This is a genomic window from Paraburkholderia sp. D15, from assembly GCF_029910215.1.
GTDB lineage: Bacteria > Pseudomonadota > Gammaproteobacteria > Burkholderiales > Burkholderiaceae > Paraburkholderia.
In genome coordinates, this window is record NZ_CP110395.1 from 1,949,731 (window position 1) to 2,411,103 (window position 461,373).

A 461,373-nucleotide genomic window follows, 5' to 3' on the forward strand; every position below is an offset into this window, starting at 1 on the left:
GGCTCGGCAAGATGCCCGAGGTGCAGCTGCTGTGCGCGGTGAGCGGCGAGTTCGATTACGTCGCGTGGCTGCGCGCCGATTCGCCCGACCGCCTGAACGATCTGCTCGATCAGATTGGCGGTCTGGAAGGGGTGGAGCGCACCACCACGTCCATCATCCTGGCGCGCAAGATCGACCGCGGGACGGTGTGAGGCGGTGGCACCCGAACCGGTCGCGCGGCCGCCTGGCGCGTACGGTTTTTACGCCGTTTTAACAACTTTTCGACAGATCGTCTGACGGACTCGTCATAACGTCGAAGGTCATGGTCATATCGCAGCATTTTGCGCGTATGAACTGTTTTTGCTTCTCCCTAAACTGTTGCTCAAGGGTTCAGCCCGCCGGGCGCGGCGCGTAAAGCGCGGCGCACTTTCGAAGCTGGAGACAGCGAACAGCAAAACGGAGAAGAGCATGAAAGTAGCTATTGTTGGCGCAGGTTTGATCGGGCACACCATCGCGCATATGTTGCGCGAAACCGGCGACTACGACGTCGTCGCGTTCGACCGCGACCAGCACGCGCTCGACAAGCTTGCCGCCCAGGGCATCCCGACGCGCCGCGTCGATTCCGCCGATGCCGCCGCGCTGCGCGCCGCCGTGCAAGGCTTCGACGCACTGGTCAATGCGCTGCCGTACTACCTCGCGGTGAACGTGGCGTCGGCGGCGAAGGGCGCGGGCGTTCACTACTTCGATCTGACCGAGGACGTGCGCGCCACCGCCGCGATCCGCGAAATCGCCGAGTCGGCCGATCACGCGTTCATGCCGCAGTGCGGTCTCGCGCCGGGCTTCATCGGGATTGCCGCGCACGAACTGGCGAACCGCTTTTCGGAAATCCGCGACGTCAAGATGCGCGTCGGCGCGCTGCCGGAATTCCCGACGAATGCGCTGAAGTACAACCTCACGTGGAGCGTCGACGGTCTGATCAACGAGTATTGCCAGCCGTGCGAGGCGATCCGCGACAGCCGCACGCAGTGGGTGCAGCCGCTCGAAGGCCTCGAACATTTCTCGCTCGACGGCACCGAATACGAAGCGTTCAATACCTCCGGCGGTCTGGGCACGCTGTGCGAAACCCTGGCAGGCCGTGTCGAATCGCTCGACTACAAGTCGGTGCGCTATCCGGGGCACCGCAACCTGATGCAGTTCCTGCTCGAAGACCTGCGTCTGGCGAGCGACCGCGACACGCTGAAGAGCATCATGCGCCGTTCGGTGCCGTCGACCGCGCAGGACGTCGTGCTGGTGTTCATCACCGTGAGCGGTATGCGCGATGGGCAACTGGTGCAGGAAGTCTTCACCCGCAAGATCTTCGCGAAGACCGTGTGCGGCGTGCCGATGAGCGCGATCCAGATCACCACGGCCGGCGCGATGTGCGCGGTGCTCGACCTGTTCCGCGAACAGAAGCTGCCGCAAAAGGGTTTCGTGCGTCAGGAGCAGGTGTCGCTGCGCGATTTCCTCGCGAACCGCTTTGGGCAGCTGTATGAAGGGCAGTCGCTGGAAGCGGCGGCGACGGTTTGATGGGTTGATGATTTAATGGTCTGAAGGCTCTGATCCAGAGCCATGAAAACGCCCCGTGGCGACGTTGGTCGGCCACGGGGCGTTTGCTTTTGCGCGGGGGACGACACCGCGCGTTAAAGCGGTGAATTCGCCGGGTGACTAGACCGGCAACGGCCGCAGCGTCACGGGCGGCGCGCCGGCGTCGCCGATGAGGCGCTCGAGCAGGGCATCATGATCGGCCCCGGAGGGCGCGGTGTTGTTGAACATCAGCAGCTCGCCGCGAATGTCGTCGTTGGGCACGAAGCGGCGCTGACGGTAGTCGTCCCAGTTCGCGAGTTTGTACGCATCGTTCGGATCGCCCCGCGCGACGATGCGCTGCCGTGCGACCTCGTCCGAGGTATGCACCCACACGACCCGTAGTGTTATGTCTTCGCCGATGCCGAGCCATGCGCGATCGAACAGCCGCCGCTCGCGTACCTCGCGCGATAACGGCGCGACCGCGATCGCACTGACGCCGAGTTGCAGATTGTCGCGCGCGGTGTCGATCAGGCCGCGATATTCCGGGTCGCGCAGATGCTCCAGGAACAACGGACTGTCGCGATCGTTCGGATCGCCGGTCAGCATGGCCATGGCGGCCGCGCTGTAGCCGCCGTAGAGCGTGTCCTTGTCGAGCAGGCAGAACGGTTGCGCGCTCGCCCGCATCAGCGGGCCGAGCAGCTTTTTCGCGAGCGTGGTCTTGCCGGTGCCCGCGTGACCGCAAAAGAACAGCAGAGACGTCACGCAGGCGTGTCCTTCGGTGCGGCCGGCGGCGCGCCGGTCTGCGGATCGCGCGCGAACTTGCCGCCCGCTTCGAGCCACATCACGTTGATGATGCCGAAGCCCAGCGCGACGCCGATACCGAGAATCCAGGTGAAATACCACATAGCCGTCTCCTTGATCGTGGGGCCGGCCGAGCCGCCGACGAAGCGGTGCGCAAGGCCGATGCAGCCAGGTTTGCGCGCCGTCGCGCGATGGTGATGGCTCGAACGGCACGCAGGGAACCGAGGGTAAATCCGTAACGCGCCGCGGGCACGCGAGCGGCGCTTTGCAGCGATCATGAAGAAGAACGCGGCGCGGTGCAAGAGGGTGCGGCATCGTCGCTTGCGGACGGCAGGCCTGGCCCGGATTAGCCGTTCGGCCAGGGTGGCAGAAGCGCCGCGCGTTGCTATGATGCGTGGCAATGTGTGAGCGGGAGCATTCAGGATGGCAAATTTATGGGTTCATAGTGTCGACGACACCTTGTTCGACACGCTTGTTCGGGAAGCCGAAGCGAATGGACGGTCGGTGGAGGAAGAGCACCGGTTCATTCTCGAGGAAGCATTGCAGACGGTCTACAACCGCCAGTTCATCCGGGCATTGATGAGCATGCCCAACGTCGGCGAAGACGCCGACTTCGAGCGGGTCAACGACAGACGCGAGGCTCCCGTTGTATTTGATTGATACCAACGTCATCAGCGAGATCAGGCGTTGGGAGCGGGCGAATGCCGGCGTGCGGCGATTTTTCCGGCAAGCCGAGCAGGAGGGGCGAAAGCTCTATCTTTCGGTCGTTACAGTCGGCGAACTGAGGCGCGGCGTCGAGCAGGTGCGCTATCGCGGGGATCTGATGCAGGCGGCCGTACTTGAGCGTTGGATGAACACGGTGCTAAAGCGATTTGCCAAAAGCATTCTGTCGATCGACGAGATTGCGGCTCACGTCTGGGGCAAGTTGCGGGTGCCGCATTCTGAGCCGGCCGTCGACAAGTTGATTGCCGCGACCGCATTGTCGTGCGATCTGGTAGTGGTAACGCGTAACGTGGCGGACTTCGCGGGACCGGGGATACGCGTGGTCAATCCGTTCGATTGACCCGGACGAATCCGGAACGCGGCAGTCGCCTCACGCCGCACATGGCGGTTAGCAAGCCGAACGCGAAAAGACATTGGGGGAAATGCCATGCATGAGCGCCAGTTATATCGCCGTCGATCTGTTTTCGTCGCGCTTGCCGGATCCGCGGCCCTCTTTTCCCTCACCCTCGTCATCGCGCTGCTCGCCGGCTGCGCGGCCGCGCCGGCCGAGCCGGTGCCGTTCAAGCCCGTGCCGGCCGCGCGCATCCTTCAGCCCGGCTACACCGAGCGCGTCGATGGGCTCGTCGCGGTCGACGTGCGGCGCGAACGCTCGCGCGACGTGATCGTGCGATTCCGCGATGCGCTGGTCTATATCGACGGCGAGCAGGTCACGGACCTGATGAACGGCGAACACGTCGTCTTCTATCTGAGCCCGGGCGTGCATCGCATCGGCGTGTCCACGCAGTTCGATCCGGTGGTCGAAATCCGTTTCACAGTGACCGCGGATGCGCGCTATACGAACCGCGCGTCGATCGTCTTCAACGACGACCATCGCATCGGGCTGCGGCGGGTCGCGCAATAGCCGCGAAGCGCCACGCCTCGCCTTGAGCCGCCATGCGCCGCGCTTAACAATTCGATACATGCGCGTCACGCGGGGCCGATAACATGTCGGCTGGTTCGCTTCCGTATTCAAGGTAATCCGCCATGTTGATCAATTGCGCCGCCTATCAGGACGGCAGAAAGCTCGCCGATATCGACATCGAGAGCATCAGCGACTATGTCGCGCGCCCCGAGTGCTTCGTCTGGGTCGCGCTGAAAGACCCGGAGCCGGAAGAGCTGGCCGTGATGAAGGAGGAGTTCGGGCTGCACGAGCTGGCGATCGAGGACGCGCAGAACGGTCACCAGCGTCCCAAGATCGAGGAGTACGGCGAGTCGATGTTCGCCGTCATCCATACGGTCGAAATGGACGAGGCGGCCGAGCTGCTGATCGGCGAGGTGGACGTGTTCGTCGGCCGCAACTATGTGCTCTCGGTGCGGCGCGGCACGCGCGCCGGCTTCCAGAACGTGCGCGAGCGCTGCGAACGGGAACCGAAGCTGCTGAAGGAAGGTTCCGCGTTCGTGCTGTACGCGCTGCTGGACGACATCGTCGATCGCTACTTTCCGATCATCGAGGCGATGAACAGCGAGATCGAGGCGCTGGAGGACCGGATCTTCGAGCGCAACGATTCGGCCGCGTCGCGCGCGATCATCCAGGAACTGTATTCGCTCAAGCGGCGTCTCGTGATCCTTCAGCACCATATTGCGCCGCTGCAGGAGGCGGTCGGCAAGCTGACCGGCGGCCGCATTCCGAGCATCTGCGAAGGCATGCAGGCGTATTTCCGCGACGTGTACGACCATCTCGAACGGATCGTGCGCATCATCGACGGCCGGCGCGAAATGGTGGTGACCGCCGTGCAGGTGAACCTCGGCATGATCTCGCTCGCCGAGAGCGAGGTGACCAAGCGGCTCGGCTCGTTCGCCGCGCTGTTCGCGGTGCCGACCATGATCGCCGGTATCTACGGGATGAATTTCCAGAGCATCCCCGAGCTGCATTACAAGTACGGCTATCCGGTGTGTATCGGCGTGATGTTTCTCGTCGACTGCGTATTGTTCTGGCGTTTCCGCAAGGCCAACTGGCTGTAGCCGCAGGTTTTAGCCACCCCGTCGCCGCCATTTGACCGCTTCTTCAACGCAACGTCGCCGCGCGCCTCGCGTTGTCCCCGCTTGCACCGTGCGCAATAAAAGTCCAGCATAAGCGGCCCGCGCGCGGCCGAATGCGCGGCGCGTGGCAAAAAAACCAATACGCATGGACCGAGCGAGGGCCCCTTGTCAAACGCTGCCTGCCGACACGCCAGTCTGGCGCGCCGGCACGAATCGATCGAACGCATTGCAGCAGTGCGAATCGTTGACATTCCTGAAAAGCAGCGCCGAGAATGGCCAGGGCAAACGTTTGCCATTCGCCGGAAACAGGGGTCCCGCTGCAATCCGCTGCAATCCGCTGCAATCCGCTGCAATCCGCTGCAATCGGCTGCAATCGGCTGCAATCGATAACCTGGAGATACCGCATGAGCTTACGCATTCGCCGTCGTCTGCTGACGGCTGCCGTCCTCGCCACCGTCACCGCCGCTTTGCCGCTGTCGCCGGCCTTCGCGCAGGGTGCGCCCGCGCACAAGCCGAGGGTCGCGCTGGTGATGAAGTCGCTCGCCAACGAGTTTTTCCTGACCATGGAAAACGGCGCGAAGGACTACCAGAAACACAACGCATCGCAGTTCGATCTGATCACCAACGGCATCAAGGACGAGACCGATACCGCCAACCAGATCCGCATCGTCGAGCAGATGATCGTCTCGAAGGTCGACGCGATCGTGCTCGCGCCGGCCGATTCGAAAGCGCTGGTGCCGGTCGTGAAGAAGGCGGTGGATGCGGGCATCATCGTCGTGAATATCGATAACCGGCTCGACCCGGACGTGCTCAAGTCGAAGGATCTGAACGTACCGTTCGTCGGCCCCGACAACCGCAAGGGCGCACTGAAGGTCGGCGACTATCTCGCTAAAAAGCTGAAGGCGGGCGACGAGGTCGGCATCATCGAAGGCGTGTCGACCACCACCAACGCGCAGCAACGCACCGCGGGCTTCAAGGACGCGATGGCGAAAGTCGGCGCGAAGGTCGTGTCGGTGCAATCGGGCGAGTGGGAAATCGACAAGGGCAATGCCGTCGCCGCGGCGATGCTTAACGAATATCCGAACCTGAAGGCGCTGCTCGCCGGCAACGACAACATGGCGATCGGCGCGGTGTCGGCGGTGCGTGCCGCCGGCCGGCAGGGCAAGGTGCTGGTGGTCGGCTACGACAACATCAACGCGATCAAGCCGATGCTGAAGGACGGCCGCGTGCTGGCCACCGCGGATCAATACGCCGCCAAGCAGGCGGTGTTCGGCATCGACACCGCGTTGAAGGCGCTCAGCGAGCACAAGAAGCAGTCGGAGTTGTCGGGCGTGGTGGAAACGCCGTGCGATCTGGTGACGAAGTAAGGCTCGCCGGGTAGTGACCCGGTAGTTGTCCGGCCGTTGTCCGGTAGTGGCCCGGTAGTTGTCCGGTAGTCGCCGGACGAGTCGTTGCAACCGGTCTGCCGTGCGGAAAACGGCAGACCGGCGCGTGTGTTTCATTTTCCGGGCGAACCTGTAGACGCCACCGCGCAACGCCGCCGCGCGCGAATCGCGCGACCGGAGACGGCGGTTATTCAGCGTCTATTCAATAAACGCTCAAGAAAGCTTTCGTGCCGCCGTTAATTCAGAGGTAAGCGTCACGACGGTGGCTGAACGGCGAGCGGGGTCTCAGCCTTCAGCGCCCGCGCATTGCGCGCAACGGACCGTCATGACGCGTGGCCGCCGGAGCAGGCATAAAAAGCAGGCCTTCGAAGCAGGCGTGAGGTCAGGCGTTTTTCATGGGTTGAGTCTGTTTTCGACGAAGACGTCCGACGGGCAGCTGGCGAGAACTACAGGCAGGAGAACAACAGGTTATGGCGACGATCAAGGATGTAGCGGCTGTGGCGGGTGTTTCGTTCACCACGGTATCGCACGTGGTGAACAACTCGCGCCCGGTGTCGGCCGACGTGCGCGCGAAGGTCGAACACGCGATCCGTCAGCTTCACTATGTCCCGTCGGCGGTGGCCCGGTCGCTGAAGGCGCGCGCCACGGCGACCATCGGTCTGGTGGTGCCGAACAGCACGAACCCGTATTTCGCGGAGATGGCGCGCGGCATCGAGGACGGTTGCGCGCGCAATGGCTACTGCGTGTTCTTCTGCAATTCCGACGACGATCCGGCCAAGCAGCGTAACTATCTGCGCGTGCTGCAGGAAAAGCGCATCGACGGACTGATCATCGCGTCCGCCGGCGACGACGCGGTGCTCGCGCAAACCCTCGCCGATTCGCGCGAGCCGCTGGTGATCGTGGACCGCAACATCGAGGGGCTGAACGCGGATCTGGTGCAGATCGACCACGAGAAGGGCGGCTACCTCGCCACCCGGCATCTGCTGGAACTGGGGCACGTGCGCATCGGCTGCATTACGGGGCCGGTGCAGACCGCGGTCAGCGCGATGCGCGTGCATGGCTTCATCCGCGCGATGACCGAGCGCGGCATCGAGATTCCGCCGGACGCGATCGTCGAAAGCGACTTCTCGGGCACGGGCGGGCATCGCGCAGCCGCGCAACTGTTCGACACGATCCGACCGACGGCGATCTTCGCGGGCAACGACATGATGGGCATCGGCGCGCTGCGCGCCGCTGCGGAGCGCAATATCAGCGTGCCGCGCGATTGCTCGATCATCGGTTTCGACGATATCGAGCTGGGGCGTTTCACCTATCCGGCCCTGTCGACGGTCGGGCAGTCGGTGCGCGCGCTCGGCGACATGGCCGCGCAGACGCTGATCGAGCGGATCGCGGGAACGCCCGCGGACAAGTCGCGCTTGCCGGGGCGCCGCCGCGTGGTGTCGCCGCGACTGATCGTGCGCGAGTCCACGGCGACCTGGGCGGGTGCCGCGCGGCGCGATCTCGCGGCTTGATGTGGTTGCCCGATTGCCCATTGCCCGATTGTCTGATGGCAGAGGTGGCGCAGCTACCTGCGCTGCCTGCTTGCGTCGAGCCTGAATCGACTAACCGGGTCCAGTACCTGAACTAACCCCCCCGGGACGCCGGCTTAAGCCTGCGGCCTTCCGCGCGCGACACGGCGCCCTCTCCCAGCTCCTGTTTTTCCCTAACGCGTTCAGTCCCATTCCACGTCGACGCGCCGCACCCCCTCGCGGCGCGCCCGGCTTCGTTCGTCGAGACGTCCCGCATGGCCGGGCGCTCGCGGTTCCGGAACGAGCCGGCGTGCCGCCCTGTCAGCTTCTTGTAATTTCTTCCAGGTCCTTACATCTTCATTCCTCATACCATATAAAACCTTCAAGTATGCAGTTGGAATGCCGTAAACGCTGCTATTAGAGCGCCGTATCAAAAGAGCGACACGCAGACGTCACACGCTACCCCGCGCTGCGTACGCAGCCTCTCTTTTCGTTTAAGTACAGGAACAAGCATGTTGAATAAAGGCATCACGATCAAGGCGCGGATTGGCCTGACGATGGCTTTTCTCGCCGCGCTGCTGGTCGCCATCGGCGTCTTCGGTCTGATCGGCATGAGCGGTTCGAACGACGCCTACAAGGACACCTTCACCAACGCGATGCCTAGCGCCGTCGACATCGGCAATGCCGAGCTGTTCGCCGCGCGCGAGCGGCTCGCGCTCGACCGCGCCGCGTTCATGATCGGCACGCCCGAAGCCGCGCCGACGCTGGAGCGCGCGCGCGGCATGCGCGCCACCTCCGACATGTGGTGGAAGAAGTACATGGACCTGCCGCGCACGCCGGACGAAGACCGCCTCGCGCAGGAAGTCGTCGCCAGGCGCGACGCGCTGCATCAGCAACTGGACTCGTTCGCCTCGACGATCGCGGCGAACGACCAGACCAAGGTGGTCGATAACGCCCGCCGCCTGCAGGTGTCGTACAACGATCTCGGCAATGCCGACGATGCGTTGCGCAAGTTCCAGTTCACCTCGGCGCGCGACGGCTACGAGTCGGTGCAGGGCAGTTTCGCAACCTTCCGCATGGTCAGCATCGGCGCGCTGTTCCTCGACGTGCTGGCCGCGGCGTTTTCGTACCTGACCTTGAGCCGCGCGATCGGCCGCCCGCTCGGCGAAGCGCTCGGCCACTTCGACGCGATCGCCGCCGGCGATCTGCGCCGTCCGGTGGTGGTCACCTCGCGCGACGAAATGGGCCAGCTGCTCGACGGCATCGCGAAGATGCAGCGCAGCCTCACCGAAACGGTGCGTACGGTGCGTAGCGGCAGCGAATCGATCGCGACCGCCACCCGTCAGATCGCGGCCGGCAACATCGACCTGTCGTCGCGCACCGAAGAGCAGGCGTCGGCGTTGCAGGAAACCGCGTCGAGCATGGAAGAGCTGACCGGCACGGTCAAGCAGAACGCCGACAACGCCCGCCAGGCGAGTTCGCTCGCGGCCAACGCGTCGGAGATCGCCAACGAGGGCAGCGCGGTGGTCGGCCAGGTGGTCGGCACGATGGGCGATATCAACCAGAGCTCGGCGAAGATCGCCGACATCATTTCGATCATTGAGGGAATTGCGTTCCAGACCAACATCCTCGCGCTCAACGCGGCCGTGGAAGCGGCGCGGGCCGGCGAGGAAGGCCGCGGTTTCGCGGTGGTGGCGGGCGAGGTGCGCAGCCTCGCGCAGCGCTCGTCGGCGGCGGCCAAGGAAATCAAGGAGCTGATCGATACGTCAGTGGAGCGCGTGCAGTCGGGTTCGGCGCTGGTGGACGAAGCGGGCCGCACGATGACCGAGATCATCGGCGCGGTGCAGCGCGTGACCGACATCATGGGCGAGATCGCGGCAGCCTCGGAAGAGCAGAGCAGCGGCATCGACCAGGTGGCGCGCGCCGTCACGCAGATGGACGAAGTGACCCAGCAGAACGCCGCGCTGGTCGAGGAAGCGGCGGCGGCGGCGTCGTCGCTCGAAGATCAGGCCGGCAAGCTGCGTACGGCGGTCGCCGTGTTCCAGGTCGACGACGGCGGTCACAAGGCGCCGGTCGCCGCGCCGAAACGCGTGAGCGCGCCGATGAAGTCGAGCAGCGTGCGCAAGGTGTCGCGCGCGGCGGTTGCGCAGCCGGCGTCGCATGCCGGGTCGCACGCCGGTTCGCAGATGAATGCGCAGCCGGCTGGTCAAGCGGCACCGGCGGCCGCCGCGCCGCAGCCTGCCGCGCCGGTCAAGGCCGCTGCCGCGCCGCAGGCCGCCGCGCCGGCGCGCGCACCGGCCCGCGCCATGGCAACCGCCAGCGCGGGCAGCGATCAGGATTGGGAGACCTTCTGATCCGCTCGTCTGGGCCAGCATCGGGCCAGCATCGCGCCAGCGCAACATTCGTTCCCGACGGCGTGCGGTCGCAAGCCGCACCGTCGGGGATGAACCCCTCGCGCTGGCCACGGCGCTGGCCAGGTCGCTGGCCAATACGCCTCGACAGGATGCCGGACAAGCAAGCCGCCGCGTGCCTCGCACCGGCGGTTTTTTTATGACGTGCGCATGAAGTCGCCCGCGCGCGCAAGCGATTCCCTGGCGCGCGTCATGATCCGGTACATTGACGGGCGCGATCACGACGCGAGCGACGGCGAGACCGCCGCCTCGACGAAGCGCCGCATGCCGCAACGCCGCTCCCCGACTCATCCGACTCATCCGACTCATCCGACTCATTCAAACTCACGCTCAACGCGCCAGCCACAAAGGACCGACATGACGCCACACGACCTCGCGCAACGACTCGTCGAAGCCCGCCGGCAGCATCGTCTGATCGACGCGCCCGACAGCCTGCCGCCCGATGCCGCCACCGCCTATGCGATCCAGCAGGCCGTCATCGACGGTCTCGGCGACACCACCGGCGCCTGGAAGATCGGCGCCCGGGCGCCCGGCGCCGCCGCGGCGGGCGCGCCGATTCCGGCTTCGCTGGTCGCGCCGTCGCCCGTCAGGCTCGCGCACCAGGGTTTCTTCCGCGTGCTGGTGGAGCTGGAGATCGCGTTCCGTTTTTCCGAGGCGATCGAGCCGCGCGGCCGCGCGTACGCGCGCGACGAGGTGCTCGCCAAGGTCGGCGAGGTGCTGCCCGCCATCGAGATCGTCGATAGCCGCTTCAGCGAATGGCCGAACGTCGCGCCACTCGCGCAACTGGCCGATGCGCAGAACAACGGCGCGCTGATCGTGGGCCATGCGCTCGCGTATGCGGGGCTCGCGCGCGGTTTCGATTTCGTGTCGCCCGAACTGGAACTGAGCCTGAACGGCGAATCGCTGGTGCCGGAAGCGACCGGCAACCCGGCCGGCGACCCGCGCGAACTGCTCGTGTGGTTCGTCAACCATTGCGCGGCGATGGGCATCACCATCGAACCCGAGTGGACCATCACCACGGGGTCGTACGTCGGTGCTCATAAAGTGAGCAGCGCGGGCGTCGTGCGTGGTCATATCGACGGACTCGGCGAAGTGGAGGTCGAGCTGACCTGAGCTGAGCTGAGCTGAGCGACGCGCGGCGCCACATCGACCAACGCTTCGCATGCCAACGCAAACGGCCGCCCATGGGCGGCCGTTTGCGTTGCAACGTGTCGCGCGTGATGTGTCGCATGTCACGCAAGATGGCGCGATTGCCATCTTGCGCGGAACAAAATGCGTTGCACGATGACGAACGCGTTGAACACACATCGTTCGAGCCTCGACGCGGCGTCGCGAACGAAACATGTAACAGTGGGCTCGCGTTGTAGTCGAACCGCGCAGGTCGCGCGTTGAGGAAAAAAGAGGGGAGGCGTAGCGAACGCAGCGTGTGAAAAACGTGCATGATGTCCACGCTTTCAGCGACAAAGTGTGCGCGTGCAGACAAGACGTCCGGTACAGCAGTGAGATCGTTCGATCAAACTTCGTCACGCGATCGCTACGATGTGAGCGCAAGATTGTAGGTGGTCGTATGTTGGTTTCCTAGTGAGGAATGTCGGGAGGCGAATGCGGCGCGATTTTCGCAACGTAGTTCGTGAAAAAAAATTTAAAAGGGTTTAGGATGAATTCGAGCGATGTCGTTTCCGAATAGCGCGCCGCGCACGACATCGGTCTAGACTTCGGCGAGGAGGTAGCATGGATATCTACAGCAGTTTCGCGACCCGCTTCGAGAAAACGCGAGAAGATGAACTCTCGCTCGAGGAGTATCTCGCGCTCTGCAAAGACAATCCCGCCGCGTACGCCACGGCTGGCGAACGCATGTTGACGGCAATCGGAGAGCCGGAACAGATCGACACTCGCAACGATCCGCGCCTGTCGCGTATCTTCGCGAACAAGGTCATCAAGGTATACCCCGCATTCCGTGAGTTCTACGGAATGGAAGAGGTGATCGAGCAGGTGGTCGCCTACTTCCGGCACTCGGCCCAGGGGCTCGAAGAAAAGAAGCAGATTCTGTATCTGTTGGGCCCGGTCGGCGGCGGTAAATCGTCGATCGCGGAGCGCTTGAAACAGCTCATGGAACGCGTGCCGTTCTACGCGATCAAGGGCTCGCCGGTCAACGAGTCGCCACTCGGTCTGTTCGATTACGAGGAAGACGGCCCGATTCTCGAAGAACAATATGGCATTCCACGCCGCTACCTGAAAAGCATTCTTAGCCCGTGGGCGGTGAAACGCCTGCACGAATACAACGGCGACATCCGCAAGTTCCGCGTGGTGCGCCGCTACCCGTCGATCCTTCGCCAGATCGGTATCGCCAAGACCGAGCCGGGCGACGAAAACAATCAGGACATCTCGTCGCTGGTCGGCAAGGTCGATATCCGCAAGCTCGAACAGTACGCGCAGGACGACGCGGACGCATACAGCTACTCCGGTGGCCTGTGTCTCGCGAATCAGGGGCTGCTCGAGTTCGTCGAAATGTTCAAGGCGCCGATCAAGGTGCTGCATCCGCTGCTTACCGCGACCCAGGAAGGCAACTTCAAGGGCACGGAAGGCTTCGGTGCGATTCCGTTCGACGGCGTGATTCTCGCGCACTCGAACGAGTCGGAATGGAAGGCGTTCCGCAACAACCGCAACAACGAAGCACTGCTCGACCGGATCTTCGTGGTGAAGGTGCCGTACTGCCTGCGCTACGGCGAAGAAGTGAAAATCTACGAGAAGCTGCTGCGTAATTCGTCGCTGGCGAATGCGGTGTGCGCGCCGGGCACGCTGAAGATGATGGCGCAGATGTCGGTGCTCACGCGTCTCCAGGAACCGGAGAATTCGAGCCTGTTCTCGAAGATGCAGGTGTACGACGGCGAGAATCTGAAGGACACCGATCCGAAAGCGAAGTCGTATCAGGAGTACCGCGATTTCGCGGGCGTCGATGAAGGGATGACCGGCGTGTCGACCCGCTTCGCGTTCAAGATCATGTCGCGCGTGTTCAACTTCGATTCGACCGAGGTCGCGGCCAATCCGGTGCATCTGATGTACGTGCTCGAACAGCAGATCGAACGCGAGCAGTTCCCGCCGGAAACCGAACAGAAGTATCTGTCGTTCATCAAGGACGTGCTGGCCTCGCGGTACGCCGAGTTCATCGGCAAGGAGATTCAGACCGCGTATCTGGAGTCGTACTCCGAATACGGTCAGAACATCTTCGATCGCTATGTGACGTATGCGGACTTCTGGATTCAGGACCAGGAATTCCGCGACCACGACACCGGCGAGAGCTTCGACCGCGCGGCGCTGAACGCCGAACTGGAGAAGATCGAGAAACCCGCGGGCATCAGCAACCCGAAGGACTTCCGCAACGAGATCGTGAACTTCGTGCTGCGTGCGCGTGCTGCGAATGCGGGGAAGAATCCCGCGTGGATCAGCTACGAGAAGCTGCGCGTCGTGATCGAAAAGAAGATGTTCTCGAACACGGAAGAACTGTTGCCGGTGATCTCGTTCAACGCCAAAGGCTCGGCGGAAGAGCAGCGCAAGCACGAGGACTTCGTCAATCGCATGGTGACGAAAGGCTATACGCCGAAGCAGGTCCGCTTGCTGTGTGACTGGTATCTGCGCGTGCGCAAGTCGTCATGATTCGCACTGCGTGCCGCCCGCGCGGCCCGGCCGCGCGGGCGCCCTGAGCGCCGACTCCCATCGACATGCGGAGTGGCGTGGGAGCGGGCGCTGACGCGCTCACTCCCATCGACAATGGAGACCGGGCGTGCTTCATCAAATCATCGACCGCAGGTTGGCAGGCAAGAACAAGAGCATTGCGAATCGCGAGCGTTTTTTGCGCCGCGTCAAAAATTACATCCGTCGCGCCGTCTCGGAAGCGGTGCGCGACCGCAGCATCAAGGATATCCAGAACACCCAGAGCATCACCATCCCGCGCAAGGACATCGCGGAACCGTCGTTCCGTCACGGCCCCGGCGGCAAGCGGGAGATGGTGCACCCGGGTAACGCCGACTACATCCGCGGCGACAAGATCCAGCGTCCGCAAGGCGGCGGCGGTGGAGGCGGGGGCAATCAGGCCAGCAACGAAGGCGAGGGGCAGGACGACTTCGTGTTCGAGCTGAGCCGCGAAGAGTTCATGCAGTATTTCTTCGACGACCTCGAACTGCCGCGTCTCGTCAAAACCCATCTGATGGCCGTGCCGACGTGGAAAAGCATCCGCGCGGGCTGGGCGGCGGAAGGCACGCCGAACAACATCGACGTGGTCCGTTCGCTGCGCAGCGCGCTGGGACGCCGCATCGCGCTGGGTGCGCCGCTCGTCAACCAGTTACGCGAGATGGAGCGGCAACTGGAGGTGATGAAGGCCGATCCCGACGACCGCCGCGAAGAGATCAAACTGCTCGAGGAAGAGATACACCACCTGCGCGGCCGCATCTGGCGGATTCCGTTCATCGATCCGTTCGATCTTCGTTATGTGAATCGCGTGAAGCAGCCCACGCCGTCGAGCCAGGCGGTGATGTTCTGTCTGATGGATGTGTCCGGTTCCATGGACGAGCAGCGCAAGGATCTCGCCAAGCGCTTCTTCATCCTGTTGTATCTGTTCCTCAAGCGCAATTACGAGCGCATCGAGGTGGTGTTCATCCGCCACCACACGCGCGCCGAGGAAGTCGACGAGGACACGTTCTTTCATTCGACCGAAAGCGGCGGCACGGTGGTCTCGAGCGCGCTGGAGCTGATGCAGAAGGTGATGGAAGACCGCTACTCGCCGACCGAATGGAACATTTACGGCGCGCAGGCGTCGGACGGCGACAACTGGACTGACGATTCGCCGAAGTGCCGCAAGATACTCTCGGATGACATCCTGGAGAAGGTGCGCTATTTTGCGTATATTCAGGTGGCGCCCGAAGAGCAGAACCTGTGGCTCGAATATGCGCAACTGGCGTTGAGTCAGCCGCATATGGCGATGAAGAAGGTCGAGACGGCGGCGGACATCTACCCGGTGTTCCGCGAGCTGTTCGAAAAGCAGGTGGCGACTTCATGACAGCGAAGCGCCTGAGCCGAAAAGCGCGCGGTGCGGGATAGCTGACCCGATCGCCGCGCATGAAAGGCGTGCCGCAGCAGCAGGCGTCGGGGCATGCCGGGGCAGTAGCGTAATCGTCAGGATTCGCCGCTGCCGCAGCAGTCGACATCGCTGTAGCACGGGGACACACCGGAACGCCCATTGAAAGGCAAAGGGAAGTCCGTATGAACGTAGCCGATAGAAGGCCTCTGCCGTGCCCGTCCGACTGGACCTTCGAGTTGATCGAAGAGTACGACTCGCATATTGCCCGTGTTGCAGAGCAATATGAACTCGACGTCTATCCGATCCAGCTCGAACTCATCAGCGCCGAACAGATGATGGATGCGTACGCGTCCGTCGGCATGCCGGTGAACTACCGTCACTGGTCGTTCGGCAAACACTTCCTCTCGACCGAGAAAAGCTATCGCCGCGGGCAGATGGGGCTCGCGTACGAGATCGTCATCAATTCGAATCCCTGCATCGCGTATCTGATGGAAGAGAACACGATGACGATGCAGGCGCTCGTCATCGCGCATGCGGCCTACGGGCACAACTCGTTCTTCAAGGGCAACTATCTGTTCCGCTTGTGGACGGATGCGCACGCGATCATCGACTACCTCGTCTATGCGAAGAATTACATCGCCGAGTGCGAGGAGCGCTTCGGGCTCGATCGCGTCGAGGAACTGCTCGACTCGTGCCATGCGCTGATGAATTACGGCGTGGACCGCTACAAGCGTCCGCAGAAGCTCTCGCTGGAGAAGGAGTTCGCCGCGCGGCGCGAACGCGAGGCGTATCTGCAATCGCAGGTCAATGAATTGTGGCGCACGCTGCCGACGCGGCATACGCCTTTGCCTGAGGAAATCGAGGAGCGCTATCCGCCCGAGCCGCAGGAAAACCTGCTGTATTTCGCGGAGAAGAATGCGCCGCTGCTGGAGCCGTGGGAGCGCGAGGTGATCCGCATCGTGCGCAAGGTCGGACAGTATTTTTATCCGCAGCGGCAGACTCAGGTCATGAACGAAGGCTGGGCGACCTTCTGGCACTACACGCTGCTCAACACGATGTACAACCAGGGCAAGCTGGAAGACGGCTTCATGATGGAGTTCCTCCATTCGCACAGCAATGTGGTCTACCAGCCGCCCGTCACGAAGCCGTATTACAGCGGCATCAACCCGTACGCGCTCGGGTTTTCGATGATGAGCGACATTCGCCGCATCTGCGAAGCGCCGACGGAAGAAGACCGCCGCTGGTTCCCGGAGCTCGCGGGCAGTCCGTGGCTGCCGGCCATGCACTACGCCATGCGTAACTTCAAGGACGAGAGCTTCGTCGCGCAGTATCTGTCGCCGCATCTGATTCGTGAAATGCGGCTGTTCTCGGTGCTCGACGACGACATGCGCGACGCGCTCGAAGTCTCGGCGATTCACGACGACAGCGGCTATCAGTACGTGCGCCAGGCGTTGTCGCGGCAGTACGACATGCATCATCGCGAGCCGAACATTCAGGTGTGGGCGGTGAATACGCGCGGCGACCGGAGTCTGACGCTGCGGCATTTCATGAGCGACAACCGGCATCTGTCGCCGGATAGCGATGAAGTGCTCAAGCACATGGCGCGTTTGTGGCAGTTCGACGTGTATCTGGAAAGCGTCGATGAAAACGGCACGGTGCGCAAACGCTACGAATGCCGGTACGTGCCGCCGATCGTGCGGGTTTGAGGCCGCCTGGGCGCTTGATCGAGTCCAAGGAAAAAACCAGCTCACGGGCTGGTTTTTTCTTGCCAGTCGCGCGGACGTGGCTCAAATCCGGCAAGTCGCTCACGCCACCGCCCCAGGCATCGAAAACGCGCCTGACAAAAACCCATCTTCTCCTTGCAATTCTGTAAAATTCGCCCACGCTTGCGCCGGGCCCCTCGGCGTGCGCGTGTGAAGGCGGCGCCACGACCGCTATTTCCGCTTACAGACAAGGAACGACAACAGCATGACCGACCTATCCAGCCAAAACGTGGCTTCGGCTCACGACACCCGGCGCCGCATTCTCGCAATCGTGGGCGCCTCGTCGGGCAATCTCGTCGAGTGGTTCGACTTTTACGTGTATTCGTTCTGCGCGCTGTATTTCGCGCCGGCGTTCTTCCCGAGCGGCAATACCACCACGCAGTTGCTCAATACCGCCGGCGTGTTCGCCGCCGGCTTCCTGATGCGGCCGATCGGCGGCTGGTTCTTCGGCCGTCTCGCCGACAAGCACGGCCGCCGCACCGCGATGATGGTCTCGGTCTTCATGATGTGCGGCGGTTCGCTCGTGATCGCCGTGCTGCCCACGTACGCGCAGATCGGTGCGCTCGCGCCGGCCTTGCTGCTGATCGCGCGCCTGTTTCAGGGGCTGTCGGTGGGCGGCGAGTACGGCACCAGCGCGACCTATATGAGTGAAGTGGCGCTGAAGGGCCGGCGCGGTTTCTTCGCGTCGTTCCAGTACGTGACCTTGATTGGCGGCCAGTTGTGCGCGCTGCTGGTGCTGGTGATCCTGCAACAGACCTTGTCCGCCGACGAACTGAAGGCGTGGGGCTGGCGCGTGCCGTTCGTGATCGGCGCGCTGGCCGCACTGGTCGCGCTGTATCTGCGTAAATCGCTCGACGAAACCACCACCGCCGAAACGCGTCAGCGCAAGGAGGCGGGCACGCTGCGCGGCTTGTGGCTGCACAAGGGCGCGTTCCTGACGGTGGTCGGCTTCACGGCCGGCGGCTCGCTGATCTTCTACACCTTCACCACCTACATGCAGAAGTACCTGGTCAACACGGCCGGCATGCACGCGAAAACCGCCAGCAACGTGATGACCGCCGCGCTGTTCGTCTACATGCTGATGCAGCCTGCGTTCGGCGCGCTGTCGGACCGCATCGGCCGCCGTCGTTCGATGCTGTTCTTCGGCCTGTTCGCGACCATCGGCACGGTGCCGCTGCTGCACGCGCTGAAGGACGTGGCGAGCCCGTACGCGGCGTTCGCGCTGGTCGTGGTGGCGTTGGCGATCGTCAGTTTCTACACGTCGATCAGCGGTCTGATCAAGGCCGAAATGTTCCCGCCGGAAGTGCGTGCGCTCGGCGTCGGGCTCTCGTATGCGGTGGCCAACGCGATCTTCGGTGGATCGGCGGAATACGTGGCGCTGTGGCTGAAGTCGATCGGCAGCGAGACGGCCTTCTTCTGGTACGTCACCGCGTTGTGCGCGATCTCGGGCCTCGTGTCGCTGCGCATGCGCGATCCGTCGAAGGAAGGGTATCTGCGGCACGAGCCTTGATCCACGCATCGCGAAAGTTTGAATGCGATGAGCCGGACGCTTGCCTGACCGCAACGCGACGCTGGCAATAAGAAGCGAACGGCGACCTTCGAGCAGAAGGTCGCCGTTTTTCATGGCTACGCCACCACGATCTCCGTGCCCAATGCATGCAACAGATCACGCAACGTTTCGGCCTGCGCCATCTTCGCGTCGCTACGCAGATGGATCTGCACCGCGCGTCCGGCGATGCCGTCGACGGGATGCGCGAGCCATAACTCGACCGCGAGTCCCAGTCCTTCCGGTTGATTGACGACCACCGGTTCGATCACACGCGGCTTGAAACAGGCACTCTCGGACATGGCGAATTCCCTCGGGCTGATGATGGCGCTTCGAATTCATCGTCGAGGTCATCGTAGCCAACGGCGCGCGCCGCACCAAGCAACAAATACGCGTTTGCTAATGACGCAAACGAAGACGCAAACGCGGACCCAGGCGAGAACGCAACCGGAACGGCCACGCGCAGCAAGCCCGCAAACTCACACCGGCTCCGAGCGTTCCGCGACCAGTTCGGAGACCAGTTCCTTCACGACGGCAGCCGGTTCCGCGGCGACGGCAGGCGCGGCCGCCACCGCCGCGACCGCTGCCGCGGCGACCGCTTGCGGACGAAAATGGAGCGCACCGCGCAGCAGCATCAGCAGGTGGTAGTAGAACCGCGTGCTCAATCCGTAGCGATACGCGAACAGATGCGCGGCCATGACCTTGAAGCCGGCACGCGCCTCGCGATTGCGCGCATGCACCGACACGACGATCGGCGCGAGCCGCCGCAACGCCAGCACACGCGACGCTTCCAGCGCTGCCGGCAGCGTCAGCGATTTCACATAGGCGTACGCGCTGACGGTCGCCGCGAGCGCGGTGCCGCGCGTGCTATGCGACACCGACGTGGCCGTCTTGCGATACACCGACACGTAATCGTGCAGATAGAACACCTCGCGCGCGGCAAGACACAGCTCGGCGCCGAACACGAAATCGCAGCACATGCCATGCTGATCCGGATAGCCGATGCGCTTCACGAGCCGCGCGTCGGCCATCCAGCCGTTGTTCGGAAACATCTGCACGAGACCGGTCCGGCCGGGCAGCGTCTGCAGACCTTCGGCTTCGCGGGTACGCCGGAACGCGGTATTCAAACGCCGGCTGCCCTCGAAATCGATCGCGCCGTCGTGATCGGCCTCGTACTGATCGCCGAATGCCGCATCCAGTTGCGGATGCTGCTGCCACAGCGACGCGAGTTTTTCGATGCCGTCCGTGGTGAGCAGATCGTCGTCGTGAATCAGCAGAATCCGGTCGCCGCTCGCGCGCTCGAACAGACTCGCGACGTTGCGCGCCTGGCCGAGCGGCGGCCGGTTCAGCGTGTAGCGGATGCGCGGCTCGTCGGCGTAACGCGTTGCGATGAGTTCCTGGGTGCGCGTGTCCCGCGAGTCGTCGCCGATCACGATTTCCAGGTTGCCGTAGCTTTGCGCGAGGCACGAATCGATGCATTGCACGATCAGTTCGGGGCGATGGCAGGTCGGCAGGCACACCGAGACTTTGGCGCGCGGAGAGTCGGACGAGATGGACATGATGGACGTCGCCTTTGTTGTTCGTTAAGGGCGGTACTGTCGGGCGGCCGCTGGGTCGCAGGGTGCGACCCGCACTGCAAGCAGCAAATTAGTCCATCGTGCCGAAAAAATAATCGGTAAAAATCAGGAAAAAATGTTTGGCTTATGAAAGCCCGTTGCCGAGGAATGAATCATGCGGCTTTGCCGCGAAAACGCCGCAAAGCCGCTCCAGCTCGTCGATCAGGACCGGACGCGAAATATTTCAACTGACCGACGGTTCGCCCTCGCCGGGTTTTTTTCCTGGACGGTCGGCGGGCGACTGATCGCGGCGCGCATCGTCGCGTTCGGGCAGCTTGCTCTTTTCGTTGTCGCTGTGCACGGCGGGTTGCGGATGTTCAAGGTCGGCCGGCTCGGCCTGGGTCTGCTTCTGGTTTTCGCTCATGATGCGCTCCTTCAGTGGAAGACCTCATGAGTGGAGCAAGCCGCAGACCCGGCGACGGCGTGAACCCCAACACCCTCGCACTCGTTCAGGCCACCGCTTCGGCGCTCTTCACGCCGCCCGTCAGCGACACGACGAATTCGTAGAACGCCCGCACCTTCGCCGGCGGATGATGCCGCGACGGATACAGCGCATACAGTGGATACACCTCGTCGCCCCAATCGGGAAACAGCTCGACAAGCTTGCCGCTCGTCAGCAGCGACTCCGCGCCGAGCGCGAGAATCTGCGCGACGCCCTGGCCTGCGACGCACGCGCTATGCAAGGTGCCCACATCGTTCACGGTCAACGGGCCTTGCGGTGTCAGCACGATCTTCTTGCGGCCACGATGAAACTCCCAGCTGAACGGATAGCCGGTGAGCGGATCGCGAAACTTGATGCAGACGTGACGCGACGTTTCGAGATCCGTCGGCGTGGCGGGATGTCCGTGCTTCTTCAGATACGAAGGCGCGGCGACTGTCAGGATGCGGGTGTCGAGCAGCTTGCGCGCGATCAGCGTCGACAGCGGCGGTTCGCCGAAGCGGATCGCGAGATCGAAGCCGTCCGCGACCATGTCGCCGAGTTGGTCGCGGGTGATCAGTTCGAGTTGCAGATCCGGATGTTTGTCGATGAATCCGCCGAGCCGCGGCCCGAGCACGAGGCGCGAAAAGAACGGGTCCATGTTCACGCGCAGGCGTCCGCGTACCGCGCTCGCGCCTTGGGTGGCCGAGGCCGCCGCTTCTTCCAGGCCGCCGAGCAGCGGCACGATCTGTTCGTAAAAGCGCCGGCCTTCGTCGGTCAGCGTGACCGAGCGGGTCGTGCGGTCGAACAGGCGGATACCGAGCCGCGCTTCGAGCCGCGCGACCGAGCGGCTTACCCCGGATTGCGACATGTCGAGTGCTTCGCCGGCTGCCGCAAAACTGCCGCAATCGACGATCGCCGTCAGAACGCCCATGCCGTTCAGCATGCGCTCGTCAAATGGCATCGCTTATCCCTTTGTTATGTATGCATTCATGCACGACATGCTAACGCGAAACCCCGTTGGATTTCACGCCCTGGCGGCGGGAAAGCCCGCCAGGTAAGGCGGATCGATGATGTCGTGTCATGACTGGAAGGACAGCGAAGCTACCGCGTCAACCGCGCGAGGGCTCGATAAAAGGCAGGCACGCGCGTGAAATACGAAGACATGCGACTCTCATCATGCTTAAGGCATATTCGAGATTCGCAGGAAGAGAAGACCGGGATAACGCAAATTTTTATCGTGAAATCGCGCTTTACCGTCCCGCGCTATGCGTCGGCTGCGCGCGCATGGCTGGCTTGAGCGGCGCTTCGTCGAGTTGCCGGAAGATCCACGCGGACACCAGCGTGATCACGCCGACGCAGGCGAAGCTCAGGCGGAAGCCGAGCGCGGCCGACCCCCACTGCGCGGAAAACAGATTGACGAGGCCGCCGCCGATCGACACGCCGAGGCCGATCGCGAGCATCTGCACCATCGAAAACAGGCTGTTGCCGCTGCCCGCGTCTTCGTGCGAGAGGTCCTTGAGCGTGACGCTGTTCATGGCGGCGAACTGCATGGAGTTGGCCGCGCCGAACACCGCGAGGATGGCGATTTCGACCACGAGCGGCGTGCCGCGCGAGATGAGTGCGAACGCAACGATCGACGAACCGACGATCAACGTATTGACGAGCAGGAAGGTGTCGTAACCGTAGCGGCGGATCAGCGGCGCGATCCAGCGCTTGGCGACGGTGCCGGCGAGCGCGGCGGGCAGCATCATCAGGCCGGAGTGCAGCGGCGAATAGCCGAGTTGCAGTTGCAGCAGCAGCGGCACGAGAAACGGCACGGCGCTGGAGCCGATCCGGCACACCAGGTTGCCGATCAGGCCGACGCTGAAATTCGGCTCGCCGAACAGCGCCAGCTTGAAAAGCGGATTGCTACGGCGCCGCGCATGCGGAATATAGGCGAGGGCGCTGGCTGCCGCGAGCACGAACAGCGCCGCGGCCCAGGCGGCCCGATGGCTCGCGAACGGCGCTTCGATCGCCAGCGAGAACGCGATCATGCACAGCGACAGCAGCCCGCAGCCGACGAAGTCGAACGGCGGCGCCTGGGTCTCGCCATGCGCGGGCAGATAACGCTGCACCGCGTACAGCCCGATCATGCCGATCGGCACGTTGATCAGGAAGATCCAGTGCCATGTCATGTCCTGCACGAACCAGCCGCCGAGCGTCGGTCCGGCGATCGGCCCGAGCTGCCCCGCGATCGAGATGAACGCGAGCGCCGACACGTACTGTTCGCTCGACACGCTGCGCAACACCGCGAGCCGGCCGATCGGCAGCAGCATCGAGCCGCCGATGCCCTGCAGCACCCGCGCGAGCACCAGTTCGCCGAGCGTATGCGCGCTCGCGCAGCATACCGAGCCGAGCACGAACACGAGGATCGCCGCGAAATACACGCGGCGCGTGCCGAAGCGGTCGGCGAGCCAGCCGGACGCGGGCGTCAGCATGGCCATGGTGAGCGTGTACGCGATGATGATCGGCTGCATCGCGAGCGGCGCGACGTGCAGGCTGGTCGCGATCGAAGGCAGCGCGGTGTTGACGATCGTCGTATCGAGCGACTGCATGAAGAAGCCGGCGGCGACGATCCACAGCAGGGCGGTCTGAGCGGAATCCTTGGTCATGGCGATGGGGCGGCAAGGCGGAGCGCGGGGCTGGGACGCGCGGCCTCGGGGCGATTCAGTGGGGGCGTAACGTCATGATATTGACATCCCCGTCAATCGGGAACCCCACTAGGAACTGTGACTGTTATCGACAATGCCGATAAGCAGCGCGACAATGCCCGCATGCTCAATCCCATCTGGCTCAAGACCTTCGCGACCGTCGCGGCTTGCCACAGCTTCACCGAGGCGGGGCGGCGGCTCGATCTGACGCAGTCGAGCGTCAGCGAACACATCCGGCGGCTCGAGGAGAACGTCGGCCGGCGCCTGTTCGTGCGCGACACCCATTCCCTCGCGATGACACCCGACGGCGAAGCGATGCTCGCGCACGCCACCGTGATCCTGCAGGCGCTTGCACGCGCCGAATCGCAGTTCCGCGCGCCGCGCCTGAAGGGACGCGTGCGGCTCGGATCGTCGGACGACGTCGCGCTCGGGCCGCTGCCCGCCGTGCTGGCGGCGTTCCGCGACGCGCATCCGGACGTCGAACTGGAAATCACCATCGGTATGACCGGCAAGCTGTACGAGTTGCTGGACGCGGGCGAGATCGACCTGCTGGTGGGCAAGCGCCGCATCGGCGACCGGCGTGGCGTGCCGCTGTTCACCGGGCGGCTGGAATGGCTGGCACGGCCGGGCACGCTGGTCGATTTGAGTCAGCCGTTGCCGCTGATCCTGGTCGCCGAGCCGAGCGTGACGCGCGCGGTCGTGCTCGATGCGCTCGCCGAGGCGGGCATCGGCTGGCAACTGGTGTGCACGAGCAGCAGCCATTCGGGTTGTATCGCGGCGGCGCGCGGCGGTCTGGGCATCACCGTGCGGCCGCAGTATCTGGCCGCGCGCGGGCTCGCGCCGCCGGTGAATGCGGCGGCGTTGCCCGCGTTGCCGTCGGTGGAATTCATCGCGCTCGCGGCGCGGCGCTTGAGCCGGCCGGCGGGCACGTTGATGCAGCTTCTCCACGACAGCGATCTGCGCGGGTCGTGGATCGGCGAGTGAGCTGAGCGACGGTGAGCGTCTTCGCGTCGCGGGTTAGCGCGACGCGAAGGCTTGACGGGCGGGCGTGACGGTCTGTGACGTCACGGGGCGACGTCACTCGCTTCGTCGTGACTCCGGCAATGCCGCCGCCAGCTGATCGAACTCCGTCGCCCATGTCTTGCGCCACGCGTCACGCGTCGTCTCGTCGACCCACGCACCGTCGATCCCGTTCAGCATGAACTGCCGCAACGCCGCGATGCCGAAGCCGAAGTGGCTGAACATCAGTTGCCATGCTTCGCTCGGATTCACCTTGTGCAGCGTCGGATCGTCGGTATTCGGATGGATCTTCAGGCCGAGCTCCGGCATGCGCCGCAACGGATGCCGTTCGGCCCACACGTCCGGCGCGAGCGTGCGCAGATAGTAGGAATTGGTCGGCACCACCGTGAACACGATGCCGCGCTCCGCGCATCGCGCGGCGAGCGCCGGGTTGTCGACGATCGTATAGCCGTGGTCGATGCGGTCGCAGTGCAGCAGATCGACGGCGGTCTCCACGTTGCGCCACGGCATGCCGAACTCGCCCGCGTGCGCGGTGGTCTTGAAGCCCGCGTTGCGCGCGTCACGATACGCTTTCCAGAACAGCTCCGGCGGCCGGTCGTTCTCGCGGTAGTCGATGCCCAGACCCGCCACTTCGTCGGCGCGATGCGCGCGCATCCACTCGACCAGCGCGACGGCTTCGTCCGGATCGGCTTCGCGGTCGATGCTCGGGATCAGCCGCGCGCTGATGCCGAAATCGCGCGCCGCGTCGCGAATCGCGGCGACGATCGCCGCCTGCGCGTCCGCATACGGGATCTTCGACACGCGCACCGTGCCGGTCGGGTTCCAGAAGAATTCGCTATGACGCACCTGATGCGCGGCGGCATCGGCGAGATATTCGTAGGCGATGCGATGCAGGTCGTCGGCCTGCGTCAGCAGATGTTCGTCCAGCGCGCGCAGCACACGCAGCACGCCGACCGGTTTTTCGCCACGCGTGTAGAACGAATCGATTTCCTCGCGGCTGATCGGCGCGCGGCTTTTTTCGGCGAGCGCGATGAACGTCTCGTGACGGACCGCGCCCAGCAGATGGCAATGCAACTCGACCTTCGGCAGCGCGGCGAAGAACGCGTGATGCGCGTCGGTCAACGTGATGCCGAGGCGCGATGCGGGCACGTTGCCCAGTGTCTCTTTCATGTCGGTATGGTTTCGGTAGTGCGCAAAACTGAGTGTAGTGCGAAGGCAAGGTCAACGACGTCCGGCGCGTGATCGTACGGAGCGCGCCGGTCATTCAGTGGTGTCGAGGTCGATGCTGCGCTCACGCGATCGACGCGGGATCGACGCAACATCGACGCAGCGTCAATGCGGTTTCACCACGGTGTAGAAGTAATAGCCGAGCGGTACGGCGAGCACATACAGGCCCCACGGCACGTCGCGGAAACGTCCCGCGAGCAGCTTCACCAGCACGTAGCACAGCAGGCCGCCGGCGATGCCGGTGCCGAAGCTGTTCGACATCAGCGTGAGCAGCACCATCGAGAGCACCGGCAGCGAGTCGGTGAAGTCGTCGAAATGCGCGTGACGGATCGTGCTGAACATCGACAGGCCGATCAGGATCAGCGCGGGCGCGGTCGCTTCTTTCGGAATCGCCAGCGCGAGCGGCACGAACAGCAGCATCAGTGCGAACATGGCCGCCGCCGCGAGCGACGAGAGACCGCTGCGGCCGCCGGCTTCGACGCCCGCCGCCGATTCGACCAGCGCGGTCAGCGCCGGAATGCCGAACACCGGCCCGAGCGTCGCCGCGATCGAGTCGACCAGGAACGGCCGGTTGATGTTGGGCAGGTTGCCGTGCTCGTCGAGCAGGTCGGCCTTCGCGCCGACCGCGAGCGTGGTGCCGAGCGTCGAGAAAAATTCCGCCGCGAAAAATACGAACAGATACGGAATCGATGCGACGCTCAGCGCGCTCGCGAGGTCGAGCTTGAATGCGATCGGCGCGATGCTGTGCGGCCACGACAGTAACGAAGCGGGCAGATGCGTGACGCCGAGCGGCACGCCGGCGCCCGCCGCGATCAGGATCGCCCACAGGATCGCGCCGGGCACGCGGCGGCCTTGCAGCAACACCGCCGCGCCGAGCCCGATCAGCGCGACCAGCGTGCCGGGACGCGAGAAATCGCCGAGCGCGAGCGCGTTGGTCTTCGCATTCGCGACCACCATGCCCGCATTGCGCAGCCCGAGCACCGCGATGAACAGACCGATCGACGCGCCGAGGCCGAGCTTGATCTGCGCCGGAATCAACCGCATCACCAGACTGCGCGCGCCGATCAGGGTCAGGATCAGGAACAGCACGCCGGACACGGTGGCGATACCGAGCCCGGTCTGCCAGCCGACATGCTCGCTCGCGAGCGTGATGCCGACGATCACCGACCCGCCGATGCCAGGGCCGACGAGGAACGGCAGATTCGCGTAGAACGCCATCAACAGCGTGCTCAGCACGAACACCAGAATCGTCGCGGTGGTGGCCGCGCCGCGGTCCATGCCGCCGGCCGCGAGCAGCGACGGGATCACCACCAGCAGATAAGCCGCCGCCAGAAACGACGTGATGCCGGCGATGGTTTCGATCCGCACGCTGGACTTGCGCTCGGCGAGCGCGAAGCGCCGTTCGAGCCAGCCGCGCGGCGCGGGTGCCGCGAGCGGAGGCGTCGCGGGCTTTGAGGTGGGGTTGTCGATCACTTGATTCATCCTGTTACCTGCCATTTATACTGCTGCGCATTGCGTCGACGCATTGCTTCCGCCTTGCTTCTCATGACTGACCGTTCGTCCCTGCTGCCCGCGCTCACGTTGCGGCAAATCCAGTACTTCGTCACGCTCGCGCACGCGCGCAGCTTCACGCAGGCCGCGCAGTCGCTCGCGCTGACGCAGCCCGCGCTGACCGCGGCGATCCGGCAGATCGAATTCCTGCTCGGCGGCCCGCTGTTCGCGCGTTCCGCGCACCGCCTGACGCTCACGCATGCGGGCGCCAGCGTGCTGCCGCTCGCCGAACGCCTGCTCAACCAGGCGCGCGGCACCTTCGACGACATGGCCAGCACCTTCGCCGAACGCGTGCAGACGGTGCGCATTGGCCTGATTCCGTCGGCGGCGGCGCGGCTGTTGCCCGCGCTCGCTTCGTTGCGCGTGCAACAGCCGTCGTTGCGCTTCACGCTGAACGACATGCCGAACACCGCGTTGCTCGCCGCCGTGCGCGAGGGCGCGGTCGACTTCGGCATCGGCGTGCACGAACCGGATGCGCCCGCCACCGAGCGCGACGGCGACGCCGCGTTGCGCTACCAGGATCTGTTCGAGGATCAGATCGTCGTGGTGGTGCGGCGCGACGATCCGCTCGCTCAGAAAAAGAGCCTCGCGTGGGCGAAACTGGTGGGGCGCGATCTCGCCGCGTTCGTGCGCGGCAGCGTCAGCGAGGCGCTGCAACGCACGGGCGGCGCCGAGGGCCTGCAACTGAACGTCGCGTATCGCGTCGAGTACACCGAACCGCTGTACGAACTGGTGCGCAACCGTCTCGCGATCGCCGTGCTGCCGAGCCTCTACACCATGCATCTGCACGACGCCGAACTGATCGCGCTGCGCCTCGACAAACCGCGCGTGGCCCGCTCGATCGCCCTGGTCTCGCTCGACGGCGAAGATCGCGGTCCGCATGTGCGGGCGTGCCGCGAGTGGCTCGTCGCGCGGATCTGAGCGGGAGCGCGCGATGACGCGGCGCCTGACTGTAATCGCGAGGGCGTGGGCGCGTTGCATGCGGGCGAGCGCGGGTGTAGCTGCGCGTCTCACTCAGGGCAGCGTCGCGACGCGCGCCTGCAACGCGGCGTAGAAGCCGTCCGCGTCGACCTCGGTGATCCACGTCGCGTTCGGCTTGCGGCCGCTGTGCCCGCTCCAGTCCACCACCGTTTCGCCGAGCGTCCATTCGCCGGTCGTTTCGATCACCACGTTCACCTCGCGTCCCTTGAACAGCGAGGGCGCGATCAGGTAGCCGGTCGCGCAGGGGTCGTACATCGGCGCGGCTTCGATGCCGCGGCGTCCCTTCTGGTACGCGACCTCGGCGGCCATGATGTCGGCGACCATCGTGCTGCAACGCTTGCCCGGCACGCGGAACGGCGCGATGCGGGCGGGCGTGATCGGCGCCTTCACGGCGACGTCGCGCGGCAGCACGACGATCGGCACGCCGCTCTCGAACACCACCTGCGCGGCCTGCGGATCGACATAGATGTTGAACTCGGCGGCCGGCGTGATGTTGCCGCGTTCGAAGAACGCGCCGCCCATCAGCACGATGTCGCGGATGCCGTTGCGGATCTCCGGCGCTTCGATCAGCGCGCTGGCCAGATTGGTCAGCGGCCCGAGCGCGCACAGCGTCACGCTGTGCGGCGGCGCGGCGCGCAGGGTATCGATCAGGAACGCCACCGCGTGCTGCGGCGCGAGCGGCGCCAGCGGCTCATGCAGCGGCACGCCTTCGAGACCGGTCTTGCCGTGCACGTTGGCGGCGGTGATCAGCTCGCGCGTGAGCGGACGCGGACAGCCGGCATAGACCGGCAGCGAGTGCGTGCGTCCGGCCCAGTCGCGCACGATGCGCGCGTTGCGCTCCGTCAGGTCGAGCGGCACGTTGCCGGCCACCGTGGTGATCGCGCGCACGTCGAGGCGGTCGGCGGCGCCGAGCGCGAACAGGATCGCGATCGCGTCGTCCTGGCCCGGATCGCAATCGATGATCACGGTGCGGCGAGTGGTGTCGGCCGTGGCGGTCGTCGAGCTGGAGGCTTCGGCTGGGTTCTGGGGCGTGGCGGCGCTCGTGACGACCGCAGGCGATGCGGAGGTCGCCGCGTTAGACAGCATCGGCCACGCCGATGCGCCCGCGGCCAACCCGACTGCCGTGCGCAGGAACGCGCGGCGTTCGCTTCGCGGCCGGCGGTGTCGTGTCGCCGTTCCGGCGGCCGTGGCGGCCGTGGCTTCGTAATTGACTGCTGCGGCTGCGGCTGCTGCGGCTGCGGCTGCTGCTGCTGCTGCGGTCGCTGCGGCTCCATCTTCGGCTTCCGCGCATCGAGCGGTCGTCGTGCTCATCGTCATGGTCAACCCTGTAGTGGTCGTCAGAACACGTGACGCATGCCGACCGTCGCGATCATCTGCCGGATGCCGGTGGACTGCGCATACGCGAAGATCTGCGCGTGCTGCGCGTCGCCGGCGGCCTGCTGCGCGATCACCGTCAGCGCGATATCGGTGCGCTTCGACAGGAAGTAGTCGGCCTGCAGATTAACCTGATGCCATTTCGGGCTCGTGTTGATCACGTCGTATTTGCCGTCGGTGAACGCGTAGGCGGCGCCGAGAATGAACGCGGGCGTCACGTGGTAGTTCACGTTCAGGTTGTAGTTCTGCAAGCGCAGATGCGAACCGTCGAGATAATCGTAGCGGACATCGGTGAAGAGCGCGGCGAATTGCGCGGCGCCCACCGTGTAGAAACCGCCCGTGCCGAAGATGCGCTGCCTGCTCGCGTATGCGGCCGGATGCAGCGCGCTCTTCGCGAAGATCAGCAGCGACGACGCGTAGTCGTTCGAGATCGCGCCGTCCTGGTTGGTCGCGCTGTACGGGTTGTTGTACTGCGCGTACACCACGCTCCATTTCAGCGGACCGTTCTCATAGCCGGCGCCGAAGCTGTACGCGTTGTTGTTGGCGAAACCGGTGGCGTTGCTGAAGCCGTATTCGGCGGTGGCATGCAGGCCGCGATAGTCCGGGCTCACGTATTTCACCGCGTTCTGCACGCGAATGTCGTTATAGCCGTTGTCGTTGTCGCCGATATTCACGCCGTTGCTCGCGATGATCACCGGGCCCACGTAGTCGTGCACCGTGTCGTACTGGCGGCCGAAGGTCAGCGTGCCGTAGCGTTTGTTCGCGAGCCCGACGAAAGCCTGGCGGCCGAATTCGCGGCCGTTCTGCGCGGCGTTGCCGGTCATCACGTTGAAGCCGTTTTCCAGCTGGAAGATCGCGGTGGTGCCGCCGCCCAGATCCTCGATGCCCTTCAATCCCCAACGCGGATTCTGGTCGGTGCCCGACAGCGCCTGCCACGCATTCTTGCCGCCCTGATTGGTCGCGTAGCCGACGCCCGCCGAAATCAGGCCGTACAGCGTGACGCTGCTTTGCGCGTGCGCGGCGCTGGAAAGCGCGCCGGCGATCGCGAGAGGGGCGAACTTGAGTAGTTTCATCGTGGTCCAGTAGCGGGAAGTGAAGGCGCCGGACGCGGCGCGGATTCGAACTGGGCTCGACTATACGAAGCTCGCTGCTATAAAAATAATGTTGTTTTCTTATGGTTCCATCAATTTAATTTATTTTAAAACCGGCCGGCCGACGCCTCCCGGTGCCGGAAACTCCGCATTCGACGCGGCGAAACGCGTCGAGTGCGCGTCCAGAACGGCCGGCGCACGGCCACACCGTCAGGTTCGTGACACGTTCTGCAGCTTATCCGCGATCTTCTGTCCGAACAGCGGAAACCGCTGGAGCAGACCCGGCCCGTTTCCACCGAGCAGGCCACAGACGATATTCAGGCCGGCACGCAACGAAGGCGACATGTTGCTTTTAGGGCCGAACAGATTCGCCAGCACGCCACCGAACGGGATCGGAGAAAGCAGCACCCGGCCAAGCGCTTCCTCGAGTTCCTGCTGCCATTCGGGTTTAGGCGGCATGACCGAGGCGATGTAGGCCTGTTTGATGGGACCGCGTTCGATGGCGGCGTGATAGAGCGTGTGCGCGTTTTTCACGTCTGCGCAACGGGCCCGGTATCGATCGAGCAGGGTCTCGCCGTAGTGGGCTGCCGGCAGCGTGTTTTCATCGACGCCGAGGTAGCCGGCCGGTACGTCGGGGACGGGAAACGAGCGCCGGAAAGGATCGCTGGCAATACTGCCCTGCGCCCATTTCGTTTTGTCCTGCACGTCCGCTTCCCATTGCTTCAGTACCGCGAATTTTTCCGGGTCCTGTTGCTGCATGGCCTTGAATGCCTGGGCGGTCTCGGGCGACGCGAAGGCCCGCTGCGCGAAAAACTCCAGCCGTGTGAAAGCGATTTCCCGATCGTACGGGTCGCCGGATTCGATGGTCTTCGCCGCGTTGAAAGCGGCATCGACGGCTGCGCGCGCTTCGTCCTCGCTGCGCTGGACATCGTCGAGTTTCTGGCGCGCGCGCTGGCCGATTTCCGTTTCCATTTCCTGCCTGACGTGCGCCGCCGCCCTGAGTTCAGCCGCGCGCACGTGGGGATTGGCCGTGTGATTGAACTTCGCGCGATAGCGTTCGAGCCGCGCGCCGAGGCGCTTGCCTTCGTCGCCTAGACACTGTGCGCCATAGGGCAGATTGAAGCGGCTCTGGGTCCGCCTGGCGGGGTCGTGTTGTTCCGCCCGGCAGGCGGCGTCGAGGGTCTTCGCGAAGGCGCGATAGACGTGCTCGACGTCGTCGCGTTCCGCGGTGGTGGTCGCGCATTCGTATTTCGCGATCAGCGCCGCCTGCGCGCCGTGGTAGTAGTCCTGCTCTTTGGCGGACAGCGTGGCGATCTTCGCCCCGGCGTCCTGCTGCTGCGCCTCGAAATCGGCGGCGCCCGGCGGCGCACCGCGCATCGATTCCTTCGCCAACGCACGCAGCAGGCGCAGGTTGCCGGTCGAACCGGATGTATCTCGCGACGTGGCGACGGTGCCGTAACGATGGCCGGATGCCTGAACTGACATGTTGAAACCTCTCGGATGGTTGTCGGGACGTGGCGGTGCACATCGATAGGAACCGGTGCCTCGCGGATCAGTTCGAGCCCGCTTTGAAAAGCAGACATTTCCCGGTCGTCGTTGCGCCCGAGCTGCACGCTGCGCTTCAAAAGTTTTTTTTGCTGCCGTTATCCCTCGTTATACTTTCCATATACGGTTGTTAAGTCCATAGGTGAAACAAAATGGGCGAACACGACCGTATCGACAAGACCAAAACGGGCGAACGACCGGCGAGACCATGACCAGAAACCTGACCATCAATCTGCGTATCGCGATCACCATCGCGTTTCTCGGTGTCCTGCTGATCGCGACCGGCGCGCTCGGCATGCTCGGCATGGACGAAAGCAACGCCGCGCAGCGCGACGCGTACACGGTGCATTTCGCGTCGGTGGTGGCGCTCGGCAAGTCGGGCACGGCGATGTCGCGGGCGCGATTCGGGCTCGACTGGGCGATGAGCAATCCGCACTCGCCGCAGTTGAACGCGCAACTCGAACGTGCGCGTCTGCTGCTGTCCGACTCGGACAAGTGGTGGAACGCGTTCCGCGATCTGCCCAAAACGCCCGACCTGCAACGCCTGACCGACGACCTCGACGCGCGCCGCACCGCCGTGCGGCGCGACGGCATCGACCAGTTGATTGCCGCGATTCGCAGCGGCGACGCGAGCTGGATGGACGAGCGCCGTGCCGCCCATCTGATCGGTCTATACACCGCGATGAACACGAGCCAGGGCGCGCTGGAAGACTATCTGAACCGCCAGGCGAGCGACGCGAGCGAGCGCTCGGCGGCGCTGTTTCACACGCTGCTGTACGCGTGCATCGGCAGCGTGGCGGTGGGGCTGACGGTCGCATTCTTCAGCTGGCGCACGTTGCGCCGCGCGATCATGGCGCCGCTGCGCGATGCGCTGCATCAGTTCGACGCCATCGCCGCCGGCGAGTTGACCACGCGCGTGACGATCCGCTCGAACGACGAAATGGCGACGCTGCTGCGCGGCATCGCCGCGATGCAGGACAGGCTCGGCGCGACCGTCACCACGGTGCGGGCCGGTTCGCATTCGATCGCCTCGTCGACCCAGCAGATCGCCGCGGGCAATCTCGATCTGTCGCAACGCACCGAGGAACAGGCGGCGTCGCTCGAACAGACCGCGGCGGCGATGGAGCAGCTCACGTCAACGGTGCAGCTCAATGCGCAGAATGCGCGACACGCGAGCGATCTCGCGCGCCGGGCGTTCGAGATGACCGCGCGCGGCCGTGCGTCGGTGGGCAGCATGGTCGAGACGATGCGGGTGATTCACGCGGGGTCGTCGAAGATGACCGGCATCATCACCGCGATCGAGGGGATCGCGTTCCAGACCAATATCCTCGCGCTGAACGCGGCGGTCGAAGCGGCGCGCGCGGGCGAGGAAGGGCGCGGCTTCGCGGTGGTAGCCGGCGAAGTGCGCAGTCTCGCGCAACGTTCGGCGGCCGCCGCGAAGGAGATCGGCGCGTTGATCGCGGAATCGACCTCGCGGGTCGAGAGCGGCGCGGGACTGGTCGGCGAGGCGGGCTCGACGATGCAGGAGATCGAGGCGGCGATCGGCCGCGTCGAGAAGATCGTCGGCGAGATCGCGGCGGCATCGCAGGAACAGAGCGACGGCATCCAGCAGGTGAGCCTCGCCGTCACGCAGATGGACGAGGTGACCCAGCACAACGCCGCGCTCGTCGAGGAAAGCGCGGCCACCGCGAATTCGCTCGCGGATCAGGCGCGGCAGCTCAGCGAGTTGACCGCCGCGTTCAAGGTGGCGGGCGACCGGACGCTCAGTAGGGCGTAGCGTTCACGCCGGCAGTTTGCGGAAGCCGATCGCGAAGCGGTTCCACGTGTTGATCGCCGATACCAGCAGCGTCAGGTCGACCAGTTCTTCGTCGCTGAAATGCGGCCGCACCGTTTCCCACACTGCGTCGGGCACGTGTTCGTGCGACACCAGCGTCAGCGCTTCGGTCCATTCGAGCGCGGCGCGTTCTCGGTCGGTGAAGAACGGCGTTTCGCGCCAGACCACCACGGTCGCGAGACGGCGTTCGGTTTCGCCACCCTTGCGGGCGTCGGTGACGTGCATGTCGACGCAATACGCGCAGCCGTTGATCTGCGACGCGCGCAAGCGCACCAGTTCGGTCAGCGATTTGTCGAGCGCCGATTTGCCGATGCGCTCCTCGACGCCGAGCAGGGCCTTGATCGCGGCGGGGTTGGCTTTATAGAAGTCCAGACGTTGTTGCATGATTCACTCCTGAGTGGGTTGGGGCGCATGCGTCGATGCGATGAGTGAAGAATAGTCGCCCGACTGGCTTTGAAAAATGACCGGTTTTGTCTATTTTCAGGTAACCACTTTGGCGCGATCGCCGTGGCGATCGCGTAGGTGGCGGCGCTCGCCCGACGAGCGTCAGCGCCCTTACGCTTCGTAATGGCATCGTTGCCGGTGTGGTGGCGATTCGGTATGGTGGGCCATCGTTTTCAAGCCGGGTACACCGTATGACCTCCAGCGCAGCACCTTCAAACGCATCCATCCCCGCCGGCGAACCGGTCCGCACCGACGTGCTGATCGTCGGCGCCGGTCCCGTGGGTCTTTTCGCGGCATTCGAGGCGGGTGTGATCGGCCTCACGTGCCACATCGTCGATGGACTCGACAAGGTCGGCGGTCAATGCATCGAGCTGTATCCGGACAAGCCGATCTACGACATCCCCGCGATTCCTTCGTGCACCGCGCGCGAGCTGGTCGAGCGTCTGCTCGCGCAATGCAAACCGTTCGACGTGCCGATTCATCTCGAACAGCGCGTCGAGTCGGTCGAGCAGCGCGAGGATGGACGCTGGACTGTGCGCACCGATCGCGGCCTGAGCTTCGATGTCGCGGCGATCCTGCTCGCGGCCGGCAACGGTGCATTCGTGCCGCAGAAACTGGCGTTGCCTGAAGCGGTGCCGCTGGAATCGCGCCATGTGCACTACAGCGTGCAGCGTCTCGCCGATTTCGCGGATCGCGACGTGGTGGTGGCCGGCGGCGGCGACTCGGCGCTCGACTGGGTGCTGGCGCTGCGCAAGGTCGCGCGGCGCGTGACGCTCGTGCATCGGCGCAACGGGTTTAGCGCGGCCGATTCGAGCGTCGAACTGATGCGGCGTGCGGTCGAGGCGGGCGAGATGGATTTCGTGGTCGGCACGATCGCGGGCCTGACGGTCGAAGACGACGCGTTGAAGTCGCTCACGTTGCGCGGTCTGCAAGGCGAGATCCAGCTCGACACCGAGCATCTGATCGCGCTGTACGGTCTGGTCGCCGATCTCGGGCCGATCGCGAAGTGGGACCTGTCGATTCACGGTGGTCGTGTCGATGTGGACACGTCGAACTACGAGAGCTCGCGGCCCGGCATTTTCGCGGTGGGCGACATCGCCAACTATCCGAACAAGCAGAAGCTGATTCTGTCGGGTTTTCACGAGGCGTCGCTGGCGTTGCGCAAGGCGTATGCGTACGCGTATCCGGAGAAGAAGCGCATGCACGTGCATTCGAGCTACGACGCGAAGCTCGCGGAGAAGGTCGGCGCGGCGGGGTGAGAATAAGGTAGTGCAGGTAGTGCAACGAAGGGCGATCGTGCACGGCGTCCCGGCGCTGTCACCGAATGCAGGGAGCCGGCGGCGGGTGAAAATATCGCCCGCTACCGGCTCTTTTTTACGCGTGTTTCAACACGATTCTGGGCGGTGTCGCTAGCGGACGCTGCCGCTGCCGCTGGAAAAAACCACCGTCACATCATTTCCCGGCCGGCTGACTCGCCCCGGCCGCCGCGCTCGCGGCCTTGTCCTTCTTCTTCGCTTCGTGATGGCCGATCGCGCAACCCGCGGCCGCGCCGGCTACGCCGTGATCGCCCGCGACATGGCCGGCCACGCCGCCGACCACCGCGCCCTTGGTACAGCCCTCGGCGTGCGCGGCGGTGTGAGCGAGCGTCAGCGCGGCGGCGAAGGCGAGGGTGGTGAATGCTCGTTTCAATTCAGACTCCTGGTTTTATGAAAGTGTGGAGATCTGCTAGCAATCCGGAGGCCCGCCCGCGCCGACCCGTCGCTTTCGCGTCGACAAAGCCGCGGTGTATGCTTTTGAGTGGACCTCATCTTCTCTACGCCAATCATCATGACCCAACTCGACGTCTCTTCCGCCGGCGACAACGCCGACCCCTTGCGCGAATCCGCGGCCCCCGCGGCGTCCGCGCGCGTGCAGGTCGACTACGGCATGCTGGTCCAGGCGATCGAGGACTACGCGATCTTCCTGCTCGACGCGACCGGCCACATCGTCAGCTGGAGCGCCGGGGCGCACAAGGTGAACGGCTACACCGAGCAGGAAATCATCGGCGAGCATTTCTCGCGCTTCTATACCGCCGAGGCGGTGGCGCGTGGCTGGCCCGAATACGAATTGCAGCAGGCGTCGCTGACGGGCCGTTTCGAAGACGAAGGCTGGCGCGTGCGCAAGGACGGCACAACCTTCTGGTCGAACGTGGTGATCACCGCGATCCGCGACCAGGCCGGCATCCTCACCGGCTTCGCGAAGATCACGCGCGACCTGACCGCGAAGCGCGAATACCTCGAAGCGCTGCGGCAAAGCGAGGAGCGCTTCCGGCTGCTGGTGGACAGCGTGAAGGACTACGCGATCTTCATGCTCGATCCGGACGGCAACGTGATCAGCTGGAACGCGGGCGCCGCGCGCATCAAGGGCTTCACGCGCGAGGACATCGTGGGCCGGCACTTCTCGACCTTCTATCCGCCCGAGGATGTCGCGGCGGGCAAGCCGGCGCGCGAACTGGCGATCGCCCGTCAGATCGGCCACGTCGAGGACGAGGGCTGGCGCGTGCGCAAGGACGGCACGACCTTCTGGGCCAACGTCAACATCACCGCCGTGTATGACGAATCGAAACGGTTGCGCGGGTTCGCGAAGGTCACGCGCGATCTGACCGAGCGGCGTCAGCGGGAGGAACTCGAACGCTCCGGCGACCGCATGCGCAAATTTCTCGCCACGCTCGCGCACGAACTGCGCAATCCGCTCGCGCCGGTGCGCAACGCGCTCGGCGTGATGCAACTCGAGACGGGCGTGAGTCCGACGCTCGCGCGTTCGCGCGATCTGATCGATCGCCAGGTCACGCATCTGACGCGGCTCGTGGACGATCTGCTCGACGTCGGCCGGATCATGTCGGACAAGGTCGAGCTGCGCATCGCCGAGGTCGATCTCGCCGAAGTGGTGGCGCGTGGCGTCGAGGCGGCACGGCCCTTCACCGATGCGCACGAACAGCGTGTCGTCACCCATCTGCCGCGCGATCCGGTGTTCGTGCGCGGCGACATGACGCGACTCGTGCAGGTGCTGCAGAACCTGCTGCACAACGCGTCGAAGTTTTCGCCGACCGGCAGCCGCATCGACGTGCGGGGGCGCATCGAACATCGGATGGCGGTGCTCGAAGTGCGCGACGGCGGCTGCGGGATCGCGCCGCAGGCGCTCGACCGGATCTTCGAACTGTTCACGCAGGAGAAGGAGGGGCAGCCGGTCGGCCAGGCCGGACTCGGTATCGGCCTGACCTTGTGCAAATCGCTGGTGGAGATGCATGGCGGCAGCATCATCGCGAGCAGCGACGGGCTGGGCTGCGGCAGTGCGTTCACCGTGAGTCTGCCGCTCGCCGCGACCACCTCGGAGACGCCGGCCGACACGCCGGGCGCGGCCGGGGACGACGTCGCGCCGCTGCGCATTCTGCTGGTCGACGACAACCGCGATTCCGCCGACAGCCTCGCGATGCTGCTCGAACTGAAGGGCCACACGGTGCGCATCGCGTACGAAGGGCAGCAGGCGCTCGACATCGCGCCGCGCTTCGCGCCGCATCTCGCGGTGATCGATCTGGCCATGCCGAAGATGGACGGTTTCGCGACGCTCGCCGGCTTGCACGCCTATCCCGAACTGGCCGGCACGATGTACGCGGCGATGACCGGCTTCGGTCACGCGAGCGATGTGCAGCGCACGCGCGAGGCGGGCTTTCACGCGCATCTGGTGAAGCCGGTGGAGCTGGCGCTGTTCGACGATCTGCTCGCGCAAGCCGAAGCGCGCCGGGCTGGGGACGCGCGCGGCTAGGGGCGGCACGACCCTTGCTGGATGCTGCCGTGTAGCTGCATGCACGGCAGCCGGTCAAAGCCAGCCGGCTTTTGATCGACACATCCAGGGAGGCAGAATGCTCGATACGCGTGACCTGATGGCCAGCGTCAAGGCGCGGCTACGGCAACAGCCCGGGGTGGGCGTGGCTTATCGCGGCACGAACCGCGATGCGAACGGCGACACGAACGCGGACATCGACGCTGCCGCTGCCGCGCAGACCGGCTCGACGTTGAGCGGCCTCGCCGCATCGCGCCGCGCGTGGCCCGCGATGACCCCCGCCGACGCGCTCGATGACTTCCTGCGCAACACCCGTTTCGATCCCGCCGACCCCGCCGCGCTCGGCAAGGTGCTGGGCGCGCTGGTCGATTACGGCTGCGACCGCGCGCCGTTCGTGCCGCTGCCCGGTCATGGCCAGACGCTCGCGCGCTGGCGCGCCCTGGCGGCGGTGGCCGCGTGCGATCTCGGCCTGGTCAAACTCTTCGAAGGTCATACGGATGCGTTGGCGATCCTCGCCGAACTGGATGGCCCTGCGCCGCCGGCGGGAAGTCGTTGGGCCGTGTGGGCGGCCGAGCCGCCCGATGCGCGCGTTCAAGCCGCGCAGAGCAAACGCGAGCGAAGCGAGCAGGGGGATTCGCGAGATGCGAGCGAAGCGCGCGACACGAGTGACACGAGTGACATGGGCGGCATGGGCGACCCGAGTGTCGATCTCGCCGACTCGATCTCATGGACCGCGCGCTCGCCACGCGTCCCACCCAGTCCGCCGATTCGCTTGACCGGCACGAAAGCGTGGTGCTCGGGCGCGGCCGTCGTCAGCCATGCGCTTGTGACCGTGTGGCTGAACGGCGAGCCGGTGCTTGCCGCGGTCGAGATGGATCATCCGTCGATCGCGATCGATGCGTCGAAGTGGCAGGCGGTCGGCATGCAGGCCACCGCGAGCGCCGACGTCACCTTCAACGACACGCCCGCGATCCTGCTCGGCGGCCCACACGCCTATGTGCGTCGTCCGGGATTCTGGCAAGGCGGCGCGGGCATCGCCGCGTGCTGGTATGGCGCAGCCGCGCGGATCGGTCAGCGCGTGCGCGAGGGTTCGACGCAACGGGCGGACGCGCATCGGCTCGCGCATCTCGGTGCGATCGAGGTGGCGTTGGCATCGGCGGCATCGGTGCTGCGCGAGAGCGCGGCCTGGATCGACGCGAACCCGCTCGCCGACGCGCACCGTATTGCGCTGCGTGCACGCCTCGTCGTCGAGGAAGCGGCGACCACGGTGATGCAGCACGCGACGCGCGCGCTCGGCGCGGGACCGTTGTGCCGCGACGCGCGTTTCGCGCGCGCGTTGGCGGATCTGCCGGTGTTCGTGCGGCAAAGCCATGCGGAGCGCGATCTGGCCGCGCTTGGCGAACTGGCGGCGAGTTCGCGCGGCAATGGTGCGGCGGGCGATGGCGCGTCCCGTGTCAACACCCAGGTGGATGGCAAGATCGGCGCACGCGACGGTGGAGAAATGCCGTGGACGCTTTGACGTTACCTGACCCGCCCGAAGGCGAGCACGGCGCGATTACCGGCCTGGTGGCCGACGAGGCCGCCGACAATAAAGCAGGCACAAGCGCCACCACCACCTATTTCGACGACCTCTATCGCCGCAGCGACGACCCATGGCATCTGCGCGAAGGCTGGTACGAACGCCGCAAGCGCTCGCTGACGCTCGCGCTGCTGCCGCGTCCGCGCTATCGCAACGCGTTCGAACCCGGTTGCGCGAACGGCGAGTTGACGTTCGAACTGGCGAAACGCTGCGATGCGCTACTGGCCGTCGACCTCCACGAACGCGCGGTGCAGCTCGCGCGCGAACGCGTGGCCGGTGCGCCGCACGTGCGCGTCGAACGGCGCACGGTGCCGCGCGACTGGCCGCTCGACGCCGGTCCATTTGATCTGATCGTGATCAGCGAACTCGCGTATTACCTCGACGCGTCGGAGATCGAAGCGCTGGCCGGCTGCATCGCCGCCTCGCTGACGCCGGACGGCACGCTGCTCGCGTGCCACTGGCGGCGGCCGTTCGCCGAAGCGCTCGTGTCCGCCGACGCCGCGCATGCGTCGCTCGACGCGGGCTGCGGGCTCACGCGTCTCGCCCATCACGACGAAGCCGATCTGCTGATCGACGTGTGGTCGCGCGACGCACGCTCGGTCGCGCAGTGCGAGGGCTTGTCATGATCGGCGTGATCGTCCCCGCGCATAACGAGGAGGCGCTGCTCGCGCCTTGCCTTGCCGCGTTGATCTATGCCGCGCGACACGAGGCGCTGGCGGGCGAGCGTGTGCGCATCGTAGTCGTGCTCGACACCTGCGACGATTTCAGCGGCGCGATCGCGCGCGCGTACGGCGTCGAGACCTTGACGCTGAAAGTGCGCAACGTCGGCATCGCGCGCGCGGCGGGCGCGGACTTGCTGCTCGCCGCCGACGCGCGCTGGCTCGCCTTCACCGACGGCGATAGCCGCGTATCGGCGGGATGGCTGGCCGCGCAGCTAGCGCTGCAGGCGGATGCGGTGTGCGGCTCGATCGCGGTCGACGACTGGACCGCGCATCCGCTCAGCGTGCGCGAGTATTTCTACAAGACGTACGTGGACGCCGACGGTCATCGGCATATTCACGGCGCGAACCTGGGCGTGTCCGCCGAGGCTTACCGGCGCGCGGGCGGCTTTCCGCCGCTGCCGTGCAGTGAGGATGTCGCGCTGGTCGAACGGCTGGTCGCGAGCGGCGCACGCGTCGCCTGGAGCGCGGCGCCGCGCGTGATCACGAGTGCGCGCGCGGCGGCACGGGCGCGCGGTGGTTTCGGCGATACGCTCGCGGCGTGGGCCGTGCAATAACCCGCCGCTCAGCCTCGTCCGCCGCGCGAAATCTCTTCCCCCGCGCCATGCGGCAGCCGCCGCGTCACCGGAATCGACGCGAGCGAACACAGCCCGACCACCAGAAACGCCGGCCAGAAATCCGACCACGTCACGCTCGCGTGCCCATGCAGCGAGCGCGAAATCTGCAGCACGATCCCGCCGACGGTCACGCCGAGCCCCAGCGACATCTGCTGCACGACGCTGCCCAGGCTGGTCGCACGGCCGACGTCGCGGCTCGCGATCTCCGCGTAGGTCAGCGAATTCAGACTCGTGAACTGCAACGCCGGGAAGAAACCGCCGAGCAGTACGACCACCCAGATGATCCACGTCGGCGTGCCGGGAAAGAACAGCCCGCACGCCGCGATCGACACGCCCGAGAGCGCCGCGTTGACCACCAGCACCGAGCGAAAGCCGAACCGGTGCAATACGTTCGACGCGATCACGCGCATGAACATCCCGCCGAACGCGGACGCGCAGGTAATCAGCCCGGATTCGAACGCGCTCATGCCGTGCCCTTCCTGCAGCATCAGCGGCAACAGGAACGGCAGCGCGCCAAGGCCGATTCGAAACAGCGAGCCGCCCAGCACGCTCGCCTGAAACGTCGGCACCTTGAAGAAGCGCAGATCCAGCAGCGGTTTCTCGACGCGCTGCGAGTACACGATATAGCCAAGCAACAGCACCGCGCCGCTCGCGCACATGCCGAACGCGTCCTGATTCGACATCAGTTCGCCGCCCACCAGCGACAGCCCGAGCAGCAGCAGCACCGCGCCCGCGGCCGACAGCACGAAGCCGATCCAGTCGAGCGGACCCGGATCGGGCTCGCGCGTATTGGCGATGTACCGGTTGGTCAGATAGATGCCGAGGATGCCGATCGGCACGTTGATGAAGAAAATCAGCCGCCAGTGCAGATAGGTGGTGATGAAGCCGCCGAGTAGCGGCCCGGCGGCCGGACCGAGCAGGGCGGGCACGCTCAGATAGTTCATCGCGCGGATGAACTCGGATTTGGGCACCACGCGGAAAATGATGATGCGCCCGACCGGCACCATCATCGCGCCGCCGACGCCTTGCACGAAGCGCGCGAGCGTAAAGGTGGCCAGCGAATTCGACGCGGCGCACAGCAGCGAACCCGCGACGAAAATGCCGATCGCCGTGCGGAAGATGGTGCGCGCGCCGAAGCGGTCGGCCAGCCAGCCGCACACCGGAATGAACACGCCGAGGCCCAGCACGTAGCTCGTCACGGCGATTTTCAGGGTGACCGGATCGCGCCCGAAGTCGCGCGCCATGGCCGGCAGCGCGGTGACGATCACGTTCGCGTCGACGCTCTCCATGAACATCGCGCAGGCGACGATGAGGGGCGCGATCATGGCTTTCTGAACGGCGGTCATGGCGGCAATGGCTGCGGCGGGCGGTCGCAGGCAAAGGGGTGATTATTGCACCTGTACGGTGCGGTTTGTTAATCCCGCGCGAACTTCTTTCGCCCCCATTTTGAGATTTGCCTTCACCTTCCGATTCAGGCCCATCAACGATCCGGGACTTTTTCGATATATGTTGCGGTGCGGGATGAGGCGGTTATAATCGGGTTATTGCCTAGGTATAAACCCTGAAGGATTCCGCCATGAACACCGCATCCAACACCGCTGCCCGCGCCACCGTCCCGACCGCCGGCACCTGGCTCGGCAAGCTGCGCGCTCTGGCGCGGCATGCGCTGAGCCTGCACCTGCAGTACTGTGCGGAGCTGGCCGAAGCGCATCGCCGTCCGCAGTAAGCGCGACGCACGTCCGAGCTCGAGGCGCCGCAACCGGCGCCGGCCGAACGCCGGGCGTTCCGTCGTGACAGCGTGCGTACGTTCGCACGCTCACTCGTGCTGGTTCGACACCCTCACCGCCGATAACGCCGCGCGCTGCCGCGTAGCACGCGCGGACAGCGCGCTCATCAGGAGCGCCATCGACACCAGTCCAACCAGATACATCCCCGCCATCACCCAATCCTGTTCCGCCATCATCGTTCTCCATCCCGTACCGAAGTCCACCTGGCGTATGCGGCGCATCGCACCCGGCTATTGATCGCGATTACGGCAGGCGGCGCGAAAAACTTGACTAAAACCCCTGCAAAACGCCGACACTGTCAACCTTTTGGCGCGGTTGCCGTTATCCATTTGTAATCGCCTGAGACAGGCGACGCCGTGGCGGACGATCCGACGCCGCGACCGCTCCATGCAAGGCCGCCTTGACCATGTTCCACCGATATAACAACACGTTCGCCCGGCTCGGCGCGACGCTCTCGCGTGCGCCGCGTTTCCTGAAAACGCTCGGCGGCCGCGGCGTCCTCTCGCCCATCCTCGCGCTCGTCATCTGCGGGCTCCTGCTGGTCGTCCTGCAACATCTTTCGCAAGCCGTCGACTATCGCTCCGTGATGCGCCAGCTGCGTCATCTGACGGCCGGCGAGTGGTGCGCGGCGCTCGGCGCGACCGCGCTCAGCTTTGTCGCGCTGGTCGGCCGCGATGCCGTCGGCCTGCGCTATCTCGGCACGGCGGTGCCGCGTATCGCGCTGTGGGTCGGCGCGATCGCCGGGTCCGCGCTCGGCAACGCGACCGGCTTCGGCGCGCTGACGGGCGGCGCGGTGCGCGCGCGCGTCTACGGCGTGAGCGGCGTGACGCCCGTGCAGATCGGCCGCATGACGGTGTTCACGAGCGTATCGCTCGCGCTCGCGCTGGTGCTGATGACCGCGCTCGGCATGGTCGGCGCGGCCGGCACGCTCGCGCCGATGCTGCATCTGTCGCCGCTCGCGCTGCGCTGGACCGGCGCGGCGTTGCTCGTCGCGCTCGCGCTCGCGGCGGCCGCCTGCCGGCGCGACACGCGGCCGGTGCGCACGCGCTGGCAATGGCTTTCGTTCGATATTCCCGCGCGCCGCGACCTGCTCGCGCAGATCGCGCTCGCCGTGCTCGACGTGGTGGCCGCGGGCCTCGCGTTGTGGGCGCTGCTGCCGCACGCGGGCGTGAGCTTCACGAGCTTCGTGACGATCTACGCGGCGGCCATGCTGCTCGGCATGATCGGGCACACGCCGGGCGGCGTCGGCGTGTTCGAGGCGGCGATGGTGTTCGCGCTGAACGGCAGCGTGCAGACGCACGAGATGCTCGCCGCGCTGCTCGCGTATCGCGCGATTTATTTCGGCGTGCCGCTGATCGTCTCGGCGGGATTGCTCGCGGGCTTCGAGGGGCGCGCGCTGAAAGGCCGTCTGCCGCTGCGCCACGCGGCCGGCGTGTCGAAACTGGCACCGCTGTTTCTGAGCCTCGTGACGTTTCTCGTCGGCGGCATGCTGGTGATTTCCAGCGCGACGCCCGCGTTCTGGCAACGCATCCGGATTCTGCGCGACGTGCTGCCGCTGTGGGTGCTCGAAAGCTCGCAGATGCTGTGCAGCGTGCTCGGCGTGCTGCTGTTGTTCGTCGCGCGTGGTTTGCTGCGGCGGCTCGACGCCGCGTGGTGGATGACGTTGCTGCTCGCGGTGCTGAGTCTCGGGTTGTCGTTGACCAAGGGTCTTGCCTTCGTCGAGGCGGGCGTGCTCGGCACGCTGATCGTGCTGCTGCTGTCCACGCGCAAGCGCTTCAGCCGTCACTCGTCGCTGTTCTCCGAACGCTTCACCGCGGGCTGGCTGGTGTCGATCGCGATGGTGCTCGCGCTGGCCGTGTGGGTGATGCTGTTTGCCTTCCGCGACGTGCCGTACACCCGCGACCTGTGGTGGCAATTTGCATTCGACGAGCGCGCGCCGCGCGCGCTGCGCGCGACGCTGGCCGCGAGTCTGTTCGCGGCGACCTTCGCGTTCTGGCAGCTGTTGCGTCCGGCCGCGGGCCGCTTTGTCAAACCCGCGCCGGAAGATCTGCTCGACGCCGCGCGCATCGTGCGCGCGCAGGAGCGCAGCGACGCCGGTCTCGCGCTGATGGGCGACAAGAGCTTCCTGTTCTCCGAGTCGCGCGAGGCCTTCCTGATGTACGCGAAATACGGCCGCACGTGGGCCGCGCTGCACGATCCGGTGGGACCGCGCGAGGAGTGGGCCGGCCTGATCGGCAAGTTCGTCGCGCTCGCGCATGCGCACGGCGGCCGCGCGGCGTTCTACCAGGTGCGCGCGAACGCGCTGCCGCTGTATCTCGACGCGGGCCTCACGCTGATGAAACTCGGCGAGGAAGCCCACGTGGTGCTCGACGATTTCGATCTGAAGGGCTCGCACCGCGCGCATCTGCGCTATGCGTTAAAGCGTGGCGAACGCGACGGCTTCACCGTCGAGGTGATCGATCAGGCCGACGTGCCCGCATCGCTCGAAACCTTGCGGGAGATTTCCGACGGCTGGCTCGATAGCCGCGACGCGCGCGAGAAGAGCTTCTCGGTGGCCGCCTTCAACGACGAATACCTCGCCGCGCAATCGGTGATGCTGGTGCGCCAGAACGGCGAACCCGCCGCCTTCGTCACCTTCATGACGACCGATCTCAATACCGAGGCCACCGTCGGCGTGATGCGCCACGTGGAAAGCGCGTCGCCGTATGCGATGGAATATCTGTTCACCCAACTGGCGCTGCATCTGAAGCAGGCGGGCTTCCGCTCGCTGAGCCTCGGCATCGCGCCGCTCTCCGGCATGCGGCCGACGCCGCTCGCGTCGCGCTGGCACCGCATCGCCGGCATCGTATGGCGCTTCGGCGGCCGTTTCTATAACTTCCGCGGCTTGCGTGCTTTCAAGAGCAAGTTCCAGCCGCACTGGGAGCCGCGCTATCTCGCGGCGTCAGGTTCGGTCGGCGTGTTCTTCACGCTCGCGGACCTGTCATTGCTGGCAGGAGGCCGGCGTTCATGACCTTGGATTCGTTTTTGCATTCGTCTGTGCGTTCGTCCTTGCATGCGTGTTTCCGGCTCGCCGTGGTGGCGGGCCTCGTGGGCGGCAGTTCCCTCGTTCAGGCCGCCAGTTCCACCGTGCCGGGCGGCCGTTTCGGCGACGTGACGGTGACGCAGCCGAGCGGTCCGTTGCGCGGCTTCGTGGTGCTGTACTCGCAGTCCAGCGGCTGGAGCGCGGCGGATCAGCAGAGCGCCGACGCGCTCGCGAAAGCCGGCGCGTTGACTGTCGGCGTGGATACGGCGCGCTATGCGGCGAACCTCGCCGCGACGAAGGAGACCTGCCACAAGCTGGTCGGCGACGCGGAATCGCTGAGCCATCAACTCGAACGGCAATCGCAGTCGACGCATTACTACGCGCCGATCGTCGCGGGTACCGGGCAGGGCGCGACGCTCGCGATGCAGGTGCTGGAACAGGCGCCGTCGAACACGATCGCCGGCGCGGTCTCGGTAGACCCCGAGCGCACGCTCGACGCACGCTTCCAGCCGTGCCCGCCGGACCCGACGGTGATCCGCGACAAGGTGCCGGGCTTCGTCGAAAAAGCGGTGACGGGCAAGGCCGACCGCGCGCGCCTCGTCGCGCTGCTGACGCCGCATCTGCAGACACTGCCGACGGGCGACGACGATGTCTCCGACCTGCCGCTGATCGAACTGCCGGCCGCGCATCCGAACGGCCTGATGGCGATCGTGATCTCCGGCGACGGCGGCTGGCGCGATCTCGACAAGACCATCGCGCTCGGCTTGCAGAAGGACGGCGTGTCGGTGGTCGGCTGGGACAGCCTGCGTTATTTCTGGAGCGAGCAGTCGCCCGCGCAGACCAGCCGCGACCTCGCGCGCGTGATGCAGACCTACGGCGCGCGCTGGCACGCGCAACATATCGCGCTGATCGGCTATTCGTTCGGCGCCGACGTGATGCCGTTCGCCTACAACCGTCTGCCCGACACGCTGAAGAGCAAGGTCTCGCTGATGTCGCTGCTCGGCTTCGCGGCGGACGCCGACTTCCAGATTCGCGTCGGCGGCTGGCTCGGCATGCCGGCCAGCGACAAGGCGCTGAAGGTGCAGCCCGAACTCGCGCACGTACCGCTCTCGCTGATGCAGTGTTTCTACGGCGAGACCGAGAAGGACACCTTGTGTCCGGAGCTGGGCAAGCAGGGCGTCGAAGTGATCCGCACGTCGGGCGATCACCACTTCGGCCGCGACTACAACGCGCTCGAGCAACGCATTCTCGCGACTTTCAAAAAGAAGAGCGGCGTGAGCAAGGATTGACAAAACGCGTCACGTCAACGAAGATCGCCCACATGAACTGCCTCGACATCCGTATTGCGCTGATTATTAGCATCATTCATCGAATGGTGGGTTAGCGCGCGTCGACTTGCAGTGACTACGCAGTGACAAAATAACCCGCCCCACGAGGCGGGTTTTTTTATGTCCGCTGTCAGGTTCAAAACCCTGCCTCCTGGTCGATTCCCGCTGTATCGATTCACTCGATTCTTGCCGTTCATTCAGGAGACTGCCTTGCCGTTCCATGAAGTCACCCCGGTGGCCGAAGCCGCCGACAGCGTCGCGCTACGCCACGACTACCTGAAAAAAACCCTCACCGCGCGCGTCTACGACGTGGCCCGCGAGACCGAACTCGAACGCGCGCCGAACCTGTCGGCACGGCTGCGCAATCCGGTCTATCTGAAACGCGAGGACAACCAGCCGGTGTTCTCGTTCAAGGTCCGCGGCGCGTACAACAAGATGGCGCACATTCCGGCCGAGGCGCTGGAGCGTGGCGTGATTACCGCATCGGCGGGCAATCATGCGCAGGGCGTGGCGCTGTCGGCGGCACGCATGGGCGTGAAGGCGATCATCGTCGTGCCGGTGACGACGCCGCAGGTGAAGGTCGACGCCGTGCGCGCGCACGGCGGCCCGACCGTCGAGGTGGTGCAGTTCGGCGAGTCGTACAGCGATGCCTACGCTCACGCGGTGACGTTGCAGGAAGAACGCGGCCTGACCTTCGTGCATCCGTTCGACGACCCGTACGTGATCGCGGGACAAGGCACCGTCGCGATGGAAATTCTCAGCCAGCACCAGGGGCCGATCCACGCGATCTTCGTGCCGATCGGCGGCGGCGGGCTCGCGGCGGGCGTGGCCGCGTACGTGAAATCGGTGCGTCCGGAGATCAAGGTGATCGGCGTGCAGACCGACGATTCGTGCGCGATGGCGATCTCGCTGAAAGCGGGCGAACGGGTCACGCTGAATGAAGTGGGCCTGTTCTCGGACGGTACGGCGGTCAAGCTCGTGGGCGAGGAAACCTTCCGGCTGTGCAGCGAATATCTCGACGACGTGCTCACCGTGAACACCGACGCGTTGTGCGCCGCGATCAAGGACGTCTTCCAGGACACGCGCAGCGTGCTTGAACCGGCGGGCTCGCTCGCCGTGGCCGGCGCGAAGCAGTATGCCGAGCGTGAAGGCATCGAGAACCAGACGCTGATCGCGATCACGTCGGGCGCGAACATGAATTTCGACCGCATGCGTTTCGTCGCCGAACGCGCCGAGGTCGGTGAAGCGCGCGAAGCGGTGTTCGCGGTGACGATCCCCGAAGAGCGCGGCAGCTTCAGGCGCTTCTGCGAACTGGTCGGCACCCGCAGCGTCACCGAATTCAACTACCGGATCGCGGATGCGAACTCCGCGCATATCTTCGTCGGCGTGCAGATCCGCAATCGCAGCGAGTCCGCGCAGATCGCGGGCGCGTTCGAGGCGCACGGTTTCGCCACCGTCGACCTGACCTTCGATGAACTGTCGAAGCAGCACATCCGCTACATGGTCGGCGGCCGCTCGCCGCTTGCGCATGACGAACGGCTGTTCCGTTTCGAGTTTCCGGAACGGCCGGGCGCGTTGATGAAGTTCCTGTCGTCGATGGCGCCGAACTGGAATATCAGCCTGTTCCATTACCGGAACCAGGGCGCGGACTACAGCTCGATTCTCGTCGGCATTCAGGTGCCGGAGAGCGAGAACGCCGCGTTCGACCAGTTTCTCGCGACGCTGGGTTATCCGAACTGGGAAGAGACGCAGAACCCGGTGTATCGCCTGTTTCTCGCGTAGTTTGTCGCGTCGGGGTTTACCTTGAGCCCTGCGCATGCCATCGCTTTCGACGGTCTTCCGGCGAACGAGCCACAAGCTCCGCCAGGACAGCGTTAGCGCGCATCGACATCTTCGTGCGCACAAGCCGACGCCTCACCGTTATCTCAAATCCGCATACAAGCTATCCGCCTTATCGCGTTGCGCGATACGGGACGCGATCGTCACACTGGACGCACTTCGAACGTTGCGTTCGCAATCAAATGCATGAGGCCACGCAAGACGCTCATACGTCGACGCGGGCCGGCATAGGAGACGACACATGCGCACCCAGGTTGGCATCATCGGTGCGGGTCCGGCGGGCCTGCTGCTTTCCCATCTGCTTCATTTGCGCGGTATCGAGTCGGTCGTACTCGAAACGCGTTCACGCGAGCAGATCGAATCCACCATTCGCGCCGGCGTGCTCGAGCAGGGCACCATGGATCTGCTGATCGAGGCCGGCGTCGGCGCGCGCATGCAGGCCGAGGGCGCGTTGCATCACGGCTTCGAACTGGCGTTCGAAGGTCAGCGGCATCGTATCGATCTGACCGGACTCACCGGGCATTCGATCACCGTGTACGCGCAGCACGAAGTGATCAAGGATCTGGTCGCGGCACGCGTGGCCGCGCATGGCGCGCTGCGCTTCAACGTGTCGGACACGTCGATTCACGGCATCGAAACCGACACACCGTCGATCCGTTTTCAACACGAAGGCGCGACGCACGAGTTGCGGTGCGACTTCGTAATCGGTTGCGACGGCTCGCAGGGCGTGTCGCGCAAGGCGATTCCGCAGGCATTGCGGCGTGACTTCGAACGCGTGTATCCGTTCGGATGGTTCGGCATCCTGTGCGAAGGGCCGCCTTCATCGGAGGAGTTGATTTACGCGCGGCACGAACGCGGCTTCGCGCTGATCAGCACGCGCTCGAAGAACGTGCAGCGCATGTACTTCCAGTGCGATCCGCAGGACTCGGTCGAGCATTGGTCGGATGATCGAATCTGGGCCGAGCTGCATGCGCGCGTCGATTCGCACGACGGCCGGCACGTCGTGGACGGCAAGATCTTTCAGAAGAACATTGTCGGCATGCGCAGTTTCGTATCGGCGACGATGCAGCATGGCCGCCTGTTTCTCGCGGGCGACGCCGCGCATATCGTGCCGCCGACCGGTGCGAAAGGGATGAACCTGGCGGTCGCCGACGTGCGCGTGCTGACCGACGCATTGAACGCGTTTTACCGCGACGACTGCACGGATCTGCTCGACAGGTATAGCGAAACGGCGCTCAAGCGCATCTGGCGCGCCGAGCATTTCTCTTACTGGATGACCAGCATGATGCATCGCATGGACGGTGCGTCGCCGTTCGAACAGCGCCTGCAGGTGGCCGAGCTGGAGTATGTGACGAGTTCGCGCGCGGCAGCCACGGCGATGGCGGAGAACTATGTGGGCGTGGCCGGCGCGCACGCGTAGAGGTCGAGGGAAGGGCGAACGGAATGCAAAGCAATAGCCCTTCATTGTCGTGCCGGAAGCAACACTGAATTCAGGTTTGGCGGATTTATCCCGTATCGGCGCCCACCTACACTGTGCTCATCGCTGCCGAAAACGTCCCACGAGGCTCCCAAGGCCCCATTCGCAGCGCGTATAGAGGCAGAGTCGAGACACATTCTGGAGGTGGTTTCATGAAGTCGCTCATTCAAGCCGCGGCCCTCGCGGTGGTGCTGGCGGCACCGGTCGCTTCGTTCGCGCAGGCGTCGATGCAGCCGGCCACGCAGGATACGCAGGCGGTTCAAACGCAATCCGCCGGTCAAGCGGTTGGCGCGCAGGCGGCCACTAGCGGTTATGGTTCTGGAAGTCGCGGTACGTGGCAAGCCGGTGCCGCCAACGAGACGACGGTCAGCTCGTATTCGCCGCCGATCTACAACGCTCGTTAGGACCCGATAGTCGACGCATTCACTGCGCGCCGAGCAAGGTCATCTCGTTGCGCAGCAGGGCCATCAGATCGTCGTCGGTTGGCCGCGTGCCCCAATGCCGCGCGCCGGCCACCGACGCGATGGCCATCCACGAATGCGGCGGAAACCATTCGCGCAGCAACGCGCCGTCCCGCCGCAGACACAATTGCCCAGTCTGTTCGCTGTATTCGGCGCAGACGACCTGGTCGTCGATGTGCGCCGTGACTCGTCGTGTTTCGGTGCGTAGCAAAACGTCGCTCCTATGATGCGTGTGGCGCGAGGTGGTCCGAGTATGCCGCGAGTATGCCGCGAGAATGCCACGCGGCTTCGTCGGCGACGTTGCCTACGCGCAGGCGTCAATGGTCGCCGTTGCCGTGCCAGCCGCCGTCGCGGCCATCGGGGCCGTGCCAGTCGCCGCGCGGGCCATGCCAGTCGCCATGCGGACCGCGCGCGTCGTGCCACTCGCGTTCATCGCGATGGCGTGCTTCCCACTCGCGACGCTCCCAGTATCGATGTCCGTCGTAATAGCGTTCGCCGTACCAGCCCGGCGCGACCACGACGACCGGCGGCGCCGGCGCATACACGGGCGGCGGAGGCGGCGCATAGACCGGTTCCGGCGCGGGTTGCGGTGCATAGACGACACCGGGCACGCCGATGTTCACCCCCACGTCGACGTGCGCGAACGCGATCGACGATGCGCCGATTCCCAGACTCGCGACGATGCTCATCGCCAGCCAGCGGCTACGTGAATTGCTCATGTGTTGTTCTCTGTTTTTTCGATTGAGTGTGGAGACCGCGATGTGTGACGCCGCGTCGTGACGGCTTAGTAATGATCGTGGTAGTAGTGGTCGTGATAGCCGCCGCCTGCCGGCACCACGATGCAGCCGCCGAGCGCGCTGCCGAGCGTGAGGGCGAGAATGACCAGCGCGAGAATTCGTTTCATGATGTTGCTCCGTAGCGTCGTGTGACTGAGTGATCGAACTCTACTGAGCGGCGTCATTACCGATGTGTTCGTGTGTAACAGGACGTGTCGATGCCGCACGATGCCGGCGCGGCATCGTGGGTGGTGGATCGGAGCGGGTGTACGTATCGCGCTGACGGCCGGTCATGGCGGCGAGCGCCGCCAAGCCCTTGAGCACGCTATGAAAAGCGCAGCGTGGCCGCGCGTTGTGGCGATTGATGAGAATAAAGCGGGCCGCGCGCGAACGTCCGCTAACTACACCGCATCATGCGGCACGCGGGTACGCCGCGGCGGATACATTCGGTTGCAGACTGAGGACAGCGCGCAACGCGCCGCTGTCTATCGCTGCTCGACGACAACCGCCGGCGCCGTTGCCGGCGCAGTCTCCGACGCAATGCCGCGATACCCGAGCCGCGCGGAAATCGCCTCGCCCGACTGCTTCAGCAGCGTGACGTAGTGCGCCTTCGTATCGGCGCCGCAGCGCATGGTCGGAAACGAAATAGACAGGCCGGCGATCACGCGGCCGAAGCGGTCGAACACCGGCACCGCGAGACAACGCAAACCTTCTTCCTGTTCCTCGTTATCTTCGCCATAACCCTGTTCGCGCACGCGCGGCAGAATGCTCAGCACGGCGTCGGCGGAGGCGAGCGTCTTCGGCGTCGACTTGCGGAACTCGACGTGCGAGAGCACCTCGCGGGCGTCCGCCGGTTCCATCCACGCGAGCAGCACCTTGCCGATCGCCGTGCTGTGCAGCGGATTGCGCCGGCCGATCCGCGATTGCATGCGCAGGCCGTAGTCGGCATCGATCTTGTGGATGTAGATGATCGCGTCTTCGTCGAACGCGCCGAGGTGGACGGCCTCGCGCGTGAGCGCGCCGATGCGGCGCATTTCGATGTCGGCTTCGCGCACGAGGTCGACGCTTTCCAGCGCCCGCGCGCCGAGTTCGAACAGACGGATGGTCAGACGGTAGCGTTCGGTTTCGACTTCCTGGGTCACGTAGCCGAGCGCCTTCAGCGTCTGGATCACGCGATGCACGGTGGTCTTCGACATGCCGAGCCGTTGCGACAGTTCGCTGATGCCGATCTGTCCGCGCTCGCCGATCGCACCGAGAATCGCGAATACCCGGCCGATCGACGAAGCCGATTCGCCGCGTTCTCCACCGGCGCAGTCCGCGTCGTCCATGCTGTCCGCGCTGTTTGCGGGGTGACGCGACGTGGCGTCGTGATCCTTGCGCTGTCTGCTCGTTGTTGCCATTTCCGTGATTCCCTCGCTGATTCATGCTGCCAGGCGTAGCCGCCGCCTGTGTTGCGCGTTCGTTTCCGCGCACATGGAGTGCCGCCGCCATAACGCGGCGTGCGCGACGGTCCTGTCGCGTGGCTTCCCTGCGCTCGCGGCGCGCCGAGAGCATACCGCGTTCGGCACGTGCGCCGGAACCCGACGCGGCGCCACCACCGGGCGGCTACCGCATGAGCGCGCGGCTGACGCGCCACCTAGCGCGCCAGCCATCCGCCATCCACCGCCAGCGTATGTCCGTGCACATAGTCCGACGCGGACGACGCCAGAAACACCACCGGTCCCGCGAGATCCTCGGGCGCGCCCCAACGGGCCGCCGGAATGCGCGCGAGGATTTCGTCGTTGCGCTGCGCGTTATCGCGTAGCGCGGCCGTGTTCGCGGTCGCCATGTAGCCCGGCGCGATCGCGTTCACGTTGATGCCCTGCGCGGCCCATTCGTTGGCGAGCAGACGCGTGAGGCCGAGCACGCCGCTTTTCGACGCGGTGTACGACGCGACCCGTATGCCGCCCTGAAACGACAGCATCGACGCCACGTTGATGATCTTGCCGCCGCCGCCTTGCTCGACGAAGCGGCGCGCGGCGGCTTGCGACAGAAAGAACAGGCTCTTCAGGTTGACGTCCATCACCGCGTCCCAATCGTCGACGCTGAACGCGAGCGCGTCCTCGCGGCGGATGAGGCCCGCGTTGTTGACCAGCACGTCGATGCGCCCGAACGCCTCGACGGCGGCGCGCACGATGTCCTCGACCGGCGCCACCGACGCGAGATCGGCGCGCACGTCGGCAAAACGCCGTCCGGCGGCCGCGACGCGCGCGGCGGTGTCGCCCGGATCGGCACGGCTCACGCCGACGATGTCGCAACCGGCGGCGGCGAGCGCGACCGCCATGCCGGCGCCGAGTCCGGTATTGCTGCCGGTGACGATGGCGACCTTGCCGCTCAGATCGAAAGGGTTCACGGTAGTCGGGCTCATGTCGTGGATGCGCAGAACGGGAGGGCGGCAGAAAGCGGATTCATGGTCAGGCGCGCCATTAACGCAACGCGCTGACCGCGAGGTGATCCATGTCGCCGAACACCTGGTTCTCGCCGACCATCCCCCAGATGAACGTGTACGCGCGCGTGCCGACGCCCGAGTGGATCGACCAGCTCGGCGAGATCACCGCCTGCTCGTTATGCACGAGGATGTGCCGCGTTTCGTGCGGCTCGCCCATCATGTGGAAAACGGCGGCGTCGTCGGCGACGTTGAAATAGAAATACACCTCCATGCGCCGTTCGTGGGTGTGGCACGGCATCGTGTTCCAGAGGTTGCCGGGTTCGAGCTTCGTCATGCCCATCGACAACTGACAGGTGGGCAGCACCTCGGGCACGATGAACTTGTAGATGGTGCGGCGGTTGCTCGTGGCCGGGTCGCCGAGCGTTTGCGGCGAGGCCTGCGCGAGCGAGATCGTGCGGGTGGGATGCGACTCGTGCGCCGGCGCGCAGTTCACGTAGAACTTCGCCGGATGCGCGAGATCGTCGCTGCCGAACGCGACCGCCTGCGCGCCCTTGCCGATGTAGATCGCCTCTTCGTTGCGCACCGGGTAGCGCTTGCCGTCCACCTCCACCCAGCCGTCGCCGCCGATGTTGATCGCGCCCAACTCGCGCCGTTCCAACAGATAGCTCACGCCGATCGCCTTGCCGAGCGCACCCGGTACTTCGACCGCGCGCGTGACCGGCCACACGCCGCCGACGATGATCCGGTCGATGTGGCTATACGTGAGTTTCAGCGTATCGCGCTCGAACACCTGGTCGACGAGGAACTGCTTGCGCAGCCCTTCGGTGTCGAGCGTCTTCGCGTACTCGCTGTTGATGGCCTGGCGCACTTCCATGGTCTGTCGTCTCCGGTTGAGGGGGCAGCTTCGTGGCCTCGACTGTAGCGCAAATTCAGATTTCGGAACATCGGTCCGAAAATATTGCGACGCGTCATCAATGCCGGAAAGGCTTTCGTGGCGTGCTCGGGTAAACGATAAACACGAATGCACACAAAATCGGAACGACGTTCCTATCTCGATGCTATATTGCGCCGAAAGGGAGCAGCCCGGCGTCAGAACGGGACACCAACAGGGTGATACGTCACCCGACAACTGGACGCGAAGTCCATGGAGGAGGCATGAAGCTCAAGAAGGCCATCGACCGCGTTCCTGGCGGCCTGATGCTGGTGCCGTTGCTGCTCGGCGCCTGTGTTCACACGTTCGCGCCGGGCGCGGGGAAATATTTCGGCTCGTTCACCAACGGCTTGATCACCGGCACCGTGCCGATTCTCGCGGTGTGGTTCTTCTGCATGGGCGCGACCATCGATCTGCGCGCCACCGGCGTGGTGCTGCGCAAATCGGGCACGCTGCTCGTCACCAAGATGCTGGTCGCGTGGATCGTGACGCTGATCGCGGCGCACTTCATTCCCGTCGACGGAGTGAAGGCCGGACTGTTCGCGGGGCTCTCGGTGCTGGCGATCACGACGTCGATGGACATGACCAACGGCGGCCTCTACGCGGCGGTGATGCAGCAGTACGGGACCAAGGAGGAGGCGGGCGCGTTCGTGCTGATGTCGGTCGAGTCGGGGCCGCTCGTCAGCATGATCATTCTGGGCGCGACCGGGGTCGCGTTCTTCGAGCCGCGGCTGTTCGTGGGCGCCGTGCTGCCGTTTTTGATCGGCTTCGCGCTCGGCAATCTGGATGGCGAATTGCGCGAGTTCTTCGGACGCTGCGTGCATCCGCTGATTCCGTTTTTCGGTTTCGCGCTGGGCAACGGGATCGATCTGAACGTGATCGTCACGAGTGGCTTGCCGGGGATCGCGCTGGGGCTCGGCGTGATCGTCGTGACGGGGATTCCGCTGATTTTCGCGGATCGCTGGATCGCGGGCGGCAATGGGGCGGCGGGGCTGGCGGCGTCGTCGACGGCGGGCGCCGCGGTCGCGAATCCGGCGATCATCGGCGAGATGATTCCGCGCTTCAAACCGCTGGTGCCGGCGGCGACCGCGATGGTCGCGACGGCGTGTCTCGTCACCGCGATTCTGGTGCCGATTCTGACCGCGCTATGGGTGCGGCGGCATCATGCGCGCGATGCGCTGCGTGAGGAGTTCGAGGCGGCGAAGGCGCCGCCGTTGAATGAGCAGCGGGATGTGCACGTGTGATGGGGTGAGGTGAGGTTAGGTTAGGTTTAGGTTAGGGCGGGCGCGAAGGTGGCGCCCGCTTTGTTGTCTGCTTTGTTTTTAGATTGACTGATAGGCGGTAGTTCGACTCACCGCCGCATCTTTCCCCCAGAGTAGATCGTTGCCTCGTGCTCATGCCCGAGCGCTTTGCCAATTGACTCAGTCACCTCTCTTTCGATTGAAACGGTCGTGAGGTTAGGTTGTCTTCGGTCGATTTATTCATTGTTCAATTGTTTGTATGTTTATTTAAATATGAGATTTTTTAAGATTATTCTTGTGTTTGTTTTTTCAAAAAATCACAGTTTTATTCTGTGTTGTATGTCATATTAAACATTGACGGTTTAGTGTTGGTCGAGTCCGTGCGAATTGGGTAATTTGTCGGGCTGGGTAATTAATGATTGTTGCGTTGATAATGGTATGTCGGATTTTCATCAAACAAGGGTGTGAAATGAGATCAAGCGAATAACGGCGCCGTTGGAGAAAGCGTTGCATTTGTCCCGGGTACATATGAATAAAAGTCGCCATTACCGCTCATGAGCAATTCGCACCAAGGTACGCCTCCCTCTCATCCCACGCACTCGCCGCAAGCTTCGGCGACATCCGCCGCGCCAGCTGCAGCGCCTTATAAGCCGCTGAGCTTTAGCTATCCGTTCGCGCCAGCAGGCAAGGACGACGCGACAGATCCGATGATCTATATGAAGGCACTCGGCAATGCGCGGAACGGTTTCTATCCTTTGGGCGTAAATGGGATGTGGCACGGCGGCATTCATTTCGACGGTAATACCGGTAACGTGCTCAGGCAGGACGTGGGTATCCGCGCGATAGCGGATGGCGAGGTGGTGGCTTACCGGCTCGATTCGAAATACCCTGTGCTCGAATATAAGGACACGCGTTTGGCGTCGTATTCCACGGGCTTCGTGCTGATTCGCCACAAGCTGCAGCTTCCGCCGCCACTGAAACCGGACAGCGCATTGCCGAATGCATCCGGTGCATCCAGCGTGCCGGTTGCACCGGCCACTGCAGTCAGCGCAACGAGCGTCCCGGTTGCCTCGACTAGTCCCCTTGCTCCTGCGCTTCCCGCGCAAGCGCCCGCTGCCGACACGCTCGTATTTTTCAGCCTGTACATGCATCTGTTGGACTGGGGCGGATATGAACTCGCGATGGACGCCGGAAAGAAAGCGCCTGTTGACCCGCATGCTCCGCAGGTGCAGCCGTTGCCGTTCTGGGAGGGCGACCGATACTACCGCGTCGGTGCAAAGGCAAAGGACAAACAGGACGTGCCGAAGCGAAAGGCCATTTCCTTCATGACGCAACAGGCGGGTGGCTGGAACGGGGCGGACAGCGACTCCATCGGAGTTCCGATGCAGAGTGATTTCAAACTGCCGTCCCTAGCCGCAGGTAGCGCTCCGCATCCGACGCCTGTTTCAGGCATCCGCGTGCGTGATGCCGCCAACGGACGGATCATCGGACTGCTGCCGACAGGTTCAGAACTGATTGTCTCCACAACGGAAACGTCGAACAAACCTGGCTGGGGGAAGATCGCGAAGATAAGAAGCGGTACGCCCGTTGGGGCGATGGCGGGGCAGTCGCCGTCTCCACATGTGCCGTATGGCTGGGTGTATGTCAAGGAACTGGACTTTGTGGTTGATCCGAAACCACTCGATCAGGTGGTGGTGCTCAAGACGCCGTTTCCCGTGGCGGCGGGGACCGTGATTGGCTATCTCGGCCAGTATCAGGATTACGCGGATTCGAGTCCGTTGCCGCCGCAGCGAACGCATCCGATGTTGCATCTGGAGACGTTCGCTGGGCCGGACTTGCCGGAGTTCATCAACAGGAGCAGGGACCGTGTGAAACAATCGCCTCGGGCACAGACGAAAACGTTTCTGGAAATTTTGCCTGGCGCACTGCTTGTAACGGACATTCCCGAACCCGATCAGACGCTGACACCAACGTCAATGCAGCCTAACCTGCATCTGGTGCCTGTTGGTGATGTCGAGGGATCACGCTGGGTCAGAGTACAACCGAAAGTGCGTCATCAGCCGACGGCGCCGGCGGCACCCCATCAACCTCATCAGGGGATTCATAGCGGACATCACGCTGGACATCATCCGGCGCCCGTCCTCGATAACCTCGGGACGCCATTGTGGGTCGAGGCCAATCTTGCAAATACGGTGACGGCGATGGCTGTTAAAGGCTGGAAGGAATTCCCGTTAAAAATCGCGAACGCAAAAGGACCCGCCGCGGATTTCCGGGATGTGTTTCGTCGAGTCGATCTTGACAAGCTCGGCCTTGAGAATGTTGCGAAGGATGACAGCAGCCCGACGCAGCACTGGTGGAACATCACCATCGGCACAAAGGACGGCGCGACGCGACAAGGCTGGGTGTGCGATACACGGCATCCGCTCACGCGCCTGTGCGGGCCGTGGGACTGGCCTGGTTTCGATCTGGTCGACAGCAGCAGCACCAAGCCGCTCGACATGCTCAAGCGCTACCTGTACGTGACGGAACGGTTGATCAAAGGCGAGGACAAATCGGAGTTCGAGCCGAGCATGTCGCTGGTGAATGCGGGCGAGCTCATCACCAAGTTGGAAAAGGCCATCGATACGAATCGCGACGGCAAGATAACGGCGCTGGAATTGAAGGCCGCGCAGCAGACGCGGTGGCTAGCCGAGGCGATTTCGCACCTGGTGGTGCGATACGAAAGCGAGTGGGGTGGCGACCCAGGCAAATGGGACGCGCTGTCGCCGCTGATGAAGAAGCTGCTATGGCTTTGGAAGGGCGAGCTTGAGCGCATCGGTAAGTTGCAATGGTGGGAGCAGATTAGCGGCGTCGACAGCTTCCCGACCACGCCAACACCGTGGCATTTCCATCCGATTGGGTTGGTTGGCAATTTCATTGACGGTGGTTGCGATTGCGCAGCTCAATTCAAGAAAATATCGGCGATCATCCTGAAACATGAGGGAGGTTTTGTTAACTCCCAAACAGACAACGGCGGGGCGACAAATCACGGAATCGCCTGGGCGGCGTGGCAAGCCTATGCCAAAGAAGATCTCGGTCTAGAGCCAACCCTTGATAACTTGAGGGCTTTGAGCGAGACGCAGGCGGAAGTTATTTATCTCAAGCGCTACTGGGAGCCCAAGGGATTTTGCAAATTTCGGGATGCGCGCGTAGCCTTGATGGTTTACGACTGGACTGTAACTTCGGGTGGCGCCGCTAAACAGATACAAATGATGCTTAATCAAAAATACAATTCCGCGGTTTCAGAGGATGGCGGCATGGGTCCTCAAACTGTGAATGCGCTCGTCTCGGTTCCTGATCAGGACAAACTGCTTTCCGACATAACGACCTTGAGAAAAGCGTATTACAACCAGTTGGTAGTGAATGACCCAAGTCAGATCGTTTATCTTCAGGGTTGGCTCAATCGTGTAGACGACTGCCTTACGGTGAGCATATGAACAAGATATCTTCGGCTCTAATCCCGATAAAGATGATTGTCGGCATCGCACTCGCTTACTCCGTAAACGTTGTCTATGCTCAGGGTCCGTTCTCGGGCGACTGGAAATATGTAGAACGTGCTGATGCCTCCGGAAAACCCTACTCCACATTTGAGGTGAGATTGACGGAGAGCGCCGACGGTCGGCTCCAAGGCGCCTACTGTTTCGTAACCCAGAGCGGCAACCGGATCGACTGTGATCCGGATCGTAAAGCGATCAACATAACTGGTCGTGTCGCGACAGACGGCCGGTCAGCCGAAGTTCACTTCTACTCGTTTTTCGGCGGAAAGGACGGGGTCGCCGAGCTTGCGACGACGGATGACGAGCTGAATTGGCGAGTCATCCAAAACCCTCGTGGCGATTTCTTTTACGGTCCCTACAAAGTCAAACTACAAAAAGAGCCAACTGACGAACATCGTGGCGAGCGCCAGGTCAAGGCTGCTAAAGCGTATTTATACGATCAGCCGTCCACATTGCCAGTTGCCAGGACTTACGTGGTGAAGGGGGACTACGTAAAGCTACTACGCGTGTCGGACGATCTTAAGTTTTGGAGGGTGGAATATGTCAGTAACAGTGGTGCCGTGATCGAGCGTTGGATCGACTGCCGTGCGATAGCATTCTGTCCTTGAACAAAAACCGCGCTTGCGTTTCCGGCTGCAAGCATTTTTTCACGGGTGCCGGAATCGCGGGCAATTGGAAACGGACATGCGATGCATGTGCGTGGAACGACGCAAGGACTGATATCTTCCAGACCAGATTTTTATACGATTGAACTTCCAAAGTTATAAGATTGGCGATCTATCGAGGATGCGATGAGAAAAATAATTTATTTGATAATTTTTTTGTTCCCGTTGAGTTCGTTTGCCAAAGCGTGCGCCGGCGATGGGAATGTGTATGATGATTTGTCTTGCGCTGATCGCACTCTGGATAGCTCAAAGAAAGAGCTTAATGCAATCTATAAAAAAATCTATTCATTCACGCAATACAAGAATGAGCTCGAACAGTCACAGAAGGTCTGGCTTGATTATAGGGAAAAGCAGTGTAATGGCTATATAGCAGCCGAGGCTTCACAGTCGCAAGGCGTTGGTGCTGGGTCGATTGTGAAAGACTGTCTTGTCGAGATCACCAGGCAGCGCGTAGATTATCTGAAAACGCTTCTCGAGAAATAGTGTGTTGGCGCGATGAATTTTATGCGTGTTGCCGATAGTGTCGACTATGGAATGTGGTGCAAACAGGCGCGCCAGGATATCAAAAAAACAAACGAAACGCTAAGTAAGCGTATTCCAATCTCGAGGATTTACGGTGAAAAAATTGATTTTTGTTGGGGCTTGCTTATTTTCTTTGCTGCAGGCAGCGATTGGCCACGCGGCAAACCTGAGCGGCTACGGGCTTCCGTCGATACAGGAACGCGAAAAATATGATGAAGTTAGATCAAAAATGCTAAAAAACGGATGGAGCCCCTATCACGCGCCTGATGCGCTTGAATGCCAGAATGGCGATAAGCGATGCGTGGGCAAACCGGAAATGGAGGCTTGCTCAGATGTCGAGCAGGCGCCATGTGCCTGGTTATGGAAAAAAGGTAATAAATACGTTGTTGTGCATACGGTTTATGGCGACAGCGCAGATATTTACGTCAATGTAATGAAATATACAAAACGCTAAAGAGTATTTTTCTCGAGAACGTTATTGGTGTAGACGACAGCCCCGAGCATGGCGACAAGACAGCGAGTGGTTTGACGACGAGTTAAGGCTGTCGAGTCGGCTTGGCTTGGCATGCAACTGGTAAAGCGCCTATCAAGGGATGTCCCTCACCGCCGCATCTTCCCCTCCAGCATCGCCTTCACCTCCGCCCACTCATCGTCGATGATGCTAAAGCGCGCCGAATTGCGCTTACGTCCATCCGGCATGATGCGTTCATGCCGCACCACCCCTTCGAATTTCGCGCCGATGCGCAGAATCGCCGCGCGCGATTTCTCGTTGTTTTCGTCGGTGGTCAGTTGCACGCGCACGCAATGCATCGCTTCGAACGCATGGCGCAGCAGCAGATACTTCGCTTCGGTATTCACGCCCGAGCGCTGCACCGATTGACTCAACCACGTATGCCCGATTTCGAGTTTGCGATTCACGCGGTCGATCTTCCAGAACCGCGTGCTGCCGACAATCCGGTCCGTCGCGCGATCGACGATCACGAACGGCATCACCGTGCCGCCCGCGCGGCTGGCGAGCGCGGCATCGATGAACGCGCCCATCTTGCCCGGTCCCGGCACGACGGTGACGGTCATGTTCCACAGTTGTCCGTCGGCGGCGGCATCGAGCAGGCCTGGCTCGTGTTCCGGCTGGAGCGGACGCAGTTCGACGAGGCGCCCCGTCAAGGTCGGCTGATTCAGTCGAGTGTGTTGATCCGGTTGAAGCGCGCTGTCGTTCATCGTGTCGATAACAATAAAAAGGCCCGCGAGCAACGGCGCGCGGACCCGGCACAGAGAATAGGAGGGAAACTGAACCGGCGCGAACCCTGGCGCACGCCGGTTACGACTCCATGATTTCCATCACCCGCAACCACCCTTAAGCCTTGAACAGGCCTCGGGCAGCATCAAACCGCCGTCACCGAAACCGACTTGGTGACCAGATACGCTTCCATCGCTTCCGGGCCGCCTTCCGAGCCATAGCCCGAATCCTTCACGCCGCCGAACGGCATTTCCGGCCACGGCGTCGCCGGCTGGTTGACCCACAGCATGCCGACTTCCATCTGCTGCGACAGCACATGAATATTGCGGAACGACTTCGTGTACGCATAACCGGCGAGGCCGAACGGCAAGCGGTTCGCTTCGGCGATCGCGTCTTCCAGTTTGTCGAAGCCGCGAACCGCGGCGACTGGGCCGAACGGCTCGTTGTTGAACACGTCCGCTTCGAGCGACACGTTGGTCAGCACGGTCGGCGCGAAGAAGTTGCCCGCCGAGCCCACGCGTTCGCCGCCGGTCGCCACGGTCGCGCCGGTCTTGCGGGCGTCGTCGAGCACCTTGCTCATCGCGCTGAGGCGGCGCGCGTTGGCGAGCGGGCCGAGCGTGGTGCCTTCGGTCAGGCCGTCGCCGAGCTTCAGGCTTTCGGCATGCTTGACCAGCGCCGCGACGAACTCCTCGCGGATGCTGTTATGCACGAGGAAACGCGTCGGCGAAATGCACACCTGGCCAGCATTGCGGAATTTCGCCGCACCGGCCGCCTTGACGGCGAGCGCCACGTCCGCGTCTTCCGCGACGATCACCGGCGCGTGGCCGCCCAGTTCCATCGTGGCGCGCTTCATGTGCGCGCCGGCCATGGCGGCGAGCTGCTTGCCGACCGGCGTCGAGCCGGTGAAGGTGACCTTGCGGATCACCGGATGCGGGATCAGGTAGCTGGAGATTTCCGCCGGATCGCCGAACACGAGACCGACGGTGCCGGCCGGCACGCCGGCTTCCACGAACGCCTGCAGCAGCGCGGCCGGCGACGCCGGGGTTTCTTCCGGCGCCTTGACGAGGAACGAGCAGCCGCTCGCGAGCGCGGCGCTCAGCTTGCGCACCACCTGGTTGACCGGGAAATTCCACGGCGTGAACGCGGCGACCGGACCGATCGGCTCCTTGAGCACCAGTTGCTGCACGTTGAGATTACGCGGCGGCACGACCCGGCCATACACCCGGCGGCCTTCGTCCGCGAACCACTCGATGATGTCCGCCGCCGACAGCACTTCGATGCGTGCCTCGCCCAGCGGCTTGCCCTGTTCCTGCGTCATCAGACGGGCGATGTCCAGCGCGCGTTCGCGCACCAGCGCGGCGGCCTTGCGCATGGTCGCGGCGCGTTCGTTGGCGGGCACCTTGCGCCATGCGTCGAAACCGCGTTGCGCGGCTTCCAGCGCGCGGTCGAGGTCGGCGATGCCGGCATGCGCGACCTTGCCGATCGGCTGGCCGGTCGCGGGGTTGATGACGTCGAGCGTCTTGCCGCTTGCGGCGTCGCACCACTCGCCGTTGATCAGGAGCTGCGTATCGGTGTAGTTCGAGGTGGCCATGCTGGGGTTCCTGTAAGTGGGAGGGCGGCAGGCCGTGCGGTCGTCGAACGTTGGGCTGGTCCGGCGCGGCCTGCAATGGACTGCCGATGACAAACGATGATCTTATCCGATTGCACGCCATCGCATCGCCGCGCCGGGCGGGCAGCCGCGCACGGCGCGCCGCTCGATGGCGCTCGACCGCGACCGGCAGCACCGTCAGCACCGTCAGCACGGTCAGCACCGTCAGCAGCGGCAACCCACCCACCTCGACGCGGCGGCACGCGCCTTGCTGCACGCCTCGCGCAGCGGCTGGAAGGCAACTGGAAGGCAAACGCAGCGGCGGCACGCAAACAAGCGTAGAGTCAAACGGCAGTGGCAGGAACCGGCACGCGCTCGCGGTCCATCACCGCGGGCACTGGGCGCGAACCGGCGACTGCAGCCCAATCAACCTGGATGCATAGAGGAATCGACATGCCAACCGGTACAGTGAAGTGGTTCAACGACGCAAAAGGCTTCGGCTTCATCACCCCTGACGACGGCGGCGAAGACCTGTTCGCGCATTTCTCGGAGATTCGTTCCGAGGGCTTCAAGTCGTTGCAGGAAAACCAGAAGGTCAGCTTCGAAATCAAGCAGGGACCAAAGGGCAAGCAGGCGGCGGATATCAAGCCGGTCTGAAGCGAAGGCGGTGGTCGGCCGGTTCGGGCGCGCAAGCGTCCAGCCGGCCGATTTTTTTTGCGCGGCGCATTGCCGTGCGTTTCCTCCACGCTGTAATAAATCTTGCCTGGAAGCAGTGGTACAAACTCGCCGGAGCCGACGGCGGCGGGCCTTTTTTTGCTTAAGGTTTCCTTCAGCTTTGCTCCGTAGTATCTGCGCGAATTGCGTGGGCGAGTTCCCGTGCCGATGGTTTTTCGATAGACAACTGAAAGCGCCGATCGAGGCTTGCTGGAGCGTCAATGAAAACCCTGTTCTTGCAGGCGCCGTCGTACGACGGCTTCGACGGTGGCGCGGGTTCGCGCTATCAGGCCAAGCGTGAAGTGCGGTCGTTCTGGTATCCGACCTGGCTCGCGCAACCCGCCGCGCTGGTGCCCGACAGCCGCGTGCTGGACGCGCCGGCCGACGGCCTTTCCGTCGAGGCGACGCTCGACATCGCGCAGCAATACGAGCTGGTCGTGATCCACACCAGCACGCCGTCTTTCCCCACCGACGCCTTGTTCGCCGAAGACCTGAAAAAGCGCAAGCCGGCGCTGCTGGTCGGCATGGTCGGCGCCAAGGTCGCCGTCGATCCGCATAACTCGCTGACCGCCAGCGACGCGATCGATTTCGTCTGCCGCGAGGAATTCGACTTCACCTGCCAGGAAGTGGCCGAGGGCAAGCCCCTCGCACAGATCAAGGGGCTGAGCTATCGCGCGCCCGACGGGTCGATCGAGCACAACGAAGCGCGGCCGATCCTCGAGAACATGGACGAACTGCCGTTCGTCGCGCCGGTTTATCAGCGCGATCTGAAGATCGACAACTACTTCATCGGCTATCTGAAGCATCCGTACGTGTCCATCTACACGGGCCGCGGCTGCCGCTCCAAATGCACGTTCTGCCTGTGGCCGCAGACGGTGGGCGGCCATCGCTACCGCACGCGTTCGGTGGACAACGTGCTGGAAGAAGTGAAGTGGATTCGCGACAACATGCCCGAGGTGAAGGAGATCATGTTCGACGACGACACCTTCACCGACTTCAAGCCGCGCGTCGAGGAAATCGCTCGCGGGCTGGGCAAGCTCGGCGTGACGTGGTCGTGCAACGCGAAGGCCAACGTGCCGTACGCGACGCTGAAGATCATGAAGGAAAACGGTCTGCGTCTGCTGCTGGTCGGCTACGAATCCGGCGACGACCAGATCCTGCTGAACATCAAGAAGGGTCTGCGCACCGACATCGCGCGCCGCTTCAGCGACGATTGCCGCAAGCTCGGCATCAAGATTCACGGCACCTTCATTCTGGGCTTGCCCGGCGAGACCCAGGAGACGATCCAGAAGACCATCACGTACGCGAAAGAGATCAATCCTCATACGATCCAGGTGTCGCTCGCCGCACCTTATCCGGGCACGACGCTCTATAACCAGGCCGTCGAAAACGGCTGGCTCGAAGAGAACAAGGTGATCAACCTGGTCAGCAAGTCGGGCGTGCAGCTCGCGGCGATCGGCTATCCGCACCTGTCGCGCGACGAGATCTATCACCAGCTCGAAAACTTCTACAAGCGCTTCTATTTCCGCCCGTCGAAGATCTGGGAAATCCTTCGCGAGATGCTGACCAGTTGGGACATGATGAAGCGGCGTCTGCGCGAAGGCGTGGAGTTCTTCCGCTTTTTGCGCGCTCACGAGGCGTGAGCGCCGCAACGCCACTGGTCGTGTCGCTGCTGTCCTCGTTTGCCGCGTGCCTCGCTTGCGTGTGCGCGGCGGGGGCGGCGTTCGGCATCGCCTACACCGTGCTGGCGGGCGCCTTGATCGGGCGCTTCTTCTCCCGTGCGGTGGCCGAGCCGACCAGCTTTCCGCCCGTCACCATCGTCAAGCCGCTGCACGGCGACGAGTGGGCGCTGCTCGCCAATCTTGCCAGCTTTTGCGCCCAGGACTATCCGGGCCCAGTGCAATTCCTGTTCGGCGTGCACGACGGCGCGGACCCGGCCTTGCGTGCCGTCGACGAACTGCGCCGCCTGCATCCGGACGCCGATATCAGCGTGATCGCCGATGCCCGTCTGTACGGCCCGAACCGCAAGATCAGCAACATCCTCAACATGCTGCCGCAGGCGCGCCACGACGTGCTGGTGTTCGCCGACAGCGACGTGAGCGTCGGCGCGGACTATCTGCGCAACGTGATCGGCGAATTGCAGAAGCCGGGCGTCGGGCTCGTGACCTGCGTGTATCGCGGACAACCCGATCCGGGATTCTGGCCGCGCCTGTCGGCCAAGGCGACCAACTATCAGTTCCTGCCCGGCGTCGTCACCGGTCTCGCGCTCGGGCTCGCGCGCCCATGCTTCGGCCAGACCATCGCGATGCGCCGCGACACGCTGGAGAAGATCGGCGGGTTCACGCCGTTCGTGCGGCATCTGGCGGAAGACCACGCGATCGGCGAGGCGGTTCGCATGATCGGCGAGAAGGTGGTGATTCCGCCGTTCACGATCGCGCATGCGTGCGTCGAATCGAGCGCGACCCAACTGATCGCGCACGAGTTGCGCTGGAGCCGCACGATTCGCAGTGTCGATCCGCTCGGCCATTTCGGTTCGGTGCTGATTCATCCGCTCGCGTTCGCGTTGCTGGCGGTGGCGTTTTCCGGCGGCGCGCCGTGGGCGTGGGCGCTGGTGCCGCTCGCCATGGCCGCGCGGCTCGCGTTGAAACTGCTGTCCGATCGTGCGCTGCGGCAGGTGCGTCGCGACCTGTGGCTTTTGCCGATCTGGGATATCGTGTCATTTGCGATTTTCGTCGCGAGCTTCTGGTCGTCGCGGGTCATCTGGCGAGGCTTCAGCTTCGAGGTGGACGGCGACGGCCTGCTGTCCGCGCAGCCGGAAGAATGATCGACGCAGCACGGAACAACGCCAGCCTGGATCGGCCATGACGCACGGGGTTATCGAACGACGACGCAGCGATACGCGCGGCGCGCTTGACCGGTCGCATGGGTCGGCGCGCGCACCGCTGCGCGTGCCGCCGTATCGCGCTGCGCATCGGGGCCTGTCTTGCGGGGCGACGCCATGAAGCACCTCGGCCGCGCCGCCGCGCTCGCCGGCTTGCTGGCGTCGCTCTGGCTCGTCTGGCACGAGAACCCCGCCGCCGTGCTCGGCGCGCTGCGGGTCGCCGGCGCGGGGCTGCTGCTCGCCGCGCTCGTGCATGTGCTGCCGATGCTCGCCAACGCCTGCGACTGGCGCTCGCTGATTCGCGGCGCGAACCGGCCGGGCGTCGCGCGCATGCTGCATACCGTCTGGGTGCGCGAATCGGTCAACTGCATGCTGCCGGTCGCGCGGATCGGCGGCGAGGTGGTGGGCTTCCGCCTGCTCAGGCGGCGCGGCGTGCGGCCTGCGATGGCGATCGGCAGCATCATCGTCGACATGCAGCTCACGGTGATCAGCCAGTTGCTGTTCACGATGGTGGGTATCGGCTTTCTGTTCGCGCATGCGCACTCCGGCGCGCTGCGGCTCGCATCGCAGCTGGCGTGGGGCGTGGTGGTGCTGACGCCGCTCTTCGTGCTGTTCGCGGTGATGCAGCATGCGAGTCCGTTCGAACGTATCGGCCGCGTTCTAGAGCGCATGACGAGCGGCAAGCTCGCGGCGCTGGTGGGGCCATCGGCGCGCATCGATCAGACAATCAAGCTGATCTGGCGGCGCCGCGCGGTGGTGCTGCGCTATCTGTTCTTCTGGCAGCCGTTGCAGTGCTTTCTGACTTCGCTGGAAATCTGGCTTGCGCTGTATTTTCTCGGCGAGCGCATCACGCTGGTGGAAGCGGTCGTGATCGAATCGCTGATCCAGGCGATCAGCAGCGCCGCGTTCTTCGTGCCGGGCGCGCTCGGCGTGCAGGAGGGCGGTTTCATTCTGATCGGCGGCGCGCTTGGCCTCGATCCTTCGCTATGCCTCGCGCTGGCCGGCGCACGGCGCATCCGCGATCTGGTGATGTACGTGCCGGGGTTGATCGCATGGCAGTTCGCGGAAGCGGGCAGGCCGGCGACCGATTTCGCGCAGCAGGCCGGACTGGCGCCGCCGGGCGAGCCGCGCATCACCGGCGAGGCGGCGCAGCGTTGAGTCGTGGCGGGCAAGCTCTCACCGCACCGCCGCATACGCCGGAAACGACACCTCCACCGACAAGCCACGCGCCCCGATCCCCGCCCCGAGCCGCAGATCCGCGCCGAAATGCTCGGCGATCCGCGCGACGATCGAGAGTCCCAGGCCGCTGCCGGTCGCCTGATTGCCGGTCGCGCGAAAGAAACGATTCGTCAGACGGTCGAGGTCGCCGGCCGCGACGCCGGGTCCGTCGTCGCGCACGGTCAGGCACACGCGATCGTCCGCATGCCGCACGGCCACTTCGATCGTGCCGCCCGGCTGCCCGTACTTGATCGCGTTGTCCAGCAGGTTGTCGAGCAGGATGCCGATCAGCACCGGCTCCGCGTCGATCTCCGCGCGCGTGTCGCCGCTCAGCGTCACGTGGATGGCCTTCTGCTGGGCATTGCGTTCGTTGGCGAGCAGCGCGTCGCGCGCGACGGCGGCGGGACGCAGCGGCGCGGTGGAGAGCGTTTCGTGCGCGTCGAGCCGCGCGAGCAGCAGCAACTGTTCGGCGAGCCGCGCGCTGCGATCGACACCTTGCACCACGCGCTGCATCGCAAGCTGCTGCAACGCGGTGTCGGTTTCGGCCAGCGCCACCTGCGCCTGCACCTTGATCGCGGCGAGCGGCGTCTTCAGTTCGTGGGCGGCGTCGGCGGTGAACGCGCGTTCGCGTTCCAGCGAGTGCAGCAGACGCGACAGCAGCAGATTGATCGCATCGACGAGCGGCCGCACCTCGGTCGGCGCGCGGCCGATATCGACGGGTTCGAGCCGGTTCACGTCGCGCGAACGGATCGCCCCCGACAGCAGCTTGAGCGGCGCGAGACTCAGGCCGATGCTGAACCACACCAGCAACGCGAGCACCGGCAGCGCGATCAGCGTGGGCCGCGCGATGCGGCTCGCGACGCCGCTCACCAGGTCGCTGCGCGTGTTGGCCGGTTCGAAAACACGCACCGTATGGCCCAGCGCGGTGTCGCGCAGGGTGAACGAGTGATAGCGCTGGCCGCCGAGCGTCACGTCCTGCGCGCCGCTCGTGGATGGCACCGGCAGATCCCATGCGGCGAGCGCATGCAGCGGCGGGCTGCCGGCGAGAACGTCGCCCTTCGCGTTGCGCACCTGGAAGAGGGCGTCGCGCGGCAGCGCGTCGTCGTCGTCGCTATCGTTCGCGCCGGGTTCGCCGCCTTTTTCTTCCTCGCGCACGTCGATGCGCGCGTTGGCCAGGGTGGTCAGGTTGCGCTGATCGAGCAGCGCGAGAATCTGCGCGAGTTCCGCGAGACGCGCCTCTTCCCATTCGCTCACTTCGGCTCGCGCCTGCGCGTAGCTGGTGAGCAGCGCGACGCCCCAGACCAGCGCGATGCTGGCGAGCACCAGCAGTACGAGGCGCCGGCGGATCGATGCGGACATCACGCCTTCTCCACCACGTAGCCGATATTGCGCACGGTACGGATCAGCCGTGCGCCGAGTTTCTTGCGCAGATTGGACACGTGCACCTCGATCGCGTTGCTCTCGATTTCTTCCTGCCAGCCGTACAGACTTTCCTCCAGCCGTGCGCGCGATTGCGGAATGCCCTGATGGGTCAGCAACTGCATCAGGATCGCCCATTCGCGCGAGGTGAGCGGCACCCGCGAGCCGCCGAGCTCGACCGTTTGCGCGCTCGGATTGACGGTCAGTTCCTGATAGCGGATCAGCTCGACGCTGCGGCCTTGCGCGCGGCGCAGCAGCGCGCGGCAGCGGGCGATCAGTTCGGTCAGATCGAAGGGCTTGCCGAGGTAGTCGTCGGCGCCGGCTTCGAGGCCGTTCACGCGGTCGACCACCGTGCCCTTGGCGGTCAGCACCAGCACCGGCACGTCCTTGCCGGCGTCGCGCAGACGCTTGAGCAGATCCATGCCGGAGACACGCGGCAGACCGAGGTCGAGTATGACGAGCGCATAGGCGGTGGTGTCGAGCGCGAGGCCCGCTTGATGACCGTCGCGCGCCCAGTCGACGGTGAAGCCTGACTGGCGCAAACCGGCCTCGATGCCGCAGCCGATCAGGTCGTCGTCTTCCACGAGAAGTAAGCGCATGGTGCGGGATTCCATTCGGCCTGGATGAGGTCGCAGCTCGGCGCTGCGCGGGTTGGGGCGTCATCTGTTTCACGCGTGTGACGTGCCGCCTATCTTAAGCGTAACCGTGAAATTCGACCGCCGCGCCGCGGCGTTTTTTTCCTTAAGGTTTCCTTCAGCTTCGATCGCTAGTATCGCCGACTGACGGTGGCTGTCGTGTTGCCGTCATGAACGCAGGGCACCATGCATTGCGTTGCTGTGTCGTCGCGCCGTCGCCATCCGATCGTCAGTATGCCGATGGAATGTGCGGTCGACCCGTTCACGCCGGCCGCTGCGCCGATGCCGGGCGCCGTGCCTCTCGCCAGGTCACGAGATCACGCCATGAAGCCAGTTATTGTCGACATGCTGCGGGCCCATCTGCTGGTGGCTTCGTTCACCGCGCTGTGCGCCGAGGCGCTCGCGTTTCTCGCGCTGCTGCTGTTGCCGGTGTCGCAACAGCTTTTCAGTTCCACGCCGTTCCGTCTGCTGGCGCTCGCCGCGATCGTCAGCGGCGTGATCGTGACGCGCGAATTCGCGCAGGCGGCGTTCGAGCAGGCCGTGCAGGCGCGTCACGCGATCGAGCAGGAAGCCGATGCGCGTGCGGATGCGTCTCCTTTCGCTGCGTGCCACGCTTGCGTCGCGATCGCCGAAGACTGTCCGCAGCGCTGGCTGGTCGAATTGCATCTGCGCTTGACGGGGCGGCCGTTCGTGCTTGCCGGTCTTTAACGCTTCCACCGCTTCTAACCTTTTTATAACCTTTTTCTAACGTCTCCAACGGATGCTCACGATGGCGGCTCACGCAATCGCGGCATGGCAATGGCTACTGCTGGCGGGTTGCGTCAGCGCATCGGCGTATGCGATGGTGGCCGCGGTGGCAATGCCGTTTTTCGGCGCACGGCGAGGGGGCGGGCAAGGGCGAGGGCAGGGTCGGGGTCGCCGGCCAGGCGCCGTGAGGCCGTCGAGCGTCGCGGTCCCGTCCTTCACCTCGCTCACCTCGCTCACGTCGCTTCCGTGCTATTCCTTCGCCGATGTCGGCGTCAGCGTGCTCAAGCCCCTGTGCGGCGCCGAGCCGCGTCTCTATGAAAATCTGCGCACGTTCTGCGAGCAGCGCCACGGACGTTTCCAGCTGGTGCTCGGCGTGTCGTCGCCGGACGATCCCGCGATCGCCGTGGTTCGTCGTCTGCAGGCCGCGTATCCGCGCTGCGACATCGAACTCGCGATCGACACGCGCGTGCACGGCAGCAATCTCAAGGTCAGCAACCTGATCAACATGGCGGAGCACGCGCGCCACGACGTGATCGTGATCGCCGACAGCGACATCGCCGTGCAAGCCGATTATCTCGACAGCGTGGCCGCGCCGCTCGCGGACCCGCGCGTCGGCGTGGTCACGTGCCTGTACGTCGCGCGCGGCGTCGGCGGATTCTGGCCGCGGGTGGGCGCGCTGTTCATCAACGAGTGGTTCGCGCCGTCGGTGCGCGTCGCGCATGCGGCCGGCTCGCGGCGTTTCGGTTTCGGCGCGACGCTGGCCTTGCGGCGCGCGACGCTCGAACGGATCGGCGGTTTCGGCGCACTGAAAGACTGTCTCGCGGACGACTACTGGCTCGCCGAACACGTCCGCGCGCTCGGACTGCCGACGGTGCTCTCGCGCGTGATGGTCGCCACCGACGTGATCGAGCCGACCTTCGCCGCGCTGTGGCAGCGCGAGACGCGCTGGTTGCGCACGATCCGCTCGGTGAATCCGCTGGGCTTCCTGTCGCTGCCGGTCACGTTCACGTCGCCGTGGCTGATGGCGGGCGCGTGGCTCGCGGGCACGCTGGCGGCGGCGCCGCGCGGCGCGCACGCCTGGACGATGGAGTGGGCCGCGGCCGCGAGCGTTGCGGCGACGCTGGCGGGCGGCATCGCGCGTCTGTTGCTGCACTGGCGCGCCGCGCGGCATGAACGGACGTTCTGGCGCGATCTGCCGCTCGTGCCGTTGCGCGACACGCTGCTGATGTTCCAGTGGCTCGCGGGGGCGTTCGGCTCGCACGTGACATGGCGGGGCATGCGCGTGCCGGTGGAGGCGTCCGCTGCCGGCTCCGCGTTTTCCGCGACCTCGGCGACCGCTTCGACGCCGCATGTCTCGAATCCGCACGCCGCGACGCCCGGCGCAATCAACATACTGGACGTGATGGAGACTTCCGATGGCGGTTAAGCCGCGCGCGCTGATCGTCACCGCCGACGATTTCGGTCTGCACCCGCGCGTGAACGAGGCGGTCGAGCGCGCGCATCGCGACGGCGTGCTGCGCGCCGCGAGCCTGATGACCGGCGCCCCGGCCGCCGCCGATGCGGTGGCGCGCGCCCGCGCGTTGCCGGGCCTGCGGGTCGGCCTGCATCTGGTGCTCGCCGACGGCGCCGCGCTTGCGCCGCGCGCCGCGATCGCCGCCCTGCTCGACGAGCACGGCCGTTTCGGCGACGACATGGTGCGCGCCGGCGTGCGGTTTTTCTTCCTGCCCTGGGTGCGCCGGCAGCTCGCGCGCGAAATTCGCGCGCAGTTCGACGCGTTCGCCCGAACCGGCCTGACGCTCGACCACGTCAACACGCACAAGCATTTCCATCTGCATCCGACGGTGCTCGGGTTGATCCTCGACATCGGCCGCGAATACGGGATGCGCGCGATGCGCCTGCCGTTCGAGGCGGGCGCGCCGTGGTGGCTGAAACCGTGGATCGCCAGGGTGCGCGCGCGGCTCGATCGCGCGGGCATCGCGCATAACGACTACGTCGTGGGCATTGCCGCGAGCGGCCGGATGGACGAGGCGGCCTGGCTGGCGGCGCTGGCCGACCTGCCGGACGGCGTCGGCGAGATTTACTGCCATCCCGCGCTGGCGGGCGAGCGCGCGCTGAGCGACGGCATGCGCGCGTACCGGCACGCGGACGAATTGCAGGCGCTGCTGTCGCCGCGGGTGGCCGCCGCGATCCGTGCGAGCGGGGCGCGTCTGGGCGGTTTTGGGGACGTGCTGGCGGGCTAGTTTTTGCCCAGCGGCGAGCTTGCGCGCAGACCGTTCCGCGCGTTGTCGCGAACCCCGCGAACGCCCGTTGCAGCGTTGTCACGAGCGGGTTCGCGCACGCTGCTACAATCCCGTCTTTCTCGATCGATTGTGTGCTATGGGTTTCGAACAACTTGCCGAACTGAAGAAGCAACTGGCCGCGGCGCGAGCCGAAGCGGCGCCTGCCGCGAAGCCGGATGCAAAGCCTGGTTCCAAGCCCGGCGCCAAGCCTGCCGGCAAGGCCGGTAATAGGGCCGACGGCAGGGCCGACAGCAAGGCTGACGCGCGGCCGTCGCGCAAGCCGGCGCCGCCGCGCCGTCATGCGCATCAAGCGCCGCACGCGGAGGCGAACGCTCAAGGCGGCGCATCGGCACAGGCGCGGCCCGCCGCTCACGCGAAGCCGGCCGCGGACGCGAAGCCGGTGGACCCGGTGGTCAAATCGATCGGCCGTTTGCAGAAGCGTTTCCCGGTCGCGTTCCCGAAGAACCCGGCGCCGAAATTGCCGCTGAAGGTCGGCATTTTCGAAGACCTCGTCGTGCATGCGAAGGAGCTGTCGCTGACCGAGGCCGAGTTGCGCGACGCGATCAAGACGTGGTGCCGCGGTAGCCGTTACTGGAAGTGTCTGGTCGAAGGCGCGGCGCGCGTCGATCTGACGGGCGCCGAGGCGGGCACGGTGAGCGCGCAGGAAGCGGCGGGCGCCCAGCGTCTGCAGGCGCATCGCGCGGGGCGTAGCGCGCAGAAGGCGGCTGCGGCGGCTGATGCCACGGCAACGGCGGCGGCTGGTGCTTCCGGCGAAGCGGCGGCAGCGGGTGCGGCGGGTGCAGCGCCCGGCAACGCGCAACAGAACGTGCAAAACAACGCGGCTGGCGAAGCTCCGGCAACGGCGGCAGCAGACGCTGCCACGCAAGCTGTTGCGGCAGCGCAAACGCCTGCTGCTACAGACGCTGTGACGGATGCCGCGGCAACCGCGCCGGCTGCCGGAACCGTCATCGAACCGGCAGCCGAATCGACTGCCTCGGCCACGCCGGCCGGTACGCCGCCGGCTACGCCCGAAGCGTAATCCCCCGCCTGAAAAGCCAGCGCCGCCCGCTCTACGGGCGGCCGCCTGGCGACGCGGCCGTCAACCGGTCGCGCACGAAACCGACGTGCTCGCGCAGCACATAAAACGCATCCGCATACGCAAGCGGCATGCGCAGCCGGTTCAACGACACCTCGATCTGATCCAGTTCCGCGAGCAGCCGCTTGCGGTCGGCCTCGCTCGACTCGGCCAGCGCGCCGCGTTCGATCGCGATCAGCGAACCGTAATAGCGATAGATGCGCGAACGCACCCGCCAGCGATACAGCGCCGGAATCAGCCGCATCGCGGGAAACAGCAGCACGGCCATCGGCAGCAGCAGCACCAGCGTGCGGTCGGCGATGCTCGCGAGCCAGAACGGCAGCGTCCGGTACAGGAAGCTCTTGCCGGTCCGGTAGTAGCGCTGCGCGTCCTCGCTGATCTGATATTCGCGCGCCACCGGGTTCGGAAACTCGCCCGCGTGCTGCAACAGGCCCGGCATCCCGTGCACTTCCTGCGCGGCTTCGATCAGCAGATCGGAGATCGCCGGATGCAGACTCGTGCGCGCCACCAGTTCGACCGTCGGGCTGATCAGGTGCACGGTCTCGGGCGGAATCCGGTGCTTCAGGTCCAGCACGCCGGGCGGCAGGTCGATCTGATCCAGATACGGAAAGAGCCGCGTATAGGCGCTGGCTTCGTCGAAATTCATCACGGAGATGCCGGGCACCTTCAGGAGCCGCAGCATCAGGCCGCGCGTGGCGGAGTCGCCGTTCAGGATCGCCGCGTCCACCTCGCCGGCCACCAGTTGAGTCGCGGCTTGCAGGCCGTCGCTGGGCACCAGCACCGTGCCGTCGCCGGGTTCGATGCCGTTCGCGTCCAGCAGCTTGAGCGCGAGCAGACGCGTGCCGCTGCCTTCGCGGCCCACCGCGATCCGTTTGCCTTCCAGTTGCGACAGCTCGGTCAGGCCGGTGCCGCGATAAAAGACCACCACCGGGATGTAGAACACGCTGCCGAGCGACATCAGCGACGACGTGTCGAGGCCGTCCGCGACGCCGCCCTGAACCAGCGCGACATCGACATGCTGTTTCGGGTCGAGCAGGCGATGCAGGTTCTGCACCGAGCCGTCCGACTCCAGCAGGTTCAAACGGATGCCGTTTTTCGCGAGGATTTTCTTGTACTGATCGGCGGCGACCATGAACGAACTGTCGCGCGGGCCCGCGCTCATCGTGATGGTCTTGGGCGGCGCCGGATCGGCCAGCCAGACGAACAGCGTCACCAGCAGCACGACCAGCGCGGCCACGATCGCGTAGGGCAGCGTGTGGTCGCGCCATTCGGCATGCGGAGGCTCGTCGGGGAAATGCGGGGAGGGCGGGCGCTGGGTCGTCATGTCGGGGAGGCGCGGTGCCGCGAGCGGGGATGCCGTATTGTCTAACGTCTGGCCGCGCGTGGGCGTCCGAGGATTGCTCTATTGACCGGTGGGGCGGGTGGGCGTTGGGGGCGGATGCTGATGCTGTTGCCGATGCGGAGGCGGAGGCGGAGGCGGTGGGGCTGATACGCAAGCTTGCGCGGCAGGGGCAAATCTTCGGCATCACGGGGCGCTGGGCGGTCTGCGCGCGAAATACGTCGTGGCATAATCCGCGGCAGTTTCCAGTCTTCTCTTTATCGCATCGTTGTTTCGTCGTGTCGCCGGGCGCATCGTGAGTCGTTTCCATCGGAAGATCGGCAGTTGGCTGGGATTGCTGGCGATCCTGATGGCCACGCTCGCGCCGACGATCTCGCATACGCTCGCCGCCCGTGACGGCGCCGCCGGTATGCCGGTGCATTGCTCGATGCCGTCGATGCAGATGGACGCCATGGACTCGATGAGCGCCGGCGGTTCCACGCATGTGATGGCCTCGATGCATGCGATGCACGCCATGCATGCGATGCATCAGGCCGCATCGACGCCTGACGATGCACCCTCGAACGACTCAGCCACCTCCGCCAGCCCCGTCGGCAAGCACGCGTCCCACGCCACGATGTCCGACGGCGACGCCTGCGGCTACTGCAGCCTGCTTGCCCACATGCCCGCCGTGCCGAGCGTCGAAACGCTCTTCTTCGTCGCGGTGCGCACGCGTCAGCACACCATCGCGACGCGCTTCGACAGCGTTCGCCGCGTCGAACCGCTGACCTTCGCGCGACCCCGCGCACCACCGGTCCTCGTCTGATTCACACGTTCCCGGCGCGATGCGTTTGCCTGCATCGCGGCGGCCGGCGCACGTCCGTTGGACGCCGCGCGGCCCCGTCACGACCGACGGCCGGACGAGCCATGAACCTTACGAAACAGGATCGACCATGTTGCACACCCTCACGATGCGCGGTCACGGAAGGCCGCGCACGATGGCACTCGCCACGACAACCCTCGCCATCGCCTGCCTCTGCGCGTCCTCGCTGGCCCACGCGCACGCGATCGCCGGCGACCGCGTCTTCCCCGCGACGATGGCCGTCGACGACCCCGGCGTCGGCGACGAAGCCGACTTCCAGTATGGCCACCAGCGCGTGCCGGGCGACGGCGGCGACCAGAGCATCAACACCTTCAGCGTCGAATACGACAAGCTGATCACGCCGCGCTTCGCGGTGTCCGTCGACGGCAGTTACGTGATGCAGAACAACCCGGCCGCGCGCGGCTTCGACAACTTCGGCGTCGGCCTGAAATACCTGCTGTACGTGAACGACGCGCACGAGTTCATGACCTCGGTCGGCGTGGATGCCGAGATCGGCGGCACCGGCAGCCGCGCGATCGCCGACAACTTCTCGACCCTCTCGCCGACGCTGTACGCGGGTAAAGGCATGGGCGATCTGCCCGATGCGCTCGCCTATCTGCGGCCCATCGCGATCACCGGCGAAGCGGGGCCGGCGCTGACCACCGGCGCGGGTCAGCCGAACGCGTTCAACTACGGCTTCACGGTGCAGTACAGCCTGCCGTATCTGCAGCAACACGTGCACGACGTTGGCCTGCCGCAACCGCTGGCGAATCTGATTCCGCTGGTGGAAATTCCGTTGTCGCGCAGTCAGGGGCAGACGACTGGCACAGTCAACCCGGGCTTCATCTGGATCAACCGGTACGGGCAATTCGGCGTGGAAGCGCAGATCCCGATCAACCGCGCGAGCGGCTCGCACGTGGGCATTCTGGTGCAGGCGCACGTGTTCCTCGACGACGTCGCACCGGCGACGCTCGGCAAACCTCTGTTTCAATAACGCGGGAGACGCACGATGAACGACGATCGAAGGGACACGTTGCAGCGGACTACGGAGCAGAAAACGGAACTCGCGATGAAGCCGGCCACGCTCGCGCTCGCGCTGGTACTTGGCCTCGGACTCGCAAGCTCCGCTTTCGCGCATGTGTTCCCGAAAAAGCAGGAGCCGGGCGCGGGCGCGACGGTGGCCTCGCCCGCGCAGGTGCGGGTGATTTTCGACGGACCGCTGGAACCCGCCTTCAGCTCGCTGACCGTGACCGACGCGAGCGGCAGGCAGGTCAACACGGAAAAATCAGCCGTCGATGCGCACGAGGCCGATGCGATCGCGGTGCCGTTGCCGGCGCTCGCGGCGGGGCACTACACCGTGCATTGGGTGGCAGTGGCCGACGATGGGCACCGGACACACGGCGATTACAGCTTCGACGTGAAGTGAGCGACGGCGGGGTGCGAGGCTATCGCCTTGCCATCCCGCCATCCCGCCAGCTCGCCATTCCATCGTGCCGTTATCCCGCCTTGCCGACGGGCGCGAAGCGCCGCTTTGCCGATGCGATCGGCAGACGACGGAAGCGTTCGCGCTTGTGTTCTTCCTCGAAGTGCGCGAGCGACGGTTTGACGAGATCGCTGCGCGACACGATGCCGACGAGCCGCAGGCTCTGCGCATCGGCGACGACCGGCAGGCGTTCGAGTCCCTGCACGGCCAGCCGCGTCGCGACGAGCCGGCAGGTTTCCGAGCGCAGCGCAAACGCCGGTGCTGTGCGTTCAAATACAGCGGCGAGCGTCGACGCATGCTTGAGCGCGCGGCGAGCATCGTTATTCCCGGAAGCGCCAGCACTGGCCTCAGCCTTAGCCTCGCCCTCGACGCGGCAAAAACGCTCGAGCATCGCGCGATCCACCACACCGATCACCGCGCCCGCGCGCACCACCGGATACGCGCGATGCAACTGCCCTGAACCGAAATACGCGTCCAATGCCGCGCCCACCGTCAACCCCGCATCGATCGTTTCGACCTCGGTCGTCATCACCTCATCGACATAGTGCCGCTCCAGCGGATCGACGCCGTACTCGCGATAGATGTGATACCCGCGCCGCGCGATCTTCTCCGTCATGATCGACCGGCGCATCACCACCGCCGAGAAGCCGTGCGCGACCAGCGTCGCCGTCAATAGCGGCAGCAGCGCGTTGCTGTCGTGAGTGAGGCCGAACGCGAAGACGATTGCCGTCAACGGCGCGCCGAGCGTCGCGCCCAGCGTGGCGGCCATGCAGACGAGCGGCCACAGCGCCGGTTCGTTACCCGGCAGCCAGTGCGACAGCAGCGTGCCGAGACCCGCGCCGAGCATCAGCAGCGGCGCGAGCACGCCGCCCGACGTGCCGGAGCCGAGCGCGACCACCCACATCACCGCCTTCACCGCGAGCAGCGCGAGTGCGATCTGCACCGCGATGTGCTGATGCAGCAGATCGCCGATCACGTCGTAACCGACGCCGAGCGCGCGCGGCTCCAGCCATCCGCCGATACCGACGACCACCGCGCCGAGCGCCGGCCACCACATCCAGTGAATCGGCAGCTTGCCGAACAGGTCCTCGGTCTTGTAAAGCGCAGCCGACAGTCCCGACGCGAGCGCACCCGACAACAACCCGGCAATCACGCAGGACAGCAGCGCCCACGCATCTGGCACAGCAGTGTCGAGCGGAAACAGCGGACCCGCGCCGAAGCACAGCGCGCGCGCGAAACCGGCCACCGCGCAGGCGATCGCCACCGGCAGAAAACTGCGCGGCCGCCATTCGAACAACAGCAGTTCGACCGCCAGCAGCACGGCCGCGACCGGCGTGCCGAACACCGCGGTCATGCCGGCCGCCGCGCCCGCCACCAGCAGCGTCTTGCGCTCCGCCGCCGTGACCTTGAAGCATTGCGCGATCAACGAGCCGAGCGCGCCGCCGGTCATGATGATCGGCCCTTCCGCGCCGAACGGGCCGCCGCTGCCGATCACGATGCCCGACGACAGCGGCTTGAGCACCGCGACCTTCGGCGACATCCGGCTCTTGCCGAACAGGATCGCCTCGATCGCTTCCGGAATGCCGTGACCGCGAATCTTCTCCGACCCATACCGCGCGATCAGCCCCACGATCAGCCCGCCCAGCACCGGCACGCCGATCACCCACAGCCCGAGCGTGTTGCCCGCCGGCGAGCGCTCGGCGAACGACAGCGTGCCGAAGAAAAACAGATTGGTGAACAACCGGATCAGGTTCAGCAGGACGAATGCGGCGAGCGTACTGACCGCGCCGATGCATGCAGCCAGCGCGAAAATTCCGGGCAGCCGCGCGTTGGCCGAAAAATCGCGCTTGTGGGCATCTGTGCTCATGATTACTCGTAGTCGATCTGTGGAACCTGGAAAGCGCCCTTGAGCGATTTCAACTCCGCGCGGTGCAGTTGCGCGAGGCGTGCGAGCACGCGTTCGCCGGCTTTTTCCAGGTGGACTTCCACCTGGCGACGATCGGTCTCGCTGACCTGGCGGCGCACCAGATTCAGCGCCTCGCAGCGCGACACCAGCGCGACCACGCCGTGATGCTGCGATTGCAGGCGCTCGGCGAGTTCGCCGATGCTGGCCCAGTCGCGCTCCGGATACCCCTTGATATGCAGCAGCAACAGATACTGCAGCGGCGTGATGCCTTCGCTTTGCGCGGCCTGTTCGGAGAAGCGCTCGAAGCGCCGCATCTGATAGCGAAACTCCGAGAGTTGTTCGAAGTCGGTTTTCTTCAGCTCGTGAATGCGTGCTGTCATGGGTCATCCGGCGTGGCGGGAAAAGCGCAATTATATCACAAGGTGATATATATGGATGCAGTGCCGGCACGCGAATCCGGTGCACGCATGCACGGAACGGCGGGCGTCAGGCGGCCTGCTGCGCCTTCAGCATGGTCTGACGATAAAGGCCCGAGATCAGATCGATCTGCGTGATCATGCCGGCCACCTGACCGGCGCGGTCCAGCACCGGAATGTGGTGATGGCCGTGGTTGGCGAACAGGGGCACGAGGTCGGTGATCGGCGCGGCGGCGTCGATGGTGCGTACCTCGGTCGTCATCACGCTGCCAGTGGTGGGCGTGCGCCGCGCGTCGCCGCGCAGCCAGCCGTCGACGTAGTTTACGAAGGGCGACAGGCCGCCGAAGATCCGTTTGTCGACGAGGTCCGCGCGTGTCACGATGCCCAGCAGTTTGTGCTCGCCGTCGGTGACGGGCAGCGCCTTCACGTTGTGGCGCTTGAGCAGCGCCCACGCCGCCGTCGCGCGGGTGGCGGGCGACACGGCCACTACGTGGCGCGACATGATGTCTTCGCAGCGCAGTTCGTCGAAGCTGCGCGAGAACGCCTGCAATTCGGTTTCGCGCAGCAAGGCTTCGAGGTCGTCCGGATCGATGTCGAGCATTTCGCCACGGCGCTGCAACACCGTTTCGAGATCCGCGCGGGTGAAGCCGGCGCGCGGCGTGGCGTCGGACGTGGCGCGCGCTTGACGGACCGCGTGCGGATAGCGGTGGCCGGTAGCGGCGTGATACACGAGCGCTGCCGCCAGCAGCGCGGCCGACTGCAATGCGATCGGCTCCAGCACGAAGCGATAACCCAGCGCGTGAATCGCCGGGCCGCCGAGTACCGCCGTCAACGCGACGGCGCCGGATGGCGGATGCACGCAGCGCAGCGCGAACATGCCGCAGATCGACAGCGCGACCGCGAGCGCCGCCGCGAGCGTCGGGTCGCCGATCAGATGCGCGCAGGTCACGCCGATCGTCGCCGACACCAGATTGCCGCCGATGATCGACCACGGCTGCGCGAGCGGACTGGCCGGCACGGCGAACAGCAGCACGGCCGAGGCGCCCATCGGCGCGACCAGCAGCGGAATGGCGGCGGCCGGCCCGAGCAGCACGAACATCGCGCCGCCGGTGAAGGCGATGCCGACGAGCGCGCCGAGGCAGGCGCGCGCGCGTTCCTGCCAGCGCACGGACACCGGAGCGGGGATGAAGCTGGCCAGCCAGCGTAGAACGTTGGAACGGTACACGGTAGGAAGAGCAGGGAAGTGAAGGACGGTGACGCCGGCGACGTTACCGGAGAAACCCCGGCGACGCGAAGACACATTGCGCATGATTATATGTCAATGTGATATAAAACGCCGGGCGCGGCACACGCGCCATCAGGGCGTGGGCGAGGTGTGTTACGCGTCCCCGACCCGCTCGGCTCGCTCCGTCCGCCCGGTTCGCTCCGTCCGTTCCACGCGTGAGGACGACACCTTGTTGCGTCCGCTCGCCTTGGCGTCGTACAGCGCTTCGTCGGCGGCCTTGATCACGGCGGTCACTTCATCGTCGCGTTGCGGCTCGTAGCTGACCGCGCCGATGCTGGCCGTCACGCGTCCGTACTCGCTGCCCGCGTGTTCGATCCCGCACTCGGAGATCGCGTTGCGAATCCGCTCGGCGATTTCGGTGGCGCCTTCGGCCGGCGTATCGGGCAGCACCACGACGAATTCCTCGCCGCCGTAGCGCGCGGCGGTATCGGCCGGCCGCCGGATGCTGTCGGTGATGCAGCGCGCGACGGCGGCGAGCGCGTCGTCGCCGGCCTGGTGGCCGTAGGTGTCGTTGTACGCCTTGAAGCGGTCGATATCGACGAACAGCAGCGACACCACGCTGCGCGTGCGCTTCGCGCGCCGCCATTCGGTCTCCAGAATCTCGCCGAGACTGCGCCGATTGTTCAGCCCGGTGAGACCGTCGGTGCGTGCGAGCAGCATCAGTTCCGATTCCGCGCGCATGCGCCGCCGCAACTGCACGCCGAGCAGCGAGGTCAGGCCGATGAACGCGAAGCCGAAGACGAGCATCAGCGAGCCGATGGTCAGCGCGCGGCGGCGCCACCCCGCGTAAATATCGTCTTCCGCCGCGGCGGCCATGATGATCAGCGGCGCGTTCGGGAAATTCCTGAACCAGTAGAGACGCCGTACGTTGTCGATCGACGCGGTATCGCCGAAGCTGCCTTCCTCGTCCGCCATGAAGTGACGGAACGTGCTGGCGTTGCGGATGCTGCGGCCCGGCACGCGCGGGTCGTACGGCTGACGCATCACCATCACGCCGTCCTTGCCGATCAGCGAGAGCGAGCCGTGCGGGCCGAGCGAGAGCCCGGCGAACAGCTTGTGGAAGTATTCGAGGTTGACCGCGAGCAGCACGATGCCGGCGAACGAACCGTCCGGATTCGACAGACGCCGGGTCAACGCAATGCTCGGCGAGCCGCCGCGCAGCCGCGACTCGTAGGGATCGCTGACATACAGGCCCATGGCCGGGTTGTCGCGTTGCACGATGAAGTACTGCCGGTCGGCGAAATTCCCCTGGCGCGGCACGTCGCTGCCGGAGTCGAGCACGATGTTGCCCTGCGCATCCAGCACGAGAATCGATCCCAGGTATTGCGCGCTCGCCGCCCGGTCGAACAGCACCTCGCGGCGCATGCGCGGCGGCAGGGCCATCACCTCGGGGTCCTTGATGCCGTCCACCACCGCCTGCAACGACAGCTCGTAGAGCTCGAAATTGCGTTCGATGTCGCGCTCGGCGATCAGCGCGATGTCGCGCAGCGTGTCGCGCGTGTGGTCGAGGGTGTCCTGGCGGCTTTGATAGAGGACGAGCCCGCACAGGCCGAGCATGACGAAGGCGATCAACGCGCCGCACGCTGCGACGAGCAACGAGGACGACGCGAATTTCCGTGTCACGCGTCCCCAGAAATCCGCCACCAGACCGTTTTCCGTTCTTGTCATTGTTTATCGGACGAGCAGACCCGGCTCGTGCAACGCCAGGCCGATAGTCGGAGGACGCCGGGCCATGCTGGTCCGCCCGGTATCCGCGCTTGGTTGATGCAGTGGCTATGGTATCAGGCTTAAACTGCGGTTTAACGGTCCTGACGACAGCCGGCCATCGCGCGCCGAGGGAGACATGACGTGAGCACTTTCCTGTTCCGCAATGCCGCATTGCTCGATCCGCTCGAAGCGCAGTTGCGCGAGGGCATCGAGATCCTCGTCGAGGACGGTTTGATCCGGGAAGTGTCGGACACGCCGCTCAACAGCGCCGCCGCGCAGGTGATCGACGTGAAGGGCAGGACCGTCATGCCCGGCCTGATCGACCTGCACGTGCATGTGGTCGCGATCGAGTTCAACCTGCCGCGCGTCGCGACCCTGCCCAACGTGCTCGTCACGCTGCGCGCCGTGCCGCTGATGCGCGCGATGCTGCGGCGCGGGTTTACCACGGTGCGCGACGCGGGTGGCGCGGGGCATCCGTTCAAGGTGGCGGTCGAGTCCGGGCTCGTCGAAGGTCCGCGCATGTTCGTCTCGGGCCGCGCGTTGAGCCAGACCGGCGGCCATGCCGACAGCCGCGCCCGTACCGACTACATGCCGCCCGACGCGCCGTGCGGATGCTGCGTGCGCGTCGGCGCGCTCGGCCGCGTGGCGGACGGCGTCGACGAAGTGCGCCGCGCGGTCCGCGAGGAACTGCAGATGGGTGCCGACCAGATCAAGATCATGGCCTCCGGCGGGGTCGCGTCGCCGACCGACCCGGTGGGCGCGTTCGGCTACTCGGAGGACGAGATCCGCGCGATCGTCGCCGAGGCCGAGGGGCGCGGCACCTATGTGCTGGCGCACGCCTATACGCCCGCCGCGATCGCGCGCGCGGTGCGCTGCGGCGTGCGCACGATCGAACACGGCAACCTGATCGACGATGAAACCGCGCGGCTCGTCGCGCAGCACGGCGCTTACGTGGTGCCGACGCTGGTCACCTACGACGCGCTCGCCAGCGAAGGCGAAAAGTACGGCCTGCCGCCGGCCAGCATCGCGAAGATCGCGGACGTGCACGGCGCGGGCATGCGCTCGATCGAAATCATGAAGCGCGCGGGCGTGAAGATGGGCTTCGGCACCGACCTGCTGGGCGAATCGCAGCGTCTGCAAAGCGACGAATTCCGCCTGCTGGCCGAGGTCATGACGCCGGCCGAGGTGATTGCGAGCGCAACCGTCGTCGGCGCGCAAGTGCTGGGCATGCAGGACCGGCTCGGGCGGATCGTGCCGGGCGCGTATGCGGATCTGCTGGTGGTGGACGGCAATCCGCTCGAATCGGTGACGTGCCTGCTCGGCCAGGGCGAGCACATTCCGCTGGTGATGAAGGATGGGCGCATCGTCGTGAACGAGCTCGAACGCGCCTAACGAAAGTCCACGTGGTTCTTGCCGTCTTTGTCATGCTCGCGGGAGTCCTGCCATGTCGATGATTGCCGAGCGCATCGAGCGCCTGCCGTTATCTTCGTTCCACCGCCGCCTGCTGCTGATGGGCGGCCTCGGCTATACCTTCGACGCGATGGACGCCGCCGTGCTCGCGTTCCTGCTGCCGGTGCTGCGCACGCAATGGGGGCTCACGAGCGTGCAGACCGGCGTGCTGGGCAGCGGCACCTTCATCGGCTATTTTCTCGGCGCGATGCTGGCGGGCATGCTCGGCGATCTGATCGGCCGCCGCAAGGTGATGATGTACGCGCTGGTGATCTACTGCGTGGCGTCGCTCGCGAGCGCGGCGGCCACGCAATGGGGCTTCTTTCTCGCGACGCGCATCGTCGCCGGGTTCGGCACCGGCGCGGAAAGCGCGATCGTCGCGCCGTTCCTGTCGGAGTTCGTCGCACGGCGCTATCGCGGCAGCTTCACGGGCAGCCTCGCCGGGTTCTTCTCGTTCGGCTTCGTCGCGGCCGCGTTGCTCGGCTATCTCGTGATTCCGCTCGCGCCCGACGCGTGGCGCGTGGTGATGGTCGTCACCGCGTTGCCGATCGTGATGCTGCTGTGGTGGCGCCGCGCGTTGCCCGAGTCGCCGCGCTGGCTCGAAGCGCGCGGCCGCCGCGCGGAAGCCGAGGCGATCGTCGCGCGCATGGAAGCGGAGGTCACGGCCGCGGGCGTGCGGCTCGAACCGCTGCCGCCGGCGCGTGAAGGCGAACTGCCGCTGGCGGCCGGCAACGCGTCGATCGTCGCGAACGTGAAGGCGCTGTGGAGCGCGAAGCTCGCGCGCATCACCGCGATGACGTGGCTGATGTGGCTGTCGATCACCTTCAGCTACTACGCGTTCTTCACGTGGATTCCTGGCCTGCTGGTGCAGAGCGGCATGACGATCACGCGCAGTTTCTCGTACTCGCTCGTGATCTATCTCGGCCAGATTCCCGGCTATTTTTCCGGCGCGTGGCTCAACGAAAAGATCGGCCGCCAGGCGACCATCGCGTCGTACATGATTCTGGGCGGCATCGCGGCGCTCGGGCTCGCGCTGACGCGTAGCGACGCGGGCATCATGCTGTCGGGCGTGCTGCTGTCGTTCTTCATGAACGGCACCTATGCCGGCGTCTATGCATACACGCCGGAGGTTTTTCCTACCGACGTGCGCGCGACCGGCACCGGACTCGCGTCGTCGATCGGACGGCTCGGCGCGATCGCGGCGCCGATCCTGGTCGGCTATCTGTATCCGCCGCTGGGCTTTGCGGGGGTGTTCGGCGCGACCACCGCGGTGCTGTTGATCGGCGCGCTCGCCGTGTTGCTGATGGGCGTGCAGACGCGCGGCAGATCGCTGGAAGAGATCGCGGCGGAGCAGGTCGACCGGCCGGTTTGAGGGCGGCGTGCGGGGTTGGTTCATTGGCCTGCTGCAAGCCCTTTCAACCCGTCGTCAAGACCTTGCAGACCGGTTAGATGCTGCACCAGCGCCTTCTCCGCGCGCGGCATCGTCTCCAGATCGCGCATGCAGATCAGCAACTGGCGCGTCGCCCATGGATCGGCGAGATCGATCGTGCAGATGCCCGGCGTGCCGCGATAGCGCCGCGCCGCGGCGGCCGACACGATGCCGATGCCGGCGCCTTGCTCGACCATGCAGCAGATTCCGTCGAAGGTCCGCATATGCGTGCGGATGCTCAGCGTGCGGCCTGCCATCAATGCCCGTTCGCCGAGATACGCCTGTAGCGAACTGTCCGCGCTCAGGCCGATGAATTCGCGCCCGCCGGCTTCCGCGAGCGTGGTGCTCGCGAGTCCGGCAAGCGGATCGTCGCGGCTCGTGATCAGCACGAGCTTGTCGACCGCGAACGGCAGCGTCTGCAACGCGCCGTGTTCGACCGCATCGGAAATGATGCCGATCTCCGCCGCGCCGGTCAGCACGCCCTTGACCGTTTCGCTGCTTTGCCGCTCCTTCAGATCGATCTGCACGTTCGGATGGTCGCGCAGAAAACGGCCCACCGCCGACGGCAAGAACTCCGTGAGCGCCGCCGAGTTGGTCCACAGGCGGATGCACGCCTTGCGTCCCTGCTGATGCTCGCCGAGTTCGCCCTGCATCCGCTCGATCTGGCCGAGCACGAGCCGCGCGTGGTGCGCGAGCGTGTCGCCGGTTGGCGTGGATTCGACGCCGCGCCGGCCGCGTTCGAGCAGCGGCATGCCGAGCGTGTCCTCCATGCCGCGCAGCCGCGCGCTCGCCGATGGCAGCGACAGATTCGCGCGCGCGGCGCCGTGCGTGATGCTGCCGGTTTCGAGGATGGACAGAAACAGTCGTAGGTCGACGAGATCGAAGCGCATGGAGTGGGTGTCGTGGGAACGTGCCGCCGGGGTTCGGCGTCTGGTTCTGGATTCGGGTTCAACCGCGGTTTCGGGCTCGCGTTCGGCGTTTGATTCAGCCTCGCGTTCAGCCTCGCGTTCAGCCTATGTCCTGGCCTAAGTCACGCTACGTATCTTACGCATTGTGAGCTTGCACGGCGCAATCGAAAATGGCCGTCATCGCTGCATAACATCGTCCCATCCACCGGGACGCAACCATAACGAAGCGAAAGGCGAGGTGCAATCGTGTGGTCGACTCTTCTCGATACCCTGGGTGCGTTGGCGGTGCTGGCCAGCGTGGCCGCGCAGCTTGCGTACCGGCGCAGGAAGCGCTGAACGCGCGGCTACGCAAGCGCGCACGTTGCGCGTCACTGCATGCCGCCGCGCGGGCCTTGCGATCCGACGCGCACCAACGTGCACCAACGCGCCTCGACGCACATCACCGCGGCGCAAGCCGTTCCGGCAACGCATAACGCTGCATCGTGCGTTCCATCCCGTCGAGAAACGCCTGCTCGGCCGCATTCATCTTGCGCGCGCGCAGCCAGAGCAGATGAATGTCCACGTCCACCAGTCCCTCATCGGGCGGCAGACGCCACAGCCTTTGCTGCGCGAGATCGTCGCGCACGATGTGCTCCGGCAGACAACCGATCCCATAGCCCGCGAAGATCAGCCGCCGCACCTCGTCGAGACTCGGCGACGCGGCGACGATGCGCCCGGTGAAGCCGCGCTGATCGCGAAACACGGTGAGCGGCGACAGGCTGTCGCCGATCTGGTCGCTCGTGAAGGACACGAAATTTTCCGCCAGCAACTGCTCGACCGACAGCGCGTGCCGCCCGAATAGCCGGTGATGCCGGCCGCAGAACAGCGCATACCGTTGCCGCAGAAAACAGCGCTGCTCGAGTTTGTCGACCGGCGTGCGGCACAGGCCGAGCCCGGCGGTCGCGGTCTTCTGCAGCAGCGACGAGATGATGTCCGACGAACGCATCACCTCGATCTGCAAATCCACGCGCGGATAGCTCTTGTGAAATTCCGCGAGGAATTCGTCGTACACGCCCGAGTCGATCCGGCTCACGGTGAGCAGGCGAATCGAGCCGGTGATGTCGTCGCTGCGCTCGTCGAGTTCGGTGTCCAGACGCGACATGTGCCCGTAGATGTCGCTCGCGATCCGGTACACCTCCTCGCCCGCGCGCGTGGGCTCGAAGTGCGGGCCGCGCCGCTGGATCAGCGTGCGCCCGAGCGATTCCTCGAGCCGCTTGAGCGCCTGGCTGACCGCCGGCTGCGTTAGATGCAAACGCGCGGCCGCGCGGCTCACGCTGCGCTCCTGCATGATCACGAGAAAGGTGCGCAACAGGTTCCAGTCGAGCCGGTCGTTCAGAAAACGGGTGACGTCCGCGCGCAGTTGAGCCATGAAATCGTCCTGAATATTAGCCAGATTTATAGCGCAGATAATAAACCGAAATTTGACTAATGTTTTATGGATGGCGATAAACGATGCCAGACAGCCATCCGCTAACGACGGAAGCGATTTGAACGACTGAAACCACTGAGACGACTGAGGAGCCGCCATGTCCCAATCCCCCGCCGCCGCCCGGCAGCCCGTGAGGGCGGCCAGCGCCGCCTTCATCGGCACGATGATCGAGTGGTACGACTTTTATATCTATGCGACGGCCGCCGCGCTGGTGTTCGGCGAGCTGTACTTTCCGTCGCATGATCCGTTCGTCAGCACGATGGCGTCGTTCGCGACCTTCGCGGTCGGCTTCTTCGCGCGGCCGCTGGGCGGGGTGATCTTCGGCCATCTCGGTGACCGCATCGGCCGCAAGAAAGCGCTGATGACCACGCTGATGATGATGGGCGTGGCGACGGTCTGCGTCGGCCTGTTGCCGTCGTACGCGAAGGTCGGCGTGCTGGCGCCCGTGCTGCTGGTGCTGCTGCGCGTCGTGCAGGGCATCGCGGTGGGCGGCGAATGGGGCGGCGCGGTGCTGATGGCGGGCGAACACGCGCCGCAGGGGCGGCGCACGTTTTTCGCGTCGTTCGCGCAACTGGGCAGCCCGGCCGGGTTGATCCTGTCGCTGGTCGCGTTCCGCGCGGTCACCTCGATGCCGCACGACGACTTTCTCGCCTACGGCTGGCGTCTGCCGTTTCTGGCGAGCGCGGTGCTGCTCGCGGTCGGCATCTTCATCCGTCTCGGTGTGAACGAGTCGCCCGAATTCGCGCGCGAGAAAGAAGCGAAGCGCACCGTCGAACTGCCGATCGCCGAAGTGTTCCGCTCGTCCGGCGCGCTCGTCGCGCTGTGTATCGGCGCGAACACCATCGGCATCGCCGGCGTGTATTTCACCAACACGTTCATGATTTCGTACACCACGCAGAACGTCGGCGTGTCGAAGTCGCTGATTCTCGACTGCCTGTTCGCGGTCGCGATCATCCAGTTCCTCGCGCAACCGCTGGCCGCGTGGCTCGCCGAAAAACTCGGCGGCGCGCGCTTCCTCAAGCTCGCCGCCTTCGCGGCGATGCTCTCGCCGTACCCGATGTTCACGCTCGTGCAGAGCGGCAGCCGTGGCTCGATGATCGTCGGCATTGCGCTGGCGGTGGTGTGCATGGCGAGTTTCTATTCGGTGATTGCCGGGTTCGTCAGCGGCGTGTTTCCGGTGCGCGTGCGCTACTCGGCGATCTCGCTGTCGTATCAGGTGTGCGGTGCGATTGCCGGCGGTTTGACGCCGCTCGCGGGCACCTGGCTCGCGCATCGTTTCGTCGGGCAATGGTGGCCGCTGGCCGTGTTCTATACCTGTCTCGCGGGCATTTCGCTGTCGTGCATCGTCGCGCTCGACGCGCTCAAACACCGTCGCGCGGATGCGCCCGAAGCGCTCGCCGCGCGTTGAATCGAAAGGAGAGTTGGCATGGTGTCGAAGGTCGATGGAGCCCGTCTGTGGGCAAGTCTGATGGAGATGGCGCAGGTCGGCGCGACCGCGCGCGGCGGCGTGCGGCGTCTCGCGCTCACGGCGGAGGATCGTCGTGGGCGGGCGTTGTTCACGCAGTGGTGCGAAGCGGCCGGCATGAGCGTGCGCACCGACGCGCTCGGCAATCTGTTCGCGCGCCGTGAAGGCACGCAAACGGATGCGCGGCCGGTGCTGATCGGCAGCCATCTGGACACGCAGCCGGAGGGCGGCCGTTTCGACGGCGTGTACGGCGTGCTGGCTGGTCTCGAAGTGGTGCGCAGTCTGAACGATCAGGGCATTCGCACGCGTCATCCGCTCGAGGTCGTGTCGTGGACCAACGAGGAGGGTGCGCGCTTCACGCCCGCGATGCTGGGCTCGGCGGTGTTCGTCGGCGCGACCGCGCTCGACGCCGCGTTGCAAACCAGGGACGCGCAAGGCGTCACGCTGGCCGACGCGCTGCGCGAATGCGAGTGCGCAAAAGGCACGCGGCCCATGTCCACGCAGGACGTCGAAGCGTATTTCGAAGCGCATATCGAACAGGGGCCGGTTCTCGAAAGCCACGGTCATCCGATCGGCGTGGTGACGGGCGGCCAATCGATCCGCTGGCTCGACATCGAAGTCACGGGCGTGGCCGCGCATGCGGGCACCACGCCGATGCCGTATCGCAAGGACGCCTTCTTCGCGGCCTCGGCGATGGCGCTCGAACTCGAAGCGCTCGCCGAACGTTTTGCGCCGCAGGGGCTCGTCACGATCGGCCAGATCGACGTGCCGAATTCGTCGCGCAATACGATCGCGGGCAAGCTGAGTTTCACGGTCGATCTGCGTCATCCGGACGATACGAAGATCGACGCGATGGAGCAGGATCTGCGCGCCGCGTTCGACCGCGTGGCCGTGCAACGCGGCGTGAGCGCGACGATCTCGACCTACTGGCGCAGTCCCGCCACGCCGTTCGATCCGGCCTGCGTCGCGCTGGTCGAGAACGCGACGCGCGAACTGGGTTACGCGTACGAGCGTATCGTCAGCGGTGCGGGGCACGACGCGATTCATCTGGCGCGTCACGTGCCGACCGCGATGGTGTTCATTCCGTGCGTGGATGGGTTGTCGCACAACGAAGCCGAAGACGCGTTGCCCGACGATGTGACGGCCGGCGCGAACGTTCTGCTCAACGCGGTCCTGGCGCGCGCGCAGGTCGTTGCGGCTGCAACTGCAAGTACAACCGCACCCGCACCCGCGGCGGCACCCGCAACGGCGCGGGCCTGATCCCCCGAGCGGAAGAAATCAAGGAATCGAACGATGCAAACGTTTTTTCATCCCGCGCAGTTGAAGCATCATCCGCGCAGCTATCTGTCGCGCGGTCAGATGCGCACGCCGCAGGAAGTGCCTGAACGTGCATTGCGGCTCGTCGAGGCCGCGACGAAACTCGGCTTCGACGTGCGCGAGCCGGCCGACTTCGGCAGCGCGCCGCTCGCCGCCGTGCACGGCATGAACTATCTGCGTTTCCTGGAAGAAGCGCATCGCGAGTGGAAGAAGATTCCCGCGGAGTGGGGCGACGAAGTGATGTCGAACGTGTACATCCGCGAGAACAATCCGCTGCGCGGCGTGCTCGCGCAAGCGGCGCGCTATCTCGCCGACGGCAGCTGTCCGGTCGGCGAGCATACGTACGAATCCGCGTACTGGTCGGCGCAAAGCGCGTTGGCCGGCGCGCATGCCTTGCTCGACGGCGCGGGCGAAGCGTATGCGCTGTGCCGCCCGCCTGGCCATCATGCGCGCGCGGAAGCGGCCGGCGGTTTCTGCTATCTGAACAATGCGGCCGTCGCGGCGCAGGCGCTGCGGCAGCGTTATCAGCGCGTGGCGATTCTCGACACCGACATGCATCACGGCCAGGGCATTCAGGAGATTTTCTACGGCCGCGACGACGTGCTCTACGTGTCGATTCATGGCGACCCGACCAACTTCTATCCGGTCGTCGCGGGCTTCGACGACGAGCGCGGCACGCATCGAGGCGAGGGGTACAACCTCAATCTGCCGATGCCGCACGGCTCGCCGGAAGCGGTATTTTTCGAGCAGCTCGACGTCGCGTTGCGCGCGCTCGCGCGCTTCCAGCCGGACGTGCTGGTGGTCGCGCTCGGCTTCGACATCTACAAGGACGATCCGCAGGCGATGGTGGCGGTGACGACCGAGGGCTTCGGCGAACTCGGCGGCAAGCTCGGCGCATTGAAGCTGCCGACGCTGATCGTGCAGGAGGGCGGTTACCACCTCGACACGCTCGATGCGAATGCGCGCTCGTTTTTCGGCGGCTTCCTGTCGGACCGGTAAGGAACGGCAATCTGGCCCTGCTACCGATTGTTCGGCGCATCCGGCCGATCTATTCGTTTCGAGCCGCTTTATCCGGACGACCCCGGTCTCTACATTGTGTCCAGTGACGGCGCTGTGGCAGTTCTCCGGTTTCACCGGCGCCCATCTTCCATTTAAAGGACACGATCATGAGCAAGCTCGCAGGCAAGGTAGCAGTGGTAACGGGTGCATCGAAGGGCATCGGTGCGGCAATCGCCAAGGCGTTGGCGGCGCAGGGCGCGTCGGTGGTGGTGAACTACGCGTCGAGCAAGGCCGGCGCGGACACCGTGGTCGCGGCGATCACCGCGGCGGGCGGCAAGGCGGTGGCGGTCGGCGGCGACGTATCGAAAGCGGCCGACGCCAGGGGGATTATCGACGCCGCCGTCGAAACCTACGGCCGTCTCGACATCCTGGTGAACAACTCGGGCGTATACGAATTCGCGCCGATCGAGGAGATCACCGAGGAACACGTTCGCAAGCAGTTCGACGTCAACGTGCTGGGCCTGCTGCTGGTCACGCAGGCGGCGGTCAAGCACATCGGCGAAGGCGGCAGCATCGTCAATATCAGCTCGGTGGTGAGCCGCATCACACCGGCTACCAGCGCGGTCTATACGGCGACCAAGGGTGCGGTGGACGGCATCACCGGCGCACTCGCGCGCGAACTCGGGCCGCGCCAGATCCGCGTCAATTCGGTGAACCCGGGCATGGTGGAAACCGAAGGCACGAAAAGCGCCGGCATCACCGGCACTAATTCGGATTTCGAAGCATGGGCGATCAGCACGACGCCGCTCGGCCGCATCGGCCGTCCGGACGATATCGCCGACGTGGTGGCGTTCCTCGCCTCGGACGACGCGCGCTGGCTGACCGGCGAAAGCCTGATTGCAAGCGGCGGTTCGCGTTAAGACGCCACGCTCGCCGTAGTTTGAACGCCATGTAGTGAAAGAGGGCGCCGCGGCAATCGTCCGACGATAATCGGGCGATCGTCAGGCTGGCGGCGCCCGCTGCGGCAACTCGACCGCAAACAGCGCATCCAGCAGATTCGAACCCGGCCGCTCGGCGAGCCGCGTCAACGATTCGATCATCTGCACCTGGCAATCCTGCAACGGGATCATCCTGATCCGCCGCGACTCGTTGAATTCCGCGCGCGCGATCACGCCCACGCCCATGCCTTGCGCGACCGCTTCTTCCAGCGCCTCGCGGCCATCCACGTACATCACCGGTTCCACCTGCAACGATTCGCGCACCAGCTCGATCTCGAGCAACTGCTGCGTGACCGATTGCGGTTCCCGGAAAATCATCGGCTGACGGACCAGTTCCGCGTAGCTGAGCTTGCGCTTCTTGGCGAGCGGATAACCGGCAGGCACCATCGCCACCAGCGGATCGCGGCGCAGCACGCGTGCCTCCAGCCGGCTATGCACCTGCGGCGCGGCGGTGATGGCCGCGTCCACCGCGCTCGACAGCACGCGCTGCATGCAGTCGGCTGCATTGGCGATGGACAGCGTGACGACAATGCCCGGATGCAACTGGCGAAACGCGCCGATCAACGCGACCGCCAGATCGGGCGCGTCCGCCACGATCGACAGCGAGCCCGATTCGAGACCGCCCGCCGATTCGAGCAGTTGCCGCGCGTCGCGCTCGCAACTGAGCATGTGCCGCGTCACCGCGAACAAACGCAGACCCAGTTCGGTGGTCTCGACGCCGCGCGGGCCGCGCTCGAACAGCTTGACGCCGTAATCCTGTTCGAGCCGCCGCACGTGATCCGACACCGCCGGTTGCGTGAGCGACAGCGCCTGCGCCGCTTTCGAGAAACCGCCGTGTTCGGCGACCGCATGAAATGCCCGCAATTGCGCGTATTGCACGTGAGCCTCGCTAGGTGCGTGTAGGTAAGGGGGTATTCGGATGGGGTATTCGGATGAATCGATAAGTTTTTACGATACCTGCATCGATTATATCGATTTTACCGATGCCACGCGTTTCGATACTGTGTGAGCCATCGAAACAGCGTTATCGGAGAGTCCGGTCATGAACAGCATGTTCGACGGTTCCGTCGTCGTCTGCGAAGCGCCCGTGCAGGGCGAGCCGTATCTGTTGACGCCGGGTCCGTTGACCACGGCGCGCTCGACCAGGGAAGCGATGCTGCGCGACTGGGGGTCGTGGGACGGCGATTTCCGCGCGATGACCGCGCAGCTGCGCGCGAGCCTGCTCGACATCGCCGGCGATACGGCTGGCGACTACGACTGCGTGCCGCTGCAAGGCAGCGGCAGCTACTGCGTCGAGGCGATGCTCGGCAGCCTGATTCCGCGTGACGGCCACGCGCTGGTGCTCGCGAACGGCGCGTACGGCAAGCGTATCGCCACCACGCTCGGCTATCTCGGCCGCGCCGCGACGGTGCTCGACAAGGGCGACTACCTGCCGCCGCGCGGCGAGGAAGTGGAGCGCCTGCTGGCCGCCGATCCGCGTATCACGCACGTGGTCGCCGTGCATTGCGAAACCAGCTCGGGGATTCTCAATCCGCTGGAGGAAATCGCCGCCGCGACCGCGAAGCATGGCCGCAAACTGCTGATCGATTCGATGAGCGCATTTGGCGCGGTGCCGCTCGACGTGCGGCAGATTCCGTGCGAGGCCTTCGTGTCGTCGGCGAACAAATGCATCGAGGGCGTGCCGGGGTTCGGCTTCGTGATCGCGCGCAAGGATGCGCTGCGCGACGCGAAGGGCCGCAGCCATTCGCTTGCGCTCGACGTTCATGATCAGTGGGAGGTGATGAACCGCACCGGCCAATGGCGCTTCACGCCGCCCACGCATACGGTGGCCGCGTTCATCGAGGCGCTGCGTCTGCATAAGCTCGAAGGCGGTCAGCCCGGCCGCCTCGCGCGTTACGCGAACAATCGCGACGTGCTGGTGGCCGGCATGCAGGGGCTCGGTTTCGAGCCGCTGCTGAATGCAGGCTGGCGCTCGCCGATCATCGTGACGTTTTTCGCGCCCGCGCATCCATCGTTCGAGTTCGAACGGTTTTATCAATCGATGAAACGCCAGGGTTTCATCATCTATCCGGGCAAGCTGACGGCGGTGGACAGCTTCCGCATCGGCTGCATCGGCCAGGTGGACGAGCACGTGATGCGCCGCGTGGTGGGCGCCTGCGCCCACGCATTGCGCGAGATGGGCGTCGCGCACGCCGCGCCACCGGCCGCCGCGCTCGACGAGCGCAAGCGGCTCGCGCAGTGAGATGGACTCCACGCGAAGCCGGTACGCACCGGCTTCGTCAGGCGCGCGGCGTACCGCGCGCGCGTTGCAAACAGCAAAGGATCGAACGCAAATGAAGCACGTCAAAGCAGTGATTTTCGATTGGGCCGGCACGGTGGTCGATTACGGTTCGCTCGCGCCGATGGGCGCTTTCGTCGAAACCTTCGAACAGTTCGGCGTAGCGATTTCGATCGACGAGGCGCGCGGCCCGATGGGCATGGCGAAACGGCCGCATATCGCGGCGCTGATGGCGTTGCCGCGGGTCGCGCAAGCCTGGGCCGACCAGTACGGCCACGCGCCGACCGAGGCCGATATCGACGCCGTGTACGACGTGTTCGTGCCGAAGAACATCGCGGTGGCCGCGAGCTACAGCTCGGTGATTCCCGGCGTCGCGCAGGTGGCGAGCGCGCTGCGCGGCGACGACATCCGCATCGGCACGACCACCGGCTATACCCGCGAGATCATGGCCGAGATCCTGCCGGGCGCGGCGCGGCAAGGCTTCGCGCCGGACAGCCTCGTGTGCACCGGCGACACGCCGGAAGGCCGGCCGTCGCCGTACATGATCTACAAGACGCTGCCCGAACTCGGCGTGTGGCGCGCGAAGGATGCGATCAAGGTGGACGACACCGAGGTCGGCATCGAGGAAGGCATCAACGGCGGCACGTGGGCGGTCGGCGTGGCGGTGAGCGGCAACGCGTTCGGCATGGCCGAGGCGGACGTCAAGGCGTTGGCGCCGGATGAATTCGCGTGGCGTCGCGAGGCGGCGGTCGAGAAGCTGCGCGCGGCCGGCGCGCATTACGTGATCGACAGCGTCGCGGATCTGATGCCGGTGGTGTACGAGATCGACGCGCGTCTCGCGCGCGGCGAGCGGCCGTAACGGGATGAACCGGGCCACGCGCACGGCGACGTCGCGCCGGCCCGGTTCGTCGCCATCGCTTACTTGAAAAACCCCACCGCCAGATCGATGAACTCGCGGATCTTGCGCGGCACGAACTCGCGGCTCGGGTACACGAGCGACACCGCCACGTCGCCGTTGGTGACCGCGTAGTCGCCCAGCACGCGCACCAGCGTGCCGCTGCGCAGTTCGTCGGCGACCATTTCCAGCGGCAGCATCGCGATGCCCATCGCGCCGAGCGTCGCCTGCTTCTGCATGATCATGCTGTTGACCGTGAACGACGCGTCGAGCGCGATGCTTTCCTCGCTGCCGCTCGCCTTGCCGTTGCGGCTGAACACCCACGTCTGCGGACTCGTATCCAACGCGGCGGCGATCACGCGATGCCGCGCGAGATCGCCTGGCGTCCTCGGCGTGCCGGCCTGGTCGAGATACGCGGCCGCCGCCACGGGCACCGCGTGCGAGCTGATGAGCCGCCGCACCACCAGCGATTCCGAGCGGATCATGTGCTCGGTGACGATGCCCACGTCGAAACCGCCTTCCAGCAGATCCACCCGTTTCTCGGTGAGCGTGACGCGCAGCTTCACCTGCGGAAACTTCGCCTGATATTCGGCGAACAGCGGCGTGAGCCGGAACAGCGAAAAACTGCCGAGCGCCACGATGCGCAGATCGCCCGCCACTTCCTTCTGCGTGGTGGTCGCGCGCGACTCCACTTCCTCCAGCTCCGACATCACGACGCGGCAGCCATCCGCGTAATCCGCGCCGGCCTCGGTCAGCACGACCTTGCGCGTGGTGCGCTGGAACAGGCGGATGCCCAGATGCTTTTCGAGGCTCGACACGTGGCGCGTGACCACCGAGGTCGACACGCCGAGCTGTTCCGCGGCCTGCGCGAAACTGCCCGCGTCCGCGACCTTGACGAAGGCCTGCATGGCCTGAAAGAGATTGATCATGTCAGTGCAAAAACGGTTTCGTTAGGGCGTGCGCGCGACGATCCGGCCGTTCGCCACCACGAGTTTGCGCGGCGGGCGCGCGGTGATCGCGTGCGCGAGCGTGTCGGTGTCGACCAGCACCAGATCGGCGCGCGCGCCAACGTGCAGGCCGTAGGCGGCGAAACCGCAGCCGTGCGCGGCGCTCGTGCTGACGCAAGCGAACGCGAGCGCGAGATCGTCGTCGCGGCGCAGACCGTAGCGCATCGCGATCAGCATCGCGCGTTCGAGCATGTCGGGCGTGCCGTACGGCGTCCATGTATCGCGGATGCCGTCGTTGCCGCCGAACAGCGTGACGCCGTGATCGAGGCAGGCTTTCAGCGGCGGCACCGGCGTACCGGCCGGCCCGGTGGTGAGCAGCGCCACGCGCAGATCGGCGAGGCGCGCGAGCAACGCATCGCGTTCGCGCTCGGGTAACGCGCCGAGACAGAACGCGTGGCTGATCACCACGCGCCCCTGCATGCCGAGCGCCGCGACGCGATCGAGCAGCAGGCCGAGCGTGAATGCGCCGACTTCGCCGGGTTCGTGCAGATGAATGTCGACCGGCTTGCCGTGACGCTGTGCGAGATCGAACGTCAGATCCAGCGACGCCACCGGATCGCCGTCGATCAGCGCCGGGTCCAGCGCGCCGAGCACGTCGGCGCCGGCCGCGAGCGCGTCGTCGAGCAGCGCGCCGGTGCCCCGACGTTTGAGCAGACCCGACTGCGGAAACGCGACAATCTGCAGGTCGAGCGCATCGCGCAACGTGTCGCGCGTGGCCAGCACGCCGTGCAGATGACGCAGACCCGCGTCCGTATCGACATCCACGTGGGTACGCAAGCGCGTCGTGCCGGCCTGCAGGAATGCACGCGCGAGCGCAAGCGACTGCACGCCCGCGTCATGGCCGCTGTGCGCGCGCCAGTGACGCTCGTTCTCGATCCGGTCGACGAGGTTCGGGCCGACTTCGTTGCGGTACCACGGCAAACCCCAGTGAGTCTTGTCGAGATGCGTATGGCCCTCGACGAAACCCGGCAGCAGCAGCGCACCCGCGCCGTCCTCCTGCGCGACGCCGGGTGTGCGCGGCAGGTCCGGACCCAGCGCCGCGATGCGGCCGCCGGCGATCGAGACGTCCACGCGCGTGCCGTCGGTCAGGCGGACGTCGGTGATCAGCAGCGTGGGTGTCGATGGATGAACGGTCGTTGTCATGAGAGCAGGCCGGTGACTGGCGTCTATTAAACAGACGAAAACGGTACATGAGTGGCTTTTGGCCGGGCGTGAATTGTACTTCCTGGCGAAGCTTGCCGACCGGCGCCCACACTCGGGCCGTCGAGACGTAAAAAATTCCGCACCGAAGCGGGTTGTCGCTCAAGTTTCATGGTCCCGTGCCGTTGACACACATGCAAATCACATTCGGGAATCCAGCCGTGCAACTTGCTTACAGTAATGACCGTTTGTCCAGCCGGATGTCGGTCGATGCCTCCCTCGGCGGCGAACCCGAAGTGGAATCGTCGGTGATCGAATGGCTGTTGCACGACGATCAGGTCATGCGCGAATGCTTCACGCACGCGGCGGAAATCTTGAAGAGCGTGACCGGCGCGGCGATCACCGCGATCACGCTGCTCGACGAGGAACATCAGCATTACCGCGCCGAAGTGGGCATGGCGATGCCGCTCGTCACGCGCGCGCGGTCGCTTGCCGACTACGCGGTGCGCGACGGCGAGCTGTTCGTGATCGAGGACGCGCACGACGATGCGCGTTTCGGCGAGTGCATGCTGGTGCAGCGCCACCCGTTCGTGCGCTTCTACGCGGCGATCGCGCTGCGCGCGCCGAACGGCGAGATCGTCGGCGCGTTGTGCGCGATGGACCCGGCGCCGGGCCGCCTCGACGAAGGCCAGCGCGGCGTGTTCTATCACCTGCGCGCGATGATCGAAAACGATCTGAAGATGCGCACGGCCACCGCGATCGATCCGCTCACGCAGCTGTACAACCGGCGCTTTCTGCTGGAGAGCATCGCGCGGCGCTGGAAAGAGGCGCGCGACGGCGACGTGATGGGCTCGGTGGTGGTCGACGTCGACTGGTTCAAGCAATACAACGACACGTATGGCCACCAGGCGGGCGATCATTGCCTGCGCAAGGTGGCCTCGGTGATGCAGGCCGCGGCGGACGGCGAGGGCATCATCGCGGGACGCATGGGCGGCGAGGAGTTCGGACTGCTGGTGCTGCATGCGACGCCGGCGGCGCTGGAGCGCACGCTGGAAGCGTTGCGCCAGGGCGTGGCCGATCTCGCGATCGAACATCGCGCGTCGCCGCTGGGCGTGGTGACGGTGAGCGTGGGCGGCTCGCTGACGCGCATCAACGATGCTTCGCGCGCCGCGCATAAGGAAGGGTTTGCGAGCGCGGACCGGGCGCTGTACCGGTCGAAGCACGCAGGGCGCAACCGGGTGACGATGGCGTAGGGTAGGGGCTGGATGCGGCGTATGGGGTGAACGTGCACGCGAGCGGGTTGGGTGCAAACGCAACGAATCGCGCCCTTCACACGCCGCCATCTACCCGCCGATCAACTTCAACCCCACCGGCAGCGACTCGCCGAACACGCGCCCCTCGTCGGCATTGTCGAGTTCCACGTTCTCGCCGACCATCGTGATCCACGCGCGCGGCGCGTTCGCCGCTTCAAGCCGGCGCAGCACCGTCTGACGCAGATCGTCGGGCAGGTCGCGCGAACGGTCGCCGGTCATGCGGGCAATCTGCGCGGCCGCGAACGCGGCGGGATCGATCTTCTTCCAGTCGAGCGCGAGGATCGCTTCGAGCCATTGACCGGCCACCTCCGGCGGCACGACGCTGTGCGCGCTGCCGTAAAACGGCCGCCGTGCGCCGATCCGCCCGACCGCCCACCAGCTCTGGTGATTTTCCGCGGGCTTCTTCAATCGGTCGAGCACCGACTCGCCCAGTTCGATCTTGCGTTCCACCGGAATCCGTTCGAGCGATGCGCTCAATCGAACCATGTCGGCGATGCCGGTCTTGGCGACATCGAACGGCAGTTTGTGGCGCGCCTGCGCGGCGCCTTGCAGATACGCCATCGCATCGAGCACGCGCAGTTGCGCGTCTTCGCCGAGACCACCGGCCGCACGGCGCCACAGCGTCCACCATTCCGACCACACCTGGCTGTCTTGCACGTACTGGATGCCGTCGTCGAACAGCGTCCACAGTTGCTCGACGCGCCAGGCGTCGAGCGGATAGCCGAAGCCGGGCCGCACGCAATAGCCGGCCAGATTCAGCCAGAGCCGCTCGTGATCGGCCGAGCGTCGCCGGCGCCGCGCGCGTTCCCACAGCGCGCCGAACAGGTCGCGCAGCAACGCGCTGTTCCAGCCGTCGCGCGGACCGAGCAGATGTTCGAGCTGCGCGCGCAGCCGCTTGATTTCCTTCGGGTCGATCTTCTGCGCGCGTGCGCCGAAGCAACGGTCGATCGATTCGATCGCATCGTCGAGCCGGGGATGACGCGCGTGTGCCGGATCGATCGCGCTGTCCACCTGCGCGCTGTCGCCGCGCAACTGAAATTCGAGCAGCCAGCGTTGCGACGGATCGTCGAGCTCGATGCAGTGCACGTCGAGCGTGCCGACTTCGGTCAGCGCGCTTGCGATGCGCACCTTCGGTTCGCGCGCAGCGTGGTCGCCATTGTCGCCGCCGCCGCGCGGCTGCACGACGGTGGCGATCGGCGGTAGACGCACGAAGTCGCCGCCCGCCAGATCGATCAGTTCGCCCGCGCGATACACCGTGTCCGCGCTCGACGACACGAGGTGAAAGCGCACCGGATGGCCGAGACGCAAGGCAAACGTGCGCTGCGCGATGAGGATTTCCTGGCCTTCCTCGGTGCCGCGCGGCAGCAGGCAGATGCCGCGTGGCTGCGCCTGCTGGTCGTCCTCGTCGAGCACGAGGAAATAACTGCGCGGCGAGCCGCCGCCGATCTTCGGCGCGGCGCCCGCGCGCGCCAGCGAATAGGCGACCGCGCCGCGCGCCACCGCGACGTCGGGATTGTCGTTGTGCAGCACGTTGAGGGCTTCGCCGCGCCACGCGCCCAACGTATCGGCGAGGCGCCGCGTCAATGCTTCCGCGCGGAATACGCCGCCGTTGAGCAGCAGTGTGTCGGGAATGGGCAGCGGGTCGTTGGCGTGCGTTGGCTCGCCCGGCGCGGCCGGCGAGGCCGCGTGTGAGCCAGGCGCCGCTTCCGGCGCGGTATGCGACGTCGCAACCGGCGTTGTCGCCGAGGCCGGCTGCGCGCCGTCTGCGTCAACGCTTCGCGCGCCGCCGCCTGCCAGCGCCTGCCGCGATTGCGCGGCAAACCGGCTCAAAAACGCCGCGATGTGCCGCGTCACCGCGGCATCGGTCGCATACGGCAAACCGAATTCGACGATCGCGCCGCGCGCGCGCCCAGGCCGCTCGTGCGGTCCCACCGCCGGAAAAAATCCATCGACGATCACGCGCTCGACTTCCTCGCGCGTGACCTGCGCGCTGCGTGCGCCGCCGATCAGCTTCGACCCCGCGCCGAGCAGCGTCACCGACGCCGTGTCGGGCGCCTGCCGGCCGAGCAGTTGCTCCTTCACCGCGCGGCAGCGTTCGACCAGTTGCGACAGGCTCCCCGCCGACAGCCGCGCGCGCTCGCCGCCGCCGGGCAGCCGCGCCTCGACCCGATGGGCGAGCGCGAGGTCCATGTTGTCGCCGCCGAGCATCAGATGATTGCCGACGCCGATGCGCGTCAGACGCGGCTCGCCGTCGTCGAGATCGACGGCGATCAGCGTGAGGTCGGTGGTGCCGCCGCCGACGTCGCAGATCAGCACGAGACGCGTATCGGCCAGCTCGTCCGCCAGCCGCTCGCGATGATGAAACAGCCAGTCGTAGAACGCGGCCTGCGGTTCCTCGAGCAGTTTCAGCTTCGGCAGCCCGGCCATGCGGGCCGCTTCCACGGTCAACGCCCGGGCGCCTTCGTCGAACGACGCAGGCACGGTGAGCACCACGTCCTGCTGTTCGAGCGGCGCGTGCGGGAAGCGCTGGTTCCACGCCGCGCGCACGTGCGCGAGATAGCTCGCGCTGGCATCGAGCGGCGAGACCTTGTGGATGCCGTCGGCGGCGCCCCACGGCAGGATCGGCGCGGCCCGGTCGACGCTGGCGTGCGACAGCCAGCTCTTCGCGCTCGCCACGAGCCGCCCCGGCACCTGCGCGCCCAGCGTGCGCGCCAGCCGGCCGATGACGACGGGCGCCGTGGCCGCGTCGCGCCGGTCGGGCTCCGCGCTCCACGGCAGTTGTAGATCGCCCGCATTCAGTTCGCCTGCGGCCGCGTGATAGCGCACGGAAGGCAGCAGCGGCCGCGCGGCCACTTCGCCGAGGCCGACCAGCTGCTCGATCTCGAACAACCGGATCGACTGCGATCCGGGTTCCGCATAGGCCAGCACCGTATTGCTGGTGCCGAGATCGATGCCGACGCTATAGCGCGACATCGCGCTCATGCAGTCGCGTTGCCGCGCACGTCGAACTCGACTTTCCAGCGCTCGTCGGTGCCGCGCGGCACGGCTTCGAGTTCGAGCGTGCCGGCCTCGGTGACGCGCGCGTGCAGCTTCACCGGCACGACGTCGCCCGCGCTGCGGCCGGCCGCCGGCAGGGTCGCCTGAATCTCGTCGAGTTCCTGCAATTCGTCGGGGCCCCAGAAGTCGAGCAGCGTGCCGACCTGATCCTGTCGACGCACCGACGAGCCGAAGAAGCGGAAGTGCACCGGTTCGCCGACCACGAGGCCGAACTCCTGCGCGGGCAATTCGGCCTCGGTGCCTTCTTCCATGCCGAACGGCGCGACGCACAGCGCCTGGATCGGCGGTTCGAGGCCGGGCACGGCGGGCATCGCCGATTCGATCGCGATGTAGTAGGCGCGCGCGGTGCCGCCGCGAATGCGCACGCCCTGGCCGCGCCGCACATAGCCGTAGTACGCCGCGCCGCGCGCGACCGCGAGGTCGAGATCGGCGCCTTCGAGCAGGCGCGCGGGCGCGGCGCTTTCCGCCGCGAGCCACTGGTTCAGCGTGGCCATCAGACGCTCGACCAGCAGCGCCGACTTGAACACGCCGCCGTTGAACAGCACCGCCGTCGGATGCAGGAAGCTCGCGCCCTGCGCGGCGGCGCTGGCCGCCGCGTCGCCGAGACCGTCGAGCTCGGCCAGTGCGCCGACCTGCCGGCCGAGGAAGGCGGCCAGATGACGCGTGATGCCCGCGTCCTGCGCGTACGGCAGGCCGAGCTGCGTCAGACCGGCACGCGCGCGGCTCACCGGACGCGCGGCGCTGTCCACCTGCGGGAAGAAGCCTTCGAGGATCGTCTGCGTGAGTTCGGCGCGCGTCAGTTCGGTGCGGATCGACCCGCCGATCAGCTTCGAGCCGCGGCTCGGCACGACCAGCGGCACGGTGTCGACTGCGGGGTCGCCGAGCAGGGTTTCCTTCGCCGCGCGGCATGCGTAGGTGAGGGCGCGCAGTTGCCACGCGTCGGCCTGGGTGCCTTGCGCGGCCAGCTTGCGCGCGACCACGTGGGCGAGCGCGAGGTCCATGTTGTCGCCGCCGAGCAGGATGTGCTCGCCGACCGCGACACGATGCAGTTCGAGATTGCCTTCACGCTCGACGACCGCGATCAGCGACAGGTCGGTGGTGCCGCCGCCGACGTCCACCACGAGGAGGATGTCGCCGACCTTCACCTGCTTGCGCCACTGGCCGCCGCTTTTCTGGATCCAGCTATAGAGCGCCGCCTGGGGCTCTTCGAGCAGCGTCATGCGGCCGTAGCCGGCGGCTTCGGCCGCTTCGGCGGTGAGTTCGCGCGCGGCCGGATCGAACGACGCGGGAATCGTCACCGTGACGTCCTGCTGGCTGAACGGCGCGTCGGGATGCGCGTGGTCCCAGGCTTCGCGCAGATGCGTCAGATAGCGCACCGAGCTTTCGAGCGGCGAGACGCGCGCGACTTCCGGCGGCGCGTCGTTGGGCAGGATCGCGGCGCGACGGTCCACGCCCGGATGGCACAGCCAGCTCTTCGCGCTCGACACCAGCCGGATTGGCGTGGCCGCGCCGCGCGCGCGGGCGAACTCGCCGACCGCGAATTCGCGCTGGCCGGTCCACGGCAGGTAAAGATCGCCGGACGCCAGTTCGTCCGGATGCGGCAGATACAGGAACGAGGGCAGCAGATCGAGATTGTCGATCGCGCCGGGGCCGGTGAGCTGCGCGACCGGCAGCACGCCCTGGGCGGTTTTCTCGCCGTCGCTGGCCTGGGTGTCGACGTAGGACAGCGCGCAATGCGTGGTGCCGAGGTCGATCCCGATCGAGTAGCGGGCGTCGCTCATAGCTCCACCTCGGCCGGGGCGATCACCTTCGCGTTGTGGCTGTCCGCGAGCTTCGGCAGACGCACGTCGTCGACGCGCCAGCCGCGATGGCTGAGGCTGCCGTTGAACGGCGCCGCGCCGACCACGTTGCCGGTCAGACGGACCGCGCTCGCGTCGAAGCCTTCCTTCAGCGTGATGCGGCTGCCTTCGGCCTCGTCGCGCACCGGACGGATCGTGAAGTGCTCGCGCAGCGTCGCGCGGCAGCCGTCGTGCACGAGGCGGGCGGCGGCGCCGATGTCGGCGTCGCTATAGCCCTTGATGTCTTCCTCGACGAAGTCGATGAAGCGTGCGTCGCGTTGCAGCAGGCCGAGCAGTTGCAGCGCGGCGTCGGGGCTGGCTTCTTTCAGGACCGGGGCCGGCGCGGGTGCGGGTGCCGGAGCCGGTGTGGGAACGGGGGCCGGCGCGGCGGCGGCGCTCACGCCGCCCTGACGCAGACGCAGCACGCCGGCCGCGAATTCGCCGTCGCCGAGAATGCTGAAAAACGTGCCGACGGCAAGGGAAATCCTGCCGAGGAAGGATGGGTTCGAATCGGTCATCAATGCTCCTGAGGGGCTCTGTTAGAGGACGAGCTGTCCTGCGGGCGCCGCGGGCGAAACCCGTATTTTGCCTTGCGGCGTGTCCGGCGCGGGCAAAGCCGGGCATTCTAGCGCCCAACGGGCGTAGATTGGCGGACTCCGGCGGCTTCGGGGGTGGCAATGGCCGTGGTGATGGCCGCGGCGACGGTGGTGGCGATGGTGGTAGTTGGTCGTGACGCCGCGTGGCCGCCTCCGTCTCGCGTCCACTCCCGGAGCGGCCGCAGCGCTTAGACCGGCCCGGACGTCTGCGGGCCGAATTCCTCCACCACGTGGTCGATGAACGCGCGCAGCTTCGGCGTCGCGCGGCTGGCGGGGAACACCAGATGCATCGGCCGCGATGGCGTGTCGTAGCCGCCGAGAATGCGCACCAGATGCCCCGCCGCGAGATCCTCGCGCACGGCCACTTCGGGCGCGAGCATCACGCCCGCGCCATGCAGCGCGGCGCTGCGCAGCGCCTTCACGTCGTTCGCGAGAAACGGGCCGGAGATCGGCACGACGTATTCGCCGTGCGCGTCGGAGAAGCGCCATTCGGTCGCGACCGGCCGGCTCATGTAGACGAAGCTCAGGCACGCGTGGTCCGCGAGCGCCTGCGGCGTCGCCGGTTCGCCGTGCTCCGCGAGGTAGCCCGGCGACGCGCACGCGAGCATCCGGTACGGCATCAACGGCCGCGCGATCAGCGACGAATCCGCCAGATCGCCGAGCCGGATCGCGGCCTCGTAGCCCTCGTCGATCAGATCGACGAAACGGTCGGTCAGCGTCAGTTCGACCCGCACCCGCGGATGCCGACGCACATACCGCGCGATCAGCGGCGCGATGCATGACGCGCCGAACGTGACCGGCGCGGTGATCCGCAAGCGGCCGCTCGGCGAGCTCGACAGCTCGTGCGCGACCGATTCCGCCGCCTCGGCGTCCGCCAGCAGCGCCTTGCAGCGCTCGTAGAAGATCTGGCCGATCTCGGTCAGGCTCTGACGCCGTGTGGTCCGGTTGATGAGACGCGCGCCGACCCGTTCCTCCAGCGTGCTCACGTGCTTGCCCGCCATCTGCGAGGACATGCCGAAAGCGAGTGCCGCGGCGGCGAACGAGCCGGTGTCAGCGGTTTTGACGAACACGGCCATGCTGGTCAAACGATCCATGATTCCCAACTGTTGCTTTCGACAATCGTGAAATTATGCACGTTTATCCGGTTGAGGTTTTGAATCATAGTGGTTGCACCGATCGAGATCGGCGCGCCGAGCGTCATGAACGTCGCGGGCTAAGGCGCAATCCTCAACAGGTATTCCCAGCAAGGAGTGTGAAACATGAAGATCGGAATTCTCGGTGCGGGTTTTATCGGCCGCGCGATGGCGGCGCTCGCGAAGCAGAGCGGTCACGAAGCGATGATCAGCAATTCCCGCGAACCGGCGACGCTGTTCAGCACCGCCGCCGCGCTCGGCTGCGTGGCGGGCACCGCGCGGGAGGCGGCGAGTTTCGGCGATGTGGTCGTGGTCGCCGTGCCGTTCGCGCGGATCGATGCGCTGCCGGTGGCCGAACTCGACGGCAAGATCGCGATCGACACCTGCAACTACTATCCGGAGCGCGACGGGCGGATCGCATCGCTCGACGCGCGATCGACCACCACCAGCCAGCTGCTCGCCGCCGCGTTGCCGGGCGCGCGCGTGGTCAAGGCGTTCAACGCGATCCTCGCGCGCGATCTGGAGGAGCACGGCACGCCGGCCGGTACGCCGCAACGCCGCGCGCTGCCGGTCGCGGCCGACGACGCGACGGCCAAACGCATCGTCAGCGAGTTGATGGACCAGTTCGGTTTCGATCCCGTCGATGCGGGTGTGCTGCGGGATAGCTGGCGCTTCGAGCGCGCGAAGCCGGTGTACTGCATTCCGCTCGACCGGGCAGGGATAGTCGCGGGACTGGCGGCGGCTACGCGAGATGTTGAACTGCCGCATGGGTCATGGCGGCGGTGAAGGGGTGAGGGTGGCGTGCGGGCTACGTGCGACTTGCTTGTGCCTGCGGGCCATGCTGGATACTTGCCTGTTACCCGGCAACGCTGTCCAGGCTATGTCCCGTCCTGCGACCTTCCGTCCGCTTCGCTCCTGAACCGCGCCATCGTCAGGCGCGGACACAGCCAGCGGAGCCAGCGCCACGTCACCCCACGCGCGCGGATCGTGAAGCGCCAGTGGTACGGATCGTCGGCGAACGTGGCGATGAAGTGCGTGTCGTCGAGCCAGCGGATGTCGTCCAGCCAGAACGAGCAATAGGGCGCGCCGATCTGGCGCGCGCCGAGAATGCGCCGCAGGTCGCGGCTGACCAGCACGAACGACGCCGCTTCCTCGAACGGACAGTCGAAGTCGGTCGCGAAAAGATAGCCGGACGGCGTGTCGAACTGGAACAGCAGCGTGTAGCCTGGAATCGCGAGCGGCAGCGTCTGCCCGTCGACGATCAGCCGCGAAGCAAGCGGCCAGGATTCATACGGCCCGGTGTGTTTTTCGAGCTCGAAGCGTCGGATGCGCGTGATGCCGGGCACGTCCGGCACGTCCGGAACGTCCGGAACGTCCGGCATACCCGCATCGCCAGCGTCAGCATCGTCACGTCTGCCCGCCATCCCGCCGGGCGGACGACCCGGCTCATCGTTCACGGGTTTCACCTCTGGCCGGCAGATACCGCGCAATGATGCGCTCGATCGCCGCGAGCTGATCCGGCAGCAGATCGCGGCGCGGCAGCGCGACGAACGCGGAGCCCCCCGCGAACAGATAGATGCGCTCGGCGTCGTCCACGCGCGACGTGAGGCTCGACCAGTTCAACCGCAAGCTCGACAGCGCCGATTCGCCGGTGACGCCGGTGGTATCGAAGGTGACCTGCTGCGGGCCGAGAAACGGCACCGCGCCGCGTTTGGCGCGCGCTTTCAGGCCCGCGCGTGCGATGCCGCGCAGAAACACCGGCATGAAGAAAGCGTCGTTGCAGAACGACAGCACGCCGGCCGCGACCGCGCAGCCGGCGATGCTCGACGCCATCGATACGCCGGCGTGGGACGCAGCCCAGTAGCCGCCGAACAGGCCGCCGAGCACCGCCGCCATCGCGAGCGAACGGACCTGCCGGCCCCGCGTGCGCTTTGCCGAATACAGCACCACGTGCGCGGCGATGAAGTCTTCGTCGGTGAGGTTGACGTCGACCCGCAAGGGCAACGCCGGATGAACGTCGCTCATCGCCTCAGCCCCACACGATCGAGCCTGCCTCCGGGCACGTCCACGACGACTGCAGACGTTCGCGAATCTCCGCGAGCGACTGACGCACCAGCAGCTCGCCGTTGCGGAACACCGGCACCAGCGCGCCGCCTTCCGCCTGTTCCAGCGTCTGCTGCTCGTACAGCACGAAGTGATCGCCTTCCTTCTCCACGCGCGGCAAACCCTTGGCGGACTTCTTGGTGCCGTCGTCGGTGGCGGGGTCCTTGTAGATGTCGACCGCTTCGCCGTCCACCTCGGCGTAGATCGCCTTCAGCGCATAGCCGAAGGTGTCGCGCGAGTTCATCCCGTACACGTAGCTGCCGATGCCGAGCACCACGTTGCACGACGCGAAGCCCTTGGCCGCCATGCGCAGCATGATGTCGCGCGCGCGCGGCAGCGTGATCGAATCGCCGTAGATCAGCCCGACGTGCGAGTCCAGCACCTTGTAGCCTTTCTCCGTCACGGTGCCGCCGTAGATGTTCCACAGGCATTCCACCGCGCCGGTGCGTTCCGCCTCGCTGATCGTCGCGCCGCCGTCCTTCACCGTGTAGCGGCCGGCGGCGTCGACGACCGGCTGGCCGTCGCGCTGCACGAGTTCGTCGTTCGTGTAGCCGGTCAGAATCTTCACCGGGTCGCCCGAGTCCGGGCGGAACACCACCTTCGCGTTGCCGAGCGCATCCGGCCTGCGGGCGAGAATGTCCGCCTTCAGTTCCTTCGCGATCACGGTCATCACGTTCCAGAAATCGAACGTGTCGCTGACGAGCGAGACCATCCCCTGCGGGTAGCCCTCGGTGACGAATTCGCGAATCACTTCGAGTTCGGCCTTGCGGCGCAGCGCCTTCGGATCGTTGTCGATTTCGCCCTGGGCCGCCGCGCGTTCGAGGCGCTGCTGCGTGAGCAGGATGCGCAGCGCCATCACGCTGTGCTCCGAGGCCGGAATCGATCCGCCCACCAGTTCGCGCTCGGCATTCGCGCCGTAGTGGTCTTCCAGATAGTCGATCGCGGGAATCGTGTCGGTGCCGGTGAAGGACAGCAGGTGACCCGCGCCGCAGCGCATCGCGTCGTGCACGCCGCTCATGCCGCGCATCGAGAAATCGTGACCTTGCCAGTTCACGAAATCGAGCGGCGCGCCGGTCAGGTTCGCGAAGTAGGTCAGCAGCTTGCGGAATTCGAACGCGATGGTCGCGACCGTGGACGGCTTCCACGATTCGCAGCTCACCACCGTTTCGAAGTACGTCGACACCCACGGGAAAGCGGGGTGCGTGTTGATGAAGATCACCGGCGGCACCTTGATGTCGACCCGCGAACCTTCCGGCAACGAACGGATTTCGAGCGGCAGGTGGCCGAGATCGTGCAGCGCTTCGAGACTTGCCACCGGCACCGCGTCGGGACCGAGCGCGGTGTCCATGCGCCGCTTGTATTTACGCACCGCCTGCGCCTTCGGCTTGTTGAAGAACTCCGCGCCGAACAGGTCGATCAGGAATTCCTGGATGAAGCCTTGCAGGCCGAACCAGACCACCTTGTCGTCGAACAGTTCGCGCAGCACGGGCGCGTATTTCGCCGAGCGCGGCGTGAAGTTCGCGACGAGTTTGGTGGTCTCTTTCGGATACATCCCAGGATGGGAAGTCTTGTAAAAATCGGCGAGATTGAACGGAACGAGCTGGTTCTTTTCGAGGACTTCCGTGCGATCGGGTGCGTTCATCAACATCTCCTGGCGAGTTCGGTTTCGGACGGCGGCTTCGGCCTGGTTCGTATTTCGGGTTCGGCTTCGGGTTCGGATTCTGGCTCAAACGAGCTGCGCGCGGGAATCGTCGGTCCAGTTGTTGCGCGTGAAGACCGTGCGATAGTGCTCGAGCAACGGCGCGAGCCCCTTGCTGAAAATCCCATGCGTGACGTACAGATACAGCGGTTGATCCAGACGCTGTTCGGCCTGGCGCGCGCGCAGCGCCGCCGCGAGTTCGGTGAAGGTGCGCCCGCCGTCGCAGATGTCGTCGACCACCACCAGCGGCGTGTCGGGCAGCGCGCCCGTTACCTGGGTGCCGGTGATCTTGCCGGTCTGCGTGTTGCGGACCTTCTCGGCAAACACCACGTCCAGCTCCAGCGCATGCGCGAGATGCATCACGCGCTTGCGGGCGCCGGCGTCCGGCGCGACCAGCGCGGCACGACGCCCGGGCGCTGCGTCGGGGCCGGCCCCGAGCGAGGCCAGCGCGCGGCGCAGCGAGGGCAGCGGATCGGCGATCGTCACGCGGTCGAGCAGGGCGGTCACGACGTCGCTGTGCGGGTCCTGCACCTCCACCTGCGCATACTGCTGCGCGTTGATCAGGTCGCAGAACACGCGCGCGCTCAGCGCCTCGCCGGCGTTCGCCACGCGATCCTGCCGCGCATACGGCACGTACGGCATGGACAGCACGATCGGCGTGCCCGGATAGCCGCGGCGCAGCGCGTCGGTCACGAGCAGCAGCGTCATGACCGCCTCGGCGTTGGGCAGATGCGCCTGAATGCGCAAGGTCTTCGCGGGCTGGCCCAACTGCACGCTGACATTGACCTCGCCGCCCGGAAAGACGAGCTTGCGGAGTTCCAGCGCTGCTTCGACCTGATCTTGCGATACGGCAAAAACCTGAATCATTTGCTATTCTCCGTCTGGCTTCGTCGGAATATCCGACTAACTGGATGCCAGTATAATTCGACTTAGTTGAGATTTGCAACTATCTATGAAAAAAATATTCGTGACGCATACTCAGTACTCAGCCCAGGAGGTTTCCATGAAACAGCGCTACACCACGCCGGACGTGAGCGTCGACGTCGTGCTGCTGACGCTGGACGAGGGCGTGCTCAAGGTCGCGTTGCACGAGCGCGAGCGCGCGCCCGCGAAGCATAGCCTGGCGTTGCCGGGCGGGTATGTTCACGTCGACGAGGACGACTCGCTGGAAGCGGCCGCGCGCCGCGTGCTGCAAGAGAAAACCGGCCTCGCGCCGCGCTATCTGGAGCAGTTGCGCACCTTCGGCGGGCCGCGGCGCGACGCGCGCGGCTGGTCGGTGGCGGTTTCGCACGTCGCGCTGATTCCGCACGCGGAGTTGAGCGAGGCGGGCGCGGGCGTGCATCCGGGGGTCTTCCAGTTCCACGACGTGGACGCGCTCCCCGCACTCGCGTTCGATCACGCGGATCAGGTTCAGGAAGCCGTGCAACGGGTGCGCAACAAGGCGAGCTATTCGACGCTGCCGTGCTGGCTGCTGCCGGAGTCGTTCACGCTCACGCAGTTGCAGGGCATCTACGAGCAGATTTTCGGCGAGACGGTGTCGCGCGGCACGTTCCGCTCGCGGCTGGGGATCAAGGTCGGCGATCTGCAGCCGGGCGATGCCGCCGACGAAGCCGACATCCTGATCGCCACGGACGAATTCCAGGGCGGCAATCAGCGGCCCGCGCGCCTGTTCCGGGTGAACCGGCTGAGTCTGTTCAAGCGGGCGTCCTGGTAGGGAGAAACAACGCGACGCCTCCATGCCGCGCGGTGTTGCGGTTCACTGCGGTGTGCTGCGCAGCGCCGGCGGCGGGCGTCGCCGGCGCTGCAAACTCAGAACAAGGTCCGCAACCCGACCCGCACCGCCGTCGACGAATTGCCGGTACCGACGAACACGCCGTTGGTAAACACCGGTGCGGCGCCGCCGCCGAGGAACACCGGCGCCGCGCCGCCCGACGCGCGCAGATAGGTCGCGCTGGTGTACACGTCGGTGGTTTTCGACAGCGCGTAGTCGAGCAGCAGCGTGCCGTTCTGCCATTTCTGCGTACCGAGCTTGCTGTACCAGTAGCCGCCCATCAGCGTGGTCGCCGGCGTGAGCTGGAACACCTCGTTGATTTCGTAGGTCGGCATCGACCCGTTGTCGTGGCCGATGCGGAAATGCGTGTCGGTGAACAGCAGCCGCGTCAGGCTGCGTCCGAAGCGATAGCTGCCGCCCACGCCGAGGCTGCTGACGCTGTTCGCGAGCACCGGTGTGGCGGGTAGACCCGGGAAGAACGTCGTGCCCGCCTGGCTCGGCCCGTTGAGGCCGAGATCGTGCGTATCGGTATACGCCGCGCCCAGGTTCAACGGCCCGTTCGCGTAGCGCAGTCCGAAGGCGATCACGCGGCCGGTTCCCGCCGACACCGATTGCGACGGAAACGCGTACAGCGCGCCCGCCTGCAGACCCGCATAATTCGGCGACGTGTACTTGAGCGCGTTGTTGATATGCAGCGTGCCGGCCAGATGATCGAAATCGCCGGGATGCCACGAATACTGTCCCGCCACCTGACCCATCGCGAACTGCGTGAGGTTGTCCCAGAAGAAGTCGTACTGCTTGCCGAGCGTGAACCGGCCATAGGTCGCGTTGTCGAGACCGAGCCACGCCTGACGGCTGAACAGCACGCCCGATTGCACCATCGTGCCGGAGTAGAGATTGAAGCCGTTCTCCAGGTCGAAGATCACCTTCGTGCCGCCGCCGATGTCTTCCACGCCGCGCAGCCCCCAGCGGTTCGACTGGATCGAGCCGTCGTTGGCGACGAAAGTCTTGTGGCCGTTCAGATTGCTGAAGTAGGTGATGCCGGCATCGATGATCCCGTACAGCGTCACGCTGCTCTGCGCGAACGCGAGCGGACTGCTCAGGCTCAATACGGCGCTCGCGCCCAGACTCAGGGCCAACTTGTTCATTGCATGTCTCCGGTTTTATTTTTCAGGCAAGGTTTTTCAGGCAAAGCGGCGCCCTCCCTGGCTGGAGGGATCGTTGTTTTGGGGTGCGGGGTGATGCCTGGGCGTCGATCGGGCGCGGCGTTAGCCGTCGAAGCGATACACCGCCGAGTCGGTGCGGAAGCGGATGTCCTCGCTCAGGCTATTGCTGATCGCCAGATAGCGCGTGCCGTCGACGACGAAGCTGCACGCATCCGTCGCCGCCGAAGTCGCGAATGCCTCGACCAGTTCGAAGCGTTCGCCGCGCCACGCGAACAGCTGCGAGCGCGGCACGACCACCGGCGCTTTCGGCGTGCCGGTGATGAAGCACACGCGCACGAGATAGCGGCCGGTTGCGGCATCGATCATGCACAGTTCGCGGCCGCCCGCGTCGCCGAGGGTTTGCGCGGCCACGAAACGCTCGCCGTCGAAGCGGTACAGCGTGGTGTGCGCGAGCAGGTTGGCGTGGACCATCCACAACGTGGCGCCGGACACGAAGAAGCGGAACGCGCGGCCGCCGGGCTCGGTGAAGGTCTGCAGCGTGTCGAAGCGCGTGCCGTTCCAGCGATAGACCGGCGAGCCGCTCACATGATCGGCGTATGCGAGGAAGTGCCCGCCGTCGTGGGACACGAACGCGAAGTTGTAGCCCCACAGGCCGTCGAGCGTCTGGAACGGGACGAAGCGTTCGCCGTCCCATTCGAAGATCGACGACTGGCGAGGATGCTTTGGCTCGATCCCCTCGACCGTGACGCCTTGCGCGAGCGCGAGAAAATGCCGTTCGTCGAACGAGAACGCGTGCCACTGTTTCGCGGCGAAGGTCGCGAATCGTTGCGCGGGCACCCATGCGTGCCCGATCCGTTCGTACACGATCGATTCGCAATCGAGCGCATACGGCCCGTGGCCGGTGCGAATGCCCGCTGCCGCGAGAAAGCGCCGCGAACCGATCTCGAAGTATTCGAGGTCTTCGCCGCCCGGCAACGAAAGGCTTTCGTGTTCGACGAAGCCGCCGTTTTGCCAGCGATAGATCGGCGCCTCGATGTCGCTGTCGCCGCCGTTCATGTACGGCGCCTCGCCGGCGACGTCGCGCGCGAGTTGCGGGATGCCGAGGAACAGACCTTCGTGGTTCTCGAACACGGCGACGGCGCGCGCGCCGCTGGTCGGCAGCGTCTGCACGAGGGTGAGCCGTCGCGCGGCGGTTTTTGCCTCAATGTTTGCCATTCCCCAACTCCGAACCCGTGATTGCAAAAGTCGTGCTTCCGACCGGCGCTTGCGCGTCGTCGCGCGGCCGCCAGCGATTCGCGAAGCCGATGCCGAGCGCACCGCCCGCCGCGAGCAAGGCGGCGATCGTGAACAGCGTGTCGAGCGGCAGATGGCGTGCGAGCAGCATGCCGCCGATCAGCGGCCCGATGATCGACCCGGTACGTCCGATCGCCATCGCCCAACCGATGCCGGCCGCGCGCACGTCGGCGGGAAAGAGCCGGCTCGCGATCGCGGGAATCGTCAACTGGCCGCCCACCAGGCACGCGCCGACCGCGAACAGCATCGCGAACGCGAGATTGCCCGCGCCGATGATCTGGCCGAGCGCGAAGGTCAGCACGCCGCCGCACAGAAACGCGATGGTCACCGGCACGAACGGGCCGCGCTTGCCGACGAGTGACGCGATCACCAGCGCACCCACGATGGCGCCGACGTTCAGCACCACCGCGCCGAGCGCGGCGCGCGCGGGCGACACGCCGTTCAGGTAGAGGAGGGTCGGCATGAAGTTCACGAGAAAGCCCGAGAGAATCATGCTGGACAGCACGCCGAACCAGAGCGCGAGCGTCGCGGCGAGACGGCCTTGCGCGAACAGGTTGCCGAAGATTTTGCGGGGCGCGCGGCTGCGGGGCGCGCGGCGACGCTGCGCCGAAGGGGTCGCGGTGTGCCCCGGAATCACCAGCAACACCGGCACCAACGCGGCCAGCGCCGATGCGCCGCCCATCACGAACACCAACGGCCAGCCGAAGCGCGTCATCAACGCGGCGGTGATCGCGCCGCCGACCACCGCGCCGAGCGGAAAGCCGATGAACATCAGGATCACCAGCGACGAGCGCCGCTGCGGTGAACTGCTCTCCGCGGTGATCGCGGCGACCGGCGGAATCGCGCCGCCCATGCCGAGGCCGCCGAGAAAGCGCAACGTCGCGAGCATCGTGGCGGAGGTGGCGAACGCGCACGCCAGCGTGAACGTGCCGGTGACGACGAGCGCGAGCAGCAGCATCGGCCGGCGTCCGAAGCGGTCGGCGAGCGGCCCGGCGATCAGCGAACCGAGCACGGTGCCGACGAAGCCAGCGCCGAACACCCGGCCGAGCGTCGCGTGATCGATCTGTAGCGACGTCGCCAGCAGGGGCGCGACGAACGACAGCATCAGCGTGTCGAAGCCGTCGATCATCGACACCGCGAAACACACGAGCGTGATGCGCCATACCTTGCCGGCAAGCGGTGGTCCCGCCGACGGCTCCGGTTCGAAAGCGTGCATGGAGTGTCTCCTTCCATCGTGGGCGTGGTTGTGATTGTGATGACCGTCGCGGGCGCCCGTCCGCGCGGTGGGTTCGGAGCGAGGATGCGCGCCGCGCTCCGTCAGGCTCGGACGGCGTCGGGGTAAGTCACGTTCGTGAAACCGGGAATCACGACGTCTTGCGGCCGGTTCCCATGTTCGTGCAGTTGATCGACCACGTAATCGGCAACGCAATTCGACAGCAGTTGCGCGGGGTCCTCCATGATGCGGCGCAGACGCGCGGCGGCGGCGTCGCGATCGTCGGGCGACGTGATCGGCGGCATGGTGTCGGCCGACTGCGGATCGAAGCGATACGGCCGTTGCCCGGGGAAAAGCCGCCGCGCGACGTCGATGCTTGCCTGCGTGTTGAGCCACAGGTCCCGGTAACGGCGTTCGAGTTCGGCGAGGCCGGCCGCGTCCGGCAGGTTCGCTACCGAGAACGACGGCGCATGCGGCGCAACCAGAATCCGTTCGGCCGGCAACACGCGTTCCGATGCGCGCCACACGAGGTAGCACATGTTGTTCGACGCCCAGGTGGCGCCCGCCGTCGGCCGTCCCGACTGGCCGCTGACCAGCACCATCAGACGCTGCCAGTCGGGTCGTTGCGCACGCAGCCAGTTGCCGATCCGGTACGCGATGTCGAGAAACGCGAGGCCGAAGGTCGCGAACATCACTTCGTTCATCGAGACCGGCAGCGTGTCGCTCGACGGCGCGGCGAAGTATTCCGCGTTCAGCCGTTCGAAGCTGAGCAGATCGGGCTCGTGAAGCGCGCGCGCCAGCCGGTCGAGCGTCACCGCGCAGGTGTAATCGACGAGGTTGGCGATCTTGCGCTCGTGACCGCCGAAGCTATCCACCGCGACATGCTCGCGCCACAACGCCAGCGAATTGGCCGCGCGGGTTTGCCGCGCGTGGCCGGCCAGACGTTCGGCGTCGGCGCGCCACGCATCGTCGTGCGGCGCGAGTTCGCGCATGCGCGCGAGATAAGCCAGCGCGAGCGGCAGATGCGAGAGCGCCGTGAGTTCGATGAACCCGCGCGTCGATTTGCGGAAACTTTCGATCGACGGCGCGCGGTCCGCGCCGGGGAACAGCACGATGTCGCTGCCGGTCGAGACCAGCAGCGGCGCATCCGCGGCCAGCGCCGCCATGGTGCGGGTGATGTGCGCGCCGATGCTGTCGGGGGCCGATGTGAACGCGCGGAACAGCGCGGCAAAGGCGGGGTCGGGTTGATAGGGCATGGGGTCTCGTCGGGTTCTTCAGGTTCTTCAGGTTCTTCCGGTTGCCTTGGGCGCGTTGAACGCTCAATAATCGAACAGGCGCGCCGGGTTATCCGCGAGGATCATCTGCCGCACGGCCGCGTCGCCGGTCCACGCGCCGAGCAGATTCAGCAGCTCGCCGGTGTCGCGTGTCGAGTCGGGAATATGCGGCCAGTCCGAGCCCCAGATCACCTTGTGCGGCGCCGCCTCGACGATCGCTCGCGCCATCGGCGCGACCGCCTCGTAACCGCGCTGCTTCGCGATCCGGTACGGCGCACTCAGTTTCAGCCAGCACTGGCCGTCCTTCATCAGACTCAGCAGACGCTCGAAATCGGCCGGCGTGAGGCCGTCTTCCTCGAGCATATAGCCCATGTGATCGATCACGAAATCGCTGCGCACGTCGGCGAGGAACGGGATCAGGTTGCGCACCACCCAGCCGGGCGCATAGAACTGCACGTGCCAGCCGAGACTCGCGCAGAGCCGCGCCATCCGCGTGATGTACTGCTGGATCTCGGCGGTCGGCAAGCCGGCGCGTGCGAACAGATCGAGACGCACGGCGCGCACGCCGCTCGCATGGAACGCGTCGAGCGTGGCGGCGTTCGTGTCTTCCTCGATCATCACGACACCGCGCGCGATCGATCCGGCGACGTGCAGCGCGTCGATCAGGCAGCGATTGTCGGTGCCGTAGAAACTCGGCTGCACGATCACGAAGCGTTGCAGTTGCAGCACGTTCATCAGTTTCAGGTAGTGCGCGAGCTTGCCGTCGGGCAGCGTGTAATGCGGGTGTGAGACTGCCGGATAGCGGTCAGCGGGGCCGAACACGTGCATGTGCGCGTCGCAGGCGAGCGCGGGCAGGGTGAACGACGGACGCGCGAGGGTGTCGTGGTCGCGCATCGGCGTGGAGATCAGCGGGGTGTCGGCCATGGTTCGTTCTTCGATGAGTCAGTGCAATACGTTAGGAGGAAGCACGCGGGGAACACGCGGGAAGCACGCGGGGAACACGCGAGCGCGCATCAGAGCTTGCGCGCCTGTTCGACGCGTTCGCGCAGCGCGGTCAGAAACACGTCGGTATCGATGCCGGCAAAGATGAACGGCGCCGCGCCGGCTTCGCGCAGACCGTTCAGCGCATCGCCCTCCGGCATGCCGCCGACGATCGCGACCTTGCCGTGCCGCCGCGCGGCCTCGATCACCTGGCGGCACGCGGCCACCACCTCGGGGTGGGTCGACTCGCCGGCGTAGCCCAGATCGGCGCAGAGGTCGTTGCAGCCGAGCGCGAGAATATCGACGCCGTCGAGCGCGGCGATCTCGTCCGCGGCCTCGACGCCCGCGCGGCTTTCGATCAGCACCTTCAGCGCGGTCGCCGCGTTCAGCGTGTCGTTCAGTTCGCGCGCCGGGAGTTTTTCGAAGCCGACATAGGGCAGCGTCGCCAGTTGCGAGCGCTGGCCGAGCGGCGGATAACGCGTCGCGATCACCGCGTCGCGCGCCTGCGCGGCGCTCTCGATCCGCGCGACGATGATGCCGAGCGCGCCGCCGTCGAGCACGCGGTTGATCGTGCCGTAATCGCGCTCGGGGACGCGTACCCACGGCATCAGCCCGAGATCGACCGCGCACGAGCAGAGTTGCGAGACGGTATCGACGGGCAGCGTGCTGTGCTCCATGTCGATCCAGATGGTGTCGTAGCCGGCGGCCTTGGCCCAGCGCACGGCGTCGGTCGTGCGCGACGCGCGCATGCCGAGCGCGATCACCTTGTGGCGTGCGCGCAGACGTTCGACCTGTTGTGCTCCGTTCATGTCTTCTCCATGCAGCGTTGTTCTGGTGCGAACGCAGTGCCGTCGCGTCCGTGGAAGACAGTATCGCCCGGCAAACAGATTTGATTTATTCTCTAAAGCAAGGTTATTGATTTGGGGAGTAAATCAGTGAACGTTCGCCATCTGGAATATTTCGTGATGCTCGCGCAGGAGTTGCACTTTCGCCGTAGCGCCGAGCGGCTGGGTATCACGCAGGCCCCGCTGAGTCTCGCGATCCAGGCGCTGGAGGCGGAGCTGGGCGCGCGGCTCTTTCACCGCACCCGGCGCAGCGTCGTGCTGACCGAGGCGGGGCACGCGCTGCTCGACGACGCGCGGGCGATCATCGCGCGCATCGAACACGCGAAGGAAAGCGTGTGGGAAACCGTCAGCGGTGAAGTGGGGCGCTTGCGGGTGGGCTTCACCAACGCGTCGTCGCTATCGCCGTTTTTTCCACGGCTGATTCACGCGTATCGCACGCAGCGTCCGAAGGTGAATATCGCGCTGCTGGAGCTGTCGTCGTCGCGGCAGATCGAGGCCATCGAACAGCGCGAACTCGATGTCGGTCTGCTGCGTCTGCCGGACAGCACGCCGCCCGCCGAGCTGGTGTTCACGCCGCTGATGGACGAGCCGCTGCTGGTGGCCATGCATGCCGGGCATCGGCTCGCGCAAGCGGCGACGCTGAAGCTGAAGGATCTGCGCAACGAGCCGTTCATTGCCTATCCGCGTCAAGCCGGCGTGGCCATCTCGCAGCAGACGCTCGCGCTGTGCGCGAAGCGCGGTTTCGAACCGCAGGTCGTGCAGGAGGCGCAGCAGGCGTCCACGCTGATCGGTTTGACGGCGACGGGGCTCGGCATTGCGCTGGTGCCCGCCACCTTGCGCAGCATCGTGGTGCCCGGCGTGGTGTTCCGCGCGCTCGACGAACCCGATACCACCAGCACGCTGTATATCGCCCACCGCTACGGCGACGCCAACGCGCGGGCCATGCAGTTCGCGGAGCTGGCGAAAAGCTGTGCGCTGGCGTCGCCGCTGGAAGGTGCCGTGCCCGCCGCGGCGACGGCTGCCGCAACGGCCGCGAAGACGGCTCAGAAGCGAGAGGCGAGCGCGCGCCGTGCCGAACCGCGCGCGGCGAAAAAGCCGCGTTGAACGCGCGGATTATCCGAAACAGCCGATCCGATTCGAGCGGCGGTTTATCGCCGGCTCGATGTCGTGGCCGTATTCGACTGGATATAGCGTGCCGCCACGTCCGAATACGCGTGTCATTGATCACAATCAAGGCGGACGGTTTAAGACGCAGGTACGCGATCAATATGACATGAGCGTGCATACGTTCCGCTTTATCCGCGCCGGTTTTAAGAATTAATCGACAAGCCCTATATCATTCGCGTAGTCAGCACCACCCCTATCAGAAATCTCAGGCGACCTATCTGATGTTCCGCAGGTAGACTAGCCAGCAATTCAGCAGACGGACTCGTGTTATTGCAGTTTGCCCTGAAACGAGGCAGACGCATCGCATGCACCGTCGCTGTGCGCGGTATATCGGAACAGGGATTTTTCGCGGTTAAACGTCCGGTTGTCCCGATATTTAAAACCAGAAATATTTTTTAATCCGGATGAACGTCATTCATCCGGCGAGTAGTTGCGCGACTAATTACGGCTTGGTATTAAAACGCATATTTCCGGGTGCGGAATGTGCCATGCCGTCCATATCAATTCGAACGACGGAGCGCCGCACGATGTTTCACGACTGGACCCCAGAACAACTGGCACTGCGCGAGCGTTTCGCCGCGCTTGGCGAACAGATTGCGGCGGCACGCGAGCAGCAGCCGGAAGGTTTCGATTACGCCGGCTGGAACCGTCTGCGCGACGAACAGATCTGGCATCTCGTGATTCCGCGCGACTACGGCGGCCACGGCGAAGACTGGTGGGGTTTCACGGCCGCGCTCGACGGCCTGTCGTCGACGATCCGCACGCCGGAGCTGCTGCTCTCGGTGATCGCGCAGGCCGGCATGGTGCGCGCGATGGTACGTCACGGCAGCCCGCTGCAGAAGGACCGCTATCTGTCGGCGATTCTGCGCGGCAAGGTCAGCGCGACCGGCATCGCGGAACCGACCACGGGCACCGACGTGCGCAGCATCGACACCACGCTGTCCGGGACGCCGGACGGCTACCGCCTGAACGGCAGCAAGTTCAACATCGCGCACGCGCCGATCATGGACTTCATTCTCGTGGTGAGCCGGCTCGAAAACCGCGAGTCGAGCAACATCGCGCTGGTGCTGCTCGATCGCGACACGCCGGGGCTCGTGATCGGCGCGCAGGACGACAAGCTCGGCAACCGCAATCTGCCCACCGGCCAGCTGCGTTTCGAGAACGTGCGGGTGGAAGCGTCGCAGATTCTCGGCCAGGCTGGGCGCGGTCTCGGCCACCTGATCGACATCATTTCGCTGGGCCGCCTGTATTACGGCCTCGTCGCGGCCAACCTGCCGCTGCCGTTCGTCGACGACGCGATGCAGTACGCGGCGAAGCGCACCAGCTTCCGCAGCACGATCGATTCCCACCAATACATCCAGAAGCGCCTCGTCGACATGAAGATCGGCATGGAGCGCAGCCGCTGGGCCGCATTCGGCGCGATGGCCCGCCTGATGAACGGGCATCCGGAAGCGTTGCTCGCGTGTTCGGTGGCGAAGCTGGTCGGCGCGAGCGATCTGATCGACAACGCCACGAGCCTCGTCAAGCTGTACGGCAGCATCGGCTATCACAACAACGGCATCACCACCTTGCTGAAGGATGCGATGGGTTTCGCGAGCGTCGGCGGCACCGAGGAGATGCATCGCAAGAATATTTTCAACCAGATGCAGCGGCTGGCCGGCGGCGCATCGGCGCAGGCTTGAAGCCTGGCCTGGACCCGAGCCTGGGCTTCGGCTCCGGTGTGGGATCTGGACCGGCTGGGTAGCCTGTGTAACTTCTGTCGAGCGCCGCGCGCTCTTGGGGTCTGTCTATGTTGACTTGGGATATCGGAAGAGGCATGAGCGCGACGGCGCCGGTAATCGGGCCCGCGGAAATGAGGCAGCAGTTGCCGTGCGATGTCGAGGGCGCGCATACCGTGATGCAGACGCGCCGCACGATCTCCGAGATTTTTCAGGGGCACAGCGCGAAGCTCGTGGTGATCGTGGGGCCGTGTTCGATTCACGATCCGGTCGCCGCGCTCGAATACGCGGCGCGTCTCGCGAAGCAGCGGGATCTGTGGCAGGACGATCTCGAGATCGTGATGCGCGTGTACTTCGAAAAACCGCGCACGACGATCGGCTGGAAAGGATTGATCAACGACCCGCATCTGGACGGCAGCCACGCGATCGACACCGGCATCCGGCTCGCGCGCCAGTTGATGCTCGACATCACGCGCGCCGGTCTGCCGGTGGCCACCGAGTTTCTCGATCTGAGCACGCCGCACTATCTGGCCGACCTGGTGAGCTGGGGCGCCATCGGCGCGCGCACCACGGAGTCGCAGATTCATCGCGAACTGGCCTCGGGCCTGCCGTGTCCGATCGGCTTCAAGAACGGTACGGACGGCAACGTCAGGATCGCGATCGACGCGATTCATGCCGCCGGCCACGCGCATCATTTTCTCGGTGTGACCGAAAGCGGGCGCTTCGCGAAGGTCGCGACAAGCGGCAACCGCGATTGCCATCTGGTGCTGCGCGGCGGCAAGCAACCCAATTACGACGCGCGCAGTGTCGCCGAGGCCTGCGCGTCGCTCGCGGCGGGCGGTCTGCCGGGACGCGTGGTGGTCGACGCGAGCCACGGCAACAGCTGCAAGCAGCACGAGAAACAGCTCTGCGTGTGCGATTCGCTGTGCGAGCAGATTGCCGGCGGCGGCGACCGGATCGCTGGCGTGATGATCGAATCGAATCTGGTGGCGGGACGGCAGGACGTGGTGGGCGGCATGCCGCTGACTTACGGCCAGAGCATTACCGATGCATGCATCGGCTGGGATGCGACCGAGGCGTATCTGCGCAAGCTGGCGGAAGCGGTGCGGCAACGCCGGCAGCGGCAGGAGCAGATGCAACCTGCGGCGACGCCGGTGACGCCGGCGACGCCGGTGGCGGAAAGTCTGCAGTCGGCGGCATGATGCGCACGACGGATCTGTCCGCGACGCGTGTGGAGCAGCGCGGGCCGCAGGCGGTTCAGCGGCCGCTACGGCCGCTGCCGCCGCGCGAAGCGCAACGCTTGCCGCAAGCTGAACTGACGCCATCGCAGGCAGCGCGGCAGGCGCCGAAGCTTGCGCCGCTCGCGCCCGCTTGCAGCGAACAGACGCGCGGCGCGGTCGCTTTTCTCGGTCCGTGCGGCACGTACACCGAAGATGCGATGCGTCTGTGTTTCGGCAACGCGCGCGAAGGGCTGCCGTGCGTGAACGTCGACGGCGTGTTCGAGGCGGTGGCGCGCGGTGGCGCGAGTCATGGTGTCGTGCCGATCGAAAACTCGACGGAAGGCATCGTCGCGCGCACGCTGGATCTGTTGTTGCAGACGCGGCTGAGCGTCAACGGCGAGGTGGTGCTGCCGGTGCGTCACGTGCTGATGTCGGCACGCGGCACGCTCGACGGCATCACGTGCGTGAGCGCGCACGAGCAGGCACTTGCGCAATGCCGTCGCTGGCTCGACACGCATCTGCCCGGCGTGCCGCGGCAGGCGGTGGCCAGCAATGCGCACGCGGCGCAACTGGCCGCCCGCACCGAAGGCTGCGCGGCGATCGGCAGTCAACGCGCCGCGCAGCACTATGGGCTGGAGACGGTCGCATCGTCGATTCAGGACGAGCATTTCAACAGCACGCGTTTTTACGCGATCGGCCGCGACGAACCATTGCCCACCGGCGACGACCGCACGCTGCTGTGCATCGAACTGGAGAACAGCAGCGGCGCGTTGCAACGCGTGCTCGCGCCGCTTGCCGACAATCAGATTCCGCTGACCCGGCTCGACGCGCGTCCGTTGCGCAGCGAGCTGTGGGCGTATCGGTTCTTCGTCGAATTGCCGCGCCATCGGCACGACGTGCAGATGGCGCACGCGCTCGCGCAGATGAAACAGCATGCCCGCATGCTGTCGATCCTCGGTTCGTTCCCCGCCGTGAACGCGGCGTGCGCGACTTCCCCGGCTTCATGATCGCCGACACGGGGCGCGTGCCGCCGCGTGTCTGTCTGATCGGCATGATGGGCACCGGCAAGAGCACGATCGGGCGCGTGCTGGCGGCCCGTCATGCCGTCGATTTCATCGATACCGACCTTGCGCTCGAAGCGCACGCCGGCCGCACGATCGCGGACCTGTTCGCGCGCGACGGCGAGGCCCGCTTCCGTCTACTTGAAACGCAAATGCTCGCGCAATGCCTGGGCGGCTCGCGCGTGGTGATCTCGACGGGCGGCGGCGTGGTGCTGTCCGCGGTGAATCGATCGCTGCTCGCTGCTCGCGCGACGACGGTCTGGTTGAAGGCCGATATCGACACGCTGTGGCAACGCGTGCATCGCGACAGCGCGCGGCCGTTGTTGAATACCGCCGATCCGCACGCGACGTTGCGCGAGCTGATGCGCCGGCGCGACGCGTTGTATCGCGAATGCGCGGACCTGTGCGTGGAGACCGACGCGCTGACGCCCGATCAGGTGGCCGACGAGATCGAGGCGCGGCTGGTTGGGTCGCCGTTGCATTCGATCGTCTAGCAGCACCGCTGTCGCGCGATTAAGCCGCGCCAGGAAAAACCGCTTCCAATCGCTTCCAATCGCTTTCAATCGCTTCCAGAAAGTCCGCGTGAAAATCCCGCTTCAAGAAACCAGAACGCCCCACCCGCATGCAGCGAGTGGGGCGTTCTGGTTTTACCGCTTCAGAATGCTCGAGCGCTTACAGCTCGCCCTGGAAACTCAACACCTTTTCCTTGAACTCTTCCGGCACCGGCGCCGTCTTGTTCGTCGTGTAATCGAACATCACGTGCGTGGACAGACCGCGCGCGATGATCTGCTTGTCTTCGCGTTCCATCACGTGTTCGAGTTCGAAGCTCTTGCTGCCGAACTTCACGACGCTCGAACGCACCGTCAGCTTGTCGCCGAACATCGCGGGCGCCAGGTATTCGCACTGCGTCTTCACCATGATGTGCGGCAGCTTCTCCGAACGCGGCATGTCGAGCAGGTCGAACATGTAGCTGAGGTACGAGTGCTGCAGATAGTCGTAATAGACCGGGCTGCTCACGTGGCCCATCGAATCGGTGTCGCGGTATTTAACGTCGATCGGAGTTTCGTAGTGTCGCTTTGACATGGTTGCCCTCAACATGAGAAAAGATTGTTTTATCGGCGCGATCGTGACGTCTCGCCGTTGTGGCCTGAAGCGGGTGATACGTGCGTTGATACGTTTGTTGATACGTGCGTCGATACCTGCGTTGATACCTGCGTCGATACCTGCGTTGATGCGCGCGGCGATATCTTCTCCGCGTACTGCTAAACCTCGCAATATGCCGCCGTGCGGTCGTCTTCCAGCAACTCGCCGACCATGCGCGTGACGTCGCCGTCCCACGCGTCGCGATAACGGCCGAGCCAGTACTCCGACTGATTCGGCGCGCCCGCCGCGATCTCGCGCAACGGCGCCAGATACTGCGTTTCGTCGGCGCCGTGCACGTCGCGGCGAGCCCGCGCGCGCAGACCTTTCATCGCGATCGCGACCACGTCGCCGGCCAGCTCGCGCAGCGTGCGGCCCTGCAGACGCGCGTCGAGACCGAGACGCGGCACGTCGCGGCGCAGCGCCAGCAGTTCCGCGCGGCCGATGCCGCCGGTCAGCGTCACCGCATCGGCGAGCGCGCCCGCGTCGTACAGCAGGCCGACCCAGAGCGCCGACTGCGCGACCATCATCGCGGGCGAGCCGGCATCGGCGCCGCGCATTTCGAGGAAGCGCTTCAGGCGCACCTCGGTGAACGCAGTCGTCATGTGATCGGCGAAATCGGCGAGTGTCGGCGTGGTGTCGTCGAGGCCGGGGATGCGCCCCGCGATGAAGTCGCGGAACGTGTGCCCGGCGACGTCGATATAGCGGCCGTCGCGACGCACGAAATACATGGGGACGTCGTCGAGCAGCCACTGCACGTAAGGTTCGAAGCCGAAGCTGCGCGACATGAACAGCGCGGGAATGCCGCAGCGATCGGGATCGGTATCGTTCCACACGTCCGCACGCGTCGACATCAGGCCCGAAGGATGGCCCTCGCGGAACGGCGAGTTGGCGAACAGCGCGGTGGCGAGCGGCTGCAGCGCGAGCGATACGCGCAGCTTGGCCGCCATGTCCTGTTCCGATGCGTAGTCGAGATTGACCTGCACGGTGCAGGTGCGCAGCATCATGTCGAGTCCGCGCGTGCCGACCAGCGGCATGTAGCGGCGCATGATCGCGTAGCGGCGCTTCGGCATCCACGGCATGTCGTCGCGCCGCATGGTCGGATGAAAACCGAGCGGCGCGGCGTCGAAACCGAGTTCCTGGCCGATCGCCCTGACCGTATCCAGATGCGCGTGCAGTTCGGCCTGCGTGTCGTGCAGCGAGGCGAGCGGCGCACCGGACAATTCGAGTTGCCCAGCGGGTTCGAGCGAAATCGCCGCGCCGTTCTCGTAACGCACGCCGATCAGATGACCGTCGTCGAGAATCGGCGAACCGTGCTGGTCGAGCAGACGTTGCAGTACCGCGTTGATTCCCGTGCCGCCGTGATACGCAAGCGGCTTGCGCGTGGTGCGGTCGAACAGGAATTTTTCGTGCTCGGTGCCGATGCGGAACTCGTCGGGATGCTTGCATCCCACGGCGATGTAATCGGCCAGCTGCTGCACGGAAACGACAGGCGTCTCGTCTGAATCCACCGCGTTAGACATGGGGTGACCTCTGCACAAATGGGGGCGAAAACCGTCAGGTAGTGATCCTGATCAGTGTGTCGGACGCTTCGAACGAAGCGCGCACGTTATGACGCAACGGACTAACTATATCTAGCAGTCTGCTAAGCGACTACTGATAGCGCTGACAGGTTTTTCGCCGCACCGCGTAGGTGGATTGCCAGTGCATTGCCAGTCCAATGCGAGTGCAGAGTCAAAAACATCCCACTACAACGAGGGTTTGCGCTTCGCAAAGTAATGCGCGGGGGAGTCGCCGAAACAGCGGCGGAACATCGCGATGAAATTGCTCGGCGTCGCGTAGCCCAATGCATCGGCGACATTGGCGACGCTGTCGCCTTGCGCGAGACGTTCGAGCGCGCGCGTGAGGCACGCCTGCTGACGCCACTGCGCGAAGCTGCTGCCGGTCTCGGCGATGAACAGCCGGCTCAGCGTGCGCGCCGACAAGCCCGCCCACGCGGCCCATTCGTCGAGCGTGCGCGCATCGTCGGGACGGCCGAGGATCGCGTTGGCAATGCGCACGAGCCGGCGGTCGGTGGGCATCGGCAGATGCAGCGGCTCGTGCGGCGCGCGGCGCATTTCGTCGAGCAGCACGCAGCTCATGCGCTCCTGTTCGTCGTCGAGACGGCATTGCGTGGCCCACGACACCGCGCGCCGCACCAGCGCGCGCATCAATTCGCTGATGCTCATCACGCACGGCCGCGCGGGGAGATTGACGCTCGCGGCCGGCGTGATCACGACGCTCCAGCCGCTCATCGCGCCGCTGATGCTGACCTTGTGCGCTTCGCCCGGCGGAATCCAGCCGGCGCGATGCGGCGGCAATAGCCATGAACCGTGCTGCGTGCGGACATGCGCGAGTCCGCTCTCGACGCAGAACACCTGGCCGCGCAGATGACTATGCCAATCGATTTCGCGCGTGCCGAGCTGGTAGTTGCTATCCACTTCATGTTCGCCCCACACCGCGATCAGTGGCGGACCGTCCGCGCGTTCGCTCGGGTCCTGCGCATCGACCGGGGATGCATTGCTCTGGCGAGCGGTGTCGTGTTTGGCCTGCGGTGAAAGTTGGGTGCTGCTTCGATCCGTATTTTTATGCGCGCTTTTTTGCATGGTTTTTGGGCCGCTTTTTTTGCATGAACGAAGGCGAAGTTTCGATTGATGTCTTTTGAATAACGATCCCATGCCGATGACTGGAAATCATTAGTTTTTGTCTAAACAACGTTATCAGCTTTTGCATTGAAGGTCCAACAATGCGTGTCAAGGCAAGTTGCCCGACCAATGGAGTATTCAATGCAAGGATGTGCTGATAGGCGCCGCGTTGCACGCACGGGTTCGGAGGCGTCGGCCACGCGCCGGCCTGACTCTCGATGGCTTGCGGCGTGCGCGACATCGAGCGTGAGATCGAGCGCGAAACTGACCGCGAGATGGAGCGCCAAAGCGGCCGCGCTCGCGATGCTGATCGCATCGGCCGGCTGCGTGACGAGCAGCGGACTCGCGCCGGTGGGCAAGCTGAGCGAGCCGTCGCAATTGTCCGCGTCGCGAAGTCTCGCGGGCATCGATGCGCATCGCGCATGGCCCGCCACTGACTGGTGGGTTAGCCTCGGCGACGCGCAATTGACGTCGCTGATCGACACCGCGCTCGCGGGCAATCCCGATCTCGCGATGGCCGACGCCCGCGCCCGCGACGCGCAATCTCAGGTGGCCGAAGCGTATGCCGCGCGCTTTCCAACCGTGACGGCCAACGCGAACTTCACCGCGCAGCGCCAGTCCGCCACCGTGTATAGCGAAGAGGAAGGTGGCGGCTTCTTCTATCACACGCGCGGCATCAATCTCGGCTTCAACTGGGATCTCGATCTATGGGGCGGCAAACGCGCCGCGTGGGAAGCCGCGCTCGGCGAAGCGCGCGCCGCGCAGATCGATGCGCAGGCCGCGCGCATTCAGTTGTCGGTGAACGTGGCGCGCGCGTATGCGAATCTGAACTACGCGTATGCGCAGCAGGAAGTCGCGCAGGCGGAAGCCGATCGCGCGAACGAGGCCCACACGCTGACCTCGCAACGCGTGCGCAAGGGCATCGACAACCAGGCGCAGCTCAAGCAATCCGACAGCGAAGTCGCGAGCGCCGTGCAGCAGCAGGCGCTCGCGGAGCAGGAGATCGCCAGCGCGCGCATCGCCCTCGCGGTTCTGCTCGGACAAGGCCCCGACGCGGGACTGTCGATCCGGCGTCCGGCCGCGTTGCCGGTGCCCGCGCTCGCGGTGCCGGCCGATCTGCCGGCCGACCTGCTGGGCCGCCGCGCCGACCTGGTCGCGGCGCGCTGGCGGGTCGAAGCGGCGAGCCGCAACATCGCCAGCGCGAAGACCGACTTTCTGCCGAACATCAGCATCAGCGCGATGGCGGGACTCGCCACGCGCGGCGGTGCGTCGCTGTTCCAGGCGGCCTCGCGCACCTACCAGGTGTCGCCCGCGATCAGCCTGCCGCTGTTCGACGGCGGCGCGCTGCGCGGCAATCTGCAGCACCGCGACGCGCAATACGACATCGCGGTCGCGCAATACAACAAGACGCTGATCGGCGCGCTCAACCAGGTCGCCGACAACCTGCACAGCCTGCAATCGATGCACGCGCAGATCGACGCGCAACAACACGCGCTCGACGCCGCGCAGGCCGCGTGGTCGCTTGCCGACCAGCGCTATCGCGCCGGCGTCGGCAGCTATCTGGAAGCGCTGGTGGTGCGTCAGCAACTGTTGCTCGCCAACAAGCGGATGGCGCAATTGCGCGCGCAACACGTCGATCTGTCGCTGCAACTGGTCGAGGCGCTCGGCGGCGGTTTCACCGCGCAGCCCAACGACTCCGCGTTCGCAGCGGTCTCTACTTCTCACGACATTCAAGCCACGCCATGAGCAGCGAAAAAGTTCTCGAACCCGTAGGTCAGGCCAGCGCGCCTGTGAATCAAACCACGCTGCGTCCGGGCGCCGCGCCCGACACCGCGAAGCAGGCGCCGCCGGGACCGTCCGGCCCGGCGCCGGGCGGCGCCGGTGGTGCGGGCGGCGCACCGACGCCGCCGAAATCCGGACGCCGCAAGCTGTTGCTGCGTCTGTTGATCGCGGTCTTCGCGATCGGCATTCTCGGCTGGCTGGTGTGGCACTTCCTGATCGGCCAGTGGTACGAGGCGACGGATAACGCGTATGTGCAGGGCAACGTCGTCGAGATCACGCCGCAGGTGCAGGGCACGGTGGTATCGATCGGCGCCGACGACGGCGACCTGGTCCGCGCGGGCGATGCGCTCGTGAAGCTCGATCCGAGCGACACCCAGGTCGAACTGGCGGGTGCGCAGGCCGCGCTGGCGAGTGCGGTGCGCAAGGTGCGCGGCCTGTACAGCAACGAGCGCGGTCTGCACGACAGCCTGAGCGGCTCGCAGGCCGAGGTCGATGCACGCCGCGCCGCGCTCGACAAGGCGCAGGCCGACTACGACCGTCGCCGCGAACTCGGCCGCACGGGGGCGATCTCGGCGGAAGAACTCGCGCATGCCCGCGACACGCTGGTGTCGGCGCAAAGCGCGTTCGTCGGCGCGCAAAGTGCGCTCGCGAATCTGCAGCAGCAGTATCAGACCAGCAAGGCGCTGGTCGACGATACCGGCGTCGCCTCGCATCCGGATGTGCAGACGGCCGCCGCGCGGCTGCGCGCCGCTTACCTGGAGAACGCGCGCGCCACGCTGGTGACGCCGGTCACGGGTTACGTCGCGAAGCGCACCGTGCAGTTGAGCCAGCGCGTGCAACCCGGTACGCCGCTGATGGCGGTGGTGCCGCTGCGGCAGGTGTGGGTCGACGCGAATTTCACGGAAAAGCAGGTCTCGGAGATGCGCATCGGCCAGCCCGTCGAGTTGCGCTCCGACCTGTACGGCGGCAGCGTGCGCTATAGCGGCAGGGTGCAGGCGCTGGGCGTGGGCACCGGCAGCGCGTTCTCGCTGCTGCCCGCGCAGAACGCGACCGGCAACTGGATCAAGATCGTGCAGCGTCTGCCGGTGCGTATCGAGTTCACCGATCCGCAGCAACTGGAAAAGCATCCGCTGCGAATCGGCCTGTCGATGCATGCCAGCGTCGATCTGCATAACCGCGACGGCGCGATGCTCGCGCATCAGCCGCCGGCCGAGCCGCTCTTCAGCAGCGATCTGTATCGCCAGCAATTGCAGCTCGCGAACGCGCTGGTCGACAAGGTGATCCACGACAACCTGCCGGCCGGCGGCACGCTCGCGAGCGTCAAATGAGCGCGCCCGCGGCTGTGGCCGGCAGCGATTTCCGGCCCCGCAGCGTACCGCTCACCACCTTCGGCCTCGCGCTCGCGGTGTTCATGCAGGTGCTGGACGGCACCATCGCCAACGTGTCGCTGCCGACCATCGCCGGCAATCTGGGCGTGAGCACGAACCAGAGCGCGTGGGTGATCACTACCTTCTCGGTGAGCAACGCGATCGCGTTGCCGCTGACGGGTTTTCTGGTGCGGCGCTTCGGCCAGGTCAAGCTGTTCGTGTGGGCGACCTTGCTGTTCACCTTCGCATCGCTGCTGTGCGGGCTCGCGCAGAGCCTGCCGCAACTGGTCGCGTTCCGCGCGTTCCAGGGGCTGGTGGCCGGGCCGATGATTCCGACCACCCAGGCGCTGATGCTGTCGATCTATCCGCCGGCGCGGCGCGGTTTCGCGCTGTCCATGATCGCGATGGTGACGGTGGTCGCGCCGATCGCGGGACCGCTGCTGGGCGGCTGGATCACCGAGAACTACTCGTGGGAATGGTCGTTCCTGATCAACGTGCCGATCGGCATCTTCGCATGTTCGATGGTGTATGCGCAGATGCAGGGGCGCCCTGAAACCACCGCGAAGGCGAAGGTCGATTACATCGGGCTGGCGGCGCTGATACTCGGCGTGGGCGCGTTGCAGATCGTGCTGGACAAGGGCAACGACGAAGACTGGTTCAACTCGACCTTCATCGTCTGGATGTCCGTGGTGGCCGCGTTCGGGATTCTGCTGTTCCTGATCTGGGAGCTGACCGAGCCGAATCCGATCGTCAACCTGCGGCTTTTCAAGCACCGCAATTTCGCCGCGGGCACGCTGACGCTGGTGCTGGCCTATTCGGCGTTCTTCGCGGTCAACGTGATCGTGCCGCAATGGCTGCAACGCACGCTTGGCTACACGGCCTTCTGGGCCGGCGTGGCGGCCGCGCCGATGGGGATCATTCCGGTGCTGCTGACGCCGTTCATGGGCAAGTACGCGCCGCGCTTCAACATGCGGATTCTGGTGTGCATGGCGTTCGGCATTCTCGGCTGCGCGTCGTTTCTGCGCTCGCAGTTCTTCCTCGACGTGGACTTCGAGCACATCGCATTGATCCAGTTGCTGCAAGGGCTCGGGCTGGCGCTTTTCATCATGCCGATCAACAGCATCCTGCTGTCGGATCTGAAGCCCGACGAGATCGCCGCCGGCTCCGGTCTGTCCACCTTCCTGCGCACGCTCGGCGCGAGCTTCGCGGTGTCGATCACGTCGTTCCTGTGGGAGCGCCGCGCGGTGCAGCACCACGCGCAGATCACCGAGAGCATCAGCGTGTTCGATCCGGCGGTGCGTCAGCAACTGCGCGTGCTGGGGCAGGGCAATCCGCAGACCGGCTACCAGTTGCTCGACCGGATGATCGATGCGCAGGCCTATCAGATCTCGTTCAACGACGTCGCGTTCGCGCTGGGCTGGGTGTACATCGCGGTGATCGTGCTGGTGTGGCTCGCGAAGCCGCCGTTTGGACCGAAGCAGGGCGGCGGAGGTGGTGCCGCGCCCGCGGGTGCGAAGCGCTAGAGGTCAGGTGTCATGTGTCGAGCGCGATGCGTGCGATGAAGAGCGTCTGGCGCCTGGCGTGAACTTAGGCGTTCACCCCTAAACGTCCGCCACGCGCCGCACGTCAAGCGCTACGCGGGAAACGAGTGTGTTCAAGGGCCGCGCGCCATGCGCGGCCCGCCGATTTAACCACTGCAAGGAAGCTGAATCATGAATGTGAGCCATCAACTCGCCGACTCCACGGTGTTCGATCTGTCCGGGTTTCCGTTGATCGTCGCGCGCAACGAGGCGATCGCGCCCGGCTACGCGGCCGCCTGGGAGCAGGACATGAACGCGCTGCTGGAAAGCGACGCGCCGTTCGTGCTGCTGTTCATCTCGCCGCGCCCCGAGGAAACCCACGAAGACCGCAAGCGGCGCGGCATGTGGCTGAAGACGAACCGCGATCCGCTCGCGAAGGTGTGCAAGGCGCTGATCACGGTCGAACCCGACGAGCGCGAACGCGAGGAGTCGAAGGCGGGCGCGGCGGCGATCGCCAAGGCCTTCGGCATCCCGCTCGAAGCGGTCGCCACGCTCGACGATGCCAGACAGATAGGTAGGCAACTGCTCGCGCAAGGACGAGACTAGCGCCGCCGTTCCGGTCGACGACGAGGCTGCGAAGACACTCGGGACGGTTATTTCAGTACACCAGAACGAACAGAAGAAACGGAGTATTCGAATGAATGGCCAGAATGATTACATTGACTTGCTGGTGCCGGCCGACGAGTGCGCGCTACGTCACCGCATCCTCGACGCGACCGCGGGCATGGGTTTCGACAAAGTGGTACTCGCGGTGCTGCCCGCGCAGGGCGTGTCGTTCGGCGCGGCGCACATGTGGAGCAATTGCGATCCGGAGTGGGAGCGGCGCTATCGCGAGCGGTCGTTCGACCTGATCGATCCGCTGCTCAGGCATTGCTTCAAGTCGCGCTTGCCGCTGATCTGGGCGCCGGACTTTTTCGAGGCGCCGGCGCAGCGCGAGTTTCACGACGAAGCCAGCGCGTATGGCCTGAACCGTGGCATCACCTTGCCGTTGTACGGTCTGAAGGGCGAGGTGGGCATGCTGACCTGCGCGGTGCACGACGCCTGCGCGATGAGCTACGAGCAATGTCTGCGCTGCCTGCCGCGGCTATCCTTGCTGCGCGACATCACAAGCGAGGCGATCGGCCAGTTCGGTCTCGATCCGAAACCGGGCATCGCGCCGCGACTCAGCCGGCGCGAGACCGAATGCCTGCGCTGGCACGCGGTCGGCAAGACCTCGTGGGAAATCGGCCACATTCTCAACGTGAGCGAGTCCTGCATCAATTTTCATTTCAACAACATTCGCCGCAAGTTCAACGTGTCACGTCGTCACGAGGCGGTGCTCAAGGCGATCGAGTGGGGGCTGTTGAGCGTCGGCGATATGACCGCGGGTCTCGCCGCCAACTGACCCGTTCGACCGAACCGATCCAACCGATCCAACCGACCCAGCCATTCCCAGCGATAGCCAGCGGTCGAGAAAACTGTTGAGCCAGACCACGCCGGCGCGATCGTGCCGATGCCCTTCACGGGTCTGGGCAGGAATGTCCTGCGCGCCGGGTGCGCCGAGTTTATGGGCAGCCGCGGCCGACCAGCGCCGCATCATCTGATAGCTGACCTCGGGGTGAAACTGCACGCCGAACGCGGCGGGCCCGTAGCGCACCGCCTGGTTTTCGAACTGCTCGCCCACGGCCAGCCGTTCCAGACCGGTCACACTCTCGAAACCCTCCCGGTGCCATTGGTAGACCCGCTCCGGCCATTGACACAGCGCGCGTCCGGACAACGTCGGCTTGATCGGCCAGTAGCCGATTTCGGCGATGCCGTCGCGATGCGCGCTGACCTTGCCGCCGAGGTGGCGAATCATCATCTGCGCGCCGAGACAGATGCCGAGGAACGGCGCCTGTTCGCGCAGCGGCACGCCGATCCAGTCGGTTTCCGTGCGAATCCACGCGTCGCTATCGTTCGCGCTCATCGGGCCGCCGAAGATCACCGCGCCCGCGTGATCGCGCATGCTGGTGGGCAGCGGGTCGCCGAGTGGCGGACGGCGGATGTCGAGCTCGTAGCCGCGCTGCTGCAACAAACGGCCGACGCGACCGGGGCTCGACTGTTCGCGATGCAGCACGATCAGGATGCGGGCCGGCGCGTCACGTGGTGCGAGGACGGTCGCGTGGGGCGACGCGAGCAGCGATGCTGCGCCCGGCGCGCTGAATTGCGCTTCGTTCGGTACATCGTTCGGCACTTCGTTTTGCACGTCGTTGGACGTGTCGTGCGACGTTTCGTTTGAAGCAGGCAGGCGATTGGACATGGAGCGAAATGACGATCGATGGATTCAGCCAGGAATGCCGCGCAGCGCTTCGAACGACACCATCACGTGTTCGCGGTAGGCGGCCCGTTGCTGCAGGCGCCGGTACCACGCACCGACGTGCGGCAATGCCGGTCGTTCGACATCGAGCGAGAAGTAGCGGAACAGGGTCGCGCCGACGGGAATGTCGCCGAGTCCCAACGTATCGCCGCTCAGATACGGGCGGCTCGCGAGCACGCGGTCGAGCATCTGGAAGTGCTGCGTGCAGCGCGCGTTTTTCTCGCGCACCAGCGGCCAGTTGCGCTCGGCCTCGGGCGTGCGCACCATCGCCCAGAACAGCCCGGTCATCACGTCGGGTTCGAGCGTCGTTTGGCACCAGTCCATCCAGCGTTCGGCATGCGAGCGCGCGAACGGATCAGCGAGCCAGAACGGCGCCTGCCGCGTATGCGCGGCGAGCAGCCGCAGGATCGTGTGCGATTCCCATGCGATCTCGCCGTCGAGTTCGATCACCGGAATGCGGCGGGCCGGATTCATCGCTTCGAATTCGGCGGTCTCGCAGCCGCCGAATTCCCCGCCCAGCGGCACGTGGCGATACGTCAGACCCAGTTCGCCCGCGAGCCACAACACCTTCTGCACGTTGAACGAACTGCGTCTTCCCCAGATCGTCAGCATGTCGCGGCATCCTCCCGCGCGGGGCAGGCGGCGCTGAAGCGTTGCAGGCCGGCGGCGAGGTCGGCGATCAGGTCGGCGGGATCTTCGAGACCGATATGCAGACGCACGCCGATGCTGCCCTCCGGCCAGTGCGACGCGATCCGATGCTCGGCGAGATCGAACGGCACCGCGAGGCTTTCGAAACCGCCCCACGAGTAGCCGAGGCCGACCAGTTCGAGCGGGTCCAGCATCGCGGCGAGCGCGGCGTCGGGCGCGGCGTGCAGGATCACCGAGAACAGCCCGGACGCGCCCTTGAAGTCGCGCTTCCATAACGCGTGGCCGGGACAGTCGTCGAACGCGGGATACAGCACGCCGTTGACCTGCGGCTGCTGCCGGAGCCAGCTCGCCACCGCATGCGCGTTGTCCTGATGCTGACGCAGACGCACGCCCAGCGTACGCAGCCCGCGCAGCGCGAGGTACATGTCGTCCGGGCCGACGCACAGGCCGAGATCGCCGTGCAGTTGCTTGAGCGCGGGCCACGACGCGGCATTCGCCGACACCGTGCCGAGCATCGCATCGGAATGGCCGACCAGGTATTTGGTGCCGGCCTGGATCGACAGATCGACGCCATGATCGTGCGGCCGGTAGAACAGCGGGGTGGCCCAGCTGTTGTCGGCGATCACCGTGAGGCCGTGCGCGTGCGCGACGTTCGCGAGGGTCGCGACGTCCTGCACCTCGAACGTGTACGAACCCGGCGACTCGACGTAGATGGCCCGCGTGCGCGGCCGGATCAGCGGCGCGAGGTCGGCGCCGACGAGCGGATCGTAGTACGTGGTGTCGATGCCCATGCGCCGCAGCACCCCGTCGCAGGCATGGCGCACCGGGCCGTAGACGTTCGCGGTCATCAGCAGATGATCGCCCGGCGACAGGCACGTCAGCAGCGCGAGCGTGCACGCGGACAGCCCCGACGGACACAGCACCGCGCCCGCGCCGCCTTCGAGCTCGCACAGCGCATGCTCGAGCGCGTCCGAGGTCGGCGTGCCGCGCCGGCCGTAGATGTACGGCTGGGTCCGGTTGAGCAGATCGTGCGTGGTCGGGCTCAGCACCGTCGAGCCGTGATAGACCGGCGGGTTGACGAAGCCGTGATACGCGCCGGGATCGCGCCCGGCGAGCATGAGCCGGGTCGCGTCGGCGAACCGCTCCAGCTTCGGCGTGTACGGCGACGGCACGGCCGCCTTGGCGGCGTTCACGGCCATAGCAGGCTGCGCTCCCACGTCGCGCCGGCGCGGCGGTAACGCAGCCGCGTGAAGCGGCGTTCGGCATCCGATTGCCAGAACTCCACCTCGCGCGGCGACAGCGCATACATGCCCCAGTGCGGCGACACCAGATCGGGCTGCGCGGCGACCCGTGCGAGCTGTTCGTGCAGCGCGTGGCGCAGATCGTCGGCGCTCTCCAGCACTTCGCTCTGACGGCCGATCAGGATGCTGGCGCGCGAGCGTTCCGGGCGCGACATGAAGTCCGCGCGGCACGCGTCCTCGGACAGCCGCTGTACCGTGCCGCGAATGCGCACCTGCTGCGCGGTGGCGGGCCAGTAGAACGTGATCGCGGCGTTTGGCCGCTGCGTCAGTTGACGGCCCTTCGGGCTCGTCGCGTTGGCGGCGAAATGCCAGCCTTGCTCGTCCATGTTCAGCAGCACGACCGAACGCGCGTCGGGCGTGCCGTCGTCGTCGATCGTGGAGAGCGTCATCACCTGCGGCTCGTTGGCCTTCGCTTCGACGGCGGCGTCGAACCAGTCCGAGAAGAGCGCCTGCGGGGTGTCCGGCACGGCCTGCGTGTCGAACGGTTGACGGGCGCCGGCGAGCGTCTTGATCGACGTCAGGCGGGCTTGAAAGGGTGTCATGTCGTGGCGTGGTTCCATGGCGCGTGTGCGATTCCGCTGATGGGGTTCAGGTTACGCAATGCCGAATTGCGTGGCGCGCGCGAGCAGCCGGTGCGCGGCGAGATAGTCGGGGACTTCGGCGAGAAAGCCGTCCACCACCGCGGCGGCGACCCGCTTGCCGTTCGATTGTTCGCGGGCGGTGTCGAAGGTTTCGATCACACGCCGGGCCAATGCGACTTCGGCGGCCGTCGGCGTCAGCACGCGGTTGACGATCGGCGTGAGCGGCGCGTTGACGATCGCCTTCGCCTTGTAGCCGAGCGCGCGCGAGGTGCGCATGTCGGCCTCCGCGCCTTCGACATCGGCGTAGCTGTACGGGCAGTCGATCGCGGTCACGCCGACCGCCGCGCATTCGAGCAGGAAGCGCGAACGCACGTAGTCGAGTTCGTGACCGGCATGCGTGCGTTGCGCGCCGAGGTCCGCGACCATGTCCTCGGTGCCGACCAGCACCGCCGAGATGCGCTTGCTGCACCGCGCGATCGCCATCGTGTTGACCACGCCGAGCGGCGATTCGATGTTCGGCACGAGTTCGGTCGAACCCGGCTGGATGTCGTATTCGGCTTCGTAGCGGCTGACCGCTTCGTCGAGCGCGACGACCTGTTCGGGCGTCGACACGAACGACATCATGATGATGTCCGGACGGCTGCGCATCACCGCGCGCAGATCGTCGAGGCCGCCGTTATCGAGCGGATTGACGCGCACCGAGGTCAGCACGCCGGCTTCGCGCCAGCACTTCAGGACTTCGTCCGCGATGCGATGCGCGTCCGGCCGGCGCGCCGGCGGCGTGAAGGTTTCGAGTTCCTGAACGAGGACGTCGGCGCCGGTTTGCGGCCCGGCGAGCAGGGTGTCGCGATCGTGACCGGCCAGGAACAGCCAGGAACGGCGCAACTGCGGAGGACGTCGGTTGAGCAGGGGCATCGGGTATTCCTCTGAAGGCGCGAGCCTGATGGGTTCGCGCATAGCGTTGTTGACGATGAAGCGGACAGGGGCGCGCGGCACGCCGCCGCGAGCGACGGCGTGCAACGCGATACGACTGGGAAATAAAACCGGCAACGAAACTAAAACCGGCAACGAAACCGGCGATGGCGGTGACCGGGTTGACCGCGAACGGATGGCGGCGAGGCAGGCGCGCGAACGATGCGATACGCGGTGACGCGCGGTTGTACGCTGTCATGCGTCGCTTATGTGCTGCTTATGCGCTGCTTAAGCGTTGCTTATGCATTACTCATGCGTTCGTCGCACGCGATTGCGTCGGCCGGTGCGTTGGCGAAAGACCCCTGACGTCATGCATCGTTGAGACCGGCAAAGGTTAAACGGCGCGCCGGTCGGGAACAACTATCAGGAGTGTCAGTGTGGACGTTGCACTGTTGCGTGGCGCACGCGTCGCGATGCGTGGAACGACGACTGTGATCGATAGCGCCCAGGCGCCTGGCGGTGTGCATCGCGGATAGCGCACAATGGCATGACGCTTGATCATTCCAGCACGTGTTCACACCTTCATCGAGGAGAGCCGCCTATGAAAACGACAACCGACACCCCCGTCTCCACGCTGTCCGAAACAGATCTGTCCTTGCTGCGCGCGGCGATCGAACTCGCCGATGTATCGCGGAAAAACGGCCGCCATCCGTTCGCGGCGATCGTCGCCAACGAGCGCGGCGAGATCGTGGCAAGCGCGGGCAACAACTCGATGCCGCCCGAGGGCGATCCGACCCAGCACGCCGAACTGGCGGCCGCGGCGAAGGCCGCGCGCATCCTGTCGCCGGAAGCGCTGGCGAAGTGCACGCTCTACACGAGCGCCGAGCCGTGCTGCATGTGTGCCGGGGCGATCTACTGGTGCAACATCGGCCGCGTGGTGTATGCGCTGTCCGAGCATCGGCTGCTGACGCTGACCGGCGATCATCCGGAGAACCCGACTTTCTCGCTGCCGTGCCGCGAGGTCTTCGTGCGCGGACAACGGCGGATCGATGTGTTCGGCCCGCTGATCGAGGAGGAAGCCGAGCGTTCGCACATCGGTTTCTGGAAGTAGCGGGGCCCCTTCCGCAACCCCTTTCGCAACCCCTTTCTCGACGATTAGAGCGCCGTACCCAAACCGCCGCCGGTCCGCAGGTTCCCGCCCGTCGGCGAACGCGCTACCATCTTCCCCCGAGCGCCGGGATCCGAAACGGCGCCCCGCAATCCATCCAACCCGTCCAACCTTGTCCCACGCCGGCCAACGCGACCGCCAGACCACCTCATGAGCGACACTCCGCAGCCACCGTTTTCCATCCTCTTCGTCGACGACGACGAGCTGTCGCGCAACCACTTCGCGCGGGCGGTCCGCGCGGACTATCACGTCTACGTGGCCGGCACCGCGGACGAGGCGATGGCGGTGCTGAGCCGCCACGGCGCGGAGATCGCCGTGATGGTCACCGACTTCCGCATGCCCGGCCGCGACGGCGACGATCTGCTGCGCCAGGTGTCGCACGAGTATCCGCAGATCGTGCGCATTCTCGTCACCGCGTACGCCGACAAGGACATGCTGCTGAAGACGGTCAACACCGGCGAGATCTTCCGCATCCTCGAAAAGCCGTTGCGCACGGAGAAAGTCCGCGACGTGCTGCAACTCGCGATGACGCGTTATGCCGAGCGTGAGACGCGGCAACAGCGCCTGCTCGCGATGGATGAAACGCTGGCCTTTCTCGCGCATGAGCTGAACACGCCGCTCGCGGCGATCTCGCTGTTCGCGCAGTCGGTGGGCAACAACGTCGCCGAGCAATACGATCCGGAGCGGCAGAAGGAGATCGGCTACGCGGCCACGTCGATGCTGAACAACGCGCAGTATTGCCTGACGCTGATCTCGTCGTTCTGGGCGACGGTGCACAAGAGCGGCGGCCAGACCTCGGGCGGCAGCGTGAACCTGCGCGAAGTCACCGCGACGCGGCTGATTTCCACGTTGCTCGACACGTATCCGTTCACGGCGGCGCAGCGCGACTGGATCGAGGTGGACGTGCAGGGCGATTTCGTGGTCCGCACCATGCCGAACTGCGTGGCGCTGGCGCTGTCGTCGCTGCTGTCCAATGCGTTGCGGGCGCTGGAGGGCAGCGCCGGGCCGGCGCTGCGGCTCGAGGTGCGCGCCACGCCGGAACCCGAAATCCGCGTGCGCGACAACGGGCCGGGCATCGCGCCGGAAGTGATGGCGCGGCTGCTGCAGGACCCCATCACCACCTACGGCGGCTCGGGCGGTCATGGCATGGGGATGATCTTCTGCAATCGCATCATGCAGTCGTCGGGCGGTTCGCTGCGGGTCGATTCGACCTTCGGCGCGGGCACCACGGTGACGATGGCGTTCCCTCAGCAACCGGGCCGCGGCGCATAGTGAAGCGGATGACGCGTCGAAGGACGCGTCGGCCTGACCGGGCTGCAAGCGCTTTACTCAGAGCGTCAGTCAAAAGCCTATTCAAAGGGCCGCTTATGGGCCGCTCATGGGCCGCTCATTGGCCGATTAACGCGCCACTTTACGCGCCGCTTAACTCGCCACTTTACGCATCAGCAATGCGCGGGAAAGAACAACCGCGCTTGAAACAACGTCCCCCCTGCAACAACCTCCCCACGACAGCACATCGGCAACACAGCCCCGCGCACGAACGCGTTCGCGTTGTTATCACGGCGCTGAATTAGCAGTTGACGATTCATTGGTTCGTGCCCGCAAAGCGCGCTGCTACAGTGGCCGCCACGCTGACGGCACCAAACGTCGCGACTGACAAAACCAATCCACCGATATGGGGTTCACCATGAAGACCTGGACTCGCGGCGCGGCTATCGCCGGTCTGCTGCTGGCGCTCACCGGCATCGCGCATGCCGATCAACTCGACGACATCAAGAAGGCGGGCGTGCTGCGCGTCGCGACCTTCGACAGCAATCCGCCGTTCGGTTTCGTCGATCCGAAGAGCAACCAGATCGTCGGTCTGGATGTCGACTACGCGCGCGCGGTCGCCGCGAAGCTCGGCGTGAAGCTGGAGATCCAGCCCACCAATCCGGCCAACCGGATCGCGTTCCTGAAGTCGAACAAGGTCGATCTCGTGTTCGCGAACTTCACGATCACGGACGAACGCCGCAAGGAAATCGACTTCAGCACGCCGTATTTCGCGTCGGGCACGCAGTTCATCGCGAAGAAGGGCGTGCTGAAATCGCCGCAGCAGCTCGCGAGCCTGCGCATCGGCGCGGACAAGGGCACCGCCAACGAGCAGCAGGTGCGCGCGCAGTTCCCGGCCGCCACCATCGTCGCGTACGACGACACGCCGTTCGCGTTCGCCGCGCTGCGCGCCGGCAACGTGCAGGCGATCACGCAGGACGGCCCGAAGCTGGTCGCGCTGCTCGCCAACGTGCCGGACAAGGACAGGTACGAGATCCCGCCGTTCACGATTTCCAACGACTATGAAGGCGTGGGCGTGCCGAAGAACCAGCCGCGTCTGCTGAGCGTGGTCAACGAGACCTTGCAGGATCTGGAAGCGCGGGGCAACGCCGCGAAGATCTACGACCAGTGGTTCGGCCCGAAGAGCCGCGCGCCGCTGCCGCGTCTGTTCAAGATCGGCGATCCGCAGAAGAGCTGAGCGTTCCGCCTGGCGTAGTCCGGCCCGCCGCGCATTCGACGGCGGGCCGATTCATTTTGTACCGCAATCCGATGGTGTCCCGACGATGACGACCGACACGTGGCTCGAACCGCGTTACGCCGCGTGGATCTGGCATGGCTTCGCGATGACGCTGGCGCTGTCCGTCTGCGTGATCGTGGCCGCGACGCTGCTGGGCTTCGGGCTGGCACTCGCGCGCAGCGCACGGGCTGCCGCGCCGCGACGCGCGGCGGCCGCTTACGTGCTGATCTTTCGCAACTCGCCGCTGATCGTGCAACTGCTGTTCTGGTATTTCGGCGCGGCCGCGCTGATGCCTGAGAACGCGATGAGCTGGCTCAACACCCCGCACGTGGCGACGATTCCGACGTTCATCGGGGCGCTCCCGCTGGGCTGGCCGAGCTTCGAATTCGTGGCCGGCTGGATCGGCCTCACGTGCTACACGACCACCTTCATCGGCGAGGAGTTTCGCGCCGGGCTGCGCGGCGTGCGCGACGGCCAGTATCAGGCGGCGGCCGCGCTCGGCCTCACGCGCTTCGCCGCGTTCCGCCACGTGATCCTGCCGCAGGCAATACGAATCGCGACGCCGCCGCTCGCCGGGCAGTATATGAACGTGGTGAAGAATTCGTCGCTGACCATGGCGATCGGGCTGGCCGAGTTGTCGTACTCGTCGCGCCAGGTCGAGACGGAGACGCTGAAGACGTTCCAGTCGTTCGGCATGGCGACGCTGCTGTACATGGCGATCATCGCGGCGATCGAAATCGCGCTGCTGCTGCGGCGGCGACATGCGACGCAAGGCACGCGGGCCGCGCGGGCCAGGCGTTCGGCGGCCGGCTGGGGCGCGCCGCGCGGAGGCCGCTCATGACCGCGCCCGACTGGCTGCCGATTCTGCGCTACCTGCTGCTCGGCACCTTTCCCGACGGCCCGCTCGGCGGCGTCGCGTTGACCGTGGTGTTGACGCTGGCCTCGGCGTCGCTGTCGGCGCTGCTCGGCCTCGCCGGCGGCGTGGCGCTGGCGATGACGCGCGGCGCCGCGCATCTGGCCTTGCTCGTCGTGGTCGGGCTGTTCCGCGCGGTCCCGGTGCTGATGCTGATCTTCTGGACCTTCTTCCTGATGCCGGTGCTGCTGCACGCCGACGTGCCGGGACTGGCGACCGTGGTGTGCGCGCTCGCGCTGATCGGCGGGGCGTATCTGTCGCATTCGGTGCATGCGGGGATCGTCGCGATCGGCGATGGGCAATGGCAGGCCGCGCTGTCGCTCGGCATGACGCGCGGCCAGGCGTTGCGTCATGTGCTGCTGCCGCAGGCGGTGCGGGTGATGACGCCGTCGTTCGTGAACCAGTGGGTGTCGCTGACCAAGGACACGTCGCTCGCGTATATCGTCGGCGTGCCGGAATTTACCTTCCTCGCCAATCAGATCAATAACCGGCTGATGGTGTATCCGGCGCAGATCTTCCTGTTCGTCGGGCTCGTCTATCTCGTGCTGTGCTGCGGGTTTCAGTGGGGCGTGACGCGCTTGCTGAACGCGCGTTTCGATACGGCGAGGCAGCACGGCGGGTAAGCGTGCATGGCCGGTGCGTCGCGCGAACGAACCATTAAGAAGACTGGAACGACGCGCCGCCCGGCGCATTTGACGTGGATCAAGGTGCGCAGGGAGGCGCACTGTTACTGTCGGCGCCATCTCGAAATCGCGCTACAGGTCTTCGTCAAGCCATGGTTCATCACACGCTGGATGTCGAAATAGGGCAACTGGTCAGCGGCTCGATGCTGGAGTGCCCGCCGCACACGTCCGTCCACGAGGCCGCCCGCCGCATGGCCGACGAACGGCGCAGCGCGATCGTCGTGATGGACGGCGCGCGCGCCGTCGGCATCTGGACCGAGCACGACGCGCTCGCGCTCGCCGACGAACCCGATCGGACCGATATCCGCAATATGCCGGTCGAGGCGGTGATGAGCCGCCCGGTGATCGCGCTGCCTGGCCACACTCGTCTTGGCGACGCCGCGTTGCAGTTCCGCAGCGGCGGCATCCGCCATTGCCTCGTGACCGACGAGCGCGGGCATTCGCTCGGCATTCTCACGCAGACCGACTTCGTGATGAATCAGGGCGCCGAGTTCTTTCTGCGGATGAAGACGATCGATTCGGTCAACGCGGCCGCGCCGGTGCTGGTCGATCACGAACTGAGCGTGAAGGATGCGATGCGTCTGATGCGCGCGCAACGATTGAGCGCGGTCGTGGTCGCGTATCCGGATGGCGTGCATGGGATTCTGACCGAGCGCGACATCGTCGGGCTGGTGGCGAACGGTTCGCTCGACGATGCGCCGGAGCGGTTCGCGGCGGGGCCGGCGCAAGGCATCGTCAATGCCAATGCCAACGCCACCGTCGGCTTCCACGCGAGCCGTCCGCTGCGCTGCCTGCGCCAGTCGCAGAGCCTTTACGCCGCGCGTCAGTATCTGATCGAACACCGGATGCGGCACGTCGGCATTCTCGATCAGCACGACGCGCTGGTCGGCGTGCTCGGTCTCGCGGACATCCTCGACGACATCGAGCACGAGTATGTGCAGGAGTTGCAGATCGCGCTGCGCGAACGCGACGACGCGTTGTTCGAGTCGCGCTACAACCTGCGTCTGGCCGACCGGGTCGTCGAATCGTCGCTGGACGGCGTGATGGTCACGGATCTGAACGGCACCATCGAACGCGTCAACCCGGCCTTCACCCGCCTGACCGGCTACGCGAAAGCCGAGGTGGTCGGGCGCAATGCGAACCTGCTGAGTTCCGGCCGTCAGGCGGCGGGCTTCTATCGCGCGCTATGGGAGAGTCTGCGCGAACACGGGCACTGGCAGGGCGAAATCTGGAACCGCAAGAAAAGCGGCGAACTGTACCTCGAATATCTATCGATCTCCGGCATCTGCGACGAGAGCGGCCGCTACACGCATTACGCGGCGATTTTTTCCGACATCACCGGGCGACGCCTCGCCGAGGAACGCCTCAGCTATCTCGCCACCCACGACGCGCTCACCGGGCTGCCCAACCGCACGCTGTTCAGCGAACGGCTCGAACACGCGATGGCGCGTGCGCAACGCGCCGGCAAGCGGGTCGCGGTGATGTTCGTGGACCTCGACCGCTTCAAGCTGATCAACGACACGCTCGGCCACGGCATCGGCGATGAAACGTTGAAGGTGATCGCCGGGCGCTTGCGTCACGGCGTGCGCGAAACCGATACGGTCGCGCGGCTTGGCGGCGACGAGTTCACGATCGTCGCCGAGGATATCGAGGATATTCGCGACGTCGGCCGGATCGCGCAGTCGCTGCTGGAGGTGATCGGCCGGCCGGTGAGCGTCGGCGCGCAGAGCGTGTTCGTCACGCCGAGCATCGGCATCAGCATGTTTCCCGACGACGGCGCCGATCCGAAACAACTGCTGATGCAGGCCGACCGCGCGATGTACGAAGCGAAGGAAGTCGGCAAGAACAACTTCCAGTTCTTCGCGGCGACCATGACCTCGTCCGCGAAGGAGCGCATCGTGCTCGAAGGCGAATTGCGCGAGGCGCTGCTGAACGGCGAATTCCGTCTGCATTACCAGCCCGAGTACGACCTGCGCAGCGGCGCGCTGACGGGTGTGGAGGCGCTGATCCGCTGGCAGCATCCGCGGCGCGGGCTGGTCGGGCCGGACCAGTTCATTCCGGCCGCCGAGGAGTCGGCGCTGATCGTGCCGATCGGCGGCTGGGTGTTGCGCGAGGCGTGCCGTCAGGCGCGCGCGTGGCTCGACGAGGGCTTCGAGTTCGGCCGCATCGCCGTCAATCTGTCGGGCAAGCAATGCCGCCACGATGGTTTCCTGCACGAGCTGGCCGGCGTGCTGAGCGACACCGGACTACCGGCGCGGCGGCTGCAGTTCGAACTCGTCGAAAGCATGGCGATGACCGGCCGCGACGAAACCGCCGCGTTGCTCGGCGAGCTGGCGCGGCGCGGCATCAGCCTCGCGATCGACGACTTCGGCACCGGCTATTCGGCGTTCGCGTATCTGCAGAGTCTGCCGGTCGATACGCTGAAGATCGACCGCTCGTTTCTCGCGCAGATCGGCGAGCGGATCGATGCGCCGATCGACGAGCGCGAGGCGGGCGCTGCCGACGGCGCGATCGTGCGGGCCATCGTCGCGATGGCGAAGGCGCTGGGCATCACGGTGGTCGCCGAGGGGGTGGAGTACGACGCGCAGTGGCGCTTCCTGCGCGAGATCGGTTGCGACCGGGTGCAGGGGTATCTGCTCGGCCGGCCGGTGCCGGCGGAGCGGTTGGCGCGCGGCGCGCGCGTCGGCGGGGCAGAAAGCGGAGCAGAAAGCGGGGCGGGGAACGTGGCGGGAAACGTGGCGAAAAGCGACGCGAAAAGCGGCGTCGCCCTCACCGCATCGGCACAGGCTTGACCGGCCCGGCAGAACGGGCGGCAAGCACCGGACACGCGGAATCACAAGGCAGAGCGAACAGGCCGAGCCGGTAGAACCACAGGCAGAACCAGGGCACAACCATGCGCGAGAATCTCCCCGTCACCGACGACGAATACGTGCTGTCCGGACAGGACGTGATCATCACCCGCACCGATCTGCAAGGCCGCATCGTGTACGCGAACGAAGCGTTCCTGCGCAGCAGCGGCTATCCGCATGCCGAGGTGATCGGCGCGCCGCAGAATATCGTCCGTCATCCGGAGATGCCGGAGGAAGCGTATCGCGACCTGTGGGACACGATCGGCCGCGACCGGCCGTGGACCGGCGTAGTGAAAAATCGCCGCAAGCAGGGCGGTTTTTACTGGGTGCTCGCGAACGTGACGCCGGTGTTCGAACGCGGCGAGAAGGTCGGCTACATGTCGGTGCGCACCAAACCGACAGCCGTGCAGATCGCGCGCGCCACGCGGCTCTATGCGAAGCTCGCCGCGCCTCGCGGCCGGCATCTGCGGCTGGCGGGCGGCACGCTGGTGCGTAACGGCGTCGCGGGGCTGGCCGACCGGCTGCTGCGCCTGCCGGTCAATCTGCGCGTGTGGGCCACCATGGCGGCGTTGATCGCGGTGATCGTGCTGGAGGCGTGTGTCGCGAGCGGCGTGTTCCTGGCGCATGGGTGGACGGCGGCATCGTCGCCGGCCGGGGCCGCCTCGCAAGCCGCGCGGCTCTGGCAGGCGTGGCTGCTCGCGGGCGCCGGCGGCGGTGTCGCGATCGCGTGCGGAATCTATCTGACGCGCAATCTGCTGATGCCCTTGCAGGCGCTCAACGCGGGCGCGCTGAGCGTGTTGAACGGGCACATCCAGCAGGCCTTTCCCGAGCGCGGCGACGCGCAGACGCGCATGCTCGGCCGCATGCTGAACCAGATGAACGCGAAGCTGGTCGGCGTGCTGATCGACGCCAAGCTGTCCATCGACGCGATCCGCGACAAGACCCACGAGTTCGCGCGCGGCAACGGCGACCTCGCCACTCGTACCGACGAGCAGGCGAGCGCGATCGAACAGACCACCGCGAGCCTCGCCGAAATCACCGAGACCGCCGAACAGAACGCGCTCGGCGCGGAGCGCGCGAATACCTCCGGCCGCCAGACCGCCGAATCCGCCGAAGTCGCGGCCGGCGAAGTGCAGAAGACCGTCGCCGTGATGGAGCGCGTGCGCGAGCATTCGCGCAAGATTTCGGACATCACGTCGGTGATCGATGCGATCGCGTTTCAGACCAACATCATCGCGTTGAACGCGTCGGTGGAAGCGGCGCGCGCCGGCCAGTACGGGCGCGGCTTCGCGGTGGTGGCCTCGGAGGTGCGCAGTCTCGCGCAGCGCGCGGCCGGCGCGGCGAAGGAGATCAAGAACCTGATCGAAACGTCGTTGCAGACCGTCACCACGGCCACGCAGACGGCCGCGCGCGCGGGCGAAACCATGAACACCGTCGAGCAGACGGTCACGCAGTTGACCCGCACGCTGTACGACATCGCGCTCGCGAGCCGCGGGCAGAGCGTGCAGATCGCGCAGATCAACGAGGCGGTCGGGCAGGTGGCCGGCCTCACGCAGCGCAACGCGGCGCTGGTCGAGCAGTCGGCGGTGGCGTCGAGCGATCTGCAGCAGCAGACACAGTCGATGGAGACGGCGATGAGTATTTTCGATTTGCGCGGCGACACGCCGGAGCGGCCGGAGGGCGCGCAGTCTCAGCCCGAACTGCTTGCCCGCAACCAGCCCAGCAAGGGCCGCAACTTCTCCCGGTACTCGTTGCGCGGCGGGTGCACGAGGTAGTACCCCGCGCCCGTCTCCACGATCCGCTCGAACGGTGTCACCAGCGAGCCGTTCGCCAGATTTTCCTCGACCAGGTTCAGATCGCCGAGCGCGACGCCTAGGCCGCGCACCGCCGCGCTGAACGCGAGGTCGAGCGTATCGAAGACCTGCTCGCGATACGTATGCGCGGCGAGGTTGCCTTCCTGCTGCAGCCACATCATCCAGCCACGCCGGCCGAAACTCGAATGCAGCAGCGTGTGCTGTTTCAGATCCTCGGGCACGGCCAGCGGCGGCGTGCCGTTCGCGATCTGCGGCGAGCAGACCGGCGTGAGCCGCTCGCGCATCAGACAGGTCGATTCGAGTCCTTCCCAGTTGCCGGTGCCGAACAGGATCGCCGCGTCGAGCGTGCCTTCGCCGAAATTGGTGGGCAGGAACCACGCGGTGTCGATGTTCAATTGCGTGCCCGGCACCTGCGCGTAGAAGTCGGACAGGCGCGGCAGCAGCCAGCGCGTGGCGAGCGTGGGCGTGACGCGCAGCGTGATGGTCTGGCCGCCGGTGTTCGCGATGTGCATGGAGCGCCGCGCGGTGGCAAGTAGTTCCTCGACGATCGGCACGAGCCGCTGACAGGCGGACGTGGGCACCACCATGCGCGTGTGCCGCACGAACAACGCGCAGCCGAAATACTCCTCGATCTGCTGGATGTGCCGGCTGACCGCGCTCTGGCTCAGGAACAGCTGCTGCGACGCGGCCGTGAAATTGCCGCAGCGCGCGACCACCAGCAGCGTTTGCAGCACGTTGAACGGCGGATAGCGTTCGATCTTCATTTATGCACATCTCGCATGGTAACCATGAGATTTTACCGTTTGTCGGCGGTAATTTGGCGGCCTTAAATCGGACTCAGGTTCTGCATGACGGCGTGTTTCAGGCGCCGTCGCGGATGCATCGTCGTACCTGAAAAGTCAGGCGCGGCAAAGGCCGGCAAGATGTCGCGCCGGTCTGGACGAGCGATTTGAGGGAGCTTTCGCATGACCCATCCGGGGTTTGCGCCGCACGCGGGGGAGCCTCCGCGTCCGGCATCCATTCATGCACACGGTGGAAATGGGGCCGGGAGTGCGGCCGGGAGTGCGGCCGAGCCTGGCGACGATGCCAACGCCGCGCGCCGCGCGCCGCGCTGGCCCGACGCGCACCGCTCATGCGTCGCGCTGGCGTTCGATCTCGACGGTCCCACCGGCGACGCGATGCTCGACGGTTCGATCTGGCGCAACCCCGCGTATTTCACGCTCGGCAGCTACGGACCGTGGCGCGCGCTGGGGCGTTTGCTCGACATGCTGAACGAGCGCCGCGTGCCCGCGACCTTCTTCGTGCCCGCGTGGGTCGTCGAAAACTGGCCGCGCCAATGCGCGGCGATCCTCGAAGGCGGCCATGAAATCGGCTATCACGGTTACCGTCACGAAGCCTTCTGGACGCTCGACGCCGCCGGCCAGCGCGCGGTGATGGCGCGTTCGGCGGAGGTCTTCGAGCGTTACCTCGGCATGCGTCCGGTGGGCTTTCGCACGCCGTCGGGCGACTGGGGCAAGGACACGATCCGCGTGCTGCTCGAAGCCGGCGTGCGCTATTCGAGTTCGATGCGCGGCGACGACCGCCCGTATCTGCTGCGCGCGCCGGGCATCGCCGAGCCGATGGTGGAAATCCCCGGCCGCTGGGAACTGGACGATTACGCGTCGCTCGCGTATCACCGCAAGCCGGATTTCCCGGCGAGCCTGGACCGCATCGCCAGCTACGACACCACGTTCGACAACTGGCGCCGCGAATTCGACGGCTCGCATCGCGACGGACTCTGTTTGACCACGCTGTTTCATCCGAAGGTATCCGGCAAGCCGGGCCGTATCGCGCTGCTCGACAAACTGCTCGACCACATGCACGCGCAGGGCGACGTGTGGTTCGCGACCTGTCGCGACGTCGCGCAACACTGGCTCGATGTCAATGAAGTTGCGGCGCAGGCCGGCGAACGGGGGCTGCGCGCATGAGAACGATCCATTGGCCGGACGGCGCGCGTTGCGCGGTGGCCGTCACCGTCGACTTCAACGACGAGCACGGCATCCTCACCCAGGAGCCGCGGATTGCGGGCCGCGAGAAATCGCTGTCGGTATGGCGCTACGGCGCGAAACGCGGGGTGGACCGCGTGCTCGACGCGCTCGCCGAGTTCGGCGTGCGTACGAGCTGGTTCGTGCCGGGCCGCGTCGCGCAGACGCATGCCGCGCTGCTGCAACGCATCGACGCGCAAGGTCACGAAATCGGCACGAGCGGGTTTCGCTGCGAGGACTTCGACGCGCTGACGCTCGACGAACAGAAGGCCGCGTTCCATGCGGGCCAGCAGGCGCTGCTCGGCACGATCGGCCGGCGCGCCGAGGGCTTCCGCTCATTCACGGGCAACTGGGCGACCGGCTTCGCCGATTTCCTGCGCGCCGAAGGCGTGACGTGGTCGTCGTCGTGGCGCGGCGACGATCTGCCGTATTTCCATCTGCCCGATGCGAACGCCGCCACGACCATGTCCGATGCCGCCGACGCCGCGCACACCGCGCCGCTCGTCGAGCTGCCGCTGCACTACGAACTGGAGGACGAGCCTTACTTCGTCTACAACCTGTCGCCCGCGGTGCCGGTCGGCCAGCCGCGCATTCCGTCGTATCGCGAGGTGCTGTCGAACTGGAAGCAGGACTTCGCGGCGTTTCATCGCTTCGGTCTGTGTTTCGTGCTGCGGCTGCATCCGGAACTGATCGGCACCGCGGGACGCATCGACGTCTTGCGCGAGTTGCTGGCCGACATGCGCGCGCACGACGGCGTGTGGTTCGCGACCGGCGCGCAAATCGCCCAATGGTGGCGGCAGAACGTCGACGGCAACGAGCCGGGGCATCCGGTCGAGATTTTCGCGCGGCATCGGGAGACACAGCGATGAGCGCGGCTCTGCTTGACACCGCGCTGGCGCGTGCGTCCGCGAACAACGCCGCCGACGATCTGTCGTTGTCGCAACGGCTCGCGGCCTTCGTCGCCGGTGTCGCCGACGAAGCGATTCCCGCGAAGGTCGTCCAGCGCGCCAAACGTCATCTGCTCGACACGCTCGGCGCGGCGCTCGGCGGCGCGTCGGCGGCGGAACCGCGCAGCGCGCGGGCGGTGACGGCCATCGACGGTCCCGGTCGCGCGCCGGTCTGGGGGACGCGCGATACGCTCAGTCCGCGCAACGCGGCCTTCGTCAACGGCGTGGCCGCGCATGCGCTCGAACTCGACGACTCCGGCGGCTGCGATCACTCCGGCGCGGTCGTGCTGCCGGCCGCGTTCGCCGCGCTGTCGTGCACGCCGCGTCCGGTATCGGGACGCGCGTTCCTGAGCGCGATGGTGCTCGGCTACGACGTCGGCCGCCGCGTGCTCGAAGCCTGCGGCGGGTACTCGCCGCACAACGCACGCGGCTGGCATTCGACGATGAGCTGCGGCGTCTTCGGCGCGGCCGCCGCGAGCGCGCGCGTGTTCGGGCTCGACGCCGCGCGCACCGGCGCCGCGCTCGGTCACGCGGGCAGTTTCAGCGGCGGCTTGTGGGGCTTCATTCACGACGCGTCGCAAACCAAGCGCATGCACACCGGCCGCGCGGCCGAAGGCGGCCTGCTCGCCGCGCTGCTCGCGCAACACGACGTCAGCGGCCCGACCCAGGTTTTCGCCGACGTTTGGGGCGGCTTCTTCAACGCATTCGCGCCGGACACCCACGATCGCGCCGCGCTGCTGCACGAACTCGGCGACACGTGGAAGCTGATGCGCTGCTCGATCAAACCGCACGCGTCCTGCCGCAGCGCGCACGCCGCGGTCGATGCGATGCTCGCGCTGATCGGCGAACGTCCGTACGATCCGCAACGCGTGCGTGGCGTGCACGTGCGGCTGAGCGAATTCGTCGGGCGGATGTGCGGCGGCCGCGATCTGCGCAACCTCGCGTCGTCGCAGATGAGCTTGCCGTATGCGCTCGCCGCGGTGCTGGTGCACGGTCATGCGGGCATCGATGCGTATGCGGAAGCGGCGCGTCGCGATCCGCGCATCGCCGCGATGCTCGAATGCATCACGCTCGAGACCGACCCGGCGATGTCGGATCTCGACGAGCCGGTGATCACGCTCGATCTCGACGGCGAGCCGCCACGCTCGCGCCAGGTGCTGACGCCGCTCGGCGATCCGCTGAATCCGCTGCCGGATGCCGACCTGTTGTCGAAGTACCGGTCGCTGGCCACGCTGGCGCTCGAACCCGCGAGGGCGGACGCGCTGGCCGAGGCGATCCTCGACCTGGACAATCTCGCCGACGCCCGCACGCTCCTCGCGTGGCTGCCCGGCGACGCGGACGCGCGCCCGCTGCTGCGTTAGCCGGCAAGGCCGTGGACGAACCGCAGCGTTGCGAACCGCCGGAATGGAAACACGAAACACGAAACGCCAGACAACGAATTTTTCGAAGAGGTGACCATCATGTACAAGCATCTGCCACGCGCTTTTCTTCGTCCGCTTGCGGCCGGTCTTTGCGCGTTGCTGTTCAACGCGGTTGCGCACGCCCAGGCGTTGCCCGAGCCGATCGCCAAAACCCACGTGATCAAGGTGGCGGTCAACTCGATCTATCCGCCGATGGAATACAAGGACCCGGACACCGGCGAACTGGTGGGCTTCGACATCGATCTCGGCAACGCGATCGCGAAGCAGCTCGGCGTGAAACTGGAGTGGCAGGAGTCGGCGTTCGAGCAGTTGTTGCCGTCGCTCGCCACCGGCCGCGTCGACATGATCCTGAGCGGTCTGAGCGACGTGCCGGGCCGGCGCGATACCGCGGACTTCCTCGACTACCTGAATTCCGGCGCGCAGTTCTACGTGCTCAGCAGCGCCCAGGGCGGTGCGATCCATCAGGCGGCCGACCTGTGCGGCAAGGCGGTCGGCACCAGCCGCAGCACGTCGTTTCCCGCCGATACCGCCGCGTGGAGCGCGCAGCATTGCGCGGGCAAGGCGCCGGTCACGGTGGTGGGCACCGAGGACACCTCGTCGGCGCGCATGCAGTTGAAGCAGGGGCGCATCGTCGCGGGCGTGCAGGGTAGCGAAACGCTGCCGTACGCGATGAAGCTCGAACCGAATACCTACAAACCGATCGGCGAACCGTTCGCGACCTCGCCGGAAGGCATCGCGATCGCGAAGTCGAATCCGAAGCTGCGCGACGCGGTGAAGGCGGCGCTCGACAGGCTGATCGCCAACGGCACGTATCAATCGATCGCGGCGAAGTGGGGCTTGCAGTCGAGCGCGGTGCAGCAACTGACGATGAACGGCGCGAAGTAACCGGAAGTCGCGTGAAGTAGCGGGAGGTCGCGAGCACCGGCATTGACGGGCATCGGCGGGCAGCAGCGGGAAAATGCGGCCCGCCTCAACCCACCTTGTCGTTCAGCCACGCCGCGAAGGCGGACGCGAGCGGCATGTCGGACAGCTCGTGCGGCGTCACCAGGTAGTACGCATGCCGCGACGGCACGGTGAGGCTGAACGGGCGGACCAGGGTGCCGTCCTCGAGATCGTCGCGCACCGAAAAGCTATCGCCGAGCGCCACGCCCTGGCCGTGCACCGCGGCTTCGATGCCGATGTGCGCATTGCCGATTTCGAGAATCCGCAGGCCCTCCAGTTTGTCCGCCGACGCCTGGGCGAGCCAGCGCATCCACGAACCGGAGTGCTCGCAGAACAGCGCCTTGCCGGCGAGGTCGTCGAGCTTGCGGATCGCGTTGGGGCCGTTCATCAACGCAGGACTCACCACGGGAAAGAGCGCGGGATGATCGATCATCGTCACATGCCGGTCGCGCCAGCGGCCTTCGCCGTACCGCACGCACAGGTCGACGTCGGGCGAGTAGACCTCGCGGTCGTCGTTGGACGGAATCACCTTCAGGTTGATGCCCGGATGACGGTCGAGGAATTCGCCGATGTGGCGCGCCATCCAGCGCGCGGTGAACAGCAGCGGCGTGGACACCACGAGGTTGCCCACCACCTCCGGCGAATCGAGCTTGACCACCGCGTTGGCGATCATGTCGAACGCGCCCTTGACCGGCTGCAGCAGCGCCTCGCCCTCGCGCGTGAGCTTGACGCGCGCCTTGGAGCGCACGAACAGCGTGACGCCGAGACTCTCTTCGAGAATGCGGATCTGGTGGCTGACCGCGCTCGCGGTCACGTGCAGCTCCTGCGCGGCGCCCGCCACGCTGGCGCGGCGGGCGGCGGCTTCGAACGCGCGCAACGGATTGAGCGGCGGCAAACGGTTTCGCATGGGTTGAGCCAGATGCTGAGAAAAATTTCATTTGAACGGAATTTAATTCTCGCTACAAGAAGAAAAACTGAATACGTACAGTGGAGTCATCGCCATCGCACGACTGCTCGCGGCGGCAACCGTCAACTCAACTCAGGGGACAGGCAGCAATGAACATTTCCGAACCGATCGAGCGTTTGTGGGGCGGCCGTTTCAAGTCGGGGCCGTCGGCGGCATTGAAGGCGCTGTCGCGCTCGGAGCCGAGCTTTTTCCGCCTCGCGCCGTACGATCTGGCGGGCTCGCGCGCGCATGCCCAGGAACTGCGCCGCGCGGGCATTCTCGGCGACGACGAGCTGCAACGGCTGCTCGCCGAAATGGACCGTCTGCAGGCGCAATTCCTCGCGGGCGAGATCGGCCCGTCGGACGACGACGAAGACGTGCACACGTTTCTCGAACGCGAACTCACGCAGCGTCTCGGCGCCACCGGCGGCAAGCTGCGCGCGGGCCGCTCGCGCAACGACCAGGCGGCCAACGACCTGCGTCTGTATCTGCGTGCGAAAGCGCGTACGCTAAGCCACGCGGTGATCGACCTGCAACGCGCGTTGACGGAGCAGGCGAGCCGGCACGTGCACAGCGTGACGGCCGGCTTCACGCATCTGCAGCCCGCGCAGCCGGTGGTGTTCGCGCATCATCTGCTGGCGCATGCGCAGTCGATCTATCGCGACATCGACCGGCTGGCCGACTGGGACCGTCGCAGCGCCCGCTCGCCGCTGGGCGCGGCGGCGTTGGCCGGCTCGGCGATCTGTCTGCATCCGGAGTTGTCGGCGGTGGAACTGGGTTACGACGCGCCCTGCGAGAATTCGATCGATGCGGTCGCCGCGCGCGATCACGTCGCGGAGTTCGCGTTCGTCGCGAGCATGCTGGCGGTGAATCTGTCGCGGCTCTCGGAGGAAGTGATCCTGTGGACCTCGCGCCAGTTCGCGTGGGTCGTGCTCGACGACGGCTACGCGACCGGCAGTTCGATCATGCCGCAGAAGAAGAACTCGGATATCGCCGAGCTCACGCGCGGCAAGGCGGGGCGTCTGATCGGCAACCTCGGCGGCCTGCTGGCGACGCTGAAGTCGCTGCCGCTCGCGTATAACCGCGATCTCGCCGAAGATAAGAGCGCGGTGTTCGACAGCATCGACACGCTCGAACTGGTGCTGCCGGCCATGGCCGGCATGATCCGCACGATGCGCGTCGATGTCGACGAAATGCGCCGTCAGGCGCCGCTCGGCTTCACGCTCGCGACCGAAGTGGCGGACTGGCTCGCGTTGCGCGGCGTGCCGTTCAGCGAGGCGCACGAGATCACCGGCGCGCTGGTGCGGCGCTGCGAGGAGCAGGGTATCGAACTCGCGCAGGTGTCGGCCGCCACGCTGACGGAAGTGGATGCAAGGCTCGACGCGTCGGTGCTCGCGCATCTGACGCTGGAGGCGGCGGTGGCGGCGCGCAGCGGTTTCGGCGGCACGGCGCCCGCGCGCGTCGAGGAACAGATCGCCCGCCTGAGCGCGGCGCTCGACCGGCAGTCGGCCTGGGCCGACGATTACAAGGGGCCATCATGGTAAGCATGTCCAACACCGACAAGCCTGGCGCGGCAGCGGGCAGGCCAGCCGACGCAGCGTCGAACCCGGCCACGGGCGCGGCCGCCAGCGCGGCGCCCGCCGCCTCGTCCGGCGCGCTCCCCGACATCGCGCACTTCACGCATGTGCGGCGCCGTTACTGGGGGCGCTATGTGGCGTCGGCGGCGATCATCGCGCTGCTCGGCTACGTGGCGCTCGCGTTCGCGCACGGGCAGATCGAATGGCGTTACGTCGCGCGCTTCCTGACCGCGCGTTCGATCCTCACGGGCCTCGCCAACACGATCGTGATGACCGTGCTGGCGATGGCGCTGGGCATCGCGCTCGGCGTGATCACCGCGATCATGCGGCTGTCGCCCAACCCGGTGCTGCAAACGGTCGCGCAAGGTTACGTGTGGCTGTTCCGCGGCACCCCGGTGATCCTGCAACTGCTGCTGTGGTTCAACCTCGCGCTGGTGTTTCCGTCGATGGGCATTCCCGGTCTGTTCGAACTGCGCACCGTCGACGTGATGACGCCGTTCCTCGCCGCGCTGCTCGGGCTCGGCATCAATCAGGGGGCGTACACGTCGGAGGTGGTGCGCGCGGGGCTGCTGTCGGTGGATACCGGCCAGTACGAGGCGGCCAAGTCGATCGGCATGCCGCGTCTGCAGGCGCTGCGCCGCGTGATCCTGCCGCAGGCGATGCGGGTGATCGTGCCGCCCATCGGCAACGAACTGGTGGGCATGGTCAAGCTGACCTCGCTCGCGAGCGTGATCCAGTACGCGGAGATGCTGCACAACGCGGAGAACATCTATTACGCGAACGCCCGGGTGATCGAACTGCTGATGGTCGCGGGCATCTGGTATCTGGTCGTGGTGACGGTGCTGTCCTTCCTGCAGTCGCGGGTGGAGCGCCACTACGCACGCGGCGCGGGACGCGCGTCGGGCCGGCAATGAAGGCGGCGCAGGTGACGCACGGGGCGAAGGTCGCGAGGGTCGCGAGGGTCGCGAGGGTCGCGAAACTCGCCGACCTTCGGCGCGCAACGCACAACGGAGCACGGAGATGAACACAATCGTTCGCGCAGTGGACGTACGCAAGTCGTACGGCGAATTCAAGGCGCTGCAGGGCATCACGCTGGATGTCGAGAAGGGCGAGGTGCTGTGCGTGATCGGGCCGTCGGGCTCGGGCAAGAGCACGTTCCTGCGCTGCATCAACCAGCTGGAAAAGATCAACGAAGGCGCGCTGTGGGTGAACGGCGAACTGGCCGGCTACCGGCAGGCGGGCAACCGTCTGTATGAACTTTCGGAGCGGCAGATCGCGCGGCAGCGTCTGGCGACCAGCATGGTGTTCCAGCGCTTCAACCTGTTTCCGCACAAGACCGCGCTGGAAAACGTGATCGAAGGGCCGGTGCAGGTGCTCAAGCGGCGCCGCGCGCAAGCCGAGGAAGAAGCGCGCGCGTTGCTCGAGCGCGTCGGGCTCGGTCACAAGTGCGATGCCTTCCCGGTCGAACTGTCCGGCGGCCAGCAGCAACGCGTGGCGATTGCGCGGGCACTGGCCATGCATCCGCAGTTGATGCTGTTCGACGAGCCGACCTCGGCGCTCGATCCGGAGCTGGTGGGCGAAGTGCTGGCCGTCATGCGCGATCTCGCGCAGAGCGGCATGACGATGATCGTGGTCACGCACGAACTGGGCTTCGCGCGCGAGGTGGCCAACCGCGTGGTCTTCATGGATCAGGGGCAGGTGGTGGAAACCGGCTCGCCCGATCAGGTGCTCGGCCAGCCGCGACACAAGCGCACGCAGGACTTCATTTCGGCGGTGCTGTCCTGAACGCCGCGGACGGCTAGACGGGACTTTTCCTTATCTCTTTCAACCAGCGAGTCTTTATGAACACATCCCGTTGTATGCGTGCGCTGCTCGCGCTTGTGGTGGGCGTCGCCGCACTGCACGCGCCGTCGTCGAATGCGCAAACCGGCGCGGCGGCATTGGGCAAGAGCACGTTGAGCGCCGCGATCGTGCCGAACTATCCGCCGTTCGAGTACAAGGACCCGGCCACCGACAAGCTGATGGGCTTCGACGTCGATCTCGGCGAAGCGCTCGCGGCGAAACTCGGCGTGAAGCTGGAGTGGCAGGAAACCAACTTCGACCAGATGATGAGCGCGCTGACCACGCACCGCGTCGACGTGATTCTGTCGGGCATGACCGATCTGCCGGCGCGCCGCGGTGCGATCAACTTCCTCGACTACATCACGACCGGGCCGCAGTTCTATACCGCGAAGGCGCGCGCGGGCGAGTTTCCGAACATGGAGGCGCTGTGCGGCAAGGTGGTCGGCACGAGCCGCCGCACCTCGTTTCCGAACGACATCGCGAACTGGAGCAACGAGCACTGCGTGAAGGCCGGCAAGCCGGCGGTGAAGGTGGTGGGCACGGACGGCTCGTCGGATGCGCGCATGCAGTTGCGGCAGAACCGCATCGACGCGGCGGTGCAGGGCGGCGAGACCTTGCCGTACCAGAACTCGATCGAGCAGAACGCGTATGCGCCGATCGGTCAGCCGTTCCTGTCGCAATACACGGCGATCGGCATGTCGAAGGACAACCCGAAGCTGAATGCCGCGCTGACCCAGGCGTTCAATCAACTGGTGGCCGACGGCACATACCAGAAGATTCTCGCGAAGTGGGGTTTGCAGCAGCACGCGGTGACCAAGGCGCAGATCAACGCGGGGACTTGAGGCCGGGCGCGGCAAGCAGGGGGTGCGGCATTCGATCCGGCCGCACCCGACGCCCGACACCTGACACCTGACACCTGACACCTGACACCTGACACCTGACACCTGACACCTGACACCTGACACCTGACACCTGACACGCGCGATTAATCCGCAACGCGCATGGCGGCCTAATCGCGCGGACTTTCACGCATTTATAACGCATTGCCGATAACGCCCTGGCCGCGCCACGGCGGCCTCGTTATCGCGCCGGGTAAAAAATACAGCCACGCGAAAAACCCGCGCCGAATTTACCTGATTCGTTTTCCAAAAAAGCCCATTCACATTTTGTCCGGTGTCGTTATAATCCGAACGCCTGCATTAAGGCGTTTTTTGCATGCACGGCGCGATGGGCATTTTGACGGCACGCTTACATCGCCGGCAATACCGGGGCCGTCACTCGGATAACGGATCACATAATGGCAACCGACCAGAATATCAAAACCCTGTGTGAGAATCATTGGACGCAGTGGAAAGCCGATTGCAGCGGCTTTCTGAAAGCCGTCGCCGGGGACCTCGGCGTCACGCTGACGGGCGATGCAAACAGCATTATCGACCAGATGGGCCGCGCGCCGTGGATTCAACTCGGCGCGGATGCGGATAAAGCGGTGGCGCTCGCGGCTGTCGGTTATCTGGTCGTCGCGGGTTTGAAAGCCACGCATCACGGCCATGTCGTGATTATCATGCCGGGCCAGTCGAAGCCTTATCCGCTTGCCTATTGGGGCCGCTATGGCGGCATCGGCCGGAAAAATACCGCGATTAACTATTCGTGGAACCACGCCGATCTGCCGAACGTCAAGTATTACGCCATTCAGCTATGAAACAGTATTTCCTGAAGCAGCTCGCGATTATCGCCGCCGGACTGGTCGTCGCCGTTCCGGCCGCGATCGCGCAAGCCTGCCATTACAGCGAAGTCGATCCCGGCACGGGCAAGGTCAGCGTCGGCGATCTGTCCATCGATCTCGGTCAGGGCGATAGCGGCGACGGCCAGCACACGCCGGCCGCGTGGGTCGGGCCGATCACGCTGACCCATGCGGGTGGCGACGCGTGTTCGGTGGACCCGGACGTGAGCATCGTCGAGCGGCCGCTCTATTCGAACGGCAAGCAGTTGCTGGTGTCCACGTACTCCGGCAGCGAGAAGGTGCTGTACGCGGTGGATGCGGCGACCTGCAAGGTGCAGTGGAAGAGCCCGTCGTTTTCGGGGCGCGTGAAGCTGAGCGGCGAGCGTCTGCAGTTGGGTAAGCGCAAGGTCAAACTGGGCGCGGATTGCGTGCCGCGCTAAACGCGTGATGAGCGTGCGAGCTGCCGGGGTGGAAACAGAATGAATAAAACGAAGTACTACGTGCGCTCCGGCCGCGTCGGCGCGAGCGCGCCGCTTTATGTGCTGCTCGGCGGCGGCATCGGCGTCGCGATCGTCGCGGCGCTTTATGCGGTCGTGATCCGCTACAACCCGTTCATCTATTTTTCGTTTCTCGCGACGCTGCTGTTCGGCGGCTTGATCGGCTTCATCGCGGTGCAGGCCAGTCAGGCCGGCAAGTCGCGCTCGCTGCCGTTCGATCTGTTCGCCGCGCTGTTGCTGTCGGCGTTCGGCTTGTGGGCGTACTGGCTGATCTGGATCGTGCTCGAACTCGATCACGGCGCGCACGTGGCGGGCGAACTGGTGTTCGCCGGGCCGGCCACGTGGGGCGATTTCCTGAACTGGCTGGCCGAGAATTATCACGTGACCGTGAGCCGGTATATCGGCACGCATGGCGCGCAAGCGTCGACCGACAACATGCGCTGGATCTGGGCCGGCGAGGCGTTGCTGGTGATGCTGGCCGCGCAGCTGCTCGCGTGGACGTCGAGCGGCGTGCGCATTTTTTCCGAGCGCACCGGCAAGTGGGCCGAGACCACGCTGAAGGCGGACGTGCAGGGCATCGACGGCGAACCCGGGGCGTTGCGCGAGGCCTTCGAGCGCGGCGATTTTTCCGCGCTGATGCCGCTCGCGAGAATCGATCCGCAAGCGTACAGACTCGAGACGGCGTGGCGCAACGTCGATCTGGAATTGATCGCCGAACCCAGCGACGACACGTTTCGCGCGATCACCGTGCGCACGGTCGTGAATCGCTGGGACAAAAAGGGCAAGCGCAAGCAGACCCGGACGACCGTGGTCGAGCATCTGTGGATCGCGCCGCGCGATTACGATGCGTTGCTTACGCGGCTTGCCGTTGCGGAAACGCCGGCGTTGCCGGCTTGAGCGAGCGCGGGGGCGGGGTGTGCCGCGACGTGGCGGCGGTGCGCTTGCCGTGCGCTGCCGCGCCGCGCTAACAGGCAGCAGCGTTACCTGCGGCGCGCGCCGGGTTTCGCTTCACCCTTGCGCCTGAATTGCGGCGCCTGTTCCCGCAGATAAGTCCAGAGCCGTTCGGCCACCGGACCATGCGACCGGTCGCCGCGCCGCGCGGCGACGACTTCCTCGATACGCCCCGGCAGATAGCGGCCCGCGATCGACGTCAGTTTGCCGCTGCGCAACTCCTTCCCGATCAGATAATCCGGCAGATGTCCCCAGCCGAGTCCCTGCAGGATCACTTCCTTTTTCATCGCCTGATCGGCGACCGTGCATTGATGCGCGCCTTCGATCGTGAAGTAATTGCCCGCCGATGAATGACGTGCGGTGTCGCGCATCACGCATTGGGTGAACGGCCGCATGTGTTCGGGCTTGATCGCGCGCGGCAAGGGCTCGGGCAGCAGCCCCGGCGCGATCACCGGAATGAAGCGGACTTTGCACAGATCGATCCATTCCAGCGCGGGATCGGTCTTGTCGATCCAGTGCAGGATCACGTCGGCGTCGCCGTCTTTCAGGCGCTCCAGCGGCCCGGAGATCGCCTCGAAATGCAGATGCAATCGCGTGTCCGGACAGTGCTTGAAGAAGCGCGCGAGCAGCGCAAGTATTTCCGGACGCGGGCACAGATCGCCGATCACGACGGTCAACTCGCTTTCCTCGCCGATGGCCAGTTGCGCGGCGTGGTGCCGCAAACCCTCCAGTTCCCGGAGCAGCGCCTGTGCGCGCGTATGGAACGATCGGCCCGCATCGGTCAGGCCGACCCGATAGCCGCCGCGATCGAGCAGCGTCAATCCCAACTGGCTTTCCAGTCGGGCCACGGCCGCGAAAACGGCAGGGTGGGAACGGTGCAGCGTGTCCGCCGCCGGCTGGAAGCCGCCTTGCGTGACGACCGCATCGAAGCATTGCAGGTCGTGTAACGTGAATTCGCTCATGTCAATTTTCCTGACAAAGATCGTCCTGAGTATGTAATTTTAGTTCGAATGCGGTTTCCCTATGATCGTTTCCATGGCATCCGCCATGTCTGGAGACGAACATGCAAGAGACTTTCTATTTCACGACGAGCGACGGCGCGCGTATCGCCTATCGGTTGAATGGCGATGAGACACGGCCGCTGCTCGTGTTGTCCAATTCGATCGGCACGACCTTGCACATGTGGGACGCGCAGGTCGAGGCGCTGTCGCGGCACTTCCGGGTGGTGCGCTACGACGCGCGCGGACACGGCGCGTCGAGCGTGCCGGCGGGGCCCTACACGATGCGGAGATTGAGCGAGGACGTGATCGAACTGCTCGACACGCTAGGGGTTCGGCGTGCGCATTTCCTGGGGTTGTCGTTGGGCGGGATCGTCGGGCAGTGGCTGGGCGTGCATGCGCCGGAACGTATCGATCATCTGATTTTGAGCAATACGTCGCCGTTTCTCGGGCCGGCGGGACGCTTCGACGCATCGATCGCGGCCGTGCTTCAGGCCGACGATATGACGGAAACAGCCGAACAGTTTCTGCGCAACTGGTTTCCCGCGCCGATGCTGGACACGCGCAATGCGGAGGTGGCGCGCTTTCGCGACATGTTGCTGACGACGAACCGGCACGGGTTGGCGGGTTCGTGGGCGGCCGTGCAGGAGACGGATTTGCGCGAGGACATCGCGCGGATGACGCGGCCGACGCTGGTGATCGCGGGGCAGTACGACACGGTGACGGCCGCGAGTCACAGCGAGGCGATTGCGGAAACGATTCCCGGCGCGAAACTGCTGACGCTGCCCGCCGTCCATCTGGCGAACGTCGAGTTTCCGCGGGAATTCGTCGATGCGGTGCTGGCGTTTCTGCTCGCGCGCTAGCGACCCAGCTCGGGACTTTCCATGTGAATGTCTTCGGGCTCCAGCGCGAACAGTTGCGGGTCGGGCTGCGTGGTCAGGACAAAGCCGAGCGCCAGATAGAAATCGACGGTGCGTTCCGAAGGCGTCGCTGACACGTACAGGCGACGTGCGCCGGACTGTTGTGCATGCGCCTGCGCGGCGCGATAGAGCTGAAGGCCCGCGCCGCGCCCGCGATACGCGCAACTGACGTGCAGGAACTTCAGTTGCAGCATGTCGGCGTTCGGGCCAAGCGGACGGCTATCGACGATCCCCGCGCCAATCAGGCGTTCACTGTCGAAGAGTCCCGCGCACCATCCGCCGCGATCGAAGCAGTCGAGCAGCAGCGGCGTGTAATGCTCGGGTTCGCCGTCAGGCCAGCCGTGCATGTCGTGAAACTCGGGATAGCGTTCAAGTTGACCGTTGGCGAGGCGGTAGAGATGGTGGATCACTTCGCTGCGGTCGATAGTCCAGACGCGGGTGAGTTCGTCGCGTTGGAGTGAGCGGAGGGTGAAGGGGGCGGGGGTGGGATAAAGGCGGGACATACGTGTTGCGAGCCGTTGGAGCTAAAAAATGCGATTGAAGTAGATGCGCCGACGCGGGCGCAGAATAACACTGGTACTGAAATTTATCGATTTGTATCGATTGGCAGAAAGTACGCGTGTGGAGTGGTATCGAGAGCGAAAATTTTGGGAAGCCCGGTGTAGTAGCTGTTGTGCATGCGTATCAACTATCTTTATTTTCACCGAGGCGAAGCACGGTCTGTTTTATACCTGGAAGCAGATTTACTGCATTGAACATGGCTTGATTGGTCGCAACGAAGTCACTAGGCTTTGAGCCCTTCCGTTCGACCACATAGGCAATTGAATGAGCAATAAGTATTCTTTCGGGGGGCATCACGATCTGACGCCGGCTGAACTGTTCTTTTTCGTCGCAGTGCAAGAGACCTGCGAGCAGGTGGGTATAGATGACATCGAAGCCGTTATTCTGATTCTCGCCGGATGGCCCATGCTGCCCACCAGGCAAAAATTTGGTGGGGCGACGAAGGGTACATCTGTTGCATCTGTGATGTCTCGCTCGTTGTTTCGCTATGAACTTAAGCGCGCAGTTTTGCCGACGATCACTCTTCAGAGCATCAAATCGTTTCGGATCATTCTGACTCGCCGGCTAGGCGTGTTTATTGGTCGAGCTATCCCTGGCGTTGGCTGGGTACTGCTTGCACGCGACGTATTCAAAATCGTGACTAACACTGTGTTCAAATACAATCGCATGGTCAAAACCGAAGACAAAGTTTTATGACCGATTCGTTGTGGGATGAGTTGGAGCGTTTCGTCCGGAGAGAGGCCGGGTTAGGCGAGAACAAGCGGCTGTCCCCGACAACCCGGCTCGTGGAAGATCTGGGCCAAACGGGCGATGACGCAAGCGAATTCATGGTCCGGTACTTTGAGCATTTCGACGTTGCGGGTGGCGATTTCGATTTCCACCGCTACTTCTTGATGGAGGGAGAAGGGCTGCTTTTTTCGCTCTTTCGGCGCGTGGTTTTTCGCCAACCTCAGCGCCTCGTCCGCGAGCCGATCACGTTGGGCATGCTTCACCAGGCACTCGAGGACAAGCATTGGGATTCAGGCCGACTCGGCTTGATTCGTCTGTGAACCGTATCAAGCCATTTCCCGTCTTCGACTGGCAATCACACTATGTTCGTCTCCCTCTCGCCGAGTTGCGCGGCGCTCAACGCGGCTCGCGCGCGTGCTTCGTCGTCGTTGTCGAACAGGCCGATCAGGACGATCAGCGATTCGGACGAACCCGCGTTGGCCGAGGCCGTGATCCGCACGCGACTTCCGGCCACATGCAGTTCGTGCAAGGCGCCGTCGTCATCGAGCCGCACGAAGCCTTTCGCGCGTAGCAGCCGCGCCGAAAAGCCGAGCAGCGCGTCCTTGAGTTTGCGGCGGTTGAGCACCGCGTCGGTGACGAAAGAGAAACTGCGGAGCGCGGCGGGCGTCAACGCAGCGCCTAAGGGCCGCGGATCATGACGTCGTGAGTGATGCACAGGCTCCACGCGTGGCTCATTGTGCTCAGCGAGCTCATCGTGCCCGCCGCATTCAGCCAGATCGAAGATCAACCCCGGCGGCACCACGCCATGACTCGTCTGCATCATCACCCGGCTGTGCGCGAGCGCTTCGACGCGCTCGAGCGCGGCGCGCCGCGCGGCATCGTCGAGCAGGTCCATCTTGTTCAGCACCAGCGCCGTGGCGCTGGCGATCTGCCGCTGCGCGATATCGCCGACATACGGATCGGCCAGGGTTGCCTCGACGCGCTCCGCATCCACCAGCACGACGATGCCGTCGAGCCGGAACGCGCGGTCGAGCATGCCGATCTGCGCGATACGCAGCGGGTCCGACACGCCGCTCGCTTCGATGATCAACAGGTCCGGCGGATCGTCGCGCGCACTGAGCGCCAGCAGGGCCTCGGTCAGCCGTCCGCCGATCGAGCAGCACACGCAACCGTTCTCCAGGCTGATCACGTCGTCGGTGCGTTCGCGGATCAGCGCGGCGTCGATATTGATCGAGCCGAAGTCGTTGACGAGCACGGTGACGCGGCGCGAACCGGCGTGCGTGAGCACGTGATTCAGGAGCGTGGTCTTGCCCGCGCCGAGATAGCCGCCGATCACGACGAGCGAGATCGTGCGCATCACGCCGGCGCTTCGAAGATGCGGCCGCCGACCACCGTGCCCCACACTTCGAGGTCCTTGAGCCGCGCGAGCGGCAGCTCGGCCGGATCTTCCGCGAGCACGGCAAAGTCGGCGAACTTGCCGGTTTCGATGCTGCCCACCAGATGGTCCATCTTCAGCGTATAAGCGGCGCCCCACGTGATCGCGCGCAGCGCGTCGGCGAGCGGCACGCGTTCGCCCGCGCCGAGAATGCGGCCTGACGCGGTCTCGCGTTGCGCCGCGCACCACGCGGTGAAGAGCGGGTTGAGCGGCGTGATTGGCGCATCGGAATGAAACGCGAACGGAATGCCGAGACGTCGCGCGGATTCCGCGGCGTTCATCCGGTTCGCGCGATCGGCGCCCATGGTTTGCGCGTAATGCGCGTCGCCCCAATAGTAAAGATGGTTCGAGAAGAAGTTGATGCATAGGCCGAGGCTCGCCGCGCGCGCGAGCTGGCTCGCATCGGCCATCTGGCAGTGCTGCAACGTATGGCGATGATCGCGGCGCGGATGATGCGCGAGCAGTTGTTCGAACGCATCCAGCACGAGTTCGGTCGCTTCGTTGCCGTTGGTATGCACGTGCAGTTGCAGACCCGCTTCGTGAAACGGCGTGAAGACCTCGACGAACTGGCTCGGCGGAATCAGCCACAAGCCGTTGGGTTTGCCGTTCAGATAGCCCGGCCATTTGAGGCGCGCGGTGAAGCCCTGGATCGACCCGTCGACGATGAATTTCACCGGCCCGAAGCGCAGCTTCGGCGTTGCGCGCTGCAGCGCATCGAGCACGCGTTGCGGGCCGCCCTCGGGGCTGCGTTGCGGCGCGAACGCGGGCACGATGCGCAGCGGAAAATCGGCGCTTCCCGTCACCTCGCGCAGATTGGCCAGGCCGCGCTCGGAGAAGTCGTTCACCAGATCGGTCGCGGTCGTCACGCCCGCGAGTTGCGCGACGCGGCCGAAATTCCAGATCGCCTCGACGTTCTCGCTCGCGGCGATCGACAGGCCGCCGCCGATCACGCGATACACCGGAAACATCGCGGCGAACTCCTGCAGCTCGCCGGTGGGCTGGCCGTCGGCGTCCCGGTCGATGCCGTCGATGTCGGTGTCTTCGTCGATACCGGCGCGCAGCAGCATCGCCGAATTGACATTCATCAGATGCACGCTCGCATGCAGAATCGCGATGGGCCGCGTGGCCGACACCGTATCGAGCTCGCGAACCGTCATGCGGCTCGCGCCGAAAAAGATCGGATCGAAGCCCCACGCGAGCAAGGGCGCGTCGCCGGCCGGCAGGCGCGCTTGTGCTTCACGCAGACGGTCGAGCACCGCGTCGAGCGTCTTCAGACCGGGCCAGCGCCGGCCGTCAGGGCCACGGCGGTCGTAGTAGCCGACGTAGACGGCGTCCCACATCGCACCTTCCATCAAATGGCAATGGCCTTCGACGAAACCCGGCAGCAGCACTTTGTCGCGGAACGTGTCGACCGTTTCGGCGTCGCCCCATTGCGCGACGTCTTCGGCGTTACCGACCGAGAGAATCCTGCCGTCGCGAATCGCGACGTGGGTCGCGTGCGGTTGCATCGGGTTCATCGTCACGATCTTCCTCGCGACGAACACCTGCGTGGAACTTGAAGCGTTGGACTGGCTCATGAGGCGATAGTCAGGGTTGGATCGAGGTCATTCAGGGCAACGCATGCGCGCGGCTCGGCTTCGCGGTCAGGTTCACCGCGGTCATCACCAGCAGGTTCACGCCGAGGCACGGCAGCCCGAGATTCAGACCGCCGAGGTCGATCTGCAGCAGGTACAGGATGACCGCCAGCACCTGCCCGGTCAACATCCCCGAGGCGATCGCGGCGGGCCGCACGCGCAGACCGAACAGAATCACGATCACGCCGGGGAAGAACTGCGTGACGCCGTAATAGGTGGTGTTGATCAACGTGAGCATCAGGTTCGGCGTGAGCAGCGTCATCACGATCGACACCAGCAGATACAGCACGATCACCACTTTCGCGCCTTGCTTCTGGCGCGCTTCCGGCATGCCGGGCAGCAGGTTGCGCGTGACGATCGGACCGATCGCGAGGCAGATGCCGGCCAGCACCAGCAGACCCGACAGCGACGCGCCCGCGGCCACCATGCCGAGCAGCCAGCCTGGCAGCAGACGGATCGCGGCGGCGAAGAACGCTTCGTTCGGCGACGCGAGATGCAGATTCTGACTGATCGCGTAGTACGAGGCGATCACGAGGAACGGATACATCAGCATGTACAGCGGCATCGCGACCTGGGTGCGGCGGATCGTGTTCGCGCTTTTCGCGGTGAAGAAGTTCTGGACCGCGAACGGCATCACGTAGAAACCGAGCGACTGGAACAGCATCGTGCTCATCGAGAAGGTCAGCTGATGCGCGTTCATCCGGTTGCTCACGTGCAGACTCGCCGCATGAAACACTTCGGTGACGCCGACTTCCATCGACACCGCCACGCCCGTCACGACGATCGCCGCCACCATCAGCACGTCTTTCAGCACCGCGATATAGGCCGACGCGCGCACGCCCGCGATCGCGATGTAGCTGAAGGCGAGCAGCGCGGCGATCAGGATCAGATAGAGCGGCTTGAAGTGCCAGCCCAGACCGTTCAACGCGGCGACGAGCCCGGTGAACTGCAACTCGCCCCACGGCAATAGAAACACGATCGCGGATGCGGCCACCAGCACTTCGAGCGCGCGGCTGCCGAAGTGCCCCTTGAAGAGATCGGGCAGCGTGATCGCGTTGTAGCGCTGACCGGCGGCCCAGATTTTCGGGCCGATGAAATAGCCGAGCGGATAGGCAAGCAGGATATAGCCGAGGAACCATACACCGTAGGTCGGCCCCTTCGCGTAGATGCCGCCCGGGAAACCGACCATCGTGCCGATGCTGTAGATCTCGCCGGCAGCGAGGAAGAACACCAGCGGCGCGCCGAACTGCCGCGACGCCACGAAGAAGTCGTGCATGCTCTGCGGACCGCGTCCCCGGTTCGAACGGATCGCGAGATACAGCGAGAACAGAATGAAGCCGAGGAATACGGCGGTAGCCATCCGGACGCTCCTTTAACGGTTGTGCGGGTACGAGTCGTCGCCGCCGCGGCGGTCGAACACCCGCCAGCAGATCATCAGACAGCCCGAGGTCAGGATGAACCACGCGAAGATCCACGCGTAGATGAAGGGCACGCCGAGCACGAAGCGGTCGACGGAGGCGACCCACGGCAACAGGCCGATCACGCCCAGGTAAGGAATGCCGAGTCCGATAAACAGTTTGAGCATCTGGTTCCTCGCTGAGGTTGTGACGCCAGTGTGGCCCGACAAAAATGCGGACCCATAGAGCCAGTTGGCGGCACTCGTTGAGTCCAATTCAGCGGATGCCGCACACGGCACCTCCCGCCCATCCTGCACCTTCCGCACCGCCTGCCGCTGCACCAGGCGAAAGCCCCGCACTGGACCTACCCGGCCATTTCGCCCCTTCCTACAATTTCCGCACGGATCGCCGAGCCGCCGCGCGGCGTCCCATGCGCCACACAAAAACCTCCAGGAGAACGAGCCATGGCTCAACCGCAGAGCACGCAGGAATCACACCCGCAACCGCACGCCGACACGCGTGAGCACGTCACCGCCGACACGCTCGCCGCATTTTCCGACGCCTTCAACCGTCACGACGCGCAGGCCTTGATGGGCTTCATGACCGAAGACTGCGTGTTCGACGCGGCGGGCGGTCCCGACGTATTCGGCACGCGTTTCGTCGGCCGCGATGCGACGCGCGCGGCCTTCGAAGCGGTCTTCAAAACGTTTCCCGATGCGCACTGGGGCCAGGGGCGTCACTACGTGGCCGGCGAGCGCGGCGTGTCCGAATGGGTATTCACCGGCACGCACGCGGAGGGCTGGCGCATCGAGGCCGAAGGCTGCGATCTGTTCGAGTTCCGCGACGGACTCATCGCGGTCAAGCGCGCCTTCCGCAAGGAACGTCCGAAGCAGAACGTTTGAGCCCGACGAGGAGCCGCAGATGGAGCACAGTGAAATCGAACGCGTCGCGCAGCACCTGCCGTCCGGACGCAATGAACGCGACGAACGCGAGCACGATACCCGCTACGATCCCGCGTACGACCCGCTGGTGTCGCCCGGACCGGGCTGGGGCAAGCAGTACGCGCCGACCTACTGGGTCGCGACGGCCGGCACGCCGCCCGCCGACGACGGCCCGATCGCCGGCGACGTCGATGTGGACGTCGCGATCATCGGCGGCGGGTATACGGGGCTCGCCACCGCGCTGTGTCTGGCGCGTGAGCACGGCATCAAGGCGGTCGTGCTGGAGGCCAACAAGACCAGTTGGGGATGCAGCAGCCGCAACGGCGGGCAAGGGCAGAACGCGTCGGGGCGGCTCTCGCGCTCGCAATGGATCGAACGCTGGGGCAAGGACGTCGCGCTGAAAATGCACGACGAGATCCAGCAGGGCTTCGACCACTTCAAATCGCTGATCGCGGAGATCGATTGCGATCCGCAGCCCGGAGGCCATTTCCTGATCGCGCACCGTCCGCGCATCATGCAGAAGCTGGCCGCCGAGGCGAAGGTCTGGAAGGACGTGTTCGGCTATCCGTCGGAACTGATCGACCGGCATACGCTGCAGCGCGATTACGTGAACGATCACGAAGCGGCCGGCGCGCTGCACGAGCCCGAGGGCATCGGCATTCACGCGCTGAAACTCGCGTTCGGCTATCTGCGGCTCGCGCGCGAGGCGGGTGCGAAGGTGCATCCGGCGAGTCCGGTGCTCGGCTGGGAGACCATCCATGGCGTGCATCATCTGCGCACGCCGGGCGGCGTCGTGCGGGCGCGCGCGGTCGGCATCGCGACCGGCGCGTACACCGCGCAGACGCTGCACGAGACGTTGCGCAGCCGCATCATGCCGATCCTGTCGAACTCGATGGTCACGCGCCCGCTCACCGACCAGGAGATCGCCGCGTGCAACTTCCGCACGACCCAGGTGCTGACCGATACGCGCACGCTGCGTTTCTACTATCGCTTTCTGCCGGACCGGCGTCTGCAGATCGGCAGCCGCTCGGCGATCACCGGCGCCGACGCGGCCAACCCGCGCCACTACGACTTGCTGGTCGAGGGCATGGTGCGCAAGTTTCCCGCGCTGCGCGGCGTGGCGATCGATTACTCGTGGTGGGGCTGGGTCGACGTGAGCCACGACATGATGCCGCGCGTGTACCAGCCGGACCCGCGGCAGACGATCTACTACGCACTCGGTTACGGCGGCAACGGCGTGTCGTATTCGCAGCAGGCCGGGCGGCGGCTTGCCGAACGCATCGCGGGCAAGGGCGCCGGGCAGACGCTGCCGATCTTCACGTCACCGTTGCCGGGGCATCCGTTCGCGCCGTTCCGGCGCATCGGGCAGCGGATGCTGTACCAGATGTACTTCCGCCGCGACGAGAAGCCGTGAACGTGGTTCGCCAGATAAAGCGTGCCAAATAAAAAACGGAATGATTTGTTTCGAAAAAACAAACTGCGTATCATGAGCCGGGCGACAACCCCGTGACGTCCGAGGAGACCGTAGTGACTGATTGCCTGTCAGCCCAACCCGACCGGATGGTGTCGGTGCGCACGGTGTTCGGCATCGACTCGAATTTGATGGTGCCGGCCTTCGGCGAACGCGACGACCATGTGCCCGAGATCGACGAGGTCTACCGCTTCAATCCCGAGGTGACGCTGGCGATTCTCGCCGGCTTCATGCGCGAGCGTCGCGTGATGGTGCAGGGGCTGCACGGCACCGGCAAATCCACCCATATCGAGCAGGTGGCGGCACGCCTGAACTGGCCGTGCGTGCGCGTGAATCTCGACGGGCACATCAGCCGGCTCGATCTGGTGGGCAAGGACACGATCGTCGTGCGCGACGACCGCCAGGTGACGGAGTTTCAGGAGGGCATCGTGCCGTGGGCGTTGCAGCGGCCGATGGCGCTGATCTTCGACGAATACGACGCGGGCCGCCCCGACGTGATGTTCGTGATCCAGCGCATTCTCGAACGCGACGGCAAGTTCACGCTGCTCGACCAGAACCGCGTGATTCATCCGCATCCGTATTTCCGGCTGTTCGCGACCACCAACACCGTCGGTCTCGGCAATCTGAACGGGCTGTATCACGGCACGCAGTTGCTCAACCACGCGCAGATGGACCGCTGGAACGTGGTCGCCACGCTGAACTATCTGCCGCGCGCGGAGGAAGCCGGCATCGTGCTCGCGCGCGTGCCGGAGCTGAACGATGAGGCCGGCCGCCAGTTGATCGACGCGATGATCGGCGTCGCCGAGCTGACCCGCAAGGGTTTCGCCACCGGCGATCTCTCCACGCTGATGTCGCCGCGCACGGTGATCGACTGGGCAGAGAACTGCCAGATCTTCCGCGACCCGGCGCTGGCGTTCCGGCTGACCTTCGTCAATAAATGCGACGAGGCGGAGCGGGCGATCGTCGGCGAATATTTTCAGCGCTGTTTCGATCGCGAACTGGACGGCGCCGCGGATCAACGCGCGGCGGGCGACAGCCGTTCGGCGCCATCGCGATGAACAGCGCCGAGCGTCAGGCGTTGCGGCGCGCGGAGCAGCGGCAGAACCTGTGCGCGGCGGCCGCGCGCGCGTTGACCGGCGACGCGCAATTGCATTACCGCGCCGGCCGCCTGTGCCGCGGCTTGCGGCCCTTGCCCTTGCATGCGCCGCATCTGCGCACCGATCCGCAAGCGGACGATCTGGCCTCGCTGCGCGGCGCCGCCGACGCCGCCGCGTTGCGCGTCGCGCATTCCGATGCGGCGTTGCATGCGAGCCTGAGTCCCTCGGTGTCCGCCGAAACGGTCGAGCGCCTACTGTTCGAACTGTTCGAGCAATTGCGTTGCGAGGCGCTGGCGCCGCCCGGCATGCCGGGGCTCGCGCACAATCTGCGGCATCGCTTCGAGGCGTGGTCGCGCGCGTTCCATCACGCGGGTTTCGCCGATGGTCATCTCGGCATTCTGCTGTACACCGTCGCGCAGATCGTGTGGTCGCGTTTGACAGGCTGGCCCGTGCTGGAAGAAACCGAAGGCCTCATCGAAGCCACCCGCGCCGCGATCACGCCGGTGCTTGGCGTGCCGCTCGCGGCGCTGCGCCGGCATCGGCGGGATCAGCGCGCGTTCGCGGCGCCGGCGCTCGAATTCGCGCGGCTCGTCGGCGCGTTGATGCGCGACGCGCGCGAGGAGGCCGGCATGGACGACAGCGCGCCGCCCGAAGACGACGAAGCGGTGCGCGTGATGTTCGCGCTCTGGTTCGATAGCGAGGCGGGCGAACAGGTCGACATCGGACTGGCCGCCACGGGCGACAGCCGCGTGCTGCGCGATGCGGGGCAACACTACCTGGCTTATACGACGCGTTACGACCGCGAATTCGTCCCCGCCACGCGAATCCGCGCCGAGCTGCTTGCCCAGTATCGCGAGCAGCTCGATCAGCGGATCGCCGCGCAGCGCATCAACGTGCCGCGTCTCGCGTATGCGCTGAAGGCCGCGCTCGCGGTGCCGCGCCGCGACGGCTGGTCGTTCGGCGAGGAGCAGGGGCGTATCGACGGGCGCCGGCTGGCGCAGGTGATCACTTCGCCCGCCGAGCGCCGCGTGTTTCTGCTCGACCGCTACCGGCCGGTCGCCGATTGCGTGGTGAGCGTGCTGATCGATTGCTCGGGCTCGATGCGCGCGCATATCGAAGCGGTCGCGGTGCTGGTCGACGTGCTGGCGCGCGCGCTCGATCAGGCGGGCGTCGCGAACGAAGTACTCGGCTTCAGCACCGGCGCCTGGAACGGCGGCCGCGCGCGGCAGGACTGGCTGGCGGGCGGCCGGCCGGCGCACCCGGGACGTCTGAACGAAATCGCCCATCTGGTCTTCAAGGACGCGGCGACGAGCTGGCGCCGTGCCCGCACGCCGCTCGCGGCGCTGTTGAAAGCCGATCTGTTTCGCGAAGGCGTGGACGGCGAAGCGGTCGATTGGGCCTGCACGCGGTTGCGTGCGCGGGCCGAGCCGAGAAAGATCCTGCTGGTGATTTCGGACGGCAGTCCGATGGATAGCGCGACCGCGCAGGTCAACGACGCGTATTACCTCGACAATCATCTGAAGCAGGTGGTCGCGCGCAATGAAGCGGCGGGTGACGTCGAGGTGTTGGGACTGGGCGTGGGGCTCGATCTGAGTCCGTACTACCGCCATTGCGTGGCGCTGGATCTGTCGACGCCGCCGGACCGGGCGTTGTTCGATGAAGTGGTGAGGCTGATCGGCGGGCCGCGCCGGCAACGCTAAGGGGTTTCGCCAAAAGACCTTGAAACAAGGCCTTCTAGCGAACGATCGAGAATCGATCAGACGCCGGACGATGTCGCCGCATGCGTGTCGCGATGCGCGCTGGTGTGCGGGCTGTCATGCGCGCTGTCGTGTGCATGCACCGCCTGCGCCTGCACCGCCGTCACGGCGATCACGTAGTAGATATCGTCCGCGTCGCAACCCCGCGACAGATCGTTCGCCGGTTTGCGCAAACCTTGCAGCAGCGGCCCGATCGCCTTCGCGCGACCGATCCGCTCCGCGAGCTTGTAGCCGATGTTGCCCGCTTCCAGACTCGGAAACACCAGCACATTCGCGTGTCCCTCGATCTGCGAATGCTTGACCTTGCGCAGCGCGATTTCGGAGACGATCGCGGCGTCGAGCTGCACGTCGCCGTCGATCATCAGATGCGGGCGGCGTTGCTGCACGAGATGCGTGGCATCGACCACCTTGTCGACCGCCGCGTGATGCGCGCTGCCGCTGGTCGAAAACGACAGCATCGCCACGCGCGGTTCGTCCATCAGCAGGCTGCGCGCGCTGTCGGCCGCCGCGATCGCGATCTCGGCGAGTTGCGCGGCGTCGGGTTCGACCACCAGCGCGCAGTCGGAGAAGATCAGGCCGCCCTTCATCGTGTGGAACGGCTCGCAGAGCATCATCAGGAAGAAGCTCGACACCAGCTTGAACGACGGCGCGATGCCGATCACCTGCAACGCGGTGCGCACCACGTCGGCGCTCGTGTGGACCGCGCCGGAGACGGAACCGTCCGCGTCGCCGAGATGCACCATCAGGTTCGCGAAGCACAGCGGCTTGACGACTTCCTCGCGGGCCAGCTCGAGCGTCATGCCCTTGCTGGCGCGCAGCGCGACCAGTTCGTCGGCGTAACGCGCGAGACGGGTCGAAGCAACCGGATCGGACGGGTCGGACGGGGCAAGCGGATCGATCAGCGCCATGCCGGTCAGATCGATGTCGAATTGCGCGGCGGCGTCGCGAATGCGCGCGGCGTCACCCACCAGCAGAATTCGCGCGACGCCTTCGCGGCTCGCGCGCTGCGCGGCCCGCAGCACGCGCTCGTCTTCGGCCTCGCTCAGGACGATGCGCATCGGCGCGCTACGCGCCTGATCGATGATGCGGTGAATGGCTTTCATGACAATGCCCGGTGGCGAGAACCGCAAGCTACGGAAAGAGGGCGCCGCGAACGAAATGGTTCGCGGCGCCCCCGGCGCTTCATCACAGCACGCGCATCGCGCTCACACGTAGTCCTTGTACTTGTCGAGCATGCGCACGGGCTTGGACAACGCGTCGCGGCGGAACGGATCGCCGAGTTCGCGGGTGCACATGATCTCGATGATCGTGGTCTTGCCGTGATTCATCTGCAGATCGATCGCACGCTTCAGGGCCGGGCCGACGTCTTCGAGCCGGTCCACCACGATGCCCTCGGCGCCCATCGCCTTCGCGATCGCCGCGAAGCTCTGGTTGTCGAGCTCGCCGGCGACGAAACGACGGTTGTAGAAGTCCACCTGGTTCTTCTTCTCCGCGCCCCACTGACGGTTATGGAACACCACGGCCGTGACCGGAATGTTGTGGCGCACGCAGGTCATGGTCTCCATCATGCTCATGCCCCACGCGCCGTCGCCCGCATACGAAATGGCCGGACGGTGCGGCGCGGCCACCTTCGCGCCGATGATGGTCGGGAACGCGTAGCCGCAATTGCCCCAGCTCATCGCCGCGAAGAAGCTGCGCGGCTTGTTGAAGCGCAGATAGCTGTTCGACACCGAGTTGATGTTGCCGATATCGGTCGAGACCATCACGTCTTCCGGCATCGCCTTTTCCAGTTCGCGCAGCACCTGACGCGGATGCAGATAAGTGCCGCCGTTCGGCGTGCGTTCCTGCTTCTGTTCCTCGATCATGTCGAGGCTGTACGGATCGCGCTCGTGGGTCCATTCGTCGAGCTCTTTCTCCCATGCGGCTTTTTCCGCGGCGATCTGGCCGGCGCGTTCGTCGCGCGTGGCGTCGCAGGCGATCTTGCGATCGGCGAGGCGCTGGGTCAGCGCAATGGCGGCCGCTTTCGCGTCGCCGCAGATGCCGACCGAGATCTTCTTCACGAGGCCGAGCATCTTGTGATCCGCGTCGATCTGGATGATCTTCGCGTTGCCTGGCCAGTAGTCCATGCCGTGCTGCGGCAGCGTGCCGAACGGTCCGAGCCGCGAACCGAGCGCGATCACCACGTCGGCGCGCGACAGCAGTTTCATCGCGGCTTTCGAGCCTTGATAGCCGAGCGGCCCGCACCACAGCGGATGATTCGCGGGGAACGAGTCGTTGTGCAGGTAGCTGTTGACCACCGGCGCGCCGAGCCGCTCGGCGAGCGCCTTGCATTCCTCGACGGCGTCCGCCATCACCACGCCGCCGCCCGAGATGATCACCGGGAATTTAGCCTGCGCCAGCAGTTCGGCGGCTTCGTCAAGACGCTGGTCGCCGCCCGCGCCGCGATCGAGCCGCTGCGGTTGCGGAATCTCGACCTTCACCTGACCGTAGAAATAGTCACGCGGAATGTTCAGTTGCGTCGGGCCCATTTCGGCCATCGCGCGGTCGAAGCAGCGGCCGGTGAATTCGGCCATCCGCGCCGGATGCGTGACGTGGCCCTGGTATTTGGTGAATTCCTGGAACATCGGCAGTTGTTTGGCTTCCTGGAAACCGCCCAGGCCGATGCCCATGGTGCCGGCTTCCGGCGTCACGATCACCACCGGGCTATGCGCCCAGTAAGCGGCCGCGATCGCCGTCACGCAGTTGCTGATGCCGGGCCCGTTCTGGCCGATCACCACGCCGTGACGGCCCGACACGCGCGAATAGCCGTCGGCCATGTGACCGGCGCCTTGTTCGTGCACCACGGGAATCAGACGAATGCCGGCCGGCGCGAAGATGTCCATCGCGTCCATGAAGGCGGAACCCATGATGCCGAACATGTCGGTCACGCCGTTGGCGGCCAGCGTTTCGACGAAGGCCTCGGACGGCGTCATGGCTTGCGGGCCGCTGGCGCGCTGGTCGGCGCTGGTTTCACGCGGGGAAGGATTCTGCTCGCTCATGGGGGTGTCTCCAGCTCTTTAAGATAAATGGAACGAAAAGTACCGAAAAATGCCTGGTGCTAAAAATGTAGGTGACGCGTTTCGGAGCGTCAACGGGAAAGTCAGTAAGTGGAACGTTTTGTACCAAAACGTTCCGATATGCGGTTCGTCAGACGCGACCCTTCCACGGCACCAGCACGCGTTCGAGGTAGCGCATCAGCAGATCGAAACAGAGCGCGAAGAAGCCGATCACGATGATCCCCATGATCACGACGTCGCTCGCCAGGAACTCGGCCGCGTTGAGCACCATGAAGCCGAGGCCGCGCGTGGAGGCGACCATTTCGGCGGCCACCAGCGTGGTCCAGCCGACGCCGATGCCGATCCGCATGCCGGTGAAGATCTCCGGCAACGCCGACTTCAGGATCACGTACAGCACGACCTGGGTGCGCGAGGCGCCCATCGAGTACGCGGCGTGAATCTGTTCGATCGACACCGAGCGCACCCCGGCGCGCGCCGCGATCGCGAGCGGCGCGAAGATCGCGAGATAGATCAGCAGGATTTTCGAAAACTCGCCGATGCCGAACCAGATGATGATCAAGGGCAGATACGCGAGCGGCGGCAGCGGCCGGTAGAACTCGATCGGTGGATCGAACGCGCCGCGCGCGAAGCGCGACACGCCCATCATCACGCCGACCGGAATCGCGGTCACGCAGGCGAGCGCGAAGGCGCCGAACACGCGCATCAGGCTGATCGCCGTATGTTCGGCGAGCGTCGAATTGGCGAAACCGTCGGTGGCCACCGACAGGAATTTCGCGTACACCGCTTGCGGCGACGGCAGGAACAGCGGCTTGATCCAGTGCAGGTTGGTCGCCGCGAACCACAGTGCGATGAAGGCCGCCACGGTAATCAGGCTGGTGGCCGCGCTGCTGCCCTGGCCGGGTACGCCGAAGGTGTCGCCGGGGCGGGCGGGTTTCTTGGCCAGCACGCGGTGTTTGCGGCCGGGCCGGCGTGGCGGTTCGAGCGACGTATTGCTGTCCATGGGCGCGGCCTCGCGGGGCAGCACGGCCTCGCCCGCCTGCGTCACTGAGGCGGTGGGGGCGGTGGCGGGATGGGCTTTGGAACTAAACATGCGCGACTCCGGCTTCGGCGCCGTGCAGTTTCTCGTCGCCGTAAATGATGTTGAGGACGCGTTCGCGCATGGCGATGAAGTCGGGACTCGATTTGATCGCCCGCGCGTCGCGCGTGTCGAGAAAGCGGCGGTTGAAATCCAGCTCGTAGGTGTGGGTGATGCGGCCCGGCCGCGGCGACATCACGATCAGGCGGCTCGCCAGAAACAGCGCCTCCTCGACGCTGTGCGTGATGAAGAAGAACATCTTATTGGTCTTCTTCCAGACGTCGAGCAGCAGTTCCTGAATCGTTTCGCGGGTCAGCGCGTCGAGCGCGGCCATCGGTTCGTCCATCAGCAGCATCGCCGGGTCGCAGGTCAGCGCGCGGGCAATCCCGACGCGTTGCTGCATGCCGCCCGAGAGCTGATAGATCATGTGCTTGTGGAAGTCCTGCAAGCCGACCAGGGCGAGGTTGCGTGCCGCGATGTCGCGCCGCTGCGCGCGCGGCACGCCTTGCAGCTTGAGACCGAATTCGGCGTTATCGAGCACGTTCAGCCATGGCAGCAGTGCATGCTTCTGGAACACCACGCCGCGGTCCGCGCCGGGTCCGGCGATCGGTTCGCCGCCGAGCAGCAGCTCGCCCTGGGTCGGCGCGATGAAGCCGGCCATCAGCGAGAGCAGGGTGGTCTTGCCGCAGCCCGAAGCGCCGAGCGCCACCACGAAGTCGCCGGAGCGGATGCTCAGGTTGATGTCGTCGAGCGCCTGCACGGTCTGGCCCGGCCGCCGCCCTGGGAACGTCACGCTGACGTTCCGGATTGTCATGTTTTCCATCTTGCCTCCTGATTCCGATGCGTGCGGTACGCGGGGAAATGCGTGAATGGGGTCGATGCCGCGACTCGCGCCGCCGCGGGCAACCGCCATCATTTGAGCTTCGCGGCCGCCTCCGCATAAGCCGGCGTGACGAACTTCGAGTAATCGGGCAGCACCGTGCCGATCTGCTTCTGGCTCTTCAGGAATTCCGAGGTGTCCTTCAGCGCGAGCGCCGCGCGGCTCGACGCGCCGCCGCCGAGCCATTGCGCGGACGCCTGTTCCTGCAGGCTCGGGAACGCGTACAGCGACAACGAGTCGGGCACGTCGGCGGGCGTGCCGCCGATCATCTTCGCGATCGCCGCCGCCTGCGGCGAACCCGCGTTCCATTGCGACGGATTGCTGCGGTATTGCTGATCGGCATCGGCGATCGCCTTCACGAGCTTCGCCATGAAGTCCTTGTGCGCCTCGCCCCATTGGCGGTCCACCGCGATCCCGTCGAAGGTCGGCTTGCCGAGTTTCGACAGGTCGCCCGACGTGATCAGCACCTTGCCGCTTTTCTTCAGTTCGGCGAGCGCGGGGTTCCACACATAGGCCGCGTCGATGTCGCCGCGCTCCCATGCCGCGACGATCTGGTTCGGCTGCATGTTCAGGATCTTCACGCTGGACGGATCGATGCCCCAGTGCTGCAGCGCGAACATCGTGTGATAGTGGGTCGTCGACACGAACGGCACGCCGATCGTCTTGCCCTTCAGATCGGCGGGTTTCGTGATGCCGGCGCCGTTGCGCACCACCATCGCCTCGGCCTGGTTGATGTTGTCGAGAATCCAGAAGAGCTGCAGATCGAGCCCCTGGCTGACCGCCGCCGCGAGCGGGCTCGAACCGATCACGCCGACCTTGACGTCGCCGGACGCGAGCGCGGTGGCGACCTTCGCGCCCGATTCGAATTGCCGCCAGTTGATCTTGTAGCCGGTGGCCTTTTCGATCGACCCGTTGGCGATGCCGACCACCCATGGGTCGACGATCTGCTGGTACGCGATGGTGATTTCCTTGTCGCTGTCCTGGGCATGGCTGGGCGTGGCCGCCAGGCTTGTCGCGAGCACGCACATCAAGGACAGCGCGGCACGTGCCGCGCGCTGGAACCAGGGCCTGGAGGTCGAGTTTTTATGGCGTTTCATAATAGGTCTCTGAGCAGGTTGAGAAGGCGGGTAGCGGGTACGGCCGGTGCTTGTCCCAATCGCGTTCGATGGGGTGAGTCGAGTATCGTCAGTAAAAAATGGTGCGAGTTAGTGCCAGACGGCGGCGATCGTTGAGTCCACATTCGCCGTTGGCTGGCCCACGAGCAGTCCACGAATCACGATCCATCACCGGTCCACGACCGGTTCACCCGAGGAGGAAGCATGTCCAGCCGTACCGCGACGGCCCTGTGGACGCAGCGTTTTCAGCGTCCGGGCGACTCGACCATGAGCCTGCAAGGGCAGATCCGCCGCATGCTGGTGGCCGCGATTCTCGACGGCCAGCTGGCGCCGCGGACCGCGCTGCCGTCGAGCCGCGAACTGGCCGATCAATTGAGCGTCGCGCGCAATACGGTGGTGCTGGCCTATCAGCAGCTGGTGGAAGAGGGCTATCTGATCTCGCGCGAACGCAGCGGCCACTTCGTCAATCCGGCGATGCTGGAAGGGCGGCACGGCTTCGCGGCGGGCCAGAGCGCCGCGCCGCAGGAAGATGCCGCCACGCACGCGCGCCCCGACTGGGCGCAGCGCGTGCAGCGGCCGCCGTCGGCGCAGCGCAACATCGTCAAGCCGGGTAACTGGCAGAACTACGATTACCCGTTTATCTACGGACAATTCGATCAGACGCTGTTCCCCACCAACGACTGGCGCGAGTGCTGCATGAAGGCGCTCTCCGTGATGGAGATCCGCAACTGGGCGCCGGACCTGATCGGCCGCGACGACGACACGCTGATCGAGCAGATCCGCACCCGCGTGCTGCCGCGCCGTGGCGTATTCGCGATGCCGGAGGAGATCGTGATCACGATCGGGTGTCAGCAGGCGCTGTATCTGATTGCGGATCTGCTGGTGCGCGAGCGCACCACGGTGGGTTTCGAGAATCCCGGCTATCCGGACGCGCGCAACATCTTCGAGAACCGCAACGCGCGGCTCGTGCCCCTGCCGGTGGATGCGGGCGGCGTGCGTCCGGTCGAGGATGCGGCGCGCCTCGCGCAATGCGACTACGTGTACGTGACGCCGAGCCACCAGTGTCCGACCACGGCCACCATGCCGATCGAGCGCCGTCACGCGTTGCTGGAACTCGCGCAGCAGCACGATTTCGTGCTGATCGAAGACGACTACGAGAGCGAGAACAATTTTTCGGGCGCGCCGCATCCGGCGTTGAAGAGCCTGGATAGCGCCGATCGCGTGATCTATATCGGCAGCCTGTCGAAGACGTTCGCGCCGGGTCTGCGGCTCGGCTATATCGTCGGACCACGCGAACTGGTGCGTGAATTGCGCGCGTTGCGGCGGCTGATGGTGCGGCACCCGGCCGCATATATCCAGCGTGCGTTCGCGACTTTTCTATCGCTGGGTCATCACGATGCGCTGCTGCGCCGGCTGGCGTTTGCATACCGCGAGCGCGCGCTGGCGCTGATGGCCGCGCTCGATGCCTATCTGCCCGAAGCCCGCTATCTGCCGGTGACAGGCGGGGCGTCGTGCTGGGTGGAACTGCCGGCATGGCTCGACACGGAACGTCTCGCCGCCGATGCCGAAGCGCACGGCATCCTGATCGAACTCGGGGAGGTGTTCTTCATGGACGGCACGGAGCGCAAGCCCTGCTTCCGGATGGGGTTCTCGGCGATCAGGCTCGAGCGGATCGACGAGGGCGTGAGGCTGCTGGCGGGGCTGGTGCGCCGGCAGCAGCCGGCCGGGAGTTGAGGGCGCAACGCGCGATGTCGTGGCGGCCGCGAGGCGCTGGCGGCCGCTCCCTCAGAACGTCTTCGCGAGTTCTCGTGCCGCTTCCTGAAGACGCGGCACGAAGTCGAGCGCCCGCGACAGCGGCGCACGCGACACCGGCGCATGTACCGCGATCGCCGCGATACAGGTGCCGTTTTCATCGACCACCGGCGCCGCCACGCACACGATGCCCGCGAGGAACTCTTCGTTGTCGATCGCGATGCGCTTGTGCGCGGTGCGATCGAGTTCCGCTTCGAGCAACTCGGGATCGGTGATGGTGTTCTGCGTGAAGCGTTCGAGCTTCAACGCGCGCACCAGCGCCGCACGCTGGTCGCGCGGCAGCATCGAGAGCAATAGCTTGCCGCTCGCACTGCAATAGGCCGGCACGCGTGAGCCGGGCTTGAGGTCGAGGCGCAGCGGCCACGGCGCTTCCATCCGGTCCAGATACAGCACCTCGGTTTCGTGCAGCATCGTCAGATTGCAGGTCTCGCCGAGGTCCGCCACCAGCCGCGCGAGGATCGCGTGGCGCAGCCGCCGCGGGCCCGAATGCATGACCACGCCCAACGCGAGTTGCGCGAGGCGCGGCCCGATCACATAGCCGTTCTTCTGGCCCGGCTCCCGGATCACGAGGCCGCCCGCTTCGAGCGAGGCCAGCATGCGATGCAGCGAGGCCTTGGGCAGCGCGACGTCCTGCGCGATATCGGCGAGCGACACCGGGCCGTCGGTGTTCACGAGGTGTTCGAGCAATGCGAACGCGCGCAGCGTCGGAGTATCCGCCTTGGTCATGCCTGCCGTTCCGGAAAATGGGTCGGCGTCATTGTACAGCGCGGGTTTCGGGCTCTTATCGGGGTCCTGGCCGGTGCCATGACGCGAGCCGTTGGACCGCGCGGCGGAACGTTCAGCGCCCATGATGCGCGGCCTCCGTCGTCGTCGGCATCATCGAAACGGACAGCAGCGGCGTGAGTTGCTGCGCCGCTTCCTTCAGGCGCGGCACGGTCTTCAGCAGATCGCCGAGACTCGCGCGCGCGGTGGGCGCATGAATCGCCAGCGCGGCCAGCACATGCGTGCCGCTCGTGTCGCGCACCGGCACGGCGACCGCCACCATCCCCCGCACCAGTTCCTCGTTGTCGATGCCGACGCCGCGCACCGACAGCCGGTCCAGTTCGGCCTCCAGCAGATTCATCTCGGTCAGCGTGCTCTGCGTCTTGCGTTCGAGCGTGAGCCGCGCCAGCACCTGACGGCGTTCGACCGCCGGCATCTGCGACAGGAACAGCTTGCCGCTCGCGGTGCAGTGCAGCGGCACGCGCGTGCCGGGCTGCAGATGCAGACGCAGCGGCTCGGTGGTTTCCACGCGCTCCAGATACAGCACCGTGTCGCGATCGAGCGCGGTCAGGTTGCAGGTCTCGCCGAGCGCGTCCACCAGCGAGCGCAGCAGCGACCGGCATGCACGGCCGAAGGTGTTGTTGGCGAGCGTGGTCAGCGCGAGTTGCGCCGCCTTCGGCCCCAGGGCGATGCCGCGATCGGCGCCGCGCGAATCCGGCAGATGCGTGACATAGCCCTGCGCCTCGAGCGATTCGATCAGACGCATCAGCGTGGCCTTGGGAATGTGCAGGCGCAGCGAGAGTTGCGACAGCGAAGAGGGTTGGCCGGCGGCGGCCAGTTGTTCGAGAACCGCGAGCGCGCGCAGCGAGCGTGAATCGTCGGCGAGCGTTTCATTGCGTGGGGACGGGCGCGGTGCCTGCATACGCTTCCTTGCTGTCGATCGATGAGATGCCGGCATCCGCGTACGTTGCGCGGGCAGGGTGACGGGGTGAAACCAGCGTGAAACGCGTAAAGCGCGTGAAGCGCGAGCGAAACTGAAACGGGACAACGTGTTTCTGTTTCACATGCGCCGATCTTAGCGGGAATTGCTTGAACAAGAAACCGGCTGAACATAAATTTCAACGAAACGTACCGGTTTTTAAAGACGTTCGATAAGAGCAGCGCCATTGCTGCATTGCATAAGATGGAGACAAGGACATGGCAGACCGATTTGACTTCGTGATCGTCGGTGCGGGTTCGGCGGGTTGCGTGCTCGCCAACCGGCTCTCCGAAGGCGGCCGCTATTCGGTCTGTCTGCTCGAAGCGGGTCCGGCGGACCGCTACATGTGGATTCACATTCCGATCGGCTACGGCAAGACGATGTTTCACCCGGTCTACAACTGGGGCTTCCATACCGATCCCGATCCGAACATGCACAACCGCCGTCTTTACTGGCCGCGCGGCCGCACGCTCGGCGGCAGCAGCTCGATCAACGGACTGATCTACGTGCGCGGCCAGCGCGACGACTACGACCACTGGGCGAAACTCGGCAATCGCGGCTGGAGCTGGAACGACTGCCTGCCGTATTTCCGCCGGCTCGAACACAACGAACTGGGCGCGGGCCCGACGCGCGGCGTCGATGGACCGTTGTGGGCATCCACCATCAAGCAGCGGCACGAACTCGTCGATGCGTTTATCGCGGCGTCCAATTCGTTAGGCGTGGCAACCATCGACGACTTCAATACCGGCGACCAGGAAGGCGTCGGCTACTACCAGTTGACCACCCGGCGCGGCTTTCGCTGTTCGACGGCGGTCGCTTATCTGAAGCCCGCGCGGCAGCGTAAAAACCTGCATGTCGAAACGGACGCGATGGCCGAAAAGATTCTCTTCGACGGTACCCGCGCCCGCGGCGTGCAATACCGCCAGCACGGCGAACTGCGTGAAGTGCGGGCCGAGCGCGAAGTGATCCTGACGGCCGGCGCATTGCAGTCGCCGCAACTGCTGCAATTGTCGGGCGTGGGCCCGGCCGCGCTGCTGCGCGAGTACGGCATTCCGGTGGTGGCCCATCGCCCGGGTGTCGGCGAAAACCTGCAGGACCATCTGCAGATCCGTCTGATCTATGAAGTCGGCAAGCCGATCACGACCAACGATCAACTGCGTTCCTGGACCGGCCGCGCGAAGATGGGTCTGCAATGGGCGTTGCTGCGCAGCGGCCCGCTCGCGGTCGGCATCAACCAGGGCGGCATGTTCTGCCGCGCGTTGCCCGGCGAATCCGCGACACCGGATATCCAGTTCCATTTCTCGACGCTGTCGGCGGATTCCGCGGGCGGCGACGTGCACGCGTTTCCCGGCTGCACGTATTCGATCTGCCAGTTACGGCCCGAATCGCGCGGCACGGTGCGTATCCGCAGCGCCGAGGCGCGCGAGGCGCCGTCGATCCAGCCGAATTATCTCGACACCGATCTCGACCGGCGCACGACCGTCGCCGGCGTGCGCTTCGCGCGCCGCGTCGCGGCCGCCGCACCGATGGCCGCGCTGATGAAGCGCGAGGTGCGTCCCGGCGCCGACGCGCAGACCGACGACGAATTGCTGGAGTTCTGCCGCGAATACGGACAGACAATTTTCCATCCGTCTGGTACAGCGAAGATGGGGCCGGCGAGCGATCCGCTCGCGGTGGTCGACGAGCGTTTGCGCGTGTACGGCACGCAGGGTTTGCGCGTGGTCGACTGTTCGATCATGCCGACGCTGGTGTCGGGCAACACGAACGTGCCGATCGTGATGGTGGCGGAGCGGGCGTCGGATCTGATTCTCGACGATGCGCGCGACGCCGATCGAGGCGTGGCGGCCGCACCGGTCGCGCCGGCGAAGGTGGCGGCTTAGCAACGAGTGCACCAACAACGCAACACGCAGTCAGGCAAACGCAGGAGAGAGCATCGCAAAACAGCGGCGGCCGCGATCCGCCGCACCAAACGCAGTTGCGCGTCCGCCATGTCACGTCACGGCCTATCGCGGCGAACGCGCGCTGCCAACCATCGCCCCGGAGGAGACAACTGGGGTTTTCGCCGGGCCGCCGGTGCGCACGATTCATGACTCATGACTCGCGACTCTCGACTCGCGTCACGTCGAAGGTCGAAGGTCGAAGATCGTGCGCACCGGCGAACCGGCGGTCCATTGAGGAGCTGCGGCTATGGCAATCGATCCCCGCGCTATCCGGCGCGTTGCATTCGCCAGCGTGATCGGCGCAACCGTCGAATGGTATGACTTTTTCCTGTACGGCGTGGTGGCCGGCATCGTCTTCAACAAGCTCTATTTCCCCGCCGACGATCCGCTGGTGTCGACGCTGCTCGCCTATTCGACCTTCGCGGTCGGCTTCGTGACGCGACCGCTCGGCGGAGTGCTGTTCGGTCACTTCGGCGACAAGATCGGCCGCAAGTCGGCGCTGATCCTGACGCTGATCATCATGGGCATTTCGACCGCGGGCGTCGCGTTCGTGCCGACCTACGCGCAGATCGGCATCGCCGCGCCGATCCTGCTGCTGTCGCTGCGCGTGCTGCAAGGCATCGGCCTCGGCGGCGAATGGGGCGGTGCGGTGCTGATGGCCTACGAATACGCGCCGCCGGAAAAGCGCGGCCTGTATGCGAGCCTGCCGCAGATCGGCCTGTCGATCGGGCTGTGCCTCGCCTCGGGCATGGTCGCGAGTCTGTCGCGCCTGCTGCCCGAGACGGCGTTTCTGTCGTGGGGCTGGCGGATCGCGTTCGGCGCGTCGCTGGGGCTCGTGCTGATCGGTTTGTACATCCGCTCCAAGGTGATGGAGACGCCGGAGTTTCTCGCGCTCAAACGCAACCGCCGCGAAGCGAAGATTCCGTTCGTCGACATGATCACGCGCTATCGCAGCGCGGTGGTGCTCGGCATGGGCGCACGCTATATCGACGGCGTGTTCTTCAATATCTTCGCGGTGTTCCTGATCGGCTACCTGACGCAGCGCGTGTCGATGAGCCGCACCGACGCATTGCTCGGCGTGATGATCGCGGCCGGCGTGATGTGCTTTTTCATTCCGCTGTTCGGCAGTCTGTCGGACAGGATCGGCCGGGCCCGCGTGTACTTCTGGGGCTCGCTGATCTGCGGCATCTCGGTGTTCCCCGCGTTCTGGCTGATGGAAATGCAGCCGGTCCACACGCTGGTGGTCTGGAGCGCCGTGGTGATCCCGTTCGGCATTTTCTACGCGATGGTGTACGGCCCGGAGGCCGCGCTGTTCGCCGAGCTGTTCGACGCGGAGGTCCGCTATACGGGCATCTCGTTCGTGTATCAGTTCTCGGGCATCTTCGCGAGCGGGCTCACGCCGATCGTCGCGACGATCCTGATCCGCTTCAACGGCGGCAGTCCGTGGACGGTGTGCGGGTATGTGCTGTTTTCAGCGCTGGTGTCGGCGTTGTCGGTGCGGGCGATCGAACGCAGGCGGGCGGGGGCGTTCGATTCGGTGGTGCACGCGCGCTGAACGGCGTGCGGTGAGGCGTGCGGTGAGGCGTTCAGTCAGGCGTTCAGTCAGGCGTGCAGCGCGTTCAGGCGCGAAACGTTTTCGCGGTCTCTTCCGCTGCGTGCCGCAGATCCGGCACGAAGGCGAGCAGATCGTCGAGCGCGACGCGGCCCACCGGCGCCTGCACCGCGATCGCCGCGCAGGCGCGGTTGCGGTCCAGCATTACCGGCACCGCGATCGCGATCAGCCCTTGCAGATGCTCCTGATTGTTGATCGCGAGCAGGCGCCGCCGCGTGGTGATCAGTTCCTTGCGCAACGCGTCGCGGTCGGTGATGGTGCGTTCGGAATAGCCACGCAACGGCAGCGTTTCGATCATCCGCTCGCGCCGTTCCTTCGGCAGAAAACTCAGCAGCAGCTTGCCGCTCGCCGAGCAATGCAGCGGCACGTGCGAGCCCGGCTGCAGATGCATGCGTAACGGCCATTCGGTTTCCACGCGATCGACGTACACCACGTCGTTGCCGGACAGCATGGTCAGGTTGCAGGTCTCGCCGATCTTCGCCACCAGCTGTTCGAGCAGCACGTGACGCGCGGCGGCCGGTCCCGCGTGCATCAGCACGTTGACGGCCAGCATCCGCACGCGCGGCGAGCATTCGTACAGACGGTCGCCCGCGCCGCGGGTGACGAGCCATGCGTCCATCAATTGCACGAGGATGCGGTGCACGGTCTGCTTGGGCAGGCCGAGCGCGTTGACGAGTTCCGTCATCGACAGCGGGCCGCCCGCTTCGGCCAGCGTTTCCAGCACGCGAAACGCGCGTACGGCCGCCGCATTCGACTGGTTCGACGTCGACATCCCGCCTCCTTGCCCGCGTGATCAGAGCCTTGATTTTGCATCGATTCGTGCGCTTTTCGGGACTGTGGAAAGTACCGAAATCCGCACTTTCCGATGCTGCGCGACGAACTGCAACGCCTGGCGCGAAAAACGGGACTTCGCTTCGTTCGGCGGTGGCTAGATTGATAGCACTGCAATCCTGAACGATGCCCGGAGCACACCGATATGAATGTTAGAGCGATAGGGGCCGAGACCACCGCGTCGGCGGCGACGACCACACCAGTCGAGAAGCCGGAAGGAAGCCCGCACGCGCGCACGACCGGTCGCGCGGACGACGACGCGGAGCAGACCGTCGCCGCGCTGGTCGCCAAGGCGCGCGCGGCACAACAGGCGTTCGAACAGGCCGGCCAGAATGCGCTCGACACGGCCGCCGCCGCCGCCGCCTGGGCGATCATGGAGCCGCGGCGCAACCGGCAACTGGCCGAGCGCTCGGTGCGCGACACCGGCCTCGGCAACGTCGACGACAAGTTCCGCAAGAACTACCGCAAAACGCTCGGCCTATTGCGCGACCTGCACGGCCAGCAAACCACCGGCGTGATCGCGCGCGACGAGGCGAACGGCATCGTCGAGATTGCCCGCGCGGTCGGCGTGGTGGCCGCCATCACGCCGTCGACCAATCCGGCCGCGACGCCCGCCAACAAGATCGTCAACGCGCTCAAATGCGGCAACGCGGTGATCGTCGCGCCGTCGCCGAAGGGGTATTCGTCGTGCGCATTGCTGATTGGATTCATCCACGAACAGTTCGCTAAAGCCGGGCTGAACCCCGATCTCGTGCAGATGCTGCCCGCGCCGATCGGCAAGGCCGCGACCGCCGCGCTGATGCGGCAAAGCGATCTGGTGGTCGCCACCGGCTCGCAGGCCAACGTGCGGATGGCCTACGCGAGCGGCACGCCGGCATTCGGCGTGGGGGCGGGCAACGTGGCGTCGATCGTCGCCGCGTCCGCCGATCTGCATGATGCGGCGCAAAAGATCCTGCGCTCGAAGACTTTCGACAACGCGACCAGCTGTTCGTCGGAAAACAGCGTCGTGATCGAGGACGCGGTTTATCGACCGATGCTGGCCGAACTCGCGGCCTGCGGCGGTGTGCTGCTGAACGACGCGCAGAAGGCGGCGTTGCAGGCGGCGATGTGGGTGGACGGCAAGCTATCCGCGCAATGCACGGCGAAGTCCGCCGAGACGATCGCGCGCGTGGCCGGACTCGACGAGATCGCCGCGCAACATCCGGCGTTCCTGATGGTGGAGGAGAGCGGCGCGGGCGACGACTATCCGTTTTCCGGCGAGAAGCTCGCGCCGGTGCTGACCGTCTATCGCGCGGCGGATTTCGCGGCGGCCGCCGGGATGGTGCGCCGCATTTACGCTTACATGGGCGCGGGCCATTCCGTCGGCCTGCATTCGACCGATCCCGCGCAGGCGCTCGAACTCGGACTGAGCCTGCCGGTTGCGCGGGTGATCGTGAATCAGGCGCATTGCCTCGCGACCGGCGGCAACTTCGACAACGGCCTGCCGTTTTCGCTGTCGATGGGTTGCGGCACGTGGGGACGCAACAATTTCTCCGGCAACCTCGGCTTCCGCCATTACCTGAACACGACGCGCATCGCGTATCCGATCGAGGAGCGCGTGCCGGACCCGGACGACCTGCTCGGCGATTTCTTCGCGAGGTACGGACGATGAGCGCGCCGACGACCACCGCCACGCCGCTGTTTCAGGCCCCGCCGGTACCGCCGGCGCACTCGGCCCCGCCGGCGACGCTGCGCGCGCTGATCGACGCGCGCGCCGCGCAGTATCCCGACAAGCCGTTCCTGCTCGCCGCGAGCGACGGCGCCGGCATCGATTCAACTGGACGCCCCCCGGCGGCGCTCACCTTCGGCGTGTTGCGCGACGATTGCCGCGAACTGGAGGCACGTTTCAGGCAAGCCGGTTTGAAGCCCGGCGACGTGGTGTCGGTGTTCATGGGCAACGGCATCCAGACCGCGCGGCTGCTGCTCGCCGCGATGTACAGCGGGCTCGTTGCGAATCCGCTGAACCTGCTGTGTCAGCCGACCCAGGTGCGCTATATCGTCGACCACTCGGACACGCGGATGATCTTCGCCGCGCGCGACACGTGCGGCACGATCGCGGCGGCGCTCGACGAACTGCGCGCAGGCGGGTGGACGCGCGAGATCGCGGTGATCGAGACCGAGGCGGATGAGCAGGCGCTGCCGTCACTCCCGTCGTTGCCGTCGTTGACGGCGCCCGCGACGGCGTCCGTGTGCGCCGGTCATGAGCCCGCCGACACTGACGTCGCGCTGCTGATGTACACCTCCGGCACCACCGGCACGCCCAAGGGCGTGCTGCTCACGCACCGCAACCTGGTCGCGAACGCCCGCAACATCAGCGCGGAACACCGCCTCGGCGCGGACGACCGGGTACTCGCATCGCTGCCGCTGTACCACATCAACGGGCTGGTCGTGACGCTGCTCGCGCCGCTCTTTCACGGCGGCTCGGCGGTGCTGACGCCGCGCTTCTCCGCGCGCACCTTCTGGCGCGACGTCGCCACGCACGCGTGCACATGGATCAACGTGGTGCCGACCATCGTCGCGTATCTGCTCGAAGCCGACGATGCCTGTCCGTACGACCTGTCCGCGCTGAAGTTCTGCCGCAGCGCGTCGGCGGCGCTGCCGGTCGATCATCACCGCGCGTTCGAGGCGCGCTTCGGCGTCGGCGTGATCGAAACGATGGGGATGACCGAAACCGCCGCGCCGGTGTTCAGCAATCCGTACGAGGTCGACCGGCGGCGGGTGGGCAGCATCGGCCTGCCGTCCGGCGGCGACGCGCGCGTGATCGATAGGGACGGACGCGACTGCGCGGCCGGCGAATGCGGCGAACTGATCCTGCGCGGCGAGCAGGTGATGGGCGGCTACTACAAGCGTCCCGAGGAAACCGCCGCGGCCTTCACCGCCGACGGCTGGCTGCGGACCGGCGATCTCGGCTATCGCGACGCGGACGGCTACTTCTACATCAACGGCCGCGCGAAGGAATTGATCATCAAGGGCGGCGAAAACATCGCGCCGCGCGAGATCGACGAAGCGCTGCTGCGTCATCCCGGCGTGCTGGATGCGGCGGCGGTCGGCGTGCCGGATGCGGCGTACGGGCAGGAGATCGTCGCATTCGTCGTGCCGCGCGTTGGCGAGGGCCGCGCCGCGCCCGATCCGGCCGAGCTGCGCGAACACTGCCTGCGCGAACTGGGCCGCTACAAGACGCCGAAGGAGTTCCGCTTCATCGACGAACTGCCGCGCGGGCCGTCGGGGAAAGTGCAGCGGCTGAAGCTCGTGCCGACCTGACGACGACCTGACGACGACATGACGACAGCAGACGAAGCAGCGAACACGTAACACAGCGGCACCCGGACACACCAGAGGGCACCAGGCGGCGCACAGCGCCGAACCCTATAAAAGATTCAGGAGACAGCATGGAAGCGCGCATCCGGCGTATCAAGACACGCCACATCATCCTGGCGGTCATGTGTTTGATGTATTTCATCTCCTACATCGACCGCGTGAACATCGCGGTGGCGGGACCGCTGATCCGTCACGAGATGGGGCTCACGACGGTGCAGCTCGGCCTCGTGTTCTCGGCATTCGCGTATCCGTACGCGGCGATGCAGATCATCGGCGGCTGGCTGGCCGACAAATACGGGCCGAAACTGGTGCTGACCGTGCTGTCGCTGATCTGGGGCGTGGCCACGCTCGCCACCGGTTTCGCGGGCAGCGTGACGATGCTGGTGCTGATGCGCTTCGCGCTCGGCATCGGCGAGGGCGGGGCGTTTCCGACCGCGACGCGCGCGTTCACCTACTGGATGCCGGTTGCCGAACGCGGTTTCGCGCAGGGCATCACGCACAGCTTCGCGCGCCTGGGCGGTGCGGTCACGCCGCCGCTGGTGCTAGCGGTGGTGGCCACCGGCGGCTGGCGCGACGCGTTCATCCTGCTCGGCATCGCGAGCCTCGCGTGGACCGTGCTGTACCTGTTCGTGTTCACCAATTCGCCGGAACAGAACCGCCGCATCACGCCCGAGGAGACCAGCGAGATCGGCTATCGCGCCGGCGACTGCGATCGCGCGAAACACGCGGCGACGCCGTGGCGCAAGCTGATCCGCCGGATGTGGCTCGTGACCTTCGTCGACTTCTGCTACGGCTGGCTGCTGTGGGTGTATCTGACGTGGCTGCCGTCGTATCTGCGCGAATCGCGCGGCTTCGATCTGAAGCAGCTCGCGCTGTTCACCGCGTTGCCGCTGCTGGCGGGCGTGGTCGGCGATACGCTGGGCGGGGTGGTGTCGGACAAACTGTTCAAGCTCACCGGACGGCTGCGTTTCGCGCGTTGCGCGGTGCTGGTGGTGGGCATGGGCGGGTCGCTGGCGTTTCTCGTGCCGATGGTGTCCGCGACCGATCCGCTCGCGGCGGTGTGGTTCCTGTCGGCGTCGTTCTTTTTCCTGGAGATCACCAATCCGGTGTTGTGGACCTTGCCGCTCGACATCGCCGGCAAATATGCGGGGACGGCCGGCGGCATGATGAACACCGGCTTCGGCGTCGCGGGGATGGTGTCGCCGGTGGTGTTCGGCTATCTGATCGAGAAGACCGGCAGCTACAACGTGCCGTTCACGATTTCGGCGGGCCTGCTCGCGGTTGGCGTGCTGGCCTCGCTCTTTATCGACACCAGCAAGACCGTCGAAGCCGACGAGGAACGCGAACGCGCGAGCGGCGTGCCGCTGGACGGGCTGCCGTCGTTCCTGCAGGCGGGCGGCGCGACGGTGCGGCTGGAGCGGCATCATCTGCGGCGGCCGCTGCGGTGGTGGAAGTAACGGCGGAGTAACGGCGGAGCAACGGCGACGAGTGTTGCCGCCGTGCGTTCAGCGGGGTTCGCGTGGTTTCGGATGGTTTCGGATGGTTCAGGCTTTCGGCGTCTTCAACGCCCGCAGACGCCAGATGAGACTCGATGTGTCGAGGCGATGTCCGCCGAGCCCCTGCACATCGCCGTAAAACTGATCGACGAGCGCGGTGACCGGCAGCGCCGCGCCGTTGCGTTTCGCTTCGTCGAGACAGATGCCGAGATCCTTGCGCATCCAGTCCACCGCGAAGCCGTAATCGAACTTGCCGTCGATCATCGTCTTGCCGCGGTTCTCCATTTGCCAGCTCGCCGCCGCGCCCTTGCCGATCACCTGCAGCACCCGCTCCATGTCGAGGCCCGCGAGTTCGCCGAAATGGATCGCCTCCGATAGCCCCTGCACCAGTCCCGCGACCGCGATCTGGTTGACCATCTTCGCGAGCTGCCCGGCGCCCGCCGGGCCGATCAGCGTGACGGCCGCCGCGTAATGCGCGAGCAGCGCGTTCACGCGCCCGAACACGTCGGCTTGGCCGCCGCACATGATGGTCAGCTTGCCGTTCTGCGCACCGGCCTGACCGCCGGACACGGGCGCGTCGATGAAATGCAGCCCCTGGCGTTCGGCCACCTGCGCGAGTTCGCGCGCGACGTTCGCCGACGCGGTGGTGTGATCGACGAACACCGCGCCTGCCGCCATCCCCGCAAACGCGCCGTGCTCGCCGAGCGCGATGCCGCGCAAATCGTCGTCATTGCCGACGCAGGCGAGGACCAGCTCGGCGCCGTTTGCCGCATCGCGCGGCGTGCGTGCGGCGCGGCCGCCGTGCCCGGCGACCCATTGGTCCGCTTTCGCCGTGGTGCGGTTGTAGACGGTCACGTCGAGGCCGGCTTTCGCGAGATGACCGGCCATCGGATAGCCCATCACGCCGAGGCCGAGGAAGGCGACGCGCTGGATCGCGGGAGGGGAGGATGGCGCGGCGGATGAGCTCATGGGGGTACTCCTTGTTCGGTTGGCGGATCAGGGGATGAGACGGTGAAGCGGTGAAGCGGTGAAGCGGAACGGGGCGAACATTATGGCAAGGATCGTCGCTGGCCGCGTGGCTGAGGGTGCCTGAAGGTACCTGAAGGTGCCGTCCGGGTCGTGCGGGCGGCGCTGCGATACCTGGCATAGCGGCGGCATAATGTCGGACGGGTTGATCGCAGGTTTCTCATCCGGTCACCACTCAGCCCACCATTCAGACGAAGGCGGCCGAACATGATCGGGCAATCACTCCGTGCGTTGCGTCGCAGCGCATTCGGCGCGCGAGGCGCGATGTTCGCGTCGGGCATCGGTGCGACGGTGGCTGTCGCACTCGTCGCCACGACGATCCTCGCCGCGGCCGGCGCGCCGTCCGCATACGCGCAGACCACAAGCGCCGGCGCGGCCACTGCCAACCGCGCGCTGTCGACACCGCCGGCCACTTCACAGAGGACTTCGATGGCAACTGTCTTTGCACCCACTGGCACGCTGCGCGCGTCGATCAATCTCGGCAATCCCGTGCTGGCCAGTCTCGACCCGGTGACGGGTCAACCGGTCGGCGTATCGGTCGATCTTGCGACCGAATTCGCGAAGCGCCTTGGCGTGCCGTTGCAGCTGGTGGCGGTGAAGTCGGCGGGGTTATCGGTCGACAACGTGAGCCAGAACAAGGCCGACATCGGTTTCTTCGCGGTCGATCCGAAACGCGGTGAGGAGATCGCGTTTACCGCGCCGTATGTGCTGATCGAAGGTTTCTATCTGGTGCGGGACGCGTCGCCGATCACCAGCAATGCGGAGGTCGATCGGCCGGGCGTGACGGTGGCGGTGGGCGAGGGCAGTGCGTACGATTTGTTTCTGACGCGGGAGTTGCATCATGCGACGCTGGTGCGCACGCCGACTTCGCCGGCGGTCGTGCAGGGTTTTCTGGATCAGCATCTGGATGTGGCTGCGGGTGTGAAGCAGCAATTGGAAAAGGATGCTGCGCGTGCTGGTGGTTTGCGGTTGCTTGATCGGCGATTTATGGTGATCAGACAGGCTATGGGTGTGCCGAAGGCGCGGGGGGCGGACGCGGCGGCGTATCTGGCTGGTTTTGTCGAGGAGATGAAGGCGTCGGGGTTCGTGAAGGGGGCGCTGGTGCGGCATCATGTCGAGGGGGCTGCTGTGGCGGGGGAAGGTGATTAGGGTTTTGGTTTTTTCTGATTTTTTCTGTTTTTTTCTGATTTTTTTGGCCTTTCCTTGCATTGTTAGTGGTCTATTAGCGTTGCCCCTGTGCGGGGCGGCACTTACTCTCTTTGCCGCGGCAAAGAGAGTAAGCAGAGAAAGCCGCTTCAACCCGCCAGCTCATAAGCGGGGCCGCCGCACAGCCACGGTAGTGGCCCATCTGGAATCCGTGCCCTCGCACTTTCCACGTTCGTGACAAGGCAGTCATGCTTCCGGCGGCGCTGCGCGCGCCCCCGGGTCCATCACACGCCGCCCTCCGATATTCGGGCGGCGGTGCTTTTCGCCCCCGTCTTTTTTTCAGCGCCTCGCCGAGGCGCAGCCGATGGCCCCCACCGCAAAGGAAGAACCCCTGGTTTGGGATGGCCGGGCTGGCGAGCGCGCAGCGCGAGACGGGATGGATGAGTGCTTTGTCACGAGCGGGGAGTGTGCGAGGTCACGGATTCCAGATGCACCACTGCCATGTGCGGACCACGGTGCCCACTTATGGGCTGGCGGTGTGAAGCGGCTTTCTCTGCTTACTCTCTTTGCCGCGGCAAAGAGAGTAAGTGCCGCCCCGCACAGGGGCAACGCTAATAGACCACTAACAATGCAAGGAAAGGCCAAAACAAAACCAGAAAAACAAGAAAAACCAGAAAAACGAGAAAACCTAAACCCCACCGTGCAATCCGCCCCCCACACCCACCAAAACAGCAATTTCCACATAGCACTGCGCAATCCCCCCTAAGAAATGCCCCACCAACCATCGCTATGCTCCTGGCTCGGCTTTATCAAATCGTCGCGTTTTTTACGAGGAGATATATGGTTGTTCTATTCGAGCACGATGAACTGGACGCAGCACCGCGTCTTCAGAACACCGCGCCGCCCGCATCGACAGGCCAGTGCCATGGAACCTTCGGCGAGCTGATGCAAGGTGTCCTGCCGGACGACCGGCACATTCTCGTCACGTTGCCAGTCAACCTGAAAAGCGTGATCGAGTTCAGCGCCGCGCACGGCGAGCGCGTCGCCGCCACCGTCAGCCGCAAAACCAAAGCGTGCCGCGCCGTCGAAGACTATCTACGCATCGCCGATCTGCCGCCCGGCGGCTTGCTTAATTTCCGTTCGACCTTCCCGGTCGGCAAAGGCCTCGCCAGTTCGTCCGCCGACATGGTCGCGGCGATCCGCGCGGCCGCCCGCTACCACGGCCATACGCCCGCGCCGGAAACCATCGAGTCCGTGCTGCGCCACATCGAACCCACCGACGGCGTGATGTACGACGGCGTGGTCTCGTTCTTCCACCGCGAAGTGAAGCTCGACGAACAGCTCGGCGCCACGCCCGCGCTCGCGATCGTGTCGGCCGACCGCGGCGGCGAATGCGACACCGTCGAATTCAACCGCCGCAAGCGCGACATGCCCGACGCGGTGCGCCACGAATACCGCGACATGCTGGCCGGCATGAAGGAAGCCTTGCGCGCAACCGATCTGCGCACCCTCGGCGCGATCGCCACGCGCAGTTGCGACCTGTCGCAGGCGTTCAATCCGCATCCGCATATCGGCCTGATGCGCGAACTGCGCGCCGAGACCGACGCGCTCGGCCTCGTGGCGACGCATTCCGGCACCTGCATCGGCCTGCTGTACGACGCCGCCGACCACGAACGCGTCGCGAAGACCGCGCACGTGCAGGCCGCCCTGCACGCGCAACGAATCGAATCGAGTCAATACACGACGGTATAGGAATCCCGATGCTCAGATATGAATCCTCGCTCGACGCCATGCGCGACGCGACGCTGTTTCCGCTTGGCGGCGCGCTGCACATGCTGTCGTTCAAGGCGATGAAGATCGTGCCCGCGAACTACATCATCAAGAAGGCGATCACGCGCGGCGATCTCAAGCCGGGTGGCACGGTGGTCGAGACCTCGAGCGGCAATTTCGCGCTCGGCATGGCGATCGTCTGCAACCGGTTGAAGCATCCGTTCGTCGCGATCGGCGATCCCGCGATCGAGCCGGCGTACAAACGGCAACTCGAAATGCTGGGCGGCCGGGTCGAGATCATCACCGACAAGAAGGGCAGCCAGGGCTATCAGAAAGCGCGTCTCGACCGTCTGCACGAAATTCTCTCGGACGAACCGGGCTCGTTCTGGTGCCGCCAGTACGACAACGAAGACAACGCCAACGCCTATGCGGAAATCAGCCGCGAATTGCGCGCGGCAGTGGGCGAGCGGCTGGTGCTGGTCGCGCCGGTCGGCTCGGGCGGATCGAGCTGCGGGATCGCCGGCGCGCTGCGCGCGGCGGGCGTGGCGTGCACGCTGGTCGGCGTGGATACCTTCAACAGCATCCTGTTCGGCCAGCCGGACGGCCCGCGCAAGCTGCGCGGCCTCGGCAACACGGTGATGCCGAAGAACCTCCGGCAGACGCTGTTCGACGACGTCCACTGGGTCAGCTCGGATTTCGCCGAGCACTTCACGCGCCGGCTGTATGCGGCGAACGGCCATTTCCGCGGACCCACCACCGGCGCGGCCTTCGCGGTCGCGCGTTTCGCCGCCGAACGTTACGCGGAGTCGCCCGTGGTGTTCCTGAGCCCGGACGACGGCTCGCGCTACGCCGACACGACCTTCGCCGCCGATCCGCCGAACGCCGCCTACGACAGTCTCGCGCCACAACGGATCACGCAGCCCACCGGCTATGCGCCCGGCAGCGACTGGGCGTGGATGAACTGGCAACGCGCCGATATCCAACAATTCCGTTAATCCATGTCGATCGTCTACGTCGAATCCAATACCACGGGGTTCGGACACCGGCTGCTGGAGGTGTCCTGCCTGTACGACAGCGTCTATTTTCTGGTGCGCGACCCGGCGCGCTACGCGTTCATCGAGCGCCTGCCGGCCGCGGTGACGGTAGTCGAATGCGATACGCAGTCGCTCGATGCGCTGCGCCGCGCGTGCGCGGCGATCCCGGCGATCCGCTACATCGTGTCCACCAGCGACGCGTTCATCGACATCGCCGCGCGTCTGTCCGACGAACTCGATCTGCCGACCAATCCGGCTTCGGCAATCGCGTTGTGCCGCGACAAGCTGCGCCTGCAGGACGTGCTGCGCGACAGCGGCGTCGCGTATCCGCTCACCACGACGGTGCGCTCGGCCGAGGCCGTCGCGCGGCTCGCGTTCCCGGTGATCGTCAAGCCGCGCCAGGGCACGGGCAGCATCGGCGTGCGCCTGATCGAGAATGCGCAGGCGTTTCCACGCGACTTCGACGGCGATCTGATCTGCCAGCGCTTCATCCCCGGCACCGAGTTCTCGGTCGAATCGTTTAGCGACGCCGATGGCCACCAGGTGCTCGGCATCACGCGCAAGTTCGTCACCAAGCCGCCGCACTTCCTCGAACTCGCGCACGTGTTCCCGGCCGACCTCGACGCCGCCGTGCACGCGCGGATCGTCGACACGGTGCGCCGCGCGCTCGACGCGGTCGGCTACAGCTTCGGCCCCGCGCACACCGAGGTGAAGGTGCACGACGGCGCGGTATCGATCATCGAAATCAACGCGCGGCTAGCGGGCGGCATGATTCCGACGCTGCTGGAGCGCTCGTACGGCTGGTCGATGGCCGATCTGTACGTGCGCAGCTATCTGGCCGGGCGCAGCCAGTTCGTCGTGCCGACGCCGGCGCTCTACAGCTCGGTCGCGTTCGTGGTGCCGGAAGTCGGCCGCCGCTATCTCGGCGTGGATTTCCCGCGCGATTGCGTCGAGTCGGGTCTGTTTCGCAGCGACGGCGTGAACGCGGGCAAGTTCGACTTCTCCGACCGCGCCGGCTACGTGATCGCGGTGGGCCGCAGCGCGGCGTCCGCGTTGCGCCAGAGCCTGTCGTTGCGGATGCGCTCGACGGTGCTGTACGACGACCGCCGCGAGCCGCCGCCCGACGCGGCGATGCTGCACGACATCGTGTATCGCAAATCCGCGCCGGCCTTCGGCGCGCTCACCGATACGCTGCTGACCATCGAAAAAGCCCATCTGACGATGCTGCGCCGGCAAGGCGTGCTGAGCGCCGCGCAATTCGACGCGCTGAAGGAAGCCGTGCTCGCGCTGGAAGCCGAGCCGGCGCTGCTGCGCGAACACGTGTCGGGCCGCGGCGACTATTTCGACTACGAGCACTACGTGATCGAGCGCTGCGGACGCGACACCGGCGGGATGATCCAGGCGGCCCGCTCGCGCAACGACATCAACAGCACGCATCTGCTGCTGACCATGCGCGAGGCGTTGTCCCGCGTCACCGCGCGCGGCGTCGAACTCGCCGAGGTGTTCGCGCGCCGCGCCGACGAAACCGCCGACGTGCTGCTGCCCATCTACAGCCAGTACCAGACGGCGATGCCGGGCAGCGCCGGCCACTATCTGGCCGCGCAAGGGCAGATCGTGCTCGACACGCTCGACGCGCTCGCGGCGCTGCACGACGGCCTGACCGTGTCGCCGCTCGGCGCCTGCGCGGGCGCGGGCACGACCTTCGTCACCGACACGCACGAAACCGCCGGTCTGCTCGGTTTCGCGAGCGGCCCGACCAACTCGCTGCGCGCGATCAGCGACAAGAATCCCGCGCTGCGTTGCGTGTATCTGCTGACCGAACTGAGCGGCACGCTGAACCGCATCGCCAGCGACCTGCAACTGTGGACCATGCGCGAACTCGCGCTGGTCGCGCTGCCCGATGCGATGTACGGCGGCTCGTCGAACATGCCGCAAAAGCGCAACCCGTACCTGCTCGAATGGCTGCGCCTGGGCCACGAGCGCAACGCCGCGCGGCTGGCGGCGACGCTGTCGTCGCTGTCGCATCTGCCCACCGGCAACTCGTATCAGGCGAGCCGCACGGCGCTCGAAGCGGTGGTCGAGTCGACCGTGCAACTGGTCGACATGCTGAACGTGACGATCCATGCGATCGACGGCGCGCGTTTCGATGCCGGCGCGGCCTGCTGCGCGCTGGAGGCGGGCAACGGTTGCGCGACGCTCGCGGCGGAGCTGCTGGTGCAGCGGCACGCGGCCTCGTTCCGCGACGCGCACGCGCTGGTCGGCCGCGCATTGACGCCGCCCTCGACGTCGACGGAAGAACGCACCGCCGCCGATAACAGCGCGCGCGCCTTGCTCGCCCGCATCAACGACGAACTCGCCGACGGCCGGGTGTTCGACCGCCTGAGCGGCGGCGCCGGGCCGGCGACGGAGAACACCCGCGCGGCGGCGAAGGTGCTCGCGGCGCAGACGCGCGACGCGCGGCGCCGCCATCTGGCGCGCGAGGTTCGCGCCGCCGCGCTCGCACGCGATCTCGACCGACGTTTCCGGAGAACCCATTGATGGCCGACATCACCCTGCTTTGCGCGGACGGCCCGCACCATCTGTATCTGGCCGCCGAAATCCTGAAGGCCTTCGGCAAGGTTCGGGTCATCGTCGAACCCGGTCATGCGCAGGCGTCGCGTCTGCGGCGTAACGGGCACTATCGCGCGTACGGCTGGACGCTGTACCACGCATGGCGGCGCCGGCTGTTCGGCTACGACCGGTATCGCAGCTGGTATTTCTCTCGCACCGAGGCGCCCGCCAGTTGGGACGCGCTGCGCGCGGACCCGCGGGTGCGCTACGTCGAAACGCCGTGGATCAACGACGAACGCGTGCTCGACGCGCTGCGCGAGAACCCGTCCGACGCGTATCTGGTGATGGGCACCAAGAAGATCGGCCCGGCCGTGCTCGCGTTGATTCCGCCGGATCGCATCCTGAATATTCACGGCGGTCATCTGCCGCATTACAAAGGCAATCACTGCTTTTTCTTCGCGCTGCATCACGGCGACCTCGACAAGCTGAGCACGACGGTTCATCGTGTGGCGTCCGGTCTCGACACCGGGGCGATCGTTTCGCATCACACGGTGCGCTTCCAGCCCGGCGACACCTCCGAAACGCTGTATTCGCGCGCCGAAAAACGCGCGATCGACAACCTGGTCGCGCGTCTCAAACGCGATCCGGACATCGCGCGCTGGGACAGCGAACCGCAGGCGCACACCGGCGCCACCTACCGGATGCGCGACCGCGGCCCGCTGGTCGAGATCGCCCATCGCGTGGCGCTGTGGCGGCGCAAGCGCGCCGCGGCGGCCCCGGGCCGGGAAGGGAAGCAGGCGCAATGAACAGCATCCTGATCACGCAACTGCTGCAGGTCGCGTTGTTTTCGATTCCGCTGGTCATTTCGCCGGGGCCGAACAACCTGATGATGACCAGCAACTGCGCGCAGTTCGGTTTCCGTCGCACGCTGCCTTCGCTGGTCGGCATTTCGCTCGGCGTGTTCGTGCTGTTCATGCTGGTGGCGCTGGGGCTCGGCGGCGTGCTGGCGCGCTATCCGCAACTGCATGTCGCGCTGAAGGTCGTGGGTTCCGCGTACATCCTGTATCTGTCGTATCTGCTCTTCACGTCGGATGCGGCGGGCGGGCAGAAGCAGTCCACCGAGCGGCCGATCACCTTCACCCAGGCCGCCTTGCTCCAGGTGCTGAATCCGAAGATCTGGCTGCTCGCCGCGACCGCCAGCTCGACGTTTCTGCCGATGACCGGCAACGTGCACACCGACGCGGTGCTGCTGTCGCTCACGCTCGGCGCGATCTTCTTTCCGTGCAACTCGATCTGGGCGCTGTTCGGGCTCGTGATGCGCGGCGTGATGCGCGGCCGGGCGTTCTACCGGACCATGGGGCTGATGACGGCCTCGTCGGTGTTTTTCGTGCTGTTTTGAGCGGCTGCCCGATGGTTGCGGATGGGCATGGGGAAGTTTCTGTAGAAGCGCGTTTTTATCGAGGATGGCCATGAACCTCATCAATCGTATCGTGCTGGCGTTTTGCGTCGACCCGTCGAAAGATCCCGTTTCGTCGCATGTGCTGGCGCGTCTGCTGGCCTCGGGCGCATTCGCGCCGGGGAGCGCGGAAGTGGACGGCCGCGCGGTGCAGCACGCGCAACTGGGCAGCGTGCGCTGCGACCTGCTGCAACTCGACGACGTGCTCAGCCACGACTATCCGCGCTATGCCCCTGTGCTCAACCAGCAGTTCGGCGATGCCGACGCGGTGATCGTCGTCAACTGGCACGAGGGCAAGAACGCGCCCGATCCGATCTTCACCGTGCAGACTACCGGCGACATGGAAACCGGCGCCTTCAGTCCGGTCGATCCGGTCATTACGCGCGCGCTGTTTCTCGCCGTCGAAGCGCAGCGCCAGAAGGCCGCGCTCGGCCAGTTCTCGACGTGGATGGAGGCGACCCACTGGTCCGGGCCGATGTACGGCGCCGAGTCCGGCAAGCTGCTGAGTCTGGTGAAACCGTCGGTGATCGATCTGGAGATCGGCAGCAGCCCGCGCGCGTGGTCGTATCCGGCTGCCGCCGAGGTGCTCGCGCGTGCGTTGCTCACGGCCTTCGTCGCGCCTGAAAAACCGAAGCTGTCGTTGCTGGGCATCGGCGGCACGCATTTCGAGGCGGGCTTCACGCAGTTGCTGCGCGACTATGGCGACACGCAAGGCATCGCGTTTTCGCATCTGTTGCCGAATCACTGGCTCGTCGCGCATCGCTATGAACTGTCGACGCGGCTGCCGGATCTGCTCGCCTGCGCCCGCTCGATCAAGGGCGGTGTCGATGCGGTTGCGTATCACGACAATCTGAAGAGCAGCTACAAGCATCAGGTGCAGAAGCTCGCGGCGGAACTCGGCGTGCCGGCGTTCTCGCATCGCAAGCTGAGAACGCCGGATATCGCCGAGTTGATTCGTGACGCGCGGGTCGAGTCGTGACGCGTGGCCGCACCACGTCTTCAACCGCCGCGCAGCGCCCGCGGCGGATAGCCGAAATGCTTCCTGAACGCGGTGGTGAACTGGCTATGCTGCGCGTAGCCGCACTCCAGCGCGACGGTGGTGATTTTCTGCGTGGTGGTCTTCAGCAGATGATGCGCGTGGCTCATGCGCGCATGCGTGAGAAACGCGTGCGGCGAGTGACCGAAGGTCGTCTTGAACTTGCGCAGAAAGTGGTAGCGGCTGAGATTCACGAGGCTCGCCAAGTCTTCGAGCCGCACCGCCTCGCCAAGATTCTCGTTCAGGTAGTCGCGCAGCAGCCTGGTTTGCGCGGCCGCGAAACGTCCACGCGTGGCGGGTGTGGCATCGTCCGTCGCGGCGAACGAGCCGAACGAGCGGAACGTGTTCAGCAAAATCCAGCTCATCAACCCGTCGACGCCGAGCAGCAGCGACTTGTCGGTCCAGTCGGCGAGCGCGATGCTGGCGGCCGCCGCGCTGATCACCGGCGACGCCTCCTGAAACACCTCCCGGAACGCGTAACCTTCGGGCGGCTGCCGCAGCGATTGCAGCAGGCTCTGCTCGAAGTTACGCGGATCGAAATACACGTGCAGGAAGTTCAGCCGCTCGGTGATCTGCCATTGCGACTGACCTTCGCCGATCGGAAACAGACAGACCGCGTCCTTGAAGCCGCGCCGCACGATCTGCCGGCCGTGCAACTGACTGCAATTCTCGCCGCCCGACAGATAGATGCTCAGCACGTTCTCGTTCGAACTTCGATACTCGGTCAGCGTATTGCGGCCGGTCCATTCCGATACGACGATGCCCGACGGCAAATGCATGGAGCGCACGAGTTCGGCACCGGCCGATTTCAGCGCGCCTCTGACGGTAATCGAGTTTGAAGACAGCATCTTGCACATGACCCGCTGATCGGCTGAAGGGAGCGTGGCGGGGAGCGCAAGCAGCCCGCCGGCCCGGAAAATGTCCGGCTATTGTGTCAGAAGATGAGCCGGAACAGGGGCGGGCCAGGCGGGTTAGTCAGCGTGCATAAGGCTTATTCAAAGCGCACACGTTTGCGCACGCATCGCGCATTGATTGCGGTTTTTTTGGGCACGATTCAGGGGCTTTTTTATCCGCATCCGCACGCTCGTACGCTCGCCTGGTCACTCGCTGCTCGTCCATTCGACGTTCGCTCCGACCGAACGCAGATTTTCGACGAAGCGCGGATGCGCGCGCCGGATCGGCAGCGCGTTCATGATTTCCGAACGGCCGTCGATACTCGCCGCGACCATCAGCAGCGCAATCGCCACGCGGATGATGTACGGACTCTCGACGCGCGCCGGCGTCAGCGTGAGACCGCCGAACGTGATGAGCCGGTGCGGATCGGAGAGGAACACATGCGCGCCGAACTTCGAGAGTTCGCTGGTCCAGCCCATCGCACCGTCGTAGACCTTGTTCCAGAACATCGCGCTGCCCTCGGCCTTGACGCCGAGCGCGACGAAGATGGGCAGCAGGTCGACCGGCACGTAGGGCCACGGCGCCGCTTCGACCTTGGTGAGAATGTTCTGCGTGAACGGGCGGCGTACGCGCAATGCGCCGCTGCTGTGCGCGCGCGACCAGCCGTCGCGATGCACGAGGTCGATGCCGAACTTCGCGAAGGTGCGGTCGATCAGCGGGAATTGCTCGGGTGCGGTGTTTTTCACCGCGATGTCGCCGCCGGTGATCGCGCCCAGCGCGAGGAAGGTGGCGATTTCGTGGAAGTCCTCGCTGAAGCGGAACTCGCCGCCGCCGAGCCGCTGGCCGCCGGTCACGCTGAGCCGCGACGTGCCGATGCCCTCGATGCGCACGCCGAGCAGCGCGAGAAAGCGGCAGAACTCCTGCACGTGCGGCTCGGAAGCCGCGTTGACGAGCGTCGAGGTGCCGTGCGCGGCGGCCGCGCATAGCGCGAAGTTTTCGGTGGTCGTCACCGACGCGTAATCGAGCCAGTGATCGTTGGCGGCCATGCGGCCGTCGTTGCGCACGATCAGCGAGTCGTCGGTGCGTGCGACGCGGGCGCCGAAGCGCTCGAAGACCTCGACGTGCGGATCGATCTCGCGCACGCCGAGCGTGCAGCCCTTCACGTCGCTCTCCAGCCGCGCCACGCCGAAGCGTGCGAGCAGCGGCGGCACCAGCATGATCGACGAACGCATCTCCTCGGGCAGCTTGTGCGTGGCCGGATCGAAGGCGGTGGCGTGGTGATGCAGATCGAGCACGCCGGTCGAGAAATCCACCGACACGTCGCTACCGAGCGTGCGGAAGATGTCGAGAATCTTCTTGACGTCGGTGATATCCGGCACGCCGATCAGGCGCACGGGCTGATTGGTGAGCAGGGTCGCGCAGAGAATGGGCAGCACGGCGTTCTTGTTGGCGGACGGGATGATTTCGCCGCGCAACGGCACGCCGCCGTGAACGATCAGATTGGACATGTTCGGAAAGCTTCGAGGAAAAAGACGCGAGGGCGTAATGATGCCATCGGATGCGAGGCGGGTGGTTTTCGGTGCGGCTAGCGGCCTGTCCCGATTGCCGCAACGGGGGCAGCGGATGGCTGGGCATCCGGCGCGGCCGCGACCGCCGCTTCCTCCCGCAAAAACGCCACCAGCGGCTCCAGCAGCTTGTGCCGGCGCTCCGGCTCGGCGCGCATCACGAAGCGCCACGAAGCCGGCCGCGACAGTCCCGGAAAGAGCCGGATCAGGCGTCCACTACGTAATTCCGCTTCGATCAGCGGCAGGCGCCCGAGTGCGATGCCGGCGCCGCCGATCGCCGCGCCCACCACCTGGCTGAAACCGCTATAGCGCACGATCTTGGTATCGAAGTCGGCGGGCAGGCCGAAATGCGCGGCCCAGTTGCGCCATTCGAGTTCGGGCGCGCGATCGTGGGTTTCCTGAAGCAGCCGGCACCGGCATACCGCTTTCGACGCGAGCGGATACAGATCCGGCCCGCACACCGGAAACACCTCTTCCTGGAACAGCACCAGATCGTCGTCGCGCACCTCGTCCGCGTGAATGTGGACGATCGCCAGATCGATGCCGTGGCGCGCGAAGTCCGGCTCGCCGTCGAGCGTGATCGCGTTGAGCGGCGTCTCGGGATGGCGCGCCGAAAACTCGGCGAGCCGGCGCGCCAGCCACAGCGCGGAGAACGAGCCGTTGGCCGACACCGTGAGCGTGCGCGGCACGCCCTTGACCTGCGCGCAGGCCTCCTCCAGCAGCGCCAGCGCGCGGCTGACGCCGGGCAGCAGATTCGCGCCCGCCGCCGTCAGGCTGATCCCGCCGACCCCCGTGCTGCGTTCGAGCAGGCGCGCGCCGAGCAGGTTTTCGAGGCCGCGGATCTGATGGCTGACCGCGCTGGTCGACACGTTCAGTTCGGCCGCGGCGCGCGCGAAGCCGCCGAGCCGCACGGCGGCCTCGAACGCGCGCAGCGACGCGAGGGGTGGAATATGGGACATGCGGGGTATTGTAGAAGACTCAACACCCGTTGAAAAACCATCTTTTGCCTCGCCGTGCGGGCGCCTGTAACGTCGCATCCATTCGATACGACAGACAATCCACAAGGGGCGATGCATGTATTTCGACAGCAGGTTATGGGCGATGCTGGCCGGGCTGAGACTGCGCGTGGCGGCGGCGGTCGGGCTCGGCCTCGCCGCGCTGGTGTTCGGCGTGTTGCGCTTCGTGTTTCTCGGGCGGATGCTGGCGCTCGCCTTCCAGGGCGCGCCGGTGCGCGAGGTCGCGCTGGCCGCGGCCGGCGTTGCCGTCTGCGTGCTGCTGCGCGCCGGGCTCGATCACCGGCGCGTGGTGCTCGCGCAAGGTACCGCCGGGCGCGTGCAGTCGGTGCTGCGCGCGCGGCTGTTCGATCGCCTTGCGGCGCTCGGACCCGCCTGGTTCGGCGCCGAGCGCACCGGCGGCGTGATGCTGGCCGTCATCGACGGGGTCGAGCAGTTGCAGACGTTCTTCGGCGCGTACGTGCCGCAACTGGTGATCGCGGCCTGCGCGCCGGTGCTGATCTTCGCGGTGCTGGCCTGGTGGGACGTGCCGACCGCCGCCGTGCTGCTGGTCGCGGCGCTCGTCACGCTCGCATTGCCGATGCTGGTCCACAACGCCGACCGGCAGGCGGCGCTCGCGCGTTCCAGGGCGTTCAAGGCGTTCGGCGAGGAATTTCTCGACGCGGTGCAAGGGCTGCCCACGCTGAAGGCGTTCGGCCAGAGCGGCGCGTTTGCCCGCAAGCTCGCCGAACGGGCGCGGGCATTGTCGAACAGCACGTTCTGGGTGCTGGCGCTCGGTCTGCTCACGCGCTTTTTCACCGACCTCGGCACGGGGCTCGGCGCGGCGGCCGCGATCGCCGTCGGCGGATGGCGGGTGAGCCACGGCGAGATGAGCCTGGAGGCGCTGCTGATCGTGCTGATGGCGGGCACGGAGGTATTCCGGCCGCTACGCGATCTGCGCGCGGTGCTGCATCAGGGGATGATCGGGCAGTCGGCGGCCAGCGCCATTCATGCGCTGCTCGAAGCACGCAGCGAGGCACCCGCCGCCGGCGGCGCGCAGGTCGCCGGCTTGAGCCCGGGCATCGCGTTCGAGGCGGTCGGTTTCAGCTATCCGGGCCGCCGTGCGGTCGCGCATGCCGGCTTGAGCTTCGCGATCGGCGCGGGCGAAACGGTCGGTATCGTCGGGCCGAGCGGCGCGGGCAAGTCGACGATCCTGCGTCTGCTGCTGCGTCAGCATGATGCGCAAAGCGGCACGATCCGCATCGGCGGGCAGGACATCCGCGCGCTCGATCCGGATCAGGTGCGCGGCATGATCGCGATCGTCGCGCAGGACACCACGCTGTTCGACGGCACGATCGCGGACAATCTGCGGCTCGGGCGTCCCGATGCCGGCGATGCGGACGTGATCGCCGCGGCCACGGCCGCCAACATCCACGACTTCATCGCGGCGTTGCCGCAAGGCTACGCGACGCGGATCGGCGAACGCGGCGCGACGCTCTCCGGCGGGCAACGGCAGCGCATCGCGATTGCCCGCGCACTGTTGCGCGATGCGCCGATTCTGGTGCTCGACGAAGCGCTTTCGGCCGTCGATGCGGAAAACGAAGCGGTGATCCAGCAGGCGCTCGACCGGTTGATGCGCGGCCGCACCACGCTGATCCTCGCGCACCGGCTGTCGAGCGTGATCGGCGCGGACCGGATTCTGGTGCTGGACCAGGGGCGCGTGGTCGAGAGCGGCAAGCATGCGGAATTGATCGCGCGCGACGGGGTGTACCAGCGCCTGATGGGACCGCAGGTCGCCGCGGCGGCTGTCGAGCGTCCGGCGCCCGCGCCGCGTACGGCAACGACGTCGCGCGCCACGGAGCCCGACGTGCGCGCGCTCGCCGCCGATGCCGCCGAAATCGGCTGGGCCGACACCTTGCGCAGTCTCTTGCGCTTCGTACGGCCGTGGCGCACGCAACTCACGCTGACGGTGCTGTGCGGGATCGGCCGGGTGCTGGCGTTTGTCGGTGTCGGGATACTCGGCGCGCTGGTGGTGGCGGGCATCGCATCGGGCAAGCCGGTGACGGCGCTGACCCTCGCGCTGCTCGTCAGCGCACCGGTCGCGGCGGCGTTGCACTGGCTGGAATCCTGGCTCGCGCACGACATGGCGTATCACCTCCTCTCCGAGATGCGTATCGCGCTGTTCGCCAAGCTCGAACGGCTCGCGCCCGCGTATCTTTTGCGCCGCCGCTCCGGCGATCTGGTCGCGCTTGCCACGCAGGACGTCGAAACCGTCGAGTATTTTTACGCGCACACGGTCGCCCCGGCGTTCGTCGCGGTGCTGGTGCCGGCCGCCGTGCTGGCGGTGCTGGCATGGGTCGCATGGCCGCTCGCGCTGGTGCTGTTGCCGTTCCTCGCGGTGGCGGGATTAACGCCGGTGCTGGCGCGCGGCAAGATCGACCGGCTGGGCGGCGCGGCGCGCGCGGCCTTGGGGCAGCTCGGCGCGCATCTCACCGAGACGATCCAGGGACTCGCGGAACTGATCGCGTTCCAGGCGGTGGGGCGCCGCCGCGCGGTCTTTCTCGACGATCTCGCGGCCTATCAGCGACAGCGTTCGGCATTGCAGGACGACCTGTCGCGGCAGAGCGCCGCGCTCGATATCGCCACCGGTCTCGGCGGTCTCGCGGTCGCCTTGCTCGGCGCGGTGCTGGCCGCGCGCGGCTGGTTCGCGCACGAGTGGCTGCCGCTGCTGGTGCTGGTCGCGGTGGCGGCCTTCATGCCGGTCGCGGAGATCGGTCAGGTCGCGCGCCAGCTGGCCGATACGATCGCGTCGACGCGCCGGCTGCATGTCGTCGAGTCGGAGCCGGAACCGGTCGTCGACGGCGATCTGCCGGTGCCGGCGAATCCGGAGGTGCGTTTCGATGCGGTGAGCTTTGCGTATCCGGGACGCCGCGAAGCCGCGCTCAGCGACGTGAGCTTCGCGGTGCGGCCGGGCAGCACGATCGCGCTGGTGGGCGCTTCGGGTGCGGGCAAGTCGACGCTCGCGAATCTGCTGTTGCGGTTCTGGGACCCGCGCGAGGGACGCATCACGCTGGGCGGCGTGGATCTGCGCCGCCTGCACCCGGACGGTTTGCGGCAGCACATCGCGCTGGTCGCGCAAGACACCTATCTGTTCAACGACACGCTGGAGGCCAACATTCGCCTGGCCGGCCGCGACGTGTCCGATGCCGACGTGCGCCGGGCGCTCGAACGCGCGGCGCTCAGCGAGTTCATCGAGGCACTGCCGGAAGGGCTCGCGACGCGCGTCGGCGAACGCGGCGTGCAACTGTCGGGCGGACAGCGGCAGCGCGTGGCGATTGCGCGCGCGTTTCTGAAGGATGCGCCGATCCTCATCATGGACGAAGCGACCTCGCATCTCGACACGATCAGCGAGCAGCAGATCCGCGCTGCGCTGGAGGAATTGATGTCGCAACGGACGTCGATCATCATCGCGCACCGGCTGTCGACGATTCAAGGCGCGGACACGATTCTCGTGATGGACGCGGGGCGCGTGGTCGAAGCGGGCAGTCACGCGCAACTGCTGGCGGCCGGCGGTGCGTATGCGCGGCTCGTCGCGAACCAGTCGTCGATGGTGGCGGCCTGACAAGCCGGGCGCGGCGCGACGGTTGTCGATCGTCGATCGCCGCATAGCTGCCGCAAACGGGTTCGACTGGCCCGCATTCCGCGCGGCGGCAACCTGTCCCTTCTGGTAGTGGCCGTTCGTCAGGCGCGCCGGTATCGTCTCGTGTCTTAGCCGCAGCGGCGCGGTTCAGGTTTGCGCCCGCCGCTCCCGTGGACTACAAATCTAAACCGGAGCGCAGCCGCGCGCGTTACCCCGCGCGCGCTGCCGACACGCTTTTCGGCATTCCCCGCAACCCGTTACCCCGGGTTTCGAATCCCACCGATAAGGAGACGTCCGTCATGGGTATGCGCCCAGATCCCACCTTCCACGCCTCGCCCCGGCTCGCGATGGAGGCGCCGCCGGAAGACTACGCGTACACGCTGCTCCTCAGTCCCGACTTCTCGCAACCGGACGCGCTCGCGGTAATCGACGTGAAGCCCGGCTCGCCGACCTACAGTCAGGTCGTGCACACGGTGACCATGCCGAATACCGGCGACGAGTTTCATCACTTCGGCTGGAATGCGTGTTCGTCGTCGCTGTCGCCGCTGAGCGGTCATGCGTTTCTCGAACGGCGCTATCTGATCATTCCTGGGCTGCGTTCCTCGCGCATCTACGTGGTGGATACGAAGCCGCATCCGACCCAGGCGCGCATCCACAAGATCATCGAACCCGACGAAGTGTTCCGCAAAACCGGCTACTCGCGCCCGCACACCGTGCATTGCGGACCCGAGGGGATTTACGTGAGTACGCTGGGCGGCGCGGGCAAGGACGGCACCGACGGGCCGCCGGGCATTTTCATCATGGATTGCGAGACCTTCGAGGTGCTGGGCCGCTGGGAGATCGATCGCGGCGCGCAGGAGAAGCACTACGATTTCTGGTGGAATCTGCCGCGCGATTACATGGTGTCGAGCGAGTGGGGATTGCCGCCGCAATTCGAAAACGGCATCGTGCCGGAAGACCTGCTCGCGAATCGATACGGCCACCGTCTGCACTTCTGGGATCTGCGCGCGCGCCGCAACGTGCAGACACTCGACCTCGGCGCGAACCATCAGATGGCGCTCGAAGTACGGCCCGCGCACGATCCGGGCCGCGAATACGGCTTCGTCGGCGTGGTGATCGACACCACCAATCTGGAAGGATCGATCTGGACGTGGTGGCGCGAAGGCGGGCAGTTCCATATCGAGAAGACCGCGACGATTCCGGCCGAACCGGCTGCCGCCGAACTGTTGCCGCCGCTGTTGCAGGGCTTCGGCGCGGTGCCGCCGCTCGTCACCGACATCGATCTTTCCATCGACGACAAATTTCTCTACGTCGCGTGCTGGGGCACCGGCGAGCTGCGGCAGTACGACGTGACCGAGCCACGCAAGCCGAAGCTGACGGGCTCGGTGCATATCGGCGGAATTGCGCGGCGCGCGCCGCATCCGAATGGGCAACGCTACGGCGGCGGTCCGCAGATGGTCGAGATCAGTCGCGACGGCAAACGCGTGTACTGGACCAACTCGCTCTATTCGAGCTGGGACGACCAGTTCTATCCGGACGGCGTGCCGGCCGCCAAGGTGATGGCGCACGTGGAGCCGAACGGCGGCCTCTTTCTCGACAAGGACTTCTGGGTCACGTTTCCGGATGGCTACCGCTCGCATCAGATTCGCCTCGAAGGCGGCGACTGTTCGACGGATTCGTTCTGTTATCCGTCGGTGGGCAGTTGAGCGGCGTGGCCTGGTCGCAGACCGGGCTGTGGCTGGCCGTGCTCGCGAGCGGCCTCTATCACGGCCTGAATCCGGCGATGGGCTGGCCGCTCGCGGTATCGAGCGGTCTGATGCAGCGGCGCGGCCAGGCGTTGTGGCGCGCGCTGCTGTATCTCGCGGCCGGTCATGTGCTGGCGATGTTCGCGGTGATGCTGCCTTTCGCGATGCTGGCCGTATTGCTCGCGTGGCAGCGGCAGATTCAGGCCGGCGCGAGCGTGCTCGTGATCGGCTTCGGCGCGTGGCTGCTGGTGCAGAAACGGCATCCGCGTTTTCTCGCGCGGATCGCGCCGTCGAAACTCGCGCTGTGGTCGTTCGCGGTGGCGATCGCGCATGGCGCTGGCTTGATGCTGGTGCCGGTTTATCTCGGGCTGTGCCGCGCGTACGGGATGGATCGCGCGCATCGCGCCGCGCAGACGCTGATCGACGCGAATCTGCGCATGGCCTTGCTGGTGTCCGCCGCGCATGCGGCTGCGATGATGCTGGCCGGCGGTACGCTGGCCTGGCTGGTGTATCGCTACCTCGGGCTCAAGTTCGTGTCGCGGAGCTGGTTCAATCTGGATGCGGTCTGGGCAGTCAGTCTCGTGCTGGTCGGGACGTTGTCGCTGGCGGTGCTGGCCGTGGATGGGTTCGGGGCGTAAGCGCGTCGTGGGTGGCGGCGGGAGGCAAGTTGTCCGCGTTGTCCGCGTTGTCCGTGACGTCGTCCGCGTCGTCGTCCGTGACGGCAGGCAGCGCGGAGAAATACGGCCACGGGAAAATGCCACGGTCGTGGCCGTCGCTGAAGATCAGTTGCGCACCGTAGCCCATTGGGCGGATTTCGGTGACGCGGATTGCAGCGGCGGTGTTTGCCTTGGTGCCAGTATCGGCATCGGTGTCTATGCCGGCGTTGGCGCTGGCGCTCCGCGCCAGTTGAAAGGTTCCCGCGTCACCACGCTGCCGGCGGCATCCCGCGCATGGGCAGGCATCGCGCAACATCCCATACGCGATTCGCTGCACGCTGCCGTCCGGCCAACGGAGCGTCATTGCGCGTGCATCCAGTCCAATCTCGTCGGGCACGTTCATCGTGTGGTTTCCTCGATCTGTTGCAACGCGATCCGTACTGCCTTGCGTACGTCGGGGTCGGCGTCGTTCAGTGCGTGGTTCAGCGCGTCGAGCGTGGCGGGGTCGCGCAATTCGCCCAGTGCGAGCGCGGCTTCCTTGCGCAGATTGCTGATCGCATTCGTCAACAACGCGGCGATCGGCAACGCGGCACGGCGCTCGCCGAGTACGCCCAAGGCACGCGTGGCGCGCAGGCGGACTTGCCACCAGTCGTCGTCGAGGGCGGCGATCAGTGCATCGAGCGCGGTGAGGGCGCGCAGTTTGCCGAGTGTCGTCGCGGCTTCCTCGCGGACCTGCCAGACAGGATCGTGCAACGCGTGCAGCAGCGCGGCGATAGTCGGCGTGTCTGATTCCGGCGAGGACGTTGACGTTGAAGCCGAAGCCGAAGCCGAAGCCGAAGCAAAGCCCAACGCCCCGACCGCCGCACGTCGAATATCCGCATTGACGTCCGACGTGACAAGCCGGGCCAGCGGGCCGAGCGCGCGCGGATCTTTCAGCCAGCCGAGCAGCACGACGGCCTCGGTACGCACCGAATCGTCCTGATGATCGAGCGCGTGCAACGCGGGCTCCAGCGCGTCGGCATGGCGCAGTTCGCGCAAACCACGCAGGACAGCCGCCTGCACGAACGGCTCGGCGTGATCCGCCCAGCGCCGCAGCACCGGCGCGCACGCGGCGTCCTTCAGCGCGGACAGGCTGTGCGCGGCCGCCGCGCGGACATCGTCATCGGTATCGAGCAACGCGTGGCACAACGCGTCGGCGATCCACGGTTCTTCCCACGAGCCGAGCACGCGCGCGGCCTCGCGTCTCACCTCGGCGGACGCATCGTGCGCCAGCGCATGCGCGATCAGCGGCAACGTCTCCGGGTCTTCGAGATCGGCCAGTTCGAGCAGCGCGATCCGGCGCACGACCGGGTCGGCATCGGCAAGACGCGGCAGCAGCGCGGCGGCTTCGGGGGCGAGCGCATCGGGATCGTGGCTCAACAACGTGGAGTGGGTCATCAGCGGGGAGGGCGTTCGAGCGCCCTGAATGGTTGGAGTGGCGCCGGCACGTGCGCGGCCGGCGTCGCGTGGCGCTGCGGGGCTGCGGCGCGAGCGTTGCGCGCTATCGCGCAAGATCGCGAGCGCCGCGCGCGCCTCAGCGCAGCAGATACGGAATCTCGACCTTCACCGCGCCGGTCGGGCAATCCTGTTCGCAGGGCATGCAGTACCAGCATTCGTCGAACTGCATGTAGGCCTTGCCCTTGCGCACGTCGATCGCGAGCAGATCCAGCGGGCACACGTCGACGCACACCGTGCAGCCCTTGTCCGCGATGCATTTGCTTTCGTCGATCGTGACGGGCGCGCTGCTGCGCTGAAAAATCTCATGAGGCGTATAGGACATGGCGGGAATTCCTTCAAACGGTGGCATCGGCGAGCGAGCGGTTCGTCGCGTCGGGGATGCGCAGGTTGCGATACGAGTCGACTTCGGCGTCGGCGAGCGCCACCACGTACGGTTCGACCGCGCGCTTCTCGCTGACCATGCGGCCCGCGTCGTCCTTGCGCAGATGCGTGTGGCAGAACCACTGCGCGTCGTCGCGCTGCGGAAAATCGACCCGATGGTGGTACAGCCCCCAGCGGCTCTCGGTGCGAAACAGCGACGCGCGCGCGGCCATTTCCGCGCAGTCGCGGATCGCGCGGACTTCCGCGGCGCGCATCAGCTCGTGCGGATTGGCGGCCTTGATCGCGTCGATGTCGCCGGCGATCTCGGCGAAGCGTTGCAGGCCGAGTTCCATCTTGCGCGTGACCTTCGGCGGTTGCAGATAGTCGTTGACCATGCGGCGCAGCTTGTACTCGACCTGCGACGGCGCGAGCCCGTTCTCCCGTTCGAGCGGCGCGTAGATGCGCGCGCGTTCTTCGTCGATCTGTTGCTGATCGGGCGGGGCGTGTTCGCGGCCCGCGACGTACGCGGCGGCGTTCTGTCCGGCGAACCAGCCGTAGGTGAACGCGCCGAGCATGTAGTTGTGCGGCACGGCGGCCATGTCGCCGGCGGCGTAAAGACCCGGCACGGTGGTTTCGGCGCGCGCGTTCACGTACACGCCGGACGCGCTGTGGCCGCTGCAAAAGCCGATCTCGGAGATGTGCATCTCGACCATCTGCTGCCGGTAGTCGGTGCCGCGCCCTTCATGGAAACGGCCGCGGCTCGGGCGTTCATTGGTGTGCAGGATCTGCTCGATGGTCTGGATGGTTTCCTCGGCGAGATGGTCGAGCTTGAGGAATACCGGGCCGTTGCCGCTTTGCAGTTCCTGGTAGAACTCCCACATCATCTGACCGCTCCAGTAATCGCATTCGATGAAGCGTTCGCCCTTGCCGTTGGCCGTGAAGCCGCCGAGCGGACCGGTCACGTACGCGCAGGCGGGGCCGTTGTAGTCCTTGATCAGCGGGTTGATCTGGAAGCATTCGAGGTTCGCGAGCGCGGCGCCCGCGTGATAGGCCATCGCGTAGCCGTCGCCGGCATTGGTGGGGTTTTCGTAGGTGCCCATCAGATAGCCGGAGGCCGGCAGACCGAGACGGCCGGCCGCGCCGCACGCGAGGATCACCGCTTTCGCGCGCACCACATAAAAGTCCGCGCTGCGGCAGTCGAAGCCGAGCACGCCGCAGACGTTGCCGTGCGCGTCCTTCAGGAGACGCGTCGCGACGATCCGGTTGGTGATCGCCACGCGCGCGCGTTTGAGCTGGCGGTACAGCACTTTCTTGATGTCGTGGCCTTCGGGCATCGGCAGCACGTACGAGCCCATGTGGTGCACCTTTTTCACCGCGTAGTCGCCGGTGCCGTCCTTCTCGAACTTCACGCCCCAGCGGTCCAGTTCCTCGATCGTCGTGAAGCTGTGTTTCGCGTACGCGTAGACGGCTTCCTGATCGACGATGCCGTCGTTGGCGATGGTGATCTCGCGCGTGTACTGCTCGGGCGTCGCGTGGCCGGGAATCACCGCGTTGTTCAGGCCGTCCATGCCCATCGAGATCGCGCCGCTGCGCTTGACGTTGGCCTTTTCCAGCAGCAGCACCTTCAGCGCGGGGTTGCTTTCCTTCGCCTTGATGGCGGCCATCGGGCCGGCCGTGCCGCCGCCGACCACGACGACGTCGTATTCGAGAATGTGGGTGTTCATCGTGCCTGTCATCGTGTTTGTCCTCGCGTGGGGCGGGTTGTCTTTGGACGAGTCGTGCGGGTCGCAGCGGGTGGTTTCGCGGGCGTCGTGGCGACGGTCGCGTTGGCCTTGCTGTTGCCGTTGCTGTTGTCGTTGCCGTTGCCGCTGTCGATGTCGCTGTCGCTGGAACTGCTTGCGGGCTTCGCGGTTTTTTCCCGGTCGATGCGCAGCCGGTACTGGAACGCGTCGCCGCGGAAATACAGATGTTCGTAGTCGAGCGGTGCGCCGTCGGCGTCGTGCGTCAAACGGTCGATGCGCAGCACCGGGCTGCCTTCGTCGACGCGCAACGCGTCCGCGATGTCCTGATCGGCGAGCGTCGCGTCGATTGCGACATCCGCGTGACCGAGCGGCACGCCGCAGTCGTTTTCGAGAATCAGGAAGATGTCGCGCGTGGTCAGATCGGCGCTCGCCAGACGCTTGCCGAGCGCTTCCGGCAGCCACGTCAGTTCGAGCGACACCGGCTCGCGATTGAGCAGCCGCACACGATGAATCTCGACGACCGGCGCACCTTCGTCGAGATTCAGGCGCGCGGCGATCTGGCGACTGGCTTCGACCACGCGGAAGCTGCGCAACTGGTTGACGATTTCGTGACCCATCGCGGCCATCGCCTCCGCGAAGCCTTGCAGCGAGCTGACGTTCTGGAACGCCTTCGGCTTGGAGACGAAGGTGCCCTTGCCGTGCAGCTTGAACAGCAGGCCTTCCTTCTGCAGATCGCCGAGCGCCTGGCGCACGGTGATGCGGCTCACGCCGAACATCGCGCAGAGTTCGTGTTCGGACGGCATCTGGCTGTGCGGCGCGTAGCTGCCGTCGAGGATGCGGGCGCGCAGGGCGTCCTTGATCTGCGCGTAGAGCGGCGCGGGGGCGAGCGGGATGAGTTGGGCGGCGGGCGGCATGGTTCGGCTTTGGTTCGGCTTTGGGTTCGGCTTTGGGTTCGGCTTTGGGTTCGAGCAGGCTTGATCATAACTTGTTATAACAAGTTAAGCAGCAGTCTAGGGGAGCGTCCCGCGCGGAGCCAACCAAGTATTTCTGCTATCGATCTGCGCAATCGTGGCAGCGCGCCGATCGGGCATGGTGCGTCGCACACCTGGATCGCCCGCACCACGCCGGATTGCCATTCGAGCATGCACCGAGCATGCGCCGGCGTGCATCTCCCGAGGCCTCTGACGCCCGCCCGTCGTGCTTCGCCGGACTGCGTCAACGCGCGAATCCGCATAGGACGACAGCATTCTTTTTTATCAGTAGAATCCTGCCATCGTCATCGTCCGTTTTTGCTCCGAAACCGGCCTTCAGGCTCTCGTGGTACTTACCCGGCCGCAATACTGTGTATTCCAAAACGCAAATCGATCCGGTAGTTAGTTTTCTCAACTCGCAGGGCGAGCAGGTACGGGGCACGATCATCAATCTTCAGCGCAAGTCGCTGGTGATGGAGGTCTACAACCCGTATTCGATCGTCCAGGTCAGCGAGGTGCTGAGCGACCTGTCCGTCAAGATGGGCGTGGACCACGCTTATTCGGGCAAGGCGGTCGTCATCAGCATGGTCAACACCGGCCTGACCGCCATCGTCTCGGTGACGCTGATCGCCGAGTGGCGCGAACTGAGCGGCGGCACGCTGGAGGCGCGCACGGTGGGCGAAGAGGCCCGCCGTTTCGTGCAGGGCTGGGCCGAACGTTTCCAGATTCGCCGCGACTACCAGATCGCAGTCAACCAGATCCGGGCTTTCCTGTCGGACATGTCGCGCTGGGTCGAGCAGGCCGACCTGGCGGACACCATGCCGAAGGACGGCAAGGCGCTGCGCGAGGACTTCTTCTTCGAGCTGGCTTCGCCGCTGATGGAAAGAACCAAGGTCTTCTTCGACGAATTCGAAGGCGAAGCACGCCTCGTCGACGAGGAACTGGCGCCGGCGCACCGTGCCTTTGCCCAGGCCGCGCTGCATCCGCTGCTGCTGCGCTCGCCCTTCGTCTTCCGCACCTTCACGAAACCGCTCGGCTATGCCGGCGACTACATGATGGTCAACCAGATGCTCGACGATCCGCGCCAGGGGCCGAGCACGTATTTCCAGATCGTCAACGCGGCTTTCCTGCAGACGGCGGTGGCGCGGGCGCACCGCAATCGCGTCGAACTGCTGGTGAACTACCTGACCCGGATTGCGAATGACGCGCGCGCCGCGGGGCGGCCGTTCCGCGTGCTGAATGTCGGCTGCGGTCCCGCTCAGGAAATCCAGCGCTTCATCCGCGAATACGACGAACCGGAATGGCTGAATTTCGAACTGCTCGACTTCAGCCAGGAGACGCTGGACTGGACCCGCGACCAGTTGGCGTCGATCGCGCAGAAAGCGGGCAAGCGCATGACGATCAACTTCACGCACGAGTCGGTCCACCATCTGCTCAAGCGCCGGATCGACGCCGACGCGCCCGACGTGCGCGAGTTCGACGCGGTGTATTGCGCGGGGCTGTTCGACTATCTGTCCGACAAGGTCTGCGCGCGGCTGAACCAGCATTTCGCGAGCCGCACCCGGCCAGGCGGCCGCCTTCTCGTCACCAACGTTCACGCCGACAATCCGGAGCGCTTCAGCATGGAGCACGTGCTGGAGTGGTACCTGATCTACCGCAACGAGGCGCAGATGGCCGAGATCATGCCGGAGAGCGGCGGCGAGCCGCGCCTGTACACGGACGCCACCGGCGTCAACGTGTTTGCCGAGGCGGTGATCGGCCAAGCCACCCATAACCTGACATGACAACGTCCCTGACTGGGCTGCAGTCGAACTATCGCGAGGAACTGCGCGATTACCGTTTGCTGTGCAGCAAGGCCGGCGGCCTGACCGTGATCCTGCTGGTGCTGATGGGCGTGGTGCTCGACTACGTCGTGTATCCGGACGAGCAGAAGCGTTTCGCGATCGTTCGGGTGCTGACCAGCGTGGCGATCGGTCTCGCCTTGCTCTCGCTTTATACGAAAGCGGGCAGGCGGCATGTGCAGATCATCACCTTCTTCTGGCTGCTGCTGCCGCAGGCGATGATCTCCTGGATGATTTATGCCACACAGGGCGGCGACTCGCTGTTCTATGCCGGGCTGATGCTGACGATCTTCGCGGTCGGGATACTGTTTCCGTCCGGCTACTGGCAGACGCTGGCATTCGGCCTCGCGACGGTGGCGTTCTACTACGTCGCCTGTACCGCGCATCCGGGTGAAATGCAGAACCCGAGCAAGTTCGAGTTCCAGCTCATTCTGATCTTCTTCTGCGCGGTGGCCAGTTCCATCTACACGTACTTCAACGAGAAAGGGCGCTTCCAGCTGTTCCGGCTCAAGGACGAAGTGGCGCACAAGAACGACCAGCTCGCCCGCACCAACGCAAACCTCGCGCAGATCAAAGGCCAGTTGTTGCAGCAGGAGAAGATGGCGGCGATCGGCACCTTGTCCGCGGGGCTGCTTCACGAAGTCAACAACCCGGTGAACTTCTGTCTGATGGCCATTGAACTGGCGATGGAAGAGCCGCAGGCGAAGGAAAGCCCGTCGCTGCAGGAATGCCTGACGGATGCGAAGCAGGGCATGCACCGCATCCAGCACATCGTGTCGGACCTGAAGACTTTCGCCTATCGCAAGGAGGACGTGCCGTTCCTGTTCGAGAAGGCGCTCGATTCGTCGATCCGCCTGAGCGCGCACGAGTTGCGCGGCGTGAAGATCACGCGCGACATCCCGGCCGACACCCTCGTGCTGGGCGACGAAGCCGCCATCATCGGCGTGCTCATCAATCTGTTCTCGAATGCCGCGCTGGCCATGCAACAGGCCGGCACGACCGCGCCGAACGTCCATGTCGAGGCGCATTGGAACGAGGACCGCTTGCACGTCAATGTGCGCGACAACGGCCCGGGGATCGCCGCCGAGAATCTGGCGCGGGTGTTCGAGCCATTTTTCACGACCCGCGAGATCGGTCAGGGCCTGGGGCTGGGCCTGTCCATCAGTTATGCGGTGATCGAGCGGCACGGCAGCACGCTGTATGCGGAGAGCCAGTTGGGCGAATGGACCGCGTTCAACTTCGACCTGCCGCGCGTCGATTGACGCCGGGTGATGTCAGGCAATACCGGGTAATACCGAAATGAGCGAGACCCAACCAGTACGACCGACCGTCGTTTATGTCGACGACGAGGAGATGGCCCGCAAGTACTTTGCGCGCGCGGCCAGCGGCGACTACGAAGTGCTGCTCGCCGGCGGCGCGGATGAGGCGTGGTCGATCCTGCGCCAGGAGGGCGCACGGGTGGCGGTTCTCGTGACCGACTTCCGCATGCCGGGGCGCCATGGCGGCGACCTGTTGCGGCAGGTTGCCCAGCACTATCCGCATATCGTGCGGATTCTGGTGACGGCCTATGCGGACAAGGACGCGCTACGGGAAGCGGGCAATGCCGGCGACGTGTTTCGAATCCTGGAGAAGCCGCTTGGCGTGGGCACGGTCCGCGAGGTGCTGGCTTCGGCGACAAAGGCCCCCGGATTGCGACCGGAGTGATGCCCGAACGGGCGCAGCGTTGGGGTTAAAGAATTTCTAAGGATCGAATGCACAGGAGTTACCCATGAGCACCACGATTGCCAATCAGACACCGCCCCCGGCGATTCTGTTCGTTGATGACGAAGCCACCTCCGTCAAATACTTCGAGCGCGCCATCGGTGCGATCGCGCCGGTGGTGACGGGCGCCTCCGTCGAGGAAGGCAAGCGCATGCTGGATGCCCACGCCGAGAGTCTCGCCGTCCTGGTGTCCGACCAGCGGATGCCGGGCGAGTACGGCAACGAACTGCTGCGCTATGCGCGCGAGCGCTATCCCCACATCGTGCGGATTCTGACGACCGCGTATTCGGAACTGGAGCAGACCGTCGAAGCGGTCAATCAAGGCCAGATCCATCGGTACATCAAGAAGCCGTGGGATATCGCGGCGTTGCGCATGGAGATGAAGCAGGCGCTGGAGCTCTCGGGGCTGCGCAGGGAGCGCGACCAGCTCGTGCGGGAGAAGCTGGGCGTGTTGCAGACGCAGACGCTGGCGAGCCGCATCGGTACGGTTCATACGTTGTGCGTGAGCTTGATCGGCCCGGGGCGGTTTCAGCCGATGGAGACGTATCTCGCCGGGACGGAGCTGGCCGGAACGCGCAATGCGGAGCCGGACTGGCAGCGGATGGACTACGCCGATCTGATGCGCGCGGAGAGCGAGTGCAGCGGCAGCTTCGGGCATGCGCTGGGAACGCGGTTGGCGGAATTGCGCACGCGCTATGCGGGTCGTGGCGCGGCGGAGGCGGTGCAGGTTTTCGCGGAGGTGCTGGGCGGCTCGGTGCGGGGCGATGGCGATGCGCTGGTGTGGAATACGCCGGACACGCTGAGCGAGTTCTTGACGCGGCCGGTGGGGCAGGCGGTGTCGGACGAGCACGCTGCATGGCTGGCGGGATTGCTGTGGCTCGAAGAGACGGGCGGCGCTTTGCGGTTCGGGCGGGAAGGGGAGGCGATCGTTTGCCGCGCGGGAGCGCGGGCGGATGGGTTTGCGAAGGATCGGCTGGCGGTGTGGATCGAGCGGTTTTCGGAGGTGGTGGGGGGATAAGCGGTGGCGCGGGTGTCAATCTGAGACGGAAGGAAGTTATTCAATCGTATGGACACTCAGCTTTTGGTCATATGTGGGCTGACCTTCGTCATTCACGTGATCGCGACACTGGCTTACGCCGTGCGGATTGCAGGTGTTCGAACGCGGCGTATCGCCGTGTCATTTTCGCTGTTCGGGATCATCGCCCTGGTTTCCCGAACGGCTAACTCCTTCCAGGGGCCGTTCATCGCGAAGCGGGTCGAGATGGATATCGCACATCACGCGGGGCGTGGTTTGCTGGGTGACTTCCGGCTTTTTCTGCTGACCGCCACGGCGGCAAGCATTGCCGGCGCGTTTCTGATTCCCACCTTCCAGCGTTATTTCAGTCGCGCCGTCGATCACTTTCACGCCAATCGCTCCATTCCGCGTCTGTTACTCCATATATTCAGTCGTGGGGGCATCAACTACCTCCGGATTGGAGCACGGCTTCCGTCCCGGCATAACGTGACGCAACTCGCGTCCGGCGCAGGCGTTTCCCGGAAAGTCATCGGACTTAATGTCATTGCGATGGCGATCTGGACGGTGGGCGTGTTCGCGTCGCTGTACGCCGGTTATCTGAAGCCGGAATTGCGAGTTACGTGCGCGAATCTGTCGTCGGTGATCAACGGATTCGCGACCGTGGTGCTGGCGGTGGTCATCGACCCGCAGGTTTCGGTCATGACGGACGATGTCATCGAAGGGCGCGTTGCGGAGAATGGCTTTCGGCGCGCTATTACGACGCTTGTGGGGGCTCGTGTTGTTGGGACGTTGCTGGCGCAGGTGCTGCTTGTGCCGGCGGCATTGGTTATTGTGCGGGTGGCTGAGATTATCTAGGTAGTGGTTTTTTACGGCGATCGGTAAGCAGCTATTGTCGCGAGTATCGCGCCGACGGATACAGGCAAGGTTCCAAAACATCCCACGTGAATTGAGCTGGATACGTACGTGTCATAGATTCCCATGAGATTGGGGCGAGCACGAGAACAAGCCAAATCGATCTTTCATGTGAATAGGCGTGTGTGCGTAGGGGGCGCAACCAAGGCGATCTCGCCTGTCAGGCAGAAACACGCCATGCATCGAATTGCTCGAATATCCGAAACCCAACATAGTCGGTTTTTCGCTTGTAAAGCCAGCGATAGTAGCAATCCCAATAACTCACCATCCGATCATGCGTTCGCTTCAAGAACGTCGGGTTTTCCTGAAAGAACACCCCGTAAACGTGTTGATCCATTGACGGCAAGCTCGCTTCGATCACGGCGAGAATTTCGACGACATACTCACCGCAGAGGTGTACGACGAACGGTGCAACCCAAGGTTCGGGCGAAGTGACCAGCCGCTCGACATGGCGTTGGCGTACATGTCCGTCGTGGTGCCTCGTCAGTGCACACGCATAGATCGCCGCCTGAACCTCGTTCAGTCCAAGGAATAGCGTGTCGTCGCAATCGTGGTGAATTCGATATGGAATATTGAGTGATTCACCTCGAACAACGACCGACGAACCGGGATGGGTCGCTGCACTGGGTCGAATCAAATCCGTGACGATGGTCACTTCGGAGCGAAGTTCGGCGGGGAAGGACGCTGTCAACGGATTGGTTTGAGCGGCGGTGCCTGCAGTTTGGGTGGTTGTCATGCGATGGTGCCGTCAGTACAAATAATTCGATTGTGTCATACAGCCATTAGCGGTCGCGGGCTTCACGAGTGTATGCATTGGGTTTCCGCGATCGCAACTTCTAGTAGCCCGTCAGTCGGTGAACGGCTCATGAAAAGACGTTCGACTAACTCGTCAAGATTGGCGACAGTCGACGCTGTAGCTATATCGTGCTGTGATCTGTCGGCTGACATTATTATGGGGGCACGTTAGGATGCGTGGCTCGTGGTTCCTTGCGAAAGTTGGCTGATAGTCGATGTCATCTCAACGCGGAATTAGCAATTCCGATCACCATTGTCGGGAACATTTGAAACTTCTTCAGTCACGGCACTGAGCGCTTTGGTTGCACTAACTGCATTACTAACGCTTACCTTACAAATCCGTGGATGAGTTCCGCCACGGATCACTTGCCGGGCGAGGAAACTCGCGACAGCACCGGCTTCGCCCGTGATTAGCCGTTCGACACAGGCTCCTTAATCCGTAACAATCTCGGCAAGTCAAACCTATTCCACGAACGAACATGAACGTGCTTGGACATCGCAGACTGCATCGACCCGCAATCGTGGCGGGGGGCGCCTCCCGCACAGAACGAACGTCTGCGGACTTTTTGATAGACGGACAGTCGTTGCTGGAAATGCTGGTTGAAAGTACCGGGGGACACGCCGATTTCATGGGATGCTTCGTGACTGGTTACGCGAAGGAATGCGAGCGCACGTCTTCGATGCTCATTGACGTTTCGGCGGAAAGTGAAAAGCGCGTACTAATCTACATCTGTCCGGAGTGCGGCGACATCGCTTGCGGCGCATATTCGGTCGTTGTGCGGCGCGATCACGAAGCCTACGTATGGGAAAGTTTCGCCTACCAGACAGGTGAATCTGACTTGAAGAGACTTGACGCGTTTGGACCGTTTTTCTTCGACGCGAGTGTGTACAAAGATTCTGTGCTCGCCGCGTCAGCGGTTGACGGAACCGAGTAGATTTTCGGCTGCTGGCGGACAGGAAGGGACGTTCGACATCCACACCATGAACGGTGACAATCAACGCTCCGCTCCGTACATCTTAAACGCAAATGGATAAGAGCTGCAATCGAACAAGCCGCCAACGTATGAGACGTGTTTCGCTGATTCCAATTGTCGTGTCTCTCTCGCTTTCCCTTTCTACGACTCGAAGCTGGGCGGACAATGTCGTCAAGGGGAGCCAGGTTGAAATTGTCGTGAACTACGGCAACCGCGACTTGACGCGACTGCATGATCTTGAGGACGAACTGGATGCCGCCGCGAAGGCTGCGGAGGCGGGTCAACTTGACGGAGACGAGGTGGCGTTGGACGGTAGCCGGGCGTCGATTTACATGACCGCACGGCATGTCGCCCTGCTGGTCAAAACGGTTGGGCCGATTCTGAAGGCGCACGAATTCTCTCATGATGCGCACATTATCCAGAGCGACTAAACGTACAGTTACTTATGATTAGCAAACGCGATCTCGCAGAGATTATCGGAAGTGAGATTACGGGGGTCGGCATTAATCCAGCGTCAGTTTCGATGGAGTTTGGCCGCGGATGCCGTGATAGTGGAAGCGGATGGATTTTGATCCAATGCGGCTTTTCTTTACAACACTCGGAAGACGAAATCATCGGCGACGCGAGTTCCCCGCAGTCCAGTGGCAGTCTGCAGCGCTGCTTGAATCAACTTGTCGTCGACGCCAATTTCGACGAACAGAAAGTGCTGACGCTGACCTTGGAGAGTGACTTGATCGTTCGAATCGTTCCCGACGTGGATGGCCTTGAATCGTATGTCCTCCATACCTCACAAGGAATTGTGCCGGTTATTGCCGTTGATTTATACCCGACGAAGGTCAGTTGAGCGTCCGCTCCGGAGAGTTGCGACAGACTGCTTCGGGTCGATCAGAGCCGGTCGTCGTAGGGCTCAGTTCGACCACATTAAGACGTTCGACGTTGCGACGCACATCGGTGACAATTCCTCGCATGCACCCGCGTCCACTAGTCCTATTCCAGAGCCATAAAGTGATCCTCAAATGACTGCAATATCCATCAGATCGGCAAACATTGGTGATGCGCAAATGATTGCCGATTTCCATGTCAAGGTCTGGCGGCATACTTACCGCGATCTCGCGCCCACGGAAGCATACGCCGCGCTAGACGAACAACATCGCGGCAAGATGTGGACGGAGAAGCTATCTTCAAACGACAACAGTCAGATGGTGCTTATTGCCGAAGTCGACGGAACAATAGTCGGCATAGGGGCCGCTGCCCGGTCTTCGGATGCGATATTCAAGGGGCGTGGAGAGATCAAGTCCCTCTATGTCGACCCCGACTTCAAGCGCAGGGGCATTGGCCGCGCGTTGCTGGCACGACTTGCGACCCACTTGAGGAGCATACATTGTCAGGGAGTCGCTTTAAGCGTCGTCAAGGGAAATGCACCCGCAATCGCGTTTTACGGAAAGTTAAACGGCCAGCAAGTAGGTGAATACACCGATCCGGGACCGATCTGGCGATCACAAAACATCGTATTTGCGTGGGACGACGTTGCAATTCTGATCGGTTGATCAATGTGCCATGGCGCGTCGCGTTGGTCTTTAGCCAGCACGCAAAAAATCGAGCGTGTGGCGATCAACCCATGTTTATTAAAACGCACATCCACCTTGGGGTAGACACCACGCCACCTTCAATTCGCATGGAATGGCTTACGATACTGTCGACGTATGACCTGCCTCGGCTCGAACATGCACCTGCTCCAATGTACCGACAATCTGCAACGTGTTCGAACCGTCCACGCGAAAGGGCCCCAGTCAGCAGGGCGTAGAATCCACCGAGCCCCCTGAAGAATGACCTCTCTGGAGCGCGTACCCAAGACAACGCGCCGTCGATGAATGGATACCGTTCCCACTTTCAAGTCGTCAACGCTCGACTTACCCGAGGCAGACCGGTTTCACCTCTGGATGGAGGGAAGTCACTGCGACAGCCGGTTGAAGGATGGAAATTCCGCCGCGTTTGCGATGGAGTCATCAGCGGCGACGCTCGGCCCGCTGATTCTTTCGGGGCGACGCTGGTTGCATCAGGAAGACTCGCTGGTGTACGAGATGCATCGAACCGAACGGCGTATCCGGACCGATGGACAGGACTTCTTCTATCTGATGCTGCTGACGGGCGGCAGAAATCTGTTTCGCTCGGAGAACGTTCAATCGCGCCGAGGCGCGGGCGATCTGTGCTTGTCGGATGCCGCGCAGCCCCACGAGTACGAGATCAAACCGGGCGGCGGCATTTCGCTGGTGGTCCCGCGGGATTTCATGCCGCGTGGTGCCGGCAATCTGCATGGGCAGACGCTCTCCAGCGGCATAGGCCGGCTGCTGGGCGATCATCTGTTGTCGCTGTTCCGCAATCTGCCGGATTTGCGGCCGCAGGACGTTCAGCATGTCGTTCAGTCCACGCTGCAACTGGTGACGGCCGCCGTGTCGCCTACGGATGACACGGTGCGCGAAGCGGAGAGTCCGATCCGCAATGCGTTGAGAGCCAGCGTGCTGCGTTACATCGACGTTCATCTGCTCGATCCCGATCTCACGCCTGAGCGGATCTGTCGAAGTATCGGCCTGTCGCGCGCCAGGCTGTATCAGTTATTCGAAGGCGCCGGCGGTGTCATGCGACAGATCCAGCGCAAGCGCTTGCGACGGGCTTATCGTGTGCTTGCCGATTTCAGCCTGCCGCGGCGACGCATCGCGGAGATTGCGTGGAGTCACGGATTTCCCGACGAAAAACATTTTTACAGGTCGTTCAAGGCGGAGTTTGGACACACTCCGAGCGAAACCCTGGAGCGCGCCCGGCATTCATCGGATCCCTCGCTTGGCGGGCGCCGCGATGGCGCGGATCGTCCCGCCGGGTGGAACGTGCCTTGGGGCGTACCCCGTTAATCGATGTGCGTTCGAAGTTCTGGTTTTTACCATCTTCACACTGTCACCCGAGACACAAGTCCACCTATTTAGGAACGGATCGACACCCTTGTTGCCGGGGTGCCACTCTACAATTTCATCACCATCATTTCTCATCCGGGACTGCGGGAGTCCGCAGGAAACGGCGCATGTCCGGACCGATGAGATTCGACCTGATCAATGACAGGGGCGACGTCGCGCGGTATGGCGACGCCGCATCTTCGGAAAAGAACGATGAAAGCCATAGCGATCCAATCCCTCTCGGCCGTTCTCATCGCGAGCGCGCTGGCCGGCTGTATGGTTCCCGCGCAAAACCGGGCCACCGCCTCTTCCAATACATCGCTGACTACGGCCGATTGGGACAAGGTGACGGATAGCGACCGCGCGTCGGTGAGAGCCGGTCGAATGCCGAAAGAAGTCATTTCCTACGATCTCCAGATTGGAAAAATGATTCCGGAAGGTCAGCAACTCATTGCGGCTCACGATCAGGTAAAAGGCCCTATCTGGGCGAAGAAAATGAATGCGTTGATCGAAGCGAGAAACAAGGCGATGGAAAAATTCAACGCAAGCGCGATGGCCCGCAACAATGCGATTGCCAATGCCACTGGCAGCGCGTTGGGCAACAGCAAGCCCGATCCCTGCCTGTCGCCCATGGGGAAAAACATCTGCGGAGGGTCGACGGCACAGCAAGGCGATCGTGCGAACTACACCGTCGGACCCGGCGGCATCGGCGCGACGATTGGGCATTACACGGTGGTACCTGGCGGCATCGGGATGGGTGGGTTTTGATTCGGTTCGGTACGCGATTCGTTTCGCGTTAGAGCCGAGGTACGCCCGGCCACCGGGCGAGCCGGGCGTCGCGTCGACGAACTTCGTCGGACCGCGCCGATATTCGACCGATTCGGCGATCGAGGTTATTGCCGCGCTGCTCTTCGGATTGGTTTGAGTGGACACCGCCACGCGCAAACGCTCCCATCACCATTCGTCACCGACACTCGGGTACCATCGCCAGTATCAGCTCGTCGGGGGATACCTTGGACAAATGGAACCATGCGAAGAGTAAGGCGGCAGTCTGGTGGACACAAACGCCAGCATCGATAAAAGCCGCGATTTTTCTTGTTTCAGCGGTATGGGGTGCTTATGCGATGTTTTTAGCGAGCCTTCAGAAAACAATTCCGTCTCCGACCTGGAGACAACCCATCATCACAAGCATCCTCATAGAAGCGGTCCTGCTGGCACAACTCGGTTTCGGCCTATACATCATGGCACTCATCGGGCAAAAACGTGCCCTCGGCCGTCTTGCGATACTCGTAGCGTTCGGTGGTCTATCTGTCCTTCGCTTCATGCACTCAGTCAAACTGCATGCCGATACGGGCACGGCAGTCTTCCTGATGCTTGGCGCTGCCTCTGCGCTTCTCTTTACACGTGAAAGCAGGGTTTGGTTTCGCTCTCGCCGGACGAGGCGGTGACCGGACGGGTGTCGGGCCAAGATCGACTATGAAGAGATGTCAGACGGATCGACACACGCCGTCGACAATCGAACTGAGCAAGTCAGTGCGAGAGGAGGCGGATGGTGAGCGGCTTCTACCAAGCGAATGCCGACTATGCGACGTACTCGACACATGGTGCGAGGTTTGGATACTTTTGCGCGATGTTTTCTAGACAGCCTGACATCAATTCCGCGTCGAAGGGAAATCGGCTCTCGAAGTCCGACCAGTTCTTCAACCGGAGAACAAGCGGCATTTCCACAAGCGCGGTGATAGCGTCCCAGAACGCGTTCCAGTTCCTTCCGTACCAGTCGGGAAAATTCAACTGCGTCATCAATCTTTCGTGCAGTTGCTTCATAGATGTGATGTCACCAAGTTCTATTTCTACGAGAGCGTCACGTTCCATCACTTTGTCGACAAGCAAAGTGGCAAGTATAGGCACATTGCGCTATGCATTAGCAACGATTGGCAGGGCTTCGCGGTTGGAGAGACCACGCTATTCACTGTTCGACGGTTATCGAATCAATACGGATAGTTGACTTGCCGTAACTGCATGCTGCCCGCCGCAACCCTGCAAAATTCAAATTCTCGACTGACCAACAAAAGGTTCACCCCATGCGACACCACGCCGCCTGCATCGCCATGCTGCTATGCGCCTCCCACGCTTTCGGCGCGTCATTCGATTGCGCGAAAGCCGCGTCCAACGTCGAGAAGACGATCTGTGCCGACAAGTCGCTCAACGCACTCGACGAACAACTCGGCCAGCAATATCAGGAGACACTAACCAACCTGACCGCGGACGAAGCAACGAACACACGCACTGCTCAACGCAACTGGCTGACCGAACGCAATACATGTGAATCCCAGGCAGCCAACGAACGCGATTGCCTGAAAAGCAGCATGTCGGGTCGCCTGAAAGCGCTGCAGACACTCAGCGACAACGGCGCTAAAGCACTGGATAGCGCGATTGCCGACATCCCTTCAAAACCCGCCGATGCCGCTACGCGTCTACGTGCATATCGCGGCGGTCTCGCATCCGCGTGGCTCGTCTATCTGCATCAATTCGAGCCCACGGCGGCAGTCACCGGCTCGGAAGCACAGGCGCGCCACAAAATCGCCGTCAACGCGCTGTCGGACGACACGTTCGCGCAATCGGTGCTTCAGGACGTCGAGAACGACCCGAAGTTAAGCCGTGACCAGAAGGTATTGACGCTGCTGCGAATGCAGATCGAACGCGCGGACTATGGCGGCGCACGTCCTTATGTGCATTGCTTCGTGTTCGCGCGCCAGGGCGATGCGGCTTACGACGCGATGGGCGGGCTATACGGATCGAGTCGCGACGGCAGCGCGCCGGTCTGCCAACCGGCCGGGAATCTTTTCGAACAACCGGCGTGGAAGCGTCTGAACGACGCGTTCCAGCCGCTGATGGAAGCGATCGGCAGCCAGGGCGGCACGATCCGTTTCGCGTCGTATGCGAGCTTCTCCGTGCTGGAGCTGCGCGCCACGCTGTCGCCGCGAGACTTTCTGAAACCCGCCATGCGCAAGAACGCGCAAGATTCCACCGGCGATCTTCGCGCCTGGCGCGATAGCAAGGACTGGCCGGATGCCCAGCGTCAGGCCGCGCTTAAAGTACTGCCCGACGTGCAGACGACGACGGCGAAGTGGCTGCGCGAGCAGCGCGGTCTATCGGAGCAGGACGCGCAACAGGCGGCGAGGGCGATCGTTTTCAGTTGGATCAATGAACGGATGGCGCTCGCGAACGATTCGCTCGAGGCGGCGAGCAATTGACCTGCACTGCGTGACGCATCACCCAACGCATCACCCAACGCCTCACCCAACGCATCACCGGCCAGCAACGCAGGATCATTGATCCTGCTGCATGATATTCGCGGGCGGGTCCGGCATGAAATGGATTGCCGTCATGCCCGCGAGCACCAGCGCGCACAGAAAAGCCAGGAGATAGCAGATCCGCTCCGTGATGGTCATCCGGCGTTTCTTGCGGCTGGGCGCGTTGACATTCCTGCTGAACGAGCGCAACCCCTGTTCTTCGAACGCTTCCTGCTGCAATTGCTTTCTAAGGTCCTTCACCCGTTGGCCTTTCGTTCTTATCGTGGTTTTTATCGCGCGTCGTTTTTTATCGACGCTTTTACCTGCGCTTCCCAGTAACCTTCTTCAACGGCGTGTTTTACCGTGCCATTAGCCCGATGTAAAGTTGCTTCGACTCGCGCCGGCGAGTTGCATACCTGAACTCAACCTATCCCGCAAGCCTTTCCCGCAATCTGGCGCACCCGAACGTCGCGCAACCCCCGCTTATCGCCGGAATTCGCCGATCCCATTTGACCGGCGCGCGGGGTCGTGGTGGAATCCGTCCCTTCGCCAGCAACGCAGTATTCAAGGTCCTTCGGAGCGTCAGCGTTAAACGGCGCGCAAGGCAGCCGCCATTGTGCGCGGTCGCGCGCCGCACCGATCGACCGACATCGACAAGGTTCCGCCGCAACGTCACGTCTCCCGTTAGCGTCGCGTAAGGTTCGCTCAAGGCGCGTCAGGCGTCCGGGCGGTTCAAGCCGTTAAACAGCGCGGCCAGACGGCGGAACCGATAACAACACTATGACAAGCACACGATCCACCCGTCCCACGGGCCGCGCCGGTTTGCCCGCGACGTTCCCTTTGAAGCGCTCCACGCTCGGCGTGGCGATGGCCACCACGTTGTTGACCAGCCAGCCTGCGTGGTCGCAAGCCGCCCATGGCGCGGCAACCGCTACCGCTGCAACCGCCGACCAGACGTCCGACGCAAGCGCCAGCACCCAACTCCCGACCGTCACCGTCGACGGCGCGCGCAGCACGACCTTCCGCACGTCCACCGCATCGGTCACGGGCATCGACGACGCGCCGTTGCGCGACACGCCCGCCTCGGTCAGTGTCGTGAACCGCGCGATGCTCGACGACCAGCAGGCCCGGCTCCTGAGCGACGTGGTGCGCAACGATGCATCCGTGGGCAACGCTTACGCGCCGGTCGGCTACTACCAGGGCTTCGAGATTCGCGGCTTTCCGATCGATCTCGCCAGCGCGATCCGCATCGACGGCCTGACCATCTCCGGCGAGCAGAACGTCGCGCTGGAAAACAAGGAACAGGTCGAGATCCTGAAAGGCCTTGCCGGCATCGACGCCGGCGTGATCGCCCCGGGCGGCGTCATCAACTTCGTCACCAAGCGGCCGATCGACGTCGCGAGCGTCACGACCAGCGTCGATAGCCGCGGCTCGACCTCGGCAGCGGTGGACCTCGGCCACCGCTTCGGTGTCGACGACCAGTTCGGCATTCGCATCAACGCCGCGAAGGAGAATATCCACTCGTACGTGGACGGCGCGAACGGCCGGCGCACCTTCGGTTCGATCGCGGCGGACTGGAACATCAACCCGCGCGCGTCGCTGCAATTCGACGCGGAATTTCAGCAGTTGATTCAACGCTCGGTGTCCGGATACCAGTTGCTGGGCGGCACGGTGGTGCCGCCGGCCGCATCGGCATCGACGCTGCTCGGCGGACAAAGCTGGACCAAGCCGCTCACCACCGACGCGCTCAACCTGAACGCGCGTTTCGATTACCAGTTCAACGACGCGTGGCAGGGCTATATCGCAGCCGGCCGCAGCCACACGATGATCGACGACAACGTCGCCTTCGCGTACGGCTGCTATTACGTGTCGAGTTGCGGCGCGGGCGGCACGTCGCCGTATTTTTTTAGCTCGACCGGCGACTACGACGTCTACGATTTCCGCAGCCCCGGCGAATACCGCCGCAACGACGAACTGAAAGCGGTGCTCACCGGCAAGTTCTCGACCGGCGCGATCCGCCACGAACTGACATTCGGCGCGAGCGTGCAGCGTCGCGTGGTCGATCTGTCCAACGCGGTGTACGACTACATCGGCTCGGAAAACATCGATGGCCCGGCGCAGGCGTTCCCGCCGTCGCCGAATTCGACCAGCGCGTCGTTCCCGCAACTGGACGCGCATCAGTACGCGGTCTTCGGCGTGGATCGCATCACGCTGAACGATCAGTGGCAGATTCTGGCGGGCGGCCGCGAGTTGATGCTCCGGCAGAAGAGCTGGACCAGCATGGGCGGTCCGGAAACCGGAACCGACAAAACCGTATTTCTCCCGCAGGCGGCACTCGTCTACAAACCGGTTCAGCCGTTGTCGTTGTACGTGTCGTACAGCAAGGCGCTGTCGCTCGGCGACCAGGCGCCGGTGCGGGCCAGCAATGCGTACGCGTTCCTGCCGCCGATCGAGTCGCACCAGGTCGAGGCGGGCGCGAAGTACGACTGGCAGAATCGGCTGAGTCTCACGGCCTCGGTGTTTTCCATCGACAAACCGTTCGAGTTCGCGCAGCCCGATTCGTCGGATGCGGGTTACACGTTCGTGCAGCACGGCACCGAGCGGCATCAGGGCATCGAGCTCGGCGCGTCCGGTCGCGCGACCGAGCGTCTGACGCTGAGCGCAAGTCTCGCCGCGATTCGCGCGCGGGCTTACGACTCCGGTTCGCCTGCGTACGAAGGGCACCAGGTGATCAACGTGCCGCGTCTGAGCGCGACGATGTACGCGGACTACGCGATGCCGGGCGTCGCCGGGCTGCATCTGCTGGGCGGCGTGAATTACGTGGGCAGCAAGAACGCGAACGAGGAGGGCAGCGCGAGCGTGCCCGCGTATTTCGTGTTCAACCTCGGCGCGAGCTATACGACGAAACTCGGCGGCCATAAAACCGTCGTACGTCTGGCCGTGGATAACCTGTTCAACAAGTACTACTGGCAGGACGCCGGCGAGCAGCAGGGCGACGCGTATCTGTTCCTCGGCGCGCCACGCACCGCGCGTCTGTCGCTGACTTACGACTTCTAGAGGTTGCTTCATGTCCGCACTCGAAATCACCGGCGTGATCGTCAGCGCACTCGCGATCTGGCTGACGGCACGACGTTACATGTCGTGCTGGCCGGTGGGCCTCGCGTCGGTCGCGTTGTACGGCTGGATTTTCTACGACGCGAAACTGTATTCCGACATGCTGCTGCAAGGCGCGTTCGCGCTGTTGCAGGTGTATGGCTGGTGGCGCTGGATCGCGCAACGCAGTCAGGCGGACGGAAAGGCGCGGCGGGTTGATGCGCAGCGGCCGGGCAGCGAGCATGGCGGTCAGGCACACCCTGCCGAGGACGAAGGCGCCTTCGCCAGCGTGAGCGTGAGTGCGACCGATACCGACACCGGCGCCGTGAAAGTGCGCGTGGTACCGTTACGCGCATTGCTGCCGGGTTTCGCGTTCGCACTGGTATGCAGCGCCGCGCTCGGCTCGCTGATGGCGCATTTCACCGACGCCGCGTTGCCCTACGTCGATGCCACGCTGACTTCGTTCAGCCTCGTCGCGCAGTACTGGACCGCACGTCGTTATATCGCGTCGTGGTGGGTCTGGTCGGTGGTCAACGTGGTGTATGTGGGCATGTTTCTGTTCAAGGGTCTTTACCCGACGGCTGGTTTGTACGCGTTGTTCATCGGCCTCGCGGTGATCGGCTGGCGCGACTGGAGCCGCGCGATCGGCCGCGACGACGCGCAAGCCGCGCGCGGCGAAGCGGCGGCGCTGTGATGAACGGGTGGTTACGCGCCGCTTTCTTTCGCGGATTGTTTCGATGAACACGGAAAAACGCACGACGTCGATCGACGGACAAGGCATTGACGAAGCGTCCGCTGTGGCGCGTGAGCCGGTCGCGCCGAAACAGTTCGGCGTCGGCGGCGTGGAAGAAGAACGCGACTGGCCGCTGATGACGCACGAGGAAGTCGGCGCGGTGCTCGCCGGGTTCCGTCATCGTGGACGTGCCGACTATCCAGCTCGCCGCGATCCGCCAGACCACGGCGCTGAAAACGGCACGCCGCTGGGCCCCATTGCATCGCTTTGCTGGCATAGTCCGCGGCAGTTCGCATCGGGCGCGCTCGTCGATACCGCGAACGGCGACACGCTGTTCGTCAAACGTCATCACGTATCGATTCGCGACGTCGAAGGTCTGCACGAAGAGCATCGCTTCATCGCGCATCTGCAGTCGCGCGGCGTGCCGGTCACGGACGTGCTGTGCACGCTCACCGGCGCCACCGCATTGCGCGTCGACGACTGGACCTACGAAGTGCATGCCCTCGCGGCCGGCGTCGATCTGTATCGCGACTCGCATTCGTGGAGTCCGTTCTCGCACGCTTCGCACGCGTATGCGGCGGGCCGCGCGTTGGCGCGGTTGCATCGCGCGTCGGCGGATTACATGGCGCCTGAACGCACCATCCGGCCATTGATGCAGAGTTTTCGCGTCATCGGCGCCGCGCGCCTGGACGACGCGCTCGATGCGTGGATCGGCGCGCAACCGTTGCTCGCGCAAGCGCTGGCCACCCGCCCGTGGCGCGCCGATATCGCCGCCTGCATCGCGCCGTTTCACGCGGCGCTGGCGCCGTTGCTGCCCGCGCTCGAACCGTTGTGGACGCACGGCGACTGGCACGCGTCGAACCTGCTATGGAGCGCCGACGCGCCGGATGCGCAGGTGCGCACAGTGCTCGACTTCGGCCTGTCGGATCGCACCTGCGCGGTGTACGACCTCGCGTTGGCAATCGAGCGCAATACGATCGAGTGGCTGTCGTTCGGTGAAGGCGGCACGCATCCCGTGTACACCGATCAGATCGATGCACTGCTCAACGGCTACGAATCGCTGAGTCCGCTGAGCGATGTTGCGTATGCCGCGCTGTGCGCGTTGCTGCCGATCGTCCATACCGAGTTCGCGCTGTCCGAGCTCGCGTACTTCGATGGCATTCTGCACGCACCCGCTGACGGCGAAGTCGCCTACACGACCTATCTGCTCGATCACGCGCGCTGGTTCGCGGCCGGGCAGGGGCGGACCTTGCTCGCGTGGATGCGTACGCGGCGCCGTGTCGATCCGCATACGGCTGGGTCAGCCGAGGTTTGACGCCGCGACGGGAATGCAAATCAGCAATGCCTGGTTCACGCTGACACGGGAAACGGGGTAACGTAGTCCTCTTTCGATCGCGCGTTTCCGTCTTGCCCGAACCGGACCCGCGATGATCCCGCGATGAACCTGCGACCACCGCGCCGAGGCCCCCATGACTCTCCTGCACAGCGAAATCGATCTGGACGCCGACGGACGCCACGTCGGCTATCTGCGCTTGCCGCATTCGGTGCATCGCTCCGCGTACGGCTGGATTCCGGTTCCGATCGCCTCGATCCGCAACGGCGACGGCCCCGTCGTGCTGCTGATGGGCGGCAATCACGGCGACGAATACGAAGGTCAGGTACTGGTGTCCAGCCTGATCCGCGAGATCGACCCGCAATGGGTGCGCGGACAACTGATTTTCCTGCCGATGGCGAATTTCCCCGCCGCCGCGGCCGGCCTGCGGACCTCGCCGCTCGACGGCGGTAACCTGAACCGCAGTTTTCCTGGTGATCCACAAGGCACGCCGACCCAGGCGATTGCCGACTACATCGAAACCCGGCTCCTGACCCGCGCGCAGTATCTGATCGATCTGCATTCGGGCGGCAGTTCGCTGCTCTACGACGGCGCGAATCTGCTCGCGATCGAGCCACGCGATCCCGTCGAAGAGGAACGGCTCAAGGCGCTGCTCGCCGCGTTCGGCTTGCCGCGCGCGTTTCTGCATCGGGAGAATCCGCTGCATGCGGCGAGCGCGGCGCGCCGTCAAGGCGCGGTGTCGATCCTCGCGGAACTCGGCGGGGGCGGCACGGTGCAGCCAAAGCTGCTGCGCGACGCACGGCAAGGGCTGCTGCATCTGCTCGGTTTCATCGGCGTGCTCGACGGGCCGCTCGTCCCGCACGAGCCGCCTGCCGTCACGCGTTTTTTCAGCGTCACGGGCTCGCGCGACTACGTGTACGCGTACGAGCGCGGCGTGTACGAACCGCTCGTCGAACCTAGCGACTGGGTCGAAGCCGGGCAGCCCGCCGCGCGTATTCACTTCCCCGATACGCCGTTGCGTGAGCCGGTCGTCGCGCACTTTGCGGCGAGCGGCCAGGTGGTCTGCAAGCGGGTGCCGGCCGCCGTGGAGCGCGGCGACTGTCTGTTTCATCTCGCCGAACCGGTTTGATGAAGCGGCGTGACAAGTCGCCTTACAAGGCGCATTACGCGGCTATAGCGCCGATAACGCTGCTTGTTTAAATAACCTTTGATCGTGGAATAACCATTCATCAAATGTTTGGTTCGCGCCGCGCGACCGGGCTGATATCTTCTTTAAAAGAGCCTACGGTACGCACGTTTCGCGCATTCGCCATGACCTACGAGATTATCGACACGACGCCGCTCGATCCCATCGCCCAGCCGTTGCTGGATGCGTTGAGCCTCGAATACGCCACGCGTTATCGCGAGTTCCGCAAGGACAGCGCGGCGTCGGCGACCGAGGAAATGCTGCGTTATCCGCCCGCGCTATTCGCGCCACCCGAGGGGGCATTCATCGTGGTGGTGCGCGAGGGGCGGACCGTCGGCGGTGGCGCGTTCAAGCGCTATGACGCGGTGACCGCCGAGCTCAAGCGGATCTGGACGCATGCAAGCGAACGCCGTCAGGGACTCGCTCGACGCGTGGTGGAAGAGCTCGAGGCGCGCGCGTTGCGCCAGGGTTACCAGCGCGTCTATCTGACCACGGGTTTCAGGCAGCCGGAAGCGGCCGGTCTCTATGCAAGCAGCGGTTACGAGGAACTGTTCGACCGGGCCATTGCGCCGGAGATTCATTTTCGCCTGCCGTTCGGTAAGGACCTGCTGACGCCGGGCGCGATCGACTCGCTGAACGATCTGCGCCGTGCCGAACCGCTCGGGCAGAAGCCTTAGCGCCGCAAACCTTCCACGCATGTTCACCGGTTTTTCTTCATGTACCTGGCGGTGCACCAGGAGGCCTCGCTATGTCCTATTCACTTTCGATTCTCGACAAAAGTCCCATCGCCGATGGCAAGACGGCGCATGACGCGTTGCGCTTCACGGTGCATCTCGCGCAACGCGCGGAAGCGCTCGGTTACCGGCGTTACTGGATCGCCGAGCATCACGGCTCGCCGAAGCTCGCGAGTTCGGCGCCCGAGATCGTGATCTCGCATCTGCTCGCGCATACGTCGCGGATTCGGGTCGGTTCGGGCGGGGTGATGCTGCAACACTACAGCCCGTTCAAGGTTGCGGAGTCGTTTCGTGTGCTCGCTTCGCTGGCGCCGGATCGCGTCGATCTCGGCATCGGCAAGGCGCCGGGCGGATTGCCGCTCACCACGCGCGCGCTGCAATGGTTTCACGACAAAACGAAGAAGCCCGATTTCGCGCATCAGCTCGCCGAACTCGACGCGTTCCTGAAATGGGGTGTGGACGAGGATCATCCGCTGGCGGGCGCCGTCGCGTTGCCGCTGCCGCCCGAGCCGCCGCAGCGCATTCTGCTCGGCGGCAGTCCGGAGAGCGCGGCGCTTGCCGCGTGGCACGACTGGCAGTTCTGCTACGCCGGGCATCTGAACGGCGACGAGGCGAACATCGAACGCTCGCTCGACACGTATCGCAACGCGACGGGCCGCGCGCCGCTACTGGCTGTGTATGCGTTCGCCGCGCAGTCGAAGGAAGCGGCCCAGCATCACGTCGGCGCGCTGCGCGTGTTCAAGGTGCGGCTCGCGACCGGCCAGAGCGTGAATCTGTCGAGCGTCGAGCTGGCCGCGGAATTCGCGCGGCAGATGGGCGTGACCGACTACCGGCTCGACGAACTCCGGCCCCACGTGATCACCGGCACCGCCGACGACGTGCACGCGGAATTCGAAACCTTGCACGAACGCTACGGCATCGAGGAGTTCGTGATCGACATTCCGGTCGTGGATTACGCGCTGCGGCTTGCGTCGGTGGAGGCGTTGGCGCTGGCGGGCGCGCGGCAGACGGCGCGCGTTTGATTTCACGCGCACTGCGCCGCTGATCTGTGCGCATCCCGCTAGCCGACATTTCGATTCCCCGATTCCCCGATTTCGCGATTCCTCGACTTTCCGACACCGACACTTCGACGGACCCCACCATGACCCAGCGACACCTCTCTTTCGGCCTCATGCTGCAAGGCGCGGGCGGCCACATGAATTCGTGGCGCCATCCTGCCGGCCCCGCGGATGCCAGCGTCAACCTCGATTTCGTCACCGGCATCGTGCAGAAGGCGGAAGCGAACGGCATCGCGTTCGCGTTCGTCGCCGACGGTCTGTACATCAACGCGAAATCGATTCCCCATTTTCTGAATCGTTTCGAGCCGATCTCGATCCTCTCGGCGCTCGCGGCCTCGACCACGAAGATCGGTCTGGCCGGCACGCTGTCGACCTCGTACAGCCATCCGTTCACGGTGGCGCGGCAGTTCGCGTCGCTGGATCTGATCAGCGGCGGGCGGGCAGGGTGGAACGTGGTGACATCGCCGCTCGAAGGCTCCGCGAAGAACTACGGCGGCGAGCATCCCGATCACGAACTACGTTACGAAATCGCCGACGAATACCTCGATGTCGTGCAGGGTCTGTGGGATAGCTGGGACGACGACGCGTTCGTGCGCGAGCGCGCTAGCGGCCGTTTCTTCGACCGCGACAAGCTGCACACGCTCGATCACAAAGGCCGTTTCTTCGAAGTGGCCGGACCGCTGAACATTCAGCGCTCGCCGCAGGGGCAGCCGGTGATCTTCCAGGCTGGCTCGTCGGACTCGGGCATTGCACTGGCCGGCAAATACGCGGACGCGGTGTTCACGCATTCGCCGTCGCTCGACGAAACGAAAGCGTTCGCGCAGAAGGTCCGGCAGAGCGCGCTCGATCATGGCCGCGCGGCCACCGACGTGAAGATTTTTCCCGGCATCGGCCCGATCGTCGGCGCGACGCTTGAAGAAGCGGAGGCGAAGTACCGGGCGATCCGTGATCTGCTGACCGTCGAGGACGCGCTTGCCTATCTCGGCCGTTACTTCGAGCACCACGACTTCACGCAATACCCGCTCGATGCGCCGTTCCCCGAACTCGGCGAGCTTGGCGCGAACAGTTTCCGTTCGACCACCGAGCGCATCAAGCGCGAAGCGAAGCGCAAGGGATCGACGCTGCGCGAGGTCGCGCTCGAAGTCGCGACGCCGAAGACGCAGTTCATCGGCACGGGCGACACGATCGCCGACGAACTGATCCGCTGGTTCGACGCGGGCGCGGCGGACGGTTTCATTCTTGGCTTCCCGGTGCAGGCCGAAGGGCTCGACGATTTCGTGCGTCACGTGGTGCCGGCGCTCGAAGCACGCGGCCGTTATAGCCGCACGCTGACCGGCGCGACGCTGCGCGATCACCTTGGTTTACCGCGACGGGAAAGCCGCTACGCGGCCGCGGAAACGGCATGAACCACCACGGCGCGCGACGCAGGAGGACAGCATCATGAGCGATACCACCACGCAGTTTCCCACCGGCGTCCACGCAGCACATGCGCCACATGTTCCGCATGCAAGCCCGGCCGGTCACGCGGGTCACGCCAGTCACGCCAGTCACGCCAGTCACGCCAGTCACGCACGCGACGAGAACGGCAGCCACGACTACGCGCATTACCGGATCGTGCCGGCGCGGCACCATGCGCGAACGGCGGGTACGGTGCTGGCGATCGTGCTGATCGGCCTCGTGCTGAATTCCGTGCTCGGCAATCCGCGCTGGGGCTGGGGCGTCTTCGTGCAGTGGTTTTTCGCCGAACCGGTGCTGTCGGGACTGTTGCGCACGCTGGCATTGACCACGCTCGGTTCGCTGTTCGGCTTCGCACTCGCGACACCGCTCGCGCTCGCGCGCGTGTCCGGTTCGCCATTGCTTGCTGGTTGCGCGTGGACGTTCATCTGGCTGTTCCGTTCGATTCCGCTGATCGTGTTGCTGCTGTTGTTGAACAACCTCGGCTACCTGTACGAAACGATCTGGATCGGCGTACCGTTCACGCACCTCGTGCTGCTGAATCAATCGACCACGGATCTGATCAGCCCGTTTTTCGCCGCGGTGTTGGGGCTCACGCTGAATCACGCGGCGTTCTCGGCCGAAGCGATTCGCGGCGGGCTGCTCTCGGTCGATCAGGGGCAGCGCGAGGCCGCCGCCGCGCTCGGCTTGCCGGGCGGACGGCAGGTGCGCCGCATCGTGTTGCCGCAGGCGATGCGCGCGATTCTGCCGGCCGCGTTCAACGACGTGATCGGCCTCGCGAAGGGCACGTCGGTGGTGTATATCCTCGCGATGCCCGATCTGTTCTACACGGTGCAGATCATCTATCACCGCAACCTGGAAGTGATTCCGCTGCTGATGGTCGCGACTGTCTGGTATCTGGTGATTCTCACCGTGCTGTCGGCGTTGCAGGTGCATATCGAACGATATTTCGCGCGCGGCGCGACGCGCGAGCAGGTGAGGGCGTCGCCGTTGAGCGCGCTGGTCGGGCGGTGGAGGGCGGGGCGCCGGGAGCGTCGGGCGATGCAAACGCTTGAAGCGCTTCAAGCACGCAATGAAGCCAATACGCAAGCGACCGGTTGGGCGCAGCGGCGAGTCGGCGGACGGGTCGGCATTCACAATCTGTCGAAGAGTTTTGGCTCGCTGAAGGTGCTCGACAATCTGTCGCTGTCGTTCCCGTCGGGCAGTGTCACGGTGATTCTCGGGCAATCCGGCTCCGGCAAATCGACGCTGCTGCGCACGATCAACCATCTCGAACGCGTGGACGACGGTTTCATCGATATCGACGGTGAGCTGGTGGGTTACCGCCGCGATGGCCGCACGCTGTACGAGCTGAAGGAGAGGGACATTCTGCGGCGGCGTCGCGCGGATGTCGGCATGGTGTTCCAGAGCTTCAACCTGTTCGCGCATCTGAGCGTGCTCGACAACGTGATCGAAGCGCCGCTCGCGGCCGGCGTGCCGCGAGCGCAGGCCGAAGCGGAAGCGCGCGTGCTGCTCGCGCGTGTCGGGCTTGCCGATAAGGCCGAGGCATGGCCGCGTCAACTGTCCGGCGGGCAGCAGCAACGCGTGGCGATTGCCCGCGCGCTCGCACTGAAGCCGAAGGTGCTGCTGTTCGACGAACCGACTTCGGCGCTCGATCCCGAACTTGTCAACGAAGTGCTCGACGTGATCCGACAGCTTGCGCAATCCGGCACGACACTGATCATCGTCACGCACGAGATCGGCTTCGCGCGGGAAGTGGCCGACACGATCGTGTTCATGGACGGCGGACGCGTCGTCGAATCCGGGCCGCCCGCGAATGTGCTGGGTAAGCCAACGCATCCGCGCACGCGCGAGTTTCTGTCGAAGGTGCTGTGAGAGGTGCTTTGAAGCGATGACACGTACGACACGTATGACCCCAACCAAACGACGACATGCCGCCAGCGCGTTGCCTGATTCCCGTCGCGCTTTTCTGTTCGAGGCTGCCGCGCTCGCCGCGTTACCGCTTCTCTGGACCGCCGGCAGTGCGCGGGCCGCGACGCAAACGTTCGACTTCAGTCCGCAGCAGAAGGGACGCGTTCGCGCGCCGAAGGATGCCGATGCGCTGCATGCGCTCGGCGACTACCGCTTCGTCACGCCCGGCGCGTTGACGGTGGCGATCGCGCCGTTTGCGCCGCCGATCGCCACCTATGCGACCGATGCATCGAGCGTGGTCGGCTCGGATCCGGACTACGCGCAACTGGTCGCGGATGCGCTTGGTCTGCGTTTGCAACTGGTGCCGATCGCGTGGCCGGACTGGCCGCTCGGATTGACGTCAGGCCGCTACGACGCGGTGATCTCGAACGTCGGCGTGACCGAGCAGCGCAAGCGCAAGTTCGACTTCACGACTTATCGGCTTGGTCTGCATGGGTTCTACGTGAGCGCCGGCAGTGCGATCAAGTCGATCCGCGAGCCACGCGATATCGCGGGACTGCGCATCATCACCGGGTCGGGGGCGATCCAGGAGCGCATCCTGCTCGAATGGAACCGGCGCAACGCGGCTCAAGGCGTGAAGGCCGCCACGTTGCTGTATTTCGACGATGCGGCGTCGGCGCGGCTTGCGTTGCTGTCGGGGCGCGCGGATGCGATTTTTAATCCGCATGCGCCGCTCGCGTATGAAGCGCAAACGCAGGGGCAGATGCGTGAGGTCGGCACGGTCAACGCGGGTTGGCCGTTCAAGGCCGATGTCGCGATCGCGACGCGTAAAGGGGTGGGGCTTGCGCCGGTGTTGACCGCGGCGACGAATGCGTTGATTCGTGGCGGGCAGTATCGGGCGGCGTTGGGTAGGTGGGGGCTGGAGGGGGAGGGGATTGAGCGGTCGGAGACGAATCCGGCGGGGTTTCCGGATTAACAAAGGTGTTAAAGCCGAAAAAGATCGAACGCTGGGTGGCTTGCGGGGGCTGGGGTGCGGCTGCACCCGTTTAAAAATGGCAAGATGCGGGAAACGGTACAACTGAGACGCAAATGAAAAAATTAACGACGCTTGCGGTCGCAGTTTTGTTGATCGCTAGTGCTGTGGTTTTCTCCCGGTCGGCGCTTGCGGACGCATCGACGCCAGCAGAAACCACGAAAGCGTTTTATTCCTGGTATTTCAAGGTGCAGTCAGAGGCCCGGTTTCCGCTGCTCGACAAGAACATCTACACCTACGTGGCGAAAAGCACAGTAGACAAACTGCGCGATGACTATCGCCACAACCGGCTTCCAGGTGACAGCGATTACTTCACCAAAGTTCAGGACGACGATAAAGACTGGGCGAACAACATCGCGACGCATCCAACCGTGATGCTGGGTGACGTTGCTGTCGTCGCCGTTACGTTCGGCTCGACCGACAGAATCAGCGTCGTGGTCTTTCTAGGCAAGCGGGCGAACGCGTGGAGAATTACAAAGGTTGATGACACGCTCGGCCTTCAATAGGCCAGGCGACGCGAACAACGGTGATTTGAGGGTGTCGCAAGGGCGTTGAACGCCCTTTTTTTCGTCTGTCGTCCGCGGACGATCATGCCGGCTTTTTCGTCACGGCAAGCTCACGACGATAGCGCAGGCGCTTATCGGAAACCGGACATCGCGCCCGACAGTCGCGGACATACGTCGGCATCCAGACTGCTTGCCGCCAAAAGCATCGGCAAAGCGGGGAACTGACGGAGAATAATTCAAAAAGCATTGCGCTTTATTCATTGGGGATAAATCGGCTATCAATATATTCGAAACCGCCATTTCGAGCAGTTCGTCTGTTCAATTCTCGATAGAATCACGGGCGCGATTTGCTCTCGCAATAGCCGACCGTCCATGGTGTCGTTTCCTGGGCAGTCGAACCTGACAGGCAAGGAAAAAGAAATGGTGCTTCGACCATCCGTCGATCCCGCCACATTGAAGGCGACCACGCTCTACGAATCGATACATCGGGGTTTGATGCAGCATGAGCGACTTCTCATGTTCCGGTCCCCGTTAGGCGCGCAGACGCTCATCCCGGTACGCGCAAAAGGATGGTCGAAGGTTGGAAGAGGCTACTGCTGGGTGGTCGACGTCGTATCGTTGCGTGACGATATCGATAACCTCGAGTTAGAACACCAGCCGGTCACGCTGTTCATCCAGCAGATCTCAAAACCGTTTGCCGAATCGACCTATCGCCCGATTCATGGATTTGTTCACAAATTCCATACACTTGGGCAAGATGGAAATCTGACCGTCTATCAAATCGAATTTGAATCGGCACTTTTCTTTCTCGGCAAGGCGAGAAAGGACGATCACTGGTTTAATAAGAGCGCGCGTGAAATTCTCTTCGACCTGCTCGGCACCTATCCGCAATTGGCCGGCCGTGTCCGCTTCGATTTGTCGGCCGAGCCGCGCGAGCGTTCGTACACGCGGCAAAGCGATACGGATCTGAACTTCTTCCACCGGATTCTGGAGGACGAAGGGTGGTACTTCTATTTCGAGCACGCGCCGGTACAGTACGAAGACGACCCGCGCGTGACAACGCTTGTCATTGTGGACCGGTTATCGGCGCTGCCTGAAGCGAAACCGATCGAGTTTTCCCACCGGTCGACCGGCGACGAGGTAGACGGATTTTCGCAATGGGCTGTGACGCAGACAGCGCAGAGTCTCGCCTATGAAACGACTTCGTTTAATTACAAGAATCCGAAGCACGACTATTCTGTGCGCAGCGACCTGGGCGACAGCGCAAGCACGTACGTCGTGGAAAATCGACGGCAGCAGGTGAAGCGCGGCGTTCCGTATGCGCCCATGGTCGTGCGCGAAGCCCTGTCGTATGCCTACCCAACCAGCGACGACGGGTGCCGACGCGCTTCCAGTCGCACCGAGGCGTGGACATCCGCCGCGCGCCGATACATCGGCGTCGGCGGGGTGCGGTGGCTCGATACTGGATCGCGCTTCACGCTCGAACATCACACGCGGCACATGACGAACGATCCGAAGCTTCGGGAATTCATGATCGTCGAGGCGGAGTGGTTCATAGAAAACAATGTGCCGCTATCCAGCCACGCGGCAACCTATCCGCTGAGTCTGCAAGGCATGTTCTCCGATCTGCGCCGGGACCACGGCAGTCAGTTCGGCTCGCGAGCCAATCCCGTCGACGGTGTGGCCGGCGTCTATCTCGTCAAGGTGGAAGCACAGCGGACCAATGTCGAGTACCGCAGTCCATTCGAGCATCAGAAGCCGCTGATGCATGCCGAACACGCGCTCGTGAACGGACCGGACAACGAAGAGGCATGGGCCGACGAGCGTAATCGTATCTACGTGATCTATCCGTGGGACCAGCGTGGCGGCACCGATCTGACGCAGACGTCGCCGCCGTTGCTGGTGATGCAGGCGGATACGGGATACGGATACGGTGGCGTTCACGTGCCGCGCAAAGACGAATGGGTGCTGGTCGACTATTTCCAGGGAGATTGCGACCGACCGTATGTCCTCGGGCGCCTACCGTCCCAAACGACACCGCCGCAGTGGCATACCAACGTTCTACTGTCGGGGCTGATGTCGAGCGGATTCGGCAGGAGCGGTGCATACAATGCGTTCGTGCACGACGATTCGACGCACCAGGGCGCTACGCGGCTGACGACTTACACCGGCAAGGTCGGGAATAGCTACAGCTTGTATCACCAGGGTGTTTTGATCGACCATGCAGGCAACAACAATTCTCGCGGTCGATACCTCGGTAAAGGGGCGTTGCTGCACACGGATGAATACCTCGGCATCCGGGCGAATCGCGGCGCGTACATCGGGACGCACCCGAAGGCGCATAACGATGACCAGCTCGACATCAAGGAAGCACAAGGGCAATTGATCGGAGCCGGGAGCGTCATTGAAACGCTCTCTGACGTGGGCGTTCAACACCGCGCAGATAGCCTGAAAGACAGCCACGATTCGCTCAAGCAATTTACGGACGCCAGCCAGCAGTCGGAAACGCCTGACGCTAAAGGCGGGCGTACCGCAGGTGGTGGAACAGGCAGCGCGAATGCGTTCAAGAAGGCCGTCCTGTTACTCGCCAGCCCGTTCGGCATCGGAACGTCGACGCAAGACTCGTTGCACATGACAGCGGACCGTCATATCAATCTGATCAGCGGCCTGAATACTCACATAGGGTCGGCGGGGGCGTTCATCGTCAATGCGGCCAAGGCGATCGGGATGTTCTCGCAGACGGCGATCAGGCTATTCAGCAAGGGACCCGTCCAGATTCAGTCTCACGATGCCAATGTCGAGGTGATCGCGAAAGCCGTCCTCAAGCTATTGGCACAGGGAGACATCGAGATTGCGGCGGGTGGAAAACTTGTGCTCACAGCGGGCGGCGCATCGATCACGCTTGAAGGTGGCAATATCCGCGGGCACGCTCCGGGGACCGTCGAGTTCAAGGGGGCGCAGCATTCGTTCAGTGGACCGGCGAGCATGCGCTACGCGATCCCGCCGCTCCCGGTCAGCACATTGCCGCAGAACCTGACCCATGACTATACGCAGACATTCGACGTGTCATCGGTCGTCGCAAATCTGGGGGTAGGCGAAACGCTCGAGGCCCAGACGTATCGCATTTACCTGCCCGACGGAACGCTTCAGCAGCAAGGCGGCCTGCTGGATGGCGCAACGGCGACCGTTCACACCCCTGCGTCAACGAAATTGAAGTGCGAAATCGGTGGCGGTGACTGGCATGCGATTGAGGATGCTTACGATCATGAAGAGCCGGACGACGAGGCGGAAGACGACCTTGACGACGAACGACAGGAAGCGTGATGGGTTTAACTTCCGACAGCAAAGAAAAGGATAAGGAAAATACGTGGCAAACGCTCAATCCAACGTAGCGCTGGCATCGAAGGCCAAGGCCCCACCTTTAGCGTCCGTGGAGGTGACCGTTCTCTTTCGAGACGTGCTGCGCAAACCTATCGAAGGTTTGTCCGTACAGTTGACGGCGGGGAAAAATACCCCACCGGCGCCGAAGTGGCAAACCGGTCCAGACCCGGCGGCCGTCCAGGAGACTCCCGCCGCGAGAAACGACGCGACGACTGCGACACCCGCATCTGCGGCGTCGGCCGCTTCAGTGGCCCCAGCCTCTTCGACGACAGTATCGCCGTCTCAGCCTGCTTCGCCTGTCGCGGCATCCAGCCCGGCGGCATCGCCAGCACAAACGCCAGCGGATACCAAAGGCGCGTCGGCTGCTGCGGCTTTGCCTCCCGTTTCAGACAACAAGACCGAAGCCGTCACCGACAAGGACGGCTTCGCGGTGACGATCACCAATGCTGCTCGCAACCAGCCAATCGATGTGGCCGTTAGGAATCGTCGAGGGGAGTATGCCTGGAAAGCCCGGATTGTTCCCAGGAAAGACGTTAGCGCTTTCACCGTCGTCAGCCCTGAATATCATCTGGAGGCCACGACGCAGCTCACGCCCAAGGACGAGTTCGAGCAGGACCTCAATCTTCCGGTCGTGAAAGAAGGTGAAGTCATGACGATTGAGAGGCTGGTTCGTGAGTTTGGGCCATATATTGCATGGACCCAGAAAGTCACTGAGCAAGGTAGGGCGAATAAGGATTTCCCCAAGAAAAACAGGGAAGTCACTGTAAACCCCAAGACGCACAAGAAGAAAACCAAGATCACGATCGAGCATCACTACAAAGTCGTTGATACTGGTAAACCCAATACCGTTGCATTTAATGTGTTGGGTTCGCGATTGAACTATCCCAAGCCGGAATTCTTTTCGGACGCACAGTATCAGCATATGGCATCCGAACTGAACGTTGAAGTTGCAGCCGTCAAGGCGATCGTGCAACAGGAGTCTCAGGGGCATCCTTTTTTAGAAAACGGGCTGCCCCAAATATTATACGAACGCCGGCATTTTTTTGAGCTTTCGGTTAAGAAGCGAGACAAGGAAGATGAAGAAAAAGAAGCAAAGGAAAAGGTAGCGGAGAAAAAAAACACAAACTCTGCTGCCTCAACCAAAAAGAAGGCCACTCCGAAAAAAAAGGGGCCGCCGGCAAACCCGTACCCCAAATTTCCAGATATCTGCTTCCCAAATGGCGATGAATACGGGAGTGGGGGCCTACATCAGTATGAAAAACTGATTCGTGCGGCTGATCTTGATTTCGAAATTGCTATAATGTCATGTTCTTGGGGTGGCTTTCAAATTTTAGGGGAATATTACAGGTCCTGTGGGTGTTCGACACCATTTGAATTTGCCAATAAGTTTATGTCAGGCTCCGATGGGCAAGCCGAAATATTCGTTGCCTTCATGAAAAACATGAAATCTGCCGGCGTGGTTGCGTTGAGAGAGCATAAATGGGCGGACGTTGCCGCATCATATAACGGAGACGGCTGGCGCAATAAAAACCCTGACTACGCGGACAATCTCAAGACATACTATGAACAATTCAAGTAAGATTGCGTATATTTTTTTATTTTATTTCACTTCAATTGGCTCGGCCTTTGCGGGCGAAGCCCTCATATTCAACGACTCCGGCTTAATCGGATTTCGCGAAGGAGGAGCAGTATCTGGTATTTACGATTCGAGAAATGCCACGTTTTCCTGTCGATTTTTATTTATAGAGGACCAAGGCGCACCGAAAAAACCCAACGTCGAAAGCTATACGGACACCTCGCTATTGACCTATGTCTTGGGTGAAAAATCCTTTGAATTTTCAAATAGAAATAAGCTTTTTGACATCAAAGCAGATTTGTATCGCCGGGACAATGAGTGGGTGATACAAACAAAATCAGGCCAAGCTGGCTGTGAAAATGCCACTGGAACATTCACATTTGGCCTCAAAGATCTCCAGTCAGTAACTTACTACGTAACACAGAAAATGCCAGCCATTGGCATTCGCATTGTAAGTGGAAAAACACGTTTTTATGATATTCGTGGCGGAAACTTTGTGCCTGAAAAATCCTATCTGGTCGATGGTGACGCCGTAGTTGAGCTGAAAACCAAGGGCGATTATTCATATATTCGTTATGTGGGCATGAAGCCGACGGCTGAAGGGCATGTGACATTCGGCTGGTTGCGTACAAACGCTTTAGTTGATCCTTTTCCTTCAAAATAAAAACCAATCGTCGCTGCTGAATCAATGCATAAGTACGCACCGTCCTGCCTCCAAACGCACGATTTCCGCGCGGCGCTTGTCCCGGCAAACCGGTATCGCGGGGAGCGGCCGGTCGCACCCTCACTATAACTTCGCAGTTAAGCGAAGTCCGCTGGCGGGAGGGAAATGCCATCCGAAATAGATGACGATAGCATTTTGTGTCAGCGGCAGCGCGCCGCATCGCGGGCACGATATGCGGACCGCCGCTGGACGTATCGCCGGGCGTGCAGCAATATGCTCGAACCCTTTAGGAAATTTTATGATTCGTTTAGGTAAAATTTTTCTGTTTTTTGGAATTCTGAGTGTAGCGACTTCGGTATTTTCAGGGAGTGCACTATTATTTCAGGATCCATATTTTTTGGCATACAAGGATTCGGATAAAATAACAGGTATTTATTCGTCGATTGGAAATGCACGTTCGTGCTATTTCTTGTTCTATGGATCGTTCAAAAAAGAACATTCTGATAATAACGGATACTCTGCCTCAGAAATCGAAACATTTCTTCCCGGTGAAAAAATCCTTGATTTCGAAAATAGAGACAGAGCTTTCGATATTAGCGGGAAGTTGTATAGGGATGACGACGGGTGGGTAATTAGAACAACGCATCCGCAGGCTGGATGCGCTAGCGCGCAAGGTGTCTTTGAATTTGACCCACCAGATTTCCGTGCAAAAAATTACGAAATTGAAAGCACCGTTCCCGCCATGGGAATCCGCATCGTAAAATCAAAATCATTTTTTTATGATTTAAAAGATAAAAAATTTGTCCCCAGAAAAGGATATCTGACAAAGTGGAACGGCGTTGTGGTTCTGAAAATTAGCCGCGATTTTTCATACGTCCGTTACGTCGATACGGGACCAAAGTTTGATGGTCGCGTGACATTCGGTTGGTTACGCTCGAATGATTTGGTTGATCCGTTTCCCGTGAAATGAAATTTCATGGTGCTTAGTCGAAAGTGATCGCATCAAACCCATGGGAGGGCCGGAAATGCAAAACATTGGTTTTCCCAATCATTGCATCAAATCGCACCGCTGCGCATCAAAACGCATGATTTCCACCCAGAGCCAATCTTCCGGGACCCATGCCGAAGAGGCGGCCGGCACGGTGCACTGAAACCAACTCAAGTGGTACCGTAATAATTTGACATAAGATAAATTATCAACATATTGAGTGTTAGTCCAAAGTTCAGATGTCGTGTTTCCGCTAAATTGAAATGTCGTGTTTGCGGGTTCAGGCTGGTGGCCAGCTTTGCTTGAGGGGCGCTGGCCATGAACGCAACTGGGACGATCACCATGTCGATGACCGAGCTGGACCGGTTGAAGGTGGTACAGGCCGTTTGCGAGCGGCGTCTGAAGCCCGGCCAGGCGGCGGACCGGCTGGCGTTGAGCGTGCGTCAGGTCGAGCGGCTGGTGCAGCGCTACCAGGCCGCAGGTGTGGCCGGACTGGTGTCTGGCAGACGTGGGCGCCCGGGCAACCATCAGTTATCCGATGGCGTGGCGCGACGCGCGCTGGCCATCATTCGCGAGCGCTACGCGGATTTCGGGCCGACACTTGCGTGTGAGAAGCTGCGGGAATGTCACGGCATCGGTCTGTCGGTCGAGACGGTGCGCGCGCTGATGATTGCTGCTGGTCTGTGGATTCCCCGCAGGGACCGGCCGCCCAAGGTGTACCAGCCGCGCAACCGCCGCGCGTGCCAGGGTGAACTGATCCAGATCGATGGCAGCGACCACCGCTGGTTCGAGGACCGGGCGCCGGCCTGCACGCTGCTGGTGTTCATCGACGATGCAACGGGTCGGCTGATGACCCTGCACTTCACGGCGACCGAGTCGACCTTCAGCTATTTCGAGGCATTGCATAAGTATCTGGGTACACACGGCAAGCCGGTCGCGTTCTACAGCGACAAGGCCAGCGTCTTTTATGTGAAGGGTCGCTCGGAGACCGCGGGCAAAGGCGTCACGCAGTTCGGCCGCGCACTGTACGAGCTCAACATCGAGACTTTCTGTGCGAACACGAGCCAGGCCAAGGGGCGTGTCGAGCGGGCCAACCTGACGCTGCAGGACCGTCTGGTAAAAGAGTTGAGGCTGCGCGGCATCAGTTCGCGGGAGCTGGCCAATGCGTATGTGCCCTCCTTCATCGCGGACTTCAACCGGCGATTCGGCAAGCCCCCGAAGAGCGACCATAACGCGCATCGGCCGGTGCGTGATGACGAGGACCTGAGGCAGATCCTCGCCTATCGCGTGGCGCGCAAGGTCACGCATTCGCTCACCGTGCAGTACGACCGCGTGATGTACCTGCTGGAGGACACGCTGGCCAATCGTCGCCTGATCCATGAATACGTGGAAGTCGTCGAGTATCCGGATGGCAGCATCGAGGTGCAGGCCGATGGGCGTGTCCTGCCGTATCGCGAGTATGACCGGATCACAAACATTGACCAGGGGGCGGAAGTCGATAACAAGCGGCTCGCGAGTGTGCTGGAGGTAGCCCGTTGCGTGCAGGCGATGCGTGACGATCGGCGTGCAGCCGGTTCACCCTCACGCACGCACATTGGTGAAGCGGTGCGGGCGAAGAAAGCGCTCATCGGGCTGAAGAAGCAGCGGGCCATTGAGCTTGCCGACATCAATGAAGCTGTCTGTCAGGTCGGTACAAAAACAAGGCGGCAACGGGGGGCGGCTGCGCCGCCCCACCCCAAAAACACAAGAATAGGTACAGCAAAACACGACATTTCAATTTAGCGCAGACCACGACATTTGAACTTGGCGGAGACATTGAGTGTTAGTCCAAAGTTCAGATGTCGTGTTTCCGCTAAATTGAAATGTCGTGTTTTCCCTATCCGTGTTTCCTACGTCGATCCCGTCCACCAGCTTCACCGCGCGCCAATTCCCGCGCAAGAAAACCCGCCGTTCGGCCATGCGATACCGTAGCCACTTGCGACGGAACGCCGTCAGCCACCACACGTCCACCGGCATCGCCCGCGCCTGGTCCCACATCGATCACCCAGTCGGCCTGTGCCACCGCGCGCATGTCATGCTCGATCATCACGACCGTATTGCCCGCATCGACCAGCCGCTGCAACTGCACCATCAACCGGTCGACGTCCGACGCATGCAGGCCGGTCGTCGGCTCGTCGAGCACATAGAGATTGCGGCCGCGCTGGCTGCGTTGCAATTCGGTCGCCAGTTTGATGCGCTGCGCCTCGCCGCCGGACAGCTCAGTAGCCGGTTGCCCCAGGCGCAAATAACCCAGTCCGATCTCGCGCAGCACTTGAAGCGGGCGTACCACCGCGTCCTCTCTGGTAAAGAAGTCGCAAGCGTCGTCCACGGTCATTGCCAGCACCTCGGCAATGTGCCGTCCGTTCCACCGCACCTTGAGCGTCGCTTCGTTGTAGCGTGCGCCGTGGCACGTCGGGCAAGATGCGTACACGCTGGGCATGAACAGCAACTCGACGCTGACGAAGCCTTCGCCCTCGCAGGTTTCGCAGCGTCCCTTGGGCACGTTGAAAGAAAACCGTCCTGCGTCGAAACGTCGGCGCCGCGCGTCGGGCGTCGCGGCGAAGAGCTTGCGCACATGATCGAACAGGCCGGTGTAAGTAGCGAGGTTGGATCGCGGTGTACGGCCGATCGGCTTCTGGTCGACCTGCACCAGGCGCTGCACGGCATCCACATCGCCGGCGAGGTGGCCTCTGGTTATTTCGACCACCGTCGGTCCCTCGCTGGCACCTTCGGCGGGCTCATCCTCGGGTTCATGGCCCAGATGCAGCAGCAACAGTTCGGGCAGTGCCTGCGCCATCAGGCTGGACTTGCCGGAGCCGGAAATGCCGGTGACCGCGGTCAATACGCCCAACGGCACACGCGCATCGACGCCGCGCAGATTGTGCCGATGAATCCCCTGCAACTCGAGCCAGCCGGAGGGCTCGCGCCGGCGGCTGGCGGGCGCGGGCATCTCGTCGAACAGGTAGCGTGCCGTGCGGGATTCGCCAACCTCCCGAAGACCCGCCGGCGCGCCGCTATAGAGCACGCGGCCGCCCCGTTCGCCGGCGTCGGGTCCGACGTCCACCAGCCATTGCGCGCGGCGCATCAACTCGAGATCGTGTTCGACCACGAAGACGGAATTGCCCGCGTCGCGCAGCGTGTCGAGTGCATCGTAAAGTGCCTGGCTGTCCGACGGATGCAGACCCGCCGACGGTTCGTCGAGCACGTACACGACGCCGAACAGCATCGAGCTCAGTTGTGTCGCCAGCCGAAGGCGTTGCAGTTCGCCTGCCGAAAGGGTTGGCGTAGCGCGGTCGAGTGTCAGGTAACCAAGGCCTAGCCCGCGCAACTGATGCAACCGCCCTACCACCCCAATCGCCAGGCGCTGCGCGGCGAGACGCTTTTCCTCCGACAGCGCCGAGGTGCGACGCACATCCGGCGCGATCGAATGGGTGGCGCGGCCCGACGCGGCGCGCTCGGTGCGGTCACGCCGCGTCGCGTCCCTGCCCGCGCCCGATCCCGCGGCGTGGGCGCGGAAATCGCCGTGGGCGATCGGTTCGAGCAAGGTCGCCAACTGGTCCAGCGACATGTGCATGAATTCGCCGATGTCCACGCCGGCGAAGGTCACGGCAAGCGCTTCCGGCTTGAGCCGCTTGCCGTGGCAGGCCGGGCACGGTTTGCCTTCCATGAAGCGGGACACGCGCTTTCTCATCAGCGCGCTCTGCGTATTCGCGAAGGTGTGCAGCACGTAGCGACGTGCACCCGTGAAGGTGCCCATGTAGCTCGGCTCGAGTTTGCGCTTCACCGCGGCACGGGTTTCCGTGGGGGACAAGCCCGCATAGACGGGCGCCGTGGGGGTTTCCTCCGTGAACAGAATCCAGTCCCGGTCTTTCTTCGGCAGGTCTTTCCACGGCCGGTCGACGTCGTAGCCGAGCGTGACCAGAATATCGCGCAGGTTCTGGCCGTGCCAGGCCGGCGGCCAGGCTGCGATCGCCCGTTCGCGGATGCTCAGCGACGGGTCGGGCACCATGCTGGCTTCGGTGACCTCGTAGACGCGGCCGAGACCGTGGCACGTTGTGCAGGCGCCTTGCGGCGTGTTAGGCGAAAAATCCTCGGCATAAAGCATCGGCTGGTTAGCCGGATACGCGCCGGCCCGCGAATACATCATTCGCACCAGACTGGATAAGGTCGTCACGCTGCCCACGGAAGAACGCGCGTTGGTCGCCCCGCGCTGCTGCTGCAATGCCACGGCCGGCGGCAGGCCGCTGATCGCATCCACATCGGGCACGCCGACCTGGTCAATCAGACGCCGCGCGTACGGCGCCACCGACTCGAAATAGCGCCGCTGCGCCTCGGCATAGACGGTGCCGAAGGCGAGCGAGGACTTGCCGGAACCGGAGACCCCCGAGAACACAACCAGGGCATTGCGCGGGATATCGACGTCCACTTCCTTGAGGTTATGCTCACGCGCGCCGCGCACTTCCACGAAGCCGCGGGTCGTCGTTGGCTGGGAAGATCCGTCGAAAGAATGGTTTGGCATGGTTTCCCCTGAAGGTCCGCGGCCCTGCGGCCCCGCGGCCCTATTCCGTCGGGGATCAAGGCCTGCCTGCCTTTGGGTGCGCGACAGGCCTGAAAGTTCGAAGGACCCGGGCGCGATCCTAAAAGAAGTGCCGCAAACCGATCCCCATCACCGATTGAACATCGCCGGAGGCAGCCGACAGCGCATTGATCTGCGCATGGGCGAACGGCGAACCATCACCGGTGACGCGTTGATACACCCCCTGCGCATAGACGGTAGTGCGATGCGACAGCGCATATTCGGCCACCAGCCCGACCTGATTCCAATGTGGCGCGCTACCGTTCACCCTGGCCGCGGTGTACATATACGCCCCCTCGACGCTGAACGCGGGCGAAAAATGATAGACCGCATTGATCTCGACATTGTTGAAGCTCATCGAGGGCGCCCCGGTAAAGCTCGTGCTCTGATACTCGCTCGAAGGTTGCGACAAGGTCGTGCGTGTGAAGTTTGCATGCAGCTCCGCGTGCTGGAATGCATACGCGACGCCAATGCCGTAAATACGCTGCCCGTTCGCGGTGAAATTGGCATCGGCAACGTCGACCGCGCCCAGAGCGCCGGGTCCGTCGTCGCCCGGATGGCTGATCTGCTCATAGACGACCGCAGCGCTGAACGGGCCACCGTGATAGCGCGCGGCCGCTTCCCACACGCGGTTGTCGGCGAAACCCGAGCCGCTTCCCGAAGTCGATACGGCCTTGTTGCTGAATGCGTAGGTGGCGCCGAAGTCGAAGCCGGCCAGACTGATGCTCTCGTAACGCACCGCGTTGTTCAGCAGGAAGGAGTTCCACAAATTGTCGTTGTCGAACGGATGGGCGAAGAACGTTCCGCCCCAACTGCCCACCGCGGAAAATTCGCCGAGGTAAGGGACCATCGAATCGGACTGGCGACCAAGTTTAAGTGTGCCGAACCGGTCATTGGACAGGCCGACCCACGCGGCGTCGCCGAAGATCCGGCCGCTTGGCCACGCCGTGCCGTTGTTGCCTGAGAAGGTGGTGGACAGCATGAACAGCGCCTTGTTGCCGCCACCGAGATCTTCGGTGCCATGCAGTCCCCATTTCGTTGGCGCGGTCGTGCCGCTGACCATCTGGAAAGCGCGAGCGCCTGCCTGATTCGGGGTATAGACAATCCCCTGATCGATGATGCCGAATAACGTGATGCTATTGTCGCTGCCTGCGTGTGCGCCAAGCGCGACCGCGCTCAGCACGCAGCCGAACAGTGCGTGTTTTTTCATGGTGTGGTTCAGCGAGTAGAGGTCGAACGACATGCCGCGCGCGAGGCGTGTCTCGCGTGCCGGCAGGGGCGCGTCTGTTGGGTGCGGCGCTTACTTCGCGGCGGGCTCCGCGTCCAGGTATTGATGCGTGAGCCGGTCGATCGTGCCGTTCTGCTTGAGCTGGACGATCGCTGCGTCGAGCATCTGCAGCGTGTGTGCGTCGCCCTTGCGCACGCCGATCGAACTCCCCTCGCCCAGAATGATCGGATCCTGGATGCGCGGGCCCGCGATCTCGAACCGCGCGCCTTGCGGCTTGCCTAAAAAGCCCAGCCGGGCCGCCGCTCCAAGTACGAGTGTCCCGTCGAGGCGACCGTTGACAAGATCGGCGTACACGCTGTCCTGATCCGGATACACCAGAATGTTGACTTTGCGATTCGCCCAGTTCGCCTTGGCAAAGGCCTCCTCGACGGAACCTTGCAGCACGCCGATGCGCTTTCCGGCGAGCGTCGCAACGTTCGGCGCAAGATGACTTTCTTTGGCGGCGACGAGCCGGATGTCCGCGGGATAAAGCGGTTGCGTAAAGTCGACCACCGTGCGCCGCGACGCGGTAGGACCCATCGACGCATTGATTGCATCGAATTTTCGCGATTGCAGGCCTGCGATCAACCCATCGAAACTTCCTTCCACCCACTTGCATTGAAGATGGCTCGCCGCGCAAAGCGCATTGCCAATTTCGATGTCGAGGCCGGCAAGCTGGCCGCTGGGGAGTTTGTATTCGTACGGCGGGTAAGTCGGATCGGTCCCGAAGCGCAGTGTCCCGGCGCTGGCCACATTGGCGGTCATGGCAATGGCTGCAAGCGTCGCGGCCACGACGGGCGCGCGTAATGAACGAACTTTCATGGCGTTCTCCTCGATGTCGATGTGACTGGTTTTTTTTATTCAGGCCGACAGGCGTTCAAGCGTCAGCGTGACGAACAAACGGACGCCGAGCGGTAGCACGTCGTCGTTGAAATCGAATTCGGGGTGGTGGCAATTCACGCCGCCTTGTCCGAGCAACATGTAGGCGCCCGGACACCGCAGCAAGAATTCCGAGAAGTCTTCCGCGCCCGCCAACGGAGTGAACTCGCGATAGACCTGGCTTGCGCCGAACACCTCGACGGCCGCCGCCGCCGCTGCTTCAGCCTGCTCGCGGTGGTTCACCGTCGCCGGCGAGCTGCCGTAAAACTCCAGCGAGATGGAACACTCCGTGGCGAGCGCGACGCCGGCGCAGATCGTTTCGATGCGTGACTTCGCGAGCGATCGCTGCTTCTCGTCGAAGGTTCGCAGCGTGCCGGTCAACTCGGCGTGGCCCGGAATCACATTCGATGTCGTCCCGGCCTGAACGCTGCCGATGCTCAGCACCACCATCGAACCCGGATCGCTCGAACGGCTGACGACTGTTTGCAGCGCGCAGACCAGGTGCGCCGCCGCGACGATCGGATCCCGGGTTTTCTCCGGCGCCGCGCCGTGTCCGCCGACGCCGGTGATCGTCATCCGCATCTCGTCGCACGAAGCGAGCATCGCGCCGTCGCGCACGCCGAATGTGCCGGGCGGGAATTGCGGCGCGTTATGTATCGCGTAGATTTCGTCGAACGGGAAGCGCGTTTCGATACCGTCGGCAAGCATGGCATTGGCACCGTCGCCGGACTCTTCAGCGGGCTGAAACACCAGCACGATGGTGCCCGCGAAATCGCGGTGGGCGCTGAAGTGCCTGGCCGCGCCGAGCAGCATCGCCGTGTGGCCGTCGTGTCCGCAGCCATGGAATACGCCCTGCCGCAACGAGCGGTGGAACGGGCGCCCCTCCTCTTCCATCGGCAGCGCGTCCATGTCGGCGCGCAAGGCAATCCTGCGGCCTGCCCCGCGCTGCCCGTGGATCACCCCGACGACACCCGTGCGGCCAATACCGGTATGCGTTTCGATGTCCCACGCCCTGAGCTTCGCCGCGACAAGCTCACTGGTGCGCGCTTCCTCGAAAGCGATCTCCGGGTTGGCGTGGATGTCGCGCCGTAGCGCGACGAGTTCGTCCATGTCGGCGGCAAAGCGGGCCGACAGCGCTGGCGTGGGATGCGCTGTGACAGCGCCTCCGGGCGCTGGAAAATGATCGTTCACGGGGTGTCTCCTGACTCCGGTGGTCGGCATTGGGCTGCCGAACTGGCGTCAGTATTGGTCCCACGAACGACGCGCGCCATGCGCCCAGAAATAACTCAGGATTAACCTGGCGTTATGGCGACCGGGTGGCTGGGCGCAGGCACTCTCAAGTTTTCAAAGCTTCGTCAACGCCTCGGTAATCGCCAGAAACCGCCCGACGTCCCGCACGCTGTGGCAATGCAGCGGCGAAAGCCTCACCGCGCCCGTCAGCCCGAACGACTTCAGCATCCGGCCGGAATAAAGACTCGACGCGATCCGCTCATACACGATCACGCCGCGTTTCTCGTACTCGCGCACGGCATCGGTCGGATTCAGGTTGGCGAAGCCGATGCCGAGAATCAGATCGCGTTGCTCCATGTCGTCATGATCCCAGTAGACCTCGACCCCATCCATGTTCCTGAGGCCGCGCGCTTCTCCGTTGCCCGGTCCGTCGAGCAACGCGGCAAGCAGTGCGCGTTCGTGCGATTCGATACGCTGCATGCCCCGCACGAACAACTCGCGCGGATCGTCGGCGTCGCTGACATGGTGGCCGATCCACGTCACGTAGTCGACAATCTCGCTCACTACCGCGAACTGCGCGGGCGCCGGACTACCGAGTTGCCACGCGCCCTCTTCCTTCGCGTCGAGTTTGTGATGCGGCAAATCGGCCAGGCGCGGCGACAGCCACGAGATGCCCGAGCCGCGGCAGCCGAAAAACTTGTAGGGCGCAAAGTTGATGCCGTCCACCGGCGTTGCGCCGAGATCGACGACGCCATGCGGTACGTGCTGAACCGCATCCACGAGAATGAACAGATCGGGCTTGATGTCGCGCGCTCGCGCAACGATCTCCGCCATGTCGAATTTGGCGCCGGAAATATTGGACGCATACATCACGTTGAGCAGCACGGTGTCCGCGTCGATCAACGAGACGACCGCATCCACGTCCACGCCGCCCGTGCGCGGATTGCTGGGCGCGATGCGCAGCGCGCGGCCGGTGTGTTGCGCGTAGTACGTCATCGCGTCGAACGAAGACGGGTGCTCGAGAATCGACGTCACCGCGTTGGTGCCGGGAACGTTTTCCATGACGGCACGCACCATGTCGAACATTGCGCCCGACGCGGTCAGCGACGTATAAATGCTGCCGCCGCGCGCATTCAGAATCGTCCGGATATCCGCTTCGCCGCGCGCCTGAATGTCCTGAAGCTGCCGCGCGCGTGCGTGAATGCGCTCCGGGCAGTCGGGCAACGCGTCGATGCGCGCGAACGCGTCGACGGCTGCCTTCAGGCGCAACGAACCGCCGGCGTTATCGAAGAAGAGACGCTCGCGATCGTCGATGTCGCGGTCGACGTGATGAAAGCGTGCCCGGATGTCCTGCATCAAGGAATCGGGGAAAAACTCGCCTTGGCTACTGCTCATCGAAATGCTCCTGATCGTTCCACTGGAATGTATTGCTATCGGCGGCATGCGCTTATGCATCGAGCGACGCGAGGTAGGCCCGCGCCTTTTCCTCGTCGTATTGATGCTCCCACTTCGCGATGACGAGCGGCGCCAGCGCGTTGCCGACCACGTTCAATGCCGTGCGTCCCATGTCCATCACGCGATCCACGCCGGCGATGAAAGCGAGCCCTTCGAGCGGCAGACCCGCGCTCGCCAGCGTCGCAAGCAGAATCACGAACATGAAGCCCGGCACGCCGGCCGCGCCCTTGGACGTCACCACCATCGTCAAGGTAAGAAGCAGTTGTTCCTGCCAGCCGAGGTGAATACCGTAGAGCTGCGCGACGAACAGCGTGCCGATGCCGAGGTAGATCGACGCGCCGTCGAGATTGAACGTATAGCCGGTCGGCACCACGAAGGTCGTGATGCTCCTGGGCACGCCGAAGTCTTCCATCTTGCGCATCAGTTGCGGCAGCACCGTCGCGGAACTGCTGGTGGAGAACGCGATGATGAGTTCGTCCTTGATGACCCGCAGCAACGTGAAGATGCGAAAGCCGAACAGACGCGCGGTCGCGCCGAGCACGACGACCACGAAGAGTCCGATTGCCAGATAGGTGACCGCGACCAGTTTGAGCAGCGGCAGCAGCGAACCGAAACCGAAGCTCGCGACCGTCACCGCGATCAGCGCGCATACGCCGACCGGCGCATAGCGCATCACCATGTTGGTCACCTTGAACATCGCTTCGGCGACGCCCTTGAGCGTCGCGATCACCGGCTTGCGGAACTCTTCCGGCACCGATTGCAGGCCGAGCCCGAACAGCACCGAGAAGAAGATCACCGGCAATAGATCGCCCTTGGCCATCGACGCGAAAATGTTGTCGGGAATGATGCCGAGCAGAATGTTCGTGAAGCCGTGATGCCCCTGCAATTGCTGCGTACCCTGCTGATAGCGGGAAATGTCGACATGACCGAGTTGCGCCATGTCGGTGCCCACGCCAGGCTGCAGCACATTGCCCAGCACGAGACCCAGCACGATCGCGATCGTCGTGATCACCTCGAAATAGATCAGCGTCTTCAGACCGATCCGCCCGAACGACTTGCCGTCGCCGACGCCGGCAATCCCGACCACCATGCTCGTGAAAACGATCGGCACGACGATCATCCTGATCAGCTTGATGAAGACATCGCCGGCGGGCTGCAGCAGCCCGGAGACGGTCGCATCGCGCAGCGACGGAAAGCGGTTCAGAACAAGTCCCGTCGCGATGCCGACGACGAGGCCGATCAGTATCTGCCACGCGAGTCCGACGCGCGGCTTCGGCTGGCTGCGAGGTACGGCGGGGTGATCGACAGCGGTATCCATGCTTGCTTTCTCCTGTCCGGATGGGGGCGATCTAACCAACGAGCGAACGATAAGCAGCCGAAATAAGTAAAAAAAGCGATTTTTTGGTATGAGAAACTATCGCTTTATTTCATGTTGAAGGCCGCCGCGATGCTGGCGTTCAAACAGATGGAAGCGCTCTACTGGATCGTTCAGCTGGGTTCGTTCGACGCGGCGGCCAGCCGGCTCAACACGACCCAGTCGGCGGTATCGAAGCGGATTCAGGAACTCGAACGGGCCTTCGACCTGACGATATTCGACCGCGCCCACCGCAGCGCGCGGCTCACCGACAAGGGCGCCGATTTCTTCGGCTACGCGAAGGAACTGCTCGAACGGCGCGACCAGATCGTCGATCAGATCAGTTCGAAGGAAGCGTTGGTGCGGCAGGTGCGTATCGGCGTGACCGAACTCACCGCGCTGACGTGGCTGCCGAAACTCATCGCGGCGATCCAGGCCGAGTACCCGAAACTCGTGGTGGAACCGGAGGTCGATCTCAACGCTTCACTACGTGAACGGCTCGCCGCCGACACGATCGATCTCATCATCGTGCCGCGCATCAACAGCGCCGAGCCGTTCACGACCACCAAGGTCGGCGAGGTTGAAAACGCGTGGATGTGCGCGCCGGATATGGCGCCGAAGAAGGCCGTGGTACCGCTTGCCGATATCGCGCAGTTCCCGCTGATCCTGCAAGGCATGCGCTCCGGAACGGGCTTTCTCTATACGCGCTTTCTGCAGGAGCATGGCATCGGCATGCCGAAGCTGCTCGCCAGCAATAGTCTGATTGCGCAGATCGGTTTGACGCTGTCGGGGCTTGGCATCAGCTATCTGCCGCGAGCGTGCCTGAACCATATGGTCGAACGGGGCTCGCTCGATATCGTGCGTACGCGGCCGGCGCTGCCGCCGGTTTCGTACGTTGCCTTGCATCGCACGGAACAGTCGCACTCGCTCCATGCGGCGATCGCCCGGCTTGCGGCGCAACACTGCGACTTCAGTACGAACCTGATGGACTCGGGCGGTGCGCATTCGGTGTCCGCACCGGCATAGGCATTGCCGGTAACCGGCTTGACCCGCAGACGTCAAATAACGTAGCATTTTGATACGTTACTACGACGAGCGGTTCCCTCCCCCATGCACTCGCGCTTCGACCGGTTCAGAACCACGTCATTAGGCCAGCAGCTTGAGGCGCTGATCGATTCGCCTCACCGCTACATCGAATTCGCGGCGCTCTCCCGCGTCGGCGTGGCCGCGATCGCGGCGCTCGCGGACGAACTCGCGCACAAGTTTCCGGAGCTCGAACAGGACACGACGGCACGGCAATTTTGCGGCGCGATGGTCGCGGAGGTGATGCGATCGCATAGCCACGAGGTCGTGCAGGCGCGCGGGCGTGTAGGCGGGACGCTCTTCAGCTATGGCGCGGTATTCAGCCCGTATCCGCAGCGCCTGTCGTTTGACGAGGTGATCGACGCCCTCCTGCCGGCGCCTCGCACACTCTGCGCCATCGTCTCGCGTATTCCGGCGGCGGCGTGGCGCCGGCGGCCGCGGGGGACCGGCTTCGCGCTCGTGGAGCATGCGTGCCATCTGCGCGATCTCGACGCCGTGTTTGCCGGGAGAATCAAGTCGGTTCGCACGGCCACGCTGCCGATCATCGATTCCGTGGACGGCACCGCGCTCGCCGGCACGCTGAACTACCTCGATCAGGACCCGCTGGCTGCCGTCGAAGCGTTCCGGCATTCGAGGTCGCGTCTGTGCGCGTCGCTCAGAAGATTGCGGCCGGAACAGCTTGCGCGTTGCGGCCTGCGCGACGGTGTGCGGCGAATGACGCTCGAAGAACTCGTGCGCGAGTTGCTCGATCACGACCGGACGCACTGGCTGGAACTCGACGAGCTGGAAGACGAATTGAAAAACACCGAAACGCGTTCAACACCATGACCCACAACATGCAGGGCACTCCCCCGGTTATTTTTATTCACGGCTTCATCGGCACGTTCGAGCCGGTGCGATTCGAATCCGGGTACGCGTCGCCCGATCTGCTCGGCTATGGCGAGCATCGGTCCGTGCCCTTCGAACGGATTGCGTTGCCGGCGCAAGTCGAGCACCTTCGCGCGTTTATTGACCATCGTTTTGGCGCGGGGCCTGTCGATGTCGTCGGTCATTCGGTGGGCGGTGCGATCGCGATGTTGTTCGCTCACGCTTATCCGGAATACGTGCGCCGGATCGTGAACGTCGAGGGCAATTTCACGCTGGACGATGCGTTCTGGTCGGCTTCAGTGGGACGCATGACGCCGGGTGAAGCGTCCGCCATGCTCGACGGATTTCGCGCGGATCCGCTGGCGTGGTTGAGCGGCGGCGTCGCGGCCCCCGCGCCCGAGCTGCGCGAAACCGCGGCCCGCTGGCTCGATCATCAGCCGGCTACGACATTGCGCGCGATGGGACGATCGGTCGTCGCGACGACGGGCGACGCGGGTTATCCCGCTGCGCTCGCGGCCGTGTTTCAGCGCCATCCCGTGCATCTGATTTCCGGCGCGCTGTCGCTGGACGGCTGGCATGTGCCGGATTGGGCACTGGAACAATGCGCGAGCCATCAGACACTCGAAGGCTGCGGTCATCTGATGATGCTGGACAATCCCGTGGCGTTTTCGGCGGCCATCCGGCGGTGCCTGGACTTTTAAAAAAACGTAAATCGCCGTCCGGCGCGGGAGAGAACCGGCAAAAAAATCGGGGAATATCGCTATTCCCCGACCGATTCACCTGATCCTGATTGATTGACAGCGCGCTTCGCGCTGAATTCGAGCTTACTTCTCGAACGAGCAATCCACGTTGAGAATACCGCCATACGACTGGTCGGTGAAAATCGATCCGGTCGTGGTCAACGGGTTATCGACGATCATCGATTTCGGACGGCCCTTGCCATTGAAGTTGACCACGCGGGCAATCACGGTGGCGTAATCGCCATTGCGCAAAGCACCGAATCGCGCGAATTGATTCGGCGCAGTACGGCACATAATCTGAACCCGGGTCTGCACCATCGGCCCAATACCCAACAGCCCCGCATGCACTTCCGTGATATACGGAATGCTGAAAGACTTGGTGGCGCTGGCAATCTGCATATCGCCAAACAGCGACATACCGTCCGTGGGTCGCGACACGCGTCCGTCGATTCGATAAACCTTGCCGGCGTATTTCATCGTCACGTCGGTGGCATCGTTTTTATCGTGCAGATCCTGCGTGACCTGCTTCACCAGATCCAGCGCCTTGATGTCGATAATCTGGCCGGTGCCCAGTTTGTTTTGCGTGGCCGCCGCGACGCTCGCGCCCGCCGCATCCATGGTCACCTTGGCGATGACGTTACACATGCGGTCGCGCATCACGGCGGGGTCGACGATCTGGTCGCGCATGAGTTGCGCGATCAGCGTCAGGCGGCCCGAGCCCTTCATCGCACCGGCGATCATCGGATAATCATGTCCACCAGCCGGATCTTTAACGATCAGGGTGACTTTGCCGAAAGTATTATCGACCTGATCCGAGCCGACCTGCATGCCCTGATCCATGGCGATTTTCTCGACCTGGCCAATTGCGCTGCGGACATCCAGATTCTGGAATTTAACGAAAGTCGTGACCGTTGCGCCATTACGCGGATCGCCAGTGGTCGTGAAGTTGCGTCCGCATTCCGTGGACGCATACGAGGGCGGCGGCGCAGACGATGCCGAAGATGAGGAAGACGCCGAAGATGACGGAGACATATCGGCGCAGGCGGACAGCAGGCTGACGAACGCCAGCGATGCAATCAAAAAGAGCTTGGTTTTCATGGGAGTCGAGTGACGAATTTTTATCAATGCGGCACACAACGATCCGCCGCGCATTGTTAAATCGTTTTATGACGATGGGTTTTTAAAACTAGCGCACGATACCACAAGACAATCGGCGTTTGTATCGGGAGACAGGCGTGCGCGGAATAGCTTTCGTCAAGCTTGCGAATGCCGGTTTTACGGGGCGGTAAAGATTGCGGAATGCAATCCGGGGAAATCGGCAATTGTTAAATGCGGACCATTCGTACTGGTTTTAAAGCGGCCCGCATGAATTGCGCGTTACGGTATTTAAAGGCTTTTTCAACACGGCCTATTGATGGCCATGCAAAGACGTTGCGGACCGGCGTGCCTGTTCGTCGATCGACGGGTTCATGGATCGACGCTCGGCACGACGGGTTGAATGACGGAGCAAGGCGAAGCGCTCACCGGCCTCGCCGGAACGCCTCCGCCGCATGCCGCTCCGGCAACTGATCTGCTTCGCCGAACAGCTTGCGCCGCAGCGTCCCCTCCGCATACGCGGTCTTGTACAGTCCACGATTCTGCAATTCCGGCACCACCAGGTCGATGAAGTCCTCGTAACTTTCAGGCACCACGGTACGGCTCAGATTGAATCCATCGACACCTGTCTCCTCGACCCAGCCCTGCAGTTCATCCGCCACCTGCGCCGCGCTGCCGACGATCGCTGGATAACGGCCGCCCATCTCGAACATGTCCAGCAGCTTGCGGCGGGTCCAGCCGTGCTGTTTCGCGGTGCGGGTGGCCGATTCGATCGCGTTGCCCGGCTGGTAGTCCACCGGCTCGTCGAGGTCGTACTGCGCGTAGTCGATACCCGTGCTCGCCGCGAAATGCGCCAGCCCCGCTTCGCGGCTCGTGTACCGCAGATAGTCCGCGTATTTCTCGCGGGCTTCCCGCTCGGTGGCGCCGACCACCACCGCCGCGCCGGTAAAGACCTTCACGTCGTCCGGCCGGCGGCCGGCCTGCACCAGTTGCTCGCGCAACGTTCGCACGGTCTCGCGCGCGGCCTGGCGGTTCGGCGGCGAGATGAACACGCACTCGGCATGGCGCGCGGCGAAGCGCTGGCCACGCCCGGAACTGCCGGCCTGAAACAGTACCGGCGTGCGTTGCGGCGACGGCTCCGCGAGGTGATAACCGTCGACGTTGTAATAACGCCCCGCATGCTGCACGCGATGCACCTTCGACGGGTCCGCGTACACGCGCGCGGCCTTGTCGCGCCGCACCGCGCCCTGCTCCCAGCTGCCTTCCCACAGCTTGTACAGCACCTCCAGATATTCATCCGCGCGCTCGTAGCGCTCGTCGTGCGGCAATTGCTCGCTGAGGCCCATCGCGCGCGCCGCGCTGTCCAGATAACCGGTGACGATGTTCCAGCCCACCCGCCCCTGCGTCAGATGATCCAGCGTCGAAAAACGCCGCGCCAGCAGATACGGTTGCTCGTAGGTCAGATTGACGGTGACGCCGAAACCAAGATGCTGGGTGACGGCGGCCATTGCCGGGACCAGCAGCGTGGGATCGTTGACCGGCAACTGGATCGATTCGCGCAGCGTGGTGTCCACGTTGCGCTGATAGACGTCGTAGACGCCGACGATGTCCGCGAGAAACAGCCCGTCGAACAGCCCCCGTTCCAGCGTGCGAGCGAGGTCGGTCCAGTACGGCAACAGCCGGTAATCGCTCGACGTATCGCGCGGATGCGTCCATAGCCCATGATTGATGTGACCCACGCAATTCATGTTGAACGCGTTGAGCAGAATCTGTTTGCTGGCCATCACAAGGCTCCGTGCCGCGGCGGCAGTGTGTCGTTGAGGGTGTAGTTGCCCACGGCGTGATACTTCCAGCGCACCGGGTCGTGCAGCGTATGCGTGCGCGCATTGCGCCAGAAGCGGTCGAGGCCGAGACCGTCGAGCGTCGCGGCGGTGCCGGCGAGTTCGAAGAGCCGCGAGCCGGCGTCGAGCGACACGGTGGTGGTCAACGCGCGCGCTTCGGCCACCGCGATCGATGCCTGCGCCACCGAGCGCTCGTCGGGCCGCGCCTGAGCGGCATCGACAAAGCGTCCCGCGCGGCGCAGCAGGGCCTCGGCCGCGCGCAGCCGCGCCGCAAGGTCGCCGAACTGAACGATGGTCAACGGATCGTCGGCGGCGCGCTCGACCTTCGCGTCGATCCAGGGTCGCGAGCGCTCGCGCACGAAGGTGAGCGCGGCGTCGAACGCGCCGCGCGCCTGGCCCAGGTCGATCGCCGCGTGGATGATCTGCGCGAGCGGGCCGATCGTCGTCGGCCGTTCGAACGACACCTGAAACGGCACCACCCATTCGGGCTCGACGCGCACGTGTTCGAACTGCACCGAGCCGCTGCCGGTCACGCGCTGGCCGAAGCCGTCCCAGTCGTCGGTGATCGTGACGCCGGGCGTGTCGCGCGGCACGAACGCGAGATAGGTGATCTCGCGACCGGCCTCTTCCGCGACGACGAGCGTCGGAATCCAATGGGCGTACAGCGCGCCGGTGCAATAGAACTTGCGGCCATCGATATGCCAGCCCGCCGCCGCGCGCGTGAGCCGCGTGCGGCGCTTGAAATCCTTGTGGCCGATTTCCGCGAGCGCATTGCCGAAACGTTCGCCGGCCAGCACGCGGCCGTAGAAAAAGCGCTGCTGCTCGACGCTGCCGCCCACGCGCAGCACTTCGAGCGCGTAGAAATGATTCTGCGGAATCTGGCCGAGCGAGCCGTCGGCGGCGGCGATGGTCGCGGTGACTTCGGCGAGCGTGCCGTTGCGCACGCCCGCGCCACCGAATTCGCGCGGCACGGTGATGCCCCATAGCCCGCTCGCGACGAATGCGTCCAGTTCGGCCCACGGCAGACGTCGTTCGCGATCGCGCAATGCGGCCTCGGTGGCGAACGCGTTGGCGAGACGACGGGCGGCGAGCAACGCGTGAGCGTCGTCGGCGATCAACTCGGGCACGGCGGTTGGCGATTCGTGGTGCGCAGCGGGACTCGCCGCGATCGAAGGCAGGCTGTCGAGCAGCGCGGAGGAAAGATCAATCGCCATGGTTCAGTTCCACGAGTGACGCGCCGGAAGCACGTGATTCAGATGATAGTTGCCGAGCAGATGCAGTTTCCAGCGCACCGGGTCGTGCAGCGTGTGCGTGCGGGCGTTGCGCCAGTGACGATCGAGGTTGTGCGCGGCGCGCGTCGACGAGGAACCGGCCAGCTCGAACAGTTTTTCGCTGGCTTCGAGCGCGATGCGCGTGGTCAACACCTTCGCCTCGGCCACCGCGACCGACGCGCGGGCGCTGGCCTCGGCATCGAGCGGCGCGGCCGCGAGTTCGTCGAGCGTGTGGCCGGTTTCGATCAGCACTTCATGCGCGGCGTGCAGATCGATCTGCAGACGGCCGACGTCGGCAATGATGTAGGGATCGTCGGTGGCGCGCTCCAGCCCGGAGTCCACCCACGGGCGCGCGCGTTCGCGCACGTAGGCAAGCGCATCGGCCACGGCGGCCTGCGCGATGCCTTGATCGATCGCCGCCTGAATCAGTTGCGACGTCGGGCCGTAGAGACCTGGGCGGTCGGCCAGTTGCCAGATCGGCAAGACGTCGTCGGCATCGATGGGAACGTTGTCGAACACCACGCTGCCGCTCGCGGTGGTGCGCTGGCCGAACGAATGCCAGTCGTCGATCACGCTGAGGCCAGGCGCGTCGCGCGGCACCCAGACCTGCACGGCGCGGCCTTCGTCGTCGGTGGCGCGCGCCGGCACGCGGTGCGCGAACAAGGCGCCGGTCGAATAGAAGCGTTGGCCGTCGAGACGCAGACCGTCGGGCGTCGAACGCAGCCGCGTGCTGCCTTGCAGGACCGTGGCCGCGGCGGCCGAGCGGCGTTCGGGGCCGGCATTGCCGAGACGCTGGCCCGCCAGCACTTCGCCGTAGAGCCGCGCTTTCTGCGCCGGCGTGCCGATCTCGCGCAGCACGCCGAGCACGCCGAAATGGTTTTGTGGAATCTGGCCGAGCGCGGGATCGGCCGCGCAAAGGTTCACGAACACGTCGGCGAGCGTCGCGAACGATACGTCGGCGCCGCCGTATTCGCGCGGCACGGTGATCGCGCCGAGGCCGCTGTTCGACCAGAGATCGAGTTCGGCCCAGGGCAGGCGCCGTTCGCGGTCGCGCACGGCGGCGTCTTCCGCGAAAATCGCGGCGAGTTCAAGGGAGGCGGCGAGCGCGGCGGCATCGTCCGCGATTCTCGCCACGCGAGCGGGATCGGGACGTGCCGCGACGCGCGGCGCGGTAGTGTCGAGTTCGGGATTGGACATGATGGTTCTTGCGGATCGTGGAGACCTGGCCAGCGGCGCGCTTGCCGGCGTGTCGCCGACTCGCGACGGCGCAGCCGGCGCAGCGAACCAGCGAAGCGGCGCGCCACGCGAGACCACCTAAGGCCACATCAGGGCACACCAGGCCATGCGGCAGGCGCACCGCCGTGAACAGGTCAATCGGCTATTGAACCAGCAGGCGAAGTCCACGCCTACCATCGAATTGGAACTTGCTTATGACGCGCTTCGATTTGCGGCCCGCATCGCGTGGCGGACAGACGTCAACACGCGAGCGGGATGCGTCGAACTTCTACCTCAACGACGCGCCAGCATCGCCAGCGACCGATGCACGTCGAGTTGCCGGTCGTAGCCCGCGAGCGTACCGTCGATGCGGCGCGTAAGCGGCGGCGTGGCGACGGTGGTGATATCGGCGAGCACCTGGGTCGCCGGAATCGGCTTCGCGCCGGCGAGGCAATAGCCGGTATCGCGCCGTGCATTGATGCACGAACGCACCTTGCCGCTCGCGATCAAGGTAGCGAGCGCGGCGTCGATCGCGGTTTCGGACACGCCGAACAGACGGGCAAACGTGCCCGCCGTGTAGACGCGGTTGTGGCGCATTTTCAGCATCAGGCTATCGATCAGTGGATCCATGCTCGCAGAACTCGAAGAGAAGTTCCCGCCAAGGTTAGCGGCTGCGGCGCGAAACGCGAACCAAGCAAATCAGGGTTAGATATGCGGCCATTCGCGATAACAAAGCCACGCTACAGCAGCCCCGCGTAATGCAACGCGACGAACAACGCGGCGCCGCCGGCGATCAGCAGGATCGCGTTGATCCGCGTGTACATCACCAGCGCGGTTGCGCCCGCCGCCGTGGCCCACGCGAACCAGCCGCCGTCGAGTTCCTTGATCAGCACGTAGACGGCGGCGAGAATCAAGCCCGCGGCGACCGGCCGCAAACCGGCCTGCAAGGCATTCAGCGAACGCGCACCTTCGTGCCGCTTCCACAGATGCACCACGCCGACCATCAGGAACGCGGTGGGTCCGAACAGCGCGAGCGTCGCGATCAACGCGCCGGCGAAACCGCCCACCTGCCAGCCGATCAAGGTCGCGAGCAGCGAAGCCGGGCCCGGTGCGAGCCGCGCGATCGCGAAGTCGCTGAGGAACTGCGCGTGCGTCATCCAGTGATGCACGTCGACCACCTGCCGCTGCACTTCGGCGATGATGCCCTGCCCGCCGCCGACCGTGACGATCGAAAGCGGCGCGAAGACGGTGAAGAGTGCGATGAGCGATCTGGACACGAAAGAGTCTCGCCGGAATGGGTGAAGGGGCGAAGCCGGAAACCGCGTTAACGCGGAGGCGCCGTGCGAACATATTCGTAGCCGACGCTGATGGCCCCCGCGATCAGCACGGTCCACACCAGCGACACACGAAACAGCGCAGCGGCCGCGAAGGTCGCGACGAACACGAGATACGGAAAAAACCGCCGCGGCAAACGCCGCGCGGCGGTGATCGCCATGCTGAGCGACAGACCGATCGCGGCGGCCGCCGCGCCCGCGAGCGCGACGCGCGTGAGCGGCAGATAGGCGATCGCCGCGAAGAACACGCCGAGCAGCACGATCGTCACGGCCGGCGGAAACACGATCCCGCAAAAGCCCGCGACCGCGCCGCGCCAGCCGAGCAGCCGGTAGCCGATCCAGATCGCGAGGTTCTTCACGTTGACGCCCGGCAACGCCTGCGACAACGCGAGACCGTCGAGAAAGTCTTCTTCGCTGATCCAGCGACGCTCCTGCACGAACTCGCGCATGAACCAGCCGCTCAGGCCGCCGCCGAAACTCGTCAAGCCGATGCGGGAAAAAATCAGGAACAGCCCGAGCGTGCTGACCTCGCCGGGCGCCGGCGCATAGCGCGATTCGGCTGCGGCCTGGGCATCCACGTCGGCATGCGCGCGTGGCGCGGCGGGTTCGTCCGCCGGCTGCCTGTCGGTCCCTTTGACCAAGGTCTTCTCCTCACGCGTTCTGGCAAACACGTTCTGCAAGGCGAGTGAAAGTTGTGCGCCCTTGCCTCCCGGCGGCGCCTGAAGAATGATAGCCGTAACGACATGTGGATCGGCAAGCGGAAAGCGGATTTAGGCGCGGGGTTGGCCGGGCCGTTAAAATCGCGGGCATGGAGATTCATCGACGGATCATCGCCGTTGAATCGCGCGAACGCGCTGCGTCGAGCGTCAATCCTGTTCATTCATCTGGAGATCGAAGTCTTGCGTGTAGGCCGCCCCGTCAAAGCCCTGCCCCAACCCGTCTGCGACTATTGCGGCGCGCGCGCCGTGCTGGTGCGCGGCGGCGACGAGCATTATCCGTATCGCGACGATCACGGGCCGCTGTGGCTCTGCACCGCGTGCGAGGCGTGGATCGGCATTCACGCGCGCAGCACGCGCAACGTGCCGGTGGGCCGGCTCGCCGACGCCGCGTTGCGTGACGCCAAGAGCCGTCTGCACGACGTGCTCGAACCGCTCGTCGCGGGCAAGGTCCGGCGCGACCGCGTGAATCCGTTCGAAGCGCGGGCGCGGGCGATCCGCTGGGTCGCCGAGGAACTCGGCTTCGATCCGTTACCCGCGTCGATTCATCATCTGTCGCTCGAACAGTGCGAGCAGTCGATCGCGCATGTCGAGGCGTTCATCGCGCAGCGCCGCCCGACGGCGCCGGATGAGCGGTGAGGCGTTCGCTCCGGTCTTCCCGCATGACCCGCCGCCCGGTCCGCGTGACGAGCACCAGCACGATCGCCAGTAGCCCGGTGCCGAACAGATAGCTCGGCGGAATGAAACGCGCGTCGGTAAACCGCGCGACCAGCGAAATATAAAACGGCGCGAGCCCGCCGAACAGCATCACCGACGTGTTGTACGAGACCGCCACGCCGGTCGAGCGTCCCTGCACGGTGAAGATTTTCACCAGCATCCCCGGATGCGCGGCGCCTTGCAGCGTGAGAAACAGAATCCCCACGATCCGCACGATCATCAGGCTTCGCTCGCTGGGCTCGGCGAGCAGATACGCAAACAGCGGGAACACGCAGATCAGCCAGCCCGCGATGAAAAAGAAGAACAGCCGGTACGCGCCGATCCGGTCCGCCAGCAGGCCGAACGGCGGCGACAGCACGCACATCAGGATGCTGGTGATGAACACCCCTTGCAGCGACGAACTCAACGACAGATGCAACTGGAGTTGCGCGTAAGTCGGCAGATACGCGTTCCACACGTAATTCAACGAGGTGCCCGCGATCATCACGCCCATCGCGCACACCACCGCGTCGCCGTTTTCGCGGATGAACGCGCGCAGCCGCTCGAACATCGGCGCACGCGCGGCCGGACGCGCCTGCATGCGGTGAAACTCGTCCGACTCGCCGATGTGGTGACGCAGGTAGAAACCGATCGGCCCGACCAGCGCGCCGATCAGGAACGGCACGCGCCAGCCCCACGCCATCAGGTCGCCGTGCGACAGATGTTTCGACAGCAGAAAGCTGCACCCCGACGACAGCATCGCCGCGACGCCGAGCGACAGCATGTTGAAGCTGCCGTAGAACATCTTGCGTCCGGGCGGCGCGACCTCGTAGATCGTCACCGACGACAGCGCGAACTGCGCGCCCACCGCGAAGCCCTGCACCAGCCGGCCGACCACCACCAGCAGCGGCGCCAGCACGCCGAGCGTCGCGAAGCCCGGCGTCAGCGCGAGGATCAGCGAGCCCACCGACATCAGCACCATGATCCACGACAGCACCTTCACGCGTCCGACGCGGTCGGCGGCGAGCCCCATCACCACGCCGCCGATCGGGCGAACCAGGAAGCCGACCGCGAAGGTCGCGAACGTCAGTAGCAAGGCCCCGCTGCGATCGACGGCGGGAAAGAACACCCGCGCGATCATGCTCGAAAAATACGAGTACACCATGAAGTCGAACCACTCGAACGTGCCGCCTATCACGGTCGTGACGATGGTCTTCCAGAGCTTCGACGGGTCGCCGGCTGTCAGATCGCCAGCCGCCGGAACGCCGGCCGCCGGGTCGCCGGCCGCCAGATCGCGTGGGGTGTGCATGGGGTTATCCTCCCGCGCGCAATGTGCGCCGCGTACGGAGCGCCTGTGCGAAGAAATCCTGAACCACGTCGACGACCTGCATGCCGTTGTGGGCGATGTTGGGCAACTCGTCGAAGCGCACGCGGACACCGGCCGCTTCGAACGACGTCTTCAGCGTGCGTAGCCGTTCGGGACGCGTCCTGCCCGCGTCGTTGATACCGGGCAGGTACATCGCGCTGTCTTCGGGCACGGTGATTTCCCAGGTCTCCAGATCCGCGCGGCCGACGATCATCTGCACCGGCACCTGCTGCAGCGCGGCCAGATCGAACGGCTTGCCGAAGTGCCGCTCGAAACCGCCGAGCCCAAGCCACCAGCCCTTCGAATGATCGAGCACGGTGACATTGCCCGGCGCACCGATCGACGCCGCCCAGAGCCGCTCCGGATGCGCGTACGCGAAACGGTTCACGTATTGCCCGCCGCCCGAGTAGCCGAACAGCGCGAAGCGGTCGAAGCGCTTGCCGTAACGCTCGCCCACTTCCGCGACCATGTCGAGCAGCACCTTGTCGTAACGGATATCGCCGTCGATCAACCGCTTGAAGCCGTTGCGATCGCCGTCGCCGCGCACGCCCACCGGGAACAGCGGGCACAGCACGATGCAGCGGTTCCAGCGGCCGAACGGCGCGAAGGCATCGCGGTACTGCGTGAACTGGCGGCCGGTGCCGTGCATCACGACGACCAGTTCCACGTCGTTGCCTGGCGTGAGCACTTCGGGCGGCACGTACAGCACATACGGAAAGCGCGGGTCGTGGCGGCTCGCGTAGACCGTGGTCGACCCCAGGTCGTAGAGCGCCTGGGCTTGTTGCTGACCGGTTGCGGGTGACGTTGGGGTGTCGAACATCGGCGGGTCCTGGGTGAGGGATTCGATCATCGGTGACGGGTCATCGCGCCGCGTGGTCCACGTCCACGAGCGGCTCGTGATGCAGGCTGTAGCGCGTGAACACGCGGTTGAGCGCGGGCATCGGCGCGACGTCCATTTCGCCGGCGGCCGGTTGCATGACGATCATCGCGACCGTGGCCGTCATCGTGTGACGCGTGCCCGGACGCGGCGGGCGGCAGACCGAGAACGGCGTGGCGAACGAGTCGAACAGCGCGGCCTTGACGGCGTCGCGGTCGAGCATCGGCGTGGCGTTCAGCAGCTGGCGCACGCGCCAGTCGCGGTAATAGCTGTCGGGCGAGTTCTCGGCGCCGGTGTCGAGCAGCTTGGTGCGCGCGACCGGGCTGACCCAGTGATTCGCGTGCACGATCAGCTGATCGTCGCCGGGATAGATCGGAAACGCCTCGTTCGGCGCGCATTCGAAGTCGATGCCGAAGCCTTCGGCCATGCCGAGCATGATGTTGTTCGAGCAGGACTTCGGCGTGGTGGCGATCACCCGCAGCGCGTTGGCGAACACCGCTTCCTCCAGCACGCGGCGGCGCAGCAGCGACAGCGGCACGCCCATCTGCATGTAGTCGCGCTCGCACTCCAGGTAGTTCGCGGTGATCGACACACCCGTCGCGTTCAGGCCGCTGCGCGCGAGACCGCCGGCTTCGACGAAGGTCAGATAGTCGGGACCGTCTTCGTTGCGAACCCGCAGCACGATGCCGGTGTCCGCGCAATCCGCCTTCCAGTCCCAGTTCTGCGCATGGATCAGCTGGCCGTTCGACGAGCGCGACGGCAACACCAGCACGCCGGTGCAGCCGTCCTCGTCGTCGGCCTGCAGGGCCATCTCGGCGCGCGCCTTGGCCAGCACCTCGGTGCGGGCGTTGATCATCACGATGTCTTCGAACGGCACGTCCGCGCCTTCGGCGATGCCGCGCATCTCGTCCAGATAGGCCGCCTGGAAGTCGCCGATCACCTGTTCGAGCGAGCGGATCAGCGCCGTTTGCGACGCCTCGCTGTAGCCGAGATTGCGCAGCGTCTGACCGTAGCGCGCCGCGCTCAGGCGCACCCGCGACGCGACCGCGCGGCCGTATTGCACACCGCGCTCGTACGGCTTGCCGGCGACGCTGACGAAAGGAAATTGCTGGATTTGCGACATGGTGGGACTCCTCGCCCTGGCTGCCGCCGACGACGCCGGAACAGGCCTGTCCGGCCTCGGGATGTCATCGGCTCGATTTGTGACAGAACCATTTTCATGAGCCGAAAACAAAATAAAAAGCGTTATTTTTTTTATAGAATGGAAAGAAAAAGTTTCGTTTCGATCCAGGACATGAGCGGCGATCCATCCCGTCGCTCCCAACATGACTCAATGGAGATCGGCCTAAAAGCCGCTTATAAGATGCCCATAAGCCGAAAAACAATCCTAAATGCCTCTTTTAAGAGGCAACGTGACTAAACCGGAGCGTGCGATGAACAAGGAGACCCCCGCATGAGCGAAATCCGTATGCTGCGGACGTTTCTCGCAATCGAGAAACACGGCACGATGGCCGCCGCCGCCGATCGCATGGCGCTTACGCACGCGGCGGTCGGCGCGCAGATGCGCACGCTGGAGCGCGTGTGCCGCCGGCAGTTGTTCGACCGCAGCGGACGCAGCATCCAGTTGAACGACGCGGGCCGCTCGATCATCGAACAGGCGCGCGCGGTGGTGGCCGCTTACGATTCGCTGCTGCGCGGCGTGGCCGACGAAACGCGCATCGAAGGCTCGATCACGATCGGCTCGACCGTTTCGTCGATGGGTTTTCTCGCGGCCAACGTGATCCGTCTGAAGGCGACCTATCCGGGGCTGAACGTGCGGCTCGCGCATGGCGACAGCGTCGAGCTGGAGCGCAAGGTGCGCGCGGGCGAGATCGACGCGGCGGTGATCGTCAGCGAACCGCGCGCGACCACGCTGCCCGAGTCGTGGGAGCGGCTTTACGACGAGCCGCTGGTGCTGCTCGTGAATCCGGCGGCCGCGCCCGTCGATGTGCCGCTGAACGCGCTGCTCAAGCGCAATCCGTTCATCGGTTTCGAGGCGGCGTCGCTGACCGGGCGGCACGTGGCGAGCGTGCTACGGCGTCTGCGGGTCGAGGTCACGCCGATTCTGGAAATGAACTCGATCGCCGCGATCGCCGATCTGGTGCGGCAGAACGTGGGGCTGTCGATCGTGCCGCGTCTGCGGCACGCGGCATGGGACGACGATCCGTTGCTGTCGGTAAGGCCGATTCCGGGCGCCGCGTGGCGCCGGCATATCGGCTGGTACGAGTTCGGGCGGCAGCCGCTGGCTACCGCGATCGTCAAGAATCAGCTGCTGGCCGCGCTGGCCGATTGATGGCTGATGAACCACCAGCGCGGACGCCACGCTTCAAACCGTGCGCCACTTCGCGTCCGCCACCACCAGCTTTTTCGGAATCAGCTTCAACTCGCTGAACGTGTCGGCGATCTTCTGCTGATAGTCGAAGGTGGCGGCATCCACGGATTGCACGCCGTAGCTGGTGCGTTTCAACGCGACTTCGAGCGTCGGCGCGTCGAGCCCGACGAGCGGCGACAACTGACTCGCCACCTCGGGAATATGATCGCGGCTCCAGCGGTCCACCTGATCGAGTTCGGCCAGCAATTCATGCAGCAATTGCGGCTGCGCGTCGGCGAACTTGCGCGCGGCGACGTAGTACTGCGTGTTGTTCACGAGCCCTTCGCCGTTGACGATCACCCGCGCGTTGGCCTGGCGCTCCACGGCCGCGAGGTACGGGTCCCAGATCACCCATGCGTCAATGCTGTTCTGCACGAACGCGGCGCGCGCATCGGCGGGCGTCAGATACACCGGTTGAATGTCGGTGTACGACAGCCCCGCATGCTGCAAGGCCTTCACCAGCAGATAGTGCACGTTCGAGCCGCGATTCAGCGCGACCTTCTTGCCGCGCAGATCGGCGACCGAACGGATCGGCGAATTCTGCGGCACGACGATCGCCTCGCCCTTCGGCGCGGGCGGTTCGTTACCGATATAGACGAAATCGACGCCGGCCGCCTGCGCGAAAATCGGCGGCGTTTCGCCGACCGTGCCGACATCGACCGCGCCGGCGTTCAAGCCTTCGAGCAGTTGCGGGCCGGCCGGAAATTCGAGCCATTGCACGGTCGCGCCCTGCGCGGCGAGGCGCTTCTCCAGCGTGCCGCGCGCCTTGAGTACCACGAAATTGCCGTATTTCTGGAAGCCGATGCGCAGCGTCTTGCCCTTGGCCGGCGTCTGCGCCCAGGCGCCTGGCGATTGCAGCAGCGTGCCGGCGGCAAACGTCGTGACGCTGGCGGCGGCGATTTTCAGCAGGGTGCGTCGGCGCGGATCGGCCGGATCGATGAACGACGGGGTATCGGAAGAGTCGCGGGATGTCATACGCGTGGCGGATAAAAAGGTTGAATGGCCAGAAGCCCGATTGTGAAAATCAGCGGGACCCCAGCGGGAAATCGGCGGAAAACTGAAGGGAAATCAGCGAGACGGGCGGCGCCCGGCAACCAGGCAAAGCTCATAGGGTGACGACCCTGGCCGGATGCGCGGCGCCCCGTGTCGACGCGGTGAATTCGCGCACCACGGCGGAGCCCGCGCCTTCGTTGCGCGACACGGCCTGCGTCACGTGCGAGCCGGGCGCCACATCCTGCGTGAGCCACACGTTGCCGCCGATCACCGAGCCGCGTCCGAGCGTGACGCGGCCGAGGATCGTCGCGCCCGCATAGATGACCACGTCGTCCTCGACGATCGGATGGCGCGCGTGGCCCTTTTCCAGATGCCCTTGCCCGTCGCGCGGAAAACGCTTCGCGCCGAGTGTGACGGCCTGGTAGACGCGCACGCGTTCGCCGATCACGGCGGTTTCGCCGATCACCACGCCCGTGCCGTGATCGATGAAAAAGCCCGCGCCGATTTTCGCGCCGGGATGGATGTCGATGCCGGTCTGCGCATGCGCGTGCTCGGCGACGATGCGCGCGAGCAGCGGCAGACCGAGCCCATATAGTTCATGCGCGAGACGATGGTGAATCATCGCCAGCACGCCGGGATAGCACAGCAGCACCTCGTCGACGCTGCCGGCGGCCGGATCGCCGTGATACGCGGCGAGCACGTCGCTGTCGAGCAGACTGCGGATGGCCGGCAGGCGCGCCGCGAAAGCGCGCACCGCGATACCGGCCTGCGCCTCGATCACCGCGGCCGGCGGCGGCTCATGACGATGGCGATAGTGCAACTCCAGGCGCGCCTGACTCAGCAGCCCGTGCAGCGCGGCGTCGAGCGCGTGCCCGACGTAGAAATTCTCGCTTTCCTGACGCAGGTCGGGCGGCCCGAGCCGCATCGGAAACAGCACGCCTTTCAGCGTGGCGATGATCTCCGCGAGCGCCTCGCGCCCCGGCAGATCGCGTCCGCCCGGTTCGAGCGAGCGTCGCTGCGTTTCGCGCCATTGCTGACGCACGGTCTGCAAGGCCAGCACGATTTCGTCGACATCAAACACAGCCACGGCGATGACTCCCTGTAGAGCGCAACGTGGATCGATGGGAATAGATCGATGAGTCGCGAGGCCGCCGCATCGAATCTTTTCAGCACTATGCGCGAGAGCCGGCCGCGCCCGAACCAATTTTTTGTGATTTCTAAAGAAGCATCGGTTTGTTCGCTGGTGCGAGTGAGCAACGGGTAGGCCGCGGCCAGGACAACGAACATCGATGCGGGGTGCGTACCTGGCCCGCGCCGAGATATTCATATGGCGTTTCGTTGTTTGTTGATCCGCATCGCCATGCTTATGTTTACGCGTTGCCACGACCCTTCTCCGACCAGCATGACGACACTGCCGCAACCGCACCTCGATGTGCATTTCAACGCGCATGCCACCTCGTCCGGCACACGCCTCGCCTCTGACGAAATCGCCGACGATGCCGTCGACGAAAAAACCGATGCCGCCCTGCTCGCCCGATTCGCCGATGTCTTCGACCGCATCGCGGCCGGCGCGGTAGCGCGCGAGCAGCAGCGCGAACTCGCGCACGACGCCGTGCAATGGCTGCGCGAAGCGGGCTTCCATGCGTTGCGCGTACCGCGACGTTACGGCGGCAGCGGCGTCACGCTGCCGCAATTCTTCAGGCTGCTGGTGCGCCTGGGCGAAGCGGATTCGAATCTGCCGCAGATTCTGCGGCTCAACTTCGGCTTCGTCGAAAACCGTTTGGAGAACGATGATGAAACGACGCGCGAGCGCTGGCTCACGCGCGTGGCGAACGGCGAGCTGGTCGGCGCGGCGCTGTCGGAACGCAGCGCATCGACGCACAACTCCGTCACGCTGACGCGCGCGCCGCACGACGCAAACCGCTGGCTGCTGAACGGCGAGAAGTACTACAGCACCGGTTCGCTGTACGCCGACTGGATCAACGTCAACGCGCACGACGGCGACTACGACGTCAACCTGATGGTGCGCGGCGACGCGCCGGGCGTCGAACGGATCGACGACTGGGACGGCTTCGGGCAGCGGCTGACCGCGAGCGGCACGACGCGCTTCACCGACGTCGAGGTCACGGCAGAGCAGATTCTGCTGCGGCATCGCCTGTCGGCGCCGCAACGCGACACCTTCCAGATCGCGTTCTATCAGAACGTGCATCTCGCGACGCTGGCCGGCATCGCCCGCGCGGCGCTGCGTGATGCGACCGCGTTCGCGCGTGCGCATACCCGCACGTTCGGCGTGCCCGGCAAGTCGAGTCCGCGCGACAACCCGCTGGTGCAGCGCGTGATCGGGCGGATCGCGAGTCTCGCGTATTCGGCGCAGAGTCTCGTGGCAACGCTCGCCGAAAGTCTGGAGCGCGTGTCGCGATTGCGCGCGGCGAATGCATCGACGCAAGAGGATTACGTCGCGCTCGATATCGAGGCATACCAGGCGCAACAGACGGTGATCGCCCAGGTGCTCGAAGCGACCACCCTGCTGTTCGAAGTGGGCGGCGCATCGGCCACCAGCGAACGCTTGCGGCTCGACCGTCACTGGCGCAATGCACGCGTGATCTCGTCGCACAATCCGGCGATCCAGCGCGAGCAGGCAGTCGGCGCGTTCTATCTGAACGGTACCGCGCCCAGCGAGCGGTTCAGTCTTGCGCATCGGCGGGATGAGGTGTCGTCGAGCGCGCCATCGGCGGCTAGCTCGCGCGAGGTGTCGAGCGGCGAGCCGGGCACGTGCGCCCCGTTCGCAGTCGAACGGCTGCAAGGCGCCGCGCTCGGCGCCGAGGTGCGCGGTCTCGACGCCACGCGCGAGCTGGCCGCGCATCAACTGCTCGCCCTCAGGCAAGGGCTGCTCGATCATCGCATCCTCGTGTTTCGCGGCCAGCAACTGGACGACCCGCAGTTCCGTCGCCTCGCCACGTATTTCGGCTCGGTCTACACGCCGCCGCGCAATGCGCCGGTGCTCGGCTCCGATGCGGCCGGCGTGGTGCCCGACATCGTCGTCGTATCGAACGTCGACGACGGTCTGCTCGGCAATCACGATCTGCCCGCGCATTCGGATCATCACTGGACGCCGGAACCGTCGTCGGGCTCGCTGCTGTACGCGCTCGAAGTGCCCGGCGACGGCGGCGACACGAGCTGGACCGACCTGGTGGCCGCGTACGAAGCACTCGATGAAGCGACCCGCGAGCATATCGACACGCTCAAGCTGATCACCTACAACCCGTTCCTGCGCCGCAAGTTTCCGCTCGACGGCGGCGCGCCGCTGTACCGCACGCCGGACATCGCGCCGCTCGAACCGTGGGTCGCGCATCCGCTCGCGCGCACGCATCCGCACAGCGGCAAGCGTCTGCTGTATCTCGGCGCGCGCACCGAGGTCGAGATCGTCGATTACGACCCCGTGGCCGGTGCGGCGCTGATCGAACGCCTGCGTGCGCATCTGGCGTCGCCGCGCTTCGTCTATACGCATCGCTGGCAGGCGGGCGATATCGTCTACTGGGACAATCAGGCCACCCTGCACGCGCGCACGGAATTCGATCCTTCGCAGCGGCGCGTGCTCAAGCGCATCAGCCTGGCGGGGAGCCGGCCGTTTTGATGAAGCGGATCAGCCGCGCGTGCACACTGTGCATGCGCGGCCGGTCTGTCGGCTGGTCTGTCAATCAGCGGCCGGAATCCACGCTGCCGTCGCGGCATCGCTCGAACGGAACGCCGGAAATTTCTCGCCCAGTTCCGCAATCGTCTTGATGTTGTTCTTCACCAGATCGTCGCGCGTGATCAGCGTCGGCTTGACGACGATCCGGTGCGCCGGCGTTTGCCCCGCGAGCAGCAACGCGGCGGCACGCACCGAGACCGCGCCGACCACGGCGGGGTTGGTCGCCGCCGTCGCCACCCACGCGCTGTTCGGCGCGCGGATCGCCTCGATATCGGACGTCGATATATCCGCGCTGTAAATACGCAGCTTCGACGCGAGATTCGCCTCGTCGGCGGCGAGTTTCGCGCCGCGCGCGAATTCGTCGTATGGCGCGAACACCACGCGAATCTCGGGATGCGCGCGATACGCGGCGGCCGCCTGATTCGCGACCGATTGCGCGATCGGATTGTCCACCGTGCCCCAGCGCGCCTTCTCCTGCACCTGCGGATGGGCGGCCTTGAAGTCGCGCCACACCGCGTCGCGCCGGTCGAGCGGCGCGAAACCCGCGACATACACGTAACCGGCGGCGAAGCGATCGCCGTTGTCCTTCACCGCCTGGTCGAGCAGCAGCGACGCGAGATCGTGGTCGCTCTGCTCGATCTGCGGCACCTTCGGGTTGCCGAGATCGACGTCGAACGCGACCACCTTGATGCCTTTGTCGAGCGCGCGCTGCACCACGTCCTTCAGCGATTCGGGCAAGCCGTGATTGACGATGATCGCCGACACGCCAAGGCTGATCGCCTGCTGGATCTGCTCGCGCTGTTCGGCCGCATCCTGACGGCCTTCGTAAATGCGCAGGTCGATGCCGAGCGCCTTCGCCTGCTTCTGCGCACCCGCTTCGTAAGCCTGGAAGAAGTCGCCGGTCGACAGATAGTTGACCAGCGCGACCTTCACGCCGCCCTTGTCGAACGGCGCGGGCGCGCCCTTCAGCGGCGCGGCTTGGGCCGTGGCGCTCACCGTGGCCATCAAGGCCGCGCCGGTCACCAAGGTAGCGGCGGCGACGGCGAGCGTCGCCGGTCTGAGCTTCAGGTCCAGCGTGCGACGAAGAAACGATTTCATCCGATGATCTCCAACCCGTTGAGCGATGTAGTGATGGTTCGACGATGGTTCGATGATGGTTCGATGCTCAGGCGAGGCAGTTAATCCGCCGCTACCGCCGCGCGCGTGTGCGGCGTGTGCTGCGTGCCGTGTGTACGATAGGCTGCGCCCGGATGCGGCTCGGCCAGCCGCGGCCCCTTGCCGTGCAGTTTTTCGCGCAGCGAGCCCTGCGCGTAATCGGTCTTGTAGACGCCGCGCCGTTGCAGTTCCGGCACGACCAGGTCGACGAAGTCCGTGAAGGTTTCGTGGGTCACCGCATAGGCGAGATTGAAGCCGTCCACGTCGGTCTCCTCGACCCACGACTGCAACTCGTCGGCGATCTCCTCGGGGCTGCCCACGGACAACGGTCCCAGTCCGCCAATGCCGCCCCACTTCGCGATTTCGCGCACGGTCCACACGCGCGTTGGGTCCGCGCTCGACAGCGCCTCCACCGCGGATTGCACCGCGTTGCTCTCGACATGGCGCAACGGCTCGTCGAGGTCGTACTTCGACAGATCGATGCCGGTCCAGCCGGACATCAGCGCGAGCGCGCCCTCGTCGCTGGCATCGCGGCGATAGTCGGCGTGTTTCGCGTGCGCTTCGGCGGAGGTCTTGCCGGTGATCACGGTGTGCAGATTGAAGATCAGCACGTCGTGCGGATCGCGGCCGAACGATTTCACGCGCGCCCGGATATCGGCGACGAAGTTTTTGAGGATCGTGCGCGACGGCGCGGCGATGAAGATGCACTCGGCGTGCTGGGCGGCGAAGTCCTTGCCGCGCTTCGATGCACCGGCCTGATACAGCACCGGCGTGCGCTGCGGCGACGGCTCGCACAGGTGAATGCCAGGCACGTCGAAATACGGCCCGCGATGGCGGATCGGATGCACCTTCGACGGTTCGGTGAACACGTGACGCGCGGTGTCGCGCACTACCGCGTCGTCTTCCCACGACGCTTCCCACAGCTTGTAGCAGACCTCCAGGTAATCTTCGGCGAGCGCATAGCGTTCGTCGTGATTGGCCTGCGCGGACAAGCCGACATTGCGTGCCGCGCTGTCCAGATACGACGTGACGATGTTCCAGCCGACCCGCCCGTTGGTCAGATGATCGAGCGTCGACATGCGCCGGGCGAACGGATACGGATGCTCGTACGACAGCGAACAGGTGACGCCGAAACCCAGATGCTCGGTGACGTTCGCCATCGCCGAGACGAGCAGGATCGGGTCGTTGACCGGCACCTGTGCGGCCTGGCGGATCGCGGCCTCGCCGTTGCCGTTGAAGACGTCGTAGAGGCCAAGCACGTCGGCGATGAACAGGCCGTCGAACCTGCCGCGTTCGAGCAATTGCGCGAGCTCGGTCCAGTAACCGAGTTGCCGGTAGCGCCACGAGGTGTCGCGCGGATGCGCCCACAAGCCCGGCGACTGATGCCCCACGCAATTCATGTCGAAAGCGTTGAGGCGGATTTCCTTGGCCATGATGTGTTCGTCAGAGAAGTGCGTTGGAGTCGTCCGTCAATTCCACGGATGACGCGCCGGCTTCACGCCGTTCAGGTAGTAGTTGCCCACCAGGTGATATTTCCAGCGCACCGGATCGTGCAGCGTATGCACGCGCGCATTGCGCCAGTGCCGGTCGAGATTGTGTTCGCCGAGGGTCGATTGCGTGCCCGCCAGTTCGAACAGTTTTTCGCTCGCGAGCAGCGCGATTTCGGTGGTCAAGACCTTGGCTTCGCCGACCGCGACCGAGGCCTGCGCCACGTCGTCCTCGCTGGTCTGCGGCTGCGCGGCAAGCGCGTCGATCACGCGCGCGGCGCGTTCGAGCAGCGCCTCGGCCGCATGCAGCTGGATATGCAGATGACCGATCTCGCGCACCGTCAGCGGATCGTCGACCGCGCGTTCGACACCGCTGTCGATCCACGGCCGCGAGCGCGAGCGCACGAAGCTGAGCGTATCGTCGATCGCGGCTCTGGCGATACCGGCGTCGATCGCCGCCTGAATGATCTGCGAGACCGGACCGTTGAGCGTGGGGAAATCGGACACGCGGTGCGCGGGCAGCACCAGCGGCGCCGGCACCCGCACGTTGTCCAGCACGACGGTGCCGCTCGCGGTGGTGCGTTGCCCGAAGCCCGACCAGTCGTCGATCACGCTCAGACCCGGCGTGCCCTTCGGGATATACGCAAGCCAGCCCTTGCGGTCGGCGTCGAGTCCCAGCACGGGCACGAAGTCGGCGAACAGCGCGCCGGTCGAATAGAACTTGGTGCCGTGCACGATGTACTCGTCTGCTTCGCGCGACACGGTGGTCTTCAGGTCCAGCACGTGCTTCGTGCCCTTCTCCGAGAAACCGTTGCCGAAGCGCTTGCCCGCCAGCACCTCGCCGAAGAAATAGCGCTTCTGTTCGCCGGAGCCGGTCAGCGCGATCACGTCGACGAGACCGAAATGATTCTGCGGCAACTGGCCGAGCGACGGGTCCGCCGCCGCGATGACCTTCACGACCTCGGTCAGCGTGACGAAGGACACGCCCGCGCCGCCGTACGCCTTCGGCACCGTGATTGCCCACAGCCCCGATTGCGAGAACCAGTCGATCTCCTCGTGCGGCAGGCGGCGCTGGCTGTCGCGCGCCGCCGCGCCCTGCGCGAGACGTGCCGCCAGTTCGTGCGCGACCGCGATGGCCTGCGCGTCGTCGGCGATCACGCGCGCCGTCTGCCGGTTCGCGTCGAACGCATTCGATGTCGCCGCTTCGTCAACCTCTGCCATGTGCCTCTCCGTTTGAATGACCGTTCGCTCAATCTATCAGCGGGCACGGCACGCGCAAACTGAACGATTCGGCAATCGATATTCCTTCGGATGGCAAACGGTCAGTGTCGAAATCGCGTCACGTTTTAACGGCGCGAACGACGTTTTAGCGGCGTATGCACAACACCCACGCGCATGCTTTCATATGCCCACGTTCTTACGCGCCGCCCGGCTTCACGCACGCGATTCGCCGCGCCGCCCGACGCTGAACGTAAACGCGAGCGCCAGCACCAGCAGCACGCCCTTGATGAAATCCTGCATGTAGTACGGCGCATTCAGCATGGTCAGCCCGTTCAGCAACACGCCGACGAACACCGCGCCGACCACGGTGCCGAACACGTTGGGCCGTTTCGCGCCCCACACCGCGTAGCCCATCAGCGCCGCCGCCACCGCATCGAGCAGCAGCGAATGACCGGCGCTGACGTCGCCGCGTCCGACGCGCGCCGCGATCAGCACACCGCCGAGCGACGCAATCGCGCCCGACGCGACATAAGCCGCGATCCGGTAGCGCGCGGTCGGCGCACCCGCGAGCCGCGCGGCGGTTTCGTTGCCGCCGATCGCGTAGATCACGCGGCCCCAGCGCGTCGTCTCCATCGCGAGGCAGGCGAGAACCGTCACGCCAAGCAGGATCAGCACCGGCAGCGGCACCACGTCGAACACGCGCAGACGGCCGAGCGCCAGAAACGTATCGGAGAACACACCGCTCGCTTCCGTGCCGTCGGGCAGCACGCTGCCGGTGGCGAGCGATCTTCCGCCGGTCGGAATCAGTTGCAGACCGGCCAGCAGAAACAGCGTGCCGAGCGTCGCCAGTTGATCCGGCACACGCAGGCGCGTGATCAGCAGCCCGTTGAACAGACCCGCCGCGACACCGAGCGCGACGCAGGCCGCGACCGCGCCCAGCGCGTCGCCATGCCAGACGATCAGCACATAGCTCGCGGCCATCTGCGCGGATGCGGCCACGCTGCCCACCGAGAGATCGAAGCCGCCCGCCGCCAGCGTGATCGTGACGCCAATGCCGAGCAGCGCGACGATCGACACCGCCTGCAGAATGCTGAACAGGTTGTCGACGTTGAGAAACGCCGGTTCCTTCACCGCGAACACGACGATCGGCAACGCGAGCACGAGCAGGATGCCGGTGCGTTCGAGCTGGTCGCGCACGGCGCGTAACGTGAGACGCGACGAGCGGTCGGCGTAGGCGTCGCCCGGAATGGCTGAGGATGTGGACGTGGACGTGGCGGGTTTCATCGCGAGGGGCTTCGGCGTGTGTTCAATGCGCGGTGGCATGGGAGTCATGGGTGACGGGAAGTGCATCGAGCGTCGCGCGATCGAACCAGACGATGCGATCGGCCACCTCCAGCGCTTCCTCGATATCGCTGACGAACACCAGCGTCGCGCGCGTGGGCGCGTGCCGCCGCAACGTGTCGACGATATCGGCGCGGGCGCCGGCGTCGACGCCTTGAAACGGTTCGTCGAGTAGCAGCAGCCGGGCCGGTTCGACATGCCAGCGCGCCAGCACCACTTTCTGCTGATTGCCGCCGGAGAGCCGTGTCAGACGATCGTCGGGGCCGGTGCAGCGAATGCCGAAGGCCTGGATCGCCTCGCTGGCCGCCGCGCGTTCCGCGGCTTCGCGCACCACGCCCCGGCGGAACCAGCGCGACAGGAACGGAAAGCTCAACGTACCCGCGATCGAGGCGAACGGCACGCTGTCCGGAAACAGTGAACTGCGCCAGCGGTCCTCGCCCGCGAGAAACACGCCCGAGCGAATCGCCTGCGCGGGTGAACGGGGACGCCAGGGTTGGCCGTCGAGCGTCATCTGTCCGCTGCTCGCACGGGATGCGCCGAAGATCGTGCGTGCGAATCGCGATTTGCCGCCGCCTACGGGTCCCGCGATCGCGACGATCTCGCCGCGCTGGATATCGAGATCGAATGGCGTGCTGGTGGGCGTGAGCTGGAAATCGCGGGTGCTGAAGAATGGGACGTGCGCGGCGGCGCCTGTCTGATGAGTCGTCTTTGCACCTGTCTTCGCGGGTGGCTGCGTGTTGGTTTGCGCTGCCGTTTCAGCGGCGGCCTGCGCGCTGGCCGCATCCCCTTCCAGCGAGCTTGTCGCCACTTCAACCGCCCTGCTTCGCGCCTTCGGCAACGGCCGGCCGATCATCGTTTCGACGGCCGCATCGAAATCGATCGGCGCGCGCCGGTCGGCGACGAGGCGTCCGTCACGCACGATCGCGACACGATCCGCCACGCGCCGCAGATCGCCGAGCCGATGCGAGACCAGCAGAATCGCGACGCCGTCATCCCGCAACGGCGCGAGGCGCGCGAACAGTCGTTCCGCTTCGGCGGCCGACAGACTCGCGGTGGGCTCGTCGAGAATCAGCACTTGCGGATGCGACGCCAACGCACGCGCCAGCGTAACCAGTTGCTGGCTCGCCAGCGACAAGGTACCGAGCGGTGCGCCCAGCTCGACCTCCAGCCCGACCCGCGCCGCCAGTTCACGCGCGGCTTCACGCCGGGCCGCGGGCGGCACGCGCCATCGCGAGCCGGAATCGCACAGCCGGTCGAGCAGCAGATTGTCGGCGATGGAAAGCGACGGCACGACCGCGTCGGCGATCGACTGATGCACGGTGGCAATGCCGAGACGCTTCGCCGCTTGCGGCGACTCCGGGCGGAATGCGCGGCCCGCGAGCGTCAGCGTGCCGGCGTCGGGCGCATACACGCCGCTCAGTATTTTCACGAGCGTGGATTTGCCCGCGCCGTTGGCGCCCATCAGCGCGACGACCTCGCCGGCATGCATCGACAGATCGAGGTCGGCCAGCGCGACGGTCGCGCCGAAGCGTTTGGTTATCGCGCGTGCGGTGAGGATCGGTTCGCCGGGACTGTTTCGCAAGCTCATGCGTATCCTGACTGGGACGGGCTGGGATCAACCCCGGATACTAAGGCGCTTCGAAACGATCGGAAAACAAGCAAAAGTGATTAGCTTTGCAGCGATGACGACGCGAGCGCGACCGTCATGGCGGTCATGACCTCGCGCGTTCGCCGCGACGACTCACCAGTCCATCAGTCCACTACCCCAGATTGAACGTAATGATCTTCACCGCCACGTCCTTGCATGCCTTGTCGTGACAGATGCCGCTGAACCAGATTTCGCCGCCGCCGATCATCACGCCCTGATCGCGCGTGAACAGCGTCGCGTAGGTCTGTTTCGCGACCACATCGACGAGCGCCGGCGTGAAGATCTCGTCGTAATGCGCGATGAAATCGCGCGGCGTGCGCAGCGTGACCTTCTTGCCGTGCAGCGTGACCTTGATCGGATACTTGACCATTCCGGCGACGGCCGGTTTGTCCGCATGCGCGACCGCCTGCTGCAATTGCTGGAAGAACTGCTTGTACGGTGCGTGCGTGCCGAACAGATCGTCCATCCGCGAATCGACTTCCTGATCGGTCTGCGCGAACGCGGGATGGACGTTGCCCACGGTGAGCGCAATGACGAACAGCGCAGCGGCGATCGATGACAGATAGCGCGGACGTCGGTGTGTGTTGTGGCGATTCATGTGGGGCAGTCTCGTCGTGACGCGGCGTGGCGGGATTGATCAAACCGGCATCATGCCAGCAAAATACCGGTCGGGAAACGCACAGCGATGCGTCGTTCCCGGCAACCTTGCGGGAGAAAAAACAATGCAGGCTCAGCAGCCGCCCCTACCGACGCCGCCCGATCGCGTGATAACGCTCCCGGCCACGCCGCTCGCCTCACTCACCCCTTGCTTCGGCGTACCCGACCTGTTCACCACCAGACTGGTCTATCTCGTCATGATCGTGCTGTTCGGCGGCTTCATGATCGCGCTGCCGGTGGCCTTCGCGTACGACAAAACCGTGCATATGGATGTCGTCGGCGTCCTGCTGATTCTGCTTCTGCTCGCGGCATTCGGCTGGGTACTGTCGATTCCGGTGCTGGCGTGGCGCAAGGCCGGCGGCTGGTTCGTCGTCGATGAACACGGCTTTCGCTACGGCTTCGGCCCACAGCAGGGCAACGACCGCGCCGGCGTGGAGACGCGCGTCGACTGGACAGACGTGGTCGGTCAACCCGGCCTGCGCTATGACGTGACGACGGAATTCACCGGCCGCAAGTCGATGGTCAAGGAGCTGCGTTTCTGGCAACGCCTGCCGTCCGGCGAACAGGTCGAGCGGCGTTTGCCGTTAAGGCTGGCCGACGGCATGCTCTGCATGCGCTTTCGCAATCAGCGCGAGTTGCTGCGCGCCGTGCTGCGCGGGCTGGCCGGCCGCCCGGGATTGCGCTTCGACGCGAACGTGTTTCTCGACGCCTGCATCGACCCGGACACCTGGCTGCCGATGCGCCGGCCGCGTCTCTATGAAACCCTGTCCATCGTGCTCGCGTGCGTGGCGGTCGGCGCGTTCATCTGGATGACCGCCACGTCGTGGCCGCTCTGGCTCGTGATCACGCTGGCGTTCGCCGCGATCCTGCTGATGTGCATCCTGCTGGCGAAGCATTGGTCGCGCGTCTATCCGAATCTCGAAGGCGTGCTGGGGTTTCGCGAAAGCGAGCCGTTCTGAAGCGCGGCCATGCCGGGTCATCAATTCGAGCATTAATTTCCGATCCGCGTTTAGATCCGCGTTTCGATCCGCGCATTGAATTACGCGCGGTCTTTTTTATGAGCCGGTCTTCCCGTTGTCGTATTCCCGGCATAAAATCCGCCGCACACATCAATATCGAAGCCATGCGCGCGCGGCGGTAAAGACGGGGTTTTAGCGCGTTGCAATGAACTGAGAGAGACCAGAAGAATGCGCCGTACATACATCACGCCGATTGCGCGCGGGGCCCTGCCGCCGCGCGCACCGTCCCGAAGCCTCCGGGCTGGCCCACGCCAGCCGTCCGGATCGCGCACCTAGTCCGCACGGCCTCGAAAGCCCGATAGCCCCGACAGGCTCGATAACCGGTTAGTCGAATAGCCCGCGCCATTGGCGTGCGCATTGCCGCCAATTCGACGAATCGATTAATCGCGCATCGAGTCATTGACGAGCGCACCATCAAGTTTTCCGTTTCGGCGCCGTAATGTCGCATTGGCGCGCGTTTCGTATTGCGCCGAAGGTTTTCCATAAGGACCCCGCCGGTCCATCATTAAAAACTGTTTTCCGGGGAAAAGATGTCATCATCGAAAGACGCGATTCACGGATCGCTGGTTGTGCTCGAAGCCGTCGACGCCGCACGCAATACGCGGGCGATCACGCTGTTCCTCGGTTGTGCGATTTCGGCCTTGATCGTGGCCGGCGTGTTTGCCACGGCCGCCACGGGACTCGTCGCCAACGACGCGGTGGCGATCGGCCTGCTGTTCAGCGGTATCGGCTGGTTGTGCGCGTTGATCCTCGTCGCGACCGGCGTATCGGCGGCCGGCAAGATCCTGATGGACCAGATCCAGCAACGCCCGCCATTGAGCACGCGCGCCGCGCTGATGGCCGGCCTGCTGACGCTGCCTAAACTGCTCGGCGTCTTCCTGATCGAAATCGCCGCGTTCGTCGTCTTCATGATCGCGCTCGCGATCGTGCTGCTCGTCTGCAAGATCCCGGTGCTCGGGCCGTTGCTGTACACGGTCGTGTACCCGCTCGCGTCGGTCGTCGCCGGCATGCTGTGGTTCACCTTCGTGTTCATCGTCAATCCGCTTGCCGCGCCCGCGTTCTGGGAAGGCTACGGCGTGCGCCAGGCGCTCGGCGTGCTCGGTCTGAATCGCGGCGCGTTGAACATCGGCCGTCTGTTGCCGCCGATCGTGCAGCAACTCGTGCTGCTGCTCGTCGTCGGCGTGGTCGCCTTTATCGCCTCCGCGATCCTGTTCAGCGGCTCCGCGTTCGTCGCCGCGCTGGGCAGCGGCATCATCGGCTTCCGCTCGAACGTGTACTCGATGTTCTCCGGCGGTGTGGGCGGCATGAGCGGCTATCTGTTCGCGACGCTGGCCGGCGTCGGCATTCTGGCTGCGCTCGCCTACACGTTCCCGCTGATGGTGTATCTCGCCGGCACCTGCCGCATTTTCCTGAATCTGGCCGCGAGCCAGGCAGGTCCGACCGGCCCGGCATTGACCGCGACGCCGTACGCACCGGAGCCGATCGGCCCGATGCCGACGGCCGGCGAATCGGACGCGCTGACGCCGCCCACGTCCGCGACGCAAGCCACCACGGCCAGCCACGCCTGCCCGCAGTGCGGCGCTGCCGCCGAACCGGGCGACGTATTCTGCGGCGAATGCGGCGCCGATCTGCCGCGAGGCGCGTAATGGCGAAGTTCTGCGTTCAATGCCGCGCGACGCTCGATGCCGACGCGAAGTTCTGCGACGCGTGCGGCACGCCGGTTCGTCCGCCGCGCGCCGCGCAGCAGGCGGTGAGCGCGCAAGCTCACGCCACGTCGCGCGCGCAGCCCGGCATGGCGGCGAGCGCCGGATCGCCGGCGCCGCTGCCCGCGCCGGGTGCCGTCGAGATCGACTGGCGCAAGACCGCGCGATGGGGTGGCGCCGCGCTGGCTGGACTGGCCATCGCCGGCGGCCTTGCCTTCTGGCTCACCCAACCGCCCGCCACGCCCACGCCCGCGGACATCGAAACGCTGCTCAACGCCAACCCGGCGAAGGTTGCGCAAGCAACCTGCCTGAGCAATTTCGACTACGGCAAGAATCCTGTGAACGTCGGTGGTTTCGACATCGGCACGCAGCGGTGGATGGCCGTGCTGACGCAGGCGGGTCTCTACACGCCGCCGCAACGGGTCAACGACAACGCGATCTTCGGCGGTAGTCTGCAGTACGCGCACACGGCCGAAGGCGAACGAAAAATCCACGACGGCAAGCTGTGTTTCGCGGAGGGCCTGTCGGTCGCGTCGGTGGAATTCGCCAAGCCGGTCAAGCTCGGCAAGCAATGGCACACGCGAGGCGTCTACTGGTACGCCTATCGTCACGCCGACGCATGGATCCAGACGCCCGCGGCGCAAGGCGCGGTGCCCGAGCGCTTCGCGGATCTGCCCAGGACCCGTAGCATCGCGCTCGTCAAGGGTGAGCACGGCTGGGAAGTCGACAACGCCACCGGCTACGGCTATGCCGCGAACGGCGATAAACCGGACGCAGCGGACGCAGCGGACCCAGCGGACGCGACGGACTCGCCGGCCGGCACCCTCGCACGCCGTGCGCTCCAGCAGGCGAACGCCAATGCCCAAACCGACGACGAAGCCGCCGGCGACATCGGCCTGTTCGCCCGGCTTCGCTCGATGGTGTCCGGCCTGTTCGGTTCGAATCCCTCGCTGATGGGGAAATGGCGCGACGACAACGACAAATTGGGCATGCTGGAATTCAAGCCCGACAGCGCGTTGCTGCAAGGCGCACCCGTGCCCGTCAGCTATGAAAAAGACCGCGCCGACAGCAAGCGCATCCGCGTGAAGATCGCGGACGGCTCGACGCTCGCGACCATCCAGCTGATCGACGACGATCACCTGTACCTCTCCTTCGGTTTTTTCGGCAAGGCGCGTTTTCATCGCGTCGGATGACGCGGCGCACCCCGAGCTTCATCCCCGAATGCCCGATCACGATCATTGAGACCTAGCATGCGTTGTCAGAAATGCGAATCGACGAATAGTCCGTCCGCCCGGTTTTGCAAACAGTGCGGCACGCCGTTGCCGCGCGGTGAGGAAACATCCGTTCCCGCGCCGGAGCAACCGCGGGCGCAGCCGCTGGAGCAACAGGCATTCAGCGAACCCGCGGCAGCGCCCTGCCCGCAATGCGCGACGCCGCGCGTGGGCGGCAAGCGCTTCTGCCGGCAATGCCGGTTCGATTTTTCGACGCTGGATGCGCCTGGCACGGCCACGCCTGGCGTCACGGTGACGCCGGCCGACGAACAGGCGCGTGCGGAGGCTGAAGCAAAGGCGGAAGTCGAGGCCAAGGCAGACGCCGCGCGACGTGCATCTGAAGCACGTGCGGCAGCGCAGTCGGAAGAAGCGCGTGCGGTGGAACAACGCGAGGCTGAAGCACGTGCCGCTGCGCAGGCAGAAGCGGAGCACGCGGCCAGGCAGAACGTTTCGGAAACGCCCGCTGCGGACGCGCAACAGCTTTCGCAGGAAGCTCGCCCTGTCGAGACCTGCCCGCAGTGCGCGACCGTGCGCGTTGCCGATAAGCGCTTTTGCCATTCGTGCCGTTTCGATTTTGTCGAACACAAGGCATATGAGACCGCGCCCCTGGCGCCCATCGTCGAGACGGACGAGACTCGGGAGCCGGTTCCGGCAGCCGCATCGTCCGGGGAACCCACGCCAAGCGAATCCGCGACGATTGCATCGCCGGCATCGAGCGAATCGCAGTCCACCTCGTCCGCGTCGGGTTCCTTACCCGAGACGCGGGCGAACTCCGCGAGCGCCCCCGACAGGAAGTCCAGCAAGGCGCTGGTGATCGGCGTGTCGGCGGTGGCCGTTCTGGCTGTTGCGATCGGCGCGGGCCTGTTCATCCGCTCGCAACACGTGGCGCATGCCACCGCCGAAGCGCTCGACACCGGCGCTTCCTCCCCTGTCGCGACAACCGGTAGCGGCGGCGCATCCGGTACGCCGGTCGTTTCCGCCACGCAGGATGTCAATGGCGCGTCCGGCACGACGCTTCAATCGAACGCCGGCGGCCCCGCGAACGTGGTCGACTCGGCCGCGGCATCCTTGCCGGCGGTCGATGCGACGCCTATCGCCGCCACGCCGTCCACACAACCGTCGATGCCGCCCTCGCCCACGCAAGCGCTCACCCAGGCGCCCACGCAAACCGCCGCGCAAACGCCGCCTCAAACGCCTGTCGACGGCACACCGGTTGCTTCCACCAGCGCATCGGCAAGCAACACCCCGCACGATGTCGCGGCCGCGCTGAACGCACCACCGGCACACGCGAAACCGCCGCGCAAACCGGCCACGCAGCCTGTCGGATCGACCGGCTCGCCCGACGCCGGCCAGAACGCCACGATCCGCGCGGCGATCGCCGGCAGTCTCGCCGACGGCAACGGCTGCTTCGGCAGCAAGAAGTACGATTGTGCGATCTCGAATGCCGATGCCGTCCTGCGACTCGACCCTCACAACAGCGCGGCGCTCTCGCTGCGCCGTCGTTCGAAGTCGGCGCAGGAAAGCGCGCTGAACAGCATGTCGATCGAATGATCCCGCAATGATCCCGTCCGGAGTCCGCCATGTCGTATGAGTTCAGTTCCGAAGGCGACCGCCTCAATCTGCCCAATCCGTTCCGGGTCGAAAACTGGTTCCGCTTTGCCGCCGCGCTGCTGCTGTTCGTCGGCGGTCTCGCGGCGCTGCTGCTGAGCCGCCATAACCTCGCGGCGCATCGCGGCGCTCTGGCATTCCTGCCGCTTGCCATGGGCGTCTTCCTGCTCGGCAGCGGCATCAACTACGCGCGCATCGGCATGATGCAACTGCGCTTCTACTTCGGCCGCGGTCAGCCGCTCGGTCTCGCCGGCGAAATTCCCGCCAGCAATCAGGACGGCGTGATGAACGGCGCCGCCAATCTGCAGGAACGCATGCGTTCCGGCGCCTTGTGGTTCGAGGAGCCGAAAGGCGCGCTCAACGGCCTGCTGTATTCGCTGATCCCCGCGCTGATCTACGCGCCGGTGCCGATCCGCCGGCTCGCGCAGTCGCAATTCGAATCGGGTCTCGCGCTGGTGGCGACGCTGCTGAGCTTCCTGATCGCGACGATCGGCTTCGACAGCAGTTCGGACCGCACCTGGGTCGCGCTGCTGTTCTTCGGCTTCGCGTTCTTCCTGCTGCTCAAGCCGATGGAGCAGCAAGGCCATCAGACGACCCCGCTCGGCCCGGCCGGCTTGATCGGCCTGCTGCTGATCGCCGTGTTCGCGCCGATCGTCGTGCCGCTCATGTCCGCGCATCTGCCCGATCTGAGCTGGCTGCCGCTCACCACGCAGACCTTCGCGCTGCTGCTGTGCGCAATCGTAGCGGTGCTGCTGTTCTTCGTCGCGCTGATCCGTCAGACCGTGGTGGCGCCCAAGACCAGCATGGGCAGCGAACTGGCGACGGTGTCGCTGAACGGCCAGCCCAAGCAACTGCTCGACGAACTCGAGCGTCACATGCAGCGCCGCTGGGTCGAACAGATTCCGAACCGGCGCTATGCGCGCCAGACGCCGGATGTCACCGGTCAATCGGGGCAATTCACCGGCCAGCTGTTCGAAGAGACCCAGCCGTTGCCGCGCGAGGACATGCGTCGCGTCGATCTCAAGCGCGCGTTCACCGAGCCGCGCTATCGCTGGCTGGTCAGTCTGAACGCGTTCGGCGTCGCGCTGGTCGCGCTCGCCGTGATCTGTCTGCTGTGGTTCGCCGCGGAGTTTTCCTCGGCCTATGGCGACGATCGTTCCGCGGTCCTCGGCTGGGCGACCTTCGGCAGCGCGATGCTCGCGGTCGGCGCCTTCTGCCTGCGCGCCGGCCATATGTTGTGGGCCCGCTTCGACTTTCTGTCGAAACTCGTGTGGGTACAGTTCGACGGCAATTTCCAGCGCTCGAAAATGAACCTCGGCTCGCAGTTCACCGATCGCGTGCGGACCGAAAGCGATGTGGTCGCGGTGCACGACATGTCGGTGCGCGTATGGGTCGCGGAAATCGATTCCGTGACCTTCGGACGCGATCACCGCCGGATGATCGTCGGCATGCGCGGCCTGCCCGACGAAGCGCGCGAGTTGCGCACGCTGCTCGAACAATGCGCGCAGCAGCAGACCGTGGTGGTGGCGCCGACCTCGCAGCGCGACATCGAGAAGATCGCGCTGTCGGGTTCGCTGAACAAGGTCAGCGATTCAGGCGGCGCCGGTCTGCTACCGGAAAAACTGCGTGACGCGCTGGGCGGCAATGCCGCCGCGGAGCACGGCACGCAGACGCCAGCACACACGCAGACGCCGGCACCGTCCAAGCCGCAATGCAAGGCCTGCGGCGAGACGCTGGAGCCCGGTTCGCGCTTTTGCGCCCACTGCGGCACGGCCGTCGGCTGATGCAGGGTGCAGGTGCAGGACTGAGATTGATCAAGACTAAGGCTGACGCGGCCACGTCAGCGCATCGACAAAAACAAGAGGAAACCATGCACGTTACCCAGATTTCGACGCGTCTCTTCGCGAGCGTCACCCTCACCGCGATGCTGGCGGGTTGCGCGACCGAAGGCGGCCCTTCGCCGCTCGCCAACCTCTCCTGCAACCCGGCGATCGCCGCGGTGGCGGGCGGCGTGCTCGGCGCGGTCGTCACCGGCGGCAACAAGGTGGCGGGCGCGGCGATCGGCGCGGGCGTCGCGGCGCTGCTCTGCGCCGCCGTCGATTACGAGGCGAAACAGATCAAGACCGCGCAACAGGCCCAGGCCGACTACCGGAGCGCGCACAACGGCCGCCTGCCGGACCAGGCTTCGCTGGTGAAATACACGACGTCGTTCACGCCGTCGTCGATCTCCGCCGGCGACAAGGCCACGCTGAATTCGTATATCGAAGTCGTCAAGGGCCGGCAGGATGCGACCGATCCCGTGATCGAGGAAGAAGCGACCATCTACAAGCCGGACGGCAGCGTCGCCAAGTCCGTGCGCAAGCCGGTCGCGAAGACGGCGTCGGCGGGCGCGTTCTCCAGCAGCTTCACCATCCCGATGCCGCAAGGCGTGCCGCAGGGTGCGTATCCGGTCAAATCGACGCTGTACGTGAACGGCACGGAAGTCGCCGAGCGCAAGGTCGCGCTGCAGGTCGTGGCGAGCGCATCGATCGGCACGACCTACGCGTTGCTGGAGCCGGCCTCGCCCTCGCGCCCCGGCTCCACCTCGTCGATGCCATAACGCTTGAGCTTCGCGTAAAGCAACTGGCGGTTTACGTTCAGCCGGCGCGCGGCATCGGTGCGGTTGTTGCCGCTGTGCCGCAGCGCGCGGCGGATCAGCATCTCCTCCAGACGCGCGAGCGCCGACGGCAGGTCTTCGTCGGGCCAGTCGAATTCCAGCGCCGGGTCTTGCGGCGAGCGTGCGTCGCGTAGAAACGCGAGGTCGGTCGCGTGGATGTACTCGCCGCGCACCATCACCGCCGCGCGCTCCATCGCGTTCTTCAGTTCGCGCACGTTGCCGGGCCAGCCGAAGCGGATCAGCAACGCCGCCGCATCCGCCGAGAGCCGCTTGCCCGTGGCCGCGCGCGTCAGAAAATATTCGGCCAGCGGCACGATGTCGGCGATCCGCGCGGACAGCGGCGGCAGATGAATCGGCACCACGTGCAGCCGGTAGAACAGATCCTCGCGGAACGTGCCTTCGCGCACGCAGCGCAGCAGATCGCGGTGCGTCGCGGCGATCACGCGCACGTCGACCGGCACCGGTTTGCCGCCGACCGGGACCACTACCCGCTCCTGCAACGCGCGCAATATCTTGGCCTGCATCGCGATGTTCATGTCGCCGATCTCGTCGAGAAACAGCGTGCCGTGCGCGGCCTGGCGGAACGCGCCGTCGCGCTCCGCGTTCGCGCCGGTGAACGCGCCGCGCACGTGACCGAACAGCTCGCTCTCCAGCAGATCGCCGGGAATCGCCGCGCAATTCACCGCGACGAACGGCCGCTCGTGACGCAGGCCGTGCTCGTGAATCGCACGTGCCACCACCTCCTTGCCGGTGCCGGTTTCGCCGGTGATCAGCACGGTCGCGTCGCTGTCGGCGAGCACGCCGATGGTCTTCTGCACGGTGCGCATCGCCTCGCTCGAACCGATGATCGCGTCGGCCTGCGCGACCGGCGAACTCGCGCCCGGCCCGGCCACGCTCGACAGCATGCGTTGTAGCACCTGCGCGAGATCGGCCCGGCCGATCGGCTTGGTCAGGTGATCGAACGCGCCGAGCCGCATCGCCTCGATCGTGTTCGACGCGGTGGCGTGCGCGGTCAGCACCGTGACGGCCGGCGCGCCCGGCCGCCCGCGCATGCGGCGCAGCACTTCCAGTCCGTCGATGCCCGGCATGCGCAGATCGAGAATCATCGCGCTCACTGGCTCGGTATCGAGCAGTTCGAGCGCCCGCAAGCCGTCGGCGGCGAGACAGGCGGTGTGGCCGAGGTCGATCACGACTTCGGCGAGCGCGTCGCGCATGGTGGCGTCGTCGTCGACGATCAGGATGTGGGGCATGGCAAGGTGATCTCGAAAGTAGTGCCGTATTCGGTCGACGTGAAACGGGCGCCGCCGCCGTGCGCGACCGCGACTTCCCGCACGATGGACAGCCCCAGACCCGTGCCGTCCGGCCGTCCGGTGACGAACGGCTCGAACAGGTGGTCCTGGATATCGGCGGGCGGTCCCGAGCCTCGATCGTGCACCGACAGCACGAGGGCACCGGCACGGCGCTGCGCGGCGACGTCGATGTGGCTGCCGGGCGGCGCCGCGTTGATCGCGTTCAGAATCAGATTGTCGAGCGCGCGTTGCAACTGATCCGGATCGAAGCGCGCCTCCTGCCGTTCGGCCGAACTGGCGATGCTCAGATTTTTCGCCGCCGCGCGCTCCGCATGCTGGGCCACGCACGCGTCGAGAAACGCGCCGACTTCGATCAGCTCGCGTTTCGGTTCGTCGTGTTCGGTGATGCTCAAGAGGCGCCGCACCAGCGCGTCGAGCCGTTCGATCTCGCCGAGAATCACGCGCAACGCCTGCGGCTGCCGCTCGGCGCCGCCCGCCACCGCGCTCTCGGCCTTCAGCCGCATCGCCGCGATCGGGTTGCGGATCTCGTGCGCGACACCCGCCGCGACCCGGCCGATCGCCGCGAGCCGCTCGGCGGTCGCCATCTGCCGCGCGAGCGTATCGCCGCGCTGCCGGGCGGCCGAGAGCCGCCGGCCCGCTTCGTTCAACGCGAGCACGATGCGGTCGAGTTCGCGTTCGCGGGTCGGCGGCAAGACCGGCAGGTCGGCGACGTCGTACGAATTGAGCGCGGTCTCGATCTGCGCGACGTGGCGCGACCACGTCATCGTCAATTGCGTGAGCAGCGCGGCGGCGATCAGCACCGTCACCAGCAGCACCGCCTGCCCCGCCATCAACTGGTAGTAGCTGCGGCCGGCGAACGTGAAGGTCCACGTCATGGTCCACGCGGTCAGATGCGGCACCGGTCCGGGCAACGGACAGGCGGCCATCAGCAGGGTTTGCGAGCGCGCGCCGTAGCGGTGGCTCGCCGCGTGATCGCTGCTGAGCGCCGCCGCGTTGATCTCGCGGATGCGTGGCAGTTCGCCGCCGGGTGGATCGGTGCGCGGCGCGGCGCCGTCGTAGGTCGGAAAGGCGTAGGCGAGCGAACCGGTATCCGCATGCCAGATGCCGCCCTGGATGCCCTGCCGGTTGCTCAGGACGCTCTGCACCAGCGCGGTCAGACGGCCGCGCGCGGCGGCGTCGTTCAGCGTGGGCGACGCGCCGGCCCAGTCGGCGCTATGCAGACGGTAGGCGGACACGATCGCGTCGCACGCGCGCGCGTTTTCGGCGGCGGCCTGGCCGACCTGCGCCGCCGCCGATTGATGGAACAGCCCCACCATCAGCCAGGCGGTCGCGCCCGCCGCGACGACCAGCAGTGCAAGCAGCACGATCAGCCGGCCGCGTAACGATCGAAGCATGTTGTTGTCCTGTGATGTTCGTGGCGGTCTCCGTCCGCCGCGCTCCCTGATGCGAATGGTATGCCAGCGCGAATCCATCGTACCGCGATGGATGGCGCGGCGGTCCTGCGGCGTGCGTTGCAGCCGCGCGAGCCGCCGCGCCGGAAGGGTTGCGCCAGGCCGTCATGACCGCCGTGTCACGCGAGCGCTCGCCGCCATGTCGCGTGCGACGACACCGCCATTGTCCTGATTTGCGACACCTCGCGTCGTGAATCGCGACAACGCCGCGCGCGAGAGTGCGGCGCAAGTCACGACGCATCGGCATTTCACGCCTGGCATGGTGGTTGCAGAGGATGACGCGCCAGCCGCCCCGTCACGATCGCCATTGCCATTGTCGTTGTCATGGCCATCGCGTCCACACGGGCGGCGCCCTGACGCCGTTACTCCGTTACTCCGCATTGAACCCGCTCGACTCGCCGAGGCACTCGTGAAAAGAACCAACCTGAAATGGCCGGCCCTCGCCGTCCTCGTGCTGCTGATCGTGGTGGCCGTCTGGTTGCTCGTGTTCCGCCATCCCGCGCGCAAGGCGCCGGCGGCGCCACCCGGCACGCCGGTGTCGGCGGTCGCGGCGAAACTGGCCGACGTACCCGTCTATATCGATTCGCTCGGCACGGTCACGCCGACGCGCACCGTGACCGTGATCACCCAGGTCAACGGGATTCTCGATTCGGTCGACTTCAAGGAAGGCCAGTTCGTGCGCCGCGGCCAGGTGATCGCGCGCATCGACTCGCGCGCGCTGGAAGCGCAACTGGTGCAGGCGCAAGGCACGCTGACGCATGACAAGGCCGCGCTCGCGAACGCCCAGCTCGATCTGCAGCGCTACCGTCAACTGATCAAGGTCGGCTCGATCACCCAGCAAACGCTCGACACGCAGGTCGCGACCGTCAACGAAGACCAGGGCACGGTCGTCTCCGACACCGGCAACGTGAAGAACCTGCAGGTCCAGGTCAGCTACTGCACGATCGTCTCGCCGGTGGACGGCGTGGTCGGCCTGCGCCTCGTCGACCCGGGCAACTACGTGACGACGACCAGCACCACCGGTCTCGCCGTCATCACGCAACTGCAGCCGGCCACCATCGTGTACGCGGTGCCGGAGGACTATCTCGGCCAGATCCGCCGCGCGATGTCGCGCGGCGCGGTCGCCGTGCTCGCCTACGACCGCGACAAGAAGACCCTGCTGTCGCACGGCACGCTGCTCGCGGTCGACAACCAGGTGGACACCACCACCGGCACGATCAAGGTGAAGGCCGAATTCCCGCAATCCGGCGACACGCTGTTCCCCAACCAGTTCGTCAACGCGCGCATGCAGGCCGACACGCTGAACCAGATTCCGGTGATTCCGACCGCCGCGATCCAGCACGGCACCAACGGCGATTTCGTGTTCGTGGTCGGCGCGGGCAACAAGGTGGCGCTGCGCAACGTGAAGTCCGGCCCGGTGAGCGGCGACAACACCGCGATTCTCGACGGCGGCGTGAAGGCCGGCGAGCGCGTGGTGACTGACGGCGCCGACAAGCTCGACAACGGTTCGACCGTGCGGGTGGTGGCGGCGACGCCGGCCGGGGCATCGGGCGCGTCGGGGGCATCGGGTACGTCCGCGGCATCCGGCGCTTCGGCCTCGCCGGCCGCGTCCGCCGCTCCCGCGTCCAACTAACGGCCGGTCTCCATGAATATTTCGCGCCCCTTCATCGAGCGGCCGATCGCCACCTCGTTGCTGATGATCGCCGTGCTGCTCGCCGGCCTGCTCGGCTATCACCTGCTGCCGGTTTCGGCGCTGCCCGAGGTGGACTACCCGACCATCCAGGTCTACACCCAGTATCCGGGTGCGAGTCCCGACGTGGTCAGCTCGTCGATCACCGCGCCGCTCGAAGTGCAGCTCGGCGAAATGGCCGGCCTGAAGACGATGAACTCGACCAGTTCGAACGGCGTCTCGGTGATCACGCTGGAGTTCGATCTGTCGCTCTCGCTCGACGTCGCCGAACAGGAAGTGCAGGCGGCGATCAACGCGTCGGCCAGCTATCTGCCGGCCAACCTGCCCTACCCGCCGGTCTACAGCAAGGTCAATCCGGCCGACGCGCCGGTGCTCACGCTGTCGCTGACCTCGGACGTGCTGCCGCTCACGAAGATCGAAGACCTCGCCGACACCCGCCTCGCGCAGAAGATCTCGCAGATCTCCGGCGTGGGTCTCGTGACGATCAGCGGCGGCCAGCGTCCGGCGGTGCGTATCGAGGCGAACTCCGGCGCGCTGAATTCGCTCGGCCTGTCGCTCGACGACGTGCGCACCGCGCTTGGCAACGCCAACGTCAATCAGGCGAAGGGCAATCTGGACGGCAAGTACCAGGCGTATTCGATCGGCGCGAACGACCAGTTGCAATCCGCCGACCAGTACCCGGACGTGGTGCTCGCGTACAAAAACGGCGCGCCGATCCGGCTCGCGCAGATCGCGACCTCGGTGCAGGCCGCCGAGGACGTGCAGCAGGCCGCGTGGACCGGCACGCGGCCGTCGATCGTGCTGAACATCCAGCGGCAGCCGGGCGCCAACGTGATCGAGGTGGTGGACCGCGTGCAGAAGCTGCTGCCGCAACTGCGCGCGAGCCTGCCGGCCACGCTGAAGGTCGATGTGCTGACCGACCGTACGCAGACCATCCGCGCGTCGGTCACCGACGTCGAATACGAGCTCGCGGTGGCCGTCGCGCTGGTGGTGATGGTGATCTTCATCTTCCTGCGCAAGGTGGCCGCGACCGTGATTCCGGCGGTCACCGTGCCGCTGTCGCTGATCGGCACGCTCGCGGTCGCGTACGGACTCGGCTTCTCGCTGAACAACCTGACGCTGATGTCGCTGACCATCGCGACCGGCTTCGTGGTCGACGATGCGATCGTGATGATCGAGAACATCACGCGCTACATCGAGGCCGGCGACAAGCCGCTGGAAGCCGCGCTGAAAGGCTCGAAGCAGATCGGCTTCACGATCGTGTCGCTGTCGGTCTCGCTGATCGCGGTGATGATTCCGCTGCTGTTCATGGGCGACGTGGTCGGCCGGCTGTTCCGCGAATTCGCGCTGACGCTGGCCATCGCGATCGTGATCTCCGCGTTCGTGTCGCTGACGCTCACGCCGATGATGTGCTCGCGCATGTTCAAGGAGCACGAGGAAGAACACCGCGTCGATTTCTTCGACAAGGTGAACCGCCGCTATGTGCAGGGTCTCGGCTGGGTGCTGGAGCATCGCGCGCTGACGCTGCTGTCGGTCGCGCTGACCGCCGCGCTGACGTTCGCGATCCTGCTGTTGATGCCCAAGGGCTTCTTCCCCGAACAGGACACCGGGCTGATCGAGGGGATTTCGCAGGCGGCGCCGGGCATTTCGTTTCCGTACATGGTGCAGAAGCAGCAGCAACTGGTCGGCGATCTGCTCAAGGACCCGGCGGTCGCGAGCCTGTCCTCGTTCGTCGGCATCAACCAGACGAGCCCGACGCTCAACCAGGGCACCGTGCTGATCAATCTGAAGGACAAGGGCGATCGCGACAGCAGCGCGGCGGTGATCCGCCGGCTCTCGGATGCGACCGGCAGTCTCGCCGGCATGCGTTTGTTCCTGCATCCGGTGCAGGACCTGACGCTCGACGACACGATCTCGACCACCAGCTACCGCGTCGGCCTGCAAGCCACCGACCCGGACACGCTGAACGAATGGACCGGCAAGCTGATCGCCGCGCTCAGGGACGACCCGGCCTTCGCCGACGTGCAGAGCCAGGCGTTGCAGCAAGGCAACCAGATCCAGCTGAGCTTCGACCGCGCGACCGCGTCGCGCCTGGGCATCACGCCGCAGGCGATCGACGACGTGCTGTACGACGCGTTCGGCCAGCGCCAGGTATCGACCATCTACACGCAGCTGAATCAGTATCACGTGGTGCTGGTCGCCGACAAGACCTCCGGCAACCTGTCCGATCTGCTCTCCGGGCTCTACGTGGATACGGCCGCGGGCGGCGTCGCGCCGCTCGCCAGCATGGCGACCATGAAGCTGATCCACGCGCCGGTCACGATCAACCGCCAGGGCCAGTTCCCGTACGCGGACGTGTCGTTCAATCTGCAGCCGGGCTATACGCTCGGCACCGCCGTGACGCGCCTCGCCGACATCGAGAAGCAGATCGGGCTGCCGCTGACCGTGCAGGCGTCGCTGGAAGGCACGGCGGCGACCTTCCAGTCGTCGCTGTCGAACGAGGCGTTCCTGGTGGGCGCGGCGATCATCGTCGTGTACCTGATGCTCGGCGTGCTGTACGAAAGCTTCATCCACCCGGTGACGATTCTCTCGACGCTGCCCTCGGCGGCGCTCGGCGCGCTGCTCGCGCTGGTGATCACGGGCACGCAGTTCGACATCATCGGGTTGATCGGCATCGTGCTGCTGATCGGCATCGTGATGAAGAACGCGATCATGATGATCGACTTCGCGCTGGAGCTGGAGCGCAACGAAAACCTGCCCGCCGTCGAGGCGATCCGCCGCGCCGCCGAACTGCGCTTCCGGCCGATCCTGATGACCACCATGGCGTCGCTGTTCGGCGCGGTGCCGCTCGCGTTCGGCACCGGCATGGGCTCGGAGCTGCGGCATCCGCTGGGGATCGCGATTATCGGCGGCCTCGTGATCAGCCAGTTGCTCACGCTGTTCTCCACGCCGGTCATGTATCTCGCGATGCATCGCGTCGAGGACCGCTTCAGCAAGCGCGGCAAGGGTGATGGCAAAGGTGACGGCGAAGGTGACGGCAAACGCGGCCAGGATGACGCGCCGGGCCACGGCGGCGAACCCGCGCCGGTGGAGTAACGCGCGATGAACCTGTCCGAACCGTTCATCAAGCGCCCGGTCGCCACCACGCTGTTCGCGGTCGGCATCGCGCTGTTCGGCGCGCTGGCGTTCAAGCTGTTGCCGGTCGCGCCGCTGCCCGAGGTGGATTTCCCGACCATCAGCGTGCAGGCCACCCTGCCGGGCGCCGATCCGAACACCGTCGCGACCTCGGTCGCCACGCCGCTCGAACGCCAGTTCGGGCAGATTTCCGGCGTCACGCAGATGACCTCGGTCAGCTCGCTCGGCGCGACCCGCATCACAATGCAGTTCGATCTGAACCGCGACATCAACGGCGCGGCGCGCGACGTGCAGGCCGCGATCAGCGCGGCGCGCACCAACCTGCCCGCCAACCTCGACGGCAATCCGACCTACCGCAAGGTCAATCCGGCCGATGCGCCGATCCTGATCGTCAGTCTCACGTCCGATTCGGCGACCCGTGGCCAGTTGTACGACGCGGCCTCCACGGTGCTGCAGCAGAAGCTGCTGCAAACGCCGGGCGTGGGCGACGTCACGGTGGGCGGCGGCGCGTTGCCGGCGGTGCGGATCGAACTGAATCCTGACCGCGTGAATCACTACGGCATCAGTCTCGAACAGATCCGCAGCGCGATCGCGACCGCCAACGTCGATCTGCCGAAAGGCTCGGCGGGCGTCGGGCCGCTGAAGTACAACATCGGCGCGAACGACCAGCTCTACAACGCGCAGGACTACGCGCCGCTGATCGTCAAGCAGACCGGCAACGACGTCGTGCACATTTCCGATCTCGGCTACGTGCGCCAGGACGTGGAGAATCTGGAGAACTACGGGCTGTCGAACGGCAAGCCGGCGGTGCTGCTGATCGTCTACAAGCAGCCCGGCGCGAACGTGATCGACACGGTCAACAACGTGAAGGCGGCGCTGCCGTTTCTCGAAGCGTCGATCCTGCCGACCATCAAGCTCAACATCCTGATGGACCGCACCTCGACGATCCGCGCGTCGCTGCTGGACGTCGAGATCACGCTGGCGATCTCGGTGCTGCTCGTCACCGCGGTGACCTTCGCGTTCTTCCGCAACTGGCGCACCACGCTGGTACCGGCGATCGTCGTGCCGCTGTCGCTGCTCGGCACCTTCGGCGTGATGTACTTTCTCGGCTTCAGCCTGAACAACCTGTCGCTGATGGCGCTGACCATCTCCACCGGCTTCGTGGTGGACGACGCGATCGTGGTGGTCGAGAACATCATGCGCCACATGGAGCGCGGCGAGCCGCCGATGCAGGCGGCGCTGACCGGCGCCCGCGAGGTCGGCTTCACGGTGCTGACCATCAGCGTGTCGCTGATCGCGGTGTTCATTCCACTGCTGCTGATGGGCGGCATCGTCGGGCGGCTGTTCCGCGAATTTTCGGTATCGCTGTCGGTGGCGATCGTGATGTCGATGGTGATTTCGCTGACCGTCACGCCGATGCTCTCCAGCATCGCGCTGCGCAGCACCGGCCACGCCGACGACGAAAACGAATACCCCGACTCGCGCTTTCACCGCTTCTATGCGCGCACGCTCGGCTGGGTGATCCGCCATCCGGTGCTGATGGGCATCGTGACGATTCTCGTGCTGGCGCTCAACGTGCTGCTGTACATCGTGATCCCGAAGGGCTTCTTTCCGCAGGAGGACACCGGCCGGCTGATCGGCCAGGTACAGGCGTCGCAGAGCATTTCGTACCACGCGATGCAGCAGAAATTCCTCAAGATCAATCAACTGGTCCTGAAGAACCCGAACGTGCAGGCGGTGGGCGGTTTCGTCGGCGGTTCGAACTCGGTGAATACCGCGCTGCTGTTCGTCACGCTCAAACCGCTCGGCCCGCGCAAGGCGAGCGCCGACCAGGTGATCGCGCAGTTGCGCCGCACGCTCGGCGATATTCCCGGCGCGCGCCTGTTCCTGCAATCGGCGCAGGACATCACGGTGGGCGGCCGGCAAAGCGGCGCGCAATACCAGTTCACGATGACCGCCGACGAGCAGACCGATCTCGACAAATGGGTGCCCAAGGTCGTCGCCGCGATGCACAAGCTGCCGATGCTGCAGGACATCAACACCGACCAGCAGGACAACAGCATGCAGGCGAACGTCGCGGTGAATCGCGACACGGCCGCGCGGCTGGGCGTCAATTTCGCGTCGATCGATCAAGGGCTGTACGACGCGTTCGGCCAGCGCCAGGTGTCGACCATCTACAAGGCCGCGAACCAGTATCACGTCGTGATGGAACTCGCGCCGGAGTACTGGACCGATCCCGCCGCGCTGAAGGCGATCTACGTGCCGGCCGGCGCGGCCTCCACCTCGGGCAGCGGCGCGACCGGCGGCGGCACCACCAGCGCGCCGAGCGTCGCGACCTCGGCGCGTGCGGCGTCGGCCGCGGCGGCAGCCGCCAGCGCGGCGGCGGCCGCCGGCCCGGGCAGCGCCACGGTGACGCCCTCCACCGCCGTGCTGTCGAGCGGCAACGCGCTGGTGCCGCTCTCGGCGATGGCGCAATTCTCGATCGCCAAGACCGCGATCTCGATCAACCATCAGGGCACGTTCCCGGCCGTGACGGCGTCGTTCAATCTCGGACCCGGCGCGTCGATCGGTCAGGCGACCCAGCAGGTCGACGAGGCGGTCGCGCAGTTGCGCATGCCGGCCAGCATCGTCGGTAGTTTCGCGGGGACCGCGCAGGTGTTTCAGCAGTCGGTGGCGAGCGAGCCGATCCTGATCATCGCCGCGCTGCTGACGGTGTACATCGTGCTCGGCATGCTCTACGAAAACCTGATGCATCCGCTGACGATCCTCTCGACGCTGCCGTCCGCCGGCGTCGGCGCGCTGATCGCGCTGCTGGTGACCGACACGGAGTTGTCGATCATCGCGCTGGTCGGCGTGATTCTGCTGATCGGCATCGTCAAGAAGAACGCGATCATGATGATCGACTTCGCGATCACCGAGGAACGCCAGAAGAACCTGAAGCCCGAGCAGGCCATCACGCGTGCGTGCCTGATCCGTTTCCGGCCGATCATGATGACCACCAGCGCCGCGATTCTCGGCGCGATGCCGCTCGTGTTCGGCTCGGGCTACGGCTCCGAATTCCGCAAGCCGCTCGGCATTTCGATTATCGGTGGATTGATTTTTAGCCAGATGCTCACGCTTTATACGACGCCGGTCATCTATCTGTGGCTCGACCGCGCGTATCAGCGTCTGCGCCGTCATCGCAAGGAAGCTTCATCATGAAGAGCAAGGTAACGAGGCTCACCCTCGCCGTCTCGTCCGCCACGGCCGCGCTCGCCGCGCTGTGCCTGAGCGGCTGCGCGATCGGGCCGGACTACAGCAAGCCGACTGTCGCGATTCCGGCCACCTTCAAGGAAGGCGTCGACTGGCAGCGTGCGCAGGCCGATCCGCAGGCATCGCTGTCGAGCACGTGGTGGGAGGTCTATCAGGACGACACGCTGACCGGTCTGATCGGCCGCTCGCTGAAGGCGAACCAGTCGATCGCCGCGGCCGAGGCCGCGTACCGGCTCGCGCAGGCCACCGTCGATGCGAACCGCGCGAGCTTTTTCCCGGTCATCACCGCCGGGCTGTCGGCCACGCGCAGCGGCACCGGCAACGGCGCGGCGAGTTCCGGCATCAGCAGCACGACCGGCAGCACCACCGCCGGCATCCGCAATTCGGTGAGCGTCACGGCCGCCGCGAGCTGGGAGCCGGATCTGTGGGGCGAAGTGCGGCGCGAAGTCGAATCGGCGAAAGCCAGCGCGCAAGCCAGCGACGCGCAACTGGCCGGCGAACGCCTGTCGATCGCGGCGACGCTCGCCACCGATTACTTCGCGCTGCGCCAGGCCGATCTGGATATCGATTCGCTGAAACAGCAGCAAACCATCGACGCGCGCATTCTCGACATCACCCGCACCGCGTATCTGCAAGGCACGGCGTCGAACGACGACGTGCTGGTTGCGCAGGACACGCTGGAGATCGTCATCGCGCAACTGCAAAGCACGGAGACCACGCGCGAACAGGACGAGCATGCGATCGCGGTGCTGATCGGCGTGCCGCCTTCCAGTTTCTCGCTGCCGGCGAAAACGGACTACACGTTCGCCAATCCGGCGGTGCCGCTCGCGTTGCCGTCGCAACTGCTCGAACGGCGTTACGACGTGGTCAGCGCGGAGCGCACCGCCGCCGCCGCCAACGCGAAGATCGGCGCGGCCGAGGCGGCGTTTTTCCCGGTGCTGGATCTGTCCGCGCAAGGCGGCTTCGAACACAACACGTTCGCGCACCTGTTCTCGTTGCCGAGCCGCGTGTGGACGCTCGGTCCGGATCTGGCCGCGACGATCTTCGACGGCGGCGCACGCACCGCCGCGGTACACGAAGCTCGCGCGACCTACGATCAGGACGTGGCGAATTATCGCGGCGCGGTGCTGACGGCGTTCCAGGGCGTCGAGGACAGCCTGTCGTCGATCAATCATCTGCAACGGCAGACCCAGGCGTATGGCGAGATCTATCAGCGCAATCAGCAGCTGTTCGCGAGCCAGAAAGCGCAATTGCTGGCCGGCACCGCGAGCGAGCAAAGCGTGCTGACGCAGCAACTCACGCTGTTGCAGGCCGCGCAGTCGCTGAAGGACAGCCAGTCGCTGCTCGCGCAAGGCAGCGTGGCGTTGATCAAGAATCTGGGCGGCGGCTGGCAGGAAAATGGCAGCCAGCCGGCGCCGGGTGTCGCGGCAGCGTCGAGCACGGCTTCGGCATCGAAGCCGGCTACGGCGTCGGCTACCACAGCGGCTGCCACAGCGGACCTCGCGTCGAGGCCTGCGTCGGCACGATAAGCGCGAGCCGCACGAGCCGCGTACATCCGCGCGGCTCGCTGCGCTTTCATCTCACTTCGCTTTCTTTCTTCCCGTCACGAGCGGGCGCCGGTCTGCAGGCGCGCCAGCAACTCGCGTCCCTGACGCGTCAATTGCAGCGTCATTTCATGCGGCTGACGCTGTTGCACTTCGACGAGCGCGTAGCGCCGCAGCGCGAGTACATCCGGGTCCAGCGGTTCGATACGCTTCTCCGTGTCGCGAAGCAGCATGAGTGTGGCGAGTTCATGATGGCTGAGCATCCGGCACCTCCGTTCGTCGATGCATGGCGATGGACAGATACTAGGCAAGCCACGCTACAGTTTGGCTACAGGCGTGTTTCCGCTTCTTACGCGGCGCCGCGCCCGACGACCGCTGTCCGCCGCAGCCCCCGGCGCACACCGGATCGCGCTCGCGGCACGCCTAACTCCCCGTAACTCCCCGTAATCCCATAGCCCCAACGCATTGCCGAATTCCGTTCTGGCCCGCCGGACGGTGCGACCGCCCCACCGGGGTCGATTCCTTTTCGCGTGTCAGTAGTTAACATATGTTGTCATTATTTTGTTTACGGCAACATATGGTTCTGGGCACGCACAGTCGCGTGCCGCTAACGATCGTTCGACAACACTGGGGAATGTGATGGTCCGGGAAAAATTGCTGCTGCTGGCCGTGCTGGCATCGACCGCTTTCGGCGCGTTCGCGCAGGACGCGACGCCGACCTTGGCGAAGGTTCAAACCACCGGCCTGATTTCGATCGGTCACCGCGAGACGTCGGTGCCGTTTTCGTACATGGACGCCAATAATCAGGTGATTGGCTTCTCTCAGGACCTGTGCAACAAGGTGATCGACGCGGTCAAGCTCAGAACGAAACGCGCCGACCTGCGCGTGCGCTTCATTCCGGTGACGTCGCAGAACCGCATTTCGCTGGTGCAGAACGGCACCGTGGATCTCGAATGCGGCGTGACCACCAATCTCGTCGCGCGGCAGAACCAGGTGGCCTTTTCCGACACGTTCTTCGTCGCCACCACCCGGTTGTTGACGCGCAAGGACTCGGGCATCAAGGACTTTCCGGACCTCGCGGGCAAGACGGTGGTCACCAATCAGGGGACGACGTCCGAGCGCATCCTGAGAAAGATGAACGAAGAGAAGAAGATGAACATGCAGATCATCAGCGCCAAGGACTACGGCGAGGGGCGTCTGACGCTAGAAACCGGCCGGGCCGTCGCGTACATGATGGACGACGTGCTGCTGGCCGGCGCCCGCTCGTTGACCGCGAAACCGTCGGACTGGGTGCTGGTGGGCACGCCGCAGTCGTCGGAGGCTTACGGCTTCATGCTGCGCAAGGACGACCCCGAGTTCAGGAAACTGGTCGACGACGCGATGCAGCAGGTCATGAAAAGCAAGGACATCGACGCCATCTACGACAAATGGTTCATGAAGCCGGTCCCGCCGAAGAACCTCACGTTCGACTTCCCGATGAGCGAATCGCTGCGCAAGGTGTACGCGAATCCGAACGACACAGCGTTGGAATAAGCGCGGTGCGGCGGCGATGCGCCGTGAAGGCCACCCTCGTCACCGCACACCCGTTCAGAAGGCGCCGCCGAGCACCGCGACGGCGACCGCCGCCACCTGCACGACGGCCAGCGCCATCGTCAGCCGCACCAGCCGGGCGACGCCGCGCACCCGCGCGTCGAGCGTGCGCCCCGCTTTCGCTTCGTCGATCCAGCCGAGCCGTTGCAGCGCGTGGTCGAGCGCGGCGAGCGCGTCGTCCTCGCCGGTCAGCGTGGACGACTGCGCGAGCGCCGTGAAAAGCCGCCGGTCGATCGCGATGCGGATCAGCAGCCACAGCGCGAGCAGCGCGATCACCCCGCTCACGCAGGCAAGACCGATGCACAGCCACGACGTCAAACCCAAGGCGAGCGCGAGCCCGACCCATGCCGCGACATGCGTGCAGACCGCGACGATCGAGCCGGCATCGAGCAGCCCGCGCGCCGCGGCGATCTTGAAAGCGACGGTGGCCGGAGCGTCGTTCATGATGGGCATGCCTGTTCGCGCCGCGTCGTCGCGCGCCAGTCGATAAAGCGCTGCAACAGCGCGATGGCCGGGCCGTGCAGGCGCACTTGCGGGCGCGCCTCGCGCAACAGCGTGAGCGCCGCCTGCGCGTCGTCCAGTTGCAGATGCACGGCGAGCCACGCGGCGACCGTCAATGCGCTGCGCGAATACCCGAGCGCACAGCACACCAGCACCGTATGCCCTTGCGCGCGCAAGGTTTCGATCGCGGCGACGGCCTGTTGCAACTGCGCGAAGGTGGGCAGAAGCAGATCGAGTTGCGGCACGCAAACGTAGTGGATCGCCGGATCGCGGCGCGCCCAGCCGGGCATTTCGGCGGTCAGATCGACGATCGCGGTGGCGTGCGCCTGCTTGACTTCGCGTCGCGTCGGCGTGCGGCCGATCAACACCGAATGTCCGACCGGCGAAGCCGCCGGATGACGACGCGTCCAGGCGCGCGAGTTGACGAAGGTGCCGAACACGGTCGGCAGAAACAGCGCGGCGGTGGCCCATGCAAGGCGACCGTCGGCGCGCTTCTGATAGAGCGCCGGGTCCGCGCGCCAGTAGACGATCGCGACGCACAGCACCGCGAGCGCGATCCAGCCGAGCAGCAAGGCCGCGACCGGCGCATGGGGAATCGCCGCGCAGGCCGCGAGCAGAAAGGCCAGCGCGAGCGCGGCGTAGCGTCGGGCGATGCGCCGCGCGTGGGCGAGTACGAAAGGCGCGAGAGGTTCGGCAAGCGCGTCATGCTCGTCGCCTTCGGCGGCCACGCGCGTCCTGTCATGGTCCCGCCGCACCGGAAACAGAAACAGCGCGAAGCAGCCGACCGCCGCACCGGTCGGCACATCGATCGCGTGATGCTGATACGTGGTGAGCACCGACAGGCCGATCAGCGCGAACCAGCCGTGCAGCAGCCAGCGCCACCCGCCGCGCGCGTACGCCGCGTACACGGCCCACAGCACCACCAGCAGTCCGATATGCAGCGACGGCGCCTGGTTGTACGGCTTGTCGAAACCCGCGAGCAACGTGAACAGCGCACCGCTGATGCCATCGGCGGCGGGACGCTCGAAACTGAAACGCAGCGGCCATGCGATGAAGCACAACACCGAAATCGCCTGCACCGTCAGTAGCCGCTTGACGTGATCGAACACCTCATCGCGCCGGCGCCACAGAAAGAACGACAGTGCGTACAGCAGATCGATCGACCAGTACGGCACGATCGTCCACGGCCAGAACGGAATCGCGTGCTCCCAGCCGAACGCGAACGACCCCACGTGCGCATGCTGCCCCGCGAGCCAGTTGGCGAACCCGTAGGTCGAGAAAAACACCGCGCCCATCGCGGCGAGCAGCACGATTTTCAGCGCGAAGGTGGCCGGTTGCGCAGCGCGCGCCGCTGTCGCGTGCCGCCACGGTGCACCGGTTCGCGCGCCCGCGCCGCTCATGCGTCGGTCACCCGTTGCGCGACGCTGACCGTGAAGATGCCCCACTCGTCGATGCGCTGCGCGATCTTACGAAAGCCCGCGCTCGCGACCAGTTCGTCGAGCTCGGCCTGCGAGCGCCGCCGCATCACCCACGCGGCCTCGCCGCGATGGTTCTTCAGGGTCCGCGCGATGAATTCCAGCTGCGGGTGCCACGGCTGCCCGGTGTACACCAGATAGCCGCCCGGCGCGACCGAACGCGCGAGGCCGCCGAGCGACGCGCGGATCATCGCGTTGTCGCTGAAGAGTTCGTACAGCCCGGAGACGATCGCCAGATTCGGACGCGGGTCGAGCGCGGCGAGCGCTTCGGCGTCGAACGCATCGCCCTGTTCGAAACGCGCCTTCGCGCCGAAGCCTTTCTGGATGATCAGCGCGCGCCCCGCCTCGACGTTCGGCGGGCTGTAGTCGCGCAGCAGAATATGTTCGATGCCGGCGCGGCTCAACGCGGCGGCGCCGATCGCGTCGAGCACGTAGCGGCCGTGCCCGGCGGCGATATCGACGATCCGCACCGGCTGGCCTTCCTTGCGCAGCCGCGCGATGGCGTCGGCGATCAGCGCCTCGATATGAATCTTGCGTTGGCGGATACCGCGCCAGCCGATCGAATCCAGATAGTTGCGGTCGATCAGCCGGCCGAGCGGCGAGCGCCCTTCCGCGCGATTGCGATAGACGTAGTCGAGCGACGAGCCGGAATCGAAGCCGCGCTCGAAACCAAGCGCGATCCCCGACGAGAACCACGACGACAGTCGCAGACCACCGCGCACCAACGCCCAGTACGCACCCTTCAACGGCTGCGGCGCTTTCTTGAGCGCGGCGAATTCGTCATGGAACGGGCCGCGTTCATGCGCGTCGAGCAGCGACACCGGCGCGCCCGGCGCGTCGTATTCCCGCATGACGAACGCACGCACCGGCGCGATCGCGCGGGCGCGCTCCAGTTCGCCGAGCGTGTCGTGATGAAAACCGTCGAGCACGATGCGCTCCTTGCGCGCTGAACTCAGCCGCTCGTAGAACTGATCCTGCGGCTGGCGATGCACGACCCAGTCCGCGCCGGAAATCAGCACCTGGGTGGGCACCTTGATCGCGGCGGCGTCGGCGACCACGCGCCGGGCCATGTCGTGCAGATCGAGCAGCATGTTGACCGCGATCGCCCGCGCGATCAGCGGGTCGGTCGTGTAACTCGCGATCCGTTCGGGGTCGTGCGTGAGCAGCCTGGGCTTCACGTAGCTATTGACGAAGAAGCGCCCGCGCAGCTTGTGCATCAAGCGCAGGCCCGGCAGCGCGAGCGGCACGTACAGCTTGATGCGAAACGCGGGCGCGGCGAGCACCAGCGCGCGCAGCGGCGGCGCATAGTCGTGCACCCACGCGGCGGCCAGCACCGCGCCGACGCTCTGGCCGATCACGGTCATGTCCTCGATCGCGATGCCATAGGTGTCGCGGATATGTTCGGCGAAGCTCTGCACGTCGCGCACCGAAGCGGTCGCGCTGGGACTGTAGCCGCGTTCGCCCGGCGAGTGGCCGTGGCCGCGCGCGTCCCACGCGAAGAACGCGTGGCCGGGCATGTCGAGTTCGTCGACCAGATGCGCGATCCGTGCCGAATGCTCGTGGCCGCGATGGAACAGCAGCACCGCGCCACGGCACGAGCCGGCGGCGGCCGCCGGCCAGTGACGGTAGAACAGCGCCTCGCCGTCGTGCGTGACAAACGTATGTTCTCCGGCCGTGCGGATCGTCATGGCAACTCCCTCGAACGTTATCTCAGCGCGCTTCGGCGACGCCGTTGCGCACCCGCTTGCACAGTGTCAGCACCGCCAGCACGATCAGCGCGCGCCAGATCCAGGTGGCCCACGGCGCGACCGTCAGACCGAGCCCGATCCACAGGCCGAATGCACCGACCGCCACCGCGCGGTCGCTCTTGCCGAGCGGACCGTCGTAACGGCGCGTCGCGCCCGCGAGAGGCCCGATCAGACCCGCGCATTCGACGACCGCGGCGGCCAGCGCGAACGCCCAGATATCCGCCGGATTGAATGCGGGAATTACCAGAAACGGTAAAACCAGTGCAATGTCGGAAATAACGTCGCCCAATTCGTTCAAATACGCACCGAGCGCGCTCTTCTGACCGAATTCACGCGCCAGCATTCCGTCGATCGCATTTAAGGCCATGCGCACGAACAGCCATGCGGGCAACAACAGGAATAGCCGGTAATAGCCCGCGGCCGCCACGCCGCCGGCCACGATCGAGCCGAGCGCCGCCGCGACGGTGACCTGATTGGCCGTGACGCCCGCGCCCGCGAGGCGGCGCACCAGCGGCCGCAGCAGATTCTGGAACTTCGGTTTGAGTGCGTAGACGCTCATATTTATTTAGATTCCAGGCGGATCGGAAGCGGATTCAGCCGCTCATGGGCGAATTGTCCTGCATCCGCTTTGTTTGGCGCTTTTAGAAAACAGCGACATCGTCATTTAAATGGTGAAAAAGGTCAAGAATAGACACGCCTATTACATCGGTCTGGTGGACGCCGGGAAAAATCGTCATAATGCCGCGACCGAAACACCCCCATCGTTTTTTAACGCGCATTCAATGAGTCGGATTCAATGAGCATCTGGCATGCATGGCAACGCGATTGTCTTCTGGGTGTCGTGCGTCTCGTCGCGGGCGCCTACCCGGTATGGCATCAGGGCACACCGAGCGCGACGCAGAAAATCTACTTCTCGAATCACACCAGCCACGTCGATACGCTCGCGATTCTCGCCGCGTTGCCGCGCGAGTTGCGCGATCAGGTGCGGCCGGTCGCCGCGCGCGATTACTGGGAGCGCGGCAAGGTCAAGGTGCATATCGCCAACAACCTGCTCAACGTGGTGCTGATCGACCGCAAGAAGGAAGGCGAAGGCGATCCGCTCGAACCGGTGCGCGAGGCGTTGCGGCTCGGCTATTCGATCATCATTTTTCCGGAAGGCACGCGCAGCGCCGAGGCGTTGCCGCAGGCGTTCAAGAGCGGGATCTACCGGCTTGCCACCGAATTTCCGTCGGTCGAGTTGTGCCCGGTCTATCTGGAGAACCTGCAGCGGATCATGCCGAAGGGCGCGATCTGGCCGGTGCCGCTGATCTGCAAGGTGCACTTCGGCGCGACCTTCACACTCGACGGAAACGAAGCGAAGGCGGACTTTTTGCAGCGCGCGCGGGAGCGCGTCGTCGAACTGTCGCCGATCCGTCACGCGGACTGAGCGGCCGCGTGCTGGGGCGAGCTCGGTCAAGCCGAATCACACACAACGACAAACCGGACACACACAACACAATGAGAACCGCGTTCTGGGAACTGGTGGCCGGCGTAGTCGGCTTTCTGGCGATCGCCTCGGTGACAGGCGGCCTGCTGGCATGGCGCGACGGCGGCCGCAGCACGACCATCGCCAATCTGAATCAGCGCATTCGCGCATGGTGGGGGATGATCGCGATCATGGCGATCGCGATCGGTCTCGGGCCGGCGGCCACGTACATCGTGTTCGCGTTCGTGTCATATATGGCGTTGCGTGAGTTCATCACGCTGACGCCGACTTCGCCCAGCGATCACACCACGCTGTTCATCTGCTTCTTCATCGCGATTCCGGTGCAGTACCTGTTGTTGTGGGTGAACTGGTACGGCATGTTCTCGATCTTCGTGCCGGTGCATCTGTTCATCACGCTGTCGCTGGTGTCGGCGCTCACGCAGGATACGCACGAATTCCTCAGCCGCAGTTCGAAGATCCATTGGGCGTTGATGGTCTGCGTGTACGGGCTGAGTCACGCGCCCGCGCTGCTGATTCTGGATATTCCCGGCTATCAGGGCGAAAACGCGCTGCTGCTGTTCTTCTTCCTGCTGGTGGTGCAGATCAGCGACGTGTTCCAGTACGTGGTCGGCAAGCTGTTCGGCAGACGCAAGATCGCGCCTAAGTTGAGTCCTTCGAAGACCGTCGAGGGATTTATCGGCGGTGGTCTGCTGGCGACGCTGTCGGGCGCGGCGCTGTATCGCATCACGCCGTTCAGTTTCGGCGCGGCGTTCCTGATGTCGCTCGCCATCGTGCTCGCGGGGTTCGTCGGCGGGCTGGTGCTGTCGGCGGTCAAGCGCTCGCTCGGCGCGAAGGACTGGGGGTCGATGATCGCCGGACACGGCGGCGCGCTCGATCGTGTCGATTCGATCTGTTTCGCCGCACCGGTGTTTTTCCACCTGGTGCGGTATCTGTACGTGAAGTGAGTCGGGCGCGGCGAGTGTGCTTCGTTGGCACATCGCCGGCTCGCTTCAGCTATTCGAACAACCGCCGCAACTGCTCGAACTGCAGCTACTCGAACTACAGCTGCTGCTCGAACTGCAACTGCTGCTGGAGCTGCAACCGCTGTCCGTCCAGCCGCCCGATCCCGAGCCGCCGCCGCTGCTCGCGATGATCGCCGGGGCGTCGAGTCCGCGCCGGTACATCTCCCACGCCGTGCCCGATAACGCGCCGACGCCGAGTAGTGCCGTGCGCCACAGCAGCGCATCGGACAAACCTTCGTCGCCGGCGGCGGCCTGCGCGCGTGCGAGGCTCGCCCGGGTCGCGACGCGTGGCCGGGCGCCCGCGCCGCGCGTGCTTTTCGCGTTGCCGCGGCTGGTCGCATGCGACGCGCTCGTTGCGCCCTCCGCCGCCATCCGGCCGTCCCCGCTCCATTGCGCCGCGCGACGCTCGTGGCACTCGGCGAGCGCCGTTTGTCCCGCTGCCGTCGGCCCGCTGCGCCCCAACCCCGGCAGACGACGCATCACGATCACATAGGCCAGCGCGAATACGATCATGCCGATCACCAGCAGCATCACCGGCTTGTCGCGGCTCATGCCGACGCACACCTTCGCGAAACCGAGCGCCCCGGCGAACAACGCCAACGCGCGCGCGACCAGCAGCAAGCCACGCATGCCGCGTTTTTTCCAGAGCCAGCCGCAGGCGATCAACTCGTCGGTAAACGCGGTGTCCTGCTGCATCATCAGTTCCGTGCGGAACGACGCGTACGCGGCCGTGCCGTTCTTTTTCCCATTCAGCCATTGCCATTGCGTCGCGTAACGGCCGGCCTTCGCGGCATCCACCGCGGTGACCGTCGGCGCGCGGGTGGGATACGGCGAGAACTTGACGGCGCCCGCATCGATCAGCGAGAGCGTCGCGACGCGCGCCATGCGTTGCGCGCCGCCGCTGAGGTAGGCGGCTTCGTCGGGCGTCATCGTGTGGAACGCGGCGGGTGCGCCGTGCGCGCCCCACGTGCGGCGACGATGTTCGATCCGGTGCGCGCAGTAGATCAGCAGCAGCACGCCGAAGCACAGCGCGAGATAGAACTGTAGAAAGTCCCGGCCCGCGTAGTTCAGCACGTCGAGATCGATGTGCGCAATGTGCGTGACGTCGCCCGCGTACGCATACGTCGCAACTGCCGCCGTCAACCACGCAAGCCCACCGAACGGAACGCGGCGCGCACGTAGCACAGGCGAGCGGCCGGCCGCGAGCCATGCGCGCCAGCGTTCGAGATGCGTCACCGGCGCTGCCGCCTGATGTGGTAACGCGGCGTGCCTGTCGTCGGCCTGAGTGGTTTCGACTGCGCATGGACGCGGCCACACCGACGCCGGCGCTTCTTCGCCGAACAGACGCCGGTAGTCGTCGAGCGTCTGATGGTAGGCGCGCAGATAGAGCGCGTCCTCGCCCGGCGCGCCGTTGCCCGGCGTGTGATGCAGCGGCGTCAGCAGCACCCGCGCGCAGAACACGTCCCAGTACTCGCGCGTGTATTCGAGGTGCAGATGCCATGCGGCATCCACGGCTTTCGATGGGGTCGCGACGTGTCCCGTCGATACCGCGAGAAACGTGAAGCGCTTGTATTGCGCGATCACCTCGGCGGTGTGCTCGCGCGACCAGCCTTCGCGCTGCGCAAGGCGCACGCTGTACGGCAGCGCGACGTCCGGCGCGTCGAGCGAATAGGCGTCGAGGCGGCGCATCAGCGCCTGCTGGTCCGCGCTCATCGGCGAGGTCCACGAGTTTGCCGGGTCGGGCGACGTTGCAGCACGCGAATGCGATGGAAGATTCATGGTTCGCTCAGTTTTCTCGGGCCTTCGCTGAAATGGTTTTATTCGTCGCGCTCGATGCATCATGCCGCGACGCAAAGAATACCGAAACGGACTTGCATCGCCAATACAAATCCGGAGAATGGCGCGTTCGGCACAGAATATAAATAATTTCAACGCAAATGAAAATCCGCCCCCTGCTCGCATCTGTCGTATTCGCCGCCAGTATTTCCGCTTTCGCTAATGACGGCATTGGCGGCGTCGATACCGGCAATATCACGCTCGGCCATACCGACAAGGTCGCGATGGCGAAAGAAGTACTGGATATTGCGCCCGACAGGATTTCGGTCGATTACGAGTTTCTCAACGAAAGCGCGAACGACGTCCACGAAAGTCTGATATTCCCCTTGCCGCCGTATGGCGCGGATGCGAGTCAGGAACCTGGTTATTGGGGGCAGCCGCACGGTTTCCGGATTCTCGTCGACGGTGAATCGAAAAGTTTTTCGACGCATGTGAGCGCGCGATTCAAGGGCAAGGACATTACCGCGCAACTGCACGCGCTCGGTTTGACCGACCGGCAGATCGCGCTCCTGCCCGGCGAGGGCGCGCCGTTCGACGTGACGGCCAAACCGTTCACGCCCGCGCAGATGAACGCGATGCGCCAGCGCGGCTGGCTCGAAGCGGGCGCGCAAAGCGATTCGATTCCGGCCTGGGAAGTGTCGGTCGCGTATGTCTGGTATCTGACTTTTCCGGCGGGCAAGGTGGTGCGCGTGCATCACGAATACCGGCCGTTTCCGACCGTGGGTATTCCGACCATCGACATGCACCCGTCCGAATTGCGCGAACAGGCCTGCGCGGATAACGCGTTTCTGAGCGACTGGAAAAAGGTATCGCAGCCCACCGCGGACGATGCGCGGCAGACCAATGGCCTGTTCGTCGGCTATATCCTGAAGACAGCCAATACGTGGAAGGACGGCAGTCGCGATTTCACGTTACGGTTGCATCGGCCCACGCCGGCAGGTCTGATTTCGACGTGTTTCGAGGGCAAAGGGCAATACACCGATCCGCTGACGCTGAGCTGGCATTTGAACGATTTTCATCCGCGCCGCGATCTGTCGATTTACTTCGGCAATATTCCGGAGCAGGACAGCGATAAAAGCGAAAAGCGGGTGCCGCCGGTTTTGCCGGGCGAGTGAATCGGATTAGCGCTCGCCGGCTGATCGACTCCGCCGCCGCGACGCGTTTCAGCATGAAACGCGTGAGACGCATATCAATGCGCCCGTTACCTCAGAACTTCGGATGGCACTCGAAATTGACCGACGACCCATGCTCGGTCAGCATCTGCACGCCGCTGACCGTTTCCGTCGTCACGCTGGCCTGCATGCCGCGCTGCTCGCAATAGTCGCGCGCTTCGCTCATCGCCTGGGTATGGGCACGCGCCCACGCCATCCGGCCGCCGGTCGCGCTGGCCGCGATGGTGTAGGTGCCGGGCTTGTCGGTGGCGACCACATCGCTCGACGTCGCGCAGCCCACGAGGCTCGCGCATGCCAGCGTCGCGGCCAGCAGCACGCGCCAGCGCTGCTGGAAAGAAGCAGCGGAAGAAGCAAAAGCGGCGCGCGGCACGCGCGCCGTCCGTCGTGTTAATTCGCGCTCCGGGATCCTGTCGAACATGATTGATCTGCACTTTTCGGGCTGTTTCATCGAGGGTGAAATTATCCGCAATCGCACGCCGGAGATCAGCCTCGCTGCCTGAAAACACTGTTGCCAAGGGCTTAACAATGTGACCGGATGTAAGCCTGGCGCGCTCGCGCGACCGGCGCGCCGCGACCGTAAGCCAATCGACACCCCGGGGCACGCGGTTTGCTGAATGTCCGCATTGTGTCTGCCCGCCGCGTGCCCCGATGGCCGAACCGCGTCCCACCTCCCTGTCCTCACGCCCCACCCTGCCCGCCGATGCTCGCGGCATGATCGGCAACATGGCGACCACCGCGCTGGTGTCGCTACGCGGTGCGATCGATTTCATGTGCTTCCCGCGCATCGATTCGCCGACGATTTTCGCCGCGCTGCTCGAACCCGAACAGGGCGGCGCATTCTCGATCGAACCCGCGCACGAAATGGCCGATGATGCGGCCGACGGCGCGGCCCACGTCAACGTCAACGTCAAGCAGATGTACCTGCCGGACACCAACGTGCTGCTCACCCGCTTCATGACGCGGGACGGCGTGTGTGAACTGCTCGACTTCATGCCCGTGGCCGACGATCACACCGGCGGCGAAGTCACCGCCTCGGCCGATCCCCACCGCGACGCGACGTTGCCGAACTGCGTGATCCGCGTGGTGCGGCTCGTGCACGGCCGCATGACGCTGCGCCTGCATTGCGCTCCGCGCTTCGATTACGGTCGCGTGGCGCCGAAGCTCAAGCGCGCTGGGGAAAACGCGGTGGAATTTCACCCGCAAACCGGCACCAAGGCGAACACCGAAGCAAACACCAACGCGGGCGCGCCGCCAGGCACGCCGACCTTGCGATTGAGCGGCACGCTGCCGCTTTCCATCGACCCGCACGCCGCGCACGCCGAGTTCGAACTGCACGACGGCGAGTCCGCCGCCTTCGTGTTCGGCGACGCCGATGCATTGCGCGAGAACGCATTCGATTGCGACACCGTGCTGCGCGACACGATCCGCTACTGGCAGCACTGGTCCGCGCAATCCACCTATCGCGGCCGCTATCGCGAAGTGGTGATGCGTTCGGCGTTGACGCTGAAACTGCTGAGCTCGCGCGAATACGGCGCGATCGTCGCCGCGCCGACCTTCGGACTCGCCGAGGCGCAGGATGGCTCGCGCCGCTGGGACTATCGCTTCACGTGGATCCGCGACGCCGCGTTCTCCGTGTACGCGCTGCTGCGCCTTGGCTACACCGGCGAGGCGCGGCACTTCATGAAATGGATCGCCGAGCGCAACCGCGACTGCGAGTCGGACGGTTCGCTGAGCGTGATGTACACCGTCGACGGCGAAATGCCGCCGGTCGAAGCCGAGGCCGCCGCACTCGCCGACGGGTCCACCGGCGCGCCGCTCACCGGCAACGCCGCGCGCGACCAGACCCAGCTCGACGTGTACGGCGCGCTGCTCGACGCGGTCTATCTGTACAACAAATACGGCGCGGCGATTTCCTATCAAGGCTGGCGTCATGTCACGCGCACCGTCGATTACGTGGTCGAGCACTGGCGCGAAGCGGATCACGGCATCTGGGAATTCCGCAACGGCCAGCGGCCCTTGCTGCATTCGCGTCTGATGTGCTGGGTCACGCTGGACCGTGCGCTGCGTCTCGCGGAAAAGCGCTCGCTGCCCGCGCCGCTCAAGCGCTGGTTCGACACCCGCGACGCGATTCATCGCGACATCCACGACAACTTCTGGAACGACGAACTCGACGCGTTCGTGCAGACGCCCGGTTCCGCGACGCTCGACGCGTCCGCGTTGATGATGCCGCTGGTGCGCTTCATCGGCCCGGCCGATCCGCGCTGGATCGGCACGCTCGACGCGATCGGCAACGAGCTGAAGGTCGATCCGCTGATTTTCCGCTATACGCGCGGCGCGACGCTCGACGGTCTGCCCGGCATCGAGGGCGGTTTCAGCGCCTGTTCGTTCTGGTATGCGGAGGCGCTGGCGCGCGCCGGACGGGTCGACGAAGGCCGGCTCGTGTTCGAGAAGATGCTGGCGTACGCGAATCACGTCGGTCTGTTCTCCGAGGAAGTCGCGACCAGCGGCGAGGCGCTCGGCAATTTCCCGCAGGCGCTGACGCACCTCGCGTTGATCAGCGCCGCGTATCAGCTCGACCGCAATCTGGACAAGGTGCATGTGCCGTGGACCTGAGCACGCGGCGCGCGTCAGATCGTCACCGCCGTCCCTACCGCAATCGCGGATCAGCGACTAGTCTGTAACGACATCAGTGGAACGGGCCGGCAGCAGGCCATGCTGCGAGGCACCAACCGGCGCCGCCGGAGGAGACAGACCATGGATATCGAAGCACGCACCATGAAAAGCGTGACGGTTCGGCTCGTGCCGTTCCTGATGCTCTGCTATTTCGTCGCGTACCTGGACCGCGTCAACGTCGGCTTTGCCGCGCTGCAGATGAACAAGGCGCTCGGTTTTTCCGCAAGCGCGTTCGGCTTCGGCGCGGGGATCTTCTTCATCGCGTACTTCTTTTTCGAAGTGCCGTCGAATCTGTTGCTGGAGAAGTTCGGCGCGCGCCGCTGGATCGCGCGGATCATGTTCACGTGGGGGATTCTGGCGGGCGCGATGGCGTTCATTCCGAATCTCGCGCACTTCACCGGACTGTCGGCCGCGCACGTGTTCTACGGGCTGCGCATTCTGCTCGGCGTGGCCGAGGCGGGCTTCTTCCCCGGCATCATCTTTCTGCTGACCTTGTGGTTTCCGGCGGCCTACCGGGGCCGTGTGGTCGGCTACTTCATGGCGGCGATTCCGCTGTCCACGGTGATCGGCGGGCCGATCTCCGGCGCGCTGCTGTCGCTCGACGGCCGCGGCGGCCTGGCGGGCTGGCAGTGGCTCTATCTGATCGAGGCGCTGCCCGCGCTGCTGCTGTCGGTCGCCGTGCTGTTCTATCTGACCGACAAGCCCGCCGACGCTGCCTGGCTTCCCGCCGACGAACGCGACTGGCTGATGGCGCGGCAGCAGCAGGAGCGCGCGCACCGCGAGGCGGTGCGTCACTTCAGCGTCAGGCAGGCGTTGTTCAATCCGCGCGTGCTGGCCGTCGCGCTGATCTACTTCGGTGCGAATGCAACCAATTACGGATTGAGCTTTTTCCTGCCGCAGATCGTCAAGGCGTTCGGGCTGACCAATCTGCAGACCGGTTTCGTCACCTCGCTGCCGTATGTGGTCGGCGTGATCAGCATGGTGTTCTGGGGACGGCATTCGGACCGCAAGCTCGAACGCAAGCGTCATGTGGCGATCGCGCTGCTGGTCGCGGCGGGCGGCATCGCGGCGGCGGCCGGGCTCGACAATCCGGTGCAGAAGATGATCGCGCTGTCGATCGCCGGGTTCGGCATCTTCGGCTGCCTGCCGGTGATCTGGACGCTGCCCGCGTCGTTCCTGTCGGGCGCGGCGGCCGCCGGCGGGATTGCGGCGATCAACTCGCTGGGGAATCTGGCGGGCTTTTTCGGGCCGTACGCGATGGGCTGGATCAAGGACAGCACCGGCGGCTTCGGCGCCGGGTTGCTGTGTCTGTCGGGCGCCGGGCTGGTCGGCGTCGCCGCGGTGCTGCTGTTGCATCACGATGCGTCGCTGGAGGCGGCGTCGGGACGCGCGGGGCCGGGCGCGGCGGGCGAGCCGGAGGTGGTGCGGCCTTAGGGGGGCGGCCTTAGGGGTGCAACGAAGAAACGCTGCGCTGTGGCGGCAGTCCGGTCAGCATGTCGTGCTAACCGGACCTCGCGTTGTCATGGTGAAGCGTTGCCGCCTGCCGGCGCATTCGAGGCGCCGCCCGCATCAGGCGCGCCGATGTCGTCCGGCGTGGGCGTCGGCGACGAGGCGGCTTCGGCATGGCCGCGCGCTTCGCCGTCCACCGACTCGCCACCGGTCGAGGCCGGCGACGACGCCGGCACGCCCAGCAACGGCGGCATCTCACGCGGTCCGCCCATCACCGCGGACGCCACCGCCAGCGACGACGCGCTGGCCGCCGCCGATGCCCCCGAACCCGACGCCACCGCCGACGACGCAGACGACGCAGAGGACGCAGAAGACGCCATCGTCGTCGCGTTCGGCGCCGCTCTGCGCGCCCCGTTCTTCGCCACCACTGGCGCCGCCGGCTTCTCCGGCGGCGTCGCGAACACCTGCTGGAACCAGCCGCGCAGCCTGTCGGCGCGCTCGGTGAACCACCCCGGTTCCTGCTCGGTCGCGAATTTCACGCGGCTGTCCACCAGCTTCGAGCGCTGCGCGCGCTGGAAAAAATCGCCGACGATCGGCAGCGCGCTGTGAGCGCCCTGCCCCCAGTAATCGCTCTTCAAGGTCACGCGGCTGTCGTTGAAGCCGACCCACGCGCCTGCCACGAGCTGCGGATGAATCAGCATGAACCAGCCGTCCGCATTGCCCTGCGTCGTGCCGGTCTTGCCCGCCACATCGCCGCGCACGCCGAAGCGGCTGCGGATGCTCGACCCGGTGCCGCGGTTCACCACGTCGCGCATGATGTCGATCAGCATCCGGTCGGCGTCGGCGGGTAGTTCCTGTTTCGGCGACACCGGCGCGAATTCGGCGAGCACATCGCCCTTGCGGTCCTCGATGCGCGTGACCATCACCGGTTCGACGTAGCCGCCCAGGTTGGCGATCGTGCCGTACGCCGACACCATTTCCTTCAGCGTGACCGGGCTCGTGCCGAGCGCGAGCGACGGCACCGGGTCCAGTTCGCTGTCGCGCACGCCCATCGCACGCGCGAGACGGGCAACCTTGTTCGGGCCGACCGTCTCCATCAGCTGCGCGGTGATGCGGTTGCGCGAGAACGCCAGCGCGTCGCGCAGGCTGATCGCGCGGTCGCTCGGTTCGTCCTCGTCGCTCGGACGCCAGACTTCGCCGCCCGTGAGCTCGATCTCGACCGGCTTGTCGACGAAGGTATCGGACGGTTTCGCGCCGCCCTCGAAGGCCGCCGCGTACACGAACGGCTTGAAGGTCGAGCCCGGCTGACGACGCGCCTGCTGCACGTGGTCGAACGGGTCCTGGGTGAAGTCGCGGCTGCCGACCCACGCACGGATCTGGCCGTTACGCGGGTCCATCGCCAGAAAATCGGCCTGCACGCGGGTCTTGCTTTCGCACAGCGACTGCACGAACGCACGGTCGGACGACACGCGCTTGAGCGCATCCTCGTCGCTCAGACCGCTGTCTTTCGCGGCACGGAACTCCGGCGTCTCGCGCAGGAAAGTCTGCAACAGGTCGCGGCCGTTGGAGCAGGCCGAGCGCGTGCCCCACGCCGCATTCGCGATGCCCTGCAACTGGTTGCCCTGCAGCGTGACCGCCTGGGTCGCCATGGTCTGCAGGCGCGAATCGATCGTGGTGCGCACCACGAGACCGTCGGCGTACATGTTGTAGTCGTTGCGGTCGGCCCATGCGGCGAGCCACTTGCGCAACTGCTGCGCGAAATGCGGCGCCGGTCCCGGCGGCTCGGTCTGACGCTCGAAATCGATCCGCAGCGGCTTGCGTTGCAGGCTTTGGTACGCGGCCGGCGTCAGCTTGCCGTACTTGACCATCTGTCCGAGCACCGTGTTGCGCCGTTGCAGCGCGCGCTCCGGGTTCAGCACCGGGTTGTAGTAGCTGTTGCCCTTCAGCATGCCGGTCAGCGTCGCGCTTTCCAGCACGGTCAGGTCCGAGGCCGATTTGTCGAAGTACGTGCGCGACGCCATCTCGATGCCGTACGCGTTGTAGAGAAACGGCACGGTGTTCAGATAGGTTTCGAGAATCTCGTCCTTGGTGTACAGCGCTTCGATCTTCAGCGCGGTGATCGCTTCCTTGACCTTGCGGTTCAGCGTCGGCGCGCGGCCGATCTCGTCGGGGTACAGATTGCGCGCGAGCTGCTGGGTGATCGTCGAGCCGCCCTGACGGTCGCCCGAAAACGTGTGCAGTGCCGCCGACGCCGTGCGCCGCCAGTCGAGCCCCCAGTGCTGGTAGAAGCGGTGATCCTCGGTGGCGATCAGCGCGTTCACCATGTTCGGCGAGATGTCCGCGAGCTTCACCCACTCGCGGTTCGACGGCTTGAATTCGGCCAGCAGTTTGCCGTCGGCGGAGAGGATCTGCGCGGGCTGCTCGATCTTCGCCTTGCGGATGTCGCCGATGCTCGGCGTGAACGGAATCAGCACCAGCACATACAGCACCAGCAGCAGCGGACTGGCCGCGCAGGCCCACGCGATACCGCGCCGGGTCGGATGGCGCAGGTGCCACCAGGCGCGCGCGAGCGGCGCGTTGGCGCGGGTGAGCCCTTTATCGAGGGCGGCCAGGAAGGAGGTGGTCAGGCGCTTCAATCTTGCATACCGTCTGCTGGGAAAGGCGCAATCCTACCAAGATGCCGCGTCGCGGCCGGATTTTTGCGTGTATGCCGCCGGGCGACGCCGGGTGCCGAGGCGAGTCGACGGTAGGACAGCGGCGAGTCGGGGCAAGACGGAGGCGACTTCGTGGCAGCCCACTATAATGTCGGCAATTTCGACAAGAGGTGCTTCATGATCATCAAACCGCGCGTGCGTGGCTTCATCTGTGTATCGACCCATCCGACCGGCTGCGAAGCCAACGTCAAGGAACAGATCGAGTACGTCAAGGCACGCGGCCCCATCGCCAACGGCCCGAAGAAGGTGCTCGTGATCGGCGCATCCACCGGTTACGGTCTCGCCGCGCGCATCAGCGCCGCATTCGGGTCCGGGGCCGACACGCTCGGCGTGTTCTTCGAACGCGCGGGCAGCGAAACCAAGGCCGGCACCGCGGGCTGGTACAACACCGCCGCCTTCGAGAAATTCGCCGGCGAACAGGGCCTCTACGCGACCAGCATCAACGGCGACGCGTTCTCCGACGAAGTCAAGCAACGCACCATCGAGATCATCAAGCGCGATCTCGGCCAGGTCGATCTGGTGGTCTACAGCCTCGCGGCGCCCAAGCGCACGCATCCGAAGACGGGCCAGGTGTTCAGCTCCACGCTGAAGCCGGTCGGCCAGTCCGTGGCGTTCCGCGGCCTCGACACCGACAAGGAAGTGATCAAGGAATCGGTGCTGGAAGCAGCCACCCAGGAAGAAATCGACAACACCGTCGCGGTGATGGGCGGCGAGGACTGGCAGATGTGGATCGACGCGCTGCTCGACGCGGGCGTGCTCGCCGACGGCGCGAAGACCACCGCGTTCACCTATCTCGGCGAGAAGATCACGCACGACATCTACTGGAACGGTTCGATCGGCGCGGCCAAGAAGGACCTCGACCAGAAGGTGCTCGCCATTCGCGACAAGCTCGCGGCCAGCGGCGGCGACGCGCGCGTCGCGGTGCTGAAGGCGGTCGTCACGCAGGCGAGTTCCGCGATTCCGATGATGCCGCTCTACCTGTCGCTGCTCTTCAAGGTGATGAAGGAGAAAGGCACGCACGAAGGCTGCATCGAACAGGTGTATGGCCTGTACAAGGACAGCCTCTACGGCGCCGCGCCGCACCTCGACGACGAAGGCCGTCTGCGCGCCGACTACAAGGAACTCGATCCGGAAGTGCAGGCACGCGTGCAGGCGTTGTGGAGTCAGGTGCGCGACGACAACATCTACGAACTGACGGATTTCAGCGGCTACAAGACGGACTTTTTGCGTCTGTTCGGCTTTGAGATCGCCGGCGTCGATTACGAAGCCGACGTGAATCCGGACGTGCAGATTCCGAAGCTGGTGCAGATGTAATGCACGCGGGGAGCGCTCGCGCGATGCATGAGGATCGCGCGGCCTCCCCGCTTGTTTTTGCCGTGCTTTTTCCGTGTTCCCCCCGCGTTATCGTCGCCTCAGCACGGAAACGCCGCTTGCAACGAGCGGAGAATCGCGAGGCCGATTGGGAAATCCTCGGAAATCGTCGGGTGATTCGTGAAGAACGTATCCAGCAACGGATACACGTTCTGGTTGCCGATCGCGAGATCCTGCGGCGGACAGAACAGCGGCGGCCGCTTCTTCGCCACCAGATCGCCGTTGGCCCAGCCGAGCGCGTTGATCGTCCCGGTGATGTAGGCCGCGTAGACCGAGTTGTTGTCGGTGTGCGCCCATTGCTTGTATTGCGCGGCCGTCATCTCGGCATTCGCGTTCAAGGTGAAACACGCTGTCAGCAGTGCCAGCGCCAGTGTCGAAACCCGCATCGTCGAACCTTCAAGCTATGTCGCAAAAGCGGCCATTGTAGGCGAGTCCGCGCGCACTGCGCGGCGCGCGGACAGATGCGGACATTCGCAAGGATTACATTGGGTTTCTGTAAGCGGCGCCTCGCTCACGGCGTGCCGTTGCGGCAATACCGCCGGTAGCCCTCGCGTGCCGCGAGGCGCTCCATGTAGGCGGCGACCGCGGGCAGATCGTCGTGCCGCAGCGGCGTGTCCAGCCAGCGGTTGATCGACAGCGCGATGGGAATATCCGCCAGCGAAAACGACTCGCCCGCGATGAAGGCGCCGGTCTGCATCAATTGCCGGTTCACGATGTCCATTCGCTGCGCCCACGCCGCAGCCGACTGGTCGATCTGCCGCGTGTCCCGATGGGCCGGCGACTGGCGTACCAGCGCCATGAACGCGTAACTCCACGCACGGTTCAGCTCGCTCGCCTGCCAGTCGATCCACTGGTCGCAGCGCGCGCGCTGGAACGGGTCGAGCGGGTACAGCGACTCGCTGCCGTCCTGCCCGTCACGGCCATAGCGCCCGGCCAGATAGCGAATGATCGAATTCGATTCCCACAGCACGAACTCGCCGTCCTTGATGACGGGGACGAGCGCGTTGGGATTCAGCGCGAGGAATTCGGGCGTGTCGGTGGCGCGAAAGCCGCTGCCCCAGTCTTCCTGGTCGAACGGCAGGCCGAGTTCGGCGCAAGTCCACAGCACCTTGCGCACATTGATGGATGAGGTCTTTCCGAAGATCGTCAGCATGGTGTCGAAGCATAGGGCCCATTCGCGAAAGCCGACAGGCACAGTTCGCGGATCGGGCGTCAGGCCAGCGGCACCACTTATTTGATCAAATTTCCCAAAAATTAAAATCCGTGCAATCATTTGATCAAATCTCACGATGCAAAACAGAGAAACCCAGCTTCTTCGACCTGGCGAGCCCTGCCCGCCTTCCTCAACCGACTGGAGTCCATCTTGCAAAGCGACCTACGCGACGATCTGCGCGAATTCCTGGAGCAGCACCGAATCCATGAAGTGGAATGTGTGATTCCGGACATGACCGGCGTCGCGCGCGGCAAGATCGTGCCGAAGAACCTGTTCCTCGCGCAGGGCAAGATGCATATGTCGAACGCGCTGCTGATGATCACCGTCAACGGCGAGTTCGCGGACTTCGAGCGCTTCGTCGGGCCGAGCGATCCCGACATGCTGTGCATTCCCGATCCGGACACCGTGCGGCTCGTGCCGTGGGCGATCGAACAGGTCGCGGTGGTGATCCACGATTGCGTCGGGCTCGACGGCGAGCCAATCGGCATCTCGCCGCGCGCGGTGCTGCGCCGCGTGCTGAAGCTCTACGAAGCGCGCGGCTGGCGTCCCGTGGTGGCGCCGGAAATGGAGTTCTACCTGATCGCGCAGAACAAGAATCCGCATGAGCCGCTGCGTCCGCCGCTCGGCCGCGCGGGGCGCCACGAAGCCGGCCGCCAGTCGTTCTCGATCGATGCGGTCAACGAGTTCGATCCGTTTTTCCAGGACCTGTCGCGCTTCTGCGAGATGACGCGGCTCGGCGTCGAAACGCTCGTGCACGAGGTCGGCGCCGGGCAGATGGAGATCAACTTCTCGCACGGCGACGCGCTCGATCTCGCCGACCGCGTGTTCCTGTTCAAACGCGCGGTGCGCGAAACCGCCTACCGTCACGGCATTTTCGCGACCTTCATGGCCAAGCCGATGGAGCATGAACCGGGCAGCGCGATGCATATTCATCAGAGCATCGTCGACAGCGAAACGGGCCGCAATGTGTTCTCGTTGCCGGACGGCTCGGCGAGCCCGCTGTTTTTCAGCTACATCGGCGGATTGCAGAAGTACATGCCGCGCGCCATGCCGATGTTCGCGCCTTACGTGAATTCGTATCGCCGCCTGTCGCGCTTCACCGCCGCGCCGATCAACGTGCGCTGGGGCTACGACAACCGCACCTGCGGCATCCGTGTGCCGAATTCCGAACCGGCCGACCGGCGGCTCGAAAACCGCGTGCCGGGCGTGGACGTGAACCCGTATCTGGCCATGGCCGCCACCCTCGCCTGCGGCTATCTGGGCATGGTCGAAGCGCAGCAGGCGTCGGCGCCGATGGTCGAAAGCGCGTACGACCTCGAATACGAATTGCCGCGCGGTCTGGAAGATGCGCTCAAGGCGCTGCTGAACTGCCCCGAACTCGCCGACGTGCTCGGCGAGAAATTCGTGCAGGCGTACTGCTCGGTGAAGGAAAAGGAGTTCGAGACCTTTTCGCAAGGAATTACCGCGTGGGAGCGCGAGCATCTGCAACTGCTGGTTTGATGCAAGGCGTTCGCACGCTCGATCACGCGAACGGCCGCACGTTCTCACGCCAGCGACCCTTCCATACGAATCAGAATGAAACCGGAGAACCCGCCCTTGAATACGCGTGAAGGAATCGACTGGACGCGCGCGCAGGCGCTCGCCGCGCGCGAGCGTCAGGCGTTCGCCGACGCCATGCCGAAGTCGCGCGAGTTGTCGGCGCGCGCGGCGCGCCATCTGCTGTTCGGTGTGCCGCTGCACTGGATGAACGACTGGTCCACGCCGTTTTCGCTGTACGTGGATGCGGCGCGCGGCGCGTCGTTCACCGACGTGGACGGTCATCGTTACGCGGACTTCTGCCTCGGCGACACCGGCGCGATGTTCGGCCATTCGCCGCCGCCGGTGGCGCGCGCGCTAGCCGCCCAGGCCGAGCGCGGGATGACGGCGATGCTGCCGGGCGAAGACGCCGCGTGGGTCGGCGAAGAACTCGCGCGGCGCTTCGGCCTGCCCTACTGGCAGTTCGCGATGACCGCCAGCGACGCCAACCGCTTCGCGCTGCGCTGGGCGCGCGCGGCGACCGGGCGGCGCAAGATCGTGATTTTCAACGGCTGCTATCACGGCACTGTCGACGACGTGTTCGTCGATCTCGTCGACGGCCGCGCGGTGCAGCGCGACAGCCTGATCGGGCAGGTGCACGACCTGCTCGACGCCACCCGCGTGATCGAGTTCAACGACCTCGCCGCGCTCGAAGACGCCGTGAAAGACGGCGATGTGGCCTGCGTGCTGGCCGAACCGGCGATGACCAACATCGGCATGGTGCTGCCCGATCCCGATTACTGGCGGCACGCGCAGGCGCTGTTGCGCCGTCACGGCACGCTGCTCGCCATCGACGAAACGCACACCATCAGTTGCGGCCCCGGCGGCTATACGAAGGCGTACGGCCTCGAACCGGATCTGTTTGTGCTCGGCAAACCGGTCGGCGGCGGATTTCCGTGCGCGGTGTACGGCTTTAGCGCCGGGCTGGCCGAGCGCGCGCAGCGGGCCAAGCGCGAGGCGCCGCCGGGGCATTCGGGCATCGGCACGACGCTTACCGCGAATCTGCTGGCGCTGAGCGCAATCCGCGCGACGCTCGCCGAGGTGATGACCGACGCCGCCTACGCGCGCATGTTCGCGCTGGCCGAGCGGATCGAACACGGCTTGCGCGACGCGATCGCGCGCCACGGCCTGGCGTGGTGCGTGACGCGCGTGGGCGCGCGCACCGAGTTCCAGTTCATGCCGACGCCGCCGCGCAACGGCAGCGAAGCCGGCCACCAGCTCGACGCCGAACTCGAACAGATCGTGCATCTGTACCTGCTCAATCGCGGCGTGCTGATCACGCCGTTTCACAACATGATTCTCGTGTGTCCGGAGACGTCGCTGAACGACGTGGAGAAACTGATCGCGGCGTTCGACGCGTGCCTCGGGGAGTTGAAGTCGTGAGGCGGCCTTTCATCGCCCCCGTGCGCAGGCTCTCCCTCATGTTCAACGTCAAGCCCGTGCAAGGGCGCGAACACCGGCCAGCGTCATGAAAACCTCACGCCATCACACGTTGCAGGATCAGACTTACGACACACTGCGGCAGTGGCTGACCATCGGCCGCTTCGTCCCCGGCGAACGCATCAAGATCCGCCACGTCGCCGCCGAACTCGGCGTCGGCGAGATGCCGGTGCGCGCCGCGCTGCAACGCCTCGCCGCCGAATCGGCGCTGGTCAACGTGCCCAATTGCGGCGTCACGGTGCCGCTGCTGTCGAAAGCGCAATTCGACGACGTGCTGCGCGTGCGCCTGATTCTCGAAGGTGAGGCCGCGGAACTCGGCGTGCCGCACCTCACACCGGACGATCTGGCGGCGCTGACCACGCTGAACGCGCAGATGATCGCCGCATTACGCGGCGGCGATCCGAAAGGCTATCTCGACGCCAACGAGGCGTTTCACCTGATTCTCTATCGGGCCGCGGCTTCGCCGCTGTTGCTCGAATTGATCGAGACGGTGTGGTTGCAGGTCGGGCCGATTTCGAATCTGCTGTTCGACCACGCGCAGTTCGCCGCGACGCTCAACGACGCGCACGACGATCTGCTCGATGCCGCGAAAGCAGGCGACGCCGCCGGCGTGCGGCGCGCGATCGAAGCGGATTTGAGTCATGCGGCGATCCGGCTGCGGGCGCAGTGCGTGTGACGCTTCAGCGCTTGAGCGTCGCCTGCGCCAGAATCATGTCGTACAGCGCCTGCGCGGCCGGCGACAACTGCGCGGTCTTGCGCGCGACCAGCACCAGCGTGCGCGACACCACCGGCTGGGTCAGCTCGACGGTTCTGACCGTCGGATACGCCCCCTTCTGCAACGCCAGCGCCGGCACCACCGCGGCGCCCACTCCCTGAGCCACCAGCCCGACCGCCGTCGAGCTGCGCTGCACCTCGTAGAACGAACGCAGCGTCAGCGCGTTCCTCTCCAGCGCGACATCGAGCAACGCGCGGTTGCCGCTCACCTCGCCCGCAAAAATCAACGGATACGCCTGCAATTGCCGCCATGCCAGACGCCGTCGTTTCGCGAGCGGATGATCCTGATGGCAGATCAGCACATACCGGTCTTCGGTCACCGGCACGCTGTTCAGATCCGGATGATGTTCGCCGGCGATATTGATGCCGAATTCGACCTCGCGGCGCAACACCGCCGCCTCCACCGCCGACGACGCGTGATCGAGAATCTTGATGCGGTTATGCGGATACTGCGCGGCATAGGCCTGCAGTATGCGCGGCAGATACTGCACGCCGACCGTCGGCACGCAGGCGATCGACACGTCGCCGCGCCGCGCGACGCCGGTCTCGCGGATTTCCACCAGCGCGTCCGCCAGTTCGCCGAGCAGACGCCGCGCCTGCGGCAGGAAACCGCGGCCGATTTCGGTCAACGCCATGGAGCGCGTGGTGCGCTCGATCAGCGTGACGCCGAGAAAATCTTCGAGCTTGCGCAGCCGCTGCGTGATCGCGGTTTGCGTGACGTGCAGCGAATCCGCCGCGCTCTGGAAGCTGCCGCGATCCGCGATCGCCACGAAAGCCTGCACGCCGAGGGTGTCGATTTTCATCAGAAAAATGAAGCAATCCGCAAGATAAATTCATTTTACTCTGCGTGCGCCGGCGCCGAAAATGGCCGGATGGATGAGATGCAAAACCACACCAACCCCCTATTCACCCCACATCAACCCCACAGGAGCGCGACATGACATCGACGACCGACTGGTATGCCAGGCAGTACGTGCTGTTCGAAAACGAACGCACGCGGCCGGTGAAGGATCTGCTGGCGGCGGTGCCGGCCACCGACGTGCGGGTCGCGGTGGACATCGGCTGCGGGCCGGGCAACTCGACCGAGGCGCTCGCCGCGCGGCTGCCAGACGCGGCGGTCAGCGGGCTGGACAGTTCGCCCGACATGATCGCGGCGGCCCGACAACGCCTGCCGCAATTCCAGTTCGACGTGGCCGACATCGGCACGTGGGCGGCGCCGGGTCCGTACGACCTGATCCTCGCCAATGCGGTGCTGCAATGGGTGCCGGACCATCCGCGGCTGTTGCCGTCGCTGGTGGACAAGCTGGCGCCGGGCGGCAGTCTCGCGGTGCAGATGCCGGACAATCTGGATGAGCCCGCGCATCGGCTGTTGCGGGACATCGCCGCCGATGGCCCGTGGGCGGCGAAGCTCGCCGGGGTCGAGCGCACCATGCGGTATGACGCGGCGTGGTATTACGCGCTGCTCAAGCCGTTGTGCGCGCGGGTCGATGTGTGGCGCACCGTCTATCACCACCCGCTCGCGGGCGGCGCCGACGCGGTGGTCGAATGGTTCAAGGGCAGCGCGCTGCGGCCCTTTCTCGCGAAGCTTGACGACAGCGAGGAACCGGGGTTTTTGCAGCGGTATCGGGATGAGATCGCGCGGGCTTATCCGGCGCTGGATGACGGCACGGTGTTGTTGCCGTTTCCGAGGCTTTTTTTCGTTGCCACGCGGTAGGGTGGAAGTACGGCCGCGCCGGATTGGGGGTTGCGGGTGGCTTTCCATGCGTTGCTCGCGAAGGTGCGCCAGCATACGTCAGACGTTGCCGCTCGGGAATTGCGCGTGATATTGTTTAATCAATGCTGAGGGCGGTTCGCCGCTGCCCTCTATCGATTGCAATTACCCCTGCGAGCGTCGCCATGAGTGATGTACGCCATCAGTTGTCCCCTCGTGATCGCGTTGAGTTGCTGTGCTGGCTCACCTGCGGAAGTCTCGGGGCGTTTTATCTCAACGAAGACTGGCCGGATGCGACGTTTCATGTCGAGACCGCGCATAAGTGGCTGGATCGGCGGTCTCGGGAGGCGGATTGGCTTTGTATTGCCAGGTTGTCTGCTATGGCAGTGGAGATTGCCAGACGGCATGCCGGGTTTGTCGAGGCCGAGTGGGCTCGGGATGCGGTGGAGGAGCTGCTTGGCAGCGAGGAACTTGATCCTTCTGGGCGGCTTTTCAGGCAGGTTTTGGGGGATTGTCAGAGTGCGCTCGCGGATCGGCGGGTTGCTGATTGACGGTTTTTTTTCTTTGGTTTTTTTGGCTGGCTTTTGGTCTATTAGGGTCGCCCCTGTGCGGGGCAGCACCTACTTTTCGTTGCCGCCGCAAAGAAAAGTAGGCAAAAGAAAGCGGCTCACACCGCTAATTTTTAAGCGGCTCCCTCATGTAACCCCTCGTCGTGGATCATCTGGAATCCGTGTTCTCGCACACTCCACCCCCGTGACACAGCCGTCATTCATCCACCCTCGCGCTTTGCGCTCGGGCGGGCGGTTCACTCCCGTGAGGCTCGCTGCTTCATTGGTGTCGGTGGGCTTGCTCGGCACACTTGTCTCTATGGTCTTTCTCGTCTTTCTCGCCTTTCTTCGTTTCTCTCGTCTTTTTTATCTTTCTGGTTTTTTATCTTGAAACGGAAAATGCCTGCGCTGAATGCGCTTAAAGCGTTTGAGGTGGCTGGGCGCACCGGCAGTTTTACGCGCGCCGCTGAGTTGCTCAATGTCACGCAGAGCGCCGTCAGCCGGCAGGTTCGGCAGCTTGAGACGCAGCTCGGTGAAACCCTCCTGCAGCGGCATCATCATCATCTGGAGTTGTCGGCCGCGGGGCGCGTGCTTCTCCAGGCACTTCAGCACTCGTTCGATCGTATCGAACTGACCGTGCGCAGCCTTCAGGATAAAACCCATCGCAATCGGCTGCGCATCAATGCACCCCCCACCTTTACCGCGCGCTGGCTCATGCCGCGGCTGGGGCGGCTGCGTGACGCCTTTCCCCATCTCGAACTCAGTCTGTCGACACGTATCGACGATAATCTCGCGGAATCCGGTGTGCTCGATTGCGCAATCCGCTTCGGGAACGGCGAGTGGGAAGGCTTCGATAACCGGCTTCTCATGAACGAACGGCATGTCGCCGTCTGCGCGCCCGCCTTGCTCGCGCGTCAAGGCGGTCATGCCGCGCTCGACCTCAATCAGTTCACCCTCCTCCATGTGCTCGCCAGCGCCGATCAGCGGTACCTCACCTGGCAACACTGGCTCAAGGCCGCCGGGATCGATAACGTGGATACCAGCGGCGGATACGAGTTCGATCTGCTCGATCACGCCATTCGCGCCGCCATCGACGGGCTCGGCGTCACCATCGCCGATCGTCATATGATCAGCCGCGAACTCGCGGAAGGTCTCCTCGTCCCCGTCCTCAACGTACACGTCGATGGACACCAGTCCTACTGGTTCGTCACCCGCAACGCCCAGGACGAACTGCCCCACGTCGCCATGTTCCGCGACTGGCTGCAACAGGAAATCTGGCTCAGCAGCAAAACACTCGGTTCGTCGGAGTCGGCCCCGATGAGCGACGCGCCCTGAGCGACGAGCCGGGCGATGCTCCGGTCGATGATCCGGCCTTTCTCTCCATGAAAAAACCGCGCCGGTACGTCTGTACCGGCGCGGTTTCGTTTTGCGCTGCCCCTTTCGTCGTCAGCCGCTTTTGTCGTTCCGCTTTCACACCACGGCGGCCGGCTCCCGCGCTTTCTCCTGGTACGCCGCTTCGCTCGCCGCGTCTTCCAGAATCATTTCGGCGCCCTTTTCCGCCACCATCATCGTCGGTGCGTTGATGTTGCCGGACGTGATGTTCGGGAAGATCGACGCATCCACGACGCGCAGCCCCTTCAATCCATGCACTCGCAAACGCGCATCGACCACCGAGCTGCGCGGGTCGTCGCCCATCGCGCACGAGCCGCACAGGTGATAGATCGATCCAGACTGCTCGCGGAAATAGTGCAGGAAACCCTCGCGGGTCGTCACCTGCGGTCCCGGCGAAATTTCCTCGACCGTGATCGCCTGCAAGGCCGGCGCCGACATCACGCGGCGCACCAGCTCACATCCCTGGATCACCTCGTCGATGTCCTTCTGCGTGGTCAACGCGTTGATGCGGATCTTCGCGGCGTCCTCGGCGCGGTTCGACGCGATCTCGATCGAACCGCGGCTGGTCGGCCGGCACGGATTGAAGGCCAGCAGAAAACCCGAGTACGGCTCCGGTTCGAGACTCGCCTTGCTGCTCTTCGGAATGCGATACGACAACGGATTGAAATACAGTTGCAGGTTCGGCTGCGCTTCGTCCTCGCTGCCCTTGAAGAAGCCGCCGGACTGGTTCACGCTCATCGCGAGCGGACCCTTGCGCGTGAACAGGTATTGCAGACCGAGCTTGAGCTTGCCGAGCAGCGGACGCATCTCGTCGTTCAGCGTCTTCACGTTCGCGCGATAGTAGAAACTCACGCACAGGTGGTCCTGCAGGTTCTGACCCACGGCCGGCAGTTCCTTCACCGTCGCGATGCGGTGCCTGGCGAGCAGCGCGCCGTCGCCCACGCCCGACAGTTGCAGCAGCTTCGGCGAATCCACCGCGCCGGCCGCGAGAATCACCTCGCGGTTCGCCATGAACTGCCGCGTGGCGCCGTGCTGCGACACGCTCACGCCGATCGCGCGCTCGTTGCCGTCGAACAGCACGCGGCGCACCAGCACCTCGCGCTCGACCGTCAGGTTCCTGCGCGTCAGCACCGGATGCAGATACTCGAAGCTGCTCGATGAACGCTGGCCGTTGCGCGTATTGACGTCGTAGATGCCCGCGCCCTCGAAGCGCGCGCCGTTGAAGTCCTCGCTGCGCTGGTAGCCGGCCTGCTCGCAGCCCTTCAGGAACACGCGGCAGATCGGATGCACCGCGTCCTTCATCGGCGAAATCCGGATCGGGCCGTCGGCGCCGTGGTACTCGGTGTTGCCGAGCGGATGCGATTCGAGCTTGCGGAAGTACGGCAGCACGTCGCGAAACGACCAGCCCGGGTTGCCGCGCGCGGCCCAGTCGTCGAAATCGTGCGGCTGGCCCCGCACGAAAATCATCGCGTTGATCGAGCCCGAGCCGCCCTGCACCTTGCCCCGCGGGCAGTAGATCGGGCGGTTGTCGAGTTCCTTCTCGGGCTCGCTGTAGTACATCCAGTTGTAGGTCTCGTTGTAGTAGGTCTTCGTGAAGCCCACCGGAATCCGGAACCAGAACGAACTGTCCTTGCCGCCCGCTTCCAGCAGCAGCACCGAATATTGACCCGACGCCGACAGGCGATTCGCGAGAATGCAGCCCGCCGAACCCGCGCCGACGATGATGTAATCGTAGTTCATGCTCTATATCGCCAGACGGCGCTCAATCCATTGAATACTGATGCCACGTGATGCTGCGTAAGCTACCTGATGCCACGGGCCGCCCCGTTCACCCCTTGGCCGGCGCGAGATCTTTCACGTCGGCGGGTTGCGCGGCCATCTGCAGATGCAGACGCTCGCCGGTGTACGGCGTGTGCTGCGCGACGACCTCCATGTTCAGCTCGACGCCGAGGCCCGGTTCGTCCGACGGAATGATGTAGCCGTCTTCCCATTGAATCGGCTTCTTCAGCACCGCCGCGTGAAAACCGTCCCACGTGCCGATGCTTTCCTGAATCAGGAAGTTCGGCGTGCAGGTGGCGAGCTGAATGCTCGCCGCCGCGCCGATGGGCCCGTTGTACAGATGCGGCGCGATCTGCGCGTAGTACACCTCGGCCAGCGTCGCGACTTTCTTCGCTTCGAGCAGGCCGCCCACGCGCGCCACGTTCAGTTGCAGGATCGACGCGGCGCCCGCTTCGAGCAGCTTGAAGAATTCGTACTTGGTGGTCAGGCGTTCGCCCGCCGCGACGGGAATGCTGGTGTGTCGCGCGACCTGCGCCATCGCGCCTTCCTGGCCCGGCGGCACCGGCTCCTCGAACCACAGCGGATCGTATTTTTCGAGGCGCTTCGCGAGCCGGATCGCCGACGACGGCACCATCTGCCCATGCGTGCCGAACAGCAGATCGGCCTTGCTGCCCACCGCTTCGCGCACGCGCCGGCAGAACGTCTCGCACCGGTCCAGCACCTCCAGCGACAACTGATGTCCCGAATACGCGGTGTACGGCCCCGCCGGATCGAACTTGACCGCGGTGAAGCCGCGCTTCACGTTCTCCAGCGCGCACTCGGCGGCGAGATCGGGATCGTCGTAGTCGTACTCGCCGCGGCTGTTCTTCGGATACAGATACGTGTACGAACGCAGACGCCGGTTCACCATGCCGCCCAGCAACTCGTACACCGGCTTGCCGGCCGCCTTGCCGATGATGTCCCAGCACGCCATTTCGAGGCCGCTGACCACGCCCATCATCGTCAGGTCGGGACGCTGCGTGAAGCCGCTCGAATACGCCTCGCGCCACAGCCGTTCGACGTGATGCGGGTCCTGGTCGAGCAGATAGCGGGCAAATACATCGTCGATGATGGGACCCATCGCCTTCGGATGGAACGTCGCCGAATAGATTTCGCCGACGCCCTCGATACCGCAATCGGTCTTGAGCTTGACGAAGATCCAGTACATGCCGCCGATGTGCGGCGGCGGGACGGCGACGATATGCGTTTCGAGCGAGACGACTTTCATTTACGCACCTTCTTTTCGATTGAGCATGTTTCTGAGCGCGAGCCCGGCGAATCCGCCGAGCGCCGCCATGGCGGCCACGTAGCCGAAATACAGCTGGTAGCCGAAGACGCCGGGGAACGTCTGCGTCAGATAGCCGTTGATGAGCGGCAGGAACACGTCCGGCGAGTAGCCGATCACGGAGATCAGGCCGATCGCCAGACCCATCGTGGTGACGGGGATATTGCAGCGGTCCAGCAGCGACCAGTAGAGGCCGCGAATCGCGTACGTCAGGATGCCGATGAACAGCACGAGGAACACCAGCAGCACATGGCTCGAAATGCGCGGCGCCGCCATCAGGCCGAGCAGCGACAGCGCGGCGAGAAACAGCGCGATCACCAGCACCGACACCTTCGAATAACGGTCGCCGAGAAAGCCGCCGCCGATGCCGCCGATCGGCCGCATCCACAGCTTGAGCGTGGTGATCGTGCCGGCCATCACCACCGTCAGACCGATCTCGCCTTCATGCAGGTAAGCGGAGAAACTGTAGGTGGCCCAGAACACCTGATAGCCGCAGAACACGATCGCGGCGACGAGCCACAGTTCGGGAATGGTCGCGAGCGTCTTCAGATCGACCAGCACGTTGCTGCGTCCGCGCGCCGCGCGATTCGCCTCGGCGTCTTCGGTGCCGCGCGGGTCCTTGACGAGCGCGAGAATCACGCCGAGCGCGATGCACAGGAACGCGTACAGGTAGACCACCAGCTTGAAGCCGGCCGCGACCGGTTCGCCCTTCGTCTGCGTGACCCATGCGAACAGCGAGATCGCGATGGTCGCGAGCATCGCTTCGATCAGACCGCGGCCACCGTCGAGCAGCCCGAAGAAACGGCCCTGCTCCTGCGTGCCGGCGATCATCGTCACGCGTTTGATGACGGCGGCCCAGAACGTCAAGCCGGTCGACAGACCCCAGCCGCCGAAGATCAGCATCAGCATCGGGAACGACGGCGCGGTCGAATACCACAGCCCGAGCACGCCGGTGGCGATCAGCGAAAAACAGATCAGCAGACGCGGCGCGATACGGTCGGCCAGCCAGCCGCTCGGCAGATAACTCAGCAGGAAGATCGTGCCCAGCGACGAATACAGATAGCCCAGCTGGCTGTCGGTGATGTGGAACACCTCGAGCATGGTCGGCTGATACACCTGCCGCAGATACAGGATCGGATAGATCGCGCCGGCGGCGATCACCAGCAGCATCAACTGGATATAGCGCTGCGCCTTGTTGGCTTGCAGCGCGGCCTCGGCGTCGCCGAGGGCGAGCGAGGCATTGGTACGGACGGGTTGCGATGACACGTGAGCGCTCCTTAGAGACGCCGTGGCGGCCTGCGCCGCCGGGTCTCCAATATGTTTTGTTATGGGTTGAACTGCATGGGTGGGACTGCGACCGGCAAAGCGGTGTGCACCGCTTCGCCTTCACTTCGATGCTTCGATGCCTGGCTGCTTCAGTACTTCATGACCACGAGACGGGTCTGGGTGAATTCGAGCATGCCGTGCTTGCCGTCGTCGCCGCCGAGGCCCGAGCGTTTCCAGCCGGCATGAAAACCTTGATACGGATCGGCCGGCGTGCGGTTCACGTACAGTTCGCCGGCTTCGATGCCATTGGCGATCTTCATCGCCGCGCGATAGTTCTCCGTGTACAGCACCGACGACAAACCGAACTGATGGTCGTTGGCCATCTCCAGCGCTTCGTCGAGCGTGCGGTATTTGACGACCGGCATGATCGGACCGAAGGTCTCTTCCTGGATGATTTCCATGTCCTGACGGCAGTTCGTCAGCAGCGTGGCCGGATAGAAGAAGCCCGCGCCTTGCGGCAGCGTGCCGCCGGTTTCCAGCGCGGCGCCCGCCGCGACCGCGCGCTCGACCATCGCGTGAATCGACTGGCGCGACGCTTCGTTGACGAGCGGTCCCATCAGCGAAGGCTGTCCGGCACGGTCGCCGTATTCCACCGCGCTCATGTGCTGCTTGAGCAGCGCGACGAAGCGGTCGTGCACGCTTTCCTGCACGTACACGCGTTCGATCGCGGTGCACAGCTGGCCGCAATGCGTGGTCTTCGACGCCACCAGATCGCGCGCGGCCTTCTCCAGATCGGCGTCGGCTTCGATGATCGCCGGCGTCTTGCCGCCGAGTTCGAGCGACGGCTTGGCGATGTTCGTCTTGCAGTAGTCGAGCACCTTGCGGCCCGCGCCGACGCTGCCGGTCAGCGTGATCATGCCGACCTTCGGATGGGTGCAGAGCGCTTCGGCGGTCGCGTGATTCATCGCCAGAATATTGACGACGCCGGCCGGCAAACCGGCCTTTTCGACGGCGCGCGCGATTTCGAACGCGGACACCGGCGTGTTGTTGCTCGGCCGCACGACCACCGTGTTGCCCGCGATCAGCGCGGGCGCCACCTTGCGCATGAAGGTGTAGACCGGGTAGTTGAACGGAATCAGGCAGGCCACCACACCGATCGGCTCGCGATGCAGCACGAGGTTTTCGTCGGGCGTATCGCTCGGAATCACCTCGCCTTCGATACGGCGCGCCCATTCCGCGTGATAGCGGGTGATCTGGCCGGCGTAGATGGCTTCGTTGGTGGCGTCGGCGACGCTCTTGCCGGACTCCAGCGCGAGCGCCGCGCCGATCGCGGGCGCGCATTCGGTCAGCGCGTCGGCCAGCTTATGCAGATGAACCGCGCGTTCGGCGGCCGGCAGTTTGCGCCAGCTTTTCTGCGCGGCGGCGGCTGCGTCCACGGCGGCCAGCGTCGCGGCGGGCGTCGCCGCGCTCACGTGGGCGATCACGGCACCGGTGGCCGGATTGTGGACGGCGATGAGGTCGCCGGCGGCGCCGTTGGCGGCATCGTCAAACCGGCCGTTGGCAAAATTCCGCTCGATTCGCATGGTCGTCTCCTGAATGGCGTGGCGCGGTAGCGCGAAAAACGTATGGCTTCCGGCTATCGCCTTCATGCCTAAGTTGCATGAACGGAATTTTTCTCCTCGTCATTCACGGCGACAAGCGAGTAATTTGCGGGACAAACATTCGAAAAAATCATGTTTATCCAGGGCACAACCTTATACGCCGATGCCGGTGCCGAATTGCAGAATCCGGGCTTCACCAAAAAAGCAGCAGCCCGCGGGCGGCGTGTCAGCCGTCTGCGTTCACGGGCCGCTCACTACCAACACCTGGAGCTCGATGATGAAAAAGAACCGCCTTGCCCATGCCACCACCACCTTCGCGACGGTCGCCGCGCTCGCGTCGCTGTCGGCGTCGCCCGCTTTCGCGCAAAGCAGCGTCACGCTATACGGCGTGCTCGACGAAGGGATCGACTACACCAACAACGCGGGTCACGGTGCGGTGTGGGAAATGGCGAGCGGCTACGCGCAAGGCAGCCGCTGGGGGATGAAGGGCGCGGAAGATCTGGGCGGCGGCATGAAGGCCGTGTTCCAGCTGGAAAACGGCTTCGACGTCAGCTCGGGGCGGCTCGGTCAGGGCGGCCGCATGTTCGGCCGTCAGGCGTACGTCGGCTTGAGCGACCAGCGCTTCGGCACGATCACGCTGGGACGTCAGTACGATTCGGTGGTCGATTACCTCGCGCAGACCACGGCCAACGGCAACTGGGCCGGCTACCTGTTCGCGCATCCGTACGACAACGACAACACCGACAACTCGTTCCGCCTCGGCAACAGCGTGAAATACGCGAGCCCGAATCTCGGCGGCTTCCAGTTCGGCGGCGTGTACAGCTTCAGCAACGATACGAACTTCGCCAACAACCGCGCGTACAGCTTCGGCGGCCAGTATGCGAATGGCGGGCTGCTGATCGCGGCCGCCTATCTGCAGGCGGACAACCCGGGCGTGGGCGCGACCGGCGCGATCACCGCCAACGACGCGAGCTTCATCGCGGGGCGCATGCGGGTGTTCGGCGGCGGCATCAACTACACGTTCGGCTCGGCAACCGCCGGCTTCGCGTACACCAACTCGAACTACGGCAATCCGACCGGCAACGGCTATATCGGCGTGCCGCTCGCGGCGGCCGGCGTCACGTTGAATACGCTGAAGTACCAGAACTTCGAAGTGAACGGCAAGTACCAGTTCACTCCGGCGTTCTTCGTCGGCGCGCAGTACGTGTACACGATGGAGAACTACGACGCGTCGTCGGGCAGCGTGAAGCCGAAGATTCACACTGTCGGTCTGATGGCGGACTACAACCTGTCCACCCGCACCGACGTGTACGTGCAGGGCGAGTACCAGAAGGTGGCCGGCAGCTCGACCCAGTCGATTCTCGACGACGCGTTCATTCCGGGTGTGCAGGCCCCGTCGTCGAGCGGCACGCAGGTCGCCGTGCGGGTGGCGTTGCGGCACAAGTTCTAAGGTTGGGGAATGGCGAGGCTGAGGGAAGCTTCGCCAGTCTGTTCAAATTTTTTCGATGTTCACGTTCCGTATACGTTCTATTTTTATTGAACATCAGTGACGGGTGGGCGTGGAGTGTTCAACTTTTGCAGTCTGTTCACGTTCCGTATACACTTTAAAAAAATTGAACAGAGGTGGGACGTGCCACACCTATCCGCAAATCCGTTCGTACCTGATCCTATTCTCCAGGCCGCTGCCGAGGCCTTCTCGGCAACAACCGGCATATCCGTCAAGATCCTCCGGCCGCCGGCGCGCTCGCACTACGCAGCGAAGTTCGAATTCCGCATCGCAACCGGCAAAAAGTGGTCACGGGCCGTACTGCCCGTCGAAAACATCGACCGTTTTGCCACACTCGCCGCGATCAGCGCCACGGCCCAGATCCGCCCAGACCAGCCCTTCGTGATGGTCTCGACTCACCTGTCACCCGCCATGTTGCGGCACTGCCGGGAGTTAGGACTGGAGGCGCTGGACACGTCCGGCAACGCGATCCTCGCTCACGACGGTAACCTGATCATGATCTCCGGCGAAAAACGCGTGGACATGGCGAGCCGCTCCAAAGATCGTGCATGGACAGGCAAAGGCATGCAGGTGGTGCTCTCCCTGCTGCGCGAACCGGAACTCGTCAACGACGGTCAGCGCGCAATCGCCCAGCGCGCCGGCGTCAGTCTGGGCACTGCGCAGTCCACGTTTCGCGATCTGTTCGAGCGCGGCGATATCGTTAGACGGAAAAGCGGCTATGTGCTGGCCGATCCGGGGCGCCTGCTCGACGAATGGGCCGCCCTCTACCCGTCCAGGCTGCGAAGCCAGTTGCTGATCAACCGTTACCGGGCTGCCGACCCAATCTGGTGGCGCGCCATCGATCCGTCTAACGAGCAATGTCAGTTCGGCGGCGAGGTGGCCGCATCGCTGCTCACCGGCTATCTGAAGCCCACCACGGTCACGCTGTACTGTCAGCATGAAATGCCCCGCCAATGGTTGATCGATGCGCGCCTTCGAATCGACCGGACTGGCGAGGTGGAGGTGCTGCAGTCCCCCCTTCCACCGATCGCATCCCCCAGTCCATTGCAATCCGGGAAAACGACGGGCATGCCCCTGACCATCGCTCCTGTCGTGTTGGTATATGCAGATCTGATTGCAACCGGAGATACCCGCAACCTCGAAACCGCCAGGATACTTCGTGAGCAGTACCTCGATTATTGATCTGCGCGCCGACCGGCCGCTGCCCGAGATCGTCATCGAGATGCTGCTGCATGTGGCGGCCACGGCGGACGCCTCCAGGCTAGAGTGGTTCGTCGGCGGCGCGAGTGCGCGCGATATCGTTCTGACCCACGTGCACGGCATCGAAACGACGCGAGCCACAGCCGACGTCGACATCGGTGTCAGCGTGGAAAGCTGGACGGACCACGCCGAACTCAAAGCCGCGTTGATCACCGACAGCGCGTTCGAGCAACGCGCCGAAGCACACCGGCTCTACTACCGCTCGCCCGTCAGCGGCGAATTGATGTGGCTGGACATCGTGCCGTTTGGCGGCGTCGAGAGGTCGACAGGCAGCGCGGGGGCCGCACAGGAGAACGAGATAGCGTGGCCGCCCGATCACGCCGTGCGAATGAACGTCGCCGGTTTCGCGGAGGCGCTTGGCGACGCGATCTCCGTGCGCCTCGCCCCCGATCTCGTGGTGCCCGTCGCATCGTTGCCGGGCCAGGCGCTGTTGAAGATCATCGCATGGCACGACCGTCACGCAATCGACAGAAAAGACGCGGCGGACCTGATTTGCCTGCTCGACAATTACGCCGACGCCGGCAACCAGGGTCGGCTGTACGACGAACGTTACGACCTCGTCGAACATTATGGGCATGAGCTGGAATCTGCAGGCGCCGCTTTGCTGGGGCAGGACGCCGCGGCCATCGCATCGGCGCAAACCCGTGATCTTGTCGAGCAGATACTCGCATACGACAAGGACTATCCACGCATTCTCGACCACATGATGGCGCACAGTGCCCGCTTTTCCGGTCCAACGCCGGCGCTGACCGAATCCCTGTTCAACGCGTTTCGGGAGGGGTTCCACGGCTTGGCCCTGGCCTGATATTTCTCCGTGAATTCCGCTCCCAGCGCCTGCCCTTGGCATTTCTGTTTACGTGTCCAGAATTCAGAACGTGCGCGCTCAGTCCGCCACCCTCACCACCACTTTCCCGAACGCCCCACGCTCCAGATGCGCGAGCGCGGCCGGCAGTTCGTCGAACGCATAGACCTGATCGACCACCGGCTTCAATGCGAGCGCATCCACCGCGCGCACCAGTTCTTCGAAGGCGCGCCGATGGCCGACGCCGATCCCCTGGATCGTCGGCCGCCCGAGAAAACTCGGCACGCTCGGCAAGGACATGCTGCCGGCGCCCAGCGTGCCGATCAGCGAAATGCGTCCGCCTTGCCGCAACGCCCGCACCGACGCGCCGAGGTTCTCGCCGCCCGCCAGTTCGAACACGTGATCGGCGCCGCGCGCGCCGGTCAGCTCGCGCACCACGCGGTCCCACTCCGGCGTCGCGTTGCGATCGATCGCGTGGGTCGCGCCGAGTTCGAGCACGCGCTGCGCCTTGGCCGCGCTGCTGGTCGTGACGATCACCTGCGCGCCGTGCGCGCGCGCCAGTTGCAGGCCGAATAGCGCGACGCCGCCAGTGCCCTGAATCACCACCGTCTGCCCGGCGCGCACCGCGCCCTTCTCGACCAGCGCGAACCAGGCGGTCAGGCCGGCGCACGGCAAGGTGCTCGCGGCAACCGCGTCCAGGCTGCGCGGCGCGCGCACCGCCCATGCCTCGTTCAACACCACGTACTGCGCCAGCACGCCGGGCAGCGAACCGCCGAGCACGCCCGCCTCCGGCGGACATTCGCCATCGATCCAGCCGCCCCAGAACGTGCTGAGCACGTCGTCGCCTTCGGCAAACCGTTTGACGCCCGCGCCGACGCCGACGACCGTGCCGGCCAGATCCGAAGCGGGCGTGGCCGGCAGCGGCGACGACGCATCGACCTGATCGCCGGCGATGAACCACAGGTCGCGATAGTTCAGCGACACCGCCGCGACGCGCACCACGATTTCCCCCACGCCGGGCGTCGGCACCGGCCGTTCCTCCAGCCGCAGATTCTGTACGCCCGCTTCCCGCAATACCCATTGACTCATTGTTCGCATCTCGGCTCCCGCAATTCGTTATCGATGGTAAAAAGTCTACGGTTTCTGGAAGCGCTACAGTGACGGCATCGGTTCGCCAGTTTGTAGCGTTTTTGGCGTCAATGAAATGCGCTAGCGTTGGGGTATGGGGTGATGGGAGCGTGGCAATGAGGGATCGTCTGAGCGGCATCGCCGCTTTCGTCAACGCGGCCGAGGCCGGCAGTTTCGCGCTGGCCGCCGAGCGCATGCATCTGTCGCGCTCGGCGGTGGGCAAGACCATCGCGCGGCTCGAAGAGCAGCTTGGCACGCGGCTCTTTCATCGCACCACGCGCAGTCAGAGTCTCACGGAGGATGGTCACGCGTTTTACGAGCGCTGCGTGCGCGCGCTCGCCGAACTCGATGCGGGCGAAGCGACCTTGAGCGCGGGCCGCAACGATCCGCAGGGACGTCTGCACGTGAGCATGCCGGTGCTGTTCGGACGCCGCTGCGTCGCGCCGATTCTGCTGGAACTGGCGCAGCGCTATCCGAAGCTGGAACTGCAGTTGAGCTTCACCGACCGCGTGACGGATCTGGTGGAGGAAGGCATCGATCTGGTGGTGCGCAGCGGTCCGTTGAATCATGCGCCGGCGGGCCTCGTCGCGCGAAGGCTCGGCGCGCAGATTCTGGTGCTCTGCGCGGCGCCCGCCTATCTCGACAAACACGGCACGCCGCGCACCGTGCACGACCTGACGAGCCATGAAGGCATCCTGTACGCGCATGGACGGCGCGAATCGGCGTGGATGCTGCCGGACGAACACGGCGTGATACAGAACGTCGTGATGCCGCACCGGTTGCGCTTCGACGACCTCGAAACGATTCTCGCGGCCACCGTCGCGGGCGCGGGCATTGCGTGCCTGCCGTGCTGGCTGATCGGCGAGGCGATGGCCGACGGCGCCCTCGTCAAGGTACTGGAAGAGTTTCCGGGGCAGCGCATGGATCTTCATCTGGCGTGGCAACAGACGCGGCATCTGCCATCGCGCATGCGCGTCGTGATCGATGAACTCGCGGCGCGCGTGCCGGCCGTGCTCGAAGTGAATCCGGCGGCGCGTCCCGTGGTGGGTCCGGCAGTGAAGCCTGCCGTGAAGCAAACCACCCGGCGCTAACGCGCCCGGCGCGAACGTCACCCGCCCGACGTCTTCTTCACGAACGCATCGACCACCGACTCCAGTTCCTTCGTGATCGACGTCATCACGCCGGCCACCACCGCGAATTCCCGGCCGGTCACATTCGTGCGGCTCGCGACGATCTGTCCGTTGAACGACACGATATGCGCCTCTTTCGCGATCGCCTTGATCCGCTCGATCAGGTTCTGCTGTTCTTTTTTCTGCGCGCGCGCAATCCGCCGGCTCTCTTCTTCGTACACGGCGGTGACGCCATGCAGTTGCGCGAGCAACGGATCGACCGAACCGGTCAGTGCGCCGAGCGCCTCCTGCGCATGAGATGCACCGCGACCGATCGCGTCGAGCGTCGTGGCGGCGAGTGCGATGAAATCCGCGATCCGGCGCGCAACCTGGGCGTCGCCGTGAAACGCGTCGCGCAGCGCGGGCGAGAACAATCCGGGCAGGCCGTCGCGTCCTTGCGTCAGCGCTGCGTGGCTGTCGGCGAACACGCGCAACGTATCGCGCGCGATCGCGAGCGCGCCGTCGACTTGCTGGAACGCCAGTATCGCTTTCAGCGCAATGCGTTGCGACAGCATCCGCTGACGCCCGGCCATGTTGATCAGCGAGCTCATCGCCTCGCTGGAAACGTCCGTGGCGGACGGGGTGAGTTGAAGCCGTTGTGCGATGACGCTCATGTCCACTTCTTACGATGACGATTGACTACGTCGCAATCCGGCAGGCGCCATGCGGGCCAAGTGAGCCCTACGTGTCGTACGTGCGTTGCCCATGAAGGGCCTCGACGCGCGCCTGCCGGAAAGCGCACTTACTCGGTCGCGTGCGCGTGCATCACGCCGCCTTGCAGCGACCACGCCATCCACGGACGGCGCAGCGCGACGATCGCGACGAACGCGCAGGCCGCCAGCGCACCGAAGGTCGCGAAACCCATCTGATAACTGCCGGTGCTTTCCTTCGCGATCCCCATCACGACGGGCAGATAGAACCCGCCGATGCCGCCCGCCGCGCCGACGATCCCCGACATCAACCCGGTGCGCCCGGCCCAGCGGTGCGGCACCAGTTGAAACGTCGCGCCGTTGCCGAGACCGAAGGCCACGTACAGGCACAGCAGCAGCGCGATGCCGCCCGCCATCGACGGCATCGCGGCGGCGAACACGAAGTCGCACAGCGAAATGATCGCCAGCAGGAAGGTCAACGCGCGCACGCCCGAGACCTTGTCGGCGACCAGTCCGCCGAGCGGGCGCACCATCGCGCCGGTCGCCGCGAGCAAGGCCATGAACAGGCCGGCATCGATCTTCGACAGTTGATAGAGATTGGTCAGCAGCAGCGACACATACGAGGACATGCCGACGAAACCGCCGAACGTGATGCTGTAGACCAGCATGATGACCCACGTGTCGCGCTCGGCCAGCACCGCGCGATACCGTTTGGGCAGCACCGCGATCGCCAGCAGCGCGCCGAGCACCGGCAACAGCAGCACGCCGGTTTTGCCCGCGCCGAACAGGCCCGCCTCGACCAGCAGCACCAGCACGATCAGGCCGGCCAGCGTCACGACGAAACTACCGAAGGCGCGCAGCACGCTGCCGGTTTTCACGCCCGCGTCGTTGGCCCAGAAATACAGGGTGATCGCGGCGATCGCGAGCAGCGGCAATGCGCCGCCCGCCGCCACCTGCCAGCCGTAGCGGGTCGCCAGTTGCGGAAACAGGAAGCCGTCGAGCACCGCGCCGATGTTGCCGGCCGCGGCCAGACCCAGCACGAGACCCTGCACCTTCGGCGGATAGTTGCTGCCCGCCATCGGCAACGCCACCGCGAAACTCGCACCGCCGACGCCGAGGAACACGCCGAGCACCAGCAGCGTCGTGTAGGACGGAACCGCCGCGAGCAAGGGCAGCACGATGGTCGGCACCGCCGACAGCAACACGCCCATCAGCGCGATGCGTTTGCCGTGCGCGGACTGATACAGATTGCCGAGCGTCACGCGCAGAATCGCCGCGGACAACACCGGCACGGCGACCAGCAAGCCCTGCTGCGCGGGTGTCATCGCAATGCTCTTGCTGATGAACGGGGCAAGCGGACCGTAGAGCACCCACACGGTGAAGCCGGTGTCGAAATAGAGAAAGCACGCGACCAGCGCACGCCAGTCTCCGCTCTTCAGGGAGCTCATCACGTTTTTCATCAGACATCCTCATGAAACTGAACGATCGTCGATCCGGTTCGCGGTGGTGCACATCGTGCACGTCGTGACGTTCTGCACCGGATCGACAGCCAGGGTTGGAAACCGGTCTGAACATGCAACGTCCATGCCATCCGGGTCTTTCGATTGAAGCGGAACTGCTGATTCGAGACACCCATGTTCAATAGACGTCGCGTGCGTAACGCTTCTCGCGCGTGAGGCGGCTCACGTACTCGAACGCCTTGTCGTCGCTCATGCCGCCATGACGCGCGACGATCTCCTTCAACGCGGCATCGACATCTTTCGCCATCCGGTTCGCGTCCCCGCAGACGTAAAAATGCGCACCGTCTTCGAGCCACGCCCACAATTGCGCACCGTGCTCGCGCATGCGGTCCTGCACATAGATCTTGTCGGCCTGGTCGCGCGAGAAGGCGACGTCCAGACGATCGAGCAGACCGTCGGCGCGCATCGCTTCGAGTTCGTCGCGATAGTAGAAATCGGAGGCCGCATGCTGTTCGCCGAAGAACAGCCAGTTGCGACCTTGATCGCCGCGCGCGCGGCGTTCGTGCAGAAAGCCGCGAAACGGCGCGACGCCGGTGCCGGGACCGACCATGATCATCGGCGTACCGGTGTGATGCGGCGGCCGGAAATGCGCGGACTTCTGCACGAACACGGGCACATCGAGATCGACCGCGCGATCGGCGAGAAACGTCGACGACACGCCCTTGCGCTGCCGTCGGCCATTGCTGTAGCGCACCGCGGAGACGGTCAGATGGATTTCGCCGGGATGCGCGCTCGGGCTCGATGCGATCGAATACAGGCGCGGTTGCAGGCGTTTGAGCAGGCCGGTCAATTCGGCGGCCGTGAGCTGCACCGGAAACTCGTGCAGCACGTCGGCCAGTTGTTGCCCCCACAACCACTGCTTGAGGTCGGCCTTGCGCTCCGGCATCAGCAACGCGCGCAGTGCGCCGTTGCCGTCGCGGGCGGCGATCGCGGCGAGCGCATCGGGGTTCGGCCGCGCGATTTCGTAGTGCGTGGCGAGCGCATCGGCGAGCCGCAGTTCACCGATGCCCTGCACCTGAACCGGCTCATCGGCATGCAAGCCGCTCAGCCCGATCAATTCGTCGACGAGTTCGGGGCAGTTGCTCGGCCAGACACCGAGCGCGTCGCCGGCTTCGTATTCGAGGGCGGCTTCAACACCCGCCGCGCGCGTGCTCAGCGACACGTAGCGCGTGTCCTTCGCCGCGCCCTGCCGGTTCAGCCGAAGATTCGCGACGACGCGCGACGCGGCCGGGCGCGTCTTGCTCGGCACCGCGCCCGGCACGACCGCGTTGATCATGCCGCCGGCCGGCACCGCGTGCAGCGCGGCATCTTCCTCGGCGATGCGTGAGATCCCACGTTCGAGCCACGCGTCCGCGCTTTGCTGATACTCGCCGTCGCACTCGACGCGCTCCATCAGCCGACGCGCGCCCAGCGCGGCGAGCCGTTCGTCGAGACGCCGGCCGTGTCCGCAGAACTGGTCGTAGTTGCGGTCGCCGAGCGCGAGCACCGCGAAGCGCACGCTGTCCATGCGCGGCGCGCTGGCGTCGTTCAGTTGCGACCAGAGATCGTGCGCGTTGTCGGGCGGATCGCCGTCGCCGAAAGTGCTGGTCATCAAGAGCACGTATTGCGATTTCGCGAGCGATGCCGCGTCGTAGTCGGCCATGCACGCGGTGCGGATTTCGAAGTGCGACTCCATCAAACGCATCGCGTAGCGCTCGGTGAGCGATTCGGTATTGCCGGTTTGCGAGGCCCACAGCAGCGTCACCTTGGGCCGCGCGCGGACGATGCGTACACCGGCGGCCGGCGCGGCGGAGACCGTCGCGTTCGCGGTGTTCGCCGTTGCCGTGGGCGATGTCACGGAAAGCGCTTCGACTGGCGATGCGGCAGGCACAACCGTGCGGCTATACAGCCCCGCGAGCAACCCGTCGACATACAGACGTTTCGCCGCATCGAACGGCGCGCCCGGCGGCAGCGCCGGCACGCCACCCGGCGCACCTTGCGCCTCCGCGGAGCGCACGCCGCTCACAAAACCCGCGAGGTACACGCGCTCCTGTTCCGAAAACGACGGCACGGGGACAGGCGGCAACTGCAACAACTGGCTCAAAGCGTCGACACGCGGCATGGTGGGATCCTCGGCACTCGCGGTTACGTCATGGGCCGGCGACGATGACCGCCCGGCGGAAGCATCGGCGGAAACATCGGCGGAAGCATCGGCAAGCGCCGCTTCGTCACGCGGGTTGCCGGCAAACTCACCCCGCTCCACCTTCACCGCACTCAACGCGACCGCGCAGAACTTCAGTTCGGGTTGCTGGGAAACCGGATCGATCGCGTCGCTGGTCACCGCGTTGATGCACAGGTCGTCGCCGAACACGTCGTTCCAGTGCATCGGCGCGAAGCACTGGCCCGCGCTCACGCGATCGGTGACGACGGCGGGCAGCACCGCGCGGCCGCGACGCGAGCGGATCTCCACGGGATCTTTCGTCTTCACGCCGAGCGCGGCGGCATCTTCCGGATGAAGCTCGACGAACGGCCCCGGGTTCAGCTTGTTGAGCATCGCGACCTTGCCGGTCTTGGTCATCGTGTGCCATTGATGCTGCAGGCGGCCCGTGTTCAACACGACCGGAAACTCGCGGTCGGGCAGTTCGGCGGGCGGCGCATAGGCGCGCGCGAAAAACATCGCGCGGCCGCTCGCGGTCGGAAACACGAGCGGCGCGCGGCTACCATCCGGTTGCTCCCGCAATGGCTGGCTGACCCCGTCGTTCAGATAACGCACGGGATTGCGTACGCTCGATGTGTCGTCGGCCAGCGGCCATTGCAGCGGCGTGTCCCGCAAGCGCCGATGGCTCGCGCCTCGCAGGTCGTAACCGGTTTTCGGATTCGACGCGCGTGTGATTTCCGCAAACACGTCTTCCGCGCTCGCGTAGCTGAACGCGTCGGCGAAGCCCATCTCGCACGCCACGCGCGCGATGATCTGCCAGTCCGGCAACGCCGCGCCCGGTGGCTCGATGCCCTTGCGCATCAGCGTGAGGTTGCGCTCCGAGTTGATCATCACGCCTTCGGCTTCGGCCCACAGCGCGCCGGGCAACAGCACGTCGGCGTAGCGGTTGGTTTCGGTATCGAGGAACGCATCCTGCGCGATCACCAGTTCGGCCGCGCGCAGACCGGCGATCGCGTTCTGCCGGTTGGCGACGCTCGCCACCGGATTCGTGCAGACGATCCAGCACGCCTTGATCTCGCCCGCGGCCATGCGGCTGAACATGTCGATCGTGCCGTTGCCGACCTCGGTTCTCAGCGTGCCCGCCGGAATGCCCCACAGGTTCTCGATAAACGCGCGGTCCCCGGCCACCAGCACCGAACGCTGCCCCGGCAAACCGGGCCCCATGTAGCCCATTTCGCGCCCGCCCATCGCATTGGGCTGACCCGTCAGCGAAAACGGCCCGCTGCCGCGCCGGCACAGCTTGCCGGTCGCCAGATGCAGATTGCAGATCGCGTTGGTGTGCCAGGTGCCGTGCGTGCTCTGATTCAGTCCCATGGTCCAGCAGCTGACCCATTCCTTCGCGTTGCCGATCAGCCCGGCCGCGCGACGGAGGTCGGCCTCGGCGAGCCCCGTGATCGCGGCGACGCGCGCCGGCGTGTAGTCGGCGAGAAACGCGGGCACCGCGTCCCAGCCCTCGGTCGATTCCGCGATGAACGCGGCATCCGTCTGGCCGTTTTCGTGCAGCAGATGCAGCAGGCCGTTGAGCAGCGCGAGATCGGTACCCGGTTTGATCTGCATGAACAGATCGGCCTTGTCGGCGGTGGTGTTGCGGCGCGGATCGACCACGATCAGTTTCGCGCCCGCCTTCACCCGGTCCATCATGCGGAGAAACAGAATCGGATGGCAGTCGGCCATGTTCGCGCCGATCACGAAGAACACGTCCGCGTGATCGAGATCGTCGTAGGAACCCGGCGGCCCGTCCGCGCCGAGCGACAGCTTGTAGCCGCTGCCCGCGCTCGCCATGCACAGACGCGAGTTCGACTCGATGTTGTTGGTGCCGACAAAGCCCTTGGCCAGCTTGTTGATCAGGTATTGCGCCTCGATCGACATCTGCCCGGACACGTAGAACGACAACGCGTCCGGTCCGTGTTCGTCGAGCACACGGCGCAGACGCGCGGCCGTGCTGGCGATCGCCTCGTCCATCGGCAGCGGCGCCGGGTCCTGGTCGCGCGAATGGCGCACGAACGCGCCCTCCAGCCGACCCGAGCGGCGCAGCGCGACATGCGCCGATTGCCCCTTGGTGCACAGCCGCCCGAAATTCGCCGGATGCTCGCGGTCGCCGGAAATCTTGACGACCTCGCCGTCCTCGACGTGCAGCACCATGCCGCAGCCGACGCCGCAGTAGGGGCACACCGTTTTGACGTGACGGGAGGTCATGGCGGACAGAGGCTTCAATGGATGCGTATTCAGTTGCGTACTCAGTTGCTCAGTCAGTTGTGTATTCAACGATCGGCGCTCAGACCGCGACCCACACCTGGCCGTTCTCCACGCGCGTGTCGAACGCGCTGACGGAATACGCCGGCGTTTCCAGGCACTCGCCGGTGCGCAGATCGAAGTGATGCTTGTAGATCGGCGACGCCACCACGACGCGGTCGCCGAGACTGCCGATCAGCCCGCGCGACAACACCGCCGCCTGCGAGCCCGGATCGAAGTTCTCGATCGCGTAGACAGCGGTCTGTGCGGCGCCGTCGTTCACATGAAACACGGCGACCTGCTCGCCGTTGACGAGCGCGCACACGCCCGTATTCGGCACGATGTCGCCGAGTGCGCAGATAGCGGTCCAGGTGGGCGGCACACGATCGATGTTCATGGCTCAACTCCTCGATAAATGACGTGGAAATGCGGTACAAAAAAGCAGCGGAAAAATGCAGCGGAAAACAACGCGGCACATAACGCGGCAAATAACGCGGAAAACAACGCAGCAAATAACGCGCAAGGCGCAACGGACCCGACGCCTAAACCGTCTCGACCACCACCGGAATCGCCGCCAGCCTCGACTCCCGCTCGCCCGGCGTGGCCGGCCGGATCTGACCGCGCTCCTCGACGAAGCTCACGTTGCGGTCCGGCTCGCTGCTGTTGACGAAATGGCGGAAACGCTTGCGCGTGTGCGGATCGGTGACGGCCTTCTTCCATTCGCATTCGTAGGTATCGACCACGTGCTGCATCTCGGCTTCGAGATCGGCGGCGACGCCGAGGCGGTCGTTGACCACCACGTCGATCAGATACGACAGTCCGCCTTCGAGGCTCTCGCGCCACACGCTGGTGCGTTGCAGACGGTCGGCGGTGCGCACGTAGAACATCAGGAAGCGGTCGATGTAGCGCACCAGCGTCGCCTGATCCAGATCCGCCGCCAGCAGTTCCGCGTGACGCGGCTTCATGCCGCCGTTGCCGCACACGTAGAGGTTCCAGCCCTTCTCGGTGGCGATCACGCCGACATCCTTGCCCTGCGCTTCCGCGCATTCGCGGGTGCAGCCGGACACGCCGAACTTGATCTTGTGCGGCGTGCGCAGGCCCTTGTAGCGGTTCTCCAGTTCGACCGCGAGCCCCACCGAATCGCCGACGCCATAGCGGCACCATGTCGAACCGACGCACGACTTCACGGTGCGCAGCGACTTGCCGTACGCGTGACCGGATTCGAAGCCCGCCGCGATCAGTTCTTCCCAGATGAACGGCAGTTGCTCGACGCGCACGCCGAACAGATCGACGCGCTGACCGCCGGTGATCTTCGTGTAGAGGCCGTATTTCTTCGCCACCTGGCCGACCGCGATCAGGCCGTCAGGCGTCACTTCGCCACCCGCCATGCGCGGCACGACCGAATAGGTGCCGTCGCGCTGGATGTTGGCGAGGTAGTAGTCGTTGGTGTCCTGCAGCGACGCGTGCTCCTGCTTCAGCACGAACTCGTTCCAGCACGACGCGAGAATGCTCGCCACCGTCGGCTTGCAGACATCGCAGCCGAGCCCGCGGCCATGCTTCGCGAGCAGTTCGCCGAAACTGCGCAGACCGTTCACGCGCACAAGGTGATACAGCTCCTGCCGCGAGTACGCGAAGTGCTCGCACAGGTGGTTATTGACGGCGAGCCCCTGCTTCTTCATCTCGGCCTTCATCACCTGGGTGACGAGCGGCACGCAGCCGCCGCACGAGGTGCCGGCGCCGGTCGCGCATTTGAGCGCGCCGATATCGGTCGCGCCCGCGCCGACCGCCGCGCACAGCGCACCCTTCGAGACGTTGTTGCACGAGCAGATCTGCGCGGCCGCCGGCAACGCGTCGACGCCGAGCGCGGGTTTCGCGTGACCGTCCAGCGCCGGCAGGATCAGGGATTCCGGCGCTTCCGGCAGTTCGATCCGGTTCAGCATCATCTGCAGCAGCGTGCCGTATTCGCTCGCGTCGCCGACCATCACGCCGCCAAGCAGATACTTGCCGCAGTCGGACACCACCAGCTTCTTGTAGACCTGTTTGCGTTCGTCGGTGAACTGATACGCGCGGCTGCCCGGCGTCGCGGCATGCGCGTCGCCGATACTCGCGACGTCGACGCCCATCAGCTTCAGCTTGGTGCTCATGTCGGCACCCGCGAACACGGCTTCGGACGAATCGCCCAGCAGTTGCTTCGCGACCGTGCGCGCCATCTCGTAGCCGGGCGCGACGAGGCCGAACAGCTGGCCATTCCACGCCGCGCATTCGCCGATCGCATAGATGTGCGGATCGCTGGTGCGGCACGCGTCGTCGATCGCGATGCCGCCGCGCGGGCCGAGCGTCAGGCCGCTCGCGCGCGCCAGGTCGTCGCGCGGACGGATGCCCGCCGAGAACACGATCATGTCGGTGTCGAGATGGCTGCCGTCCGCGAACTGCATGCGGTGCGTGCCGCTTTCGCCGTCGACGATCGCCGAGGTGTTCTTCTGCGTGTGCACGCTCACGCCGAGCGCTTCGATCTTCGCGCGCAGTACGCGGCCGCCGCCTTCGTCGACCTGCACGGCCATCAGACGCGGTGCGAATTCCACCACGTGCGTTTGCAGACCGAGATCGCGCAACGCCTTCGCGCATTCGAGACCCAGCAGGCCGCCGCCCACCACCGTGCCGGTTTTTGCGCGCGCGCCGCATTCGCGCATCGCTTCGAGATCGTCGATGGTGCGGTACACGAAGCAGTCGGTGCGCTCGCGGCCCGGTACCGGCGGCACGAACGGCGTGGAGCCGGTGGCGAACACGAGCCTGTCGTACGGCAGCGTGTCGCGGCCTTGGGGCGTCTCGAGCGTCACCATGCGCGCGTCGCGATCCACCGCGACCGCTTTCGCGTTCAGCCGCAGCGACACGTCGTGCCGTTCGAAGAAGCCCGCTTCCACCAGCGACAGGTCGTCCGCCGTCTTGCCCGCGAAAAATTCCGACAGATGCACGCGGTCGTAGGCCGGCCGCGATTCCTCGCCCAGCACCGTGATGTCGTGGCCGTGCGCGGCGTCCTGCGCGAGGCATTCGACCAGTTTGTGGCCGACCATCCCGTGACCGATAACGATGATTTTCATGAGCGCGATGTCCTCGACGTGCCGGATAAAGGGCGAAAAAAAACGGCGTCCCGCGAATCCAGTCGATGACTGAATCCGGGGGACGCCGTTGTCCTCGCAGATGTGCTGATCGGTGTTGCGGCGAGCGCCTGGTGTGGCGGCTCGCGGCGGATCGCCGTTGATCCGATGGACACCGTTAATGCAAAGGCTGTGCCAATGCGCTCAAATACGCGCTACGAGGCTGTGGAACGGGGCTTTGGAGGGAATGCCGCAGTGGCGCGACAGGTGCCGCGCGCGATGCGTTTTGATGCAGCGAGGCACAGGGATGGTGCGACGCAGCACTGTGCGCGTGCGGCGCGACCCGTGCGGGCCGGTCAGTTGAAGGTCACGAAACGCGGCCTGCAGGGTGATCACAGCGATAACCACAGCGATGACCGCATGAAGCCCGCGCGAACACGAAAGGCCGGTTAAACCGCCATCGGCAGACGCGCGACGAAACGCGTGCCGTCCTGCGCCGACGACTGCACCTCGAGCGTGCCGCCATGCGCGGAGACGATCTGCTTGCAGATATAGAGCCCCAGCCCGAGGCCGCCGCCCGGCTTGCTGGTGGCCGGCCGCCAGTACGGTTCGAAGACTCTCGCCAGCACCTCCGGCGCGATTTCCTCGCCGCCGTTCACCACGCTCAACACCAGCTCCGCGCCTTCGATGCGGGCCAGCACGCGCACCGGGAACGCCGCCGCGCCGTGCGTCACGGCATTGCCGACCAGGTTCGACAGCAGTTGCTGCACGCGCGTGCGGTCGCAGCGCACCCGCGCGCCGATCGCGATGTCGTCGGCCAGCAGCCGGTCGGGGTGGGCCTCGCGCAGTTCCGCGACCACCATCCGCAGCGCGGTGTCGAGATCGTCGACCTCGTCGATCGACACGCCGATGCCCGAGCCGAGCCGGCCGCGCGCGAAGTCCATCACGTCGTCGATCAGCCGCGCCATGCGCAGCGTGGTGGCTTTCAGGCGCAGGCCGATCTTCACGAGATCCGGTTCGTGTTTGCGCAGCGCCAGCAATTCAGCCGTCGCGCTGACCGCCGAGAGCGGATTGCGCAGATCGTGGCCGAGCACCGCGATGAACTGCTCGCGCAGGCTCGCCGTTTCGCGCTCGTTGAAGAGCGCGGTCCGCACCGCCTGATGGCGCCCTTCGCTCGCGAGCTGCAGCGCGATCAGGTCCGCGAACCCTTCGAACATGCTGAGCGTGCGCGGGTTCGACACTTCGGCGGGCTTCGGGTCGATCGCGCAGAGATTACCGAAATAGCTGCCGTCGGGAAGAATGATCGGCACGGAAATATAACTGCCGAGGTTGTAGATTCGCGCGGTGTGATGGCCGCGATACACGGGATCGTCGCTGAAATTGTCGATCACGATCGTGGCCCGCGCCGCGCGCGATTCGAAACACAGCGTGGTGCGCAGATCGAGCTGACCGCCGGCCGCGAGACCGAAGGCGACGTCGTCCTGTACCGCGCAGGCGGTCCAGCTCTGGCCGGTGACGCGGGCCACGGCCGCGAAGCCCATCCCCGTGTTCCGGCAGATGAGGCGCAGGATCGCGGGCACGGCGTCGATCCGTTGGACTGCTTCGATATCGCGCGCGATTTGCGCTTCTTCGCCGTTGCCGGCCGGTAAATTGTTCATCGGGAGACGGTGCCGGAAGCCTTGCGCGCTGGTTGGGGAGGTGAAACGGCGGGGGGCGATGGATGACACGATTCTATCGGGACTTCGAATTGCTCACTACCAGGTATATCGATGCATTGAGATAGCAAACACATATAAAGGGGGAAGTCCGATGCCTACCCGACAAGCAGCCCGCCTGCTGATCGCCGACGACGATGCCGATCTGCTCGCCGCGTACGCACTCTATTTCGCCGAGCAGGGCTTCGACATACGTACCGCGCGCGACGGTCTGGATGCGTTCGCGCAGTATTGCGCGTGGCATCCGGACGCCGCGCTGCTGGATGTCGAGATGCCGCGCCTGGACGGCCGTGCGTTGGCGCGACGCATTCGCTACGTCGGCGACGTGCCCGCGCCGACGCTAGTCGCGGTCAGCGGACTCGAACGCGCGGAGGAAAGAAGCGCATCGCTGCGCTCGGGCTTCGATCACCATTTCGTGAAGCCCGCGCCGATGCAGGTGATCCTCGCGGTGTTGAACGGGAGCGCGCGGCATTAAAGGTGGCTTATGTGCCCAACCCAAAGCACGGCGACCGCGCCGCCCGCATGACGGCGCCTGATCGCCGAAGCGGCGTCGATCAATCGCCGAAGCCCAGCTCCGCTTCGACCGTCTGGCCAACCCGCAGCCACGCGCCGGCGCCGCTCGCGACCAGCGCGTTATTGCCGAACGTGATCGCGCCGTTGCGCTGCGCGTTCGCGCGGTAGGTGCTCATGGTGTCGGTCGGTTCGTTCGGCCAGTCTGGATTGGGCGCGCCGGTCGCCTGATCGATGGTCGGCATCGGGCAGCGCGAACAGGTCTTGACCAGTTGCAGGCGCACCGCTTCGCCGGCTGGACCGGCATCTGCACTGCCGGTAGCTTCGACGCTCAGCGTCTCCACATAGTCTTCCTCGTAGGCATCGAGCCCGCTCACCACCACGTTGGGACGGAAGCGGTCCATCGGAATGGCCGGCGCGCCCTTGCCGTTCAGACGCTGGTTGAGGTCGTCGAGCGAGGCCTGGCCGAGCACCAGCAATGGAAAACCGTCGGCGAAGAAGGTGGTTGCGCCGCCGGTGCTCGCGGTGTAGTCGGGATCGACGATCCGCTGCTGCGCGGGATCGAAACGCAGCAGCCGCGCCGGCACGCCGATGAAGCGGGAGAACCACGCGGCGCTTTCTTCGCCGGTGTCGAGCCCCTGCACCACGTCGCCCCACACCTGCGCGCGCCGTGCGGCGGCCGGCGCGAGCCGCGCGGCATCCAGCGGCGTGCGCAACTCGCTCATGCCGGGCGCCGAGATCACGAGGTCGTCGCCGTCGAACGCGACCTTGATCAGCGCCATGCGCGGATGCACGCGCTGCGTGAGCATCGCGCCCGACGGGTCGGCGAGCATCCAGCATCGATCGTATTCGAGGCCGGTCGCGAACAGGCGCGCTTGGTTCAGCGCGATGCCCGCGCAGGATTTGATCGGATAGACGAAAAGCTCGCTGATGGTCGGCATGATGTGAAGGCGCGTGGGGCCGCGCGAATGGGCTGAACGTGGGCTGAAACCAAGGCTCGATTGTAAGGCGCGTCGCCGGTCCACGCGCGCAATACGATAGACGTGTCCGTATAACCGTAGGTCCGCGCCGCCCACGCGCGGTTAGTCCCAGCCCTCCAGCCTGAGCGTGGCGCGCACGAGCCGCTGCTCTTCCTGTTCGATTTCCCGCAGGTTCTCGCACACGCTCTGGATATGCTCGGCCGCCGCCTTGCGCGCCTGCTCGGGCAGCTTGCCGGTGACCGCGTTATAGAGCCGCGCATGCTGCCGGTCGATCACCTTCTTCTGCGGCTCGCGGTGATACAGATTGTTGACCGACGCGAACACCGAACTCAGCAGCAGATCGGTCAGCGTGCTCAGCGTATGCACGAGCACCGGGTTATGCGACGCCTCGCAGATCGCCAGATGGAACGCGTGATCGAGCCGCGCATGCGCCGACGCGCTGGTTTCCTTGCCCTGCGCGGCGAGCATCGCCTCGTAGCGGCGCGTGATCAGCGCGTAGTCGGCGCTGGTGCCGCGCAGCGCCGCGAGCCGCGCGGATTCCGCTTCCAGCATGCCGCGCACTTCGAACAGATCGTAGAGCGTGCGCGGCTGGGAGCCGAGCAGATGCATCAGCGGCGTGAGCGCGGGCTGAGCCGTGAGGCTCGCGACGAACGAGCCCCTGCCGTGCGCCGTCTCGATGATGCCGCGCGCCCGCAGTAGCTTCAGCCCTTCGCGCAGCGCGGTACGCGACACGCCGAGCTTGTCGGTGAGACGCCGTTCGGACGGCAGCGCCTGGCCCGTCTTCAGCACGCCGTCGACGATCAGCCGCTCGATCCGTTCGGCGACGACGTCCGCGACTTGCCGCGTGTTGTCCTGTTCCGTTGTCTGCATCGCGTGAATCCACTGGTATGACCACTTTTTGACTTTACCACGCGCGACTTCAGAATCGACGCTCCGAACCCATTGCATCGGCCTTTCAGCCTGATTCAAATCAAACCACGTCGATCAAAAACTGGTACGACCACTATCCCGAGCCGTCGACAGCCCTCCCCGCAGCCGCAACAATTCCGCCTGAGACGCGCTCGCGCGCCCGTGCCCACGGGACTTCCGCCAGATCCGGCGCGGCTTCGAGGAGACTTCCCCATGAGCTATCACTACGACGAAAGCGTCGACGGCGCGCTCGCGACGCACGACAAAACCGTGGTCGTCGCGCGCCTGCGGGCGCTGCTGCCCGACCTGCAACTGCTGCACGAGCGCGAAGAACTGAAACCGTTCGAATGCGACGGCCTCGCCGCCTACCGCGCGACGCCGATGCTGGTCGCGCTGCCCGAGCGCGTCGAGCAGGTCCAGACGCTACTGAAATTCGCCGACGCGCAGCGCATCCCGGTCGTCGCGCGCGGCGCGGGCACCGGGCTGTCGGGCGGCGCGCTGCCGCTGGAAAAAGGCATCCTGCTGGTGATGGCGCGCTTCAACCGGATTCTCGACGTGGACCCCGAAGCCGGCACCGCGCGCGTGCAACCCGGCGTGCGCAATCTCGCGATCTCGCAGGCCGCCGCGCCGCACGGGCTGTACTACGCGCCGGACCCGTCGTCGCAGATCGCCTGCTCGATCGGCGGCAACGTCGCGGAAAACGCCGGCGGCGTGCATTGCCTGAAGTACGGGCTGACGGTCAACAACATCCTCAAGCTGGAGATTCTGACCATCGACGGCGAGCGGCTCACGCTCGGCGCCGACGCGCTCGATTCGCCCGGCTTCGATCTGCTCGCGTTGCTCACGGGCTCGGAGGGCATGCTCGGCATCGTCACCGAAGTCACGGTCAAGCTGCTCACCAAACCGCCGTGCGCGAAGGTGCTGCTCGCGAGTTTCGACGACATCGGACAGGCCGGCGCGGCGGTGGCGCGCATCATCGGCGCGGGCGTGATTCCCGGCGGCCTCGAAATGATGGACCAGCTCGCGACCCGCGCGGCCGAGGACTTCATCCACGCGGGCTATCCGGTCGATGCCGCCGCGATCCTGCTGTGCGAAGTGGACGGCGTGGAAAGCGACGTCGACGAGGACGTCGCCTGCGTGGAGCGCCTGCTGCGCGAAGCCGGCGCGAGCGAGATCCGCATCGCCCGCGACGAAGCCGAGCGGCAGCGTTTCTGGGCCGGCCGCAAGAACGCGTTTCCCGCCGTGGGCCGCGTGTCGCCCGACTACTACTGCATGGACGGCACGATTCCGCGCCGCGAATTGCCGCGCGTGCTGACGGGCATCGAAGCGCTATCGGCGCAATACGGTCTGCGGGTCGCCAACGTGTTCCACGCGGGCGACGGCAACCTGCATCCGCTGATCCTGTTCGATGCGAACGCGCCCGGCGAGACCGAACGCGCGGAAGCGCTCGGCGCGCGGATTCTCGAGCTGTGCGTCGCGGTGGGCGGCAGCATCACCGGCGAACACGGCGTGGGCCGCGAAAAAATCAACCAGATGTGCGTGCAGTTCAATCACGACGAACTGCGCTTCTTCCACGCGCTGAAGGCCGCCTTCGATCCGAACGGCCTGCTCAATCCCGGCAAGAACGTGCCGACCCTGCACCGTTGCGCCGAATTCGGCGCGATGCACATCCACCACGGCGCGCTGCCGTTTCCCGAACTGGAGCGTTTCTGATGCACCACGATCCGTTTTCCCTCGACGACAGCGAACGGCTCGTCGCCGAAGTCGCGCAGGCGCTGCGCGACGGCACGCCGTTGCGGATTCGCGGCGGCGACAGCAAGGCCTTCCTCGGCCGCGCGGTGCAAGGCGTGCCGCTCGATACGCGCTCGCATCGCGGCGTGATCAGCTACGACCCGACCGAGCTCGTGATCACCGCGCGCGCCGGCACGCCGCTCGTCGAACTGAACGCCGCGCTCGACGCGGCCGGCCAGATGCTGCCGTGCGAGCCGCCCGACTGCGACGGCGCGGCGAGCGTCGGCGGAATGGTCGCGACCGGACTCGCCGGGCCGCGCCGGCCGTGGTCGGGCGCGGTGCGCGACTTCGTGCTCGGCTGCCGCGTGATTACCGGCGACGCGAAACATCTGCGCTTCGGCGGCGAGGTGATGAAGAACGTCGCGGGCTACGACGTGTCGCGGCTGCTCGCGGGCAGCTTCGGTTGTCTCGGCGTGCTCACCGAGGTCTCGCTGAAGGTGCTGCCCAGGCCGCGCGCGGCGGCCAGTCTCGCGCTCGAACTCGGCGCGGACGACGCGCTGCGCGAATTGTCGGCCTGGCGGCGGGCGGTGTTGCCGGCCACGGCCGCGTGCTACGTCGACGGCCGGCTGCATGTGCGGCTCGAAGGCGGGGTGGGGTCGGTCGGGTCGGCGGTGCAACGCATCGGCGGCGACCCACTCGACGCGCGCTTCTGGGACGATCTGCGCGAACGGCGCCTGGCGTTTTTCCACGACGCGCGTCCGCTGTGGCGTCTGTCGCTGCCGAACGCGACACCGTGGGTCGCGCTGCCCGGCGACACGCTGCTCGACTGGGCCGGCGCGCAACGCTGGCTGAAAACCGATGCGCCCGGGGCCACGCTGCGACAACTCGCCCACGCGGCCGGCGGCCACGCGACCTGCTTCACGCCAGGCGCGGATGCCGAGCCGTTCACCCCGCTGCCGCCCGCATTGCTGCGTTTTCACCAGCAACTGAAGCAACGGCTCGACCCGCGCGGTCTCTTCAACCCCGGCCGCCTCTACGCCGGCCTGTGACGCACGCAAGGCACACGACATCATGCAAACCAATCTCAGCGACGCGGCCCAAACCCTGGCTCGCGCGGACGAAGCCGAACAGATCCTGCGTTCCTGCGTGCACTGCGGCTTCTGCAACGCGACCTGCCCGACCTACCAGCTGCTCGGCAACGAACTCGACGGCCCGCGCGGGCGCATCTACCTGATCAAGCAGATGCTCGAAGGCGAGCCGGTCACGCGTCAAACCCAGTTGCACCTCGACCGCTGCCTGAGTTGCCGCAACTGCGAGACCACCTGCCCGTCGGGTGTCACCTACCATGCGCTGCTCGACATCGGCCGCGCGGAAGTCGAGCGGCAGGTCGGCCGGCCGGCCGCCGAACGCCTGCTGCGCGAGGGTTTGCGCCAGGTGATTCCGCGTTCCGCGGTGTTCGGCGCGCTGCTGGCAAGCGGCCAGAGCCTGCGCCGGTTTGTTCCAGGCGCCCTGGGACGTAAAATCCCCAGGCGTGCCGCCCGTCCGAAGCCGAGGCCGGCGCCGCGGCATCCGCGCACAATGCTGATGCTTGAAGGCTGCGTGCAACCCACGCTGTCGCCGAACACCAACGCGGCCGCCGCGCGCGTGCTCGACCGGCTGGGCATCAGCATCGTGGATGTCCGCCAGGCCGGCTGTTGCGGGGCGACCGATTATCATCTGAATGCACAACAGGCAGGCCTCGAACGGGCACGACGCAATATCGACGCGTGGTGGCCCGCCATCGAGGCCGGCGCCGAAGCCATCGTGCAAACCGCGAGCGGCTGCGGCGCGTTCGTCAAGGAATACGGACATCTGCTGCGCGACGATCCTCGCTATGCGTCAAAAGCGCAGCGGGTCGCCGGACTGGCGCGAGACCTCGTCGAGGTACTGGCTAACGAGCCGCTCGGCCGGTTGCAGGAGTTACACCAGGAGCCGCAGGCAGGGTCCACGTCGTCCGGGCAGGCGCAACGAAAGATCGCTTTTCATTGCCCCTGCACGTTGCAGCATGCGCAGAAGCTGGGCGGCGCGGTCGAATCGGTGCTGCGTCGACTCGGCTTCGAGCTGAGCGCGGTGCCGGATTCGCACCTGTGCTGCGGCTCGGCGGGCACGTATTCGATCACCCAGCCCGAGCTGGCGCGCACGTTGCGCGACCAGCGGCTCGATGCGCTGGAAAGCGGCAAGCCGGAACTGATCGTGACGGCCAATATCGGCTGCCAGACGCATCTGGACGGCGCCGGGCGCACTCCGGTGCGCCACTGGATAGAACTAGTAGAAGCATCCTTACCATAACCCGAGACAGGAAATTCATTATGCTGAGCAAACCCGTGTTGACCGTAGCCGAAACGACCCGTGTACTCGACGCCGCCCGCGCGGAAGCCGAGAAGAACCAGTGGGCCGTCGCCATCGTGGTCGTCGACGATGGCGGCCATCAACTCGGCATGCTGCGTCTGGATGGCTGTGCGCCCGCCAGTTCGTACATCGCGACCGAAAAGGCCCGCACTTCGGCGCTCGGCCGCCGTGAAACCAAGGTATACGAAGACATGATCAACAACGGCCGCACCGCATTTCTGAGCGCGCCGCTGCTGGGCACGCTGGAAGGCGGCGTGCCGGTGATCGTCGACGGCCAGGTGGTCGGCGCGGTCGGCGTGTCGGGTGTCAAGCCGGATCAGGACGCGCAGGTCGCCAAGGCCGGCGTCGCGGCACTGGCGGCTTAAGAACGCAGCACCTCAGTTCGCAACATTAACAAGCAGTAACCCAACGCGGGCCGATGCCCCCTCATCGGCCCCATTCAGACAGATGGAGCAGTCGATGACTCAGATGAACCCGCGCGGCGGACTGCAGGTCGCCGCCAACCTCGACCAGTTCGTCGAGACCGAAGCCCTGCCCGGCACCGGTCTGGACAGCGCAGCATTCTGGTCGGGTTTCGACGCCCTCGTGCACGAGCTGGCGCCCAAAAACCGCGCGCTGCTGGCCGAGCGCGACCGCCTGCAAACCGAACTCGACACCTGGCATCGCGCGCATCCCGGCCCGGTTCGCGATCTGCGAGCCTACCGCGCGTTTCTCGAAGGCATCGGCTACATCGTGCCGGCGCCTGCCAGTGTCAACGCCACGACCGACCACGTGGATACCGAAATCGCCGAACAGGCCGGCCCGCAGCTGGTGGTGCCGCTGTCGAACCAGCGCTACGCGCTGAACGCGGCGAACGCGCGCTGGGGCAGTCTGTACGACGCGCTGTACGGCACCGACGCGATACCCGAAACCGGCGGCGCGGAAAAACAGCAGGCCTTCAACCCGGTGCGCGGCGCCGCGGTGATCGCCTACGCACGCAAATTTCTCGACGAGGCCGCGCCGCTCGCGAACGGCTCGCACGCCGACGCGACCCGCTACAGCGTGGAAGCCGGCAAGCTGGTCGTCACGCTGAAGAACGGCACGAGCGAGTTGAAGACGCCCGCGCAGTTCATCGGCTATCAGGGCGAGGAAAGCGCGCCGTCGTCCGTGCTGCTCAAGCACAACGGTCTGCACTTCGACATCCAGATCGACGCGAACGACTCGATCGGCAAGACCGACGCCGCGCACGTGAAGGACGTGGTGGTCGAAGCGGCGGTGAGCACGATCATCGACTGCGAGGATTCGGTCGCGGCCGTGGATGCGGACGACAAGGTTCAGCTCTACCGCAACTGGCTCGGCCTGATGAACGGCGACCTCGCCGAGGAAGTCACGAAGAACGGCAAGACCTTCACGCGCCGTCTGAACGCTGACCGCGTGTACACGGCGGCGAACGGCACCGCGCCGGTGGTGCTGCATGGCCGCTCGCTGCTGTTCATCCGCAACGTCGGTCACCTGATGACCAACCCGGCCGTGCTGACACGCGACGGCGCGGAGATTCCCGAAGGCATTCTGGACGCGGTGATCACCACGCTGTGCGCGCTGCACGATCGCAAGCATCAACTGAACTCGCGCACCGGCTCGATCTACATCGTCAAGCCGAAGATGCACGGGCCGGTCGAAGTCGCCTTCGCGAGCGAGCTGTTCGCGCGCGTCGAAGACCTGCTGAAGCTGCCGCGCAACACGATCAAGATGGGCATCATGGACGAGGAGCGCCGCACCAGCGTGAACCTGCTCGCCTGTATCGCCGAAGCGTCGGAGCGTGTGGCGTTCATCAACACGGGTTTCCTCGACCGCACCGGCGACGAGATGCACAGCGCGATGGAAGCCGGCCCGATGATGCGCAAGGGCGACATGAAATCGAGCGCGTGGATCGCGGCGTACGAGCGCAGCAACGTGCTGGTCGGTTTGAACGCGGGCCTGCGCGGCCGCTCGCAGATCGGCAAGGGAATGTGGGCGATGCCCGACCTGATGCACGCGATGCTCGAACAGAAAATCGCGCATCCGAAGGCCGGCGCGAACACCGCATGGGTGCCCTCGCCGACCGCCGCGACGCTGCACGCGCTGCATTACCATCAGATCGACGTGCAGGCGGTTCAGCGCGAACTCGAACGCACGGACTACGCGGCGGTGCGTGACGAACTGCTCGATGGTCTGCTGACCATCCCGGTGGTCGAAAAAGCGCAGTGGAGCGACGACGAGATCCGCAGCGAGATCGACAACAACGCGCAAGGCATTCTCGGTTACGTGGTGCGCTGGATCGATCAGGGCGTGGGTTGCTCGAAGGTGCCGGACATTCACGACGTCGGTCTGATGGAAGACCGCGCGACGCTGCGTATTTCGAGCCAGCACATTGCCAACTGGCTGTATCACGGCGTGGTGCAGCGTGAGCTGGTCGAAGAGACGTTCAAGCGGATGGCGAAGGTCGTCGACGAACAGAACGCGGGCGATCCGCATTACAAGCCGATGGCGCCGGGGTTCGACACGATCGCGTTCAAGGCGGCGCAGGCGCTTGTGTTCGAAGGGCGTCAGCAGCCGAGCGGGTATACGGAACCGTTGCTGCATAAGTTCCGGCTGGAGGTGAAGAAGCTGGGGTGAGGTTCGTTTTCGATCGGCCCGCGGGATGCGGGCTGGTTGAGGGATGGATTCGTTGGGAAAAGCGTCGCGGAGTTTGCGGCGCTTTTTTGTTGGTGGTTGTGATTGGTATGTGGTGTGACTGGGATAGACGCTATCCCGTGGCGCCTCGCCACCAGAGATATGCCCCCGCCGAGCCCAACAACACAGCCGTAGCCGTATAGAAGACCGCCGGTTTTCGCAGCACGTCCCATTTGCCAGGCGTGGCAGTGTCTTCGTTGTCCAGGTCGTAAAAGTTGATGCCACGATCTTTCGATACGAGACTGACCAGCATCACACCGCCTGCCCCAACGAACAGCACAAGCAGAACTATTAGCAAAGCTGCAGTCACCTCGAATCCCTCACTTTTTCATCCACTGCATGAACTCGTCCAGCTCGTCCTGATAGGCATCGTTTGTCAGTTGCCCGATCATACCGCCGGCATTACTTCCGATGTAGACCAACGCCACCGCGCAAAGCGGTTCGGCCGGCCCACAGACAAACGACACGCCAAACCCGGCGATACCACCACCGACCATCCCTCCCGCGACAATACTTCCCTGTCTGGCCATTTCCTTGATCTTGTTCTTCGCTCCAATGATCTCTCCAGTGGCGAGAATAGCAGTCACAAGCAGGAATACGTTCCCCCTCACTCTAAGTTTTCTAATATCCGAATTAACAGTGTCATTCCCCCTGCCGGACGATTTTACGACCTCGTAATAAACAGCCCCCCGCTCCGCAGTAGTCAATTCCGTGAAATTCTTGCGAAATTGAATTTGCGAGTATTTGTTTAGATAATAATCGAATCCACGAGCATCGAGTTTGACAACCTCTGCCCGGGCGACTCCTACTGCAGACGTATATTTTCGATATTCAATGAATAGTTTATCCCTCAATTGATTGCAGAAAATAGCACCATCCTTAACGGACATATTCCCAGCATCAACATCCTTCCTGACCTCACTCGATATTTCAGCGATATGAGCCATATATCTCTTTCGAGTGGCGGCATCTTTGATCGCATCACTTCCAAATTTCGTCGCTATGGCCTCCCAATTCGAAATTGCTGCTTCAAGGAGAGCATTGGGGAGTCGATGTTTTTTCTGGGCCTCATAGGGGCCATCAAAACTGATTTGAACGCTCGTCATATTTCAGCGCGCCATCGCGCCAAGCAGGCAATCAATTACCGATCCGGACGGCATCCGATACTCCACCGCTATCTCAACCTTATTGCACAGCGTTGAATCTGATCGCTCGAAATGGACGACGTTTTCAGAATCGAACGTCCCTTCCTCAACCGAGCCATCCGCGAAGTGGGCCCGACACACCAAGCCTTCACAGTTAGCTTCCTCGCCAAGATCGAAGCGTATCCAATGAGTGGACAGCGTCGGATGAATTAAAGAAACACCATCGGGGCCGAATCCCATATCAGCAAGTTCACGTGCCTCAAAACTCATCGTCATGTCTGATTGGGAAGCCAGCATGACGGGAAACGGATAACAGCCACAAGCGCACAAATCCCCCTCCAGCGCCGCCTGTTTCCCCATCAGGTTTCCAGGCCAACGCGGCCCTCTCGCAACGATTGTTCCGGTGGAGCGGCAAATCGGGCAATCGATAGGCGCTCCCAAATAAGTTAGATTGGTTCCATCGTGAGTCATGAGCGGAATGCCATCTGTTACTGCGCCGCCCGAAGAGGATTGATCACCAACTTTCAGATAGCTACGTTTCATCGCGAACCTCGGAAATCGATTTCGCAAAAGTTACCGCAATATTATCGGTGCAAGCAAATAATATTTTGTCAAAATTCTAGATCGTCTCGATTTCAAGTCAGACGCGCAAGACCACATAAGTAAATTCCCAACCAGCCTTATTTTTAAACCAAAAATACAAGACACTTCTTACGCAAGATAATTTATTTAGACAAAAAACACGCCGCCATATGGAATAAATTTTTAATGCACTTGAAAAAATTTACGCGAGACGTACTTTTCAAATATCAACTATCAACGGTAGATGCCCCCCAAAAAAAACGGGCACCGCATCAAGCGGTGCCCGTCCGAAAAAGCGCAAAACCGCTGCGCGTTGCTTCTGCGTGATGCACTCAACAAAGCGGCGGGCGTCGCCGCGGACCATCACCAACCCGCGCCCGCCATCGCCCCCGCTTCAAACCTGAAACCACCCACTCTCAAGCGCGCAAAACGCACTCAAGCCGCTTCGGCCGTCAACTGCGCAGCGGCATTGACCTGCTGCCCGTTGCTCTGCAGATAGCTCTGCAGATAAGCCTCGAAATCCGCCTTCACTTCCGGATGGCGCAGCGCGAACTCCACCGTCGCCTTCAGATATCCCAGCTTGCTGCCGCAATCGAAGCGCGTCCCGAAGTAGCGATACGCGAGCACCTGCTCTTCAGTCAGCAGCGACTGCACCGCGTCGGTCAGTTGCAGCTCGCCGCCCGCGCCCGGCTTCAGCGCGCGGATATGCTTGAAGATCGTCGGCATCAGCACGTAACGCCCGACCACGCCCAGGTTCGACGGCGCCTTGTCCGGCGCCGGCTTCTCGACGATGCCCGACAGCTTGATCACGTTGTCCTCCCACTCGCGGCCATCCACCACGCCGTACGAGCGGCTATCCTCGCGCGCGATCGTCTCCACGCCGATCACCGAGCTGTGATAGTGGTTGAACGTATCGACCAGCTGGCTCATCACCGGCTTCGAGCTGTGCAGCAGATCGTCCGCGAGAATCACGGCGAACGGGCTCTCGCCCACCAGCTTCTCCGCGCACAGCACCGCGTGACCGAGGCCGAGCGCTTCGGCCTGGCGCACGTAGAAACAGTCGACGTTCGCCGGCTTGATGCTGCGCACCAGATCCAGCAGCTTCTGCTTGTTGCGCGCCTCGAGTTCCGCTTCGATCTCGTAGGACTTGTCGAAGTGATCTTCGATCGCGCGCTTGCTGCGCCCCGTCACGAAGATCATCTCGGTGATGCCGGCGGCAATCGCTTCCTCGACCGCATACTGAATCAGCGGCTTGTCGACGATGGGCAGCATTTCCTTAGGACTTGCCTTGGTAGCCGGCAGGAATCGTGTCCCGAGGCCCGCTACGGGAAACACGGCTTTGGTGACTTTCAGCATGGTAGGCATTCCCACATCGGTTAGAAATTAGTGTGTTCGCGGGCCTGGCGGCCAATCGATATCGCCGGCAAGACTAGCAAAGAAATCGAATGGCTTCACCCGTGAAATTTTTTTCGTATCGAATAAATAATTGGATTGGATTTCGATGTGCCGCATCGTGATAAACAGGCAGCAACAATTACGCACCGCAATCGAATTATTTTTCTGAAAAACCGAAAAACTTACGTATCCAGGCCATCGCCATCCGGCTTGGGTTCACGTCCGGCGCAACCCGCCACGCGGCGCGGCGGGCCGCCGCTCAACCCGGTAATGGGGCATTTCATTCGTTTTCATCGAGCTGCGGCAGCTTGCCCGGATTCATCCGGTGACGGCGGATAGGCTCGTTGCGCAACGCCTCCCGGTAAGCGGAAGCGGCGACAAGGAGCAGCAGCACGGCAATGCCGGCGAGTAAATGCAGGTTCATGACTTCACCTCGTCTGAAGAGAATCCGTCACTAAAAGTAGCATGACAAAAGCAGCAAATAATTCACGGCGCTATCTGCTTATGCTCAATTACAATTCGTCACAAAATCGCGGGCTTATTTAATTCACCACGCAATTTTTTAGCGATTTTTTTGCCGCCCCGCTGCACTAGCATGTGATGCGGCACCTGCGTGACCGCCTCCGTTAGTGCACGCCCGTGCGCGACACCCGACGCCCCGCGTCCGTCACGCACCTGCCTTCCATTCCAAACGACAAAGACCGAGGACCGCGCATGAGCGACCCCGCCCTGGATGCCGCCGGCGCATCCCTGCCTTCCCTGCCCAACGCTTCCGCCCGCGCGCCGCACACCGCACGCGCGCCCGCCGATGCGCACGCCGTCAGCGCCGGCAAGGAACACGTGATCGACGCGATGCGCGGGTTCGCCGCGCTGCTGGTCGCCTATTTCCACTGCCGCCAGATCGAGTGGGTCGGCATGCAGGCGTTTCATCAAAGCGCCGGCCACGGCTTCAGCCTCGACAAGCTGGCCGCGTATCTGACCTTCCCGATCGCGTGGGGCTCGGCCGGCGTGCCGATTTTCTTCGTGATCAGCGGCTATTGCATTCATCGCGGCGGCGCGCTGAAGCTCGCCGCCAATCCGGCCTACCGGCTCGACACGGGCAATTTCTGGGTGCGCCGCTTCGCGCGCATCTACCCGGTGCTGCTCGCGGCGCTCGTGCTGACGCTCGCGCTCGACTGGTTCAGCCTGCAATTGCCGCCGGTCAGCCACAAGATCCGCGAGATCGGCTGGCAGGCGTTTCTCGTCAACCTGTTCTCGCTGCAAGGCGTGGCGGGCAAGACCTACGGCTCGAACGGCGCGCTCTGGACGCTGTCGCTCGAAGTGCAGTTCTATGCGATCTATCCGCTGCTGTTCGCGCTGCGCCGCCGTATCGGCATGACGAACGTGCTGGCGGCGATCGCGGTCGTCAACGTCGTATCGGCGTTCGCGCTCGAACGTCACGATATCCAGTTCTTCACGTCGTACTGGTTCTCGTGGACGCTTGGCGCGTGGATCGCGGACGTCAAGGTGCATGCAAACCTCCATGCCCAAGCCGGCGCCCAGCCCGGCGCGCGCTCGCCGGCTTGGCTCTACGCGCTCGCCGTGCTGTTCATCGCGCTCGGCTGCGCGGCGTTCCACTTCGGGCAGTACGGCGCGTTCCAGTTCTGGGCGATCGGTTTCGCGTTCTATCTGTACAAGGCGCTCGACCGCGGCAACGCCGGCCGGCGCGAATCGTGGGGCACGCGTGTGCTGTCGCGCTTCGGCGACTTCAGCTTCTCGCTGTACCTGATCCACCTGCCGATCTTCGTGCTGCTGTCGTCGCTGCTCTACCGCTCGGCGTTGCAGATGACGATCTGGCCGTCGTTCGCCTACATGCTGGTGGCGATTCCCGTCGCGTACGTGTTCTACCGGCTGGTGGAATTGCCCGCGATGAAATGGTCGGCAAGCTTCAAGCCGAAGCACGGCGGCGCGGCGAGCCAGGCTTGAATCCGGCGACACCGGCAACGCGCCGGCAACAAAAAATCCCGCGATAAAAAAAACGGAGCGAGGGTCGAAAGACTTTCGCTCCGCTGCGCCAGCGGCGGGAACTGGCCAGATCCCCGCCTCCATCCTCGCGTGAAACCCGCTGAAACCCGCTGAAACCCGCTTTACCGCCCCGCCACGCGCCTCAGTATCTTCTCGACACCCGCAACATAGGCCTCGGTTCCAAACCGGCTCAGCGCCGTCTGATAGCCGTTCCTGACGAGCCGGTCGCGCAGTTCGTCGTTCGAGCGCAGTTCGGCAAGCGTATCGGCGAGCGCATGCGCGTCGCCGGGCGCGTACAGCATGCCGTTCTCGCCATCGTCGACGATCTCCAGCACGCCGCCCGCACGCGACGCCGCTACCGGCCGCTGCGCGAGCATCCCCTCGACGATCACGCGGCCGAACGGCTCCGGCGTGATCGACGTGTGCACGACCGCATCGACCGCACACATGCAGGCCGCGATATCGTGCTGGAAGCCGAGAAAATGCACGCGCTCGCCGAGCCCGTGCGCGGCCACGAACGCATGCAGTTCGATCTCGTACTGGTCCTCGCCGAACAGCGGCGCGCCCACCAGCACCGCGTGCATCTGCGGATTGAGCACCATCGCTTCGAGCAGCACGTGCTGGCCCTTCCAGCGCGCGAGACGGCTGAACGAACCCACCAGGAACGCGTCGCGCGGCAGTTTCAGGCGCTCCCGCAAAGTGGTCTGCGGCACTGAACGCAAGGCGTCGAACGGCGCGGCGGAGATGCCGTTGAACACCACGTCCACGCGTTTCGCCTCCATCCGCGTCAGGTCGGTGAAGGCTCGCGCCGATGCCGCCGAATTGGCGATCACGTGCGCCAGCCCGAAGCGCGCGCACCACTTGATGATCGCCAGTTGCTTGCCGCCGAAATGCTCGGCGCTGACGATATCGCGCAGATGCCACACTACCGGACGCCGCGCGAGTTTGCCCGCGAGCGCGCCGATCACCATCGCGCGCTGCGTGTTCGCGTAGATCACGTCGGCCGCGCGCGCGCGTTTCGCGGTCGCGCGCACCAACCCGATCACGCCTTTCAGCGCGGCGCCCTTCGGCATCGAGCCGCCCTGCTTGCGTACGTTGCGCAACGCGCCCGCCTCCAGCACCTCGACGCGCGCGCCGGTACGCGCCAGCGCGGTGCGGAACGGGCCGTCGTCGAACAGCACGACCTCGATCTTCGTCCGCCATGCCTTGACGATTTCCAGCAGCGACAACTCGGCGCCGCCGAGCACACCGCTTTGATCGACAGCCAGAATGCGCGGCGCGCTGGCGGATGCATCGGCCGAGGTCGAGGCCGAGGTCGACCCTTGATAAGGCGCGTACCGCGGCAGGCTCGCCGTGCGCAGCGCCGGCACCGCGGCCCGCACATGCGCGAAGAAGCGTTCGCGGAAATTCGCCGCCGAAAACTGCTCGGCGTTATGCCGGCAATCCACCGGCGAAAACCGCTTCACGTGCTCGTCGAAACGCTCGACCGCCGCGATGATCGATTCGGCGTTCTGCTCGTCGAAGAACATCCCGGTCGGCCGCGATTCGGACACGTCGCGCACGGTTTCGAGCGCCCCGCCCTTGCCGTACGCGATCACCGGCGTGCCGCAAGCCTGCGCCTCGACCACCGAAATGCCGAAGTCCTCCTCGGCCGCGAACACGAAGGCCTTCGCGCGGCTCATCCGGTCCTTGAGTACCTTGAACGGCTGGTAGCCCATGATCTCGACGTTCGGCCCCGCCTTCGCGCGGATCTTCTGCATGTCGGGGCCATCGCCGATCACCACCAGCTTGCGCTCGGGCATGCGCGCGAACGCCTCGACGATCAGGTCGATCTTCTTGTACGGCACCATCCGCGAGGCGGTCAGATAGAAATCTTCCTTGTCGGCGCACAGCGTGAACGCCTCGACATCGACCGGCGGAAAGATCACCTGCGCGTCGCGTTGATAGACCTTTTTGATCCGCCGCGCGATGAAGTCCGAATTGGCGACGAAACCATCCACCGAATTCGACGTGCGGATATCCCAGTTGCGGATGTAATGCAGGATCAGCCGCGCCATCGCCGATTTCGGCCCGCTCGTGAGCTTCGACTGCTGCAGGTACTGATGCTGCAGATCCCATGCATAGCGGATCGGCGAATGCACGTAGCTGATATGCACCTGGTCCGGTCCGGTGAGCACGCCCTTGGCGACCGCGTGGCTGCTCGAAATCACCACGTCGTACGCGGACACGTCGAGCTGTTCGATCGCGAGCGGCATCAGCGGCAGATAGGTGCGGTATTTGGTACGCGCGAGCGGCAGCTTCTGGATGAACGACGTCGTCACCGGCTTGCCGCGCAGAAAGCTGCGATCGTCGAGAAAGTCGACGAGACTGAACAGATCCGCGTCCGGAAAACACGCGACGATCTGCTCCAGCACTTTCTCGGCGCCCGCGTAGGTGACGAGCCAGTCGTGCACGATCGCCACCCGCACGGTCTTGTCGGCGCGCAACGCGGCGCGGCGCGTGGGCGTGTGCGCGACGGGGGCCGCCGGCGCACTGGTGAGCGGGTCGAGCGCGCTGCGCGCCGCGGGCCGCAACAGGGTTTCTTCTTCAAGGACTTCGTGGTTCATGCGCTTTTCCTCGGATTCAGTCGCAACAGCAGTGAACGCGCAAGATCGCGCAACGCGGGGGTCATCGTGAACGACCAGGCCAGATTCGCGGCGACCATCGACAGACCCGCGACGATCGCCGTGGCCAGACCCGGCAGGAGGCCGGCGAGCCACAGGCTGGCCAGCAGAAAGGCGAGATGGGCGAGCATGTCGAGCGCGATCGGACGCGCGCGGATCGCCGCGAAGCGCAGCAGCACCGCATAGTCGAACAGCGCGCGGCCGGCCACCGCGCAGGCCGCGCCGGTCAGGCCGAAATGCGTGATGCCGAACCACAGCGCGGCGGCGAACAGCGGCAATTCGAACAGGCCGACGCGCGCGGCGGTGGCCGGATGCACCTGCGACTGGATCAGGATGCGCGTCACGTTCGCCTGCCCGACCAGCCACACGGCGATGATCATGATTCGCCCCACCGGCGCCGCGACGGTGGCGATCTCGTTGCCGACCCACAGATGCAGGAACGGTTCGAGCACCAGCATCGCGACCAGCGCGACCGGCGTGAACACGCCGTTGAGAAATTCGAGCGACTGCCGCGTGATGGCGTCGGCATCCGCGCGGCCGACCGCCGAGAGACGCGGAAACAGCGTGCGCACCAGCGCGGTCGGCACGATGTTCAGACGCGTCACGAGGTTCTGCGGCACCGTGTAATACGTGACGAAACGTGCGCCCAGGCGCGTGCCGAGCATCACGCGATCGAGCGAATCGGCCACCATGGTGGTGACGCTCGCCACCAGCATCCAGCCGCCGAAGTTGAAGAGCCCTTTCGCGACGCCGAACTGCGGCGGCAGCATGCGGCGGATCTCCAGCACCCGCAGCGCGGAACGGCCCAGCAACACCGCGGCCACCAGCCGCGCGACCACCGCGGCCGCGAGCACGTTCTGCAGGTTCGCGCCGAGCCACAGCGCGGCGCCGAGCGGCAGCAACTGGAACAGGAAGGTGCCGATGGTCTGGTTCGTGTTGTAGATGCCGAAGCGCTCCGCGCCGTTGATCGCGCCGGCGAACACCCACGACACGTTGGCGAGCGGAATCGCCACCGCGAGCCACGGCAGCGCCATGTAGACCTCGTGCTGCAACTCCGGCGACACCTTGGTGAAATACGCGGTGTACAGGAATGCGCCGAAATAGATGATCAGTCCGCCGATCACGCCGGTCGCGAAGTTGAGCCACGTCGCGCTCCAGAACACGCGTTCGCTCTCGTCGCGGTCGCCGGACGCGAGCGCCTTCGAGATGTGGTTCTGCGCGGCCATGCTCATGCCGAGATCGAGAATGCTGAAGTAGCCGATCAGCGTCCACACGAGACTGATCACGCCGTAGCGCTCGACGCCGAGCAGCTTGATATACGACGGCACGGTCACGAGCGAGACGAAGGTCGGCAGCACCAGCCCGAAGAAGTTGATCGCTACGTTCTTGAGAATGCCTTTGTCCATCGGTTGCCCTGGGTTGACTACATTGATCCGCGCCGCTTCACGACGCGGCATGCGGCGCGCGACGCGCGATGCTTCACGGCCGCCACCGGTACATCAGCACCTTGCCGCGCGCGTCTTCCTCGACGAACACGAGGTATTCGCCGTCGGCGCGCTTCGCCGCGCTGATGCCGTTGGGCACGTCGACCCAACCCGATGCGCGGCCCACCTCGGGGCCGGGCCGGATCACGCCGAGTTCCTTGCCGCTGTCCTTGTCCCACACGTGCACGGTGCCGACCGGTTCGACGCCGAACAGGTACTGCCCCTCGACGGTCAGGCCGATGATCGTGGCGATCGGCTTGCTTTGCGTCTGCCACGGCAACGTGATCGCGTAGCGCTGCACCGGCGCGCCGCTCGACCACTTGTCGTAGCGCACCAGCACGCGGCCCGTTTCCTTCCAGAAGCCGCGGTCGAACGGCGTGTCGGGCGTATAGCCGGTCACGTACATCGTGTCGGTCGCCGCTTCGTAGATCGCGCGATGCACCTCCGTGAACGGCGCCGGCACCGCGTAGCGCGTGAGATTCGAATACGAATAGACCGGGTTGCCCTTCGCATCCAGCCCGCCGAAACGGAAGCGGTAGATGCCCTTGTTGTCGCGCGCACGCCAGATGTCGCCCGCGCTGTCGACCCACCAGCCCCAGCCGCCCGCGAGCCGGGCGCCGCTCGTGTTGGGCGTGAATTCGTCGGCGTTCAGGCGGCCGTCGCCATTCGCGTCGCGCCAGATCCAGTCGCCGCCCGGCGGTGCGTTCGGCACCTTCGCGACCGCGCGCTCGCGCCCGGCGATGAAGCCCGACGGAATCGCCGTCTCGCCGTCTCGCTGCGGATCGAAGCGGTAGATCTTCAGATGGTCCGCGTACATGTCGGTCAGGTACAGGAAGGTGCGGCCCTTCAGGCGGCGCGCGATCGGCAGCCCCGGATACTGATCGGTGTGAAACACCGGATCGTCCGGATACTTGAAGCGGTTCGACAGGAAGCCCGCGTATTTCCAGTCCTGGCCGGCCGGCTTCGACAGATCGAGTTCGAAGCGTTTGTTGCCGGTGTACACGCTGTCGGGGCGCGCCGGATCGATCCACGCGCCGTCGACGAACAGCAGCCCCTGCACCTGCCAGTTCTGCCGGCCGTCCGGCGCATAGCTTTCGAGCGTCGCGCCGAGGCCCGCGCCGATCGGCTCGTAGCGCGGCCCGATGCCATTGGTCGATACGTACACGTTGCCGCGCGCATCGACGCCCACGCCGGTCAGACCGTTGAAGCGGCGCGGCCCCGGTTGGCCGGCGACGCCGCTGAAAATGCCGCCGCGTTCGCCGAGCGAGCCCGACGCCGCATAGCGGCCGTTGCTTTTGCTGAAAAACAGCACCTGCTGACGCGGACCGTTGTCGGCGATCAGCAGGCGGCCTTGCGCATCGACGGCGATATCCACCGCGACCGTATCCGCCGGCAGCGCGACCGTGTCGTCGAGACGCTTGCCCGAGACCGTGTAGTGCTCGACCTGCGGCGCGCGATCGTTGCGCGTGCCGCTCAGCACCCACAGCGTGCCGTCCGGCGCGAGCGCGAGACGGCCCGGTTCGTGCACGCTCCAGGTGGTCTTCTGCTGCATCGATTCGGCGTCGTAGACCTCGATGCGATCGCGCGCGGTGTTCGCCGCATAGAGCGTCGAGTCGTTCGCCGCGAGCCCGCCGATTTCGGCACTCGTGCCGGTCGGCACTTCGTTCATCATCAGGAAACCGGCTGCCAGCTGCGCATGCGGATCGGCGTTTTTCGCGGCCGGCTGGAACGGCGCCGCGCGTTGCGGATCGGAGATCTGCCGGCGCGAAATGCCGAACCACTGCTTGCCCTTCTCCGGCCAGACGCCCTGCTCGACGAGATGTCCTTTCTCGTTGCCGACACCGACGGCGACGAACGCGTATTGGCGGTTCACCGCGACCGCGTTGCCGCCGCTATTGCCCCAGCCATGCGTGCCGCCCGCGAAACCGAGCATCCTGCCGTTCTGGTAGACGCTCGCCTCGGCGCCGCTCTCGTCCCACGGTGCGTTCGTGTAGACCTTGCCGTCGGGCGCGACCGCGATCGCGGTGATGTTGATCTGCGTCCACGTGCCGTCGCCGAAACCGAAGCTGTTGCCGATCCATGACGTCTTCGCGTTCAACGCGGTTTGCGCGCCGGCCGCGACGCTGAACGACGCCGCGGCGATTGCCGTGGCGCAGACCAGGATGGCGAGCCGGCTTGTGAACGTGAAACGGGGCAAGGTATGTCCTCCAGTCAACGCAGCGACGCGCGCAGGCCATCGCCCGCGCGGGTGGGTAGTCATCAAACCGATCAAGAAAGAAACTCGGGAACGTGAAGCCGATTCGCGCGGGACGAGACGGACGCGGAATGTCCTTGCCGCCCGATCGGCACGACTCACATTACGCGGAAAAAACACGGCGACGAAAATCGAAAATAATTCAAAAATATTCGATGCATTCAGCGTGGCGAAAGAAATCGATTTAAAAATCGCGAATTAAAAGCGAATGTCCGGCGTGCGCCGCGTGATGCGCTCCCGGCCCCGCTCATCGGCCCCTGCGGCGTCCCAACTTTACCGATGCGGCAAGCCCTCGATACCTTTTCCTGCACTTATTACGCACTGCACCATTCGCGTCATTTGTATCGACAACGCGACTCGGCAACGCGATTCGACCATCACGATGCAAGCATAAAAATCCGCATCGAATGGATAACGAAACACCCTGTTGCAATCTGATTCATTTATCCAATTCATTCCCGTTTTTTCGCGAATTTCTTTTCCCTAGAATCGATTGCAGTTTCCGTTGCCCTGCGCGGCGGGTGCGCCGCGGTTTGCCTCGATGGCATCGACCGCGATCAGGACGACCCGCACCGCCGTGCCCGGCCCATCCGCTTCACACCATGGACGGTTCATGACAGCCAGCGCACTGACCGCAGCGCCTTCCCACTCCCGCCGCATCGTGCAGCTCGACGGCCTGCGCGCGATCGCGGTGCTCGCCGTGTTCGCGCAGCACGCGCTGAAGGCGCCGCTGTGGATGGGCGTCGATCTGTTTTTCGTACTCAGCGGCTTTCTGATCACCGGCATCCTGCTCGAACGCAAGGCGCGCGAGCAGTCGTACTTCGGTTACTTCTACGCACGCCGTGCACGACGCATCCTGCCGCCGTACGTGTTGCTGATGGTCGTGTCGTCGATCCTGTTCGGTTTGGGCTGGGCGCAGCATTGGCAGTGGTACGCGTTCTTCGCCACCAATATCGGCGACGCGCTCAATCAAAGCGGTCACGACAGTCTCAACGTGCTGTGGTCGCTCGCCGTCGAGGAGCAGTTCTATATCGTCTGGCCGTTCGTGATCCTGCTGGTGCCCGAGCGCGTGCTCGGCTACGTGGCGGCCGCGCTGATCCTGCTGGTGCCGTTGCTGCGCGCGGTCGCCACGCCGTGGTTCGATTCGTTCTGGCCGATCTACTACCTGACGCCGTTCCGCATGGACCTGCTCGCGGCCGGCGCGCTGCTGGCCGTCGCCGTGCGGCGCGATCGCGACGCGCTCGAACCGTTCAAGGGACTCGCGGTGCTGGGCTTCGTCGCGGCGCTCGCGATTCTCGCGTGGCTGCATCTGCACTACCCGCGCTTCCGGGCCGCGAATACGCCGCTCTCGAATGCGGGGCTGTATAGCGTGTCGCTGCTGCTGTGCACGTCGATCGTGGTGATCGCGCTGCAGAGCAAGGGAATCGTCAAACGGCTGCTGTGCAATCCGGTGCTCGTCTATATCGGCACGATCAGCTACACGATCTATCTGATTCACCTGAGCGTGCTGTACACGCTATGGCCGCTGCATCTGAACCGCTTCGTGACGGCCGCGCTGGCGCTCGCGATCACGCTGGTCTACGCGAGCATCACCTGGTTCGCGTTCGAGAAGCGGCTGATTTTCGGTTCGGCCAAAACCGCGCATCCCGCCCATCCGGCGCATCTGTCCCATCCGCCGGCGACGAAAGCGGCCCCGGCCGGTGCCGGCGCGCACGGCGCGGCCGCGCAAGCGCCGCACAGCCGCGCATGAGGACGGGTATGCGGTTGCGCAGGACGTTGGCCGCGCTGGCATCGTTCGCTTCGCTCGCCGCCTTCGCATCGCAAGGCGGCGGGATGGCGGCAAACGCGGCGCAAGCCGCGGTACCTGCCAACGCGCCGGTCGTGATCGAAGCCTACGGCGATTCGACGACGCTCGGCATCACCTGCGCCGACGGCCACTGCGCTCCGCAGTCGCGCAACGCGGTGACGTTCCTGCAGGACGACCTGCAAGCGCGCCACGGCGAGCGCGTGCAGGTCACGAACTACGGCGTGGGCGGCACGATGGCCTCGCAACTGCGCGACGGCACCGGCAATCGCCGCGCCGGTCCGAACGCCGGACTGCCGTGGCGCGACCGCCTCGCCACCTCGCCCGCGCGGATCGTGCTGATCAATTACGGCATCAACGAAGTGATGCACAACCAGACGCCCGAGCAGTTCTACGCGGCCGAAACCGAACTGGTGAAAAGCGCCCGCGCGCTCGGCAAGGAGCCGGTTCTGCAGACCTCGAACCCGATGCCGGACGACCGTCTCAACGCGCGCCTCGCCGCGATGGTCGCGATGACGCGCCGCGTGGCCGCCGAACAGAAGGTGCCGCTGGTCGACCAGTTCGCCTACATCGGCAGCCTGCCGGACTGGAAAAGCCTGATGTCCGACGGCGCGCACCCGAAGCCGGACCTGTACCGCCTCAAGGCGCAGCAGGACTGCCGGGTCGTCGAGCCGATGGTGCAACGGCTGCTGGCCGGCGCACGTTGAAGCGGGCCGCACGACTTTCCGATGTGCCGATGCCATGCGCCCTGACCGGCGCTGCTGTTTTTCTTTTCAACAATATCGAAGGCGAACCATGAGCCAACCACGCAAAGCGATCATCACCGGCGTTTCCGGACAGGACGGCGCCTACCTGACCAAGCTGCTGCTCGACAAGGGCTATCACGTGACCGGCACCTACCGGCGCACGAGCTCGGTGAACTTCTGGCGCATCCGCGAGCTGGGCGTGCTGTCGCATCCGAATCTGCGGCTGGTCGAACACGATCTAACCGACATGGGTTCGACGCTGCGTCTGCTCGACAACGCGCAGGCCGACGAGCTGTACAACCTCGCGGCGCAGAGCTTCGTCGGCGTGTCGTTCGATCAGCCGGTGACCACCGCCGAAGTGACCGGCATCGGCGCGCTGAATCTGCTGGAAGGCATCCGCATCCTGACGCCGAAGACGCGTTACTACCAGGCGTCGACCTCGGAAATGTTCGGCCTCGTGCAAGCGGTGCCGCAACGCGAGGACACGCCCTTCTATCCGCGCAGCCCGTATGGCGTCGCCAAGCTGTTCGCGCACTGGTCGACCATCAACTACCGCGAATCGTACGATCTGTTCGCGAGCAGCGGCATTCTGTTCAATCACGAATCGCCGCTGCGTGGCCGCGAATTCGTCACGCGCAAGATCACCGACACCGTCGCGAAGATCAAGCTCGGCAAGGAAGACGTGCTGGAGCTGGGCAATCTCGGCGCGAAACGCGACTGGGGCTTCGCGCTCGAATACGTCGAGGGGATGTGGCGGATGCTGCAGGCCGACACGCCGGATACCTTCGTGCTCGCCACCGGCCGCACCGAAACGGTTCGCGATTTCGTGCGCATGGCGTTCGCCGCGGCAGGCTATCAGCTCGAATGGTCCGGCAAGGAAGAACGGGAAACCGGCATCGATGTCGCAACCGGCAAGACGCTGGTGCGCGTGAACCCGAAGTTCTACCGGCCGGCCGAGGTGGAACTGCTGATCGGCTGCGCGGACAAGGCACGCGAGAAGCTCGGCTGGCAACCGGAGACGACGCTGGAGCAGTTGTGCCACATGATGGTTCACGCGGATCTGACGCGTAACGAGCATCACGAGACCTTTTAGGTCGTGAAAACGGCGGGCTCGCTGTCCATCGCGAGTGCGCCGTCGAAAGCCGTGCGGTGGTCGTGCGGTGGTCGTGATGGTGGCCGCAAAAAAAAACCGGAGCGCGCGAGCGTTCCGGTTTTTTTGCGTCAGCGCAGTTATGCCAACGTAACTCAGTGCACCCCGCCCGCCGCGATCGCCTCGGCATACACCGACGCGACCCGCTTCGCGATCACCGCGTTATCGAAGTTCTCCCGCGCGTAACGGCGGCATGCCTGCGCATCCGGCAGCTTGAGGGTGCCGTTCAGCGCACCGGCCAGACCCGCCGCGATCGCCTGCGCGCCCGTCTCCGGCAACACCAGATTCGGCGACAACCCGGCGACCGCCTCCGGCAAACCGCCCACCGGCGTCACCAGCACCGGCGTGCCGGAGGCCAGCGATTCCACCGTGATCAGCCCGAAGCCTTCCAGCGCGACGGTCGGCACCACGCTGATGTTCGCCGCGCGATACAAGGCCGCCAGATGCTGATCCGGCACGAAGCCGAGCAGGCGCACATTGTCCGCGAGCCCCGCTTCGTCGATGCGCGCCTGCAACTCCTCCTGCAGACGCCCCTTGCCCGCGATCAGCAGCAGCACGTCCGGCGCGCTCTGCTTGAGCAGCTTCACCGCATCGATCAGATCCTCCAGCCCCATGCGCCGCACCAGCCGCCGCACCGCCAGCACGATCGGCCGGTCCTGCGGCAGTTGCAGCCTGAGGCGCGCCTCGGCCGGCGTGATCGGCAGATTGAACTGCTCGACGTCGACGCAGCCCGGCACCACGCGCACGCGTTCCGGCGCGATCCGGTAGCGCGAGGTCAGAATCTTGCCGAACGCCTCCGACAGCACGATCAGCCGCGACGAACGCGCATACACCGATTGCTCCAGGTAGCGCTTCGCGCGCTGGCCGAGCGAGTCCGCGCCTTCCACGTGACTCTCGTCGGCCCACGGCCCCTGGAAATGCGAGACCTGCGGAATGCCGCGCGTCACGTCGAGACCCGGAAAGGTGTAGAGCGCGAAGTGCGACGAGATCACGTCGGGTCGCGAGCGGCCGATTTCGTCGCGCAGCGCGCGACGCGCGGCCATCAGACGCAACGGCAGCGATTGCGCGGCCGAGCCGAAACCGTTGATCGCGCCGCCGGTATCGGCCGCGACCTTGGGCGAGCCCGCCACCACGCCGCGCACCGCGACGCCCGCGCCGGGCAGCGCGCCGACCAGCGAGTAGTACATGCGGTCGAGACCGCCCGCGCGTTCCGGGAACCAGTGCATCCCGATCTGCAGCGATTTGATTGAATCCGTCGTCATGATTGATGCCCCCGTGTGTTTTGCAGATCGCCGCGCAAGTTGCTACGTGAGTCGCCGCGTAAGTCGCTGCGTGAGTCGCCGCGTAAGTCGCTGCGTAAGTCGTTTCGTTGATCGTTGCGCAGCAGGTGTGAACTCTGTCCGGCCAGCGTGTTCAGCGTCAGCGCGTCGGTCTGCGCGACCGCCGCCGCTTCCGCCTCGGTGCGCCGGCGCTGCGCCTGCTGCCCCGCGATCTGCCGGTACAGCGCGATGTATTGCGCGGCCATGCGCGCCCAGCCGAAACCGGTCGCGAGTTCGCCGGCGGCGACACCCATCGCGCGGCGCTCGTCGTGATGCTCGGCCAGATGCGCGACGGCGCGCGCGAGCGCGGCCGGATCGTCCGGATCGTCGAGCACGATCCCGCATTCCTTCGTGATGATCTCCGCGCCGCCCGCGGTGCGTGCAGTGACCACCGGCAAGCCGGCGGCCATCGCTTCGAGCAGCGACAGACTCATCGCCTCGTAGCGCGACGGAAACACGAATGCGTCGACCGAATGCATCAGCACCGGCATCTCCTTCACCAGCCCGAGAAAATGCACGCGATGCGCAATGCCCAGCGCCTTCGCCTCGTCCGGATACGGACTGCCCGGCAGGAAGCCGGCCACCGCGATCTGCACGTAATCGGGCAGATGCTTGAGCGCGGCGAGCACCGTGCCGAGGTTTTTGCGCGGCGTGCGCAGATCGCCGACGAACAGCAGCAGGAACGCGTCCTTGGGCAAGCCGAATTTCTCGCGATCGCCGCTCGCCGCCGCGAAGCCTTGCGCGTCCACGCCGTTGTAGATCACGTCGACGCGGTTATCCGGGCTCAGGCCGATCGCGCGGATTTCATCGGCGACCTTCTGCGATACCGCGGTGATGACCTTCGAGCGCCGGTAGGCCCAGCGTTCGAGCAGCGCGTTGCAGCGCGTGTAGACCGACTGATACGCGGACCACACGCCCTGGGTCAGCCCGAACGGGTAGTACTTGCTGCCGAACCAGCCGCTGTGCACGAAGTGCGAGGTATTGACGTCGGCGCGGCGCCACGTGATGAAGCCGTTCACGTGCAGCACGTCGTATTCGCGCCGATGCGCGCGCAGCCACAGCGCGCTCTTGAACGCGAAGACCTGCTGCCGCAGCAGATTGGTGGGCCACCAGCGGCCGATGCGGATCGGCGCCCAGCGGACGTTCGGATGGGCGAGCAGGTCCGGCGCGACGTGCGAGGCGACCAGCGTGACGCCGATGTTCTCGTCGAGCGCGGCGCGCGCGATCTCGTGATTGACGCGCCCCTGGCCGTCGTTATGGCGCACGACGTGCGTGACAATGGTGACTCTCAAGCAGTGCCTCCGTTGGAAAGTAGCGTGCGTCCACGGTTGATCTTGTCGTAGTGCACCGCGGAAAGGATCGAAAAAACGCTCATGAACAGCAGCAGGCCGCCCGTGCCCACCAGCGAATTGGTGAACACCAGCATCGCGAAGGTCGCGAGACTCAGGCTCAGGCAGGCCGACACGAACTTGTCGTGACGCAGCTTGAACGACGCGAGCACCGCGCGCACCAGCAGCCAGACGATGCCGGACATGTACAGCAGCGTGCCGGGCCAGCCGAGCACGAACGGGATGTTCATCACGCCGCTGTCGAAGTTGCCGTACTGGCCGAGCTGGCCGCCGTCGTTCGACAGCTTGGTCGAGGTGCCGGTCGCGCCCATGCCTTCGCCGGACACGTCGGTGAACGCGGTTTTCGCGAAGGTCGCGTAGAACTCGTTACGCGCGGCGTAGCTCTGGTCGTCGTTCAGATTGACGATGGTGGTCAGGCGCGCCTGCATCCGCTCAGCGACCGGACCGACCGCCAGCAGCGGCACGCAGAGCCCGGCCAGCAGCACCGCGCTCGCGACGATCCGGACCCGCACCTTGTTGTTCGACTTGACGAGCTGGACCAGCAGCGCGATCACCCAGCCGCCCCAGGTCGATCGCACGAGGCTCAGCGCGAACGAGAAGAAGCCGAGCGCCGCCGCGATCCAGCGCACGCGGTGCGTCGCGGCCATCACGTAGACCATCGCGCCCATCATCGCGAACGCGAACGGGCCGGACGAATTCATCGTGCTGAACACGCGCACGCCCATCGGCACCGGGTCGCCCTGCGAGTTCATCTGCGAGCCGAGCATCCACAGCGCGTCCCACTGCGGCATGATGAAAAACTGCACCAGCCCGTAGCCGCCCATCACCAGCATCCCCCAGATGAAGGTATTGACGATGGTGTCGCGGTACTGCGGATACTGGCGCGTGTGCGCCATGATGTGAAAGCCGATCAGGATCGGATAGAGCCAGTTCGCGAGGTCGTAGGTGGCCGCGAGCGGCCCGCTCGACACCACGCCGATCAGGAACGCGTAGGTCAGCCCGAGCAGGATCAGCAGCACCGGCAGGCCGCGCCGCTGCGCGAGCAGCCGGTAGTAGCGCAGCAGCGACAGCGCGCTGATCATCGTCACCGCGAGCGGCGCGATCTGGATCAGGCTGGTCGGCGTGAACGCGCCCTTCGACCAGTCGGCGAGGCGCCGCACTTCCGGGCTCAGGAACCACAGCCACCACATGAAGCCGATGTAGCGCGCCGGGCTCTTGAAGTACAGCCACAACCCGGTCAGCACCGCCAGCACCGGAAACGCGAGCGTCAGCACCGTGCCCTGGTGCGCGACGATCAGCACCGCGGTGATCAGCCATAGCAGGACCGGCGGCAGCCACTCCTGCGCACCGCCTGTCTTGCGGCGCGCCGCGCGGCGCGAAGGTGCGGCGCCCGGCGCGACGCCTGGCGCAATACCTGGCATGGGGGTCGCCATCGTTCAGAAGCCTCCGCGTGATTCGTGCGCGGCCGGCACACTCACGTCGTCGGCGGCGGCCCGGCCGTCCCTGCCGGCTCTGCCGTCCCTGCCTTCCCTGGTCGGGGCGCCCTGCCCGGCGGCCGCCGCGCGGGCCCGCAGCATCTCCTGGGTCACGCGCACGTGCTGCATCGCGTAGTGCTGCGTGGTCAGGTCGCGCGCCAGCAAGCCGGCGGCGGCGGCCTGCGCCTGGCGCAGCGCGTCGAGCGGCGATGCGGCGAGCTGATCGACCGCTTCGCGCAACGCCTGCGGATTGAACGGCGGAATGTAGAACGCCTCGCCCGCCGGAAAATAGTCCTGCAACGCGCCGACGTTCGTCACCACCATCGGCTTGCCGACCGCCGCCGCCTCCAGCATCACCGTGATGCCCGACGCGTGCGTATTCGGCCGCAGCGGCACGACGATCAGATCGGCCCAGTCGTACAGTTCGTGCTGCTTCCTGATGCCGGAGAACAGCGCGATCTCGACGTTCGGCGCGCGCAGCGAGGCCGGAATCCGGCGCCGCGTCGCGAGCTTGACCGTGTAGCGCGCGTCGTTGCCGAGCGCGCGGATCAGCGTCTCCCAATCGCGGTCGCGGTCGTTGCCGATCGCGGCGATGCGGATCGGCGTGTGCGGCTGCCATTGCGTCGGCGCCTTGACCGGAAAGTCCTGCGTGTTCAGGCCGTAGAGCAGCGGCTTCGCGTCGCGCTTGAAGTACTGACGGCACAGCGCCGCGTTCTCGCTGGCGAGCGTGGTCAGCTGATCGGCGCGGGTCATCAGCTTGCGATAGAACCAGCTGCGCAGCATCCCGTACGAGGGCCACTTGTCGAGCAGCCACACGCTTTGCGCCAGCAGCAGCGGCGCGGCGCCCGGCCCCGCCTTGCGGCCGCTCAGCAGCAGCATCAGCGCGACGGACAGCCATTCCTGTTCGGTGTGCGTCCAGATCACGTCGGAGCGCAGCATCTCCGCGCGATTGCGCCACGTATGGATGAAATCGAAACCGAGCGCCGCCTTCAGCGCGCGCCGCACGAGCCGCACCGGCTTGCTCTCGCGCGCGTCGCGCGAATAGGTCAACGCGAACGCGTCGGACTGCGCGTGGTGATAGCCGTACAGGCAGCCGATGTCGTCGCCCGGCCGGTAGAAGCGCGGGTCGGCGCCGTAAAACAGATGAACGTGAACCTTGGTACTCATGCAGACACTCCGCTTGGCCGGTAGAGAGAGGCATCGGCCGCCATGCGAGGCGAGCCCGATGCCGGCTTCGGATCGGTTCGGATCAGGACAGCGCGCGCCGCGCGTCGTGCGCGCCGCCACGCACCGCGCGCCAGCGCGACAGCTTCAGCCGCGCCTGTTTCGACAGCAGCGCGAGCGCCGCGTGGGTAAGGCCCGGATAGACCCGCGTGCCGACCAGCGTCCACCACCACCACGCGGTCGCGCGGCGCAGCGGCGGCAACTGGTCGCGCAGCGTCAGATGGAAATTGAAGGCGGCGTTGCGCAGCGCGGTCATGGTCTGCGCGTCGCGCTTGTCGTCGTCGAAACGCTCGGCGGGGAAATGATCGACCGCGACGCGCGGGTCGTACATCAGCTTCCAGCCGGCGCGTTTCACCGCGAGGCTGAAGGCCATGTCGTTGTGCGCCTGCGCGCCCGCGCCGCGCAAACGCGCGTCGAAGCGGATCGTGCGCACCGCGTCGCGGCGGTAGCTCATGTTGGCGCCCTTCAGCAGGTCGACCTCGCGTGCCCCGCCCACGCCGAGATGATGGTTGCCGACGATCTTGCCCGAGGCCAGCACCTTGCCCACGAGTTGCCGTTCGCCATCCAGCACGCGGCCTTTCTCGTGCACCCAGTCGCGGCCGCCGAGCGCGCCGAGACGCGCGTCGCTCGCGAACGCGGCGGCGATCCGCTCGACCCAGTCGATGTGCGGCGCGGCGTCGTCGTCGGTGATCGCGATCACGTCGCCGTTCGCCGCATCGAGCCCGCGGTTGAGCGCCGCGACCTGGCCGGGCAAGTCGACCGCCGCCACCGTCAGCGGCAACGCGCCCGGCACCGCCGGATCGCGCAGCAGCGCGTGGGTCGCTTCGTCGTCGGCGCGCGCCACCACCACCACTTCGTCCGGCGCGCGCGTCTGCTTTTGCAGCGCCGCGAGGCAGCGCGCCAGGTCGGCCGGGCGGCGGTATGTCGGAACCAGTACCGTCACTTTCATCGTGATGTCCTTTTTATCGTCGTTGCGCGGGGTGCGTGAAATCTGGCGGAAAGCCCGGCGCTCACGCGCTCAGGTATTCCTGCACCGCCGCGTAGCCGCGGTCGTAGCCGCCGCGCGAACGCGGCATGCCGTTGAAAATGCCGCCCTGCACGTGCACGCCGGCCGCGCGCAGACGCTTGAGCGCGTCCTGGATCTCGCCTTCGCTGTGCACGCCCGAGCGCATCACGAAGAAGGTCGAGCCCGCATACGCGCCGATGATCGACGCATCCGTCACCGCCAGTACCGGCGGGGTATCGATCAGGATCGCGTCGTAGCGCTTGGCGAGGCCGTCGAGGTATTGCGGCAGACGCGGCGACATCAGCAGCTCGGACGGATTCGGCGGACGGCGCCCGCACGAGATGAAGCTCAGGTTCTCCACGTTCGACGCGCGGATCGCCTCTTCCAGCGAAATCTGACCGCTCAGCAATTCCGACAGCCCGTTCTCCTGCGCGCCGCCCAGATAGCGTTCGAGCGCGCCGCGCCGCATGTCGCCGTCGATCATCAGCACGCGCTTGCCCGAATGCGCGAGCAGCACCGCGAGGTTGACCGTCAGGAAGCTCTTGCCGACGCCGGCCATCGGGCCGGTCAGCATCACGATGCGGTTGCGCGCGTCCATCACCGTGAACTGCATCGAGGTGCGCAGGCTGCGCAGACTTTCGACCGTGATGTCCTTGGGCCGCGCATTCGCGAGCACCGACCGCAGACGTTCGCCGCCGCGTTCGAACGCGCTTTCGAGCACCGCCTGTTCGGCGCTCAACGGCACGAGACCGAACACCGGCAGATGGAACGCGCGCTCGATATGGTCCGGATCGTCGATGCCCTTGAACATATTGCGGCGCAGGAACACGAAGCCGGTGCCCGCGATCAGCCCGAGAATCACCGCCGCCGACAGGATCAGCGCCTTCTTCGGCTTGACCGGCGCGCCGGGACGCAGCGCGGCGTCGACGATATGCACGTTGCCGCCCGTGCCCGCCTTCTGCACCGACAGTTCCTGCACGCGGTTCAGCAGCAGCACGTAGATGTCTTCCGCGACCTTGGCGTCGCGTTGCAGCTGCACGGCCTTCACCTCGGTGGCCGGCAGATCGCGGAAACGGTCCGCGTATTTCGCGCGCTGCGCTTCGAGTTCGGCCATCTGTTGACGCGCGGCCACCAGCATCGGGTGATCGTCGCCGTAACGCTCGGTGAGCTGCGCCATCTGCAGACGCAGGCCGGCGATCTGCTGCTCGTACTGCACGCTGCCTTCCAGGTAGACCTTCGCTTCATCGCTCGCGTTGATCGAGCCCGACTGCCGCTGATACGCGGTCAAGGCCGCTTCCGCGCGTTCCAGATCGGCCTTCAGGCGCGGCTCCTCGCTCTTCAGGAAGTCGAGCATGCGGCTCGCGTCGGCCTGCTTGCTCGACACGTGCTGACGCACGTACGACTGCGCGAGCGCATTGGCGACCAGCGCCGCGTGTTCCGGGTTCTTGTCCTCCAGCGAGATCTGGATCACGCCGGTCTGCTTGCCCTGCTCCTGCACGGTGATCGCCGACTGGAACGCGGTGATCGCGTCGAGATCGTTCGAGCGCACCACGGTGAACTGCTCGCCCGGCCGCGCGACCAGCTTGTTGACCAGCATCGTCACGCCGCCGCCCTGCGCCTGACGGCCCACCTGGCCGTGCAGCAGCAACGCGCCGTTTTCGGCGTACAGATCGTAGTGCTGGTCGTCGATCACCTTCAGCGCGAGCTTCTGGCCTTCCAGCGCGGGCGTCACGTCGATCGAATCGACGTCGGCAAGCTCGCCGCCCCATGCGTACGACGACAGGCCCAGCCACGGCCGCGCGAGTTGCCCCGGCGCGGCGAGCCGCGCGGCGATGCTGCCGATCACCGGCAACGCCTTCGGCGTGACGCTGAAGTTCAGCTTCAGGTCCTGCACGACCGGACCGACCACGCCGCGGCTCTTGATGATTTCGATTTCGGCGTCGGTCGGCAGCGAGGTCGAACCGGTGGTGATGTTCGCGCCGGTCTGCGTCTGCGTGAGCGCCTGCGAGGTGTTGTCCGACTGCTCGACGCGCACGTGCGCATCGGCCGAATAGGTCGGCTTGGCGAGCAGGCAGTACGCGCCGGCCAGCGCGACGATGGTGGCGGCGATCGCGATCAGCCACCAGATGTCGTCGAGGATCACCTGGATCAACTGGCCGAGGACGACGTCCTCTTCTTCGGTCCTGAGCGGACCTGAAACGTGTGGAGAGAGTTGATTGCTCACAATTCGATCCCGTATCGGTTAATCCGTGTTTGCTTCGGTCCCGCGCCGCGCCGCCAGTTGGCGGAACGGCGCGGCGCGGGCCTGGGGCCTTCGGCCTTGGGTCTGGCCGCGGCCTGGATACCTAGCGCGTCAGTTGCTTCAGGTAGAACAAGGTCTGCACGCTCGGCAGGACCTGCTGCAACACACGGTTGAAGGTGGTCGAAGCGGCGGTGCCCACATACACGACGTCGAGCGGCTGCAACTGGAATTGCGAGGACAGCATGATCGAGTCCGGCTGCGTCATGTCGAGGCGGTAGACGTCCGGCGTGGTCGGGTGATCCTTCATGCCGCGCATCACGAAGATCTGCCGCGGGTTCGCGTCGGTGTCGAGAATGCCGCCCGCCTGCGTGAGCGCGTCGGCGATCGTCATGCGGCCGCGCACGATCGGCAGCTGGATCGGCGTCTTCACCTCGCCCATCACGAAGATGCGGCTGTCGGTGCGGTCCGGCACGTTGATCACGTCGCCGTTCTGCAGCATCACGTTCTGCGTGGTGTCGCCCTTGTCGAGCATGCGGTCGGCGTCGAGGATGTAGAGCTTGTTGTTGCGGGTGAGGCGCACGCGCTGGATATCGGCATCCGTATTGGTGCCGCCGGAGCGCGTGATCGCGTCGACCAGCGTGAGCGGCACGTCGCTGACCGCGAGCGGGCCCGGCGTCTTCACTTCGCCGGTCACCTGCACCTTCTGGCCGCGATACGACAGCACGCGCACGTCGACCTGCGGATTGCGGATGTAGCGCACGAGGCCCGAGCTCAACTGCTCGCGCAACTCGCTGACCGTCTTGCCGGCGGCGCGAATGCGGCCGACGAACGGGAAGAAGATGGTGCCGTCGGCGCTGATGGTCTGGCCGTACGGATCGGCCTGGCCCGGCAGCGCGGCGGTGTACGGCTGCTGCAATGCGCCGCCGATCGACTGCGTGGTGTTGCCGCCCGCCGACAGCGTGCTGCCCTGCGGCGTGGTCAGCTCCGGGTGATCCCACACGGTGATGCCGAGAATGTCCTGCGGCGCGAGGTGATACACGTACTGCGACGGGTCGCTGATCGTCGAGGTGGGCAGCACCTGGGTCTTCATGGCCGCCTGTTGCGCCTGAGCGGCGACGAGGTTCGAATCGATCAGATGCACCGGATACGACTCGGCGGGCTGCGACTGATGCTGACCGTCGTCCTTCAGACGCGACGTGTCGAGATAGTTGCCCGGTGCGGTGGCGCAGGCCGACAGAAAGGACGTCAGCAAAAGCGAGCCGGCGAGTTTCGTGCGGAAATTCGCCGCTGGGTGCGTAGTGAGTTTTTTCATCAGCATATTTTTTTCAGCCATCCCATGACCAGATGTTCGATGAGCACGAGACTCTCCCTGTAAGCGGTTTCCGTGCAGCCGTGCGGATCGGCGACGTCGGACACGTGTTCCCACTTGCCGAGCGGATAGACCTTGCCGCGCGCGGCCGGGTCGAGCGCCTCGACCGCGCCGACCTGGGCGCGCTCGCTGACCAGCACGAGGTCGGCGGAACGCACCAGATGCCGGTTCAGACGGCGCGAATAGTGAATGCCGGAGGCGACGCCCTGCTCGTCGAGCAGGCGTCGCATCACCGGGTCCATGCCGTGGCCGTCCATCGCGCGCAGACCCGCCGAATGAAACGCGATCGGCGCCGGCGAACCGCGCGAGACCGTGCGTGAGCGCGACTTGAACAGCATCTCCGCGGCCGGTGAACGGCACACGTTGGCGTGGCAGACGATCAGTACGTTGGCGAACATGACGGGCTCCTGTAGGTGAAGCGCGGTGCGATGAAGTGGCTCGGCGATGGAATCGGACGACTACCTGAGCGGACGGCTACGCGAGCGCGCGGCCGGACTGCGCCTGCGTCGCGTTGGCTTCGTCCGCCGGCGTGAGCGGCAAACCGTTCGCGCCGACCCGCGCCGGCGCGTTGCGCAGCGCATGGCGGCGGCCGATCGCGTGATACTCGATACCGAGTTCGAGCAGCGCATCCGGCTCGTACAGATTGCGGCCGTCGAAAATCAGCGGCGTCTTCAGGATCTGCTTCAGCGCATCGAAGTCCGGGCTCTTGAAGACCTTCCATTCGGTGAGGATCACCAGCGCGTCCGCGCCTTCGGCCGCCTGCATCTCTTCCTTCACGAATTCGAGGCGTGCGTGCTGCTGCGGCACGTCCTTCAGATCGAGCGCGAACACGCGCTTCGATTCGTCGATCGCCACCGGGTCGTAGGCCTTCACGCGCGCGCCGCGACGCAGCAGCTCGGCGATCAGCGGACGGCTCGGCGCCTCGCGCATGTCGTCGGTGTTCGGCTTGAACGCGAGGCCCCACACGCCGAACGTGCGGTCCGACAGGTCTTCGCCCAGGCGCGCGACGACCTTGTGCGCCAGCACCTGCTTCTGCGTGTCGTTGACCGCTTCCACCGCTTCGAGAATGCGCAGGTTGGCCTTGTGATCGGCGGCCGTGCGGATCAGCGCCTGCACGTCCTTCGGGAAGCACGAGCCGCCGTAGCCGCAGCCGGCGTACAGGAAGTCGTAGCCGATGCGCGGATCGGAGCCGATCCCGCGGCGCACCGCTTCGATGTCCGCGCCGACGCGGTCGGCCAGATTCGCCAGTTCGTTCATGTACGAGATGCGCGTGGCGAGCATCGCGTTGGCCGCGTACTTGGTGAATTCCGCCGAGCGCACGTCCATGTACAGCGTGCGTTCGCGATTGCGGTTGAACGGCGCGTAGAGGCGCTTCATCAGCTCGCGCGCTTTCTCGCCCGGCACGTCCTCGTCGCAGCCGAGCACGATGCGGTCGGGCCGCGTGAAGTCGTCGACGGCCGCGCCTTCCTTCAGGAACTCCGGATTCGACACCACCGAGAACATGTGAGTCGCGCGGCGTTCGGACAGCTCGGCGGCCACCACGTCGCGCACGCGCGAGGCCGTGCCGACCGGCACCGTCGATTTATCGACGATCACCTTGAAGCCCGTCATATGGCGGCCGATGTTGCGCGCGGCGGCCAGCACGTATTGCAGGTCGGCGGAACCGTCTTCGTCCGACGGCGTGCCCACCGCGATGAACTGGATATCGCCGTGCGCGACGGCCGCCTCGACATCGGTCGAGAAGGTCAGGCGACCCGCCTTGCGATTGCGCGCGATGATCTCCTGCAGACCCGGTTCGTGGATCGGCACGCCGCCGTTGTTGAGCACGTCGATCTTGCGCTGGTCGACGTCGAGACAGAACACGTCGTGGCCGATGTCGGCCAGACATGCGCCCGTCACGAGGCCTACGTAGCCGCTACCGATGATCGTCAGGTTCATGTATTACACCTCGCAGAATGGGGTTGATTCGGGAGTGCCGCCGCGCCGCGCGCGACTCGGCTCGGGTTCAATAAGCGTTGCTGCCGGCGAACCCTTTCCACAGCGTCAGCACGACGATCTTGATGTCGAGCCAGAAGGTCCAGTGCTGCATGTAGTACAGATCGAGCTTCACGCGGCCCATCATCTTTTCGATGCGATCGGTTTCGCCGCGATAGCCGTTGATCTGCGCCCACCCGGTGATGCCGGGCTTGATCCGGTAGCGGTGCATGTAGCCCTTCACCAGATCCTTGTAGATGTCGTCGTGTTCGAGCGCATGCGGGCGCGGGCCGACCACCGACATCTCGCCGCGCAGCACGTTGATGAATTGCGGCAGCTCGTCGAGACTCGTGCGGCGCAGGAACGCGCCGACCGCCGTGATGCGCGGATCGCGCCGCGTGGCCTGGGTGATCTTGCCGGCCTCTTCCTTGTGCAGCTTCATCGAGCGGAACTTGTAGATCTCGAACTGATGGCCGTCGATGCCCTTGCGCTTCTGCCGGAAGAACACCGGCCCCGGCGAGGTCGTCTTGACCAGCACCGCGATCACCAGCATCACCGGCGCGAGCGCGGTCAACGCGGCGAACGCGAACATGCGGTCGAAGATGCGCTTGGGCAGCACGCGCAGATCGGTGATCGGCGAAGCGGCCAGGTTGATCGCCGGCACGCCGAGCAGATCGACCATCGGCTGGTTGAACAGCGTCAGGCTGCGCACGTCGGGAATGAAGCGGATGTTCACGAAGTCGTTGCGCAGGTCCATCACGAAGCGGTGAATCGCCTTTTCCTTCGAGATCGGCAATGCGAGCCACAATTCGCGGATCTGCCGCTGACGCACCAGCGTCAGCATGCGCTGGTAGTCGCGCTCGACCGGCACGCCCTCGATCGCGTCGCCCGCGTCGGGGTCTTCGTACGGATTGATCGTGCCTTCTTCGTCGAACACCGCGACCGGCGTGAAGCCCGCTTCCGGGCGGCTACGCATCTGCTCGATCAGGAAGCGTCCGTACGGCGCCCCGCCGACGATCGCTACCGCGCGCTGATTGAAGCCCTCGCGACGCAGCCCGCGCAGGATCGAATAGACGATCACCTTGGTGATGCCGAGCAGCACGATGGTGGCCAGCGCCCAGTAGACGAGCCACAGGCGCGACAGACTGTCCGAGCGGTGCACGCTGAAGCTGATCAGCACGCCGATCACCTCGACCAGCGCCCAGCCGCCGGCGACGCGGCACAGCAGGTCGTAGAGCGGCTTGCCGCGCCAGGACTGATAGATGCCGAGCGCGGGGAAAAACACCACCACCAGCAAACAGTCGAACGCGAGCTGCACGCGCTGCATGTCGTCCAGCCACACGAATTTTCCGCTGTGCACGGCGGCGGCCAGCGTCGCGCCGAACACGACCATGGCGATGTCGATGATTCTCGATAGAACGCTCAGCATGCGCTGCCCCTCAGTTCGTCAGTCAAGTGTCATCCGTTGGTTGGTTGAAAATCCGCTGCGTCCGTCGCCGCCACGCCGAACACGACACCGGCCCGCATGGCCGCCGTTTAATCCGGCGGTTTAATGCGCGACGCAATGGAATGGAAAAGCGTGCTAATTGCCTGGCTTATTGACCGCTCACGCAATTCGCGAAACGGACGACGCTGTCACGGCCAGTCGTGATGAGTGAATACCCTTGTACAGGTATAGATAAAGCTCGATTAAAATTCGCGCCGCAAGACCGCAAAAAATCTCAAATTGTATCGGTCAAAGTTTCAGCATTTTTCGGGAATTTTGTTCGGCAAATGTTACCGGATTTGCGGTCGATTGCCTGTTTGTTATGCAGCCCGGACGCTTTTCCGCAGGCCGTTCCGGCGCTCCCTTGCGGTTTGCTCACCAAGCTTACGCGCAACCTGCGACGCTCAAGATAGCGCAACGAATTCGATAAAAAATTGCCCGCTAATTTTTTCGGGTATTTTTTCTTTTTTTAAAACTCATCGGACATTTTTCCTTCACTCGTCATGGATATTTTTATTAGCCGTTTTATATAGTTTCTATTTAACGCGCTTTTATTGATTCCGTGCTTCGTGATAAAACTCGACGCATTCACCCAGCCTCGAGGAGTCCATCATGACAGCTCCGGTCACGGCCACGCCCGCCGGCACCCGGTCCACGCAAGCCAAGTCCCTGAACGTCAAGCTCAAGGTTCATCCCGTGATTCTGGCGGGCGGTTCCGGCACCCGTCTGTGGCCGATGTCGCGAGAACAGCATCCGAAGCAGCTGATCGGTCTGCTCGGCGACGATTCGCTGTTGCAGTCCACCACGCAGCGGCTCGACGGTCTCGAAGCCGGCTACCCGCTCAACGAGCAGCTCGTCGTGGTGGCCAACGAAGAACAGCGCTTCACCACCGCCGAGCAGTTGCGCACGAGCGGCAAGCCGACCCGGCTGATTCTCGAACCCGTCGGCCGCGATACCGCGCCGGCGTTAACGGTGGCGGCGCTGTCGATCGCCGCGCAGGACGAGGACGGCATCATGGTCGTGATGCCCGCCGATCACGCGGTCACCGATCAGGCCGGGTTCCAGGCGGCGGTGAGCGCCGGCGTGCAGCACGCGGCAGCCGGCCATATCGTGACGATGGGCATCGTGCCGACGCGCGCGGAAACCGGCTACGGGTACATTCGCATCGGCGCGGCGCTGGCAGGCAGCGTGAGCGGCGATGTCGATGCCGTGCCCGCGCCTGGCATGCCTAACCAGATCGAAAACGCGCCCACGGGCGACGCCAATACCAACGCCAACAATAGCCACGCCCCCGCCGCGATCCGCGCGCACAAGCTCGACCGTTTCGTCGAGAAGCCGCATCTGGAACTCGCGCAGCGCTACATCGAATCGGGCGAGTACTGGTGGAACAGCGGCATTTTCATCATGCGCGCGTCGACCTGGCTCAAGGCGATCCGTCACTTCCAGCCGGGCATCCACGAAGCTTGCGAGACGGCCTTCGCGGGCGGCAAGGCGGACGGCGACTTCTTCCGCTTGCAACGCGACGCGTTCGGCGCATCGCCGTCGAACTCGATCGACTACGCGGTGATGGAACAGCTCGGCAACGATCGCAGTGTCGCGTCGGCGGTGGTCGTGCCGTTGCAGGCCGGCTGGTCCGACGTGGGATCGTGGGATGCGATCTGGGACATTTCGGAGAAGGACGCCGAGCACAACGTGGGCCGCGGCCGCGTGATGTTCGAAGGGGCAGAATCCACTTTCGCGCATTCCGAAGGACGGCTGATCGCCTGCGTGGGCACCCAGGATTTGGTGGTGGTCGAAACCGCCGACGCGATCCTGGTCGCCGACAAATCGCGCGTGCAGGACGTGAAGAAGATCGTCGGGCGGATTCGCAGCGACGGTGGCGCCGAGGCGTCGAGCCATCGCAAGGTGCATCGGCCGTGGGGCAACTACGACTCCGTCGATACCGGCGAGCGCTTCCAGGTGAAACGTATCGTCGTCAAACCGGGCGCGCGGCTTTCGCTGCAGATGCATCATCATCGTGCCGAACACTGGATCGTCGTGCGCGGCACCGCGCTCGTCACGCGCGGCGAGGAACGCTTCATCGTCTCCGAAAACGAATCGGCCTATATTCCGCTCGGCGTCACCCATCGCCTCGAAAACCCCGGCAAGATGCCGCTCGAAATGATCGAGGTGCAATCGGGCTCGTATCTCGGCGAAGACGATATCGTGCGTTTCGACGATACGTATGGGCGGCAGTAAGCCGCTTCAGGTTATCTCGCGGGCACATTGAGTGATCGTGAATCGGCATGGGCCGTCGCCAGACGGCGGTCCATGCCGAATTGCGCATGCGGATACAGAAGCGCACGCGCAGGCGAACGCTGAACCACGGCGGACCGCACTGGACTGCGTTTAACCCGCAACCGGACTGCGAACGAACGACGACTGAAGTGCAATGGACGTGCGACTGAATTGGCGTGCTGCCGAAGTGCTATCGGACTGTTATCGGACTGTTATCGGACTGCGTTGGAACCGGGTTGGTACGGTATCCGAACTGCGAAGACTGAAGCGGAAACCTGCGGCGGTTGCTCCTACCGGCCGCGAGGCACTGCGATCTTGTTGTTATCGACGCATCGGGTTCGGCGTAAGCGTCGGCCATGACGATGGCGTCCGCGCGCACGACCCATCGCGCTTATCCCACATGAGAAATGAATTCCGGATACGACGACGGATAACGCTCCGCTGTCGTGCCCTCGGTCGACGTCCCTACCGACACAGCCGCCGCCATGGGTTCGCCGGGATAGCGGCGCAGCGGCCCGCGAAACGCATGCAGTGGCCCGTGCAACGGCGCACCGTGATGAATCGTGACCGGTTCGGGCACATGGCGGATGGCGGGCAGCGCACGCGTGGGCGGCGCTGCATGCACAGGTTCCTGCGACGGTTGCTGAACCGGCTTGTGCGCGTGTTCCTGCACCGCGGCCTGCTTCGTCGCCTCACCGGCGGCATTCACCGCATTCACCGCACGCCCGGCCATCGCCGCGCATTCGCGCTCGATCCATTGATGCGCCCAGTCGAGCGCATGACGCTGCGCGTCATCGGCATCCGCGAAACGCGGGCCGACCAGACCGGAGCGTTCGACGCGCCGACCGTCCTTCATGATCTCCGCCCACGCGCGGTACATCGCGTTCGGCACCTGCTCCGCCGCGACGAGAATGACATAACCGCGTGGATCTTCGATCTGCGTGCCGCGCGGCGCGAGACTCATCGACAGCGGACTGCGCGAATCTTCTTCCGGATACGCACGTCGCGCCGATGCGATCGCCGCGTCGAGCCGCTGCATCGCGATGCCGACCGCGCCCGCTTCGTCCGCTTCGCCATAAAGCGGCGCTTCGGCGCGCTGCACTTCAGCACGCGGCGCCACGCGAACGGCGGGCGCGAACGGTCTCGACGGCGTCCGGGTGGCGGGCGTCTGCGCAACCTGCGAAGCCGGCGACGACGCGTGAGCATCCGGCGCCTGCGGGAAGCCCGCAAGCTGACGCGTGATGTCCGCGATCGGATCGGCCGAACGCCAGTTGCTCAGGCTGCCCGACACACCGGGCGCCTGCCACGACTCGGGACTCTTCCAGGACACGCCACGCAGCGTCTCGTCGCGCACGCTGGGCGTGGCGGCAGCAGCCGGCGCGGCAGCGGGCCGCGCCGCGACCGGCGGCGCCGGTTGCGGCACATACGCGAACGTACGCCCGGTTTGCGACAGCAACCGCACCATCTCGAGCAACGTCCCGTTCAATTGCCATTCTTCGAAACGGCGCCGGCAGGTCGGACCCGACGGATAGCGGCCCGGCAGTTTCGACCAGGGCTCACCGGTTGTCAGAATCCACAGAACCGCATTCGCAACGATGCGGGGTTCGGCGCGGGGCCGGCCGCGTCGGTTCAGACGAACGGCCGGCTCATCGGAGACAAGCGCTGCCAGCAGCGCCCATTCGTCATTGCTTAGCTCATCGAAAAACATTGGGTTTTCTCCACGTGGCCTGGCCGGGCCACGGCTTTGGGCGAGTCACGGATTCAGCCTTCACGATCCATGTACCGCCCGCGGTTGCACAAATATGTTTTGGACGTTCTATTGACTGGGCAATACCGCCCAGACATGGTGCGGTTTGTCCCTATTGCGAAGCACAGAACGTGGTCTCACTCGTGCATGGGAGAATTTGTGCACGAAGCATACCATTCCCAGGGTTTGCATGAATATCGTTGAGACAAGTGTTACGGATAGAAACAATCTTGTCCTTTTTGCTGCGTCATTCCTCGTATTGCCGTCACACGTCTGCGATGCAGATCGCCTCGAATTCCGCTATAGCACCGTACAGCGTGCGATTAGACCGGCATCAGATCAACCCCTTCCCGTCAGCCTTGCACGACGCCAGAGACAGCGTCATAAGTCATAATTACATTGGCACGCCATAACGGAATTACATGCCGATTTTCTATTCGATTGCATCCGCAGCAATAGGATAGCTTTCGCAAATTATTTATTTGTGCATCGAAAATTCCGGCATATCGATTCAATTGAATTGCATGCGTAATTGATCTGGAATGCATAACATGGTTTTCCGGTGTCGCAATTGGCGGGACAGTCCCGGCAATGGCCCGCACGCCCGCGTGGATCAGGGAAAACGAGCGTCGGCGGCTGTCAACCGGAATGCGCTTTTGTCCGTTCTGGCAGACAGCATTTGCCATAATGGATGTGCCGAGGGGCCCTGGATGCCGTCGACGCCCGCGCGCATGAACGATCAGAAAACGTTTTCACCACCGATGGAGTGTCAGATGAAAATCCAATCCGCAATCGCCACGCTGGTTCTTGGCGCCGTTCTCGTTGCGCCGGCTTTCGCTCAGAACAGCCAGCAATCGAAAATGGCCGACTGTAACAAGCAGGCCGGCGACAAGAAGGGCGACGACCGCAAGGCGTTCATGAAGACCTGTCTGTCGGCCAAGCCGGCCGCCGCCGCGCCGATGAGCCAGCAGGACAAGATGAAGGCCTGCAACGTGCAGGCCGCCGGCAAGAAAGGCGACGACCGCAAGGCATTCATGAAGACCTGCCTGTCGTCGGCACCGGCGAATTAAGCGTTCTGGATCGGGGCCGCGCGCCGGCCCCGAACACCTGCGCGGCACCTCGCTGCCGCCTCTACGTTTCATCCCTCGCCTACCCCTCGATCCCGCCATTCCAGCCGCGCGAGCACGCCGTTTTTCTTCTATGATGGCTGCGGAGACGGCCCACCCCTCAAACACATCTATTAGACGGGCCGCCATCTTGTCGTTGATGCCGCAGAGCATCGATCGGAGGCAAGGATGGTATCGAAGCATAAAAACCGCTGGCTGAGGCGGTGGCTGGTCGTCATCGTATTCTGGGCCGTGCCCGTGGCGATCGTGGCGGTCAGCGAGATCCGCGAGGAGATGGCCTACAACGCCGTCGACCTCGACCGCGCGCTGACCACCTGGAATTTCACCGACGCGCAACGCGCCGCCGGCGCCCCCGCGCGCTGTCGCGGTCATCCCGACGAAGCCCAGGCAGCCGGTTGCCCCGCCGACGTGCTGGCCGCCAACGCGCCGCGCCAGCAGGAGGCGCGCAGCGAGTACAGCGTGCGCCGCACCACCCTGATGTCGTATCTGTGGCATGCGTTCGTCGGCTACTGGATCGTGCCGGCGGTGACGCTGTTCCTGATCGGCGTCGTGATCGGCATGGTGCGCCGCGCGCTGCGCCGTCCGCCACCGGTCAAGAGTCCGGCGAATCACGGTTGAACGACGGATGGTCCGCGCGGACGTTTTTTTGAGGCGTGGCGACAACACTTTCGACACAGCCGCCACGCCAATTATCGGCATGAAAAATCGGTAAAAACGGGCATCGGCGCGCGAGCCGGCGATGCTCCGCCGCGCCGCCGGCACATGCTGGATGGATTGCGAAGAACGCGTTCGAACGCCCCGGCGAGTACGAATCCCCGCTCTTTTGCACCAGGTCAAAGTTACCGCACAGCATTTCGCGATCCCGCGCAAAGCCCCGTCCCGCAAGGCTTCGAGGCCATCCGGGAAGTACGCTTTTTCCGTGAGCGTGTGTTATAACTCAAAGGCAACCCCTCGCAACATCATCCGAGGTTGCGACCCGGAACCATCACGGAGAAAAACGATGCAAAGACGAAACTTCATGTTGAAGACGACCGCTGCGCTCGCTTTCGGAGGCCTTGCACTCGCCGGTTGCACCACCACCACCAACAGCGACAACAAAAACACCCCGTCCACGGATTCGTCCAAGCGTCAGTCGATCGACGCAAGCGTCGACGGTGCGATGTCGCGGCTGTTCACCACCGTGCCGGGTTCGCGCGAGCTCGTCTCGAAGGCGCGCGGCGTGCTGGTGTTCCCGTCGGTGCTGCAGGCGGGCTTCATCGTCGGCGGCCAGTACGGCGAAGGGTCGCTGAAGGTCGGCGGCGGCACGGTCGGCTACTACAGCACGATTTCCGGCTCGTTCGGCTTGCAGGCGGGTGCGCAGTCGAAGGCCATCATCTTCCTGTTCATGACGCAGGACGCGCTCGACAAATTCCGCAATACGGACGGCTGGTCGGTGGGCGGCGACGCCTCCGTCGCATTGGTCAAGATGGGCGCGAACGGCGCGATCGACACCACCACGGCCACCGCGCCGGTCGAAGTGTTCGTGATGACGAACGCCGGTTTGATGGGCGATCTGTCGTTGCAGGGCACCAAGGTGTCGCGTCTGAAGATCTGATCGATATCCTGCACCTGCATGGCCGCTGCCGCCGCGGCCATGAAAAAACGGCGATGTGTTTGAGAACACATCGCCGTTTTTTTGCGCCGTTTTTTTGCCGGTCAGCTTCCGCTCATTCCGCTCAGCTACCCGACGTATCGATCACCTTGAAGCGCGAGCGCTTCTGCGCGCGAATCACCGACTGATACGCATCCACGTATTGCTGGGCCATGCGATGCGACGTGAAGCGCTCCTCGAAACGCTGGCGCACGGCCGCGCGCGGCATCTTGTGCAGACGGTTCACGGCCGCCACCGCACCGATCTCATCCTCGACGATAAAGCCGGTCAGCCCGTCTTCCAGCACTTCCGGCACCGAGCCGCGATTGAACGCGACGACCGGCGTGCCGCACGCCATCGCCTCGATCATCACGAGGCCGAAAGGCTCCGGCCAGTCGATCGGAAACAGCAATGCATGCGCGCCCGACAAAAATTCGGCCTTCTGATGATCCGCAATCTCGCCGATGAATTCGACATACGGCAGATCCAGCAGCGGACGGATGTCGCGCTCGAAGTATTCGCGATCGGCGGCATCGACCTTGGCGGCGATGCGGATCGGCATCCCGCAGCGGCCGGCAATGCGGATCGCGGTATCCACACGCTTTTCCGGCGAGATCCGGCCGAGAAACGCGAGGTATTTCTGCTCGACCGGCTGCGGCGTGTAAAGCTGCTCCGGCAAACCGTGATAGACGGTGGTCAACCAGCGCGCCTGCGGCAGCGGATGACGCTGCGCGTTCGAGATCGAAATCACCGGCGCGGTGTTGAACGTGTCGAACACGGGCTGCTGCTCCGGCAGATCGAGACGGCCGTGCATGGTGGTGACGAACGGCGTGTCCTGACGCTTGAACACCGAGAACGAGTAGTAGTCGAGATGAAAATGCAGGACGTCGAAGTTCTCGGCCTGGCGGCGCACCAGCTCCATCAGCAGCATATGCGGCGCCACGCGGTCGCGGATGCCCGGGTCGAGCCGCAGCGCCTGCGGCCAGACTGCTTCGAGCTTTGCGCTGGTCACCGAGTCGCCGCTCGCGAACAGCGTCACGTCATGGCCGAGCTCGACCAGCGCCTCGGTGATGTACGACACGACGCGCTCCGTGCCGCCGTAAAGCTTCGGCGGCACCGATTCGGTCAACGGCGCGATCTGGGCAATCTTCATGGCAAGTCTGTCTCCCTTTCTCCGTGTTCCGGCGGCTCGGGTGGCTCGGGTGCCACGCGGTGCGCAGCGCCACACCTGCACGCTTCCCGTCCGCCTGGAACACGCTGTTCAAATCATTATTCCCTACTGCCCGATCGAAAGCGCCGGGTCTTGCATTTCCCTGGCGCTGTTACATCCAGCTTACATTCCGCCGCGCGTCCGGGACACCTGGGCAAAGACCGCATGGACGGATGCATCGCGCAAACACGCCGATGCGACAGGCACGCCGCACGCCGCGCGTGCGCCACGTTATACGGCACCGCAATTACCGGGCCGGCCACTTCCACGCGGGCAGATCGAGATCGTCCGCATCGGCGATGCGGGTCGCGCCGAAATGCTTCTCCAGCACGATCGATTGACTCGCCTCCTCGCGTTCGAGCGCCGCGATCAGGCGCGCGGCGTGAGACACGACCAGCACCTGCGAATGCTGCGCGGCACGCGCGATCAGGCGCGCGAGCGCGGGCAGCAGGTCCGGATGCAGACTCGTTTCCGGTTCGTTCAGCACCAGCAGCGCGGGCGGACGCGGTGTCAGCAACGCGGCGGCCAGCAGCAGGTAGCGCAAGGTGCCGTCGGACAGTTCCGCGCCCTTCAGCGGACGCAGCAGACCGTGCTGACGCATCGCCACTTCGAAGCGGCCGTCGTGCGTCGTGATGTCGAGCTGCGAGCCGGGAAAGGCATCGTCGAGGGTCGCGGCGAGCGCGCGCGGGTCGCCGATCTCGCGGATGGTCTGCAGCGCCGCCGCGAGATCCGCGCCGTCGTCGGCCAGCACCGGCGTATGCGTGCCGACCTGCGGCAGACGCGCGGCGGCTTCGGTGTCGGTGCGGAAATGGTCGTAGAAGCGCCACGAACGGATCTGTTCGCGCACGGTGATCATCTCGGGCGCGCTTCGCGGATCGGCGAACTCCGTCATCATGCTGTCGAAGCTCGCGACCGGCTGCGCAATGGTCTGCCACTCGCCCTGCTCGTCGCGCGTACGCAGCACCGGACCCTGGCGATCCACCAGCAACGCCGAAGGTCGCAGCACCGGCCCGCTCCAGATGCATTCGCGCTTGATCATCGGGTCGAGCGCGAACAGCGTGGCGTCGTTCGGCGGCGGCAGGCCGAGGTCGATCGCGTAACCGAAACTATCGCCCGCGAAGCCGAGCCGCAGGCTCACCGGGTCCTTGCGACGGGTCGGCTCGACCGGCTGCTCGCCGGCCAGCATCGCGCGCGAGAAGCGTTCGGGGCCGGCCCACAACGTGGACGGCAAACCACCCTCACGCGCCAGCGACGTGATCACGCCGCCGCGCGCGGTGTCGGCGAGCAGGCGCAGCGAGCGGTACACGCTCGACTTGCCGCTGCCGTTCGCGCCGGTGATCACGTTCAGACGCCCAAGCGGCACGATCAGATCGCGCAACGACCGGTAGCCGGCAATCGCGAGCGTGGTCAGCATGCGGCGGCTCCGCCATTCACGACACGCGCCATCACTTGTGCCCGCCGCCCTTGCCCGGCTTCTGCACCGGCACGCTGCGCAGATCGTCGAGGAAGGTATCGCGCCAGACGCCGAGATCGTTCTTGCGCAACGCCGCCATGTTGATCTCGTGACGCCGCTGGCGCGCGTCGAGCGGCATCTGCAACGCGCGCTGCAAGGCCTCGCACATGCCGATCGCGTCGTGCGGATTGACCAGCAGCGCGCCGCTCAGCTCGGCGGCCGCGCCCGCGAAGATCGACAGCACCAGCACGCCGGGGTCGTCCGGATTCTGCGCGGCCACGTATTCCTTCGCGACCAGGTTCATGCCGTCGTGCAGCGGCGTGACGAACCCGATCTGCGATTCGCGGAACAGCGACATCAGTTTCCATCGATCGTATTGCTGGTTCAGGTAGCGGATCGGCGTGTAGTCGAGGCCCGAGTAACGGCCGTTGATGCGCCCCGCTTCGTATTCCAGATCCTGGCGGATCTTCTGATACGTGGCGACGTCCGAGCGCGTGGGCGGGGCGATCTGCACCAGCGTGACGTTGCCGCGCCATTCCGGCGAGCGCTCCAGCAACTGCTCGAACGCACGGAACCGTTCGACCAGTCCCTTCGAATAATCGAGCCGGTCGACGCTCATGATCAGCTTGCGCCCTTCCAGACTCTGCTTCAGATCGAGCACATGCTGGCGGCTTTCGTAGCGCTTCGCCTGCTCGGCGATCTCGTCGGGGAACACGCCGATCCGGTAGACGCCGGTGCGCAGCTTGCGGCCGAACGCCTCGACGTGACCGTCCGCGCTGACGGTGCCGCGTGCGTGGCGCGTTGCGTAGTCGTGGAACGCGAGTTCGTCGGTGGCGGTCTGGAAGCCCAGCAGGTCGTAGCACGACAGCGATTTCACCAGCTCTTCGTGCGGCGGAATGTTGAGCAGGATCTGCGGCGCGGGAAACGGGATGTGCAGGAAAAAGCCGATGCGGTTCGTGATGCCTTCGTTGCGCAACGCTTCGGCGAACGGGATCAGATGGTAGTCGTGAATCCAGATCACGTCGTCGGGTTCGAGCAGCTTGATCAGCTTGTGCGCGAGCCATGCATTCACGCGCCGGTAGCCCGCATATTCTTCGCGCTCGTAGCGCGCGAGGTCGTTGCGGTAGTGGAACACCGGCCACAGCGTCGCGTTCGAAAAACCGCGGTAGTACTGGTCGTAGTCCTTGCGCGTGAGACCGACGGTCGCGAAGGTGACCGCGCCGTCCTGTTCGAGCGTCGGTCCGGCATTGGCGACGGTCTCGCTGACCACGTCGCCGCTCCAGCCGAACCATACGCCGCCCGCGTCCTTCAGTGCGCCGAATACGCCGACCGCGAGGCCGCCGGCCGAGCCCTTGGTTTCCGTCGGCGTTGCGACGCGATTCGACACGACGATCAGTCGGCCCATGATGCATGTCCTCCCTGGTTCGTACGGCGCGCGTGAAGCGGTGCGTGTGATGCGCGTGATACCCGCGATGTCCGCGATGAAACGCGATATGCGCGATCGTGCACGCTGCGCGGCGCCGGATTCATAAGTCAGTGGACGGTTCGACCGCTTTAGTGCCCGATCGGTTGCATCGATCTGCGGGACACGTTGGCGCAAGGGTGTTGCCACGCGGTTCTTGCGACGGTGGAGGCGTTAGACGACGATGAGTAGCGTCCTAACATCAGACGTTTCCGCGCGCTTGCAGCGTTTGCGTCGATGCATGCGCGCGAGGTTGCCTCTGACGTTTTATGTTGACCTCGGCGCCGGCACGGTGTGCCTCAGCCGCCCGCCCGGCCGCTATCCACACCCGACGCACCCGGCGCGACCGACCCACCCGGCACATTGGCCCCACGCCCCACCCGGCTCGCCACCGGATCCGCCTCGGTATGCGCGGCCGTGCTGCCCGCCGGCGCCTGCTCGCCGCGCGGCACCCAGTCGAGCGGTTCGCCATCGCCGCGTTCGAGTTCGGCCGACACCTCGGCACGCGCCCGCGGCAAATACTGCGGGTAATGCTGCTGGATGAAATCGAGCAGTCCCTCGCGCACCCGGCAGCGCAAATCCCAGTTCAGCCCGGAATCGAGCGAACTGACGAGCGCACGCAACTGCATCGCGCGTTCGGTGCCGTCGGTCACCTGCAGCACCTGCACGCGGCGATCCCACTCGGGCGCCGCCTCGACGATGCGCGCCAGTTCCTCGCGCAGCGGCGCGAGCGGCATCCGGTAATCGACATACAGAAACACCGTGCCGATGATCTGCGAACTGCTGCGCGTCCAGTTCGCAAACGGGTTTTCGATAAACCACTGCAACGGCACGATCAAGCGCCGCTGATCCCACAGCCGCACCGACACATAGGTGCCGGTGATTTCCTCGATACGCCCCCACTCGCCCTGAATCACGACCACGTCGTCGAGCCGGATCGGCTGCGACAACGCGATCTGCAAACCGGCGATCAGATTGCCGAGCACCGGCCGCGCCGCGATACCGGCCACCAGTCCCGCGGCACCCGCCGACGCCAGCAGGCTCGCGCCGATCTGGCGCACGTTCGGAAAGGTCATCAGCGCCCCGCCCACGCCGATGATCACGATCACCAGCATCACCGAGCGCGCCAGCACCCGTGCCTGCGTATGGATGCGGCGCGCGTGCAGGTTGTCGGCGGTATCGAGCGGATGGGCCTGGATGATCGCCTCGCCGATCGCCGCCGCCGAGCGCACCGACAGCCACGTGATCGCGCCGATCATCGCGATGCCGGCGGCGTCGCGCAGCGGCGTGATGAAGTTGAGGGCGTCGGGCGCCTCCCACCACACCGCCTCCAGCGCCAGGATCACGAGAAAGAGGCGCGACGGCTTGTCGATATCGCGCAGCACCGCGCTGGTGAGCGGATACGGCCGCGCGATACGCATCACGATGCGCGCGCCGATGCGTTGAATGCCGAGCGCCAGCAGCGCCGCGACGACCGACACGATCAGCGCGCCGAGCCACGTATGCAACGGCGCTTCGGCGATGCGGCCAAGATCTTCGGGAGTGGGCAGGGACAGCATGATCCTCCTGTGAAAACGCAAACAGCCGCCGATGCCACGGCGCGCGCCACGCGGCGCGCACCGGGCATCGGCGGCTGTCTAGTTCAAGCGGGTCTGGCCGGGTTGCCGACTTGTTTGCCGCCTTAGTTGCCGCTCTTGCAGGGAAACGCCTTGCCGAGCCCCAGCGAGATCGCCGTGCTGGCGTTGTAGCCCGCGACGATCGGATTTTCCGCGATGTATTTGCGCACCGCGTCGGTCAGTTGCGCCGAACGCGCGTCCTGCGGCAGGCAGAAATACTGCCCGACGCGCGGACCGGTCGTGCCGCCGATCGCATCGATGGTATTGAAGATGCCGTCCGCGGCGCCTTCGATATAGGCCGCGCACGCGCTGCGCGAAGCCACGTCCGTCTTCGTGCACAGTTTGTTGAGGTCGCCCCCCGTAAACGCGGCTGCCGATAGCGGTACGGCGAGCGCGCTGGCGAAAATCAATGCCCGCAGCATGGTGTTCCTTTCCAGGGTTGTTTATCGGGCGGTCTATCGCCGCATCCGGACGGCGCGCCACGCGGCGCGCCAAAGTCGTCATTCTGCACTGTTTTACGCGGTGCTTGCGTGTCAACGGGCGCTATCTTCAGGCAAATCCGCGAAATGGCGGCGGTGGTCCGTCAGACGCGCCAGCCGTGTCTACTTTTGCTGCTGCATCTGCTGCAGGCGCGCGGTCAATCCGTCGACCACGTCCGGCTCCTTGTACGTCTTCGCGAAGTCGAGCGCGGTCAGACCGATCTGGTTCTTCACCGTCAGATCCGCGCCGTTGTCGAGCAGCAGCTTGACCGTCGACACGTGGCCGCCGCGCGCCGCCATCATCAGCGGCGTGGTGCCGTTCGGCGAGCCCGCGTCGACGTAGGCCGAATGGTCGAGCAGCACCTTGACGATGTCGTCGTGGCCGTTCGCGGCCGCGTAGTGCAGCGGCGCCCAGCCCTTCTTGTTGACTTCCGCGTCCTTCGCGATCAACTGGTTGACGAAGTCGAGGTCGCCGTTCAGCGCGGCCATCATCATCGCGTTTTCGCCGGCCTTGTCCTGAATCTCGATGTTGGTCTTCGGATTGGCGAGCAGCGCGGCGCCGACCTTGTCCGACTTTTCGCGCGCCGCGATCACCAGCAGCGGGATGCCCTGGTTATCGACGCTGTTCGGGTCCATGCCCTTGGCGAGCAACTTGTTGACGCCGTCGACGTCGTCGAACTTGACCGACTTGATCAGCGAATCGATCGGCGCCGCCTGCGCCGGCGTGGCGATCAGCGCGCTGAATGCGGCGAACGCGAGAGTGGCCGCGAGCGCCGAGCGCAGCGCGCGCGAGGCGCGCGAAGCCGCACGATGCGCGGCGACCCGCCCGGTGCGGGCAGCCGAGGTCTGTTGAAAAGCCGTGGTCGACATCCGAGTATTTCTCATATTGTGCTTTAGGGATCTTCCCTATCCTTTTGATATATATGGCTTTATCGATCACACGCCAGCCGGCGCGGGGATCTTGAACAGCCGGAAGAAGTTCTGCGTCGTCGCCGCGGCGAGCGCCGTGTCCGGCATCTCGCGTTGCTGCGCGATGAAGCGTCCGACATAACTTACGTACGCAGGTTCATTGGGCTTGCCGCGATACGGCACTGGCGCCAGGTATGGCGAATCGGTTTCGATCAGCAGACGGTCGAGCGGCACGCGGCGCGCGACGTCCTGCACGTCCGTCGCGCTCTTGAACGTGACGATGCCCGACAGCGAAATGTAAAAATTCTGCGCCAGCGCCTGTTCGGCGACCGCCCACGGCTCGGTGAAGCAATGCATCACGCCGCCCGGCTCGCTCGCGCGCTCCTCGGCCATGATGCGCAGCGTGTCTTCCGACGACGAGCGCGTGTGGATGATCAACGGCTTGCGCGTGGCATGCGCGGCGCGGATATGCGTGCGAAAGCGCTCGCGCTGCCACTCCATGTCGGCGATCGAGCGGCCTTCCAGACGGTAGTAGTCGAGGCCGGTCTCGCCGATCGCCACCACCTTCGGATGCGCGGCCAGTTCGATCAGCTCGGCGAGACCCGGCTCGCGCATGTCCTCGTGATCCGGATGCACGCCCACCGACGCGTACACGTTCTCGTGCTGCTCGGCGATCGCGAGCACCGACGGCAGCGTCTCCAGATCGACGGACACGCACAGCGCATGCGTGACCGAGTGGCTGCGCATGTTCTCGAGCACCTGCGGCAGGCGGTCGGCGAGTCCTTCGAAATTGATATGGCAGTGTGAATCGACAAACATGGTGAAGTCCTGCTTTAGAAACTCGTGGCTCTGGCGCGGCGTCGGGCGTTACCGGAGGGTATGGAGCGACGCTGGATGCCGCTGGGCGACATTCGTCAGGCGCCGTCGGGCGCCGCGGTCGGCGCATCGAGGCGTTTGCCGAGAATCACCAGATCGCGCTCCACGCCGTCCAGCACCGCGACGCGCGGCAGCGAACCCCACGTGTCGAAGCCGAAGCCGCGGAACAGACGCAGGCTCGCGTCGTTATGACCGAAGATGAAACCCAGCACCGTGTCGATGCCCAGGCCCGGCGCAGCCGCCAGCGACGCCGCCAGCAACTGCTTGCCGAGCCCACGCCCGCGCGCCGCTTCGTCGAGATAGATGCTGACCTCGGCAGTGCGCAGATAGGCGGGCCGGCCGTAGAAATCCGAGAAGCTGAGCCACGCGATCACGCGGCCCGGCTGCTGCGTATCCTCGACGACCCACAACGGACGCTTGTGCGGCCCATGCGCATGAAACCACGCCAGACGGCTTTCGACGCTGACCGGCTCGAGGTCCGCCGTTACCTGCCGCGACGGCACGGTCGAGTTGTAAATGGCGACGATGGCGGGCAGATCGTCGAGCGTGGCATCGCGGTAGGCAAGGCTCATGGTGCGGTGTGGATGAAATAGTGGGTCTGGGGTGAACACAAGCAGGGTGCGACTCGGGTGCGGCGCGGGTGCGGCGCGGGTGCGACTCGGGTGCAACGGTCCTATACAGGCGCGGCGACGGCAGGAAGACACCGGAAGACAGCCCGCTTCCGGCCGTCGTCACGGCGGGTCATTTCACTACGCAAACAACTCCCGGTAGCCGATGAACAGTTCCTCGAACACCAGCCGCGCGTTCAGCGGATGGTTCTCGACCGCCCGCTGCCGCGTGACCGTGCGCATGAAGCGCGCGAATGCGCTGGCGTCCGCCTGCGACGCGCAGCGCGTCAACGCCGCCGACGCCTGCGGGAAATAACGCGGCGCGCCGGCCGTGCGCTGCGCGAGCAGATCGTACATCCAGCGCTGCAGCCAGCCGAGCACCAGCGGCACGGGCAGTTTCTGCAGCGCCTCGCCGCAGGCGAATGCATCGCATTCGGGACCGGCGGCGAGTTGCTTGAGCGTCCAGTCGCGCAGTGTGCGGTTTTCGTCGCTGGCGAGCGCAAGCGCCGCGAGCGGCGCGCCGCCGGCTTCGGCAAGCAGCGCGGGCGCGTCGGCGACGCCTTGCGAGGCGAGCCAGCGCGTGGCCGCCTCCGGCGCCGGCACGCTCATCGGCCATTGCCGGCAGCGGCTGATGATGGTCGGCAGCAACCGGTCGATACGCGCCGACACCATCAGGAACACCACGCCCGCGGGCGGCTCCTCCAGCGTCTTCAGCAATGCATTGGCCGCCGCGATGTTCAGCGCTTCCGCCGGATACAGCACCACCACGCGCGCGCCGCCCCGATGCGAACCGACGCCGACGAAATCGAGCAAGCCGCGAATCTGCTCGATCTTGATTTCCTTGCTCGGCGTGCGGGTCTTCTTGCCTTCGTCGGCGTCGGCCTTGTCGGCTTTTTCGTCGGCGGCGCTGCTCAGGCCAGCTTCGGCGGCGAGCGCCTCGGGCACCACGATCCGGTAGTCCGGATGATTGCCCTGGGTGAACCAGTTGCAGGCCACGCACGCGCCGCACGGCTCGCCGTTGGCCTGCTGCGCCTCGCACAGCAAGCCCTGCGCGAGATGCTGCGCGAAGCGCAGCTTGCCGATGCCGCCTTGCCCATGCAGCAGCAACGCGTGCGGCCAGTGGCCGCGCAGTTGTTGCAGGCGGTTCCAGTCATCGGCTTGCCACGGATAGATCATCGTTTCTCTTTGAAATCAGTCGGTTATCGGCACAATCCAGGAAATCGCCTGAAGTCGATCATCGGCTATGACGTTAAATATATTTAAAATCAAAGCACTGCAATCAGTTCTTCAAGCTGTTTCTGAATTCGGGCGATGCTTTGCGAGGAGTCAATGATAGCGAACCGGTACGGCGCTTCTTCCGCGCGGCGCAGATACTCGCCGCGCGTGCGGTTGAAAAACGCCGTCGATTCGCTCTCGAAACGGTCGGGGTCGCGCACCGCGCTGCGCCGCTCGCCGGCCACTTCCGGCTCCAGATCGAACAGCACCGTCAGATCCGGCTGAAAACCGCCCTGCACCCAGCGCTCCAGCGTTTCCAGCTTGTCGCGCGGCAGCCCGCGGCCGCCGCCCTGATAGGCGAACGTCGCGTCGGTGAAGCGGTCGGACAGCACCCAGTCGCCGCGCGCGAGCGCCGGCTCGATGACCTCGGCCAGATGCTGACGGCGCAGCGCGAACATCAGCAGCGCCTCGGTTTCGAGGTCCATTTTCTGATGCAGCACGATCTCGCGGATCTGCTCGCCGAGCGGCGTGCCGCCCGGTTCGCGCGTCATCACCACCGCGCGGCCCGTGCTCGCCACCTTCTGCTCGAGGCGCTCGCGGAACCAGCTCAGATGCGTGGTCTTGCCCGCCCCGTCGATGCCTTCAAACGTAATGAATTTGCCCCGCGCCATCATTGCCCTCGAATGTATTTGTCCACGGCCTTGTTGTGATCGCCGAGGGTGTCCGAAAAGATGCTGCTGCCGTCGCCGCGCGACACGAAGTACAGCGCGGTGGTTTGCGCCGGATTCAGCGCCGCCTGCAGCGACGCGACACCGGGCAGCGCGATGGGCGTCGGCGGCAAGCCCATCCGGGTGTAGGTATTGTAGGGAGTGTCCGTCTGCAGGTCTTTCTTGCGGATGTGCCCCGTGTAGCTGTCGCCCATCCCGTAGATCACGGTCGGGTCGGTCTGCAGCGGCATGCCGACCCGCAGACGGTTGGCGAACACCGCCGCCACCATCGGCCGGTCGGACGGCTTGCCGGTTTCCTTCTCGACGATCGACGCCATGGTCAGCGCATCGTACGGCGTCTTGTACGGCAGGTTCGGCGCGCGCGTGAGCCACGCTTCGTCGAGACGCTGGTGCATCAGCCGGTACGCGCGACGGTACACGTCGAGGTCGCTGGTGTTCTTGTCGAACAGATAGGTGTCGGGGAAGAACAGCCCCTCGCCGTTGCCGATCGACGCTTCCGGCGCGCCGATCGCGGTCATCAGGTCGGCGTCGCTCATGCCCGCGGTGTCGTGCTTGAGCGCCGGATTGGCGTCCAGCTCGGCGCGCATGCGCTTGAAGGTCCAGCCTTCGATGATCGTCGCCACGTATTCGTTGACGTCGCCGCGGGCGATCTTCTGCAGCACCTCGTACGGCGTGATGCCGGTCTTGAACTCGTAGTTGCCGGACTTGAGCTCGCTTTGCAGCCCCAGCACACGGGTCATGATGACGAACAGTTCGGGCTCGACGGGCACGCCGCCACGGTTCAGCTGCAACGTGACGCTGCGCAGGCTGCTATGCGGTTTGACCGTGACATCGAGTTCCGCGGGGCTCAGATCGAGCGGGCTGGTGGCCCAGTGATAGCCGCCGGCAACGGCGGCAGCGGCCAGTACGACGACGAGCGCACCGGCGACGAAACATTTCTTCAGGAGGGACATGCCGAACGTGACAGGAGTGGACTGCATATAATACTTGTTTGCCTTAGCTAAAGTCAGAATTGACTGTTCCCGGAATCCATGAACACACCGCTCGCTCCCGCTTCAGGAATGGCCGCAGTCACCGCTTCCTCGCCGGCAAATGCAACGGCTGGTGCATCGGCCGGTGCGCCCGGTAGCGCGCCAGGCGCTGGCGCCGCATTGCCGGTTCTGCCACGTCCTTCCGTCGACGAATTCGACGCCGTCCTCCAGCACGGCGCCTACATGCCGCTCACGCAGTTCGGCGTGATCGACGCGCTCGGCGAGGATGCAGCGAGCTTCCTGCACGGTCAGTTGACCAACGACACCCAGCATCTCGACGCGGCCACCGCGCGGCTCGCCGGCTACTGCTCGGCCAAGGGCCGGCTGCTGGCGTCGTTCCTGACGTGGCGCAGCGGCGAGACGATCCGTCTGCTGGTATCGAAGGACGTGCAGGCCGCGGTGCAGAAGCGTCTGTCGATGTTCGTGCTGCGCGCCAAGGCCAAACTCGTCGACGCGAGCGGCGAACTGGCGGTGGTCGGCCTCGCCGGCGAAGTGCGCAAGGCGCTGTCGGGCGTGTTCGACGCGTTGCCGGACGGCGTGCACGTGCAGGTGGACGGCGCGGCGGGTTCGCTGATCCGCGTGCCGGACGCGCTCGGGCGGCTGCGCTATCTGTGGGTCGGCCCGAAGGCGCTGATCGACACGCACCTGCCCACGCTGGACGGCGCGCTCAAGCGCGTGTCGCCGGCGGTATGGGACTGGCTCGACATCCGCGCGGGCGAGCCGCGCATCACGCAACCGGTGGTCGAGCAGTTCGTCCCGCAGATGGTCAATTTCGACGTGCTCGGCGCGGTGAATTTCCGCAAGGGCTGCTACCCCGGCCAGGAAGTGGTCGCGCGCAGCCAGTATCGCGGCACGATCAAGCGGCGCACGTCGCTCGCGAACGTGGCGGGCGAGCTGGACACCGTGAAGGCCGGTGCGGAGCTGTTCCATTCGGACGATCCGGGCCAGCCGTGCGGGATGGTGGTGAACGCCGCCTCGGCGCGCGACGGCGGCGTGGATCTGCTGGTCGAGATCAAGCTCGCGGCGCTGGAAGGCGGTTCGGTGCATCTCGGCGCGGCGGACGGCGCCGCGCTGACGTTTCTGACGCTGCCGTACGGGTTGCCGACGGAGGTTTGAGCGCGGTGACCGCTAAATCGAGACGGCCACTCCGCCGCGTTGCTTGATATACTTTTCGGCAATGTAGATCATCCGCGAGGGAGAACGTCATGGTGGTATCCCGATGGGGCAATAGTCTGGCCATCCGGCTGCCTGCGGTGGTGGTGGACGCGCTGCAATTGCAGGAAGGCGACGACATCGAGGTGGTGCTGGCCGGCGCCCGTCTCTTCGAGTTGAAGAAAAAGCCCGGCCGCGAGGATTTTCTCGCGCGCCTGCGCGAATTTCGCGGCAAACTGCCCGCCGACTTCACCTTCGACCGGGATGACGCGAATGAGTGAAGCCAAGGCCTTCATCGACACCAACGTCCTGCTCTATCTGTTGTCCGCCGATAGCGAAAAAGCCGATCAGGCGGAAGCCACGGTGCGCGCCGGCGGCCGCATCAGCGTGCAGGTGCTCAACGAAATCGCCAACGTGGCCCGGCGCGAACTCCGCATGTCGTGGGCGGACATCGACGAGGTGCTGTCGCTGATCCGCTCGCTTTGCCCCACCGATCCGCTCACGGTCGAGATTCACGTGCGCGGCAAACAGGTCGCCGAGCGCTACGGCCTGAGCGTCTACGACTCGATGATCGTCGCTGCGGCGCTGGTTGCCGGCTGCGAGACGCTGTATTCCGAAGATATGCAGGACGGTCTCGTCATCGACCGGCAGGTGCAGATTCGCAATCCATTCGCCGTTCACATGGCGCCGACTCACTAACCGGCGCATGCCCGCTTCCGCGAGACCTCCCCGATGTGCCTGATCGTGTTCGACTGGCGGCCCGATGCGGTCGACGGCCCGCTCTTCACGCTTGCCGCGAACCGCGACGAGTTTCTGCGCCGCACGGCCGCGCCGCTCGGCTGGTGGGACGACGCCCCGGACCTGCTGGCCGGCCGCGATCTGGTCGGCGGCGGCACGTGGCTCGGCGTGTCGCGCGACGGACGCTTCGCCGCGCTGACCAACTATCGCGCGCCGCACGAAATGCGCGCCGACGCGCCGACCCGCGGCACCCTCGTCAGCGACTGGTTGAGCGGCGCAGCCCGCGACGCGCAAGGCAGTCCGCACGAGTCCCCGCTCGCCTATCTGCGGCACGTCGCGCAAACCGGCGAAATCTACAACGGCTTCAATCTGCTGATCGGCGACTGGACGCGCCGCGAACTCGGCTGGTACTGCAACCGCTCGCCGCTCGCGCCCGCGTTGCTGGGGCCGGGCACGCACGGCATCTCGAATGCGGTGCTCGATACCGCGTGGCCGAAGCTCGTCGCCAAACGCGCCGAACTCGGCGCGCTGCTCGCTCATGACGCGACGCCGCCGCTCGAAACTCTGATCGGGATGATGCGCGACCCGCGTATCGCGCGCGACGACGAATTGCCGGCTACGGGCATTCCGCTCGAACGCGAGCGCGCGTTGTCGGCGGCGTTCATCGATACGCCCGATTACGGCACGCGTGGCACGACCGCCTTGCGCGTGAACGTTCAGGGCGCGTCTATCGGCGTGACGATCGCCGAGCGCAGCGACGATAACGGCTCGCACCGGATCGCGCGGCCGGGCGACTTCGAGCGGCATTTCTCGTTCGATGTCGAAGGCGTCGCTCAAACCTGAAACCCGCGCCTGAATCTCGCTCCGGGTTGCGGTTCGGTCAGATTCACCCAGGTTCAGTCAGGTCCAGCCCGCAATCCCCGCCGCCTTCACTCTTCACCGAACGCCCCGCGCAATGCCGCCGCGGCATCCGCGTGCGCCGGCGCGACGCCCGGCACATAGCCGCCCATCTTGAAGAACTCGTGGATCATGCCGGCATAGCGCTTCAGCGTGACCACGTTGCCCGCCGCGCGTAACTTCTCCGCGTAGGCATCGCCCTCGTCGCTTAGCGGGTCGTACTCGGCGGTCGCGATCCAGGCCGGCGCCACGCCGCCGAACTCAGGCGCGCCGCGATGACCGTCGAGCGGAGCGAAGCGCCAGTCGTCCCGGTCGCGTTCATCGCGCACGTATTGATTGAAGAACCACTGGATCGTTTCGCCCGACAGCAGGAAGCCATTCGCGAGACGCGCATGCGAGTCCGTTTGCTGATGTCCGGTGGTGCCCGGATAGATCAGCAGTTGCAGCGCGAGCGGGAGACCGGCGTCGCGGGCAAGCACGGCGCAGACGGTCGCCAGCGTGCCGCCCGCGCTATCGCCGCCCACCGCGAGCCGGCCCGCATCGATGCCGTATTCGGCGGCGTGCGCGTGCAGCCAGGTAAGCGCGTCGAATGCATCGTCGACGGCGGTCGGGAACCGGTGTTCGGGCGCGAGGCGATAGTCGACCGACAGCACCGCGCAGCGGCCGTCGCGCGCGAACATCCGGCACAGCGCGTCGTGCGTGTCGACGCTCCCTACCGTGAAACCACCGCCGTGAAAATACACCAGCGCCGGTGACGGTTCGGCCCAGCCCGGTTCGACCGGCTGATAAAGCCGCGCGCGAATCGTCGCGCCATCGCGCGTGGGCACCGGCAGATCGTCGACGGAGAACATCGGCGCGCTGGCGATCTCCAGAATCGGCGCGCTCTTTTCATAGGACGCGCGCGCCTGTTGCGGCGTCATTTCGTGAAGCTGCGGACGGTTGGCCCGCGCGATCATGTCGAGCACCTGCCCGATCTTCGGATTCAACGGCATGCGGCGGCGTGTGTTGTGCTTGGTAGGGTGTGCGTCGCGGGCCTAGTTCGCGTTCTTCACTTCGGGCTTCAGCGACATCGGATCGGTGGGATTGCGCAAATGCTCGATATCTTCGTGACGCAATTCCACCGTCGCCATGATCCCCGGATGCGTGATCACGTAGAAACGCCGCGCGGCGATGGCCTCGAAGGTGATGTCGGCGACATCGGCGGCGCTCAGCTTGCCCGACTGCACCGCGCGCTGCAGTTGCTTGCCCGCGGCGATCTGCGAGCGGGTCGGCGCGCCTTCGTTGCGCAACGACGCGGGCCGCGCGCGCTCGGCGTTCGCGATGCCGGTCGGCACGAAGGCCGGACACAGCAGCGAGCAACCGACCGGCCCGCTGACTTGCTGCGCGGTCGTGGGCGGCGTTGCCTGTTCCGCCTGAGATGCCTGAGATGTCTGGGATGTCTGGGATGCCTGCACCGCTTGAGCAACCTGCCCCGCCTGCGCCAGCAGCAGATCGTGATACAGCGTCTCGGTCAGCGACACCACCGCATGCTTCGACGCGTTGTAAATACCCATCGCGGGCGGCGACAACAATCCCGCGACCGACGCCGTATTCACGATATGCGCGGGTTCGCCCTGCGCCAGCATGATCGGCGCGAAGACCCGCACGCCGTGCGCGACGCCCATCACGTTGACGCCGAACACCCACTCCCAGTCGTTCGCGCTGCTCTCCCACAGAAAACCGCCCGAGCCGACGCCCGCGTTGTTGAACAGCAGATGCACCTTGCCGAACGCATCGAGCGCCGCTTGCGCGAGCGCTTCGACCTGACTCGCGCGGGCCACGTCGGTCGGCACGCCGATCGCCTCGGCGCCGGCGGCGCGCAACGCGTCGACGGTTTGCGCGAGCGCGTCCGGATTGACGTCGGCCAGCACCAGCTTCATGCCGAGCGCCGCACCCTTGTCGGCGAACGCGCGGCCGAAGCCGCTCGCCGCGCCGGTGATCACGGCCACCTTGCCTGTGAATTCGAACATCGTGTCCCTCCCCGGGATCTGGAATGGCTATCGCCTTTTCTGGACTATCGCTTTTCAGACGATCCGCACGCGCTACAACCGCTTATCGACCACCGGCTCGCGACGTTCGGCTCAGATCAGTTTCACGAGCTGCTTGCCGAAGTTCTTGCCCTTCAGCAAGCCGATGAACGCCTCGGGCGCCGCATCGAGCCCTTGCGCGATGGTCTCGCGATACTGCAGCTTGTGCTGCGCGACCAGCGTGCCGAGTTGCTTGAGCGCTTCCGGCCACACGTCCATATGTTCGCTGACGATAAAGCCCTGCACCAGCAGACGCTGCGTGAGCATCAGCGAAGGATGCTTGAGCGGCAACGGCTGACCGTCGTAGCCCGCGATGAAACCGCACAGCGCGATCCGTCCGAACGCGTTCATGCGCGCGAGCGTGGCGTCGAGCACTTCGCCGCCGACGTTCTCGAAGCAGCCGTCCACGCCGTTGGGCGTCGCGGCCTTCAGATCCTGATAGAGATTGCCGGCCTTGTAGTCGACACACGCGTCGAAACCGAGCGTCTCGATCACATAGCGGCACTTGTCCGCGCCGCCCGCGATGCCGACCGCGCGCGCACCGGCCTGCTTCGCCAGTTGCCCGACCACGCTGCCCACCGCGCCGCTCGCCGCGCTGACCACCACGGTCTCGCCCGCCTTCGGCGCGATGATGCGGTTCAGCCCGTACCACGCGGTGACGCCCGGCATGCCGACCGGTCCGAGATAGGCGGACAGCGGCACATGCGTGTCGTCGACCTTCTGCACGCCCGCGCCGTTCGACACGCCATATTCCTGCCAGCCGAACATCGCGACCACCTTGTCGCCCACCTGAAACTTCGGATTTTTCGACTCCACCACTTCGCCGACCGTGCCGCCGATCATCACTTCATCCAGCGGCTGCGGCGCCGCGTACGACTTGCTGTCGTTCATGCGGCCGCGCATGTACGGATCGAGCGACAGAAAATGGTTGCGCACGCGCAATTCGCCGTCGGCCAGCGGCGCGAACGGCGTTTCGACAAGGCGGAAATTCTCCGGCGTGACTGCGCCTTGTGGACGCGAAGCCAGCACGAGTTGACGGTTGATCTGGGTCATGACGTTCGTCTCCTGAAGGTGTCGATTGAGAGGTCGATCAAGTTGCCGCCTGGGTTGCCAGGCGCGTTTCCAAGCGGGTTACCAAGCGGGTTGCTGAGCGCCTTGATGAGCGCGCGGCCCATGCGACCGGTGTCGGGTTCTTCGAATCTCCAAAGCAGGAAGCGGATGCTCAACCATCGCTGGGCCCCGGCTTCGCCGAGGGATCGCTGCGCAAGCGTTGCTGCGTGATCTCGCGGCCCACCGCGAGCCGGCGCATGTATTTGAAGGTGCCGAGCGCCTTGGCGACGAAGTGGCCTTCGCTGTCGCGAATCTCGCCTTCGCAGTACGCCATGGTGGTCGAGCGATGCAGCACGCGGCCGGTCGCGCGCAATTCGCCGCGGCCCGGCTGCATGAAGTTGACCTTCATTTCGACGGTGACCACGCCGACGCCGTTGCCCGCGAGACTGCGCGCGGCCATCGCCAGCGCGACGTCGGCCAGCGTCATCGTGACGCCGCCATGCGCGACGTCCCACGTGTTCATGTGATCCGGCCGCAGCGGCAGCACGATTTCGCTGACGCCGTCGGCGGCGGACACCAGTTGCGCGCCGAGCCGGTCGACGAACGGACTCTCGGGCAACGAAGCGCTGTTTGATGGAGATGAGGATGAATCGGTCATGGCGGTTTTCGGTTGCGTGGCCAGCTAGGGATGGGGCTGAGTCTGAGTTTCTATGTTGCGTCCCAGTGCTGCGTCCCGGTGTTGCATCGATTCGCTGCGTCTGGAATCTATGTCGATAGGCAGCGGGAAATGATACCCGCTACGGCATTTTCGGGCCTCCAGCCATGCGCGCCGCCAGCCGCCCGAGCCGGCGCACCGCATCGTCCGCACGCTCCAGATCCGTGCTCGGGCAACTCAGGCGGATGAAATGGTCGAAGCGCTCGGCGTTCGAATACACGGTGCCAGGCATCACGCGGATGCCTTCGTCCAGCGCGGCTTCGAAGAACGCCGTCGATGCCACCTCGCGCGGCAACTCGATCCAGAAGAACATGCCGCCACGCGGCGGCGTGAACCGCGTGCCCTCGGGAAACGATGCGGCGATCGCCGCCGCCATCCGTTCGCGCTGAATCCGCAGCCCCTCGCGCAGACGCCGCAGATGCCGCTCGTACGCGCCGCTTTCCAGATACTCCGCGAGCACGACCTGCGAGAGCGGCTCGTTGTGCCGCGACTGCGCGAACTTCAGCATGCCGATGCGCGGATGCCAGCGTCCGCCGTTCACCCAACCCACCCGCATGCCCGGCGCAAGCGTCTTGTTGAACGACGTGCAGTGGATCACCGTGCCGTCGCGATCCCACGCTTTCAGCGAACGCGGCGCCGGCACGGCATCGACGAGTTCGCGGTACGGATCGTCCTCGATCAGCGCGACGCCGGCCTGCGAGCACAGCGCGACGAGCCGCGCCTTGTGCGCGTCGGGCATCACACTGCCGAGCGGATTCTGCAGGTTCGGCACGACCACCACCGCCTTGATCTCGGGATGGGTTTGCAGCGCGAATGTCAGCGCTTCGATCGACAGGCCCGTGCTCGGACTGACCGGTATTTCGAGCGCGCGCAGACCGAGACTTTCGAGCGCCTGCAACAAGCCGAAGAAACACGGCGATTCGACCGCGACGGTATCGCCCGGTTGCGTCACCGCGCGCAACGCGAGGTTCACGGCTTCGATCCCGCCGTGCGTCATGATGATGTCGTCCGCGCCGATCTGGATGCCCGCCGCCAGCGCACGCCGCGCGATCACCGCGCGCAGGTCCGGATCGCCCTGATCGTGACCGACGGCGGTCAGCAAGGTAGGCTGCCGGCGCAGCGCGCGCAACGCGGCTTTCTGCAAGGCCGCGCCCGGATAGAGATCCGGCGACGCGGTCGCGCCGCCGAGATTCAGCGCATCCGGATAACGCTGGTAGGTCGACACGATCGCCGAAATGCTCGCGTGGATGCCGACGAATTGCGCGGCGCCGGGCCGCACCGCGAGGTCCTGCGCGTCGGGTTCGGCGGCGGCCGGTAGCGCGGTGGGCGGCGTGCGCACGAAATAACCCGCACGCGGCCGCGCGTCGATCAGCGCCGCGCGTTCGAGCACGCGATAGCTCTCGGTCGCCGTCGCGAGGCTCACGCCGTGACGCTGCATGAATGCGCGCATCGACGGCATGCGGTCGCCGGGACGCAGCACGCCGCTGCCGATCGCCCGGCGGTAGTGCTCGGCGAGTTGTCGATAAAGCGGTTGAGCATCCGCCTGCGGGTCCGCTGATGGGTTCGCCCGCGGGTCCGCCTGATGGTCCGCCCTCGGGTCCGCCTGATGGTCCGCCTCGTGATCCAACGGCGGCACGGTGTTCTGCATGGAAGTGGAATCGGTCATGCGACGATGTTGCGGACGGATTGCGCGCCGCAACAGATACAGGTCGGCGCCAATCGAACCGATACAGCAAAAGGAAAGCCCACACTGTACCGGTTCAGATAGACGGACGCTGCGGCTGTTTCCATGTCGGCGAACTCCCTAAGCTGTGTGGCATGAAAACGGTTTAAAGGAATCGCCCATGTCCGCTCTTCCCTCCCGCGAGCCGGCGCCTCGCGACATCGCTGACGTTCGCGCCGTGCCCATCCATCTTCCCGCCGGCCGTATCGCCGTGCACGATCTGCGCGCGGGCACGTCGATCGTGGCGCTCGAAGGCGCGTTGCAACTGCACTTTCGCGATCATTCGCTGGCGTGGCTCGGCGAAGCCGTGCCCGCCACCGCGATCAACCTGCACGAAGGCGAATGTTTCGTGATGCCGCAGCGCGGCGCCGTGTCGATCGGCGCGGTCCACGCACAAGCGGCGGCGTTCGTGCTGCAATCCGCGCACACGGAAAACCGCTTGCTGGGTTCGCTGCGCGGCGTCGCGCAAAGTCTGATCGGGTTCGTCAGGAATCTGCTGCGGGAACGCGCCGCGTGAGGCATGGGATGCACGCGATCCAGGTGGTGCCACGCCGCGCCGCGCCGCGCGACACCACACCATCGCGTCACACCACTTCGAACAAACCCGCCGCGCCCTGCCCGCCGCCGATACACATCGTCACCACCACCCGCTTCGCGCCACGACGCTTGCCTTCGATCAGCGCATGCCCGGTCAAGCGCGCGCCCGACACGCCGTACGGATGACCGACCGCGATCGCGCCGCCGTTCACATTCAGCCGGTCGTGCGGAATGCCGAGCTTGTCCGCGCAATACAGCACCTGCACAGCGAACGCTTCGTTCAACTCCCACAGGTCGATGTCCTCGACCTTCAGGCCCGCCTGCTTCAGCAGCTTCGGCACCGCGAACACCGGCCCGATGCCCATCTCGTCCGGCTCGCAACCGGCCACCGCGAAGCCGCGGAAAATGCCGAGCGGCTGCAGGCCCTCGCGTTCCGCGACCTTCGCGTTCATCACCACGCAGGCCGACGCGCCGTCCGAGAACTGGCTCGCGTTGCCCGCCGTGATCACGCCGCCCGGCAGCGCGGTGCGGATCTTCGACACGCCTTCGAGCGTCGTGTCGGCGCGGATGCCCTCGTCGCCGCTCACGGTGACTTCCTTCGTCAGCAGACGGCCGGTCGCTTTGTCGGCGACGCCGGCGAGCACCGTCAACGGCACGATCTCGTCCCTGAACTTGCCCGCTTCGAGCGCGGCCGCCGCGCGCTGCTGCGAACGCACGCCGTACTCGTCCTGACGTTCCTTCGAAATCGCGTAGCGCTTCGCGACGTTCTCCGCGGTTTGCAGCATCGACCAGTAGATTTCCGGCTTGTGCTGGGTGAGCCAGCCCTCGGTCATCATGTGGCGATTCATCTCGTTCTGCACGCACGAGATCGATTCGACGCCGCCCGCGACGAACACGTCGCCCTCGCCGGCAATCACGCGTTGCGCGGCGAGCGCGATGGTCTGCAGGCCCGACGAGCAGAAGCGGTTCACCGTCATGCCCGGCACGCTGACCGGCAGCCCCGCGCGCAACGCGATCTGCCGCGCGATGTTCATGCCGGTCGCGCCTTCCGGATTCGCGCAGCCGATGATCACGTCCTCGACGCGCGCCGGGTCGAGCTTCGCGCGTTCGACGGCGGCCTGCGTCACGTGGCCGCCGAGCGTCGCGCCGTGCGTCATGTTGAACCCGCCGCGCCAGGATTTGGCGAGGCCCGTGCGGGCGGTCGATACGATTACGGCATCAGTCATGTGAGTTTCTCCATCGGATGGGCCGGCGTGAATGCTCCGCGCTCGCGCCGGTCCCACCCAGATCATTCTGGTATCTGCAAATATCGAAGCGGCAAACTGGCTCGCGGACGCACCGCTTAGCCGTTGAACCCGCGGCCCTTGTCCGCCAGTTCGGCGATGCTGGCCGCCAGTTGCCACGCGTCGCCGTTCGGCCGCGCCGCATAACGGCGAATCGCGCGCTCGACGTTATAGAGCCCGACCGTATCCGCATACAGCATCGGGCCGCCGCGATACAGCGGGAAGCCGTAACCGGTCAGATAGACCATGTCGATATCCGACGCCTTCGACGCAATGCCTTCCTCGAGAATCTTCGCGCCTTCGTTGACGAGCGCGAACACCAGCCGTTCGACGATTTCCTCGTCGCTGATCTTGCGGCGTTCCGCGTTGGTTTCCTGCGAATAGGCGACGATCATGCCGTCGACCAGCGCCGACGGATGCGCGGTGCGATCGCCCGCCTTGTAGTCGTACCAGCCGCCGCCGGTCTTCTGGCCGAAGCGCCCGGTCTCGCACAGCCGATCCGCGATCTTCGAATAGTGCATGTCGGGATGTTCCTGATAGCGGCGCTTGCGGATCGCCCAGCCGATATCGTTGCCGGCCAGATCGCTCATGCGGAACGGCCCCATCGCGAAACCGAATTTCTCGATCGCCCGGTCGACCTGCGCGGGCAATGCGCCTTCCTCCAGCATGAAAAGCGCCTGGCGGATGTACTGCTCGATCATCCGGTTGCCGATGAAGCCGTCGCACACGCCCGACACCACGGCGGTCTTGCGGATCTTCTTCGCGAGCTTCATCACGGTGGCGAGCACGTCCTTCGCGGTTTCCTTGCCGCGCACCACTTCGAGCAGCTTCATCACGTTGGCCGGGCTGAAGAAATGCAGGCCGACCACGTCCTGCGGACGCTTCGTGAATGCGGCGATTTTGTCGACATCGAGCGTCGACGTGTTCGAGGCGAGGATCGCGCCGGGCTTCGCGACTTCGTCGAGCCGCCTGAACACCTGCTCCTTCACGCCCAGTTCCTCGAACACGGCTTCGACGATCAGGTCGGCCTGCTTCAGATCGTCGTAGGAGAGCGTGGGCGTGATCAAGGCCATGCGCTGTTCCAGCGCCTCGGGCTTGAGCTTGCCCTTCTTCACGCTGGCTTCGTAGTTCTTGCGGATCGTCGCGAGGCCGCGATCGAGCGCGTCCTGTTTCGTTTCCAGCAATGTGACCGGCAGGCCCGCGTTGATGAAGTTCATCGCGATGCCGCCGCCCATCGTGCCGGCGCCGATCACCGCGACCTGGGCGATCTCGCGCACCGGCGTGTCGGCGGGGACATCCGGAATCTTGCTGGCCGCGCGCTCGCCGAAGAACGCGTGACGCAGCGCATGACTCTCCGGCGTCTGCACCAGCGCGACGAAGCAGTCGCGTTCGAAGGCGAGGCCCTTCTCGAAACCGTTCTGCACGCCCGCTTCCACCGCGTCGATGCATTTGAGCGGCGCGGGGAAGTTCCTGGCCATCGCGGTGACGGTGTTGCGCGCGAACTGGATGAAGCCGGCGGCGTTCGGATGCTCGATCTTGCGATCGCGCACACGCGGATGCGGCCCGGCGTTCGCGCCGACCTTGCGCGCGAACGCAAGCGCGGCCTCGCCGAGATCGCCCTGCACGACTTCGTCGAACAGACCCGAACCGGCCAGTTTCTCCGACGCCACCGGCGCACCCGACACGATCATGTTGAGCGCGGCTTCGAGGCCGATCGCGCGCGGCAGGCGCTGCGTGCCGCCCGCGCCCGGCAGAATGCCGAGCTTCACTTCCGGCAACGCGATCTGCGCGCCGGGCGCCGCGATCCGGTAATGCGCGCCTAGCGCGAGTTCGAGACCGCCGCCCATCGCGACGCTGTGGATCGCCGCGACCACCGGCTTCGCGCTGCCTTCGACGATCTTGATGACCGTCGCGAGCGTCGGCTCCTGGGTGGCTTTCGGCGTGTTGAATTCGGTGATGTCGGCGCCGCCCGAAAAGGCCTTGCCCGCGCCGGTCAGCACGATCGCCTTGATGGCGGGATCGTGCTGCGCACGCTCGATGCCGTCGACGATGCCGGCTCGCGTCGACAGGCCGAGGCCGTTCACCGGCGGATTGTTCAGCGTGATGACGGCCACGCCGTCATGAGTTGTGTAGTCCACTGCCATCTGCCTGCCTCCATGCCATTCGTGACGCTATTGCGATTGAAGCGGCGCAGCGCGCGCCGTCCGTTCGGTCAGCAGGCAGAATACACAGAAAAGCACGCTCGTTCAATTTATCCTTCGACGGGGTTTCCCCTGGTCAAGGGACAGTGCTTTTCGTCCTCCAGCGCGGACGGCAGCACGTGATCGCGGAACTGATCGCGCAGCTTCAATTTCTGCAATTTGCCGGTGGCCGTGTGCGGCAATTCGTCGACGAAGGCGACGTCGTCGGGAATCCACCACTTCGCCACCTTGCCGTCGTAGAACGCTAACAGTTCTTCGCGCGTCACGTCGTGACCCGCGCGCTTGACGACGACCAGCAGCGGCCGCTCGGTCCATTTCGGATGCGCGCACGCGATGCAGGCCGCCTCCGCCACCGCCGGATGCGCGATCGCGACGTTCTCGACGTCGATCGAACTGATCCATTCGCCGCCGGACTTGATCACGTCCTTCGAGCGATCGGTGATGTGCAGGAAACTGTCCGGGTCGATGGTCGCGACGTCGCCGGTCGGAAACCAGCCGTCCACGAGCGGCGAATCGTCCTTGCGGAAATACCGGTCGATCACCCACGGACCGCGCACGTGCAGGTCGCCGAACGCGACGCCGTCCCACGGCAATTCGTGGCCATCCTCGCCGACGATCTTCATGTCCACGCCGTACAGCACGTGCCCCTGCTTTTCCAGCAATTTGCGCTGCTCGTCGATGGGCCGCTGCGACTGTTCCCACGTGAGTTTGGACAGCGTGCCGAGCGGCGACATCTCGGTCATGCCCCATGCGTGGATCACCTGCACGCCGTAGTCGTCCTCGAAGGTGCGCAGCATCGCGGGCGGACAGGCGGAACCGCCGATCACCGTACGGTTCAGCGACGAAAACCGCACGCCCGCCTCGCGCAGATAGTTCAGCAAGCCGAGCCACACGGTCGGCACGCCGGCCGAATAGGTGACGCGTTCGCTTTCCATCAGCTCGTACAGCGACTTGCCGTCGAGATCCTTACCGGGAAACACCAGCTTCGCGCCGGTCAGCGGCGCGGAGTGCGGGATGCCCCACGCGTTCACATGGAACATCGGCACGACCGGCAGCACGGCGTCGCGCGCCGACAGGCACATCGCATCGGGCAGCGCGGCGCCGAACGCATGCAGGACCGTCGACCGATGCGAGTACAGCGCGCCTTTCGGATTCCCGGTGGTGCCGGACGTGTAGCACAGGTACGAAGCCTGGCGCTCGTCGAGGGGCGGCCACGCGAACTCGCCGTCCTGCGCGTTCACCAGCGTCTCGTAGCTGAGCACCGGCGTTTGCATCGCGGGCAGATGCGCTTCGTCGGCGAGCGCGATCCAGCCGCGCACCTTCGGGCATTGCGGCGCGAGCACGTCGACCAGCGGCGCGAAGGTGGTGTCGAACATCACGTAGGCGTCGTCGGCGTGATTGACGATGTAGGCGATCTGGTCCGGAAAAAGCCGCGGATTGATGGTGTGGCACACCGCCCCGAAACCGGTCGTGCCGTAATACGCCTCGAGATGCCGGTAGCCGTTCCAGGCGAGCGTCGCAACGCGCTCGCCGGGTTCGACACCCAGCGCGATCAACGCCTGCGCGAGTTGTTTCGCGCGCTTCTCGCAGTCGCGGTAGGTGTACCGGTGCAGATCGCCCTCGATGCGCCGCGACACGATTTCCGTGCCGCCGAAATGCCGCGCCGCATGCGCGAGCAATGAAGATACTGTGAGCGGCACATCCATCATCTGGCCCAACAACGGCGTCGTCATAAAGCGAGGTCTCCTGGTGCGGATGGCTTGCGTGCAAATGGGACTCGGCGGATCGGCATATATCCGCGATGGATCGGCTGAGCGCCAGCCAGCATCCCCGCTGGCGCGGATTTACAATATCGGTTAATCCAGAGGCGCTCAACATGTCGTTTTCCCCAAGCTTTGCAGGGTTATCCGGGCCGTTAGCGGCTCTTTCCAGTTCACTCGTCAACTCGCCGGAAAGCGCGTTCGCACGGCTCGGCAGCGTCTTTCTGACGCGTCTGCCGGCCGCGCCGCTCAATGCGCCCTACATGGTCGGCTTCTCCGCGGAGACCGCCGCGCTGCTCGGTTTAGAGCCGGGCCTCCAGAACGATCCCGGTTTCGCCGAGCTGTTCTCCGGCAATGCCACGCGCGAATGGCCCGCCGATGCGCTGCCGTATGCGTCGGTGTATTCGGGGCACCAGTTCGGCGTGTGGGCCGGCCAGCTCGGCGACGGCCGCGCGCTCGGCCTCGGCGAAGTCGAACATGACGGCCGCCGCTTCGAACTGCAGCTCAAGGGCGCCGGACGCACGCCCTATTCGCGCATGGGCGACGGGCGCGCGGTGCTGCGTTCGTCGATCCGCGAGTTTCTCGGTTCGGAGGCGCTGCATCATCTCGGCATTCCGACCACCCGCGCGCTGTGCGTGATCGGTTCCGACCAGCCGGTGCGGCGCGAGGAGATCGAGACCGCCGCGGTGGTGACGCGGGTCGCGCCGAGCTTCGTGCGCTTCGGTCACTTCGAGCATTTCTATTCGAACGATCGCACCGACGCGCTGCGGGCGCTTGCCGATCACGTGATCGCGCGTTTCTATCCGCATTGCCGCGAGGCGGACGATCCCTATCTCGCGCTGCTCGGCGAAGCGGTCAGATCGACCGCCGACCTGATGGTCGACTGGCAGGCGGTGGGCTTCTGTCACGGCGTGATGAATACCGACAACATGTCGATTCTCGGCCTGACGATCGACTACGGTCCGTTCGGTTTCATGGATGGCTTCGACGCCGGTCACATCTGCAATCACTCCGACTCGCAAGGCCGCTACGCGTACCGCATGCAACCGCAGATCGCGTACTGGAACCTCTTCTGTCTCGCGCAGGGCCTGTTGCCGCTGCTCGGTGCACAGCACGAGGAAAGCGTGCGCGGCGACAAGTCGATCGAGGACGCGCAGCGTGTGCTCGGCGGCTTCAAGGAGCGTTTCGCGCCGGCGCTGGAGGCGCGCATGCGCGCCAAGCTCGGCCTCGCGCTCGAACTGGAAGGCGACGACGCGCTGATCAACCGCCTGTTCGACGCGATGCACGCGAACCGCGCGGATTTCACGCTGACGTTCCGCCACCTCGCCCGCGTGTCGAAGCACGACGCAAGTGGCGACGCCCGCGTACGCGACCTGTTCCTCGACCGCGCCGCCTTCGACGCATGGGCGAACGACTATCGCGCGCGCCTGTCCCATGAAACACGCGACGATGCCGAACGCGCCATTGCAATGAACCGGGTGAACCCCAAATTCATTCTTCGCAATCATCTGGCGGAAACCGCGATCCGCCGCGCGAAGGAGAAGGATTTCTCCGAAGTGGCGCGTCTGGCCGACGTGCTGCGCCATCCGTTCGACGAACAACCCGAGTACGAAGCGTATGCGGGGCTGCCGCCCGATTGGGCGAGTTCGCTGGAAGTCAGTTGTTCGTCGTGATGCGCCCGCGGCGCGGGGTGAACGTTCTTTCACCGCCCCGCACCGCGCTCCGTCGCGCTGCACCGGACACCAGCCCACAGCCCATTGCACGGGCAGTCCGCATCGCCCGAAGCCTTTCAAGCCGTCCCCAAAACAAGCCCGAGACAGGAACCCCGACCATGAACAAGCCCGACGATCTCAACCCCGCCACCCCAGCCGTGCAGAAAGACGACGCCGAGTGGCGCAAACAGCTCTCCGACATCGAGTACCAGGTGACGCGCCACGCGGCCACCGAACGTCCGTTCACGGGCCGCTATCACGATCACTGGGACCGTGGCATTTACGACTGCGTGTGCTGCGGCACGCCGCTGTTCGAATCGGACACCAAGTTCGACGCCGGCTGCGGCTGGCCGAGCTACTTCAAGCCGATCGACGGCGAAGTGATCGCCGAGAAAACCGACCGCTCGCACGGCATGCTGCGCATCGAGGTGCAATGCAAGAACTGCGGCGCGCACCTCGGCCACGTGTTCGAGGACGGACCGGCGCCGACGGGCCTGCGCTACTGCATCAATTCGGCTGCGTTACAATTCGAGCCCAAGTAACGCGGCGCGAAGTCCGGCGTTGCCGGCCGGGCCTGCGTCACCCTGGGTTGGTGTCGCCGGGTTTGCGTTGCGCACGCCGCCCGGCGCCGGTCCTTTCGCACCGCGTCCCTCGTTGTTCGACTCCTTTCCGCGCATTCCCGACCAGATAATGAAATTCCTGTTCGATCTGTTCCCGATCATCCTGTTCTTCGTCGCGTTCAAGCTTTGGGGCATTTTCACGGCGACGGCAGTGGCGATCGTCGCCACGCTGGTGCAGATCGCGTGGGTCGCCTTCCGCCACCGCAAGGTCGACCCGATGCTGTGGGTCAGCCTCGGCGTGGTCACGGTGTTCGGCGGCGCGACGCTCGTGCTGCACAACGACACCTTCATCAAGTGGAAGCCGACCGTGTTGTACTGGGCGTTTTCGGTCGCGCTGATCGTCTCGCAACTGGCGTTCAACAAGAACCTGATCGAAGCGATGATGGGCAAGCAGATCACGCTGCCGCACGCGATCTGGGGCAAGCTGAATATTGTCTGGGCGATCTTTTTCGTGCTGCTCGGGCTCGTCAATCTGTTCGTCGCCTATCACTACACGACCGACCAGTGGGTCAACTTCAAGCTGTTCGGCGCGACGGGCTGCCTCGTGGTGTTCATCGTCGGACAGAGCCTGTGGCTGTCGAAATATATGAAGGAAGAATGACATGAACACGGAGTCCAACGTCTTCATGCACGCCACCACCGCCGAGCGCGCCGCGCTGATCGAGGCACGCCTCACGGCCGCGCTCGCACCGGTCGAATCGATCACGATCACCGACGATAGCGCGCAGCACGCAGGCCATGCCGGCGCCTCCGCCGGCGGTCATTTCAGCGTCACGATCGTGGCCGCCGCATTCGCCGGCAAGCCCCGCGTGGCGCGGCATCGCATGGTGTATGATGCGCTGGCCGATGCCATGCAGCGCGGCATTCATGCCCTTGCCATCACGGCGTACACGCCCGAAGAATTTGCTTTGTTGCCCCGCTAGGAAAACTTCCGATGACCTTGAAGAAAACCCGCCTCTGGGTACTGCTGGCTGCGTTCGCGGCCGCACCTGCATTTGCACAGAACATCGCTGTCGTAAACGGCACGCCGATTCCGAAAGCACGCGCCGACGCGCTGATCGACCAACTGGTCCATCAAGGCCAGCAAAATACGCCGCAACTGCAAACCGCCGTGCGCGAAGAGCTGGTGAATCGTGAAATCCTGATGCAGGAAGCGCTGCGCCGCGGCTTGCCGAATCGTCCCGATGTGAAGGCGCAAATCGCCGTCGCGCAACAGACCGTGGTGCTGCGCGCGCTGATCGAAGACTTCGTGAAGAACAACCAGCCGAGCGACGCCGAAGTCACCGCGCGCTACAACGCGCTGATCAAGGACGCGGGCGGCAAGGAATATCACCTGCATCACATCCTGGTGGACAACGAACAGCAGGCCAAGGATCTGATCGCGAAGATCAAGGCCGGCGCAAGCTTCGAAGACCTCGCCAAGCAATACTCGAAGGACCCGGGATCGGGCAAGAACGGCGGCGACCTCGACTGGTCGGACCCGAAGGCCTACGTGCCTGAATTCGCGGACGCGGCCACGCATCTGCAGAAAGGCCAGATGACCGACACGCCGGTGCACACGCAGTTCGGCTGGCACATCATCCGTCTGGACGATACGCGCGCGATCACGCCGCCGCCGCTGGAACAGGTGCGTCCGCAGATCGTGCAGCAGATCCAGCAGGAAAAGCTGCAAGCGTTCGAAGAGAACCTTCGCAAGAACGCGAAGATTCAGTAAGCGAGCAAGTAAGCAAACAGGCAGATCGGCGACGCACGACGCTTCGCTGCATCTGCCTCGCGTTGCCGAGTTGTACTGCACTGCTGCTTCTACTGATTGCGCTCGAGCGCTTGAATGCAAAAAAACCGCCACTAAGGCGGTTTTTTTGTTGGTGCGGAGGGTTTGTCTTTCCAGCGGATCGTTTCGCGAAGGCCTGTCGAATCACATCACGATCAAGCCTTCGCTTACCACTTACGCTGCGCTTCGCGCTCTAACGCTTCAACGCTTTAACGCTTTAACCCAGCCAGCGGCGCGCGTTCTGGAACACACGCATCCACGGGCTCGCGTCCGTGCCGTCCGTGCCCCAGCCTTCCGGATGCCAGCTCATCTGCACCGCGCGATGCACGCGCTCGGTGTGCGGCATCAACACCGTGAAGCGGCCGTCCGGCGTGGTGACCGACGTGATGCCGCTCGGCGAACCGTTCGGGTTGAACGGATACTGCTCGGTCGCCTGACCGCGGTGATCGACGTAACGCATGGCCACCGCCACCTTCGACGCATCGCCCTGCTGCGAGAAATCCGCATAGCCTTCGCCGTGCGCAATGGCGACCGGAATGCGCGAGCCTTCCATGCCATTGAAGAAGATCGACGGCGAGGCCTGCACCTCGACCAGCGAGAAGCGCGCCTCGAATTTCTCCGACTTGTTGCGCGTGAACTTCGGCCATGCTTCCGCGCCCGGGATCATCGACGCGAGGCTGCTCATCATCTGGCAGCCGTTGCAGATGCCCAGCGCAAACGTGTCTTCACGGCCAAAGAACGCGGCGAACATGTCCGCCAGCTGCGCGTTGAAGCGGATCGCCTTCGCCCAGCCTTCGCCGGCGCCCAGCGTGTCGCCGTACGAGAAGCCGCCGCACGCCACCGCCCCGGCGAAATCCGCCAGATTCGCGCGGCCTGCGAGCAGATCGCTCATGTGGACGTCGTGCGCGTCGAAGCCGGCGCGGTCGAATGCGTAGGCGGTTTCGAGGTGCGAGTTCACGCCCTGTTCGCGCAGGATCGCGACACGCGGACGCGCGCTCCTGCCGACGTAAGGCGCCGCCACGTCCTCACGCGGATCGAAGCTCAACACCGGCGTGATGCCCGGGTCGGCCGCGTCGGACAGCATGTCGTATTCGGCGTCGGCACACGCCGGGTTGTCGCGCAGACGCGCGATCCGCCAGCTCACCTCGCTCCACGTGCGATGCAGTTCGGTGCGCGGCGCTTCGTAAATCTTCTTCGCGTCGCGATAGATTTCGATCGTGTCGCGTTCGTTGATCTTGCCGATCACATGCGAGCAGGTGGACAGACCGTGTTCGCGCAGCGCGCTCAGCACCGCGTCGCGGTCCGATGCCCGCACCTGGATCACCGCGCCGAGTTCCTCGTTGAAGAGCGCGCGGATCGTGCGGTCTTCGCGGCGGCCGCTGGTCTGCTTCGCCCAGTCCTTCGCGTCGCCGTAGTCGGATTCGTGGTTCGGATCGAGCACCAGCATGTCGACGTTCAGCGACACGCCCACGTGGCCCGCAAACGCCATTTCGCACACCGTCGCCCACAGACCGCCGTCCGAGCGGTCGTGGTATGCGAGCAGCTTGCCGTCGCTATTCAGCGCCTGGATCGCGGCGAAGAAACGCTTCAGATCTTCCGGATCGTCGACGTCCGGCACCGTGTCGCCGACCTGCTGCGTGACCTGCGCGAGGATACTGCCGCCCAGACGATGCTGGCCGCGGCCGAGGTCGATCGCGATCAGCACCGAATCGCCGACGCCATGCTCGCCGTTCGCGCGGCGCAGTTGCGGCGTCAGATGCCTGCGCACGTCTTCGACCGGCGCGAATGCGGAGATGATCAGCGACACCGGCGCGACCACTTCCTTCGCGACGCCCTGGTCTTCCCACTTGGTGCGCATGGACAGCGAATCCTTGCCGACCGGAATGCTGATGCCGAGCGCCGGGCACAGTTCCATGCCGATCGCCTTGACCGTGTCGTACAGCGCCGCGTCTTCGCCCGCCGCGCCGCACGCGGCCATCCAGTTCGCCGACAGCTTGAGCTTGTCGAGCGACGCGATCGGCGCCGCCGCGATGTTGGTGACCGCCTCGCCGACCGCCATGCGGCCCGAGGCCGGCGCGTCGATCACGGCGAGCGGCGTGCGCTCGGCCATGGTCATCGCTTCGCCGGTGAAGCCCGCGTAGTCCATGGTGGTGATCGCGACGTCGGCCACCGGCACCTGCCACGGACCGACCATCTGGTCGCGCGCGGTCGTGCCGCCCACCGAGCGGTCGCCGATGGTGATCAGGAACGACTTGCTCGCCACCGTCGGATGACGCAGCACGCTCGCCGCGACGTCCGCCAGCGCGATGCCGGTGACGTCGACCGGCTCCAGCTTGCGCTCGACACGTTTGACATCGCGATGCATGCGCGGCGCCTTGCCGAGCAGCACTTCCATCGGCATATCGACCGGCTGGTGCGTGCTGTCCGCGCTCTGCGCGGAATCGATCAGCTTCAGCTGACGCTCGGCGGTGGCCGTGCCGATCACCGCGAACGGGCAGCGTTCGCGCTCGCACATGGCCTGGAAGGCCGGCAGATCGCCCGGCGCGATGGCCAGCACGTAGCGCTCCTGCGCCTCGTTCGACCAGATTTCGCGCGGCGACAGGCCGCTTTCTTCCAGCTGGATCTTGCGCAGATCGAACAGCGCGCCCTTGCTCGCACCGTCGACCACTTCCGGGAACGCGTTCGACAGACCGCCCGCGCCCACGTCGTGAATGCTGAGAATCGGGTTGTTGTCGCCGAGCTGCCAGCACGCGTTGATGACTTCCTGCGCGCGCCGTTCGATTTCAGGGTTGCCGCGCTGCACGGAGTCGAAATCGAGTTCGGCGGTGTTGGTGCCGGTCGCCATGGAACTCGCCGCGCCGCCGCCCATGCCGATGCGCATGCCCGGGCCGCCGATCTGGATCAGCAGCGAGCCTTCCGGCAGGTCGTGCTTGTGCGTGTGCTGGTCCGAAATATTGCCGATGCCGCCGGCGATCATGATCGGCTTGTGATAGCCGCGCACCAGACCCGCGACGTTCTGCTCGTACGCGCGGAAATAGCCGCCGAGGTTCGGCCGGCCGAATTCGTTGTTGAACGCGGCGCCGCCGAGCGGGCCGTCGATCATGATCTGCAGCGGCGACGCGATGCGGTCCGGACGGCCATACGCTTCGTGCTGGTCAGCCGGATTGCGGTGCGCGAGCGGCTGGGCCGCGTCGCGAGCGTTTTCCCATGCCTCGACGCCGTCCGGCAGTGCCAGGTTCGATACCGTGAAGCCCGCCAGCCCCGCCTTCGGACGCGCGCCGCGGCCGGTCGCGCCCTCGTCGCGGATTTCGCCGCCCGCGCCGGTGGCGGCGCCCGGGAACGGCGAGATCGCGGTCGGGTGGTTATGCGTTTCCACCTTCATCAGCGTGTGCGTCAGCTCGACGCTGCGGCGATAGTGCTCCGGCAATTCGCTCGCGCCGAGTTCGGCCGGCGTGCGCGGGAACCAGCGTTCGGCCATGCCGCCCGCCATGATCGCCGAGTTGTCCGAATACGCGACGATCGTGCCCTGCGGATTCAGCTTCTCGGTGTTGCGGATCATGTTGAACAGCGAGATGTCCTGCTTTTCGCCGTCGATCGTCCAGTCCGCGTTGAATATCTTGTGACGGCAATGTTCGCTGTTGGCCTGCGCGAACATCATCAGTTCGACGTCGGTCGGGTTGCGGCCGAGCTTCGTGAATGCGTCGACCAGATAGACGATTTCGTCTTCGGCAAGCGCGAGGCCCAGTTCCGTGTTCGCCATTTCCAGCGCGCCGCGGCCGTGGCCGAGCACGTCGACGGTTTGCAGCGGCTTGGCCGGCAGTTCGTCGAACAGATGCAGCGCGTGGTCGCGCGAGCTCGACACGCTTTCGGTCATGCGGTCGTGCAGGGCCGCGACGACGGCCGCGCGGGCTTCGTCGGAGAGCGCTTTCTTGCCGCCCAGCAGGCCGCTTTTCAGCGTGACCGTGTACTCGACGCCGCGCTCGATGCGGCGCACCTGCGTGAGGCCGCACAGATGCGCGATATCGGTGGCCTTGCTGGCCCACGGCGACACCGTGCCGAAACGCGGCACCACGAGGAAGGTTTCGGCCGTGCCGCGCTCCTTCGTCTCCTCGAGCGGATCGCCGTAGTGCATCAGCGCCTCGATCTTCGCGGTGTCTTCGGCGGACAGCGGCGTCTGGGCGTTGACGAAGTGCAGGTACTGCCCGCGCACGCCGGTGATGTTCGGGTCGATGCGCGTGAGCGTTTCGAGCAGACGGGTTTGACGGAAATCGGAAAGGGCCGAAGCGCCGGGGAAACACGAGAAGTGGGCCATGGACTTGACGTTGCGTCTATGAGTCGCGCATGCAGGCGACGTGAGGCGGAAGGGAAGTCCAAGATTATAACCCGGGAACGCGCTTCCGGCGGCCTTTCGGCTTGTGTCGCGCGCTCCTCCGCGCGCTCCGGCACACGGTCTCGCGCGTTGTCTGGCGCGGGTGGATGTGTTCGCCCGATACGTCATCCGGCGGCAGGTCCGATGCTTAAATTGACACCCATGCGGGCTATCGGGCTTCGCCGGAACACCGGGCGAATCAGACCATCCATTCCACCAGGCAATTCATGATCGTCAATGACTACAGCGGCATAGACAGTGTATTCAGTCCCGGCTTCGCTCCGTTCGGCTCGACGGAGCCATTGCCCGCCATGGCTGCATTCGAGCGCCCTGCGCCGCGCATCTACCCGCCGGACCTGGCGCCGGATCTGGCGCTCGGACCGCTGGACCCGCCGCGCGCCGGCGATCCAGCGCCGGGCACCCAGATCACACCCGGCAACCCGCACTGGAACGCCGACGGCACCCTCACCCGCGACATCACCGGCGCCGACGGCACGCACAGTCATGAAGCATGGACCCTCGACGGCCAGCACACGCGCGACACCCTGGATGCGCATGGCAACGCCACGCACGACGTCTGGACGGCGGACGGCACGCACGTCCACGAACGCTCGAACGCCGACGGACTGCACGTACGCGACGTATGGGATCCGCGCGGCAACCATCTGCGCGATGCGTGGGACGAAAACGGCAGCCACGTGCGCGACGTCTGGGGCGCCAGCGGCAAGCACAAGCGCACGGCCTGGCAAGAAAATCCCGGCGCGTTCCCTCCTGCGATCAACGGCGACGGTCCTCCGAACACGGGCCCAGCCGGAAACGGCGACGACGACGGCGATGACGCTGGCGATAACGGCGACGGAAACGTCGGGCAGACTCAGGCGCCGACCGGCGGCAACCTCGGCGGCACGCCGTGGGCACCCCTCACCGGCGACAACGGCGGGCCACCCCGCTGGCAACCCTGGTCAGCGCCCTATTCCGCGCCTTATTGCGCGCCTTATCCGGCGCCGACCGGCGACGGCGGCTTCCCGACCGCCGTTCCGGTCGGCGGTGCCGGCGAACCACGCATGGGCCCGATCGCGGGCACGCCAGGCACCACCGGCTTCGCCCCGACCGGCCTCGACGATCATTTCCAGACGCCCGACAACAACATCGGCCGCACCGACTACGATCGCGAATTGCCCGGCCCCGCGCGCGCGCCCATCCTGATCGGCTTCTCGCCCGCGCAACGCACTATCCTGAGCAGCGCCTATCAGCACACCAAGCGGATGGTCGACGCGGCGCTCGCCCAACTCCGATCCGGCCAGCCCGACGAGAACTTCGCGCGCTGGTTCGGCCGCCCCAATGCGCAGAACATGCAGAAAGTCGAACGTGTACTGACCCATATCCAGCACGCGATGGCGCACGACCAGTTCACCTTCGTGCTCGACGCGCCGCGCGACAACTGGGAACTGGCGCACGTGCTGTTCAGCTCGCCGCATCGCATCGACCTGAAGCCGCTTTTCTTCAATCACGCGTTCGGCGCCAACACGGCCGAGGCGGTCATTGCTCACGAGTTGAGCCACTTCCCGTACATCGGCAACACGAAGGATCACCTGTACGGTCCGGACGCGGTCGCCAATCTCGCGGCGCGCAACAGCCTGATCGCGACCGACAACGCCGAAAACTACGGAATGTTCATTCGCGCGCAGCGGACCGCGTAGGCCGCGCGCCGCCCGCGTGGCGGCCGCGCCCGTTTGGCTGCTATCATTCGCCCTTTCATCAGATCGGCGCACGGGCACGTCGCACATCACCGCCCGGCGCCGCATGTCACGCATACGGGCACACGCGCGGATTGCGCGCCCCGTCGGCACATCGAATCAGAACATGGATGTCATCGTCATCGGCGGCGGGATTGCGGGCGTCGCCACTGCTTATCAATTGCGCGCGGCCGGTCACCGGGTATGCGTCGTCGAGCGTCACGCGACTGTTGCGCAGGGCGCGACCTACGGCCACGGCGGCACCGTTCTGCCGACCCCGCTCGACGTCTGGTTCGGCCCGACCTTCATGGCCAGCCGCCAGAACGCCCGCAACGGCGTGATCAGCAAGACCGGCTTCACCGGCCCGGCGCGCCAGTTCGTCAAGCAACTCGCCGCGTTGCAGGAGCCCGAGGCGTTCGCCCGCCAGTACGGCCGGCTGCGTCCGCTGATCGAGCTGTCGCGCGACACCATGGCCGATGTCGAAGCGCGCTTCGGCCTCGAATTCGAACAGACCAGCGGCGTGCTGTACCTCGTGCGCTCCGCGCAGGAGTGGGAGCAGACCCAGCCCGCGCTCGATCTGCTGCGTCAATACGAAGTGCCGCACCACGTGCTGACGCCCGCCGAATGCGCGGCGTTCGAGCACTCCGTGCGCGCCGAGCCGGAATTCGCGGGCGGCGTGCTGTTCGACCACGAACGCACCGCCAACTCGCCGCTGTTCGCCAAGCTCATCAAGCAGACGCTCGACACGCAAGGCGGCGTGCAATTCATGCTCGGCTGCGAAGTGTCGGCAATCCGGCTCGAAGGCCAGCGCGCGTCGGTGGAACTGGCGCCGCGGCCGGGTGCGGCGTCGCGTTCGCGCGAAGTCGACGTGATCCACGCGGATGCGATCGTGGTGGCGGCCGGGCACGGCAGCCTCGCGTTGCTCGAATCGCTGGGTCTGCGCCTGCCGTTGCATCCGTTGCGCTTGCACACGCTGGTCGCGCCGATCGCCCATGAGGAATGCGCGCCGCATGTGGCGATCGTCGACGCGGTCAAACGGATTGCGATCAGCCGGATGAATCACCGGCTGCGGATCGCGGGCGGCGCGGTGCTGCAAGGCGCCGGCCAGATCGACAAACCGCTCTCCGAGGCGCTGACCAAGGAGGCGCTCGCCCTGCTCGGCCAAGCCACTCACGACTGGATTCCGGGCGCGGCGCGGATTTCGGCCGCGTTGCCATGGGAGGGCGTCAAACTGCTTTCCCCTGATGGCTTGCCGGTGGTCGGCAACGCGTTGCATCCACGGCTGTTCGTCAACGTCGGACATGGCCCGGCAGGCTGGGGGTTGGCGTTCGGCGCAGGCAAACTGGTCGCCGATCTGATGTCGGGTGGTGCGCCTGACGTGCCGGCGGACACGCTTGCCGCGCTGCGCGCGGACCGGTTCTAGCCGGCGCCAGCCGTGGCGCGTCCGCTTTCCGTTCTTCGCGGCCGTCATGCGCGGTTCGCTCGGGATGGCTAGCTGAACGCGGGCTTCGCGCCACGCCTTATCGGCACTACCATAGCGGTTTCTTCCGCCGCCTCGCCGATCCGAACGCGAGCCGCCCAGCGCCGCCATGACCGAAGCCGATCTCACCCCGCCCATTCTCATCCGCCCGCGCGACAAAGCGCTGCCCCTGCTCTCGCTGACCGATCTGCGGCTCGCCGAAACCCAGGCCGCCGCCGGTCTGCCCGCGCACACGCTGATGGCGCGCGCGGGCCGGTCCGCCGCGAGTTTTCTGCTCGAATTGATCACGCGCGATACGTCGATCGAACGCGCGAAGCAGAAGGTCTGGCTGGTCGCCGGTCCCGGCAACAACGGCGGCGATGCGCTGGTCCTCGCCACGGCGTTGCACAAGGACGGCATCGCGGTGGAGCTGTGCATGCCGGTCGAGGTGAAGCCCGACGACGCCCGCTGGGCGCTCGACGCGGCGCGCGCCGCGGGCGTGCCGATCAGCAGCGCGCCCCCCGCTTCGCTCGATGCGTATACGTGGCTCGTCGACGGCATGTTCGGCATTGGCCTGACGCGTCCGCTCGACGGCGTGTTCGCGACGCTCGCGCGGCAACTGTCGCAGCGAGCGAAAGCGAGGCCGCGCAAAGGCGGCGTGCTGGCGCTCGACGTTCCGAGCGGTCTCGACAGCGATACCGGCACGGTGGTCGGCGGCGCTCATGACGGCAAGAGCAACGACAACGCGGCAGTCCACGCGACCCACACGATCAGCTTCATCGGCCTGAAGCCAGGCCTCTTCACCGCGCAGGGCCGCGATCTCGCGGGCGCGGTGACGCTCGCGCCGATCGGCGTCGACGTCGGTCAGCGCGGCACCGTGCAGCTGAACGCGCCCGAGCTGTTCGCCGGCTTCCTGCCGCCGCGCGATTTCGCGACCAACAAAGGGACGTTTGGCAGCCTCGCGGTGGTCGGCGGCGACACGGGCATGTGCGGCGCGCCGATCCTCGCATCGCGGGCGGCGCTGTATAGCGGCGCGGGCAAGGTGCATGTGGCGCTGCTCGGCGCGGGCGCCCCGCCCTACGATCCGCCGCATCCGGAACTGATGCTGCATGCCATCGACACCTTGCCGCTCGATACGATGGACGCGCTGGCGATCGGCTGCGGCATGGGTCACGGCGAGCGCGCGACGCGCGTGCTGCACGACGTGCTGAAGCTCGACATGCCGAAGCTGTTCGACGCGGATGCGCTGAACCTCATCGCCAAAGATGCCGCGCTCGCCGCCGACGTCACCGCGCGCGGCGTGCAGGGCGACCCCTGCGTGCTCACGCCGCATCCGCTGGAAGCCGCGCGCCTGCTCGGCACCGACGCGCCCGGCGTGCAACGCGACCGGCTCGCCGCGGCACGCGCGCTGGCCGCGCGCTTCGCCAGCGTGATCGTGCTGAAAGGCACCGGCACGATCGTCGCCGCGCCCGACGGCCGCGTCGCGCTCAATCCGACCGGCAACGCCGCGCTCGCCACGGGCGGTACCGGCGACGTGCTCGGCGGCATCATCGGTGCGTTGCTCGCGCAGCATCTGCCGCGCTACGAGGCGGCGCTGGCGGGCGTGTATCTGCATGGTCTGGCCGCCGACACCTTGACCGCGCAAGGACATGGCCCGGCCGGTTTGACCGCGGGCGAACTCGCGCCGATGGTGCGCAGTCTGCTGAACCGGATGTTCTATCCGGCAGTAGAGCTTTGATGCATGTGGCGTGAGGCGCTCGGCGTCGGCGTGCCGGTCACGCTGATGCGTGCGCGCCGGCTCATGCCGATCCCAACCGTCCCACACTCTGCGCGGCGATGCATGGCTACCCGAGCGCCTGCCGCCCTGCCTGTCACCCTTCACGCAAGGCCGCTATACTGAACGACTGCGCCGTGCGCCGGCTTGAACGCGAACGGCGGCGAACCTTCGGCGCCCCGCCCGCCTCGCGCGCGGCACATCGCGCGCGAAGTCTCGCCGCCCTGGCGCTACCCGGCCGCGCGGCATCGCTCTGACAGCATCGTTGCATCCTCCCGGCAGCGCTTCGAGCGCTCGCTTTTCTTCCTGCCCCTTGGTTAGACGGACGCTATGACGCAGAACTCGCTCCCCTCCTGGTCCTCGCTGCAATCGCATTACGAGAAGATTCGCGATGCGCATCTGCGCGACTGGTTCGCTCCCGAGAACGATCCCGCTCCCACCCGCGCCGAGCGCTTTGCGTTCGCCGGCGGCGGTCTCGCGGCCGACTTCTCGAAGAACCGCATCACCGACGAAACCCTGAAGCTGCTCGTGCAACTCGCGCGTGAAGCCGGTGTCGAGAAACGCCGCGACGCGATGTTCGCCGGCGAGGTCGTCAATCCGACCGAAGGCCGCGCCGCACTGCACACCGCGTTGCGCGCCAGCGACCCGAAGGCGCCGTTCCATGCCGAGGTACAGGCCGAGCGCGCGAAGATGGCCGCGTTCGCCGACCAGGTGCGCAGCGGCGCGTGGACCGGCTATACCGGCAAACGCATCCGCTACGTGGTGAACATCGGCATCGGCGGATCGGATCTCGGACCGAAGATGGTCGTGCATGCGCTGCATCATCTGGCCACGCCGGAGATCACCACGCATTTCGTGTCGAACGTCGATGGCGCCGATCTGTACAACGTGATGCAGCAAATCGATCCCGAGGAAACCCTCGCGATCATCGTGTCGAAGACCTTCACCACGCTCGAAACCATGACCAACGCGCGCTCGCTGCGCGACTGGTTCGTCGAGAAGGGTTGCCCGGAAAGCGCGCTCGCGAAGCACTTCGTCGGCGTGTCGGCGAACCCCGCCGAAGTGGTCAAGTTCGGCATCGCGAAAGAGAACGTGTTCGAGATGTGGGACTGGGTCGGCGGCCGTTACTCGCTGTGGTCGGCAGTCGGCCTGTCGATCATGATCGCGGTCGGGCCGCGCCAGTTCGACGAACTGCTCGCCGGCGCCAACGAGATGGACCAGCATTTCCGCGACGCGCCGCTCGAAAAGAATCTGCCGGTGCTGCTCGGCATGATCGGCATCTGGTATCGCAACTTCTTCGGCTCGCAGAGCTACCTCGTCGCGCCGTATTCGGAAGCGCTGCATTTCCTGCCGTCGTATCTGCAACAGCTCGAAATGGAAAGCAACGGCAAGTCCGCGCGCCTGGACGGCGCGATGGTCGACTACCCGACCGCCGCCGTCACCTGGGGCGAGCCGGGCACGAATGGCCAGCACGCGTTCTTCCAGATGCTGCATCAAGGCCCGACGATCGTGCCGATCGACTTCATCGCGGTGCTCACGCCGGAACATCCGCTCGCGAGCCATCATCCGAAGCTGCTGGCCAACTGCTTCGCGCAGAGCGAGGCGCTGATGCTCGGCCGCACGCTCGAGGAAGCGAAGAAAGTGGCCGGCCCGGACAAGCCGGAACTCGCGCCGCATCTGGTGTTTCCGGGCAACCGGCCGACCAGCACGCTGCTCGTCGACGCGCTCACCGCGCGTTCGCTCGGCGCGCTGATCGCGTTGTACGAGCATAAGGTGCTCGTGCAGGCATCGGTGTGGGACATCAATCCGTTCGATCAGTGGGGCGTCGAACTCGGCAAGATCCTCGGCAAGGTGGTCGAGGCCGACTTGACCGCCGCGAGCGTGGATGAGAAGAAGCACGACTCGTCGACGTCGGCGTTGATCGCGCGCGCGCGGGCGGCGTTGAAGAAGTGAGGTCGCGCTTGCTCGCGGAGTACGGTGCGGGTAGGCGGTAATGAAAAAAGCGGGCCCTGTGGGGCCCGCTTTGCTTTGGGTGCTGGCTTTGGGTGCTGGCTTCGTGCGGTCGATCGCGGTGCGCTTTGCGATGCGTTGCACGTTTCGTCGTGCGTCGCTCGCTGCGCGTTACGCCAACCGTCCCGCTTCTATCGTCACCGTCGTATCGCAACGACGCGCAAGCTCGATGTCGTGCGTGACGAGAATCAGCGTCGCGCCGTTCGCGCGATTCATCTCGAACATCAGGTCGATCACCGCGTGCCCGGTCGCGGCATCGAGACTACCGGTCGGCTCGTCCGCGAACAGAATCGCCGGGTGCGTGACGAACGCGCGCGCCAACGCCACGCGCTGCTGCTCGCCGCCCGACAGCAGCTTCGGATAATGACCGGTTCGCTGACCGAGTCCCACCTGCTCCAGCAAACCGCGCGCGCGCGCCGCGGCCTCGCGTGTACCGATGCCACCCTGTAGCTCCAGCGGCAAGGTGACGTTTTCGAGCGCCGTCAAATGCGGCATCAACTGGAACGACTGGAACACGAACCCGACCGAGCCGCTGCGCAGCGCGGCGCGTTCGTCCTCGCTGAGTTCGCCCAGCTCGCGACCCAGCAACCGAACCGAGCCCGAACTCGCGCTGTCCAATCCTGCGAGCAAGCCGAGCAGCGTAGACTTGCCTGACCCGGAGGCACCGACGATCGCCACACTGCTGCCCGCATCGATAGCAAGATCGATGTTGTCGAGAATCGTCAGTTCGCCCGTCGCATCCCTAACTTTCTTGCACAAACCCCGCACTTCAATGACTGGATCAGTTTTGTTTAGCATGGTGAAGCGTAGGTTGAGAGTGCGCGCCATGACGCCGCGTTTGGCGGCCTCGCGTAAGGCATTCGGCATGGGCCTCGTGGCCGCCGCCGCCCTGGTTTCGCTTTCGCTGCCCGTCGCGGCGCGTGCCGCCAACACACCGCAAAACGCACCGCAACCGGCGAAGCCGGTGATCGTCGTGCTGGGCGACAGCATCTCCGCCGAATACGGCCTGCCTCGCGACACGGGCTGGGTCGCGTTGATGCGCCAGCGTCTGGCCGACGAGCGGATCGATTATAGCGTCGCCAATGCGAGCATCAGCGGCGACACCACGAGCGGCGGACGAGCCCGCCTGCCCGCGCTGATGGAACGGCTGAAGCCGAGCGTCGTGATCGTCGAACTCGGCGCCAACGACGCGTTGCGCGGCGTGCCGCTCTCCACCACCGACGACAACCTGCGCACGATCATCGAACAGGCGCAGCAAGGTCACGCGAAGGTCGTGCTGGTCGGCATGTACCTACCGCCTAATTACGGCCCGGACTACACCCAAAAGTTCCATGCGATGTACGGCACGCTGTCGCAGCAATTGCGCGTGCCGCTGGTGCCGTTTCTGCTCGCCGGCATCGCGGATAAACCGGACATGTTCCAGGCGGATCAGATGCATCCGACCCAGCAGGCACAGCCAGTGCTACTCAACAACGTGTGGCCTGTGGTTAAGCCGCTCCTTCGTACAAGTTCGCCGCGCTGAAAAGCCAGCTAACAACTTGTTTCCAGAACTTTGGGAACACGGATCCGTAAGGTCGCCTCTGACTCTTTCGTAATCCCGTGTAACCCGGCTCGATTCTGAGCGTTTTTGAGGAGATAACGTGAAATACCTACCGTTAATCGCTTTGACCGTGGCAATTTCCGCCTGCGCCGCTCAACCGCCCGCGGGCGTCCAGTCTGTCGGTCAAAGCCAGCAACCGCCGAAGGCCGTTGCGACCTGCATCGCGCAGAAGTGGGCTGACGGCTCGCAGCAGCAAGTCGTCTCGCAAGACACGATGGCCAACGATCAAGCCATGGATGTCTACGTTCCGGGTCAGCAGCCGCCTAACGGCGCCGCCGCCGTGGTGCGCCCGTCGTACTCCGGCAAGGGCACGTGGGTGGGTTTCCGCGCGAACGGCGCGGCAGGTAGCGATGCGACCAGCGCGATCAGCGGATGTCTGTGATCGACAACCTGAACGCGTGATCGTTGAATGAAAAAGCCCCGCATTTGCGGGGCTTTTTTTGTGCCGTTTGCGCGTTTTTCCGCGCACGGCATGATGTATAAGCCGGACTACTTCGCTTACTCGTCTCGCTTATTCGTCTCGCTATTCGCCGCCCGATTGCTGCGCGTTGCTGCTGTCGAGCGAGCCGTAGAACTTCACCTTCGAACGCGCCCGCAGTGCCTGCACGTACGCTTCCGCTTCGGACTGCGACTCGACCTGCGCGATCTGTTGCTGCGCTGCAGCCAGACGCTGCGGATCGATCGACGCACCCGCGACCACCGCATTCACGCGATAGATCGCGTAGCCGTCGTCGCCAAGATCGACACCGACGTAGGCCGGCAATTTTTGCGCATCCGCTTTGTAGATTGCACTCAATGCCGCCGGCGGCACGCCTTGCGCGTCGTTGCGCGACACCTTCAGCGGCGACGAGAAACCGGTGGTCGCCTTCGACTTCTCGAACTCGGCCAGCTTCGCGATTCCGTCCTTGTGCGCCGCATCGTCCGACTGCGCGGCGATCACTTTCTGACGCACCGCGTCCTTGATCGCGTCGAGCGCCGGCACGGCTGCCGCCTTGTAATCGGTGACGTGCGCCGCGATCAGCGTATTGCCGCCGACGTCGATCGCCTGCGTGTTGTTGCGCGCCGTAACCGAGTCGTTCGCGAACACCGCCGCGAGGAATTTCGCGTTGTTCAGCGGGCTGTCAGGCGGCAGCTTCGGGTCCGGTTGCGGCGTGACGGTGGCGGTCTGGATCTGCAGCTTGTACTTGTCCGCGGCCGGTTGCAGGCTCTTCGCCTTTTCGTAGACAAGCGACGTGAAGCCTTCCGAATCGTCGCTGAACACCTTGCTCGCCAACTGCGTCTTCAGGTCCTTCGCGATCTGGTCTTTCACGTCGGCGAACGGCTTCGTGACGGCCGGCTTCACATCCGTCACCTTGACGATGTGATAACCGAAATCCGTTTGCACGATGCCGCTGACTTCGTCCTTCTTCAGCGCGAACACCGCGTCGTCGAACGCCTTGCCGCCGGCGATCATGCCGGGGCCGAAATAGCCGAGATCGCCACCCTTGGACGCCGAACCCGGGTCCTGCGAATTCTGTTGCGCGATCTGCGCGAACTGATCCGGATGCGCCTTGACCTGCGCGAGTACTTCCTCGGCCTTCTGCTTTGCCTTGGCCTTGTCGGCCGCGCTCGCGTCTTTCGGCGCGGCGATCAGGATGTGGCTCGCGCGCACTTCGCCTTCGGTGCGGTAATGCGCGATGTTGTCGTCGTAGTACTTCTGCACGTCGGCATCGCTCGGCTGCGTGGAGGCCGCGAGCGTGGCCGGCGACAACACCAGATACTGGATCGTGGCCGTGGCGGGCGTGGCGAACTCGTTCTTGTGCGCGTCGTAATACGCCTGCACCTGCGCGTCGGTCGGCTGCACCTTCGCCGCATAGTCGCGCGGATGGAACGCGATGCCCTGCACTTCACGCTGCTGCTCGGCGAGTTCGGTCAGATGCTGCGCGAGCGTCTTCGACGTGAACGCGCTACCTTGAATCGCGGCCGGCAACTGCTGCGTGGCGATGCTGTAGCGCACGCGCTCGTCGTATTGATCGGGCGTCATGCCCTGCATGGCGAGCAGTTGCTTGTAACGTTCGACGTCGATCGAACCGTCGGGATTCTTCAGCGACGAAATCACCGGGTCGTTCAACAGCACGCGACGCACCGCGTCGTCGGACGCCGTCAGATGCAGGCGCTGCGTTTCGTCGGCCAGCACGCGCTGCTCGATCAGACCGTCGAGCATTTCGCTGCGGCGCTCGGGCGTATCGAACGACTTCATGTCGAACTGCGCGCCGAGCATCTGACGGGCGCGATCGAGTTGCTGACGCATCGCGTCGTCATATTCGACGCGCGTGATCTTGTGACCGTTGACGCTCGCGACATTCGCGCTTTCGTCGAAGAAACCGCGGAAGCCCTGAATGCCCACAAAACCCAACCCCGGCACAATGACGAGGATGAGCATGAACATCATCAGGCGTTTGTGATTACGGAAAAAATCGAGCATGCGTGAGGGGTGCCAAAAACAGAACGCCCGATCTTACAACAGCGGGCAATAAAAAAGGCGAACCGGAGTTCGCCTTTCGAGGATATTGGCGGAGTGGACGGGACTCGAACCCGCGACCCCCGGCGTGACAGGCCGGTATTCTAACCGACTGAACTACCACTCCTTGTACTGCACTGACCAAGACACAAACCGAACCGGAAACTGGTGGGTGCTGAGAGGCTCGAACTCCCGACCTACGCCTTGTAAGGGCGCCGCTCTACCAACTGAGCTAAGCACCCGCTTCACGATTCAATGTGCCGAATCAGCTCACTGCTTTATGTACTTCGCTGGTACTGCTTAACCGCTTTTCTGCTGCTCGACTTCTCAAGCAGCGAAGCCCGTCAGTTTAGCGCATCCTTCAGCGCTTTGCCAGGCCTAAATTTAGGAACTTTGGCCGCCTTGATCTTGATCGCGGCACCGGTGCGCGGATTGCGTCCTGTGCGTGCGGTGCGCTTGCCGACCGCGAACGTGCCGAAACCGACCAAGGTCACCGAACCGCCCTTCTTCAACGTCCCCTTGACACCACCGATCACTGCATCAAGCGCACGACCCGCCGCCGCCTTCGAAATATCGGCTTGCTGTGCGATGTGATCGATCAATTCCGTCTTGTTCATTCCAACCCCCGAGAATGTTTATGGCAATCATGATGGCGCTCGCGGCACCTGGATTCACGCGGCCGGCGGGCAACGCCGGGCCGACTCATTAGAATTGGCCGAAACCCTTGTGTCAAGCGGGGTTGAGCCTGATTCGAGCGGTTTCGACGGGTGTTGTTCGTCACCAAATCTTGCTGCGAATCGATGTACGCGCAACGACTTTTGACACGCGTGACGACGCTGCTCAAAGGTTGGGAAACGCATCGCCACGACGACGCTTGCACGCTCAAATGCAGTACGACGCATTCCTGATTCACCGAACCGTACGGGCAATAAAAAACCCGCGGCATAACCGCGGGTTTTGGGGTGACTCACAGCTTTCGCCGCGAGCCGTTCAAGTTGCCGATGCTTCGCTTAATGCTTCACGACTTCCGTCGCGCCGGCATCCTTGCCGGGTTCTGCTGCGACCGGCGCAGCCGCCTTCGGCTCTTCTTCCGGCAAAGCCTGCGGCACACGTTCGAGCGCCAGTTCAAGCACCTTGTCGATCCAGCGGACCGGCACGATCTCGATCGCGTTCTTCACGTTGTCCGGAATCTCCGTCAGATCCTTGACGTTTTCTTCCGGAATCAGCACGAGCTTGATGCCACCGCGATGCGCCGCCAGCAGCTTCTCCTTCAGGCCGCCGATCGGCAGAACCTCGCCGCGCAACGTGATTTCGCCCGTCATCGCGACATCGGCACGTACCGGAATACCGGTCAATACCGACACCAGCGCGGTCGTCATCGCGATGCCGGCCGAAGGACCGTCCTTCGGCGTGGCGCCTTCCGGCACGTGGATGTGAATGTCCTGCTTCTCGAACGCCTCGTCCTTAATACCGAGACGGCGGGAGCGCGAACGAACCACCGAACGAGCTGCCTCGACCGATTCCTTCATCACGTCGCCGAGCGAACCGGTGCGGATCACGTTGCCCTTACCCGGCATCACCGCGGCTTCGATGGTCAGCAGATCGCCGCCCACTTCCGTCCACGCGAGACCCGTGACCTGGCCAACCTGATTTTCCTTCGCCGCCAGACCGAAGTCGTACTTACGCACGCCGAGGAAGGTATCGAGATTGCTGCCGTCGACCTTCACCGCGCCCGCCGCCTTCTTCAGCAGAAGCATCTTCACGACCTTGCGGCAGATCTTCGACACTTCACGCTCGAGCGAACGCACGCCCGCCTCACGCGTGTAGTAGCGAATGATGTCGCGGATCGCGGTTTCCGTCACATCGACCTCGCCTTCCTTGAGGCCGTTGTTCTTCTTCTGCTTCGGCAACAGATAACGCTGCGCAATGCTGACCTTCTCGTCTTCCGTGTAACCCGACAGACGGATCACTTCCATCCGGTCGAGCAGCGGCGGCGGAATGTTCAGCGAGTTCGACGTCGCCACGAACATCACGTCCGACAGATCGAAGTCCACTTCGACGTAGTGATCGGCGAACGTATGGTTCTGTTCCGGATCGAGCACTTCCAGCAATGCCGACGACGGATCGCCGCGGAAATCCTGACCCATCTTGTCGACTTCGTCGAGCAGGAAGAGCGGATTGCGCACGCCGACCTTGGTCAGGCTTTGCAGAATCTTGCCGGGCATCGAACCGATGTACGTACGACGGTGGCCGCGAATCTCGGCTTCGTCTCGCACACCGCCGAGCGCCATGCGGACGAACTTGCGGTTCGTTGCACGAGCGATCGACTGACCCAGCGACGTCTTACCGACACCCGGAGGCCCAACGAGGCACAGGATCGGCGCTTTCACCTTGTCGACACGTTGCTGGACCGCGAGATACTCGAGAATACGTTCCTTCACCTTCTCAAGACCGAAGTGGTCCTCGTCGAGCACGCGCTCCGCATTCGAGAGGTCATTGTTGACCTTGCTCTTCTTGCGCCACGGCAGCCCGATCAACGTGTCGATGTAGTTGCGCACGACCGTCGCTTCCGCCGACATCGGCGACATCAGCTTGAGTTTTTTCAGCTCGGCGTCGGCCTTCTTCTTGGCTTCCTTCGGCATGCGGGCAGCGGTGATGCGCTTCTCGAGTTCCTCGAGATCCGCACCTTCCTCGCCTTCGCCGAGTTCCTTCTGGATCGCCTTGACCTGCTCGTTCAGGTAGTACTCGCGTTGGCTCTTCTCCATCTGGCGCTTCACACGCCCACGGATGCGCTTTTCGACCTGAAGGATGTCGATCTCGGCTTCGAGCTGCGCGAGCAGATGCTCGAGGCGCTCGATCACCGGGAACATTTCGAGGATGTGCTGTTTCTGGTCGAGCTTGAGCGGCAGATGCGCCGCAATCGTATCGGCCAGACGACCCGCCTCGTCGATACCCGACAACGACGTCAGGATCTCTGGCGGAATCTTCTTGTTCAGCTTCACATACTGATCGAACTGCGACACGATCGCGCGGCGCAGCGCTTCGGTTTCAGCGCTGTCGGCGTGGTCGGGTTCGAGCGGCATGACTTCGCACGAGAACTGCGTTTCCTGTTCTTCGATGGAAAGCGTCTTCGCGCGTTGCAGACCCTCGACGAGCACCTTCACCGTGCCGTCGGGCAGCTTCAGCATTTGCAGGATGTTGGCGACACACCCTACTTCGTACATGTCCTTTTCGGTCGGCTCGTCTTTGGCAGCCGTTTTCTGGGCGACGAGCATGATGTGCTTGCCGCCTTCCATCGCTGCTTCGAGTGCCTTGATCGACTTCGGGCGGCCTACGAAGAGCGGAATCACCATGTGCGGGAAAACGACTACGTCTCGCAGCGGGAGCAGCGGGAGCGTAATGCGTTCCGGCGGGAGGAGTTGGGTTCCTGACATTTCATTTCCCCATGAGTGGAATCAGTTCGTTCGATAGGTGAGGCCAGCAGAAAATATTGCAAGCCTCCGCGTGTGGGAAAAGTTCAGTGACTCCGAAGGTTCAATGACTCCATAGTGAAAACAGGCATCGTTGACCACACGATAAACGAAAAAAGCCGTTCACGTTGCCATGAACGGCTTTTTTTGCAGAACACTGAAAGCCGATCAGTTCGAACCCGCCACTTTCGGCGCATCTTCGTAGATCAGCAAAGGTTTGCCGTCGCCATCGATCACGTTGTCGTCGATGATGACCTTGCTAACGCCTTTCATTGCCGGCAGATCGTACATCACGTCGAGCAGCGCCTGTTCCAGAATGGAGCGCAGCCCACGCGCGCCGGTCTTGCGGCGAATCGCCTTACGCGCGACAGCCTGCAATGCCGCCGGGCGAATTTCGAGCTCGACCCGTTCCATGTTGAACAGCTTGTGATACTGCTTGACCAGCGCATTCTTCGGTTCGACGAGAATCTTCATCAGCGCCGTTTCGTCGAGCTTGCCGAGCGTGGCCACCACCGGCAGACGACCGATCAGTTCGGGAATCAGACCGAACTTGATCAGATCTTCCGGCTCCACTTCGCGCAGCACCTCGCCCGCATCACGGTCCTGCTTGCTCTTCACGCTTGCGCCGAAACCGATACCGGTCTTCTCCGTACGATCGACGATCACCTTTTCGAGGCCATCGAACGCGCCGCCACAGATGAACAGAATGTTCGTGGTGTCGACCTGGATGAAGTCTTGGTTCGGATGCTTGCGGCCACCTTGCGGCGGCACCGACGCCATCGTGCCTTCGACCAGCTTCAGCAGCGCTTGCTGCACGCCTTCGCCCGACACGTCACGCGTAATCGACGGGTTGTCCGACTTGCGGCTGATCTTGTCGATTTCGTCGATATAGACAATACCGCGCTGAGCCTTGTCGACTTCGTAATTGCAGTTCTGCAGCAACTTCTGGATGATGTTCTCGACATCTTCGCCGACATAGCCGGCTTCCGTGAGCGTGGTTGCGTCGGCAATCACGAACGGAACGTTAAGAAGACGTGCGAGCGTTTGCGCGAGCAAGGTCTTGCCGGAACCCGTCGGGCCGATCAGCAGGATGTTGCTCTTGGACAGCTCGATCTCGTCTTTCTTGTCGAGATGCTTGAGGCGCTTGTAGTGGTTGTACACCGCGACCGCGAGAATCTTCTTCGCCCGTTCCTGACCAATCACGTACTGGTCGAGAATTTCACGGATTTCCTGCGGGCTCGGCAGATCAGACTTGGACAAGCCCGCCTCGATGCCCGCGCCTGCAGCCTCGTCGCGGATGATTTCGTTGCACAGGTCGATACATTCATCGCAGATGAATACCGACGGGCCGGCAATCAGTTTTTTCACTTCATGCTGGCTCTTGCCGCAAAACGAGCAATACAACAGCTTTTCGCTGTTAGAACCTTTCTTGTCCGCCATAGATGTGTGAGCCTCCGGACACTCAATTACATGATACGCCGTTTGCCCCGGCCTCGCAGTTGGGCGCGGACGGGGCTGAGCCAAGGTGACGGCGTTTGCCGCGGGCGCTCGGACGAGTCTTGATTATTTCACAACCGATCAGGTGACAAATTCACCCTGAATCGGGGCAAACCCGCACCGGATCACGGACGCTTATGCGCGACCTGGTCCACCAGACCGTAAGCTTGCGCGTCGTCGCCGGACATGAAGTTGTCGCGGTCGGTGTCGCGGGCAATACGTTCGACCGGTTGGCCGGTATGGTGCGCCAGCAGATGATTCAGGCGTTCTTTCAAATACAGAATTTCGCGCGCCTGAATCTCGATATCCGATGCCTGACCACGCGCGCCGCCCAACGGCTGGTGAATCATCACGCGCGAGTTCGGCAACGCGAAGCGCTTGCCCTTCGCACCGGCCGCCAGCAGGAACGCGCCCATGCTGGCCGCGAGACCCATGCACAACGTGGAGACGTCCGGTTTGATGAACTGCATCGTGTCGTAAATCGCCATACCTGCCGACACAGAGCCACCCGGGCTGTTGATGTAGAAGCTGATGTCCTTGTCCGGATTTTCGCTTTCAAGGAACAGCATCTGCGCGACGACGAGGTTCGCCGTCTGGTCATTCACTTCGCCGACCAGGAACACGATACGTTCCTTCAGCAGACGCGAGTAGATGTCATACGAGCGCTCGCCCCGGCCGCTCGTTTCCACGACGATCGGCACCAGTCCGAGCGCCTGCGCTTCGAGATCCCGGGACGACTGGGAAGTCAACGTGTCCAGCATTTGGGCGCGAAAGGTCATGCAATGGATCCTTGTCTGGAAATATTCTAAATATTAGATTCTGGACAGGTGTGGTCGACGACCCCGTATTCAAGTGCGCGATCAGTGCGGGCGACTGGTGCGGCTCGATGCAAGCCGGCCATGCGAAACGCAACGCTCATTACCCGTTCGCAGCACAAAAATCACCGCACAAAAAAACGGCGTGCGGGCCGTCGCTCCGACAGCCGGCACGCCGTTGCAGCGACGCTTACGCTTGCGCCGTTGCGCTTGCCAGTTCTTCGAAGCTCACTTCCTTGTCCGTCACCTTCGCCTTGCCCAGCACGAAATCGACGACGTTGGCTTCAACGACGTACGCTTCCATTTCAGCAAGGCGTTGCTGGTTCGAATAATACCAGCGGACGACTTCCTTCGGGTCTTCATAGCTTTTCGCGAATTCGTCGACTTCGGCGCGAATCTGTTCCGGCTTGGCTTGCAGTTCGTTGGCCTTGACCAGCTCAGCCAGCACGAGGCCCAGCTTGACGCGGCGCTCTGCCTGATCCTTGAACATGGCTGCCGGAATCGGCGCATCCTTGGCGTTCGGCACGCCGCGTTGCTCCAGATCCTGACGCGCCATGGCGACCAGACGCTCCTGATCCTGTTCGATCAGCGCGTTCGGCACGTCCAGTTCCGAAATCTTCAGCAGCGCGTCCATCACCTGATTCTTGACGATGGCTTGCGTGCGGCGCTTCGCTTCGCGTTCGAGGTTGTCCTTGATTTCGGCGCGCATCTTGGTCAGATCGCCGTCTTCGATACCGAGCGACTTCGCGAAGTCAGCGTCGATTTCCGGCAGATGCGGCCACTCGATCTTCTTCATCGTGATCGTGAATTGCGCGGTCTTGCCGGCGACATCCTTGCCGTGATAGTCGGCCGGGAATGCCAGGTCGAATTCCTTCGATGCACCGACCGCCAGACCCAGCGCTGCCTGTTCGAATTCCGGCAGCATGCGGCCTTCGCCCAGCACGAACGTGAAGTCTTCGGCGCTGCCGCCCTGGAACACTTCACCTTCGATCTTGCCGACGAAGTCGACCGTCACGCGGTCGCCGTCTTTCGCTGCCGTATCAGCGCCGCCGTCGCCATGCTCGCCGGCTTCGCCGCGAGCGTGGAAATGCACGCGCTGCTTGCGCAGGATGTCCAGCGTGCGGTCGATTTCCGCTTCGCTGATCGTGGTCGTGGTGCGCTCGATTTCAGCCGTGGCGACGTCGCCCAGCTTCACTTCCGGATACACCTCGAAGGTCGCGTCGAACGCGTAGTCGCCTTCCACCGCGTCGGCCTTCGGCGCGAAGCTCGGCTGGCCGGCAACGCGCAGGTTTTCGGCGCGGCTGATGTCGAAGAATTCCTTGCCGACCTTGTCGCTCAGCACTTCGGCTTCCACCTGGCCCGAATACTGTTGCGTGACCATCTTCAGCGGCACCTTGCCCGGGCGGAAACCCGGCATGCGCACATTCTTCGCGAGCTGGCGGATACGCGAATCCACTTCCTTCTGCACGGCATCCTTCGGCAGGGAAATCGTGACGCGGCGTTCGAGCTTGCCGAGGTTTTCAACAACGTTAGCCATGGCTTCAATCGTCCTAAAATTATTCGAGCGAATCAGTTATCTTCTCCGTGCCGCGTCTCGATGTCGCTTCGCGTTCGGCTACATAGCCTCGCATCGATTTCGCGCCTGCGCCGCGGGCTTGCAGGCCGCCGGCAGCACGGTTGGGTCCAAAGAGCCGAATATTTTAGCAAACTATTTGCGCGCTCAAGCGGGATTCCGTGATCGGCCGCGTTTTTCTCGCGCTTTTGCCCTGTTTTCACGTGCCTTTTCGACCATTTCCGGTGCAAGGCGACCCGCTTGCGGCCTGCTGCGCCAGCGCGCCCGACCCCGGAGCCGGCCGCGCGACGGCCAGCCCATGCTCAGCCATCGGCCAGTCGTCGGCAGAACGCGGCGCACCCCGGACGATCCCGGCTATGCCGTTCGACATATTCAGTCGGCGCGCCCATGCTGCTAAAGTTACGCACTCGCTCGGGGCCGCGCCACGCTAACGCTGATTGACACAAGAGCCACGACAGTCCGTTTCACCGCCCTCGCCAAGACTTCAAACTTTAAGAGACACCATGCCGAATTCGCCGTCCTCGCCCGTCGTCGTCATTGCTCCCGATTCTTTTAAAGGCTCGCTTAGCGCGGAACAGGTCGCGCAGTCGATCGCGACCGGCATCCGCCGCGCCCGCCCCGACGCCGACGTGCGCATCTGTCCGATGGCCGATGGCGGCGAAGGCACGCTCGACGCCATGCTCACGCGCGGCGGCGAGCGCCGCACGCTGAACGTGCGCGGCGCGGCCGGTCCGGTGCGCGCGGCGCTCACCGGCCTGCTCGCCGACGGTAGCGCGATCGTCGAAACGGCGGAAGTCGTCGGTATCACGGATCCGGTGGGCATGGGCGTGCCGGTCGAGGCGCGCAGCACGCGCGGCATGGGCGAAGCGATCCGCGCGCTGCTGGACGAAGGCGTGCGGCGCTTTTACGTCGCGCTCGGCGGCAGCAGCACGAACGACGGCGGCGCCGGTCTGCTGGTCGGCCTCGGCCTAAAACTGTTCGACGCGCAGAATCAGGAACTCGACGCCACGCCCGAACAACTCGCGCGGGTCGCGCGGGTCGACGTATCGCAACTCGACGCGCGTCTTGCCGACACGCAGTTCGTCGGCATGTCGGACGTGGATAACCCGTTGACCGGCGAGCATGGCGCGACTGCCGTGTTCGGTCCGCAAAAGGGCGTGAAACCGGATCAGGTCGCACCGGTCGACGCGGCCCTCGCGCATTTCGCCGATCTGCTCGAAGCGGCGCTCGGCCGTCGCGCGCGCGACTTGCCCGGCGCGGGCGCGGCCGGCGGTCTCGGCTTCGCGCTGCACATGCTCGGCGCGCAATTCGAACCGGGCGCGGAAACCGTTTCGCGCCTGATCGGCCTCGACGCCGCGCTCGAAGGCGCGAACTGGCTGATCACCGGCGAAGGCCGCTCGGATGTGCAGACACTGCACGGCAAGGCGCCCTTCATCGCCTGCCGCCATGCCCAGGCTGCGGGCGTGCCGGCCACGCTGCTGTCCGGCGCGGTCGACTCCGCCGCGCTGCCGCGTCTGGCCGAGCACTTCAGCGGCTGCTTCTCGCCGGCGCCCGGCCCGATCACGCTGGAAGTGGCGATTCGCGACGCCGCGCGTCTGCTGGCCGACGAAGCCGAACAATTGACGCGCCTGAAATACGGCGCGCGTTGACCCGCGGGACGGTTGCGGCAACAATCACTGCGCCGCAACCGCCTCACTCACCACGGGAAGACCATGAAGGACTCCGCCAAGACCGGGCTCGAACAGTTCCTCACGTATCGCCTGCATGTGTTGAACAAGCTTGCCGAGCGCGGCATCGGCGAACGCTATCAGGACAAGCTCGGCGTGAGCCTGCCCGAGGCGCGCGTGATTGCGTCGGTGGGTTCGTTCGGTCCGTTTTCGATCATGGAACTGGCGCGGCACGCGAATCTCGACAAGAGCCAGGCGAGCCGCGCGGCCGAAGCGTTGATCCGTCAGGGGCTCGTGCAGCGCGAGCCGAGCGCCGAGGACGGCCGCGTGGTACTGGTGTCGCTGACGCCTGAGGGACGCGCGCTGTATCGCAAGGTCATGCCGATCGCGCGCAAGTGGAACAGCGATCTGTTCGCCTGTCTCGACGAGCAGGAAAAGCTGGCATTCGGCCACGCGCTCGACAGGATCATCGAGACGATGACGGCACGCGAAGTCTGACGCGTCGACGCGTTGTCATGCGCCGGCTCGCGTCACGCGTCGCCGTCGCTTTCCGTGTCGAGGCGGGTGGTCATGGCGGCCGATGCGCCGGAAACGCTCGCGCCGTCCACCCCGGCACCTGACGCAGCGGCCGGGATCGCGCTACCCGACGCTGAATTGATCGCCGCGCTACTCGTCCCCACTGCTTCGACACGAGCGCGCAGCTTGCGCATTAACCGCCACGCGAGCATGGCCAGCGAACCGAGCGCCAACACCAGCGCGGCGCCCAACAGATAGCGGCGCGGCGCACCAGAACCCGCGCTAACCGTCGATGCATCCGCATCACGTCCAATCGGCACCACATCGCCCAGTCGCGCCACCGCCGGTACCGACGACGCGGCATCCATCAAAAGCTTCTCCCGGCTCACCGCCGCCGATTCCACCGCGGCATTGCCCACCGCCAGCGTGAACGGCGCAGCCCCACGCGCGGCGAAGACCAGCGTCGCGGGACGCCAGCCGGCGGTCACCGTCAACGCGCCGCTGCCCAATTCACCGTTGCGCGTGTCGACCACCACACGCCACTGCCGGTCGGTATCCGGCGCGAATTCGAGCGGCGGACTGTTCTGCTCGACGCCGCCATTGCGCAAGCGGAACAGCGTCGCGTTCGACACTTCCCGCCACGGCATCTCCAGCGTCGCGC

General features: G+C 65.0%; 379 protein-coding genes, 2 tRNA genes and 4 pseudogenes (2 of these 385 cut by a window edge). 202 read left to right on the plus strand and 183 right to left on the minus strand.

The window, feature by feature from the left end; all coding sequences use genetic code 11:
* A protein-coding gene (locus LFL96_RS08390) for an Lrp/AsnC family transcriptional regulator (RefSeq protein WP_281000075.1) crosses the window boundary here: on the plus strand, window positions 1-191 show its final stretch. The gene continues 268 nt to the left of window position 1, outside the view; only the last 191 of its 459 coding nucleotides appear in the window; its start codon lies beyond the left edge, outside the window; it ends in the stop codon at window positions 189-191.
* A 256-nt stretch (window positions 192-447) separates the two neighbouring features.
* On the plus strand, window positions 448-1,545 hold the full coding sequence (locus tag LFL96_RS08395; protein WP_281000077.1) for a saccharopine dehydrogenase C-terminal domain-containing protein: 1,098 nt from the start codon (window positions 448-450) through the stop codon (window positions 1,543-1,545).
* 138 nt (window positions 1,546-1,683) lie between these two features.
* Here the strand turns inward: LFL96_RS08395 and LFL96_RS08400 are convergent, their stop codons facing one another.
* Window positions 1,684-2,304 carry an ATP-binding protein gene (locus tag LFL96_RS08400; protein WP_281000079.1) on the minus strand — a complete coding sequence of 207 codons (621 nt, stop codon included), beginning with the start codon at window positions 2,302-2,304 and terminating at the stop codon, window positions 1,684-1,686.
* Complete coding sequence (gene cydX, locus LFL96_RS08405) at window positions 2,301-2,447, minus strand: cytochrome bd-I oxidase subunit CydX (RefSeq protein ID WP_281000081.1); 147 nt, start codon at window positions 2,445-2,447, stop codon at window positions 2,301-2,303. Before cydX ends, LFL96_RS08400 begins: the two co-directional genes overlap by 4 nt.
* Before the next feature lie 319 nt (window positions 2,448-2,766).
* Between cydX and LFL96_RS08410 the strand changes: the two genes are divergently transcribed.
* The 12 genes from LFL96_RS08410 to LFL96_RS08465 all read left to right on the plus strand — a co-directional run bounded on the left by LFL96_RS08410 (window position 2,767) and on the right by LFL96_RS08465 (window position 18,736).
* On the plus strand, window positions 2,767-3,003 hold the full coding sequence (locus LFL96_RS08410; RefSeq protein ID WP_281000083.1) for a DNA-binding protein: 237 nt from the start codon (window positions 2,767-2,769) through the stop codon (window positions 3,001-3,003).
* A complete protein-coding gene (locus LFL96_RS08415) occupies window positions 2,990-3,406 on the plus strand; it encodes a type II toxin-antitoxin system VapC family toxin (RefSeq protein ID WP_281000085.1) in 417 nt (138 codons plus the stop codon). The genes LFL96_RS08410 and LFL96_RS08415 overlap by 14 nt, the downstream gene beginning before the upstream one ends.
* A gap of 87 nt (window positions 3,407-3,493) precedes the next feature.
* Entirely contained in the window at window positions 3,494-3,967 is a 474-nt protein-coding gene (locus LFL96_RS08420; RefSeq protein ID WP_281000087.1) for a hypothetical protein, read from the plus strand.
* Between the two features lie 122 nt (window positions 3,968-4,089).
* On the plus strand, window positions 4,090-5,067 hold the full coding sequence (gene corA, locus LFL96_RS08425; protein ID WP_281000089.1) for a magnesium/cobalt transporter CorA: 978 nt from the start codon (window positions 4,090-4,092) through the stop codon (window positions 5,065-5,067).
* Window positions 5,068-5,489: 422 nt separating this feature from the next.
* On the plus strand, window positions 5,490-6,452 hold the full coding sequence (locus LFL96_RS08430; protein ID WP_281000091.1) for a sugar ABC transporter substrate-binding protein: 963 nt from the start codon (window positions 5,490-5,492) through the stop codon (window positions 6,450-6,452).
* A gap of 488 nt (window positions 6,453-6,940) precedes the next feature.
* Window positions 6,941-7,981 carry a LacI family DNA-binding transcriptional regulator gene (locus LFL96_RS08435; RefSeq protein WP_281000093.1) on the plus strand — a complete coding sequence of 347 codons (1,041 nt, stop codon included), beginning with the start codon at window positions 6,941-6,943 and terminating at the stop codon, window positions 7,979-7,981.
* Window positions 7,982-8,490: 509 nt separating this feature from the next.
* Window positions 8,491-10,332, plus strand: coding sequence for a methyl-accepting chemotaxis protein (locus LFL96_RS08440; protein ID WP_281000095.1), 1,842 nt, complete (start codon window positions 8,491-8,493; stop codon window positions 10,330-10,332).
* Between the two features lie 414 nt (window positions 10,333-10,746).
* Window positions 10,747-11,502 carry a hydratase gene (locus LFL96_RS08445; protein ID WP_281000097.1) on the plus strand — a complete coding sequence of 252 codons (756 nt, stop codon included), beginning with the start codon at window positions 10,747-10,749 and terminating at the stop codon, window positions 11,500-11,502.
* Between the two features lie 618 nt (window positions 11,503-12,120).
* Window positions 12,121-14,043 carry a PrkA family serine protein kinase gene (locus LFL96_RS08450; protein ID WP_281000098.1) on the plus strand — a complete coding sequence of 641 codons (1,923 nt, stop codon included), beginning with the start codon at window positions 12,121-12,123 and terminating at the stop codon, window positions 14,041-14,043.
* A gap of 127 nt (window positions 14,044-14,170) precedes the next feature.
* Window positions 14,171-15,442 (plus strand): YeaH/YhbH family protein, encoded by a 1,272-nt coding sequence (locus LFL96_RS08455; RefSeq protein WP_281000100.1) that lies wholly within the window; start codon window positions 14,171-14,173, stop codon window positions 15,440-15,442.
* A gap of 203 nt (window positions 15,443-15,645) precedes the next feature.
* The gene (locus tag LFL96_RS08460; protein ID WP_281000102.1) at window positions 15,646-17,169 is read left to right on the plus strand and encodes a SpoVR family protein; all 1,524 of its coding nucleotides are present in this window, start codon (window positions 15,646-15,648) and stop codon (window positions 17,167-17,169) included.
* 262 nt (window positions 17,170-17,431) lie between these two features.
* Window positions 17,432-18,736 (plus strand): MFS family transporter, encoded by a 1,305-nt coding sequence (locus tag LFL96_RS08465; protein WP_281000104.1) that lies wholly within the window; start codon window positions 17,432-17,434, stop codon window positions 18,734-18,736.
* Window positions 18,737-18,852: 116 nt separating this feature from the next.
* On the opposite strand, the gene LFL96_RS08470 is transcribed toward LFL96_RS08465, so the two are convergent.
* The 5 genes from LFL96_RS08470 to LFL96_RS08490 all read right to left on the minus strand — a co-directional run bounded on the left by LFL96_RS08470 (window position 18,853) and on the right by LFL96_RS08490 (window position 23,460).
* A complete protein-coding gene (locus tag LFL96_RS08470; protein WP_281000106.1) occupies window positions 18,853-19,074 on the minus strand; it encodes a hypothetical protein in 222 nt (73 codons plus the stop codon).
* A gap of 177 nt (window positions 19,075-19,251) precedes the next feature.
* Complete coding sequence (locus LFL96_RS08475) at window positions 19,252-20,331, minus strand: glycosyltransferase family 2 protein (protein WP_281000108.1); 1,080 nt, start codon at window positions 20,329-20,331, stop codon at window positions 19,252-19,254.
* A gap of 241 nt (window positions 20,332-20,572) precedes the next feature.
* The gene (locus LFL96_RS08480) at window positions 20,573-20,752 is read right to left on the minus strand and encodes a hypothetical protein (protein WP_281000110.1); all 180 of its coding nucleotides are present in this window, start codon (window positions 20,750-20,752) and stop codon (window positions 20,573-20,575) included.
* An 85-nt stretch (window positions 20,753-20,837) separates the two neighbouring features.
* On the minus strand, window positions 20,838-21,770 hold the full coding sequence (locus LFL96_RS08485) for a LysR family transcriptional regulator (RefSeq protein WP_281000111.1): 933 nt from the start codon (window positions 21,768-21,770) through the stop codon (window positions 20,838-20,840).
* A 289-nt stretch (window positions 21,771-22,059) separates the two neighbouring features.
* Entirely contained in the window at window positions 22,060-23,460 is a 1,401-nt protein-coding gene (locus tag LFL96_RS08490) for a DHA2 family efflux MFS transporter permease subunit (RefSeq protein WP_281000113.1), read from the minus strand.
* 162 nt (window positions 23,461-23,622) lie between these two features.
* Between LFL96_RS08490 and LFL96_RS08495 the strand changes: the two genes are divergently transcribed.
* A complete protein-coding gene (locus LFL96_RS08495; RefSeq protein ID WP_281000115.1) occupies window positions 23,623-24,483 on the plus strand; it encodes a LysR substrate-binding domain-containing protein in 861 nt (286 codons plus the stop codon).
* 93 nt (window positions 24,484-24,576) lie between these two features.
* Here the strand turns inward: LFL96_RS08495 and add are convergent, their stop codons facing one another.
* Both add and LFL96_RS08505 read right to left on the minus strand, forming a co-directional pair.
* Complete coding sequence (add, locus tag LFL96_RS08500; protein WP_281000117.1) at window positions 24,577-25,689, minus strand: adenosine deaminase; 1,113 nt, start codon at window positions 25,687-25,689, stop codon at window positions 24,577-24,579.
* 162 nt (window positions 25,690-25,851) lie between these two features.
* Window positions 25,852-27,228 carry an NCS2 family permease gene (locus LFL96_RS08505; RefSeq protein WP_281000119.1) on the minus strand — a complete coding sequence of 459 codons (1,377 nt, stop codon included), beginning with the start codon at window positions 27,226-27,228 and terminating at the stop codon, window positions 25,852-25,854.
* A 63-nt stretch (window positions 27,229-27,291) separates the two neighbouring features.
* Between LFL96_RS08505 and LFL96_RS08510 the strand changes: the two genes are divergently transcribed.
* The gene (locus tag LFL96_RS08510) at window positions 27,292-28,218 is read left to right on the plus strand and encodes a LysR family transcriptional regulator (protein WP_281000121.1); all 927 of its coding nucleotides are present in this window, start codon (window positions 27,292-27,294) and stop codon (window positions 28,216-28,218) included.
* 93 nt (window positions 28,219-28,311) lie between these two features.
* On the opposite strand, the gene LFL96_RS08515 is transcribed toward LFL96_RS08510, so the two are convergent.
* The 3 genes from LFL96_RS08515 to LFL96_RS08525 form a co-directional block, all read right to left on the minus strand.
* Entirely contained in the window at window positions 28,312-29,364 is a 1,053-nt protein-coding gene (locus tag LFL96_RS08515) for a nucleoside hydrolase (RefSeq protein ID WP_281000122.1), read from the minus strand.
* 251 nt (window positions 29,365-29,615) lie between these two features.
* Window positions 29,616-30,725, minus strand: a complete 1,110-nt coding sequence (locus LFL96_RS08520) for a porin (protein WP_281000124.1) — start codon at window positions 30,723-30,725, stop codon at window positions 29,616-29,618.
* A gap of 228 nt (window positions 30,726-30,953) precedes the next feature.
* Window positions 30,954-32,228: a hypothetical protein gene (locus LFL96_RS08525; protein WP_281000126.1), complete on the minus strand. Its 1,275-nt coding sequence runs from the start codon at window positions 32,226-32,228 to the stop codon at window positions 30,954-30,956.
* A 268-nt stretch (window positions 32,229-32,496) separates the two neighbouring features.
* Between LFL96_RS08525 and LFL96_RS08530 the strand changes: the two genes are divergently transcribed.
* Window positions 32,497-34,065, plus strand: a complete 1,569-nt coding sequence (locus LFL96_RS08530) for a methyl-accepting chemotaxis protein (protein ID WP_281000128.1) — start codon at window positions 32,497-32,499, stop codon at window positions 34,063-34,065.
* 3 nt (window positions 34,066-34,068) lie between these two features.
* On the opposite strand, the gene LFL96_RS08535 is transcribed toward LFL96_RS08530, so the two are convergent.
* A complete protein-coding gene (locus tag LFL96_RS08535; RefSeq protein WP_281000130.1) occupies window positions 34,069-34,506 on the minus strand; it encodes a carboxymuconolactone decarboxylase family protein in 438 nt (145 codons plus the stop codon).
* A 251-nt stretch (window positions 34,507-34,757) separates the two neighbouring features.
* On the opposite strand from LFL96_RS08535, the gene LFL96_RS08540 reads away from it, so the two are divergent.
* Window positions 34,758-35,825: an NAD(P)/FAD-dependent oxidoreductase gene (locus tag LFL96_RS08540; protein ID WP_281000132.1), complete on the plus strand. Its 1,068-nt coding sequence runs from the start codon at window positions 34,758-34,760 to the stop codon at window positions 35,823-35,825.
* A gap of 193 nt (window positions 35,826-36,018) precedes the next feature.
* On the opposite strand, the gene LFL96_RS08545 is transcribed toward LFL96_RS08540, so the two are convergent.
* Window positions 36,019-36,255 (minus strand): hypothetical protein, encoded by a 237-nt coding sequence (locus LFL96_RS08545; protein WP_281000139.1) that lies wholly within the window; start codon window positions 36,253-36,255, stop codon window positions 36,019-36,021.
* A gap of 138 nt (window positions 36,256-36,393) precedes the next feature.
* Here LFL96_RS08545 and LFL96_RS08550 point away from each other — a divergent pair, with 138 nt between their 5' ends.
* The 4 genes from LFL96_RS08550 (at window position 36,394) to LFL96_RS08565 (ending at window position 41,240) form a co-directional block, all read left to right on the plus strand.
* Window positions 36,394-38,367, plus strand: coding sequence for a PAS domain S-box protein (locus LFL96_RS08550; RefSeq protein ID WP_281000140.1), 1,974 nt, complete (start codon window positions 36,394-36,396; stop codon window positions 38,365-38,367).
* A gap of 289 nt (window positions 38,368-38,656) precedes the next feature.
* The gene (locus LFL96_RS08555; RefSeq protein WP_281000630.1) at window positions 38,657-39,904 is read left to right on the plus strand and encodes an acyl-CoA dehydrogenase family protein; all 1,248 of its coding nucleotides are present in this window, start codon (window positions 38,657-38,659) and stop codon (window positions 39,902-39,904) included.
* Window positions 39,905-39,951: 47 nt separating this feature from the next.
* Entirely contained in the window at window positions 39,952-40,590 is a 639-nt protein-coding gene (locus tag LFL96_RS08560) for a class I SAM-dependent methyltransferase (protein WP_281000632.1), read from the plus strand.
* Entirely contained in the window at window positions 40,587-41,240 is a 654-nt protein-coding gene (locus LFL96_RS08565) for a glycosyltransferase (RefSeq protein ID WP_281000142.1), read from the plus strand. Before LFL96_RS08560 ends, LFL96_RS08565 begins: the two co-directional genes overlap by 4 nt.
* Window positions 41,241-41,248: 8 nt before the next feature.
* On the opposite strand, the gene LFL96_RS08570 is transcribed toward LFL96_RS08565, so the two are convergent.
* Window positions 41,249-42,646, minus strand: coding sequence for an MFS transporter (locus LFL96_RS08570; protein WP_281000144.1), 1,398 nt, complete (start codon window positions 42,644-42,646; stop codon window positions 41,249-41,251).
* 230 nt (window positions 42,647-42,876) lie between these two features.
* Between LFL96_RS08570 and LFL96_RS08575 the strand changes: the two genes are divergently transcribed.
* Window positions 42,877-43,026: a hypothetical protein gene (locus LFL96_RS08575; RefSeq protein ID WP_281000146.1), complete on the plus strand. Its 150-nt coding sequence runs from the start codon at window positions 42,877-42,879 to the stop codon at window positions 43,024-43,026.
* Window positions 43,027-43,116: 90 nt separating this feature from the next.
* Here LFL96_RS08575 and LFL96_RS08580 read toward each other — a convergent pair whose 3' ends face one another.
* Window positions 43,117-43,263: a hypothetical protein gene (locus LFL96_RS08580; RefSeq protein WP_281000908.1), complete on the minus strand. Its 147-nt coding sequence runs from the start codon at window positions 43,261-43,263 to the stop codon at window positions 43,117-43,119.
* A gap of 230 nt (window positions 43,264-43,493) precedes the next feature.
* On the opposite strand from LFL96_RS08580, the gene mprF reads away from it, so the two are divergent.
* From mprF to LFL96_RS08605, 5 genes are all read left to right on the plus strand, one after another.
* Window positions 43,494-46,097 carry a bifunctional lysylphosphatidylglycerol flippase/synthetase MprF gene (gene mprF / locus LFL96_RS08585; protein ID WP_281000148.1) on the plus strand — a complete coding sequence of 868 codons (2,604 nt, stop codon included), beginning with the start codon at window positions 43,494-43,496 and terminating at the stop codon, window positions 46,095-46,097.
* Window positions 46,094-47,398 carry an AcvB/VirJ family lysyl-phosphatidylglycerol hydrolase gene (locus LFL96_RS08590; protein WP_281000149.1) on the plus strand — a complete coding sequence of 435 codons (1,305 nt, stop codon included), beginning with the start codon at window positions 46,094-46,096 and terminating at the stop codon, window positions 47,396-47,398. The genes mprF and LFL96_RS08590 overlap by 4 nt, the downstream gene beginning before the upstream one ends.
* A gap of 249 nt (window positions 47,399-47,647) precedes the next feature.
* Entirely contained in the window at window positions 47,648-49,219 is a 1,572-nt protein-coding gene (gene ilvA, locus LFL96_RS08595) for a threonine ammonia-lyase, biosynthetic (RefSeq protein WP_281000151.1), read from the plus strand.
* A 298-nt stretch (window positions 49,220-49,517) separates the two neighbouring features.
* Window positions 49,518-50,696: a 4-hydroxybenzoate 3-monooxygenase gene (locus tag LFL96_RS08600; RefSeq protein WP_281000153.1), complete on the plus strand. Its 1,179-nt coding sequence runs from the start codon at window positions 49,518-49,520 to the stop codon at window positions 50,694-50,696.
* 209 nt (window positions 50,697-50,905) lie between these two features.
* Complete coding sequence (locus LFL96_RS08605; protein WP_281000155.1) at window positions 50,906-51,157, plus strand: hypothetical protein; 252 nt, start codon at window positions 50,906-50,908, stop codon at window positions 51,155-51,157.
* Between the two features lie 19 nt (window positions 51,158-51,176).
* Here the strand turns inward: LFL96_RS08605 and LFL96_RS08610 are convergent, their stop codons facing one another.
* The 5 genes from LFL96_RS08610 to kduI form a co-directional block, all read right to left on the minus strand.
* Window positions 51,177-51,425 (minus strand): hypothetical protein, encoded by a 249-nt coding sequence (locus tag LFL96_RS08610; protein ID WP_281000157.1) that lies wholly within the window; start codon window positions 51,423-51,425, stop codon window positions 51,177-51,179.
* A gap of 106 nt (window positions 51,426-51,531) precedes the next feature.
* The gene (locus LFL96_RS08615; RefSeq protein ID WP_281000159.1) at window positions 51,532-51,933 is read right to left on the minus strand and encodes a hypothetical protein; all 402 of its coding nucleotides are present in this window, start codon (window positions 51,931-51,933) and stop codon (window positions 51,532-51,534) included.
* Between the two features lie 542 nt (window positions 51,934-52,475).
* Window positions 52,476-53,390 carry a DNA-binding transcriptional regulator KdgR gene (kdgR, locus tag LFL96_RS08620; protein ID WP_281000160.1) on the minus strand — a complete coding sequence of 305 codons (915 nt, stop codon included), beginning with the start codon at window positions 53,388-53,390 and terminating at the stop codon, window positions 52,476-52,478.
* Window positions 53,391-53,626: 236 nt separating this feature from the next.
* Window positions 53,627-54,397 (minus strand): 2-dehydro-3-deoxy-D-gluconate 5-dehydrogenase KduD, encoded by a 771-nt coding sequence (gene kduD / locus LFL96_RS08625; protein WP_281000162.1) that lies wholly within the window; start codon window positions 54,395-54,397, stop codon window positions 53,627-53,629.
* Between the two features lie 58 nt (window positions 54,398-54,455).
* The gene (kduI, locus tag LFL96_RS08630) at window positions 54,456-55,292 is read right to left on the minus strand and encodes a 5-dehydro-4-deoxy-D-glucuronate isomerase (RefSeq protein WP_281000164.1); all 837 of its coding nucleotides are present in this window, start codon (window positions 55,290-55,292) and stop codon (window positions 54,456-54,458) included.
* Between the two features lie 281 nt (window positions 55,293-55,573).
* On the opposite strand from kduI, the gene kdgT reads away from it, so the two are divergent.
* The 5 genes from kdgT to LFL96_RS08655 all read left to right on the plus strand — a co-directional run bounded on the left by kdgT (window position 55,574) and on the right by LFL96_RS08655 (window position 61,767).
* On the plus strand, window positions 55,574-56,593 hold the full coding sequence (kdgT, locus tag LFL96_RS08635) for a 2-keto-3-deoxygluconate transporter (RefSeq protein WP_281000166.1): 1,020 nt from the start codon (window positions 55,574-55,576) through the stop codon (window positions 56,591-56,593).
* Window positions 56,594-57,144: 551 nt separating this feature from the next.
* A complete protein-coding gene (locus LFL96_RS08640) occupies window positions 57,145-60,066 on the plus strand; it encodes a glycosyl hydrolase 108 family protein (protein WP_281000168.1) in 2,922 nt (973 codons plus the stop codon).
* Window positions 60,063-60,734, plus strand: coding sequence for a hypothetical protein (locus LFL96_RS08645; RefSeq protein ID WP_281000170.1), 672 nt, complete (start codon window positions 60,063-60,065; stop codon window positions 60,732-60,734). Before LFL96_RS08640 ends, LFL96_RS08645 begins: the two co-directional genes overlap by 4 nt.
* Window positions 60,735-60,917: 183 nt before the next feature.
* Window positions 60,918-61,274, plus strand: a complete 357-nt coding sequence (locus LFL96_RS08650; RefSeq protein WP_281000173.1) for a lysozyme inhibitor LprI family protein — start codon at window positions 60,918-60,920, stop codon at window positions 61,272-61,274.
* Between the two features lie 133 nt (window positions 61,275-61,407).
* Window positions 61,408-61,767 (plus strand): hypothetical protein, encoded by a 360-nt coding sequence (locus LFL96_RS08655; RefSeq protein ID WP_281000175.1) that lies wholly within the window; start codon window positions 61,408-61,410, stop codon window positions 61,765-61,767.
* Between the two features lie 146 nt (window positions 61,768-61,913).
* Here LFL96_RS08655 and LFL96_RS08660 read toward each other — a convergent pair whose 3' ends face one another.
* Both LFL96_RS08660 and LFL96_RS08665 read right to left on the minus strand, forming a co-directional pair.
* Complete coding sequence (locus tag LFL96_RS08660; RefSeq protein ID WP_281000177.1) at window positions 61,914-62,531, minus strand: GNAT family protein; 618 nt, start codon at window positions 62,529-62,531, stop codon at window positions 61,914-61,916.
* A gap of 164 nt (window positions 62,532-62,695) precedes the next feature.
* The gene (locus tag LFL96_RS08665; RefSeq protein ID WP_281000179.1) at window positions 62,696-64,141 is read right to left on the minus strand and encodes an NAD-dependent succinate-semialdehyde dehydrogenase; all 1,446 of its coding nucleotides are present in this window, start codon (window positions 64,139-64,141) and stop codon (window positions 62,696-62,698) included.
* Window positions 64,142-64,591: 450 nt separating this feature from the next.
* On the opposite strand from LFL96_RS08665, the gene LFL96_RS08670 reads away from it, so the two are divergent.
* The 4 genes from LFL96_RS08670 to LFL96_RS08685 all read left to right on the plus strand — a co-directional run bounded on the left by LFL96_RS08670 (window position 64,592) and on the right by LFL96_RS08685 (window position 68,891).
* Window positions 64,592-64,795: a cold-shock protein gene (locus LFL96_RS08670; protein ID WP_007181784.1), complete on the plus strand. Its 204-nt coding sequence runs from the start codon at window positions 64,592-64,594 to the stop codon at window positions 64,793-64,795.
* A gap of 278 nt (window positions 64,796-65,073) precedes the next feature.
* On the plus strand, window positions 65,074-66,495 hold the full coding sequence (gene hpnJ / locus LFL96_RS08675) for a hopanoid biosynthesis associated radical SAM protein HpnJ (protein WP_281000196.1): 1,422 nt from the start codon (window positions 65,074-65,076) through the stop codon (window positions 66,493-66,495).
* Window positions 66,496-66,515: 20 nt separating this feature from the next.
* On the plus strand, window positions 66,516-67,676 hold the full coding sequence (gene hpnI / locus LFL96_RS08680; RefSeq protein WP_281000634.1) for a bacteriohopanetetrol glucosamine biosynthesis glycosyltransferase HpnI: 1,161 nt from the start codon (window positions 66,516-66,518) through the stop codon (window positions 67,674-67,676).
* A 174-nt stretch (window positions 67,677-67,850) separates the two neighbouring features.
* A complete protein-coding gene (locus tag LFL96_RS08685; protein WP_281000198.1) occupies window positions 67,851-68,891 on the plus strand; it encodes a lysylphosphatidylglycerol synthase domain-containing protein in 1,041 nt (346 codons plus the stop codon).
* Window positions 68,892-68,909: 18 nt separating this feature from the next.
* On the opposite strand, the gene LFL96_RS08690 is transcribed toward LFL96_RS08685, so the two are convergent.
* Together LFL96_RS08690 and LFL96_RS08695 are read right to left on the minus strand one after the other, a co-directional pair.
* A complete protein-coding gene (locus LFL96_RS08690; RefSeq protein ID WP_281000199.1) occupies window positions 68,910-70,313 on the minus strand; it encodes an ATP-binding protein in 1,404 nt (467 codons plus the stop codon).
* On the minus strand, window positions 70,310-70,969 hold the full coding sequence (locus LFL96_RS08695) for a response regulator (protein ID WP_281000200.1): 660 nt from the start codon (window positions 70,967-70,969) through the stop codon (window positions 70,310-70,312). The genes LFL96_RS08690 and LFL96_RS08695 overlap by 4 nt, the downstream gene beginning before the upstream one ends.
* Window positions 70,970-71,329: 360 nt before the next feature.
* Between LFL96_RS08695 and LFL96_RS08700 the strand changes: the two genes are divergently transcribed.
* The 4 genes from LFL96_RS08700 (at window position 71,330) to LFL96_RS08715 (ending at window position 75,070) form a co-directional block, all read left to right on the plus strand.
* Entirely contained in the window at window positions 71,330-71,713 is a 384-nt protein-coding gene (locus LFL96_RS08700; RefSeq protein ID WP_281000201.1) for a hypothetical protein, read from the plus strand.
* A 61-nt stretch (window positions 71,714-71,774) separates the two neighbouring features.
* Window positions 71,775-73,178, plus strand: coding sequence for a bacteriohopanetetrol glucosamine biosynthesis glycosyltransferase HpnI (gene hpnI, locus LFL96_RS08705; RefSeq protein WP_281000202.1), 1,404 nt, complete (start codon window positions 71,775-71,777; stop codon window positions 73,176-73,178).
* Window positions 73,168-73,992 (plus strand): hopanoid biosynthesis-associated protein HpnK, encoded by an 825-nt coding sequence (gene hpnK, locus LFL96_RS08710; RefSeq protein WP_281000203.1) that lies wholly within the window; start codon window positions 73,168-73,170, stop codon window positions 73,990-73,992. Before hpnI (LFL96_RS08705) ends, hpnK begins: the two co-directional genes overlap by 11 nt.
* 136 nt (window positions 73,993-74,128) lie before the next feature.
* On the plus strand, window positions 74,129-75,070 hold the full coding sequence (locus tag LFL96_RS08715) for a ProQ/FinO family protein (protein WP_281000204.1): 942 nt from the start codon (window positions 74,129-74,131) through the stop codon (window positions 75,068-75,070).
* 31 nt (window positions 75,071-75,101) lie between these two features.
* On the opposite strand, the gene LFL96_RS08720 is transcribed toward LFL96_RS08715, so the two are convergent.
* A complete protein-coding gene (locus LFL96_RS08720; RefSeq protein WP_281000205.1) occupies window positions 75,102-76,451 on the minus strand; it encodes a TAXI family TRAP transporter solute-binding subunit in 1,350 nt (449 codons plus the stop codon).
* A gap of 364 nt (window positions 76,452-76,815) precedes the next feature.
* On the opposite strand from LFL96_RS08720, the gene LFL96_RS08725 reads away from it, so the two are divergent.
* From LFL96_RS08725 to LFL96_RS08735, 3 genes are all read left to right on the plus strand, one after another.
* A complete protein-coding gene (locus LFL96_RS08725; RefSeq protein WP_281000206.1) occupies window positions 76,816-77,271 on the plus strand; it encodes a DUF2946 domain-containing protein in 456 nt (151 codons plus the stop codon).
* 172 nt (window positions 77,272-77,443) lie between these two features.
* Window positions 77,444-78,301, plus strand: coding sequence for a hypothetical protein (locus LFL96_RS08730; protein WP_281000637.1), 858 nt, complete (start codon window positions 77,444-77,446; stop codon window positions 78,299-78,301).
* Window positions 78,302-78,376: 75 nt separating this feature from the next.
* Window positions 78,377-78,733 carry a copper resistance protein CopC gene (locus LFL96_RS08735; protein WP_281000639.1) on the plus strand — a complete coding sequence of 119 codons (357 nt, stop codon included), beginning with the start codon at window positions 78,377-78,379 and terminating at the stop codon, window positions 78,731-78,733.
* Window positions 78,734-78,803: 70 nt separating this feature from the next.
* Here the strand turns inward: LFL96_RS08735 and LFL96_RS08740 are convergent, their stop codons facing one another.
* The 4 genes from LFL96_RS08740 to LFL96_RS08755 all read right to left on the minus strand — a co-directional run bounded on the left by LFL96_RS08740 (window position 78,804) and on the right by LFL96_RS08755 (window position 84,065).
* Window positions 78,804-80,657, minus strand: coding sequence for a chloride channel protein (locus LFL96_RS08740; protein ID WP_281000207.1), 1,854 nt, complete (start codon window positions 80,655-80,657; stop codon window positions 78,804-78,806).
* Between the two features lie 2 nt (window positions 80,658-80,659).
* Window positions 80,660-81,076, minus strand: coding sequence for a helix-turn-helix domain-containing protein (locus LFL96_RS08745; RefSeq protein WP_281000208.1), 417 nt, complete (start codon window positions 81,074-81,076; stop codon window positions 80,660-80,662).
* Window positions 81,077-81,182: 106 nt separating this feature from the next.
* A complete protein-coding gene (locus tag LFL96_RS08750; RefSeq protein WP_281000641.1) occupies window positions 81,183-82,337 on the minus strand; it encodes an HPP family protein in 1,155 nt (384 codons plus the stop codon).
* Window positions 82,338-82,490: 153 nt separating this feature from the next.
* On the minus strand, window positions 82,491-84,065 hold the full coding sequence (locus LFL96_RS08755; RefSeq protein ID WP_281000209.1) for a sensor domain-containing diguanylate cyclase: 1,575 nt from the start codon (window positions 84,063-84,065) through the stop codon (window positions 82,491-82,493).
* A 180-nt stretch (window positions 84,066-84,245) separates the two neighbouring features.
* On the opposite strand from LFL96_RS08755, the gene LFL96_RS08760 reads away from it, so the two are divergent.
* Both LFL96_RS08760 and LFL96_RS08765 read left to right on the plus strand, forming a co-directional pair.
* Complete coding sequence (locus LFL96_RS08760) at window positions 84,246-85,496, plus strand: amidohydrolase family protein (RefSeq protein WP_281000211.1); 1,251 nt, start codon at window positions 84,246-84,248, stop codon at window positions 85,494-85,496.
* 52 nt (window positions 85,497-85,548) lie between these two features.
* Window positions 85,549-86,925, plus strand: a complete 1,377-nt coding sequence (locus LFL96_RS08765; protein WP_281000213.1) for an MFS transporter — start codon at window positions 85,549-85,551, stop codon at window positions 86,923-86,925.
* A 20-nt stretch (window positions 86,926-86,945) separates the two neighbouring features.
* On the opposite strand, the gene LFL96_RS08770 is transcribed toward LFL96_RS08765, so the two are convergent.
* Window positions 86,946-87,872, minus strand: a complete 927-nt coding sequence (locus LFL96_RS08770; RefSeq protein WP_281000215.1) for a LysR family transcriptional regulator — start codon at window positions 87,870-87,872, stop codon at window positions 86,946-86,948.
* A 457-nt stretch (window positions 87,873-88,329) separates the two neighbouring features.
* The gene (locus tag LFL96_RS08775; protein WP_281000643.1) at window positions 88,330-89,289 is read right to left on the minus strand and encodes a LysR family transcriptional regulator; all 960 of its coding nucleotides are present in this window, start codon (window positions 89,287-89,289) and stop codon (window positions 88,330-88,332) included.
* 166 nt (window positions 89,290-89,455) lie between these two features.
* Here LFL96_RS08775 and LFL96_RS08780 point away from each other — a divergent pair, with 166 nt between their 5' ends.
* From LFL96_RS08780 to LFL96_RS08795, 4 genes are all read left to right on the plus strand, one after another.
* A complete protein-coding gene (locus LFL96_RS08780) occupies window positions 89,456-90,766 on the plus strand; it encodes an MFS transporter (RefSeq protein ID WP_281000217.1) in 1,311 nt (436 codons plus the stop codon).
* Window positions 90,767-90,784: 18 nt separating this feature from the next.
* Window positions 90,785-92,083, plus strand: a complete 1,299-nt coding sequence (locus tag LFL96_RS08785) for a Zn-dependent hydrolase (RefSeq protein ID WP_281000219.1) — start codon at window positions 90,785-90,787, stop codon at window positions 92,081-92,083.
* Between the two features lie 33 nt (window positions 92,084-92,116).
* On the plus strand, window positions 92,117-93,139 hold the full coding sequence (locus LFL96_RS08790; protein ID WP_281000221.1) for a histone deacetylase family protein: 1,023 nt from the start codon (window positions 92,117-92,119) through the stop codon (window positions 93,137-93,139).
* 167 nt (window positions 93,140-93,306) lie between these two features.
* Window positions 93,307-94,059: a glucose 1-dehydrogenase gene (locus tag LFL96_RS08795; protein ID WP_281000223.1), complete on the plus strand. Its 753-nt coding sequence runs from the start codon at window positions 93,307-93,309 to the stop codon at window positions 94,057-94,059.
* Between the two features lie 81 nt (window positions 94,060-94,140).
* On the opposite strand, the gene LFL96_RS08800 is transcribed toward LFL96_RS08795, so the two are convergent.
* Window positions 94,141-95,016: a LysR substrate-binding domain-containing protein gene (locus LFL96_RS08800; protein ID WP_281000225.1), complete on the minus strand. Its 876-nt coding sequence runs from the start codon at window positions 95,014-95,016 to the stop codon at window positions 94,141-94,143.
* A gap of 163 nt (window positions 95,017-95,179) precedes the next feature.
* Between LFL96_RS08800 and LFL96_RS08805 the strand changes: the two genes are divergently transcribed.
* Together LFL96_RS08805 and phnX are read left to right on the plus strand one after the other, a co-directional pair.
* Window positions 95,180-96,379: a 2-aminoethylphosphonate--pyruvate transaminase gene (locus tag LFL96_RS08805; RefSeq protein ID WP_281000227.1), complete on the plus strand. Its 1,200-nt coding sequence runs from the start codon at window positions 95,180-95,182 to the stop codon at window positions 96,377-96,379.
* 91 nt (window positions 96,380-96,470) lie between these two features.
* A complete protein-coding gene (phnX, locus tag LFL96_RS08810; protein ID WP_281000229.1) occupies window positions 96,471-97,274 on the plus strand; it encodes a phosphonoacetaldehyde hydrolase in 804 nt (267 codons plus the stop codon).
* A 59-nt stretch (window positions 97,275-97,333) separates the two neighbouring features.
* Here the strand turns inward: phnX and LFL96_RS08815 are convergent, their stop codons facing one another.
* Together LFL96_RS08815 and LFL96_RS08820 are read right to left on the minus strand one after the other, a co-directional pair.
* Window positions 97,334-98,239, minus strand: a complete 906-nt coding sequence (locus LFL96_RS08815; RefSeq protein ID WP_281000231.1) for a LysR family transcriptional regulator — start codon at window positions 98,237-98,239, stop codon at window positions 97,334-97,336.
* Between the two features lie 21 nt (window positions 98,240-98,260).
* Window positions 98,261-99,460: an amidohydrolase family protein gene (locus LFL96_RS08820; RefSeq protein WP_281000233.1), complete on the minus strand. Its 1,200-nt coding sequence runs from the start codon at window positions 99,458-99,460 to the stop codon at window positions 98,261-98,263.
* 218 nt (window positions 99,461-99,678) lie between these two features.
* On the opposite strand from LFL96_RS08820, the gene LFL96_RS08825 reads away from it, so the two are divergent.
* Window positions 99,679-100,710: a sensor domain-containing diguanylate cyclase gene (locus LFL96_RS08825; RefSeq protein ID WP_281000235.1), complete on the plus strand. Its 1,032-nt coding sequence runs from the start codon at window positions 99,679-99,681 to the stop codon at window positions 100,708-100,710.
* 90 nt (window positions 100,711-100,800) lie between these two features.
* Here the strand turns inward: LFL96_RS08825 and LFL96_RS08830 are convergent, their stop codons facing one another.
* From LFL96_RS08830 to LFL96_RS08845, 4 genes are all read right to left on the minus strand, one after another.
* Complete coding sequence (locus LFL96_RS08830) at window positions 100,801-103,752, minus strand: Hsp70 family protein (RefSeq protein ID WP_281000237.1); 2,952 nt, start codon at window positions 103,750-103,752, stop codon at window positions 100,801-100,803.
* Window positions 103,749-105,608, minus strand: coding sequence for an Hsp70 family protein (locus LFL96_RS08835; RefSeq protein ID WP_281000239.1), 1,860 nt, complete (start codon window positions 105,606-105,608; stop codon window positions 103,749-103,751). The genes LFL96_RS08830 and LFL96_RS08835 overlap by 4 nt, the downstream gene beginning before the upstream one ends.
* Window positions 105,605-106,183 carry a DUF2760 domain-containing protein gene (locus LFL96_RS08840; protein WP_281000241.1) on the minus strand — a complete coding sequence of 193 codons (579 nt, stop codon included), beginning with the start codon at window positions 106,181-106,183 and terminating at the stop codon, window positions 105,605-105,607. The genes LFL96_RS08835 and LFL96_RS08840 overlap by 4 nt, the downstream gene beginning before the upstream one ends.
* A gap of 266 nt (window positions 106,184-106,449) precedes the next feature.
* On the minus strand, window positions 106,450-107,355 hold the full coding sequence (locus LFL96_RS08845) for a LysR family transcriptional regulator (protein ID WP_281000243.1): 906 nt from the start codon (window positions 107,353-107,355) through the stop codon (window positions 106,450-106,452).
* 165 nt (window positions 107,356-107,520) lie between these two features.
* Here LFL96_RS08845 and LFL96_RS08850 point away from each other — a divergent pair, with 165 nt between their 5' ends.
* Window positions 107,521-108,180 (plus strand): NAD(P)-binding domain-containing protein, encoded by a 660-nt coding sequence (locus tag LFL96_RS08850; protein WP_281000244.1) that lies wholly within the window; start codon window positions 107,521-107,523, stop codon window positions 108,178-108,180.
* Between the two features lie 92 nt (window positions 108,181-108,272).
* Here the strand turns inward: LFL96_RS08850 and LFL96_RS08855 are convergent, their stop codons facing one another.
* The 4 genes from LFL96_RS08855 to LFL96_RS08870 form a co-directional block, all read right to left on the minus strand.
* On the minus strand, window positions 108,273-108,776 hold the full coding sequence (locus LFL96_RS08855) for a hypothetical protein (protein ID WP_281000246.1): 504 nt from the start codon (window positions 108,774-108,776) through the stop codon (window positions 108,273-108,275).
* A gap of 64 nt (window positions 108,777-108,840) precedes the next feature.
* Window positions 108,841-109,419: a YcxB family protein gene (locus LFL96_RS08860; RefSeq protein WP_281000248.1), complete on the minus strand. Its 579-nt coding sequence runs from the start codon at window positions 109,417-109,419 to the stop codon at window positions 108,841-108,843.
* A 4-nt stretch (window positions 109,420-109,423) separates the two neighbouring features.
* Window positions 109,424-111,139 carry a nicotinate phosphoribosyltransferase gene (locus tag LFL96_RS08865; RefSeq protein ID WP_281000250.1) on the minus strand — a complete coding sequence of 572 codons (1,716 nt, stop codon included), beginning with the start codon at window positions 111,137-111,139 and terminating at the stop codon, window positions 109,424-109,426.
* Between the two features lie 84 nt (window positions 111,140-111,223).
* The gene (locus LFL96_RS08870) at window positions 111,224-112,063 is read right to left on the minus strand and encodes a ribose-phosphate pyrophosphokinase-like domain-containing protein (protein ID WP_281000252.1); all 840 of its coding nucleotides are present in this window, start codon (window positions 112,061-112,063) and stop codon (window positions 111,224-111,226) included.
* A 136-nt stretch (window positions 112,064-112,199) separates the two neighbouring features.
* Here LFL96_RS08870 and LFL96_RS08875 point away from each other — a divergent pair, with 136 nt between their 5' ends.
* Window positions 112,200-112,910, plus strand: a complete 711-nt coding sequence (locus tag LFL96_RS08875; protein WP_281000254.1) for an NUDIX domain-containing protein — start codon at window positions 112,200-112,202, stop codon at window positions 112,908-112,910.
* A gap of 95 nt (window positions 112,911-113,005) precedes the next feature.
* Here the strand turns inward: LFL96_RS08875 and LFL96_RS08880 are convergent, their stop codons facing one another.
* The 6 genes from LFL96_RS08880 to LFL96_RS08905 form a co-directional block, all read right to left on the minus strand.
* Window positions 113,006-114,115, minus strand: coding sequence for a porin (locus tag LFL96_RS08880; RefSeq protein WP_281000256.1), 1,110 nt, complete (start codon window positions 114,113-114,115; stop codon window positions 113,006-113,008).
* A 120-nt stretch (window positions 114,116-114,235) separates the two neighbouring features.
* Entirely contained in the window at window positions 114,236-115,348 is a 1,113-nt protein-coding gene (locus LFL96_RS08885; protein ID WP_281000258.1) for a hypothetical protein, read from the minus strand.
* On the minus strand, window positions 115,335-116,642 hold the full coding sequence (locus tag LFL96_RS08890) for an MFS transporter (RefSeq protein WP_281000260.1): 1,308 nt from the start codon (window positions 116,640-116,642) through the stop codon (window positions 115,335-115,337). The genes LFL96_RS08885 and LFL96_RS08890 overlap by 14 nt, the downstream gene beginning before the upstream one ends.
* Window positions 116,643-116,743: 101 nt before the next feature.
* Entirely contained in the window at window positions 116,744-117,895 is a 1,152-nt protein-coding gene (locus LFL96_RS08895) for a DUF5624 domain-containing protein (protein ID WP_281000262.1), read from the minus strand.
* A 63-nt stretch (window positions 117,896-117,958) separates the two neighbouring features.
* Complete coding sequence (locus LFL96_RS08900) at window positions 117,959-118,837, minus strand: amidohydrolase family protein (protein ID WP_281000264.1); 879 nt, start codon at window positions 118,835-118,837, stop codon at window positions 117,959-117,961.
* Window positions 118,838-118,926: 89 nt separating this feature from the next.
* The gene (locus LFL96_RS08905; protein WP_281000266.1) at window positions 118,927-119,703 is read right to left on the minus strand and encodes an aldolase/citrate lyase family protein; all 777 of its coding nucleotides are present in this window, start codon (window positions 119,701-119,703) and stop codon (window positions 118,927-118,929) included.
* Window positions 119,704-119,829: 126 nt separating this feature from the next.
* Here LFL96_RS08905 and LFL96_RS08910 point away from each other — a divergent pair, with 126 nt between their 5' ends.
* From LFL96_RS08910 to LFL96_RS08930, 5 genes and pseudogenes are all read left to right on the plus strand, one after another.
* Window positions 119,830-120,843 (plus strand): LysR family transcriptional regulator, encoded by a 1,014-nt coding sequence (locus LFL96_RS08910; protein WP_281000268.1) that lies wholly within the window; start codon window positions 119,830-119,832, stop codon window positions 120,841-120,843.
* A 590-nt stretch (window positions 120,844-121,433) separates the two neighbouring features.
* A complete protein-coding gene (locus tag LFL96_RS08915) occupies window positions 121,434-122,588 on the plus strand; it encodes an acyl-CoA dehydrogenase family protein (protein ID WP_281000270.1) in 1,155 nt (384 codons plus the stop codon).
* 134 nt (window positions 122,589-122,722) lie between these two features.
* Window positions 122,723-123,742, plus strand: a pseudogene (locus LFL96_RS08920) (3-deoxy-7-phosphoheptulonate synthase); the annotation flags it as partial.
* Between the two features lie 80 nt (window positions 123,743-123,822).
* The gene (pheA, locus tag LFL96_RS08925) at window positions 123,823-124,851 is read left to right on the plus strand and encodes a prephenate dehydratase (protein WP_281000272.1); all 1,029 of its coding nucleotides are present in this window, start codon (window positions 123,823-123,825) and stop codon (window positions 124,849-124,851) included.
* The gene (locus LFL96_RS08930) at window positions 124,827-125,399 is read left to right on the plus strand and encodes a shikimate kinase (protein ID WP_281000274.1); all 573 of its coding nucleotides are present in this window, start codon (window positions 124,827-124,829) and stop codon (window positions 125,397-125,399) included. The genes pheA and LFL96_RS08930 overlap by 25 nt, the downstream gene beginning before the upstream one ends.
* A gap of 178 nt (window positions 125,400-125,577) precedes the next feature.
* On the opposite strand, the gene LFL96_RS08935 is transcribed toward LFL96_RS08930, so the two are convergent.
* The 3 genes from LFL96_RS08935 to LFL96_RS08945 all read right to left on the minus strand — a co-directional run bounded on the left by LFL96_RS08935 (window position 125,578) and on the right by LFL96_RS08945 (window position 128,690).
* Complete coding sequence (locus tag LFL96_RS08935) at window positions 125,578-125,988, minus strand: acyl-CoA thioesterase (RefSeq protein WP_281000276.1); 411 nt, start codon at window positions 125,986-125,988, stop codon at window positions 125,578-125,580.
* 179 nt (window positions 125,989-126,167) lie between these two features.
* Entirely contained in the window at window positions 126,168-127,568 is a 1,401-nt protein-coding gene (locus tag LFL96_RS08940; protein ID WP_281000278.1) for a glutamate--cysteine ligase, read from the minus strand.
* A 225-nt stretch (window positions 127,569-127,793) separates the two neighbouring features.
* Complete coding sequence (locus tag LFL96_RS08945) at window positions 127,794-128,690, minus strand: helix-turn-helix transcriptional regulator (protein WP_281000280.1); 897 nt, start codon at window positions 128,688-128,690, stop codon at window positions 127,794-127,796.
* A gap of 285 nt (window positions 128,691-128,975) precedes the next feature.
* Here LFL96_RS08945 and LFL96_RS08950 point away from each other — a divergent pair, with 285 nt between their 5' ends.
* The 5 genes from LFL96_RS08950 (at window position 128,976) to LFL96_RS08970 (ending at window position 134,842) form a co-directional block, all read left to right on the plus strand.
* Complete coding sequence (locus LFL96_RS08950; protein ID WP_281000282.1) at window positions 128,976-130,475, plus strand: efflux transporter outer membrane subunit; 1,500 nt, start codon at window positions 128,976-128,978, stop codon at window positions 130,473-130,475.
* Window positions 130,472-131,839 (plus strand): efflux RND transporter periplasmic adaptor subunit, encoded by a 1,368-nt coding sequence (locus tag LFL96_RS08955; protein ID WP_281000284.1) that lies wholly within the window; start codon window positions 130,472-130,474, stop codon window positions 131,837-131,839. Before LFL96_RS08950 ends, LFL96_RS08955 begins: the two co-directional genes overlap by 4 nt.
* Window positions 131,836-133,401, plus strand: a complete 1,566-nt coding sequence (locus tag LFL96_RS08960; RefSeq protein ID WP_281000286.1) for a DHA2 family efflux MFS transporter permease subunit — start codon at window positions 131,836-131,838, stop codon at window positions 133,399-133,401. The genes LFL96_RS08955 and LFL96_RS08960 overlap by 4 nt, the downstream gene beginning before the upstream one ends.
* Before the next feature lie 189 nt (window positions 133,402-133,590).
* Window positions 133,591-134,004 (plus strand): hypothetical protein, encoded by a 414-nt coding sequence (locus LFL96_RS08965; RefSeq protein WP_281000292.1) that lies wholly within the window; start codon window positions 133,591-133,593, stop codon window positions 134,002-134,004.
* A gap of 91 nt (window positions 134,005-134,095) precedes the next feature.
* Entirely contained in the window at window positions 134,096-134,842 is a 747-nt protein-coding gene (locus LFL96_RS08970) for a LuxR family transcriptional regulator (RefSeq protein WP_281000294.1), read from the plus strand.
* Here the strand turns inward: LFL96_RS08970 and LFL96_RS08975 are convergent.
* The 5 genes from LFL96_RS08975 to LFL96_RS08995 are packed head-to-tail and all read right to left on the minus strand — an operon-like array spanning window position 134,756 to window position 139,238.
* Window positions 134,756-135,736: a glutamine amidotransferase gene (locus LFL96_RS08975; protein ID WP_281000296.1), complete on the minus strand. Its 981-nt coding sequence runs from the start codon at window positions 135,734-135,736 to the stop codon at window positions 134,756-134,758. The two genes, LFL96_RS08970 and LFL96_RS08975, sit on opposite strands and share 87 nt — an antisense overlap.
* A gap of 24 nt (window positions 135,737-135,760) precedes the next feature.
* The gene (locus LFL96_RS08980; RefSeq protein WP_281000298.1) at window positions 135,761-136,405 is read right to left on the minus strand and encodes a glutathione S-transferase; all 645 of its coding nucleotides are present in this window, start codon (window positions 136,403-136,405) and stop codon (window positions 135,761-135,763) included.
* Complete coding sequence (metC, locus tag LFL96_RS08985) at window positions 136,399-137,640, minus strand: cystathionine beta-lyase (protein WP_281000300.1); 1,242 nt, start codon at window positions 137,638-137,640, stop codon at window positions 136,399-136,401. Before metC ends, LFL96_RS08980 begins: the two co-directional genes overlap by 7 nt.
* Window positions 137,631-138,284, minus strand: a complete 654-nt coding sequence (locus LFL96_RS08990; protein WP_281000302.1) for a pyridoxal 5'-phosphate synthase — start codon at window positions 138,282-138,284, stop codon at window positions 137,631-137,633. Before LFL96_RS08990 ends, metC begins: the two co-directional genes overlap by 10 nt.
* 51 nt (window positions 138,285-138,335) lie before the next feature.
* Window positions 138,336-139,238, minus strand: coding sequence for a CoA ester lyase (locus LFL96_RS08995; RefSeq protein WP_281000304.1), 903 nt, complete (start codon window positions 139,236-139,238; stop codon window positions 138,336-138,338).
* Between LFL96_RS08995 and LFL96_RS09000 the strand changes: the two genes are divergently transcribed.
* The 8 genes from LFL96_RS09000 to LFL96_RS09035 all read left to right on the plus strand — a co-directional run bounded on the left by LFL96_RS09000 (window position 139,225) and on the right by LFL96_RS09035 (window position 149,168).
* The gene (locus LFL96_RS09000; RefSeq protein WP_281000306.1) at window positions 139,225-139,473 is read left to right on the plus strand and encodes a hypothetical protein; all 249 of its coding nucleotides are present in this window, start codon (window positions 139,225-139,227) and stop codon (window positions 139,471-139,473) included. The genes LFL96_RS08995 and LFL96_RS09000 overlap by 14 nt on opposite strands.
* 363 nt (window positions 139,474-139,836) lie before the next feature.
* The gene (locus LFL96_RS09005) at window positions 139,837-140,346 is read left to right on the plus strand and encodes a nucleoside deaminase (RefSeq protein ID WP_281000308.1); all 510 of its coding nucleotides are present in this window, start codon (window positions 139,837-139,839) and stop codon (window positions 140,344-140,346) included.
* Between the two features lie 207 nt (window positions 140,347-140,553).
* Window positions 140,554-141,675, plus strand: coding sequence for a hybrid sensor histidine kinase/response regulator (locus LFL96_RS09010; RefSeq protein WP_281000310.1), 1,122 nt, complete (start codon window positions 140,554-140,556; stop codon window positions 141,673-141,675).
* 415 nt (window positions 141,676-142,090) lie between these two features.
* Complete coding sequence (locus LFL96_RS09015) at window positions 142,091-142,909, plus strand: ABC transporter substrate-binding protein (RefSeq protein ID WP_281000312.1); 819 nt, start codon at window positions 142,091-142,093, stop codon at window positions 142,907-142,909.
* Between the two features lie 85 nt (window positions 142,910-142,994).
* Window positions 142,995-143,789 carry an amino acid ABC transporter permease gene (locus LFL96_RS09020; protein ID WP_281000314.1) on the plus strand — a complete coding sequence of 265 codons (795 nt, stop codon included), beginning with the start codon at window positions 142,995-142,997 and terminating at the stop codon, window positions 143,787-143,789.
* Entirely contained in the window at window positions 143,786-144,484 is a 699-nt protein-coding gene (locus LFL96_RS09025) for an amino acid ABC transporter permease (RefSeq protein WP_281000316.1), read from the plus strand. Before LFL96_RS09020 ends, LFL96_RS09025 begins: the two co-directional genes overlap by 4 nt.
* 152 nt (window positions 144,485-144,636) lie before the next feature.
* Window positions 144,637-147,336, plus strand: a complete 2,700-nt coding sequence (locus LFL96_RS09030) for an EAL domain-containing protein (protein WP_281000318.1) — start codon at window positions 144,637-144,639, stop codon at window positions 147,334-147,336.
* 101 nt (window positions 147,337-147,437) lie between these two features.
* Window positions 147,438-149,168 carry a methyl-accepting chemotaxis protein gene (locus LFL96_RS09035; RefSeq protein WP_281000320.1) on the plus strand — a complete coding sequence of 577 codons (1,731 nt, stop codon included), beginning with the start codon at window positions 147,438-147,440 and terminating at the stop codon, window positions 149,166-149,168.
* Here LFL96_RS09035 and LFL96_RS09040 read toward each other — a convergent pair.
* Complete coding sequence (locus LFL96_RS09040; RefSeq protein ID WP_281000321.1) at window positions 149,084-149,971, minus strand: LysR substrate-binding domain-containing protein; 888 nt, start codon at window positions 149,969-149,971, stop codon at window positions 149,084-149,086. The two genes, LFL96_RS09035 and LFL96_RS09040, sit on opposite strands and share 85 nt — an antisense overlap.
* 201 nt (window positions 149,972-150,172) lie before the next feature.
* Between LFL96_RS09040 and LFL96_RS09045 the strand changes: the two genes are divergently transcribed.
* From LFL96_RS09045 to LFL96_RS09060, 4 genes are all read left to right on the plus strand, one after another.
* Window positions 150,173-151,174 carry a polysaccharide deacetylase gene (locus LFL96_RS09045; protein ID WP_281000323.1) on the plus strand — a complete coding sequence of 334 codons (1,002 nt, stop codon included), beginning with the start codon at window positions 150,173-150,175 and terminating at the stop codon, window positions 151,172-151,174.
* Window positions 151,171-152,100, plus strand: coding sequence for a polysaccharide deacetylase (locus LFL96_RS09050; RefSeq protein ID WP_281000325.1), 930 nt, complete (start codon window positions 151,171-151,173; stop codon window positions 152,098-152,100). The genes LFL96_RS09045 and LFL96_RS09050 overlap by 4 nt, the downstream gene beginning before the upstream one ends.
* Window positions 152,097-153,539, plus strand: coding sequence for an MmgE/PrpD family protein (locus tag LFL96_RS09055; protein WP_281000327.1), 1,443 nt, complete (start codon window positions 152,097-152,099; stop codon window positions 153,537-153,539). Before LFL96_RS09050 ends, LFL96_RS09055 begins: the two co-directional genes overlap by 4 nt.
* Window positions 153,540-153,638: 99 nt before the next feature.
* The gene (locus tag LFL96_RS09060; protein WP_281000329.1) at window positions 153,639-154,484 is read left to right on the plus strand and encodes an ABC transporter substrate-binding protein; all 846 of its coding nucleotides are present in this window, start codon (window positions 153,639-153,641) and stop codon (window positions 154,482-154,484) included.
* Between the two features lie 85 nt (window positions 154,485-154,569).
* On the opposite strand, the gene LFL96_RS09065 is transcribed toward LFL96_RS09060, so the two are convergent.
* Entirely contained in the window at window positions 154,570-155,448 is an 879-nt protein-coding gene (locus tag LFL96_RS09065) for a LysR substrate-binding domain-containing protein (RefSeq protein WP_281000331.1), read from the minus strand.
* A gap of 149 nt (window positions 155,449-155,597) precedes the next feature.
* On the opposite strand from LFL96_RS09065, the gene argH reads away from it, so the two are divergent.
* The 7 genes from argH (at window position 155,598) to LFL96_RS09100 (ending at window position 162,020) form a co-directional block, all read left to right on the plus strand.
* Window positions 155,598-157,031: an argininosuccinate lyase gene (gene argH / locus LFL96_RS09070; RefSeq protein ID WP_281000333.1), complete on the plus strand. Its 1,434-nt coding sequence runs from the start codon at window positions 155,598-155,600 to the stop codon at window positions 157,029-157,031.
* Window positions 157,025-157,978 (plus strand): amino acid ABC transporter permease, encoded by a 954-nt coding sequence (locus LFL96_RS09075; protein WP_281000335.1) that lies wholly within the window; start codon window positions 157,025-157,027, stop codon window positions 157,976-157,978. The genes argH and LFL96_RS09075 overlap by 7 nt, the downstream gene beginning before the upstream one ends.
* Before the next feature lie 106 nt (window positions 157,979-158,084).
* On the plus strand, window positions 158,085-158,849 hold the full coding sequence (locus tag LFL96_RS09080; RefSeq protein WP_281000337.1) for an amino acid ABC transporter ATP-binding protein: 765 nt from the start codon (window positions 158,085-158,087) through the stop codon (window positions 158,847-158,849).
* Window positions 158,850-158,905: 56 nt separating this feature from the next.
* Window positions 158,906-159,748 carry an ABC transporter substrate-binding protein gene (locus LFL96_RS09085; RefSeq protein WP_281000339.1) on the plus strand — a complete coding sequence of 281 codons (843 nt, stop codon included), beginning with the start codon at window positions 158,906-158,908 and terminating at the stop codon, window positions 159,746-159,748.
* Between the two features lie 455 nt (window positions 159,749-160,203).
* On the plus strand, window positions 160,204-160,605 hold the full coding sequence (locus LFL96_RS09090) for a hypothetical protein (RefSeq protein WP_281000341.1): 402 nt from the start codon (window positions 160,204-160,206) through the stop codon (window positions 160,603-160,605).
* Window positions 160,602-161,066 (plus strand): hypothetical protein, encoded by a 465-nt coding sequence (locus LFL96_RS09095; RefSeq protein ID WP_281000343.1) that lies wholly within the window; start codon window positions 160,602-160,604, stop codon window positions 161,064-161,066. Before LFL96_RS09090 ends, LFL96_RS09095 begins: the two co-directional genes overlap by 4 nt.
* Before the next feature lie 39 nt (window positions 161,067-161,105).
* Entirely contained in the window at window positions 161,106-162,020 is a 915-nt protein-coding gene (locus LFL96_RS09100) for a hypothetical protein (protein ID WP_281000345.1), read from the plus strand.
* Between the two features lie 83 nt (window positions 162,021-162,103).
* Here the strand turns inward: LFL96_RS09100 and LFL96_RS09105 are convergent, their stop codons facing one another.
* On the minus strand, window positions 162,104-163,036 hold the full coding sequence (locus LFL96_RS09105; RefSeq protein WP_281000347.1) for a LysR family transcriptional regulator: 933 nt from the start codon (window positions 163,034-163,036) through the stop codon (window positions 162,104-162,106).
* A 101-nt stretch (window positions 163,037-163,137) separates the two neighbouring features.
* On the opposite strand from LFL96_RS09105, the gene LFL96_RS09110 reads away from it, so the two are divergent.
* Complete coding sequence (locus LFL96_RS09110) at window positions 163,138-163,935, plus strand: alpha/beta fold hydrolase (protein WP_281000349.1); 798 nt, start codon at window positions 163,138-163,140, stop codon at window positions 163,933-163,935.
* Here the strand turns inward: LFL96_RS09110 and LFL96_RS09115 are convergent.
* Entirely contained in the window at window positions 163,932-164,402 is a 471-nt protein-coding gene (locus LFL96_RS09115; protein ID WP_281000351.1) for a GNAT family N-acetyltransferase, read from the minus strand. The genes LFL96_RS09110 and LFL96_RS09115 overlap by 4 nt on opposite strands.
* Window positions 164,403-164,817: 415 nt before the next feature.
* Between LFL96_RS09115 and LFL96_RS09120 the strand changes: the two genes are divergently transcribed.
* Both LFL96_RS09120 and LFL96_RS09125 read left to right on the plus strand, forming a co-directional pair.
* Entirely contained in the window at window positions 164,818-165,249 is a 432-nt protein-coding gene (locus LFL96_RS09120) for an STM2901 family protein (RefSeq protein ID WP_281000353.1), read from the plus strand.
* Window positions 165,246-165,602, plus strand: a complete 357-nt coding sequence (locus LFL96_RS09125; RefSeq protein WP_281000355.1) for a DUF1493 family protein — start codon at window positions 165,246-165,248, stop codon at window positions 165,600-165,602. The genes LFL96_RS09120 and LFL96_RS09125 overlap by 4 nt, the downstream gene beginning before the upstream one ends.
* 35 nt (window positions 165,603-165,637) lie before the next feature.
* Here LFL96_RS09125 and LFL96_RS09130 read toward each other — a convergent pair whose 3' ends face one another.
* The 4 genes from LFL96_RS09130 to LFL96_RS09145 are packed head-to-tail and all read right to left on the minus strand — an operon-like array spanning window position 165,638 to window position 169,936.
* Window positions 165,638-166,639: a CobW family GTP-binding protein gene (locus LFL96_RS09130; protein WP_281000647.1), complete on the minus strand. Its 1,002-nt coding sequence runs from the start codon at window positions 166,637-166,639 to the stop codon at window positions 165,638-165,640.
* A complete protein-coding gene (locus LFL96_RS09135) occupies window positions 166,639-168,294 on the minus strand; it encodes an amidohydrolase (RefSeq protein WP_281000358.1) in 1,656 nt (551 codons plus the stop codon). Before LFL96_RS09135 ends, LFL96_RS09130 begins: the two co-directional genes overlap by 1 nt.
* A 31-nt stretch (window positions 168,295-168,325) precedes the next feature.
* Window positions 168,326-169,711, minus strand: coding sequence for a sodium:solute symporter family protein (locus tag LFL96_RS09140; RefSeq protein ID WP_281000360.1), 1,386 nt, complete (start codon window positions 169,709-169,711; stop codon window positions 168,326-168,328).
* A gap of 12 nt (window positions 169,712-169,723) precedes the next feature.
* The gene (locus LFL96_RS09145) at window positions 169,724-169,936 is read right to left on the minus strand and encodes a DUF3311 domain-containing protein (RefSeq protein ID WP_281000362.1); all 213 of its coding nucleotides are present in this window, start codon (window positions 169,934-169,936) and stop codon (window positions 169,724-169,726) included.
* Window positions 169,937-170,212: 276 nt separating this feature from the next.
* Here LFL96_RS09145 and LFL96_RS09150 point away from each other — a divergent pair, with 276 nt between their 5' ends.
* The 4 genes from LFL96_RS09150 (at window position 170,213) to LFL96_RS09165 (ending at window position 174,957) form a co-directional block, all read left to right on the plus strand.
* A complete protein-coding gene (locus LFL96_RS09150) occupies window positions 170,213-170,650 on the plus strand; it encodes a nuclear transport factor 2 family protein (protein ID WP_281000364.1) in 438 nt (145 codons plus the stop codon).
* Window positions 170,651-170,669: 19 nt separating this feature from the next.
* Window positions 170,670-172,103, plus strand: a complete 1,434-nt coding sequence (locus tag LFL96_RS09155; protein WP_281000366.1) for an FAD-binding oxidoreductase — start codon at window positions 170,670-170,672, stop codon at window positions 172,101-172,103.
* Window positions 172,104-172,249: 146 nt separating this feature from the next.
* Window positions 172,250-173,218 (plus strand): AAA family ATPase, encoded by a 969-nt coding sequence (locus LFL96_RS09160; RefSeq protein ID WP_281000650.1) that lies wholly within the window; start codon window positions 172,250-172,252, stop codon window positions 173,216-173,218.
* Window positions 173,215-174,957 (plus strand): cobalt chelatase, encoded by a 1,743-nt coding sequence (locus tag LFL96_RS09165; protein WP_281000368.1) that lies wholly within the window; start codon window positions 173,215-173,217, stop codon window positions 174,955-174,957. The genes LFL96_RS09160 and LFL96_RS09165 overlap by 4 nt, the downstream gene beginning before the upstream one ends.
* A 56-nt stretch (window positions 174,958-175,013) precedes the next feature.
* Here LFL96_RS09165 and pta read toward each other — a convergent pair whose 3' ends face one another.
* From pta to tauA, 5 genes are all read right to left on the minus strand, one after another.
* Complete coding sequence (gene pta / locus LFL96_RS09170) at window positions 175,014-176,117, minus strand: phosphate acetyltransferase (RefSeq protein WP_281000369.1); 1,104 nt, start codon at window positions 176,115-176,117, stop codon at window positions 175,014-175,016.
* Window positions 176,118-176,219: 102 nt separating this feature from the next.
* Entirely contained in the window at window positions 176,220-178,052 is a 1,833-nt protein-coding gene (gene xsc / locus LFL96_RS09175) for a sulfoacetaldehyde acetyltransferase (RefSeq protein WP_281000371.1), read from the minus strand.
* 148 nt (window positions 178,053-178,200) lie between these two features.
* On the minus strand, window positions 178,201-179,070 hold the full coding sequence (locus LFL96_RS09180) for an ABC transporter permease subunit (RefSeq protein WP_281000652.1): 870 nt from the start codon (window positions 179,068-179,070) through the stop codon (window positions 178,201-178,203).
* An 82-nt stretch (window positions 179,071-179,152) separates the two neighbouring features.
* On the minus strand, window positions 179,153-179,968 hold the full coding sequence (locus LFL96_RS09185) for a taurine ABC transporter ATP-binding protein (RefSeq protein WP_281000373.1): 816 nt from the start codon (window positions 179,966-179,968) through the stop codon (window positions 179,153-179,155).
* Window positions 179,969-180,057: 89 nt separating this feature from the next.
* On the minus strand, window positions 180,058-181,122 hold the full coding sequence (tauA, locus tag LFL96_RS09190; protein ID WP_281000375.1) for a taurine ABC transporter substrate-binding protein: 1,065 nt from the start codon (window positions 181,120-181,122) through the stop codon (window positions 180,058-180,060).
* Window positions 181,123-181,344: 222 nt separating this feature from the next.
* Here tauA and LFL96_RS09195 point away from each other — a divergent pair, with 222 nt between their 5' ends.
* Window positions 181,345-182,874 carry a PLP-dependent aminotransferase family protein gene (locus tag LFL96_RS09195; protein WP_281000378.1) on the plus strand — a complete coding sequence of 510 codons (1,530 nt, stop codon included), beginning with the start codon at window positions 181,345-181,347 and terminating at the stop codon, window positions 182,872-182,874.
* A 51-nt stretch (window positions 182,875-182,925) separates the two neighbouring features.
* On the opposite strand, the gene LFL96_RS09200 is transcribed toward LFL96_RS09195, so the two are convergent.
* Both LFL96_RS09200 and LFL96_RS09205 read right to left on the minus strand, forming a co-directional pair.
* Entirely contained in the window at window positions 182,926-183,678 is a 753-nt protein-coding gene (locus LFL96_RS09200; protein ID WP_281000379.1) for an IclR family transcriptional regulator, read from the minus strand.
* A 112-nt stretch (window positions 183,679-183,790) separates the two neighbouring features.
* Entirely contained in the window at window positions 183,791-184,636 is an 846-nt protein-coding gene (locus LFL96_RS09205) for an IclR family transcriptional regulator (RefSeq protein WP_281000381.1), read from the minus strand.
* Window positions 184,637-184,911: 275 nt separating this feature from the next.
* Here LFL96_RS09205 and LFL96_RS09210 point away from each other — a divergent pair, with 275 nt between their 5' ends.
* Both LFL96_RS09210 and LFL96_RS09215 read left to right on the plus strand, forming a co-directional pair.
* Window positions 184,912-186,573 carry a choline dehydrogenase gene (locus LFL96_RS09210; RefSeq protein WP_281000383.1) on the plus strand — a complete coding sequence of 554 codons (1,662 nt, stop codon included), beginning with the start codon at window positions 184,912-184,914 and terminating at the stop codon, window positions 186,571-186,573.
* A 307-nt stretch (window positions 186,574-186,880) separates the two neighbouring features.
* Window positions 186,881-188,188: an MFS transporter gene (locus LFL96_RS09215; RefSeq protein ID WP_281000385.1), complete on the plus strand. Its 1,308-nt coding sequence runs from the start codon at window positions 186,881-186,883 to the stop codon at window positions 188,186-188,188.
* Between the two features lie 64 nt (window positions 188,189-188,252).
* Here the strand turns inward: LFL96_RS09215 and LFL96_RS09220 are convergent, their stop codons facing one another.
* Window positions 188,253-189,017, minus strand: a complete 765-nt coding sequence (locus LFL96_RS09220; RefSeq protein WP_281000387.1) for an IclR family transcriptional regulator — start codon at window positions 189,015-189,017, stop codon at window positions 188,253-188,255.
* Between the two features lie 204 nt (window positions 189,018-189,221).
* Between LFL96_RS09220 and LFL96_RS09225 the strand changes: the two genes are divergently transcribed.
* From LFL96_RS09225 to LFL96_RS09235, 3 genes are all read left to right on the plus strand, one after another.
* Window positions 189,222-190,727 carry an aldehyde dehydrogenase family protein gene (locus tag LFL96_RS09225; protein WP_281000389.1) on the plus strand — a complete coding sequence of 502 codons (1,506 nt, stop codon included), beginning with the start codon at window positions 189,222-189,224 and terminating at the stop codon, window positions 190,725-190,727.
* On the plus strand, window positions 190,724-192,376 hold the full coding sequence (locus LFL96_RS09230) for an AMP-binding protein (protein ID WP_281000391.1): 1,653 nt from the start codon (window positions 190,724-190,726) through the stop codon (window positions 192,374-192,376). The genes LFL96_RS09225 and LFL96_RS09230 overlap by 4 nt, the downstream gene beginning before the upstream one ends.
* A gap of 128 nt (window positions 192,377-192,504) precedes the next feature.
* Window positions 192,505-193,890 (plus strand): MFS transporter, encoded by a 1,386-nt coding sequence (locus LFL96_RS09235; protein ID WP_281000392.1) that lies wholly within the window; start codon window positions 192,505-192,507, stop codon window positions 193,888-193,890.
* 87 nt (window positions 193,891-193,977) lie between these two features.
* On the opposite strand, the gene LFL96_RS09240 is transcribed toward LFL96_RS09235, so the two are convergent.
* Window positions 193,978-194,898, minus strand: a complete 921-nt coding sequence (locus LFL96_RS09240; protein ID WP_281000394.1) for an NAD(P)-dependent oxidoreductase — start codon at window positions 194,896-194,898, stop codon at window positions 193,978-193,980.
* A 486-nt stretch (window positions 194,899-195,384) separates the two neighbouring features.
* On the opposite strand from LFL96_RS09240, the gene LFL96_RS09245 reads away from it, so the two are divergent.
* The 7 genes from LFL96_RS09245 to LFL96_RS09275 all read left to right on the plus strand — a co-directional run bounded on the left by LFL96_RS09245 (window position 195,385) and on the right by LFL96_RS09275 (window position 203,890).
* On the plus strand, window positions 195,385-196,104 hold the full coding sequence (locus tag LFL96_RS09245) for an ABC transporter substrate-binding protein (RefSeq protein ID WP_281000654.1): 720 nt from the start codon (window positions 195,385-195,387) through the stop codon (window positions 196,102-196,104).
* An 837-nt stretch (window positions 196,105-196,941) separates the two neighbouring features.
* Window positions 196,942-197,853 carry a GHMP kinase gene (locus LFL96_RS09250; RefSeq protein ID WP_281000396.1) on the plus strand — a complete coding sequence of 304 codons (912 nt, stop codon included), beginning with the start codon at window positions 196,942-196,944 and terminating at the stop codon, window positions 197,851-197,853.
* A gap of 8 nt (window positions 197,854-197,861) precedes the next feature.
* Window positions 197,862-198,866 (plus strand): pyridoxal-phosphate dependent enzyme, encoded by a 1,005-nt coding sequence (locus LFL96_RS09255; RefSeq protein WP_281000398.1) that lies wholly within the window; start codon window positions 197,862-197,864, stop codon window positions 198,864-198,866.
* Window positions 198,867-198,869: 3 nt separating this feature from the next.
* Complete coding sequence (locus LFL96_RS09260; protein ID WP_281000400.1) at window positions 198,870-201,443, plus strand: lyase family protein; 2,574 nt, start codon at window positions 198,870-198,872, stop codon at window positions 201,441-201,443.
* Window positions 201,443-202,261 carry a formyl transferase gene (locus tag LFL96_RS09265; protein WP_281000401.1) on the plus strand — a complete coding sequence of 273 codons (819 nt, stop codon included), beginning with the start codon at window positions 201,443-201,445 and terminating at the stop codon, window positions 202,259-202,261. The genes LFL96_RS09260 and LFL96_RS09265 overlap by 1 nt, the downstream gene beginning before the upstream one ends.
* On the plus strand, window positions 202,258-202,854 hold the full coding sequence (locus LFL96_RS09270) for a LysE family translocator (RefSeq protein WP_281000403.1): 597 nt from the start codon (window positions 202,258-202,260) through the stop codon (window positions 202,852-202,854). Before LFL96_RS09265 ends, LFL96_RS09270 begins: the two co-directional genes overlap by 4 nt.
* Window positions 202,855-202,924: 70 nt before the next feature.
* Window positions 202,925-203,890, plus strand: a complete 966-nt coding sequence (locus LFL96_RS09275) for a D-aminoacyl-tRNA deacylase (RefSeq protein WP_281000405.1) — start codon at window positions 202,925-202,927, stop codon at window positions 203,888-203,890.
* Between the two features lie 20 nt (window positions 203,891-203,910).
* On the opposite strand, the gene LFL96_RS09280 is transcribed toward LFL96_RS09275, so the two are convergent.
* The 3 genes from LFL96_RS09280 to LFL96_RS09290 all read right to left on the minus strand — a co-directional run bounded on the left by LFL96_RS09280 (window position 203,911) and on the right by LFL96_RS09290 (window position 207,365).
* Window positions 203,911-204,795: an AraC family transcriptional regulator gene (locus LFL96_RS09280; RefSeq protein ID WP_281000407.1), complete on the minus strand. Its 885-nt coding sequence runs from the start codon at window positions 204,793-204,795 to the stop codon at window positions 203,911-203,913.
* Between the two features lie 252 nt (window positions 204,796-205,047).
* The gene (locus LFL96_RS09285; protein ID WP_281000409.1) at window positions 205,048-206,349 is read right to left on the minus strand and encodes a UDP-N-acetylglucosamine 1-carboxyvinyltransferase; all 1,302 of its coding nucleotides are present in this window, start codon (window positions 206,347-206,349) and stop codon (window positions 205,048-205,050) included.
* 77 nt (window positions 206,350-206,426) lie between these two features.
* Complete coding sequence (locus tag LFL96_RS09290) at window positions 206,427-207,365, minus strand: LysR family transcriptional regulator (protein ID WP_281000411.1); 939 nt, start codon at window positions 207,363-207,365, stop codon at window positions 206,427-206,429.
* Window positions 207,366-207,480: 115 nt separating this feature from the next.
* Between LFL96_RS09290 and LFL96_RS09295 the strand changes: the two genes are divergently transcribed.
* The 3 genes from LFL96_RS09295 (at window position 207,481) to LFL96_RS09305 (ending at window position 213,421) form a co-directional block, all read left to right on the plus strand.
* Window positions 207,481-211,020 (plus strand): ABC transporter ATP-binding protein, encoded by a 3,540-nt coding sequence (locus tag LFL96_RS09295; RefSeq protein WP_281000413.1) that lies wholly within the window; start codon window positions 207,481-207,483, stop codon window positions 211,018-211,020.
* Between the two features lie 317 nt (window positions 211,021-211,337).
* Entirely contained in the window at window positions 211,338-212,744 is a 1,407-nt protein-coding gene (locus LFL96_RS09300) for a selenium-binding protein SBP56-related protein (protein WP_281000415.1), read from the plus strand.
* Window positions 212,741-213,421 carry a hypothetical protein gene (locus LFL96_RS09305; protein WP_281000417.1) on the plus strand — a complete coding sequence of 227 codons (681 nt, stop codon included), beginning with the start codon at window positions 212,741-212,743 and terminating at the stop codon, window positions 213,419-213,421. Before LFL96_RS09300 ends, LFL96_RS09305 begins: the two co-directional genes overlap by 4 nt.
* Here the strand turns inward: LFL96_RS09305 and LFL96_RS09310 are convergent.
* From LFL96_RS09310 to LFL96_RS09330, 5 genes and pseudogenes are all read right to left on the minus strand, one after another.
* A complete protein-coding gene (locus LFL96_RS09310; RefSeq protein WP_348638418.1) occupies window positions 213,357-213,842 on the minus strand; it encodes a DUF971 domain-containing protein in 486 nt (161 codons plus the stop codon). The two genes, LFL96_RS09305 and LFL96_RS09310, sit on opposite strands and share 65 nt — an antisense overlap.
* Complete coding sequence (locus LFL96_RS09315) at window positions 213,839-214,876, minus strand: HEAT repeat domain-containing protein (RefSeq protein ID WP_281000419.1); 1,038 nt, start codon at window positions 214,874-214,876, stop codon at window positions 213,839-213,841. The genes LFL96_RS09310 and LFL96_RS09315 overlap by 4 nt, the downstream gene beginning before the upstream one ends.
* 136 nt (window positions 214,877-215,012) lie before the next feature.
* Window positions 215,013-215,258 (minus strand): ferredoxin family protein, encoded by a 246-nt coding sequence (locus LFL96_RS09320; protein WP_281000421.1) that lies wholly within the window; start codon window positions 215,256-215,258, stop codon window positions 215,013-215,015.
* A gap of 13 nt (window positions 215,259-215,271) precedes the next feature.
* Window positions 215,272-217,020, minus strand: a complete 1,749-nt coding sequence (locus tag LFL96_RS09325) for a fumarate reductase/succinate dehydrogenase flavoprotein subunit (RefSeq protein ID WP_281000423.1) — start codon at window positions 217,018-217,020, stop codon at window positions 215,272-215,274.
* Window positions 217,021-217,208: 188 nt separating this feature from the next.
* Window positions 217,209-217,952: pseudogene (locus LFL96_RS09330) on the minus strand (GntR family transcriptional regulator); the annotation flags it as partial.
* Between the two features lie 428 nt (window positions 217,953-218,380).
* Here LFL96_RS09330 and LFL96_RS09335 point away from each other — a divergent pair.
* The 5 genes from LFL96_RS09335 (at window position 218,381) to LFL96_RS09355 (ending at window position 223,481) form a co-directional block, all read left to right on the plus strand.
* Window positions 218,381-219,793: a class I SAM-dependent methyltransferase gene (locus tag LFL96_RS09335; protein WP_281000425.1), complete on the plus strand. Its 1,413-nt coding sequence runs from the start codon at window positions 218,381-218,383 to the stop codon at window positions 219,791-219,793.
* Complete coding sequence (locus LFL96_RS09340; RefSeq protein WP_281000427.1) at window positions 219,790-221,112, plus strand: ATP-binding protein; 1,323 nt, start codon at window positions 219,790-219,792, stop codon at window positions 221,110-221,112. Before LFL96_RS09335 ends, LFL96_RS09340 begins: the two co-directional genes overlap by 4 nt.
* A gap of 37 nt (window positions 221,113-221,149) precedes the next feature.
* Window positions 221,150-221,554 (plus strand): response regulator, encoded by a 405-nt coding sequence (locus LFL96_RS09345; RefSeq protein WP_281000429.1) that lies wholly within the window; start codon window positions 221,150-221,152, stop codon window positions 221,552-221,554.
* 64 nt (window positions 221,555-221,618) lie between these two features.
* Entirely contained in the window at window positions 221,619-222,629 is a 1,011-nt protein-coding gene (locus LFL96_RS09350; RefSeq protein ID WP_281000431.1) for a response regulator, read from the plus strand.
* A gap of 48 nt (window positions 222,630-222,677) precedes the next feature.
* Complete coding sequence (locus tag LFL96_RS09355; RefSeq protein ID WP_281000433.1) at window positions 222,678-223,481, plus strand: lipid II flippase Amj family protein; 804 nt, start codon at window positions 222,678-222,680, stop codon at window positions 223,479-223,481.
* Window positions 223,482-223,698: 217 nt separating this feature from the next.
* Here LFL96_RS09355 and LFL96_RS09360 read toward each other — a convergent pair whose 3' ends face one another.
* Window positions 223,699-224,274 (minus strand): hypothetical protein, encoded by a 576-nt coding sequence (locus LFL96_RS09360; protein WP_281000435.1) that lies wholly within the window; start codon window positions 224,272-224,274, stop codon window positions 223,699-223,701.
* A 538-nt stretch (window positions 224,275-224,812) separates the two neighbouring features.
* On the opposite strand from LFL96_RS09360, the gene LFL96_RS09365 reads away from it, so the two are divergent.
* The 7 genes from LFL96_RS09365 (at window position 224,813) to LFL96_RS09395 (ending at window position 229,700) form a co-directional block, all read left to right on the plus strand.
* A complete protein-coding gene (locus tag LFL96_RS09365) occupies window positions 224,813-225,268 on the plus strand; it encodes a hypothetical protein (protein WP_281000437.1) in 456 nt (151 codons plus the stop codon).
* A 128-nt stretch (window positions 225,269-225,396) separates the two neighbouring features.
* A complete protein-coding gene (locus tag LFL96_RS09370; RefSeq protein WP_281000438.1) occupies window positions 225,397-225,738 on the plus strand; it encodes a hypothetical protein in 342 nt (113 codons plus the stop codon).
* Between the two features lie 14 nt (window positions 225,739-225,752).
* The gene (locus tag LFL96_RS09375; RefSeq protein ID WP_281000439.1) at window positions 225,753-226,151 is read left to right on the plus strand and encodes a hypothetical protein; all 399 of its coding nucleotides are present in this window, start codon (window positions 225,753-225,755) and stop codon (window positions 226,149-226,151) included.
* Between the two features lie 172 nt (window positions 226,152-226,323).
* Window positions 226,324-226,854, plus strand: a complete 531-nt coding sequence (locus LFL96_RS09380) for a GNAT family N-acetyltransferase (RefSeq protein ID WP_281000440.1) — start codon at window positions 226,324-226,326, stop codon at window positions 226,852-226,854.
* A 450-nt stretch (window positions 226,855-227,304) separates the two neighbouring features.
* Window positions 227,305-228,213, plus strand: coding sequence for a helix-turn-helix domain-containing protein (locus LFL96_RS09385; RefSeq protein WP_281000441.1), 909 nt, complete (start codon window positions 227,305-227,307; stop codon window positions 228,211-228,213).
* Between the two features lie 252 nt (window positions 228,214-228,465).
* A complete protein-coding gene (locus LFL96_RS09390) occupies window positions 228,466-229,020 on the plus strand; it encodes a hypothetical protein (protein ID WP_281000442.1) in 555 nt (184 codons plus the stop codon).
* A 245-nt stretch (window positions 229,021-229,265) separates the two neighbouring features.
* Window positions 229,266-229,700 carry a hypothetical protein gene (locus tag LFL96_RS09395; RefSeq protein ID WP_281000443.1) on the plus strand — a complete coding sequence of 145 codons (435 nt, stop codon included), beginning with the start codon at window positions 229,266-229,268 and terminating at the stop codon, window positions 229,698-229,700.
* Window positions 229,701-229,833: 133 nt separating this feature from the next.
* Here the strand turns inward: LFL96_RS09395 and LFL96_RS09400 are convergent, their stop codons facing one another.
* On the minus strand, window positions 229,834-230,124 hold the full coding sequence (locus tag LFL96_RS09400) for a barstar family protein (RefSeq protein WP_281000445.1): 291 nt from the start codon (window positions 230,122-230,124) through the stop codon (window positions 229,834-229,836).
* Window positions 230,125-230,333: 209 nt separating this feature from the next.
* On the opposite strand from LFL96_RS09400, the gene LFL96_RS09405 reads away from it, so the two are divergent.
* Window positions 230,334-231,506 carry a lysozyme inhibitor LprI family protein gene (locus tag LFL96_RS09405; RefSeq protein WP_281000447.1) on the plus strand — a complete coding sequence of 391 codons (1,173 nt, stop codon included), beginning with the start codon at window positions 230,334-230,336 and terminating at the stop codon, window positions 231,504-231,506.
* A gap of 75 nt (window positions 231,507-231,581) precedes the next feature.
* Here LFL96_RS09405 and LFL96_RS09410 read toward each other — a convergent pair whose 3' ends face one another.
* Window positions 231,582-231,785, minus strand: coding sequence for a hypothetical protein (locus tag LFL96_RS09410; RefSeq protein ID WP_281000449.1), 204 nt, complete (start codon window positions 231,783-231,785; stop codon window positions 231,582-231,584).
* A 627-nt stretch (window positions 231,786-232,412) separates the two neighbouring features.
* On the opposite strand from LFL96_RS09410, the gene LFL96_RS09415 reads away from it, so the two are divergent.
* The 15 genes from LFL96_RS09415 to LFL96_RS09485 all read left to right on the plus strand — a co-directional run bounded on the left by LFL96_RS09415 (window position 232,413) and on the right by LFL96_RS09485 (window position 252,978).
* Window positions 232,413-234,602 carry a TonB-dependent siderophore receptor gene (locus tag LFL96_RS09415; protein ID WP_281000656.1) on the plus strand — a complete coding sequence of 730 codons (2,190 nt, stop codon included), beginning with the start codon at window positions 232,413-232,415 and terminating at the stop codon, window positions 234,600-234,602.
* A gap of 10 nt (window positions 234,603-234,612) precedes the next feature.
* Entirely contained in the window at window positions 234,613-235,332 is a 720-nt protein-coding gene (gene pnuC / locus LFL96_RS09420) for a nicotinamide riboside transporter PnuC (RefSeq protein WP_281000451.1), read from the plus strand.
* A gap of 43 nt (window positions 235,333-235,375) precedes the next feature.
* On the plus strand, window positions 235,376-236,686 hold the full coding sequence (locus tag LFL96_RS09425; protein WP_281000453.1) for a phosphotransferase: 1,311 nt from the start codon (window positions 235,376-235,378) through the stop codon (window positions 236,684-236,686).
* Between the two features lie 154 nt (window positions 236,687-236,840).
* Window positions 236,841-237,833 (plus strand): succinylglutamate desuccinylase/aspartoacylase family protein, encoded by a 993-nt coding sequence (locus tag LFL96_RS09430; RefSeq protein WP_281000454.1) that lies wholly within the window; start codon window positions 236,841-236,843, stop codon window positions 237,831-237,833.
* Window positions 237,834-238,015: 182 nt separating this feature from the next.
* Window positions 238,016-238,567: a GNAT family N-acetyltransferase gene (locus LFL96_RS09435; RefSeq protein ID WP_281000456.1), complete on the plus strand. Its 552-nt coding sequence runs from the start codon at window positions 238,016-238,018 to the stop codon at window positions 238,565-238,567.
* A 71-nt stretch (window positions 238,568-238,638) separates the two neighbouring features.
* Complete coding sequence (locus LFL96_RS09440; RefSeq protein WP_281000458.1) at window positions 238,639-239,646, plus strand: LLM class flavin-dependent oxidoreductase; 1,008 nt, start codon at window positions 238,639-238,641, stop codon at window positions 239,644-239,646.
* A 119-nt stretch (window positions 239,647-239,765) separates the two neighbouring features.
* A complete protein-coding gene (locus LFL96_RS09445) occupies window positions 239,766-241,088 on the plus strand; it encodes an LLM class flavin-dependent oxidoreductase (RefSeq protein ID WP_281000460.1) in 1,323 nt (440 codons plus the stop codon).
* A gap of 34 nt (window positions 241,089-241,122) precedes the next feature.
* A complete protein-coding gene (locus LFL96_RS09450) occupies window positions 241,123-243,012 on the plus strand; it encodes an amino acid ABC transporter permease/ATP-binding protein (protein ID WP_281000462.1) in 1,890 nt (629 codons plus the stop codon).
* 34 nt (window positions 243,013-243,046) lie between these two features.
* The gene (locus tag LFL96_RS09455; RefSeq protein WP_281000464.1) at window positions 243,047-244,024 is read left to right on the plus strand and encodes an ABC transporter substrate-binding protein; all 978 of its coding nucleotides are present in this window, start codon (window positions 243,047-243,049) and stop codon (window positions 244,022-244,024) included.
* A 113-nt stretch (window positions 244,025-244,137) separates the two neighbouring features.
* Entirely contained in the window at window positions 244,138-244,587 is a 450-nt protein-coding gene (locus tag LFL96_RS09460; protein WP_281000466.1) for a DUF3828 domain-containing protein, read from the plus strand.
* A 372-nt stretch (window positions 244,588-244,959) separates the two neighbouring features.
* Window positions 244,960-247,911 carry a type VI secretion system Vgr family protein gene (locus tag LFL96_RS09465; protein WP_281000468.1) on the plus strand — a complete coding sequence of 984 codons (2,952 nt, stop codon included), beginning with the start codon at window positions 244,960-244,962 and terminating at the stop codon, window positions 247,909-247,911.
* Window positions 247,912-247,954: 43 nt separating this feature from the next.
* On the plus strand, window positions 247,955-249,547 hold the full coding sequence (locus LFL96_RS09470) for an N-acetylmuramidase domain-containing protein (protein ID WP_281000471.1): 1,593 nt from the start codon (window positions 247,955-247,957) through the stop codon (window positions 249,545-249,547).
* Window positions 249,531-250,208: a hypothetical protein gene (locus tag LFL96_RS09475; protein WP_281000473.1), complete on the plus strand. Its 678-nt coding sequence runs from the start codon at window positions 249,531-249,533 to the stop codon at window positions 250,206-250,208. The genes LFL96_RS09470 and LFL96_RS09475 overlap by 17 nt, the downstream gene beginning before the upstream one ends.
* Before the next feature lie 181 nt (window positions 250,209-250,389).
* Window positions 250,390-251,178: a hypothetical protein gene (locus LFL96_RS09480; RefSeq protein ID WP_281000475.1), complete on the plus strand. Its 789-nt coding sequence runs from the start codon at window positions 250,390-250,392 to the stop codon at window positions 251,176-251,178.
* Window positions 251,179-251,514: 336 nt separating this feature from the next.
* Complete coding sequence (locus tag LFL96_RS09485) at window positions 251,515-252,978, plus strand: ISNCY family transposase (RefSeq protein WP_281000477.1); 1,464 nt, start codon at window positions 251,515-251,517, stop codon at window positions 252,976-252,978.
* A gap of 94 nt (window positions 252,979-253,072) precedes the next feature.
* On the opposite strand, the gene LFL96_RS09490 is transcribed toward LFL96_RS09485, so the two are convergent.
* From LFL96_RS09490 to gltP, 6 genes are all read right to left on the minus strand, one after another.
* Window positions 253,073-255,754 (minus strand): excinuclease ABC subunit UvrA, encoded by a 2,682-nt coding sequence (locus LFL96_RS09490; RefSeq protein WP_281000478.1) that lies wholly within the window; start codon window positions 255,752-255,754, stop codon window positions 253,073-253,075.
* 118 nt (window positions 255,755-255,872) lie between these two features.
* Window positions 255,873-257,054: a porin gene (locus LFL96_RS09495; RefSeq protein ID WP_281000480.1), complete on the minus strand. Its 1,182-nt coding sequence runs from the start codon at window positions 257,052-257,054 to the stop codon at window positions 255,873-255,875.
* Between the two features lie 57 nt (window positions 257,055-257,111).
* Entirely contained in the window at window positions 257,112-257,870 is a 759-nt protein-coding gene (locus LFL96_RS09500) for a transporter substrate-binding domain-containing protein (protein ID WP_281000482.1), read from the minus strand.
* Window positions 257,871-257,939: 69 nt separating this feature from the next.
* A complete protein-coding gene (locus LFL96_RS09505) occupies window positions 257,940-259,067 on the minus strand; it encodes an amidohydrolase (RefSeq protein WP_281000659.1) in 1,128 nt (375 codons plus the stop codon).
* 234 nt (window positions 259,068-259,301) lie between these two features.
* Window positions 259,302-260,582 carry an aminotransferase class V-fold PLP-dependent enzyme gene (locus tag LFL96_RS09510; RefSeq protein WP_281000484.1) on the minus strand — a complete coding sequence of 427 codons (1,281 nt, stop codon included), beginning with the start codon at window positions 260,580-260,582 and terminating at the stop codon, window positions 259,302-259,304.
* A 52-nt stretch (window positions 260,583-260,634) separates the two neighbouring features.
* The gene (gltP, locus tag LFL96_RS09515) at window positions 260,635-261,960 is read right to left on the minus strand and encodes a glutamate/aspartate:proton symporter GltP (RefSeq protein ID WP_281000486.1); all 1,326 of its coding nucleotides are present in this window, start codon (window positions 261,958-261,960) and stop codon (window positions 260,635-260,637) included.
* 129 nt (window positions 261,961-262,089) lie between these two features.
* Here gltP and LFL96_RS09520 point away from each other — a divergent pair, with 129 nt between their 5' ends.
* From LFL96_RS09520 to LFL96_RS09530, 3 genes are all read left to right on the plus strand, one after another.
* On the plus strand, window positions 262,090-263,022 hold the full coding sequence (locus LFL96_RS09520; protein ID WP_281000661.1) for a LysR family transcriptional regulator: 933 nt from the start codon (window positions 262,090-262,092) through the stop codon (window positions 263,020-263,022).
* Between the two features lie 84 nt (window positions 263,023-263,106).
* The gene (locus LFL96_RS09525) at window positions 263,107-263,907 is read left to right on the plus strand and encodes a DinB family protein (RefSeq protein ID WP_281000488.1); all 801 of its coding nucleotides are present in this window, start codon (window positions 263,107-263,109) and stop codon (window positions 263,905-263,907) included.
* Window positions 263,908-263,915: 8 nt separating this feature from the next.
* Complete coding sequence (locus tag LFL96_RS09530) at window positions 263,916-264,647, plus strand: alpha/beta hydrolase (protein WP_281000663.1); 732 nt, start codon at window positions 263,916-263,918, stop codon at window positions 264,645-264,647.
* Between the two features lie 123 nt (window positions 264,648-264,770).
* On the opposite strand, the gene LFL96_RS09535 is transcribed toward LFL96_RS09530, so the two are convergent.
* The 4 genes from LFL96_RS09535 to LFL96_RS09550 form a co-directional block, all read right to left on the minus strand.
* Window positions 264,771-265,784: a hypothetical protein gene (locus tag LFL96_RS09535; protein WP_281000490.1), complete on the minus strand. Its 1,014-nt coding sequence runs from the start codon at window positions 265,782-265,784 to the stop codon at window positions 264,771-264,773.
* Between the two features lie 422 nt (window positions 265,785-266,206).
* Window positions 266,207-267,565, minus strand: a complete 1,359-nt coding sequence (locus LFL96_RS09540; protein ID WP_281000492.1) for an LLM class flavin-dependent oxidoreductase — start codon at window positions 267,563-267,565, stop codon at window positions 266,207-266,209.
* Window positions 267,565-268,836, minus strand: a complete 1,272-nt coding sequence (locus LFL96_RS09545; RefSeq protein WP_281000494.1) for an SfnB family sulfur acquisition oxidoreductase — start codon at window positions 268,834-268,836, stop codon at window positions 267,565-267,567. The genes LFL96_RS09540 and LFL96_RS09545 overlap by 1 nt, the downstream gene beginning before the upstream one ends.
* A gap of 3 nt (window positions 268,837-268,839) precedes the next feature.
* A complete protein-coding gene (locus tag LFL96_RS09550) occupies window positions 268,840-270,090 on the minus strand; it encodes an SfnB family sulfur acquisition oxidoreductase (protein ID WP_281000496.1) in 1,251 nt (416 codons plus the stop codon).
* Here LFL96_RS09550 and LFL96_RS09555 point away from each other — a divergent pair.
* The gene (locus tag LFL96_RS09555) at window positions 270,089-270,211 is read left to right on the plus strand and encodes a hypothetical protein (protein WP_281000498.1); all 123 of its coding nucleotides are present in this window, start codon (window positions 270,089-270,091) and stop codon (window positions 270,209-270,211) included. The two genes, LFL96_RS09550 and LFL96_RS09555, sit on opposite strands and share 2 nt — an antisense overlap.
* A 191-nt stretch (window positions 270,212-270,402) precedes the next feature.
* Here LFL96_RS09555 and LFL96_RS09560 read toward each other — a convergent pair whose 3' ends face one another.
* The 3 genes from LFL96_RS09560 to LFL96_RS09570 all read right to left on the minus strand — a co-directional run bounded on the left by LFL96_RS09560 (window position 270,403) and on the right by LFL96_RS09570 (window position 272,020).
* A complete protein-coding gene (locus tag LFL96_RS09560; protein ID WP_281000500.1) occupies window positions 270,403-270,738 on the minus strand; it encodes a hypothetical protein in 336 nt (111 codons plus the stop codon).
* Window positions 270,739-270,848: 110 nt separating this feature from the next.
* Window positions 270,849-271,385 (minus strand): chromate transporter, encoded by a 537-nt coding sequence (locus tag LFL96_RS09565; protein WP_281000503.1) that lies wholly within the window; start codon window positions 271,383-271,385, stop codon window positions 270,849-270,851.
* A gap of 47 nt (window positions 271,386-271,432) precedes the next feature.
* Complete coding sequence (locus LFL96_RS09570; protein WP_281000665.1) at window positions 271,433-272,020, minus strand: chromate transporter; 588 nt, start codon at window positions 272,018-272,020, stop codon at window positions 271,433-271,435.
* A gap of 321 nt (window positions 272,021-272,341) precedes the next feature.
* Here LFL96_RS09570 and LFL96_RS09575 point away from each other — a divergent pair, with 321 nt between their 5' ends.
* Window positions 272,342-272,797 (plus strand): zinc-finger-containing protein, encoded by a 456-nt coding sequence (locus LFL96_RS09575; RefSeq protein WP_281000667.1) that lies wholly within the window; start codon window positions 272,342-272,344, stop codon window positions 272,795-272,797.
* Here LFL96_RS09575 and LFL96_RS09580 read toward each other — a convergent pair.
* The 3 genes from LFL96_RS09580 to LFL96_RS09590 form a co-directional block, all read right to left on the minus strand.
* A complete protein-coding gene (locus tag LFL96_RS09580; RefSeq protein ID WP_281000505.1) occupies window positions 272,757-274,163 on the minus strand; it encodes an MFS transporter in 1,407 nt (468 codons plus the stop codon). The genes LFL96_RS09575 and LFL96_RS09580 overlap by 41 nt on opposite strands.
* Window positions 274,164-274,167: 4 nt before the next feature.
* Window positions 274,168-274,929, minus strand: coding sequence for an alpha/beta hydrolase (locus tag LFL96_RS09585; protein WP_281000669.1), 762 nt, complete (start codon window positions 274,927-274,929; stop codon window positions 274,168-274,170).
* A 151-nt stretch (window positions 274,930-275,080) separates the two neighbouring features.
* On the minus strand, window positions 275,081-276,220 hold the full coding sequence (locus LFL96_RS09590; RefSeq protein WP_281000507.1) for a C45 family peptidase: 1,140 nt from the start codon (window positions 276,218-276,220) through the stop codon (window positions 275,081-275,083).
* 330 nt (window positions 276,221-276,550) lie between these two features.
* Here LFL96_RS09590 and LFL96_RS09595 point away from each other — a divergent pair, with 330 nt between their 5' ends.
* Window positions 276,551-277,429 carry a LysR family transcriptional regulator gene (locus tag LFL96_RS09595; RefSeq protein WP_281000508.1) on the plus strand — a complete coding sequence of 293 codons (879 nt, stop codon included), beginning with the start codon at window positions 276,551-276,553 and terminating at the stop codon, window positions 277,427-277,429.
* A 33-nt stretch (window positions 277,430-277,462) separates the two neighbouring features.
* Here LFL96_RS09595 and LFL96_RS09600 read toward each other — a convergent pair whose 3' ends face one another.
* Together LFL96_RS09600 and epsC are read right to left on the minus strand one after the other, a co-directional pair.
* Window positions 277,463-278,482 (minus strand): sulfonate ABC transporter substrate-binding protein, encoded by a 1,020-nt coding sequence (locus tag LFL96_RS09600; protein WP_281000510.1) that lies wholly within the window; start codon window positions 278,480-278,482, stop codon window positions 277,463-277,465.
* Window positions 278,483-278,612: 130 nt separating this feature from the next.
* A complete protein-coding gene (gene epsC, locus LFL96_RS09605; RefSeq protein WP_281000512.1) occupies window positions 278,613-279,587 on the minus strand; it encodes a serine O-acetyltransferase EpsC in 975 nt (324 codons plus the stop codon).
* A gap of 399 nt (window positions 279,588-279,986) precedes the next feature.
* Here epsC and LFL96_RS09610 point away from each other — a divergent pair.
* Window positions 279,987-281,198 (plus strand): annotated as a pseudogene (locus tag LFL96_RS09610) (acyl-CoA dehydrogenase family protein); the annotation flags it as partial.
* 153 nt (window positions 281,199-281,351) lie between these two features.
* Window positions 281,352-282,134: pseudogene (locus LFL96_RS09615) on the plus strand (TauD/TfdA family dioxygenase); the annotation flags it as partial.
* A 60-nt stretch (window positions 282,135-282,194) separates the two neighbouring features.
* Here the strand turns inward: LFL96_RS09615 and LFL96_RS09620 are convergent.
* The 6 genes from LFL96_RS09620 to LFL96_RS09645 form a co-directional block, all read right to left on the minus strand.
* Window positions 282,195-283,196, minus strand: coding sequence for a substrate-binding domain-containing protein (locus tag LFL96_RS09620; RefSeq protein WP_281000673.1), 1,002 nt, complete (start codon window positions 283,194-283,196; stop codon window positions 282,195-282,197).
* A gap of 173 nt (window positions 283,197-283,369) precedes the next feature.
* Window positions 283,370-284,779, minus strand: a complete 1,410-nt coding sequence (locus LFL96_RS09625) for an LLM class flavin-dependent oxidoreductase (protein WP_281000514.1) — start codon at window positions 284,777-284,779, stop codon at window positions 283,370-283,372.
* Between the two features lie 36 nt (window positions 284,780-284,815).
* A complete protein-coding gene (locus LFL96_RS09630; protein ID WP_281000516.1) occupies window positions 284,816-286,054 on the minus strand; it encodes an SfnB family sulfur acquisition oxidoreductase in 1,239 nt (412 codons plus the stop codon).
* Window positions 286,055-286,267: 213 nt separating this feature from the next.
* Window positions 286,268-287,338: an ABC transporter permease gene (locus tag LFL96_RS09635; RefSeq protein WP_281000518.1), complete on the minus strand. Its 1,071-nt coding sequence runs from the start codon at window positions 287,336-287,338 to the stop codon at window positions 286,268-286,270.
* Between the two features lie 22 nt (window positions 287,339-287,360).
* Window positions 287,361-288,983, minus strand: a complete 1,623-nt coding sequence (locus tag LFL96_RS09640) for a sugar ABC transporter ATP-binding protein (protein WP_281000520.1) — start codon at window positions 288,981-288,983, stop codon at window positions 287,361-287,363.
* 172 nt (window positions 288,984-289,155) lie between these two features.
* Window positions 289,156-289,641, minus strand: a complete 486-nt coding sequence (locus LFL96_RS09645) for a hypothetical protein (RefSeq protein WP_281000522.1) — start codon at window positions 289,639-289,641, stop codon at window positions 289,156-289,158.
* A 124-nt stretch (window positions 289,642-289,765) separates the two neighbouring features.
* On the opposite strand from LFL96_RS09645, the gene LFL96_RS09650 reads away from it, so the two are divergent.
* The 6 genes from LFL96_RS09650 (at window position 289,766) to LFL96_RS09675 (ending at window position 297,900) form a co-directional block, all read left to right on the plus strand.
* A complete protein-coding gene (locus tag LFL96_RS09650; RefSeq protein WP_281000525.1) occupies window positions 289,766-290,659 on the plus strand; it encodes a hypothetical protein in 894 nt (297 codons plus the stop codon).
* A 590-nt stretch (window positions 290,660-291,249) separates the two neighbouring features.
* Window positions 291,250-292,365, plus strand: a complete 1,116-nt coding sequence (locus LFL96_RS09655; protein WP_281000527.1) for a zinc ribbon domain-containing protein — start codon at window positions 291,250-291,252, stop codon at window positions 292,363-292,365.
* Window positions 292,365-293,615 carry a zinc ribbon domain-containing protein gene (locus LFL96_RS09660; protein WP_281000529.1) on the plus strand — a complete coding sequence of 417 codons (1,251 nt, stop codon included), beginning with the start codon at window positions 292,365-292,367 and terminating at the stop codon, window positions 293,613-293,615. The genes LFL96_RS09655 and LFL96_RS09660 overlap by 1 nt, the downstream gene beginning before the upstream one ends.
* 57 nt (window positions 293,616-293,672) lie before the next feature.
* Window positions 293,673-295,244, plus strand: coding sequence for a zinc ribbon domain-containing protein (locus tag LFL96_RS09665; protein ID WP_280995036.1), 1,572 nt, complete (start codon window positions 293,673-293,675; stop codon window positions 295,242-295,244).
* 29 nt (window positions 295,245-295,273) lie between these two features.
* On the plus strand, window positions 295,274-297,085 hold the full coding sequence (locus tag LFL96_RS09670; RefSeq protein ID WP_280995037.1) for a zinc ribbon domain-containing protein: 1,812 nt from the start codon (window positions 295,274-295,276) through the stop codon (window positions 297,083-297,085).
* An 86-nt stretch (window positions 297,086-297,171) separates the two neighbouring features.
* A complete protein-coding gene (locus tag LFL96_RS09675; RefSeq protein WP_280995038.1) occupies window positions 297,172-297,900 on the plus strand; it encodes a hypothetical protein in 729 nt (242 codons plus the stop codon).
* On the opposite strand, the gene LFL96_RS09680 is transcribed toward LFL96_RS09675, so the two are convergent.
* Both LFL96_RS09680 and LFL96_RS09685 read right to left on the minus strand, forming a co-directional pair.
* Window positions 297,840-299,207 carry a sigma-54 dependent transcriptional regulator gene (locus LFL96_RS09680; protein ID WP_280995039.1) on the minus strand — a complete coding sequence of 456 codons (1,368 nt, stop codon included), beginning with the start codon at window positions 299,205-299,207 and terminating at the stop codon, window positions 297,840-297,842. The two genes, LFL96_RS09675 and LFL96_RS09680, sit on opposite strands and share 61 nt — an antisense overlap.
* Window positions 299,192-300,661 carry a HAMP domain-containing sensor histidine kinase gene (locus tag LFL96_RS09685; protein WP_280995040.1) on the minus strand — a complete coding sequence of 490 codons (1,470 nt, stop codon included), beginning with the start codon at window positions 300,659-300,661 and terminating at the stop codon, window positions 299,192-299,194. The genes LFL96_RS09680 and LFL96_RS09685 overlap by 16 nt, the downstream gene beginning before the upstream one ends.
* Window positions 300,662-301,127: 466 nt before the next feature.
* Here LFL96_RS09685 and LFL96_RS09690 point away from each other — a divergent pair, with 466 nt between their 5' ends.
* The 4 genes from LFL96_RS09690 to LFL96_RS09705 are packed head-to-tail and all read left to right on the plus strand — an operon-like array spanning window position 301,128 to window position 310,324.
* On the plus strand, window positions 301,128-302,351 hold the full coding sequence (locus tag LFL96_RS09690; RefSeq protein ID WP_280995041.1) for an efflux RND transporter periplasmic adaptor subunit: 1,224 nt from the start codon (window positions 301,128-301,130) through the stop codon (window positions 302,349-302,351).
* 12 nt (window positions 302,352-302,363) lie between these two features.
* Complete coding sequence (locus LFL96_RS09695) at window positions 302,364-305,504, plus strand: efflux RND transporter permease subunit (RefSeq protein ID WP_280995042.1); 3,141 nt, start codon at window positions 302,364-302,366, stop codon at window positions 305,502-305,504.
* Between the two features lie 6 nt (window positions 305,505-305,510).
* Window positions 305,511-308,744, plus strand: coding sequence for an efflux RND transporter permease subunit (locus tag LFL96_RS09700; RefSeq protein ID WP_280995043.1), 3,234 nt, complete (start codon window positions 305,511-305,513; stop codon window positions 308,742-308,744).
* Window positions 308,741-310,324 carry an efflux transporter outer membrane subunit gene (locus LFL96_RS09705; RefSeq protein ID WP_280995044.1) on the plus strand — a complete coding sequence of 528 codons (1,584 nt, stop codon included), beginning with the start codon at window positions 308,741-308,743 and terminating at the stop codon, window positions 310,322-310,324. Before LFL96_RS09700 ends, LFL96_RS09705 begins: the two co-directional genes overlap by 4 nt.
* Window positions 310,325-310,398: 74 nt before the next feature.
* Here LFL96_RS09705 and LFL96_RS09710 read toward each other — a convergent pair whose 3' ends face one another.
* Window positions 310,399-310,602 carry a hypothetical protein gene (locus LFL96_RS09710; protein ID WP_280995045.1) on the minus strand — a complete coding sequence of 68 codons (204 nt, stop codon included), beginning with the start codon at window positions 310,600-310,602 and terminating at the stop codon, window positions 310,399-310,401.
* A gap of 376 nt (window positions 310,603-310,978) precedes the next feature.
* Between LFL96_RS09710 and LFL96_RS09715 the strand changes: the two genes are divergently transcribed.
* Window positions 310,979-311,872: a glutamate/aspartate ABC transporter substrate-binding protein gene (locus LFL96_RS09715; protein WP_280995046.1), complete on the plus strand. Its 894-nt coding sequence runs from the start codon at window positions 310,979-310,981 to the stop codon at window positions 311,870-311,872.
* A gap of 54 nt (window positions 311,873-311,926) precedes the next feature.
* On the opposite strand, the gene LFL96_RS09720 is transcribed toward LFL96_RS09715, so the two are convergent.
* The 4 genes from LFL96_RS09720 to LFL96_RS09735 are packed head-to-tail and all read right to left on the minus strand — an operon-like array spanning window position 311,927 to window position 316,212.
* On the minus strand, window positions 311,927-312,373 hold the full coding sequence (locus LFL96_RS09720) for a hypothetical protein (protein WP_280995047.1): 447 nt from the start codon (window positions 312,371-312,373) through the stop codon (window positions 311,927-311,929).
* Complete coding sequence (locus LFL96_RS09725; RefSeq protein WP_280995048.1) at window positions 312,370-313,830, minus strand: phosphatase PAP2/dual specificity phosphatase family protein; 1,461 nt, start codon at window positions 313,828-313,830, stop codon at window positions 312,370-312,372. The genes LFL96_RS09720 and LFL96_RS09725 overlap by 4 nt, the downstream gene beginning before the upstream one ends.
* A complete protein-coding gene (locus LFL96_RS09730; protein WP_280995049.1) occupies window positions 313,827-315,593 on the minus strand; it encodes a bifunctional alpha/beta hydrolase/class I SAM-dependent methyltransferase in 1,767 nt (588 codons plus the stop codon). Before LFL96_RS09730 ends, LFL96_RS09725 begins: the two co-directional genes overlap by 4 nt.
* A gap of 22 nt (window positions 315,594-315,615) precedes the next feature.
* A complete protein-coding gene (locus LFL96_RS09735; RefSeq protein ID WP_280995050.1) occupies window positions 315,616-316,212 on the minus strand; it encodes a CDP-alcohol phosphatidyltransferase family protein in 597 nt (198 codons plus the stop codon).
* Between the two features lie 237 nt (window positions 316,213-316,449).
* Between LFL96_RS09735 and LFL96_RS09740 the strand changes: the two genes are divergently transcribed.
* Both LFL96_RS09740 and LFL96_RS09745 read left to right on the plus strand, forming a co-directional pair.
* Entirely contained in the window at window positions 316,450-317,079 is a 630-nt protein-coding gene (locus tag LFL96_RS09740) for a lysophospholipid acyltransferase family protein (RefSeq protein ID WP_280995051.1), read from the plus strand.
* A gap of 71 nt (window positions 317,080-317,150) precedes the next feature.
* Window positions 317,151-318,083, plus strand: a complete 933-nt coding sequence (locus LFL96_RS09745; protein ID WP_280995052.1) for a phosphatidate cytidylyltransferase — start codon at window positions 317,151-317,153, stop codon at window positions 318,081-318,083.
* A gap of 45 nt (window positions 318,084-318,128) precedes the next feature.
* Here LFL96_RS09745 and LFL96_RS09750 read toward each other — a convergent pair whose 3' ends face one another.
* Window positions 318,129-319,919, minus strand: a complete 1,791-nt coding sequence (locus tag LFL96_RS09750) for a TIGR04222 domain-containing membrane protein (protein WP_280995053.1) — start codon at window positions 319,917-319,919, stop codon at window positions 318,129-318,131.
* 158 nt (window positions 319,920-320,077) lie between these two features.
* On the opposite strand from LFL96_RS09750, the gene LFL96_RS09755 reads away from it, so the two are divergent.
* Window positions 320,078-321,091: a DUF4424 family protein gene (locus LFL96_RS09755; RefSeq protein ID WP_280995054.1), complete on the plus strand. Its 1,014-nt coding sequence runs from the start codon at window positions 320,078-320,080 to the stop codon at window positions 321,089-321,091.
* A gap of 91 nt (window positions 321,092-321,182) precedes the next feature.
* Here the strand turns inward: LFL96_RS09755 and LFL96_RS09760 are convergent, their stop codons facing one another.
* On the minus strand, window positions 321,183-321,566 hold the full coding sequence (locus LFL96_RS09760) for a hypothetical protein (protein ID WP_280995055.1): 384 nt from the start codon (window positions 321,564-321,566) through the stop codon (window positions 321,183-321,185).
* 230 nt (window positions 321,567-321,796) lie between these two features.
* Between LFL96_RS09760 and LFL96_RS09765 the strand changes: the two genes are divergently transcribed.
* Together LFL96_RS09765 and LFL96_RS09770 are read left to right on the plus strand one after the other, a co-directional pair.
* Window positions 321,797-323,761 carry a glycoside hydrolase family 15 protein gene (locus tag LFL96_RS09765; RefSeq protein WP_280995056.1) on the plus strand — a complete coding sequence of 655 codons (1,965 nt, stop codon included), beginning with the start codon at window positions 321,797-321,799 and terminating at the stop codon, window positions 323,759-323,761.
* Between the two features lie 141 nt (window positions 323,762-323,902).
* Complete coding sequence (locus tag LFL96_RS09770; RefSeq protein ID WP_280995057.1) at window positions 323,903-325,255, plus strand: MFS transporter; 1,353 nt, start codon at window positions 323,903-323,905, stop codon at window positions 325,253-325,255.
* A gap of 86 nt (window positions 325,256-325,341) precedes the next feature.
* Here LFL96_RS09770 and LFL96_RS09775 read toward each other — a convergent pair whose 3' ends face one another.
* Window positions 325,342-327,906, minus strand: a complete 2,565-nt coding sequence (locus tag LFL96_RS09775) for a transglycosylase domain-containing protein (protein WP_280995058.1) — start codon at window positions 327,904-327,906, stop codon at window positions 325,342-325,344.
* A 195-nt stretch (window positions 327,907-328,101) separates the two neighbouring features.
* Between LFL96_RS09775 and fabV the strand changes: the two genes are divergently transcribed.
* Entirely contained in the window at window positions 328,102-329,298 is a 1,197-nt protein-coding gene (gene fabV, locus LFL96_RS09780) for an enoyl-ACP reductase FabV (RefSeq protein WP_280995059.1), read from the plus strand.
* Between the two features lie 98 nt (window positions 329,299-329,396).
* On the opposite strand, the gene LFL96_RS09785 is transcribed toward fabV, so the two are convergent.
* Window positions 329,397-329,741 carry a hypothetical protein gene (locus LFL96_RS09785; RefSeq protein ID WP_280995060.1) on the minus strand — a complete coding sequence of 115 codons (345 nt, stop codon included), beginning with the start codon at window positions 329,739-329,741 and terminating at the stop codon, window positions 329,397-329,399.
* 125 nt (window positions 329,742-329,866) lie between these two features.
* Complete coding sequence (locus tag LFL96_RS09790; protein ID WP_280995061.1) at window positions 329,867-330,508, minus strand: glutathione S-transferase; 642 nt, start codon at window positions 330,506-330,508, stop codon at window positions 329,867-329,869.
* Window positions 330,509-330,718: 210 nt separating this feature from the next.
* On the opposite strand from LFL96_RS09790, the gene LFL96_RS09795 reads away from it, so the two are divergent.
* The 3 genes from LFL96_RS09795 to LFL96_RS09805 all read left to right on the plus strand — a co-directional run bounded on the left by LFL96_RS09795 (window position 330,719) and on the right by LFL96_RS09805 (window position 334,259).
* Window positions 330,719-332,068: a glutamine synthetase family protein gene (locus LFL96_RS09795; protein ID WP_280995062.1), complete on the plus strand. Its 1,350-nt coding sequence runs from the start codon at window positions 330,719-330,721 to the stop codon at window positions 332,066-332,068.
* Between the two features lie 96 nt (window positions 332,069-332,164).
* Window positions 332,165-333,526 carry an aspartate aminotransferase family protein gene (locus tag LFL96_RS09800; RefSeq protein ID WP_280995063.1) on the plus strand — a complete coding sequence of 454 codons (1,362 nt, stop codon included), beginning with the start codon at window positions 332,165-332,167 and terminating at the stop codon, window positions 333,524-333,526.
* 85 nt (window positions 333,527-333,611) lie between these two features.
* The gene (locus LFL96_RS09805; protein WP_280995064.1) at window positions 333,612-334,259 is read left to right on the plus strand and encodes a GntR family transcriptional regulator; all 648 of its coding nucleotides are present in this window, start codon (window positions 333,612-333,614) and stop codon (window positions 334,257-334,259) included.
* A 4-nt stretch (window positions 334,260-334,263) separates the two neighbouring features.
* Here LFL96_RS09805 and LFL96_RS09810 read toward each other — a convergent pair whose 3' ends face one another.
* Window positions 334,264-335,160: a LysR family transcriptional regulator gene (locus LFL96_RS09810; protein ID WP_280995065.1), complete on the minus strand. Its 897-nt coding sequence runs from the start codon at window positions 335,158-335,160 to the stop codon at window positions 334,264-334,266.
* A 134-nt stretch (window positions 335,161-335,294) separates the two neighbouring features.
* Here LFL96_RS09810 and tam point away from each other — a divergent pair, with 134 nt between their 5' ends.
* The 3 genes from tam (at window position 335,295) to LFL96_RS09825 (ending at window position 337,951) form a co-directional block, all read left to right on the plus strand.
* On the plus strand, window positions 335,295-336,071 hold the full coding sequence (gene tam, locus LFL96_RS09815) for a trans-aconitate 2-methyltransferase (protein ID WP_280995066.1): 777 nt from the start codon (window positions 335,295-335,297) through the stop codon (window positions 336,069-336,071).
* A 182-nt stretch (window positions 336,072-336,253) separates the two neighbouring features.
* Window positions 336,254-336,619: a hypothetical protein gene (locus LFL96_RS09820; protein ID WP_280995067.1), complete on the plus strand. Its 366-nt coding sequence runs from the start codon at window positions 336,254-336,256 to the stop codon at window positions 336,617-336,619.
* 396 nt (window positions 336,620-337,015) lie between these two features.
* Window positions 337,016-337,951, plus strand: a complete 936-nt coding sequence (locus LFL96_RS09825; RefSeq protein WP_280995068.1) for a LysR substrate-binding domain-containing protein — start codon at window positions 337,016-337,018, stop codon at window positions 337,949-337,951.
* Between the two features lie 135 nt (window positions 337,952-338,086).
* Here the strand turns inward: LFL96_RS09825 and LFL96_RS09830 are convergent, their stop codons facing one another.
* The 4 genes from LFL96_RS09830 to aldA form a co-directional block, all read right to left on the minus strand.
* Window positions 338,087-339,748, minus strand: coding sequence for a GMC family oxidoreductase N-terminal domain-containing protein (locus tag LFL96_RS09830; protein WP_280995069.1), 1,662 nt, complete (start codon window positions 339,746-339,748; stop codon window positions 338,087-338,089).
* An 88-nt stretch (window positions 339,749-339,836) separates the two neighbouring features.
* Window positions 339,837-341,054: a mandelate racemase/muconate lactonizing enzyme family protein gene (locus LFL96_RS09835; protein WP_280995070.1), complete on the minus strand. Its 1,218-nt coding sequence runs from the start codon at window positions 341,052-341,054 to the stop codon at window positions 339,837-339,839.
* A complete protein-coding gene (locus LFL96_RS09840; protein ID WP_280995071.1) occupies window positions 341,055-342,377 on the minus strand; it encodes an MFS transporter in 1,323 nt (440 codons plus the stop codon).
* A 149-nt stretch (window positions 342,378-342,526) separates the two neighbouring features.
* Complete coding sequence (gene aldA, locus LFL96_RS09845; RefSeq protein WP_280995072.1) at window positions 342,527-343,960, minus strand: aldehyde dehydrogenase; 1,434 nt, start codon at window positions 343,958-343,960, stop codon at window positions 342,527-342,529.
* Window positions 343,961-344,255: 295 nt separating this feature from the next.
* On the opposite strand from aldA, the gene LFL96_RS09850 reads away from it, so the two are divergent.
* The 3 genes from LFL96_RS09850 to LFL96_RS09860 all read left to right on the plus strand — a co-directional run bounded on the left by LFL96_RS09850 (window position 344,256) and on the right by LFL96_RS09860 (window position 347,550).
* Window positions 344,256-345,428 carry a porin gene (locus LFL96_RS09850; protein WP_280995073.1) on the plus strand — a complete coding sequence of 391 codons (1,173 nt, stop codon included), beginning with the start codon at window positions 344,256-344,258 and terminating at the stop codon, window positions 345,426-345,428.
* Between the two features lie 180 nt (window positions 345,429-345,608).
* Window positions 345,609-346,667 (plus strand): type IV toxin-antitoxin system AbiEi family antitoxin, encoded by a 1,059-nt coding sequence (locus LFL96_RS09855; RefSeq protein WP_280995074.1) that lies wholly within the window; start codon window positions 345,609-345,611, stop codon window positions 346,665-346,667.
* Entirely contained in the window at window positions 346,645-347,550 is a 906-nt protein-coding gene (locus LFL96_RS09860; RefSeq protein WP_280995075.1) for a nucleotidyl transferase AbiEii/AbiGii toxin family protein, read from the plus strand. Before LFL96_RS09855 ends, LFL96_RS09860 begins: the two co-directional genes overlap by 23 nt.
* A 78-nt stretch (window positions 347,551-347,628) precedes the next feature.
* Here the strand turns inward: LFL96_RS09860 and LFL96_RS09865 are convergent, their stop codons facing one another.
* Window positions 347,629-348,636, minus strand: coding sequence for an NAD(P)-dependent alcohol dehydrogenase (locus tag LFL96_RS09865; protein WP_280995076.1), 1,008 nt, complete (start codon window positions 348,634-348,636; stop codon window positions 347,629-347,631).
* A 155-nt stretch (window positions 348,637-348,791) separates the two neighbouring features.
* Here LFL96_RS09865 and LFL96_RS09870 point away from each other — a divergent pair, with 155 nt between their 5' ends.
* Window positions 348,792-349,766, plus strand: coding sequence for a LysR family transcriptional regulator (locus LFL96_RS09870; protein WP_280995077.1), 975 nt, complete (start codon window positions 348,792-348,794; stop codon window positions 349,764-349,766).
* 17 nt (window positions 349,767-349,783) lie between these two features.
* Here LFL96_RS09870 and LFL96_RS09875 read toward each other — a convergent pair whose 3' ends face one another.
* The 6 genes from LFL96_RS09875 to LFL96_RS09900 all read right to left on the minus strand — a co-directional run bounded on the left by LFL96_RS09875 (window position 349,784) and on the right by LFL96_RS09900 (window position 361,196).
* Window positions 349,784-350,458 (minus strand): type IV pili methyl-accepting chemotaxis transducer N-terminal domain-containing protein, encoded by a 675-nt coding sequence (locus LFL96_RS09875; RefSeq protein ID WP_280995078.1) that lies wholly within the window; start codon window positions 350,456-350,458, stop codon window positions 349,784-349,786.
* Between the two features lie 128 nt (window positions 350,459-350,586).
* Window positions 350,587-351,954, minus strand: coding sequence for an MFS transporter (locus tag LFL96_RS09880; RefSeq protein ID WP_280995079.1), 1,368 nt, complete (start codon window positions 351,952-351,954; stop codon window positions 350,587-350,589).
* A gap of 178 nt (window positions 351,955-352,132) precedes the next feature.
* Entirely contained in the window at window positions 352,133-356,407 is a 4,275-nt protein-coding gene (locus tag LFL96_RS09885) for a bifunctional nitrate reductase/sulfite reductase flavoprotein subunit alpha (protein ID WP_280995080.1), read from the minus strand.
* Window positions 356,408-356,486: 79 nt separating this feature from the next.
* The gene (nirD, locus tag LFL96_RS09890) at window positions 356,487-356,840 is read right to left on the minus strand and encodes a nitrite reductase small subunit NirD (RefSeq protein ID WP_280995081.1); all 354 of its coding nucleotides are present in this window, start codon (window positions 356,838-356,840) and stop codon (window positions 356,487-356,489) included.
* A gap of 145 nt (window positions 356,841-356,985) precedes the next feature.
* A complete protein-coding gene (nirB, locus tag LFL96_RS09895) occupies window positions 356,986-359,541 on the minus strand; it encodes a nitrite reductase large subunit NirB (RefSeq protein ID WP_280995082.1) in 2,556 nt (851 codons plus the stop codon).
* A 446-nt stretch (window positions 359,542-359,987) separates the two neighbouring features.
* Entirely contained in the window at window positions 359,988-361,196 is a 1,209-nt protein-coding gene (locus tag LFL96_RS09900; protein ID WP_280995083.1) for a GAF domain-containing sensor histidine kinase, read from the minus strand.
* 151 nt (window positions 361,197-361,347) lie between these two features.
* Here LFL96_RS09900 and LFL96_RS09905 point away from each other — a divergent pair, with 151 nt between their 5' ends.
* A complete protein-coding gene (locus LFL96_RS09905; protein WP_280995084.1) occupies window positions 361,348-361,728 on the plus strand; it encodes a response regulator in 381 nt (126 codons plus the stop codon).
* A gap of 79 nt (window positions 361,729-361,807) precedes the next feature.
* Here the strand turns inward: LFL96_RS09905 and LFL96_RS09910 are convergent, their stop codons facing one another.
* On the minus strand, window positions 361,808-362,704 hold the full coding sequence (locus LFL96_RS09910) for an MOSC N-terminal beta barrel domain-containing protein (RefSeq protein ID WP_280995085.1): 897 nt from the start codon (window positions 362,702-362,704) through the stop codon (window positions 361,808-361,810).
* 141 nt (window positions 362,705-362,845) lie between these two features.
* Entirely contained in the window at window positions 362,846-363,613 is a 768-nt protein-coding gene (gene glcC, locus LFL96_RS09915) for a transcriptional regulator GlcC (RefSeq protein WP_280995086.1), read from the minus strand.
* Between the two features lie 252 nt (window positions 363,614-363,865).
* Here glcC and glcD point away from each other — a divergent pair, with 252 nt between their 5' ends.
* The 5 genes from glcD (at window position 363,866) to LFL96_RS09940 (ending at window position 370,405) form a co-directional block, all read left to right on the plus strand.
* A complete protein-coding gene (glcD, locus tag LFL96_RS09920; RefSeq protein ID WP_280995087.1) occupies window positions 363,866-365,365 on the plus strand; it encodes a glycolate oxidase subunit GlcD in 1,500 nt (499 codons plus the stop codon).
* Window positions 365,365-366,432, plus strand: coding sequence for a glycolate oxidase subunit GlcE (gene glcE, locus LFL96_RS09925; RefSeq protein ID WP_280995088.1), 1,068 nt, complete (start codon window positions 365,365-365,367; stop codon window positions 366,430-366,432). The genes glcD and glcE overlap by 1 nt, the downstream gene beginning before the upstream one ends.
* A gap of 22 nt (window positions 366,433-366,454) precedes the next feature.
* Window positions 366,455-367,711: a glycolate oxidase subunit GlcF gene (gene glcF, locus LFL96_RS09930; RefSeq protein ID WP_280995089.1), complete on the plus strand. Its 1,257-nt coding sequence runs from the start codon at window positions 366,455-366,457 to the stop codon at window positions 367,709-367,711.
* 20 nt (window positions 367,712-367,731) lie between these two features.
* A complete protein-coding gene (locus tag LFL96_RS09935) occupies window positions 367,732-368,136 on the plus strand; it encodes a heme-binding protein (protein ID WP_280995090.1) in 405 nt (134 codons plus the stop codon).
* Window positions 368,137-368,230: 94 nt separating this feature from the next.
* Window positions 368,231-370,405 carry a malate synthase G gene (locus tag LFL96_RS09940; RefSeq protein WP_280995091.1) on the plus strand — a complete coding sequence of 725 codons (2,175 nt, stop codon included), beginning with the start codon at window positions 368,231-368,233 and terminating at the stop codon, window positions 370,403-370,405.
* A 377-nt stretch (window positions 370,406-370,782) separates the two neighbouring features.
* Here the strand turns inward: LFL96_RS09940 and LFL96_RS09945 are convergent, their stop codons facing one another.
* From LFL96_RS09945 to LFL96_RS09960, 4 genes are all read right to left on the minus strand, one after another.
* The gene (locus LFL96_RS09945; RefSeq protein ID WP_280995092.1) at window positions 370,783-371,568 is read right to left on the minus strand and encodes a hypothetical protein; all 786 of its coding nucleotides are present in this window, start codon (window positions 371,566-371,568) and stop codon (window positions 370,783-370,785) included.
* A 3-nt stretch (window positions 371,569-371,571) separates the two neighbouring features.
* Window positions 371,572-372,150, minus strand: a complete 579-nt coding sequence (locus tag LFL96_RS09950) for a PAAR domain-containing protein (RefSeq protein WP_280995093.1) — start codon at window positions 372,148-372,150, stop codon at window positions 371,572-371,574.
* Between the two features lie 474 nt (window positions 372,151-372,624).
* A complete protein-coding gene (galU, locus tag LFL96_RS09955) occupies window positions 372,625-373,545 on the minus strand; it encodes a UTP--glucose-1-phosphate uridylyltransferase GalU (protein ID WP_280995094.1) in 921 nt (306 codons plus the stop codon).
* 319 nt (window positions 373,546-373,864) lie between these two features.
* Complete coding sequence (locus LFL96_RS09960; protein WP_280995095.1) at window positions 373,865-374,008, minus strand: hypothetical protein; 144 nt, start codon at window positions 374,006-374,008, stop codon at window positions 373,865-373,867.
* 290 nt (window positions 374,009-374,298) lie between these two features.
* Here LFL96_RS09960 and LFL96_RS09965 point away from each other — a divergent pair, with 290 nt between their 5' ends.
* The gene (locus tag LFL96_RS09965) at window positions 374,299-375,549 is read left to right on the plus strand and encodes an acyltransferase (protein WP_280995096.1); all 1,251 of its coding nucleotides are present in this window, start codon (window positions 374,299-374,301) and stop codon (window positions 375,547-375,549) included.
* Window positions 375,550-375,710: 161 nt separating this feature from the next.
* Here the strand turns inward: LFL96_RS09965 and LFL96_RS09970 are convergent, their stop codons facing one another.
* The 3 genes from LFL96_RS09970 to LFL96_RS09980 form a co-directional block, all read right to left on the minus strand.
* Window positions 375,711-378,194 (minus strand): glycosyltransferase family 4 protein, encoded by a 2,484-nt coding sequence (locus LFL96_RS09970; protein WP_280995097.1) that lies wholly within the window; start codon window positions 378,192-378,194, stop codon window positions 375,711-375,713.
* A complete protein-coding gene (locus tag LFL96_RS09975) occupies window positions 378,191-379,657 on the minus strand; it encodes a flippase (protein ID WP_280995098.1) in 1,467 nt (488 codons plus the stop codon). The genes LFL96_RS09970 and LFL96_RS09975 overlap by 4 nt, the downstream gene beginning before the upstream one ends.
* Before the next feature lie 73 nt (window positions 379,658-379,730).
* Window positions 379,731-381,932 (minus strand): hypothetical protein, encoded by a 2,202-nt coding sequence (locus LFL96_RS09980; protein WP_280995099.1) that lies wholly within the window; start codon window positions 381,930-381,932, stop codon window positions 379,731-379,733.
* Between the two features lie 670 nt (window positions 381,933-382,602).
* Between LFL96_RS09980 and LFL96_RS09985 the strand changes: the two genes are divergently transcribed.
* From LFL96_RS09985 to gmd, 3 genes are all read left to right on the plus strand, one after another.
* Complete coding sequence (locus LFL96_RS09985; RefSeq protein ID WP_280995100.1) at window positions 382,603-383,739, plus strand: acyltransferase; 1,137 nt, start codon at window positions 382,603-382,605, stop codon at window positions 383,737-383,739.
* A gap of 83 nt (window positions 383,740-383,822) precedes the next feature.
* On the plus strand, window positions 383,823-384,500 hold the full coding sequence (locus LFL96_RS09990) for an SGNH/GDSL hydrolase family protein (protein ID WP_281000676.1): 678 nt from the start codon (window positions 383,823-383,825) through the stop codon (window positions 384,498-384,500).
* Between the two features lie 88 nt (window positions 384,501-384,588).
* Entirely contained in the window at window positions 384,589-385,632 is a 1,044-nt protein-coding gene (gene gmd / locus LFL96_RS09995; protein WP_280995101.1) for a GDP-mannose 4,6-dehydratase, read from the plus strand.
* A 152-nt stretch (window positions 385,633-385,784) separates the two neighbouring features.
* Here gmd and LFL96_RS10000 read toward each other — a convergent pair whose 3' ends face one another.
* The 10 genes from LFL96_RS10000 to LFL96_RS10045 form a co-directional block, all read right to left on the minus strand.
* Window positions 385,785-386,951, minus strand: a complete 1,167-nt coding sequence (locus LFL96_RS10000; RefSeq protein ID WP_280995102.1) for a glycosyltransferase family 4 protein — start codon at window positions 386,949-386,951, stop codon at window positions 385,785-385,787.
* On the minus strand, window positions 386,948-388,300 hold the full coding sequence (locus LFL96_RS10005; RefSeq protein WP_280995103.1) for a glycosyltransferase family 4 protein: 1,353 nt from the start codon (window positions 388,298-388,300) through the stop codon (window positions 386,948-386,950). The genes LFL96_RS10000 and LFL96_RS10005 overlap by 4 nt, the downstream gene beginning before the upstream one ends.
* Window positions 388,297-389,790: a glucose-6-phosphate isomerase gene (locus LFL96_RS10010; protein WP_280995104.1), complete on the minus strand. Its 1,494-nt coding sequence runs from the start codon at window positions 389,788-389,790 to the stop codon at window positions 388,297-388,299. The genes LFL96_RS10005 and LFL96_RS10010 overlap by 4 nt, the downstream gene beginning before the upstream one ends.
* A gap of 3 nt (window positions 389,791-389,793) precedes the next feature.
* Complete coding sequence (locus LFL96_RS10015; protein WP_280995105.1) at window positions 389,794-390,999, minus strand: glycosyltransferase; 1,206 nt, start codon at window positions 390,997-390,999, stop codon at window positions 389,794-389,796.
* An 82-nt stretch (window positions 391,000-391,081) separates the two neighbouring features.
* Window positions 391,082-392,005 (minus strand): glycosyltransferase, encoded by a 924-nt coding sequence (locus tag LFL96_RS10020; RefSeq protein ID WP_280995106.1) that lies wholly within the window; start codon window positions 392,003-392,005, stop codon window positions 391,082-391,084.
* Between the two features lie 61 nt (window positions 392,006-392,066).
* Window positions 392,067-394,286, minus strand: a complete 2,220-nt coding sequence (locus LFL96_RS10025; protein ID WP_280995107.1) for a polysaccharide biosynthesis tyrosine autokinase — start codon at window positions 394,284-394,286, stop codon at window positions 392,067-392,069.
* 121 nt (window positions 394,287-394,407) lie between these two features.
* A complete protein-coding gene (locus tag LFL96_RS10030) occupies window positions 394,408-395,622 on the minus strand; it encodes a polysaccharide biosynthesis/export family protein (RefSeq protein WP_280995108.1) in 1,215 nt (404 codons plus the stop codon).
* A complete protein-coding gene (locus LFL96_RS10035) occupies window positions 395,616-396,071 on the minus strand; it encodes a low molecular weight phosphotyrosine protein phosphatase (RefSeq protein ID WP_280995109.1) in 456 nt (151 codons plus the stop codon). Before LFL96_RS10035 ends, LFL96_RS10030 begins: the two co-directional genes overlap by 7 nt.
* A gap of 76 nt (window positions 396,072-396,147) precedes the next feature.
* Entirely contained in the window at window positions 396,148-397,611 is a 1,464-nt protein-coding gene (locus tag LFL96_RS10040; RefSeq protein WP_280995110.1) for a UDP-glucose/GDP-mannose dehydrogenase family protein, read from the minus strand.
* A gap of 67 nt (window positions 397,612-397,678) precedes the next feature.
* The gene (locus LFL96_RS10045) at window positions 397,679-399,076 is read right to left on the minus strand and encodes an undecaprenyl-phosphate glucose phosphotransferase (protein WP_280995111.1); all 1,398 of its coding nucleotides are present in this window, start codon (window positions 399,074-399,076) and stop codon (window positions 397,679-397,681) included.
* Window positions 399,077-399,745: 669 nt separating this feature from the next.
* On the opposite strand from LFL96_RS10045, the gene LFL96_RS10050 reads away from it, so the two are divergent.
* Window positions 399,746-401,371 carry a mannose-1-phosphate guanylyltransferase/mannose-6-phosphate isomerase gene (locus LFL96_RS10050; RefSeq protein ID WP_280995112.1) on the plus strand — a complete coding sequence of 542 codons (1,626 nt, stop codon included), beginning with the start codon at window positions 399,746-399,748 and terminating at the stop codon, window positions 401,369-401,371.
* Between the two features lie 430 nt (window positions 401,372-401,801).
* Here the strand turns inward: LFL96_RS10050 and LFL96_RS10055 are convergent, their stop codons facing one another.
* Window positions 401,802-403,118: a DUF6566 family protein gene (locus tag LFL96_RS10055; RefSeq protein ID WP_280995113.1), complete on the minus strand. Its 1,317-nt coding sequence runs from the start codon at window positions 403,116-403,118 to the stop codon at window positions 401,802-401,804.
* Window positions 403,119-403,930: 812 nt separating this feature from the next.
* On the opposite strand from LFL96_RS10055, the gene LFL96_RS10060 reads away from it, so the two are divergent.
* From LFL96_RS10060 to LFL96_RS10070, 3 genes are all read left to right on the plus strand, one after another.
* Window positions 403,931-404,227 carry a PsiF family protein gene (locus tag LFL96_RS10060; protein ID WP_280995114.1) on the plus strand — a complete coding sequence of 99 codons (297 nt, stop codon included), beginning with the start codon at window positions 403,931-403,933 and terminating at the stop codon, window positions 404,225-404,227.
* Window positions 404,228-404,452: 225 nt separating this feature from the next.
* The gene (locus tag LFL96_RS10065; protein WP_280995115.1) at window positions 404,453-404,902 is read left to right on the plus strand and encodes a hypothetical protein; all 450 of its coding nucleotides are present in this window, start codon (window positions 404,453-404,455) and stop codon (window positions 404,900-404,902) included.
* A gap of 382 nt (window positions 404,903-405,284) precedes the next feature.
* Window positions 405,285-405,878: a YSC84-related protein gene (locus LFL96_RS10070; protein ID WP_280995116.1), complete on the plus strand. Its 594-nt coding sequence runs from the start codon at window positions 405,285-405,287 to the stop codon at window positions 405,876-405,878.
* Between the two features lie 121 nt (window positions 405,879-405,999).
* On the opposite strand, the gene LFL96_RS10075 is transcribed toward LFL96_RS10070, so the two are convergent.
* The 11 genes from LFL96_RS10075 to mltG all read right to left on the minus strand — a co-directional run bounded on the left by LFL96_RS10075 (window position 406,000) and on the right by mltG (window position 417,423).
* Window positions 406,000-407,067 (minus strand): glycosyltransferase family 4 protein, encoded by a 1,068-nt coding sequence (locus LFL96_RS10075; RefSeq protein WP_280995117.1) that lies wholly within the window; start codon window positions 407,065-407,067, stop codon window positions 406,000-406,002.
* Window positions 407,068-407,371: 304 nt separating this feature from the next.
* Complete coding sequence (locus LFL96_RS10080; protein WP_280995118.1) at window positions 407,372-408,538, minus strand: AAA family ATPase; 1,167 nt, start codon at window positions 408,536-408,538, stop codon at window positions 407,372-407,374.
* Between the two features lie 31 nt (window positions 408,539-408,569).
* Window positions 408,570-409,982, minus strand: coding sequence for an alpha,alpha-trehalose-phosphate synthase (UDP-forming) (otsA, locus tag LFL96_RS10085; protein WP_280995119.1), 1,413 nt, complete (start codon window positions 409,980-409,982; stop codon window positions 408,570-408,572).
* A 356-nt stretch (window positions 409,983-410,338) separates the two neighbouring features.
* Window positions 410,339-411,589 (minus strand): mechanosensitive ion channel domain-containing protein, encoded by a 1,251-nt coding sequence (locus LFL96_RS10090; RefSeq protein WP_281000678.1) that lies wholly within the window; start codon window positions 411,587-411,589, stop codon window positions 410,339-410,341.
* Window positions 411,590-411,720: 131 nt separating this feature from the next.
* A complete protein-coding gene (locus LFL96_RS10095; protein ID WP_035550226.1) occupies window positions 411,721-412,077 on the minus strand; it encodes a Rap1a/Tai family immunity protein in 357 nt (118 codons plus the stop codon).
* Window positions 412,078-412,257: 180 nt separating this feature from the next.
* Window positions 412,258-413,019 carry an ankyrin repeat domain-containing protein gene (locus LFL96_RS10100; protein WP_280995120.1) on the minus strand — a complete coding sequence of 254 codons (762 nt, stop codon included), beginning with the start codon at window positions 413,017-413,019 and terminating at the stop codon, window positions 412,258-412,260.
* A 51-nt stretch (window positions 413,020-413,070) separates the two neighbouring features.
* Entirely contained in the window at window positions 413,071-413,862 is a 792-nt protein-coding gene (locus LFL96_RS10105; RefSeq protein WP_280995121.1) for a TatD family hydrolase, read from the minus strand.
* A 95-nt stretch (window positions 413,863-413,957) separates the two neighbouring features.
* The gene (locus LFL96_RS10110) at window positions 413,958-414,491 is read right to left on the minus strand and encodes a GNAT family N-acetyltransferase (RefSeq protein ID WP_280995122.1); all 534 of its coding nucleotides are present in this window, start codon (window positions 414,489-414,491) and stop codon (window positions 413,958-413,960) included.
* Between the two features lie 177 nt (window positions 414,492-414,668).
* Window positions 414,669-415,703: a DNA polymerase III subunit delta' gene (locus tag LFL96_RS10115; RefSeq protein ID WP_280995123.1), complete on the minus strand. Its 1,035-nt coding sequence runs from the start codon at window positions 415,701-415,703 to the stop codon at window positions 414,669-414,671.
* Window positions 415,704-415,792: 89 nt separating this feature from the next.
* On the minus strand, window positions 415,793-416,413 hold the full coding sequence (gene tmk / locus LFL96_RS10120) for a dTMP kinase (protein WP_280995124.1): 621 nt from the start codon (window positions 416,411-416,413) through the stop codon (window positions 415,793-415,795).
* Entirely contained in the window at window positions 416,413-417,423 is a 1,011-nt protein-coding gene (gene mltG / locus LFL96_RS10125; RefSeq protein ID WP_281000680.1) for an endolytic transglycosylase MltG, read from the minus strand. The genes tmk and mltG overlap by 1 nt, the downstream gene beginning before the upstream one ends.
* 78 nt (window positions 417,424-417,501) lie before the next feature.
* Here mltG and LFL96_RS10130 point away from each other — a divergent pair, with 78 nt between their 5' ends.
* The 4 genes from LFL96_RS10130 (at window position 417,502) to LFL96_RS10145 (ending at window position 420,234) form a co-directional block, all read left to right on the plus strand.
* The gene (locus tag LFL96_RS10130) at window positions 417,502-418,617 is read left to right on the plus strand and encodes a folate-binding protein (protein WP_280995125.1); all 1,116 of its coding nucleotides are present in this window, start codon (window positions 417,502-417,504) and stop codon (window positions 418,615-418,617) included.
* A gap of 89 nt (window positions 418,618-418,706) precedes the next feature.
* Window positions 418,707-418,934 (plus strand): AbrB/MazE/SpoVT family DNA-binding domain-containing protein, encoded by a 228-nt coding sequence (locus tag LFL96_RS10135; protein WP_280995126.1) that lies wholly within the window; start codon window positions 418,707-418,709, stop codon window positions 418,932-418,934.
* Window positions 418,927-419,352, plus strand: a complete 426-nt coding sequence (locus LFL96_RS10140) for a PIN domain-containing protein (protein WP_280995127.1) — start codon at window positions 418,927-418,929, stop codon at window positions 419,350-419,352. The genes LFL96_RS10135 and LFL96_RS10140 overlap by 8 nt, the downstream gene beginning before the upstream one ends.
* A 33-nt stretch (window positions 419,353-419,385) precedes the next feature.
* Complete coding sequence (locus LFL96_RS10145; protein ID WP_280995128.1) at window positions 419,386-420,234, plus strand: NRDE family protein; 849 nt, start codon at window positions 419,386-419,388, stop codon at window positions 420,232-420,234.
* A gap of 86 nt (window positions 420,235-420,320) precedes the next feature.
* Here LFL96_RS10145 and LFL96_RS10150 read toward each other — a convergent pair whose 3' ends face one another.
* From LFL96_RS10150 to LFL96_RS10170, 5 genes are all read right to left on the minus strand, one after another.
* Window positions 420,321-421,280: an alpha/beta hydrolase gene (locus tag LFL96_RS10150; RefSeq protein ID WP_280995129.1), complete on the minus strand. Its 960-nt coding sequence runs from the start codon at window positions 421,278-421,280 to the stop codon at window positions 420,321-420,323.
* 42 nt (window positions 421,281-421,322) lie between these two features.
* Window positions 421,323-422,297: an SDR family oxidoreductase gene (locus LFL96_RS10155; RefSeq protein ID WP_280995130.1), complete on the minus strand. Its 975-nt coding sequence runs from the start codon at window positions 422,295-422,297 to the stop codon at window positions 421,323-421,325.
* Between the two features lie 111 nt (window positions 422,298-422,408).
* The gene (locus LFL96_RS10160; protein WP_280995131.1) at window positions 422,409-423,407 is read right to left on the minus strand and encodes an NADP-dependent oxidoreductase; all 999 of its coding nucleotides are present in this window, start codon (window positions 423,405-423,407) and stop codon (window positions 422,409-422,411) included.
* A 169-nt stretch (window positions 423,408-423,576) separates the two neighbouring features.
* Entirely contained in the window at window positions 423,577-424,062 is a 486-nt protein-coding gene (locus LFL96_RS10165; RefSeq protein ID WP_280995132.1) for a PaaI family thioesterase, read from the minus strand.
* A 139-nt stretch (window positions 424,063-424,201) separates the two neighbouring features.
* Window positions 424,202-425,785, minus strand: coding sequence for a PLP-dependent aminotransferase family protein (locus tag LFL96_RS10170; protein WP_280995133.1), 1,584 nt, complete (start codon window positions 425,783-425,785; stop codon window positions 424,202-424,204).
* Window positions 425,786-425,963: 178 nt separating this feature from the next.
* Between LFL96_RS10170 and LFL96_RS10175 the strand changes: the two genes are divergently transcribed.
* The gene (locus LFL96_RS10175) at window positions 425,964-426,359 is read left to right on the plus strand and encodes a hypothetical protein (RefSeq protein WP_280995134.1); all 396 of its coding nucleotides are present in this window, start codon (window positions 425,964-425,966) and stop codon (window positions 426,357-426,359) included.
* Between the two features lie 67 nt (window positions 426,360-426,426).
* Here LFL96_RS10175 and LFL96_RS10180 read toward each other — a convergent pair whose 3' ends face one another.
* The 3 genes from LFL96_RS10180 to LFL96_RS10190 all read right to left on the minus strand — a co-directional run bounded on the left by LFL96_RS10180 (window position 426,427) and on the right by LFL96_RS10190 (window position 431,596).
* Window positions 426,427-427,605, minus strand: coding sequence for an acetyl-CoA C-acyltransferase (locus tag LFL96_RS10180; protein WP_280995135.1), 1,179 nt, complete (start codon window positions 427,603-427,605; stop codon window positions 426,427-426,429).
* Between the two features lie 116 nt (window positions 427,606-427,721).
* On the minus strand, window positions 427,722-429,806 hold the full coding sequence (locus tag LFL96_RS10185; protein ID WP_280995136.1) for a 3-hydroxyacyl-CoA dehydrogenase NAD-binding domain-containing protein: 2,085 nt from the start codon (window positions 429,804-429,806) through the stop codon (window positions 427,722-427,724).
* A gap of 107 nt (window positions 429,807-429,913) precedes the next feature.
* Window positions 429,914-431,596, minus strand: a complete 1,683-nt coding sequence (locus LFL96_RS10190; protein WP_280995137.1) for a 3-(methylthio)propionyl-CoA ligase — start codon at window positions 431,594-431,596, stop codon at window positions 429,914-429,916.
* Between the two features lie 143 nt (window positions 431,597-431,739).
* Between LFL96_RS10190 and LFL96_RS10195 the strand changes: the two genes are divergently transcribed.
* The 5 genes from LFL96_RS10195 to LFL96_RS10215 all read left to right on the plus strand — a co-directional run bounded on the left by LFL96_RS10195 (window position 431,740) and on the right by LFL96_RS10215 (window position 435,669).
* Window positions 431,740-433,296: a protein adenylyltransferase SelO gene (locus LFL96_RS10195; protein ID WP_280995138.1), complete on the plus strand. Its 1,557-nt coding sequence runs from the start codon at window positions 431,740-431,742 to the stop codon at window positions 433,294-433,296.
* 158 nt (window positions 433,297-433,454) lie between these two features.
* Window positions 433,455-433,877, plus strand: a complete 423-nt coding sequence (gene msrB, locus LFL96_RS10200) for a peptide-methionine (R)-S-oxide reductase MsrB (protein WP_280995139.1) — start codon at window positions 433,455-433,457, stop codon at window positions 433,875-433,877.
* A gap of 148 nt (window positions 433,878-434,025) precedes the next feature.
* Window positions 434,026-434,556 carry a septation protein A gene (locus LFL96_RS10205; RefSeq protein WP_280995140.1) on the plus strand — a complete coding sequence of 177 codons (531 nt, stop codon included), beginning with the start codon at window positions 434,026-434,028 and terminating at the stop codon, window positions 434,554-434,556.
* A 1-nt stretch (window position 434,557) separates the two neighbouring features.
* Window positions 434,558-434,878 (plus strand): BolA family protein, encoded by a 321-nt coding sequence (locus LFL96_RS10210; protein ID WP_280995141.1) that lies wholly within the window; start codon window positions 434,558-434,560, stop codon window positions 434,876-434,878.
* An 11-nt stretch (window positions 434,879-434,889) separates the two neighbouring features.
* Entirely contained in the window at window positions 434,890-435,669 is a 780-nt protein-coding gene (locus LFL96_RS10215; RefSeq protein ID WP_280995142.1) for a peptidylprolyl isomerase, read from the plus strand.
* A 274-nt stretch (window positions 435,670-435,943) separates the two neighbouring features.
* Here LFL96_RS10215 and purL read toward each other — a convergent pair whose 3' ends face one another.
* The gene (purL, locus tag LFL96_RS10220) at window positions 435,944-440,038 is read right to left on the minus strand and encodes a phosphoribosylformylglycinamidine synthase (protein WP_280995143.1); all 4,095 of its coding nucleotides are present in this window, start codon (window positions 440,036-440,038) and stop codon (window positions 435,944-435,946) included.
* A 368-nt stretch (window positions 440,039-440,406) separates the two neighbouring features.
* Here purL and LFL96_RS10225 point away from each other — a divergent pair, with 368 nt between their 5' ends.
* The 4 genes from LFL96_RS10225 (at window position 440,407) to pgi (ending at window position 447,017) form a co-directional block, all read left to right on the plus strand.
* On the plus strand, window positions 440,407-441,795 hold the full coding sequence (locus LFL96_RS10225; RefSeq protein ID WP_280995144.1) for a M35 family metallopeptidase: 1,389 nt from the start codon (window positions 440,407-440,409) through the stop codon (window positions 441,793-441,795).
* A gap of 163 nt (window positions 441,796-441,958) precedes the next feature.
* Entirely contained in the window at window positions 441,959-443,254 is a 1,296-nt protein-coding gene (locus LFL96_RS10230; protein WP_280995145.1) for an FAD-dependent oxidoreductase, read from the plus strand.
* Window positions 443,255-443,420: 166 nt separating this feature from the next.
* The gene (locus LFL96_RS10235; RefSeq protein WP_280995146.1) at window positions 443,421-445,028 is read left to right on the plus strand and encodes an NAD(P)H-hydrate dehydratase; all 1,608 of its coding nucleotides are present in this window, start codon (window positions 443,421-443,423) and stop codon (window positions 445,026-445,028) included.
* Window positions 445,029-445,394: 366 nt separating this feature from the next.
* A complete protein-coding gene (gene pgi, locus LFL96_RS10240; protein WP_280995147.1) occupies window positions 445,395-447,017 on the plus strand; it encodes a glucose-6-phosphate isomerase in 1,623 nt (540 codons plus the stop codon).
* Between the two features lie 168 nt (window positions 447,018-447,185).
* Here the strand turns inward: pgi and LFL96_RS10245 are convergent, their stop codons facing one another.
* Window positions 447,186-447,872 carry an ABC transporter ATP-binding protein gene (locus LFL96_RS10245; RefSeq protein ID WP_280995148.1) on the minus strand — a complete coding sequence of 229 codons (687 nt, stop codon included), beginning with the start codon at window positions 447,870-447,872 and terminating at the stop codon, window positions 447,186-447,188.
* 28 nt (window positions 447,873-447,900) lie between these two features.
* On the opposite strand from LFL96_RS10245, the gene LFL96_RS10250 reads away from it, so the two are divergent.
* Window positions 447,901-448,596, plus strand: a complete 696-nt coding sequence (locus tag LFL96_RS10250) for an arylesterase (RefSeq protein WP_280995149.1) — start codon at window positions 447,901-447,903, stop codon at window positions 448,594-448,596.
* 118 nt (window positions 448,597-448,714) lie between these two features.
* The gene (locus LFL96_RS10255) at window positions 448,715-449,056 is read left to right on the plus strand and encodes a hypothetical protein (RefSeq protein WP_280995150.1); all 342 of its coding nucleotides are present in this window, start codon (window positions 448,715-448,717) and stop codon (window positions 449,054-449,056) included.
* A 141-nt stretch (window positions 449,057-449,197) separates the two neighbouring features.
* Here LFL96_RS10255 and LFL96_RS10260 read toward each other — a convergent pair whose 3' ends face one another.
* From LFL96_RS10260 to tig, 8 genes are all read right to left on the minus strand, one after another.
* The gene (locus LFL96_RS10260; RefSeq protein ID WP_280995151.1) at window positions 449,198-451,138 is read right to left on the minus strand and encodes a SurA N-terminal domain-containing protein; all 1,941 of its coding nucleotides are present in this window, start codon (window positions 451,136-451,138) and stop codon (window positions 449,198-449,200) included.
* Window positions 451,139-451,224: 86 nt separating this feature from the next.
* A tRNA-Asp gene (locus LFL96_RS10265) sits at window positions 451,225-451,301 on the minus strand.
* A 39-nt stretch (window positions 451,302-451,340) separates the two neighbouring features.
* Window positions 451,341-451,416 (minus strand) — tRNA-Val (locus tag LFL96_RS10270).
* A gap of 102 nt (window positions 451,417-451,518) precedes the next feature.
* A complete protein-coding gene (locus tag LFL96_RS10275; protein ID WP_007585907.1) occupies window positions 451,519-451,791 on the minus strand; it encodes an HU family DNA-binding protein in 273 nt (90 codons plus the stop codon).
* A 393-nt stretch (window positions 451,792-452,184) separates the two neighbouring features.
* A complete protein-coding gene (lon, locus tag LFL96_RS10280) occupies window positions 452,185-454,608 on the minus strand; it encodes an endopeptidase La (protein ID WP_280995152.1) in 2,424 nt (807 codons plus the stop codon).
* 204 nt (window positions 454,609-454,812) lie between these two features.
* On the minus strand, window positions 454,813-456,084 hold the full coding sequence (gene clpX / locus LFL96_RS10285) for an ATP-dependent Clp protease ATP-binding subunit ClpX (RefSeq protein WP_280995153.1): 1,272 nt from the start codon (window positions 456,082-456,084) through the stop codon (window positions 454,813-454,815).
* Window positions 456,085-456,266: 182 nt separating this feature from the next.
* Complete coding sequence (clpP, locus tag LFL96_RS10290) at window positions 456,267-456,920, minus strand: ATP-dependent Clp endopeptidase proteolytic subunit ClpP (protein WP_007182010.1); 654 nt, start codon at window positions 456,918-456,920, stop codon at window positions 456,267-456,269.
* A 226-nt stretch (window positions 456,921-457,146) separates the two neighbouring features.
* Window positions 457,147-458,493: a trigger factor gene (tig, locus tag LFL96_RS10295; protein ID WP_280995154.1), complete on the minus strand. Its 1,347-nt coding sequence runs from the start codon at window positions 458,491-458,493 to the stop codon at window positions 457,147-457,149.
* A 539-nt stretch (window positions 458,494-459,032) separates the two neighbouring features.
* Between tig and LFL96_RS10300 the strand changes: the two genes are divergently transcribed.
* Window positions 459,033-460,178 carry a glycerate kinase gene (locus tag LFL96_RS10300; protein ID WP_280995155.1) on the plus strand — a complete coding sequence of 382 codons (1,146 nt, stop codon included), beginning with the start codon at window positions 459,033-459,035 and terminating at the stop codon, window positions 460,176-460,178.
* 63 nt (window positions 460,179-460,241) lie between these two features.
* The gene (locus tag LFL96_RS10305; protein ID WP_280995156.1) at window positions 460,242-460,694 is read left to right on the plus strand and encodes a MarR family transcriptional regulator; all 453 of its coding nucleotides are present in this window, start codon (window positions 460,242-460,244) and stop codon (window positions 460,692-460,694) included.
* 32 nt (window positions 460,695-460,726) lie between these two features.
* Here the strand turns inward: LFL96_RS10305 and LFL96_RS10310 are convergent, their stop codons facing one another.
* Window positions 460,727-461,373, minus strand: partial view of a DUF3999 domain-containing protein gene (locus tag LFL96_RS10310; protein ID WP_280995157.1) — the 3' end only. Its footprint extends 895 nt past the window's final position; only the last 647 of its 1,542 coding nucleotides appear in the window; the start codon falls outside the window, past its right edge — the gene reads right to left on this strand; its stop codon occupies window positions 460,727-460,729.

What these genes read in the sequence shown, in the direction of transcription:
- LFL96_RS08395 (WP_281000077.1), top strand. Translation starts at nt 448, where the DNA reads ATGAAAGTAGCTATTGTTGGCGCAGGTTTGATCGGGCACACCATCGCG.
- cydX (WP_281000081.1), bottom strand. Translation starts at nt 2,447, where the DNA reads ATGTGGTATTTCACCTGGATTCTCGGTATCGGCGTCGCGCTGGGCTTC.
- LFL96_RS08410 (WP_281000083.1), top strand. Translation starts at nt 2,767, where the DNA reads ATGGCAAATTTATGGGTTCATAGTGTCGACGACACCTTGTTCGACACG.
- LFL96_RS08420 (WP_281000087.1), top strand. Translation starts at nt 3,494, where the DNA reads ATGCATGAGCGCCAGTTATATCGCCGTCGATCTGTTTTCGTCGCGCTT.
- corA (WP_281000089.1), top strand. Translation starts at nt 4,090, where the DNA reads ATGTTGATCAATTGCGCCGCCTATCAGGACGGCAGAAAGCTCGCCGAT.
- LFL96_RS08430 (WP_281000091.1), top strand. Translation starts at nt 5,490, where the DNA reads ATGAGCTTACGCATTCGCCGTCGTCTGCTGACGGCTGCCGTCCTCGCC.
- LFL96_RS08435 (WP_281000093.1), top strand. Translation starts at nt 6,941, where the DNA reads ATGGCGACGATCAAGGATGTAGCGGCTGTGGCGGGTGTTTCGTTCACC.
- LFL96_RS08440 (WP_281000095.1), top strand. Translation starts at nt 8,491, where the DNA reads ATGTTGAATAAAGGCATCACGATCAAGGCGCGGATTGGCCTGACGATG.
- LFL96_RS08445 (WP_281000097.1), top strand. Translation starts at nt 10,747, where the DNA reads ATGACGCCACACGACCTCGCGCAACGACTCGTCGAAGCCCGCCGGCAG.
- LFL96_RS08450 (WP_281000098.1), top strand. Translation starts at nt 12,121, where the DNA reads ATGGATATCTACAGCAGTTTCGCGACCCGCTTCGAGAAAACGCGAGAA.
- LFL96_RS08460 (WP_281000102.1), top strand. Translation starts at nt 15,646, where the DNA reads ATGAACGTAGCCGATAGAAGGCCTCTGCCGTGCCCGTCCGACTGGACC.
- LFL96_RS08465 (WP_281000104.1), top strand. Translation starts at nt 17,432, where the DNA reads ATGACCGACCTATCCAGCCAAAACGTGGCTTCGGCTCACGACACCCGG.
- LFL96_RS08470 (WP_281000106.1), bottom strand. Translation starts at nt 19,074, where the DNA reads ATGTCCGAGAGTGCCTGTTTCAAGCCGCGTGTGATCGAACCGGTGGTC.
- LFL96_RS08475 (WP_281000108.1), bottom strand. Translation starts at nt 20,331, where the DNA reads ATGTCCATCTCGTCCGACTCTCCGCGCGCCAAAGTCTCGGTGTGCCTG.
- LFL96_RS08480 (WP_281000110.1), bottom strand. Translation starts at nt 20,752, where the DNA reads ATGAGCGAAAACCAGAAGCAGACCCAGGCCGAGCCGGCCGACCTTGAA.
- LFL96_RS08485 (WP_281000111.1), bottom strand. Translation starts at nt 21,770, where the DNA reads ATGCCATTTGACGAGCGCATGCTGAACGGCATGGGCGTTCTGACGGCG.
- LFL96_RS08490 (WP_281000113.1), bottom strand. Translation starts at nt 23,460, where the DNA reads ATGACCAAGGATTCCGCTCAGACCGCCCTGCTGTGGATCGTCGCCGCC.
- LFL96_RS08495 (WP_281000115.1), top strand. Translation starts at nt 23,623, where the DNA reads ATGCTCAATCCCATCTGGCTCAAGACCTTCGCGACCGTCGCGGCTTGC.
- add (WP_281000117.1), bottom strand. Translation starts at nt 25,689, where the DNA reads ATGAAAGAGACACTGGGCAACGTGCCCGCATCGCGCCTCGGCATCACG.
- LFL96_RS08505 (WP_281000119.1), bottom strand. Translation starts at nt 27,228, where the DNA reads ATGAATCAAGTGATCGACAACCCCACCTCAAAGCCCGCGACGCCTCCG.
- LFL96_RS08510 (WP_281000121.1), top strand. Translation starts at nt 27,292, where the DNA reads ATGACTGACCGTTCGTCCCTGCTGCCCGCGCTCACGTTGCGGCAAATC.
- LFL96_RS08515 (WP_281000122.1), bottom strand. Translation starts at nt 29,364, where the DNA reads ATGCTGTCTAACGCGGCGACCTCCGCATCGCCTGCGGTCGTCACGAGC.
- LFL96_RS08520 (WP_281000124.1), bottom strand. Translation starts at nt 30,725, where the DNA reads ATGAAACTACTCAAGTTCGCCCCTCTCGCGATCGCCGGCGCGCTTTCC.
- LFL96_RS08525 (WP_281000126.1), bottom strand. Translation starts at nt 32,228, where the DNA reads ATGTCAGTTCAGGCATCCGGCCATCGTTACGGCACCGTCGCCACGTCG.
- LFL96_RS08530 (WP_281000128.1), top strand. Translation starts at nt 32,497, where the DNA reads ATGACCAGAAACCTGACCATCAATCTGCGTATCGCGATCACCATCGCG.
- LFL96_RS08535 (WP_281000130.1), bottom strand. Translation starts at nt 34,506, where the DNA reads ATGCAACAACGTCTGGACTTCTATAAAGCCAACCCCGCCGCGATCAAG.
- LFL96_RS08540 (WP_281000132.1), top strand. Translation starts at nt 34,758, where the DNA reads ATGACCTCCAGCGCAGCACCTTCAAACGCATCCATCCCCGCCGGCGAA.
- LFL96_RS08550 (WP_281000140.1), top strand. Translation starts at nt 36,394, where the DNA reads ATGACCCAACTCGACGTCTCTTCCGCCGGCGACAACGCCGACCCCTTG.
- LFL96_RS08555 (WP_281000630.1), top strand. Translation starts at nt 38,657, where the DNA reads ATGACCCCCGCCGACGCGCTCGATGACTTCCTGCGCAACACCCGTTTC.
- LFL96_RS08565 (WP_281000142.1), top strand. Translation starts at nt 40,587, where the DNA reads ATGATCGGCGTGATCGTCCCCGCGCATAACGAGGAGGCGCTGCTCGCG.
- LFL96_RS08570 (WP_281000144.1), bottom strand. Translation starts at nt 42,646, where the DNA reads ATGACCGCCGTTCAGAAAGCCATGATCGCGCCCCTCATCGTCGCCTGC.
- LFL96_RS08575 (WP_281000146.1), top strand. Translation starts at nt 42,877, where the DNA reads ATGAACACCGCATCCAACACCGCTGCCCGCGCCACCGTCCCGACCGCC.
- LFL96_RS08580 (WP_281000908.1), bottom strand. Translation starts at nt 43,263, where the DNA reads ATGATGGCGGAACAGGATTGGGTGATGGCGGGGATGTATCTGGTTGGA.
- mprF (WP_281000148.1), top strand. Translation starts at nt 43,494, where the DNA reads ATGTTCCACCGATATAACAACACGTTCGCCCGGCTCGGCGCGACGCTC.
- LFL96_RS08590 (WP_281000149.1), top strand. Translation starts at nt 46,094, where the DNA reads ATGACCTTGGATTCGTTTTTGCATTCGTCTGTGCGTTCGTCCTTGCAT.
- LFL96_RS08600 (WP_281000153.1), top strand. Translation starts at nt 49,518, where the DNA reads ATGCGCACCCAGGTTGGCATCATCGGTGCGGGTCCGGCGGGCCTGCTG.
- LFL96_RS08605 (WP_281000155.1), top strand. Translation starts at nt 50,906, where the DNA reads ATGAAGTCGCTCATTCAAGCCGCGGCCCTCGCGGTGGTGCTGGCGGCA.
- LFL96_RS08615 (WP_281000159.1), bottom strand. Translation starts at nt 51,933, where the DNA reads ATGAGCAATTCACGTAGCCGCTGGCTGGCGATGAGCATCGTCGCGAGT.
- kdgR (WP_281000160.1), bottom strand. Translation starts at nt 53,390, where the DNA reads ATGGCAACAACGAGCAGACAGCGCAAGGATCACGACGCCACGTCGCGT.
- kduD (WP_281000162.1), bottom strand. Translation starts at nt 54,397, where the DNA reads ATGAGCCCGACTACCGTGAACCCTTTCGATCTGAGCGGCAAGGTCGCC.
- kduI (WP_281000164.1), bottom strand. Translation starts at nt 55,292, where the DNA reads ATGGAAGTGCGCCAGGCCATCAACAGCGAGTACGCGAAGACGCTCGAC.
- kdgT (WP_281000166.1), top strand. Translation starts at nt 55,574, where the DNA reads ATGAAGCTCAAGAAGGCCATCGACCGCGTTCCTGGCGGCCTGATGCTG.
- LFL96_RS08640 (WP_281000168.1), top strand. Translation starts at nt 57,145, where the DNA reads ATGAGCAATTCGCACCAAGGTACGCCTCCCTCTCATCCCACGCACTCG.
- LFL96_RS08645 (WP_281000170.1), top strand. Translation starts at nt 60,063, where the DNA reads ATGAACAAGATATCTTCGGCTCTAATCCCGATAAAGATGATTGTCGGC.
- LFL96_RS08650 (WP_281000173.1), top strand. Translation starts at nt 60,918, where the DNA reads ATGAGAAAAATAATTTATTTGATAATTTTTTTGTTCCCGTTGAGTTCG.
- LFL96_RS08660 (WP_281000177.1), bottom strand. Translation starts at nt 62,531, where the DNA reads ATGAACGACAGCGCGCTTCAACCGGATCAACACACTCGACTGAATCAG.
- LFL96_RS08665 (WP_281000179.1), bottom strand. Translation starts at nt 64,141, where the DNA reads ATGGCCACCTCGAACTACACCGATACGCAGCTCCTGATCAACGGCGAG.
- LFL96_RS08670 (WP_007181784.1), top strand. Translation starts at nt 64,592, where the DNA reads ATGCCAACCGGTACAGTGAAGTGGTTCAACGACGCAAAAGGCTTCGGC.
- hpnJ (WP_281000196.1), top strand. Translation starts at nt 65,074, where the DNA reads ATGAAAACCCTGTTCTTGCAGGCGCCGTCGTACGACGGCTTCGACGGT.
- LFL96_RS08685 (WP_281000198.1), top strand. Translation starts at nt 67,851, where the DNA reads ATGAAGCACCTCGGCCGCGCCGCCGCGCTCGCCGGCTTGCTGGCGTCG.
- LFL96_RS08695 (WP_281000200.1), bottom strand. Translation starts at nt 70,969, where the DNA reads ATGCGCTTACTTCTCGTGGAAGACGACGACCTGATCGGCTGCGGCATC.
- LFL96_RS08700 (WP_281000201.1), top strand. Translation starts at nt 71,330, where the DNA reads ATGAAGCCAGTTATTGTCGACATGCTGCGGGCCCATCTGCTGGTGGCT.
- hpnI (WP_281000202.1), top strand. Translation starts at nt 71,775, where the DNA reads ATGGCGGCTCACGCAATCGCGGCATGGCAATGGCTACTGCTGGCGGGT.
- hpnK (WP_281000203.1), top strand. Translation starts at nt 73,168, where the DNA reads ATGGCGGTTAAGCCGCGCGCGCTGATCGTCACCGCCGACGATTTCGGT.
- LFL96_RS08715 (WP_281000204.1), top strand. Translation starts at nt 74,129, where the DNA reads ATGGGTTTCGAACAACTTGCCGAACTGAAGAAGCAACTGGCCGCGGCG.
- LFL96_RS08720 (WP_281000205.1), bottom strand. Translation starts at nt 76,451, where the DNA reads ATGACGACCCAGCGCCCGCCCTCCCCGCATTTCCCCGACGAGCCTCCG.
- LFL96_RS08725 (WP_281000206.1), top strand. Translation starts at nt 76,816, where the DNA reads ATGGCCACGCTCGCGCCGACGATCTCGCATACGCTCGCCGCCCGTGAC.
- LFL96_RS08730 (WP_281000637.1), top strand. Translation starts at nt 77,444, where the DNA reads ATGGCACTCGCCACGACAACCCTCGCCATCGCCTGCCTCTGCGCGTCC.
- LFL96_RS08735 (WP_281000639.1), top strand. Translation starts at nt 78,377, where the DNA reads ATGAAGCCGGCCACGCTCGCGCTCGCGCTGGTACTTGGCCTCGGACTC.
- LFL96_RS08740 (WP_281000207.1), bottom strand. Translation starts at nt 80,657, where the DNA reads ATGAGCACAGATGCCCACAAGCGCGATTTTTCGGCCAACGCGCGGCTG.
- LFL96_RS08745 (WP_281000208.1), bottom strand. Translation starts at nt 81,076, where the DNA reads ATGACAGCACGCATTCACGAGCTGAAGAAAACCGACTTCGAACAACTC.
- LFL96_RS08755 (WP_281000209.1), bottom strand. Translation starts at nt 84,065, where the DNA reads ATGACAAGAACGGAAAACGGTCTGGTGGCGGATTTCTGGGGACGCGTG.
- LFL96_RS08765 (WP_281000213.1), top strand. Translation starts at nt 85,549, where the DNA reads ATGTCGATGATTGCCGAGCGCATCGAGCGCCTGCCGTTATCTTCGTTC.
- LFL96_RS08770 (WP_281000215.1), bottom strand. Translation starts at nt 87,872, where the DNA reads ATGCGCTTCGATCTCGTCGACCTACGACTGTTTCTGTCCATCCTCGAA.
- LFL96_RS08780 (WP_281000217.1), top strand. Translation starts at nt 89,456, where the DNA reads ATGTCCCAATCCCCCGCCGCCGCCCGGCAGCCCGTGAGGGCGGCCAGC.
- LFL96_RS08785 (WP_281000219.1), top strand. Translation starts at nt 90,785, where the DNA reads ATGGTGTCGAAGGTCGATGGAGCCCGTCTGTGGGCAAGTCTGATGGAG.
- LFL96_RS08790 (WP_281000221.1), top strand. Translation starts at nt 92,117, where the DNA reads ATGCAAACGTTTTTTCATCCCGCGCAGTTGAAGCATCATCCGCGCAGC.
- LFL96_RS08795 (WP_281000223.1), top strand. Translation starts at nt 93,307, where the DNA reads ATGAGCAAGCTCGCAGGCAAGGTAGCAGTGGTAACGGGTGCATCGAAG.
- LFL96_RS08805 (WP_281000227.1), top strand. Translation starts at nt 95,180, where the DNA reads ATGAACAGCATGTTCGACGGTTCCGTCGTCGTCTGCGAAGCGCCCGTG.
- phnX (WP_281000229.1), top strand. Translation starts at nt 96,471, where the DNA reads ATGAAGCACGTCAAAGCAGTGATTTTCGATTGGGCCGGCACGGTGGTC.
- LFL96_RS08815 (WP_281000231.1), bottom strand. Translation starts at nt 98,239, where the DNA reads ATGATCAATCTCTTTCAGGCCATGCAGGCCTTCGTCAAGGTCGCGGAC.
- LFL96_RS08820 (WP_281000233.1), bottom strand. Translation starts at nt 99,460, where the DNA reads ATGACAACGACCGTTCATCCATCGACACCCACGCTGCTGATCACCGAC.
- LFL96_RS08830 (WP_281000237.1), bottom strand. Translation starts at nt 103,752, where the DNA reads ATGAGCGCGATGTCGCGCTATAGCGTCGGCATCGATCTCGGCACCAGC.
- LFL96_RS08835 (WP_281000239.1), bottom strand. Translation starts at nt 105,608, where the DNA reads ATGAGCGACGCCCGCTACTCGATCGGGATCGACCTCGGCACCACGCAT.
- LFL96_RS08840 (WP_281000241.1), bottom strand. Translation starts at nt 106,183, where the DNA reads ATGACCGATTCGAACCCATCCTTCCTCGGCAGGATTTCCCTTGCCGTC.
- LFL96_RS08845 (WP_281000243.1), bottom strand. Translation starts at nt 107,355, where the DNA reads ATGGATCGTTTGACCAGCATGGCCGTGTTCGTCAAAACCGCTGACACC.
- LFL96_RS08850 (WP_281000244.1), top strand. Translation starts at nt 107,521, where the DNA reads ATGAAGATCGGAATTCTCGGTGCGGGTTTTATCGGCCGCGCGATGGCG.
- LFL96_RS08855 (WP_281000246.1), bottom strand. Translation starts at nt 108,776, where the DNA reads ATGCCGGACGTTCCGGACGTTCCGGACGTGCCGGACGTGCCCGGCATC.
- LFL96_RS08860 (WP_281000248.1), bottom strand. Translation starts at nt 109,419, where the DNA reads ATGAGCGACGTTCATCCGGCGTTGCCCTTGCGGGTCGACGTCAACCTC.
- LFL96_RS08865 (WP_281000250.1), bottom strand. Translation starts at nt 111,139, where the DNA reads ATGAACGCACCCGATCGCACGGAAGTCCTCGAAAAGAACCAGCTCGTT.
- LFL96_RS08870 (WP_281000252.1), bottom strand. Translation starts at nt 112,063, where the DNA reads ATGATTCAGGTTTTTGCCGTATCGCAAGATCAGGTCGAAGCAGCGCTG.
- LFL96_RS08875 (WP_281000254.1), top strand. Translation starts at nt 112,200, where the DNA reads ATGAAACAGCGCTACACCACGCCGGACGTGAGCGTCGACGTCGTGCTG.
- LFL96_RS08880 (WP_281000256.1), bottom strand. Translation starts at nt 114,115, where the DNA reads ATGAACAAGTTGGCCCTGAGTCTGGGCGCGAGCGCCGTATTGAGCCTG.
- LFL96_RS08885 (WP_281000258.1), bottom strand. Translation starts at nt 115,348, where the DNA reads ATGGCAAACATTGAGGCAAAAACCGCCGCGCGACGGCTCACCCTCGTG.
- LFL96_RS08890 (WP_281000260.1), bottom strand. Translation starts at nt 116,642, where the DNA reads ATGCACGCTTTCGAACCGGAGCCGTCGGCGGGACCACCGCTTGCCGGC.
- LFL96_RS08895 (WP_281000262.1), bottom strand. Translation starts at nt 117,895, where the DNA reads ATGCCCTATCAACCCGACCCCGCCTTTGCCGCGCTGTTCCGCGCGTTC.
- LFL96_RS08900 (WP_281000264.1), bottom strand. Translation starts at nt 118,837, where the DNA reads ATGGCCGACACCCCGCTGATCTCCACGCCGATGCGCGACCACGACACC.
- LFL96_RS08905 (WP_281000266.1), bottom strand. Translation starts at nt 119,703, where the DNA reads ATGAACGGAGCACAACAGGTCGAACGTCTGCGCGCACGCCACAAGGTG.
- LFL96_RS08915 (WP_281000270.1), top strand. Translation starts at nt 121,434, where the DNA reads ATGTTTCACGACTGGACCCCAGAACAACTGGCACTGCGCGAGCGTTTC.
- pheA (WP_281000272.1), top strand. Translation starts at nt 123,823, where the DNA reads ATGATGCGCACGACGGATCTGTCCGCGACGCGTGTGGAGCAGCGCGGG.
- LFL96_RS08935 (WP_281000276.1), bottom strand. Translation starts at nt 125,988, where the DNA reads ATGTCAAAGCGACACTACGAAACTCCGATCGACGTTAAATACCGCGAC.
- LFL96_RS08940 (WP_281000278.1), bottom strand. Translation starts at nt 127,568, where the DNA reads ATGTCTAACGCGGTGGATTCAGACGAGACGCCTGTCGTTTCCGTGCAG.
- LFL96_RS08945 (WP_281000280.1), bottom strand. Translation starts at nt 128,690, where the DNA reads ATGCAAAAAAGCGCGCATAAAAATACGGATCGAAGCAGCACCCAACTT.
- LFL96_RS08955 (WP_281000284.1), top strand. Translation starts at nt 130,472, where the DNA reads ATGAGCAGCGAAAAAGTTCTCGAACCCGTAGGTCAGGCCAGCGCGCCT.
- LFL96_RS08960 (WP_281000286.1), top strand. Translation starts at nt 131,836, where the DNA reads ATGAGCGCGCCCGCGGCTGTGGCCGGCAGCGATTTCCGGCCCCGCAGC.
- LFL96_RS08965 (WP_281000292.1), top strand. Translation starts at nt 133,591, where the DNA reads ATGAATGTGAGCCATCAACTCGCCGACTCCACGGTGTTCGATCTGTCC.
- LFL96_RS08970 (WP_281000294.1), top strand. Translation starts at nt 134,096, where the DNA reads ATGAATGGCCAGAATGATTACATTGACTTGCTGGTGCCGGCCGACGAG.
- LFL96_RS08975 (WP_281000296.1), bottom strand. Translation starts at nt 135,736, where the DNA reads ATGTCCAATCGCCTGCCTGCTTCAAACGAAACGTCGCACGACACGTCC.
- LFL96_RS08980 (WP_281000298.1), bottom strand. Translation starts at nt 136,405, where the DNA reads ATGCTGACGATCTGGGGAAGACGCAGTTCGTTCAACGTGCAGAAGGTG.
- metC (WP_281000300.1), bottom strand. Translation starts at nt 137,640, where the DNA reads ATGGCCGTGAACGCCGCCAAGGCGGCCGTGCCGTCGCCGTACACGCCG.
- LFL96_RS08990 (WP_281000302.1), bottom strand. Translation starts at nt 138,284, where the DNA reads ATGACACCCTTTCAAGCCCGCCTGACGTCGATCAAGACGCTCGCCGGC.
- LFL96_RS08995 (WP_281000304.1), bottom strand. Translation starts at nt 139,238, where the DNA reads ATGCCCCTGCTCAACCGACGTCCTCCGCAGTTGCGCCGTTCCTGGCTG.
- LFL96_RS09005 (WP_281000308.1), top strand. Translation starts at nt 139,837, where the DNA reads ATGAAAACGACAACCGACACCCCCGTCTCCACGCTGTCCGAAACAGAT.
- LFL96_RS09010 (WP_281000310.1), top strand. Translation starts at nt 140,554, where the DNA reads ATGAGCGACACTCCGCAGCCACCGTTTTCCATCCTCTTCGTCGACGAC.
- LFL96_RS09015 (WP_281000312.1), top strand. Translation starts at nt 142,091, where the DNA reads ATGAAGACCTGGACTCGCGGCGCGGCTATCGCCGGTCTGCTGCTGGCG.
- LFL96_RS09020 (WP_281000314.1), top strand. Translation starts at nt 142,995, where the DNA reads ATGACGACCGACACGTGGCTCGAACCGCGTTACGCCGCGTGGATCTGG.
- LFL96_RS09025 (WP_281000316.1), top strand. Translation starts at nt 143,786, where the DNA reads ATGACCGCGCCCGACTGGCTGCCGATTCTGCGCTACCTGCTGCTCGGC.
- LFL96_RS09030 (WP_281000318.1), top strand. Translation starts at nt 144,637, where the DNA reads ATGGTTCATCACACGCTGGATGTCGAAATAGGGCAACTGGTCAGCGGC.
- LFL96_RS09035 (WP_281000320.1), top strand. Translation starts at nt 147,438, where the DNA reads ATGCGCGAGAATCTCCCCGTCACCGACGACGAATACGTGCTGTCCGGA.
- LFL96_RS09040 (WP_281000321.1), bottom strand. Translation starts at nt 149,971, where the DNA reads ATGAAGATCGAACGCTATCCGCCGTTCAACGTGCTGCAAACGCTGCTG.
- LFL96_RS09045 (WP_281000323.1), top strand. Translation starts at nt 150,173, where the DNA reads ATGACCCATCCGGGGTTTGCGCCGCACGCGGGGGAGCCTCCGCGTCCG.
- LFL96_RS09050 (WP_281000325.1), top strand. Translation starts at nt 151,171, where the DNA reads ATGAGAACGATCCATTGGCCGGACGGCGCGCGTTGCGCGGTGGCCGTC.
- LFL96_RS09055 (WP_281000327.1), top strand. Translation starts at nt 152,097, where the DNA reads ATGAGCGCGGCTCTGCTTGACACCGCGCTGGCGCGTGCGTCCGCGAAC.
- LFL96_RS09060 (WP_281000329.1), top strand. Translation starts at nt 153,639, where the DNA reads ATGTACAAGCATCTGCCACGCGCTTTTCTTCGTCCGCTTGCGGCCGGT.
- LFL96_RS09065 (WP_281000331.1), bottom strand. Translation starts at nt 155,448, where the DNA reads ATGCGAAACCGTTTGCCGCCGCTCAATCCGTTGCGCGCGTTCGAAGCC.
- argH (WP_281000333.1), top strand. Translation starts at nt 155,598, where the DNA reads ATGAACATTTCCGAACCGATCGAGCGTTTGTGGGGCGGCCGTTTCAAG.
- LFL96_RS09075 (WP_281000335.1), top strand. Translation starts at nt 157,025, where the DNA reads ATGGTAAGCATGTCCAACACCGACAAGCCTGGCGCGGCAGCGGGCAGG.
- LFL96_RS09080 (WP_281000337.1), top strand. Translation starts at nt 158,085, where the DNA reads ATGAACACAATCGTTCGCGCAGTGGACGTACGCAAGTCGTACGGCGAA.
- LFL96_RS09085 (WP_281000339.1), top strand. Translation starts at nt 158,906, where the DNA reads ATGAACACATCCCGTTGTATGCGTGCGCTGCTCGCGCTTGTGGTGGGC.
- LFL96_RS09090 (WP_281000341.1), top strand. Translation starts at nt 160,204, where the DNA reads ATGGCAACCGACCAGAATATCAAAACCCTGTGTGAGAATCATTGGACG.
- LFL96_RS09095 (WP_281000343.1), top strand. Translation starts at nt 160,602, where the DNA reads ATGAAACAGTATTTCCTGAAGCAGCTCGCGATTATCGCCGCCGGACTG.
- LFL96_RS09100 (WP_281000345.1), top strand. Translation starts at nt 161,106, where the DNA reads ATGAATAAAACGAAGTACTACGTGCGCTCCGGCCGCGTCGGCGCGAGC.
- LFL96_RS09105 (WP_281000347.1), bottom strand. Translation starts at nt 163,036, where the DNA reads ATGAGCGAATTCACGTTACACGACCTGCAATGCTTCGATGCGGTCGTC.
- LFL96_RS09110 (WP_281000349.1), top strand. Translation starts at nt 163,138, where the DNA reads ATGCAAGAGACTTTCTATTTCACGACGAGCGACGGCGCGCGTATCGCC.
- LFL96_RS09120 (WP_281000353.1), top strand. Translation starts at nt 164,818, where the DNA reads ATGAGCAATAAGTATTCTTTCGGGGGGCATCACGATCTGACGCCGGCT.
- LFL96_RS09125 (WP_281000355.1), top strand. Translation starts at nt 165,246, where the DNA reads ATGACCGATTCGTTGTGGGATGAGTTGGAGCGTTTCGTCCGGAGAGAG.
- LFL96_RS09130 (WP_281000647.1), bottom strand. Translation starts at nt 166,639, where the DNA reads ATGCGCACGATCTCGCTCGTCGTGATCGGCGGCTATCTCGGCGCGGGC.
- LFL96_RS09135 (WP_281000358.1), bottom strand. Translation starts at nt 168,294, where the DNA reads ATGAGCCAGTCCAACGCTTCAAGTTCCACGCAGGTGTTCGTCGCGAGG.
- LFL96_RS09140 (WP_281000360.1), bottom strand. Translation starts at nt 169,711, where the DNA reads ATGGCTACCGCCGTATTCCTCGGCTTCATTCTGTTCTCGCTGTATCTC.
- LFL96_RS09145 (WP_281000362.1), bottom strand. Translation starts at nt 169,936, where the DNA reads ATGCTCAAACTGTTTATCGGACTCGGCATTCCTTACCTGGGCGTGATC.
- LFL96_RS09150 (WP_281000364.1), top strand. Translation starts at nt 170,213, where the DNA reads ATGGCTCAACCGCAGAGCACGCAGGAATCACACCCGCAACCGCACGCC.
- LFL96_RS09155 (WP_281000366.1), top strand. Translation starts at nt 170,670, where the DNA reads ATGGAGCACAGTGAAATCGAACGCGTCGCGCAGCACCTGCCGTCCGGA.
- LFL96_RS09160 (WP_281000650.1), top strand. Translation starts at nt 172,250, where the DNA reads ATGGTGTCGGTGCGCACGGTGTTCGGCATCGACTCGAATTTGATGGTG.
- LFL96_RS09165 (WP_281000368.1), top strand. Translation starts at nt 173,215, where the DNA reads ATGAACAGCGCCGAGCGTCAGGCGTTGCGGCGCGCGGAGCAGCGGCAG.
- pta (WP_281000369.1), bottom strand. Translation starts at nt 176,117, where the DNA reads ATGAAAGCCATTCACCGCATCATCGATCAGGCGCGTAGCGCGCCGATG.
- xsc (WP_281000371.1), bottom strand. Translation starts at nt 178,052, where the DNA reads ATGAGCGAGCAGAATCCTTCCCCGCGTGAAACCAGCGCCGACCAGCGC.
- LFL96_RS09180 (WP_281000652.1), bottom strand. Translation starts at nt 179,070, where the DNA reads ATGGACAGCAATACGTCGCTCGAACCGCCACGCCGGCCCGGCCGCAAA.
- LFL96_RS09185 (WP_281000373.1), bottom strand. Translation starts at nt 179,968, where the DNA reads ATGGAAAACATGACAATCCGGAACGTCAGCGTGACGTTCCCAGGGCGG.
- tauA (WP_281000375.1), bottom strand. Translation starts at nt 181,122, where the DNA reads ATGAAACGCCATAAAAACTCGACCTCCAGGCCCTGGTTCCAGCGCGCG.
- LFL96_RS09195 (WP_281000378.1), top strand. Translation starts at nt 181,345, where the DNA reads ATGTCCAGCCGTACCGCGACGGCCCTGTGGACGCAGCGTTTTCAGCGT.
- LFL96_RS09200 (WP_281000379.1), bottom strand. Translation starts at nt 183,678, where the DNA reads ATGACCAAGGCGGATACTCCGACGCTGCGCGCGTTCGCATTGCTCGAA.
- LFL96_RS09205 (WP_281000381.1), bottom strand. Translation starts at nt 184,636, where the DNA reads ATGCAGGCACCGCGCCCGTCCCCACGCAATGAAACGCTCGCCGACGAT.
- LFL96_RS09210 (WP_281000383.1), top strand. Translation starts at nt 184,912, where the DNA reads ATGGCAGACCGATTTGACTTCGTGATCGTCGGTGCGGGTTCGGCGGGT.
- LFL96_RS09215 (WP_281000385.1), top strand. Translation starts at nt 186,881, where the DNA reads ATGGCAATCGATCCCCGCGCTATCCGGCGCGTTGCATTCGCCAGCGTG.
- LFL96_RS09220 (WP_281000387.1), bottom strand. Translation starts at nt 189,017, where the DNA reads ATGTCGACGTCGAACCAGTCGAATGCGGCGGCCGTACGCGCGTTTCGC.
- LFL96_RS09225 (WP_281000389.1), top strand. Translation starts at nt 189,222, where the DNA reads ATGAATGTTAGAGCGATAGGGGCCGAGACCACCGCGTCGGCGGCGACG.
- LFL96_RS09230 (WP_281000391.1), top strand. Translation starts at nt 190,724, where the DNA reads ATGAGCGCGCCGACGACCACCGCCACGCCGCTGTTTCAGGCCCCGCCG.
- LFL96_RS09235 (WP_281000392.1), top strand. Translation starts at nt 192,505, where the DNA reads ATGGAAGCGCGCATCCGGCGTATCAAGACACGCCACATCATCCTGGCG.
- LFL96_RS09240 (WP_281000394.1), bottom strand. Translation starts at nt 194,898, where the DNA reads ATGAGCTCATCCGCCGCGCCATCCTCCCCTCCCGCGATCCAGCGCGTC.
- LFL96_RS09245 (WP_281000654.1), top strand. Translation starts at nt 195,385, where the DNA reads ATGGCAACTGTCTTTGCACCCACTGGCACGCTGCGCGCGTCGATCAAT.
- LFL96_RS09250 (WP_281000396.1), top strand. Translation starts at nt 196,942, where the DNA reads ATGGTTGTTCTATTCGAGCACGATGAACTGGACGCAGCACCGCGTCTT.
- LFL96_RS09255 (WP_281000398.1), top strand. Translation starts at nt 197,862, where the DNA reads ATGCTCAGATATGAATCCTCGCTCGACGCCATGCGCGACGCGACGCTG.
- LFL96_RS09260 (WP_281000400.1), top strand. Translation starts at nt 198,870, where the DNA reads ATGTCGATCGTCTACGTCGAATCCAATACCACGGGGTTCGGACACCGG.
- LFL96_RS09265 (WP_281000401.1), top strand. Translation starts at nt 201,443, where the DNA reads ATGGCCGACATCACCCTGCTTTGCGCGGACGGCCCGCACCATCTGTAT.
- LFL96_RS09270 (WP_281000403.1), top strand. Translation starts at nt 202,258, where the DNA reads ATGAACAGCATCCTGATCACGCAACTGCTGCAGGTCGCGTTGTTTTCG.
- LFL96_RS09275 (WP_281000405.1), top strand. Translation starts at nt 202,925, where the DNA reads ATGAACCTCATCAATCGTATCGTGCTGGCGTTTTGCGTCGACCCGTCG.
- LFL96_RS09280 (WP_281000407.1), bottom strand. Translation starts at nt 204,795, where the DNA reads ATGCTGTCTTCAAACTCGATTACCGTCAGAGGCGCGCTGAAATCGGCC.
- LFL96_RS09285 (WP_281000409.1), bottom strand. Translation starts at nt 206,349, where the DNA reads ATGTCCAATCTGATCGTTCACGGCGGCGTGCCGTTGCGCGGCGAAATC.
- LFL96_RS09290 (WP_281000411.1), bottom strand. Translation starts at nt 207,365, where the DNA reads ATGTCCCATATTCCACCCCTCGCGTCGCTGCGCGCGTTCGAGGCCGCC.
- LFL96_RS09295 (WP_281000413.1), top strand. Translation starts at nt 207,481, where the DNA reads ATGTATTTCGACAGCAGGTTATGGGCGATGCTGGCCGGGCTGAGACTG.
- LFL96_RS09300 (WP_281000415.1), top strand. Translation starts at nt 211,338, where the DNA reads ATGGGTATGCGCCCAGATCCCACCTTCCACGCCTCGCCCCGGCTCGCG.
- LFL96_RS09310 (WP_348638418.1), bottom strand. Translation starts at nt 213,842, where the DNA reads ATGAACGTGCCCGACGAGATTGGACTGGATGCACGCGCAATGACGCTC.
- LFL96_RS09315 (WP_281000419.1), bottom strand. Translation starts at nt 214,876, where the DNA reads ATGACCCACTCCACGTTGTTGAGCCACGATCCCGATGCGCTCGCCCCC.
- LFL96_RS09320 (WP_281000421.1), bottom strand. Translation starts at nt 215,258, where the DNA reads ATGTCCTATACGCCTCATGAGATTTTTCAGCGCAGCAGCGCGCCCGTC.
- LFL96_RS09325 (WP_281000423.1), bottom strand. Translation starts at nt 217,020, where the DNA reads ATGAACACCCACATTCTCGAATACGACGTCGTCGTGGTCGGCGGCGGC.
- LFL96_RS09340 (WP_281000427.1), top strand. Translation starts at nt 219,790, where the DNA reads ATGACAACGTCCCTGACTGGGCTGCAGTCGAACTATCGCGAGGAACTG.
- LFL96_RS09345 (WP_281000429.1), top strand. Translation starts at nt 221,150, where the DNA reads ATGAGCGAGACCCAACCAGTACGACCGACCGTCGTTTATGTCGACGAC.
- LFL96_RS09350 (WP_281000431.1), top strand. Translation starts at nt 221,619, where the DNA reads ATGAGCACCACGATTGCCAATCAGACACCGCCCCCGGCGATTCTGTTC.
- LFL96_RS09355 (WP_281000433.1), top strand. Translation starts at nt 222,678, where the DNA reads ATGGACACTCAGCTTTTGGTCATATGTGGGCTGACCTTCGTCATTCAC.
- LFL96_RS09360 (WP_281000435.1), bottom strand. Translation starts at nt 224,274, where the DNA reads ATGACAACCACCCAAACTGCAGGCACCGCCGCTCAAACCAATCCGTTG.
- LFL96_RS09365 (WP_281000437.1), top strand. Translation starts at nt 224,813, where the DNA reads ATGAACGTGCTTGGACATCGCAGACTGCATCGACCCGCAATCGTGGCG.
- LFL96_RS09370 (WP_281000438.1), top strand. Translation starts at nt 225,397, where the DNA reads ATGAGACGTGTTTCGCTGATTCCAATTGTCGTGTCTCTCTCGCTTTCC.
- LFL96_RS09375 (WP_281000439.1), top strand. Translation starts at nt 225,753, where the DNA reads ATGATTAGCAAACGCGATCTCGCAGAGATTATCGGAAGTGAGATTACG.
- LFL96_RS09380 (WP_281000440.1), top strand. Translation starts at nt 226,324, where the DNA reads ATGACTGCAATATCCATCAGATCGGCAAACATTGGTGATGCGCAAATG.
- LFL96_RS09385 (WP_281000441.1), top strand. Translation starts at nt 227,305, where the DNA reads ATGGAGTCATCAGCGGCGACGCTCGGCCCGCTGATTCTTTCGGGGCGA.
- LFL96_RS09390 (WP_281000442.1), top strand. Translation starts at nt 228,466, where the DNA reads ATGAAAGCCATAGCGATCCAATCCCTCTCGGCCGTTCTCATCGCGAGC.
- LFL96_RS09400 (WP_281000445.1), bottom strand. Translation starts at nt 230,124, where the DNA reads ATGGAACGTGACGCTCTCGTAGAAATAGAACTTGGTGACATCACATCT.
- LFL96_RS09405 (WP_281000447.1), top strand. Translation starts at nt 230,334, where the DNA reads ATGCGACACCACGCCGCCTGCATCGCCATGCTGCTATGCGCCTCCCAC.
- LFL96_RS09415 (WP_281000656.1), top strand. Translation starts at nt 232,413, where the DNA reads ATGGCCACCACGTTGTTGACCAGCCAGCCTGCGTGGTCGCAAGCCGCC.
- pnuC (WP_281000451.1), top strand. Translation starts at nt 234,613, where the DNA reads ATGTCCGCACTCGAAATCACCGGCGTGATCGTCAGCGCACTCGCGATC.
- LFL96_RS09425 (WP_281000453.1), top strand. Translation starts at nt 235,376, where the DNA reads ATGAACACGGAAAAACGCACGACGTCGATCGACGGACAAGGCATTGAC.
- LFL96_RS09430 (WP_281000454.1), top strand. Translation starts at nt 236,841, where the DNA reads ATGACTCTCCTGCACAGCGAAATCGATCTGGACGCCGACGGACGCCAC.
- LFL96_RS09435 (WP_281000456.1), top strand. Translation starts at nt 238,016, where the DNA reads ATGACCTACGAGATTATCGACACGACGCCGCTCGATCCCATCGCCCAG.
- LFL96_RS09440 (WP_281000458.1), top strand. Translation starts at nt 238,639, where the DNA reads ATGTCCTATTCACTTTCGATTCTCGACAAAAGTCCCATCGCCGATGGC.
- LFL96_RS09445 (WP_281000460.1), top strand. Translation starts at nt 239,766, where the DNA reads ATGACCCAGCGACACCTCTCTTTCGGCCTCATGCTGCAAGGCGCGGGC.
- LFL96_RS09450 (WP_281000462.1), top strand. Translation starts at nt 241,123, where the DNA reads ATGAGCGATACCACCACGCAGTTTCCCACCGGCGTCCACGCAGCACAT.
- LFL96_RS09455 (WP_281000464.1), top strand. Translation starts at nt 243,047, where the DNA reads ATGACCCCAACCAAACGACGACATGCCGCCAGCGCGTTGCCTGATTCC.
- LFL96_RS09460 (WP_281000466.1), top strand. Translation starts at nt 244,138, where the DNA reads ATGAAAAAATTAACGACGCTTGCGGTCGCAGTTTTGTTGATCGCTAGT.
- LFL96_RS09465 (WP_281000468.1), top strand. Translation starts at nt 244,960, where the DNA reads ATGGTGTCGTTTCCTGGGCAGTCGAACCTGACAGGCAAGGAAAAAGAA.
- LFL96_RS09475 (WP_281000473.1), top strand. Translation starts at nt 249,531, where the DNA reads ATGAACAATTCAAGTAAGATTGCGTATATTTTTTTATTTTATTTCACT.
- LFL96_RS09480 (WP_281000475.1), top strand. Translation starts at nt 250,390, where the DNA reads ATGACGATAGCATTTTGTGTCAGCGGCAGCGCGCCGCATCGCGGGCAC.
- LFL96_RS09485 (WP_281000477.1), top strand. Translation starts at nt 251,515, where the DNA reads ATGAACGCAACTGGGACGATCACCATGTCGATGACCGAGCTGGACCGG.
- LFL96_RS09490 (WP_281000478.1), bottom strand. Translation starts at nt 255,754, where the DNA reads ATGCCAAACCATTCTTTCGACGGATCTTCCCAGCCAACGACGACCCGC.
- LFL96_RS09495 (WP_281000480.1), bottom strand. Translation starts at nt 257,054, where the DNA reads ATGTCGTTCGACCTCTACTCGCTGAACCACACCATGAAAAAACACGCA.
- LFL96_RS09505 (WP_281000659.1), bottom strand. Translation starts at nt 259,067, where the DNA reads ATGGACGAACTCGTCGCGCTACGGCGCGACATCCACGCCAACCCGGAG.
- LFL96_RS09510 (WP_281000484.1), bottom strand. Translation starts at nt 260,582, where the DNA reads ATGAGCAGTAGCCAAGGCGAGTTTTTCCCCGATTCCTTGATGCAGGAC.
- gltP (WP_281000486.1), bottom strand. Translation starts at nt 261,960, where the DNA reads ATGGATACCGCTGTCGATCACCCCGCCGTACCTCGCAGCCAGCCGAAG.
- LFL96_RS09520 (WP_281000661.1), top strand. Translation starts at nt 262,090, where the DNA reads ATGCTGGCGTTCAAACAGATGGAAGCGCTCTACTGGATCGTTCAGCTG.
- LFL96_RS09525 (WP_281000488.1), top strand. Translation starts at nt 263,107, where the DNA reads ATGCACTCGCGCTTCGACCGGTTCAGAACCACGTCATTAGGCCAGCAG.
- LFL96_RS09530 (WP_281000663.1), top strand. Translation starts at nt 263,916, where the DNA reads ATGCAGGGCACTCCCCCGGTTATTTTTATTCACGGCTTCATCGGCACG.
- LFL96_RS09535 (WP_281000490.1), bottom strand. Translation starts at nt 265,784, where the DNA reads ATGAAAACCAAGCTCTTTTTGATTGCATCGCTGGCGTTCGTCAGCCTG.
- LFL96_RS09540 (WP_281000492.1), bottom strand. Translation starts at nt 267,565, where the DNA reads ATGGCCAGCAAACAGATTCTGCTCAACGCGTTCAACATGAATTGCGTG.
- LFL96_RS09545 (WP_281000494.1), bottom strand. Translation starts at nt 268,836, where the DNA reads ATGGCGATTGATCTTTCCTCCGCGCTGCTCGACAGCCTGCCTTCGATC.
- LFL96_RS09555 (WP_281000498.1), top strand. Translation starts at nt 270,089, where the DNA reads ATGATGGTTCTTGCGGATCGTGGAGACCTGGCCAGCGGCGCGCTTGCC.
- LFL96_RS09550 (WP_281000496.1), bottom strand. Translation starts at nt 270,090, where the DNA reads ATGTCCAATCCCGAACTCGACACTACCGCGCCGCGCGTCGCGGCACGT.
- LFL96_RS09560 (WP_281000500.1), bottom strand. Translation starts at nt 270,738, where the DNA reads ATGGATCCACTGATCGATAGCCTGATGCTGAAAATGCGCCACAACCGC.
- LFL96_RS09580 (WP_281000505.1), bottom strand. Translation starts at nt 274,163, where the DNA reads ATGCACACCCCACGCGATCTGGCGGCCGGCGACCCGGCGGCCGGCGTT.
- LFL96_RS09590 (WP_281000507.1), bottom strand. Translation starts at nt 276,220, where the DNA reads ATGTCGCAAATCCAGCAATTTCCTTTCGTCAGCGTCGCCGGCAAGCCG.
- LFL96_RS09595 (WP_281000508.1), top strand. Translation starts at nt 276,551, where the DNA reads ATGAGCGAAATCCGTATGCTGCGGACGTTTCTCGCAATCGAGAAACAC.
- LFL96_RS09600 (WP_281000510.1), bottom strand. Translation starts at nt 278,482, where the DNA reads ATGACATCCCGCGACTCTTCCGATACCCCGTCGTTCATCGATCCGGCC.
- LFL96_RS09620 (WP_281000673.1), bottom strand. Translation starts at nt 283,196, where the DNA reads ATGGCCACGGTGAGCGCCACGGCCCAAGCCGCGCCGCTGAAGGGCGCG.
- LFL96_RS09625 (WP_281000514.1), bottom strand. Translation starts at nt 284,779, where the DNA reads ATGGCCAAGGAAATCCGCCTCAACGCTTTCGACATGAATTGCGTGGGG.
- LFL96_RS09630 (WP_281000516.1), bottom strand. Translation starts at nt 286,054, where the DNA reads ATGGCAGAGGTTGACGAAGCGGCGACATCGAATGCGTTCGACGCGAAC.
- LFL96_RS09635 (WP_281000518.1), bottom strand. Translation starts at nt 287,338, where the DNA reads ATGAAACCCGCCACGTCCACGTCCACATCCTCAGCCATTCCGGGCGAC.
- LFL96_RS09640 (WP_281000520.1), bottom strand. Translation starts at nt 288,983, where the DNA reads ATGAGCTTGCGAAACAGTCCCGGCGAACCGATCCTCACCGCACGCGCG.
- LFL96_RS09645 (WP_281000522.1), bottom strand. Translation starts at nt 289,641, where the DNA reads ATGAATCGCCACAACACACACCGACGTCCGCGCTATCTGTCATCGATC.
- LFL96_RS09650 (WP_281000525.1), top strand. Translation starts at nt 289,766, where the DNA reads ATGCAGGCTCAGCAGCCGCCCCTACCGACGCCGCCCGATCGCGTGATA.
- LFL96_RS09655 (WP_281000527.1), top strand. Translation starts at nt 291,250, where the DNA reads ATGTCATCATCGAAAGACGCGATTCACGGATCGCTGGTTGTGCTCGAA.
- LFL96_RS09660 (WP_281000529.1), top strand. Translation starts at nt 292,365, where the DNA reads ATGGCGAAGTTCTGCGTTCAATGCCGCGCGACGCTCGATGCCGACGCG.
- LFL96_RS09665 (WP_280995036.1), top strand. Translation starts at nt 293,673, where the DNA reads ATGCGTTGTCAGAAATGCGAATCGACGAATAGTCCGTCCGCCCGGTTT.
- LFL96_RS09670 (WP_280995037.1), top strand. Translation starts at nt 295,274, where the DNA reads ATGTCGTATGAGTTCAGTTCCGAAGGCGACCGCCTCAATCTGCCCAAT.
- LFL96_RS09675 (WP_280995038.1), top strand. Translation starts at nt 297,172, where the DNA reads ATGCACGTTACCCAGATTTCGACGCGTCTCTTCGCGAGCGTCACCCTC.
- LFL96_RS09680 (WP_280995039.1), bottom strand. Translation starts at nt 299,207, where the DNA reads ATGCCCCACATCCTGATCGTCGACGACGACGCCACCATGCGCGACGCG.
- LFL96_RS09685 (WP_280995040.1), bottom strand. Translation starts at nt 300,661, where the DNA reads ATGCTTCGATCGTTACGCGGCCGGCTGATCGTGCTGCTTGCACTGCTG.
- LFL96_RS09695 (WP_280995042.1), top strand. Translation starts at nt 302,364, where the DNA reads ATGAATATTTCGCGCCCCTTCATCGAGCGGCCGATCGCCACCTCGTTG.
- LFL96_RS09700 (WP_280995043.1), top strand. Translation starts at nt 305,511, where the DNA reads ATGAACCTGTCCGAACCGTTCATCAAGCGCCCGGTCGCCACCACGCTG.
- LFL96_RS09705 (WP_280995044.1), top strand. Translation starts at nt 308,741, where the DNA reads ATGAAGAGCAAGGTAACGAGGCTCACCCTCGCCGTCTCGTCCGCCACG.
- LFL96_RS09710 (WP_280995045.1), bottom strand. Translation starts at nt 310,602, where the DNA reads ATGCTCAGCCATCATGAACTCGCCACACTCATGCTGCTTCGCGACACG.
- LFL96_RS09715 (WP_280995046.1), top strand. Translation starts at nt 310,979, where the DNA reads ATGGTCCGGGAAAAATTGCTGCTGCTGGCCGTGCTGGCATCGACCGCT.
- LFL96_RS09720 (WP_280995047.1), bottom strand. Translation starts at nt 312,373, where the DNA reads ATGAACGACGCTCCGGCCACCGTCGCTTTCAAGATCGCCGCGGCGCGC.
- LFL96_RS09725 (WP_280995048.1), bottom strand. Translation starts at nt 313,830, where the DNA reads ATGAGCGGCGCGGGCGCGCGAACCGGTGCACCGTGGCGGCACGCGACA.
- LFL96_RS09730 (WP_280995049.1), bottom strand. Translation starts at nt 315,593, where the DNA reads ATGACGATCCGCACGGCCGGAGAACATACGTTTGTCACGCACGACGGC.
- LFL96_RS09735 (WP_280995050.1), bottom strand. Translation starts at nt 316,212, where the DNA reads ATGAGCGTCTACGCACTCAAACCGAAGTTCCAGAATCTGCTGCGGCCG.
- LFL96_RS09740 (WP_280995051.1), top strand. Translation starts at nt 316,450, where the DNA reads ATGAGCATCTGGCATGCATGGCAACGCGATTGTCTTCTGGGTGTCGTG.
- LFL96_RS09745 (WP_280995052.1), top strand. Translation starts at nt 317,151, where the DNA reads ATGAGAACCGCGTTCTGGGAACTGGTGGCCGGCGTAGTCGGCTTTCTG.
- LFL96_RS09750 (WP_280995053.1), bottom strand. Translation starts at nt 319,919, where the DNA reads ATGAATCTTCCATCGCATTCGCGTGCTGCAACGTCGCCCGACCCGGCA.
- LFL96_RS09755 (WP_280995054.1), top strand. Translation starts at nt 320,078, where the DNA reads ATGAAAATCCGCCCCCTGCTCGCATCTGTCGTATTCGCCGCCAGTATT.
- LFL96_RS09760 (WP_280995055.1), bottom strand. Translation starts at nt 321,566, where the DNA reads ATGTTCGACAGGATCCCGGAGCGCGAATTAACACGACGGACGGCGCGC.
- LFL96_RS09765 (WP_280995056.1), top strand. Translation starts at nt 321,797, where the DNA reads ATGGCCGAACCGCGTCCCACCTCCCTGTCCTCACGCCCCACCCTGCCC.
- LFL96_RS09770 (WP_280995057.1), top strand. Translation starts at nt 323,903, where the DNA reads ATGGATATCGAAGCACGCACCATGAAAAGCGTGACGGTTCGGCTCGTG.
- fabV (WP_280995059.1), top strand. Translation starts at nt 328,102, where the DNA reads ATGATCATCAAACCGCGCGTGCGTGGCTTCATCTGTGTATCGACCCAT.
- LFL96_RS09785 (WP_280995060.1), bottom strand. Translation starts at nt 329,741, where the DNA reads ATGCGGGTTTCGACACTGGCGCTGGCACTGCTGACAGCGTGTTTCACC.
- LFL96_RS09790 (WP_280995061.1), bottom strand. Translation starts at nt 330,508, where the DNA reads ATGCTGACGATCTTCGGAAAGACCTCATCCATCAATGTGCGCAAGGTG.
- LFL96_RS09805 (WP_280995064.1), top strand. Translation starts at nt 333,612, where the DNA reads ATGAAAACCTCACGCCATCACACGTTGCAGGATCAGACTTACGACACA.
- LFL96_RS09810 (WP_280995065.1), bottom strand. Translation starts at nt 335,160, where the DNA reads ATGAAAATCGACACCCTCGGCGTGCAGGCTTTCGTGGCGATCGCGGAT.
- tam (WP_280995066.1), top strand. Translation starts at nt 335,295, where the DNA reads ATGACATCGACGACCGACTGGTATGCCAGGCAGTACGTGCTGTTCGAA.
- LFL96_RS09820 (WP_280995067.1), top strand. Translation starts at nt 336,254, where the DNA reads ATGAGTGATGTACGCCATCAGTTGTCCCCTCGTGATCGCGTTGAGTTG.
- LFL96_RS09825 (WP_280995068.1), top strand. Translation starts at nt 337,016, where the DNA reads ATGCCTGCGCTGAATGCGCTTAAAGCGTTTGAGGTGGCTGGGCGCACC.
- LFL96_RS09830 (WP_280995069.1), bottom strand. Translation starts at nt 339,748, where the DNA reads ATGAACTACGATTACATCATCGTCGGCGCGGGTTCGGCGGGCTGCATT.
- LFL96_RS09835 (WP_280995070.1), bottom strand. Translation starts at nt 341,054, where the DNA reads ATGAAAGTCGTCTCGCTCGAAACGCATATCGTCGCCGTCCCGCCGCCG.
- aldA (WP_280995072.1), bottom strand. Translation starts at nt 343,960, where the DNA reads ATGCGAATCGAGCGGAATTTTGCCAACGGCCGGTTTGACGATGCCGCC.
- LFL96_RS09850 (WP_280995073.1), top strand. Translation starts at nt 344,256, where the DNA reads ATGAAAAAGAACCGCCTTGCCCATGCCACCACCACCTTCGCGACGGTC.
- LFL96_RS09865 (WP_280995076.1), bottom strand. Translation starts at nt 348,636, where the DNA reads ATGAGTCAATGGGTATTGCGGGAAGCGGGCGTACAGAATCTGCGGCTG.
- LFL96_RS09870 (WP_280995077.1), top strand. Translation starts at nt 348,792, where the DNA reads ATGAGGGATCGTCTGAGCGGCATCGCCGCTTTCGTCAACGCGGCCGAG.
- LFL96_RS09875 (WP_280995078.1), bottom strand. Translation starts at nt 350,458, where the DNA reads ATGAGCGTCATCGCACAACGGCTTCAACTCACCCCGTCCGCCACGGAC.
- LFL96_RS09880 (WP_280995079.1), bottom strand. Translation starts at nt 351,954, where the DNA reads ATGAAAAACGTGATGAGCTCCCTGAAGAGCGGAGACTGGCGTGCGCTG.
- LFL96_RS09885 (WP_280995080.1), bottom strand. Translation starts at nt 356,407, where the DNA reads ATGACCTCCCGTCACGTCAAAACGGTGTGCCCCTACTGCGGCGTCGGC.
- nirD (WP_280995081.1), bottom strand. Translation starts at nt 356,840, where the DNA reads ATGAACATCGATCGTGTGCCGCCCACCTGGACCGCTATCTGCGCACTC.
- nirB (WP_280995082.1), bottom strand. Translation starts at nt 359,541, where the DNA reads ATGAAAATCATCGTTATCGGTCACGGGATGGTCGGCCACAAACTGGTC.
- LFL96_RS09900 (WP_280995083.1), bottom strand. Translation starts at nt 361,196, where the DNA reads ATGAACAATTTACCGGCCGGCAACGGCGAAGAAGCGCAAATCGCGCGC.
- LFL96_RS09905 (WP_280995084.1), top strand. Translation starts at nt 361,348, where the DNA reads ATGCCTACCCGACAAGCAGCCCGCCTGCTGATCGCCGACGACGATGCC.
- LFL96_RS09910 (WP_280995085.1), bottom strand. Translation starts at nt 362,704, where the DNA reads ATGCCGACCATCAGCGAGCTTTTCGTCTATCCGATCAAATCCTGCGCG.
- glcC (WP_280995086.1), bottom strand. Translation starts at nt 363,613, where the DNA reads ATGCAGACAACGGAACAGGACAACACGCGGCAAGTCGCGGACGTCGTC.
- glcD (WP_280995087.1), top strand. Translation starts at nt 363,866, where the DNA reads ATGAGCTATCACTACGACGAAAGCGTCGACGGCGCGCTCGCGACGCAC.
- glcE (WP_280995088.1), top strand. Translation starts at nt 365,365, where the DNA reads ATGCACCACGATCCGTTTTCCCTCGACGACAGCGAACGGCTCGTCGCC.
- glcF (WP_280995089.1), top strand. Translation starts at nt 366,455, where the DNA reads ATGCAAACCAATCTCAGCGACGCGGCCCAAACCCTGGCTCGCGCGGAC.
- LFL96_RS09935 (WP_280995090.1), top strand. Translation starts at nt 367,732, where the DNA reads ATGCTGAGCAAACCCGTGTTGACCGTAGCCGAAACGACCCGTGTACTC.
- LFL96_RS09940 (WP_280995091.1), top strand. Translation starts at nt 368,231, where the DNA reads ATGACTCAGATGAACCCGCGCGGCGGACTGCAGGTCGCCGCCAACCTC.
- LFL96_RS09945 (WP_280995092.1), bottom strand. Translation starts at nt 371,568, where the DNA reads ATGACGAGCGTTCAAATCAGTTTTGATGGCCCCTATGAGGCCCAGAAA.
- LFL96_RS09950 (WP_280995093.1), bottom strand. Translation starts at nt 372,150, where the DNA reads ATGAAACGTAGCTATCTGAAAGTTGGTGATCAATCCTCTTCGGGCGGC.
- galU (WP_280995094.1), bottom strand. Translation starts at nt 373,545, where the DNA reads ATGCTGAAAGTCACCAAAGCCGTGTTTCCCGTAGCGGGCCTCGGGACA.
- LFL96_RS09960 (WP_280995095.1), bottom strand. Translation starts at nt 374,008, where the DNA reads ATGAACCTGCATTTACTCGCCGGCATTGCCGTGCTGCTGCTCCTTGTC.
- LFL96_RS09965 (WP_280995096.1), top strand. Translation starts at nt 374,299, where the DNA reads ATGAGCGACCCCGCCCTGGATGCCGCCGGCGCATCCCTGCCTTCCCTG.
- LFL96_RS09970 (WP_280995097.1), bottom strand. Translation starts at nt 378,194, where the DNA reads ATGAACCACGAAGTCCTTGAAGAAGAAACCCTGTTGCGGCCCGCGGCG.
- LFL96_RS09975 (WP_280995098.1), bottom strand. Translation starts at nt 379,657, where the DNA reads ATGGACAAAGGCATTCTCAAGAACGTAGCGATCAACTTCTTCGGGCTG.
- LFL96_RS09985 (WP_280995100.1), top strand. Translation starts at nt 382,603, where the DNA reads ATGACAGCCAGCGCACTGACCGCAGCGCCTTCCCACTCCCGCCGCATC.
- LFL96_RS09990 (WP_281000676.1), top strand. Translation starts at nt 383,823, where the DNA reads ATGGCGGCAAACGCGGCGCAAGCCGCGGTACCTGCCAACGCGCCGGTC.
- gmd (WP_280995101.1), top strand. Translation starts at nt 384,589, where the DNA reads ATGAGCCAACCACGCAAAGCGATCATCACCGGCGTTTCCGGACAGGAC.
- LFL96_RS10000 (WP_280995102.1), bottom strand. Translation starts at nt 386,951, where the DNA reads ATGACGACGGATTCAATCAAATCGCTGCAGATCGGGATGCACTGGTTC.
- LFL96_RS10010 (WP_280995104.1), bottom strand. Translation starts at nt 389,790, where the DNA reads ATGGCGACCCCCATGCCAGGTATTGCGCCAGGCGTCGCGCCGGGCGCC.
- LFL96_RS10015 (WP_280995105.1), bottom strand. Translation starts at nt 390,999, where the DNA reads ATGAGTACCAAGGTTCACGTTCATCTGTTTTACGGCGCCGACCCGCGC.
- LFL96_RS10020 (WP_280995106.1), bottom strand. Translation starts at nt 392,005, where the DNA reads ATGAAAGTGACGGTACTGGTTCCGACATACCGCCGCCCGGCCGACCTG.
- LFL96_RS10030 (WP_280995108.1), bottom strand. Translation starts at nt 395,622, where the DNA reads ATGCTGATGAAAAAACTCACTACGCACCCAGCGGCGAATTTCCGCACG.
- LFL96_RS10035 (WP_280995109.1), bottom strand. Translation starts at nt 396,071, where the DNA reads ATGTTCGCCAACGTACTGATCGTCTGCCACGCCAACGTGTGCCGTTCA.
- LFL96_RS10040 (WP_280995110.1), bottom strand. Translation starts at nt 397,611, where the DNA reads ATGAACCTGACGATCATCGGTAGCGGCTACGTAGGCCTCGTGACGGGC.
- LFL96_RS10045 (WP_280995111.1), bottom strand. Translation starts at nt 399,076, where the DNA reads ATGCTGAGCGTTCTATCGAGAATCATCGACATCGCCATGGTCGTGTTC.
- LFL96_RS10050 (WP_280995112.1), top strand. Translation starts at nt 399,746, where the DNA reads ATGACAGCTCCGGTCACGGCCACGCCCGCCGGCACCCGGTCCACGCAA.
- LFL96_RS10055 (WP_280995113.1), bottom strand. Translation starts at nt 403,118, where the DNA reads ATGTTTTTCGATGAGCTAAGCAATGACGAATGGGCGCTGCTGGCAGCG.
- LFL96_RS10060 (WP_280995114.1), top strand. Translation starts at nt 403,931, where the DNA reads ATGAAAATCCAATCCGCAATCGCCACGCTGGTTCTTGGCGCCGTTCTC.
- LFL96_RS10065 (WP_280995115.1), top strand. Translation starts at nt 404,453, where the DNA reads ATGGTATCGAAGCATAAAAACCGCTGGCTGAGGCGGTGGCTGGTCGTC.
- LFL96_RS10070 (WP_280995116.1), top strand. Translation starts at nt 405,285, where the DNA reads ATGCAAAGACGAAACTTCATGTTGAAGACGACCGCTGCGCTCGCTTTC.
- LFL96_RS10075 (WP_280995117.1), bottom strand. Translation starts at nt 407,067, where the DNA reads ATGAAGATTGCCCAGATCGCGCCGTTGACCGAATCGGTGCCGCCGAAG.
- LFL96_RS10080 (WP_280995118.1), bottom strand. Translation starts at nt 408,538, where the DNA reads ATGCTGACCACGCTCGCGATTGCCGGCTACCGGTCGTTGCGCGATCTG.
- otsA (WP_280995119.1), bottom strand. Translation starts at nt 409,982, where the DNA reads ATGGGCCGACTGATCGTCGTGTCGAATCGCGTCGCAACGCCGACGGAA.
- LFL96_RS10095 (WP_035550226.1), bottom strand. Translation starts at nt 412,077, where the DNA reads ATGCTGCGGGCATTGATTTTCGCCAGCGCGCTCGCCGTACCGCTATCG.
- LFL96_RS10100 (WP_280995120.1), bottom strand. Translation starts at nt 413,019, where the DNA reads ATGAGAAATACTCGGATGTCGACCACGGCTTTTCAACAGACCTCGGCT.
- LFL96_RS10105 (WP_280995121.1), bottom strand. Translation starts at nt 413,862, where the DNA reads ATGTTTGTCGATTCACACTGCCATATCAATTTCGAAGGACTCGCCGAC.
- LFL96_RS10110 (WP_280995122.1), bottom strand. Translation starts at nt 414,491, where the DNA reads ATGAGCCTTGCCTACCGCGATGCCACGCTCGACGATCTGCCCGCCATC.
- LFL96_RS10115 (WP_280995123.1), bottom strand. Translation starts at nt 415,703, where the DNA reads ATGATCTATCCGTGGCAAGCCGATGACTGGAACCGCCTGCAACAACTG.
- tmk (WP_280995124.1), bottom strand. Translation starts at nt 416,413, where the DNA reads ATGGCGCGGGGCAAATTCATTACGTTTGAAGGCATCGACGGGGCGGGC.
- mltG (WP_281000680.1), bottom strand. Translation starts at nt 417,423, where the DNA reads ATGTCCCTCCTGAAGAAATGTTTCGTCGCCGGTGCGCTCGTCGTCGTA.
- LFL96_RS10130 (WP_280995125.1), top strand. Translation starts at nt 417,502, where the DNA reads ATGAACACACCGCTCGCTCCCGCTTCAGGAATGGCCGCAGTCACCGCT.
- LFL96_RS10135 (WP_280995126.1), top strand. Translation starts at nt 418,707, where the DNA reads ATGGTGGTATCCCGATGGGGCAATAGTCTGGCCATCCGGCTGCCTGCG.
- LFL96_RS10140 (WP_280995127.1), top strand. Translation starts at nt 418,927, where the DNA reads ATGAGTGAAGCCAAGGCCTTCATCGACACCAACGTCCTGCTCTATCTG.
- LFL96_RS10145 (WP_280995128.1), top strand. Translation starts at nt 419,386, where the DNA reads ATGTGCCTGATCGTGTTCGACTGGCGGCCCGATGCGGTCGACGGCCCG.
- LFL96_RS10150 (WP_280995129.1), bottom strand. Translation starts at nt 421,280, where the DNA reads ATGCCGTTGAATCCGAAGATCGGGCAGGTGCTCGACATGATCGCGCGG.
- LFL96_RS10155 (WP_280995130.1), bottom strand. Translation starts at nt 422,297, where the DNA reads ATGTTCGAATTCACAGGCAAGGTGGCCGTGATCACCGGCGCGGCGAGC.
- LFL96_RS10160 (WP_280995131.1), bottom strand. Translation starts at nt 423,407, where the DNA reads ATGACCCAGATCAACCGTCAACTCGTGCTGGCTTCGCGTCCACAAGGC.
- LFL96_RS10165 (WP_280995132.1), bottom strand. Translation starts at nt 424,062, where the DNA reads ATGACCGATTCATCCTCATCTCCATCAAACAGCGCTTCGTTGCCCGAG.
- LFL96_RS10170 (WP_280995133.1), bottom strand. Translation starts at nt 425,785, where the DNA reads ATGACCGATTCCACTTCCATGCAGAACACCGTGCCGCCGTTGGATCAC.
- LFL96_RS10175 (WP_280995134.1), top strand. Translation starts at nt 425,964, where the DNA reads ATGTCCGCTCTTCCCTCCCGCGAGCCGGCGCCTCGCGACATCGCTGAC.
- LFL96_RS10180 (WP_280995135.1), bottom strand. Translation starts at nt 427,605, where the DNA reads ATGACTGATGCCGTAATCGTATCGACCGCCCGCACGGGCCTCGCCAAA.
- LFL96_RS10185 (WP_280995136.1), bottom strand. Translation starts at nt 429,806, where the DNA reads ATGGCAGTGGACTACACAACTCATGACGGCGTGGCCGTCATCACGCTG.
- LFL96_RS10190 (WP_280995137.1), bottom strand. Translation starts at nt 431,596, where the DNA reads ATGACGACGCCGTTGTTGGGCCAGATGATGGATGTGCCGCTCACAGTA.
- LFL96_RS10195 (WP_280995138.1), top strand. Translation starts at nt 431,740, where the DNA reads ATGTCGTTTTCCCCAAGCTTTGCAGGGTTATCCGGGCCGTTAGCGGCT.
- msrB (WP_280995139.1), top strand. Translation starts at nt 433,455, where the DNA reads ATGAACAAGCCCGACGATCTCAACCCCGCCACCCCAGCCGTGCAGAAA.
- LFL96_RS10205 (WP_280995140.1), top strand. Translation starts at nt 434,026, where the DNA reads ATGAAATTCCTGTTCGATCTGTTCCCGATCATCCTGTTCTTCGTCGCG.
- LFL96_RS10210 (WP_280995141.1), top strand. Translation starts at nt 434,558, where the DNA reads ATGAACACGGAGTCCAACGTCTTCATGCACGCCACCACCGCCGAGCGC.
- LFL96_RS10215 (WP_280995142.1), top strand. Translation starts at nt 434,890, where the DNA reads ATGACCTTGAAGAAAACCCGCCTCTGGGTACTGCTGGCTGCGTTCGCG.
- purL (WP_280995143.1), bottom strand. Translation starts at nt 440,038, where the DNA reads ATGGCCCACTTCTCGTGTTTCCCCGGCGCTTCGGCCCTTTCCGATTTC.
- LFL96_RS10225 (WP_280995144.1), top strand. Translation starts at nt 440,407, where the DNA reads ATGGCTGCATTCGAGCGCCCTGCGCCGCGCATCTACCCGCCGGACCTG.
- LFL96_RS10230 (WP_280995145.1), top strand. Translation starts at nt 441,959, where the DNA reads ATGGATGTCATCGTCATCGGCGGCGGGATTGCGGGCGTCGCCACTGCT.
- LFL96_RS10235 (WP_280995146.1), top strand. Translation starts at nt 443,421, where the DNA reads ATGACCGAAGCCGATCTCACCCCGCCCATTCTCATCCGCCCGCGCGAC.
- pgi (WP_280995147.1), top strand. Translation starts at nt 445,395, where the DNA reads ATGACGCAGAACTCGCTCCCCTCCTGGTCCTCGCTGCAATCGCATTAC.
- LFL96_RS10245 (WP_280995148.1), bottom strand. Translation starts at nt 447,872, where the DNA reads ATGCTAAACAAAACTGATCCAGTCATTGAAGTGCGGGGTTTGTGCAAG.
- LFL96_RS10250 (WP_280995149.1), top strand. Translation starts at nt 447,901, where the DNA reads ATGACGCCGCGTTTGGCGGCCTCGCGTAAGGCATTCGGCATGGGCCTC.
- LFL96_RS10260 (WP_280995151.1), bottom strand. Translation starts at nt 451,138, where the DNA reads ATGCTCGATTTTTTCCGTAATCACAAACGCCTGATGATGTTCATGCTC.
- LFL96_RS10275 (WP_007585907.1), bottom strand. Translation starts at nt 451,791, where the DNA reads ATGAACAAGACGGAATTGATCGATCACATCGCACAGCAAGCCGATATT.
- lon (WP_280995152.1), bottom strand. Translation starts at nt 454,608, where the DNA reads ATGTCAGGAACCCAACTCCTCCCGCCGGAACGCATTACGCTCCCGCTG.
- clpX (WP_280995153.1), bottom strand. Translation starts at nt 456,084, where the DNA reads ATGGCGGACAAGAAAGGTTCTAACAGCGAAAAGCTGTTGTATTGCTCG.
- clpP (WP_007182010.1), bottom strand. Translation starts at nt 456,920, where the DNA reads ATGACCTTTCGCGCCCAAATGCTGGACACGTTGACTTCCCAGTCGTCC.
- tig (WP_280995154.1), bottom strand. Translation starts at nt 458,493, where the DNA reads ATGGCTAACGTTGTTGAAAACCTCGGCAAGCTCGAACGCCGCGTCACG.
- LFL96_RS10300 (WP_280995155.1), top strand. Translation starts at nt 459,033, where the DNA reads ATGCCGAATTCGCCGTCCTCGCCCGTCGTCGTCATTGCTCCCGATTCT.
- LFL96_RS10305 (WP_280995156.1), top strand. Translation starts at nt 460,242, where the DNA reads ATGAAGGACTCCGCCAAGACCGGGCTCGAACAGTTCCTCACGTATCGC.